Raw genomic sequence first — 460949 nt, forward strand, 5'->3', positions numbered from 1 at the left:
GGGCAATTAGCTCAGTTGGTTCAGAGCACCTCGTTTACACCGAGGGGGTCGGGGGTTCGAATCCCTCATTGCCCACAGAAAAAGTCTCGTCAGATAATGGTGAGGCTTTTTTTTGTTTATAATATTTTGTTAACTATGTTTTTTGTAATTTCGTAAGCTATTTTAGTAGTAAGAAAAAGATGAGTGTACCAAAAATTGCAATTATAGGATTAGGTTATGTAGGATTGCCGTTAGCTAGGTTATTTGCAACAAAATATACAGTAGTTGGTTTTGATATAAAATCGAAACGAGTTGACGAATTAAAGTCAGGTGTAGATGTAACGTTAGAGGTAGCAGATGATTTGTTAAAGTCCGTTTTAGTTCAAGAATCTACCATAGAAAAAGGTTTGTATGTTACCAGTAGTGAAAAGGATATTGAAAACTGCGATTATTACATTGTAACGGTGCCGACATCTGTAGATAAAAATAATCAACCAATTTTAACACCCTTATTAAGTGCAAGTAAAACAATTGGGAGTGTTTTAAAAAAAGGATCTATAGTTGTTTATGAATCTACCGTATATCCAGGAGCCACTGAAGAGGATTGTGTACCAGTGCTAGAAAAAGAATCGGGATTAACATTGAATCAAGGTTTTTTTGTAGGGTATTCGCCAGAAAGAATAAGTCCTGGAGACAAAGTTCGTACTGTAGAAAATATATTAAAAGTTACTTCAGGTTCTACTAAAGAGACCGCCCAAAAAATAGACGATTTATATAAATCAGTTATTAAAGCAGGTACTCATAAGGCAGCATCCATTAAAGTTGCCGAAGCATCAAAAATTATTGAAAATTGTCAAAGAGATATCAATATAGCTTTTGTTAATGAATTGGCAAAAATATTTAATTTGATGAATATTGATACGAGCGAAGTTTTAGAAGCCGCCTCTACAAAATGGAATTTTTTACCTTTTAAGCCAGGTTTAGTTGGCGGGCATTGTATTGGAGTTGATCCGTTTTACTTAGCGCAAAAAGCGCAACAATTTGGCTATTATCCAGAAATAATACTATCGGGTAGACGATTGAATGATAGTATGGGAAGTCATGTGGCTTCAGAAGTTGTGAAGTTGATGATTTCAGAAGATGTAAAAGTAAAAAATGCTGAAATTTTAATTTTAGGAATAACCTTTAAAGAAAACTGTCCGGATATTAGAAATACCAAAGTGGTTGATGTATATCATGCTTTAAGGAGTTATGGCGTAAATATTGATATTTATGATCCTTGGGCAAAAAAAGAAGAGGTTATTAGAGAGTATAATTTTGGTCTAATAACCAATTTATATGAAAAAAAATACGATGCCATTGTTTTAGCAGTATCGCATAATGAATTTAAAGAAATAGAATTGTTGAGGTTAAAAAAAGAAAATGGAGTGGTGTATGATGTGAAAAATATATTACCTAAGCAATTAATAGATAAAACATTATAATGAAAAACTTTGCGTTAATAGGTGCAGCAGGATATATAGCACCACGTCATTTAAAGGCGATAAAAGATACGAATAGTAATTTAATAGCAGCACTAGATAAATTTGATAGTGTTGGTGTGATGGATAGTTATTTTCCGAATGCAGATTTTTTTGTGGAGTTTGAACGTTTTGATCGACATATTGAAAAAATTAAACGTCAACAAAATATTCAATTAGATTATGTAAGTATTTGTACACCAAACTATTTACACGATTCACATATAAGAATGGCTTTACGTAGAGGGGCAGATGCTATTTGTGAGAAACCACTAGTTTTAAATCCGTGGAATGTAGATGCTTTACAAGCAATCGAAAAAGAGTCAGGAAATAAGATTAATACAATACTTCAATTAAGGTTACATCCAAGTATTATTGCTTTAAAAAATAAAGTCGCATCTGAAAATAAAAAAGAGAAATATGATATAGATTTAACCTATATTACTTCTCGTGGTAATTGGTACGATGTCTCGTGGAAAGGAGACGAAAGTAAATCAGGAGGAATAGCCACAAACATTGGGGTGCATTTTTATGATATGTTATCTTGGATTTTTGGCGATGTACAAGAAAACTTGGTGCATTTAAGAGAAAAAGACAAGTCGGCAGGTTATTTAGAGTTTGAAAATGCAAGAGTACGTTGGTTTTTGTCGATTGATGAAAATTCATTGCCAAAGCAAATTCAAGAAGTCGGACAAAGAACTTACCGTTCTATAACCGTTGATGGAGAAGAAATAGAGTTTAGCGGCGGATTTACAGAATTACATACCGAAAGTTATAAAGGTATTTTAAAAGGAAATGGTTTTGGGTTGATGGATGCAAAGGCTTCTATAGAAATTGTACATGATATTAGAAATACAGAATTGGTTAATTTAGGGGAGAAACATTTGTTTTTAAATAGATAAAACTATATTTGCTGAAAAGAAAAAATATGAAAATAGGAATTACTTTTAGTGCTTTCGATTTACTACATGCAGGTCATGTAAAAATGCTTGAAGACGCAAAAGAACAGTGCGATTATCTTATTTGTGGTCTACAAACAGATCCTACGGTTGATAGACCCGAAAAAAACAAACCCATACAATCTGTTGTAGAGAGATACATTCAGCTAAAAGGATGTAAATATGTTGATGAGATAGTGCCGTATACTACAGAGCAAGACTTAGAGGATGTATTGCAATCTTTTAAAATAGACATACGCATTTTAGGAGATGAATATGCTGATAAAAATTTTACAGGGCGTACCTACTGTGAAGAAAAAGGCATCACCTTATTTTATAACAAACGAGAACATCGTTTTTCTAGCAGCGAATTGCGTAAGGAGGTAGCTGAAAAAGAAAATAATAAGCTTAAATAATAAGAAGAATGAATATAGCAGTTGTCGGATCAGGATATGTAGGTTTGGTTTCAGGGGCTTGTTTTTCTGAGATGGGAAACAGGGTTACTTGTGTAGATATTGATTCACATAAAATAGATAAGCTACATGAAGGGATTATTCCTATTTATGAGCCAGGTTTAGAAAATATGGTGTTGAAAAATATCGCAAATAAAAACCTGTTTTTCACCACCAAGTTAGAAGAAGCGATAAGAGATGCTGAGGTTGTTTTTATAGCTGTAGGAACTCCTATGGGCGATGATGGCTCTGCAGATTTACAATATGTATTGTCTGTAGCCAAAGAAATAGGCCGTAAAATGACTAAAAGACTTGTGGTGGTTGATAAATCTACCGTGCCAGTTGGTACAGCAGATAAAGTAAAAGTTGCCATTCAACAAGAATTAGCTAGCAGAGGAGAAGAGATAGCTTTTGATATAGTTTCAAATCCTGAATTTTTAAAGGAAGGAGCCGCCATCGATGATTTTATGAAGCCCGATAGAGTTGTTATTGGCGCAGCATCGGAATATGCTTTTGATACCATGAAAGAACTGTATAGCCCATTTTTAAGGTCACACGACCGTCTTATTAGCATGGATATTCGCTCAGCAGAAATGACAAAGTACGCAGCCAATGCCATGTTAGCGACTAAAATTTCTTTTATGAACGAGATTGCTAATATCTGTGAAAAAGTAGGCGCAGATGCGAACCAAGTCCGTATTGGTATCGGTTCAGATAGTAGAATAGGATACAGTTTTATTTATCCAGGAGCAGGGTACGGAGGTTCTTGTTTTCCTAAAGATGTAAAGGCCTTAAATAAAATTGCCCAAGAACACGGGTACAATGCTGAGTTAATAAAGTCTGTTGAAGAGGTTAATAATCGACAGAAGTTTGTGATTGCAGAGAAAATCGTAAAAAGATTTGGTGAAGATTTATCAGGAAAGGTTTTTGCTCTTTGGGGACTGGCTTTTAAACCAGGTACCGATGATATGCGAGAAGCACCCGCTATTTATGTAGTAAAAGAATTGGTAAAACGTGGAGCAACAATAAAAGCGTACGATCCGAAAGCGATGGAGGAAGCACAACACTTTTATTTAAAAGGGGTTGATGGTATTTCATACTTCGAATCAAAATATGAGGTTTTAAAAGAAGCAGATGCTTTAATTATGTTAACAGAATGGAAAGAGTTCCGCTCTCCTGATTTTTCAGAAATAAAACAACAACTTAATACTCCTATTATTTTTGATGGTAGAAATCAGTATAATGTTTTCAATTTACAAGATAAAGGTTTTGAATATTATCAAATAGGAAAACAAAACTAGCATACATGAAAATACTTGTTACAGGAGCTGCGGGTTTTATTGGTTTTCATTTGTCAAAAAAACTATTAGATAAAGGTCATACTGTTATAGGAATCGATAATATTAACGACTATTATAATGTTGATTTAAAGTACGATCGTTTAAAAGAACTAGGTATACAAAAAGAAACAGCTGCTGCTTTTTATAAAGAAAATATAAGTAGCACGTATAGTGACTTTAAATTTAGGAGAATAAATTTAGAGGACAAAGAAGCTTTAGTTGCATTATTTGAACAAGAAAAGTTCGACGTAGTCTGTAATTTAGCAGCACAAGCAGGGGTTCGTTATAGTATTGAAAATCCGGATGCCTATATACAAAGTAACATCGTAGGTTTTTTAAATATTTTAGAATGCGCTCGCTATAACAACATAAAACACCTAGTATATGCGAGTAGTTCTAGTGTATATGGGGCAAATGCAAAAATACCTTTTTCAGAAGAAGATAAGGTAGATACACCTGTGAGTTTATATGCAGCGACCAAAAAAAGCAACGAGTTAATGGCATATACCTATAGCCATTTATATAAAATACCTACAACAGGATTGCGTTTTTTTACGGTGTATGGACCTTGGGGAAGACCCGATATGGCTCCTATGTTATTTGCTGATGCCATATCAAACGATCGCCCTATAAAAGTTTTTAATTATGGTAAAATGCAGCGTGATTTTACCTATATAGATGATATTGTAGCAGGAATAGAACGCGTTTTAGTATCTGATATAAAGGACAGGACGCTATATAAAGTATACAATATAGGAAATAATAATTCGGTGAAATTATTAGATTTTATATCAGAAATAGAAAAAAATATAGGTAAAGAAGCTAAGAAAGAGCTACTACCAATTCAGCTAGGAGACGTTGAAAAAACATGGGCAAACGTTAATGATCTAATGAAAGATTATAACTATAAACCCAATACCTTACTAAGTAAAGGAATTAAAGAATTCATTAATTGGTTTAAAAATTATGCAATTGACAAATAAAATAGGAAGAGAAGAAGTCTTAAAAAGTGTTTTTATAGTTCTTTTCGTATTCGTTAGTTTTACAAATTATGCTCAGAGTATTCAGCAACAAATGAATACTATTGAGGTAGATAACTTGTCAGATGAACAAGTAGCGAATTATCGTGATAAAATTAAAAAAGAAGGGTATACTTTAGAACAGGCATTGTCAATAGCCAAAACAAGAGGGATGTCTGAGCTACAAGCCCAGAAATTACAAGCTAGAATTCGAAATTTAGGTACTTCAACCAATAATCAAAATACTAATATAGATGAATCGCAAGGAAATAACAGTACTTCGAGTAATCAATTGCTTTTTGGATTGACAGGCAAAGAAGAGGTGAAACCTAAAGAATCGTTACTTTTCGGGTATGACTTTTTTAACAATCCAAATATTACATTCACACCAAACTTAAATATAGCAACGCCTGAAAATTATGTAATCGGTAGCGGAGATATACTCTCAATTGATTTATGGGGTGCTGCTGAAGCTAATTACGAGAAGAAAGTAAATAGGCAAGGTGCAATTAATATTCAAGGTGTTGGTTATATTCAAATAGTAGGTTTACCTATAAAAGCAGCAAAATCTAAAATAAAGAATTATTTAAAAAGAATTTATGCTGGTATTGGCGCTTCGTCTAATAGTTATAACAAAGTACACATGGCTGTTTCTATTAAAGAAGTTCGCAATGTGCAAGTAAGTATTGTAGGCGAAGTTAAAGTACCAGGGTCTTACTCGTTAAGTGGTTTTTCTACCGTATTAAATGCTTTATACGCAGCAGGTGGACCCACTGAAAACGGAACGTTTAGAAATATTCGATTGTTCAGAGGGGGAGAAAAAGTAGCCGACTTTGATTTTTATGATTTTTTAATCAATGGTTCTGAGACAGGTAATATCACAGTGCAAGATCAAGATGTTATCATTGTTAAACCTTACGATAAAATAGTAACTATTGAAGGAGCCGTAAAAAGACCTGGTTTATATGAAATGAAAGCAGCAGAAACAGTAGTTGATTTAATAAAATATTGTAGTGGTTTTGTTTTTGATGCATACAAACAAAATATCATTATTGAAAGAATTAATGGAAAGCAAAAAGAATTAGTAGAGATTCCGTTAGTAGCTTTCGCTAAAGAAAAATTGAAAGATGGAGACTTTATAAAAATAAATAAAGTGTCTAATCAATTTTTAAATAAAGTTAGTGTTGCGGGAGCAGTTTTTCAACCTGGTAAATATGAGTATAAAGAAAATTTGTCATTAGCATCTTTATTAACAAAAGCTGAAGGTGTAACCAAAGAAGCCTTTTTAGATAGAGGTATTATTGTAAGAACTTACGATAAGGTAAATAAAGAGACCATTTCATTTTCGTTAAGAAGTAAAAATGAAAGCTTATTATTGAAAGAAAATGACAGCGTATATGTTTTTTATAAAGAAGAGTTAAAAGAAAAAGAATTTATTACTATTAACGGAGCTGTTAATAAGGCAGATGAATTCGATTTTATGCAAGGCATGCAAGTAGAAGATTTAATTGCGCTTGCAGGAGGGTTAAAAGATGGGGCAGACGCTACAATGATAGATGTTTCTAGGAGATTAAAAGATGGTAGTTTCGAAACAATAAGTGAAAACTTTGATTTAAAAGCCAGTGGTAGTTTAGGAGGTACTGTTAGTAATAATTTTACATTACAACCTTTTGATATTGTTTCAGTACGTTATTTAAAAGGGTATACAAAACAAAAAACGGTATTTATAAAAGGAGAAGCTAATTTTGAAGGCGAATATTCTTTAGGCGGTAAAAATGAAAGAATTTCAGATTTAATAGTACAAGCAGGTGGGTTAACAAAATACGCATATATAGAAGGCGCTTTTTTAACAAGAAAAAACAATAAGGTAGAAGATGTTAAACAATTAGAAATGATAGCAGACTTTGCTAAAAAAGACAGTTTAACAGCCGACACATCAAATGAAATAAAACAAAAAAATACTTTTAAGATTGGTATTAAATTAAATGAAATTTTAGCCCAAGATGGTAAAGATTCAAAGTTCGATTTGATTTTAGAAGAAGGAGATGAGTTGTTTATTCCTTCAGAAAGACAAACCGTAAAAGTAGAAGGAGAGGTACTATCACCATCGTTAGTTCGCTACGAAAAAGGGAAGAGTTTTAAACATTATATAGAAAATTCTGGAGGATTTTCAGCTAATGCAAAAAAGAGCAGGGCCTATGTTATTCATGCAAATGGAGATATAAAAACAACCAAACGCTTTTTGTTTTTTAAATCGTACCCTACTGTAAAACCAGGTTCAGTAATTTTAATACCTAATAAACCTGAAAATACTAGAAAGATTTCTACTCAAGAAGTTATTGCAATTACTACAGGTTTGGCAACGTTGGGTGTTTTGGTAAAAAGTTTAACAGATAATAAGTAATTTTAAAATGGAAAATAAAAATACTTATAAAGCTGAAGACGAAATAGATTTATTAGCATTGTTTAAAACTATTTTACAAGGCAAGAAGACTATCATTCGTTTTGTTATGGTATTCGGATGTATCGGTTTATTTATCGCTATTTTTTCAGCTAAAGAATATACAGCGTCAGTTACCTTAGTACCCCAAACAGGTGGTAGCAAAGTGTCGGGTAATTTAGGAGGCTTAGCAGCCATGGCAGGGATCAATTTAGGAGGAGGAAATGAAGAAGGGATTCCACCGGCCTTATATCCTAAAATCGTACAAAGCATTCCGTTTCAAAAAGAGTTACTACAAACACCCTTAAGTTTTTCTCATATAAGTAATACTGTAAGTTACGAAGAGTACTATACTAAACATGAGCAATTTAATTTATTACGTTTTCTTAAAGAGTATACTATAGGCTTACCAGGTAAAATTATTGCTAAATTAAGAACTGGTGGTATTGAAGAGTTAAATGTAGATTCTCTTAATGGCATCCATAAAATTACAAAAGAAGAGAATATACTTTTTAAAATGCAACAAGAGCAATTAAGTGTTAATGTTAATGAAAAAGAAGGCTATATAGAGTTGTTTTTTTCCATGCCAGAAGCATTGCCTGCAGCACAAATGACAAAAAAGGTACAAGAACTATTACAAAAAGCAATCACTAATTTTAAAATACAAAAAACTAAAGATGAGTTTGAATTTATAGAAGAACGCTATGCCGAGTTAAAAAAAGATTTCGAAAAGAAACAGGCTGCTTTGGCATCTTATAGAGATCGCAATCAAGGTTTAATTACCTCTCGCTCACAGTCGCGGTTAGAAAGTTTACAAGCTGAATATAATTTAGCATTCAGTATTTATTCTGAGTTGGCGAAGCAGCTAGAAACTCAGAAAATAAAGCTAAAAGAAGATACGCCTATTTTCACGGTAATAGATCCGGTAAGTGTCCCAGTTGATAAATCAAAGCCAAAGCGTATTTTAATTATAGTTGTATGGGGTATGTTAGGTGTTTTTATTGGTGTTGGAAATGTTGTAGGGAAGAATTTGATTTATGAATTTAAAGAGAAAATCAGTAAAAGGAAGCTAGATATATAGATGTTTTTATTATGGTTGTTAAAAAAAGTAAATTAATTTCATTTTTTTATGCTTAAAAAGCGGTTGTTTTCTTTATTAAAGCTTAATTCAGGGGCAAAAAAAATTATATTTAATATATCCTGGCTTTTTTTTGATAAAATACTAAAGATGCTATTTGGTGTTTTCGTAATTTCAATGATTTCAAGGTATTTAGGACCTACTCAATATGGTTTGTTAAATTACATTACAGCTCTTATTTCTCTTTTTATCGCTTTTTCTGCATTAGGTTTAAATGGAATAGTTGTAAGGGATTTATTAATTAAAGAAAAAGAGGCGCCAATAATTTTGGGTACAGCTTTTGGTTTGAAATTAATAGGAGGAATAATATCTTTCTTTTTCTTTTTATTATTGGTTTATACTCTACGACCAGATGATAACGTTACCATTTCACTAAGTTTAGTGCTTGGTTTTATGTTGATTTTTAAATCAGCTGATGTAATAAAATTTTGGTATGAATCTCAAACAGCGTCAAAATATACTGTTATTGTAGAAAACAGTGCTTTTTTGATAGTAGGGACTGTTAAGTTAGCTTTAATTTACTTTGAGGCATCTTTAAAGATGTTTGTGTTAGCAATATTGTTGGAAAGTATACTTGTGTTTATTTTTTTCTTTTTAATTTATAAAAAAAATAAGAGTAGTTTTTTTAATTGGAAATTTAAAAGAGACAAAGCGAAAAATTTATTAAGAGATAGTTGGCCTTTAATAATTTCATCATCAGCATGGATTATTTATTCAAAAATAGACCAAGTAATGATAGGACAAATGATGGATGACACAGCTGTTGGTTATTATTCTGCGGCTACTAGAATAAGTGATATGGTGAGTTTTATACCTGCAATGGTAGCTTTTTCTATTATTCCTTCTATATTAAAGTATAGAAAAAAGAATAATAAACTTTACATGTATAAATTTCAAAATATCTATAATATCGTCACATCAATATTGTTTTTGCTAGCAATATTTATTACATTTTTTTCAGAACATATAATTAATTTTGTTTTTGGGGCTCAATATTCACAATCAGCTAATGTATTAAAGATTCATTTTTGGACTGTGATCTTAATTGGTTTGGCTGTTGTTAGTGGACGCTATTTAATAAACGAAGGCTTGCAAAGAATAACAATGTATAGGCATTTAACCGGAGTTTTAATAAATATACCTTTAAACTTTATTCTGATTCCCAAAATAGGTATTGATGGAGCTGCTGTATCTAGTTTAATTTCATTGTTTTGTGCAAACTATTTATTAGATTATTTTAATAGAGATACTAAAATAATTTTCAAACAAAAAACTAAAGCTCTTTTCTTTACTTGGGGTCTTAATCAATTAAAAAATAAAAAACATGAAGAATAAAGCAGTAATAAATAAAGAAGCTGTTAAGAATAAAGTGGAGTCTTTTATTTACAATAATATTGATTCTGTCGAAGTTGAAGTTCATAATGAAGTACCTGTATTAACACATAATAGGTTTGATTTAGCATTTAAAATTTTATTCTTAGAATCAATTCTAAATTTTAAGACTAAAAGAGCAAAAGATATTTATAAAGAACATATTAGAGCTTTTTCTTTAGGCTCTTATAAAGAGCCAGGTAATGAAGATAAAAATAGTTTAAATAAATTTATTAATACTTTTAAATCTCTTTATGAAGATATTAATGCAAATGGATTTAATGAAAACACAAGTTTAGTACCTTTATCTAAAGACGGTACTATTTTAAATGGCGCACATAGAACTGCTATTTGTATTTACCTTAAAAAGGAATTAAGAGTAGTTAATACTATGTTAGAAGCTCATCAATATGATTATAATTTTTTTTATAATCGTAATGTAGCGGATGATATTTTAGATGAGGTAGCAACAAAATATGTGGAGTATTCAGAGAATACCTATATAGCATTGCTCTGGCCAACAGCACAAGGTAAAGACAATGAAATTGAAGAAATAATACCTAATATTGTATACCGTAAAAATGTTGACCTAAATAATAATGGAGCTCATAATTTATTGTCAGAAGTATATTTTGGGGAAAATTGGATAGGTAATAAAAAGAATAATTTTAAAGGTGTTAAAAAGAAATTAGTAGAATGTTTTAAAAATAAATCTGCTTTAAGAGCTATAGCTTTTCAAGCAGAAAGTTTAGATAAAGTATTAGAAATAAAAGAAGAAGTTAGAAAGTTATTTAATGTTGGTAAACATTCTATACATATTACTGATACAAAAGATGAGGCAGTACAATTATCTAGGATGCTATTTAATAATAACAGTATTCATTTTTTAAACCATGCAAAACCAAATACAATTTTATCTACTCATGAAAAAATAGAGAAATTTAAAATTACTATTTTAAAAAATAAAGTTGATTTTAAAAACGTATTATTAGATGGGGGCATAATGTTGTCTTTATACGGTGTAAGAGAAGCATCTGACATAGATTATTTTATTGCAGGAAAAGATAAATTAAAGGATTTTGAAAGTTTAGATATAGAGGATCATGATGAGGAGTTAGTTTTTCATGATAAAGAAAAAACAGATTTAATATTTAACCCTACAAATTATTTTTACTTTAATGATTTAAAGTTTGTTTCTTACAAACAATTATATAAAATGAAAAGGAATCGGTATAATAAAAATTTGAATACAAAAGATAAAAATGATTATCAAATTATGGATGCTATGATAGAAAAAAAGACTATCAAGAAACATTTTTATTATATTAAGCAAGTTTTATATTATCAAGGACTAAAACTTATACCAAAAATAAAGAGCTTATTAAAAATCACAAAATTAGAAACTCCAGCAAAATACATATATAAGAAAATAAGTAAAAAATAATGAATTTAAATCTTAAACAAAATAATCAAATTCCTATTTACTTAGTTTCATTGGATGAAGATACGCAAAGACGAGAAACTTTAGCAAAAGATTTTCCTTTATATTATCCTAATATTACAAGAGTTTCTGCAGTAGATGGACGTAAAATTACAGCAAAGTCATATTATAATTCAATAATTGACTATTATAGAAGAACTAATAAAGTGTTGTCACCAGCTGAATTAGGATGTACACTGAGTCATATAAAAGCATTAAAACTTTTTTTAAATAGCGATAATGAATTTGCATTGATTTTGGAAGACGATGTGATAGGAAATGACAAAAATATTGATGATATTTTTTCTTTAACAACCGTTGTTCATCCAAATTCGTTATTAATTTGTGGTGGGCAGGAAGGATTAAATGCACGAAAATATCAATTTGGTAAAAAATCTAAATATGAGGGGTTAACAGAAATAAGTATGTTTTCTTACCGTCATGTGTTTAGAACCTGTTGTTATTTGGTAACTAAAAATAGTGCAAAAGCAATTGTCGACTATCAAGAGAGAAATCTAACTTTAGCCGATAAATGGGACGTTTTTTTTAAAGATACTGATATAAAAATATTTTATAAAAACTCTTTGTCACACCCAAAAGATCTAGCAAATAGTCATATAGAACAGGACAGAGCATATTTTAAAAATAAAACTTCTTTGCAGAAGTTTTTTTCAAAAAATATTTTAGAAAGAGTTGCTATAAAATTATATAATGAAACACAATTTATTTTACATAAAATAAAAGGATATAAGTCATTATGATAAAATTACAACCCATTAAAAAGATAGATGTCTTCTTAATGTTTTTATTGATACATGGTTTTTACATAGTGCCACCCATTAATAGTTCTATGTTGGCGGTGGGAATAGTGCTTTTTTTAGGAGCTTTATTAAAACCTAAATTTATAAACGACAGTTTTAAATTGCTTGTAAATAGAAAAATAGCAATGCTTTTTGTTTGGGTTTTTGTTATGATTGCTTTTAATATAGTTATTTCTTTAATTCACTCTACATTTGATCTATCCTATAATAAAAATCTCATATCGCAAATAGTGCAAATAGTGATGGTTATTTTTGTGATTAGCTATATTTTTTATGATTATAAAGGAGATAGATATACAGTGTACCTTGGTTATCTAATAGTATGGGCTTTTTTGATGCAATCTGTTGTAGAAATAGTTGCGTTTATAGTACCTGCTTTTGCATCAGTTGTACATTTAACATACAAAGCTGAGCAAATAGAATTAATGTATGAAGGTTATGGCGGAGTTAGAGGGCTGGCACTTACAGGCTCTGCTGGTTGGGGGCTTGCTGTGGGTTTTGGTTTTGCTTTTTTATTTTTTTTTAAATTATACATTGTGAATAAAAAAGCTACTATTTTTACTATAATACTAGGGCTTATTTTGGTGCTTGGTGCTTTTTTTGCAGGAAGGTCATCTTTTGTTGGGGCAATTTTAGGTGTAGTTTACTATATTTTTTCACAAGGTAAAGTGCTTATAAAACTAAGAAATGTTTTTTTTGGTATTGCTTTGTTAGTTGTATGTATAATGGCTGTTTATTTTTTACTTCCCGCTTTTTCAGAGTTATTGCTAGAGCGAGTATTCCCTTTTGTATTCGAGTTTTACTATAAATACGAATCTTCGGGCGTAGCACAAACAGGTTCTACTAATAAGCTAATGGAAATGTGGTCGGTTCCGATTTCATCAACAACTTTTTTTATAGGAGATGGTGTATTTACAGACCCTATAACTGGTAAATATTATATGTTAACAGATGTTGGTTATATTCGTAATTTGCTTTTTGGCGGGTTTTTCTGGGTAGTTTTAGTAATAAGTTATCATTTTTATATTAGTTCTGTTGGTATCTTGTTTAATAAAAAAGTAATTTTTAATGACAAATTATTTATTGTTTTTTTGCTTTTATATATGTTGATTTTAGAAGCCAAGGCTATGTCATTAGGATATAATAAATATGCATTTATAATATTAGTTTTATATTTAATAGCTTGGATTTATGAAAAAAATAACAAGAGCGAAAAATACATTGATAGACCCTAGGTTTTATTAAAATCAATATAGATATAGTTAGTAAAAAAAATAAAATTTAATGAAGTACACAATTGTAATACCTGCTTATAATGTAGAGGATTATATAAACAATACTATTGATTCTGTTTTATCTCAAACATATAAAGATATTGAAATCATTATAATAAATGATGGCTCAACAGATAATACCATTAGCGTAATATCTAATTATGAAAATCATAATCAGATAAAAATTATTAATCAAAAAAATAAGGGAGTTTCGGCAGCAAGGAATGTAGGAATTAAAGAAGCTACGGGAGATTATATTTTTTTCTTAGATGCAGATGATACAATTGAACCAAATTTATTTGAAGACGTTAATGTTTTTATTAAAAAAAATATTGATAAAGTTGAGATCGTATCTTTTGGTTATAATATTATTAAAAATAAGGTTATAAAGGATGAAATGTCTCGCTATGAGTTTAATGAACGGGTATTTGAAAGCCATTTTTTTTTAAATAGCTATTTAAAAAAGGAAATTTATCAATGTATGTGTTCATTCGTAGTTAAAAGAGAGTTAGTTATTGATGAGAAAATATTTTTTGATGAAAGCACATTTAATGGAGAGGATCAAGAATTTCAAATAAAATGTATGTTGAAGGCAAAAGAAGTTTTATACCTTTCTTTTCCTTACTTTAATTATATCGTTCGAGACAATTCTGCAGTTAATTCTGGTTTTTCAGAAAAATACATAACTTTACTAAATGCATTTATTAGGTTAGATAATTATGTTAATAATAATAAAAGGCTAGAAAATGAAGTGAAAGAAAATTTAATTAGATATAGTAATTTAATATATTTTTATACTTTAAGGAAGGCTGTAAAATCTAAAGACAAAAAATTAATAAGTGAAGTGGTCTTGAAAAAAGCTTATTTTAACAGTAATTATAAATTTAAATTAGATAAATTAGGTGTTAAGTTGTTGTTTTGTAGTGGGTTAAATAAAGTTAGTGCTAAATTATTAACAAAAATACTTAGTTTAACATAGTATGTCAAATAAATATTCAACATTCGAGAGAGAGGTAGCGAAGTTTGTTTCAAGTTTCCCTAAATTAAAAGCATTAATAAAGAAAGTCTATTTATGGTTGAATTATGTCTTGTATAAAAAGGATTACAAAAGCAAAACACCATACAGAATTCAAAAAATCAGTTATGATAATGAAGAGTCATTTTTTGGGTATTATGACAATTCCCCGATTAATGTTGATAATTCTTATATAGTTTTTCATTCTGTAAATTTTTCTACTAAGAGTTTACCAAACAGTAAAAAGGCTATATCAATTGTACTTTATAATGTTAGAAACAAAGAATACAAAGTAATAGATAAAACATATTCATACAATTGGCAGCAAGGCGCTAAATTAATGTGGTTAGATAATAATAGGTTTATATTCAATATATTCGATAATAAATCAAGTACTTATAAGTCAAAAATTTATGATATACTTAATAAAAGCTCGAGAATTGTTGATATGCCGATTTATGATGCTTGTAGTACATTTGGAATTTCATTAAATTTTGAAAGACTCCGTGTAGATGATGGTGATTATGCTTATTCTAATAGAAAGAACACTATTGACTGGCATGATAATTATGATGCTTTGCTTTATGTTGATTTAGTTAGTGGTAAAAGAACAAAAATAATCTCACTGGAAGATGTTATTAATTTTAACTTCAAAAACTCAATGAATAATGCGAAACACACGTTTAATCATGTTATGATATCTCCATTAAATAATAAAATTATGTTTATGCATAGATGGTATTCTCAAGGTAATAAAAGGTTTGAAACTTTGTATGTTTGTGATGTTGATGGAGAAAATTTGAGGATTATAGCCGATGATGGTATGGTAAGTCATTGCTGTTGGAAGAGTAATAATGAAATAATAGCATTTTTAAGAGACGAAAAACGAGGTGATCAATATTATACTATTAATGTAATTGATTCAACTAAAGTTATATTAAATGAAAAGTTGAAAGTTTTTGGAGACGGTCATCCTTCATTTTTAAATGATAAAGTTTTGTTTGATACCTACCCTAATAAATCAAGAATGAAAGGGTTATTCATATTAGATCTAAAAAAGGATAAATTACTTACGATGGGAGATTTTTATGAGTCTCTAAGTTATTATAAACAAACTAGATGTGATTTACATCCCAGGTTTAGTTTAGATGGGAGTAAAGTCTTTTTTGATAGTGTGCATGAAGGAAAACGAGGACTTTATATAATGGATATATAGTATATGGAAAAAATAGCTTTTTTAATTACTGTATATAAAAAAGAGAGATTAGATTTTTTTAAAAGATCTATTAATTCTATCATTAACCAAGATTATGGTTTTCAAAATATTAATATTTATTTGGGAATAGATGGTGAATTGACAGATGAATTAAATAATTACATAACAGAAAATCAAGATTTTTTCTACAAAACTATTCGCAATGATTCAAATAAAGGATTGGCTTATACACTGAATCGATTAATTGAAGTATTAGAAAATGAGCTCTATATCTTTAGAATGGATAGTGATGACGTTTGTGCACTAAATAGGGTAAGTACGCAGGTTGATTTTTTAGAGAATAACAATGCACTTATTGTAGGTAGTAATTTAATTGAAATTGATGAAGAGGGGAAAACAATTAGAGAAAAGAAAATGCCGATAGGACATAAAGAAATTATTAAGTATTCTATTACCAGAAATCCACTTAATCATCCAACGGTAGCTTTTAAAAAAGAGTTTTTTAATAGGGTAGGTAATTATAATGAAACTTTTTTAAAAGCACAAGATTATGAACTGTGGGCTAGAGCTCTAAAGAAACATATTGTTTTAGCGAATATAAACGAACCATTACTCTATTTTAGAGTAGCTAAGGATTATCTTATAAAGCGAAACTCTGTATCTAATTATACAAATGAGTTAAACGTATCAATTTCATTAATGAAACATTTTAAAAAATATAATCAATTACCTAAAATCTTAGCTAAATTTATTTTCAGATTAATGCCAAAGTCAGTTGGAGCGTATATTTATAAAAAAGATAGAAGTTAAATTATTATAAAAAAGGGGATTTAATATAAAGAGGAGTTAATTCTAATTCTAAAAAATGATTTTAGAACTAAATTGTTATATCTTAATTAATCCATTATTAAAATTTACCAAATAGTTTTTACTCAATATATCTTCTTAAAAGAATGTAAAATTATCCTTAATTTAGCAAAAAAAGCTAGAAAAGAAATAAAATGAATTTGATTACCTTAAAGCAAAATGAAATTGTAAGAAGCGTGGTGATGATTAAAAAAGAAAAATGTTTATTTGTAAACTTAAATAAATCATTAGATAAGCTATTGACGAGTGGTAAAATATCTGATAAGTATGAAGTTGTTTTTCATAAAGATTTAAATTTACAAGACAAAGCAATTACTTGCTATATAAAAGAAAGTAACATAAAAGTTGTTGTTTTTGAGAAAACACAATTAAACCAATTATCTAATAAAGAAGTTAATGAATTAGTTAATTTGCGTTTGTTGGGTATTGAAATATATGATTCAGAAAATTTTTATGAATGTGTGAATAAAAGAATTCCAATTATAAAAATTCAAGATAATCAATATTTTTCAGATGAAATATTTAGTCTTAATAGGAAAAGAAGATTTACATTTTTTAAAAGAGGTTTTGATACTTTGTTTTCCTTAACAGTGTTACCACTTGTTTTACCATTAACTATTTTAGGGTGTTTTTTAACAAAAATAAGCTCAAAAGGAAATATGTTTTACTCACAAATACGCATCGGTAGAGAAGGTAAAGAGTTTAAAATATACAAAATACGTACTATGGAAAATAATGAAGGTGGATTTACTGTTAAAAATGATAACCGAATTACTCCGGTTGGTAAATTCTTAAGATTGTCTAAAATAGATGAATTACCTCAGTTTTATAATATTCTTATGGGGCATATGAGTTTAATAGGCCCAAGGCCAGAACAGCCTAAATATGTAGAAGAGTATAGTAAAGAGAATCCTTTTTTCAATTTAAGACATATGATAAGACCAGGGGTGTCTGGCTGGGCGCAAATACATATGCCGAAAGCTACACCCGAAGAAAATTTAAAGAAGTTAGAGTATGACTTATATTATATAAAAAAGTACTCATGGAAATTGGATGTTAAAATACTATTTAAGACTGTTCAGATTGTTTTCACGATGAATAGTAATTAAAATAGTACTTTTGTTTTTAAAAAAGAGCAGAAGACTATGAAAAACATTTTAGTAACTGGTGGTTTGGGTTTTATAGGTTCGCATGTTGTAGTAGACTTGCAAAAATCAGGATACGAAGTTTTAATTATAGATAATTTATCTAATAGTAAAATAGAAGTAGTGGACCAAATCACTGAAATTACAGGTGTTAAACCAGTATTTTTTCAAATAGATTTACGAAATAAAAAAGACGTAGCAAACTTCTTTTTACAAAATACAGTTGATGGTGTAATACATTTTGCCGCATCTAAAGCTGTTGGCGAGAGTGTAACTGATCCTTTAAAGTATTATGAAAATAATATAAATAGCTTAGTATATTTATTGCAAGAAATGAAGGCATCAAAAGTAAATAACTTTATATTCAGTTCGTCATGCACGGTATATGGTCAGGCAGATGAGTTGCCAATTACAGAAAATGCACCGGTAAAAAAAGCAGAATCGCCATATGGTAACACCAAAAAAGTTGGTGAAGAAATAATAGAAGAATGCTCTAAGGCATATGATATTAGAGCTATTGCATTACGTTATTTTAATCCAATAGGCGCACACGAATCTATAAAAATAGGAGAATTACCAATCGGTATCCCTCAAAACCTTATTCCTTTTGTAACACAAACAGCAGCCGGTATTCGAAAAGAATTGGCAGTTTTCGGTGATGACTATCCTACAAAGGACGGAACAGCTGTTAGAGATTATATACATGTGGTAGATTTGGCTAAAGCCCATGTTACTGCATTACAACGTTTGCTTAAAAACAAAAGTAACTTAAAGTACGAAGTATTTAATATTGGTACGGGTAAAGGAACTTCTGTGATGGAGGTTATTAATTCTTTTGAACAAGTAACTAATAAACAAGTAAACTACAAAATTGTTTCACGAAGAGAAGGGGATATCACTGCAGCCTATGCAGATACTACAAAAGCAAACGAAATTTTAGGGTGGACAGCCGAAAAAACGCTTGAAGAAGGATTGCTTTCTGCGTGGAAATGGCAAGAAAAAAAATAATTAGGAAATGTTATAATAGCCCTATGAAAGGAATTATACTAGCAGGCGGTTCAGGAACTCGCTTATATCCGATAACAAAAGGAGTCTCAAAACAACTACTCCCTGTTTATGATAAACCGATGATTTATTATCCATTGTCGGTATTGATGTTGGCGGGTATTAACGAAGTTTTAATTATATCAACACCTGATGATTTACCTAATTTTGAAAAATTATTAGGTAATGGAACCGATTTAGGAATCCAATTAAGTTATGCCGAACAACCCTCTCCAGATGGATTAGCTCAGGCTTTTATTATAGGTGAAGATTTTATAGGTAATGATGATGTTTGTTTAATTTTAGGAGATAATATTTTTTATGGCCACGGATTACCTGAAATGTTACAAACAGCAAAATATAATGTTATAAATGACAAAAAAGCAACTGTTTTTGGTTATTATGTAAAAGAAGCACAACGTTATGGTGTGGTAGATTTTGATGAAAAGGGAAATGCCTTGTCGATAATTGAAAAACCAGAGCATCCGAAGTCGAATTATGCGGTGGTCGGTTTGTATTTTTATCCTAATAATGTAATTAAAGTAGCAAAAAAAGTAAAACCATCTAAAAGAGGTGAGTTAGAAATTACTTCGATAAATCAACATTATTTATTAGAAAATAATTTAAAAGTAGCGTTGATGGGAAGAGGATTTGCTTGGTTAGATACTGGTACACATGATTCTTTACTTGAGGCAAGTCAGTTTATCGAAACCATTGAAAAGCGTCAAGGATTAAAAGTAGCTTGTTTAGAGGAAATAGCCTTATATATGGGGTATATAACCAAAGAACAGGTGAAAAAATTAGCAGCACCTTTAAGTAAAAATGGTTACGGACAATATCTATTGAATTTAGTGAAAGAGTAATAATAGATTCGTTTAAATTCATTACTCAATATTGCAAGTAGCGTCATTCTGAATTTATTTAAGAATCACATACAAGATTGCGTTGTTGCAATGCGAACCTGAAACAAGTTCAGGTTGATATGAGGCTACTTGTTATAAATGATAGGGAATACTTATTCAATTTAGTAAAAGAATTAAACTAAAAAGTCGCAGCATGCTGTATTTAATTCAGCTTCACATCATTTATTATTAGTAAATTTGATTCGTTATTAAAATAATCCGAATGATTTTTACTAGAACTGAAATTCAAGATGTTGTAATTATTGAACCTCGCGTCTTTAAAGATGAAAGAGGTTATTTTTTTGAGTCTTTCAATCAACAAAAATTCAACGAACAGCTAGGTACTATAAATTTTGTACAAGACAACGAGTCGAAATCAGTTTTCGGCACGTTAAGAGGATTTCATTTTCAAAAACCGCCTTTTGCACAAGCAAAATTAGTACGTTGTATTCAAGGTAAGGTTTTAGATATTGCAGTAGATATACGTAAAAATTCACCTACTTATGGTAAACATGTAGCGGTAGAATTATCGGATGAAAATAAAAAACAATTATTTATTCCACGAGGATTTGCACACGCTTTTGTAACCCTGTCTGAAGAAGCCGTTTTTGCCTATAAAGTTGATAATTGGTATGCGCCAGAGTGTGATGCTGGAATTATATACAATGATTCTGACTTAAATATTGATTGGAAAATCAATCCAAAAGAAATTATTTTATCATCAAAAGATGAATTACTACCAACTTTAAAAGAGTTTAAAACACCGTTTATGTATTAAACACATTAGTTATTGTCTGTTTTTAGTTCTGTAATCTTAGTTTAAATAACCTTTCGACATGTTGAATTTATTTCAGCATATCTTCCATACAAGGTTTTACATTATTAGACCGTAAAAACTAGCTTTCCAATCTGTTTTTAAATCAGAAACTCTGTTTATTTATTAGTAACTTTGACAGTACTAAAAAGAATTAAATCTTACATGAAGAATATTTTAATTACAGGTGGCGCAGGTTTTATAGGTTCGCACGTGGTACGATTATTTGTAAACAGTTATCCAAATTATAATATTATTAATTTAGATTTACTTACGTACGCAGGAAATTTAGATAATTTAAAAGATGTTGAAAACCGAGAAAATTACACTTTTATAAAAGGTGATATTTGTGATGAAGTTTTGGTGAAAAATATTTTTGAACAAAACAAAATAACACATGTTATTCATTTGGCAGCAGAATCTCATGTAGATCGCTCAATTTCTGACCCTTTTTCATTTGTAAAAACTAATGTTTTCGGAACATTAAATTTGTTAGAAAATGCTAAAAATAGTTGGGAAGCTAATTTTAAAGACAAACGCTTTTATCATATCTCTACAGATGAGGTGTATGGAACTTTACAAGAAACAGGTTTTTTTACTGAACAAACAGCTTACGATCCGCACTCACCTTATTCGGCATCAAAAGCATCTTCTGATCACTTTGTACGAGCATTTCATGATACCTATGGTTTGCCAATGGTAATTTCTAATTGTTCTAATAATTACGGGCCAAATCAATTTCCTGAAAAATTAATTCCTTTATTTATTAACAATATATGTGAAAATAAAGCATTACCAATTTATGGAGAAGGGAATAATGTTCGAGATTGGTTGTACGTTGAAGACCATGCAAAAGCGATTGATTTATTGTTTCATAAAGGGAATTCAGGCGAAACTTATAATATTGGAGGTAATAATGAATGGAAAAACATCGATTTAATTAAAGTTTTGATAAAAGAAGTTGATGTTTTATTAAATAGAAATAAAGGAGATTCAGAAAAGTTACTAACTTATGTTAAAGATAGAGCAGGTCATGATTATAGATATGCTATTGATTCGAGTAAATTAAAAAACGAATTAGGTTGGGAGCCTTCGTTACAATTTGAAGAAGGTATAAAAAAAACCATACAATGGTATTTAGATAATCAAGAATGGTTAAGCAATATAAAAGATAAAGAATAAATAAAAAACCTCACATTTTAATGTGAGGTTTTTTTATTTTATTTAAGCCGTGTTAAACTTAAGTCTTGGTTGTATTTTATTATAAAAAGACCTCTGTTACTTGTACTACCAAAGTTTTTTTTGTGATAGTCAAATTTATTTTCTAAACGAAAGGAAACGCCTTCTTTAAAAGTATCTGTCAATTCTTTTCCAGAAGCTAATCGAACTAAAACATCATAGGTAATATCAAAACCTTTTATAGCATAGTCAGATGGTGATGTATTGTTTTTTGCAAAATATTTTTTATTAAAATCCTTTACATTACTTGAGGTGTTGTCTTCAAATGAACTTGATACATAAGTAAAATCAACGCTTGCTAGTTTATTGTTATCTATTTTATCATAATCTTTGTTCTTTTCAATAGCAAAAATTTGCACCGTAACGTCATCAGGCACTCCTATCATACTATTTAAAACATCACTAATGGCTACATAATCATTTGAGGTAATGATAACCCAGTTGTGTTTTTTTGTAGTCATTTTTTTTGTAAAAAGCGCTCGTTTTATGTAGCCTTTTTCGGGTTTTAGAACATGAACTTTTGTGATAGAATCATGCTTTTTTAAACCACTAACAATTTTATTTACTCTTTTGTTAGAAGCTTTTTTACCATCACCAACAACAAAAACCTGTTCACCTCTATAATTCTCTTTTAAATATGAAATTAAATAATCAGTGTAATTTTCTTTGTCTGGAGCTGATTTGATAAGTTTTTTAGAAGAAAAATGCTGTTGTTTTCCTGAAAAGTGAGGAAATACAACTGGAACATTAATTTTATCAGCAACTATCTCAGCCTTATCAGAATAAAAAGGACCAATAACAACATCTGTATCACTTAACTTTCCACTATCTATAATAGTAGTAATATTTTCACCCCTATTTCCTGTGTCTAAAACGGTTACATTAACATCAACTCCTTGTTTTTTTATTGAATCAACAGCTATTTCAATACCTGTGTAAAAATCAGTTACCATATTTGCTAATGGAGCCGAGCTATTTTTTTCTTTACTAAAAATATTTATGTAAGAGGTTTTTTTGTATTCCTCAGCTTTAAAAGGAAGTAAAATACTAAGGTTAACGGTAGCATCTTGCTGAATGCTATCTTTGTAAAAAAGAAAATTTTCATCAGGATTTACTTCGTCAATTAATTTTATTTTTAACAACTGGTTAATTGATAATTCATTGTTTATAATTCCAGGGTATTCTGGATTTAAACGAATTAAATCATCTTTAGAAATATTATAAAAACGAGTTAAACTATACACTGTTTCTTTACTTTTAACAGTGTGTGTCAAAAAGTTTTTTAAAACCTCTTTTCTATCAATTGTTATTGTTTTTTCAATCGACTTAACTTTTAATACTTGACCGATACTTAAAATATTACGTTCGATTCCTGGAAATTCAGGATTCCATTTAATTAAATCATCTTTAGTAATCTCATATTGCTTAGTAATTCGATAAACAGTTTCTCCTGCTTTTACAGTATGATTTTCGTATTCATATATTGTTTGTTGAAAAACATCTGAAGCTTTTTCATCTTCAGATGTTTCATTACTATCTTTTAAATTTTCATCTTTAATATCATCAACATCAGTGTCAATAACTTTGGTTGATTTTTCTTTGTTTAATTCCGGGTTTGGAATAACAATTACGGTATTAGCATCTGGCCGTCTGTCAACATCAGGATTTAAACGTAATAAATCCTTTGTTTTCATATTAAGACGATTAGCAATATCGCGCATGGTTTCACCCTCTTGAGTTTTGTAGGATATATATCGTTTTTGCTGACCACAAGAAACGGTAAATGTTAAAATACAAACTAAGAGTAAAAACTGTAACTTTTTCATGTAATTTTTTTTAAAATTCTATTCCCATTCAATTGTAGCAGGTGGTTTAGAGCTTATGTCATATACAACCCTATTAACACCTTTTACATTATTGATTATTTTATTTGATGTTTTTTGTAAAAACTCATAAGGTAAATTTACCCAATCGGCAGTCATACCATCGGTACTTTCTACTGCTCGTAAAGCTACTACTTTTTCGTAAGTTCTTTCATCGCCCATAACACCAACAGAGTTTACAGGTAATAAAATAGCACCAGCTTGCCATACTTTGTTATACAAACCATCTTCTTTTAGTCCGTTGATAAAAACGGCATCTACTTCTTGTAAAATACGTACTTTTTCTTCGGTGATATCACCTAAAATACGAATAGCTAATCCTGGTCCTGGAAAAGGATGACGGCCTAATAAATCTTTATCAATACCCATTGAAGCTCCAACGCGTCTAACTTCATCTTTAAATATCATACGTAAAGGTTCTACGATTTTAAGTTTCATAAAATCAGGTAAACCTCCTACGTTGTGGTGACTTTTAATGGTTGCTGATGGACCTCCGTTTACAGAAACTGATTCGATAACATCAGGATATATTGTTCCTTGTGCTAACCATTTAGCGTCTTTAATCTGATTTGCTTCATCATCAAAAACATCAATAAAAACTTTACCAATAGCTTTACGTTTTGCTTCAGGGTCACTTAAGCCGGCAAGCTCATTTAAAAAACGTGCCGAAGCATCTACGCCTTTTACGTTTAAGCCCATACCTTCGTATTGCTTTAAAACATCAGTATATTCATTTTTACGTAATAATCCGTTGTTAACAAATATACAGTGTAAATTGCTTCCGATAGCTTTGTGTAATAAAACTGCTGCTACAGTTGAATCTACTCCGCCTGACAAACCTAAAACAACTTTATCGTTTCCTACTTTTGCTTGTATATTAGCAACGGTTTCGTCAACAAAAGAATCAGGTGTCCAAGTTTGTGCTACTCCTGCTATAGTAACTAAAAAGTTTTCTAATAATTGTTTACCATCGGTAGAATGATATACTTCTGGGTGAAATTGAATTGCATAGGTGTTTTCTCCTTCAATTTTATAAGCAGCATTTTCTACATCGTGAGTGCTGGCTAATAAAGTTCCGTTTGTAGGTAAGTTTTTAATGGTGTCTGAATGACTCATCCAAACTTGACTACCAATGTTAATTCCTTTAAAGAAATCTTCTCCTTCTTTTACAAAAGATAAATTTGCCCTACCATACTCCCTGGTATTTGAAGGTGCTACCAATCCGCCAGAAAAGTGTGCTAAATATTGAGCACCATAACAGACAGCTAATAAGGGTTTTTTACCTCTAATTTCAGTTAATTCAGGATGTAAAACATCTTCTGAACGAACAGAGTTGGGGCTTCCTGAAAGGATAACTGCCTTAAAGTCGTTTAAGTTTTTTGGTATTTTGTTATATGGATGAATTTCACAGTAAATGTTTAATTCTCTCACACGGCGCGCAATAAGTTGTGTGTATTGCGATCCGAAATCTAAAATAAGTACGTTGTGTTGTTGCATATGCAAAAATAGTACTTAGATTTTAGACTTTAAGTATTTGATTTTAGATTTTTTTGAACTTTTTTAATAACGATATACAATTGCATTAATATTCATTCCTGCGCCTACAGATGCAAGTATAATAACATCTCCATTTTTTACTTCTTGATTATCAATATTCCCTTTTAAAACTAAATCAAGTAGTGTAGGTACAGTTGCTACAGAGCTATTACCTAATGTATGAATACTCATAGGGGTAACACCTTTAGGAACCGTTTTTTTATACAATCTATAAAAACGTTTAATAATTGCGTCGTCCATTTTTTCATTTGCTTGATGAATAAATATTTTTTTAACCTGGTCAATTTCAATTCCGCTTTTATCTAAAGCAGTTTTCATTGCTTGCGGTACATTATTTAAAGCAAATTCATAAATTTTTCGTCCGTGCATTTTTATATACCGAACATCTTTGTTTAAATCTTTATTGTATGAGTTTCCAAAAAACAAAAAATAAGCTTCGTCTTTAGTAAAACTTTGTGTAGCATGGCTAAGTATACCACTATCACTGCCTTCTTTTTGCTCAACAATACAAGCACCAGCACCATCACTGTATATCATTGCATCACGGTCATGTTCATCTACAACTCTTGATAAGGTTTCACCTCCAATAACTAAGCATTTTTTAGCGATGCCTGCTTTTATAAATGCTTGTGCTTGAATAACGCCCTCAATCCATCCAGGGCATCCAAATAAAATATCATAGGCAACACAGTTTGGGTTTTTTATTTGGAGTAAATGTTTTACACGACTCGCTAAACTAGGAAGAATATCGGATTGTATGGCTCCTTTTTTTACATCACCAAAATTATGAGCAAATATTATATAATTTAAATCTTCAGGATTTACATTCGCATTTTCTATTGCTTTCTTAGCAGCAAAATAACCTAGGTCAGATGAGTTGTAGCTGTCTTTAGCATACCTACGTTCTCTAATACCCGTTATTGACTTAAATTTATCAATAATTATAGTGTTCGTACTTTCAATAGCGTCACCATTAGTATTTAAAAAAGAATTTTTTAAAAAACGGTCATTCTCTTTTTTTATTGATGGAATGTATGAACCTGTTCCTGTAATTATTATTGAATTCATTTTAAATTATTAGGGTTTGCGACACAAGTAAAGCATTTTTAATTAAATATATGCTTAAATAAAGGTGCATTTTCTAAGAATTATAATATTCCTAAAAAATAAAGGTTTAATTATTTATTTAAAAAAAAACAGCGTTTTTTTTACTCAAAAATATAGAGTTACAAATACGAACTGTCAAATGAAAACGGAAGTAAAGATAGTAACGAATTTGTTTTTACGATTTTACCAATTTCTCCCATAAAAAAAACTTCTATTGGTTCTTTTTGGTTAATTTCATATTCGGATAAAGTTTGTCTACATGCGCCACATGGTCCAACCGGTTTATCAACGATTGTGTTTTCAGAAGCAGCAGAAATTGCTAATTTTTTAATTCTTACACCTGGAAATTCAGAGCCTATTTTCCAAACTCCCACTCTTTCGGCACACATGCCAGATGGATAGGCAGCGTTTTCTTGATTGTTACCCAAAACAATACTCCCGTTTTCTAATAAAAAAGCAGCACCAACACTAAATTTTGAGTAAGGTGCATAGGCTTTTGCTCTAGCTTCAATAGCTTTATCCATTAATATTTTATCTTCTTCACTTAATTCGGTTACATTATTGTATACCGTAGCAGAAGCTTTAAATTCTATTTTTTCCATAAAGAAATAGTATTGGTCAAAAAAAGCAGTCTAAACAGACTGCTTTTGTATTTGTATATACGAATTTATTAAAAAAAAATTATATTTTAATAATCTTCGTAAATTTCTCCTAAATCAAAAGATAAAGAAAAACGTAAAGTGTTTTCTAAAGGGTTGTTTATTGCGGATGTGTTTATTAGATATGATAAATCTAAATTAAGGGCCTGAGTTGTAAAACCAGCACCTAATGTTAAAAATTGTCTTAACCCTTTCTCTTCACTTTCATGAAAATAACCAGCTCTAAGGGCAAAAGCATTATCATATAAATATTCTGCACCTAAAGCCCAAGTTGTTTCTTTTAGCTCTTCACTAAAACTTCTATCACCTAAAGAAGTAAACATTCCTTCAAACCAGCTTCTTGAAGATGCAGCTCCGCTTGAAGGAACTAATAGTTTTGTGAATTCTAAATTAAGACCAATAATATTATTACTATCTAGTATAAAATCGAAACCTCCACCAATTTTAGCATTTGTAGGAATAAAATTTTCTTCACCAGGAGTATATTCAACTTTAGGTCCTATGTTTGCAATATTAAACCCTAAGCGATAACGTCCATTAAAATTACCGTAATTCTCTTCATCTGACTGATAATAACCAGAAATATCAACTGCAAATGAGTTGACAGCTTTAATACTACTGTCATTAACATCAATATTGGAATTGATATATTTTAAACCAATTCCCATTGAGAATTTTTCACTTAACTTCATCGAGTAGATACCTGTAATAGCAAACTCGTTAGGGTTTTGTGTTCCTGTACTTGTTCCATCAGTATCGGTTAAGTCTACTTGACCTAGAGAAAAATATTTAATGTCTACTCCCCAAGCAGCTTTTTCTTTAAACCTATTTACATAAGAAACATTTCCAACAAATATATCATCGGTTAAATTACGTAACCAAGGTGTGTAATTTAAACCAACACTTATTTTATTTTGATTGAAAACAGTTTTAGCAGGGTTATGAAAAATTGAAAATGCATCAGCAGATGTTGCTACACCTACATCTCCCATACCTCCAGCGCGAGCATCAGATGATACTAGCAAAAAAGGGGTTGCTGTTGTAATTTGTGCTTTGGTTTGAAGGGCAAAACATACAAAAAACAAAAAAAAAGTTAATTTTTTCATGTAAAAATTTGATAGTTAGTTTAGCAAATATAGAGTTTTCTTAAAAAAATGCTAAAGTTATTCGTTTTTTAATCAGTAAACTAAACGATAGAACAGCGTAAATATTATGGTAAAATGATTTTTTTTAGAAAAACTCTAGCAAAAGTTGTTGATATTGTAGAATAAAATAATGTATTTTTAATGGTAAATATTTAATCTTTTTCTTAGATTCGTAATACTAAACTTAAAAAATGAACGTTTTTAATCTTGCAAAGACAAGTTTTTACATGTCATTTTATAAAGAAATTAGTTGTAAGGAGTTATAAATATTGTAAATTGCGCCACCCTTAAAATAGTTAAAAATACATGAAAAGCACATTAAAACTACTTAGTTTGTTAATTGTTACTTCGTTAATTGTTGTCTCTTGCAAGAGCAATAGAAGTGGTAGTTCAAGTAAATCTTCATTAACAGGTTGGAATTTTAATGACCCAAATTATGGAGGTTATATTAAAGGAGAAGATAAAAATGGTAAAGAAGTACCTCCTGGTATGGTACATATCGAAGGAGGAAGTTTTACAATGGGATTAGTACAAGATGACGTAATGTTTGATTGGAACACAACCCCCCAAAAAATGCATGTTCGTTCTTTTTATATGGATGAAGCAGAGGTTACTAATGCTGAATATGGACTGTTTATGCAGTATACCAAAGATATATTTCCACCAGAAGAACCACAATTTAAAAATATCTACCACTCAGTTTTACCAGATACTCTAGTTTGGAGAAAAGGATTAGGTAATACTAATTTATTGTCAGAAAGCTACTTAAGACATCCGTCTTATGCTGAATATCCAGTAGTAGGAGTTAGTTGGTTACAGGCAAATAAATACTGTAAATGGCGAACAAATGCTGTGAATTTAAAAATTTTAATGGATAAAGGTGTAATTAAAAATATTTTTAAAGAAGACTCACTGAGTTTTAGAGGGAAAAATAATTTTGATACAGATACTTATTTGACAAATCCATACGCATTGTTTGATGGAGATTCAACAATTTATAAAAAAGGAATTCCAATACCAAGAAAAAAAGGAGAGCCTAAACCAGAAAAAGACAAGTTTTCAGGAAGACAAGTAACTTCTTCTGATGGTATCTTGGCCCAAAAATTCAGGTTGCCAACTGAGGTTGAATGGGAGTATGCTGCAAAGGCTGTATTTGAAAATCGTGAATATAATAACATACGTGGTAGAAAAAAATATTCATGGGACGGTAAATATACTCGAGATAGAGATAAAAGAAGACGAGGAGATCAATTAGCAAACTTTAAACAAGGTAAAGGAGATTATAGTGGTATTGCAGGTTGGAGTAGTGATGGGTCTGATATTCCTAACGCAGCTAGAAGTTATCCTCCAAATGCTTTTGGTCTATATGATATGTCAGGGAATGTTGCTGAATGGGTAGAAGATGTATATCGTCCAATTATAGATTCAGAAGCCAATGATTTTAATTACTTTAGAGGAAATGTATTTACTAAAAAGTTAATTGATCAGAACGGTAAAGTAGTTATTGTTGGAGATGAAGTAGGAGAGGTAGAGTATGATACTTTAGAAAATGGAAGAATTGTTCCAAAAGATTTACCTGGTAGCGTAAAGTACATTCCTATTACAAAAGAAGATACTTATATGAGAAGAAATTATAATTTGGCAAATAATTCAAGTTTAGGAGATGGAGATCAAGCATCTTCAAAAGACTATGAATTAGATAAAGATCAATTAAGCAGTGCTTCAAGAATGTATAATTCACCTCAAAAACCTGAAGCAGAAAGAGATACTTTAGGGAACCCAATTAATAATTATAAATATGATGATAAAAGAAGAACAACGCTTGTTAGTGATAAATCACGTGTTTATAAAGGTGGCTCTTGGGCAGATAGAGAATATTGGTTAGATCCAGCACAAAGAAGATATTTTCCAGAATATATGGCAACTAACTTTATAGGATTTAGGTGTGCTACAGACAAAATGGGGCCAATGATGCTAAACAAGAGGAAAAGTGCTATGCCAGATACAGCTAAGTAAAATAATTATTACAATCAATATAAAACCTCATTGAAATTCAATGAGGTTTTTTTATTTTTACAGGATGGAGATAGTCGATTTATATAAATTATATATGCAGCATGGTTTAGTTGATACTGATACCAGAAATATTAGAAGAAACACTATTTTCTTTGCTTTAAAGGGAGAAAATTTTAATGGAAATAAATTTGCAGAAGAAGCATTGTTAAAGGGTGCTGCCTATGCTATAATTGATGAGATTGAGTATGTATCATCTAAAAGAACAATACTAGTAGACAATGTGTTGAAAACCTTACAAAAACTAGCTACTTATCATAGAAACATGTTACGGATACCTATTGTCTCTTTAACAGGAAGTAATGGTAAAACAACTACAAAAGAGTTAATAAAAGCAGTTTTGTCTTCACAATATAAAATCACAGCAACTAAAGGTAATTTAAATAATCATATAGGAGTACCTTTAACATTGTTATCAATGACAGATAAAACGGAGATTGGTATTGTTGAAATGGGAGCAAATCACCCTAAAGAAATAGCTTTTTTATCTGAAGTTTCCAACCCTGATTTTGGTTATATTACAAATTTTGGGAGTGCACATTTAGAAGGTTTTGGCTCAATAGAAGGGGTTGTTAAAGCAAAATCTGAATTGTATGATTTTTTAATTATCAACGGGAAAAAAATTTTTGTGAACCCTAAAGACCCAATTCAAATAGAAAAAACAAAAAACGCTAACACTATTTTTTTTAATAAATCAATCGTTTTTGATGAAGTAAACCCTTTTGTTAAATTGTTCTTTAAAAATACAGAAATACAAAGTAATTTAATAGGGGAGTATAATTTTTTCAACCTTGCAGCAGCTATAACAATTGGAGATTATTTTAAAATAAATAAAAAGTATATTAAAGAGTCAATAGAAAATTATATTCCTTCAAACAACAGATCACAGCTTATAAAAACAAAAAAAAATAGGATTATACTTGATGCTTATAATGCAAATCCAACAAGCATGAGGGCGGCCTTAAAAAGTTTTGATAATATTAATTCAAAGAATAAAACAATTATTTTAGGAGATATGTTTGAATTAGGTGATTACAGTAATAAAGAACATCAAAGTATAGTTGATTTAACGATGAATTCAAAACTAAATAATTTGTTTTTTGTAGGAGCAAATTTTAACAAAACAACTACTAATCATTATAAATTTATAAATATTGAAGCGTTAAAAAAATATTTATTAAATAACCCTATAAAAGATAGTCTGATTTTAGTTAAAGGGTCCAGAGGAATGGCTTTAGAGCAAATATTAGATGTTTGCTAAATTTTATTTATTTGATGAAATTTAACAAGGTTGTCAATTGGCCGTTGTATTATGTCAGTAATAAAGAGGTTGTTTTTTTTTGCAACATTGATTAAAATATTCTTGAAATAATAGGCAATTGAACCAACAAAATAAATAGGGGTACCCGTGTTTTTCTTATAAGGAAGTACATAGTATTTTAAATACTTTTTAAATCCTTTTTTAATTAACCTCTTAATGTAATACTCATCCTGATAGTCTAACATAAATTTAGAAAATGTTGCTAAGTACATGTTCGGATTAGGTTTGTTATATAAATTACTTTTAACAACATCAATATCAAGATTAAATTTTTTTTTAAATTGTGTAGCTAATTTTATAGGCATTTTATTGTAATAATAATCTCTAAGTAAACGTTTGCCAAAATAATTTCCGCTAGCCTCATCCATGATACTATAACCTAAGGATGGATTTATTTTTGTTATAGTCGTACCATCATAGTAACAACTATTTGATCCTGTTCCTAAAATACAAATTATAGATGGTTTAGTGATAGCGCAAGAATAGGCAGCAGCTAAAATATCTTCTTTAATTGTTATTTTAGCTTTTTTAAAAACAGATATTAAAACGGTGTTTAACTTTTTGACGGACTGTTCAGAACCACAGCCTGCACCGTAAAAGTAAATTTCTGTAATTTTTAACCTGCTTTGATAAATTTCTGTTATTTCGTAAAGTCTGTTAATTAGTTCAGGCTCTTTAACAACAACAGGGTTTAAACCCTGTGATGTGATTCTAAAAAGTTCCTTTTTACTATCTTTATCAAGTGCTATCCAATCTACTTTAGTTGAGCCTCCGTCAGCAATTAAAATCATTAAATTTTACTCATCTGTTTTTTCATCATTTGCATTTGCTCTTTAAGCATGCCGTGCTTATCTAATTTTTTTGCCTCAGTCATTAAATTAGTAGCTTCACGTTTTCTTCTTTTAGTCATTGCAATTCCTGCCAATTGTAATTTAGCCATTGCTAAGTCATTGTCCATAGATAAACCTAGTTTAACAGCTTTACGCAAAAACTTTTCAGCTTGAGTTATGTTAGTTTGACTTAACATAATTCCTTGTAAGTAATTATAATAACCTTCTTGTTTTTGGATTAATGCAGTTGAAGGATTTTTAATATAATTTAACCATTTTTTAGCACCTTCAAAATTTTGTTTACGTAATTGTAAAAAAGCTAGCAAAATGAATTCGTTTTTAAAGTAAAAAAATACGAAAAGACCTGCTAGTAAAAGAATTGATATTCCATTCATTATATGAGCCTGAGTAAACTCATAAATAGCCCATAAGGTTATAATTGCTGCTAATCCTAATTTTATATTTTTATTGAACATATTTTGTTTTTTTGTAGAAGCATGTAAAAATACATTTTTCTATTAAAATAATTGAATTTTTATTTTTTGTAATATTTTTTATATTTAATCCAAGCGAATATTCCTAGAACAAGCACAAAGATAAGAGAGAAATATACAGATGTTGGAGTAACCACCTTGTCTCCACTTGCGTATGAGTGTAGTCCAGATAAATAAAAGTTTACACCCATGTAAGTCATCATAATAGATGAAATAGCCAAGATGGATGCTAAATTAAACGTATATTTTCCTCGTAAGCCAGGAATCAATCGCATGTGCAATACAAAAGAGTATATCATTATAGATACTAAGGCCCATGTTTCTTTAGGGTCCCAGCCCCAATAACGACCCCAGCTTTCGTTAGCCCACATTCCGCCCAAAAAGTTACCGATGGTAAACATTACTAAACCGACTGTTAAGGCCATTTCATTAATTATAGTCAATTCCTTAATATGTAAATCCATTTTCTTTTTGTTTTTATTGTTAGTAAAAGCCATTAAGAATAAAGCAAATACTCCAAGAATCATTCCTAAAAAGAAAGGGCCATAAGCAGCAACAATAATAGAAACATGTACGTATAACCACCAAGAGTTTAATACTGGTTGAAGGTTTGCAATTTCTGGATCTAACCAGTTTTGATGCGCAAACATTAAAATTATAGAAACTAAAAATGTAGTAGCGGCGATAGTTAGTGAAGATTTTTTTCCAAGTATTAACCCAAATAGCATGGTAGCCAAACCAACAAAAATAATAGACTCATAAGCGTTACTCCAAGGAGCGTTTCCACTAATATACCAACGAGCTGTTAATCCTAGTACATGAAAAATAAATAAGAAAATAACAATACCGATTAATACTTTTACAACAGAGTTAATCCAGCTTTTATTGTTGAATATTTGAAGGAAAACAAAAACAATTAAAAGCAAGCTAACATATCCGTAGTATTTAGAAAGTTTGACAAAAATATTTAATTTATTATAGGCTATTTCTAAATCTACTTTATCTTTTGAAGGGATTACATCAGCGCCAAACTTTCGTTGAAATTTTTTAATTCCGTCTAAAACTTTGTTAGTTTCCGTGTAATCTCCAGATTTTTTTGAAGCTTGAAGTAGCTGTAAGTATACAGGTAGTGATTGACGAACAAACACAGAGTCAGTACCTTTAAAATTGGCTTGCGATGTTTCTGGTTGTGACACCCACTTATTATTTTCGTCATTAGGAATAGGGTAAATACGTAGCATACCGCCACCTAAAGCTTGTGATAATAACCAAACTCTTCTTTCAATTTTAATAGCATCCTGTTCAAATTTATTTTGAATCCTTTTCTTTTCAGCTTCAACAACTAATTTGCTAATTTTAGAAGAGCCATCTTTATTATAAAAATCAATAAAACGAGCATATTCGGTATCTTTATGAACACCTAGAGTTTCTCTAATTTGCGTGTTTCCTTTTTCTAAATACACAAAAGGAACATTTAACCATAGCATTGGAGTTTCAGTAATAGAAAGTAAAATTTGACTAGGGTCAAGACCTTTAAATTTATTACTATGTGCTACTTTTCTAACTAATTCAGAAGCAAAAGTATGTGCTGGTTTCATTCTTCCTCCAGCATCTTGAATAACTAAAGAACTAAATAAAGCAGCATGTTTGTCATCTACTTTGTTGCTAATCAAAATAGAATCTATTTGAGTTTCTGAAAGTTGTTTTGGTTGGTGTGACTCATGCTGTTGCGCAAAAGAACCAAGAGAAAATAAAAATACAATTACAGATAATTTAGCTTTTCTGGCTTTAATCTTTTCTAATGATTTTTTTAAATCATCAAAACGAGTATTTTTAATAAATAAAATACATGTTAAACCAAAAAATAATAAGAAGTAGCCAATATAGGTAATCCAAGTTCCCCAAAAATCATGGTTTACAGATAGATGTGTCTGCTCATGGTCTCCATCAATTTTATAACTAGATTGGAATAATTTATAACCTCTATAATCTAAAATATTATTCATAAAGATCCTAAAATCAAAGGTTTCATCTTTGTCTATAACGGTAATTTCACTAGCGTAAGCTGCAGCACTTTCAGATCCAGGATATTTTTCTAGTTGAAAATCATTTAATTTAACATTAAAAGGTGTGTGTCGCTTTTTAGCACCATACCATGCTCTAAAATTTAAATCGCCAATGCTAAATTCTTCAACATTATCAACATTAAATTGACCACCATAAAGTTCAACTCTTTCAGTTTTATTGTTAGTTGTTACGTCAAAAATAACAGTATCGTATTTTTTATTATCTTTTTTTCCAGACAATGTTTTCATAATTCCTTTTTCAGGAGATTTTGGAATTACAAACTGTAAGCCGTTAATAGTATGAAGTGTTAAGAATTGAAAATGCTGCGCACTATCTTTTACAATTTGACCTCTTTTTTGGTCTGCCATTCTAAGCCAATCTCCGTTATTTTTAGAAATCATTTTTAGATTACCTTCATCGTAATAAAAGTTAACCGAAGCATTTTTCTCAGGAACATCAAAGCTTACTAGTATATTATGAATATTTTGAGTAGTACCTCTTTTTATATAATGTTCATGTCTGCTTCCGCTTGAACTTTCAACTAAAAATAAATATTCAACCCCATTTTCATCTAAAACAAGTTTTTTTTCAGACCACGGAATGTAGTCAATTAGTTTAAAAGAAACCTCATGTTGCTTTCCATCTTTTTTAGGTTGAAAAGTTTCTGTGAAATTGGCAGTATTGCTTCCCCAAGCAGAAAGTAATAATTTGTTATTCGTTTCTTTTTGAAACTCATTATTGTCAATAACAACGTTTAAGTAGTTAATGTCTGAAAAAAAAGTATTGGTAGTTTCTCCTTCATCAATAATCATAATTCCTTCATGGCTTATGTAGCGTGTAACGCCTGCGCCAATTAAAATCAATAAAAATGAAGCGTGAAAAAGTAAAACCCCCCATTTTTCTTTTTTATACAAACGGTACCTAAAAATATTACCAAAAAAATTGATAACAAAGAAAACCATAATTAATTCAAACCACCAAGTGTTGTAAATTAAGGCTTTAGAAGTTTGTGTTCCAAAGTCATTTTCTATAAAAGTTGCTACTCCCATAGCTATAGCGAATATCAAAAATAATACAGCTGTTAAGCGGGTTGAGTAAAGTGTGTCTAAGATTTTTTTCATCTGTAAAACTGCTAAGTGTAAAACTTCGCAAATTTACGGATTAATGTCTTAATAAGTTTGTAATTTTGACGCTTTTTAAAGAAATAAAACGTTAAAATAAATAGGTTAAATTCCTATTTTTTCTCCCATTTTAACAAATGTTTCAATACGATTTTTAGTGTTTTTTAAAATGTCAGCATCAATTGTTAATTTATTTTTGTCAACTAATAATACAATTGTTGATCCGCCGAAGGCAAAATACCCCATTTCATCACCTTTATTTATAGGGGTGTTAGCATTATATGTTTCTATGATACTACCAACCATTGTTGCTCCAACAGGTGCTACAATAATTTCTCCTTTTTCTTTGGATGATAAAATGCAGTATTCGCGTTTGTTTTCGCAAAAAACTTTTGTGAAATTTGAAGCTAGGGCGTAAGGCGAAACAGAAAAATAATCGCCCTTAATTTTTGTCATTATTGAAGGGGTTCCATTTGTAGGAAAATGATATCGATGATAATCGTTTGGGGCTAATCTTAATATGATTAGAGAAGAATTTTTATGTTTTTCAGCCAAAACATCATCTCCTAAAAACTCTTTTAAGGTGAATTTTCGTCCTTTAATAAAAAAATTATGAATATCAGCAATATTTTCGAAAGCTAACATTTTACCATCTCCAGGAGAAACAAATCCATTTTCAATTGGGCGTGCATTTGGCTTTAGTTTTCGGTAAAAAAAGTCGTTAAAAGAAGTAAACTCAGAAATCGATTTTTCAGCTTCATCGATATCTATATTTAGTTGCTTTACAAAACCTTTTATTTTTTTTACAGAAGATGGTTTGTTCATTTTTTTACCATACCAAGCAGATAAAAATTTACGTTTTGCTATAGGTAAAATAGCCATTTTACCAAACGGATTGTTGTATAGTAGTTTTAAAAATGTTTCGCCAGGAGGTGTTTCGTTAATAATGTTTCCTGATTTTCTATCGATAAATTTTATTTCCATATTTTTTATTCTTCTGTACTATCAATTAAAATAGTTAGCATGTCAATGGCGGCTTGTGCAATTTTTGTTCCAGGGCCAAAAACACCTACGGCTCCTGCGTCAAATAGATATTGGTAATCTTGAGCCGGTATTACTCCACCCACAATAACCATAATATCTTCTCTACCGTATTTTTTTAATTCGCCAATTACTTGAGGAACTAAAGTTTTGTGACCTGCAGCTAATGATGAAATTCCTAAAATATGAACATCATTTTCAATAGCTTGTTTGGTGGCTTCTTGTGGTGTTTGAAATAAAGGGCCTATGTCTACGTCAAAACCTAAGTCAGCATAACCAGTAGCAACAACTTTAGCGCCTCTGTCGTGGCCGTCTTGCCCTAGTTTCGCAATCATTATTCTTGGTCTACGCCCTTCTAATTTGGCAAATTTATCTGCATATTCGATTGCTTTTTTAAATAATTTGTCATCTTTTATTTCTTTACTATACACGCCAGATATGGTTTTGTGAACTGCTTTATGTCTGCCAAAAACATTTTCTAAAGCATCAGATATTTCACCTAAAGTAGCTCTGTTTTTAGCGGCTTCTACTGCTAAAGCTAATAGATTGCCGTTATTGGTTTTTGCACATTTAGTTAACTCGGCTAAAGCGTTTGTAACTTTTTCTTGGTTTCTCTTAGCTTTTATATCATTTAATCTTTCAATTTGTGATAGTCGAACAGCTTCGTTGTCAACTTCAAGAATATGTAAAGGATCTTCTTTTGTTAATTGATATTTATTTACGCCAACAATTACATCTTGTCCGCTGTCAATTTTAGCTTGTTTTTTAGCAGCAGCTTCTTCAATACGCATTTTGGGTATACCTTTTTCAATGGCTTTGGTCATTCCGCCTAATTCATCAACTTCTTTAATTAATTCCCAAGCTTTGTTGGTAATATCTTCGGTAAGTTGTTCTACATGGTAGCTTCCTGCCCATGGATCAACGGTTTTTGTAATATGCGTTTCTTCTTGTAAATATATTTGAGTGTTACGAGCAATACGTGCTGAAAAATCAGTAGGTAAAGCTATCGCTTCGTCTAAAGCATTGGTGTGTAAACTTTGGGTTCCTCCAAAAGCGGCTGCCATGGCTTCGATTGTTGTGCGAGCTACATTGTTAAACGGATCTTGTTCTGTTAAAGACCATCCGCTTGTTTGACAGTGTGTTCGTAAGGCTAACGATTTTGGGTTTTTAGGATTGAATTGTTTTACAATTTTTGCCCACAACATTCTTGCTGCTCTCATTTTGGCTATTTCCATAAAATGATCCATTCCAATTGCCCAGAAAAATGAAAGTCTAGGTGCAAAAGTGTCAATATCCATTCCTGCTTCTAATCCTTTTTTAATATAATCTAACCCGTCAGCTAATGTGTATGCTAATTCAATTTCGGCTGTAGCACCAGCTTCTTGCATATGGTAACCAGAAATTGAAATTGAATTAAATTTTGGCATATTTTCAGAAGTGTATTTAAAAATATCCGCAATAATTTTCATTGATGGAGTAGGTGGGTAAATATAGGTGTTACGCACCATAAATTCTTTTAATATATCGTTTTGAATGGTTCCTGAAAGTAATTCAGGGGCAACGCCTTGTTCTTGGGCGGCAACAATATAAAAAGCAAGAATTGGTAAAACGGCTCCGTTCATAGTCATTGAAACCGACATTTTATCTAGTGGAATTTGATCAAACAATATTTTCATATCCTCAACCGAGTCAATTGCGACTCCAGCTTTACCGACATCTCCTTGCACGCGTTTATGATCAGAATCATAACCACGATGTGTTGCTAAATCAAACGCAACAGAAAGTCCTTTTTGGCCAGCAGCTAAATTTCTACGGTAAAAGGCATTACTTTCTTCGGCAGTTGAAAATCCTGCATATTGACGAATTGTCCAAGGTCTACGAACATACATTGTTGAGTAAGGTCCGCGTAAATTTGGCGCAATTCCTGCAATAAAATCTTCATGTTGTTTATTGTTAACTGTTGATTTTTTATTTTGACTTAATTGTATGTTGGAAAGATCTTTTCTACTCATTTTCTAAGCGTTCTTGTTCAAGCTTTTCAGCTAATCGTTTTTGAATGATTGGTTGTATGAGTGTTTTTTCTGTTCTGATATTTACGAATGGGAAAATTTCTAAATCATTCTTAATCGTATCTTTATCGTTTTGTAGTTTGTTGGTTCCTAATAAAACGATTTCGCCGTTATCAAACTTTTTTTGTTCTTTTTCAGCTGCTTCTTTGATTTTTCGTTGAATAATACCTTCTTTCAATTGTTTTAAAAACCCGCCACCTTTTTCGATAGATTTAAAAATCTCTAAGGCATTTTGAGCTAGTTGTTGTGTAATTGATTCGATATAATAGGCTCCGTCAGCAAAGTTTTGAGCTTCCGATAATTCACTTTCTTGTTGTAGGATTAGTAATTGATTTCTTGAAATGCGCTCACCAAACTCATTTGAAGTGTGAAAAATATCATCATAAGAAATATTACTAACAGTATCAGCTCCGCCTAAAACAGCGCTCATACATTCTGATGTTGTTCGTAACATGTTTACATTATAGTCATATAATGTTTTGTTTCGTAAGCTTGGTTGTGTAAATATGTGTGTTGTATTATCTTTTACTTCATATTCTGTTAAAAGAGATTGCCATAAAAGTCTAAAAGCTCTTAGTTTTGCTATTTCAAAAAAATAATTGCTTCCTACAGAAAAATTAAAGTGAATTTTAGGTGCTGTTTCACTTCCAAAATGATTTAAATATTCATTTGCATGTGCAAGAGCATAAGCTAATTGCTGTGTGTTATTGGCTCCTGCGTTTTGATATACAGAAGTGTTAACGCAAATTGAGTTATCTGTAGTGTTGATAATTTTTTTTAATTCTTCGTGGTCGTTTTTTAAGTTACTAAACCAATTACCAGTATTGACTAAATTGCCTAAAATATCAATGTTAAAATAGCAGTTTTTTGAGTTTATGAAGTTAGATAGGTCAATAGTAAATTTTGAATCTAAAAATTTTAAATTAAAGTAAAGTAAAGTGTTTTTTAAATCTAAATTATTTAAAAGAACCTTGTAGTTGAATTTGCTTTTTACTTTAAATTCAATTGACTTTGCACCTCTTTTTAAAGAATCGATTGCAAATAAGTTTGCCTTTTCTTCGTTTTCAACATAGATAGATTGGCAAATCGTAAATCCTTTTTTAGGTGTTTTTATTTTTAATTGCGTGCGGTCTTCTTTTGTGTAAAAAGGTTTTACGGTAATGCCTTCATCTGTTTTCCATAAAAGAGTGCTATTGTAATCTGCGCCTTTAAGATCTACCTGAATTTTTTGTTTCCATTCAGCAGCCGTTGTTTCTCTGAAATCATTAAATAAGTATGTGTTCATTATTTATGTATGGTGTCAAATTCGATAATATAAATATCTTCATCTTTTTTTTTCATGAAATACTTTTCACGAGCATAACGCTCTAACTGAAGAGAGTCTTGTAACCTTTTAATTGTTTTTTTGTCTTTATCAATTTTGTTTTTGTGATAATCGATCCAAACTTCTAATTCGTCTATTTCCTTATTGAACTCTCTATGGGTAAGGTACGAATTTTCATCAAAAAAAAGCATCCAAATAACGAATACGGTTAAAATAACAACATAAATGTTGGTTGCTATTTTAAAAGAAGGTTTGTTTTTTATTGATTTTAAATTCATAATTATAAACGGTCGCTAATTACGGTTCTAACAATATCTATGGCTACAGTGTTGTGTTTATCGTTAGGTATAATAATGTCGGCATAATTTTTTGTGGGTTCAATAAATTGTTGGTGCATTGGTTTTAGGGTGTTTTGATATCTGCTTAAAACTTCATCAATATCTCTACCTCTTTCTTTAATATCTCTGCGTACCCTCCTTATTAGTCGTTCATCCGCATCTGCATGTACAAACACTTTAATATCACAAAGATTTCTTAACTCTTTACTGTTAAAGATTAAGATACCTTCAATAATAATAACTTTTCTAGGGTGTGTTTTTATGGTGTCTTTCGTTCTGTTATGAGCTACAAAAGAATAAATAGGTTGCTCTATTATTTTACCGCTTTTTAAATCACTTAAATGCTTTACTAATAATTCAAAGTCGATAGCTCTTGGATGGTCAAAGTTTATTTTAGTACGCTGCTCGTAGTTTAAATTATCGGTTTGATTATAGTAAGAGTCTTGAGAGATTACGCAAACTTCATCTTGAGGGAGTTCATTTATTATTTGATTTACTACGGTTGTTTTCCCACTTCCAGTTCCGCCAGCAATACCGATTACAAATATATTTTTCATTAAATTATGTTAAAGATGAGTTACAAGGCAAATTTAGGAAAATATGCGCATAAAAAAAGCGCTAACTTGAGTTAGCGCTTTTTATTTTTGAGCCGATGAGAGGACTCGAACCTCCGACCTGCTGATTACAAATCAGCTGCTCTAGCCAGCTGAGCTACATCGGCTTTTTGCTTTTTTAAAGCGATGCAAATATACAAGCTTTTTTGAATGTGGCAAGTTTTTTTTGAAATAAAATTACAGCTTATTTTTGGGGGTTTTGTTAATTGTTTGATTTGTATAGGTATAGGGTTGTTTTTAGAGAGGTAAAATATTTTTATATTTTTATAGGTTTGTTAAAATAGCGTGTTTTTTGAAGGGGCTGAGTGTTTTTTTGTATGAAAAAAATCATGTTTTAGAGAGTGCAAATGGTCAGTTTGTAGAAAATAAAGTTGAAAAAGAAAAAGTTCTAGCGTTGTGCTAGAACTTTTATCAAGAATAAATAGTGTTCGAATAGTATAAACTATTCTGTAACTTTAATTGTAAACGAACAAAAATATTATTTATTGTACCTTATACTTAAGCAGTCAAAGGTTTTCCTTTTAATCTTTTTTCGATTCGTTGTTTTACAACTGTTAATCGTTTCATAGCGTCCATTAATTCGCTATCTTTAGTTTCTTTATATACTTCGTTTATCTCTAGGATTAAAGATTTTACCTCTCTTGAAGCTAATATTCTATCACTAGTAGTAATAAACTTGAATTTCCTGTGCTCAAATTCGTCTGCTTTACTAATTAATTCTGAATTCATAAAATACCTACTTATATTTAATTAAATTATCTTTTAGATTACGTTTAATTGATTCTTGCGTCTTGCGTAAGAAACAGTTAAATTATAAAATAAATGGGCAGCAAATATATATTAATCTTTTTGTTAACCTATAATAAAACAATCAATTTGTTTTATTTATTTATAATTTTTCTTTATATGGTAAATTAGTGTTAAAATTTACTTTTTTATCAACTATAGTTATAATCTATTAAGCTAAATGTAATAATTTTTTGTGAATATTTCAAATTTCTTAATATAATTTTAACAAATAACATTGTTTTTACTAATAATGTAATATTTGATAAGGTAAAATTATTAAGAATAAAGTATTTTTGATGCGAGGAATTATAGAGGTAAGCACCTTTTAAAAAGGTAAAAGTATTATTTTATTAGATGAAGAGAATTTTTATCATAATTATTATAGCTGTTATTCAATCATGTAGTAATGACGCAAAAAGAAAGGTTGTGGGGGAATCCCTTTTTCAAAGGGAAATGAATGCAGATTTTAAAGACGCTTCCAAATCTCCTTTAACAAAAAAAGATTTGAAAAATTTTAAAGGATTATCTTTTTTTAAGATTGATGATAAATATAGGGTAACAGCAAAAATTGTAAAAACCCCTGATGCGCCTACATTTAATTTTCCAACGACAACTGATAGGGTAGCGATTTACGAAAAATATGGGGTGATTTCTTTTACGATAGATAAACAAAGTTTTGAGTTGTCTATTTATAAAGATGTGAACCCAGAATTGACTTATGAAAACAATTTGTTTTTACCTTTTTTTGATAAAACAAATGGAAAAACATCTTATGAAGGAGGTCGTTTTATTGATGTATTGACTACAGATGAAAGTAAAGCAGGAACTATTGTAATCGATTTTAATAAAGCTTATAACCCTTATTGTGCTTATAGTGATCGGTATTCTTGCCCTATTACACCGCGAGATAATTATTTAGATATAGAAGTTGAGGCGGGAGTAATGGCATATAAAAAATAATAAAAAAAGCCTGCTATTAGCAGGCTTTTTTTATTTAATAGGAGGATGTAATCCCTCTAAAAGGTCTTGTTGAATAGCTTCTTTTAATGAAGTTAAATAATTTTTTCTAACTTTTAATTTGGTTGCAGCATGTGCTTTGGGATTTAAAGAAGAAAACATTTCGGCAATTTTAATAGCCGTTGGTAATAGATGGTTTTCTGGAACAATTTTGTCTAAAAACCCTGCGGTAATAGCATCTTTTGGGTTGTAAATTTCAGAATTGTTTACACTGCGTTCAAAATAAACAGGAGCTAAACGGGCTTTGGCTATTTCAATACCAGCATTGTGCATGGTCATTCCAATCATCACTTCGTTTAATCCTATTTTAAAATCACCTTCGGTACCCAATCTGTAATCTGCTGAAAGTAATAAAAAAGCTCCTTTAGCAATTGCATGTCCAGAACAAGCAGTAATAATAGGAAGCGGAAACGATAACATTCTGTGTGATAGTTTTGACCCTTTGGTAACTAACTCTAAAGCAGATTCAGGTGATGCAGTCATGCTTTTTAAATCATAACCAGCAGAAAACATTCCTGATTGACCAGTTAAGATTACTATTTTTTTCTCTTGCTCAGCTTTATCTAATAAAGAGTTTAAGGTGTCTATTACTTCGTGTGAAATTGCATTTACTTTACCGTTAAAAAGGGTAATGATTGCGTAGTTGTCTTTTGATGTATATTGTACTAATTTGTTCATGATTTAAATAAATTTGATAAGGTATATTCCGATAAAAACAGCTAAAAAACCGAGAACAAAACTTGCGATTGTATATAGGGCAAACGAAGTGAAATCTCCAGATTTTAAAAATATATGATTTTCATAAGCAAAGGTTGAAAATGTGGTAAATCCGCCACAAAAACCTGTTGCGAGTAGTAATGTGTTATTTTGAGACAAGGCTTCGTTTTTGGCAGCTAAACCTAAAATGATACCAATAAGCAAGCTTCCAAAAATATTTGCGGTAAAAGTTCCGTAAGGAATTCCTGTTTGCGTGTTGTTTAAAGTTTTTCCTATTAAGAATCTTAAAATGCTTCCAAAACCGCCACCAATAAAAACGAGTAATAGTTGTTTCATGTCTTTGCTAAAATAATAAAACCTCACAATTATGTGAGGTTTTATTGTGTGAATATTATAAAGCGAGGTTATTTTAAAATAACGTCTTCGGCATCTGTCCAATTCCATTTGCCTACGATAATTCCTTTTTCAACCGTAACAATTCCCGGATTTGCTCTAATAACAGTTTTTAAAGCAGTTTCGTCACAAAAACCAAAGGTATATGGTAGGTTGAATTCTTTTTGAGTTGCCGCTAAATCTTCAATGTAAGAAGCAGTTAAAACATAAATTTCGTACCCTTTTGCTTTGGCATTTGCAGCGGTTTTAGAAATTGCAGCAATACCTCCTTTTTCTGTTTTATCAAAATTGTACATGATAACAAGCATTGCTTTGTCTTTAGCAAGCATGTTTTCTAATTGGTCTCCGTTTTCATCTGTTTCAATCATAAAATCATGAATAGGAGGAACTTCATCACTATCTTCTTGGTATTTCATTCCTTCAGCAATATCAGTTCCTATTGAGTATGCTCTAAAATCAATAATCGGTAAATGATTTAATACATAATAAGTAATAAATAATGAAACTAATATGGTTCCGTATGTTTTTATAGCGCCAAGCTTTTCAGAAAGTAAAGGTTTGATGTGTTTTAAACCGAAAATTAGAATAACAATAAAAACCATAAATACTACATTTTTATAAAAAGTTTCTTTAGGTGTAAGTTTTAAAGCATCACCAAAACATCCACAGTCTGTAACTTTGTTATAAGTATACGAGTACCAGGTTAAAAATAAGAATACTAAGTTAAGGCTAAAAATACTCCATACGGTAAGTTTGGGTTTGTAGCCAACCAAAAGCATTACACCGAAAACTAATTCAGATATAATTAAAAGTATAGCAAAAGGTAGTGTGTATGGGATTAAAAACTCCATATTTAATACGCCCTCACTAAAATATTCTTGAAATTTATATTGTGATCCAATAGGGTCTACGAGTTTTACAAATCCTGAATAGATAAATAAAAGTCCAACTAATACTCTTGAAATGTGCGTTAAAAGTTTTAAAATCATTTTTTGGGGTTTAAGGTTAACTGTCTAATTCTGAGTGATGAATTAAAGCAAAAATAGCATAATTAATCATATCTTGGTAATTTGCATCAATTCCTTCAGATACCAAAGTTTTTCCATGATTATCTTCAATTTGTTTTACGCGAAGTAACTTTTGTAAAATTAAATCGGTTAATGATGAGATTCTCATATCTCTCCAAGCTTCACCATAATCGTGGTTTTTATTTAGCATCAGCTCTTTGGTTATTTTTATATGTTTATTATATAAAGAAGTGGCTTCTGCTGTATTCAAATCTGGTTGGTCAGCAACTCCTAATTCTAATTGAATTAAAGCCATTATTGAATAGTTAATTATACCAATAAACTCTGATTTTTCGCCTTCATCAACCATACGTTCTGTGTTTTCTTGTAACTGACGGATGCGTTGTGCTTTTATAAAAATTTGATCGGTTAGTGATGGAAGCCTTAAAATTCGCCATGCACTACCGTAGTCGCTCATCTTTTTTATAAACAAACTACTACATTCTTCTACTACTACATCATATTGTTTGGATGTGTTTTGCATCTTTTTTATTTAAAAGTAATCCATCAAAAATAGTAAATATTAAAAGCTTTTCATTTATTTTTACTTAGAAATTTATGATAATGACAATTAATTGCAAAGGAACATTAATCGACCTTACCTCTCCAAAAGTAATGGGGATTTTAAATATAACTCCAGATTCTTTTTTTGATGGAGGAAAGTATAAGAATAAGAAGACCATTCTTACTCAAACTGAAAAAATGCTAAATGAAGGAGCTACATTTATTGATGTTGGAGCGTATTCATCAAGACCAGGAGCAGAAAATGTTTTAGAAGAAAAAGAAATACAAAGGATTGTACCAGTAATTGAATTATTGATAAAGCATTTTCCTGAAATTATTATTTCGGTAGATTCATTTCGAAGCAATGTTGTAAATAAGGCTATCAATGCAGGGGCGGCGTTGGTTAACGATATTTCTGGTGGAAATATGGATGAAGAAATGTTTGACGTTGTGGCAAAATTACAGGTGCCATATATTATGATGCACATGCAAGGTACTCCTCAAAACATGCAAACAAATCCTGTTTATAAAGATATTGTAACTGAGGTTACTTCGTTTTTTGCCTCGCAATTGCTAAAATTACGCCAGTTAAAAGTAAACGATGTTATTATTGATGTTGGTTTTGGGTTTGGTAAAACAGGAGTGCATAATTTCGAGTTGTTAAATAAGTTGTCGTTATTTAAAAATTTAGAGTTACCAATTTTAACAGGCGTTTCTAGAAAATCAATGTTATATAATTTACTTGACATTACTCCTCAAAAAGCTTTAAATGCAACTACAGTTGCTAACACAGTTGCATTGTTAAATGGGACTAATATTTTAAGGGTTCATGATGTAAAGGAGGCGGTCGAAGCAGTTAAGATTGTAGCACAATTACGATAAAATGATTACATTTACTAAAACTCTAAAAGTAATTAATGAATTTAGATTTTATTGATTTTTCGTTTCTAGATGTACTTGATATTATTTTAGTAGCTGTTTTGTTGTATTACATATATAAGCTGTTAAAAGGTACTGTTGCTATTAATATTGTTATAGGAATTACGCTAATTTTTTTAATTTGGAAAATAACCCAAGCACTTCATATGGAAATGTTAAGTGGTATTTTAGGATATTTACTTTCCGGTGGAGTTATTGCGTTAATTATTGTTTTTCAGCAAGAAATTAGAAAATTTTTATTGATGATAGGTACTACTAATTTTTCAACAAAAAGAGGTTTTTTAAATCAATTAAATTTTATGAAAACAGAAGCTAATTCAGAAGTTGATGTTGAAACAATTTTAAAAGCTTGTAGGAGTATGTCTAAAACCAGAACAGGCGCTTTGTTGGTAATTGAAAAAACAAATAATTTAGATTTTTTAATTAATACTGGAGATAAAATGAATGCTTTGGTAAATGAAGCTATTTTAGAAAGTATTTTTTATAAGAATAGTCCTTTACATGATGGGGCAACAGTTATTCGTGACAATTTTATAATCGCTACTCGTGTAGTTTTGCCTGTTTCTGATAGTACAAAAATACCGGCTCGTTTTGGATTAAGACATAGAGCTGCAATTGGTGTTACAGAAAAAACGGATGCTATTTGTTTATTGGTTTCAGAAGAAACAGGAGAGATATCATACATAAATAATGGTGAATTTGTATTGTATAAAACACCAGATGACTTATTTGTGAAATTGCAAAAAGATTTAACAGCATAAAAAAAGCTCGCAATTGCGAGCTTTTTAATTTTATAAAGCTAAAATTATTTAGCTGGAGCCATTTTAGATTGAATAGCAGTCATTACTTCGTTAAATTTTACAGCAGCTTCAGCATCTAAAGAACCAGTGATTTCACCAGCTTTAGTTGCTAATTCAGTAGCTTTAGTTGCTAATTCAGTGTTCTTTAAAACATCACCTTTAGCATCGATATAAGCTTTAGCGTATTCAGAGTAAGACTTTAAGTACTCTCCAACTTTAGGGTCTTTAAATTCTGGGATAGTAACACCTTCAAGTGCAGATTTAACAGCTTCAGTAGCTTCTTTGGCAGCAGCTTCAGTTGTTTCAACAGCTTTAGTTGTAGCTTCTTCAGCTTTGTCAGTTGCCGTTTCAACAGCTTCAACAGTAACGTCTTTAGTTTCTTCTTTAGCGTTTTTACAAGAAGTTGCTAATAAGGCACCAGCAACACACATAGTTAAAATTACTTTTTTCATTTTTTTAAAATTTTTAATTTTTGATTGATAACTACAAAAGTATCATTTTGAGTGACCTAAACAAATAATTTAAGAGCTAATTTCAGAACTAAATTGCTTTTCGTATAAATTTTTATAATAACCGTTGTTTTTCTTTAAAAGTTTATTGTGATTCCCTTGTTCAACAATGTTTCCTTTATCCATGACAATAATGGTATCAGCTTTTTTAATTGTAGCTAGTCGATGAGCAATTACTATTGAAGTTCTGTTTTTAGTAATTTTGTCTATGGCATACTGAATCATCTGTTCAGAGTGAGTGTCTACAGATGAGGTTGCTTCATCTAAAATTAAAATACTCGGTTTGCTAACATAAGCACGTAGAAAAGCGATTAATTGTCGCTGTCCAGATGAAAGCATACCACCACGTTCTTTAACGTTATAATGATAGTTGTTAGGTAGGTTCATAATAAACTCATGAATACCAATTTGTTTAGCGGCTAGTTTAACTTCGTCTAAAGAAATGTTGTTGTTTTTTAGAGTTATATTATTAAAAATGGTGTCTGAAAATAAAAAAACATCTTGTAAAACAACTGCAACTTTTTTTCGTAACGCATTAATTTCGTAATCTTCAATAGCAATATTATCTATACAAATACTACCACTGTCAATTTCATAAAAACGATTAATTAAATTTATGATGGTTGATTTCCCTGCACCAGTGGCACCAACAATTGCAATAGTTTCTCCTTTGTTTACTTCAAAGTTGATGCCTTTTAAAACTTCTTCATCTTTTATATAACTAAAGTGTACATCTTTAAAAATAATACTTCCTTTTAAAGAGCTTGTGTTAATTGTTCCTTTTTTTGAAATAGAGCTTTCGGTGTCAATTACATTAAAAACACGTTCTCCTGCTACAATTCCCATTTGAAGTTGGTTAAATTTATCTGCAATTTGACGAAGTGGTCTAAATAACATTTGCGACATTTTGATAAAACCAATAATAGCACCAACAGTAATAGTACTATCTTCTACAACTTGCAAGCCACCGTACCATACAATTAAGCCAATGGCAATAGAGGATAGTATTTCGGCAATAGGAAAAAATATAGAGTAATACCAAACTGTTTTTACGTGTGCTTTTTTGTGTTTGTCGTTAATTGATACAAAGTTTTTGTATTCTATTTTTTCACGATTAAAAAGTTGTACAATTTTCATCCCAGTTACTCTTTCTTGTACAAATCCGTTAAGATTTGCTACTTGATTTCGTACATCTTGAAAAGTTGATTTTATAGCAATTTGGAAAATTTTAGTGGCATAAATTAAAACAGGTAATGTTGCAAGTGCTATAATAGCTAGTTTCCAATTAGTGTATAACATTACAATAATTACAATAATCATTTTTAAGATATCACTTATAATCATAAAAACACCTTGGGTAAAAAAATTAGCTATGGTTTCTATGTCAGAAACAACTCGAGTTACTAATTTTCCAACAGATGAATTATCGAAATAACTCATTTTAAATGCCATTATTTTTCGAAAAGTTTTGGCTCTAATATCTTTAATAATATGTTGGCCAACCCAATTGGCGTAGTATATAAAGCTAAACTGAAATAATACTTGTATTAGTAAAATAACCAACATAGTTATTGTATAATATAGTAATCGAGTTAAGTCTTTATGGGCAACAAAATCATCAATAGCTGTCATTAAAATAACAGGACTTAAAACAGCAAAAGCAGCTAAAAGTATGGTTGATATAGCTGCGATACCGAATCGTAAACGGTATTTTTTTGCAAAACTCATAAGTCGTACAAAAATTTTAATGTCAAATGCGTTTCCTGTTGTTTTACTCACTATATATAATCATAAGTTACGGCTGTTAAAAATAATCCTTTGGCAGGGGCAGAAGTTCCAGCATTGCTTCTGTTTTTACTTTTTATAATATTTTGAAATTCATTGATACTGGTTTTTCCAAGTCCGACATCTATTAGTGTACCAACAATTGCTCTAACCATGTTCCTTAAAAATCGATTAGCTGTGATATAAAACGTTAACTCGTTACCCTTTACAATCCATTGAGCGTTGGTTATACTACAATTAAAAGTATAAACACCTGTTTTTACTTTCGAAAAACATTCAAAATCTTCATGTTTGTATAAAATAGAAGCTGCTTGATTCATTAAATCTATATTTAATTTTTTATTATACAATTGCCAAGAAGTGTCTAATGAAAACGGATTTCTACCAAGCCAAATTTTATACTCATAACTTCTGCTATTAGCATCAAATCGAGCATGAGCATCATTATGGACTAATTTAATGTTAAATATTACAATATCATCAGGTAAAAGGGCATTTAATCTAAAGGCAAATTTTTCAGTTAAAAGAGTATCGGTATCGAAATGAGCAAACATTTGAGATGCATGTACACCAGTGTCTGTTCTTCCTGCACCGGTAATAGATATGTTTTGCCTTAAAACGGTACTGATTGCTGTATTTATTTTTTCTTGTACAGAAATAGCATCAGGTTGTATTTGCCAACCATGATAGTTTTTTCCTTTGTATGCTAACTCAATAAAATATCTCAAAAATTAATAAAATTTAAAAAAGCTAAATTATAAAATAATAGGTTCATTTTATAGAAGCACATAATAATTAATGTTTTTACATAAAATTTCACTTTGTTTTTTTAATTGTAAACATAGGTTAATAGATAATGAATTGATTTATAGTATTTTTGCTGTGTAAAAGTATAAGAAATAAAGTTTTTCCTTGTTATTATATTTCCCCCTAGATCCATGATGTTGTTATTATGGATCTATTTTTTATATTCTATTTGTTAGTTTTGTATTAATGAAAAAAATATTATTACTTTCTGATACGCATAGTTATATAGATAATCAAATATTAAAATTTGTAAAACAGGCAGATGAGGTTTGGCATGCAGGAGATATTGGTGATTTAGAGGTTACAGATGCGATAAAAAAATATACGCCTTTACGAGCTGTTTATGGAAACATAGATGACGCTAATGCTAGAGCAGAATATCCGCTAGACGCGAGGTTTTGTGTCGAGGGTGTTTCTGTTTGGATTACACATATAGGAGGGTATCCTAATGCTTACAAACCTAGAATAAAGGAGGTTTTAAAAAAGAAATCACCAAAAATATTTATTAGCGGACATTCTCATATTTTAAAGGTGCAATATGATACTAAATTTAAATTATTGCATTTAAATCCAGGAGCAGCAGGAAAACATGGTTTTCATAAAGTAAGAACGATGCTTCGATTTGAGTTAAGTAAAGGAGCGATAACAAATATGGAGGTAATTGAGTTAGCCCACCGATGATAAGTTAAATTTTTTTTGTTGTTGTATTGGAACATTTATAAAAACGTTTGTTCCTTTGTTTTTTTCAGAAACGATATTAAATTTACCATTCATCATTTGAACTCTAGCCTCTATTTGATTTAAGCCTATACCTGTATTTTTAGTGTTAGGAGAAAGAGTAGAAAACCCAATTCCATTATCATTAACAATAACAGATAACTGTTGTTCTTTTTGTGTTATAATTATTTGCGCAACAGAGGCTTTGCTGTGTTTTAAAATATTGTTAGTAAGCTCTTGAATGATGTTGAATATTTTTATCTCAAAATCTTGATGGTACCTATTAATATTATTAGCAGAAATATTGAACTTTAACTGACTATTAGAATATTTTTTTACAATATCTTTTAGCGCGTATTCTAAACCAAATTTTAATAATATTGAAGAAATAAGATTATGAGATAAATCTCTAACCTTTTGTGAAGCTTCTAGTATTATGGCTTGAGTTTTTTCTATTTCTTGCGGGGTATTATCATTAAATTGTTTTTTAGTGGCACTTAGGTGCATGTTTGCAGACGATAATAAAGCGCTAACATTGTCGTGTAGTATTTCTGCAATTTGTTTTCTTTCAGATTCTTTACCGTCTATCGTAGCGTTTATTATTTTTGTTTGCGCCTCAGATTTTATTTTTTCAATACTTTGTTGTTGTATTAAATTGTTTTCTGATAGTTTTAATTGTAAGTTTTTTTGACGGAGTTTGTAATTATATATTATTCCACCAGAAATAATAATAACCAATAAACTTAAAGTACCAAAAAGTATAGAGGTTTTGTCTTCTTTTGCTTCAATAAGTTTTCTTTTAGCTACAACTAGGTTTACTCTTTGTTTAGCTAAGTTTTCTTTATGTTTTACGGTAACTTCTTCAATGATTCTTCTAATTTCCTTCTCTCTTTGAAAGTCTTCAATTTCATAAGATAGTTCTTGAAAATCATAAGCTTTATAATCTTTTAAATTTCTCATTGCCCAAGCTAAGTTGTAGTATAGAGTAGATTTGTGTTTAACTGATATTGGACTGTTATTATTTTTAATTAATTGTATAGCTTTTAAGAAAGTGTTTTTTGCTTTTTTAAATTGTTTAAGGGATAAGTATATGCTTCCTAGGTTATTTAAAGAGCTAGCTTGTTTAATTTTATCATTTCTTTTTTTGTGTATAATAACAGCTTTTTGAGCAAATTTTTTAGCCTTTTTAAAAAGTGAGTCTCGTTCGTATATTGCAGATAAATTGATGTATGAGATAGCTTTGTGTTTTAGATTATCATTTTTTAAACCAGAAATATTTTCTAGCTTTTCATAATAAGTAATTGCGCTATCTTTATATTTATTTGTTTTATTCTTTGCTTGGTTTAAGTGGATTTTTTGAAAAGCACTTCCAATTCTCAAGTAAATTTCACTAAATAGAGAATTGTTATTTGAATTAAATTCTTTTTCTTTCTTGAAAAGAATTTCTTTTTGTAAGACTTTTAAGGATAATTTATAATAGTTCAGAGATTTTTTTTGTTTTTTTGTTTTGTCAAAAATATCAGCTATTAATCTTAGTGTTAGATGTTTTGTTTTGTGGTTCTTCTGCTTGTTACTATTTTCTAGCAAAAGAAAGCTGTTTTTTAAAGAAGTAACATACTCACCTTTTGTAAAGTTTTTTAAAATTTTTGAATACCTTTTTTCTAAAATAGAATCATTCTCTTTTAAAAACGGATTGATTTTAAAAGAGAATGATTTATTATTGGCTGTAGTGTATATGGGAATTAATATGATTAGCCAAATAACTATGATTTTAAAATTTTTATTTTTTTTTAAGAAAAAAAACATTTTATAACGAATAGAATAAATTATAATATATCACTTCCATTTTCTATTATCAATCTCGGTTTTCGTGGTCTATAACTTGTTTGTTCAGCTTTTTCAGAGTATTTGTAATTGACAAAATCTAATTTAAGAAAATTATTTGCATTTAGTTTAAGTTCTCTAGAAAATTCTTTTTGTTTTGCAGCTCCATTTGATAAATGTACTTCATAGGTTTCTAATTCTTCATTATAAGTAAACTCTGTAGCAACATTATTATTTACTTTAAAATTCAGTAAAAAAGTACCATCATTATTTTTAGTAACAGTATATGAGTTTAAAAATTCAGTAATTCCTCCTTTGGCAAAGGTAATATTATCATCTTCAACAAATATTTGTGAACGCTTTCCTCTATTAGCTTCTAAAAAACCAATTTTTAGTTGATCATTTTCAATACTAAAATTATTACTGTGTTTAGAGGCTGTTTTATGATTTACTTCTGATAAAATAATTTCATTTGTTTTATCGGTATTTTCAATAGTGGTTACATCGGTGTTTTCAGTTGTTTTAAAATCAATTGAATAGGCACCTGATGCATCTCTTTTTAAAGTGTATGATTGTAATAGTTTTTCTTGATTGCCATTGTCTAATATCGCGTTTTCGTTAGAAGAGCATGAAGCAAAAATTACACTAATGGCTAAAAATAAAGGGGCTAGTTTTTTCATGGTTTTTAATTTAGGGTGTAGTTTGTTTAAAATAGTAATGTACTTAGAGTAGATAAAATATTAGGAGTCTAGTGGAATTAGAGATCTAAGTACATTGTTATAATTTATTACATCTTTGTAGTTATTAGCGATGTACTTTTTATAATGTATAGATTGTGGGGGAACATTTTCTTTGTTAGGGGGGTACTAAAGAAAACAATTTGAAGGGTTCTATACTATATTATTTTTCACAGCGTACATCGCTAAACCTACTACATTTTTTACTTTTAATTTTTTATATAAACTTTTACGATATGTTTCAACCGTTTTAATACTTACTAATAATATTTCTGCTATTTCAGTAGAACTTTTTTCAGAAGCTATTAATTTTAATACTTCTATTTCTCTTTCATTTAAATCAGAATCACTTAAAACAGGTTCTTCAACAGTGGCTTCTGTAACATATAGTTCAAGTAAGCTAGTTTTAATATCGTCACTAAAGTATTGTTTACCTTTGTGTACGTTTCTTACTGCATCTATAATGTGGTCACTAGCACAGCTTTTATCAATAAAACCATTGGCACCTAAATGTACTATTTCTTGTACTAATTTAGGGTCGCTTAAGCTAGATAAAATGATTGTTTTTATGTTTATATTACGTTTTTTAAACGTTTTTAACACCTCAATTCCATCCATTTCTGGCATATTAATATCTAAAACTAGAACATCAGCGCTATTTTTTTTAGACCAATCTAATACTTGTTTACCTGTTAAAGAAAAACCTTCTATTTCAAAGTCTTCTTCTGTATTTAATAAAGCGATAACTCCATCTATTAAAATTTTATGGTCATCCGCTATGTGAACTTTTATCTTGTATTCCATGTTTGTTACAGTTACAAATCTATAATATAAAAATAGTGTGTACAATACCCAATACCCCTAATCGTTCATTAGGGTTAACCCTAATTCAATTAGGGTTAACCCTAATTCCGTTAACATTTCTTTAACATTTTAGCCTTGAAAGGTGCATGAATAGGTACATTACAAAAATAGAAAACCGAGATAAGAATCTCGGTTTTTTCGCACTAAAATATACTAAGATGTTAGGTTTATCGTAATCTATCAACAGATTTTACAAGATCTTCATCCTTTTTAATGGCTTTATTTGCTAAAACTAACAGCAAAATAACAATAACAGGAAAAAACATCCCAATACCTTTCTCAGAAACTAATGCTTCTCCAGATAATGTTTGCGACAGATATATCAATACGCCTAATAAAAAAAGGTTTATCAATATGTTTAAGCGCCCTAATACAAATTGTAGCTGACGGTTTTTAAATAAAAACAAAGTTACAATTGATAATAAAGCTGAAGTAAAAAACAACACCGGAGTTAGTTTTTCTAAAATAGAAACTCCCGAAAATAAATCTAATAGATAAGTAGCTGAATTGTTTTGTGTGTTAGTCCAAAGACTAAAGACAAAAGTTAATCCTGCAGACATAATTGCTGCGATTAATAAATATATAGATTGTTTTCTTTGTATCATGTTTTTTATTGGATAGCAAATGTAATATTTCTTTTTTTAAAAAGAAATATTACAAGTTAAAATATTTGTATATATTTGTCGTATAAGTAACTGCACAAATAACAATTATATAGCCCCTATATAATAGCAATCAAAAATAAAACTTAAATACAATTTAAATCCTTTTCCTTAAGGATTATATAACTTAATCATTTTACGAATGTTCGAGATTTCGGAATTAAAAACTAAAAAGTTAACAGACTTACAAGTAATTGCAAAAAGCATAGGTTTAAAAAAAACCAGTCAGTTAAAAAAATTAGATTTAGTTTATAAAATTTTAGATGCACAGGCTGAAGCTAGTGCAAATGAAGCTAAGCCAAAAGTTGAAAAACCTAAAAGAAAAAGAATAGAAAAAACTGAGGAGGCTCCAAAACAACCACAGCCTAAAGTTGCCGATAAGCCTAAACCTAAACCTTTGGTTAAAGAAGCAAAACCTGTTGTAGCTAAAAAAGTAGCAGTAGCTAAAGTTGAAGAAAAACAGCCTGTTGAAAAGAAAGTGGTTGAAAAAAAATCTCAGACGGAAGAAAAACAACCCATTGCTGAAGTTAAAAAACATCCACCAAGACCAAGGCCTAGGCAAGAAGTTGAGGCAGCAAAAAAAGCACAAAACGCGAATAATAATAAACAGCCACAGCATAAAAATCAAAAAAACAAACAACCACAACATAAAAATCAGCATAATAAACCACAGCATAAAAGTGGAAATAGATATAGAGACCCTGATTTTGAATTTGATGGAATTATTGAAAGTGAAGGTGTTTTAGAGATGATGCCTGATGGATATGGTTTTTTACGATCGTCGGACTATAATTATTTATCATCGCCAGATGATATTTATGTATCACAATCGCAAATAAAATTATTCGGATTAAAAACAGGAGATACTGTTTTAGGTAATGTCCGTCCTCCAAAAGAAGGAGAAAAATATTTTCCTTTAATTAGAGTATCAAAAATTAATGGATTAAATCCTAATATTGTTCGTGATCGTGTATCTTTTGAACACTTAACGCCTTTGTTTTCTGAAGAGAAATTCAACTTAGCTGAAAAAGGAAGTTCATTATCAACAAGAATTATTGATATATTTTCACCTATTGGTAAAGGGCAACGTGGTATGATTGTAGCGCAGCCAAAAACTGGTAAAACTATGTTGTTAAAAGATGTTGCTAATGCAATTGCGGCAAATCATCCAGAGGTATATCAAATTGTATTGTTAATTGATGAAAGACCAGAAGAGGTTACTGATATGAAACGTAATGTACGTGGAGAGGTTGTAGCTTCTACTTTTGATGAACCAGCAGACAAACATGTACGTGTTGCAAATATTGTTTTAGAAAAAGCAAAACGTTTGGTAGAGTGTGGGCATGACGTAGTAATTTTATTAGATTCAATTACACGTTTGGCAAGAGCTTATAATACCGTTGCACCAGCTTCTGGTAAAATATTATCTGGTGGTATTGATGCCAATGCATTACATAAACCAAAGCGTTTCTTTGGTGCGGCTCGTAATATTGAAAATGGTGGGTCGTTAACAATTATTGCAACAGCTCTGACCGAAACTGGATCAAAAATGGATGAGGTTATCTTTGAGGAATTTAAAGGTACTGGTAATATGGAGTTACAATTAGATCGTAATATATCTAATCGTAGAATTTACCCAGCAATTGATTTAATTAAATCAAGTACACGTCGTGATGATTTACTTTTAGATGACAAAACTGTACAGCGTATGTGGGTATTACGTAAATATTTAGCAGATATGAACCCTGTTGAAGCGATGTCGTTTATAAATGATAGAATTAGAACGTCTAAAAATAATGATGAGTTTTTAATTTCTATGAATGGATAATTTGTAGAAATAGTAATTATAAAAAAAATCCTGCATAATTTATGCAGGATTTTTTATTTAGGAGTAATTATTTTGTCAAGCGGAACATCAAACTTGTGAGTGTCAGTAATTTTATCAATCGGGTTAAAAAAATTAAGGCCAATAGTTTTACAATCTTGTCTGCAAGCTGCTAAAAATCGATCATAAAAGCCTTTTCCGTAACCAACTCTAAATTTTTGTTTGTCAGAAATTAATAAAGGAACAAAAACTAAATCAATTTTTGTAGCGGCAATTTCTTCAGCATTCACAGGTTCAGGAACTCCAAATTTATTTAAGCTTATTTTAGTATTTTCTTCTAAATAAAAATGAGAAAGAGAATCATCACTAAAATTACATCTGCTTACAATTATTTTTTTATTTTTTTTTCTAAAAAAATCAATGATGGGTTTTGTATCTATTTCATTAAATTTTTGCATTGATAAAAATAAATGCACATTATTTATTTGGTTAAAATCAAGTTCAAATATTTGTTGATAGATGCTTTTTTCAAGTTCTTTTTTTTCAATACTTGTTAGCGCACTTCTTTTTTGTTTGTATATTTTTCTTAAATCAGCTTTTAACATTTTACATTGCTTTTAATTCTTCTTGTAGTTTTTTTGTTAACCCTTTTATAATTAATTCATACGAGTGGTCGATTAATTCAAAAGCTAATTTATCAGAAACATCGTTGTTTAAAGTAACTGTATTCCAATGTTTTTTATTCATGTGCCAGCCAGGGTTAATGCTTTCGTATTGTTCTCTTAACTCTAAAGATCGCTCAGGATTGCATTTTAAATTAATTTTAGTTTCACCTTTTTCCCAACTATCTAAACCTACTAATGCAAACATTTTTCCCATAACCTTAAAAACTAAGGTAACATCATCAAAAGGAAAATTTTCTGTGACACCTTTTTTTGTTAAGCAATAATCGTGTAGTTCTTCTATATTCATTAGTTAATACTTTTTTGATTGTTGTTAGGGAGTTCTAGAGATGTGTAGTCAAGTTTCCATCCAATAGTTTCAACTAAATTTTGCATTAATGAAATAGCTTCGATAGCTTCTTTATTGGCTGTTTGCATTAAATTACTTTCAGGTATTTTTTGTAAAATATGCTCTTTAGCTTCTTTGTTTACAGCGGTTAAATCTTCTGAGCTAAATTTATTTAACAAGCCATTTTGAATATCATAAAAGCGTAAGTTTGGTTCTATCGAAAAAACTTCTGGTGTTGGAAATTCTGATAAGGTTAAGATTTTACTTTTAGTATCAGTATGCATTTTAATTTTTCTAAAATCAAAACCAATATGCACCTTGGCGTTAATTAATATAATCGCTTTTTTTTTACTAGTAAATAAACCTAAAAATTTTTCTTTTGTGTTTTCGTGATGGTATATTTCGGCAAATTCACCTTCAACAGTAATTAATTTAGATACTTTTTTAATTTTATCTAATAATATAACTGATTGCTTGTTTGTGGTATTTCTTTTATTAACAAAAGAGAAATGTTTGAAAATAAAATAAGAAATAATTGATCCGCCGATTAGGCCTAAAAAAAGTAGTTCCATAAGTACGAATTTACATAAAATATGGTAGAGAATAAAAATGTTAATATTGATAATGCAAAAAAAGGTTTAAGTAATAACTTAAACCTTTTAGTGGGGGATTGAAAGATTATGATTAATAGATACCTATGTAAAATGAATCAGCTCCGTTATCTAGCTCAGCGCCTTTAGTGTATCCGTCTGGTGATGTACTTTGAGGGTTAAAACTATATATGTGTCCCTTTTCACCAAGTGGTGCAATTGCCATGTGAAATTTACCATCTTTTCCTAAAACTCCAGATTGATAATACCACATCCATAAATTTGCTGGTACGTTTAATTTAATAGCAGTTTTGTTATATAGATCAATTCGAGTAACTCCCCAAGGTGTAGCTTGGTCACTACCTTTACCAATTGATGCATCATAATAAGGAGCATAAGCAATACCGTTACCTACATAATACCATCCGTTAGCACCAACCTGTGTCATACCTAATGCGGTTGATAAATCTAATTGATAAGCATCATCATAAGTTCCGTTTTTAATACGAACTAATTTTGCAGGGTTAGAGGTTAAATGATAAATATCTCCTTTTTCATCTACATGGTATACGGGTGCTCTGTAGCCGTAAGTAGAGCCTTTAGCTACTTCAGATTCTAATAAAACAGGATTTTTTAAAGAAGGGTAATCTACTACTAAAGTTGTTGCTTTATATTCATCTGTTCTAATGTTTTCATCAGTGTTTGGGTCGTAGCCTCTTTTAGCGACACCGTAATAAGCCTTTCCGTTTTGTATTGTAGGGTTGTCAATTCGCCAAATGTGTAAACCGTCTGCTGTTTGTGGAATTATTACTTCCTGTTTTTCAGCTAAAGATAAGTTTTCTAGTTCAATTCTTTGTAAAACAGCCTTTGCTTCTGTGTGTGAATATGTATCGGCGTTGTAAATCTTTTCAGTGTTAATGGTGTGTACTAAAGCATCATTTTCATTAAGTACTTTCCATCTAGGGTAAGCTGTACCCATAGCAACCTGAACGTTTGTTTCTTCTAATTGTGTGTAATTAGAGGCGCCATTTATTTCGTACTTGTAAAGCATACCACCTCCATAACTTAGGTTGTATAGATATTTACCAGAAGGTGTACCGTAAATTCTTGCAGTACGTACTGAAGGAACTTCAAAACCTTCTCCTTTAAATGAAATTTCACCATCTTTTAATTCAGAGAAAGCTTGTACAAAAGTAGCTGAGTTTCCTGTAGATCCTACTCCGAAAGCTACGTTGTAGAAATCTTGCGTACCTGTAGGTATTTTATCTTCGATGTTGTCGTTTGATTCACAGCTTGTCAATAATGAACTAACGACGGCAGCGGTTAATAGCAATGATTTGCTTATTGATATAAAATTTGTTTTCATAATAATATAATTAGATTTAAATAATGTGATTAAAATATTGGTCTGTAAATAAGTTTTAAATAAAAGGCTCTACCAGGTTTTTGCATTGCCCAATTATCAAAAACTTGTTTATCGGTAATGTTTTTGGCATTAAAACTTACAGTTGTTTTATTGTTAGGGGCAGTGTATGATGCGCCAATATCATGCAGTATTTGAGTTGGGATGTAGGCTTTACCTTTACTAGCTAAACTTTCCCAGTTTCTGAAAAATTTATGGGTATATCCAAAGTTATAATTGATGGAGAATTTTGAATTTTTCTTTATAAAATCGTTAAACTTATATTCAGCATAAGTATTTGCAGTTAAATATGGAGTGTTTCTTAATCGGTCTTTATAATAGATGTATTCAGATCCAAATTCATCAAACCTTAAATTATAACGTGCATTAAAATTGGAGTAATTAGCGGTTATAAATAAACGATTGTTATAATTGTATTTTAGTTCAATATCGTATCCTTTGCTTTTAATTTTTCCTAAGTTTTCAAAACCGTACGTGTCCGATAAACTTCCGCTAATACTTCTTGTAATCATGTTTTTTATATCTCGTACAAAAAAGTTGGTTTCAAGATTAAAATGATGTTTTTTTATTGAATATGTGCCTAATAGAAAACCAAGGTTGTAATTAATACTTGTTTCAGGTAAAAGTGTATAAGTAGGTTCAATATTTTCGCTGGTATTACCAAGTAATTCAGATATACCTGGCATTCGTAAGGCTTTTTCGGCTGAGGTTACTAATGTTGTCTTAGGTGTAACAGCATATGAAATTGCTGCACCATAACCGTTATAACTAATGTTTTTTTCATAGTCTGAAGCTATAATTGTTTGTCCTACTCTTTTGGGGTCAGATAATTTTACGTGTTGTTTGTATTGCTTGTAAAATAAGTTTGTTTTTAGTTTTTTAGCAAAAAAAATACTTTCATACGAGTAGCTAATTATTTGCTTAGTAAGGTATCTAGTGTCGGTTAAATCTCTTTCTGCTTGCGGACGCATTGGATCGTCAATATCTCTAGTAAAACGATTATAAAAATAATGCAAACCTAATTTATGTTGTGGGTGTAATTGATAATACAAACCAGTTCTATTAGCAATATTAATTTCCTTATTATTTGCTAATGTAGCATCACCTGCCTCTCCGCCATTGTTTTGCCAATTAATAGGAACTCCATTAGTGTCTCTTATAATTTTACCTAACCAATTATACATGTATGGAACTGTATCAATTACCATACGGTTTGTGTGTGAAAAAGAAGTAAAGGTATTTAGTGATAAACCTTCTGTTATGAGATCTTTTTTTCTGTATTTGAAAGATAACATTTTACTATTCAGCTTATTTCTTCTGTTTCCGTATACAATATCCATAACTGGACCTGTTTGTACGTCGTTTTCCATATTAGAAATCATTAAACCTAAGGTTATTTCATCAGCCCATTCTTTATTGATATATCCAATATTGGCTTTAAGACCTTTAGATTTGTATTTGTCATGAAAGCGTTCGGCTCTTACGTATTTTACTTTTCCTGTGGTAGGATTAACTACATAAACATTATCACCCCAAACTTCATAGTTATTATCAGTGCTGTTGTAAAAAGCAGATGCATCTACATTGAAATTTGTTATAGGATTTCTATATCCACCATCTATATTTATTTGATGTGTGTTAAACGATCCGTAAGAATAGGCAGTGCTAAGATGTGTACCTATACTTTTTTTAAGAACAATATTGATACCACCACCTAATGCATCTTCGGTTAACTCGGCAGGCAAAACCCCCTTATAGGTTTCAATACGTGCTATCATTGCAGGCGGAATGCTTGATAAAGAAAATGATTCACCGTAATTTCGAAGTGGAATACCATCAATAAAAATTCGAACAGAATTACCACTAAGCCCGTTAAGATTAAAGTGTGTATGTGAACCAAGTCCTCCACTTTGTCTAATTTTAACACCAGATGTTCTACCCAGAATTTCAGTTGCTTGCAAATTTTGAACAGCTAACTTTTGCGTGTCAGCTATTGCTATAGAAAATCCTTTCTCTTTAATTAGTTTTCCTTTAGACTTACTGGTTATAATAATGTTGTCTAATTTTGTGTTCTCATTGTTTTCTAAAACAACAGTCAAGTGGTCTGATTTTGTAGTCAAATCTACATTTATACTAATGCCGCTCGTTTCAAAAGCTTTAATATAAACAGTGTATTTGCCTGCTGGTATATTTGAAAAAAGAAAGTTACCATTTTCATCAGTATATACACTTTTACCAATTTGTTTAATGTGAACTAAAGCTAATTCAGCGGGAGTTCCGTTTTTGTAGCTTACTTTACCAGATAAGCTCATTAAAATATTGTTGTTTGATGTTTTAGCAAATGATGTAAAACATAATAAAATTGATATGAAAAATAAATATAAAGCTCTCAAAATTTATTTAGATTTGTTTTAAATAACGAGGCAAATATAAAAATAGTTTTTATTTAGATTGATTAAAAATTAATAAATTTTAATTTATTTTAAAAACCCAATTAAGGGTTTGTAGATCATCACAAAAGAAGAAATAAAAAGTATTGAGGAGTGAAAAAACTATTTAAGTTAACAGGAAAAAAGGTTGTTAAAATAGAAATTGGTAAGGGAAAACGAAAACCTGTAAAATAAAAAAGACTTAAGATTTCTCTTAAGTCTTTTAAGTCGGGGTGGCAGGATTGTAACTACCACTCTAATGTCTTTAATTATCAATTAGTTACAAGTTGTTTCCTTTTTGAGGTAACCGAATAGGTAACTTTAATGATATGAACTTTCGTTTTGAATTGCTTTATACAAAAGAGGTAAAAATATAAAAACCTTATACATACAAAGCAACATAAATTTACGCAAATTTTATGATTTATGGAAGTGATTTTATAACTAATTAATATACAGATTAATGATTTCAATTTCTATTCCAGAATATTCTGAAAAATCATTGATAGTAACAAATTGATGAGGTTCTTTGTCTAAAAAGTTCTTGATATCATTTAATAACTTGCGTCCATAACGTTCACTACGCCCTGTGATGCGCTGAATGTCTTTTGGGTATATACAAGCTCTTTTCTGATTCATAATACTCTATCTATACTTTATCAATACTTAAAACAGACTTAATATTTTTATGATGATGTTGATAATGCGTTGTTAAAATGTTGTGAACACTTTCGTGTTATCAATATTTTAATGACGTTTTTGGAGTTATCGGAACGAACATCCAAAAACGGATTTCGTTTTTTTATTGACTGCCATAAAGTTACGTGATTTGAAATGTTAATCACAAAAAAAAGTAAAAATTATGGCAAAACAAACTGGAATTATTAAGCTAAAAGGAACTATCGGAGGTATTTCTTTTTACAAAACAAGCGATGGACATCTTGCTCGTGAAAAAGGTGGTGTAGACAAAAGTAGAATTCAAAATGACCCAGCGTTTCAAAGAACGCGAGAAAATGGTTCTGAATTTGGTAGAGCAGGTAAAGGTGGAAAAGTATTGCGAAATGCGATTCGTGTGCTTTTACAAAATGCAAAAGACAAAAGAGTGGTTTCTCGTTTAACAAAAATTTTAGTAGCCGTTACTAAAACCGATATTGTTAATGAAAGAGGACAGAGAACTTTACAGGATGGTAATTTAAACCTTTTAGAAGCGTTTGAATTTAATTTGAAAGGAAAGTTAGGAGCAACTCTGTTTGCTCCGTTTGTTAAAGCTTTTGATAGAGTTTCTGGAGATACAACTTTAAATTTAGCTGCTTTTTCACCAACAGTTAGAATTGCAGCTCCTGCAGGAACGACACATTTTAAAATTGTAATGGGAGCATCAGAATTAGATTTCGTAAATGAAACCTCAACTTTTGAAAATGATGAAACTGCAATTTTACCTTACACAGTTGCAGATACAGCTGCAATTGCATTAACAGCTTCTATAACTGCTAATTCTACATTACCAGTAGTACAGGTTTTAGGAGTAGAGTTCTACCAAGAGGTAAATGGACAAATGTATTCTTTGAAAAATGGTACTTATAACGCATTATCTGTAACGATTATTGATAAACCTTAACAATGGAGTTAATACTTCAAAGAGCATATTTTAAAGAGGGTACTAATGGTACTCTCTTTAATTCTGATAAATTCCTTTGTCATACCATTGAATTGCCCTGGAGAAATAACAAAAGAAATATCTCTTGTATACCAGAAGGGCAATATGAAATTCTACCAAGATTTTCAAAACGATTTCAATATCATTTGATTTTGAAAAATGTGAAAGGTAGAAGCTTTATTTTATTTCATCCTGCAAATGATGTTAAAAGAGATTTAGAGGGCTGTATTGCTCCTGTAACCTATTTAAATGGTATTGGTAGAGGTGTATATTCCAGAAATGCTATGCAGAAATTATTGTCATTAGTGTATCAAGCTAAAGACCGAAAAGAAAAAATTGTATTAATCATTAAATCACAGAATTATGAAAATTATAGAACGTTATAAAAAACCAACACCGAAATTCTTTCGAGTGTTAAGAAACATTGGTATAGCCTTAGCCACTGCAGGAGGTGCAATTATTGCAGCTCCAATAAGTATTCCTGCAACAATAATAACAATTGCTACTTATATGACAGTTGCAGGAACTGTTGCAACTGCTGTTAGTCAAGCTGTAGTTTCTAATGAAAAAAAGGATGACTAAAAATATGTTTCAGAACGATATTCAAATAAAGTCAGGTGTTGTTGGGGGAACATTACTCTCTACAGTTTTTACTATTAGTTTAGACGATATACTTTTTACTGTTATTATGGCTGTTATTGGAGCAATTGTTAGTTTTTCTGTTTCTACATTATTAAAGTGGTTGTTTTTTAGAAAGCAAAAAAAGAATACCTAGTTTTAGTACTGGGTATTCTTTTGTTTTTATTGATTGATATTTAGAATTTCGTTTTCAAAGAGAATTATTCTAGTTTTTAATTGTCTTTGTTTAGCAAGTTGAATTATGTTTTTTGTTCCTTTACTTTTTCCATCCCAAAAAGCAATTAATGCGTCTGCATATATTGCCATTTGTTTATTTCTTTTTGGTCCAGCAGCTTTACCATATTTTATCCAATCAGCCGGAAATTTTATAATGTTGATGTTTTTTTCAGACGCGTATTTCTCTCCTAATTTGTCAGCACCTTTGTAATGAGCTCCAGAAATAATTTCGATATTTTTTTGTTTGTCCAGAAATTTATCACATTCGTGTTTTAATTTTTGGTAGTTGGTGAAGTTTCTGCTCCCAGCTATAATTATTTTCATAGTTTAATTTGTTAAGATCTTAGTAAGGCTATTTTTAGTTTTGAAATAGTTAACAATTGTTGTTGTAAGTTTTCTTCGAAAGCAGTTATTTTTTTGAGTTTTTCAACTTTCAATAGCCATTGTTGTTCTTCATAGTTCTGCAGTGCAGTAGTGATTACTTTTTTTACGTCTGAAATACCAATAAATGGAATGACAGAGCCTTTTAAATAGCACCCAAAGTATTGACCAACTTTTAAGGATAAACACAGATAATACAAAGACTCTCTATTTGTTGTAGAAGTTGTGGAAATTACAAAGCAGTTTGGACAAGGTTTGTCTAATGGCTTTCCAGAATTTAATCCTTTATTCAAAATAAAAAAATGTGGGTTTGAGTAAGTTCGTCCAATTTTGTGGGTTTTGATTTCAAAAATTTGCATAAGTATCCATTTTTAGGTTCAGGTTCTTTTGCTGTTTTTTTGCCCATAAAATTTTGGAAAGAAAAACAACAAAAAGAAAGCTGTTTCTAAATGGGGAGGATAGACTATCAAGGTTTTTGAAAAAAATACTACCAACTACTGAATGTTGAATTTTAAGTATTAAACTGTTAGTGGTGGAGATTTTTTTCAAAACCCGAAGGGCTTGACCTTTATAGGCTAAAAGCGGAGGCTTTTAAAAGATAAAATTTTATACAAATACATTTTTTCTTGAGGGAAACAGATGCTGAAAGTATTGCAACATTAAGGGAACCATTTGTTTTGCTGTCTTTTTTTTGTTTTTCTTTTTATCCTTTATTATATCTAAAATGATAGATTTTATCTGGATTTTTTTTGATTACTTAAAGAAATGAAACAAACAAAGACTTGAGATAAGGAATACTTGGACTTAACGATGGTTTTGTGCAGTTGAATGAGGTAAGGAATTATAATAAAGTTAAAATACCTAGTGCGCCGGCAGCAGCGAGAATAAGTGTATTGCTTTTTATTTGATTGTACTGTTTTTTTGATTGGTTTTGTTAAAAGTGAATGTTTTGAAAATATTACTTATGAGTTAGATTATTGAAATATATAAGTTTATTTGATTGTTAATAGCATTTACTTTTAGTGAAACCAACTATCCTGATTTTTTCAAATAAAAAGTTATACTCTTATTGGCTTTTTTTTGATTTTATAGGTGCTTTACAATTTCTTTTATAAGCTGAAATTTTAATGATTTTAAAAATATTCACTTAAATTTACCAGTAGGCACTTATAAAAACAATGTAAAAAAGACGGAATGTTATTAAATTATCTACTTGTTATTATTAATTACTGGATGCGCGTCGGATGTGTGGCTATTTTACATAATGGCGTTATAGTGCCTGGAGTTTTTCACGGAAGAGCAGTATAACTGCACGTTATGTAAATATAGCTTGGGATAGCGTTTAAATTATTAGCTTTTGGCATTGTGCAGCTCTTTGCAGTTGTGTAATGAGGCACGAATGAAACAAGCTGTAATGTGCTGCATAAGTGAGGCAATTTAAACGCTATAAAGGAATGGCGAGGGGAACAAACTAAAAGACAGAGGATTTTGAGGAACGAAAAAACTAGGTTTTAGTTTGTGGGGAAATTATATAGCTGCTTTATGATGCAAATCAATACCTTCAATTTCATAAACTTGTGTTGTTTTACAATTTAATTTTTCAGGATTAAAAATTGCCAAATTATATCCTTCAGAATATAAGGAACTTTGATATTCTACACCATCAAAACCTAATGATTTAATGAACTCTGAAATATATTGAGTAGGAATATAATCTAATTGTTTATCTAACTTACGAATTGGTAATGAAATTTCTTTTTGTAATGTTTGAATAAAAGGAACATAAATTAAAAAATCTTCAATTGCTTCATTTTCTGACCAAGGAATTGGATCATCTTTTGGATTCCTTAAATTTAAAATTTTTAAATCTTCTTTTAACTGAAATTCGCCAACAGTTACATAATCAAAGAGTGAAGCTCTTGTTTCATATAAAGATGTTTTAAGTGTATCTGCAACATATAAATAAGAAATACCTTTAGGGTTTGCTCTACCTCCAGTAGTAACTTCTTTTGGTGGATTACCCATTTTATCTGGCGCAAAACCTTTCTTGTCTGAAATACGACAACGGTAAAATATTCTTCCTTTTTTAATTTCTTTATAAAAACTTTCGTGCTCAAAAAAATTGGCTAGTTTTTTTAAATCTATTGTATTTTGAATGTGGTAACGATTTGTATATTTTATTTCTTCTTTAAAATCTTCCCAAATACCGTGAATTTGATTTGTTTCAGAGAGTAATTCTATCTTAATTTCAGAAGATACGTTACTATTAAATAATTCGGTAATATCTTCCATTTCATCTATAAAAATTGCTTTAAATAGTTCTTTGGAATCTTCAACTATATCTGTTGTAAGGTTAAAATCTTTTTTTAAAGATTGAGCTATATCTTGGTTAGAGCTAGCATCAACAGCGTATAAGGACAAGAAATTTCTAAAAAAAGGAATTAACTCTCTAGGTGTATAAATAGATACATTTGTTGATTTACAAAAATTACAGTTACCAACTCTATCATCAGCATTTATTATACTAATGATATAATCACTAGTAAAACAGTTTACACAACAATTCATAACTAAATGTTTTTAATTACTAATTCGATGTGATTCATAATTGACAACTTTTTTAAAGTGCCAAGACCAGGGAAATGACCTCTTTGGTGCAAATCTCGAAAAGTATTTACTGCATTTGTTTGTATGTCTTGTTGGTTGCACCAAGTAACTAACTTATGTATGGCTTCAGAAAATTTACCACCAATATCTGATACATCACCATTAGAGTCAGACACAAAATGTTTTACTCTTATTCTATCATTACCATCTATATAAGATAAATGTATTGCTACAGCTCTAGGTAAAAATCCTGAATCGGAATAATTATCACCTATAGTAAGAAAATCGCCAAAACCAACAAAACCATCTTCTTGATAATATTTGTATTCTTCAGAAAAGCTGCTTTCTAAATCAAGATAATCAGCATTTTTAGGCATTTCCTTAAAATAATCATCTAGTGATACTCGCGTGTTTTGAGCAAACTCTCTATAATATCTTCTACTTGTTTTAGAGAAGTAAATTAAGTTATAAACGATATTAAGATTTGTAGTAAGTAATTCTATATTATTACCGGAAACTTCAGAATTGTGAATTAAGGTAACACCATTAAAATTAAAATTCAGAGCACCTATAAAATCAATAAATGTTTGGATATTTCTTTCGGACTTATCATCCAAAATAACAGCTAATTGGAAGTTCTCATAGCCTTGTAAACTTTCTGAAACTACATCAATAATTTCTTGATGTTTTCCTTTTAAATCGCCAACTCTAGGGTTTATAATAATATTAAAATTAACATTTTTAGAAGCTAATTCTTTTAATGTTGATTTAAAAGTTGATGTACTTTTAACTGGTTCTATTACTGGTGAAGTTTTTAATATATCATCTGAAAATATAGAGCATAAATCTCTTAATGCGATTAATTCAAATTGTTTACCTCTAACATATGGGAAATACATACTTTGCTTTTTTGGGATAAAAAATTATCTAACTGTTGGTATTCATTATCAGAAAAGTTTAAAGAATAACATATATGTTTTAATGCTTCTGGAATTTGTCTTTCTTTAAAACTTTCTGGGTTAGAAATATTTCTAAATTTTAATTTTTGAATTACTAATTTTTGAAATTCTAAAATATCAATATTTTTTGACAACTTAAGACATTCTCTAAATATTTGTGTATTAGGCACATTTGGCACAGCATTAAAATATGATTTAATTATACTTAAATATTCGTCTTTTCTTAATGTTTTAAATAATGTTTCGTGGTTAAAAACTGATTGATTTACTTTTGCTTCTTTTAAAGTTTTAAGTGCATTTCTATTAGTTAATTCAATAATACCAATATTAGAATTGTAATATTTTGTCAATAAATTAGGAATGTGTTTAGAGCTTGTTACAATGTAAATTTTATCAGCAAATTTTTCATAATCTGATATTTGTTTCTCTAATTTCTCTAAACCATCAAGCTCTGTTTTTATTTCATAAATACGAGCTTCACCATTTAAAAGCACAAAATCTGCAATAGATTTACCTACTTTAAATTCATTTAAAGCAATGGTATTTTTAAGACTATATTTTTTAATTAAAAGCTTGTTAATTAGTACGTTTTTATAGACATATTCATTTTTATAAACCTTTAATAATGATTTGTAAATTTGATTTAGCACCTCAAGATTAGTAGTATTCTCATTAATTTTAGCATATCTGTTTATACGGTAAAATGTATCAAAATAATTATCTTCTCTTACTATTTTTTTAAAATTAGAGGCAGAAAATATTTGAGCTAAACTTCTTATTTGGGTTATGTCGCTAGTTTTGTCCATTATTCAACAAATTTACAAATTTCATTAAGAAGTCGTATAATTAACGACTTTTTCTGTTATAGATTTAAAACACGTCTATTTACTTATTATTGTTTTCAATATTTAAAAGCTATTAAAATTTTAACCTCGTTTGTCTTTACTGCTTGAATCGAAACTTATTAAGTTAAACATTTGTCGCATTCGAGAACGTACACGATTACCATATCTTTCTTCTAATTCTTGTGCATTTAGGTTGGTTGTAGCGTGTGTTCTTATTTTTCTTTTTAGGAATAAATCGTAACGAGATAAAAGAATTTCTCCCATTACATTACAATCTTTACCAAAATGACGACCAGTTGATTCAACACCTAAATCATCAAAACAATAAAAACTACTATTACCATATTCTTCAATAGTTTTGTAACCAATATTATTAAATGCGAATGTGATATTTCTAGCAGGAATTAGTTCATACGGTTTTTGATGTGGTACCATAAACCTTAATAATTTCATTAAACTTGTTTTACCACAGCCTACAGGTCCCGATAATAATATCCCTTTGTTTGGATCTATTTCTAATTTTTTGCAAGCCTCAAAATCACTTATAAAATAGACACATAGTTTATATAAAATAACCTCATCTTCTTCATAGATTTTAAAGTTTTTACCAAAGAGCAGCTTTCCTTTTGCATCAAGATAAATTAATATTTTTTTGAAATCGTATGAAATATTATTGTTATTAAATTCTCCTAATTGGTATTGAACACCTCCTTCTTTTATAATATGTGGTTGTATCTTATTCATAGTTTTAGATAGTGAGTTACTGAAATAAGCGCCGTATGACGCAAAGCGTTATAAAGGCTCATTGTAGTTTTTGTTTTTACTTGTCTTTAGGTTGTCTTGATTTTGGCTAACTGCTTTTTGATTTATTTTTGTTTTTATTTCTTCAGCTTTTAGCATCCAATTTTTAGCAGTAGCTTGCCAATTGACAATTTTTGTTTTTCCACCTACTTTCCAACCAATACCTTGATAATGATTAAAAAATTTTTGAGCTTCAATTATTGGCCATTTTTCATTTTTAAAAAAAGTAATAACATCATTTTCATTTTTTGGCTGGTCAAGTTTATTAATGTTTTTATTAGTTTGTATATGTTTATTATTAGATACCAGTGCTTGTCCGTTTATAGGATTGTATGAGTCCATAACTTGTTTATAACTTGTCTCAAAATTGAACATCTTAATTTTACTTCCCTTAAATGGATTGTGTGATGGATAGTAAATAATATATTTCCAATGATTTAGCTCTTTAATACATTTATGATATGTTGATTTAGAGCCTATCTTTGAAAAGCTCATTACTTCTTCTCGATTGATATAAAATTCGTCTAAAAACCGATTGTTATTCCAGATTTGGAATAATGCTATATATAAACTTATATGTGTTGGATTTAAACGGTTGTCTTTAGAGAATTGAATAAATACACCTTTTAGGTGTTTTATATAATTAACTTTTTGCATAGAATAGGTGTTTTAGCTGCACTTAAAGTGGCATTAAAACTTGTTGTGTATTCTATTGTCTTGCATTACTTTTTGAATATCATCATAATCGTAATAAATAACACCACCAACTTTAGTGTATGGTAACGTTCCGTTAATTCGTAAGTTTTGTAATGTACCTGGTGAAATACTTAACAGGTCGCGAACTTCTGGTGATTTTAACCATTTTTTAGTGGCTAAACCTGTTTTGTTATTGATGATTGTTTTAATACCTTCTAATAATTCTAATTTGAATTCGTGAAGATCTTCGGTTGTAATAATTGTTGCTGCCATAGTAAACGATTTAAGTTAAAAACAGCTACCACAACAAACTTTCGTTATCAATGGCAGCTATTAAATTGATTTAATTCACGAGTTAGAATGTTTTTTTCAAATAGGTATTCGTGAATCTGTGATTTGACTTTCGTTTAGCAAATATGAAGTGAATTATTGAGTGTTTTTCACAAGTTACACCCAACTTGGGTGTTTTTATACGCTCATATTTAATGAGTTACATTGATTTGTTTTAATGTTTTACTTGTAAAACATAGGCAATAAAAAAGAGCAAATACTATGATAATTATTTGCTCTTTAAAACACCCAAGTTGGGTGTTTATTCATCAGATTCTAGCATTTTATCTACTAAAGACTCTTTTAGTTTATCAATGAATTTTGTTTGATTTATTTTGCGTGAACGGATTTCTAAAAAAGTTCTGTAATAATCGCCCAAACTAACGTTAAACATTTGTTCGCAAATTAAGGCTACCTCTTTAATATCTGCTGTTCCACTATTTATTACTCCAGAACTATGAAGTGCATAAATGAGTTCTATTAAATCTGTTTTATTACCTGTCCAAAATAATTTTGATTGCTTTTGAAAAGCGTTATAATTTGCTTCCATACCATTGTTATTTTCAAGTTTATCAATTTCAGTTTTTAAATAAATTATTAGCATATCATAAGCAAGAATTGTGGCTACAGTAGAATCGTGGCTTGTAGAAAATTTATCATCTGCGAAAAAAGAAAGAGAATCTGGAAATAAACGAATATTAGCTTTTCCTCTTATAAAATATTCGTTATCCAAAAAAGTAGCACCTCGTCTATAATAATGATAAAACTCTAAATTATCATTAAAATAATTTTGCAACCTATCTATATGTTTGTTAAAATACTTTACTTGAGATTTGTTACTACTTCTTGGTCTTTTACTTTCAATACTAAATAATTTCACATAATAAATTAATTTACTAAAAACTTGAGGCTTAATATTTTTGAAAAAATAGATTTCATCAGAAGTTGATGCTGATTTTCGTTTTAACAAAAGTTCTCTTATTTGTTCAAGAGCTCTTTGAGTTACCTTAATACCCTCTTCAGACTTCTCTAAAACGCCTTCAATTTCTTTTTCTAAAAAATCTAAATTAGAATCTAATTTTTTTACTATTCTTTCAATTTTTTTCAACTTACAGTAGTTATGAGGACAATAAATCTGGTTTGTTTAAAAATACTTTACTTTAAAAAAATTAAAATAAATACAATGACTTTAATTATTTAACGCCATTGCATTCGTTGTAATCTTACAGCATTCAAAATTGCTAATAACGCAACACCTACATCAGCAAATACAGCTTCCCACATTGTTGCTAAACCACCTGCACCTAATATTAAAACAACTATTTTAACACCAAAAGCTAAAATGATATTCTGCCAAACAATTTTTCGAGTAGAACGACTAATTTTTATTGCTTTAACTACTTTTGAAGGTTGGTCTGTTTGGATAATAACATCAGCAGTTTCAATGGCAACATCACTTCCTAAACCTCCCATTGCAATACCTACATCACTTGCTGCTAAAACTGGTGCGTCATTAATACCATCGCCAATAAAGGCTATTTTATTTTTGGAATTTTGTTTTAAAGTTTCAACTTCATTCAATTTATCTTCGGGTAATAAACCACCTTTTGCTTTTTCAATGTTTAATTGAGAAGCTACTTTTTGAGTAATGGAATCTTTATCCCCGGAAAGCATCATTATTTTAGAAATACCGACTTTGTGCAAATTGGTTATGGTTTCTTTGGCATCTTCTTTCAATTCGTCTGCAATGACAACATAACCAGCAAACTTATTACCAATTGAAACTAAAACAATAGATTCTACAATAGTGTCGATTTCTTTTGCAACTTCAATATTATTGGCAGTCATTAATGCTTTGTTTCCAACTAAAACAGTTTTTCCGTTTACAATTCCTTTTAAACCTTTTCCTGCTATTTCTGAAACTTTGGTAGCATTAAAATCTGCTCCATTTGCTTTGTATTCTAAAATGGCTTTAGCAATTGGATGCGTAGATTGCTCTTCCATCGCCATTAAGTATTTCATAAATTCAGTTTCTTCCCAACTGATTGCTTTTACTTTTTTGATTTTAAAAACACCTTTGGTAACTGTACCCGTTTTATCCATAACCAACGTATTAATTTTGGTCATAGCATCAAGAAAAGAAGCACCTTTAAATAGAATACCGTTTTTTGAAGCTGCTCCTAAACCACCGAAATAACCCAATGGAATTGAAATAACTAAAGCACAAGGACAAGATATTACCAAGAAAATTAAAGCTCTATACAACCAATCTCTAAAGACATAACCATCGACAATAAAATAAGGTAATAATGTAACGCCTATGGCTAAAAACACAACAATTGGTGTGTAAATACGTGCAAACTTCCTTATGAATAATTCGGTTTTAGATTTACGAGCTGTTGCATTTTGAACCATATCGAGAATACGAGCAATGGAACTGTCTTTAAATTCTTTGGTGGTTTCAATTTCTATAACACCATTGAGATTGATACTTCCTGCAAATACTTTTTCACCTTTGGCAATGGTATCTGGTTTACTTTCACCAGTTAAAGCTGCTGTGTTAAATGATCCTTTTTCAGACAAAAAAACACCATCTAAAGGTACTTTTTCGCCAACACGTACTTGTATCTTTTCGCCAATATTTACGGCTTCAGGATTTACAGAAACATAATCTTTATTTCGATAAACTAACGCTTCCTTTGGTCTAACATCAAGCAATGCTTTAATGTTTGATTTTGCTCTATTAACTGCTGTGCTTTGAAATAATTCGCCTACTGCATAAAATAGCATTACTGCAACACCTTCAGGATATTCACCAATAATAAACGCACCAATGGTTGCGATTGACATTAAAAAAAATTCTGTAAAGACATCACCTTTTTTAATACTTTTCCATCCTTCTTTTACAACAGGAAACCCAACAGGTATATAAGCTACGATATACCAAACAACCCGAATCCAATTTCTAAAAAAATTAATATCAAAATAATCTAAAGTAATACCAATGATTAGCATTACAAAACTTACTATCGCTGGACTATATGCTTTAAAATTATTGGAACCTTTACTGTGATTATGACCATCATCGTGACTGTGTTCTTTTTCAGAATTAGGTTTTATATCTCTTAAATTGAGTTTCTTTTTTTTCATATCAATACAATTTTAGCAGCAACTTTTGTTTTGCTGAATTGGTGGACAAGGAACAGTACCGTAAGAACAGTAAACACAACAATCTCCTTCATTTGGTTTAAGAACGGCTTTGCAATTCTCACACTCGTAAAAGAATTGACAAGCGTTTGTTGGCATTTCTTCTACTTTTTTATTTCCACAGTTTGGACAAGTAATCTCTGATTTTAATTGAATTTCCATTAGTTTTCTTTTTTACCAGTTACTTTATAACCTGTTGAATTAATTGCTTTCTCAATTTCCGTTTCATTGGTTTTAGTTTTGTCAAATTCAACGATTGCATTACCACTTTCATAGGATGCTTTTGAGTTTAAGATTCCGTTGAGTTTATTCACTTCGTGGTTTACGTGTTCTTCGCAACTCGCACAGGTCATTCCGTTTATTTTAAATTCAGTTGTTTTAATGTCTGATTTATCAACTATAACTATTTGTTTTTCCATATTAGAATAAAAAATTCCTGAATAATAAGGGAATGCCAACATCACTATTGCAAATACAGTCACAATTGCCAAAAAGGTTTTGGACTGCATAAATTTTGGTTTTTCATCCGTCTCACATTCACAGTCAATTTCATTTCGAGACTTTAGTTTTTGATACCAAGCAAAACCAATCACTAAAACGGTAAATCCGATGAGATAGGATCTAAAGGGTTCTAACCAAGAAAATGTTGATGCAATGCCACTTGTTCCTGCAATTAGAGCTAAAACCGGTGTGATGCAACATAAAGAAGCTGTAATTGCTGTTATTACGCTTATTCCAATTAATCTTTTCTTCATTGGTTAAATATTTAAGTCAAAGATGCTATAAATTATAATGCAAGGGAAGTGCATTATTGACCGCTGCACTTATCACATACACCTTTTACAACCAGATTTACATTTTCAGAAACAAACCCTTCAGGAACGCTAATCTGTGGGATTTTATGATCTGTTAAGCAAATGGTTTCGTTACAATTGTTGCAATGAAAATGTAAGTGTAAATCGGTTTCAACATCACACTTACAACCTTGTTCGCAAAGCGCATATTTAGTTATACCAGTACCATCATCTATTTGATGAACAATCACATTTTCTTCAAATGTTTTAATGGTTCTGTAAAGTGTAGTTCTATCTATTTTTTCAAAAGCATTTTCAATATCGCTTAATGTAACTGCTATTTGTTTTTGTGCAAGAAACTTATAAATAAGTAATCGCATTGCTGTAACACGTATCTCTTTTGACTCTAATAATTGTTCTATAGTTTGCATAATTTAATGTTCGTGTTCTGCTTCACCTTTTTTCATTTCTGCAATAAGGTAGTAGGCATTATTATAAGCGAATTTTGTACTCGTCTCGATTTCTTTAGTAAACTCTACAGCTATCCAATTACCATCTTTGGCTCCTAAAATGACTTCGACTGGCTTGAAACTCCAATCTTCATTTTCCTTTTCTACAGAAAATACAAAATAGGTATCGCCTTCTTTTATAATAGCACTTTCTGGTAATGCTCTTGTTTTTGTATTTTCAACTTGAATTTTACCTTGGATATACATTCCTGGAATTAAATTACCTTTTTTATTTTCAATTTCTGCGTGAACGTGTACTGCTTTAGGGTTATCTTCGAATGTTTTGCTTACCGAATAGATTTCTGCAATTAATTCTTCATTTTGAGTAGATTGAACATTAAAGGTTACTTTTTGACCTTTTTTTACTTTATAAACATCTTTTTCGAAGACCATTAAATCTGCGTGGACGTGATGTGTATTTACTATTTCAAAGAGTTCTGATTGAGGCTCAACATACTGACCAGTTTTTACTTCTACCTTTTGAACAAACCCTTCAATTGGGCTACGCAATGCTACTTGTTGAGCTATTGTGCCATTACGAACCGATGTTGTACTGATATTTAGTAATTGTAGTTGAGCTGCCATTCCATTAACCATAGCCTTTGACGCTTCGTATTCTGCTTCTGCTTTTTGAAAATTTGCACCAGAGCCTACGCCAGCATTATATAATTTTTGTTGACGTTCATAATTTTTCTTTAAAAAATTGCTATTGCTATACGCATTGAGATAATTGGTTTGCATTTGAATGATATTAGGATGTGATAAATAAGCAACAACCTGACCTTTGTTTACTTTATCTCCTTCAATTACTTTAATGGAAACTACATTAGCTCCAATTACGGAAGTTATTGCTGCTTCATTTTGTGGTGGTACTTCTAACGTTCCATTGGCTTCAACATAACCACTCATATTTCGCAACGCAATGGTGTCAATTTTCATTTTTAAGGCTTCAAATTGTTGTGCTGATAGCATCACTTCTTCGTTTTCGCTATGCCCTTCATTAGTTTCAATTTTGGTTTCTTTATTATGAGAATGCCCATCTTCTTCGTTGTGTTTTTCTTTATTGCCACAGGCAGTTATTAAAAAGGTCAACATTACTATTATTAGGATATTATATGATCTGTTTTTCATAGTGTTATTATTTAAAATATTGTAATTCAAAAATGCTTTGTAAATAGTTTACCAATGCTGTTTGAGCTTCTAACTCTGATTGAATGGCTTGATTTATAAGTTGCGTAAAGGCAGAATAATCAATTTCGCCTTCTTTATAAGCAAATAAAGCGCCAGTTTTCTGTTCTTTAATAAGTGGTAATACTTCATCTTTATAAAATAGCCAAGACGTTTTCCATTTTTGGTAATTTTCTTTTGCTTGATTAAATTTAGATTGCACTTCCTTTTGTTTAAATAACATATTTACTTCTGCAATTTCTTTATTGAATTTTGCAGTTCTAATTTGTTTTCTTGTTGTACCAGAAAGAAATGGTATAGAAATACCGGCTTGATAAGTATAATAGCCTGAACTACCGTTTACTTTTTGTAAACCACCTTGAAGGTTAAACTTTGGTAAATTCTCGGCTTTAGCAGCTTTGTAATTTGCTTCTGCTTCTGCTATTTTAAGTTGAGAAACACCATACAAAGGATGAGCTTCTGCACTAAAGGCTGTTAAATCTATGTTGTTAAGGGTTTTAAACTCGTTTGGAACTGTATAGATTTTTTCAGAAACTAACCATAAATTTAATTGCTGTAAAGCAATGAGGTATTCGCTATAAGCTTGCTTTGTTTTATTTTTAATTTGTAAAGCTTGATTTTTAGCTGCTGAATATTCTAATTTTGATATAGCTTCTACTTCATAATTTAACTCAACAGCTTTTTTAAAATTGGTGTAAATAGCATTCAATTCTTTATACAGATTATAATTCCGTTTACTTTTAAAGGCATTAGACCAGGCTTTTTTCACCTCTAATTCTAACTCCAATTCTGAAAGTTGATACGCCTTTTGCGCTAATTGAATACGTTGTTCTAATAATTTTTGCTTTGGTGCAATACCAAACACATCTATATTTGATTGGCCAACACCAATAGTTGTGTAAATACCTGAACCATCTTTAATTTCCTCACCACCTGTAAAAATTTGAGTTGAGCCAAAATCGAAAGCAGTCCCTTTTAATTGTTGCTGTTTATCAATTTCTAACTGTCTTTGTTTTAAACTAGGATAGTTCTCTTTTGACATTTTTATAGCTTCTTGTAATGAAACAATAGGCAAAGAGTCGCTAACTTGTTGTGCATTTCCTGTTATTGGAAACAAAAACATAAAAACTATAATAGCTGTTGCAGTTGCAAATTTTTTGTTTGCTTTAAATTTAAAAGACTTGTTCTCTACCCAATGGTATAAAATAGGAAGCACAAACAAGGTTAATAATGTAGAAGTTAACAGACCACCAATAACTACCGTTGCTAAAGGACGTTGTACTTCTGCACCTGCCGATGCAGAGATAGCCATTGGCAAAAAGCCTAATACATCAGTAAAAGCTGTAAGCATAATAGGTCTTATTCTTCGTTTTGTACCTTCAATAATTCTATCTTTTAAATTGGTAACGCCTTCTTCTTTTAATTCATTTAAACCACTAATCATTACTAAACCATTTAAAACTGCAACACCAAAAAGGACAATAAAACCTACACCTGCCGAAATACTAAAAGGCATATCACGAAGCCATAAGGCTATAACACCACCAATGGTTGCCATTGGAATAGCGATGTAAATCATTAAAGTTTGTGGTAGTGATTTTAGCGCAAAATATATTAACACAAAAATAAGTAGTAATGCTATTGGTACTACAGTTTGCAAGCGATTACTGGCACGTTCTAAATTTTCGAAAGCACCACCATATCTAATAAAATAACCTGAAGGCAATTGAAGATTTGCATCTAATTTTGATTTGATTTCTGCTACTAACGATTTTACATCACGACCTCTTACATTAATACCTACATAAGTTCTTCTGTTAGTATTGTCTCTACTTATTTGCATAGGGCCAGCTTTGTAGCTTACGTCTGCAACTTCACGAAGTGGAATTTGTGCACCAGAAGGCAAGTTGACAAACAAGTTTTGAACATCAGTTATGTCTTTACGATTATGAGAACTTAACCTAACCACTAAATCAAATCGTTTTTCACCTTCAAAAATAACACCTGCTGTACCTCCTGCAAAGGCAGATTGTACAATTTGATTTAAAGTATTTACTTGAAGTCCGTATTGTGCTAATTTACTTCGGTTATAGGTGATTGTCATTTGTGGTAAACCTGTGGTAGCTTCCGCTTTCATATCACCAATACCTTCTGTACCTGCAATTATTTTAGATATTTCTTCTGCTTTTTGAGACAGTACATTTATATCTTCTCCATAAAGTTTAATAGCTATGTCTTCTCTAACACCTTCGAGTAGTTCGTTAAAACGCATTTCAATAGGTTGAGTAAATTCATAGTTAACACCAGGAATTATTTCAACCGCTTCTTTCATTTCTTCAATTAAATCATCTTTAGATTTAGCTGTTATCCATTCGCTTTTTGGTTTCAGAATCACAATAACATCTGCTAAATCCATAGGCATTGGGTCGGTTGGTATTTCGGCAACACCAATACGACTCACTACTTTTTCGACTTCAGAAAAATTAGCTTTTACAATTTGCTCAATTTTTGTGGTTGTTTCAATGGTTTCAGAAAGTGAACTGCCTGGTTTTAAAATAGCGTGAAACGCGATATCACCTTCATCAAGTTGTGGAATAAATTCACCACCCATTCTAGAAAACATAAAAGCGGTAATTCCGAATAAAATAACTGCGATTCCAACTATTAGTTTTCCTCTTTTTAAGGCTTTTTCTAATAAAGGTTGGTATTTACTTTCTACCCAATGCACGAACTTATCGCCATAGGATTTTTTGTCTGATTTTGGTGCTCTTAAAATAAGTGCAGACATCATAGGAACATACGTCAAACAAAGTACCATTGCACCAATCATTGCAAAAATGAAAGTCAATGCCATTGGTTTGAACATTTTGCCTTCAATCCCTTCTAAAGCTAAAATAGGAAGGAACACAATTAAGATAATTAGTTGACCGAAAAATGCCGCATTCATCATTTTTTTTGAAGCATTTGCTGCAACATTATCACGTTCTTTAGAGGTTAGCTTCTTCTTTTTTAAGATTTGTGAAGCAATCAGGAAAACGGTACTTTCTACAATAATTACAGCGCCATCGACAATAATTCCGAAATCTATTGCCCCCAAGCTCATTAAATTTGCCCAAACGTCAAAGACATTCATTAGTATAAATGCGAATAATAAGGATAGTGGAATTGTTGAAGCTACTATTAAACCACCTCTCCAATTTCCTAATAAGAAAATAAGAACGAAAATAACTATTAAAGCACCTTCAATTAAATTGGTTGCAACGGTAGATGTTGTTTCACTTATTAGTTTGCTTCTATCTAATAAAGGTTCAATAATAACACCTTCTGGTAATGACTTTTCAATTTGCGCCATTCTTTGCTTGACATTCTCGATAACATCGTTTGAATTTGCACCTTTAAGCATCATTACCAAACCACCAACAACTTCGCCTTCGCCATCTTGTGTTAATGCACCATAACGAATAGCAGAACCGTATTGAACCGTGGCAATGTCGCCTACTGTAATTGGGATGCTATTTGTGTTTTTAACCGTAATCTTTTTAATGTCTTCTAAACTGCGTACTAAACCTTCACCACGAATAAAATTGGCTTGATGATTTTTTTCAATGTATGCACCACCAGTATTTTGATTATTGGCTTGAAGTGCATTGAAAATATCGGTAATTGTTAATCCAATGGCTTTTAGTTCGTTTGGGTCTACAGCAACTTCGTACTGTTTAATTTTGCCGCCAATTGCGTTAACCTCAACAACACCTTCTACCATTGCCATTTGACGTTGAACAATCCAATCTTGCATCGTTCGTAAATCTGTAATCGAATATTTGGCTTTATATTCTTGTTTTACTTTTAGCGTGTATTGATAAATTTCTCCTAATCCTGAAGAAATTGGTCCCATTGTAGGTTCGCCAAAACCACTTGGAATTTGTTCTTTGACCTCATTTAGTTTTTCCGCCACTAATTGACGAGGAAGGTAAGTACCCATGTCATCGTCAAAAACTATGGTAACTACTGATAAACCAAAACGGGAAACGGAACGAATTTCTTGAACATCTGGTAAGTTACTCATTGCAACTTCTACAGGATAAGTTACAAATTGCTCAATGTCTTCGGTACCTAAATTTGGTGCTTGGGTTATTACTTGTACTTGGTTGTTGGTAATGTCCGGAACAGCATCTATTGGTACTTTGGTCATACTCCAAATACCTGCTCCAATAATGGTAAGCGTTAGCAACCCAATAATGAATTTATTATTGATTGAAAAATCAATGATTTTATTAATCATATTAAAATGTATTAATTCAGTTAAAAAATATAAAAGTGTGTTCGTAATTCGATTTCGCTCAATATGAGCTTCTCGTAGCTATGCTACTCGAAGACGAAAACATTAAAAAAGGATATAGCTATCCTATGAAAACTGAATTATACCCGAGGTGGTTGTAAAATGGAAGTCGTAAAATCTTTTTCTATCCCATTGTGGTAGAAAAAATCTTGGGTAGAAATAAATGTTATTTCATATTTTATGTAAGAAAACTGAAAATATGTAGCGTTTATATGACAACATTGACATATACAAAAAGGTGAACATAAATCTGAATCTTGGTGCTGATGGTCATTATCCATAGCTTGTGAAATTTCAGTTTTAACATCATTATCAGACACATCAAAATCAGCACAAGGTGCTAGATTGAGTGCGAAAATATAAATTGATAATATGAATGCTAATAATTTCATTGTAGCAAATATATAAATTATTTAATGCAATGGTTGTGCAAATAATAGGCTTTACAATAATTAAAAGGTGTTTGGTTAGTTATATTTTATAGCAAAAGAAAAAACCTTAATTTTCCTTTTGCTATAAATTACATTAAAAAATCATACTTATTTATTGATTCATTTTCATTTCGTGGTCGTATTGACAACAACCTGGTAAATTTTTATAAGCTTCTTCGCTTCCTGCTACTTTTTCAGTATCATAACCAGAAGCTGCTATTGCTTTATGAATTGCCATTGCATTGGTTTTGGTATCATCAAAAGAGACATCGATTTTCTTTTTATCTACATTCCAATTAGCACTTGCAACACCTTCAACAGCATTTACTGCTTTTTCAATGGTTTTTTTACACATACCACAATTACCTCTTACACCAAAAGACAAGTCTGTCATAGCCATATCTTTTGACATTTGTGTAGTGGTTGTTTTTGTTTCTTTTTTTGTTTGACTATTACAACTTGTTACACCTAAAGCTGCTATAACAGCTATACTTAAAATTACTTTTTTACTCACGTCGATTACATTATTGTTTTTGTGTTCGTGATTTTTCTTTGAAAAGCTCATTATTTTAAAATTTAATTGTTATTATTTGTATTTAATTATTCTATAACTTGTTTTACCTCTCCACAGGTTAGCATTGCTTCGCCAAAATATGGATTGATTACTTTTTCTTCTTTGCTTAACCAATAGGCACCTTTATTACTATCTGCCATTGGACAAAACTCTACATATACCTTTTCATTGATACCAAATAGTTGCACAGCTTTAATTAAATGCGAAGACAAATGTTTAAAATGATTTCTTTGCTCTTTTATATTTGCTGCTTTAGAAATAGCAATTGTTGAAGATTTAATTTCTTTTACTAATGACATCCAATGATTATGAGCTTCATCTTTAACTAATTTCATATCCACATTATTCAAATTATCAAGTAAACTATTTGCATTTTCTGATGCTTTACTTGAGTTATCTTTAACAAACGCATCCTTTAAACTAATATAGCTTTCAAATACTTTTTTTAATTGTTTCTGAAATGCTTTTGATACTTCCAACCGTTCATTCATATTGGTATGGTCTGTATTATTTTTTGATGAATTACTATCCATACCTAAATGTCCTTCGTGACCAGTCATTACTTTTCCACCATCTTTATTCATCATAGATTTTTTTCCTTGCAATTGTGCTGCTGCATCAACTGTAAAAGTTCCATTGGTTACAATTTCATCACCATTTTTTAACCCTTTTAATACTTTGTAAGTATTACCTATTTGGTCACCTAAAGTTATTTGACGCATTTCAAAAACTGGTTGGTCTGGATTGGTTTTAATATATACTACAGAGCGTTCACCTGTCCATAAAATGGCAGATGAAGGCACGAATAATGATTTTTCTTTAGTAGAGGTTACTCCTTTAATTTTCCCTTCAATAAACATTCCTGGTTTAAATACTTCGTCTTTATTATTAAGCACTACTCTTAATTTAACAGTACGTGTTCTGTTATCTAAAATAGGATCAATAAAATCTACTTTACCTTTAAATTTTTTATTAGGATAAGTATTAGTTGTTACGTTTATTTCTTGCCCTTTTTTAAATAAGTCTATTTGGTTTTCGTACACATCAAAGTTTCCCCAAACTGAATTTAAGTTTGCGATTTTTAATAATGGTTGCCCTTGTTTTATATAATCGCCTTGCTCTACTAATTTTTCTGTTACAGTACCAGAGATAGTTGCATAGACAGGAAAATTTTCTTTTACTTTTCCTGTTTGTTCTATTTGATTGATTTGCTTTTCAGAAAGTTTCCATAATTTTAATTTATTACGAACTGCTTTATATAATGCCGGTTGCGATTCTTTTAATGAAGCTGCTGTAATTAATTCTTGTTGTGCTGCATATAATTCTGGTGAATAAATGGTTGCTAATAATTGCCCTTTGTTTACTTTTTCTCCAGTAAAACTGACATTTAAGCGTTCAATTCTTCCAGAGAAATAACTGACTTGCACAGCATTTGCTTTTTCATTGGCAACAATTTTACCTGATAGTTTAATACCGTTATCGTCTGCTTTACTACTACCTACAATTGATGTTTGAATGTTGGCCAACGCCATTGCATTTTTTGTTAATTTGAATTGGTCTGCTGCTAAACCATCTGCTCCAGCTTCGGCAGGAATTAAATCCATACCACAAATAGGGCAATCACCAGGTTCTGGTTGCATAATTTGTGGGTGCATTGAGCAAGTCCATTTTTGATTGGTTTCTGCTATTTCATCGTGATTATGTTCAGTTTTTTTGTTTGATGAACCACCGAATAATAACCAACCTAATAATAAGCCAACTGCTAATATTACTATGTAAACTATATATTTTTTCATTTTTCTATATTTTAATATTTCTTAATCTTAATGCGTTTGCAATTACTGATACTGAACTAAAACTCATTGCTAAAGCTGCAATCATTGGTGATAGTAATAACCCGAATATTGGGTATAAAACACCTGCTGCAATGGGCACACCCAATACATTGTATATAAAAGCAAAAAAGAGATTCTGTTTTATGTTTTTAACAACATCGTGACTTAATTTTTTAGCTTTTACAATACCTTGTAAATCTCCTTTTACTAACGTAATTGAAGCGCTTTCAATAGCTACATCTGTACCTGTACCCATTGCAATACCAACATCTGACTGTGCTAAAGCTGGCGCATCGTTAATACCATCACCTGCCATTGCTACAACACTTCCTTTTTGTTGAAGTTTATCAATTTCATTCAATTTATCTTCTGGAAGACATTCTGCTTTATAGTGTTTAAGGTTTAATTGTTCTGCTACCGATTTTGCAGTATTTTTATTATCACCAGTTAGCATTATTACCTCAACACCATTATCTTGTAGTTGTTTAATAGCATTTTGACTTGTGGTTTTAATGGCATCGAAAATAGTTACATATCCAACAGCTTCATTATCTACTGCTATATACGATACTGTTTTACCTTGTTCTTGTTCTGCAACCACATTAGTTTCTAAATTTTTAGAAATAGTTATGGCAAACTGCTCTAATAACTTTGCATTACCTAAAGCAACTTTTTTGTTTTCAACAGTACCTATAACACCTTTTCCTGCTACAGCTTGAAAATCGTTTACTTTTGTAATTACAGTATTTTTAGATTTACCATAGTTTACAATAGCTTCTGCTAAAGGATGTTCGCTATATTGATTTAAGGAAGCAATGAAATGAAGTAGCTTTTCTTCTTTTAAATTATTAATTGAGATTACTTTTTCAACTGATGGTTTTCCTTCAGTAATCGTACCTGTTTTATCTACAATAAGCGTATCTACCTTATTCATTTTTTCTAATGCTTCAGCATTTTTAATTAATACACCAGATTGTGCACCTCTACCAACACCAACCATAACAGACATTGGTGTTGCCAAACCTAATGCACAAGGACAAGCAATAATTAATACAGCAATTGCATTTACAAAGGCAAAAACATAAGCAGGTTCTGGACCAAAAATAGCCCAAACTATAAATGTTATTACTGCAACAACTAATACAATTGGAACAAAGTATTTAGATATTCTATCTGCTAATTTTTGAATAGGTGCTTTTGAACGACTTGCATTATTTACCATATGAATAATTTGAGAAAGTAAGGTTTCGGAACCTACCTTTTCAGCTTTCATAATAAATGACTTTGTACCGTTAATTGTGCCAGAACTTACTTTATCGTCTATGCTCTTATCTACAGGAATTGGTTCTCCAGTAATCATAGATTCATCAATGCTACTATGACCTTCTACAATACTACCATCTACTGGAATTTTTTCTCCAGGCTTAACTCGTAATAAATTGTCTTTTTCAATTTTATCGATTGCAATAACTTTATCTTCTCCATTAGTAACCAATGTTGCTGTTGAAGGCACTAATTTTAGTAATTCTTTTATTGCGCCACTTGTTTGACTATGTGCTCTTGCTTCTAATAATTGACCTAATAATACTAATGTTAAAATTACCGTTGTAGCTTCAAAATAAACAAATACATTACCATCGGCTGTTTTAAAATCTTGTGGAAATACATCTGGAAATACCATTGCAAATACACTAAATAACCACGCGATACCCGAACCAATACCAATTAAAGTAAACATATTCAGGTTCATTGTTTTTATTGATGTGTAAGCACGTTTAAAGAACATCCAAGTTGCATAAAACACTACAGGGATTGATAATGCAAACTGAATCCAGTTCCATTGTTTTTGTTCTAAAACATTATATAAAGGATTATTATCTAATGCTTCTGACATTGCTATTAAAAATATTGGCACAGTAAAAATTACAGCTATCCAAAACTTTTTCAACAATTTTTTATAGGTTTTGTCTTCTTCTGAAATATCCGCTTCTAATGGCACTAAATCCATCCCACAAACAGGACAAGAACCTGCTTCGTCTTTAATTATTTCTGGGTGCATTGGACACGTAAATTGGCTACTTGTTGTAGTTAAACTTCTTTCTTCCACCAAGTCCATTCCACAAACAGGACAATCACCTGCTTTATTATATGTTTTGTCTTCTTCGCAGTGCATAGGACAATAAAATGTACCTGTTCCTTTGCCTTTAGGTTGTTCCTGCTTTTTTTCTTTATTAGGTTGGTGTTTACCTTGTTTATGAATACTATATCGACCACCATCATCTTTTAATGCTTTTTGAAATATTTCAATTGAAATATGTGATTGCATTTCAATAATAGCTTCTGATTTTTCTAAATTGACTTTTACGTTTGAAACATCATCAACTTTTGAAAGTGTTTCTTCTACGTGACTGCGACAACCGTTGCAAGTCATTCCGTGTATATGATATGTGTGTTTCATTATTTTATTTTTGTGCCTGACAAGGGAAGGGCTATTAACCAATTAATTAGTATTTCCTTCCCACATCAGGGCTTTATTTTAAATTGCCTTTTAGTTTCTTTATATAATCAATAACCAATGTCTTTTCAGGTGTTGATAATTTTGCGTTTTTATGAATTAAGGTGTAAGATGAAAGTGGCATTTCATTGTTCTTAATCTGATTAATAATTGACTTTAATTTGCTATTCTTTCTTCTGGTTGAATACGTGTCCCAGTTATTAAAATTCAGCTCTTCTTTTCCATCGGCAATATGGTTTTCGAGAAACCAAGCAATGGGTTGAATTTTATTATACCAAGGATAGCTTGTATTATTACTGTGACAATCATAACAGGACGTTTGCAATAATGTATTGATATTTTTAGGTGTATTATTTACCAATAAAAAATCTGTTTTTGGTACGATATTACTTTGGTTTAGTTCTGTAGGCATAAACTGTATGCCTACAAAACACACCACTAAAACCAATGCTATGATTTTTACAATTTTCATTTAGTTAATCTCTTTTTGCACTTTACCACATTTCAGCATTTTACTACCGTAATAAGGATTTTTAATTTCCTTGTTCAAACTTAACCAAGCGCTGCCACCATCATACATTGGACAAAATTGTTGATATAAAGTATTTTTAGTACCGGTAATTGCAACCATATCCATAATATCCTTACTCAATGTTTTAAAATGTTCTCTTTGGTGATCTATTTCACTTCTACCAATATGTTCTGCGTGTTCTTTGGCATCTGTAATAATATCTTTAAGTTCTTTTTGCTGTTCAACAGTAAAACCATTTATTTCAAATTTGCTCAAAGTATTGTTCAATTTATCGCCAGCTTTAGCAGCTTTGTTTTTGTCGGTTTCTACTAAAGCATCTTTAAGTATCATATAGTCTGCTAACACTTTTTGAACACCTGAATTTTGTGAATTCTCATCCATCATATTATTGGATTTATCCATTTTGTTATGGTTCATTTCTGAATGAACTATGCTGTCTTGAGTATTCTCCTTTTTTGCATCTTTACAAGAAATTATTGTAAGATTTATTAAAGAGATTACTAAAATTGCTACTATTGTTTTTAAATATTTCATTTTTATTGTTTTAAATTATACTTGTTTTTAGTTGCTTAAATAATTGATGATTGTGGTTTGTAAATAATAAGTTTTAATCGATTCTATTTGATTCATTTGAAACTTTAATTGCAGTTCTTGAATGTCTAAAACATCATTAAAATCAATTGTTCCTGTTTCGTAACTTTTGATTAATATTTGCTCTGCATCATTAGCTTGCTTCAAATTTTTGGTTTGAGTTTTATAACTTATTCTTGCAGACACTCTTTCTTTTATTGCTTTATCTAAAAGCGTTTCCAAAGTATTTAAGCGTTCTTGTTTTTGTGCAGTAATTTCCTGCTGTTGTAACTCGTTTTGCTTTGTTTTCGATTTATATTTTTTATTAAATATTGGTATTGATAAAGACACCATTGGCATTACAATATCTTTTCCATTATCGCTAAAGTCCATATTTGGACGTTTCGCCACATTGATATAATCTAATCCAAAACCAATCATAGGACTGCTTTCTTTTTGGTTTAATAATTCTGATTGTTCAATGGATTTAAAGAGTTTATCATATTTTAATAATTCAGGATGCAATGCTAAATTTTCAAAAGTGATTTCAAAATCTTCAGAAGGCATATTTAATTTATCAACAACAACTATAGAAACCTCTTTTTCTCTATTTAAAAGTTTATTTAAGGTTGTTTGTTCTGCTAAAAATTGTTGTTGCAACACTTCTTTTAATTGTTGTAATTCATTTTGACGCATCTGTAATCGTAACACATCTACTGCTGAAGCTTTGCCAACTTCGACAGAAGTTAAAGCCATTGTTTCGTAAGTTTTTAAGAGTTCGATATTGTTAGTTAATACTTTTTGTTTTGCTTTATTAGTATATAACTTGTAATACGATTGTGATACCGAAACCATTAATTTACGTTTGGCAATTACAATATCTTCATATTTAGTTTCAGCTAAAGAACTTACATAATTTTCTCTTGCTGTTATTGAGCCAAACCAAGGCAACATTTGTTTTGCAGAAACTTTAAAGCGTTGGGCTCCAGTTCTTGTTTCTGGCTCACTTACAAAATAACCTACTCCAAATTCGGTATTTGGAATGGTATTAACTTCATTTACTTTTTCTGAAACTCTCTTGTGCTGTAACTCGAATTTTTGAATCTCTGGATTGTTTACCAAAGCTTCATCGATTAAAGTTTGTAATTCTTGTGCATTTCCTTTGAGAACAAAGAGAAAAGAAAAAAGAAAAAAGATTGTTTTTATATGTTTCATTTTGATGTTCTTTTTAGTTGAGCTTCTGCTTTCCAGCTGTATAAAACTGGTACTACAAATAAGGTGATTAAGGCAATTAGCATACCTCCAAAACTTGGTATTGCCATAGGAATCATAATATCACTACCACGACCTGTTGAGGTTAATACTGGTAATAATGCCAATATGGTTGTTGCAGTAGTCATTAAACACGGTCTAATACGTTTTTCTCCTGCTTCAACAACAGCTGCTCTGATTTGCTTTTTGTTTTTTGGTGTATTCCTTTCAAATATTTGAGTTAAGTACGTTGCCATAACTACACCATCATCGGTTGCAATTCCGAAAAGTGCAATAAAGCCTACCCAAACAGCAACACTCAAATTAATTGGATGCATCTGAAATAAATCACGCAGATTTTCGCCAAAAAAGTTGAAGTTTAAAAACCAATCTTGACCATATAACCAGATCATTAAAAAACCACCTGCAAAAGCAACTGCAATACCAGTAAATACCATTAATGATGTACCTACTGAACGGAATTGAAAATAGAGTATTAAGAAAATAATAGCCAATGCCAAAGGCACTACAACCGATAAAGTTTTTTCTGCTCTTATTTGATTTTCATAGCTTCCTGTAAATTGATAATTAACCCCTTTTGGTACTACCAATTCGCCTGAATCTATTTTTTGCTGAATTAAAGCTTGTGCATTTTCAACAACATTTACTTCTGCAAAGCCATCCATTTTATCGAATAATACATAGCCTACTAAAAAAGTATCCTCACTCTTAATAACTTGTGGCCCTTGTTCATATCTAATGGTTGCCAATTCGCTTAATGGTACTGGACTGCCTTTTTCAACTGGCACATAGATTTGCTTTAAATCGGTTGGATTAGCTCTTAATTCTCTTGGGTATCTAACACGTACTCCATAACGCTCCCTACCTTCAACAGTTTGGGTTAAAACCATACCACCAACAGCTACTTTTAGCACCTCTTGTACATCTTGTATAGATATACCATAACGTGCAATTTTTTCCCTATCAATATCAATAAGTAAATAAGGTTTTCCTACAATACGGTCTGCAAAAACAGCTTCGTCTTTTACACCATCAGCTTGTTTTAAAATTCCTTCTAACTGTACACCAAAGGCTTCAATTTGTTTTAAATCTTGACCTTTAACTTTTATTCCCATTGGTGCACGCATACCTGTTTGCAGCATTACCAATCGTGTTTCAATAGGTTGTAGTTTAGGTGCAGAAGTAACGCCTGGTAACTTGGTAACTTTTACAATGTCATTCCAAATATCGTTTGGTGATTTTATTTCTGGTCGCCAGTTTCGATAAAATTCGCCATTATTATCTTCTATTAATTGCGACCTTTCTACAGCGCTCAAAGTGACATTTTCTGTATTATTAGGATTAGCGATGAAACGTCCATCTTTTAATTCAAATAAACCATCATTATTTACTTTGTAACGTTGACGTTCTCCGTTTTTATTCAGCATATATTCTGATTTATACTGAATAATATTTTCATACATAGACAAAGGCGCTGGATCTAAAGCTGATTCTGTACGACCTGCTTTACCAACTACGGTTTTTATCTCTGGAATACTTGCTACAGCCATATCTAACTGTTGTAAAACACGTTTGTTTTCTTCGACTCCAGAATGTGGCATTGAAGTTGGCATTAATAAAAAAGAACCTTCATTTAAAGATGGCATAAATTCTTTGCCTGTATTTTTCATTATGAAAAAACCTGCTATTACAATAGCTGTTGGTATGGATAAGAATATTAGTTTATTGTTCAAACACCATTTTAAAATACGTGTATAATACCTTATGAATAATGAGAAAACACCTAATAAACCAAAGCAAATAATACTTACAAAAATGAGATTCCAAAAGATGCTTTTATCTACACCTAAAGGTCTCCAATATTCAGCTAATAAAAACACAATAGCAGATACAGATATGATAATATTAATAAGATTTGCTTGTTTTTCGCTTATCATTTTTTGAACACTTAATAGTGTTGTAACTCCAAAAGCTACCAAGATTAAACCTAACCAATAACCATAGACTGTGGCAATAATTCCTAATGCTATTAAAACCCCATTTAAAACATATTTGAAATTGGTTTTAATGTTTTTCTTTTTAAATAAAAATGCAGCAAAGGGTGGAATTAAAAACAACGCTACAATAATTGAAGCTGTTAAAGCAAATGTTTTAGTAAAGGCTAATGGTCTGAATAATTTTCCTTCAGCTCCAATCATTGTAAATACAGGAATAAAACTTATAATGGTTGTCATAACTGCTGTTACAATTGCTCCAGATACTTCTGCTGTTGCGTTGTAAACCACATTATTTATAGGCAGTTTATCTTTGTTTTCATCTAAATGCCTAATGATGTTTTCTGAAAGTATTACACCTACATCTACCATTGTACCAATAGCAATAGCGATACCTGATAAAGCCACAATATTAGCATCTACACCAAAGAGTTTCATTGCTATAAAAACCATTAATACAGCAACTGGTAGTAAGCCAGAAATCAATACAGAAGCTCGAAGATTAAATACCATAATGATTATAACTAAAATAGTAATTAGTATTTCTAATGTTAGGGCTTCATTAAGTGTCCCTAAAGTTTCCTGAATGAGTTCTGTTCTGTCATAAAAAGGAACAATAGTTACTTGTGAAGTTCTGCCATCGGCTAATACTTTTGAAGGTAGTCCTGCGCTTAATTCGTTAATTTTTTCTTTAACATTATTGATAACTTCCATTGGATTCGCACCATATCGCGCTACTACGACAGCACCAACAACTTCTGCACCTTCCTTGTCCAGTAATCCTCTTCGAGTTGCAGGACCTAAAGACACTTTTCCTATGTCTTTAATTTTAATCGCTGTGTAATCTTCGGAAGTAACTACTGCATTTTCTATGTCGGCAATAGATTTTACATAACCTAAACCTCTAACTAAATATTCGGCTTGATTAATTTCTAAAGTTTGTGCACCAATATCTTTATTACTTTCTTTTACTGCTTTTACAATATGATGTAAACCAATATTGTATTGACGCATTAATTCCGGATTAACATCTACTTGGTATTCTTGTACATAACCACCAATTGATGCCACTTCTGATACGCCACTTGCAGACGATAGTGCATATTTAACATAGTAGTCTTGAATACTTCGTAATTCTTGTAAATCCCAACCACCTGTTACATTTCCGCTTTCATCACGACCTTCTAATGTGTACCAAAAAATTTGCCCTAATCCTGTGGCATCTGGACCCAAAGCAGGATTAACACCTTCGGGTAATAATCCGCTTGGTAACGAGTTGAGTTTTTCTAATATTCTACTACGACTCCAGTAAAACTCAATATCTTCTTCAAAAATGATATAGATACTTGAAAAGCCAAACATAGACGAACTACGAATGGTTTTTACTCCTGGAATACCGAGTAAAGATGTTGTTAATGGATAGGTTATTTGGTCTTCTATATCTTGTGGTGAACGACCATCCCATTTAGTAAATACTATTTGTTGGTTCTCTCCAATATCGGGAATAGCGTCTACAGCTACAGGGTTACTTGGTAAAAATCCTGTTTCCCAATTAAATGGTGCATTTACCGTTCCCCAGCCTATAAAGAGAACAAGTAATAATACTGCTACGAGTTTATTTTCTATTAAAAATTTGATGCTTTTATTTAGCATTGTCTTTGATTATTAAACAGTTAGACATAGGTGTTAAGAAAACACCGAATACAAAAAATCATCCTTATGACATACAGCCATAGGATAAAACAGTCTAATGTTTAAAAATCAAATTAAATAAGTCTCGTCAATCTTGAAGATTTGCTTGACGACAAGTGGTGGTTCGTATTCTTCGAAAGAAGATACGTTATTATCTAACCCTTCAAAAAGGTTAATGTAAGTATATACGAAAGAAGCAATAAATACCTGCTGCTCAAAAGTAATTTTATCAACTTGAAGTTGTAATTCATTTTGACCATCAACAGCTAATTGTTCATCACTACAACAATTCTTTTTTGTTATAGAACACCCATCAGTTAATGGGTTTTCCATTTCCATTCCACAGGTTTCTGCTTTATGGAATATAGCTGTATCCATTAAAGTATCTCCACAATAGTGCATATCTACAGTAAATGACATTGTAGAAAATAACACTACAAAAGCCATTAAAAGTGACATTATTTTATGGAATACTTGTTTCATATTGAAAACAAAGGTATAAAATTTAATTCAATTTGAATAGATTTTAACTTTGCTTTAAATAAAACTTGATTGGTTTTTGGTTGTTTTTACACCTTTCTCAAATTTTGCTCTTAATGTTTTCATATCATCACTTACCTTACGTTCAATCACTTTAGCATAAATTTGTGTTGTTGAAATGCGAGAATGACCTAAAAGTTTAGATACTGTTTCAATAGGTACGCCATTACTTAAAGTTACTGTTGTAGCAAATGTATGTCGTGCCAGATGAAATGTTAGATTCTTTTCTATTCTGCATAAATCTGCTATTTCTTTTAAATAAGCATTTAATTTTTGGTTTGACATTTTTGGAAATACAGTAGCATTTGCTAATGATTTTGGATTTTCTTTATACTTATTAATTAAAGTAAGTGCTTTAGGTAGTATAGGAATTCGTAAGGCATTGTTTGTTTTCTCTCTTTTCATAATTAACCACAACTCGCCATCTATACCATAATTAATATCACTTGCTGTTAAGTTTATTACATCAATATAACTCAAGCCGGTGTAACAGGCGAAAACAAATAGATCCTTTACTAATTGTAGTCTTTCAATTGAATAATCTTTTTCTTCAATTTCGTTCAATTCCATTTCAGTTAAATAGCCTCTTTCTACTTTTACAAATTTAGATTTGAAGTTTATAAACGGATCTCTTTCAATCCATTCCAGTTTATAAGATAGTGTAATCATTTTTCTAAAGCGTTCAATATGCTTCATTACAGTATTGTTACCCATTGGTTTTTGGTGATCTGTGGGTGTGAAATTTCTTAAGTATTTTTCAAACTTTAAAATGAAATTATAATCCAATTGCTTTAAATACATATCTGTAACTTTATATTTTACAAAAATGAAATCTGCAATGTACCCTTGTGTTGTGAAGTAATTTTTTTGAGTACCCCATTTGAGTTTCCCTACCATATCTTCATTATGATATTTTATGATATCATTTAAAGAATAATTTTGTTCATCTTCTTTTAGGTAACGAGCCTTAACGGTTTGAGCTGAAGTAATCTTACCTTCGGATTTTAATTCGTTTTTGGATTGGTGAAGCTCTGAAGATACCTGGTCCAAATATGCGTTAATAATTCGAGCCTCTTGGTTGGTTCCTTTTACTTTGTTTTTGGCAGAGCTCCAAAATTCAATTTTAATTTTTCGTTTGAGGCTAATTTCTGCTCTTTTCCCATTTACCGTTATACGTGCATAAAGAGGTGCTTTTCCATTTTTAGCTTTTGATAGTTTGAGCCAAAACAGAATACTAAACGTTGTCGAAGTTTTCATATCTTTCGTCTTTAGTTAAACATTTGTTTACTGACGAAAGTCAAATCAATAATTCGGTTACCTATATACCTATTATAAAATGGTAACCGAATAGGTCACTTTTTTAATCAAATAATATCAAATCTTATGATTGCTTAAAAATCATAAAACCTCGATAATCTTACGATTACCAAGGTTTTGATGTTAATTGATTATTAATTTTGTCGGGGTGGCAGGATTCGAACCTGCGACCTCCTCGTCCCAAACGAGGCGCGATGACCGGGCTACGCTACACCCCGAATAATTATCGGTGTGCAAATGTATAAAAAATAAACATATCTGAAACAAAAAATAAAAGAAATTTTTAAAACGTAAGATAATTTTAGTTTATCGTCTAATAATCAAAATATATATCAAAAAAATACATTAGCAATAAAAAAAAATTACATTTGTAATACTATAAAAACTTAAACGATGGCAGAGAAAATTAAATGTTTGATTATTGGTTCAGGACCAGCAGGATATACAGCAGCAATATATGCCGCGAGAGCAGATATGAAACCAGTTATGTATACTGGAATGCAAATGGGAGGACAGTTAACTACAACTACCGAAGTAGATAATTACCCAGGTTACCCAGATGGAACCGATGGAACGGCAATGATGAATGATTTACAAAAACAAGCGGAACGTTTTGGAACAGATGTTCGTTTTGGTATGGTTACCAAAGTAGATTTAAACACAGAGGTTGGTGGAATTCATAAAGTTATTGTTGATGAGTCTACTGAGATTGAAGCAGAAACAATAATCATTTCAACAGGGGCAACCGCTAAATATTTAGGATTAGAAAGTGAGCAACGTTTAATAGGTGGTGGAGTATCAGCTTGTGCTACTTGTGATGGGTTCTTTTATAAAGGACAAGATGTTATTGTAGTTGGAGCAGGAGATACAGCAGCAGAAGAAGCAACATATTTAGCTAATATTTGTAATAAAGTTACAATGTTAGTACGTAAAGATCATATGAGAGCTTCTAAAGCAATGCAGCACCGTGTAAATAAAACTGAAAATATTGAAGTATTGTATAATACCGAATTAGATGAGGTTTTAGGAAAAGATGTTGTTGAGGGGGTTCGTGTTGTAAATAATCAAACCAATGACAAAAAAGAAATAGCTGTTACAGGAGCTTTTATAGCAATAGGACACAAACCAAATTCTGATTTATTTAAAGGTGTTTTAGATATGGATGAAGTAGGTTATTTAATTACCAAAGGAAAATCATCTAAAACAAACTTGCCAGGAGTTTTTGCAGCAGGTGATATTCAAGATAAAGAGTACCGCCAGGCAGTTACAGCAGCAGGTTCTGGTTGTATGGCCGCTTTAGATGCTGAGCGTTACTTAGGAGCTTTAGAATAAGTAACTAAATTACACTAAAGGATAAAAAAGAGCTTTCATATTTGAAAGCTCTTTTTTTTGTTAATAATTTTGGTCTTCTAATGATTTAGTTATAGTTGATTTTATAGTACCCGTATGTTTGGTAGTTTTACTTTCAATAAGCATAATATGGCATTCGTTTTTTGCTGAAACTCGGTGATTTACACCTTTTTTAACCACAAATAAATCGCCTTTACTCATCATAAAACTCGGTTTGTTTTCTATCTCCATTAATAAAGAACCTTCTGAAATAAAAAATAACTCATCTTCATTTTCATGATTATGCCAAGGAATATCTTCTCCTTTAATCTTAGCTAACTTTACATATTGATCATTAACTTGGGATATTATTTTAGGAGAAAAATAATTTTTAACTGTCTTAAATTCTTCATTTATATTCATAATTAAATAATTTTCACAAAATCTAAAAACACTTTTTTATGACGTTCAAGATCCATCTTTGGTGAAAGTGCTACACGGGCAATATAATCTTTATCACCTTCTTTAGTGGTTCCTTGTGTTGAAGTTGCAGGTATGGTCCAGTAACAACCTTTTAACTGTCCATAACTTACACAGTATTTACTTTCATTCGGAATTTCACTAATCATTAAATTGATTAACTTTAAATTTAAAGCTCTTTTATAGTTCTCTCTTTCTTCATCAGTAGCTCCTTTTGTAGGAAGATCTAAAGAAAAAACAGAAGGCGTAAATCCTTTATTGGCTAATTCATCTGAAACAAAATTTATTTTAGCATCAGGTAATACTTCTTGAATAAAGTTTACAAATTCGCGCGTGTTTTTATAAGCATCGCTAATTCGTTGGTTCATTGTAGGTAATTGTTTTGCTAATATCTCATATTGGAGCGCGGTTGCTTCATTATCACAAATACTTAAATGTGTAGCAATTTTTTCCATTAAAGTAATGGTGTTTTCATTTCCTACACAGTAACCTGCTGTACATTTTCCTCCACTCGGAAATTTAGATCCACTTGCAAATGAAATAGTTCTTACTGTTGATAAAATTTCGTTTTCGCCTAAAAAGTGCACATTCGGACAAAATGTTTGGTCTAAAATAAAAACAGGGTCTACAGCAATTTTTCCTGATGGAGTTTTTCGTTCTTTACTTAAAACATTTCTTAAATCTAATAAATTAGGAACTTCTACTCTTGGGTTGGTTGGTATTTCGGCAATAATATAAGGTATCGCATCTATGCTAGCAGCTTTTCTTAAAACAATATCAATACTTTGTACCATATCATTATCACCATCAACAGGTAAATCAACAATCTCTACATTTTTAATGCAAGCAGCAACTCGTCTTGCTTGGTCATTGGTACCACCATAACAGTTTGGAGGAACAATAATTTGAATAGTTTTTCCTTTATGATTTTCTAAGGCATCATGTATCAATCCCATTAAAATTGCGTACTGAATTGATAATCCACTTGAAGCAACTAACGGTGTAGTATTTGTATCAGTGATTTGTTTAATTGACTTTAAGACACTATTTTTATTAACATCAACTTTATTATCAATATCATTTTTAAAAGATTTTTCATTGATCAATGAATTTAAAAGGGTAAAACAATTTGCAGGTGTCATGGCAATTGTTTCTCTTCTTCTTACATGTTGTATGTCTGAAATATAAGCCTCGTTTTGTTTTCCACTTACTAATAAAACACTTCCTAGATTTTTATAAGTATTGATGAAAAAATCAATATTTATGTTAAGATTTATAGCGTTGATGTTTTCATCTTCAGTAATAAAAATTGTACTTCCGTTAAAGTCAGAAATTTCGTTGAGAGTTTCAATTTTTGTTAATTCGAATTGATATCCATAAATATTTTTAATTACATCAGTATCAAAAGAATTTGGAAGCTTATTTGTGTATAAAATTCGAGTGTTTTTATTTTCTAATAAATTTTTTCTTAAAACCGCTAAAACAGGAATTGTTTTAGAGTCGAAACTAATTACATTTTCAGGGTTAAGTTTATTTAGTTTTGCAGCAAACCATTCTAAAACACATGATAAAGGGTGGCCTAATCTTATATAATCATAAGCTGTTGGCAACTCGTTTAAGCTAATAGTATTAGAATTGTTTGTGTTAAATAAAGCTTCAAATTGCTCTAAAAATTCGACTTTAGCTAAACTTTCATTATAAATATCTAGTCGATGTGTTGTGGTGTCTAACCATCCAGTAGGCATGTTTTTTAAAACATTTTCAATATAATTTACTACTTTATTTTCTTGCATGATAACCTCTTTATAATAGGTATGCAATATACGCTAATTCAATTTTTTATCAATTGCTAAACTGTTGTTTTAATAAGCATTTAACATGTGTTTTTTTTATAGAAACAGCGGTAAAATAAAAAAAAGACCGCCAAAACTTAATTTGACGATCTTTAAACAAACAACTAAATTCTAAAACCTATATAGTTATAGAAGTTTTTTTAACAGTTTACAAATAGATAAACTGTAATTTATTATTAGAAGCAGTATTTATTTTCTGCTTTTAACTTCTCTGCAATTGTATTACGTAGTTCAACTACGTTAGGGTAATTTGCGTATTTTGTAAAACGCTTAAGTCCCATTAACATCATACGTTGCTCATCTCCTTCAGCAAAAGAAACAATTCCTTCTTTCGCATTTTTAATGATAACATCTACTGCATTATATAAATATAATTGCGTCATAGCAATTTGCTCTTTTTGTGAAGCTTCACCAGAACGCTTTGCATTCTTTTCAGTTCTTAAGATTGCAGATTCTGCCATGTACACTTTAATTAAAATGTTAGAAGCAGCATTTAATAATTGCTGATGTTGCTCTAATTCTGTTCCATATTTTTGAATAGCACCACCGGCAACCATTAAGAATACTTTTTTAAGTTTTGCGATGATTTCTTTTTCTTCAGCAAATAACTCAGAGTAATCTGGTGTATCAAAAGAAGGAATACCTAATAATTCGTTACCAACAGCTGTTGCTGGACCTAATAAATCAACATGACCTTTCATTGCTTTCTTAACTAACATACCTACAGATAATAACCTGTTAATTTCGTTAGTACCTTCATAAATACGTGCAATACGAGCATCTCTCCAAGCAGACTCCATTGGAGTTTCTTCAGAGAATCCCATTCCTCCAAAAATTTGAATCCCTTCATCAGCACAAGATTGTACATCTTCAGAAACAGCAACTTTTAAGATAGAACATTCAATAGCATACTCCTCAACACCTTTTAATTCAGCATCTTGATGTGTGCTTCCTTCTTGTTCACGAATTGCAATTCTGTCTTCAATGTTTTTAGCAGCTCTGTAAGAAGCAGACTCACCAACATAAGCGTTAGTAGCCATTTCAGCTAATTTCATTTTAATAGCTCCAAATTCTGCAATAGGAGTTTTAAATTGCTTACGCTCAGTAGCGTATTGAGTTGCATATGTAATTACTCTTCTTTGAGAGTCTAAACAAGCAGCAGCTAATTTAATACGACCTACATTTAATGCATTCATGGCAATTTTAAATCCGCCTCCACGAGTAGATAACATATTTTCTACAGGAACTAAAGTGTCGCTAAAGAATACTTGACGTGTAGAAGACGCACGAATACCTAATTTGTGCTCTTCTTCACCTAAAGTTACTCCGTTTGGATTCGCTTTGTCATATTCTAAAATAAAACCAGTAATATTTTTATCATCACCAATACGAGCAAAAACTATAAATATTTCAGCAAAACCTGCATTTGAAATCCACATTTTTTGACCGTTAATTTTATAGTGTTTTCCGTCTTCAGTTAACTCAGCAGTAGTTTTACCAGAGTTAGCATCCGATCCTGCACCTGGCTCTGTTAAACAGTAGGCGCCAAAACGCTCACCCATTGCTAAGGCAGGTACATATTTTTGTTTTTGTTCTTCGGTACCATATAAAGTAATTGGCATCGTACCAATACCTGTATGTGCACCAAAAGCAGTACTAAAAGAACCTGTTCCGCTTGATATATAATCACATGTTAACATGGTAGAAACAAATCCCATTCCTAATCCGCCATAAGCTTCAGGAACTGCCACACCTAAGAAACCTAAAGCACCAGCTTTGCGCATAGTTTCTTCGGTTAAAGCATAATCTTTCTTTTCAAAACGTTCTTTATGAGGGATGATTTCACGATCGTTAAATTCTTTAACCGCTTCTTTCATCATTACTTGCTCTTCTGAAAAATCTTCAGGAGTAAATATATCTTCACACTTTGTTTCTTTAACTAGGAATTGACCTCCTCTTAATAAATCTGCCATTTTTGTTTTGTTTTTTTGTTAGTTTAAGAATTCGAAAATACCAGCAGCACCTTGACCAGTACCTACACACATCGTTACCATTCCATATTTCCCTTGCATATTACGTTTGCGCATTTCATCAAATAATTGAACTGATAATTTAGCACCAGTACAACCTAGTGGATGTCCTAATGCAATTGCTCCACCATTTACGTTAATGATATCTGCATCTAATCCTAATTCGCGAATTACAGCTAATGATTGAGAAGCAAATGCTTCGTTCAACTCAATTAAGCTAATATCTTCTTGTTTTAATCCTGCTTGTTTTAATGCTTTTGGAATTGCAGCTACAGGTCCTATTCCCATAATTCTTGGAGGAACACCAGCAGCAGCATAACTTACCATACGAGCAATTGGTTTTATGTTTAATTCCTTAACCATATCTTCACTCATAACCATTAAAAATGCAGCACCATCACTTGTTTGAGAAGAGTTACCAGCAGTAACACTCCCGCCTGTAGCAAATACAGGACGTAAACGTTCTAAACCAGCAATGTTTGATCCCTTACGAGGTCCTTCATCTTTAGTTACTGTATATTCTCTTGTAGCACGTTTACCTTTTGCATCAACATAAGTTTCTTCAACTTTAATTGGTACAATTTGATCTTGAAAACGGTTTTCTTCCTGTGCTTTTAAAGCCTTCAGGTGAGATTGTAAAGCAAACTCATCTTGGTCTTTACGAGAAATATTGTACTTGTTAGCTACTTCTTCAGCAGTGTTTCCCATTCCCCAGTAATAATCTGCATGACCTGCAGCAACCGTATCATAGTTTAATTCTGGTTTAAAACCTGTCATTGGTACAGAACTCATACTTTCAGCTCCACCTGCAATAATACATTCAGCCATTCCTGATTGAATTTTTGCAACAGCCATACTAAGCGTTTCTATTCCTGAAGAACAAAAACGATTTACAGTTACACCAGGAACATCTTCAATTTTTAATCCCATTAAAGAGATTAAACGTGCCATATTTAATCCTTGAGAACCTTCAGGCATTGCATTACCAACAATAACATCGTCAATTCTTTTTTTATCGAACTCAGGCAACTGCTCCATCATATATTCGATAGTTTCAGCAGCTAACTCATCAGCTCTTTTAAATCTGAACGCACCTTTTTTAGACTTTGCTACGGCAGTTCTATATCCTTTTACTATATATGCTGTTTTCATCTTTCTTAGTTTCTTAATGGTTTACCAGTTTTTAACATGTGTTGAATACGCTCTAATGTTTTGCGCTCTGTACATAAACTTAAGAACGCTTCACGTTCGATATCTAATAAATACTGTTCAGAAACTTTTGTTGGTTCTGATAAATCTCCACCAGCCATTACATAGGCTAATTTATTTGCAATTTTCTGATCGTGTTCTGAGATAAATTTACTTGCTTGCATAGAATCGGTAGCTACCATAAATGCACCTAAGGCTTGTTTACCTAAAACTAACACATCTTTACGTGAAACAGGTTGTGTATAACCAGCTTCGGCCATTAATACTGCATGTTTCTTCGCTTCAGCAATTTGACGATCTCTGTTTACAACTACTACGTCTTTACCTTTTTGTAATAAACCTAAGTCATAAGCTTCATAAGCAGAAGTACTTACTTTAGCCATACCAATGGTTAAGAAATACTCTTGCAATACATTTAATTGAACATCTCCTGTACGGAAAGTATCAGAAGCTCTTAAAGCCATTTCTTTAGAACCACCACCACCAGGGATAACACCAACTCCAAATTCTACTAATCCCATATAGGTTTCAGCAGCAGCAACAACTTTGTCAGCATGTAATGATAATTCACATCCACCACCTAAAGCCATTCCGTGAGGTGCAGAAATTGTAGGAATTGAAGAATAACGCATACGCATCATTGTATCTTGAAAATACTTGATAGCCATGTTTAATTCGTCATATTCTTGCTCTACAGCCATCATAAAAATCATTCCAATATTTGCTCCAACCGAGAAGTTTGCCCCTTGATTACCAACAACTAATCCTTGAAAATCTTTTTCGGCTAAATCTACAGCTTTGTTTAATCCAGCTAAAACATCTCCACCAATAGTGTTCATTTTAGATTGGAATTCACAGTTTAAGATTCCGTTTCCTAAATCTTCAATAACAACACCTGAGTTTTTAAATACTTCATTTGTTTTACGAATATTATCTAAAATGATAAATGAATCTTGTCCTGGTTTTTTAGTTTGTGCTTTAGCAGCAACATCATAAAAGTAAGTTGCTCCGTTTTTAACTGTATAAAAAGAAGTTTCTCCTTTAGCTACCATTTCGGTAACCCAAGCAGCTGGTTCTTTTCCTTCAGCTTTCATTAGTTCGATACCTTTTTCTACACCTACAGCATCCCAAATTTCGAAAGGTCCATTTTCCCATCCGAAACCAGCTTTCATGGCATCGTCAATTTTATATAATTCGTCAGAAATTTCTGGAATTCTATTTTGAACATACGCAAACATTGCTGCGAAGTTTTTACGGTAAAATTCTCCCGCTTTATCTTTTCCGCCAACTAATACTTTAAATCGATCAATTGGTTTGTCAATAGTTTTAGTTAATTCTAAAGTAGCAAACTTTGCGCGTTTTTTAGAACGATATTCCATCGTGTCTAAATCTAACGTTAAGATTTCTTTTTTTCCTTCAGCATTTACTGATTTCTTGTAGAACCCTTGCTTAGTTTTACTTCCTAACCATTTGTTTTCCATCATGGTGTTGATGAAACCTGGTAATTTGAATAATTCGTGAGCTTCGTCGTTAGGACAGTTTTCGAAAATACCGTTGGCAACATGTACTAAAGTATCTAAACCTACAACATCAACAGTTCTAAAAGTTGCTGATTTTGGGCGACCAATTACCGGCCCTGTTAATTTATCAACCTCTTCAACAGTTAAACCTAATTCTTTTACTTGGTGAAATAAAGATTGGATTCCGAAAATTCCAATCCTGTTACCAATAAAAGCAGGAGTATCTTTAGCTAAAACTGAAGTTTTTCCTAAAAATTTTGAACCGTAATCCATTAAAAAGTCAGTAACTTCTTGTTTACAGTCTGGTCCTGGAACTACTTCAAATAATTTTAAATAACGAGGAGGGTTAAAAAAGTGAGTTACTGCAAAATGTTTTTGAAAATCTTCACTTCTTCCTTCGTTCATAAATTTGATAGGAATTCCTGAAGTGTTAGAAGAAATAATGGTACCTGGAGTACGGTGTTTTTCTAATTTTTCAAAAACGATTTTTTTAATATCTAATCGTTCAACAACAACTTCCATAATCCAATCAACATCGGCAACTTTTGCGATATCGTCTTCTAAATTACCCGTAGTAATTCTTTGGGCAAACTTTTTAGAATAAATAGGAGATGGCTTTGATTTTAAAGAAGCAGCTAAAGCGTCGTTAACCAAACGATTACGAACGGCTTTGTCTTCTAACGTAAGTCCTTTTGCTTTTTCTTTGTCGTTAAGTTCTCTTGGAACGATGTCTAATAATAAGACTTCAACGCCAATGTTTGCAAAATGACATGCAATACCGCTTCCCATAATTCCAGAACCGACGATTGCTACTTTTTTAATTCTTCTTGTCATTTGTTTATTGATTTGTTTTTATACAGCTTCTTTATCGGTATCACTATATACCATTTTGTCTGCAATAAGTTTGTTTATGGTTGTTGTTACTTTAAAGAAAGTTGCTAACTCATCTTCAGTAATAAAATTTCTTATTTTGTTGTTAAATTGATACACATGACCTTTTGAAACTTCACGCATTTCTTTACCATAATCGGTTAGTTTTATAATAACGCTTCTTCCATCAGTAGGGCTTTTTTCTCTACAAATTACTCCTTTATCTTCCATTGTTTTTAATAAGCGTGAAAGACTCGTCGGTTCCATTCCCATTAATGGGCCTAATGCAGTTGATGGTGTTCCGTTTTCATAATCAATATTCAATAAAACAAAAGCAGTAGCCATAGTACTATCATGCTTTGCAGCTTGCTCGTTGTACATTTTTGCAACAGCTTGCCAGGTGGCCCTTAATTGATGATCTATTGATTTATCTTTATCCATGTGAAGCCAAAGATATAAAAATTTATTATGCATGCATAGTAAATTTAAAAAAAGTTATGCGTGCATAGTAAATTTAACATTCAATTAATATGTAACGTTTGTAGTAAAGTAGTTACTAATAAGTATAAAAATATGTAAGTTTGTCATTATCGATTTTTAAACAAGCTACAGTAAATCAACTACAAAGCCAATGAGTAATTTATTAGAAATTAATAGTATAGTAAAACGTTACGGAGATTATACTGCGTTAAATAACGTGTCAATGCAAATACCTAAAGGAAGTGTTTTTGGGCTTTTAGGGCCTAACGGAGCAGGTAAAACATCGTTAATTAGAATTATTAATCAAATTACAATGCCTGATAGTGGTACTATAATTTTAGATGGTGAAAAGTTGGCGCCTAATCATATTGAATATATTGGTTACTTACCTGAAGAAAGGGGGTTGTATAAATCGATGAAAGTTGGTGAGCAAGCTTTGTATTTAGCGCAATTAAAAGGGTTGAGTAAAGCGGAAGCTAAAAAACGATTAAAATATTGGTTTGATAAATTTGATATTGGTGCTTGGTGGAACAAAAAAATTGAAGAACTTTCTAAAGGAATGGCGCAAAAGGTTCAATTTATTGTTACCGTTTTACATCAGCCTAAATTATTGATTTTTGACGAACCTTTTTCAGGATTTGATCCGATAAACGCACAATTAATAGCTAAAGAAATTTTACAACTTCGTGATGAAGGAGCTACGATTATTTTTTCTACACATCGTATGGAATCTGTAGAAGAAATGTGTGATTATATTGCATTGATTGATAAATCAAACAAAATATTAGATGGTAAACTAGAGGATGTTAAACGTGAGTTTAGAACCAATACTTTTCAAGTTGGGGTAAATACAGCTAATCCGAAAGAAGTAGCAGCAAAATTAAAAGAAAACTTTAAAGTGTTTCCTGCCGATTTTAAATTATTAAACGATGGTTTAAAATTAAATGTAGGACTAACCACAGGCAATTCAGCAAATGATTTACTATCATTTTTAACAACACAAGGACAAGTACAGCATTTTGTAGAATTAATACCAAGTGCTAATGATATTTTTATTAAAGCAATAAGTAAAAACAGCTAAAAAATGAGTAGATTAAAATTAATTATAGCACGAGAGTTTATTGCTAAGGTTAGAAATAAATCATTTATAGTTATGACTTTTTTAAGTCCGTTGTTAATGATTGGAATGGGGGCATTGGTGTTCTTTTTGATGAAAAAGAATGACGAAAAAGTAAAAAAAATAGTATATGTTGACGAGTCAGGATTATTTACAAAAGATGTTTTTAACGATTCTAAAACAATAAAGTATGAAAATTTTACAGCATTAGGAATTGAAGATTCTAAAAAAAAGGTGGAAGAAGGCGATTATTACGGAGCCTTATACATACCAAAACAAGATAGTTTAGAAATACTTGCCAATTCAATTGAGTTTTTCTCAAAAGATTCACCAAGTATGTCTATCATGGGAAATTTAGAAAGTAGAATTGATAAAAAGTTACGTAATGAAAAACTAACAAGTTTTGGAATAGATTTAGCGCATATCAAAGAGTCTAGAATTTCAGCAGATATAAAAATGTTTAATTTTTCTGGTGAAAAATCATCTAAATTAATCAACGGATTAAAGATTGGAGTAGGAGGTTTAGCAGGGTATTTGTTGATGATGTTTGTAATGATATACGGAACCTCAGTAATGCGAAGTGTTATTGAAGAAAAAACAAGTAGAATTATAGAGGTTATAGTATCGTCGGTAAAACCTTTTCAATTAATGTTAGGTAAAATTATAGGAAATGCATCCGCAGGATTGTTACAATTTTTTATCTGGGGAGTTTTATTTCTTGTTTTTAGTTTAATTGCTTCTGCTGTTTTCGGAATTGACTTGGTAGAAATGCAAACCGCTAAAGTACCTGCCGAACAAATGGAGGCAATGCAACAAGCAGCAGGTAATAAAGGTGAAATGTTAGTGCAAGAAATTTTTAAATTACCGTTATTAAAAATGTTTCTATTATTTATTTTCTATTTCTTGGGTGGGTACATGTTGTATAGTTCATTGTTTGCGGCCGTAGGTGCTGCGGTTGATAACGAAACCGATACACAGCAGTTTATGATGCCAATTATGTTGCCATTAATATTAGCGGTTTATGTTGGTTTTGCAACTGTAATAAATGATCCTCATGGTCCAGTATCTGTAATATTTTCATACATTCCATTTACCTCGCCAATTGTAATGTTAATGCGTGTTCCGTTTGGTGTTGCTTGGTGGGAAATAGCAATATCAATGTTATTATTATTACTTACTTTTATGGTAATAGTATGGTTAGCTGCAAAAATTTATCGTGTAGGTATTTTAATGTACGGTAAAAAACCTACTTATAAAGATTTATGGAAATGGATTCGATATAATGGATAAAAAATAACTAAATGAAAGATGTATTAAAGCAAATCAAAGTTTTTTTAAGCTATAAAATTCCCATAGGAGGAAAAGAAGTAGATATTACAATACAAACAGTTTTGTTATTAATATTAGCTTTTCTTGTAGTAAAATATTTATTAAGATATTTTAAAAAATTTGTAAAAAACAGATTAGAAGAAGAGGATAAAAACAAATTTAACACCATTTTTTCTTTTGCAAGTTGGTTGCTATATTTAATTGTTTTTTCAATCAGTTTATCATCGGCAGGTGTTAATTTAAGCGCAATATTAGTAGCATCATCAGCATTATTAATTGGTATTGGTTTAGCGTTGCAAACTTTTTTTCAAGATATTATTTCTGGGGTCTTTATTATTTTAGATAAAAGTGTCCATGTAGGCGATATTATTGAATTAGATGAAAAAGTAGGTAGGGTAGAAGAAATAAAGTTAAGAACAACACGTGCCGTAACAATTGATAACAAAGTGCTGGTAATTCCTAACCATAAATATTTAACCAATAGTTTATATAATTGGACACAAAATGGAACAACAACACGTGAAAGTGTAAAGGTTGGAGTGGCATACGGAAGCGATGTACAGTTGGTTAAGGAGCTATTGTTAAAAGCCGCAAAAGAGCACGCTAAAGTTTTTCAACATCCCGCACCAACTGTAATCTTTGAGAATTTTGGAGATAGTGCTTTAGAGTTTAAACTCGTTTTTACATTAAATGATAGTTTTCAGGCGCAAATACCACAAAGTGATATCCGATTTAAAATAGATAAATTGTTTAGAGCGCATAATATTTCAATTCCTTTCCCACAAAGAGATATACATATTATAGATAAAAAAATATAATGGCTTGGTTATTGTATCAATAAAAAAAGCTAAAAATAATACACAATACAATGTCAAAAATATTAATAATTGAAGATGAAGCTGCAATTCGCAGAGTTTTAAAAAAAATTATTTCAGAAGAAAACGAAGCATATCAGGTAGAAGAGGCTGAAGATGGATTGCTAGGAATTGAAATGATTAAAAGCAACGATTACGATTTGGTTTTATGTGATATTAAAATGCCAAAAATGGATGGGGTTGAAGTATTGGAAAAAGCTAAAAAAATAAAACCAGAGGTACCAATGGTTATGATTTCTGGTCATGGGGATTTAGATACTGCAGTGAACACTATGCGTTTAGGAGCTTTTGATTATATTTCAAAGCCACCAGATTTAAACCGATTGTTAAATACGGTTCGTAATGCGTTAGATAAAAAGGAGTTGGTTATTGAAAACAAACGCTTAAAAAAGAAAGTTAGCAAAAACTATGAGATGATTGGTAAGAGCGATGCGATTACTCATATCAAAGAAATTATTGAAAAAGTAGCAGCTACTGATGCTAGAGTTTTAATTACAGGGCCTAACGGAACCGGAAAAGAGCTTGTAGCACATTGGTTACACGAAAAATCAGAAAGGGTAAAAGCATCTATGATTGAGGTAAATTGTGCAGCAATTCCGTCTGAATTAATAGAAAGCGAACTTTTTGGACATGTAAAAGGTTCTTTTACAGGAGCAAATAAAGATAGGGCAGGTAAGTTTGAAGCCGCAAATGGCGGAACTATTTTTTTAGATGAAATAGGCGACATGAGTTTGTCGGCACAAGCAAAAGTATTGCGTGCTTTACAAGAAAATAAAATTCAACGAGTAGGATCAGATAAAGATATAAAAGTAAATGTTCGTATTGTAGCAGCTACAAATAAAGATTTAAAACAAGAAATAGCCGAAGGGCGCTTTCGTGAAGATTTATACCATCGTTTGGCAGTAATTTTAATAAAAGTACCGGCTTTAAATGATAGACGAGACGATATTCCTTTATTGGTAGATTTTTTTGCTGATAAAATTTCAAAAGAACAAGGAATGGCTAAAAAAATATTTTCAGAAAAAGCTATAAAACTATTACAAGCCTATGATTGGACAGGTAATATTCGTGAATTAAGAAACGTAGTTGAACGTTTACTTATTTTAGGTGAAAAAGAAATATCAGAGAATGATATAAAATTATTTGCAAGTAAATAAGGGTATTAAAGTCACGAATAAATAAAAACACCTAGAAGAATGTTTCAAAGATTCTTCTAGGTGTTTTTTAGTTAGAGAAAATTTTAGGATACATATAGTATATTATTTCATCATTTTTTTTGCAAAATTATAAACACCTAATTTACCAAGATTAGTAGCTAGTGTTTTTACCCAATTAACAATTGATAAATCTTCTTTTAACTGCTCTTTTATTAGTTTAATTTCCTCAACTGAAATATCACGTTTAAGACGTAGTTTTTTTAATTCGGTAGTTATTTCCTGACTGTTTTTATAGTGTTTTTTCATCATCAAAATATTTTTCAGATAAGCTTTTAATAACAAAGTTATCTATATGATTTCTTACTAAATATGCAATAAGTCCAAAAACAAAAAAAAGTAATGCAACCAAAATGTATCCTAAAAAAGGATTATTTAAATAGTTACCAATAACTGATGAGATTGCAACAGCTAAAAATATAAAAGCAATAAGTATAAAAATACCTATAATAGCAAAATTAAAAATCATGCTAAGAGAAGATGTTAAAACCTGAAAAATTTTTAGCTTATAATATTTTTCAGAATTTTTAATAAATTCCTCGCCTTTCTCGATCGCTTTTTCTGAGTTTGTGTGTAAAGATTTAAAAACAGACATTATTTAGTTTGTAATTTTTTATTCTTAGCTTTTAATGTTTTAAGGCGTAACTCTAGGTTAGAAATAACATCTTCAGCTTTATAACTAGCATCTGTAATAATAGTATCTAGTTTTTCTTCTAATGTATTGCTTTTTGCGTTTAAAGTATCAGATACATTGTTTTTTAAAGTTTCTGCTTTTGTAGCAACTTCATCTTTAATATGTGTAGCTTCTGTAACAATAGTGTCTTTTGCAGAAACAGCACCATCTGCTATTTTTTGCCTTGTTTTACTTCCTTTATCTGGTGCAAATAACACCCCAATTCCGGCACCAACAGCCATTCCTACTAATACTCCAAATATGTTTTTATTATCGCTCATTTTTTTTGTTTTTAGGTTAATAATTATTGATACTACAAAGATAACTTAGGAATAAAGTAAGCTTTAACTCATAAAATATTAATATTAACTCAATAGCTATTTTTACATTGTTTAATGCTTTTTCTTACTTATTTTTGATAAAAAAACAAGGTTTATGGCAGTTTTAGGAGGTATTATAAAAGGTGTTATTGATGTGGCAAACGCATTAGTAAGTAGTGATAATCATATAGAAAATCAAAAAAAAGTATTATCTGATTTATTAACTATAGCTAAAAACACACAGTTTGGTAAGCAGTATAAATTTGATGATATTTTAAATACAGATAAACATGTAGTTTCATTTGCTAAAGAAGTTCCTTATTTTGATTACGACGCAATGAATAAAGAGTGGTGGTATAAATTACATGAGGGACAAGAAAATGTAACATGGCCTGATAGTCCAGATTATTTTGCGCTAAGTTCAGGTACAACTGGTTCAGAAAGTAAGAGAATACCTGTTACAAACGAAATGTTAGAAGTGATAAGACAATCAGGAATTAAACAAGTATTGGCTCTTAAAAATTTCGACTTGCCGGTTGATTTTTTCGAGAAAGAAATTATGATGCTAGGTAGTTCTACGGATTTAAATCAACGAAAAGATGACAAAGAAGAAGGCGAAATAAGTGGTATAACCGCAAGTAATATTCCTTTCTGGTTTAAAAGCTATTATAAACCAGGGGAAGATATTGCTAAAATAAGTGATTGGGATACGCGGGTACAAAAAATTGCTGAAGATGCAAAAAAATGGGATATTGGTGCTTTAAGCGGAATTCCATCTTGGATAGAATTAATGCTTCAAAAAGTAATCGAACACCATAACCTAAATAATATTCATGAAATATGGCCTAATCTTAAGGTGTATACGTCAGGAGGTGTGGCCTTTGGTCCTTATGAAAAAAGTTTTAAAGCTTTATTAGGTAAAGAAGTAACTGTAATAGATACCTATTTAGCATCCGAAGGGTACATTGCAACACAAGTAAGACCAGAAACAGACGCAATGCAGTTAAATACAAATGAAGGTATTTATTTTGAGTTTGTTCCTTTTAAACCTGAATACATACTTTCAGATGGGGCGTTAAAAATTGATGCGCCTTCTATTACCTTAAAAGATGTAAAGTTAAATCAGGACTATGTTTTAATTATAAGTACGGTAAGTGGTTTATGGAGATATATAATAGGTGATACAATTGAATTTACTGATGTTGAAAGAGCAGAAATAAAAATTACAGGGCGAACTAAGTTTTTCTTAAATACAGTTGGTTCGCAACTGTCTGTTAATAAAATGGATGCAGGAATGAAGTATTTAGAAGAGCAGTTTAATACACAAATAACAGAATATACTATTTGTGCAAAACGACATAAAGACGATGAGTTTTATCATACTTGGTATATTGGAACAGATTTAAAAGAAGATGAACCGGTAGTTGCTGAAAAGTTAGATACATTTTTAAAAGAAGCAAATAAAAATTACAAAGTAGCTCGGAGTAAAGCTTTAGAAGGTGTAAAAGTAACTATAATACCAGCTGCTATTTTTCATAATTGGAGCGAAAGAAATAAGAAAAAAGGAGGTCAAGTAAAAATGGAAAGAGTTATGGGAAGTGAAAAGTTTGCAGAATGGGAAATATTTGTAAAAGAACAGCTAAACCTTTAAGGTTTTAGAGTAACATTATCACGATCGTTAACTAGTTGCATAATTTCCTCTGGCGATAAATAATAACGCTTCATTCTGTTTTTATAGGTTTGTGTTATATCGGCGTGATTTAAAATGAAGTTTTTGGTTCTCATAATATAGTCTTCCATTCCTTGTTTTACAGCAAAATGATCGGCTTTTCTTTCGGCATTAATAATGTGTTTTTCTAACAGTATATATTTAAAACCAAACCAAATTAGTTCAAGGTTGCTCATTTCTTCATAATCCATTATATGACCTAGTTCATGACCAATCCAACCTACAAAAACATCATAAGGAATGTCTCTTGTTTTTAATTCAGTGCCAGATATTTTAAATTTTTCACTAATAAAAATAACATAACGTCTATGTTTTTTTCCGAATAAAACGGTTAAAAACTCAGGTTGCGCTTGCATGGTCGATTTTTTAATGTTTTTTTTAAATTTAAAAGTAATAGGGGTGTTTTCTAAAGAAGGGAAGTAAGAAAGCGCTTTTGTAACTTTGGTAAAAATATTTTTTGGAATTGTTTTGTTTTTTAAATTGCTCATAGGTATTATTAAGTTCAATCAAAAATAGAAGAATAAGTGTAATTGAATTAACGGATATAAAATTATAATTAACTCTTTTAGATTTTTTCTACTAAGAATAAGAGTTTAGAATCGCATGATAGCTTAAAGTGATAATTGCAAGCTGAAAGTATAAGTAAAATTGATAAAGGAATAAAAAATTAGCATCAATTTTTTTTAATTCAAGATGATTTGCTTGGTATATTTGTACTTGTAAAACGAATATTAATAAATAAAAAATATAAAAAATGGCAACAGCAGTTGGTAAACAATTTCCAAATTTAAGTGTAGATGCAATGAACGAAATGGGAGACACGTTCAAAGTAAATGTATTAGAAGAGGCTAAAAATAATAAGAAAAAAGTATTGTTATTCTGGTACCCAAAAGATTTTACATTTGTATGTCCTACTGAATTACATGCTTTTCAAGCAGCTTTAGGTGAGTTTGAAAAAAGAAATACAATAGTAATCGGAGCTTCTTGTGATACTCCTGAAGTACATTTTGCATGGTTAAATCAGCCAAAAGATAACGGAGGAATTGAAGGTGTTACTTACCCTTTATTAGCAGATAGCAACCGTAATTTATCATCAATCTTAGGAATTTTAGATATTTCTGATGAGGTTTTTGACGAAGCTACACAAACAGTACAAGTTGTTGGAGATAATGTAACTTACAGAGCTACGTATTTAATTGACGAAGAAGGAACTGTTTTTCATGAAGGAATAAACCACATGCCAGTTGGTAGAAATGTAAATGAGTTTTTACGTTTAATTGATGCATATGCTCATGTTCAAAAAAATGGAGAAGTATGTCCTGCAAACTGGGAAGAAGGTAAAACAGCCATGAAACCAAATGCAAAAGGAACTGCTGAATATTTAGCATCTAACTAATAAAAACTAAGAAAGGAATCTGTTCGTGTAAAAATTGGGGGATTTAATTACACGAACCCCTTTCTAATAGCATAAAATTATGGTACAAGAATTAAATCAGGATAATTTAACTGAAATTATTTCAGAAAACACTAAAGTAGTTGTGCAATATTCGGCAACATGGTGTGGTAACTGCCGCATTATGAAACCAAAATTTAAGAAGTTGGCTACTGAAAACGAAAACACGGTTTTTGTTATTGCAGATGCAGAAAAGTTTCCTGAAAGCAGAAAACTAGCAGATGTAAGTAATTTACCAACTTTTGCAACTTTTGTTGACGGTAAATTTGTAAAGCAAACACAAACCAACAAGTTTGATGTATTAAAAGAATTAGTAAACGAAGTAGTATAACTTTTATCAAACTTGGTAAAGTAGATAAATTGTATTAAAAAGGTTTTAATTTAATTAAATCGAAAAAATAGTAAGATATTATGAAATTACCAGTTATAAAACACTTAACTTCATTTATTGAAGAAAATGACCAGGATTACGTACTAGAAACAATTGAAACATTAGAAGCTTTAACTGAAGTTTCGTCATTAAAAGATGAAGAATTAGATGTTATTGGTGAGTTAATTTCTAATATGTATGGCGCTATTGAAGTAGACAAAATGGTTAAAGATGGTACTCCTAAAAAAGAAGCACTAAATAATTTTATGAAACGTGTTTTAGGATCTATTGATAAATAGTTTTTAAGTGTTGAAAGATTAAAAAAAACCAAGTTTTTTAACTTGGTTTTTTTATATAAAAATATTATATTTTTGTATATATTTTTCCTTTCCTAGTTATGGTCTTTCTCTTTTTGCTAGACTCAATGTAGTTGTTTATTTTTTCTTTTGTTTTATCATTAATTTCTTTTTTTTGAATTCTTGTAGCTTTGGAGGAGTTATAATTTGTTAGTGTTCCCTTTTCTGAATTAAAAGACATTTTTGAAACCATACTTACCATGTTAGCATAATAATTATGATAAATTTTTATGTCATTAAAATCATTAACAATCTTAATCATTGTTGTTTTTGATTCATTAAACTCAAGTTGTATTTTTTTTGATTTAGGTAGTTTTAAGTTTATAGAAACAGTTTTTGAACCTAGCTTAAATTCAGGGAACTTAGTTAGCTTAGTATTTGTGTTTATAAATAATTTTTCAGCTTTTTTAGAAAAAGGTTTATTGTATTGTAAAATAATAATGTCTTTTTTTATTTGATTATTTTTTAAGCCAAATAAATAAAACTCTTTCTTTAATTCTTCATTAGGGATTAGTTTTAATTTATTTTGATCAGAAATTGAATAGTTTCCGTATATTTTCAAGTCAACATTCCCAAACATTGAGTAATAAAAAAAAGTAGTATTCTTTAGTAAATATAAACCAGAAGAAACTTCAAAGCCAGATAGGTTATAAAAACCTTCGGCTTCTTTATATTTGTTTTGAGCAAAGCTACTATTCAAAAATAGGACGAAAAATAATAGGTAGTATTTATTCATTAGTCAATTTTATAATATGTTTTTTGGAATTATTTTTCTAGTCCAAGTTTTTATACGTTTATAATTACTCACTTCAGAGTCTGGATTGTATTTTAATGTTGTTTCCCATGAATTTTCAGGTTTAAATTCTTCTTCCATACCTTTTAAAATACTCTTTGAAACTTTCTCAGAATTTACAATAACAATACATTCTGTATTTAGATTTGCGCTCCTAGGATCAAGGTTAAACGTACCTATAACAGTTGTTTTATTATCTATAACCATAGATTTTGCATGAAGACCAAAAATTGGTTTATGATTTAGTTTTTCTTGAAGCTCACCAGTCATTATTTTTGTGCGTTCAGCTGCATCCGGACGAAATTCAAATATTCTAATTCCTGTATTTAATAGTTTTTTTCTATCTGTTTGATAACTACTAAAGGCTTCTACATTATCTGTAGAGGCTAAACTATTAGTAAGAATTCTAATTTTTACACCTCTATCTATAGCTTCCTTAAATAGATTTTGGGCTAATTCAGTAGTAATTAAATAGGGTGTTTGTATATCTATAGATGATTTAGCTTTTTTAATTAAATTAATTAAAGCTGTTGTTGAAATTCCACCACCACCTAAACCATGTTTTCCATCATTTTTGCCAGGATTATCAGAAATAAATATTACATCATCTAGCCATATTAATTTACCTGACTCTTTAATAGAGTTAAATGTATTAGGTAAATTTTTAATTCGTTCTCTTATCTGTGGCCAAAAATTAGCAGGATTGCAGGCATATTCATGTAAATTATCAAACCTATCTTCCGATAAAATATTTTCTGACTTTTTTTCTATTATACTAGTAACATCTTTGCTGAGTGAACTATTCCAAAACTCATCAAAAGATTTATTAACTTCTTTAGTTTCTTTTCCTATTAATAAAATATCTCTATCTCTAAAATTATATTCATGATCGTAATCAAAATATTCATCAGCTATGTTACGACCTCCTGTAATTACAACTTTACCATCAACAATAAATGTTTTATTATGCATACGTTGGTTAGCAGATCTAAAATCTGTTGTAAATTTTCGAATTTTTTGAAAAATATTCTTTCCTAAATTAACACCAGGGTTATAAATTTTTACAGTAATGTTTTTATGAGAATTAAATGTAAGAATGTCCTCTATGTCTGAATCAACCATAATATCATCAACAATGATTCTAATTTTAACGCCACGATCAGCAGCTTTTATTAAATAATCACAAGCAATCAGACCTACATTATCGGTTGAGAAAATAAAGTATTGAATGTCTATGGTTTTTTCAGCATATTCAGTTAACCAAGCTCTGGCAATCATTGATCCGCTACCATCTTCTAAAACATAAACACCTGTTTTATTTTGCATAAGTTCAGTAAATTCATTGAGCTCGTTAGATAGTGTTATGCTATCGTTTCGATGAATACTTGAACAAAAGTCTGTTTTATTTTTTTTAGAAGATGTACTGCATGAAGCTACAATAAAAGCAATAATTATATAGCAAATATGGAAATTTAATATTAATTTAATTTGTGTTTTCATTTTTTTGTTTGACTAAGCAATAGTGATTTAGTTTTTTTTCTCTTTTTGTTCATTCATTTTTTTTACAAGCGCTTTTAAACGTTCTTTATTACGCTGCTTTTCTAGTTTTACTTTATTTTCTTTCTGTTTCATTAAACGAGTATGCTTCGCTTTATTAGCAGTGTTTTTTGCTTTTCCTTTTTTAGGCATTTTTATGTTGTTTTATAGCTAATAATCCTAAGAAAGTAAGTAGTCCGTTAAGAACTAAAACAAAGAAGCCAAAATCGAAATTTAATTGCGTTTTACTAAAAAGACTTATTAAGTAGGTGAAAATAGGAGAGATTATACAAATTATTGGAACTAAATTATCTTTAACTTTAAATTTGGTAAACAATCCGAAGGCATATAAACCTAATAAAGGACCATAGGTGTAACCTGCAAATTGAAATATTTTAGCAATTACACTAGCATCTGCAATAAAATATTTAAAAGCTAAAATAGTAGCTATTAATACAAATGAAAATAGAATATGTATTTTCTTACGAACCTTCTCTTTTTCTTGATTATCTTCTTTTTTATCAATTTCTAAAATATCAATACTAAATGATGTTGTTAAAGATGTTAAAGCACTATCAGCACTTGAATATGCGGCTGCTATTAATCCTAATAAAAAGAACAACGAAGTTGCTATACCTAAATCGCCACTCATAGCTATCATCGGAAATAATTGATCTTTATGCGCAGCAATACCATTTGTAGTAGCGTAATCGGTTAATAAAACTCCTAAAGCTAAAAAGAAAAAGTTTACAACAACTAAAACAAGCGTAAACCAAAACATGTTTTTTTGAGCGTCTTTTAAGTTACGACAAGTTAAGTTTTTTTGCATCATATCTTGATCTAAACCTGTCATTACAATAGCAATAAAAGCTCCAGAAAAAAATCGATTCCAAAAATAATTTCCAGATTTCCAATCCTCAAAAAAGAACATTTTAGAAAGTTTGTTTTCGGTGATGTATGATGATAAACTGTCTATTTGCATTTCATCTTTAATCATAACAATACATACACCAACTGCAATTAACATAAATAAGGTTTGTAAAGTATCTGTCCAAACAATAGTTTTTATTCCTCCTTTAAAAGTGTACAACCAAATTAGTAAAATGGTAATAGTTACGGTAACCCAAAATGGAATTCCGTATGCATCAAACAGTATTAATTGTAACACATTAGCAACTAAAAATAAACGAAATGCAGCACCAATAGTTCTTGATAATAAGAAAAATGACGCTCCGGTTTTATACGAAAATCTACCAAAACGATCTTCTAAGTAAGTATAAATTGATGTAAGGTTTAATCGATAGTAAAGAGGCAGTAAAATTAATCCGATTACTGCATATCCAACTACATAACCCAACACCATTTGCATGTAGCTCATTTGTTGTCCTTCTACCCAACCAGGCACCGAAATAAAGGTAACTCCAGATAATGAAGCGCCAATCATACCAAAGGCAACTAAATACCAAGGAGAAGAATTGTCAGCTTTAAAAAAGGTGTTGTTGTTTGCTGATTTACCAGTGATGTAAGAAATAAGAATTAATACACCAAAATAGGTAAGAATAAGTAGTAGTATATGTAGTGGTTGCATACAGTTTAATTATGAATTACGAATGTACTAATTTGTAATTATAAATTAAATGCAAAGGGTTTAATAAATGTAAAGAGCAGAACATAAAGATAATGTTCTGCTCTTTTTGTATCATAATTCTATTTCTACGTGTCATTCCAAATTTATTTCGGAATCTCATCACTCAATAAATTATTTATTTCCAATGAGAACCTTAAACAAGTTTAGGTTGACGAACATCTTTTATGATTAATTAAAAATGTTAAATTTCAATAATAACGTCCGCTATATTTTTACGAACCTTTTTCAAATCTTTCATATAATCATCTTCCGCTCTAAAACCAACAGGTAATACTAAAACAGATGTTAAGTTATGTTGATCTAATTCTAAAATTTCATCATATTTTTCAGGAATAAATCCTTCCATAGGGCACGAATCTATTTGTTCGTTTGCAGCAACTGTCATTAAATTACCTAAAGCGATATATGCTTGATTTTTATTCCAAACCTTTAATTCTTCTGACGATTTACTTCCGATAGACGAAGTAAGCATTTCTTTAAAAGGATTTAAAATTTCATCAGGAGTATTTCTAGTAGCTTTTACTAATGAGAAATAATTATCAACATCTTTTGTGCCGTATTCTTTAGGAATACATAAAACTAATACATGTGAAGCTTGTAATACTTGTGGTTGATTCCAAGAATGTTCAACTAATTTTTGTTGAATTTCTTTATTTTTAATAACCACCATTTTAACAGGTTGTAATCCGTAAGAAGTAGCAGTTAAATTAAAAGCTTCTTTTAATGTATTTATTTGTGTTTCTGAGAGTGATTTATTTTCGTCGAATTTTTTAACAGCATAACGCCATTGTAAACTTTCTATACTATTCATATAATTTAATATTATTTATAAAGCAAAACTACAATTGCTTTTAAGAAAAATTAATGTTTAACTATTTTAAAAACTTATGGTAACAAATTTAATTGTTATAGTTGTCTATAACTTTAATAAAATTCTCTGGTTCTGGTCGTACTCGGTAATTATCGGTTAAATCAGCAAAAATAATTTTATTGTTTTTATCGGTAATAAGAACAGTTGGTAAAATAACATCAGCGTCATAACCAAAAACTTGAAAACCTGCGGGTAATCCGTTTTTATGAAGAATACCAAGTTGTTTCGCAACAATGTTATCGTTGTCTACTAAAAAATGAAAAGGAACTTTATGTTTTTTTGCCAAATTTTCAGTGAATTTGTGAGGTTGAGAACTTATCAAAACCATATTGGTATTTCTTTTTTCTAATTCCTTATACTGATTTACAACTTCTTGTATTTGAGCCATGCAAAGCGGACACCAATTACCGCGGTAAAAAATGAATATATTAAAATTTCCAGATAAATTATCTATTGAGATATCTTCTTCTTGGCTATTCTTAAGAGTAAAATTAGGAAGTGTTTTTCCAACATCTAAAATTGAGGTATTTCTAAAATTAAAAGAAGAATACCAAGTTAAATATGCTAACCAACCTAAAGTTAAAATTACCGCTATAAGAAGCGATTTTTGTTCGAAATTAAAAAGATTTAAAACAAAACCGATAACTATAAAAGTTGAGTAGAATTGTAAATTTTTCGTTGTTCTAGCTACTGGTTTTATAAATAACATCGAAAAGAAAACAATAACAGTAAGAGATGAAATTAAGAGTCCTATTTCATTGATATTAAAATCAATATTTATAATTGTTTTTATAAAAATAATTAAAGAAAAAACGGGAAACCCGCTGATAAAAAGTGATTTGTAAATATTTTTCATATCTTGATAGTCGTAAAATAATTGCTAATTTACGGTTATGAAAGAAGAATTTCTACATTTTATGTGGCAATACAAATTGTTTGATGCAAATAATTTGAAATCTGAATTAAATGAAACTATTCAGATAGTTAAAGCTGGTGTTCGTAATACAAATGCTGGCCCTGATTTTTTAAATGCTCAGTTAAAAATAAACGATCAATTATGGGTTGGTAATATTGAAATTCATATTAATTCTTCCGATTGGTATGCGCATAAACACGAACAAGATGAGAATTATGATGCTGTAATTTTGCATATAGTTTGGCGGCACGATTGTGAAGTATTTATGAAAAATAATAAACCTATGCCAACGCTTCAGTTAAAGAGTTTAGTTAATGAAGATTTATTGGGTAATTATCAAAATTTATTTTCTAAAACATTACGTTGGATTCCTTGTGAAAAGGAGATAGTTAATGTTGATTCATTTTTAATGAGTAATTGGTTAGAGCGATTGTACCTAGAACGGTTAGAAAATAAATCAGTTTTAATAAAAGAATTATTATCGCGCTCAAATAATGATTATGAAGCTGTATTATTTCAATTATTAGCTAAAAATTTTGGGTTAAAAATTAATGGAGACGCTTTTTTACAATTAGTGCAATCGTTTAGTTTTTCTACGCTAAGAAAAGTTTGCTTTAACGAACAGGAGCTTTCTGCTTTATTATTTGGTCAAGCAGGTTTTTTAGAAAAGGATGTTGAAAATGAATACTTCATTCAATTAAAAAAAGAGTATAATTACTTAAAGCATAAACATAATCTAGAACCCATTGCAAATAATTTATTTCAGTTTTTTAGAATGCGCCCCACAAATTTTCCAACCATTCGAATTGCTCAATTAGTGGCATTGTTTCATAAACATCAAAATTTGTTTTCTAAATTAATGCAATTAAATAAAATAGAAGATTTTTATAAGTTATTTTCAGTTGAAGTAAATGATTTTTGGAAAGAACATTATACGTTTGAGACCGGATCAAAAAAAACATTGAAAAAACTCACAAAATCATTTGTTGATTTATTATTGATAAATACCATTATACCGTTACAATTTGTATACAAACAAAGTAAGGGAGAAGAAGTTAATGAAGAAGACTTTTTTAAATTAATTAAGCAAATTAAACCAGAAAAGAATTCAATTATTAACAAATTTTCAGATTTAAAAATTGATGTAACCAGCGCTTTTGATAGTCAAGCGTTATTAGAACTTAAAAATAATTATTGCGCAGAAAAACATTGTTTACAGTGTGCGATAGGTAATCATTTGTTGAGAGCATAAATTTAACTATTTTTGTGTATAAATTACACATATATATGAGTGAGCAAGCCATAAAATTATCAGTAGATGCAGTTGTTTTTGGTTATGAAGCAGGTGTTATATCAATATTACTTATTAAAAGAAAATACGAACCTTTTAAGGGTAAATGGGCAATACCTGGCGGTTTTGTTTTAAATACAGAATCATTAGAAGAAGCTGTGGAGAGAGAACTTAAAGAAGAAACAGGAGTAAAGATTAATTATTTAGAGCAGTTGTATACATTTGGATTACCAGATAGAGATCCTAGAGGAAGAGTAGTATCTGTTGCTTACTTTGGATTAGTACGCCCTAATGAATTTAGAGTACAGGCATCAACTGACGCTGAACAAGCAGAGTGGTTTAATATTGACGAATTACCAGATTTATCTTTTGATCATAAAGAAATACTGAAAGCTGCTATAGAAAGATTACAAGGGAAAATTACTTATGAGCCTTTAGGTTTTGAATTACTTGATGCAAAGTTTCCGTTTTCAGATTTAGAAAAATTATACACAACCCTTTTAGGAAGAGCTGTTGATAGAAGAAATTTTAGGAAGAAGATTATTGGTTTAAATGTACTTGACGAGCTTGACGAAAAAGTGTCAAAAGGCTCTGGTAGACCTGCAAACTTATTCCAGTTTAATAAAAAAAGATACTTTCAACTTAAAAAAGAAGGGATTATTTTCGAGGTTTAATCACTTGTTTATAGTGGTTTATGTTATTTGTGTAAAAATAACGCAAATAAAACTAGTTTAAGATTAAAACACATTATATATTTGTGTTGTAATAACGCAAATTAAAACATTATTTCTATGAATGGATTATTATTAACCGACGGTTATAAAACAGGACACCACCAACAATACCCAAAAGGAACAGAAGAAGTTTATTCTAATTGGACACCAAGAAGTAATAAATATGCACCTAAAGGGTGTGATAAAGTAGTTTCTTTCGGGCAGCAATATGTTATTAAATGGTTACACGATTATTTTAACGACAATTTTTTTTCGAAAAATAAAGAAGAAGTTTGTAACGAAATCAAAGAAGAACTTTCTTTATATCTAGGAGCTGAATATGATGTAACTCATTACGAACAATTACATGATTTACAATATTTACCAATACAAGTTAAATCATTACCAGAAGGCGTAGAGGTACCAATTAGAGTACCTATGCTTACTGTTGTAAATACACATAAAGATTTTTATTGGATTACTAATTTTTTAGAAACCATATTATCTACCATGCTATGGCAACCAATGACATCGGCTACAATAGCAATTTTATATAAACGAATCTTTAAAAAGTGGGCATTATTAACCGATAGCGAAAATGTTGCTTTTATTGATTTTCAAGGACACGATTTTTCTATGAGAGGAATGGGAGGTTTACAAAGTGCCTTATCTTCAGGTATGGGACATGCAAGTGTTTTTATGGGGTCAGACACGCTTCCTGTTATTAGTGGATTGCGTAAATATTACAATGCAAAAGGATTTGTAGTTGGATCTGTAAATGCAACAGAACATTCTGTAATGTGTGCTGGAACAAAAGATGATGAAATAGGTACATTTAGAGCATTAATGAATACGTATCCAACAGGAATATTATCTGTAGTAAGTGATACTTGGGATTTATGGAAAGTGCTTACTGATTATTTACCAAAATTAAAAGAAGAGGTTTTATCTAGAGATGGTAAATTGGTAATAAGACCTGATAGTGGAGATCCAGTAGACATTATTTGTGGAGAGAATCAAAGTATAAACGGAACAACACCACAAGAAAAAGGAGTAGTAGAATTACTTTGGGATATTTTTGGAGGTACTATAAATAAAGAAGGTTTTAAAGTTTTAGATGCGCATATTGGTGCTATTTATGGAGATAGTATAACCACAGAAAGAGCTGAACAAATATGTAAAAGATTACACGATAAAGGGTTTGCATCAACAAATGTTGTTTTGGGTATTGGTTCTTTTACATACCAATTTAACACAAGAGATACTTTTGGATTTGCAATGAAAGCAACATCTGTTGTTGTTAATGGTGAACGAAGAGAAATTTTTAAAGACCCAATTACAGATGACGGAATAAAGAAATCGGCAAAAGGATTGGTAAAAGTAGATTTGGTTGATAATGAATATGTTTTAATAGATCAAGCTTCTGTTGAAGAGGAGGAGCAAGGTGAGTTACAAATCATATATAAAGACGGTGCCTTTTTAAATGAGGTAACATTACAAGATGTTAGAGGACGTATAAATGAAAGTGTATAAAATTTAAGTTATGAAATACGAAATAAAGAAATTTAAAGATGGGCAAGTTGCTGCTAAAATTATAGAAGCGGGAGATTTACATATTAAAATTAGAGGGAATTCTTACGAAGATTTATTTAGAATAGCAGCTGTAAAAGAAGCATGGAATGCTGTAAACACTACAAATAAAAACGCGATAGCAATATTAACAATTACTTGTTTAATTGGGCAGCGATCTGACAGGCGTTTTAATATTGGTGAATCTTTCGATTTAAAAGTAATAGCAAATTTTATTAATTCACTAAATTTTGATAGAGTTGAAATATTGCATCCACATAGTTCAATTAGTTTAGCTTTAATTAATAATTCGGTTGAATTAAAGAATTTTGAATACGTTAAGGAAGCATATCTTAAAATTGGAAATCCAATATTAATAAGTCCAGATGCAGGCGCTTATAAAACTACGCATGAAATAGCTGAAAAATTAAATGCAGATTTGGTTCCGTCAAATAAAGTAAGAATAAACGGAGTACCTGTAATAAGTATCCAGGGAGATGTAAAGGGGAAAGAATGTTTAATTGTTGATGATTTAGCTGATGGAGGAAGGACGTTTAAATTTTTAGCAGAAGCATTAAAAAAACAAGGAGCATTAAATGTTTCTTTATATGTAACGCATGCACAATTTAACTATGGTTTTGATGAATTAAAAGAAACTATAGATCATGTATATTGTACGAATAGCTATAAAGATATTAAAGATGATTTTGTAACACAGTTTAAAGTGATATAAAAAATCCCAAACTAACTAGTTTGGGATTTTTAATTTTATTATTCAGCTTAATACAAACTCTTAAATTCCACAGGATTTGCTTCGTGCATAATTTCATAAACTTTTTCAAAAATGTCTTCAGCAGATGGTTTAGAGAAATAATCTCCATCAGTACCATAAGCAGGTCTATGTGCTTTTGCTGTTAATGTTTGAGGTTTACTATCTAAATATTTGTATCCGTTTTGATTTTCAACAATTTCTTGTAATAAATAAGCAGAAGCTCCACCAGGAACATCCTCATCAACTACTAATAAACGGTTTGTTTTTATAACCGATTTTACAGTGTCGTGGTTTAAATCGAAAGGTAATAAACTTTGTGCATCTACAATTTCTATATTAATACCAACCTGTAATAATTCTTTAGCGGCTTCTTCTACAATTCTAAGTGTAGATCCGTAAGAAATAACAGTAATATCAGTTCCTTCTTTTATGGTTTCAACAACACCAATCGGAGTTTTAAATTCACCTAAATTTGTTGGTAACTCTTCTTTTAAGCGATATCCATTTAAACACTCTACTACTAAAGCAGGATCATCACCTTCTAATAGCGTGTTGTAAAAACCAGCGGCTTTGGTCATGTTTCTAGGAACTAGTACATGAATTCCACGAATATTATTTATAATTCCACCCATTGGAGAACCTGAATGCCAAATTCCTTCTAAACGGTGTCCTCGTGTACGAATAATTAACGGTGCTTTTTGTTTACCAAAAGTACGGTAACGAAGTGTTGCTAAGTCGTCGCTCATAATTTGTAAAGCATATAAAAGGTAATCTAAATATTGAATTTCAGCAATTGGACGTAAACCACGCATTGCCATTCCAATACCCTGACCTAAAATTGTTGCTTCACGAATACCAGTATCTGAAACTCTTAATTCACCATATTTTTCCTGTAAACCTTCTAATCCTTGATTTACATCACCAATATATCCAGCATCTTCACCAAAAATTAAAGTTTCAGGATATTTTTTAAATATAGCATCAAAATTATCACGCATAACAATACGAGCGTCAACCATGTTTTTTTCAGCTGCGTAAGTTGGTGCTTTTGATGAAATTTTATCAGTAGCTAAAGCTGTTTCACTTAATAAGTGCGCAGAGAATTTTACGCCAGCATCTTTAATTGCTGTTTTAATAAAGTTTTGTAATGTTATTTTTTCGGTAAAATTTTCATCTTTTAAATAACGTAAAGTTTTACGAGTAGCTACTAAAATATCTTTTCTAATAGGTTCGCTTATGGCAGCTAAATCATTTTTATACTTTGTAATAAATGATCCGTTGTTACTTTTTTGAGCTATTATTTCTAATAAATCAACGGCAGCAGTAACTTCAGCTTTTATTTCATTTGTATAAGCACTCCAAGCATCACGTTTAGCTTTGCTTACTTCTTTTTTAGCTTCTTTTTCTATTTTTTGTAACTCTTCTTCAGAATCAATAAATTTTAAAACACCTCCATCTTCATCTTGTAATTCGAATTCTAAAATCCATTTTCGCATTTGAGCAATACAATCAAATTCTTGCTCCCACTGTAAACGTTCGGCAGATTTATATCTTTCATGTGAGCCAGACGTAGAGTGTCCTTGAGGTTGTGTTAATTCTTTTACGTGTATTAATACAGGAATGTGTTGTTCTCTCGCAATTTTTGATGCTTTATTATAAGTGTCAATTAATTGCACATAATCCCATCCGTTTACGACAAAAATCTCATAACCATTTGTATCGTTTTCTTTTTGAAACCCTTTTAAAATTTCAGAAATACTTTCTTTTGTTGTTTGATGCCTTGCATGTACCGAAATTCCGTATTCATCATCCCAAACATTCATAACCATTGGCACTTGTAAAACACCTGCGGCATTAATAGTTTCAAAAAATAATCCTTCAGAAGTACTTGCATTACCTATGGTTCCCCAGGCAACTTCGTTTCCTTGATTAGAAAAATTTGTAAAACTTTCTAACCCTTTAACGTTACGGTAAATTTTTGACGCTTGTGCTAATCCTAACAAACGAGGCATTTGACCAGCAGTTGGAGAGATATCTGCAGAAGAATTTTTTTGGCCTGTAAGGTTTTTCCATTCTCCATTTTCATCTAAAGAGTGTGTTGCAAAATGCCCTCCCATTTGACGACCTCCAGACATTGGATCAACATTAATATCAGCATGTCCATAAAGTCCGGCAAAAAATTGTTGAGGTGTTAATTGGTCAATAGCCATCATAAAGGTTTGGTCACGGTAGTAACCAGATCTAAAATCACCATTTTGAAAAGCTTTAGCCATAGCTAATTGTGGTACTTCTTTTCCGTCACCAAAAATTCCGAATTTTGCTTTACCTGTTAAAACTTCTCTACGTCCTAATAAACTACATTCTCTGCTTATACGAGCAATTCGATAGTCATTTAAAACTTCATTTTTAAAATCTTGAAAAGAAAGTTGTTGAGTGTTAGCTGTTTCGGTATTTTGCGACATAATCTTCTAATTTTGGAATGGTTACAAAGATAGTTTTTTTAGTTGAAATTTAAAAATTTGAGTTTTCATTGATTATTCTTCAAAAAAACAGTAAAAAAACAAGATTTGTTGAAGTATCTATAATAAACCTCTTCGTAGAAAATTATAAATTTGATCAATACTTGTAGTAGCAATAAATCGAATTTTTGATGGATAAGCTTTTTGGTTTACTTCAAAACCTTCGTTTGTATAAACAGGTAAGTAAAGTTCAAAAATATTAGGAATAAAATTTAAGCGCACTCCATTTTCATAAAAATATTTAGGAGAATGATTTTTATTTTTCAATATTGCAAAATCGTTATAAACTTCGACCCATTTATATACGCTAACACTTGTGTTTATTGACGCTATGAATTGATTAGAAAAATATGGTTTGTTAAATTTAGATTTAAAACCTGCCTGATCTACTACAAATTGTTGGCTAAAAATTCCTTCGTTTTCTGATCGCCCAAATAAGTTTTGTTCAAATAAATAATCAGAACCTCTGTTTAATCCAAAGCTAAAATAATCACCTTCAGATTTATTGTGTAAAAATAAGCCTCCAAAAAATCGAATATCAAAACTTCTATCAGCTGAAAAAAATCGACGATAACGAAAATCAGTAGTTACTTTACTAAAACTAGCATTAAATTCGGTGTTTATTGCATAGGTAGTTCTATTAATAGCATCAAATTTTGAACGAATATATCTTAAATTAAAAATATTATATTTATCACTTTCTTTTAAAGGTTGGTTAGGTTCGATTTCTTTTTTTACGCTAATTAATCTAGCGGTTAATAATTTTATACCATTTTCACGAAGGTTTTTTCTTCTAAATTGAAAGTTTATAGAAGGGATATAGGCATTGTACTTAAGTTTTGGAGCATAATGAAAACTACTCCCGCTAAAACTATAACGGATTTTATAGAGTTGTGATTGTTTGAAAAAGTGATTATAGGAAAAAGCGTAAGATCCTGTAATTTTTTTGCTTTTTGTGCTGTAATTAGGTGTTATACTAAACTCTAGATTATGGTTTACCACAGATCTATTATTAATGTTAACACCAACGATTAATCCGTCATATAAATTGTATTTAAAATCTGGGTAATAAAATAATTGATTGTAATATGGGTTTTCAATATCTTTAAAAAAACGAAACTGTAATGGTTTGTTAATTAGTTTGTTAGTGGTGCTTCTGAAATTGTCTAGCGAATTATATTCTGGATAAGAGTTCTCGTAATTTAAAGCAAGTTTGTTAAAGTTACCTTTTTTTAATTTAATTGTTTTTGTAGAGTCAGTACCGCTAATCCATTTTTTAAATTTAATTTTTTTGTTTTTTATTCCATATAGAGAAAAAGGAGAAGGAAAATTTCTCTTATTTTTAATTGTAACTAATAAGGAGTCTTTATTTTTAGTATTTACAACGTTTGATATTTTGTAATCAATTTTTTTATTAGTTTTTATGTAGTCGTTAAAAAACCAGTTTAAATTTTTTGAAGTATTTTTTGTTAGTATTTTTTTAAAACTACTGCTATGACTTATTTTTAATTGATTTTTTGCGTAAAATTCTTTTAAAGATTTTACTAAAGTGTCTCCTCCAATAAATTTTTGTAAATAAAGTAATCCTAAACCTGCTTTGTATGGGCTTACTATTTTACGATTAAAGTTTGAAAGAGAGTCGGAAGAAGTTGTTAAAGATTGATCATAAAATTTACGTGCACTAAACTGATATACAAGACTATATTTATCGTTTTGTTTTAATTTTGAAATGTTATAGGTTTTTATAGGCCAATATTTTGAATATTTACCTAAAACAGTAATTTTTGGGTAAAATTTTTCAATATATTTCATCATTAAAAAAGTTTCTACGCCTTCAGTAAGCCAATAATCTGTTCTTTTATCCGTGATTAACACATCTTCAAGATATTTTTTTGAAAGCGCTCTAAAAAAATTAATCTCCCACCTGAAATTTTTAGGAAAAGGTTTTAATATTTTAGGTAACCCATATATTTCATACAAAGAATTTTTATTAACAGTAGTTGCGTCAACAAGTATTTCTTTATGAGGATTTTTTCCTAAAAATTGTTCAATAAAATTAAGTTGTTTATTTATAATTTTAACAGTGGTGTCTTTTGAAATTTTATTTAAATAAAGATCTGTTTTTATTCTTTTCTTTTTTGTTTTAAATGTAATAAAGGTTTTAATAGAGTCGATATGAAGAATAATATCTTTTTTCTTTTTACCTGTTAAGTAGTAGTTGGTACGTGTTTTGCCTTTTTCTTTTATTTGATTTAGATTGCTTTTAAAAATGTATTTTTGAGGTATGTTTATATGTATTTTATAATTGGATAAGTTTTGATATAAATCATCTAAATTTAAATTACTTTGTAGTTTCCATTGTTTTTGATGAACAGCAGGAATAAGATGCCAAAAACGTAAATGATATCCTGTTTTTGTTTTTCCGTACCCAGTATATTTAGCGTTAGGGATTTTTACAGTATAGGTAGTTGTTAATATTATACTATCATTTGGTTTTAAAGTTTTGTGTAAATCAACTTTAATAATGTCTGATTGTTGTTCTTTAAATTTAACTTGTTTAAAATTTATAGATAGCCTGTGAATTTTTGAGTATCCTTTGTCTTTTTGTTTAGCAAAGAAAAAATCCTTTTTATAATCTTCAATAAAACGTTTTGCTAAAGGTGTTTTATTGTTTTTAAAACTGTTAGCCCAATTATGTAAAAAAATAGTGTTTAAATTTACAGAAGAATTGTTGTAAAAGACTGTTTTTTGTTGAATATGAAGTAAATCATTTTTAACATTTAATTTTGCTTTTATATCAATAGAGTTTGTTTGTGCTATTAAGTTATGACAGCACAATAATATAAAAGATAATAAAAGGAGTTTTTTTTGTTTCAAATTTAAAATAAAAAGGCTTGTTATTTATTTAACAAGCCCTAAAGATAATTATTTTTAAAAATTAGGTTTTAATTGGTATTTCGTATAAAACTTATTAAAATGTTCTACCGCTTCATCAGCAGTATCAACAACTCTAAATAAGTTTAAATCTTTTTCACTAATGTTACCTTCTTCTAATAAGGTGTTTTTAATCCAATCTAACAGACCACCCCAAAATTTCTTACCAACTAAAACGATTGGAAAACGACCAATTTTATTGGTTTGAATTAAAGTAATTGCTTCAAAAAGTTCATCCATAGTACCAAAACCTCCTGGCATTACAACAAAACCTTGTGAGTACTTTACAAACATTACTTTGCGTACAAAAAAGTAATCGAAGTTTAAGTTTTTATCGCGGTCAATCCAAGGATTATCGTGTTGTTCAAATGGTAACTCAATGTTTAGGCCAACCGAAGTTCCTTTTCCTCTTCGAGCTCCTTTGTTACCGGCTTCCATAATTCCTGGGCCACCACCAGTAATTACTCCAAATCCGTTTTGTGTTAATTTAAAAGCTACTTCTTCGGCTAGTTTATAATAAGGGTCGTCAGTTTTTGTTCGTGCTGAACCAAAAATAGATACACAAGGACCAATTTTACTTAATTTCTCGTATCCTTCAACAAATTCGGCCATAATTTTAAAAATAGCCCAAGAATCATTTGTTTTTATTTCGTTCCAAGTTTTTGGTTGTAGTTTTTCGGTTATTTTTCTGTCATCGTTCGGACTCATGTTCGTATTTCTTTTATAGTTATTATAACAGTTTGTGTTGCTAAGTTTATAATTTTAACAAGCTTGCTAATTTAGTTCTTTTTAGTAAATAAACTATTGAAAAAATAAAAAATAGAATTTTAAGTTCGCTTTTATTATGATAAAAAAGAGGGTAGATTCTTAGTACTGATTTTGATTAAAACCTTGATCTTTTATAGATATTCAAGGTTTGTGTCTATTCTTCGAGAAAGAATTTTTTTATTTAACAATATTTCTTAGTTGATAGAAAAAACGCTCTATCAGGCGTAAATCTTCAGTTATAATATCTGCGCTACCTTTCATTTCTTGTTTAAATACTATTTCTTTACCGTAAGTAGTTTTTAAATCTTGAGGTAGTTTAACATTTATTAGGTAATTTCCTTGTTCGTTCGGAATTTGTGAAATGGAAAGTATTTTTCCATTTAATTCTCCAAATTCATCAGAAGGATAGTTTAGTAATTTTATTTGTACTCTTTGTCCTTTTTTTATTTTTCCTGAATTTGTTGCTGGGGCTTTAATTTTTCCTATAAAATAATTGTTTTTGGTAGGAATAACTGTAAATATTAAATCACCTGTTTTTACAGTTTGATTTTTATCCCAAAAAGATAAAAAAGAAACCTTACCATTTATAGAAGATATTAATGCGTATTGTTTTTCCCAATCTTTTATGGCTTTTTTTAAGTAAAGAAAAGATTGGATAGCTTTCTTTTTTAAACGGCTATCATTTTGAGTTTTTTTGATAACGGTTCCTTTTAAATTTTTTGTTGAATTATTTATTAATTCTCTAATTTGAGAAATAGAAGCTTCAATACTTTTATAAGACCTCTTTGCTTGTAAATAATCTATTTCTTTTTGTTCTTTTTGCTTTGCAGATATTACCCCTTTTGTAAACATTTTTTTACTTCTATTAAGGTCTATTTCTTTAAACTCTAATTCTTTTTTGTTTAATTCTTTTTGTGATAATAAAATTTGCAACCTTCCTTTGGCTTCAATTACAGACATTCTGTTGGCAAAACTTTCTGACTTAAATGGGGTTAACTTATTATTTAAAATATATTCAGAGTAGTTGTTTTCAAATTGAGAATAACTACTTGTAATGTCTCCAAGAATTAAAAAGGGTAGTTTGTTGATAGGAAAGGAAAAATTATCTTGATTTATTTTTATTGTATCGCATATGTTTTTTAATAATAAGACATCATCATATATAGCACTATTTTCTATAACAGCAAGTACTTCACCTTCAGATACGTTTTTATTTTCACTGGTTAAAAATACTTCAAATTTACCTGAAGATTTTGCGTGTAACTTTTCAGGAGGAAAAGAGGTGGTAATCATTGCTTCAGTACTTATAATATCAGGGTATTTTACAAACCATGTTATAAATAAAATCATTATTATTAAGCTAAGAAATAACGTATTACCCCAACGAATCATCCAATTTGGTACTTGGTTTAGTATATCTTGTACTTCTTCACTACGTATTTCTATGTCTTGATTATTTTCTGGCATATTTTTTTAATAATTATAAAAGAGGAGAATATTATTCTCCTCTAAATTAATGAAGGAAGTAGGTGTTTATAGAATGTAATATTATCTTCCTTCATGTTAGTCTTTTAGTTAAGTTCACCAGAATCACAACTAGTATGCATCAAAGCACACCTACTTGCTCCAGGGTAGTTTTGCATTTGATTACAAGGCAGGCATCCTGGTACAGGACCAAAACAAATGCCAAAAGGGAATTGACTGCAATCGAAACCACCATTAATTTGTTTTTGTTGTGCTTTGTTTAAAGCTTTTCCTAAGTTTAAGATTGATTTTTTCATTTTAAAATAATTTAATTTTGATCAAATCCCTGATCATTTAAAGACACTCAAGGTTTATGTCTATTCTTCGCGAGAGAATTTTTTTATAAGGAGGTGTTAAAGTTTTTTACAGTCTTTTTAAATTGTAAAATACGCTTGCCTCTTTTTACTGTGTAATAATTAACCGATCCTATTTTATTTTTGTTTAAACGATATTTGTTTATGTCAATTTTATTTATTTTAACATTGTTTATCTTTAGTATTCTATCGTTTAATTGTAGGTTTTTACCAGTTTCTTCAATTATACTTGCAATGGTTATTTTTTCACCTTTTTTTCTATAGTCTTTTAGTTTAATACCATCTGTAATGAAATTATGATTTCTTTTAAAATCAAGTTCTTTGATAAATACCTGAGATTTTTTAAAATCAATTATTATGTTAAAATTTTTTAAAAATTTCCCGCCAATAATTCCTTTAAAAATAGGTGTATTTTTGTTTTCTATTCTTACATCTTCATTGTTGTCAATAATTAAAAAAGGATATTTTTTTTTATTAAAAGTTAATGATTTTATCTTAAAGTATTGAGGTGAGTTAAATCCATGAGGACTAGCATTTGTTGTTTTAATACTGAAAATTGGCTCAGTGTTTTTTAGTTTTTGAAAAGAGTTAATTGTAGTAATACCTCTGCTGCTACCAGTATCAATAATAAAATCACCAAATATTTGTTTACCATTAACTGTTGATATCTCTAATTTTGTTGTAAATCTTTTGTAAAGCTCTATGTTTTTATCGTTTTGTTTAGTTTCTAATTTTAAATAATTTTTTTTAATGTTTTCGTCTTGACTACCGTACAGTTTAATCACTTGTTTGTGATAATTAATTTCTAGTATATAATCTTTAAAAAAATCGATACCTAATATACCATCACAATATTCATCTAAATATTTATTTAGGTTATTAAACCTTATAAGGTTTACTTTTTTTATTAAGTTATTAATGTTAAGTTGTAAAGGGTTTTTATAAATAGCTCTTTGATTTATTTTTTTTAAAACAGGATTTTTTATATTAAACACCGTTCCGTATTCACCTGTGTCAAGCATCATTTTTAAAAGCTTGTTCTTAACTATAACATTTAAATATATTTTATTATTAATTAGGTTAAAAGGAATTTCGTGAAGCGCTTTTTGTGAAAAACAACTAGTGATATAAAAAAAGAGAAGAATAATTTTTTTCATTTTAAAAAATTAAATAAAGAGAGAGGGGTAACTCTCTCTTATTTAGTATTAATTTAGTGTGTATCCGTATCTACCACAGTGACGATAAAAACTATTGAAGCCGTAATTTAAATCACCTTGATAATCTCCTAAAAGAATCATTTTTTTTGTAGCACAAAATTCTTTTCTTGATATCCCTCCGTTAATTTCTTTTTGTTCTGCTTTATTTAAAGCTTTACCTAAGTTTAAAATTGATTTTTTCATAATTAAATTATTTAGTTGTTTTAAAATATTAGATTTTGCATACTTATGCTTTGCGTAAATTCTTTATAGAGAAAAATATGGTCTAGGTAGTTCTGCATCACATATTACTCCAGGATCTCCTATTCTTTTACATCCACCACCAGAACAGCAAAATCCTGATCCATTACAATGATTATACTGATCACATTGAGCAATTCCGCCATTAATAGCTTTTTGTTCAGCTTTATTTAAAACTTTACCTAAATTCAAAATTTGTTTTTTCATAATAATCTATAAGTTTTTAATTAGCAAAAAGTAGGAAATGCATCACAAATATCAGGAACTTCAATGTCTATAATACCACACCCAGTTCCAATACCGTCACATGGTTGATTTATAATCGTTCCTACAGTATTGCATTTACAAATAGGTAATACAGGGTTGTTACCTCCTAAGATGTTTTTTTGTTCTGCTTTATTTAAAGCTTTACCTAAGTTTAAAATTGATTTTTTCATTTTAAAATAATTTATAAATTGATTAAATCCTTGATCATTTATAGACACTCAAGGTTTGTGTCTATTCTTCGCGAGAGATTTTTTTTGCCATTGTGAGTAAAACGAAACAATTTTGCTCTAAATTAATAAAGTTACTTCGTCGTTTCTCTTATCGTAATGAAGATTTTATATTTTATTTACCTAAGTCTAATTGATTTTTTACCAGATGATAATAACTTCCATTTAGTTTAATGAGCTCTTCGTGTGTTCCTTTTTCGATAATTTTTCCTTTGTCTAGCACTACTATTTGATGAGCATTTTTTACGGTACTTAATCTGTGAGCAATTACAACTGCTGTTTTATTAGAGAAAAATTCATTTAATTTTCCCATAATTACTTTCTCGTTATTAGCATCTAATGCACTAGTGGCTTCATCAAAAAATAAAAACTTTGGATTTTTATATACAGATCTAGCAATTAATAATCGTTGTTTTTGTCCTGTACTTAATCCGTTTCCTTCGCTACCTATTTTTGTGTTATACCCTAATGGCAATCCTTCTATATAGTCATTTATGTTGGCAACGTTTATTGCATGCGCTAGCTTATCTTTATCAACATAATCTTCCCCAACAGCAATATTTTTTGCAATGGAGTCATTAAAGATATAGCCCTCTTGCATGACTACGCCACAGTTTCTTCTCCATTCTTTTTGTGAAATATTTTTTAAATTAAAATTTCCAATAGTTATATCTCCTGAATCTACTTGGTAAAAACCAAGCAATAATTTCATTAAGGTTGTTTTTCCACTTCCGCTAACCCCAACTATAGCGGTGGTTTTATTGGCAGGAATCTCTAAGGATAAATCTTTTAATACAGGCTCCAAACCTCCTGTATATCTAAAAGAGATATTGCTAAGTTTTATAGATTTTTTTTCAGGGATATGAGTTACTTTTTCATCTTCAGGTTTTTCTTCATCTTCCATATTGTGAATTTCCCCTAATCTATCAATAGATATTTGAGCGTCTTGTACATCACGCATAAAATTTATTAATTGCGTTATTGGTCCGTTTAATTGACCAACGATATAGCTTATAGCCATCATCATTCCTAAAGTAATGTCTCCATCAATAACAAGTTTAGCTGATAAAATGGTTATAAACATATTTTTTAGCTCATTGATAAAGTTAGAACCTACACTTTGTGTTTGTTCTAAAGCCAAACTCTTAGTAGCAACTTTAAATAAACGAGCTTGAACATACTCCCAATTCCAACGCATGCGTCTTTCTGCATTGTGGAGCTTAATTTCTTGCATTCCGTTAATAAGTTCAATAACTTTACTTTGTTCTTGACTTACCTGAGAGAATCGTTTGTAATCTAATTCTTTTCTTTTTTTGAAGAAAAACAAGACCCAACCAAAGTATAAAACACTTCCTAAAACAAATACTCCGAATATTTGTAAACTATAATATCCTAAAACTAAACTGAAAATAATTAGGTTAAAAAAAGAAAATAAAACAGTTAAAGAAGAGGTTGTTAAAATTCGTTCGATACGTTTGTGGTCGTTAATTCTTTGTAATAAATCTCCTGTCATACGAACATCAAAATAGGAGATAGGTAGTTTCATTAATTTGATAAAGAAATCAGAGATTAACGAAATGTTTATTCGAGTACTTAAATGTAATAAAATCCAACTTCTAATGATTTCTAAGGATGCTTTTCCTATAAAGAGAAATAGTTGCGCGAATAATATTAAGTAAACAAAATTTAAATCTTGGTTTTTTATACCAACATCAACAATACTTTGTGTTAAAAAAGGAAGGATTAACTGTAATAAACTACCAGCTAATAGTCCAATAATCAATTGAACTATAAATTTTTTATACTTGAATAAGTATTTGAATATAAATGAGAATCCAAATTTTTCATCTTCTTCAAATTCTTCTTGATAAAACTTAGGAGTAGGTTCAACCAATAACGCAATTCCTTCTTCTGTATTTTCACCGGCATTGTTACCAATCCATGATTGAATAAACTCTTTTTTTGTAAAAGAAATTAAACCATGGGCAGGGTCAGAAATATAAATAGTGTCTTTTTTTATCTTGTAAAGAACCACATAGTGATTTTTATTCCAATGTAGTATACAAGGTAGAGGTGCTTCTTTAAGTTTGTTAAAAGCTAGTTTAATACCTAAAGATTTAAAACCCATAGATTCAACAGCATCACTTAACCCAAGTAAGCTACTTCCTTCACGAGTAGTTTCGCTTAAGCTACGTAATTGTTGTGTGTTAATAGTTTTACCATAGTGTTTGGCTATGATTTTAATACAAGTAGGGCCACAATCTTTGGCTTCAGTTTGTTGGTAATTTGGGAATTTTTTCAAAAAAAATATTTTATTTATTAGCCAGAGTTAATTAACCCTAGCTAATAAAGTTTTAAAAAGTACTATTAAAAAATAATTTTTTAAATGATTAGCAGTAGCAACCGTAACCTCTTGGGCCAGGGCGACATCCATTTCTTATTTCCTCTATAGAACATGCTCTACCTCCATTAATTTGCTTTAACTCTATTTTATTTAAAGCTTTTCCAAAATTTAAAATTGATTTTTTCATATTGATATTTTTAATTTTTTATAAAAGTGTGTTTTTGTTATACAGCTTACATAGGAACTAATTGGCAATAAAATTCAGCACATTGCCTACCTACTTCTTCACATACACGATCACGGTTTTTGTCACACTGTTTTCTACCACCATTAATTGTTTGTTGTTCCGCTCTATTTAAAGCTTTTCCGAAATTTAAAATTGATTTTTTCATAATTAAATTATTAAAGTTACTTTTGCGGCGAACATTTAAAGACACTCACCTTATGTGTCTATTCTTCGCGAGAGAATTTTGTTCAAATACAAAGCTCTGTTTTCAGAGCTTTGTTGTTTTATTTACATTTATACCATTACTAATGGTTTAGCGTTTTCTTCTAGTTCTTCAATAAAAAAGATTAGATCAGTTCGGTTATATTCTTTTGGAAACGATCTTCCGTTTATTAAAATTTCAGGAGTAAAATTAATAGCGTTTTCTTTACACCAATTACTACCCTTATCTAATTCAGATGTATAATAATTTATATCATTGCAACGTCCCCACTTTTTTAACCAAGCTTCGGTATTTCCGTGTTCGTATATTTCAGACATTGCTTTTAAGCAATTCGAATCTCCTTTTTTATCGTATACTTCTAGTAATTTACTTGTTATCTTAACTAAATTATCTTCTTTATTTTTAGAGTTTATCGTAAAACGAGTAATTATTTTTACATTTTGATGATATCTCTGTAATATTTCATCAATATGTTTATGAACAGGTTTACAATGTCCACAAAAAGGGTTGGTTACAAGTACTATCTCTAAGTTTGAATTTGGGTTTCCAAAAATAATCTCCTTACTGTTTTCTACTTGAGTATTTAATTTTGGTGACTTTTGTAGTAAAGTTTCAAACAAGGTGAAGTTTCTTTTAAACTTAACGTTTTCAATTTTTTCTTTTTTTAATTGATTAACACTTGAATATAATGGTTTTATATAGGCCCAGAATAGCCAGGTAGCCAATATTATCATACCAAAAATTACAAAGTCGGTAACTATAAAATCATTTATATAGGTGTCTGTAATTAATGGAATTAAAGCTTGTAACCATAAAATACCAACAATACTTAGGCAAAGTAGACACCATTTTTTTAAAACGGCATATTGGTAATATAAAGAGTATAGCGTAACAGGTATAGCTATTAAACTTATAGTATATGAAATTCTAGGACTTGAAGATTGAATAAAAGTTAATAACGTTAATCCAATAAAGTAGATAATACTAAAATCACTTAATTTATAGCCTTTAAATACTTTAGCACCTTTTGAGGTTAAAACGGCATCACAATCTTTTTTGTTATCAGCTCCTGAGCAAAAAGCATTTCCTATGGTTGTTTTTAAACCTAATTCTTGTTTAATGATAGCAATACTAGTTATAATTCCAATTACTGATAATACTAAATGAATAACAGTGTACCAAGAAGTAGTATTTTTATAAATTAGAAATGTAGCTAAAAGGATTAAAACACTTAATCCAAGTTTTTTTATAGGGTTAGAGTTTGTTTTTACAAGTGTTTTTTCTTCTGATTGTTCAACAGCTACTATAATTCCTGTAAAATTTTTAAGGAAATCACTTTCAGAGTTTTTTTGTATTTTACCTTCTGTATTGTAAATATTATAGCTTGTATTTTTCTTTTCAACGACAACCAAGTCTTGACCTTGTGTTGTTTTAACTTGTGCTAAAAAACAAACAGGTAATTGTAAAAGCGTTTCTTTATTTATAGGAACGTCTGCTGCAACATTTTCTATATTGAAATGATCTAAAACACCAGTTATAGCATGTAAACTTGGGAATGAAGGATGGCTTTGTATTTGAAAAGAAAGTTCTTCTTTGTCAAACGAAATTTGATTTTTCTTTAAAAGTATTTGAACTAAATTTGTTAATGAGTTTTTCAAAAGCTATTTTTTGAGGTTATTCTATTTTTTCAAAGCTATTTTTTTAAAATTTAAAAAGCGCGTTAAAAACCGTAAAAAAAGTAAGGGAAAACCTTACTTTTAGATAATGCCTTTTTCTTTAGCTATTAAAATTAGTTCTCTATCTCCTTTTTCTTTAACATTAAAAGCTTTTTTTAAGTGACGTTTTCTTTTTTCAATACTGGCTACAGATAGTGGAATGTAATTAGGCATATCTTTCATTTTTGCGCCAATTGATAGTTCATATAGTATTTTTCTATCTATCGTATCAATTATAAAATTGGATGAAATCTCTTTTCGTAATAACTTTAAGATAGATTTACTATAAAAAACTTCATTATTGATTGTTTGATAAATTGCTCTTTTAAACTCACTAGAAGTAAGGTCACGTTTTAATATAAACCCTTCAGGATTTATGGTTTTAAATGTTGTGTGTATTCTAAAATTATCATCAGAAGCAGTTGAAATAATAATTTTTGTTTTGGGAAGTGTTTTCCTGATTATAAGAGCTATATCCTCTCCAGAAATTTGATTTTCATCATTTTTTTTGGAAAAATTTAGTTCTAAAATAACAATATCAAGCGGAGTCTTATTTTTAATAACCTCATTAATAAAGTTGTTTGCTATTTTAGGATCATGAATTAGGTTTATATTTAGATCATACGTATTTCCCTTGTTTGTATTATTTATAATGCTTTTATATGCTTCGCACATTAACGGACAGCCATCTAAGACTAAAAAAGTAATTTTTTCTTTTTTCATAAGAAGGTGTAAAAAGTAATTTTTTACTTGTAAATCTAAATGAAAAAAAATGTATTGTCAATACCCAATACCCCTAATTGAGTTATAGGGTTAACCCTAACAGAAATAGGGTTAACCCTATTTCTGTTAACATTTATTTAACATATTATATGTTTTGATGTTGGTATTGTTAGCTTTTTAATTCTTTTTTTAAAAACCTAGCCGTATAACTGGTTTTATGTTTGGCTACTTTTTCAGGAGTTCCTGTAGTTAAAACATTACCACCATTTTTTCCGCCTTCCATACCAATGTCAATAATGTAATCGGCAAGTTTAATTACATCCATATTATGTTCAATAATAAGTACCGTGTTTCCTTTGTTAGTTAGTTTATTTAAAACATCCATTAATACGCTAATGTCTTCAAAATGTAAGCCTGTGGTAGGTTCGTCTAGAATATAAAAAGTATTTCCGGTATCTCTTTTCGATAATTCCGACGCTAACTTTATACGTTGTGCTTCTCCACCAGATAGTGTGGTAGATTGTTGTCCCAAAGTGATGTAGCCTAAACCAACATCTTTAATTGTTTTTAATTTTCGGTATATTTTAGGAATATGTTCAAAGAAATTTGTGGCTTCATTAATTGTCATCTCTAAAATATCAGAAATCGATTTTCCTTTGTAACGAATTTCTAACGTTTCTCTGTTAAAACGTTTTCCTTGACAGGTTTCACATTCTACCTGAACATCAGGTAAAAAATTCATTTCAATAACGCGAACTCCACCTCCTTGGCAAGTTTCACAGCGACCACCTTTTACATTAAAACTAAAACGACCTGGTTTATAACCTCTAATTGCGGCTTCAGGAGTTTTTGCAAATAAACTTCGGATTTCACCAAAAGTACCCGTATAGGTTGCTGGGTTTGAACGTGGAGTTCTACCAATAGGAGATTGATCTATGTCAATAACCTTATCAATATGCTCTAAGCCTTCAATTTTTTTATAATGCATTGGTTTTTTAACGCCGCGATAAATATGAGCATTTAAAATTGGGTATAAGGTTTCGTTTATTAAAGTAGATTTTCCGCTTCCTGAAACGCCGGTAACACAAATCATTTGTCCTAAAGGAAATTTTACGGATACGTTTTTTAAGTTGTTTCCTGATGCTCCGGATAGTTTAATAAAATTTCCGTTTCCTGCTCTTCTTTCCTTTGGAACAGCAATTTCTTTTCTACCAGTTAAATAATCAGCTGTTAAGGTGCTGTGTTTTTTTAAATCATCAAAAGTTCCTGCACTTACTATTTCACCTCCATGAACTCCTGCGCCTGGGCCGATATCAAAAACAAAATCAGCTTGCTCAATCATGTCTTTGTCATGCTCTACTACTAAAACCGAATTACCAACATCACGCAGTTTAATTAATGAATTGATTAGTTTTTCGTTGTCTCGTTGGTGTAAGCCAATACTAGGTTCATCTAAAATATATAAAACTCCAACTAATTGCGAGCCAATTTGCGTTGCTAATCTAATTCGTTGGGCTTCTCCACCAGAAAGTGATTTTGAAGTTCTGTCTAGCGTTAAGTAATCTAATCCAACATCTAATAAAAACTGAATTCTAGTTCTAATTTCTTTTAATATTTCAGCAGCAATTATTAATTGTTTTTCAGAAAGACTATTTTCAATGTTTTTAAACCAATTAGCTAATTCGGCAACGTCCATTTGTGCTAAATCGCTAATGTTTTTATCGTTGAATTTAAAATGAAGTGCTTCTTTTTTTAATCGTTTTCCCTCACAGGTTCCGCAGGTAACTTCGTCCATAAAGTCTTTTGCCCAGCGTTTAATAGAGGTGCTTTCGGCATTTTTGTATTGATTTTCTATAAAAGAAATGATTCCTTCAAAGTCAATTTCGTAATTGCGCGTTACACCAAGGTCTTTAGAGTTTATTTCAAATTTTTCGTTACCACCGTGTAAAATAATATCCATAGCTTTTGATGGAATCTTATCTATCGGATCGGTAAGTTTAAAGTTATGCCTGTCGGCAATGGTTTGTAGTTGTTTAAAAATCCAGCTATTTTTTTGCTCTCCTAAAGGAACAATTCCTCCTTTTTTAATTGAAATTGTAGGGTCTGGAATTATTTTTTGTTCGTTAATTTGGTTTGTTGTTCCTAGTCCGTTACAATGTGAACAAGCGCCTCTTGGCGAGTTAAATGAAAATGTATTTGGCTCAGGATTTGGGTATGCAATTCCGGTTGTAGGACACATTAATTCACGACTAAAATAACGTGGTTTTTCATCGTCAACATCAACCACCATTAAAATATTATTACCTGTATATAATGCGGTTTTTATAGTTTCCTCTAAACGTTTTTCTGATTTACTATTAACAGCTAAACGATCGATTACCACCTCAATATCATGAGTTTTATATCGATCAAGTTTCATTCCCTTTACAATTTCTTTTATTTCTCCGTCTACACGAACACGTACAAAACCTTGTTTTGAAATTTGTTCGAAAAGCTCACGATAATGCCCCTTTCTTGATTTAATTAAAGGTGCTAAAATGGCAATTCGTTTTTCGTTAAAGTCTTTTAAAATTAATTGTTTGATTTGCTCATCAGAATAACTCACCATTTTCTCATTGGTATTGTATGAGTAAGCATCCGAGGCACGAGAAAACAGCAAGCGAAGAAAATCGTAAATTTCGGTAATGGTACCTACGGTAGAGCGCGGGCTTTTATTGGTTGTTTTTTGTTCAATAGAAATTACGGGCGATAAACCATCAATTTTATCAACATCAGGCCTTTCTAGACCGCCTAAAAACTGACGTGCGTATGCCGAAAAAGTTTCAATATACCTACGTTGCCCTTCAGCATAAATAGTATCGAAGGCTAAAGATGATTTTCCACTTCCGCTTAAACCAGTAATAACTACCAGTTTTTCACGAGGAATTTTTACATCAATGTTTTTTAAATTATGAGCTCGGGCTCCGTATACTTCTATGTACTCTTGATCTTTCAAAGTGTGCTTTTTACGAAAAAAGCAAAGTTACCAAAACCAAATTTATTTTATAGCTGATGTTGTAAACAAATGATTGTAAATTGGTATCTTGCATTTAAAACCTATTTATATATGAAGTTTATTCACGCGGTACGTCATTTTTTTGAGCGTCATGGTTTTGCAGTGTCTTCTCGATTGGCAGATCGTTTAGGTATGCGGGCAACAAATGTGCGATTGTTTTTTATTTATATATCGTTTGTAACCATAGGATTGTCATTTGGAGTGTATTTAACATTGGCTTTTTTATTACGATTAAAAGATATGGTGTACACTAAAAGAACTTCTGTTTTTGATTTATGATGAATCTCGTATTTAAGTCAAGATTATACAAGGCTATACTGTTTTCAGTTTTAATTTTATCGATAGGAGTAGGAGGATACCTTATTTTATTTAATTATTCTTTTATTGATGCCTTGTATATGACGGTAATTACCATAACTACTATAGGTTTTGGAGAAGTACATCCGTTTGGTACAGGAGAAAAGATATTTACAATTGGGTTGATACTGTCCAGTTTATTTATATTCGGGTATGCTGTATCTTCTTTTTCAGAATATTTAATAAGCGGACAATTTTTTCGTCAACTAAAAATAAAAAAAGTGAAAAAGAGTATAGAGAAATTAAATGGACATACTATTGTGTGTGGGTATGGTAGAAATGGAAAACAAGCAATAGCTAAATTAAATAATTATAATAAAGACGTTGTTGTAATAGAAAAACATGAAGAAATTGTTAAAAAACTCGATGAAAACGGAGTTTTAAACATTGAAGGTGATGCGACTTTAGATGAAACATTATTAAAAGCAGGAATTTTAAACGCAGCTAATTTAATAACGGTTTTACCTTCGGATGCTGATAATTTGTTTGTTGTATTAACAGCTAGTCAGTTAAATAAAAAATGTAGAATTATAAGTAGAGCCTCAAAAGAAACATCGTATAGTAAACTTAAAATTGCTGGAGCAGATAATGTAATTATGCCCGATAAATTAGGGGGTGCGCATATGGCGTCTTTAGTAGTTACACCTGATGTAATTGAATTTGTAGATAGATTAACTATTGAAGGAGATACTACTGCAAACCTTGAAGAAATAGCAATAGATAATTTACCGGAAAAATATTTAAATCGAACAATTTTAGATTTAGATTTACGAAAAAAAACAGGCTGTACCGTTATCGGTTATCGTACATCGGAAAAAGAATATATCATAAATCCTGATGCTTCTGTAAAACTTACAGCAGGAGCAAATTTAATTGTTTTAGGGCGTCCTAAACAAATAATTAAATTAAGAGAGTTATTTTAATGAAAAACATAGTTATTACAGGAAGTAATGGTTTGCTAGGTCAAACTTTAGTAAATCTTCTATTACAGGATAAAGAAAAATATAAAGTAATTGGTTTTTCAAGAGGAGGAAATAGAAGTGGAAGAGATGATTTTAAGTACATTTCTATTGATGTTACAGATAAATTACTACTTAAACAAAAGCTTAAAGAATATAGTCCTGATGTTATTGTAAACACAGCAGCCATGACAAATGTTGATGCTTGTGAAGAAAATAAACAGGCTTGTGATGTTTTAAATATTGATGTTGTTCGGTTTTTAAAAGAATATTCAGAAGAAACAAATATTCACTTAATTCATATATCAACAGATTTTATTTTTGATGGAGAAAGTGGGCCTTATAAAGAAACTGATATTCCTAATCCAATAAATTACTATGGGCTATCTAAATTAAAATCAGAAGAATTAATAACAGCATCAAAAATAAATTACACAATTCTTAGAACCATTTTAGTGTATGGAAAAGTGTTTGACATGACAAGGAACAATATTGTTTTGTGGGTAAAAAAATCACTAGAAGAAAAAAAAGAAATTACCATTGTTAACGATCAATACCGTATGCCTACTTATGTTGATGATTTAGCATTGGCTTGTAAAATAGCAATAGATAAAAAAGCATTCGGAATTTTTAATATATCATCAAACACATTACTAAGTATACAAGAAATAGCACAACAAATAGCTGAAGTTTTTAAATTGGATAAAAAATTTATAAAAGCTATTTCGACAACAATGTTAAATCAAAAAGCAAAGAGACCTTTTAAAACAGGTTTTGATTTAAGTAAAACAAATAATGAGTTGGGTTTTTACCCCAAATCATTTAAAGAAAATTTACAAAAATTTAAAGAAAAACTAACTTAAAAACTACATTTAACGCATAAAACTTGTTGAAAGTACATTTTTTTATGATATTGCGAGCTACTAATTCAAAAAACAAACATACATAATTATGAAGAAAAAACTTCTAACGTTGTTATTACTAATAACACCGATGTTAACATTTGCACAAGAAAAAGGTATTGATCAACAAATAGACGAAGTTTTTGGTAGCGCTACAGGCTGGTTTGTCAATTTAATATTTTATCAAATTGACTTTGGAGGAGGTATAAAAGTTTTTTGGGTATTATTTCCATTAATATTAGGAGCCCTTTATTTTACTTTTTATTTTAAGTTTATTAATTTTAGAGGGGTTGTAACATCTATTAATATAATACGAGGTAAATATGACGATCTTGATCATCATGAATCTATGCATGGAGCAGGTGATTTAACAGATGGAGACCATAGAGAGACAATTGCAATAGAAGATCATGAAGGAGAGGTTTCTCATTTTCAGGCATTAACAGCAGCATTATCAGCAACAGTAGGTTTAGGTAATATAGCAGGGGTTGCAATAGCAGTTTCAATTGGTGGTGCTGGAGCTACTTTTTGGATGATTGTAGCAGGTTTTTTAGGAATGGCATCTAAATTTGTAGAGTGTACACTTGGTGTAAAATATCGTGATATTGAGTCAGATGGTACCGTTTATGGAGGGCCAATGTATTATTTAACAAAAGGGTTAAAAAATAAAACATTAGGTAAAGTTTTAGCAGGATTATTTGCTGTTTTTGTTATTGGAGGTTCTTTTGGAGGTGGTAACATGTTTCAAGTAAATCAAGCATTTCAATTAGTTGAAAATATAACAGGAGGTGAAGCATCTCTTTTACATGGTAAAGGATGGTTGTTTGGAGTAGTTATGGCTGTGCTTGTAGGTATAGTAATTATTGGAGGGATTAAAAAAATAGCAAAAGTAACAGATAAAATTGTGCCATTTATGGTTGCTATATATGTAGCGGCTTCATTATTTGTAATATTTGCAAATATAAATATGGTTGGTGATGCTTTTTCGCAAATTATCAGCGGAGCCTTTAGTCCAGAAGGTATGGCTGGAGGAGCAATAGGAGTATTGGTGCAAGGATTTAGAAGAGCTGCTTTTTCAAATGAAGCAGGTGTAGGTTCTGCTTCTATAGCGCATTCAGCTGTAAAAACAAAATACGCAGCTTCTGAAGGGTTAGTAGCCTTGTTAGAGCCGTTTATTGATACCGTTGTAGTTTGTACTATGACAGCTTTAGTTTTAATTATAACTGGTAATGTGACATCAGCAAATGCAGGGTTAAATGATGCACAAGCTATTTTGTTAACATCAGGAGCCTTTGAATCTGCTATTTCTTGGTTTCCATACGTGTTAACAATTGCAGTAGTGTTATTTGCTTTTTCAACAATGATATCTTGGTCTTATTACGGTTTTCAAGGTTGGGCTTATTTATTTGGAAGAAGCAAAAAAATGGAATATACCTATAAAATTATCTTTTGTGTTTTTGTTGTTATTGGTTCAGCAGCAAGTTTAGGTTCGGTAATAGGGTTTTCAGATGCAATGATTTTTGCAATGATGGTACCAAATATGATTGGTATTGTAATGCTTGCACCTAAGGTGAAAGAAGAGTTAGCAAAGTATATGAAAGCTATTAAAGAGTTTGCTAAATAATGTAAGTTATTAAGAGCAATGAAAATATTTAAACCCCATTTCTGGTATAACAAACGCCAAAGAAATGGGGTTTTCTTTTTGATAACGCTTATTGTTTTACTTCAGGGAGTTTATTTTTTTGTTGATTTTTCATCAGATAAAAAAGTAAAACAAAATACAAAAGAGTTATTGTTTTTTCAAAACAAAATTGACAGTTTAAAAGCTATTGAAGTTGAACGTAGAAAGTTCAAGACATATAAGTTTAACCCAAATTATATTTCTGATTTTAAGGGAGAGCAATTAGGAATGTCTTTAGATGAAATTGATAGATTACATGCATATAGAAAGCAAGGGCGGTTTGTAAATTCAGCTAATGAGTTTCAGCAAGTAACTCAGATGTCTGATAGTTTAATAAATAAAATATCCCCAAATTTTAAATTTCCTGATTGGGTTGTTCAAAAAGAAAAAAGAAGAGTTAAGTTAATAAATTCTATAAAAGCTACTGATAAAGAGGAGGTGATTGAGGAGAAGCAATCTAAAGAAAAAATCATACCAATAAATATAAATACCGCAACATTTAAAGAGGTGCTTAAAATACCTTATATAGATTATGCTTTGTGTAAAAGTATTTTTGATTATAGAGATGAAGTAGCAGAACTTCAAGATATATCAGAAATAAAAAAGATAGCTGGTTTTCCTATAGATAAATATGATAGAATAGTTTTATATTTGAAAGCAGAATAAACAAACAATAAAATAATTATGAACAGTATGTACTTTACAGAAGAACATGACTTTTTTCGTCAAAGTTTTAAAGACTTTTTACAAAAAGAAGTAGTTCCTCATATAAATAAATGGGAAAAAGATGGAGCCGTTGAGCGTTTCATTTGGAAGAAGTTTGGTGAAATGGGGTATTTCGGATTAAATCAACCAGAAGAATATGGAGGATTAGGATTAGATCTTTTTTATACTGTGATATTCTTAGAAGAATTACAAAAAATTAACTCAGGAGGTTTTGCTGCTAATATGTGGGCGCATGCTTATTTAGCAATGACACATTTAAATAAAGAAGGTGATGATAGAATCAAAAAAGAATATTTAACTCCGAGTATAAACGGAGATAAAATAGGATGTTTATGTATTTCAGAGCCTTTTGGAGGGAGTGATGTTGCTGGTATGCGAACTACAGCAATTAAAAAAGGAGATACTTATGTGATTAATGGCTCAAAAACATTTATTACAAACGGAGTATATTCTGATTATTTGGTAGTTGCGGCAAAAACAAATCCAGAGGATAAGCATAAAGGAATGAGTATTCTTTTAGTTGATAGAAACACACCTGGGATCTCATCAACTAAATTAGATAAATTAGGATGGAGAGCTTCTGATACAGCTGAAATTGCTTTTGATAATGTCGTGATTCCTGCCGAAAATTTAATGGGAGAAGAAGGGAAAGGGTTTCCTTATATAATGCAACATTTTGCTTTAGAACGTTTAATAATGGCTATAAATGCTCATGCAAGAGCAGAGTATGCTGTAAATTATGTGATAAATTATATGAGTGAAAGAGAGGCTTTTGGGAAGACGTTAGATAAATTTCAAGCATTGCGTCATAAAGTTGCAGAAATGGCATCAAGAGTAGATATGTGTAGAGAGTATAATTATTCTATCACAAAAAGACTAAATGAAGGGGTTTATGTTGTTAAAGAAGCAAGTATGAGTAAAATGTTGTCTACCAAAATGGCAGATGAAGTTATTTACGATGCTTTACAGTTGCTTGGTGGTTATGGTTATATGGAAGAATATCCGTTAGCACGTTTATTAAGAGATAGTCGTTTAGGTCCGATAGGTGGTGGAACTTCTGAAATTTTAAAAGAGATTATAGCAAAGATGATTATCGATAAAAAAGAATATAAACCTGCTACTTAATTATTTACATTTTTTTTTTAGATAAAATAATAGTATTTGAAAGAAATTTTTAAAAACAGTATAAATTAGTTGTTTATTAAAAAATACTCAGTACATTTGCAGTCCTAAAAATAAAAATTTAGAGACTACAATGAAGGGAGGTGCTAATACATGTTAATCATTCCAATTAAAGAAGGAGAAAATATCGATAGAGCGTTAAAACGTTATAAGCGAAAGTTTAGAGATGTAAAAATCTTAAAACAATTAAGAGACAAGAAGCAGTTTAATAAACCTTCTGTTGTAAAACGAGCTCAAATGATGAAAGCATCTTACGTTCAAGGATTAAGAACGAAAGAAGAAGTAAGTTAATGATTACTTACAAATATTATATAAACCTGTGTTGATATCAATACAGGTTTTTTTGTATATTTATTTTTGTAAAAACAAAGAGTAAATGCTTGTAGTTGCCTTTTTAAGATATTTAGAATGTGAAAAAAATTATTCTAAAAATACAATTAATGCTTATAAGCGAGATATAATTGCGTTTAGTGATTTTTGTGAAGAAGAATTTGATGAAAAAGAAATAACACTAATACATTACCATCAAATAAGAACTTGGATAGTTGCTCTTGTAGAAAATAAAATTTCGAACAGAAGTATTAATCGAAAAATAAGTTCTCTGAAAACGTTTTATAGTTTTTTGCAGAAAATACATGAAATTGAAATAAATCCGTTAGCAAAACATAAGGCATTAAAAGTTCAAAAAAAAATACAAACGCCATTTGATAAAGAAGAGGTTGAAAGTGTGTTGAGTGTTTTAGGAGAAGGTAAAGATTTTGAATCAGTAAGAGATAGGTTAATTATTGAGTTATTGTATTCAACGGGTATGAGGAGAATAGAGTTGGTTAATGTCAAAGAAAAAGATATCGATTTTAGTCGTCAGGTTATAAAAGTTTTAGGAAAAAGAAATAAAGAGCGGTATGTGATGGTGTTGCCGTCTGTTTTAAAGACTTTAAATCAGTATTTAAGCTTAAAAAGAGATTATGAAAAGAGTTTAGTAGAGGCGCTTTTAATAACAAAAAAAGGGGTTAAAATATATGAAACTCTTGTGTACCGAGTAATAAATTTGTACTTTAGTAAAGTGTCAACAAAAGCAAAAAAAAGCCCACATATTTTAAGGCATGCTTTTGCTACGCAACTGCTTAATAACGGTGCGTCGTTAAACTCGGTTAAAGAATTGCTAGGGCATTCAAGTTTAGCCGCTACCCAAGTGTATACGCATAATAGCTTGGAGCAGATAAAAAAAGTATATAACAAGGCTCACCCTAGAGAGTCAAACTAAAGATTGAAAAAATTATGAAAGTATTCACGCAGTCAGTAAACTTTACAGCAGATAAAGGTTTAATAGAATATATTGAAAAAAAAATAGAAGGGTTAGAGAAGTTTCATGATAAAATCGTTGATGTAGAGGTTTTTTTAAAAGTGCAAAAAACAAGTGAAAAAGAAAATAAAATAACAGAAATAAAAATAAATATACCAGGAAATGAAATAATGGTAAAAAAACAAAATAAAACCTTTGAAGAAGGCGTGAATGTTGCGGTAGACTCATTAAAAAGGAGTTTAAAAAAATCAAAAGAAAAACAACGAGATTCATTAGTATCATAAAAAGATAAAAAATAATTGAAAAAAGTTTTAAAATATTAAAATTACTTTATACATTTGCAATCCGTTAGAAATAGCGGATTGTTTTTTTATGGCAATAAAAGCCGATGTAGCTCAGCTGGCTAGAGCAGCTGATTTGTAATCAGCAGGTCGGAGGTTCGAGTCCTCTCATCGGCTCATAAAAAAGAAGTTCTTTAACATTGTTTAAATTACCAAGGGGAGATACCAAAGCGGCCAACTGGGACGGACTGTAACTCCGTTGTCTTACGACTTCGCAGGTTCGAATCCTGCTCTCCCCACTTTTTAAAGCGAATTTATTATTAAAGCTAAGTTTTAGTAATGATAAAAGTTTTAAAAGTATGCGAAAGTAGCTCAGTTGGTAGAGCGTCAGCCTTCCAAGCTGAATGTCGCCAGTTCGAACCTGGTCTTTCGCTCTAATAATTATCCAGGCCGGTGTAGCTCAGTTGGTAGAGCGCATCCTTGGTAGGGATGAGGTCACCGGTTCAAATCCGGTCATTGGCTCTTTTTTAGAGTTTTTTTAAAAAAGAATTTAAAGTAACACTAAATATATTTAACTAAGAATTAAAATTAATAATCATGGCAAAAGAAACTTACGATCGTTCGAAGCCCCACTTAAATGTTGGTACTATTGGTCACGTAGATCACGGTAAAACTACTTTAACTGCTGCAATTACAAAAGTATTAGCAGATGCAGGATTTTCTGAACAAAGAGCTTTTGATCAAATCGATAATGCTCCAGAAGAAAAAGAAAGAGGTATAACAATTAACTCTTCTCACGTAGAGTATGCAACAGCTAACCGTCACTACGCGCACGTAGACTGTCCAGGTCACGCCGATTACGTAAAGAACATGGTAACTGGTGCTGCACAAATGGATGGAGCTATCTTAGTTGTAGCTGCAACTGATGGGCCAATGCCACAAACTCGTGAGCACATCTTATTAGGTCGTCAGGTAGGTATTCCACGTATTGTTGTTTTCTTAAACAAGGTGGATATGGTAGATGATGAGGAGTTACTAGAGTTAGTAGAGATGGAAGTTAGAGATTTATTATCTTTCTATGAATATGATGGAGATAATGGACCTGTAGTAGCTGGATCTGCTTTAGGAGCTTTAAATGGAGAAGAGAAATGGGTAAATACAGTTTTAGAATTAATGGAAGCTGTTGATACTTGGATTGAAGAGCCACCAAGAGAAACTGAAAAAGATTTCTTAATGCCAATTGAAGATGTATTCTCAATTACTGGTCGTGGTACTGTTGCTACTGGTCGTATTGAAACGGGAATCATCAACTCTGGTGATCCAGTTGAAATTATCGGTATGGGTACTGAGAAGTTAACTTCTACAGTAACTGGTATTGAAATGTTCCGTCAAATCTTAGATAGAGGTGAGGCAGGAGATAACGCAGGTATCTTGTTAAGAGGTATTGCAAAAGAAGACATTAAAAGAGGAATGGTAATCGTTAAGCCAGGATCTGTAACACCACACGCTAAGTTTAAAGCTGAGGTTTATGTTTTAAAGAAAGAAGAAGGTGGACGTCACACTCCATTCCATAACAACTATCGTCCACAGTTTTATGTGCGTACAACAGATGTAACAGGTACTATTAACTTACCTGATGGAGTAGAAATGGTAATGCCTGGAGATAACTTAACTATTACAGTTGATTTAATCCAACCAATTGCATTAAACTTAGGTTTACAGTTTGCTATCCGTGAAGGAGGTAGAACAGTAGGTGCAGGTCAGGTAACTGAAATTTTAGACTAAGAAATTAGTTTATATCATAAAGAAAAGGAGTCTCTTTTATAGAGAGACTCCTTTTAAAATGAAATACGGGTTTAGCTCAGTTGGTAGAGCACTGGTCTCCAAAACCAGGTGTCGGGGGTTCGAGTCCCTCAATCCGTGCAAAACTAAAGCGAGTTATGGTATTAAATCATAGCTCGTTAAAAGGATAAAAACATGAATAACTTTATAGAGTACATAAAAGGTTCTTTTGAAGAATTAAACACTAATATGACTTGGGCATCTCGTGAAGAGGCTCAAAAGTCAACTGTAGTTGTTGCGGCATTTACTATTGTTTTTGCTTTAGCAGTAGCAGGAATTGATAAAGTTTTTCAAACAGGATTAGATAATTTCTTTAAAATGTTTTAATGATGGCTGATTCAGTGATGAAATGGTATGTAGTTAGAGCAGTAGGAGGTCAAGAAAATAAGGTTAAAACTTATATCGAGACAGAAATCGCTCGTTTTGGTTTGTCGGATTACGTAAATCAAGTAATTGTTCCTACAGAAAAAGTTATTCAAGTAAGAAACGGAAAGAAAGTTAACAGAGAAAGAGTATACTTTCCTGGTTACGTAATGGTAGAAGCTAATTTAGCAGGTGAAGTTCCTCACGTAATTAAATCTGTAACAGGAGTTATAGGTTTTTTAGGTGAAACAAAAGGAGGGGAACCAGTACCAATGCGTAAATCAGAAGTAAACAGAATGTTAGGTAAAGTTGATGAACTTTCTGTTAGAGATGAAAATATCGCAATACCTTATAACGTTGGAGAAACGGTTAAGGTAATCGATGGACCATTTAATGGATTCGACGGAGCAGTTGAAAACGTAAATGAAGAAAAGCGTAAATTAGAAGTAATGGTTAAGATTTTTGGAAGAAAAACACCATTAGAATTAAATTATACGCAAGTAGAAAAAATATAATCGTTACACCTATATTTAGATGTGTTTGAAGCTTCCATTTTAAACACGTCATTAAATCTTAAACAATGGCAAAAGAAGTAAGTAAATTAGTTAAACTACAAGTAAGGGGAGGTGCTGCGAATCCGTCGCCACCAGTTGGACCCGCTTTAGGTGCTGCCGGTGTTAATATCATGGAGTTCTGTAAGCAATTTAATGCACGTACACAGGACAAGCAAGGTAAAGTTTTACCTGTTGTGATTACAGTTTATACAGACAAATCATTTGAGTTTGTTGTAAAAACACCACCAGCTGCAGTACAATTATTAGAAGCGGCCAAAATTAAGAAAGGTTCAGGAGAACCTAATAGGAAAAAAGTAGCTAGCGTTACTTGGGATCAAATTCGTGGAATTGCAGAAGACAAAATGGTAGATATGAATGCCTTTAAAGTTGAGTCTGCAATGAGAATGATTGCAGGAACAGCTCGTTCTATGGGATTAACAGTAAAAGGTGATGCACCTGCTTAAACTTTAAAAGATATTTAGAAATGGCAATTACTAGAAAGCAAAAAGAAGCTCGTGCTAAAGTAGATAGCTCTAAAGTTTATAGCTTAAAAGATGCATCAGCATTAGTTAAAGAAATTACAAATGTAAAATTTGACGCATCAGTTGATTTAGCAGTACGTTTAGGAGTTGATCCTCGTAAAGCAAATCAAATGGTACGTGGAGTTGTAACTTTACCACACGGAACAGGTAAAGATGTAAAAGTGTTAGCATTAGTTACTCCAGATAAAGAAGCAGAAGCAAAAGAAGCGGGTGCTGATTATGTAGGATTAGACGAATACCTTCAAAAAATTAAAGGAGGTTGGACAGATGTTGATGTAATTATTACTATGCCAAGTGTTATGGGTAAATTAGGTCCTTTAGGTCGTGTTTTAGGGCCAAGAGGTTTAATGCCTAACCCAAAAACAGGTACAGTAACTATGAACGTTGCAAAAGCAGTACAAGAAGTAAAAGCTGGTAAAATTGACTTTAAAGTTGATAAAACTGGTATCGTACATGCTGCAATCGGAAAAGTATCATTTGATGCTCAGAAGATTCAAGAAAATGCAAACGAGTTATTACAAACGTTAATTAAATTAAAGCCAACAGCGGCTAAAGGAGACTATATTAAGAGTATTTTTATGTCTTCAACTATGAGTCCTAGTGTTGCTGTAGATGAAAAATCTGTATCATAAGGCAGTTAAAACTTTTTAATTATGACAAGAGAAGACAAATCACAAGTAATACAAGATTTAACAGCAAGATTAGCAGATACAAGCATCATTTACTTAGCAGATATTTCTGCTTTAGATGCAACTACTACATCAAATTTACGTAGAGCTTGTTTCAAAGCAAATGTAGAATTAGCTGTTGTAAAAAATACATTACTTTCTAAAGCAATGGAAGCTTCTGATAAAGATTTCGGAGACTTACAAGGAGTTTTAAAAGGTAATACATCAATGATGATTGCAGAGGTAGCAAATGCACCTGCAAAAGTTATTAAAGAGTTCAGAAAAAAATCAGACAAACCTTTATTAAAAGGAGCTTTTGTTGAAGAGTCGGTTTATGTTGGAGATGACCAATTAGACGCTCTAGTTAACATCAAGTCTAAAGAAGAACTTATCGGAGATATTATCTCATTATTACAATCGCCTGCTAAGAATGTTGTTTCAGCATTACAATCAGGAGGTAGTAAATTATCAGGTATCTTAAAAACGTTATCAGATAAATAATTACGCGCACTAATAAACTAAATAATAAAATTTCAAAAAACAATTAAAATGGCAGATTTAAAAGATTTCGCAGAACAATTAGTTAACTTAACAGTAAAAGAAGTTAATGAATTAGCTGATATTTTAAAAGATGAGTATGGTATTGAGCCAGCAGCAGCAGCAGTAGCAGTAGCAGGCCCAGCAGCAGGAGGAGAAGCAGCAGAAGAAAAAACTGAATTTGATGTTATCTTAAAAGCAGCAGGAGGTTCTAAATTAGCAGTTGTAAAATTAGTTAAAGAATTAACTGGATTAGGATTAAAAGATGCTAAAGCAATCGTTGATAGTGCACCAGCACCAATCAAAGAAGGTGTAACTAAAGATGAGGCAGAAGGTCTTAAAAAATCTTTAGAAGAAGCAGGAGCTGAAGTAGAGCTTAAGTAAGCTATACTCCCGATTTAAAACGGGATAAAACAATTAAGGTTTAGGTACTAGGGATACATATCTCTAGTCCTAAACCATTTTGTGTATATATTCGTTCTTTATTTTATTACAGTTTTTAAAATTGTAATAACACGACTATAAAGCGCTGATTTTAAGTCAGCAAAGCAATTAAAATTGCATTATTGAAACGAAAAAGTTTCAAAAAATAATATTTTTAATTTAAAAATAGCATCTCTTTTGGCAACGATAAACACTACTGAAAGAATTAACTTCGCATCATCGCAATTAGGTACCGATTATCCAGACTTTCTAGATATTCAGGTAAAGTCATTCCAAGACTTTTTCCAATTGCAAACTAAGGCAGATGAGCGAGGTGAAGAAGGTTTGTACAAAACTTTCATGGATAACTTTCCGATTACAGATACACGTAATCAATTTGTATTAGAATTTTTAGACTACTTTGTAGATCCACCAAGGTACAGCATTCAAGAATGTATTGAAAGAGGATTAACACATAGTGTACCTTTAAAAGCAAGATTAAAGCTTTATTGTACAGATCCTGAACACGAAGATTTCGAAACTATTGTTCAAGACGTATATTTAGGTACTATACCATATATGACCAACTCAGGAACTTTCATTATTAATGGAGCAGAAAGAGTTGTAGTTTCTCAGTTACACCGTTCACCAGGTGTTTTCTTTGGACAATCTTTCCACGCAAATGGAACCAAGTTATACTCTGCAAGAGTAATTCCTTTTAAAGGATCTTGGATAGAATTTGCAACTGATATCAATCAAGTAATGTATGCTTATATTGATAGAAAGAAAAAATTACCAGTAACTACGTTATTCAGAGCCATAGGTTTTGAAAGAGATAAAGATATATTAGAAATTTTTGATTTAGCAGAAGAAGTAAAAGTTTCTAAAGCTGGATTAAAAAAAGTATTAGGGCGTAAACTAGCGGCTAGAGTTTTAAAAACTTGGCACGAAGATTTCGTTGATGAAGATACTGGGGAAGTAGTATCTATTGAGCGTAACGAAATAGTTTTTGATCGTGATACAATCATAGAAAAAGAACATATTGATGAAATAATTGATGCAGGAGCTAAAACTATCTTATTACATAAGGTAGATAATGACATGGCAGATTATGCAATCATTCACAATACATTACAAAAAGATCCTACCAATTCTGAAAAAGAAGCAGTAGAACATGTTTATAGACAATTACGTAATGCTGAACCGCCAGATGAGGAAACTGCAAGAGGAATTATTGAAAAATTATTCTTCTCAGAGCAGCGTTACAGCTTAGGTGAAGTAGGGCGTTTTAGAATGAATACTAAACTTGGTCTTAATGAAGATATAGATCAAAAAGTATTAACAAAGACTGATATTATTACGATTATCAAATACTTAATCGAATTAATTAATTCGAAAGCAGAAGTAGATGATATCGATCACTTATCTAACCGTCGTGTTAGAACAGTAGGTGAGCAGTTAGCAGGACAATTTGGTGTTGGTTTAGCTCGTATGGCGCGTACAATTCGTGAAAGAATGAATGTACGTGATAACGAAGTATTTACTCCGATTGATTTAATTAACGCGAAGACCTTATCTTCAGTAATTAACTCATTCTTTGGTACCAACCAGTTATCTCAATTTATGGATCAAACCAATCCATTAGCTGAGATTACACACAAACGTCGTTTATCCGCTTTAGGACCTGGAGGTTTATCTAGAGAAAGAGCAGGATTTGAGGTACGTGATGTTCACTATACTCACTATGGAAGATTATGTCCTATTGAAACTCCTGAGGGACCGAATATTGGATTAATTTCTTCTTTATCAGTATTTGCCAAAGTAAATAACTTAGGATTTATCGAAACTCCTTATGTAAAAGTTACAGAAGGAAACGTAGATGCTAAAAAAGAACACATTTATTTAAGTGCAGAGGAAGAAGAAGGAATGAAATTTGCACAATCTAATTTAGAGGTTGATGCAGACGGAAGCTTTGTTGGCGAAAAATTAATTTCACGTGAAGGTGGGGATTTCCCAGTAGTAACACCAACTGAAATTGATTATATGGATGTTGCTCCTAACCAGATTGCATCGATATCAGCATCGTTAATTCCTTTCTTAGAACATGATGATGCCAACCGTGCATTAATGGGATCGAACATGATGCGTCAAGCAGTTCCATTATTACGTCCAGAGTCTCCAATTGTAGGTACAGGTTTAGAACGTAGAGTAGCAAAAGACTCTCGTATTTTAATCAATGCTGAAGGAGCTGGTGTTGTTGAGTATGTTGATGCGAATAAAATTAAAATTAAGTATGATAGAACAGAAGAAGAACGTTTAGTAAGTTTTGATTCAGATGATATTTCATACAACTTAATTAAGTTTAGAAAAACCAATCAAGGTACAAACATCAACCTTAAACCAATTGTAAAAGTTGGCGATAGAGTTGAAGAAGGTCAAGTACTTTGTGAAGGTTATGCAACACAAAAAGGAGAATTAGCTTTAGGTAGAAATATGAAAGTAGCCTTTATGCCTTGGAAAGGGTATAACTTTGAGGATGCAATTGTAATTTCTGAAAAAGTTGTTCGTGAAGATATCTTTACTTCTATACATATCGATGAATATTCATTAGATGTTCGTGATACAAAATTAGGAGCTGAAGAATTAACAAACGATATTCCAAATGTTTCTGAAGAGGCTACTAAAGACTTAGATGAAAACGGAATGATTCGTATTGGAGCAGAAGTAAATCCTGGTGATATCCTAATTGGTAAAATTACACCAAAAGGAGAATCTGATCCAACTCCAGAAGAAAAGTTATTACGTGCCATTTTTGGTGATAAAGCAGGTGATGTTAAAGACGCATCATTAAAAGCTTCTCCATCATTAAGAGGTGTGGTAATTAATAAAAAATTATTCAAACGTGCTTTAAAAGATAAAACAAAGCGTGCTCGAGATAAAGAAGCAATCGCTGCGTTAGAAGCATCTTATGTATCTAAATTCGAAGGATTAAAAGATATATTAATTGAAAAATTATTCAATTTAATTACAGGAAAAACTTCTCAAGGAGTATTTAATGATTTAGGTGAAGAAGTATTACCAAAAGGTAAAAAATTCACTCAAAAAATGTTAAACTCTGTAGGTGATTTTACACACTTACACGGAACATGGACTACCGATAAAGACTTAAATAGATTAGTTGTTGAGTTGGTTCACAACTATAAAATTAAAGTAAACGATTTACAAGGATCGTTACGTCGTGAAAAGTTTACAATTTCTGTAGGTGATGAATTACCAGCAGGAATCTTAAAACTTGCTAAAATTTATGTTGCTAAAAAACGTAAATTAAAAGTAGGTGATAAGATGGCAGGACGTCACGGAAATAAAGGTATTGTTGCACGTATTGTACGTCAAGAAGATATGCCTTTCTTAGAAGACGGAACACCTGTAGATATCGTATTAAATCCATTAGGAGTACCATCTCGTATGAATATTGGTCAGATTTATGAAACTGTTCTTGGATGGGCAGGTCAAAAATTAGATCAGAAATATGCAACACCAATTTTTGATGGAGCAAACATAAACGAGATTAATGCCTTAACAGATGAAGCAGGAATTCCACGTTACGGACATACCTATTTATATGATGGAGGTACAGGAAAACGTTTTGATCAGCCAGCAACTGTAGGTATAATTTACATGATTAAGTTAGGTCACATGATTGAAGATAAAATGCACGCGCGTTCTATCGGACCTTATTCATTAATTACACAACAACCATTAGGAGGTAAAGCTCAGTTTGGAGGTCAGCGTTTTGGGGAGATGGAAGTTTGGGCACTTGAAGCATATGGTGCATCAAGTATCTTACGAGAAATCTTAACTGTAAAATCTGATGATGTATTAGGAAGAGCCAAAACTTACGAAGCAATCGTAAAAGGTGAAACTATGCCAGAACCTGGTTTACCAGAATCATTTAATGTATTAATGCACGAACTGAAAGGTTTAGGTTTAGACGTTAAATTAGAAGAATAATAAACAGTGAAATATCATTAGGTAATTATTACAATTACCTAATGATAAATCATTTTAAATATACGCTTCATTAGAGGCAAATTTTTAATTCGAATCCATTACTTATTATGGCAAGAAAGAACGAAAAATACACTGTTAAAAAGTTTAACAAAATTTCAATTGGTTTAGCATCACCTGAGTCTATTTTAGAAGCATCAAGAGGTGAAGTTTTAAAGCCAGAAACTATTAATTACCGTACACATAAACCAGAAAGAGATGGTTTATTTTGTGAGCGTATTTTTGGTCCTGTAAAGGATTATGAATGTGCTTGTGGTAAATATAAAAGAATCCGTTATAAAGGGATTATTTGTGATCGATGTGGTGTTGAAGTTACTGAGAAAAAAGTACGTAGAGATAGAGTAGGTCACATTAATTTAGTAGTACCAGTAGCACATATTTGGTATTTTAGATCATTACCTAACAAAATGGGATACCTTTTAGGGTTACCATCAAAAAAGTTAGATATGATTATTTACTACGAACGTTACGTAGTAATTCAGCCAGGTATTGCTAAAACTGCAGAAGGGGAACCATTACAAAAAATGGATTTCTTAACTGAAGAAGAATACTTAGATATTGCTGACGAACTTCCACAAGAAAATCAATATTTAGATGATTCTGACCCAAACAAGTTTATCGCTAAAATGGGAGCAGAGTGTTTAATTGATTTATTAGAAAGAATCGATTTAGACTCATTATCGTTTGAATTACGTCATAAAGCAAATACAGAAACTTCAAAACAACGTAAAAACGAAGCATTAAAGCGTTTAAATGTTGTTGAAGCTTTTAGAGATTCTCAAAAGAATAGAGAAAACAATCCAGAATGGATGATTATGAAGGCGGTACCAGTTATACCACCAGAATTACGTCCGTTAGTGCCATTAGATGGTGGTCGTTTTGCTACTTCAGATTTAAATGATTTATACCGTCGTGTAATTATCCGTAACAATCGTTTAAAGCGATTAATGGAAATTAAAGCACCTGAGGTTATTTTGCGTAATGAAAAACGTATGTTACAAGAATCGGTAGATTCATTATTTGATAACACACGTAAATCATCTGCAGTAAAAACAGAATCTAACCGTCCATTAAAATCATTATCTGATAGTTTAAAAGGTAAACAAGGGCGTTTCCGTCAAAACTTATTAGGTAAGCGTGTTGATTATTCTGCACGTTCGGTAATTGTTGTTGGACCAGAATTAGCATTATCTGAATGTGGATTGCCAAAAGATATGGCAGCAGAATTATACAAGCCTTTCGTTATTCGTAAATTAATCGAAAGAGGTATTGTTAAGACTGTAAAATCTGCAAAGAAAATTATAGATAGAAAAGAACCTGTTGTTTGGGATATTTTAGAAAATGTAATTAAAGGACATCCAGTTTTATTAAACCGTGCCCCTACATTACACCGTTTAGGTATTCAAGCATTTCAACCAAAATTAATTGAAGGAAAAGCAATTAGATTACATCCACTTGCTTGTTCTGCCTTTAATGCCGATTTTGATGGAGATCAAATGGCAGTGCATTTACCATTAGGACCTGAAGCTATTTTAGAAGCTCAATTATTAATGTTAGGTTCGCACAATATCTTAAACCCTGCAAATGGAGCTCCTATTACGGTACCATCACAGGATATGGTATTAGGTCTTTACTATATGACAAAAGAAAGAAAGTCAACTCCTGAAGTGCCAATTAAAGGTGAAGGATTAACTTTCTATTCTCCAGAAGAGGTAATTATTGCCTTAAATGAAGAAAGAGTAGACTTAAATGCAGGTATTAAAGTTCGTACACACGATGTTGTTGACGGTCAAGATGTTACTAGAATTATAGCAACAACAGTTGGTAGAGTTTTATTTAACGAAAAAGTACCTAAAGCTGCTGGTTATATTAATGAGGTTTTAACAAAAAAATCATTAAGAGGAATTATTGGTGGAATTTTAAAAGTTACCAACATTCCTGCAGTAGGAAGTTTCTTAGATGAAATTAAAAACATGGGATATAGATATGCCTTTGAAGGAGGATTATCATTCTCATTAGGAGATATCATTATTCCAGAAGAAAAACATAGCATGATTGCAGAAGCTAATAAAGAAGTTGATGTAATTGTAGGAAACTACAACATGGGTATGTTAACACAAAAAGAACGTTATAACCAAGTAATTGATGTTTGGGGATCTACGAATAATAGATTAACAGAATTATCAATGAAGCGTTTACGTGAAGACCAACAAGGATTTAACTCAGTATTTATGATGTTAGATTCTGGAGCACGTGGATCAAAAGAACAGATTCGTCAGTTAACAGGTATGCGTGGATTAATGGCAAAACCTAAAAAATCGACTGCTGGTGGTGGAGAAATTATTGAGAATCCAATTCTTTCTAACTTTAAGGAAGGATTATCAATTCTTGAATACTTTATTTCAACGCACGGTGCGCGTAAAGGATTAGCCGATACCGCATTAAAAACAGCCGATGCTGGTTACTTAACACGTCGTTTAGTAGATGTATCTCAAGATGTTATTGTAAATGAAGTAGATTGTGGTACTTTAAGAGGACTAGAAGTAGCTCCATTAAAGAAAAACGATGAGATCGTTGAATCATTAAGTGATCGTATCTCTGGTCGTACATCATTACATAATGTATATGCACCAAATTCTGAAGATCTTTTAGTTGCTTCGGGTGAATTAATTACTCCTAATTTAGCAGATAAAATTGAAGCTTCAGGAATTGATAAAGTTGAAGTTCGTTCAGCATTAACATGTGAATCTCAAAGAGGAATTTGTGAAAAATGTTACGGACAATCATTATCAACAGGTAAAAAAGTTCAAAGAGGTGAAGCAGTTGGTGTAATTGCAGCACAATCTATTGGAGAGCCTGGTACACAGTTAACATTACGTACATTCCACGTTGGTGGGGTTGCAGGTAACATTTCTGAAGAGAACAAGTTAATTGCAAAATTTGAAGGTAAAGTTAAGATTGAAGATTTACGTACAGTAAAAGGAAAAGATAGCGACGGTAAAGAAGTTGAAATCGTTATTTCTCGTACTGCGGAAATTAAAATTATTGATAAAAAGACTGATATAGTATTAAGTACAAATATTATTCCTTACGGTTCTATCATCTTTGATAAAGATATGAAATCGATTAAAAAAGGAGATGCAGTATGTCAGTGGGATCCATTTAACGGAGTTATCGTTTCAGAATTCGGTGGTAAAGTTAAGTTTGACAATTTAGAACAAGGTATTAATTACTCTGTTGAAATTGATGAGCAAACAGGTTTCCAAGAAAAAGTAATGATTGATTCTAAAAATAAAAAAATTATTGCTTCATTAATTATTGAAGATGCTGATGGTAATGCTTTACGTTCGTATAGTTTACCTGTAGGTGCTCATTTAATGGTAAGTGATGGTGATAAAGTAGAATCTGGTCATACTTTAGTTAAAATACCTCGTAAGTCTGGTAAAGCAGGCGATATTACAGGAGGTTTACCTCGTGTTACAGAGTTATTTGAAGCACGTAACCCATCTAACCCTGCAGTAATTGCTCAGATTGATGGTGTGGTTTCTTTTGGTAAAATTAAGCGTGGTAATCGTGAAATTATTATTGAATCTAAAACAGGTGAGATTACTAAATATTTAGTAAAATTATCGAACCAAATTTTAGTACAAGAAAATGATTTTATTAAAGCAGGTATGCCTTTATCAGATGGAGCTACAACTCCAATTGATATTTTAAATATTAAAGGACCTTCTGCTGTACAAGAATACTTAGTAAACGAAATTCAAGAAGTATATCGTTTACAGGGTGTGAAAATTAACGACAAGCATTTCGAAGTAGTAGTACGTCAAATGATGCGTAAAGTTAGAATTATTGATTCAGGAGATACATTATTCTTAGAAAATCAATTAATTCATAAAAATGACTTTATTACAGATAACGACGCTATCTACGGAATGAAGGTTGTTGAAGATGCAGGAGATTCTGAAAACTTAAAACCAGGACAAATTGTTTCAGCTCGTCAATTAAGAGATGAAAATTCAATTTTACGTAGAGCAGATAAAAACTTAGTAGCCGCTCGTGATGCACAGCCAGCAACCGCTGAACAAGTATTACAAGGTATTACTAGAGCTTCGTTACAAACGAAGTCATTTATCTCAGCAGCGTCATTCCAGGAAACGACTAAAGTATTAAACGAAGCCGCAGTAAACGGTAAGATAGATACCTTAGAAGGATTAAAAGAAAATGTAATTGTTGGTAAACGTATACCAGCAGGTACAGGAATGAGATCTTACGATAAACAAATCGTAGGTCCTAGAGATGAAATGGAAAAAAGTTTATAATTTCTAATATAAAAGACCTCTAAATTTTTAGAGGTCTTTTTTTTTAAAATTTTTATTATGGAAGAAAATAAAGACCCACAATTAAATATAGAGTTAGATCAAGAGGTTGCAGAAGGAACCTATAGTAACTTAGCAATTATTAATCATTCAGTATCTGAATTTATTGTTGATTTTATTAACATTATGCCAGGTGTACCAAAGGCAAAAGTAAAATCGAGAATTATTTTAACACCACAACATGCTAAAAGGTTAACTAAAGCTTTAGCAGAAAATGTTCGAAAGTTTGAACAAGCACATGGTGAAATAAAAGATTACGAGCAAGTACCAATTCCTATGAATTTTGGAGGTACCACAGGAGAAGCTTAAAAATAAAAACGTCTATTATAGACGTTTTTATTTTTTATAAAAGGATTAAAATCCTGTAGCAATATCATTTAAAGCTTTAGAATCTAAAATAAAAACTTCTTTTCCTTTTAAGTCAATAATTTTTTTCTTTTTAAATTCAGATAACAGGCGAATAGCAGATTCTGTAGCTGTACCAATAATATTAGCAATATCTTCACGAGATAAATGAATATCTAAGGCACCATTTTCACTTTTAGAAAATCTATTTTCAAGATTTAATAGCGTGGCAGCTAAACGTTGCTTTACAGTTTTCTGTGCCATATCAACAATAAAATTATCAGCAGTTTTTAGCGAAGAAGCCATGTTTTTAAGTATATCCATGGTAAATTTAGGATTATTTTCTAAATCTCTTACTATTTCTTCTTTTGGAATAAAGCAAATTTGCATGTCATTTACAGCAATTGCTTTTAAGTTAGAAGCTTCATCATTAATTAAACTGCGTTCACCTAATAAATCACCTTTTCTTACCAAATTTACAATTTGATCTCGTCCATTGTCGCTCATTTTAGATACTTTGCAAACACCATCTTTAATGCAAAAAACACCATTTATATGCTCACCTTCTTCAAATAAAACTTCTCCTTTTTTTATTGTTTTAGATGTTTTACAACCAGCAATTCTAACCAATTCGTCTTTTGTGAGTGATTTTAAAGAATTAAATTGACGAATAATACATTGTTCACATTTACTCATGGTGGTAGTTTTTGATAAAAATCAAAGATAATCAAAAGCATGATAATTGTCATATTTTAACCGAGCTTCTTGTCGGATATTTGTAGTAGGCAAAAGAGTAAATATGGAAAACACACTATGTTTTCATTGTGGTAACGAATGCGAAACCGAAACAATTACTATAAAAGAGAAATCTTTTTGTTGTAATGGTTGTAAAACAGTTTTTGAAATCTTTTCAGAAAATGATTTAACTTGTTACTATGATTTTCAAAACAATCCAGGAGCAATTCCTAAAGAAATTGAAGGGAAATACGATTTTTTAAACAATAAATCTATTGTTAATAAACTATTAGAGTTTAACGATGGTGGTATACATGTTGTAAATTTATATATACCACATATACATTGTAGTTCGTGTATTTGGGTGCTAGAAAATTTGCATAAATTAAATGGTAGCATAAGCTCGTCACAAGTAAATTTTCCTAAAAAAACAGTGCGTATCACCTATAATTCTGATATTGTTTCTTTAAAAGAAATTGTATTACTATTAAGTTCTATAGGATACGAACCTTATATAAGTTTAGAAGACTACGAAACCGGAAAAAATAAAGTTGATAGAAGTTTAATTTATAAACTTGGTATTGCTGGGTTTGCCTTTGGAAATGTAATGTTTTTATCTTTTCCAGAATACTTTGAAGTATCAGAATATTGGCTAGAACAGTATAAAGATATTTTTCGGTGGTTGATGTTTTTTTTCTCACTTCCTGTCGTTTTCTATGCTGCGCAAGATTATTTTATTTCTGCCTATAAAGGCTTACGATCAAAAATTTTAAATATAGATGTACCTATAGCTCTTGGAGTTACAGTATTATTTATAAGAAGTACTGTTGAAATTATTTTTGATATTGGGACTGGATTTTTTGATTCACTAACGGGGTTGGTTTTCTTTTTACTACTAGGTAAATTTTTTCAACAAAAGACTTATAATTTTTTGTCGTTTGAACGTGATTATAAATCGTATTTCCCGATTGCAGTAACTAAAATATCATCCGAAGGAAAAGAAAAAAATGTACAAATTTACGATATAAAAAAAGGAGATCGATTATTAATCAGAAATCAAGAGTTAATTCCGGTTGATGGTATTTTAATTAACGGAAAAGCAAAAATAGATTACAGTTTTGTTACTGGAGAAGCTGTTCCGGTATCAAAAAAATCGGGCGATAAATTATTTGCAGGAGGAAAGCAATTATCTGGAGTTTTAGAAATGGAAGTTTTAAACTCAGTTTCACAAAGCTATTTAACACAACTATGGAGTAATGATGTGTTTAAAAAAGATAAAAACTCTTCCTTTAAAACATTAACAGATCAAATTAGTCAACACTTTACCATTATAATATTGTTAATCGCTTTTATAGCTGCATCTTTTTGGATGTATCATGATGCAACTAAAGCCTTAAACGTATTTACAGCAGTATTAATTATTGCGTGTCCGTGTGCTATAGCATTAGCAGCCCCGTTTACATTAGGAAACATGTTACGTATATTAGGTAAAAAGAAATTTTATTTAAAAAATGCAACAGTAATAGAACAATTAGCGGCGATTGACAGTGTTATTTTTGATAAAACAGGAACTTTAACAACAAGTAAGGAGAATAAAATTGCTTATGATGGAGAAGAATTATCATCCGAAGAAAAATCGCTATTAAAAAGTGGTTTACGAGGATCAAATCATCCTTTAAGTAGAATGTTGTATAGCTCATTAGATGAAAAAATGAGTACTGTAACTAATTTTAATGAGTATACAGGAAAAGGAATTGAAGTTGCACTAAAAAATACGATACTAAGAGTAGGATCTTCATCTTTTGTAAAAAATACTGATGAACAGCATAATTTAGATACTTCAGTTCATGTTAGTATAAATAAACAATATAAAGGAAAATATGTTTTTAAAAACGCCTATAGAAATGGTGTAAAAACATTGTTTTCTGAACTGAACTCAGATTATAAATTAGCTGTTGTTTCGGGAGATAATGAAGGGGAAAAAAAATATTTAGAAAAAATATTACCTCAAAAAACATCCTTTCTTTTTAATCAAAAACCAGCTGATAAATTAGTGTATGTAGAAAAATTACAAAAAAAAGGCGAAAATGTAATGATGATTGGAGATGGACTAAATGATGCAGGTGCTTTGGCACAAAGTAATGTTGGAGTATCATTATCCGAAAATATTAATGTGTTTTCACCAGCATGTGATGCTATTTTAGATGCCTCAAAATTTAATCAAATAGCTAATTATATTAAAGCATCAAAAAAAGCAATTCAAATAATTAAATATAGCTTTATAGTATCGTTGTGTTATAATTTAATAGGCTTGTATTTTGCAACAACAGGGCAATTAAAACCGGTAATAGCTGCAATATTAATGCCTTTAAGTTCTATTAGTATTGTTGTGTTTACAACTATTGCAACCAATTTATTAGGGAATAAAATAAAATAAAAATTATGAAAGTAGCCTCATTTTTAAAAGACATAAAATTTAATGAACACAAACCAGCAGTTGCTTTAATGTTAGATACTGATTTTTCGAAAGAAATACGTATTGTGTTTAAAAAAGGGCAAATAATGGAAGACCACCAAGCTCCATTTGCAATTATTGTTCAGGTGTTAAAAGGTTGTATTGATTTTGGTGTAAACGGAGAAAATACAGTGTTAAATACAGGTGATGCAATTTCATTAAAACCACAAGTAGTTCATAATCTTACAGCAGTTGAAGAGAGTGTTGTACGCTTAACATTATCTAAATTAGATACTTTGAAAAGAGTGGAAAATGTTTAGATTATGAAAATTAACAAATATATAGACCACACATTATTAAAAGCTACAGCATCAAAAAATGATATTGTAAAGTTGTGTAACGAAGCTAAAGAATTTAACTTTTATGCAGTTTGTGTTAATGGATGTTATGTTGAACTAGCGAAACAAGAACTTTATAAATCGGATATAAAAATAGCCGCAGTAATTGGGTTTCCTTTAGGAGCAATGGCTACAGAAGCAAAAGTTTTTGAAGCTAAAAATTGTATAGAAAAAGGAGCGTCAGAAATTGATATGGTTATCAATATCGGAAAATTATTAGATGGAGAAAATGAATATATAGAAAACGAAATTAGATCGATAAAAAAAGCTATCGGAAATAATATATTAAAAGTGATTTTTGAGACTTGTTATTTATCTAAAAAGCAAATAAAAACAGCATAAGAATTAGCCGTAAAAGCAGGGGTAGATTTTGTAAAAACATCCACTGGTTTTGGAACCAGTGGAGCAACTTTTAAAGACGTTGAAGTTATGAAAAAAGTTGTAAAAAACAACGCACAAATAAAAGCGGCAGGTGGAGTTAGAGACAAAGAAACCGCAGAAAAATATATTAATATGGGAGTTACTCGTTTAGGAACTTCATCGGGGGTTTCACTTGTTACCAAAGGAATTGCAGAAAAAAAACAATATTAATGAAAACACTTATACAAAAATATAATATTCCTGGCCCAAGGTATACCAGTTATCCAACGGTTCCGTATTGGGAAAACGAAACATTTAATAAAGAAAGATGGCTCAAAACATTTAAAGATTCATTTGTAGAAAGCAATTCATCAGAAGGAATAAGTTTATATATTCATTTACCTTTTTGTGAAAGTTTGTGTACTTTTTGTGCCTGTCATAAGCATATAACTAAACGACATGAAGTAGAAGAAGATTATATTGATACTGTTTTAAAAGAATGGAATTTATATACTAATTTGGTTGATGAAACGCCAATTATAAAAGAAATTCATTTAGGTGGAGGAACCCCAACTTTTTTTTCAAAAGAACAATTAAAAAAACTAATTGATGGTTTATTTGTAAATGCAAAAAAACACAAAAATCACGAATTTAGTTTTGAGGGACACCCTAATAACACCACAAAAGAACAATTACAAACGTTGTTTGATGTAGGTTTTACGCGTGTTAGTTACGGTGTACAAGATTATAACCATAAAGTTCAAGTTGCAATTCATAGAGTACAACCTTTTGAAAATGTAGCAAGAGCTACACGTTGGGCAAGAGAAATTGGTTATACATCGGTTAGTCACGATTTAATTTTTGGACTACCATTTCAAACTAAAGAAAATGTAATTCATACCATTAATAAAACCAAAGAATTACAACCCGACAGAATTTCATTTTATAGTTACGCTCACGTACCCTGGGTAAAAGGTGTTGGTCAAAGAGGTTTTAACGAGCAAGATTTACCAAAAAATGAAGAGAAAAGAGAATTGTACGAAATAGGAAAAGAATTGTTTGCTGAAATGGGCTACATAGAAATAGGAATGGATCATTTTGCTTTACCTTCAGATACCTTATATAAAGCAACTAAAGAAAAAACTTTACATCGAAATTTTATGGGCTATACCGCCAATAAAACGCAATTAATGATTGGGCTAGGTATGTCGGCAATATCAGATTCTTGGTACGGATTTGCACAGAATGTAAAAACAGTAAAAGAATATCAAAAAATAGTTAACCAAGGAGAAATACCTGTTTTTAGAGGGCACATTTTATCTGAAGAAGATTTAATTATAAGAAAACATATATTAAACATTATGTGTCATTTTTCCACTTCGTGGAATGTTGAAAAGTTAAAGGTTAAAGATATTGATATTCATTTACAAAAATTACAAGAAATGGTTGAAGATGGTTTGGTTGTAATTAAAGAAAACACTTTAGTAGTACCAGAAAAAGCAAGACCCTATGTGCGTAATATTTGTATGGCTTTTGATAAACGATTACATAAAAACAAACCAGAAACAAAATTATTTTCGATGACGATTTAAGACTTCTTTAACAAATATCATCAAACATGATAAAAGTCATATTTTAAGAAAAACATCAAAAGTACCTTTGATATATAATTTATCAGGCAAGATATGAGCGTTATTTACTTACTACTTTCACTAAGTATTTTAGTGGCACTAATTTTTTTTATTGCATTTATCGTTTCAGTAAAAAAGGGGCAGTACGATGATTCGTATACGCCATCTGTTCGTATGCTTTTTGATGACGAATTAGTCAAAAAAGATCAATAAAAAAACTAACAATAGATATTAAATTCAATTAAATTATGGAAATGCAACAATTTTATTACGATAATAAAATCGTAAAAAAATTCATTTACGCCACACTACTATGGGGAATTGTAGGTTTCTCGGTAGGTTTACTTTTGGCCTTAATGTTTTTATTCCCAAATATTACCGACGGAATCTCGTGGTTAAGTTTTGGTCGTTTACGCCCATTACATACCAATGCGGTAATTTTTGCCTTTGTAGGAAACGCTATTTATGCAGGGGTTTATTATTCGTTACAACGATTGTTAAAAACACGTATGGCGAGTGATTTTTTAAGTAATTTTAATTTTTGGGGATGGCAGTTAATTATTGTAGCAGCCGCAATCACACTTCCACTAGGATACACAAGTTCGAAAGAATATGCAGAGTTAGAGTGGCCAATTGATATTGCAATAGCTTTAGTTTGGGTCGCTTTTGGTGCTAATATGATTTGGACAGTTTTACAAAGAAGACAACGCCATTTATATGTTGCCATTTGGTTTTATTTAGGAACCTTTGTAACCGTTGCAGTATTACACATATTTAATAGTTTAGCATTACCAGTTGGGTTTTTAAAGTCTTACTCTGTATATGCAGGAGTGCAAGATGCTTTAGTGCAATGGTGGTATGGGCATAATGCCGTGGCATTTTTCTTAACAACGCCGTTTTTAGGATTAATGTATTACTTTGTTCCAAAAGCAGCAAACAGACCAGTATACTCATACCGATTATCAATCGTTCACTTTTGGTCGTTAATATTTATTTATATCTGGGCAGGACCTCACCATTTACTATATACAGCATTACCAACTTGGGCTCAAAATTTAGGAGTTGCATTTTCTATCATGTTACTTGCTCCATCATGGGGAGGTATGATAAATGGATTATTAACACTTCGAGGAGCATGGGATAAGGTTCGCACCGACCCTGTTTTAAAATTCTTTGTTGTTGCAATTACAGGTTATGGTATGGCAACTTTTGAAGGGCCAATGTTATCGTTAAAAAATGTGAATGCCATTGCACACTTTAGTGATTGGATTATAGCACACGTACACGTTGGTGCCTTAGCATGGAACGGGTTTTTTACCTTTGGGATGATTTATTGGATGGTTCCAAAATTATTTAAAACAAAATTATATTCTACAGCATTAGCAAATTTCCATTTCTGGATTGGTACCTTAGGTATTATTATGTATGCATTACCAATGTACGTAGCAGGTTTTGTACAAGCATCAATGTGGAAGCAATTTAATCCAGACGGAACATTAGCGTATGGTAATTTCTTAGAAACCGTAAATGAAATTATACCAATGTATTGGATGCGTGCTATTGGAGGTAGTATGTTTATTGTAGGAGCATTTGTAATGTTGTATAACATGATTCGTACTGTAAAATCTGGTAGTAATGTTACTGATGATTTAGCCGAAGCAGCACCATTAACTAAGGTATCTAAGCACAGAACAAAAGGTGAAGGATGGCATACTTGGTTAGAAAGAAAACCAGTAAAATTAACTATTTACGCTACTATTGCTATTTTAATAGGAGGAGTTGTACAAATTGTACCAACACTATTAGTAAAATCTAACATTCCAACCATATCAAGTGTAAAACCATATTCTCCGTTAGAGTTAGAAGGGCGTGATATTTATATTAGAGAAGGATGTGTAGGATGTCATTCACAAATGGTACGACCATTTAGAAGTGAAGTTGAACGATATGGTGAATACTCTAAAGCAGGCGAATTTGTATATGACCATCCATTTTTATGGGGGAGTAAGCGTACAGGGCCAGATTTACATAGGGTAGGAAGTAAATACTCTGATAGTTGGCACTTAAACCACATGTATGATCCGCAAAGTACCTCACCAGGTTCTATAATGCCAGCATACCAATGGTTGGTAAGAAGTAAACTAGATAAAAGCAATACAGAAGATAAAATGAAAGCCATGGTTTCTTTGGGTGTTCCTTATTCTGATGAAGAAATAGCAGCAGCGCAAGCTAGTATGAATGAGCAAGGAGCTAAAATTCAAGAAAATTTACATCAAGATCCTGATTTTGCTAAAAATTATGCTTCAGATAAGAAGTATGCCGAAGAAAATGGACAAGATTTTATCGAAATGAAAGACAGAGAAATCGTTGCCTTAATAGCATATTTACAACGATTAGGTACCGATATTAAAGTAAAAGATGTTCAAAAACAATTAAGTACTAAAAATTAAAAGGTCATGTTAAAATTCGTGAAAAACCATATGGAGAGTATTACAGGTATAGAAATATATCCTATGATCTCACTAACAATATTCTTTACCTTTTTTATGGTGTTGTTTTGGTGGGTGTTTACAGCCAAAAAAGAATATATAAGCAAGGTAAGTAATTTACCTTTAAATGATTAAAATGAAATTATTATGAAAAAATATATTCAATCAATAGTATCTTTTCTTTTTGTTTTTTCAATGCCATTTATTTTGGCGGCGGCGTTTAAAGCATATAAAGAGCCATTTAATTTTTTAGAAACTCCTATAGTTTGGTTAATAGCCATAGGTTTTGGTTTAGTAGTACTTTTAAAAGAGGTATTATCTAACACAGTTGTAAATAAAGCAAATACATTAATGCCTAAAAACTATACTAGACTTCAGGCTATTATTTCGTTTTTATTTACCTTTTTAACACCTTTTGTATTAGCAAAAGCGATTAATTCGTATGCAAATCCATATAATTTTTTAGAAACACCGTTGGTTTGGATCGGTCTTATTGCCTTCGGATTGGTAATTTTAGCAAAAGAAGTGTTAACCATTACCGGAGTTAAAAAAGTTGAAGAAGCTGAAATGGTAAAAGCAGGAATAAATCCTGATGAAGTTGATCAATGGAGCTGGGCTAAAACATTAATAGCTAAATGGACAGAAGCAAAAGCTATTGAGCAAGAAGAAGAAATTGTATTAGACCATAATTATGACGGAATTAAAGAGTTAGATAATAACTTACCGCCATGGTGGGTGTATATGTTCTACGGAACAATAATCTTTGCAGTAGTATATTTAGTGCGATTTGAAGTTTTAGATGGCTATACACAAGAAATGGAATATGCACAATCTGTAGCACAGGCTAAAAAAGAATTAGCAGCTTTTAAATCTACTTCAAAAGAAGCTATTATTGATGCAGAAACAGTAACACTTTTAACTTCAGCAAGTGATTTAAAAAGAGGTAAAGCTGTTTATAATTTAAACTGTGCTGCTTGTCACATTGGTGATGGAGGTGGAGGTATCGGTCCTAATTTAACCGATAAATATTGGTTGTTAGGTGGCGGACTTAAAAACGTATTTGCAACCATTACCAATGGAGGTAGAGACGGAAAAGGAATGGTTGCTTGGGGTAAAACTTTAAAACCAAAAGACATACAAAAAGTAGCAAGTTACATTATGTCTATGCAAGGTACCACACCAGCAAACCCAAAGCCACCACAAGGTGAGTTATATGGAGATGAGGCACAGGTAAAAGAAGTTACACAAGCAAAAGATAGTTTACAATAGTATTTGGTTTTAATAGTTAATAGCAATGGAAACACCCAAGAACGAACAATTTAGAGATAGTATTGGTACCATCAACAATGAAGGTAAGCGTGCTTGGGTGTATCCTAAAAAGCCAAGTGGACGATTTTATAAATACAGATCGTATGTTAGTTATTTTTTGTTATTAATTTTACTATCAGCACCTTTTATAAAAATTGATGGAAACCAATTTTTATTATTCAATGTTATAGAGCGTAAGTTTAATATTTTCGGATTTCCTTTTTGGCCACAAGATTTTCATTTATTAGTGGTTTCAATGATTGTAGGTGTCGTGTTTATTATTCTTTTTACCGTAGTTTTTGGACGAATTTTTTGCGGATGGATTTGCCCCCAAACCATCTTTTTAGAAATGGTTTTTAGAAAAATAGAATATTGGATTGATGGTGATAGAGGAAAACAAATCCGTTTAGAAAAACAGCCTTGGAATGCCGAAAAAATTAAGAAACGAGTTTTAAAATGGTTTATCTTTTTTATTATCTCATTTTTAATAGCAAACGTTTTTTTGGCTTACCTAATAGGTGGAGATGTTTTAATTACTTACATAACAGGTAATCCGTTTGATAATATTAATACCTTAATATCATTGTTAATCTTTACCGGAGTTTTCTATTTCATATTTGCTTGGTTTCGTGAGCAAGTATGTATAATTGCTTGTCCTTATGGTCGTTTACAAGGGGTTTTACTAGATAACAAAACAATTAATGTAGCATATGACCATGTGCGTGGTGAAGGAAAAGAAGGAAGAGCGAAGTTTAATAAAAAGGAAGATAGAGCTACAAGTGGAAAAGGAGATTGTATTGATTGTTTTCAATGTGTAAATGTGTGTCCTACAGGAATTGATATTCGTAATGGAACACAGTTAGAGTGTGTAAATTGTACTGCTTGTATTGATGAGTGTGACCATATTATGGAAAAAGTAGGTTTCCCTAAAGGTTTAATTCGTTTTGCAAGTGAAGAAAATATTGAAAAGAAAGCTCCTTTTAAATTTACAGCTAGAATGAAAGGATATTCAGCTGTTTTAGGAATTTTAATAGCTGTTTTAATAGGAATGTTGTTTTTAAGAAATGATGTTGAAGCAACAATATTACGATTGCCAGGGCAATTATATCAGCATAAAGAAAATGGAATTATTAGCAATATATACACGTATAAAGTAATTAATAAAACAACCAAACAAATTGACGATGTAAGTTATAAGTTGTTGTCTCATAAAGGGAAAATAGAAACAGTAACGCATCAAAATTTTGAAGTACCAAAACAAGGATTGGCAGAAGGAACTTTATTTGTAGAGTTACATCAATCAGAAATGAAAAAAGAAAAAGTAAACCTTAAAATAGGAGTGTATAGTGGTGATAAATTAATAGAAACTACTAAAACCAATTTTTTAGGGCCAAGAAGTTATCGATAAATAATTTGTCATTACGAGGAAGCATGACGAAGTAATCTCATAATAAATTAGCAGATTACTTTATTTTATGAGCAATGACACAAAAACAAATAAAATGAAACTAAACTGGGGCACGGGCATAGTAATCGCAATTATTGCATTTATGAGTTTTATAATGTATTTCGTTATATCAATGAGTACAGGTAAAAACTATAATCATGATTTGGTTACCGAAAAATATTATCAACAAGAATTAACATACCAAAACAGCATTAATGCAACAAGGAATGCTAAAGAATTAGAAGAAAATATTAAAATTAAAAGAGTTGCAGGAGGTTTAAAAGTTTATTTTCCTGCAATCTTTAAACCAGAAAATGTTAAAGGAAAAGTGTTCCTATACAGACCATCTAATAAGCAATTAGATTTTGAAATTCCTATTTCAATCTCTAATACATATTTGCTCGTGCCTGAGAAACGTTTGTTAGGTGGTCGTTGGAACATTAAAGTTTCTTGGAGCTACGAAAATACAGCATATTTATATCAGAAAGAACTAAATTATTAAAATGTTCTTATCAGCCCTTATATTTGGATTATTAGGTAGCTTTCATTGTATCGGTATGTGCGGGCCAATCGCATTTATGTTACCAGTTGATAGAAGTAATAGCATAAAACAGTTTTTTCAAATTTTTAGCTATCATTTAGGTAGGCTTTTTACTTATAGTTTAATTGGATTATTATTTGGTTTTTTAGGAAAAGGATTTTATTTTTTCGGATTTCAACAACAACTCTCAATTGTAGTAGGAATTTTAATGATTCTAACGATTATTTTACCTAGAGCTTTTAAAAAATATAACTTTTCAAAATCAATCAATAAATTGGTAATGAAAGTAAAATCAGCTTTAGGAAAAGAGCTTAAAAAGAAAGGAAATGATACTTTTTTTACTATTGGTTTTTTAAATGGTTTACTTCCTTGTGGTTTAGTATATATGGCTGTTTTTGGGGCTTTGGCAACAGCAAATACTTTTTCCGGAAGTTTGTATATGTTTGTTTTCGGGTTGGGTACAATTCCGTTAATGACTGTGGTTGTTTATATGGGGAATTTTGCCAACGGATTGGTAAGAAAAAGAATTCAACAAACAATTCCATATGTAGTAATTTTTATAGGTATTTTATTTGTTTTAAGAGGTTTGGGTTTAGGTATTCCTTATATATCACCTATACCAGTTACAAATTTAGTAACTTCGGTAGAGGGTTGTCATTAAGAGTATTAAATGACATTAATCATGTTTTTTATTAATATTTTCTAGTAATTTTATACTGTAAGTTAAACCTAAATAAATCATATTCTATGAAAAAAATTATAGTTCCTGTCGATTTTTCAATTTATTCAGAAAATGCATTACAAACTGCCGCATTTATGGCAAAACAAAATAATGCAGAAATAGTGGTAGTACACATGCTTGAGCTTTCACATGCGTTAATAAATCAATCAGAAAGTGCAAGTCAGCAAGAAATGATTTTTTATTTAAAATTAGCAGAACGAAAGTTTAATGATTTTTTACAAAAAGACTATTTATTAGCATTAAAAGTAACACCAATAATTAAACATTTTAAAATATTTAGTGAACTAGATCAATTAGCTAAAGAAGAGAAAGCCGATTTAATTATTATGGGGTCAAAAGGAACCAGTGGCTTACAAGAAATGTTTATAGGTTCTAATACCGAAAAAGTAATTCGTTATGCGAATGTACCAGTGTTAGTTGTTAAAGAAGATAAAATTACTAAAAAGGTTGAAAATGTTGTTTTTGCTTGTGATTTTACCCAAGATGATATAGCTCCTTATATAAGAGCAAAAGCTTTATTTAAAAAATTAGATTGTAATTTACAATTAGTATATGTAAATACACCAACATCAAAATTTAAAAACAGCAAAGAGATTAAAGAAAAAATGAAAGCGTTTTTTAAAAATGTAAATGAAGATGTTAGTAGTATCAAAAATGTTAAAGTCGTTGCTGATTATAGTGTAGAAAAAGGCGTTTTATATTATGCAGATGAAAGCAAGGCCGATATTATAGCAGTAGCAACTCATGGCAGAAAAGGTATTTCACATTTTTTTGAAGGAAGTATTTCAGAAGATATTGCAAATCATAGTAAATTGCCTATAATTTCATTTAAAATATAATTCATAAATATTAAAAAATTAAAAGACTCGATACCAATAAGTATCGAGTCTTTTGTTTTACAAAAAAGTTAAAATTATTTACCTTCTTTACTTTTTATATTGCTTACAAATTTTTGTAAACGTTTTCCGTAATTAGAGTTTTTAACTTTATCTGATAAACTATTATTAATGGTATCTAATAACATAATATTAGCATCATACAATTCAGACAAAGCAATGTATGGAGCGGCTTCACTATCAGCATTAGCAATAGCAAAGTTTGTTGAAAATAAAAAACGACGACGAATCATTTTTTTATAATCAACTTCTAATTGCTTTAATAATTCTTCATCTTTTGCCTTACGAGCTTCAAGATCTTTTTTAAGAAACTCTAAACGTTGGTCTTTAAATTTACGATCAATATCTCGAAATTTATCCATCACTTCTTGATTTTTAGATCCTTTTATTTCAGGTTTAAAACCAAATTCTTCAATATTATCGTTAATTGTAATCTCTCCTTCTTCTCCAAAAAACATTAAACTTTTTTCATTTGTATTTCCATCAAAAGTTAGGTAATACATTTCAGGAGATGTTACATTATCAGTTAAAATAAACTTATCATCACCTAATAAAGTCATAGAGTCTACCGATACTAATACAGTATCTTTCATCTTTTGAAGGTATAAGTTACCTTTTTTTAAACCTTTAATTTGACCTTTAACAATCATGTTTCCTTCTTTTTTAGAAGAACAAGCGAAAGCTAATATTGAAAACGCACAAATAGCGATAAGTTTTTTCATGTTATTTAAAATTTAGAGTTGCAAATATGCAGATTTCTCTTATAATGTAGCCGATAATTCCATTAAAATTGTACACAAAATTGCTCCATAGGTACCAACAACATAACCAAAAACTGCTAATAATACACCAACTGTAGCTAATGAAGGGTGGAAGGCAGCAGCAACAACAGGGGCAGAAGCAGCTGCACCTACATTTGCTTGGCTACCTACAGCTAAGAAGAAATAAGGGGCTTTGATTAATTTTGCAACTAATATTAACAAACCTGCATGAATACCCATCCAAACAATACCAATTATAAGTAAACCTGGATTGTCAAAAATTGTTGTTAAATCCATCTTCATACCTATGGTAGCGACTAAAATATAAATAAAAACACTACCAATTTTGCTAGCACCAGCTCCTTCATAATTTTTAACTTTTGTAAACGATAATGCAATTCCGATAAGAGTAGCTATGGTAACCATCCAAAAGAATTTTGAAGAAAAAGATGATAAGGATGATGTTCTATCAGCAACGGCATCAAAGTTGGTAATTAAATAACTTGATATATTGTCTGCGCCAAAATGAGCGATACCAACAGCACTAAAGGCTATAGAAAGAATAATTATCAAATCAGTTAAAGAGGGTATACGTGTTACGTTTTCAGTAAATTTTGAAACCCTATTTTTTAATTTTTCTATAGCAGTAGTATCTGCATTTAACCATTTATTTATTTTTTTGTTTTTACCAATACCAATTAATAAAATAGCCATCCAAATATTACCAACAATAATATCCACGAGTACCATTTTACCGTAATTAGCAGGGTTATATTGATAAATTTCGAGCATTGCAGCTTGATTAGCTCCACCACCAATCCAACTTCCAGCAAGTGTTGATAACCCCCTCCATACAGCATCAAATCCAGCACCGCCAACAGTTTCAGGAGAAAATAATGAGATTAATAAAATAGCAATTGGCCCTCCTATAATTATACCTATGGTACCTGTAAAAAACATAATTAATGCTTTAGGCCCTAAATTAAAAATTGCTTTTAAGTCGATGCTCAAAGTCATTAAAACTAATGATGCTGGTAAAAAATATCTACTAGCAATAAAATAAGTTTGCGTTTTCTCAGCAGAAATAAACCCCAATGAGTTAAAAACGGATGGGATTAAATAACACATTAAAACTCCTGGAACAATTTTATAAAATTTGTACCAAAAACCATCGGTTTTAGATTCTGTATAAAATACAAATCCTAATGAAAACATTAGAATTCCAAAAACAATTGCATCATTTGTAAAAGTAGGTGCTGTCATTTAATTTAGTTTTATTGCTAAAATAGCTTTTTATTTCTTTTTACGGTGATCTGTATTTATTGCTATACCTAAAAGTAGTCTATCAAAACTACCTCCATTATTTACACCTATTTTTTGATACCCAATTTTTAGTTTTGTAGCCTTTGAAATTTTGTATTGAAAGCCAGCTCCTAACCAGTTTTGATTGTATGCTTCATCATCAAAATCAAAAAATATTTCATTGTACAAATAAGTACTCCAATTATGGCTTAAAGGATAACTTAACCCAATTTGATAACGAATAAAATGTGCAGTTGTAGCATTAAAAAAACGTTGTTCAGCTCTAAAACGGTGCGCAAAACCTAATTTGTTTGCCTTGTGTTTTATATTAAAATCTTCATAAATTCGGTGTTCGTTTACGTTACCTCCCTCAAGACCAAAAGAACTATCGGTGTTTAAATAGGCATATCCTAAAGTAGCACTTAAATTATTGTTTATTTTATAATTACCGCCTAAACGACCAATAAATTGCTGCATATCATCTCCAATTTCAAAAAAACGAAAATGAGCCATTGTTTTTAAGCTAAATTTATCTGAAACTTGGTGTGAACCATTATACATATACCAAGCACCTAATTCGGTTTGCGAATTTTTTTGCGCAATACTTTTTAAAGAGCATAAAAAAATAAGTATTAAAAGCGTTTTTTTCATTTAAGTAGTGGTTTTTAAAATTAAAATTTGTTAAATTTTTTATTTGAAAAAATCCCCCACATAAGTAGGAGATTTTATTTTTAATAGCTGTCAAAAATACTTAATTTAAAGAAAAGTTAGTTGTTTTTTTAAATGGAGAAATTTCAATTTTTTCAACAGTCGATTTATATTTTGTCCAGTCTTCTTCGAAAAAAGTGTTTACCTTTTTTAAAGTTTCATTAAAAGAAGTTTTAAACTGATTTACTAATTGTTTTTCAGTTTCGGTTTGTACACCAAATCGACTACCTACATACCAACGTGCGGTACCAAAACGATTACTTACTGTAACTTCTGGGTTTCTAGTAATTCCTTGACGTTTATCTATTTTACCTAAATACATCGCAATTAAAACGTCAATTTTTTTAATGATTTCTTTAGATGATTTTATAGCTTCTTTATACTTTTTTTTGTCTTCTTTGGTAAATTTAGATTTTAAAGAACTAGCAGTGTTTTTGCTTTCTACTAATTGTTTTACAATAGTTGCCATTTTTTCTTGATAGGTTTCAAGCTCTTTACTAGCATTGTATTTTTGATTGATAGCTTCGTTTGAAATTTGTAATCTAGGATCAAATTCAACCTTAATATTTTGTTCAGAAACCACATCTCCAAAAGTCATTTTTAATTTATAAATTCCTGGTTTTACAGTTACACCACCAGGTTCTCTACGTTGTTTTCTAATACGTCTTGAAGCTCTAGTAACTCCTTTTTCTCTTAAATACCACGTAGTTTTGTGTAACCCGTTTTCTTTAGGAGTTTTAAATTTTAGAGTTCTTATTTTTCTTATTCCGTCAAAAATTTCTAATTTAATTGAGTCGTGTTTGATTTTTTCCTCTATTTTTTTAGAGTTCTCGGCTACGCTCGAACTGACATCTTTTTTCTTACCTCTTTTTTCTTGCTTCTTTTTCGCAGGTTTATTGATATAGTAAGAAATAATTGCACCACGTCTTCTGTTTTCACCTTGATACATTGCGTCTGCACCAAACCTACTTCCTGTTGGTTGTTGACTTGCAGCTTGATAAGTAGTTGGTGGCGCAAACAAGGTTAATTTTTGATTGGTAACATTACTTTTAGCCATAGCACGCAGTGGGCGAATGTCATCTAACACCCAAGCAGCTCTACCAAAAGTACCAATTACTAAATCGTTTTCACGAGGATGAATTACTAAATCTTTTACAGGAACGGTAGGAAAACCATTGGTCCATTTAGTCCATTTTTCACCAGCATTTAAAGAAATGTATAATCCGTCATCGGTTCCTAAAAACAATAAATTTTCATTTTTAGGATCTTCAATAATACAAAGCGTATAGCTTTCTACATCATTCTTATCAACAATACGTTGCCATGTTTTTCCGTAATCTTTAGTTCTGTATGCATACGGTTCGTAGTTAAAACGTCTGTAATCGTTGGCAACTAAAAGTGCTTCACCTTTATTTTTATTAGATGCTTTTATTTGTGTAATCCAAGAGTTTTTAGGTAAGTCTTTAATGTTGTTAGCAACGTTTGTCCAAATTGCACCACCATTTTTTGTGATGTGCACTTGTCCGTCATCAGTAGCAGCCCATAAAACATCTTTTTCAAGCGGAGTTGGTTCAATCACCAAAACGGTACAGTGATTCTCAGCACCAGTAGCATCCATGGTTAAACCACCACTTTCGGCTTGTTTTAATTTTGCTGGATTGTTGGTTGATAAATCAGGCGAAATCACCTCCCAAGTTAATCCTTTATCTGTCGATTTGTGCACAAATTGACTTCCAAAGTAAATGGTTGAGTTATCAAAAGGATCAATATTAATGGCCGAGTTCCAGTTAAAACGTAATTTTACATTCGCATCTTTATGTGTTGGTTTTACGTTGTAATTATTTCCTGTTTTATAATCGTAACGAGAAACCGAACCTTGCTGACTCATCGTCCATCCATAACGCGAATCATCTTTATCAGGAACCACATCAAAACCATCACCAAAACTAATTTCTTGCCAGTAGCTATTTCTAATTCCTTGTGCTTTCCAAACATAAGCAGGCCCGCGCCAAGAACCGTTGTCTTGCATTCCGCCATAAACGTTATATGGATATTCATTATCAACATTGATATGATAAAATTGTGCAACCGGAAGATTACCAATAAAACGCCAAGATTTACCGCCATCTTTGGTAATATTTAATCCACCATCATTACCATCAATCATGAATTTTCCGTTCTTCGGATGAATCCACCACGCATGATGATCAGGATGCACTCCGTTATCAACACCATAAGCAGGCATTAATTGTTTGAATGATTTTCCGCCATCTTGTGAAACATTGATGTAAGTAAAAACCGTATACAATCTATTTTCATTTTGTGGATCTACGTAAATTTCAGAATAATAAAAAGGACGATTTCCAATACCAGGCTTATCGTTAATTTTTTTCCATTTAAATCCTCCGTCTTCACTTTTGTAAAGCGCATTCTTTTTAGCTTCCACTAAAGCATAAATTACTTCAGGATTGTTAGGAGCAATGGCAACACCAATTCTACCTAATTCTCCTTTAGGGAAACCATCTTTTTCGGTAATTCGCTTCCAGTTTTCACCACCATCGTGTGTAATGTACATTCCACTTCCTTTTCCACCAGACTTAAAAAACCAAGGATCCCGTTTGTGTTCCCACATGGCAGCAATTAATTTATTAGGGTTTGACGGATCCATTATTAAATCGGCCGCTCCGGTTTTTATATTATTGAATAAAATTTGTTTCCAAGTTTTTCCGCCATCAATAGTTTTATAAACACCACGTTCTTTATGCTCACCCCAAGGCGAACCAATTGCGCCAACATACACAATATCTGGATTTGTAGGATGAATAATAACTCTATGAATATGACGTGTTTTTTCTAATCCCATCGCTTTCCAAGTTTTACCAGCGTCTAACGATTTGTAAATTCCGAAACCACCGTTTAAACTATTTCTTGGGTTTCCTTCACCAGTTCCTGCCCAGATAACGCTTGGGTTTGATTGCTGAATGGCAACGGCACCAATAGATGCTGTTAGTTCTTTTTCGAAAATAGGTTTCCATTTAATTCCGCCCGAAGTAGATTTCCAAATTCCGCCTGATGCTGTACCAACGTACATTATTTCGGGATTTGTTTCTACAACATCAATAGCAGTTACACGTCCGCTCATTCCACCCGGGCCAATGTTTCTTGGTTTCATGTTTTTTACCATTTCCATAGAAAATTCTTGAGAAAATAGGAGTGTAGTTGTCAGTAAAAACACGATTGAAAATATTCTTTTCATTATAGTTGATTTGTTTTTGCAGAACAAGTTACAAAATAGAAAACCACTCAATAATTCATTGAATGGTTTTAACATATTATTAAGAAATTATTTCTTTCAGATTATCATAAGTTTTGACTAATTATTAAGGTGTGATTCTGAAATAAATTAAGAATGACGTTCTGGTATCTTGTTATAGATTAAAGCGGATGTTTATTAATTTTATTCTTCTTTCTTTTTAGGTTCGCGTTTAGCTTCTTTTAGTGTTTGCATCAGCATCCATTCAATTTGTCCGTTGGTTGAACGAAATTCATCAGCAGCCCATTTTTCAATAGCTTTAATCATATCTTCATTGATACGAAGTGCAAACGCTTTTTTCTTAGCCATGGTTATTTTTTTACAAATGAAACTACAGTTTCGATTAATTTTTCTGATAAAGGAAAATCTGCCGAATAATACGATTTTATGTTATCTTCTTCTTTTTGAATATCTTTTAAAACATGATTCATATTATCAATAATTACTAAAGAAGCATTTGGTTTTGATTTTTTAAGGTTTTCGGCATCTGTTACTTGTACTTGTAAGTCTTTATTACCGTTAATAATTAAGGTTGGTATTTTTACTTTTTTGATTTCTTTTAAAGGATTTAGAGCGATCCAAGAACTTAAAAAGGGTTGGTTTTGTGGCGCAAACAAAGACCTTAAATTAAGGTCAATATTTTTTATTTGTCCAGTTTCTTTTAGCTCTTTTAAATATTTTTCAGTCAATTTTCCAAAATATTCGTTTTGTTTTGTAACCTGTTTAATTAATGTTTTATCAATGGTTTCACCAGTACCAGCAATAGAAATGTATTTTTCCACATCTTTTAAAGCTAACATTGCTACTAATGAACCTTGACTATGACCAACTAAAATGATTTTTGTAAAACGTTTGTCATTTTTAAAGTGATTGACTACTTTTTTTGCATCTAACACAAAATCGTTAAATAAAACTCCTTGTTTTAAAAAAATAATATTGTTTTTATTAGCAGTTCTTTTATCGTAACTAAAAAAGGCTATGTTTTGTTTATTTACAGCTTCTCTAAATTGTTTAATATATTGTGGTTGGTTTCCATTTCTATCAACACCGCCAGAACCGTGAATCCATATGATTAAAGGTGTTTTTTCTTTAGTAAACGATAAGGTTCCAGGTAATTGAATTCCGTCGTTTTTTACTATAACTTCTTCATTTGTAACCTGCGAAAATGAAAAAGCAATGGTTAAGATATAGATAAAAAGATAGGTTGTAAATCGTATCATGATGTTTTTATTTTTGTATTGTAATTAACTAACACTTGTTTGACCTCGTTTTCTTTTTTGGTACCAATTAAAACTTTTTTCCCATCTTTTAAATCAAGTTGAATACCTATGTTACCAGAAATTGTATAAGAACCATTCTTGATTCCCCAACCTCCGAATTCACCAATAGGATTGTAAGTTCTAATATAAATTTTATTAATGTCAGACCAATAAGTAGTTTTATCTTTTAAATGAAACGGAAAAAATTGATAATGAATTCCGATTTCATCAATACGTGTTTTTAGTTTAAAAATAAAAATTAATAAAGAAACTAATAACATGCTAATTGTAAATAAAATTAAACCAGAGTCAGACATTGGCTTGTCTCCGAAAGGAGTCTTATTAATTATCTGTTGATAAATACCATAAACACCAATTAAAAAAGGAGTTATAGTACATAAAATGATAATTAATATTAGCCAAGTTTGTGAAAAACGTTGTTCCTCTTTAAAAACTTTCATTTTTTAACGGTTTTTGTCTTTTTCTAATACAGCCATAAGTACACTGTTTCTTTCAAAAACATTAATAACTCTCCAGCCTTGTTTAGCATAATTATTTAGACTGTCTTCAAATTTTTGTAGAGAATTACTCCAACTAAAATCTTGTTTAATTATTTTATATTCTTTCATCTCTTATAATAAATCTACTATTACGTTTTTTTAAATATTCTATAAACTGTTTATAATCATCTTCAGTTTGTCTAAAAGTTATAGCTATTGTGCTAAATTTTCCTTTTAATTCAAAATCTATATTCCTTGGAGAATCTTCATCTAGACTTATAGTAAGTTTAGAAAGATTTTCAATTTTTATTTTATTAGACCAAACAGTTTTAAACCAACTAAAGTATATTAAAAACAAAACCAATAAGGTTAAAATACCATAAACAACACATGTGAAAATTAAATGGCCGAGCGAATGTTCTTTTTCTAATTTAAGAGTAATTCTATCATATAAATAAAATACACCAACTATTGAAAAAACCATCCCTTTTATCTTATTCCAAATAGTGTTTTTATCTGTTTTTATATGAGTATTATCTATTGAAATTTTCCCTTCTAAAAGATGAAATTTTTTCATATTTAATGACTTAAAGTTCCAGTGTTTACTACAGGAGAAGCTTCTTTATCGCCACATAAAATAACTAATAAATTACTAACCATTGCAGCTTTTCGTTCTTCGTCAAGCTCAACAATTTCCTTTTTATTTAATTCTTCTAAAGCCATTTCAACCATTTCTACAGCCCCTTGCACAATTTTATGACGTGCAGCAACAATAGCCGTAGCTTGTTGACGTTTTAACATGGCGCTTGCAATTTCTTGTGCGTACGCTAAATACCCAATTCGAGCTTCTAAAACTTCAATTCCGGCAATAGCTAAACGCTCTTCCAGTTCTTTTTCTAATGCCTCAGAAACTTCATTAACGCTAGAGCGAAGTGTAATATCTTCTTCATGACCTTCATCAGCAAAGTTGTCGTATGGGTACATACTTGCTAGTTTACGTACTGCAGCATCTGTTTGTACACGAACAAAATTTTCGTAATTATCAACATCAAAAGCAGCTTTGTAAGTTTCGGTAACTCGCCAAACTAAAATGGTAGAAATCATTACAGGATTACCTAGCTTATCATTTACTTTTAAACGTTCGCTATCAAAATTACTTGCTCTTAATGATATTGTTTTCTTTTTATATAATGGGTTTGCCCAGTATAAACCATTGTCTTTTATAGTTCCAACATATTTACCAAACAGTAAAATTACTTTAGACGTGTTTGGGTTGACTAAAATAAAACCAAATAAACCAATAAAACCGATAAGTGTAAGAGGAAGATAAGCAGGAGTTTCATTTATAATACTCATAATTATACTACCAAAGAAAAGTGTTAACGCTATTAATAACATTAGATAACCGTTTGCAGGTTTTATTATTTTTTCTGTTTTCATATTTTTTTATTTAAAGTGATGTTAAAATGATATCATAAAGATATAGTTATTTCTTTGTTAAATCCAAATTTTTGAGTAAATATTTTATATTTTAGCAAAAAATTAATAAGAATTTATTTATGAAAACTAAGGTATTATTATTGTTTTTTGCTTTGTTAATAAGTATTTCAGTTACAGCAAATGCTGATGATTTTTGGGGGCAAACAGGTCATAGAGCAACGGGTAAAATTGCAGAGGGTTATTTGAAAAAAAGTGTTAAAAATAAAATTGATAAATTATTACAAGGTGAAAGCCTAGCCTTTGTATCTACCTTTGCTGATGAAATAAAGTCTGACAGAAAAAAATATGGTAAATTTTCTACTTGGCATTATGTAAACATGCCTTTTGATACGAAGTATGAAGCTTCAGTAAAAAATCCGAAAGGAGATTTGGTTACCGGAATTAAAGAGTGTGTTAAAGTTTTAAAGGATAAAAATAGTTCACTAGAAGGTAAGCGTTTTCATTTAAAAATGTTGGTGCATTTAATAGGAGATTTACACCAACCAATGCATATTGGACGAAAGGAAGATAAAGGAGGAAACACAGTTCAGGTACAATGGCACGGAAAAGGAACAAATTTACACAGAGTTTGGGATGAGGATATGATTGGTGGCTGGAAAATGAGTTACCTAGAGTTAGCAAGTAATGCTAAAAAATTATCAAAACAGCAAATTAAAGTACTACAAAGCGGAACCGTAATTGATTGGGTACATGATACGCATGAATTAACCAAAAAAGTATATGCTTCAGCAAAATCAGGGGATAAATTACGTTATCGTTATTCGTATGATTATTTTCCTATTGTTAGAGAGCAATTACAAAAAGGAGGTTTGCGTTTAGCTAAATTATTAAACGATATTTTTTGTTAAAAAGTAACTTTTATTAAAAATAAACGAAACTCGAAAGTTCATCTTTCGAGTTTTTTTATGACTTCTTTTTTACGTTATAATTATCTTTAAAAATACCTAATAGCTGTTATTTAGTTTATACCTTTGAAGGGTAAATATAAAATAAGATTGATGTTAGATTATGTAATTGTTGGAGGCGCTCAAGCCGGATTATCAATGGGGTATCATTTAAAAAAAATGAATAAGAAATTTTTGATAATTGATGGAGAAAAAGAAATAGGTGCTTCTTGGTTAAATAGATGGAATTCTTTAAAATTATTTACACCAACGGAATATAATCATTTACCAGGAATGAAATTTAATGCACCCAAAGGACATTATCCAACAAAATTTGAGGTTAGTGATTATTTTAAATCATATGTGCAAAAATTTGATATTCCTGTACAGTTAAATACTTTAGTAACTTCGGTACGTAAAAGTAAAAATACATTTTATGTAACTTATAACGAAGGTGAAATTGAAACAAAGAATGTAATTGTGGCAACAGGGCCTTTTCATATTCCATACACACCTCCTTGTAATACTAAAATATCTGAAAGTGTATTTCAAATGCATAGTAATTACTATAAAAATATAGATCAATTACAAAAAGGAGATGCTTTAGTTGTTGGAGCGGGTGATTCTGGATATCAAATTTTAGATGAAATTTCAAAAGATAAAAACAGAACAGTATATTTTTCAGGAAATACCAATGTAAAATCATTACCACAACAGTTTTTAGGTAAAACGCTTTGGTGGTGGTTTACCTTAATCGGTTTTTTAAGTTATAGTAAATATAGTTGGATTGGTAAACGAATTAACTCATCAGTACAACCCGTTATTGGTACCGATGTAAAAGAAATTTTATCGAGAAAAAATGTAATATCTGTAGGTAGAACAAAAGATGCTTTAGATGATGAAATCATTTTTGAAAAAGACACTATAACATCTATAAAAAATATTGTTTGGGCAACAGGGTATCGCCCGAACTTTAAATGGATTGAAGGTTTAGAACTAGATGAAGATAACTATCCAAAAAATTACAGAGGTGTAAGTAATATAGAAGGTTTATACTTTATAGGTTTACCTTGGATGTTTACAAGAGGATCAGCAACTTTGGGTGGAGTTTCAAAAGATGCAAGCTACCTAGCAGATATTATAAGTAAAAGAAATTAATAAATACATTTAAGCATGCAACAAACTACTAATACTATTTTAATGGTGCGTCCGGCTAGTTTTAGAATGAACGAGCAAACGGCGGTAAATAATTATTATCAAAAAGAATTAGCAGGTATGTTACCAGCAACAATTAATGTAAAAGCGCAACAAGAATTTGATGCTTTTGTACTTAAGTTAAGAGCAATGAAAGTTGATGTTATTGTTGTTGAAGATACTAAAACACCAGATACACCAGATGCGTTATTTCCTAATAACTGGATTTCTTTTCACGAAAATGGTGACGTTGCTGTTTATCCGATGTTTGCAAAAAACAGGCGTTTAGAAAAACGAGAAGATATATTAGAAATTTTAGAAACAAAAGGTTTTGAAATAAAAAATGTAATTGATTATTCTGAAGCAGAAGATGAAGGCGTTTTTTTAGAAGGAACCGGGAGCATGATTTTAGATCGTGTAAATAGTAAGGCGTATTGTGCTTTGTCGCCAAGGGCGGATGAAGAATTGTTTATAGAGTTTTGTGAAGATTTTGAATACACCCCCGTAATTTTTACAGCCAACCAAATGGTTAACGGAAAACGAGAAGCTATATATCATACCAATGTTATGATGAGTGTTGCTGAAACTTTTGCAGTTGTTTGTTTAGATGCGATAGATGATAAAAAAGAAAAAAAAGAACTAGTAAAGCAGTTAAAGTCTGATAAAAAAGAGGTGATAGCTATTACCGAAAAACAAGTACAGCAATTTGCAGGAAATATGTTGCAAGTAAGAAGCGTTAATAATGAATTGTTTTTAGTAATGAGCACGTCGGCATATAATTCATTAACAGTACAGCAAGTTAAAACGATTGAGAAACATTGTAAAATACTACATAGCTCATTAGAAACCATTGAAACCTGTGGTGGTGGAAGTGCACGTTGTATGATGGCAGAAATATTTTTAAAATAACAAGGTATTTATAATAAAGAAGATAATAATACGTTTCAGATTACTTAAACTATTAAAAACTATTAATAATGAAAAAAGTATCCCTTTTATTAACCATAGCAATTATTGCAACATCTTGTGTTTCTAAAAAAAAATATGTAGAGTTAGAGCAAAGATATACCAACACTAAAGGTACTCTTCAAAAAAGAACACTAGAAAAGGAAGAGCTAGAAGCTAAATTTGCTAAAATTGAAAAAAGAGTAGATAATTACAACAGTAAAATAAACTCTTTAAAAGGAATAAATTCAAATCTTAAAAAAGAAAATGATGTAAAATTAGATATGGTTGAAGGGGCTGTAATATCTAATTCGATGAAGGTTAAAATGCGTAAAACTTTGGCAAATGTAGATGCGGCTGAATTGGCAAAAGCAAAAACATTAAAAGATTCTATGAATTTAGCAGTTTCATACAAGTTAAAAAAATCAATTAATGTTTCTGAATTACAAAACTCTGATGATATTGATGTAAATATTGATAAAACGGTAGTAATGATATCTATTTCAGATAAAATGTTGTTTAGAACGGCTAGCTATAATGTAAATAGTAAGGCATACAAAACATTAAAAAAATTAGCAGAGATTATTAAATCAGAACCAAGCATGGATGTAATGATTGAAGGACACACCGATTCAAGAAAGATTCATAATGATGTAATACAGGATAATTGGGATTTAAGTGTAAAAAGAGCTACATCAATAGTTCGTATTTTAGAAAAAAAATATGGAATTAACCCTAACAGATTAATCGCTTCAGGTAGAGGTTCATCTTTACCGTTAGTAGATAATAAAACAAGCGCAAATAGAGCTAGAAATAGAAGAACTAAAATTGTTATTTTACCTAACTTAGATAAGTTTTTTGGTTTATTAGCTGAAGAAGAAGTAATTCAGCCATAATATATAATTCAAAACAAAAAAGCCTCCGATTTTAATCAGAGGCTTTTTTTTGTGTTTTAAATTAATATAAGAAAGATCAAATAACTACAGGTTTGTAGTTTTTATAATACTGCATTAAAATAAAAGAACAAATAACTGAAGAGGCAATTCCTTCAATAGCTAAAGCGAAAACAATTAAACCTAAACTTAAATTTTTTCCCCAAAAAGCAGCGTCTTCTAAGATGTTAATAAGAGAAGGATTTATGAAATTTACATAAAATATTAGTCCTATAATTGTAAATCCAACAGCAGCAATAGAGGTTCCTATACCAACAGAAAAATTATTAAAATATAAAGATTCTTTATTTGCATTGATATTCGTTTTTATGGCATTGTTTATTCCCCAAAGCACAAAAGCAAAATTTAAGAAACGTAATTCTGAAACATGATCTAAGCCTAAAATTTTCATCAATAGAAAAAAGCCTACAATTCCTGCAAAAATTAATAAAGCATTGTTAATTATTATTTTAGTACTACTCATAACATGGTGTTTTAAATTAACATATGTCTAAAAATACAAAATAAATAATTAGAAATCAACTAATTAAAGTAATGCTTCTTTTAAAATAGTAATTGGGTGTTTAGCAATTCGCTTGGTACCGTCATAAATTTGATGTCGACAACTTGTTCCCGCTGCTGCAATTTCAGTTTCAGCAGAACAATTTCGTATCTTCGGAAAAAGAGTGTCTTCACCAACTTGCATACTTACTTTATAATGCTCTTTTTCGTATCCAAAACTACCAGCCATTCCGCAACAACCGGTATTCATGATGGTAACTTTGTAGTTTTTCGGAATATTTAACATTGAAAAACTAGCATGTGTTGATGATAATGCTTTTTGATGACAATGACCGTGTATTTTAAGCTCCTTATTTTTATGTGTAAATAAAGAGGGATTGATGTTTCCTTTATCAAGTTCGGAAGCTAAAAATTCTTCAATAGTAAAAACGTTTTTGGCAATTTTTTCTGCAGATGATTTATCATCAGCTAATCGTATATATTCGTCTCTAAAAGTTAAAATAGCCGATGGTTCTATTCCTATTAACGGCGTTTTATCAGTAATTACATCTTTAAAAATAGTAATGTTTTTATTGCAAATTTCTTTAGCTTCATTTAAAAAACCTTTCGAAATATAACTGCGTCCACTTTCTTCGTGTTCAATATTTTTAACTTGATATCCTAATTTTTCTAAAATAATTACGGAATCTTTTCCTATTTCAGCATCATAAAAATTGGTAAATTCATCATTAAATAAATAAACGATTCTTTTTGATGCTTTAGCATCGTGTTTTTTTAACCAAACATTTAAAGATTGCTTGGCTAATTTAGGAACCGAACGTTGTGTAGCAACACCCATTATTTTTTTAGCTAATACTGTGTTGGTAAAGAAATTTGTGATGGTAGGAAGTTTGCTACCTAGCTTATTGTATTTAGCATTATTGGCAAACAATTTACTGCGAAAAGAATATCCGTTAGTTTCTTGATATTGGTATAAAAACTCAGCTTTCATAGAGGCAATGTCAACATTACTAGGGCATTCGGTAGCACAAGCTTTACAACTTAAACATAAGTCTAAAACTTGTTTTAATTCTTTAGAATCAAATTTGTTTTTGGTAGTGTTATTGGTAAGTACTTCACGTAGCATATTTGCTCTAGCTCGTGTAGTTTCTTTTTCGTTTTTGGTAGCTCTGTAACTTGGACAAAGAGTTCCGCCAGCTTCAGGAGATTTACGACAATCACCTGATCCGTTACATTTTTCGGCTAGTTTTAAAATGCCTTCGCTTTCAGAAAAATCTTGTAATGTTTTTATAACAGGTTCTTTTCTGTCGATTTCATAACGTAAGTTTTTATCCATCGGAAAAGCATCCGTAATTTTACCTTTGTTAAATATGTTGTTTGGGTCAAATGCTTTTTTAATTCGGCGTAATAATTCGTAATTTTTGTTACCAATCATTAACGGAATAAACTCTGCACGTACAATTCCGTCACCATGTTCACCACTAAAAGAGCCTTTGTATTTCTTTACAAGTTGAGCCGTTTCAGTAGTTATTTTTCTGAATAAAACTACATCTTTTTGCTTCTTTAAATTTAAAATCGGACGTAAATGCAATTCTCCAGCACCAGCATGTGCATAATACACAGCGTTTTGCTGATATTTATCCATTATCTGCGTAAATTCTTCAATATATTCAGGTAAATCTTCTAAGGCAACAGCAGTGTCTTCAATACAAGCAACAGCTTTTTTATCACCTACAATGTTACCTAGTAAACCTAAACCTGCTTTACGTAAATAATGTACTTTAGCAATATCCTCACCATATACTTTCGGATAATGATATCCTAAATTATTAGCTTTTAAGTCTGCTATTAAATTATCGGCTTGTTCTTCTGCTTCTGTAACAGAGTTTGCTGATACTTCTAACATTAAAACGGCTTCAGGATCATCTTGTAAAAAGAAACGATTTTTAGCTTGTTCTCTATTGTTTTTGGTGCAATCTAAAATTACCTTATCCATTAGTTCACACGCATATAATTTGTGGTTCATAGCGGTTACGGTAGCCTTTAAGCTTTCGTTTACACTCGTAAAATGAGGGCAAACCATGATACTGTGTGTAGGCGGTAAGTTGTCTAATTGGATAGTGATTTCAGTAGAGAAAACCAAGGTTCCTTCGCTACCAGATAAAAATTTAGCAGGGTTTATAGTCGGTTGATTTCCGCCAAACAAATCCGAAGTTAAAAATTCATCAACAGCATAACCTGTGTTACGTCGGTGAATACTTTCTTTAGGAAATTCATTTTTTATTTCTTGTTGATTTTCTAGTAGAGAAAGTTCCTTGTAAATTGTTTTGTAAATAGTAGCTTCTAAAGAGTTTTCTATTTTCTTTTGATTAAATTCTTGCGAGGTGATTTCTGAAAAAAGTACCTCGCTTCCGTCAGCTAATAATCCTTTAATAGCAATAACCTTATCACGTGTAACTCCGTAGCGAATAGAGGTGCTTCCTGAAGAGTTGTTACCAACCATTCCTCCAATCATACAGCGATTAGAGGTTGAGGTATTTGGACCAAAAAATAACCCAAAAGGTTTTAAAAACCGATTTAAATCATCACGAATAATTCCTGGTTGAACTGTGATGGTTTTTTGTTGCTCATCAAAAGCTAAGATCGATGTAAAATGTTTTGAAACATCTACGACAATTCCGTCTCCAACACACTGGCCGGCAAGTGATGTTCCTGCTGTTCTTGGTATTAAGGTAATGCTGTTTTTAGTTGCGAAATCAATTAAAATTTTAATATCTGTTTCGTTTTTTGGGTAAGCAACCGCAAGCGGAATTTTACGATAAACAGAAGCATCGGTAGCGTATAGGTTTTTATGTAAATCATCAAAAAATAAATCGTCTTTTAGACTTTTTTCTAATGCTAATAATTGTGTGTTATTTGCCATTTTACTCTTATTCAATAGGAATGTTACGTTTAAAGCAAGTATCAAAACAAATAAAAGTATCGGTACCTGCAACTCCGTTTATTAAATGTACATTGTCATATAATATTTTTTGTAAATGCTCATTATCTCTTGCGTAGATAAGAATAAAAATAGCATAATTACCAGAAACAAAATTACATTCGGTTATTTCAGGAATTTTTTTTAGTTCCTTCATAACTTCTTTAGCAAAACGAGCTTCTCGCAAACGAATACCGGTATATGATTTTGTTTTGTAGCCTAGTTTATTTTCTTCTAAAACAAATTCAGCATTTTTTATAACACCATCAGAGCTAAGTTTTTTTATACGCTGATGTACTAAAGAGTTGGAAACTTTTAACTCCTTAGCTATTTGTGAGTAAGCTTTTCGAGCGTCTAACCTTAGTTTTGATAGTATTTGCTTGTCTATATAATCAAAATGATTTTTCAAAAGAATAATTTTGTTATGTGCTATTAGTTTACGTTATAAAGGTAGAGTTTTTTTTATGAGAAAAATATAATTTTATAATAGACGGCGAAATTTTAATATTAAGCATTTATTTGCGCTAAACATTTATTAATGGTTTCATTTTGTATATTTTCATACCATTCCATTAATTCATAAACAGGTTCTCCTAAATCTTTTTCAAATAATGATTGATTAGAGCTTTCGTTGTATTCGTGTTTTGCATCATCAGTACCTAGGTTTGATGCAAAAATACCGGCAGCACTTACAGGTAAAAAATCTTCATAAACCAAAGGCTCTACAGTTAAATAATTATCTTTTAGTAGTTGATTTACATCTGATTTTGTGTAGGTTTTATCTTTAGCTATATTTTTTGATTTATCAGTTGTAAAGTAGTGGAAAAAGGCCAGCTTTTTTGATTGCAATTCTTCGTAAGTATCAGGAAAGGATTTAAAGTTTTCTTTTAATAATTGGTTGTATTCAGTTGCATTTTCAGCATTTGGTGATCCACCAATAGTTTTACGTGTTTTACCTAATAATTTATTGTATAAGTCTAATCCTTTTTGTGTTAATGCAGCTCCACGTTGCTCAATTTCTCCAAAACGAGCTTTGTGTTCTCCTGTTTTTTTATTTTTAGCATTATCTTTAAAAATTACTTTTTCGGTTAATGCTTTAAAACTTGTTTGACGTAATAAAATAGGACATTTTCTGGTAGGAGGGCCTTCTATAATGTCTTTAGGAGTAATGTTACGAGCTTCCATACTTGTTTGAACCTTGTCTATGTCTAAGGCTCTAGGTGTTAAATGATTGATGTGTGGTCCTTTAAAAGCAACTACATCAGCAATTAATCTGTGTTGGCCTAGTAATGCCTCATACATTTCATAATCAACCGTAGCAGTATCGTGCCATCTAAAAGTTTGTAAAGCTTCTTGAATAAAAAATTCAGCGTCTTCTTTATTTAAACCACCGTTTTTTTCATTTTTATCAATTAATTCCAATGCTTTTTTTGTGAAAATTTGACGGTTTTCTAAAATGGTTTCAATGTTGTTACGAAGCTCCTCGTCACTAATTAAATCTAAACGTAATAAAGAGGTAAAAACTCTAAAGGGAGCTTGGTTAAGCGCTGTGTTTTCTATAGCTCTAAAGGCTGTAGCATGAACAGGAACACCAGCCGTTGCTAAATCGTAATATCCAAGAGGAAACATTCCCATGACTTTAAAAAGGCGTCTCATTGTAAATAATTCATATGGTTTACCTAAGCGAATTGCTCCATGGCGCTCCATATTTAGTCGTGTAATTTCACCAGTATGTACTAATTGTTCTTTTACCTCTTTAGATGTAGAAATAACATTGTCATTAATTTCATGAACCAAATCAAGTAATTCACCATAAAGAGGAACTTCATTTTTATACATATCAGACATAATTGTAGAAAAACGATTACGAATGTATTCTGGTGAGACAAATGTCTTTTCAATGTTTAAACTCTGTACTTTATTTTTTGATGACATAATTTGACTAATTTTAATACAAAATAAATGAATTTAATGTTTGGTTTGGGTTTTTACGATAAAATTTACTTATTAATGATTGATTATGTGTTTACTTGATTGTTTAAATATGTTTTTTTTAGTAAAAAGATTATTTTAATTTGAAAATAGGGCTCAGAAAATCAAATTGACTTTCATTTTAAATAAGAACTGCTTAGGGTATAAAAATGTTTTCGTTAACTGTTTTAATTTTAAATTGTTTGTTTTTAGACTAAAAAAGAAGAGATAGGTTTAAAAAAGAAAACGCCCCATTGTATTATAATGGAGCGTTTGTTGTTTAGTAACTTTTAATTAGTTATTAATAGCATAACTAGCAGCTTTGCCTAGTTCAGATAATTGAAATGCTGTAGTTTTTAAAACACTTAATCCCCATTTGTGTAATTGTTTAGCCATAATTTAATTTTTATTATTAATATTCCCCTGCTGCAAACTTACAGGTTTAATTGGTTGTTAATTAAAGAGGAAATATGTTATGTGTAATCGGTAATAAATCACGTGTAAGTGGTGTTTGGTAGTGCTTTTTTGTTAAAGGTTAACATGATGTAAGATTATCAAGTAGCTAAGAGTCGTGTTTTATAAATATATTAAATCTAAAAGGCATGATGTTTTTTTTATTGTTAACGTGTGTTAATGTATTAAGACATGGATTTTAGATTTAATATATTTGTTAAATTACCAAACTATTAATTCAATGAAAAAAACCTTTTTATTCCTGTTAATTTTAATAGCAACTTCGGTTGTTGCACAGCAAAACATAGATTTATCGTATTATTTACCAAACGATGTTTCGTATAATAAAAACATTCCAACACCAAAATCAATTATCGGTCACGAAGTAGGTGAATGGCACATTACACATGATAAATTGGTGGAGTATATGACGGTTTTAGCAAGGTCTTCAGATAGAATCACGCTTGAAAATAGAGGGGCAACTTATGAAGGTAGATCATTATTACTGTTGACGATAACTTCAGCTGAAAATCATCAAAATATACAAAAAATAAGAAAAAATCATATTAATGCCACGAATGATGCTTCAGTTGATGTATCTAAACAACCTATAATAGTTTATCAAGGTTTTTCTATTCATGGAAATGAAGCTAGTGGAACAAATTCAGTTTTAGCTTCTGCTTATTATTTAGCAGCAGCAGAGGGAGCTAAAATTGATGAATTGTTAGAGAGTACAATTATTTTATTTGACCCATCTTTAAATCCTGATGGATTACAGCGGTTTGCATATTGGGCAAATACTAATAAAGCAAGTAATATTAATCCAGATCCTAATGATAGGGAATATCATGAGGTTTGGCCCGGCGGAAGAACAAATCATTATTGGTTTGATATGAATCGCGACTGGTTACCTGTTCAATTACCAGAAAGTAGCGCGAGGATAGCATCGTTTCATAAATGGTTGCCTAATATTTTAACAGATCATCACGAAATGGGTACAAATTCTACTTTCTTTTTTCAACCAGGAATTCCGAGTAGAACCAACCCTTTAACTCCGCAAATGAACCAAGATTTAACAAAAGAAATAGGAACATACCATGCTAGGGCTTTTGATAAAATAGGTTCAACATATTATTCTGAAGAGAGTTTTGATGATTTTTATTACGGAAAAGGATCTACATTTCCAGATATTAATGGGAGTATTGGAATTTTATTTGAACAAGGAAGTTCTCGTGGGCATGCTCAAGAAAGTGAAAACGGAGTGTTAACTTTTCCATTTACCATCCGAAATCAATTTACGGCAACTTTATCAACCTTAGAGGCTGCCAAAAACATGCGTGTTAAAATCTTAAAATATCAACAAGATTTTTATAAGAGATCGAGAAGTTTATCAGAAAATAAAGCGATTGTTTTTGGAGATGAAAAAGACGGGGTGAAAGCATATCATTTAGCTAAAGTTTTAAAGAAGCATCAAATAAAAATACATCAACTAAAAGCTGATTTTACCTCAAAAGGGAAAAATTTTAAAAAAGGTTATAGTTATGTAGTACCTATGAATCAGAAAAATAATAGGTTAGTGAAAGCAATGTTTGATGTACGAACAACTTTTAAAGATAGCTTGTTTTACGATGTTTCTGCATGGACATTTAATCATGCTTTTGGTGTTGATTTAGTAGATGATGTTTCGTTATCAAAGGCAGGTGAAGAAATTGTAAGTTTGAAAAAGAAAGCAGGAAACATTAAACAAAAAAGTACAGTAGGATATTTGTTTTCTTGGCACGAATATGAAACTCCAAAAGCTTTAAACTTTATATTAGATAAAGGAATACGCGTTAAGGTTGCAATGAGACAATTTAAAAACGATAATCAATTGTATGATTATGGAACTATTTTTATTCCTGCTCAGAATCAAAAGTTAAACGGAGAAGCGTTATTTAGTTTTTTAGAGAAAATTGCAATAAAAAATCATCTAAAAATTAGAGGTGTTGCTACTGGTTTAAATGAAGGAATTGATTTAGGAAGCAGAAATTTTAAAGCTATAAAACAACAAAAAGTGGCAATGTTGGTTGGTAACGGAATAACGAGTTACGATGCTGGTGAAATTTGGCACTTATTAGATCAGCGCTATGAAATGAAATTAACTAAGTTAGATGTAGCATACGCTTCGAGAGTAAATTTAGATAAATACACAACAATTGTTGTTCCGAATAGTTACTCGATAGATAAAAATTTAGAAATTAAATTAAAAAACTGGGTAAGGAATGGCGGAGTTTTAATTGGCTATAGAAATGCAGTAAACTGGTTGTCAAATAAAAATTTTATTAACTTAAAGTTTAATAAAACAAAAATAGATAGCGTTGAAAATGTATCCTTTGAAAACAAATCGTTAAAATCAGGAGCACAAGTTATTGGTGGCGCTATTTTTGAAGCAAAAATAGATCGTTCGCACCCAATAAACTTCGGATATAAAAATGATAAAATAGCATTGTTTAGAAATACACGTCAGTTTATTCAGGCAGATAGTAAAAGCTATAATAATCCGATTCAATATACAAACAAACCTTTGTTAAGTGGTTATATTTCAAAAGAAAATTTAAAAGCATTAAAAAACACGGTTCCGTTTAAAGTTAATCGATTAGGAGCAGGACGTGTTATTGTTTTTACAGATAATACAAACTTTAGAGCTTTTTGGTTTGGAACGAATAAGTTATTAATGAATGCTATTTTCTTTGGTAAATTAATGTAAAACTTAATTTAAGTATTCAGTTAAAATTAAACCCACTATATAATAGTGGGTTTTTTGTAACAAAAAAGTAAAATAAACGTCTTTATAGTATATTAATCAATTTAACATAAATGAGTTTATTAAGAGTTTTATTAGCTATTTTTTTTCCACCATTAGCTGTAATAGGTAAAGGATGTGGGTCAATTGTAATTGTATTTTTATTAACGCTTTGCGGATGGGTGCCTGGTGTTATAGCAGCACTTATAATTTTAAATAACCCAAAATAAAAAGTGTGACTTATTTAAAAATAAAGTGTCTAACTATATAGAAAACAAATTTATAACAATATGGTTTACCTTTTTTTAATAGCGTTTATAGTTTTTACATTTGATTTAATGTTTAATTTTTCAGTTAAAAAAATAAATAAAGAGTACTGTAAGGTTAAGAAAAATAATAGATATAAATAATTCCCCTTTTAGTATTCTGAAAAAGAATAAAAAAAAAGGCGCTCAATGAGCGCCTTTTGTTAGTTTAGAACCTCTTCGATAATTTTACCTGTTGCTCCGTTAGGAAACTCAATTTGTAATAAATTAGAAATTGTTGGTGCAATATCAATTATTTCATATTTCTTTTTTGACGCACCTTGTTTAATTCCATTACCATAAAAAATAATAGGAATATGAGTGTCGTAAGAATAGCCTGAACCGTGTGTGGTTCCTTTTTTAGGATAGCTAATAGTTGATGGGTTAGGAACTAATAAAATGTCTCCTGAAAATTTTTGATTATATCCGTTTTGTAATGAGTTTAATATTCCATTTGTAAACGTTGTGGTTTGTAAAGTTCTTGCAGTTACTGATTTGTATATTCCTTTATAGTTAATCACTTCATCAGCAATTTTTTGAGCTACATCATTTGTGTTTAATTTTAATTCTTCAATTTTTTCTTTATTTAAGAAAATTTGAAAGTTAGAAATATTCTCAACTAATTCATCAGATTTAAAATACTTTAAAGTTATACTGTTTACATACGCTTTAAATTTTTTATAACTAAAGTAATTAGCGGGTATCTTAACCGATTTTAAATAAGATGGAACCTGTACTGCTGCGTGATCTGCTGTTAAAAACAAGGTGTAATTACCTTCGCCAACTTGTGTATCTAAAAATGTAAATAAATTTGCTAAATCTTTATCTAAACGTAAATAAGTGTCTTCAATTTCTTTTGAAGCAACACCAAATTGATGTCCAACATAATCTGTTGATGAGTAACTAACTGCTAAAAAATCGGTGTAAGCAGATTGCCCTAAATTTTCACCAAGTATAGCCGCTTTTGCAAAATCGGTAGTTAAAGTATTTCCTGCCGGAATTGCTTTTATAATACTATAATTATTGTTTTTACTTCTTAAGTTAGGAATGTCGTGAGGAAAAACAGGTTTTTCTTCCCCTTTAAAAGTTATTTCATAATTATTATCATCGGCAATACTTTCGGTGTAAGTATTGATATCATAAAGTGTTTTCCAAGGTTTTGATAGGTAGTCGTCAACAATTTTAGAGTTGTTAAATTTTTCTACCCATCTAGGTAGTTTATCCATGTAATAAGATGAAGAAATCCAATCACCTTTGTTACCGCCATCAAACCAATAAGCGGCATTAGCTGTATGGCCAGCAGGTAAAATAGAAGAACGGTCTTTTATAGCAACTCCAATTGTTTTACCGTTCATGTTTTGTGCTAAACGTAATTGATCGGTAACGGTCGTGGTAAGCATTCTGTAAGGAGATTTTTTTCCTCCTTTACCATCGTTTCCAATGGTTTTGTAGTTTGCATCATCTACACAATAAATAGTTTCTTTTAAGTATTTATCATACCAATTATTACTAATAATTGCGTGGTTAACAGGTGTAGTTCCGGTGTAAATTGAGGTATGTCCTACAGCAGTATATGTAGGCATATAATTATAATGAGCATTTTCAAGTGAAAAGCCACCATTTAATAAACGTTTAAATCCGTTGTTTCCATATTTATCAGCAAATCGAGTAAGGTAATCATAACGCATTTGATCGATAACAATACCAACAACTAATTTGGGTCTTTTAGAACTTTTCTTTTTAATAGGTGTAAAACTGCATAAGCATATAACAGTTAAAAAGGTAAATGATAATAATTTTTTCATTTTTATTTTTAAAAATTTAAGAATCAAAGATAAGTAAACAGGCACTAAAACTGATAATAAAGTGAAGAGTTAATGGTTTTTTAATACTTTAGCAAAAAGAAAAATAACGTACTTTAATGAACTACATTGAGCATATTGGGAAATACTTTGTCATGCTAAAGCAAGTTTTTACAAAACCACAGCGTAAACGTGTTTTTAAAGAAGCTTTATTTAGAGAGATAGATGAATTAGGTCATAAATCACTAGGTATTATAGCTTTTATTTCATTTTTTATAGGTGGGGTAATTGCGTTACAAACCGCATTAAATTTAGAAAGTCCGTTTATACCAAAATCATTAATAGGTTTTGCAGCAAAACGCTCCATTATATTAGAGTTTGCTCCCACATTTTGTTCTATAATTTTAGCAGGTAAAGTAGGTTCGTACATAACATCAAGTATAGGCGCAATGAGAGTTACTGAACAAATTGATGCGTTGGAGGTTATGGGAATTAATTCTTTAAATTATTTGGTGTTACCTAAAATAATAGCAACGGTATTTTTTTACCCGTTTTTAATTGTTTTAGGAATGTTTTTAGGAATTTGGGGAGGATGGGTTGCAGGAGTGCTTTCAGGATTGTTTTCAGGAGCAGATTATATAATAGGAGTACAAATGGAATTTGATCCGTTTTTATTAACCTATGCAATTATAAAAACATTAGTTTTTGCTTTTTTAATAGCTACAGTGCCCTCGTACCATGGTTATTATGTAAAAGGAGGTTCGTTAGAAGTAGGTAAGGCAAGTACACAATCGGTAGTTTGGACAACCGTACTTATTGTAATTGCTAATTATTTATTAACTCAAATGTTGTTAACATAAAATGATAGAAGTAAATAATTTACACAAAGGATTCAGTGGAGTTGAAATTTTAAAAGGAATAACAACTTCTTTTTTGCCAGGAGAAACAAGTTTGATTATTGGACAAAGTGGTTCAGGAAAAACAGTGTTTTTAAAATCATTAATAGGGTTGCATATTCCTGAAAAGGGAACCATAGTTTACGATGGTCGTGTAAATACAGAAATGACTATTGAAGATAAACGAAACTTTAGAAAAGAATTAGGGATGGTTTTTCAAGGTAGTGCTTTATTTGACTCACAAACTGTTGAAGAAAACGTGATGTTTCCTCTTAAAATGTTTACAAAACAACCTATTGATGAGATGTTAGATAGGGTGAACTTTGTTTTAAAGCGAGTAAACTTAGAAAATTCGAATAAAAAATTCCCAGCAGAATTATCAGGAGGGATGCAAAAGCGTGTTGCCATTGCACGAGCAATTGTAATGAAACCAAAATATTTATTTTGCGACGAACCAAACTCAGGGTTAGATCCTCAAACATCAATTGTAATTGATAATTTAATTCAAGAAATTACGGATGAGTATAAAATAACGACTGTGATTAATACCCATGATATGAATTCGGTGATGGAAATAGGAGATAAAATAGTTTTTCTTAAAAACGGGAAAAAAGCTTGGGAAGGATCACATAAAGAAATTTTTAAAACAGACAACGAAGCGGTAGTAGATTTTGTATACTCATCAAATTTATTTAAAAAAGTAAGACAAGCATATTTATCTGAAAAATAATTTTAAAGTTAAATAATTGTAAAACAATACGCTAAAAGGAGTAGTGGTAATATAGTTGTTTTTTTTTGTGTTTTTTTTTGTAAAAGTGAAAAAGGAATGTATATTTGCACCCGCTAAGGAGAAAAATAATGACCTGGTAGCTCAGTTGGTAGAGCATCTCCCTTTTAAGGAGAGGGTCCTGGGTTCGAGCCCCAGCCCGGTCACTAAAAGCTTTTCTTAAATTAAGAAAAGCTTTTATTTTTTTCTAAAGCTTTGGGGAGATACCAAAGCGGCCAACTGGGACGGACTGTAACTCCGTTGTCTTACGACTTCGCAGGTTCGAATCCTGCTCTCCCCACAAAACCTCAATCTTAAAATAGATTGAGGTTTTTTATTTCACTAATTTTTTGTTGTAAAGAGCACGTTTTCAGTAGTCTATTTTTTAGTGCTTAAAAAGCTTTGTTTTTTTGTTGTAAAAAGTTTGCGGAATCAAAAATAGCTTCTATATTTGCACCCGCTAAGGAGAAAAATAATGACCTGGTAGCTCAGTTGGTAGAGCATCTCCCTTTTAAGGAGAGGGTCCTGGGTTCGAGCCCCAGCCCGGTCACTAAAAGCTTTTCTTAATTTAAGAAAAGCTTTATTTTTTTCTAAAGCTTTGGGGAGATACCAAAGCGGCCAACTGGGACGGACTGTAACTCCGTTGTCTTACGACTTCGCAGGTTCGAATCCTGCTCTCCCCACAAAACCTCAATCTTAAAATAGATTGAGGTTTTTTTTTATCAAAAAATATTTTGTTTATTTTTTAGGTTAAAATTTTAAACATTTTATATTTTTGAAAAATTAAAACAACTCATTTATGAAAAAACTATTATCATTTGCATTAATATTACAATCATTTGTGTTTATTGGGCAAAATCAAGGGGTAATTACAGGTAAGGTAATTGATGAAAAAACAAGAGAAGCTATTCCTTTTGTAAATGTTTTAGTTTATGGAACATCTATTGGAATTGCTTCGGATGAAAATGGCGTCTTTAAAATAACGAATATCCCGTTAGGATATAATAAACTACAAATTTCGTTTATAGGTTATGAAACCTTAATTTCAGATGAATATTTGGTTACAAAAGATAAAGTTCCTTTTATAAATATCGAATTGAAAGAGAACAGTACCAATTTAAAAGAAGTAGAAATAAAAGCCAGTTTATACAAAAAATCATTAGAAAGTCCGTTGTCATTACAATCTTTAGGGGTTGCTGAAATAGAAAAAAATCCTGGAGGTAATAGAGATGTTTTAAAGGTAATTCAGTCGTTTCCAGGAGTAGCATCAAATCCTGGGTTTAGAAATGACATTATAATCCGTGGAGGAGCAACATCTGAAAATAAATTTTATTTAGATGGAGTTGAGGTTCCTGTGATTAATCACTTTCAAACACAAGGAGCAACCGGTGGTCCTGTTGGGATAATGAATGCAGATTTAATACGTAAAGTTGATTTTTATTCAAGTGCATTTCCTGCAAATAGAGGAAATACCTTAAGTTCAGTTATCGAGTTTACTCAAAAAAGAGGAAATCCTACAGCTTTAAATACCAGGGCAACTTTAGGTACATCAGATGCAGGTATCACTTTAGATGGGCCTATTGGTGATAAAACTACATTTATGTTTTCGGTTCGTCAATCGTATTTACAATTTCTTTTTAAGTTAATTAAGCTACCTTTTTTACCAACGTATAATGATTTTCAGTTAAATGTAAAATCTCAGTTGTCAAAAAATAGTGAGTTATCTATAATCGCTTTAGGAGCGATAGATAATTTTAAACTAAATAAAGATGTAAATGACGGAGAAACCGATGTAGATAAGATTAAAAGCAATAAATTGTTTTTAAATACAGTTCCTGTAAATACTCAGTGGAATTATACAGTAGGAGCGAGTTATAAGTATTTTGATGTAAATGCTACACACCTTTTTGTTTTGAGTAGAAATGAATTGAAAAACAAGGCGGAGAAATATTTTATGAATAAAGAAACTCCATCTAATTTATTATTAGACTATAGCTCTAAAGAAATTGAAACTAAATTTAGGTACGAGTATGATTTTGAAACACAGAACTCTTTTAAAATAAATATAGGTACAAATCTAGAAAAGGCTACTTATATAAATGATACTTACCGAAAAGTTGCAAATTCAAATGGAGTTTTTGAAGATGTTTTTAATTCGGAGATTGATTTTATCAAATATGGTTTTTTTGGGCAGATTTCTAAGGAGTTTTTAAACAATAAGTTGGGAGTTTCTTTTGGTTTTAGAACCGACGGAATTGATTATAATACCGAAATGAAAAATCAAATTAATCAATTTTCACCAAGGCTTTCTTTAAGTTATGCTTTAAATGACAAAGTGTCAATAAATTCATCAATAGGGCGCTACTATCAGTTGCCATCTTATACTGTTTTAGGATTTAAAAATAATGTAGGAACGTTTGTGAATAAAAAAGGATTGAAATATATACAGTCAGACCATATTGTTGGCGGATTATTATACAAACCAACAGTAAGTTCTAAAATTACCTTAGAAGGGTTTTATAAAAAGTATAAAAACTACCCATTTTCAGTAAGAAACCAAATAAGTTTAGCAAATTTAGGAGCAGATTTTGGTGTTGTGGGTAATGAAGAAGTTATATCAAGCTCTAAAGGAAGAGCTTATGGATTTGAAGTGTTGGCACAAAAAAAATCATATAATGGTTTGTACGGAATTGCTTCTTATACCTTTGTTAGAAGTGAGTTTAAAAACGCTATGAATGCGTATATTCCATCTACTTGGGATAATAAACATTTAATGACAATAACAGCAGGAAAAAAATTAAATAAAAATTGGGAGCTAGGAGCTAAGTTTAGGTTAGTAGGCGGTAGGCCTTATACACCTTATGATGAAAACGCTTCATCATTAAAATCTAATTATGATGTTATAAATGGAGGTACTTTAGATTATACAAAGTTAAACGGAGAACGCTTTGCTACATACACGCAATTAGATGTTAGAGTTGATAAAACATGGTTTTTAAAAAAGACTGCAATTAATTTATATATTGATATTCAAAATATTTATGCAAGTAGCTCAAAGCAACGACCATCGTTATTGCCACTAGAAGATGAAAATGGTCGAATTTCTGATCCTTCTGATAATAATAGGTATCTTTTAGAAGAAATAGAAAGTACATCAGGAAGAGCGTTACCACAAATAGGAGTTATTGTAGATTTTTAGAGATATAAATTATTAAAATAAATATAAAAAAGGTAAATTGCTTTATGAAAATAAAAAGATAAAAATGAAAAAAATAGTAATAGCAGCCGCTTTTAGTTTGTTAAGTATTGGTGTAATAACAGCACAAAAATACGAGTTTAAAACTATAAAGGATATTGAAAATACAGCAGTAAAAAGCCAAGGAAGAACAGGTACTTGTTGGAGCTTTTCTACGACTTCATTTTTAGAGTCTGAAATTATACGATTAACAGGTAAAAATATTGATTTATCTGAGATGTATACTGTTCGTAATACCTATTCAGATAAAGCAAGTAACTATTTATATCGTCAAGGAAAAGCGCAGTTTAGCGAAGGCGGATTAGGGCATGATGTTATTAATTCGGTAGCTAATTATGGTTTGGTTCCTGAACAAGTTTTTTCAGGATTAGATATTGGGCAAAATGTACACAACCATGCTGAGTTAGTGGCAGTTTTAAAGGCAATGTTAAATACCTATATTAAAAACCCTGCGAAACAATTAAGTCCGAAGTGGAAAAAAGCAACAGAAAGTGTTTTAGATGTTTATTTGGGTAAAAATAAAGCGAAATTTAAGTTTGAAGGAAAAGAATACACTCCTAAAACTTTTGCAAAACATGTAAAAATTGATCCATCAAATTACGTAACAATAAGCTCGTTTACACACGCTAAAATGTATGATAAATTTGTGTTGAATATTCCTGATAATTTTTCGAATGGTTCATTTTATAACGTATCCTTAAATGAGTTAGTTTCGGTAACTGAAACAGCGATTAATGAAGGATATACAATAGAGTTAGATTGTGATGTGTCAGAAAAAACATTTTCTTCAAAATACGGAGTTGCGTTTATACCAGCAAGTAGTACAGAAAATGAAAAAGGATTAAAAGAAATTGTAAAAGAAAAGAATATAACACCAAGTTTTCGTCAATCAGAGTTTGAAAACTTTAATACAACCGACGATCATTTAATGCATATTGTTGGTTTAGTTAAAGATCAAAAAGGAAATAAATATTTCAAAGTAAAAAATTCTTGGGGAGCAAAACAAGGAAATAATGGATATGTGTATATGTCTATCCCATATTTTAAATTAAAAACAATATCGGTATTATTACATAAAAACGCGATTTCAAGTAAATTAAAAAATAAATTAGACATCAATTAAAAAATTAAAAAGAGAACAAAAAAAGTATAACCAAATATTTTGAACGTTTTATTTTTTAATAAATAATTAAAGTAATTTTGTGTATTATCAAACGTTGACATTCATTATGAAAAAAACCGAAATAATAGAAAAATTAAATAATCCTGTTTGGAATTCTTTAAACGAAACACATGACACATTTTCAATAAAATATGACGGAATTAAGTTTTACGCACCGGAATATTGTCCTTTTGGAGGTTTTATAAATCTTGAAAATTCCTCTGATGGTATTGATAATTACTCTGCAAAGAATAACAACTTTTATGTAGTTGGAAAAAAACCACTATTTAGTAATGCATTAACTTTAAATAAAAATTTAGTTTGCAATCAAATGATTCTTGATAAGCCTATCAATATTAGTATAAATGAACAGATTGTTGAATTAAAAACCCAACGTCAAAAAACTGAATTGTTTCATTTAGTTAATAAGATTCAACCTGGTTATTTTAACAGTAAGACATCTGATTTAGGAAATTATTTCGGAATATATAAAGACGAAAAACTAATTGCTGTAACAGGAGAAAGAATGAAAATGAATGAATTCACAGAAATAAGTGCTGTTATTACTCATCCAGAGCATACTGGAAAAGGTTATGCAAAACAATTAATAAAACAAACTACAAATCAAATATTTAAAGAAAATAAAATTCCTTACTTACACGTTGCTGAATCAAATATTGGAGCAATCAAACTTTATGAAAAACTTGGATTTACAACAAGACGTAAAATAAGCTTTTGGAATTTCAAAACAGTATAAATAACGAAATGCCAATAACGTGTATAATTCGTTACTTGTTATAGTCTACTTACGGAAAGTCCTCGCGCACTTTCTATCTGTGTTTATTTGCTAACTTTAGTGCTTAAACAGGCAACAAAATCATACACAAAACCGAAAAAAAGAAATGTAAATGGAAGAAAAAATAAATCAAGATGAAAATGTAGAACAGTCAAAACAAGCAATTCAGGATGATGCAAAAGGGTTGTGGCAAAGTTCTAAAAAATTTATAATTGAATTATTAGATTTTCGTGATGATACAGATCAAGAAGCAACTATTGAGGCGATAAAGGTAGATATACCATTTAAAGGAGCAACTGCTTGGATTTTAATTTGCTCAATTTTTGTAGCATCCATAGGGCTAAATGCAAATTCAACAGCCGTAGTAATTGGAGCCATGTTAATATCTCCATTAATGGGGCCAATTTTAGGAATCGGTATGTCAATAGCTATTAACGATATTGACACACTAAAAAAATCAATGATAAACTTAGCAACTATGATTGTATTAAGTTTATTAACCGCATTTTTATTTTTCTTTCTATTTCCTTTAAAAGAAGAAACTTCAGAATTATTAGGAAGAGTAAAACCTGATATTAGAGATGTTCTTATCGCATTTTTTGGAGGTTTGGCATTAATTATAGCAAGAACTAAAAAAGGAACAATAGCATCTGTAATATTTGGAGTTGCAATTGCAACAGCGTTAATGCCGCCTTTATGTACCGCAGGGTATGGGTTGGCAGTAGGTAATTTTGATTACTTTTTTGGAGCAATGTATTTATTTATTATTAATACAATATTTATCGCATTAGCAACCTTTGTAGTTTTAAAACTATTAGGATTTACGATGATTCGTTATGTAAATTCTGAAAAAAGAAAGAAAACAGCTCGTTTAGCATCTTTTGTCGCTTTTTTAGTAATGGTTCCGGCAATTTTTACCTTTGTTAATGTTTATAGAGAAAGTGTAGAAAATGCAAATTACGATAAGTTTTTAAAAGATGAAATATATGCTAATAAAGACTTATGGTTGCAAAGAGAAAAAATTCACAGAGATACCAAAAAAATCAATTTGTTTTTTAATGGAGATGTAACTGATGCTACAGAAACGTTTTTAAGAAATGAATTAAAAACTTACAATAAATTAGATGATTACGAGCTAATAATAAACGAAAATAAAGCTAGAAGTGTAGATAGAGTAGTAGATGCTTATGATAGAGCAATTGCAGATTTAGACCAAAAAGATAATGTGATTAAAGGTTTGCATAGAGAAATCGAGGATTTAAAAGGGACTATAACCAATTTAAATAACAGGATAGAGCAGGATGCTTTAATTAGAGATAAAAATAACGTACCGTTTAGTAAAGTTGCTAAAGAAGCTAAAATTAGATATAATGATATTAAAACCATAAGTTTTTCAAAGAAATTATCTTCATCAGATTTTATAAAAGTAGATACAATTCCCGAATTATCAGTTACATGGAATAAAAAAATAGCAGACTCAATTATTCATAAAAAAGAAAAGGAACTTAAACTTTGGTTAGAAAAAGAACTTAAACTGAAAATAACTTTAATTAAATAATATTTATTTAATTTAACATATCTTTAACTATAAAGAAGGTTTGAGTGAAAACAAATAAAATAATTTTGCTTTGTAAGAATATAGTTTTTTAGCTCTATATAATATAAAAACATTCTCCCTTAAAAGATGTTTTTAGGTAATTGTTTTTATAGATCACATACAGCCCTCTGTGTTATTAAATATATTGTATAAACATACAAAAGTATGTAAGTAGTTATAATTTAATAAAGGATGAAAAATAATATTTTAATAATACATAATGATCAGAGTATTTCACATCTGATTAAAATGATGTTGTCAAACGTAAATACTACTTTTAAAATTAGTAATACGTATGAGGACATGAAAACCGCCCTTCATATAAAAAAATACGACCTTATAATTACAGATGCTGAGATTAAAGGAAGTTTTGTTTTTCAATATTTAGAAGATTTAAAAACAATGGCCAAAGACTCGCCAATAATTGTAATGTCAGAAATTGACCAAGAAGCTATTGTTAGTACAGCAAAAAAAATAGGGGTTAACGAATTTATTTCTTTCCCTTTTACTCAATTAGATATAAATAGTTGTATTAATCGCTATTTATGAATTTAGAACACTTACTTTATACGTTTATATTTTTTTTAATCACGATACTTATTTTATTATGGGGTTTAATTATTTATAATATAAAAAAGAATAAAATATTAGAAAGAGAAAATATCGTTTTTGAAAAGAAAATTATCCAGGGGATTATTACAACTTACTCTAAATTAGAAGTAGAAGCAACAAAAAATAAATTAAAAAGATTAAAAAAATACATAAAAAAAGACCCAGAAACTCTTTGGAAATCGGCACGTATTTTTGTTAAGATAAATAGAGTTGTAAAGTTTTCTAAAGAAGAGCAATTTCAAGAAATTTTTAAATACCTTGGAATAAAGGGAGTTTTAAAGAAAAAAATAAAAGACAAAGATTGGTATATTAAGGCAAAAGCAATATGGTTATCATACGAATTTGAATTAGAAGGTAATTTACAAATGGTCATTCCTTACAGAGATGTAGAAAATACTTTAGTACGACGTGAAGCACAAATAGCTTTAGTGTCTTTTATTGGATGGAAAAGTTTAGTTTTCTTTCCTTACGTAACAAGACCAATGTCGTTATGGCAACAAATTAGAATAATAGAAAAATTAGAAGAAACAACAAATAAGTTAGATTTGCAATACTTAGACAAAGCACTACTGTCAAAAAATGAAAAAGTGAAAGAATTATTGATTAGAGTTATCAAGAATTTTAAACTTGAACAATACAAATATTATATTATTGATCAACTTTTTTCTGACAATACGAGGCTTGTAGATGTCGCATTTGAAACTTTAAAAAATTTAGAGATAACCAAAAAAGAAATAAAAGGAATAAAATCACGGTTTTTAGAGAAAACGATAGAGAATCAACGCATGGATATTTTTAATTATCTGGATACAAGAATATTAGTTTAATTAAATGAAAATTTTATGAATCATTTAGTTAAAAATAGTATTGATTATTTTTTTTTAATATATGGGGTTATCATCTTTTGTATTTATTTTTCATTTATTTTTTTAGCATCTAGAGCTATCAGAAAAGCAAAACGGAAAGCGAATTTTTTAAATGTAGATTATATCAAGGGTTCTCATGATTTACCCTCTATAAGTTTAATTGCACCTGCATATAATGAGGGTAAAACGATCATTACCAATGTTAAATCGTTACTTTCTATACAGTATCCGTTTTATGAGTTAATTATAGTGAACGATGGTAGTAATGATGACTCTATAAAACAATTAATAACCGTTTTTAATTTAGAGGAAATTCCTTTAAAAGAAAATACTACAGGAATTTCATGTGCAGAAATTACAACAGCTTATAAAAGTACCAATCCTAAATATGCTAGTTTAACAGTTGTAGATAAATATAACGGAGGCCGTTCAGATGCTATTAATTGCGGGATAATTTTTGCTAAATCTAACTTAGTATTATGTACAGATGCCGATTGTATTATAGAGCAAGACGCCTTATTAAAAATGGTTAGGCCTTATATAGAAGCAACAGATAAAGAAGTTATTGCCAGTGGAGGTATTATAGGTTTAGCAAACGATTCAGTGATAAAAAATGGGATACTTAAAGAAGTGCGAGTACCAAAAAAAATGTTACCACGAATACAGGTTGTCGAATATATTAGAGCTTTTTTATTAGGACGCATGGCATGGGGTCAAGTAGATGGCTTAATGCTTGTTTCTGGTGCTTTTGGATTGTATTCAAGATACAGGTTGTTGGAGGTTGGCGGGTTAGATAAAGATAGTGTAGGTGAAGACCTTGAGTTATGCATTCGATTACGTACACATATGGAAGACTTAAAAAAACCGTATGAAGTAGTTTATATACCTGAGGTTTTATGCTGGACAGAAGCTCCACCAGATTTTAAAACTTATATATCACAAAGAGACCGCTGGGCAAGAGGTTTATGGGAAACGATGTATAAACATCGTTCTTTATTTTTTAATAAAAAATACGGTAATATGGGAAAAATATTTTTTCCATACTGGATTTTCTTCGAATTAGGAGCGCCTATAGTAGAATTTTTAGGAATATTATATATTATTTATAACTCAGTTTTTAATTTTATTAATTGGCCAATATCAATACTTCTTTTGATTGTTGTGTATTTATTAGGATGTGTATTTTCAACAATTTCAGTGTTTATGTATTCATTAAATTATAAACATTATTCGAAACCCAAAATGATATTTCAGTTATTAATAGCAGCTTATGTTGAATCTTTTTATAGCCACCCAGTAATGTTGTACGCACAATTAAAAGGTTTTTTTAAGAAGGTGTTTAAAATTGAGACAGGTTGGGGAGCTATGGCTAGAGCTGGATTTAATGAAGAAGCAATTGAAGAATAGTATTAAAGCATGTTAAAAATGATAATTAAAAATAGAGGTTTGTACACTAAAAAGATGTTTTATGGCATAGTTAAAAACATATTAGTTGTTTTTTGTTTTTTTTATGTAACGAATACACAAGCTCAAAAAAAGGAATTAAATGTAGATTCATTGTATTATAAAGCGAACGGTTTTTATAAGAAAAAAGCATACACAAAAGCTTTACCTATTGTAAATTTAGCTCTTAATCTAGCTCCAAATTATATTGATATCCGTGTTTTACGTATCCGTGTTTTACAAAGATTAAAAAAAATAGAAGTAGCTGAAAATGACATTCAGTATATAGTATCACATGATAAAGCAATAACTTATAAAAATTTGGTGTTAGCACAAATAAACTTGATTAAAACTACAAATGAGCTGAATGATTTTATAGCTAAAGTAGAAATTTTTTATGAAGCAGATTTAGATTTTGAACTATCAAAAGCCGAAGCGTATTTGCGATTAGAAGATAAAAAAACAACAGAATTTTTAGTAAATAAAATAAGTAATCATCCTTTAAATAAAGAGCAAAAATATAGATACCGTAAACTTTTAAAGAAAATAAAGAACAATCAAATAAGTGTATATTACGATATTAATTCTTTTATGAAAGAACATCCAACAACAAAATCGTGGCATACAATACAGCTTGAATATATGAAGTTTTTAGAAAAATATTCATTAGGAGCAAGAGTAACTTACAGTAAACACTTTGTTGATGATGCAGTATTGTATGAGGTAGAGTCATACCCTGTTTTTTCTGATAAAATGTATGGTTTTATTAATTTAAGTGCTTCGTCTAAAGCAGATTTTTTTCAAAATTATGGAGTAAAAGCTTCTTTATATTATACAGTAGTAAAATGGATAGAAGTTGAAGGTGGTTTTCGATATTTGAGTTATAATACCGATAATTTTCTTTCGTATGTAATCGGAGCAACTTCGTACCAAAATAAATTTTATTTAAATGCACGTGTTTTTTTAGGGCCTAAAATTAATGGAGATTTTATACAAAATTACCAAGCAAATGTTCGTTATTATTATGATAATACAGAAAATTATGTGTCAGTAAGAGTTGGAACTGGAATTTCACCAGACGAAGCTTCTAGGTTTATACAAGTTACATCAAATCCTAGTTTAAATTCTTATTATGCAACAATTGGAGCAACAAAAAGATTAAACGATAATTATAATATATCAGCAAATATTGGTTTTTTAACAGAAGAACTTACTGGTAATAAAAGAGGAAATCAATTAATTGGTAATATTGGGTTAAAGTATCGTTTTTAGACTTTTTTTATAATTTATTATAGTATAAGCTTTTAATAATACCATCTGATAAACCTATTTTTGGTACAAATATTTTACGGGCACCACTCCATTTCATTGCAGAAAGGTAGATTTTAGTAGCAGGAACAATAACATCAGCTCTATCAGGGTTTAAACTAAGTTCAGAAATACGCTCTTTATAACTCATTTTTTTTAAGAATTGGTACTGAGCATTTAAATAAATATAAGAAATTGGCTTACCCATATCTCTTCCTGACATTTTAAATATTTTATTAATATTTCCACCTGAACCAATTAAAGAAATACGTTTATATACTTTCGTGTTTTCCTCAACCCACTCTTGTACTTTTTTAAAAATAAGTTTATTTTCAGATTTTTTATTGTTAATCAATCTTACGGTACCAATTTTAAAAGATTTTGAATTGATGATTCTTCCTTTTGAAAACAAAGTAAATTCAGTACTACCACCACCAACATCAACATAAAGATAGGTAGACTCTGATTCTATTAATTGATTTAAATCTGTTGAAAATATAATAGCAGCTTCTTTTTTACCATCAATAATATCTATTGCTATTTCTGTTTTTTTTAAAATAGTACTGATTACGTCATTACCGTTTTCTGCCTCTCTCATAGCAGAAGTTGCACAGGCTTTATATTTTTCAACACCATGAACTTTCATAAGTAGTTTAAAAGCTTCCATGGCATCAATCATTCGATTGGTATTTTCTTTAGAAATTATACCACCAACAAAAGCATCAGCGCCTAGTCGAATAGGAACTCTAACTAATGAAGATTTTTTAAATTGTGGTTCTTTATCTTTTTCTTCAATAACATTTGCTACCAAAAGCCTTACAGCATTCGAACCTATATCTATAGCACCGTATTTTTTTATTTTCAAAATAATATAGATTTATCTATGGTTTTTAGGAAACTCTATTAAGGTAGTGTTTCCTTTTTTTATATCTTTCCAATGTTTGTCTTTAAATTGAATACCAATTACACCGCACGTAGTTACATGTGCTATTGGTTTATTACCAAATTTATTTACAAAACTATTTATTCCATGATCATGACTAAATACAATAGCACTGTCAAAACTATCATCTAAAGCTTTAACTGTTTTTACTAAGTACCCATCACTAAAACTGTATAATTGTTTTTTTATTTGCAGGTTAGATAGAGGGTATTTAAAATTTTCACAAAAAATAACGGCAGTATGTAAAGCTCTATTTGCACTACTTGAAAGAAATACATCTGGTCTTTTAATTTTTTTTGATAGATGTTTAGATAAAAAGTGAGCATCCTTAATACCACGTTCTTTTAGCGGTCTATCAATATCATCTACACCTTCGTATTTCCAAGAAGATTTTGCATGACGAACAATATATAGTGTTTTCATTTATTTTTTTAAAGCTATGTAAATATAAAACTAAGGAGCCAAACGTTCAAGTTTCCAAGAAAAATCTTTTTCTAAAGTATATCGCATTCTATCATGCATTCTATTAGGACGACCTTGCCAAAATTCAATCGAAATAGGTTTTACTAAAAAACCACCCCAATGTGATGGACGCGTAATTTCTTTTCCTTTAAATTTATCAGTGGTGTTTTTTAATTGTTTGTCAAGTATTTCACGAGACATAACAACTTCACTTTGGTTTGATGCCCAAGCGCCAAGCTTACTTCCGTTAGGTCTAGATTCAAAATAACCGTCTGATAAATTTTCGGCTAATTTTTCAGCTTTTCCTTTTATAATTATTTGTCGTTCTAAACCAGCCCAAAAAAAAGATAAACAAACGTTATTGTTGTTTAAAATAGCCTTTCCTTTTTCAGAATTATAATTTGTGTAAAAAATAAACCCTTCCCAAGTATATTTTTTAAGTAAAACAATTCTGTTTTTAGGAAAACCATCTAATCCAATTGAAGCAATATTCATGGCATTTGCCTCGTCTACCATTTCAGATGCATCTGCAGTAAAAAACCAATCTCTAAAAAGTTCAATTGGGTTTTCTGGGCAGTTTTCTTTTAGTAATTCTTGTTTTTCGTATGATTTTCTGTAATTGCTTAAATCGTGTGACATTGTAATTTTTTATGCTATGTAAAAATACATTTTTATCAAATATTTAAAACTTTTTTGATCTTAAAGTTTAGCAAGATTTGAAAAATGAGTAGCAAGATAGGACAAGTGTAATAATGAGTTGCTAATTAATTTGCGGTAAATAACAGTTGGGTAGTAATTTTATACAGTTGAGAATATATTTTTATACAAAACTTTAAAAAGAACTGATTTTTGAGCTATCAAATAACAAAACAATGAAACGATTATTATTTATTTTATGCTTATTAATTCAAAGTTATTTAATGGCGCAAACTACAATTACTGGAATTGTAACCGATAAAAAAGGAACACCAATTGAAGGAGCAAATGTATATTTAGACGGAACCTATGACGGAACATCATCTGATGAAAAAGGAAATTTTTCTTTTACAACATCAGCAAAAGGAACAAAAACATTAATCGTTTCCTTTATTTCTTTTGAAACGTTTTCAAAAACAGCATTAGTTACTGATTTTAATAAATTAATAATAAAATTAAGAGATGATGTAAATACATTAGATGCTGTAACTATTAATGCAGGAACTTTTGAAGCCGGTGATAATGCTAAAGTAACTGCTTTAAAACCGTTAGATGTGGTAACAACAGCAAGTGCGTTGGGAGATTTTGTTGGTGCTTTACAAACCTTACCAGGAACCTCAAAAGTTGATGAAGATGGTCGACTTTTTGTACGTGGAGGTGAAGCAGAGGAAACACAGATTTTTGTAGATGGAATGCGAGTGTTTACACCATACACGCCATCGGCAAATAACATTCCCACTCGCGGACGATTTTCGCCTTTTTTATTTAAAGGGATTACGTTTTCTACAGGAGGATATTCGGCGGAGTATGGGCAAGCTTTATCAAGCGTTTTATTGCTAAATACTACGGATGAAGCGGTTGAAGAAAAAACAGATTTGTCTTTTATGACCGTAGGTTTAGGGGTTGGAAACACGCAAATTTTTGGTGAGAATTCATTAAGTGTAAATGCTTCGTATGTAAACTTAGCACCATATCAAGCAGCATTTCCTGATAATAATCAATGGCATAAACCTATACAAGCGTTAAGCGGAGAGGCAGTGTATCGTTTTAAGTTTAAAAACGAATCAATGTTAAAAGTATATGGAGCTTTTAGTTATACTGATTTTGATTTAACGCAAGATGATATAAATTATGATGAAGGTGTACGTTTTGGGTTGAAAAATAGAAACTTATATTTTAACACATCGTACAAAAATAGTTTTGGAGATGGATGGAAAGTAGCAACTGGTATAAGTTTTACAAACGACCATTCTGACACTAAAGTTATCAATGATAAAATTATTGATGAAGAAAACTCTGCTCATGTAAAAGTAGCCTTGAAAAAACGTTTTTCAAATCGCTTTAAGTTAAGTTTTGGAGCAGAATATTTTGTTACCGATTTTAATGAGGATTACAAAAACAGTAGTAGTAATGAGAAATTTAATTACGGTTTTGATAATAATATTTTAGCAAGTTATGTTGAAGCTGATATATTTTTCTCAAAAAAGTTAGCATCAAAAGTTGGTGTTCGTGGTGAGTATTCTGAATTATTAAATCAGTTTACAGTTTCTCCAAGAGCATCAATAGCTTATAAATCGGGTGATAATTCGCAATTTTCGTTTGCTTACGGTCGTTTTTTTCAAAATCCTAAAAACGATTATTTAAAGTTTAACACCAGTTTTAAAGCCGAAAACACTTCTCATTTTATTGCGAACTATCAATATGTAAAAAATAAGCAAATTTTTAGGGTTGAGGCTTATTATAAAAATTATCAAAACTTAGTAAAGTATGATACGAATTTAACTTTACCAACCTCTAATTATTCAAATTTAGGAGCAGGCTATGCACAAGGAATTGATGTTTTTTGGAGAGATAATAAGAGTATTAAAAATACCGATTATTGGGTTTCATACTCGTATTTAGATACCAAAAGAGATTATAAAAGTTATCCGATAAAAGCAATGCCAAATTTTGCATCTGCACATAATTTATCGGTTGTAGGTAAGCATTTTATAACCGATTGGAAAAGTCAAGTAGGGGTAAGTTATAATTTTGCTTCTGGTAGAAATTATACAAATCCGAATAAAACAGGTTTTTTAAACAATAAGACTAAAAGTTATAACTCGGTAAGTGTAAACTGGGCGTATTTAATTAGTCAACAAAAAATATTGTATTTCTCAGTAAACAACGTTTTAGGAACTCAAAATATATTCGGGTACAATTATAAAAACACACCTAATATGAATGGTGTTTTTGATAGACAAGCAATTACACCAAATGCAGATAGATTTTTCTTTGTAGGTTTTTTCTGGACAATTAGCGATAATAAAAAAGATAATCAATTAGATAATCTATAACAGTATTATAAGAGTAATTTTTGATAAAAAAAGCCATCTGAATTCAGATGGCTTTTAGAACTAGTTAATAAAAATTGAATTATCTTATTAAAAGCTTTTTTAAAGTGATTCCTTTTTTTGTTTTCATTTTTAAAATGTACATTCCTTTGGTAAGGTGTTGTACAGAAAATTTATTTTTGTTTGTAAACTCTCCTACTTTTTTTCCTTGGATATTAAATAATTGAGCAGAAACATTTTCATTGGTAGTACTTCTTATGGTAATATAATCTGTAGCAGGATTTGGAAATACAGATAGTTGAAGTAATGTAGATGTTAATGAAGCAGTAGGACCTGTTACAGGAAGCGAAATATTTAGTTGATTACTCCATGCACTATTTTCAGTCGAGTTTTTTGCTCTAACTCTAAATGTGTAATTCGTGTCAGAATTTTGTTTCGATACCCAAAGATAATAAGTAGTAGAAGTACCTTCAGTTACCCAACTTCCGTTTTTAAGAAGTTGAACCTCGTAATCTGTAGCTCCAGAAACGGTATTCCAAGAAGCATAAAAACCTGTACTATATACTCCAGAGTCACCAATATTTTCAGGTGTTGGTAATGTAGGTGTAGGTTCGTTTCCACTTCCAGAAAATGAAACGGTATAATCTTCAGCTTCACCATCACCTATAACTGTACACGCATCTGTAGGTGAGCTATAATACTTCATAATTACACGCATTCTTGTAGTGCCAGAAGCAGCGTTATCAACAGTAAAGTTACCAGAAACAACTCCGTTACCAGAAAGACCATCTATAACTCTTTCAGAAGATTCAAATGTGTTATTTTTATTATAGTCAATAAAAATAGCCCAATGTTCAGTATAAGCAGAACCTGAAAAACCAGGTGTTAGACTAACACTAGTTGCATTTCCTGGAGTTAAATCAACTGTTTGAGAGGTGTGGTCTCCGTAACCATTAGCATCCACTCCAGAAGTGTTAGAAAAACTATCAATAGTTACATTTTGTATGTATTCATAAGTATTACTACCTGTAATAGTGCAGTAGTTTCCTCCACCAGTATCAGCATTTGTTGTTGCTGTTGTAGTGTTAGAATAACTTGAATTTGTATTTCCTGAGAAAGCACGAACTCTGTAAGAGTATGCTGTACTAGCAGTTAAAGCTGTATTAGTATAAGTAGTCACGTTGGCTGCTGAAGTAGTAATTACAGAAAAACTACCATTAGTATTCATTTTTTCAATAGTGAAGCCATCTTCGTTAGATGAATTATCTGACCAATTTAATACTATTTCAGATGGGGAATTAGAAGTGCTGGTTAAATTAGTTGGAGCGTTAACAGGAGTAGGGTTATTGTCAATTATTGTTTGCCCTGCTCGTATATCACCATTTGGCTTTGTTGAAAAAGCATATTCATATATAGTCATACCACTTCCGTCAGAGGTAACACTTGCCTTCATCCAGCCATGAATAGGCTCGTTATTATGAACAGCAGAAAAACCAATGTAACCAGTTTGTCCATCCCAACTAGTATGGCTTGAAGTTCTTAAATCTAATTGATCAGGGTATGCACCTGGTGCTGTAAAATTGCTACTAGTAGAAATTAGTTGGTTGTTGTTAAGTAAAGTAATGTTTCTGGTAGTAGAAGATGTAACTAATTTTTTACCGTATGTTTCTAACTTTAAATGAGTGCCAGTATATTGCCATGCACCATAAGCTCCGTCTCCATTTATTTTAGTAAGAGAAAACCACTTCCAAGTTGCTCCTGTACTTGCAGATGCATCAGCAATGTTTTCATAAATTATTTCAAAAGGATCGTAAAATTTAAAATTTAATCCTACAGAGGTGCATGATAAACTTTGGTTTGCACCAATAGCTGAATTGTTAAAAGTTAAATTAGCAACCAGATTGTTTGAAGTTAAATGATTGCTAGCAGTACCTGTAATAGTGATGTTTGCAGTTGTATATGATGTTGTTTGCACAGTTGCTGATAGTCCTTGTGGAAGAGTTAATAAATAATCTGTTCCAGAAATTAATGTTGCAGATGGTGAAGCAAAGTTTGCTCCAGTAACTGTTATTGTTGCCGATTGGTTAAATGAACCATTATTAGAAATAAGTTCTTTAACAATAGCGTTGTCTATACTTAGTGTAGCGCCAGAATTATTAACACCTGTGTCAATTAAGTTTTGTGATTGCCATAATGATTGACGAGCAGGGTGTTGTAAAGCTGCTAACATTCTATTAGTTTGCCCAACTGTAAACATTTTGTAACAACCATAAGCAGCTCCATTATATCCCATATAATTTTCGTAATTAATATAGTTTCCTTCGCAATTTGTACTCGGAGCACAACTTGTTCCTGTTGTAGACGCACCTTCAGGAGGTGTATCATTAACTTCATCATTAGGATAGGTACAACCACCGTCAAATGTATGTATAAGATTTAAAAAGTGCCCAAATTCATGAGTTAAAACAGAAGCAAATTCATCACCCGTATTCCCATGTAAATATTGACCATTATATACAACTCTAGCTGTGTTGCTATTAGACATTGATGTGTTTGGATACCACGCAACACCTGAGTTCGTAGACGAACCATCTGCATATAAATCACCTTGAATATAAACGTTCATGTATTTGTAGTTATCCCAAGCATCATTTGCTATTTGAGAATCGTAACCTCCGCCATTACCGTAACCAGACTTTTCTGGATAATAAACAACGCCCTCTGTACAGTTTCCATAAGGATCTAGTTTTGCTAATTTAAATTCGACGTTAAGTGTACTTTTTCTAGCGTTAAAATAAGAGTCTACAGTATTAAAATCTGGGTTTAAGCCTTGAAAGTCGTCATTTAATTTTTGCAAGGCGACTTTAATTTTATCTGTTGTAACTGTTTTTCCGTGCTGTATATCTCCATAGACATGAAATACAACAGGTATTGTATAGGTAGCAACTGCTGCTTTTTTACTTAGTTTATTTTTTGCTTGTTTTTTTGTGAATAAGTTAAATTTTTGATATTCAACTCTAGATTCTGGATGTTTTTTAAAATAAATTTCATTTTGTTCACTGGCTTTACAAGCATGTTCAGATTGTGAGTAACCTAAAAATGAAGTCAGTGCGAAAAACATAATTAAATAGTTAATTTTTTTCATAATTGAAGGGTTTTATTATTTTAATTAGTTAATTAAGTTGTAAAATTATGTTTTTGATATGGTTTTCATAATGCATAATTTACCTAAAATAGATACTATATTGTTGCTAATGTGTTGTTTTTGAGTGTTTTGTTGTGTATAATATTATTTGTCTGCGGTTTTTTAGTATCTAATTAAATTAATTAGATGGTTAAAAAGAAGATAGATTTAAAAATTACTTTTTTATTGAAAATTATTTTCAGGTTTGAATAAGAATTCAAAAAAATATTTAAGTGAAGAAAGAAAAGAAATGCAAAGAAGTATTTTAATAGTGATATTATTTATAAGCGGAGCTATAATTATTATGGTTTAAGAAAAATATATAATTACTTTATGGGTAGGGAGTTAAATCTAATAAAGGAGGTTTATTTGTAGCTCTTTATAATACAGAAATTATCTTGTAAAAAAAAGCCAGTAAATAGCACCATTGTAAAAGTAGTGGTAATCGTTTTAAAAGACATTTCGGAAGGAGCATAGGCTATTTTTGATTTTTCATGATATTAGCGATAATAAAAAAGACAATCAATTAAATAATCTATAAAAACAACAATTCGGTTATAAAAACTTACAGTTCGGTTTTCTTTTTTATAGAAAACATGACAAAGTGAAGATATTTGAAGTGTCAAAAAAAATAAACTAAAAATCAATTAAACTAAGAAACATGAAAAAAGTAATTACACTAATAGTATTAGCATTTGCTATAAACTTATCAGCACAAAGTGAATATGAAAAAGGAATGACAAAAGCATTTTCACTTTGGAGCACGAATAACAGTACCGAAGCAGGGCAATTATTTGAACGAATTTCTAATGCTGAAAAAGATAAATGGTTACCACCTTTTTATGCAGCAACGGTTCAAATATTAGAATGTTTTCAAATAAAAGATGAAAATACATTAAAATCAAAATTAACAAAAGCGCAAACGTTTATCGATTTAGCAACTAAAAATTCGCCCAATAATCCTGAAATATTAATTACACAAGCACTTTTAAATACGGCGTATATTGTTTTTGATGGTCAAAAGTATGGTATGTCAATGTCTATGAAAAACACTGCTTTGTATGCAAAGGCATTAAAAATAGCGCCGAATAATCCAAGAGTTATTTTTAGTAAAGCAGAATCAGACATAGGAGCGGCTCGTTTTTTTGGTCAGTCTACAGCTCCATTTTGTAAAGATGTAAAAAGAGCGATTACTTTAAGTAAAGAAGAAAAAATAACAGTAAAGTTTTATCCTACGTTTTTGTTAAAAAGAGCAGAAGAAGTATTGAGTAAATGTGAAGCAAAATAATCACCTTCTCTAAAGTCAATTGTTTACTTTTGTAGCACAACACAAACTAAAAACAATGGCTTTAAAAGCAGTTTTATTCGACATGGATGGTGTAATTGTAGACACTGAACCGTTACACAAACAAGCATATTTTTTAATGTTTGCTAAAGTAGGTATTAACGTTTCTCAAGAACAATATAATGCGTACACAGGGCAATCAACAATTGAAATTTGTAAAGATTTAGTAAATACTTTTAATTTATCAATAGCAGCTACAGAGTTAGTTGCTTATAAAAGAGCTTTTTTTAAAGAGCTCTTTTTTTCTGATGATAATGATTTGCAATTGTTAGACGGAGTTTTAGATCTAATTAAAAATTATTACACAAACGGGGTTACGTTGGTTTTAGCATCATCAGCTTCAATGGTAACTATTAATAACGTTTTTAATAAGTTTGATTTAAATCAATATTTTAAAGGTAAAATTAGCGGAGCCGATTTAAAGGCGTCAAAACCACACCCTGAAATTTTTATAAAAGCAGCTGAAATTGCTGGTTTTGATAAAAAAGAATGTTTGGTAATTGAAGATTCTACCAACGGAATTAGAGCAGCTTATGATGGCGGAATTTATTGTGTAGCTTATAAAAGTGAACACTCTAAAGCACAAGATTATTCGTTAGCTCAAAAGGTAATATCTAATTATTCAGAAATTGAATATGAGTTTGTTAAAGATGTAGTATAGTTTTTAGAAAGCTAATGATTTTCAACTAACTGAATCATTTTTAAGAATGACTTTTTATTAGTTGTCCATTTTTTATAGTCTTTAAATGATAATTGCTGAAGTTTTTTAGTTGGATGTAATTGATGAAATATTGTTAATGGAACTAAAAAACTTCCAGCTTTTGATGGATGAAAATTATCGTAATCATATAAGTTATATAAGGTTTTATCTAAATTGTATTCTTTCCAGATTTCGCCAACAGGAAAAAGTATAGCGTTATTTTTGGCTGCTGCTATTTTATGATTTTCAATAACTTTATTAAAAGTATGATAATAGCGTTTTGATGGCCATACCATAAAGTAGCCTAACTTTATATTATGGTTATTACAAAGTTTTTTTATTTTCTCACCATCTTCAATTAACATTCTTTTTCCTTCTGATTGAGATGATGGACCTTGTTGAATTATTAAATAATCGAATTTGTTTTTTGCTAATAATCTTTGAAGTTTTCCTTCATTTATATGATCAATAATAGCGTAATTAGGAAAACATAAACTCTTTGTTTTTATTGATACTCCTTGTTTTTTGCCAATATATTCTAATATTTTAGGCATGTTGTTAGCGTATGTTAAGCTGTTGCCTACAAATAAAACATTTTGAGAATGTAATGAAAGTTGGGTGAGTACCAGTAAAAAGAATAGTTTTTTCAAAATAGTTTAATTTACATTTTTACTATTTACATAAAAGTTTTTGTCTACTTTAATTTTAATTGAATTAACGTTCGTAGTTTGCCATTTTTCAGTTGGATGTAACAGTTGTTTTTTACCATTAACAAAAATATTTAAAGGCATTTTAAAACCGTTTATTACGTTGTTCCAACGATAAGAAAGTTGGTTATTTGTTATTTTATATTCAAAAACAGGAATTTTAACAGTGCGCAAATATTGATTAAAAATGGTGCCTAAATCGATTTCAGATTGCTGCGAAATATAGTTTTCAACTTGCTTTGTATTTACCGTTTTATGGTAGAAAACTTTGTTTAATCCGCGTAAAATTTGTCGCCATTTTTTATCATTATCAATTAAAGTTCTAATAGTATGTAGCATATTGGCTCCTTTGTAATACATATCGCCAGAACCTTCGCTGTTCACATCATATTGCCCAATAATAGGAATATCATTTTGTATACTTCTACGAGTACCAATTACGTATTCAGCAGATGCTTTTTTGCCATAATAATAATCTAAAAATAGGTTTTCTGAATATGCTGTAAAACTTTCATGAATCCACATATCGGCAATGTCAATATTGGTAATGTTATTAGCAAACCACTCGTGTCCAGATTCGTGAATAATAATAAAATCGAATTTTAAACCCCAGCCAGTTCCTGATAAATCTCTACCTAAGTATCCGTTCATATATTGATTTCCGTAGGTAACAGAACTTTGGTGTTCCATACCTAAATAAGGTGCTTCAACGAGTTTAAAACCATCTTCATAAAAAGGATATTTACCAAACCAATGCTCAAAAGCTTTCATCATTTTAGGAGCATCTTTAAACTGTTTTTTTGCTTTTTCTAAATTATCACGCAATACATAATAATCCATATCAAGTATTCCGTCTTCACCATTATATTTTTCAGAAAAATGCACGTAATCACCAATATTTACATTTACTCCGTAATTATTAATCGGGTTATTTACAAACCAATGATACGTTGTTGTATTATCTTTATGATGTTCGGTTTTACGTAATTTTCCGTTAGAAATATTCATTAAATTTTTAGGTACACGCACACTAATTGCCATACTATCTACTTCATCGTACATATGGTCTTTATTAGGCCACCAAACACTAGCACCTAAGCCTTGGCAAGAGGTAGCAGCAAAATGGTTTCCGTTAGTATCTTTTTTCCATGAAAAACCACCATCCCAAGGTGCGCGAATAGCTTCTTTTGGAAAGCCTTCGTAATAGATATCTAACGAATTTATGTTACCAATTTTTTGTTTGTCTTTTAAATGAATAAAATGCGCGTTTCCATTGGTAACTACTTTTAATTTTTTTCCGTTCTGAATTACTTTTATAATTTTTAACGGAGCCTGCAAATCAATTTGTAAAACATTATGAGGTTTTAAAACTTTGTACTGCACGGTATTTTTTCCGTTGATAAATTTTTTATCAGGATTTACACTAATGTCTAAATGATAGTAGGTTAAATCCCACCAAATTCTTTCAGGAGTAATAGATCCTCGTAAAGAGTCTTGTTTTGTAAAGGTTTTAGAATGGTTAAACAAAGATGTTTGTGCCAAAAGACTAAAACTGATTAAAAAAAATAACGCGCTAAAAATATATTTTTTACTCATAACTATTAAAATCTTGTAATATCTGGCTAAGATAAGTGATTAAACTCTTTTTTTATTGCGACTAACTTTAAGATATTTGCTTAAAAATTATTTAAAATGTCTAAAGTTATTCTAATAACAGGTGCTTCTTCAGGAATTGGAAAAGCAATTGCTACGTATTTACATGCTAAAAATTACACAGTTTACGGTACAAGTAGGAATCCTGATAAACTTAATTTACCCTTTAATATGGTTGCTTTAGATGTTACTGATGCCAAAACAATACAAACTGCAATTGCTAAAATAATACAAAAAGAAGGTAAAATTGATGTGTTAATTAATAATGCTGGTAAAGGAATAACGGGATCGATAGAAGATACTCCGACTGATGAAATGCGTGCTAATTTTGATACCAATTTTTTTGGGGTTATTGATGTTATTAAAACAGTATTGCCGCAAATGCGTAAGCAAAAATCAGGTGTTGTTATAAATGTTACTTCGATAGCGGGTTATATGGGGTTACCTTTTAGAGGAATTTATTCGGCAAGTAAAGGCGCTTTAGAGTTGGTAACTGAAGCCTTAAGTATGGAGGTGAAAAGTTTTGGTGTTAAGATGATAAATGTAGCTCCAGGTGATTTTGCAACTAATATTGCTTCGGGTAGGTATCATACGCCAGTATATGAAGATTCGGCATATAAAGAAAAATATACTGAAAATTTAGCTTTAATGGATGGGCATGTAAGTTCTGGAATGGATCCTTTAGTAATGGCAAAAGCGATGCATCAAATTATAGAAAAAAGTAATCCGAAGATTCATTATAAAATAGGCGGATTTATGGAGAAGTTTTCAGTTGTTTTAAAACGTGTTTTACCAGATAAAACTTACGAAAAGTTATTAATGAATCATTATAAATTGTAAATTTGTATAGTATTTTGCGTTAGGGATTGCAGCATTTGTTTGAGCTCTTTTTAATTATTGAACGTAGTGAAATTATTAAAAAAGCGAGTGCGTAAAGCCCGCTCGAACGCCCAAAAATAAATAACACAACTTCAAAATAAATTATAATAGCATGAAATTTTTTATAGATACAGCTAACTTAGATCAAATTAAAGAGGCGCAAGCTTTAGGTATTTTAGATGGAGTAACTACAAATCCGTCTTTAATGGCAAAGGAAGGAATTACTGGTGAGGCAAATATTATTAACCATTACAAAGCAATTTGTGAGTTGGTTCATGGTGATGTTTCTGCTGAGGTGATTTCAACAGATTTTGACGGAATGGTAAAAGAAGGTGAGGCATTGGCTGCTTTAAATCCGCAAATTGTGGTAAAATTACCAATGATAAAAGACGGAATAAAAGCGTGTAAATATTTTTCATCAAAAGGAATTAAAACAAACGTAACTTTAGTGTTTTCAGCAGGGCAAGCTTTATTAGCTGCAAAGGCTGGAGCAACCTATGTTTCTCCGTTTATTGGTCGTTTAGACGATATTTCTACAGATGGATTAAATTTAATCTCTGAAATTCGCCAAATTTATGATAACTATATGTTTGATACTCAAATTTTAGCAGCATCAGTACGTCACACAATGCATATTATTGATTGTGCTAAATTAGGCTCTGACGTAATGACAGGTCCTTTAAGTGCTATTGAAGGTTTGTTAAAACACCCTTTAACCGATATTGGTTTGGCTAAGTTTTTAGCAGATTATAAAAAAGGAAACTAGCCAACTTAGTTGGTTTTTGTTTGAAAAAAGTTAGAGGGTAGAAAATGTTTTACTTTTTGACTTTTTTTTGCGTTATAACTTTTTGACTTTGTAACTTTGCAGCTTTGTTACTCTAAAAAAAATGTATCCCAAAAAACCTTTAGCACAACTCGTTATTTCAGCCTGTAATCAATTTAATATTGATACGGTTGTAATTTCGCCTGGGTCAAGAAACGCACCGTTAACTATTGGGTTTTCAAATCACCCAAACATAAAAACGTTGAGTGTTGTTGATGAGCGATGTGCTGCTTTTTTTGCAATGGGAATTGCTCAACAAAAACGCAAACCTGTGGCTATTATTTGTTCATCTGGTTCGGCATTGCTAAATTATTATCCTGCAATAGCAGAAGCTTTTTATAGTAATATTCCGTTGGTGGTAATTTCAGCAGATAGGCCAAAACATTTAATTGATATTGGCGACGGACAAACCATTCGTCAAGAAAATGTGTTTGAAAATCATATTTTGTTTTCTGCGAACTTGATAGAAGAAAAAAATAAATTAACAAATAACACCGATTTATTAAGGAAAGCTTTACAGATAGCAATCACTAAAAAAGGACCGATACATATTAATGTTCCTTTTGATGAACCGTTGTATGAAACAGTTGATGATTTAAAAGAATTTAATTTTTTGAACGTCATTGCGAACGAAGTGAAACAATCTGTTAACTATCAAAAACTATTTGAAATTTGGAATTCTTCAACTAAAAAAATGATTTTAGTAGGGAGTAATTTTCCAGATACTGAATTACAAAGCTTACTTGATGCGTTTACAGAAGATGAATCTGTATTGGTTTTAACCGAAACAACTTCTAATTTATACCATCCAAAATTTATCAATTCGATTGATAAGTTAATATTTCCGCTAACGGAAGATGATTTTTCAGAGTTACACCCCGATGTTTTAATTACCTTGGGAGGGATGGTGATTTCAAAAAAAATAAAACAGTTTTTAAGAAAACACCAACCAAAACAACATTGGCATATTGATGAATTAAAAGCAATGGATACTTACCATTGTTTATCGGAATTTGTACAAGAAAATCCAGTAGTATTTTTTAAACATTTAAACGATCATAAAGTTGTTGTAAAAAGTGATTATCAAAAAAAATGGTTGAGTAAAAAAACAGCTAGAAATAAAAAGCATGAGGAATATTTACGTAATTGTGAATATTCTGATTTAAAAGTTTTTGAAAGTATTTTAAGTTTTACTCCTAATAATTCACAGGTTCAAATAAGTAATAGTTCTACCATAAGATACTCTCAGTTATTCGATTTAGATAAAACATTACACGTGTTTTGTAATCGTGGTACCAGCGGAATTGATGGGAGTACTAGTACAGCAATTGGCGCTGCTTATGCTTATAAAAAACAAACTACCTTTGTAACCGGTGATTTGAGTTTTTTTTATGATAGTAATGCGTTATGGAATGCAAATATTCCGAATAACTTTAGAATTATTATTTTAAACAACGCGGGTGGCGGAATTTTTAGATTTATTCCTGGTCCTTTAAAAACAAATGCAGCTGATTACTTTGAAACACCTCATAATTTAACTGCTGAGCATTTGGCAAAAATGTATAATTTTAAATATGTAACTGTTTCAAATATAGAAGAATTAGATATTGAATTAAATGATTTTTATTCAGTATCAAATCAACCAAAAATAATGGAGATTTTTACTCCAAAAGAAATAAATGATGTAGTTTTAAAGAACTATTTTAAAAACTTATAGAATGGAATTACAAGAAGGAGATCAGATAAACTTAAAAATAATTGAGCAAACACCATTAGGATACACTGTTTTGATTGATGATGAATTTGATGGTTTGTTATTTAACAGTGAAGTTTATCAAGATGTAGAAGAGGGGATGGAAACTTATGGCTATGTTAAAAATATAAGAGAAGATGGTAAAATTGATGTTACTTTACGACCTCAAGGTTTTAGAAATGTAATTGATACTGATACCGATGTGATTTTAAGAAAATTAGACGAAAAAGGTTTTTTAATGCTTACCGATAAAAGCTCGCCAGATGCAATTAAATTTCGTTTACAAATGAGTAAAAAAGCATTTAAAAGAGCTGTTGGAAGCTTGTATAAAGATAAAAAAATCTTATTAAAAGAAGATAGAATAGAGTTGGTGAAGTAATTCTTAATAATATCAAATAAAAAAACCGCAATCTAATTAGGTTGCGGTTTTTTATTTGATATGTAATACTATTGCTTTTCTTCTTCTTGATTATCTTCTTCGGGTAAATCCTCTATAATTTCTTCCTTTGGTTGGCTTTCTTTTAAATCTGTTACTCGTTTAATATTTTCATAAAAAGCGTTTGCATTTGGATTAGAAGGTTCCATTTTTCCATAAGCAGCTTTGTAATAAAACTCAGCTTTTTCGTAATCTTTTCCTTTTTCGTAATATTTACCTACATAAAAATCTCCTATGTGAGAGTTTGGGTATTTAATCATTACAAAATCACCTAAAACTCTAAGATAGTCACCATCTAGTTTGTCAATAACAATTCCTTCAATGGCAAAAATATCATCTAAACGAACATTTAAGTTAGAGCCGTATAAATACTGAATATCTAAATACTTTTTTTCTACATATTTAATAGCTTCTAAAGGATCTAAGTCTTTAATTTTTGAGTCAAATTCACTTTTAGTTATTTTAGCATATAAGTAAAACATTTTTTCAAAAGCTCTAGGAATTGTTTCACCAATAACAGATAAATGATTAGGAGCATTGGTAAATTTATCAAAAGTAAAGTGCATGTTTTCTGCATTAAAAGAAGATAAAAAAGTGCCTAATTGATTAAAGTAATCATTTTGTTTAGTGGTAATGAATTTTTTATTGTTACTCGCGTATAAAAAATAGGAGTTGTCAATAGAGGCAAGTCTGTTTAAAGAGTAAGATTCGATTCTACTTGCGCTATATTGAGTAAGTTTTGGGGTAATACAAATCAATGAATTAAAAATAGGTTCAGCATCTTCTAAAAAATAGGTAATAAAATCAGCACCTTTCCCTTCTGCCGCAATAGTCATAAAAGGTGAAGTTCGGTAATTTACTTCCATGTGAGGAATTAACTCATTTTTTATAAATTTCTGGAATTTTTTAGCACTTTCAGTTAACGCATTGTTAGATGGGATAATACCAACATCATTGTTATAAGTCGTTTCCATCTCTATCCCAACAACTATTTGTCTAGGAGCTTTGTCGGTATTGGCATATAATTTAGCATTTCCTACATACATATCAAAAAGATATTGATCACCTAAAACAATCGCTAAAGGATAATTTACCGTTTCGTCCTTGTCATAATTTTTAGGAACATAAATTTTTACAGCTCTACCTTTTGTAAATTCTTTAGAGCTAATGTTTTCAGGAATTATTTTTTGTGAAAAAAGACTTGTAGTTATTAATAAAGTAACTAAAAAATATAGTTGTTTCATAGGATTTGTATTATATCGTTCAAATATAAAAAAGAAAAACAAAGTTATTATGTTATTTTTGCGCTAACTTACTAACGATAATATTTTAAAATTATGATACAACCTCAATGGAAAGTTGCCAAAGAGTACGAAGATATTACTTATAAAAAGTCGCATAATGTAGCGAGAATAGCGTTTAACAGGCCAAATGTGCGTAATGCATTTCGTCCGCACACAACATCTGAATTGTTAGATGCTTTTCAAGATGCTCATGAAGATACAAATATCGGAGTTGTATTATTATCTGCCGAAGGACCATCAACAAAAGATGGAGTTTGGAGTTTTTGCTCTGGAGGAGATCAAAATGCAAGAGGGCACCAAGGTTATGTAGGTAAAGATGGTTATCATCGATTAAATATATTAGAAGTACAACGATTAATCAGATTTATGCCAAAAGCAGTAATTTGTGTGGTTCCAGGTTGGGCAGTTGGTGGCGGACATAGTTTGCATGTAACTTGTGATTTAACTTTGGCAAGTAAAGAGCATGCTATTTTTAAGCAAACCGATGCCGATGTAACATCATTTGATGCAGGGTACGGGTCGGCATATTTAGCAAAAATGGTTGGGCAGAAAAAAGCACGTGAAATTTTCTTTTTAGGAAGAAATTATTCGGCACAAGAAGCTTATGATATGGGAATGGTAAATGCAGTTGTGCCTCACGACGAATTAGAACAAACGGCTTTTGATTGGGCACAAGAAATTTTAGAAAAGTCACCAACATCAATAAAAATGTTAAAGTTTGCCATGAACTTAACAGATGATGGTATGGTGGGGCAGCAAGTATTTGCAGGTGAAGTAACACGTTTAGCTTATATGACTGATGAAGCAAAAGAAGGTCGTGATGCGTTTTTAGAAAAGCGCAAGCCAAACTTTCCAAAAACATGGATTCCATAGAGCGGAGTATTTAGTTTGTCAATTTGATAAAGTATTACGAGGCAGCCTTATAGTTATATTGCTTCATTTTATTTGCAATGACGCTCTAGCTTAAAAAATTAATATTGTTGTTACGAGAAAGTGTGGCAAAGTAATCTTATGGTTGGATTGCTTTATTTTATTCGAATAGATACCTCTATTTTAAATATGAAAATAATTTGTATTGGGCGCAATTACGCAAAGCATATTGAAGAATTAGCAAATGAAAAACCAGAAAACCCTGTTGTTTTTTTAAAACCAGATTCAGCAATTCTTCCTAAAAAAATGCCTTTTTTTATTCCTCCTTTTTCTGATGATATTCATTACGAGGTTGAGGTTTTGGTTAAAATAAATAAGGTAGGAAAACACATATCTCCAAAATTTGCTCCTAAATATTATGATGAAATAGGATTGGGAATTGATTTTACCGCACGCGATGTACAAGCAAAGTGTAAAGAAAAAGGATTGCCTTGGGAAAAAGCAAAAGCTTTTGACGGGAGTGCGGTTATTGGTGAGTTTTACCCGAAGGAAGCATTTAATTTAGAAAACATTTCTTTTCAGTTACATAAAAATGAAGAAATAGTTCAAGATGGAAAAACGGAATCTATGTTGTGGAAAATTGATGAGTTAATAAGTTACGTATCGCAATATTTTACCTTAAAAAAGGGAGATGTTATTTTTACAGGAACTCCAGCCGGAGTAGGAAAAGTGGCAGAAAACGATGTGTTAACAGGAATAATTGAAGGCAAACAGTCTTTTCAGATTAAAGTAAAGTAATTATAATCCCGCTTTTTGCGGGATTTTTTAATAAAAAATATGAAAGCAGAAATAATAACAATTGGAGACGAAATTCTTATTGGTCAAATAGTAGATACAAATTCACAATGGATTGGTCAAGAATTAAATAAAATTGGTGTTTCAGTATATCAAATAACTTCAATTCAAGATGAAAGACAACATATTTTAAATGCGTTAAAAGAAGCTGAAACTAGAGCCGATATTGTAATCTTAACTGGAGGTCTTGGGCCAACAAAAGATGATATTACTAAAAAAACAATTGCCGAATATTTTAATGATGATAAGGTTGTTGAATATCCAGAAGTGATTGAACATATAAAAGGTTTATTCAAAAAAATAAAACATCCGTTCAACGAAGTACAACGCTATCAAGCGGAATTACCCTCGAAAGCAACCCTGTTAATGAATCATTTTGGTACAGCGCCAGGAATGTGGTTTTATGAGAATAACACTATTTTTGTATCATTACCAGGAGTTCCTTATGAAATGAAAGGGTTAATTAGTAATACTGTTTTACCTAAAATTCAAAAAAAGTTTAAGCTGCCATTTATTTTACATAAAACAATTATGACAGTTGGTGTAGGTGAAACTATCATTGCAGAAAGAATTGAAGAATGGGAAAACAATTTGCCAACACATATTAAAATAGCTTATTTACCTTCTTTCGGTAAGGTTCGTTTGCGAGTTTCGGCAAAAGGGAATAATAAAGAATGTTTAGAAAAAGAGGTAGCCGACAAAATTTCATTATTACATGCTTTAATTTCAGATGTAATTGTTGGCTATGATGATGAAGCATCTATTGAAAAAAGCGTAACAACTTTATTAAAAAACAACAACAAAACATTAAGCGTAGCCGAAAGCTTAACAGGCGGTAAAATTGCAGCACAATTAGTGTCGGTACCAGGAGCTTCATCTTACTTTAAAGGTGGTTTTATTACGTATACAGCCGAATTGAAAATGCAATTACTTGGTGTGAAAAAAGAAGTGATTGAAAAATATACGGTTGTAAGTAAGCAGGTTGCTAAAGAAATGGCAGTAGGTTGCTTAGAAAAGTTAAAAACAGATTATGCAATTGCAGTAACAGGAAACGCAGGTCCCACCACCGATCATAACGATAAAAGTATTGGTTTGGTTTATATCGCTATCGCTAGCCAAAGTAATGTTGAAGTACATGAATTTAACTTTGGTCAACCTAGAGAAAAGGTAATAAACAGAACAGTTACAAAAGCATTTGAATTATTAAATGCAAGTCTTTTAAAAGTTAACAAAAGCTTATTGTCAGATTAATGTTGTTACTATGAAAGTGTTTGCACATAAGTTTTTAAAAAATTAATAATATAGGTTATTTTTATTAAAATAATTTGTAAATTTGCAAACTGTTACAATACCGATGGGTTAGATGCTTAACCTCAGTTAGAATAGATCAAAAATAATAAGAATTTAAATGAGTTTTTTTTGCGCAATAAATATAAATGCGTAAATTTGCACCTCGTTTAGAAATAATACTAAAAACTGTCAAGAAGATGTCTAGAGTTTGTGAACTTACAGGAAAAAAAGCAATGGTTGGGAACAATGTTTCTCACGCATTAAATAGAACTAAAAGAAAATTTAACGCTAATTTAATGACTAAGCGTTTTTATATACCTGAAGAGGATAAGTGGATTACCTTAAAAGTATCTGCTTCTGCGTTAAAAAATATTAATAAAAAAGGAATCTCTGCTGTGATTAAAGAAGCTAGAGTTAATGGTTTCTTAACGAAATAATTCCTTACTAGATAAAATTTTACAGAGATGGCAAAAAAAGGAAACAGAGTTCAGGTTATATTAGAATGTACTGAGCACAAAGCAACTGGAAAACCAGGAACTTCACGTTATATCACTACAAAGAACAAAAAAAATACTCCTGATAGAATGGAATTAAAGAAATTTAATCCAATCTTAAAGAAGATGACAGTTCATAAAGAAATTAAATAATTATAAAGTTTTTTAAACTTTAAAAAACCTATAAGACATGGCAAAGAAATCAGTAGCATCGTTACAAACAGGAGCAAAAAGATTAACTAAAGCAATTAAAATGGTAAAATCTCCAAAGACAGGAGCTTACACATTTGTTGAAGCTATTATGGATCCTTCAAAAGTAAACGATTTTATCGCGAAAAATTAATACTTTTTTCATAAAATAAATAAAAGCTACTTTCATAAGAGAGTAGCTTTTTTTTTGTGCTAAAAAACTGTATTTTTGGGCGTTACCCTTTGGGTCAGGCTTTCGGCAGTCGCTCTCTGCGAGGAGCTTCAACAAAAGCCTCAATCCTTAACGCGAGCGCAACAACTTAATGACAATTTGACTAAAATATAGCTTTGGTACAATTTTTAAGCTATTTTAAAAGCGATTATAAAATTTAAAAAATGAGTTTTTTTAAAAAAATATTCTCAACAGAGAAAAAAGAAACATTAGATAAAGGATTAGAAAAAACAAAAACAAGTTTTTTTTCAAAGTTATCTAAAGCCGTTGCAGGAAAAACAAAGGTAGATGATGATGTTTTAGATAATTTAGAAGAAATATTAGTATCATCAGATGTTGGCGTAGCTACTACACTTAAAATTATTGATAGGATTGAAGCAAGAGTAGCTAAAGACAAATATTTAGGAACCGAAGAATTAAATCAAATTCTTAGAGAAGAAATTGCAGGACTTTTATCTGAAACCAATACTGTAGATGCTTCTGATTTTACAATACCAGCAAACACAAAGCCATACGTATTAATGGTTGTGGGTGTAAACGGAGCAGGTAAAACCACTACGATAGGTAAATTAGCAGCACAATTTAAAAAGAAAGGCTTAAAAGTTGTTTTAGGAGCAGCTGATACTTTTAGAGCAGCAGCGATAGATCAATTACAAGTTTGGGCTGATAGGACAGGTGTTCCTATCATACGTCAAGAAATGGGTTCTGATCCAGCTTCTGTAGCGTTTGATACTGTTAAATCAGGTGTAAATCAAGATGCAGATGTTATCATTATTGATACCGCAGGTCGTTTACATAACAAGGTTAACTTAATGAACGAGTTAACGAAGATTAAGCGTGTAATGCAAAAAGTAGTACCAGATGCACCACATGATGTGTTATTAGTTTTAGACGGATCAACAGGACAAAATGCTTTTGAACAAGCAAAACAATTTACCAAAGCAACTGAAGTAACATCACTAGCGGTTACTAAATTAGACGGTACAGCAAAAGGTGGTGTGGTAATTGGTATTTCAGATCAGTTTCAAATACCTGTAAAATATATTGGAGTAGGTGAAGGTGTAGATGATTTGCAAGTATTTAATAAATATGAATTTGTAGATTCATTTTTTAAATAAGAGTTTTTATAAATTATAAACACCTTTCTTAAATGAAAGGTGTTTTTTTTATAATATAGATTACTAAAAGTAATTATTTTACGGAGTTGTTTCATTCCAGTAATAACTATCTGGATAAAAACGTTCACCAAAAATAGCAGTACCAACTCTAACAATTGTAGCACCTTCTTCAATAGCTATCTCTAAATCGCCACTCATTCCCATTGAAAGTTCGTTAATTTTTACATTTAAAATGTTTAGGTTATTAATGTCTAGTTGTAGTTGTTTTAAAATCTGAAAACATTTTCTTACTTCTGTTGATTTTGAACTTAGTAAACCAATAGTCATTAAGCCTTTAATATGAATGTTTTTGAGTTTAGAAATTTCTTTTACTAGATTAATTGCTTCATCTGGCGCAATACCAAATTTACTTTTTTCTAATGAGGTATTTACTTGTATGTAAATATCTATTTCCTTTTTTTCAAAAATTAATCGTTTTTCGAGTTTTTTTGCAATAGATATATTGTCTATTGATTCAATACAACTAGCCCATTTAATAACATCTTTAATTTTATTACTTTGTAAATGACCAATAAAATGTATTTCGGGCTTTAATTCATTAATGGCATTGTATTTCTGTTTTAACTCTTGTACTTTATTTTCACCCACAAGTATTTCCCCCTGTTGTAAAGCAAACTTGATGTGCTCAGAACTTACGGTTTTAGTAGCAAGTAATAAACGTACTTCTTCAGGTTTTCTATTTGCTTTTTCACAAGCTTGTTTTATTCTATTACGAATGATTTTTAAGTTTTTTATAATACTTTCCATTAGTTATGTAGTATTTGATGTTCATCGCAATCAATTCTTAATTCAATGTTTTTTAATGGTTTTTTCATTAAATTACAATAGTGATTATTCCCGTTTTTATTGTAATAATAACAAGTAAGACACATGCGTTGTGTAGAAATTACATCTTTTTGATTTAATTGATAAATAAATTCCATTAATTGTTTTAAAAAAACACCCTTTTCTATTTCTGTTAAAAAATCTATAGATTGGTTTAACACTGATGAAAAAGAAATCGTTTGTTTAACAATTTCTTTTCCTTTACTTGTTAATTCAACGGTAAAACTTCTTGAATCTTTTGGATTTACAACTTTGTTCAGTAATTCTTTTTTGAGTAAAATTTTAATTGAATCGCTAATAGTAGCCTTTGTTAAATCAAATTCATTTGCTAAAAAACTTACTTTTAAATTTTCTTTTTTATGATTACTGCAAAAAATTAATAGTTGTATTTGAATAGGACTTATTTTATATAATTTACTTTTTTCCCAAAGTAAAACCCGAAAAGCTTTCGAAATTCGTTCTAAACCATTTATTATTTTTTGATTAACATTATTGTTTTTCATATAAATGTTAGTTTATTTCTTTTGCTTCTTCGTTTTCAATTATCTTATTCTTAACAGCTCTAAAAGTTATATCTTTAGCTTCTGCATATGATATAGAGTAACAGCGTTCTAGTTTTCTAAACTCTTCTGGAAATTGAGTTAATAAAGCATCGTAATAATTATCTAATTCCTCATTATTGGGTGCTTCAAATTTTAGTTTTAATTGAAAACGTCTTAGCAATGCACTGTCAATAATACCAGAATGATTGGTTGCGGCTATTAATAAAGTGCTGTTTGGTAATTGATCAATAAGTTGAATAACAGTATTAACTATTCGTTTCATTTCACCAGAATCTTTGTTATCATAGTCGCGTGTTTTTCCTATATAATCAAACTCATCTAAAAATAAAACAGCTTCTTCTCGCGATGCTTTTTTAAAAATTTCGGTAATATTTTTAGCTGTTTCACCAAGGCGTGAAGAAATAATACCACCAAGATTTAACGTAAATATCTTTTTGTTTAATACTTGCGCAATAGCTTTAGCAGTAGTTGTCTTTCCGCAACCTGTATGACCAAATAAAAGGAGTTTATTATCTACGGGTAATTTATATTCATTTAAAATATTTACATACTTAAATTCTTTAAGTAGTTGTTTTAAAATTATCTGATTAGGTGCACTCAAATGAATGTTACTTAATTTAATAGTTGTTTCATTTTTTGAATTTAATATTAGATCATATAAAGCCATAGTGGTAATTGATTTAAAAATTCAAAGTTAGTAATCCTAATTAAAAAAGCCTAATACTTTTTTGACAGACGACTCAATAAATTATATACTTTATTAACAGTTTTCCATTTCAATAATATAATAACCATCTTTCCTAATTTTTTCTTCTATTTCACCAGTTACATTTTCTACATGGCAAAACTTACACTCTTTAGTTGTTAACTGTTTGTCAAATAGTTTTTTTGATGCCAGATATTTTTTTCCATAAGTAATAGCATCATTTGATGTTTTGCTTTTTTCTATTAATATATCGAAATGCATAATGCTGCCACTATTTTTTTTAACGTATGTATCGTAAACTGAAATTTTCATGTCTTTTTATTTAAATAAAGTAGTGAGTAAAATTAACTCACTACTTTATGTTTATTATTAACCTTTTACATCTGTTATAGATGCTCCAAAATTAAGATGTATTACATTTTTACTAGGAGTTAATAATGCCGGAACAGATTTTACTCCAGCTAATTCCGCCTCATTGATTCTTGATTTGTCTTCACCAATGTTAACAATTTCTACGTTATTTTTTCCAATTAATTCGATAATATCATGTTCTGCACTAATACATACACTACAACCTGCGTGATAAAAAATTGATTTACTCATCTGTTTTTTTTTAATGATTATTAAATGATTTATGTTATGAATTCATACTACAAATATAGTTAGTACCCCTAACTAAAAAAATAATTACCATATTTATTTAATTTGTGTTTTATCAAAAAAAGATTAGTTATTAAAATATAATAACAATAATTGTTTGTTTATTAGTAGTTTGATTGGTTATTGTGTGTGGTGAAGTTTAAAATAAAAACACCATTTAGTATTATTTATTAAGTAATTTAAAAATAATAATATGATAAAAGAGTAAATAAAAGAACAGATAAAATGGTATTTAAATATGTTTTTAGTTAAGTGTAAATTTTATAATAGCGATAAATTTACAAGTAAAAAACAATAGGTAAGGTCTTTAATTAAACTGTATATTTGCAAACTAAATTTTTATAGCACAATGCGCACAAAATCACCAAAGCAGAACAAAATAAATGTAGTTACCTTAGGGTGTTCTAAAAATATTTACGATAGTGAAGTTTTAATGGGCCAGCTTAAAGCTAACGGAAAAGATGTTGTTCATGAAGATAAAAATGATGAAGGTAATATTGTTGTGATTAATACCTGTGGTTTTATAGGTAAAGCTAAAGAAGAAAGTATTGATACGATTTTGCATTATGCACAGCGTAAAGAAGCTGGAGAAATTGATAAAGTATTTGTATCAGGATGTTTGAGTGAACGTTATAAACCAGATTTAGAAGCTGAGATTAAAAATGTAGATCAATATTTTGGTACGCATGATTTACCTGAATTGTTAAAAGTTTTAGAAGCAGATTATAAGCATGAGTTAATTGGTGAGCGTTTAACAACAACACCAAAACATTATGCGTATTTAAAAATTGCTGAAGGCTGTGATCGCCCATGTTCTTTCTGTGCAATTCCTTTAATGAGAGGAAAACATAAATCAACACCAATTGAAGAAATTGTTATTGAAGCTACAAAATTAGCTGAAAAAGGAATTAAAGAATTGATGTTAATTGCACAAGATTTAACCTATTACGGATTAGATATTTATAAAAAACGTGCCTTAGCTGATTTATTAAAAGAATTAGTAAAGGTTGACGGTATTGAGTGGATTCGTTTGCATTATGCATTTCCTTCTGGTTTTCCGATGGATGTGTTAGATGTAATGAGAGATGAGCCTAAGGTTTGTAATTACTTAGATATTCCACTACAACATATCAATACCGAGATTTTAAAATCGATGAAGCGTGGTACCACTCACGAAAAAACAACAAGCTTAATTCATAAGTTTCGCGAGTATGTACCTAATATGGCGATTCGTACCACTTTAATTGTTGGGTATCCTGGTGAAACAGAAGAACAATTTGAAGAATTAAAAGCATGGGTTGAAGAAATGCGTTTTGAACGCTTAGGGGCTTTTGAATATTCACATGAAGAAAATACAGGTGCTTTTACTTTAGAAGATGATGTGCCTGCCGATGTAAAGTTTCGTAGAGTAAATGAAATTATGGAGGTGCAATCTCAAATTTCATGGGAACTAAATCAACAAAAAGTAGGAAAAACGTTCCGTTGTTTATTTGATAGAAAAGATGGAGAATATTTTTATGGTCGAACAGAGTTTGATTCGCCAGATGTTGATAACGATGTAATTGTAGACGCAACTAAACACTATATAAAGCTAGGCGAATTTATTGATATAAAAATTAATGAAGCAGGCGATTTTGATTTGTATGGAGAACCATTAACAAAAACTGAAAAGCCACTTAGTTTACATCAAAAAAGAAATAAATAAATTTAAAATCCTGTTAAAAACAGGATTTTTTTATTGCAAATAAATACCTAATTTTTAGTATTTTTAGAGGTAAAAGGAAAATGTATATTTGAGAAAATAAAAAATATAAAAAATAAACATGAATAATTTTTTTTTAAAAATATGTAGTTTATTATTAATTACAACAACAGTTTTTTCACAAGAAGCAGCGTTTAACACAACATTAAATAATTTATCTTCAAAGATACAAACGGTACAAAATTCAAAACAAACTTTTACACAAGAGGTAATTTCTGAAACTCCTGGTGTTATTAAATTTAATTTAATAGCAACCGATACTAAAGGAAAAGTAAAAGAAAAAGCGTACGAATTTAATTTAGCTGATATAGATATAAATACAATAAAACCAGTAACATCAAAAGATGTTATTCAGGTTCAATTGATTGCTAATAAAAATCAAAAGATAATTAAAGAAGTAATAGATAATCAAAAAATTTCTTATTTAAATAGAATAAATATTTACGCATCTAATATTGACAATGCAAGAGAACTTACAGAGTTGTTAAAAAAAAATGTACCTGTTAGTCATGAAATAGTAAAAAACAGGTTGAGTTTAAATAATTATGACGATCGCTTAGCGTGGTTAACTAAAAATATCGTTAATGTAGATTTGATTGAAAAAACCTATGCGCAATCATTGTCATTAAGTCAAACAGAAGTTGGTAATGTAACAATTGTAAGTACGTTATCAAAAAGTAAATCAAGTAAAACAATTCATTATCAATTTAACTTGTCAAATATAAACCCTAATTCAATTTTCTTTAAAAGTAACGGAAGTGATTTTGTTTTAAAGTTGGAAACAAAAAGAAGGTTAAAAACAATTAAAGTTATTGAAGACGGAGCTCAGAAAAGTTATATTAATAAAATTGAAATTCAATGTAGCAGCGTAGAGAATGCTAGAGATTTGCAAAAAGTTTTACAAGACATTATACCTTTAGCATCAAAAGGCTTTAAAGAAAGTTTACCTAAAATAAACACTGTTAAAGAGGGGTTTAATTTAATTAATAAAAAAGTAAATGTAATAACAACGTTAAAACTAACATCACAACAATCTTTTATACCAAATTGTGTTACAACTTACACAAAAATTGAAGAGACAAGTAAAAAGAAAGATGATTATTTATATGATTTTAATTTAATTGATGTAAATAAAGAAGATATTGAAGTAGCAATAAAAGGAATTTCAGTTTATGTTATCGTTAAAACAACAGCAAAGCAAAAATTTATAAAATTAATTAAAAACGATGTACTGCAAAATTATACAAATAGTTTTGTAATAAGTTGTAGTAGTATCGAAGATGCTCTTTATACTCAATATATTTTAAAAAAAATAGTAAGTTTATGTAGTAAAGCTTACAAAAGTCAACCAAGTTTAACATCAAAAAACGAGGCTTTAACTAAGCTTACAAGTAATATTAAAAGTGTACAATTAGCTAAATTAACGTACGAACAAAAATTAGAACCTATTGAAAAAGACGGCGATAATGCTTTAAGGTTTACAAATATTGAGGTATCAGATAAAAAATCGAAAAATAATGTTCAAGAATTTAATTTATCAGATATAAACTCTAAATCGGTAAAAATTAAAATATCTAGTAAAAAGGTAATGGTTGAGTTTTTTACTAATTATCAAGAAAAAATAATTAAAACTTATGTAGATGGCGAAATTAAAAAGTATACCAATAAAGTAACTATTTATTGTAATACTATTGAAAATGCTAGAGAAACCGCCTCATTATTAAAGTATTTAACAATAAAAAAATAACTATTATATTACTATTCAAATAAATCGAGTAAAAAACCTGCTTTTAGCAGGTTTTTTGTTTATCAAACTATTATTTTTTTTACATTTATCTTTAGTAAAAAACAAGAAGAACCTAAATCGATTATCTTGAAAAGGTTAATTAAATATATAAATAGCTATGTAACTCTTGAAAAAGAAGAGTTGGATATAGTCTTATCTTTTTTTAAAAGTAAAACGTTATTAAAAGATAAATTTATAATGAAAAAGGAGCAAGTGGTAACTGATTACTACTTTATAGCCTCAGGAGGACTTATTATTTATGAAATTAAAGATGAGGTTCAGTATACAAGGTATTTAGCTTTTGAAAATGAATTTATAGGAGATATAACCAAAATTAAAAATAAAAAACGCTCTAAATCTTATATTAGAGCTATTGAAAATACTGAGTTGTTTAGTATATCTCATCACGATATGGAAATTTTATACAACCGCTTTCCTCTCTGGCAAAAATTTGGAAGATTAGTATGGGAAGATGCATTTGCTAGTGTATTATACGGTATACATAACTTTCAAACTTTAACAGCAAAAGAACGATATTTAGATTTATTAAAACGTTCAGATTTAGTATTTAGAGTTCCACTAAAAGATTTGTCTTTATTTTTAGGAATCACCCCACAATCTCTTAGCAGAATTAGAAAAGAAATTAGTACAGCAAAACTACCACAAACTTCCTCAAAAAAATAAATTAAAAATATGTTAATTACCATTTGGTAATTTTACAAAAGCTATTTCGGGTAATATTTGTATTAAATTTAATTAATACAAATAAAATGATTCGTAAAAAAATAGTAATTGTAGCATTGTTTCTTATCTGTAAAATATATGGACAAGTAACGGGAGATGTTTTTGTTTTAAATGAAGATAGAGATCTATTCTATTTACATTATACCCCCGAAATACACGACAACTCATCGTATGATTATCAAAGAATAAGTACCAAGTTAGGCATAACTCCAATAACGTTTAATAAACTAGCCTTATATAACACTATTGGGATGGACTATCATTCAATAACTTATAAGGATAATAAATTACCATTTCTTAGAGACAAAGAAAAATATTACAATGTAAATTATAGTTTATTAGCTCAGTATCGAATTTCAAGAAACTGGTCGGTAAACGCTTTATTTATGCCGCATGTCGTTGCAAATTTTAATGAGAAGATGACAACGGATGATTTAAATATTAATGGAATTTTATTTGCTGAAAAAAGGTTTAGTAGCAAAAGAAGTAATAATTATTATGTATTAACTTTTGGTGTTGGCTACTTAACATTGTCTGGTAAAACAACAATAAATCCAGTAGTAAACTTTATGGGTAACATTAATAATAAAATCACTTTTGCCATTGGTTTACCCAATACTTATGTGAAATATAATTTTAATAAAAAACATGCTCTTAAAGTTCTGGGAGATTTAAATGATTTTACTGTGAGTGTAAATAAACCTTTATTAGAAAACCAACCTAGATTAAAAATAGTTGATAGATCTGTTTTTACAACAGTTTCTGTAGGGCTAGAGTATAATTACTGGTTAACAAAAAATATTGGTCTTATGGTTAGAGGATCACATTCTGTTTACGAAAAATATGGTTTTGAAGATGTTGATGAGAATGAAATTTATAAGTACAATACTTCGCTAAGAACTTACCTGTCAGTTGGAATAAAAATTAACCCATTTCGCTAATTATTAAGATATGAAAAATCAACATTTAACAGTTAGTAATTTTACAACAAAGGCATTTTTATTAGCTGTAATTCCTGCTTATTTTTTTCCTTTAGTAATGTCTTGGTTTTCAGGATGGATTTTAAATAATCCGATTTTAATGAAAGCGAGTTACACAAGTATTGCAATACCATCATTAGTGGCAACAATAATTGTACACCTACTTTTACAACAAATCAAGTTTGTGCAAAAATTTCCTAAAAATAAATATGTACGAATAATGGTAATGACAGTATTAATGGTCGTTTTTTCTTTAGCAATAATTAAACTAACCAACTTAGAGGCTTATATGTTAGATATTATTCCTTCATCAATATTAGGAGCAATAATAACCACTTGGAAATTTTCTTTTAAAAATTAAAATACAATGAATTTAAAAACACCAACTATTGTTGTTTTTGGTGCAACAGGTACTGTAGGAACTGAAGTTTTAAAACAACTGAATAAGCAAAACTGTTTTGTAAGAGGAATATTAAGAAATACAACAAGAGAGGTTCCGATTGTTTTAAATGGAGAGCATAACACGATTACATATATCGCAGTAAACTTAGAGTCAAAACAGGAAATTAAAAGAGCTTGTATTAATTCTGATGCTATTTTTTTACTAACAGCAACTTCTCCTAATCAAGTAAGTTATGAAACAAATATAATTGAAGTAGCACAGGAGTTAAAAATTAAAAGAATTGTAAAATTATCAGCACCCGTTTTACCAAATAATGTGTACGTTGAGGTAGGTGATTGGCATAGAAAGATAGAGAAAAAGTTAGCAAATAGTGGTATTGATTATTGCCTTTTACAACCACATTCATTTATGCAAAATTGGCAACGAAACACTTTTACAATTAAACATTTTGGTAAAATTTTTGGAGTTATGGAAAATGCTAAAAGAAATTATGTAGATGCTAGAGATGTAGCAGATATAGCGGTACATTATCTATTAAAACCAACAAGTTTAAAAGGCGAAGCTATTCCTATTTCAGGACCAGAGGCAATATCTCATAAAAGTATGGCAAAAAGAATATCTCATGTTACTAATGCAAAGGTTGTTTATGAAAACATATCTAGAGATGAATATATGAAGAAGTTAACAAAGCAAGCTAAATTGCCAACTTGGTTGGCACGACATTTAGTTGAAATAGATGTTTTAGCTATAAAATATGCTGAGCCAACAAATACTACCGTTACAGCAATTTTAAAACGTGAGCCTAGAATAATGGATGCTTACTTACAGGAGTCGCGTGATTTATTTATGGCTTCTAAATGGCGATTTTTTATGTAAAAAAGAAAATGTGAATTTAGTTTTAAAAAGTTTTTTTTTACATCTTTACGGTTATGAAAAAAGCATATTTTAATTGGAGTTCAGGAAAAGATTCGGCTTTTGCGTTGTATAAAATATTTACGCAAAAAGAATATCAAATAGAAAAATTGATAACCAATGTAAATAAAGATTATCAACGTGTTTCTATGCATGGTCTTCATAAAAATTTATTAGAAGCTCAAGCTGAAAGCATTGGCATTCCGTTAGAAAAAATTGAGTTTCCGGCAGATGTAACAATGGATTTGTATAATGAAAAAATGAAGAAAAAAACGGATAAATTAAAACAACAAGGGTTTAATTATGGCGTTTTTGGAGATATTTTTTTAGAAGATTTAAGAAAGTATAGAGACTCAAAACTTACTGAAGTAGGTATTACAGGTGTTTATCCGTTGTGGAAAAGAGATACCAAAGAGTTGTTAAGAGAGTTTTTGGCTTTGGGTTTTAAAACAATTACAGTTTGTGTGAATGCTAAAAAATTAGGGGAGGAGTTTGTTGGTAAAATTATTGATGAAGATTTTATAAACGAATTACCAGACGATGTTGATGTTTGCGGTGAAAACGGTGAATTTCATACTTTTTGTTTTGATGGCCCTATTTTTAAAAATCCGATTGAATTTGAAATAGGTGAGAAGCTTTTAAAATCATATACTTTAAAGAAAGATGATTCTCAAAATTGTCATACAAATACTAAAGAAAAGATTAAAAATTATGATACTAGTTTTTGGTATTGTGATTTAATTTTAAAAGAATAGCAGTTTTTTAAACGTGTATCATAGGTTTTTAGCCCTGATTGAAGCATTTGTTTGAGCTCTTTTTTTGATTTTTCTTCAAAAAAAAGCGAGTGCGAAAAGCGGGAAATAGCTTCAAATTATTTTAAAATAGGCTTGTTATTAGTTTTAAAATGGGTTCTGCTGGGGTGTTTAAATAGCATGGTTTACATTGGTTATACATAAATAAACAGTCTATTAAATCGGTTAGCATGTGTAGTAAAAGCCCGATGCCGATAATGTTATAGGGCTTTTTAAAAAAGAGTAAAATTAAGTAACCAAGCATAGCGTAATAGGTGTGTAGAAGGTGAAAACCGAAGCTACACCTGTTTGCTTGAAATATTGGATTAGCTAATAAATGATCTAAATCTACCAGCATAGTTGCTACTAGGATTAGATATACTTTTTTCCAACTTTTGTTGTAAAAAAAATAGGCTATTATTAAAGGGAAACCAAAATGTAAAAAGTAGTGTGTAAAGGTTTGCATTGTTAAAATTTTTCAAAAACTCCTAAGCCAAATAAGGCAAAGTCGTATTTAACAGGGTCTTTAACATCAAACTCACGTAAGGTAATGTCTAACTCCGATAATGATTTCCAGTCGTTTTGTTTTCGGTTTAAAATACCTAGTTTACGAGCAACATTTCCTGAGTGTACATCTAACGGACAGTGTAAATGTGCAGGATTGTGGGTTTTCCATATGCCTAAATCTACTCCAGTATTATCGTTTCTAACCATCCAGCGAAGAAACATGTTAATTCTTTTTGAAGCTGAGCCTTTTAAAGGATCTGAAACATGTTTTAAGGTTCTTTGTTGATGTTGTATTTCAAAAAATATTTGTTTGAAATTATGAATTGCTAATTTATAATTATCTGTGTCTTTTGTTAATAAAACGGCTTCTAATCCGTTGTGATTTTGATAGATGTTTTTAAGTGATTTTATAAAAAATTTAAAATCATCTGCGTTAAAAGTACGGTGGACAAATCCATCAAAATTAGTCAAATCATCTTCGGAATGATTCATTACAAAATCATAGGGTGAATTACCAAGCAAATCGACCATTTTTAAGGAGTTTCGTATAATCATTTTCCGATTTCCCCAAGCTATGGTAGCGGCTAAAAAACCTGCTATTTCAATATCTTCTTTTAAAGAGAATTGATGCGGAATTTGGATAGGATCACTTTCAATAAAATCTGGATTATTATATTTTAGAACCTTTTCTTCAAGAAATTCTTTAAGTTCAGTTTTATTCATAATTAACTTATATTGAAATCAAAACTAATAAAAACAAAAAAGACATAGTGGTAATCTTTTCGACTATACTTAAGGATTAATAGCATAAAAACTGAAAATGATAGCTGTTATTTATAATCAGAATTTTAACCTAAAGTGTTTTAATTAATTTGTTAACTTGTTGTTGGTTAAAGGTTACTATTATTCTACTATAATTCCGTCCTTCATTGTTAAAGTACGATCTGCCATGTTTGCCAATTCTTTGTTATGAGTAACCAGCACAAAAGTATGTCCAAATTTATCACGCAATTCGAAAAACAATTTATGTAGGTTTGCTGCCGCTGTTGAATCTAAATTACCAGAAGGTTCATCAGCAAAAATAACATCAGGTTTGTTTATTAAGGCTCTGGCTACTGCAACACGTTGTTGTTCACCTCCCGAAAGCTCATTTGGTTTATGGTTTTCTCTGTGAGATAAACCAAGAAAATGAAGTAGTTCTTTTGCCTTTTTTTCAGTTTCATTTTTTGATTTACCACCAATAAAAGCAGGGATACATACGTTTTCTAACGCTGTAAATTCAGGAAGTAATTGATGAAATTGAAATATAAAACCGATGTGTTTGTTTCTAAAAGAAGAAACTTTTTTATCAATTAAATTGTTTGTAGAAATGTTATTAATAAGTAGTTGGGAGTTTTGTTTTTTTTCAGCCTTATCTAAGGTTCCTAAAATTTGAAGTAAGGTAGTTTTTCCAGCTCCAGATGGCCCAACAATAGCAACAATTTCTCCTTTTTTTATATGAAGATTAACTCCTTTTAAAATTTCAACATCTCCATAGCATTTATGGATATTTTTAGCAACAATCATAGTTTTATATTCTGTGTAACGAATGTATAAAAAAGAAATCAGATACACTTTTAAAGTATATCTGATTTTAAATTTTAAGTGTTTTTTCTTCTTAAAAAATATTTTTTAAATTGTTATAATCAACAAAATAAACAAGCCGGACTGAAAATGTATGCTGGTTAGCTTCTTTAAAAAGTTGATCTAAATTGTTAGCAAAATTATGACGCGCTTGGTCATTTGAATTAAAAATAGCGTTTCTATAAAATGCAATTATTTGACTACCTGGAGCAAATTGCCACACGTAGTTTAAATCTACATTCCAACGATTAAAATTTTTATCATGAATTTCTTGATAATTATTAGCTATTAATTCCCCATTATTTTTATCTAGGCTATAAAATTGAGATTCGTACGGAACTTTACTCCAATTATGGCGAAAAGAAAGTGATAATGAAGATTTGGCATTAAAACTATATTTACCTGTTAATGAATTATTGTAAGTAGTCCAATCTCTTTGCCCAAAAACGATTTCGTTTAAAAGAGGAGCTAAAGCATTGTTATCATTTACGTCATCAGTATCTATCTTATTAACAAAACCTTGATCATTATTTGTTTTATTAAATCTAAAATCATAAACTAAAGAAAATTGATTGTTGAAACGATATCTTGGAGCTATTTTAAATCCATAGCCTTCTTTAGGGTTGTTTTTAAAAAAATTGTAGTACCAATCATAATCAATGGCGAACTTTTTTCGATAATCAGTAGAGCCCCAATGGTTGATGTTTATTCTTTGAGGTCTTTTAAAATAAATACCACTTGTACTTCCTTCACGAGCTTCAAAAAAGTCTTTTCTTTCAGAATTAAAATTTATATTTCCACCAAAACCAAAGCGTTTGGTTGTTTGTGCGCTAAAAGATAAGCTAGCATTAGTGCCTGTATATGTACCTGGGTTGTGTAAAAAATTAATGTTATAGGAAGTACTTATTCTGTAATTATTAAAAATTCCTATCGGATTTAGTTGGTGGTATGCAGCAAAACCATAAATAGTTTGTTCGTTATTGCTAAATAAAATACCCATATCATTAGGGTTGTAATCTTTGTTTTCGAAATTATAACCAATTTCTCCACGCCAATTACCAGCATGTTTACCAATACTGGTATCAAATGTATATCCAGTATTAGGGTTGTCTATATCATCAGATATAGCACTCATTTTAAAAGAACCGTCAACATTATAAGTACTTTTTTTATCCTCTACATGCCATAGTAATCCGGTAACATTAGCATCTCTAAACCTGCCATCACGAGTAACGTTTGTGTTAATTAATGTTACAGATGAGTTTTTATTAAACTGTTGGTCTAATACTAATATATTATAGTTAGAAAAAGGATTTACCGTAGTTTTATAAGTACTTGTATTAGTAATAGTATCTAGTCCAATGATTGTTTTTTCAGTTCTTTCTACAGTTGCTTCAGTCTTCTCTGTTATAGCGTTAAAAAAACCAATACCTAAACCACCTTTTGTTCTCCCCGAAATTTTAATGGCATTTAACATTTGCACTTTTTCAGGAGCATCAATAATTTCGTCATTTACTTTTTTGTTATTAATAAAAGCATCGTCGTTTTCGCGTTCGCTTGCAAACTGATCAATAGGGCTGTTTCCAATTCTACGAGAGTAAAACAAGCGTCCTTTTGTAAAAAGCTCTGTTCCTTCTGTAAAAAATTGACGTTGCTCTGAAAACTGTTGTTCAAAAGGTCCTAAATTTAGGGTAACATTATCAAAAGCTACTTGACTAAAATCAGGAATTAAAGTAGCGTCTAAAGTAAAGTTTTCGGTAATACCGTATTTTACATCCATTCCTACACTCCAGTTAAAATCAGTTTTTCCTTCAAAAGTAGTTGTGGTAGCTGAAGCATAAGGATAAAAATTTAAACGAGTAGGTGGTGTAATATTTTTTAATTTTTTTACTAATCCATCGTATTGCGTCCAAGTACCTTGTGTGTTGTCAATATGATTCCAAGTATAACGAGCATTCAAATTACGAATATCTCTATGATAATTAATTCCCCAGTCTTGTACAGATTCGTTTGCGAAGCGTAAAGCTCTGTATGGAATTTTCATTTCTACCACCCAGTTTTTCTTGTTAATTTTAACACTACTATCCCAAACTGCACTCCAGTTATAATCTTCATTATTACCATTGTTAGATACTTTAGCGTCTAATTGAACTCCTGAGGCAGTAACAATAAACATGGTGGGGTTTTGCCCATCATCATTAGGATTTATCATTAGCATAAAAAAATCAGAGTTTCCAAATCTATCTCTATTTGTAAATTCAGCAGGTACTTTACTTCCGTTAGGTGTGTGCATTAAAGCTGCAATATAAATTGCATCATCATCGTAGGTGAATTTGACCTCAGTTTTATGTGTAACAGGTTCTGGTTTTCCATTATCGGGGCGCATCATTACAAAATCTTTTGCAATAGGAACATTTTTCCATGCGGCTTCATCTATAACACCATCTATTTTAGGGGAATACTCTATGCGAGTAGCGTTAATTTTTTTTCTTGTTTGGTTAATTTCTTGTGCACTAACTCCTTTATAAATAAATAGAATAGCGATTAGTAAGTTATTAATTTTATACATAGTTGTTTAGATAGTATAGCAGAATGCAAAAATATTTATGAAATCAACTTTTAAATCATAAAATAGTGTTAATTACTGTAAAGACATGTTAAAAAAAGCTTTGTTACGGTTAAAATGTTAAATTAATGAGAAAATAAAAATTGTAATAATTATGCTAAATAGTAAGGTATTATAAATTGAATTTGTATTTTTGTTCGACTTTAAAAATTCATATCTAATGAACTTACACGAATATCAAGGTAAAGAAATATTAAACAGTTTTGGAGTTCGTATTCAACGCGGAATTGTTGCAAATACACCAGAAGAAGCTGTTGAAGCAGCAAAGAAATTAACAGAAGAAACAGGTACAGGTTGGCACGTAATAAAAGCTCAAGTACACGCAGGTGGTCGTGGAAAAGGAGGTGGTGTTAAGTTGGCTAAAAACTTGGATGAGGTAAAAAGTATTTCTAATGATATTTTAGGAATGATGTTAATTACTCCTCAAACATCTGCAGAAGGAAAATTAGTAAATCAGGTTTTAATTGCTGAAGATGTATATTATCCTGGTGACTCTGAACCAAGTGAATTTTATATGTCGGTTTTATTAAACCGTGCAACTGGTAGAAATATGATTATGTATTCTACAGAAGGTGGTATGGATATTGAAACGGTAGCTGAAGAAACACCTCACTTAATTTTTACAGAAGAAATTGATCCAGCTTTAGGATTAATGCCTTTTCAAGCACGTAAAATTGCTTTCAACCTAGGTTTAAGCGGAGGAGCATTAAAAGAAATGGTAAAATTTGCTACGGCATTGTATACTGCTTACATCAAGTCAGATTCAGCAATGTTTGAAATTAACCCAGTGTTAAAAACATCTGATGATAAAATAATGGCTGTTGATGCTAAAGTTACTTTAGATGAAAATGCTTTATACCGTCATAAAGATTATGCCGCAATGCGTGATATTCGTGAAGAAAATCCTATTGAAGTAGAAGCAAAAGCTGCTGGTTTAAACTATGTAGATTTAGATGGTAATGTTGGATGTATGGTAAACGGAGCTGGTTTAGCAATGGGAACTATGGATTTAATTAAGCAGGCAGGTGGTGACCCAGCTAACTTTTTAGATGTTGGTGGTACTGCAGATGCACAACGTGTTGAAACTGCTTTCGGAATCATCTTAAAAGATCCTAACGTAAAAGCAATTTTAGTAAACATTTTTGGAGGAATCGTTCGTTGTGATCGTGTTGCTCAAGGTGTTGTAGATGCGTACAAAAACATGGGAGACAAAATTAATGTGCCTATTATTTGTCGTTTACAAGGAACAAATGCTAAAGAAGCAAAAGAATTAATTGATAATAGCGGAATGGAAATTATTTCTGCTACTGAGTTTCAAGAAGCTGCAGATAAAGTTGCTGAAGTTTTAGGAGCGTAAAAAATTAGTTTTTAGTTAAATATATTTAGAAAAAAACCTCACTTTTAAAGTGAGGTTTTTTTGTTGGTTATTATTTTTAAGATTTGTTATGTGTAGTATGTAATTTAGCAAATAAATCACATATCAAAAGTTCTTAAAAACTTTCCTAAGGTTAGATTAGTAATTAATTTTATAAAGTATTATGGTGTGTTTTTTAAAAAAAGGAATACCCAAATATTACTGAAAATGTATTATAATCAGAACTCCAAGCAATATAATCACTTAAAACTTCCCTACTTGTTTGATATCTCAATTCCAGACTATACTTATCATTATACCTATAACCTATACCAAATGCGAAGTTATTTCTTGTTTTGATTTCTAAATCTGTTCCAATACTATAATCAACAATGGAATTATTACTGAAATCAAAAATGAATGAACCATTAACGAACATTTTTGAGTTCTCATTTAAAAAAAAATAATGCCTTATACCAACGGGTATTTCAATTGATTTATAGTCAGCTTTAACATTACGATTTCTTGTTTCTTTTTCCGACTTATAATATTGATAAGTTGGCTCGATTATTAATGACCATTTATTTTTATTAAAAGGCATAATAAATTCTGCCTCAATACCAAATCGAAACCCGAACTCATTATCAAAATCTGTATCTCTAGAACTATAAATACTATTTTGAACTGAAAGAGAAGAATTATTAAAACCAGGTCGAATACTTAAATTAAATAAGTCTTTTTTCTGTTTTTCTTCATAATTGGTGTTTTTTTCACCGTTACATTCGTTATATTCTACAAAAAAATCAACTATGTCATTTTTTTGATAACTTAGATTTTCAACTTTGTTTATTTTCAAATTTGGACATTTTAGGTTATTCCAAAGTTGATTCTTAAACCTATTATTCTTACCAATTTGATTATTCGGAGTTTTGTAGGATTTGAAAATTAATTGTTCAATAGCCGAATTTTCTTTGTTAAAAAAGAATCTTCTCAAATTTCCATCTTCTAATAGATACAAGTTTGCTTTACCTTCAATTAATACTTTTAAAAAAAGTTTCTCTTCTTTAAATATAGGGTTTCTATCATAACTTAATTTTTTGATATCCTCACTGGACCTATCAATATTTACAATGCTCCTGACGTATTTTGAAATATTATTAATACCAAATTCTTTAATTGATTCTATAGTTTTTTTTTTCGATTCGCTATTTTCGGATAGTTTATATTCAAATTGAGTTGGATTATTTTTCCAATCAATATTTTTGATTAAACAATTGGTTTTTTGATTACTGTTATCAATGTAATATCCTTTCTCAAAAGAAATCTGTGAATAACAATTAAAACTTAAAATAGTTATTAAAAGGAATAAGAGTTGTTTTTTCATTTTCATTTTTAATTAGTTAATTTTGTCTAAATGTTAAGATATCCATTATTTCAATGATGGATATCGTTCAATTACGAAGTTACTTGATTTTACTTTAAGAATCAATCCAAATATTTCTACAAACTCTTCCTTAAAACTGCAATTTCATCACGCAATTGTGCGGCAATCATAAAATCTAAACTTTTGGCAGCTTCTTCCATTTGTTTACGTTTGGCACGAATACGTTTTTCTATTTCTTCTTTTGGTAAGTATTCTAAATCTTGTTCAGCAGCTTTTTGTATAGCATTGTCATACTGATAGGTAGCTGTGGTATCTTTAGAAAGTGTATTGTCTAATTTTTTATTTATTTGTGTAGGTGTAATTCCGTTTTTAGTATTGTAGTTAATTTGTTTTTCACGCCTACGGTTGGTTTCGTCCATAGTTTGTTGCATACTGTTGGTAACTTTATCAGCATATAAGATGGCGAGTCCGTTTACATTTCTTGCGGCTCTACCAACAGTTTGTGTAATAGATCGATGGCTACGTAAAAAACCTTCTTTATCGGCATCTAAAATAGCCACTAGCGATACTTCAGGTAAATCCAATCCTTCACGAAGTAGGTTTACACCAATTAAAACATCAAATATACCTTTACGTAAATCTTGCATTATTTGCACACGCTCTAAAGTATCAACATCCGAATGTATATAACGACAGCGAACCTGTATTCTGGTTAAATATTTAGCCAATTCTTCTGCCATTCGTTTGGTTAAAGTGGTAACCAAAGTACGTTCATCTTTTTCTACACGAATTTGAATTTCTTCTATTAAATCATCAATCTGATTTAAACTTGGTCGCACTTCTATTACAGGATCTAATAATCCGGTAGGGCGAATTACTTGCTCTACAAAAACACCTTCAGTTTTTTGTAGTTCATAATCAGCAGGCGTTGCAGAAACATAAATTACTTGGTTTTGTAACAATTCAAATTCATCAAATTTTAACGGTCGATTATCCATTGCCGCAGGTAAACGGAATCCGTATTCTACTAAATTCTCCTTTCTACTTCTGTCACCACCATACATAGCATGTGTTTGCGGAATGGTAACGTGGCTTTCGTCAATCACCATTAAATAATCTTCTGGGAAATAATCTAACAAACAGAACGGACGCGTACCGGGATCTCGACCATCTAAATAACGAGAATAATTTTCGATACCCGAGCAGTAACCTAATTCACGAATCATTTCTAAATCGAATTCGGTACGTTCTAACAATCGTTTGGCTTCTAGATGTTTACCAATTTCTTTAAAATAATCAACCTGTTTTACCATGTCTTCCTGTATTTTATGAATTGCATTTTGCAATACATCAGGCGAGGTAACAAACAGGTTTGCAGGATAAATAGTTAGTTCGGTTAATTTTTCAATTATTTGGTTGTTCTCTATATTAAAAGTTTCAATTTCTTCAATTTCATCACCAAAAAAATGCACACGATAACCGCTATCTCCGTAGGACGGATAAATAGTAACAACATCACCTTTTACTCTAAAAGTTCCGCTTTTTATTTCGGTTTCAGTTCTAGAATACAAACTGGTAACCAATTGGTGTAAGAATTTTGTGCGTGAAATTTGCTGATCTACTTCAATCGGAATTACATTTTTCTTAAACTCATTCGGATTTCCGATACCGTACAAACAAGAAACTGATGCAATTACAATAATATCTCTACGTCCCGAAAGTAGGGAAGAAGAAGTACTAATTCGTAAGCGTTCTATTTCATCATTTATAGATAAATCTTTTTCGATAAAAGTACCCGTAACAGGAATATAGGCTTCTGGTTGGTAGTAATCATAATAAGAAACAAAATACTCTACAGCATTGTTCGGGAAAAATTGCTTAAACTCAGAATATAATTGAGCAGCTAATGTTTTGTTATGTGCCAATACCAAGGTAGGGCGATTTACTTCGGCAACAACATTGGCAACCGTAAAGGTTTTACCAGAACCAGTAACACCCAATAATGTTTGGTGTTTCTCGTTGGAATCTAGTCCGTTTACTAATTGTTTTATTGCTGTAGGCTGATCGCCGGTAGGTTTAAAATCTGAGTGTAATTCAAAGTCCATACAACAAAAATACGGATAGTTTTATTGATATACTATTGATGATTTGTTGAGATTTTACTTATGGTTTAATTGTGATAATTATAAATTTTACGATATTTTATTGGAGTAAATATCATGAATTATTAAAAATTAAAAAGAGTTGTACAATTATTTTTGATAATTTATCATAAAAAAACCTAACGAAAAATATTCATTAGGTTTTGTGTGAGTCATTAAAAATAATGTTGCACTTATTTTCTTAAAAGAGAAAAATGCCCTTGATGTTGGTGAATTTTACCTTTTCGGTCAACTAAATAAATTTTAAACCAGTAATCATTAGATGGTAACAATTTGCCTTTATAGGTTCCATTCCACCCCTGATTATCAATAGGAATAATAGCTACAATTTTACCATATCGATCAACAATTGTAATGTTACTTGAAGGATAAAAACTAGAATTAGCTCCTTTAATTTTCCAAGTATCATTTTTTCCATCTCCGTTTGGGGTTAAAAATTTAGGATATTCAATAACTGATATTTCTATAGTGGCATCGGGCTGACATCCATTTTTATCTCTAACAAAAACAGTATAAAAACCTCCTGAAATGTTATCAAATAAAGGTTCGTCTTGAAAACCTGTTATATTGTTATCTTCATCAGTAATAGCAAACTCGTAATCACCAATTCCTAAATTTTGATTTTCAGTAATTATTTTAATTGAATAATTATCTAATCCACTATTATTTGTGTCGTCAACAATAACAATATCATCATTTGTTAAAGTTGGGTTTATAGATTCATTTACTACAATTTCTCTACTTCTTTTACAACTAGTTCCGTCTTGCATAGTTGCGGTAACAACATAGGTTCCGCCTACTGTAACGTCATAAAAAGCATTGGTACTTAAAACAGTAGGGTTGCCTTTTAGTGTCCATTCATAACTATAAGTAGCATTAGGATTTATAGGTTCTAATCTTGTTTGAGGATTATTTAAACATACAATAACAGGACTATATACTATGAAATCTGGCAACGGATTTATGATGATGTTAAAAGTTAAATTGTTATTAACACATGAAGTTTTATCATTTTTAACCCTAACATATATCGTTTGATTGTTTGCAGTATTTTCATATTTGTTTTCATCAAGTGGGTTTGCTCCCGACTCAACATCCGATAAATTTTCATGAAAGGTAACGGTAAAATTACTGTGTTCGCTTGTAGGATAGTTTACAAGTATTTCTGTTGTTTTATTTTTAAGTGTAATATCTCCGTTTATTCCGTTAGCATCATCTAAAAAAGAGTCTGATTTATTATCACAATCTGTATAATTTGTGATATTTAAAGGAATAAGAGGTTCAGGATATATCACTAATTGTAAAGTAGCAATACCATATCTACAATTGGTGTTTTTGTTAAGAATACTAATATAAATTAATTCAGTTGCTGGTGCGTCAGTTGAAAAATCAGCAGGAAAGTTTGTGTGTGCAGGATCGTTAGTGTAATTTGTTTTATTGAGAGGCGACACTCCATCAATAGCATCTTGGTTAGTTCTGTGATATGTAATTTCAAATAAGGCAGGGTCTCTACCATTAAGAACATCGATATCTCTTTCAGATAAATTAATATTTTGCACAATTCTATTTCTAGAATCGCCATCACCTGATGTTATAACATCACAAATTTCTAGGTCAGGAATAGGGTTTGTTATAACTGGTAAAGGATTTATAATGATGTCAAAAGTTAGGTGGTCATTAAAACATCCGGTATCATTATTCTCAACACGAACATAAATGGTTTCTATATCTCTTGTTTGATTTGTATAATTGGTATCATTTGAAATGGGAGCATTTCCAGAATTAGCATCAGTAGGGCTAGTATGAAAAGTAACGGTGTAATCTGATGGTGCTTGTGAAGTTCCTAAAATATTATTAACACTATCTCTTAAATTGATATCAATGTTTTTACCATCATTATAGGTTCCACTAGCAAAGTCATCACAATACTCAAAATTTGCAACATTATTAGCAACAGGTATTGGCTTTACTTCAATAGTAAAGCTTCCCAAGCCTTCACAATTGTTGTTTGTTTTATCAATTATTTTAACATATAATGATTGTGGGGTGGTTGCAGGTATATTTTTATTACGGTAATTAGAAATATTAGTTATATTGTTAGTTACAGCGTCTCTATCAGCTATGGTTTCAAAAATTAAAACCGTTAAGTTGGCTCTATTAGCAGCAGGGAAAGTAGCTTTGATGTCAGGTTCAACAGAGCTTAAGTCAAAATTGGTAATTCCGTCAGTATCACTATTGCTAGCAGTATTATTTCCATCAGCATCTAAATAATCATCACAATTAGCAAATTCTTTAGGATAAATAACATCGGCTTGATAACCTACCGTAATTTTTATTTCAGATATTTGAGAACAGCCTTTATCAGAAATTGTTCTAACCCAAATAATATCTCCATCAGTAACAGGATGATTTGTTTGGTTGGTTATTTCGGCTGTATCGTTTATAGCGTCATTTTTAGTAGGGTAATATTTAAAAGTTTCATTTATATGATTGGTTGAGATATTTGTCTCTGCTAAAGTTAGGTTAATATTTGTGCTTAAATCAGTATCGGTATCGCATTGATTTAAGGTAATATTGGTTGTTATTGGAAGTGGTAAAAAATTAATAACAACATCGTCAGTAGCTTTATTACCTAAATTATCAGTAATTATACTTTTGTATGTTCCTGAAAGATTGTTGTTAATACTTAAAGTAGCATTGTTTTCTCCAGTAATTGTTGTAAATCCGCTACCAGTATCTACTTGCCATTCATAATTAGTAACGGTTCCAACGGTAGGGGTACCATCTAAAGTAACAGTAGTTCCATCACAAATATCTTGATCAGGACCTAGCTCTCCAGAAACAATTGAGCAATCAGTTGTTCCAGCACCAATTCCAGCATAATTAGTTTGTTCTAGTTTAATTTTACCTGTACCATTATCAAAGTTTGTTATTAATAAAATGTAAAACTCACCTGCTTGCGCATTAGTAATGGTAAAGTTTTCTCTACCAGAACCAGAATAACTACAATCAATAATATTGGTGTTATCTAAATTATTAGTGTAAAAAACAGGAGAGAAAACATTATCAGGACACGGTATTGAATTTCCACTACTATCTAAACATTCTTTAGCTAAGGTTGTACAGTTAGAATCTGAAGTAGAAAAAGGTCCCCAAGCTGCAAAATCAACATCAAGAGCAGATCCTATAGGGTTACCACTTGCATCAAAATCGGTAGATTGAATAATTTCAAACTCTAAATTTCCGGTTGATTCCACTTTAATATAAAACCAAGAAGGGTTAGGGGTTGTATATAAACAAGCAATATTACCAGTACCAGAAGTGTTTGTTGTATTGTTAAATATTTTTACACCATTATTATCCGAACACATAGGCTCAGAAGTGTCACAAGTAGTACCACCGTCTTGAGAGAGAATGATTGAAGGAAATAAAATTAATAATAAAAAAATGATTTTTTTCATAGCGAGAAAAATAAAAGTTTTGAGGAGGTAAATATAAGTCTAGTTTATTTTTTAAGAAGAGAAAAATGACCATTTTTTTCACGAACTAGACCATTGACGTTAATTAGTTTTGCGTTATACCAATAATCATTAGATGGTAGAACTGTACCATTGTATGTCCCGTCCCATCCTGTTGAGTTTTTATCAGTTATTTTTTTAATTAATTTTCCATATCTATTAAAAATTTGAACGTTGACAACTGTATAATAGTTATTATTAATGCCTAAAATATTCCAAGTATCATTATACCCATCGTTATTTGGAGTAAAATGACGTTGAAAATAAATTATAGAAATTTGGTTAGAAGATGTAATTCCACATCCATTTCGATCTCTGATTGATATAGTATTTAAACCAGGAGGGATATTTGTGAAAGTGTGAGATAAGTTTTCTTTTCCTTTTACAAAATCACTAAGATTTGTACTGTTTAAAGCATATTCATAATCACCAATACCATCTATAGTAATTTCAATTTTATTATTGTTAAGTATATCGTTGTCATCAACAGATGTTATTTTTACAACTAAAGCTTGGTTAGATTCTTTTACAAAAAAAGTATTATACCCTATGTAAGGGTTGGTTATATTAGGGTGGTTTCGATAAGCTTCCACTTTATATTCTCCCGCAGAAGTAGCATTATGTATAGCTGATGTTTCACCAGAGATTAAGATATTGTTTAAATACCATTTATAAGTGTCAGTAATAATACCTGTATCAGCGTTTAATAAAACAGTTTGAAGTTGAGGATTTTTTCTAGGGTTATCAATACATAAAATAGTTTCACTTAAATCACCTTGAGGAGTAGGTAGTTTTTCAACAAAAATTTTAAAATTACCTACCGCTTCACAGGAATTAACCCCTTTATTTGAAATTCTTACGTATATATCTGAGTTGTCCGTAAAAAATTCATCTTCGTATGGCGGTAAAATTTGATTTATTTGTAATGAAGCATCTTCAGGAGTACGATAATATTGAAAATCATGAGTTATTTCAGATAATGCTCCTAGAATTGGTTATTATTTGTTGGGTTTTTAATGAAAAATCAAAAATACCATTATTAGAACCAATACTAAATTGTGCATTTAAGGTTAATGCACTTTCATCTAACTCGGGAATATATTCATTGGTATAAGAAGTTAAACCAGTAGGGTTTACCTGTAAGTTGATTGTTGCTGTTTGATAACAATTTGTTATGGTGTTTGTAGCTCTTACTACTATTGAATGATTGATTGAAACACTATTTGTATAATTTGTTTTATTTAAAGGTGACAAGAAATTATTATCTGATGTTTCGAAAAAATCGAATAATATATTTGTAGTATCGTTTACTAAATTATTTTCTAAATGTTGAAGATTAAAAGAGGTAAACCCATCAACAGGGTTGCTGTCAAAATCACATTGAATATAGGTTGGTATATTGTTAATAGTAGGTTTAGGTTCGAAATAAATTTGAACTTTTCCGGTAAATGTTTTTTTACAATCTGAAGTAGATTCTATTTTAACTTCATATAATCCACTACCAAAATTGGTGCTATCAATTGTTAATGATCTGGTTGTTGCAATTTCAGCCCCATCTTTATACCAAGTATAGGTATCGGTAAGATCATTTTTTTCAGGTTCAATCTCGTAAGTTTCTCCAATACAGAATATTTGAGTAGCATTGGTTAAAATTTCGTTTGTTGCTTTGTTAACTATATTTACTGGAGCAAAAAAAGACTGTATAAAAGGAGGCAATCCTTGTGATGATATTGCACCTTCTAAAAAAACAGCATTTGGATTAAATATAATGTTTGCGGCTGCATCTTCTGGATTTTGAATAGCTCCTAAGTGTGTTTTATCAGGTATTGAAGCGTAAATTTTTCCATCCGGTCCTAACTGTAAAGCTCCTCGGTATCCAATACCTGACCAAACAGTTGTTTTGGAACTCGATATATTTGTATTTAATAAATCGTATTGAAGAATATTAAAAGTGCCAGAGTTTTGTTTATATGTAGAGGTGTATAATTTTGTTGAATTTTGTGAAAACTCTACTCCATAAGGGCTTCCGTCTGAATGTCCATTGGTTAGAATTTGACCGTTAGAGGTTATTTTTCCAGTAATATTATTAAAATCATATAAAACAAATCGACCACTTTCGTCATTTGTATAATCAGCTAACGCTATTTTAGTTCCATCAGGAGAAGCTTTTAAATAACCTCTTTTATCGTTTAAAAAATATGATGATAATGAAATAACTGGAGCAGTATTTTTTACACCATCTTTATCAATTTTATAAGCATAAAAAGTGTTTTGTACTATAGAAAGAATCCAAAATTCGGTACAGTTTTTTCCTTGAACTGCTGTTACTTTTTCTGACCAAGTTAAATCTTTTCCATCAGAAAGGTTTATTGGTCCATTAGTGATTTCACCTCCATCTCCTTTTGATATATCAATTGTATAAAAATTAAAACCAGGGTTAGTAGGGTAGGTGCTATTGTTTCCAACATAATCTGTTCCTACTGTAAAAATGTAATAAATGTCTTTATTTTCAGGGTTTGGAACAATTAAACCTGATTGTGTACTTGAAGGATTTCCTTGTAAATTATTAGCAAGTGAACCACTTGAATATTTCATTAATTCATGGTTCTTTGTCCAAACATTTATTCCATCTGAATAAAACAAAAGATTTCCGTTTTCATCAGCAATAGAAGAACAACCTTCATCGGTATTTAATAATCCATTATTTAAAGAAGTAACAATGTTATTATTAAAGTTTATCCCAGCATTCCTTCCAAAAAACCAAAAATTAGCTTCTTTTTGACTGTGTATGGTAAATGAGGTAAATAAGACTAATAATAATAGTGTTTTCTTCATTGTAGAAGTAATTTATGTTATGATAAAACAGCTAAACTACTTAATACCCCCTATAAATCTCTTTTTTTTAACAAAAAATATGAAGCATATATAAAAATAGATATCCAAACAAGAACAATTACAATATTAAGAAAACTAACAGTATAATCTTTCGTGAAATTTTCACCTATTTGATTTGCTACAGATTTAACAGCACCTAACCTTGTAAAGGGTTCTTTAATTAAGTTTGCCATTGCTTCAAGCGGAAAAAATTGCATGATTGAGTTTACAGCTTCTTCAGTGCTTGTTTTTAAATCTTTAAATGTCCAAAATAAATACCCTTTAAAAATGCTTTCTATAATTAACCACACAATCATTGCGGCAACAGCAAAGGCAGATCTTTTAATTAATATGCCTAAAAATAATCCGAAAGAAAAGAAGCCTACTAGTTTAATAAAAAAAGCAACTAAGTAACTTAGATTTGAGAAAATTATTGAAAGTTCATTAAAATCAGAATATAAAGCACCTAATATTAATGAAATAACAAAAACAAAAAGAGTTGATACTAATGCAAAAACGATTACGGTATAAAATTTAGAAAGGATAAATTCTTTTTTACTTAAACCATCAATTAAGTTTTGTTTTAAGGTTTTGTAACTGTATTCATTTGCCATCATAGATACTATTACCAGTAGTAAAAAAAACTTAAAAATGGCTGCCATATAGGTGTTAAAGTGCCAAATGTATGGAAAGTTAAAAATACCTTGGTCTGCTAAATGAAATTTTATAGGGCCGATATCAAATTTGATAGCAGCTATTAATGCAACTGAAGTTAGTAGTGCAAAATAGATGATTGAAAGTATTTTACTAGCTTTATTGTATCTTAATTTATGAAATTCTATATATAAAAGGCGTAACATAATAGTTGAATTAGTTGTTGTTTGTTAAATCTAAAAATTGTTGTTCTAAGCTAAGTTTACGCTTAACTAAATGCGATACAATTACTCCGTTATCATATAAGTATTTGTTTAATTGTGATGCTGAAATTTCGTTTTCTAAACGGGCAGTAACTAAATCTCCTTCAACATCAACAGTGGCAATTTCATAATAGTTTTTTAAAACATTAACTAATTTATCAATATCGTCATCGGTTTTTACTTCTATAACTCCGTTTGAAACAACCATGTTGTCTACACTACCGCTGTATAGTTTTACTCCGTTTCTAATAATAAGAACGTGGGTACAAACTTTTTCTACTTCATCAAGTAGGTGAGATGCTAATAAAATAGTAGTTCCGTTTTTGGCAATATTTTTTATGATTTGACGAATTTCGTGGATTCCTTGCGGATCTAATCCATTGGTAGGTTCGTCTAAAATTAATATTTCAGGATCGTTTAACAAGGCCGATGCAATTGCCAAACGTTGTTTCATCCCTAAAGAATAGGTTTTAAATTGGCTGTTTCTTCTTTCGTAAAGGTTTACTATTTTAAGTTTTTCTTCAATTTTATCAGCTGAAACCCCTTTTATTTTACAAATTAATTGTAGGTTTTGAACTGCTGTCATGTAAGGATAAAAGTTTGGACGCTCAATAATAGCTCCTACTTTTTTTAAAGCTTCATGTGTAGATAACTTTCCATCAAACCAACTAAAATTACCAGATGTTTTGTTTACTACATTTAAAATAATACCTAAGGTGGTTGATTTTCCACTTCCGTTAGGGCCAAGAATACCGTATACATTTCCTTTTTGAATATCAAAAGATAGATTATTTACAGCATGAACTTTACCGTATTTTTTATCGAGGTTTTTTATTGATAAAATGGTTTCCAAATTTTTCGGTTTTGTTGATTATAGATATTAGACGAATGACAAAAATTATTGTTACAATTTATAAAAAAGAAAAGACTTCCAATAAAAAGGAAGTCTTTAGTTAAAAATTACTTATAAGGTGTTATATTTTTTCAATTAATCGAAAGCCTTCACCGTGAATGTTAAGAATTTCAACATTTTCATCAGCCTTTAAATATTTACGAAGCTTAGCTATATATACATCCATACTACGAGAAGTAAAGTAATTATCGTCTCTCCATATTTTTGTTAATGCTAATTCACGTGGCATTAAATCGTTTTTATGAACGGCTAACATTCGTAATAATTTACTTTCTTTTGGTGAAAGTTTTTGAGCTTCTTCACCTTTAAATGATAAATGTCGAAGTTTTGAGTTAAAATCAAATCCACCAATCTTAAATTCAAACTCGTCTGAATCACTAGATTTTTCGTTTTCCTTACGTTGTAAAATTGCTTTTATTTTGTGTAATAAAACTTCAGAGTCAAAAGGTTTGTTTAAGTAATCATCAGCACCTACTTGGTATCCTCTTAAAACATCTTCTTTTAATGTTTTGGCAGTTAAAAAGATAATAGGGACTTCTTTATTACTAACACGAATATCTTGCGCTAAAGAAAAACCATCTTTACGAGGCATCATAACATCTAAAATGCATAAATCATATTCACCATTTTTAAACATAATTAAGCCGTCGATACCGTCTTTAGCATGTGTTACATTATAATCATTTAAAGCTAAATAATCTTTAAGGACTGTTCCAAAATTTGGATCATCTTCTACTAATAATATTTTTTTACTTCCCATTTTCTTTATTTTATATTAATGGTAATTTTACTGTAAATAAGCTTCCTTTACCTTTTTCACTTTCAACATGAACGCTACCTTGGTGGCTGTCTATAATTTCTTTTACATAGGCTAAACCTAAACCATGGCCTTTTACATTATGTATGTTTCCTTTATGTTCTCTATAAAATTTATCAAAAACATATTTCTGAGCATTTTTACTCATTCCTATTCCTTCATCTTTTATTTTAAAGATAAAATATTTGTTAGTACTTTCTGTATATACATCAATTTTAGGTGCTTCACTGGAGTATTTTAAAGCATTTTCTAACATGTTTACAATTATATTTGTTAGATGAAATTGATTACCTAATACTTCGGTTGATATTGCTTGAAAATGTGATGTTACACTTCCTTTTTTATCATCTACAAGTAACTGAATATGTTCAATAGCTTCTTCTATTGTGTCGTGCATATCAGTAGCATCCTTACTTATTTCTATTTGATTTTTTTCTAATCTTGAAATTCGTAATACATTTTCAACCTGACCATGCATACGTTTATTTTCCTCACGAATCATTTGTACGTAGCGTTTTACTTTATCTTGATCTGCAATTATTTTAGGGTTTCTAATAGCATCTAAAGCTAAATTAATAGTAGCAATTGGTGTTTTAAACTCATGTGTCATGTTATTAATAAAATCTGTTTTTATTTCAGATATCTTTTTTTGACGTACTAGTTGATACAATGATGTTGAAAATGCTGCAATAATAATACCAATAAATAATAATGAAAGGCCTAAAATTTTCATCATTCCTGATAATAAATTTTTACGTTCATTAGGAAATTTTATATATAACTTATATTTGCTATTACCATTATCATCTTTAAACAAAGGGTAGCTAGCGTCTTTTGGGTGTATATTAAAATATCCAGATTTTAACTGTGTTGCTAAACCATCTTCATAAACGCCATACTTAAAACTTTGCGTTATGTTCATTTTAGCCAATTCTTCTTGTATTGTAAAGTTTAGTTCTTTGTTGCTGATGCGCTGATTAATAGGGTATAGTCTATTTCGTTGGCGCAACATATTTTCAATTAGTTGCCTGTTAAATTTAGGGTAATTTTTAAAAGTTGAAAAACTATTTTCTTCGGTAAAAGAATTAAAATCATTGTTTTCAGCCTTGATTACCTGCGAAAAATAAAAGTCTTCCTTACCAGAATAACGCTTTAAAACTATTGAGTCATTATTTATAAAATCTCCTGGCATTTTTATACTTTCACCTAAAATGGTAGTACCAAAGGTAAATTTTCTTTTATTAGTGGTGTCTATTTGTTGAAAAAGATAAGTGGTTATTTCGGCATCAGAAACAAATTTTTTATCTTTAAGAAACTCCTGATTATTTTGAAGAAATTCAGAGTACTCTCTATCTTTTATCCTTTCAGAAGTTCTAGCCAATGCAATTGTAACGTTGTTGTCAAATTGTTGCTGTTTATTCTTTATAGCATCCTTAATCCAATAAATTTGAACAGAGATGATTCCTATTAAAGAAATACTCATTAAAACAACAATAAGAATAAAGATTTTTTTACCCATTATTCAAAAATAAATCAATAAAATGAAGGGATATTCTCTTTTAACTTAGATTAACAGAGTTTGTGTAAAATTAAGATAATTTTAAGATAAATTATTAAGAAACTATAACTTATTTAATATTTTTTGTTAAAATATTATGAATACGTAATGTTTCTTGTTGAGATTTAGTAAATGTAAGGTTTTCAATGATGTAATGAGATTGTAATGTTTTTTTTTCTTGATCCCATTGATTTTTAATTCTGTTTTTAACGGCTTTTATTGTAGTGTTATCTCTTTTTAAAATACGTTGAACCCTGATGTTTTCAGGCGCGGTTACAGTAATTATTTTATCACAAAAAGTATTGCTTCCATTTTCAAATAAAATCGCATTCTCATATAAAATGTAATCTTTTTTGGAGTTTTCAGAAATGAAATCTTGAAAATGATCATTTACAACAGGGTGTACAATACTATTTAAAATAGTTAGTTTTTGTTTGTTGTTAAAAACAATATTGGCTAAATATGGTCTGTTAAGTTGGTTGTTTTTGTATACTTCTTCTCCGAATATTGAAATTAATTGTATTTTTATCTCTTCAGAAGCGTTCATTAATTTTTTAGCTTCATTATCAGCAGTATATATTGCGATGTTTTTAAATTGTGAAAACATCTTTACAATGGTAGACTTTCCGCTACCAATACCACCTGTTATACCTATGACCATTATTTATGTATTAAAAAATCTATTTTTTTGGGACTTACTCTTATTTGAGTAACAAAATTTGGTGCTTCTACTATTTTGGGGGTTAAAAAAGAGGCCTCATTATTTTTAACTTGGTTGTAATCACATACAACTTTAAAAAGACTTGGGTTTACTTTATTAAAATTTTTTAATCCAACTTTATAGGTTATCTTGACTTTCTTCGGGAAAACATTTATTCCTTTAGGAGCATTTTTTATTAAAATAGGAATTTCAGTTTCTCCTTCAGTAAATTTATCAACGATAATATTTACTTTCACATTGCTAATAGTTGCTTTAATGTTTTTAGGCACATTAATTGTAGTATTTATTGTAGTACTTTCAGAAACATTTTCAAGCTTTATACTTTGTAAATTCAAAAAGTTAATTTCTTTTAATAGCGATTGTTCTCCTGAAATTAACACTGAATCTGGGTTTAAATTTATAGGTTTTGCTAAATCATGACCAAGTTGAAAAGTGATGTCTAAATCGGTTTTTATAGGTACTTTTTTAGAGTGCAAAGTTCCTATTTTTAAAGGTATTGTATCTCTTTTAGTGCTAATTAATTTTATGCCTGATTTTAACTGATCCTGTATTTCTGTTTGTATTTTTTTTGTTAAAAAATAATAGTCAGTAGCTTTTTTTTTGTTTATTTTTTTTAAATCTAACCTCAAAGCATTACTTGTTAAATTTGTAGAAATCAATTTAAAACCACTGCCTTTTACAAGCAGGATTATTTTTTTTATAGGAGTGGCTATAATTGTTTTATCAACAGGTAAATTAGTATATACTGTATCTATTGTTATTTCAGTTGTATATTCTTTTGAAAGGTTTATTAGCAGCCAAAAGAAAACAGAAGCTAGTAAAAAGCCAAAAAAGGTTTTAGGTATGTTTAATTTTTTTTTCAAAATGATCAATATATTGCAATCTACATAAAAAACAAAAAAGAGCGCTAATTAGCGCTCTTTTTTTATGATAAAATACTTAGGTTATTTTTTAACCTCAGTATTGTATTTTTTGCTTAATTCCATAGAAATGGCTGAGCGTTCAAATTTTATTTTACCTGCGCCGGTTTCAATAATAATGGTATTGTCATTTTCATTAATTTCAACAATTTTACCATGAATACCACTACTTGTAACTATTTTGATACCCTTTTTAACAGTTGTTTGAAAGTTTTTTTCATTTTTTTGACGTTTCATTTGTGGGCGAATAATCAAAAAATAAAAAACACCAATCATGGCTACGAACGGAAGCATGTTCATAATGCTTTCTTGTGTGCTTGCTTGTAAAAACATTATACAGCTTTGTTTTTAGGAGTTACCATACCAGAAATTTTTAAAACTTCTCTTCCTTTTTTAGTGTTAGTAGTTAAGGTAATAGACTTTGATTGCCTGTTTGGTTTACCGTTTGTGTTAAAACTAACTTGAATTTCGCCTGTTTTACCAGGTGCAATAGCTTCTCTAGGCCATACAGGTACCGTACAACCACAACTAGCTTTTGCATTTGTAATAACTAAATCAGTTTTACCAGTATTGGTTACTGTAAAAGTTGTTTTTACAACTTCACCTTCGGTAACAGTACCAAAGTTATACTCTTCTTTATCAAAAGAAATAGAAGCTGCTCCTGCATTAATAGATACATCTCTTTTTTCAGCGTTTTCTATATTTTCTTTTTTTACTTTAGATGCTGCATTTCCATTACCACAAGAAACAAATACTCCTGTTAAAAGAATGAATGCAATTGCTACTGCTATTTTCTTCATTTTACTATGTTTTAATTTATTTGTTGTAAAAATAATAATTTTATAATAAACCTCTTCCAATTTTAACCATCTTATCAGAAGCTAAATAGTCTTTTGATAGTTTGTCTAAAACACCGTTAATAAAATAACCACTTTTATTGGTTGAGTAATCTTTGGCTAGTTCAATATATTCGTTAATACTTACTCTACTTGGTATTGATGGGAAATGTAAAAATTCGGTAATTGCCATTTTAATAATAATCATATCAATATCGGCAATTCTATCAGCTTCCCAATTCGGAGTTTTATCAATAATATCTTCTTGATATTTGTGTTTATTTAATACTGTTTTTGTAAATAAATCCCCCACAAATTGTTTGTCTTCACTGTCTTTATATAAGCTTCCTAAAATAAAAGGATTTTGTATTTTTTGTTTGTTTAATGATTTAACAATCCAAGTATTAACAAAAGGGATATCATCTACCCAAGAAATCATTTTATCTTCAAAATAATCTGCTAACTTTTCATTAGGAGCTATAATTTCTTTAAAAAAATCAATAATAAAAGCACGGTCTACATTGTATGAATCTTCTATAGTATCCATATATTTTAAATACAAATCACTTTTTTGTAATTCATCTAAAATGATACGCACGTATTCATTATCAAGTTGCCAAAAGTTTAAGTTGTTTAGTTCAACATATCCTTCAAGGCTAACGCTCTCATTAAGTTTATTAATAAGTTTGTTATTGATAAATTTTTCGTTAGGATTTAATTCTTCTTTTGTTGCAAGTATTTTTTTCTTAGCTAGTAATGCTCTTTTGTTAGCTAATTTTTGAACTTCAACTAATAACTGAAGATTAAGTACGTATAAATCATACATTTTTTGAATACTGTGTTTTAAGAATTTTTCTTCTTTTACAATATCATCACTCTGCGATTGCTGCATTGCATAAACCGACTGCATTACCTTAACTCGAATATGTCTTCTGTTAATCATTTTAAAGAACTTTAAAAAAAAGAGCGATAGAAACTATTTCTAACGCTCTGCAAAAGTAAAACTTTTTTATTTTTTATCTAGCTATTTTGCTCTTTTTTACGAGCGTCAATTCTTGCTTGTGCAATATTAAAAGCAGCTTGATGTGTTGTGATGCTTTCTTTTTCTGCTAAGTTAAAAATATCTAAAGTTGTATTATAAATATTTTCAGTTCTTTTTAGGCTTTCAGCCTTGTCATAACCAGCAACTTCAGCATAAACATTTATAATTCCACCAGCATTAATTAAGAAATCAGGTGCATAAGCAATCCCTTTTTCTCTTAACAAAGTACCATGTTTTAATTCGTTAGCCAATTGGTTGTTTGCTGCACCAGCAATAACCTTAGCTTTTAATTGTGAGATACTGTGGTCATTTACCGTAGCACCTAAAGCACATGGAGCATAGATATCAATATCTAATCCGTAAATGTCATTACCTAATACTACGTTTGCGCCGTATTTTTTACTTAATTCTTCTAAACGGGCTTCGTTAATATCGTTTAATATTACTTGCGCACCTTCATCAGTAATGTGTTTTACTAAAGTTTCTCCAACATGTCCAACACCTTGTACTAATACTTTTTTACCATCTAAATTTTCTGTTCCAAAGCGGTATTTAGCAGCAGCTTTCATTCCCATGTAAACTCCATAAGCAGTTACTGGAGATGGATTTCCAGACCCACCAATAGCTTCAGAAACACCTGTTACATGTGGAGTAACTTCACGAATAATATCCATATCACGAGTTTCCATACCAACATCTTCTGCCGTAATATATTTACCGCTTAAAGAATTTACATACTCACCAAATTTACGCATTAACGCGTCGTTTTTTTGAGTTTTTGCATCTCCAATAATTACAGCTTTACCACCTCCAAGATTTAATCCTGTAATAGCAGATTTATAAGTCATTCCACGAGATAAACGTAAAACATCGTTAAGAGCATCCCATTCACTTTTATATTGCCACATTCTAGTACCTCCTAAAGCAGGTCCTAAAGTTGTATTGTGAATACCAATTATTGCTTTTAAACCAGTATCTTCGTCGTTACAAAAAACGATTTGTTCGTGATTGTCAAAAGACAATTGACCGAATACTGGGTCGTTTTTAAGATCTTTAGTATCAATGATTTCTGATGTCATTTGTTTTGTTTTTTTATTTGAGAGTGTTTTAATAATCTCAAAAATTAGAGTACAAAAATATGAAATCGTTAAAACATAAGCAAAAAATGATAGCTTAATTATGATGTCTTTAACAAAAGGTCTTTATTTGTATGAAATTTTAACTTAAAAATAATTTTTACATTGAAAGCATTAAAATACCTTAATAAGTACTTTATAAAATATAAATGGCGATTGTTATTGGGGATATTAATTACAGTGTTAGCAAAGGTTTTAACGCTTAAAATTCCAGATTTTGTTGGTGAGTCACTAAATGTAGTTGAAGATTATCAATTAGGAAAACTAACTGATTTATCTGAAGTGAAATCAATTTTGTTTAATAATATATTATTGATAATAGTGGTAACTTTATTAGGTGGTTTTTTTACTTTTTTAATGCGACAAACTATTATTGTAATGTCAAGAATGATAGAGTTTGATTTAAAAAATGAAATTTTTGAACAATATCAGCGTTTATCAATTAACTTTTATAAAAAGAATAGAACGGGTGATTTAATGAATCGTATAAGTGAGGATGTGTCTAAAGTACGTATGTATTTTGGACCTGCAATCATGTATTCTTTAAATATGCTGGTTTCGCTTATAATTGGTTTTAGTCAGATGTATGCAATTTCACCAAAGCTAACTTTATACACCATGATACCGTTTCCTATTTTATCAGTATCTATTTTTGTGTTGAGTAAACAAATTAATAAAAAAAGTGTTGTAGTTCAGCAATACTTATCAAAATTAACCACATTTAATCAAGAGTTTTTTTCAGGAATTAATGTAGTAAAATCACATGCAATTGAAAAAGCTGTTATTTCTTCATTTGATGAAATAGCTGACCAAAGTAAAGATAAAAATATTGAGCTACATAAAATTCAAGCTTTGTTTTTTCCATTGATGATATTGTTAATAGGTATTAGTAATATTATCGTATTATATATAGGTGGTAAACAATACATAGCAGGTGAAATACAACTAGGTGCTATAGGCGCATTTGTAATGTATGTAAATATACTTACTTGGCCAGTAGCTGTGGTTGGTTGGGTAACATCGATGGTGCAGCAAGCTGAAGCTTCGCAACAAAGAATAAATGAGTTTTTAAAACAAGTTCCTGAAATTAGCAATACTGAAGATATTGAGACAAAAGTTGAAGGAAATATTGAATTTAAAAACGTTTCATTAACTTATGATGACACCAATATTACGGCTTTAAATAATGTGAGTTTAAAAATAAACAAAGGAGAAACGTTAGCTATTTTAGGAAAAACAGGAAGTGGAAAAACGACTATTATAAATTTAATTTCACGTTTGTACGATGTTAGTGCAGGAGCTGTGTTAATTGATGGTAAAAATATTAAAAATTGTAATTTATATGATGTAAGAAATCAGATTGGTTTTGTACCACAAGATCCTTTTTTATTTTCAGATACGATTCAGAATAATATAAAGTTCGGAAAAGAAAACGCAACAGAACAAGAAATTATTCAAGCTGCTAAAAATGCGGTAATTCACGAAAATATAATAGCCTTTAAAGAAGGATATCAAACCATTTTAGGTGAAAGAGGGGTTACCTTATCAGGAGGCCAAAAGCAACGAACTTCTATCGCAAGAGCGATTATAAAAAATCCTAAAATTTTAATTTTCGATGATTGTTTATCAGCAGTTGATACCGAAACAGAAGAACAAATTCTTTCTAATTTAGAACGTGTATCAAACGAAAAAACAACAATCATTATTAGTCATAGAGTTTCATCAGCAAAAAATGCCGATAAAATTATTGTACTAGATAAAGGTAGGGTTATTCAGCAAGGTGTTCATAATCAATTAATAAAAACAGCAGGTTATTATAAAGAGTTGTATGAACAACAACTTTTAGAAAAAGAAATGTAATGTTTCGTATTGCCAAATCAATTATTTTGTTAGATTTGTTGAGCAATTTTAAGTAAACAATTATTATTTAAGAATAAGATTATGAGTGAAAGGGAGAGAGTAGAACAAGAAGAGATTTTTTCACAAGTTTTAAGAGCAGGTAGAAGAACTTACTTTTTTGATGTAAGGTCTACCAAAGCAGATGATTATTATTTAACAGTAACAGAAAGTAAAAAGTTTACACACGATGATGGATCTTTTCATTATCAAAAACATAAAATTTACTTATATAAAGAAGATTTTTCAGATTTTAAAGAGATGTTAAATAAAGCTACTGATTTTATTGTAAACGAAAAAGGATCAGAAGTAATAAGTGAGCGTCACCAAAAAGATTATAAAAAAGAAGAGGCAATAGAAGAGGTAGAAAAATCAGCCTCAGCTGAAAGTTTTACAGACGTTTCTTTTGATGATATATAGCAGAGAAAACTGTTAGTAAAATTAAATAAACGATTAGTTTATATTTTACTAAAAAATCAATTCAAATTCAATTTACACAAAGAAAAGCATTAACCTTATTAGGTTGATGCTTTTTAATTGAATAGCACTTTTTTCATCGTTTTTGTTTTAGCGACGGTTTCATTCCATTCATTTTTAGGGTTGCTTTCTTTGGTTATTCCGCCACCTACAAAAATATAAGCAGTGTTATTTTTAACTTCCATGCATCGTAAATTTACAAAAAGTTCAGAAGTGTTTTTATTTTGACTTTTTAAATTTAATTCTCCCAAAAAACCAGTGTAGTATGTTCGGTTGTAGTTTTCATTATTTAAAATAAAATCTTTTGAAGGTTTTAAAGGTAAACCACAAACAGCTGGAGTTGGGTGTAGTTTTTTTATTAAAACAGTGGTTGTAGTTAACAATTCGCCAGAAATTTGTGTTTTTAAATGCAATAAATTACCTGCTTTAATAGTTTCAACAGCACCTTTTGTTATTTTTTTGCAAATAGGTGCTAATTTATCGGTAATATAATCAGTAACAAATTGCTGTTCAGTTATTTCTTTTGGTTGCCAATTAACTTCTTTATTGACTTCATAAACCTGTGTTCCTGCCAACGACATTGTTTTAAAATTGTTGCCCTTAATTTTAACTAAAGTTTCAGGAGTAGCTCCTAACCACATGCCAACTTTAGGGTGAAACCATAAATAAGTAAAAGCATTTGGGTAGTTTTTAAGTAATTTTTTTAAAGTTATTATTGGGTTAAAATCAGTTAAATCAATAGCTTCTTTCCTTGATAAAACCACTTTTTTAAATTGCTTATTATCAATAGCTTTAATCCCTTTTTTAATTAATTCAATATGTTTTTCTTCTGATGAATTGTTTGGTTTAATTTGATTCTTTTCAATGTAATCAAGAGTTGTAGTTATGTTTTCTTCAAAAAAAAAGGATTGATTTTCTGGGAGTAAAATAGCATCATGTTTATCGTTAAAAGGAGCAAAAATAAAGCCGCTTTCATCATATTTATCCGAAGTAAACAACGTATCATTTTTTTGAAACCATCCTTTTAAAATTGATGAATTTGGTTTACAATAAACAACAAACGGAAGTTGATTATCGAGTGCTTTTTTTATGTTTAAAAATATATTCAATCTAATTATTTTTTATCTAAAACAATATTGGTAATCTTACATAGAGAAATTAAATTATTATTTTCATCAACAATTTTAACTTCCCATAAATGCGTTGTTCTTCCTTGGTGAACTGCTTTAGCAGTAGCAAAAACCACTCCTTCTTTTTTACTTTTTAGGTGGTTAATACTTAACTCAATTCCTTTTACAATTTTAGTTGAGTCGTTTAAAAAAAAAGCTGAAGCAGAGCTCCCAACAGTTTCAGCTAAAGCAGCTGTAGCACCTCCATGTAAAATTCCGTAAGGTTGATGTACTTTTGAGTTTACAGGCATTTTTGCAGTTAAAAAATTATCGCCAACCTCAGTAAATTCAATCTGAAGTGTTTCCATCAATGTATTTTTGTTAAAACCGTTAAGTATATCGAGAGATTTTTGTGTATCCATTTAATTAAAAATTATCATTCAAAAATACGTATTTTTGTGGCGACAAAAAATGATAGAATGTATAAAGTACGCGTAATTTTAGATACCAAAGAAGATGTTATTAGAACCTTAGTTTTTGATGAGGTTAAATCGTTAGAAAATTTACATTTTGATATTGCAAAATCATTTGGTTTTAATGGGCAGGAAATGGCTTCTTTTTACCGTACTGATGAAGATTGGAATCAAGGGGAGGAAATTCCATTGTTTAACATGGCAGAAGCTGGTGAAGGTGTATCAATGGCAACTTGTATTTTAAATGAAACACTACCAAATATCAATGATAAATTGATTTATGTGTATGATTTTTTACAAATGTGGACGTTTTACGTTGAAATCGTAGAACAATCAGATGAGGTAGTTACCGAATCTAAAATAATTTTAACGGTAGGTGAAATTCCTGATGAAGCTCCTGAAAAAGAGTTTAAAGCAACAGCAACCGATGATTTAGAGGATGACTTTAATGATGATTTTCCAAGTTTTGAAAATATAGATGACTTTGATTTTTAATGAAGAGTTAGTTTAATTTTTGTAATCATTAAAAAAGCTCCTTGTTTTAAATAAAACAAGGAGCTTTTTATTATATGTTTTTGTTATTTAAAATACGTTTTCTTATTCTACTTAAAGCTTCAGGAGTAATACCTAAGTAGGAGGCAATCATATACTGTGGTACTCTTTGTGTAACCTTAGGCCTCTCTTTCACTAAATTCTCATATCTTTCTTTTGGGGTGTTTAAAATAAAAGAAGCTTTAATATCACAAACAATAATGTATAAGTTCTCAGCTAATTTTTTACCAAAAACCGTAAAGTTAGGTATAACTTTATAAGCTTCATCAACTACTTTCTTATTAAATATAATTACAGTACTATCTTCAATAGCTTGTAAATAGCTAAGTGAATTTTTTTGAGTAAGAAAACTACTATAATCTGTACAAAAGTTTTTCTCAAAGAAAAATTGTTTACTGTATTCTTGTCCATCAACACTATAAAAAGACCTAAAAGCACCTTCATTAATAAAAGCAACAAAATCACACACTTTTCCTTGTGTTAGTAAAAAATCATTTTTAGCTATTTTTTTTACGACGGTATTAGTCTTGATAAAGTTCGCAGACTCTTCGCTTATAGGGATAAATTGCTTAAAGAAATCAATAACTTGTTTATGCATGGTTGGTAAACTTTTGTTGTTAAAATTGAAAACGATAGCCAAAGTCTGGAAAAAAACCAGCTTGATTTACTTGTTCTACGGTATTGGTTGTTCTGTTGTACTTTTTTACAAAAATATTCTCTTTATCTGTAATATTTTGCAGGTCAATATATAATTTATGGGAACTTTTTCGCTTTTTACTATTAAAAGTTACTCCTATTTTTAAATCTAAACGCATGTACTTGTCATATTGCTTGCTAAACGCATTGGAGTTATCTAGTATTTGATAACCAGCAACTTTTGAAGCTTCAAGATTTACAGGTGTAAAATATTTACCACCTGCAGTAACAAAACGAGTATCTATTGAGAGTATCGTGTTTTTACTAGCTCCTAATTTAAATTCTTTTCCTGTTAAAAAATTAAAAACATAACCGTTATTAAAAGGAGTATTTCTTTCTATTCCATCACTTCCTTTGTAAGTACTATCGAATATTGAGCTTGTAATTAAAGCATGGTAACCTTTACTAAATGATTTTTCTAAAGTAAGTTCAAGTCCTTGATTAATTCCTGTACCAGCATTAGTTAAATTGGTTTTATCCGAAGAAAAAGTAAAATCGGCTCCTTCTGTTAATGAAGAATAGCTAGATGGAGTTTTATCAACCGCAGCATTTTTAATTGTTTGATGATATAATTCTAATTTACCTCTCCATTTTGGCGCTATTTTTACATCATACCCAAGTACAAAATGATTACTTTTAATAAAATCAAGGTTTTTATTTGGTTGCGTATTTATACCATCTATTTTCTTATTTAAAAATACTAATGGACTCGGTGTGTTTTGATGATGTAATCCATATCCAAAATTAAGAGCGTGTTTACGATGCAATTGCCAGTTTATAGATGCACGAGGCTCAATAACAAATTGCTCGTTTAAATCACTATACATTGCATGTAACCCTGTGTTAAGAATCAACTTTTTCGAAAGCCTATATTTACTTTGTATATAAGGTTGAAAAATGGTGTAGTCACCTTTAATTTTTCTAATAGTAACTAAATCAGGATTACCATCATTATCGTTATCAGGCTGTTCCGATCTATCTTTTCTGTCATAATCTATATTAAAATTTTCAGCTAAAAACCCTGTTTTTAATGTTAGTCTTTGATTTATTTTGGTGTTGTACATTGTTGAAAAAATAAGACGAGTCTCCTTATCTATATTTTCTGTATATTTTAAATTACTTTGTAAAGGTGTGTTTAAATTTAGTATACGTTCTTCTTTGTAATCATTTTTATTAAAAGTACCAGCTATAATTGTCTTTAAATAAGAGTTGTTTGTAAGTTGTAATTTATGTTTTAGGCCAACAAGTGCTACATTAGATATAACGAAAGAATTTTCATCTGGAGCAGAGAATAAATCATCTTTATCGTAATCTTTACCTAAGAAATCAATACTAGAGTCTCCAATAAGCCCAAATAAAGAAAACTCACCTAACTTACTTTTACCGAAATCTATATTAAAAGAAACATCCATATAGTTAGGAGTATCACTAGTACCTCCACCATTTATTAAACCTATTAAAGAATATCTGGCAGCAATTAAAAAAGAACCGTTGTTTTTTTTATTAAAAGGTCCTTCAGCACTTAATTCTATTCCTGAAAAAGCACCCATTTGAAAAGAAAATTCGTTGGTATCTTTATTTCCTTTTCTAAAACCTAAATCAAAAACACCACCAATAGCATTTCCGTATTCAGCAGGAAAAGCAGAAGTAATAAAGTCAGAATTTTTAAGCATATTTGGATTTAGAGCAGAAATTGGGCTTCCTGTTGTACCTAGGGTTGAAAAATGATTAGGACTTGGTATTGGAATACCTTCTAAACGCCATAATAATCCAGTAGGTGAGTTTCCTCTAACTACAATATCATTTCTACTGTCGTTAGGAGCAGCAACTCCCGCAAAATTACTAGCAAGTCTAGCAACATCACTTCTTCCACCAGCGTATCTACCAACTTCTTTAATACCAAACTGACGGGCTGATATTGAGGTGAATTTATTTCTAGCTTTAAGTTTACTGGTGTTAGAACTTGTAATAACTATTTCATTAAGTTGATTAAAGTTTTCAGTTAATGCAATTGTAAGAGAAATATCTTTACCCGAATTTACTTCAATATCTGGTATGGTACTATTTTCGTAACCCACGTAGCTAACTCTTATAACTTGTCTTCCTAAAGGAATGTTATTAAGAGTAAAATAACCATCAATATCGGTAGTTGTACCTATAGGTGTTTTTGAATTTAGTAGTTCTATTGTCGCTCCAATAAGAGGAAGTTCAGACTGTTTATCTATAACCAAACCCTTGATAACTCCATTTTGGCCATATAAAAAACAACTTAATAAAAGTAAAAGAATACTGCTTATTTTTTTCATAATAAAATAAATGTTAATTTGATACAAAGATGTTTTATAACAATTATCTTTTCATTGATGATAATCAATAACGTATTTTTTAACTAAAAATTAGGAGTATTTATTCACAAAAGATTACTTTTATAGTATGGCACAACTTATAAAACTATATAACGACAATCCAAACGCTAAAGAAATAGCAAAAATTGTAAAAATATTACAAAATGGCGGATTAATAATTTACCCAACCGATACTGTATATGGGTTAGGTTGTGACATTACCAATACAAAAGCATTAGAAAAAATAGCCAAAATAAAAGAAGTAAAGTTAGAAAAAGCTAACTTTTCTTTCATTTGTAACGATTTGAGTCACCTTTCAGATTACGTAAAACAGATAGATACAGCTACTTTTAAAATTTTAAAAAGAGCTTTACCAGGACCATACACTTTTATTTTGCCAGGCAGTAACTCGTTGCCAAAAGTATTTAAAAAACGTAAAACAGTCGGAATTCGTGTACCAGATAATAATATAGCAAGAGAAATTGTAGCGGCTTTAGGCAACCCAATCGTATCAACTTCTATTCATGATGAAGACGAAGTTATTGAGTATACAACTGATCCTGAATTGATTTTCGAAAAATGGCAAAACATGGTTGATCTTGTTATTGATGGTGGTTTTGGTGATAACTATGCATCAACAGTAATAGATTTAACCGATGGTTACCCAGAGGTAATTAGAGAAGGAAAAGGGAGTTTAGATATTTTGTAATTAATTTTTTGAAGCTATTTCCCGCTTTCCGCACTCGCTCTCTGCGAGGAGCTCAAACAAACGCTACAATCGGGGCTAGGCTATTTTTGAGGTTTGTTTTTTAAAATTTATTTTTTCGCTGAAACGATGTTAAAAAAAACATCATCATGCTGAATTTATTTCAGAATCACATTAAAAAGAGTAAAAAGTTACTTTAAATCCTCAAACTTCTTCCTACCCAAAGCATAATATTGCCAAACAACAGAAGGTGTTTTGTAATAAGAGTTGCTTTTTGTGGTGTTTTTTCTTTTATTTAAAAACTTAAATAAATTAACATAAAAACTAAAATGTGCTTTTATAATAGCAAAAGTATGATTCGATTTTCCTTCAAGTAAAAATTTAATTCCAGCCAATCCGTCAAAAACTAAACGAAAAAATATAATTATAAAAAGTTTAGAAGTAGGTAAGTTTTTTAATAAGCTTAATAAGCTATTTCTAAAATTTAAATACGTTTTTTTTGGATTTAAAGTTGAAAGTGTAGCACCACCAACATGATACACGGTAGCGTTACCAACATATTTAATATCAAAATTGTTGTTTTTTGCCCGCCAACACAAATCAATTTCTTCTTGATGTGCGAAAAAATCTTCGTCAAAACCGTTTAGTTGATGAAAAACATTGGCGCGAATAAAAAAACATGCTCCTGAAGCCCAAAAAATTTCAGAAACATCATTAAACTGACCGTTGTCGGCTTCTAAATCGTTAAAAACACGACCTCTACAAAACGGATATCCAAATTTATCAATAAAGCCACCACCAGCACCTGCGTATTCAAACTTTGTTTTATCCTTAAAATCTAAAATTTTAGGTTGAATAATAGCGGTATTTTTTTCGTTTTTAAAAACCTCTAAAATAGGTGTTAGCCAATTTTTGGTTACTTCAATATCTGAATTTATAAGGCAATAAATATCAGCTTTAATATGTTGTAAAGCATCATTATAGCCTTTAGCATACCCACCGTTTGTAGTATTTTGTACAATTTTTACAGTAGGATAGTTTTGCTTGATAAATTCAATAGAATCATCAGTTGAAGCATTGTCGGCAACATAAACATCGGCTTCTTGCGAGCTAAAATTTACGATTGATGGTAAAAACTGTTCTAATAACTGTTTACCATTCCAATTTAATATAACGATTGCTGTTTTCAAGAGTGCGAATTTACGTTATTAATATTATTTTTTAAGCGTAAAAAATATGTAGTTTAGGCCAATTGTTTTGCCAAGATTTATTTTTAATTCTTTTACGGTATATTTCTAAATCAAAATGCGGAGTTGGTTTTACAATAAGATTGAATAAATCTTCTAAACCATGTGGAGCAATAATTTGAAATGAGTTATCTATAGTTAGTTTTACAGCAATAGCAGTTGCTGTTTCTGGCCAAAAAGAAATCGCATGGTAACAGTTATTATAGTGAGGCTGCTTATTACGAATATGCATACGCGCTTGGTTTTTTACAGACCAATTTACTGTTGAATTAATGCGAGTCAACTGTTGTTCAAGCAATATATCTATCTTTGGCGAGCAATTGTTGGCATTGAAATAAATGAGATCAATATCATGTAAAGGAGTTCTAGCTTTATGATGCTTATGATCCCAAATTTTATTTCGAATAAAACCGGCCCCAATCCAGCAATCAGGAAGATTCAAATTCCTAACAGTTTTTAAGATGTTGAGCATCCACTCATCATTTTTGATTATTTCAATCAACTCTAAGGTTAAGTTTTGTTTCATGAAATAAATTATTGATAATTAGGAATGTCTTTTAAAAAAATATAGGTTTCATTTTCTTTATCTAACTTGCAAAAATAATGTTGTAATCCGTTGGTAACCACTAAGTAGTTGGCGTTTAATTTTAAATTGTAACGTGCAATTTGATCAAAAGTATCTTGTGAAATTTTAATTTTAGGTGCTTTACATTCTACAATTATATCTGGCATTCCATCCGAAGAAAAAATAACAATATCGGTACGTTTTTTTAAGTTATTTATTGTGAGTTGTTTTTCAATAGCAATTAACGAAACAGGGTATTTTTTTTCATCAATTAAATACTGTACAAAATGTTGTCGCACCCACTCTTCAGGAGTTAGTACCATGTATTTTTTTCGCCATTTATCAAAAATAAGCGTCTTATTTTCGTTACTTTTGAGCTTAAATATATAGTTGGGCAGATTTAGTTTTTGCATGCTTCAAAAGTAAGAAAATGAACGAAATTAAAAATATTATATCTGATATAAAAGGAGGAAACATACAGCCTATTTATTTTTTAATGGGTGAAGAATCGTATTATATTGATAAAATTTCAGATTATATTGAAGAAAATGTGCTCGATGAATCTGAAAAAGGTTTTAATCAGGTAGTTATGTATGGTCGTGATGTTACCATTGATGAAATTATTTCATCAGCAAAACGGTACCCAATGATGGCAGATCGTCAGGTAATTATTGTAAAAGAAGCGCAAGATTTAAGTCGCACGATTGATAAAATTGAGGCTTATGCTACAAATCCGCAATCAACTACAGTGTTGGTTTTTAATTATAAATATAAAAAGTTAGATAAGCGTAAAAAAGCCTACAAAGCCATTGCTAAAAACGGATTGATTTATGAGAGTAAAAAATTATATGAAAATCAGGTTGCTGATTGGATTCGTAGAGTTTTAGGTGGAAAAAAATATAATATAGAGCCAAAAGCTTCACAGATGTTGGTTGAGTTTTTAGGAACTGACTTGAGTAAAATAGCAAATGAGTTAGATAAATTAACTTCAGTTTTATCAAAAGATACCATTATTACCGATAAGCATATTGAAGAAAATATTGGAATTTCTAAAGATTTTAATAATTTTGAGCTACGTAAAGCTATTGGGCAAAGAGAGGTGGTAAAGGCTAATAGAATTATTAATTACTTTGGGCAAAACCCGAAAAATAATCCGTTAGTGATGACTATCTCATTATTAAATAGTTTTTTTACACAATTACTGATGTATCACGGATTAAAAGACAAGTCAAAAGCATCAGTAGCTAAAAATTTGGGAGTTAATCCTTATTTTGTTGATGATTATACTTCGGCAGCACGTAATTACCCAATGCGAAAGGTGTCACAAGTAATCGCTTTATTACGTGAAGCAGATGTGAAAAGTAAAGGAGTAGGAGCCAATCAATCTCATGCTGATATCTTAAAGGAATTACTGTTTAAAATTATGCATTAATTTTTAAATTTATAGAGTTTTTAGGTGTTTTGACAAACAGCGTTTTACCATTCACCTGTACTTTGATGTCATTCGTCGATACTTAATTTTTTTTAATCGATGGTTATTCATATTCTTCCTTTTTTAATAGATTTTTACATTTGCTATTTAATTAAAAACATATAAATGCAAGAAAGATTGAAAATTTTATTCATAGAAGATGATGTGGTAGAAACGATGAAGATGAATAGAACAATAAAAAGGTTGAAGGCTCATCATGATATTAGAGAAGCTAAGAATGGTGAAGAAGCTTTACTAGCATTGAAAGATGAAAATGAATTACCAGATATTATTTTATTAGACCTTAATATGCCAAAAATAAACGGAATAGAATTTTTAGGGATCTTAAAAGCAGATGATAAATTAAAATATATACCGACAATAGTTCTTACAACATCAAATAACCGTAAAGATGTTTTAGAATGTTATAAAATAGGTATTGCTGGTTATGTGTTAAAACCTCTAAAATACGAAGACTATGTATCTAAACTAGAAAAGCTATTATCGTATTGGAGTATTAACGAATTAATAAAAGGTTAAATGAAAGGTATTGTATTTACAGAGTTCTTAGAGTTAGTCGAAATTAAATTTGGTTTAGAAGTTGTTGACGAAATAATTGAAAAATCAAACCTTCCTTCGCAAGGAGTTTATACATCTGTGGGTACTTATGATTTTTCAGAAATGTTATCACTTTTAATTAGTTTAAGTGATAAAACTAAAATAAGTATAGACGATTTATTATTGGTTTATGCAGAGCATTTTTTTAGTGTGTTGGTTAGTAGTTATCCAACTTTAATTGAAAAATATAATGACCCTATTGAAATGTTGGCATCTATAGAAAATCATATACATGTTGAGGTTATGAAAATATATCCAGAAGCTGAACTGCCTACTTTCGAAATTGTTGAAAAAACAAATGATTCGTTAATTATGATTTATAAATCTAGTAGAGCTATGTACTATTTTGGTTTAGGTTTAATGAATAAAACTTTTGAACATTTTAATTCTAGTGCAAAAATTGTATTAGAAAAATTAAAAGAAGATGGTACCGAAGTTAAGTTTATTATAACTAGAGATAAATGAGTACTAAAAGAATTGAAATATTAGAAAGAGCATTATTAAGAGAGAAAAAAGCAAGGAAAGCAGCTGAAAAGATATTAGAGCAAAAGGCTTTGGAGCTGTATAAAGTAGCTGGTGAACTTAAAAAAACTAATAATACTTTAGAAAACCTTCTTTCTCAAAAAGATATTGAACTTAAGGGATTTTATAAGAATATTGTTGATGCATATTGTGTTATGGATATGCACGGTAATGTGATAGAAATGAATAATGCTGCAATTCAATTATTGAAAATTGAGGAGGACATGAATACTTTAAACCTCACAGATTTTACTTTAAGAGAAGATAAGGGACTTGTTATAAATGCCTTTAAGTCATTAAAAGAGAAAGGAGAATTTAAAGATTTAATAATTAGAGTTGTAGATGCTAAAAAAGCAATAAAACAAGTACATATTAATGCTAGTTTAATTTTTAATGAGAATGGTAAACCTTTTGCTATTCAGGGAATTGCTAGAGATATAACCGAAGATCAAAAGCTTAAAAAAAGTATATCAGAATCAGAAAGTAGGTTAAAGATTTTAATCGAAAATCTTGATAGTGGAATTTTATTGGAAGATGAAAATAGAAATATTATAGTATCCAATAAAAAATTCTGTGAAATATTTTCAATACCAGTTGCACCAGAACTATTAATTGGTCAAGATTGCAAAGCTGCATTAGAAAATTTAAAACATTTAATAAAAAATTCAGATGAGTTTGTTACTACTATTAATCAGTTAATAGAAAATAAAAAAGAAGCCCTATCACAAGAAATAAAAATGGCTAATGGTAAAGTTTTATTAAGAAATTATACACCAATTTTTAGCGGTAAAGAGTTAAAAGGACATTTATGGAGTTATAAAGATGTTACTGTTGAAAGGCAGATTCAAGAAAACCTTGTAGAGTCTGAAAATAATTTAAAAACCTTAATTCAGAATCTAGATCATGGGATATATATGGAGGATGAAAATGGTATTGCAATACTTGCCAATAAAAAGCTATGTGAGCAATTTTATATGCCTATGTCTCCTGATTTAATTACAGGTCAAGATTTTTCAAATGGAGCTGAAGAAAGCAAAATATTGTTTACAAACCCAGAAGAATTTTATAATCGTTACCAAGAAACTATAACCAATAAAAAAGTAGTTATTGGAGATGAGTTAGAAATGGTAGATGGTAAAATATTAGAACGAAACTACTTTCCGATATTTAAAAATAATAAGTTTAGTGGTCACCTTTGGAGTTTTAATGATGTTACCTTAAAGAGGTCTTATGATAAAAACATAGAAACACAGAAACAAAAATACAGTAATATTATTGCCAACATGAACTTGGGTTTGGTAGAAATAGATACTGATAATAATATTATAATGATAAATCAAAGTTTTATGGATTTATCAGGCTATACTAAAGAAGAGCTAATAGGAAGATCTGCAATAAATTTTTTAATAGCTGATCAAAGTAAAAAGAAGGCAAGTAAAATAGCTAAATCAACTTTTAAAGAAGAGTTAGGTTCTTTTGAACTAGAAATAAAAAATAAAAAAGGAGAATTAAAATCATGGCTAATAAGTACAGCTCCCAATTACGATGAAAAGGAAAACGTAACAGGCTCTATAGGTGTGGTTTTAGATATTTCAGATTTGAAAAACTTACAAAATCAGAAAGAAATTCTTCTAAAAAATTTAGAAAAAAGTAATGAAGAACTAGAGGAGTATGCACATATAGTATCTCATGATTTAAAATCGCCGTTACGAAGTATTTTTGCACTAGTATCTTGGCTTAAAGAAGATAATCAAGATAAATTAGAAAAAGAAAGTTTAGAGAACATAAAGTTAATTGAATCTACTTTAGAAAAAATGGAACAATTAATAACAGATATTTTAAATTACTCTAGTGTAACCTCAAATACCAATACGATTAGCTCTGTAAATTTAAATACTGTAGTTGAGGGTATTAAACAACTATTATTTTTTCCAGATCATATAACCTTAAAAATAAAAAATACATTACCCATTATTCAGGGTGATAAAGTAAGGTTTCAACAACTTTTTCAAAATTTAATAAGTAATGGAATAAGATACATTGATAAAGAAATAGGAGAAATAATTATTGATGTACAAGAATTTAGTACACATTATAAATTTTCAGTTAGTGATAATGGAATAGGAATCGAAAAAGAATATTTTGATAAAATTTTTAAAATTTTCCACTCGCTTAATGAAAATAAAGAATCTACGGGAATTGGTTTGTCAATCGTAAAAAAGATAGTTTCATTATACAATGGTGAAGTTTGGTTAGATAGTAAAACAGGAGAAGGCACAACGTTTTACTTTACAATAAAAAAATAAGATGGAAGAAAAACCTAACATAAATTATATAAATGAACTGGCAGGAGATGATATTTCTTTTAAAAAACAATTAATAGCTGTAATAAAGAATGAATTTCCGACTGAGATTAAAACCTATTTTGAAAATTTAGAAAAAGAAGATTACAAAAAACTAGCTTCTGATGTACATAAAATTAAACATAAAATTAGTATTTTAGGACTTGAAAAAAGTTATAATTTTGCTGTAGATCATGAAGATAATCTAAAAGAAGGTAATCCGAGTTTAAAAGACGGGTTTAACACTATCTTGCAAAATATTACAGAATTTTTAAATAAGCTTTAAAATTTTATGACAAGTATTATTATTGATGACGAAGCTACGGCAAGAATTATATTACAACACTTATGTGATAATATTGACGATATTGATGTCATAGATTCTTTTTCAAACGCTATAGATGCTATAAAGTTTTTAAATAAAAATGAAGTAGATCTTATTTTTTTAGATATACATATGCCTGGTTTTACGGGAATGGATTTTGTTCAAACTCTTAAAAATCCTCCCAAAATAATATTAATATCATCAGATAAACAATTTGCCATAGAGGCATTTGAATATAATTTTATTTTAGATTATTTAATTAAACCATTATCATTACCAAGGTTAAAAAAAGCACTTAATAAAGTAGCAGAAAGTAAAAGTGTAAAGCCAAAAGTTACTGAGAACTCGTCAGAATCAAACGTTTCTTCAGGTAAAGAACTATTTATTAATATAGATAGACGCTTGATTAAAATAAACATTTCAAGTATAAAACTTATACAGGCAAAAGGTGATTATATTTTATTAAAAACAGATTCACAAAATTATACAGTACATTCAACTCTAAAGAAAATTGTAGATAAACTTCCTACAAATCAATTTTTAAAAGTACATAGGTCTTATGTTATTAATACTTCAAAAATTATTGATATTGAAGATAATAGTGTGTTAATAGATAGAGATGTAATTCCTGTAAGCCGTTCTAATAGACCAGAACTTATGAGACGTTTAAATTTACTTTAAACATATTTATATACTATTCAACGATATATAAAGTTGCTTCATCGAATAAGTAAATCATAATTTTTACAGATTATTTATTTTTGATATCATTCAAAATAATAAATATGAACTGTATTATAATTGATGATGAAGAAACTTCTAGAAGTATACTAAAAAGACTTATTTCAAAGGTAAAAAAACTTCGTTTTATAGATGAGTTTTCTAATGCAAAAGAAGCATTTGATTACTTAGTTGTAAACAAGATTGATTTAGTTTTTTTAGATGTACATATGCCAGAAATTACCGGTTTTGATTCGTTACATTTATTGACAGCAAAACCTAAAGTAATTATTACTACTTCAGATAAAGAATTAGCTATAAAATCTTTTAATTATAGCTGTATTGTTGATTATTTACAAAAACCTTTTAATTATGCTACGTTTTTAAGAGCGATAGACAAAGTGAATGAATCGCTAATAGAAAAAGATTCTATTTCTGTAGAATACTTTCCTCAAAACAATGATTTACTTATTAAAGTAAATAGAAGAAACATTTATATAAAAATTGATACTATTTCTTTAATAAAAACTAAAGGAGAAGAAATTAAAATATTTACAGATACTTTAAATTATAGTATAAAATACACTTTAGACGAAATTATAAAAAAACTACCCAATGATTTTTTTATGAAAATAAATCAAAATTATGCTATTAACATTAACAAACAAATAAATATTGAAAAGAATAATGTTTTAATAGGCAGCGAAATTATTCCTGTCAATGATGCCAATAAATTTAAACTGATTAAAAAAATTAAACCATAATCATTTTTATGAATTAAAAATATATATAACAATAATTACGCTGTAATATTTATATAATTATTTGTTAACCAGTTGTCTATTCGTATTGATTTTTAATTAATATAGATGGGCAACTTCTTTTTTTGTAAAACAATTAACAGTTTTAAATCGAATTATAAACATATTATTTTTAATAAAGAGGTGGTATGTTTTTTTAAAAGTATTTTAAGGCTATTCGTCTATAGATTAGGTTTACTCATCGAAAAACAGAATTTATTTATTAGGCTCGATTATATATTTGTGTCAATATTAATTAAATCATCTCATCTTATGAAAAAAGTAAATCTATTTATGATCGCATTAGCATTAGCTTTCACAACTCAAAAAACTGTAGCTCAAGACAATAATGATACAAATCAGGCAACTCATCAACTAGACGTAAATGTTCCTGAGTTAGCTCTTATTGATATCTGGGATGCTAACGAAGGTGCAGAGGCAGCAACAATTTTAATGGATATGGCAAATGTTACTTTAGTAGGTACTAATGCAGAAGCAGGTTTATATGCTTTTCAAGATATGGATTATCAAAATTTATATTTAAACTACACAAGTGTAACAGGTGCAGGAGGTTCTGGTTTTGATGTAACAAGACAAATTGATGTGCAATTTGAAGCAGGAAGTACTTTTCCAGGGTCTTTAGATCTTAGAATTACTCCAGAAGCTCCATTAGTAGTAGTAAATGGAGGAACAGTAGATTCTGCCGGTACAGTAACTGCTGGTGGTGTGGCATTAGGCGCAACAACACCAATAGGTACAGATGTGTTACTAGTTAATAGTATTGAAAGTGTATATACAGGTGATGAAACTCAAGGTGTAAAATTAGCGTATACATTAGAGCAAAATGGAAATTTTGCAGGTTATCAAGCTGGCTCTTATTCAGCAGTTATACGTTATACTTTATCAGATAATTAACCCTCTTTAATTTTCCTTCCCCCATCCCCTTAAAATCCCTAATTTTTAAAAGCCCTTTACGGGGCTTTTTTTATGTTTTTTAGGATGAGGTGAGGAATTTACAAGATGATTAAAAACATTCATACAATTTAAATTACTGTTCGTCGACACTTAAATGTGAACTATCGAAATACAAGATGAGATTAAGTGATATAGCTGTTAATTTACATTAGATATAATAAAAAATACTTTAAATCAAAAGGTTATGAATAAAAGTAGATTAATTTTTTTCGCTTTTCTTTTTTTTACAATAATCACAAAAGCAAACGTAATTGTTGTTAATGGTCTTACTCATAAATTTTCAGGAGTATCAGGACAAACATTTAAAGGAGAAGTTATATTAATAAACCCTACAAGTATAGATCAACGTGTAATTTTTAGTTTAAATGAAGCTTTATATAATTGTGAAACAGGTAGAACTTTTGTAGAGAAAGCTGCACATATTAATTCTTCTACCACTTGGTTTAATGGATCGGTATTAGAAAAGGTTTTAGCTCCTAAAGAAAAATTTATTTACAAGTTTAGTATTACCATTCCTAATGATGCTCTTTTAAAAGGTTCATATTGGACAACCCTTATGGTTGATGTAGATAAACCTGTTAGAAAAGAAGTGTCAAAAGGTATTGGATTAAGTACCAAAATGAGATATGCTATACGATTATTAACGGATGTTAACTTAATGGATGATGTAGCGTTAGATTTTAAACAAATTGAACTAAAACCTGAAAGTCAAAAAAATAAAAGAAAATTAACAGTTAAAATTTTTAATGAATCTCTTTTTATAGAAAATGTAAAACTATCATTAGAGGTTTATGATTTTAATGGAAATAAAATTTTGATGTCTAAAACTCAACGTTTATCTGTTTTTCCAAATGTTTGTAGAGATTTTAATATAGATGTTTCTAACTTAAAAAAAGGTGATTATAAATGTATTGTTCTTGCTGATTCTAGAGAAGAGTTTACAGGAGTTAATGTAGATTTAAAAATAGATTAATTTTTGTTTATAAGAACAGGTATTAGTCCTAGAATATAAATTTTTAAAGCTTAAAATTATGAACAAATATTTATACATATTTATTGTAGTTCTTTTTTGTTTAGCGTGTGCTAAAGAAGTAAAGGGTGATTATTTGTTTACAACACCAGCTCTTTTAGAAGAAAATATTAAACTAAATAAAAAAGACTCTCTTATAGAATTTAATAAAACAATAGCTATAGATAGTTTTTCTGTTGAAAAAACACATAAAAAATATTTTAATAAAACACAAAATAAAGCAGTACTAGACACATTAATTATAGGGAAGCAAGGTGTAAAATCTAACAAAACCCAAACCGATTTAGTAATTAATAAACCCAAAACTATTCTAAACCCAAAACAAGATTTAGGAATTCAATTTAATACTAAAGAATTGGCAACAGTTCAGGATAAAAATCAAACTGTATCTTTTAATGAGTTGAAAAAAAATGATATACATATAAATATAATAAACAAGCAAAATGATTACACTACAAATAGTACTTACACGGTTATTACACAGATTACCAATAACAAAAAAACATTTAAAAATATATCACTTGAAGCCAATTTACCTAAGGAATGGAAAATAATATCAATCAGTAAAATAGGTAGATTACAAAAAGGTGAGAAGAAATTATGTTTCTTAACTTTTTATATACCAACTCAATTTAAGTCTGGTCTTTCAGATGCCGTTTTAACTCTTAAAAAAGATGAATCAATAATTAAAAAACATAATTTTACTTTAAATGTTAACCCTAATTATAGTTTAGAGGTTTTTGCAATGGAATCACCAAAGCAATTACAAGCAGGAGAATCAATTAACTCTAATTTTATAATTAAGAATAATGGTAATTTGGCACAGAAAATCAGTTTAAAAACCAAAAATATTTTAAAAAGTAAACAAGAGTTTTTTTTACCTAAAGATTCAACTATTATAGTAACAGTATCTCAAAAAACGAACAAAAAGGCTAATAGTTTTAGAAGAATTGGTACCAATTTGGAAGTTTTAAATATTACTGGAAATAAAAAATATTATGTAACAAATAGTGTTGAGGTAATACCAACTTCAATAAAGAAAAAGGATCCTTATTTTCGGTACCCTATTGAAGCAAGTTTAAATTTTAACAGTTTATCTACAAAAGATTATCATTTTTCAATGTTATCTGCCGAAGTAAAAGGAAATGGTTTTTTAGATATCAATAAGAACCATCGTTTAGATTTTATAATTAGAGCTCCAGAAAAACAAAACTTAAAATATTTTAGTATTGTAGATCAATACAGTTTTATTTATAAATATAAAAATTCAACAACTATATATTTAGGTGATCATGCTTATGATATAAATAGATTGGGTTATGGTAATCGTTATGGAATGGGATTTAAAATTGACCAAAATATTAAAAAATGGACTTTATCTACTTTTTACAGTAAACCAAGGTTATTTGATTATAATAATAAGCCTATTTACGGTGTAAAAGCTGTATATAATAAGTCTGATTCTCTTCGAATTGGAGTTTCTTTAGTGAAATCTGAAGGAAATAATTATAGTTATAAAAATCAAATAGAACAAGATGGTAAAGGTCAAATAGCAACTTTTGATTATTATTATAGAAATAAAGGTACTTATGTTGAGGCTGAAATGTCTACAAGTTTTAGTGAAAATAATTTAGATTATGCATCAAGACTTAATTTTTCGCAAAAGTTTAAAAATGTTTCATTTAATAGTAACATAACTTATGCTAGTAAAAATTATTTAGGTGCAATTTCTAACAGCTTACAGTTTAGTAACAGTTTTGCATATTACTTGAATGGATTTAATTTTGCACTAGGGCATGCTGTTTCTAAATTAAATAGAAAATTAGACCCGATTTTGTATGAAGTAGAGCCTTATTATGAGAATTTTTATGCAACATTTGGATACAGACACAATAGAAAATATAATATTAGTTTCAGATTTGATAAAAGAATCAGAGAGGATCAGCTTGAACCTGTAAATTACAAATATCAAGAATATGGTTTTGATTATAGGTTTAACTATGTTGGAAATTCTTTTACTGGTAGCTTTGGTGGGCGTTTTGCAAAAACACAGAACTTACTAATAAGTAATCAAGATTATAGAAACACGTATACACATAATTTAAATTTATCTTATAGAATTCTAAGAAATTTGAGTTTAAGAACATCAATAAATCACACTATCACAAATCGTTATGGATATTCGGGGTTAAAACAAAATTATTACAGGTATAATTTTGGTGCAAATTACAATGTGTCTAGGTTTTTTAGAATAAATGCAAATTACAATAGTGGTTTTAGCCCTGAGAAAAGTTATAGAAAAAGAGATTATATAAATTTAAATATAAACGCAAAAATTAATAATCATCATCGTTTACAATTAAGAGCTAATTATTTTGAAAACCCATCAGAATTAAACAATAAACAACTACAAACATTTGTAAAATATACTTATTCATTTGGTGTAGGTCTTAAACGAATGTTTGATCAAGGTGGAATAGAAGGTTATGTGTCATGTAAAGATGAGAAGGTAAATGTTAAAGGAATAAAAATATTTACCGCAGGTAAAACCGTTATAACAAACAAGTTTGGTAATTTTGAATTAAATAACCTACAGCTAGGTAAAAACTTTATTTATATAGATGAATCTTCTTTGCCTAATAATGTAGTTTTAGCTCAAAAAAATCCTATTGAGATTAATGTAGAAAAAGATAAAAGTAATTTTTTAGAAATTGCTTTTTTAAAATCGAGTAGTTTATCTGGTCGTTTAAATTTAACGAATACAGGTAAGGTAATTAACAAAAATCTTAGAAGCTATGTGAAAATTAGCAATAATGACTTTAGTTATTATGCAGAATCAGATGAAAAAGGATTTTTTAAATTCAAAAACATAGTTCCTGGTACCTATAATTTTAAGTTGATACGTTTTAAAAATAATAATTACATTAAAACGGTTAAAAGCACTTCGATTACAATAAAAGATGATGTGAGAAATCAATTAAATATTGATGTAGAAGGAAAAGAAAGAAAAGTTAGGTTTATCAAAAACAATTTAAAAGTATTATATAATGACTAAAATTATAAAAATTACATTGTGTTGTTTAATAATGTTTTCTGTTAGTACTATTAAGTCTCAAGAAACATTAAATGCAAATGATCCTAGTTCTTTTGTTTTAGGAGGAGGTCAAAATGTTAATCCAATTAATATTTCTTTATCAGAGTTTGCTATTGTTGATGTAGAACCAGATCCTGATAATTCGATTTCTTTCGGAGGTATAAACTCTTCTCTCGAAGCAGGTTTGTCAGCTTTAAGTGGCAATGCAAGTATTAATGAAGAGTTGTGGGTTAATTTTTCTATCAGAACAAATACAAACACATCAAATACAACTCTTAGTGTTAGAGCAAATCAAAACTTGCCAAATGGAATGGTTATAACAATTCAAGTAATTAATGTGAATGTTAATAGTTCAGATATACAAAATCCATCACAGATATATGATTTAAGAACCGTTAGTGTTGATGCAAATTTTAAAGACTTAGTAAAAGATATTAAAGGAGGTGGTGTTTCTGGCGATGGCGTTAATAATGGTTTTCAATTACGAATAACTATTAATAATCCGAATATGTTAAGCTTACCAAACGGATTTGCTTTAGAATATGAATTAAATTAAAAACTATGAAAAAACATATAATTACCTTAATTTTTATTTTGAACACATTTTTTATTTTCGGTCAAGTTTTGCCAGGTACATTAAGTGTTACAGGTCAGCCGTTTATTATAGAATCTACTTTTGAATTGCCCACAGAAGCAGGTGATGGGCAATCAGGTATTGCTTCTGAGAGTGGTATTAACGGTCAAGAAATATCATTTGTGTTAAACCCAACATTATTAGGGCCTATACCTACAACTTCAGAGCAAAATTGTACCGCTAACGTATATTTATATAAAGTTTTTATGCATACTGAAGCTATACCAAATGGAGTTTTAATAGAAGCAAGAGCATCGACAGGAGGAACAGCTGTTCCTGCCTCAAGCCCTTACGATATACTTAACATTCCTTTTGGACCAAGGGCAGTAACTTTAGAAAATGGAGGCGCCTACATTACATTACCAGATGATGGTAGCCAAGCTATTAAGGTTTTTGAATTTGTTGGTTGTAGAGAAAATGTACCAGTTCAATTTAGAGTTAAAGCAAAGAGTAAAGTTTCTACAGATTTAATAAGTAATGTAAATATATTTTATACCATTACGGCAACTATAAATTAAGTTTAGTTAAAATAAGTTATAGTGTTGCTGATTTTAACATTTTTATTAAAATAAGTTTCTTGCAGTTAGGCTTTTTGTCATTTGACAAGTCACATCGAAAAAATCAATAATACTTTTGATATAAAGATTGAAATATGACACCAAACTTACCACTTTACATTTCAATTTCGTTTTTACTAATAACAGTTTATGTAATTTATGCGTTTGCAAAATCGAACAGCTTAAAAAAGATAACTTTAGCTATAATAATGGGGTGGTCTGTACTAATTTGCATACTTGCTTATAACGGTGTTTACCATTATACAGAAGGTGATAAGTACTCAACTTTTCCATTAGTAATGGCGCCGCCAGTATTTTTTATAGTGTATTTAATTAGAAATAAATTTTATGAAAACAGAGATATTCGTTGGAGTACCGCTGTGCATATTGTTCGTTTTCCGGTAGAATTATTGTTGTTTGAATTGGCGATAAGAGAATTATTACCAATGGAAATGACTTTTAAAGGCTGGAATTTTGATATTATTCCGGGGATTACATCTATTTTATTATTACTTTGGATGAAATACGGAAACGTAAACAAAAAACTATTATTAGTATGGAATATTTTAGGGTTAATCTTTATCATTTTCATTTTAACAAACGGATTTTTATCACAAGAATTATTATATAAAAACTTTGGGTATACAGTGCCAAACACAGCAATTACCTATTTTCCTACCATATTATTAGGTGGTGTAATTGTACCGATTGTAATTTATGCACATATTTCAGATATTATTTTATTAGCTAAAAAATCATAAAAAATGAAAAACATTTTTAACAAAGAAGTTACCAACGAAGTAATTAACAGAATAGAACAATTAACGCCAACAAGTCAGCCGAGTTGGGGTAAAATGGGTGTTGCTGAAATGTTAGCGCATTGTTGTGTTGCTTATGAAATGATTTATACAAGCAAGCATCCAAGACCAAATGGTTTTGTTAGAATGATGCTTAAAGCATTCGTGAAAAAAGCGGTGGTAAATGAAACTCCTTTTGCTAAAAACGGAAGAACTGCTCCACAATTCATAATTACTGATGAACGTGAATTTGAAGTAGAAAAAAAGCGTTTAATAGATTTTATAATAAAAACTCAAGAATTAGGCGAGCAGTATTTCGATGGAAAAGAATCACACTCTTTTGGTAAGTTATCTACAAAAGAATGGAATAATTCTTTTTACAAACATTTAGAACATCACTTAACGCAATTCGGCGTTTAAAAAAGGGTATCTAATTTAAAGGTTAACATAAAATACAACATTCCTATTGTAACCAAAAAATGAAATCCGAAACCAATATAATTGATCACTTTCACAACGGTTTTACTATAAAAACCGCTAATGGAATAAAGGGCTGCTATTAAAATAGAAACTTCTACACTTATTACAGATAATTCTATAAAATCGAAATTATGTTGTTTTGCATTTATGTTGTCAATGATCCAAAAAATTAAGAAACCAATTATAATAACTGCGTTTAAATAAGAAACTATTAAGGTCGTTTTTTGTTTTTTATAACCAATGAGAATAGCTGCTAAGTGGCAACCTAAAATAAGAATCACTGTAATGCTTGCATCTGTATCATTCATAATTATTTTGTGGTTGTGTTTTTTAAATCACTTATGTATTTTTTAGTAGTTTTATCTACTCTTGTTCAAAAATAATATTTCTTTCTGTTTTTTTCTTGTACATGTTCTTAGTAATCATCTCTTTGTTAGTTGTTGAGCAATAATTTTTACTATCTGGATTTAGTGCATATTCGAGTTGATGGTCTATCATTTTTTCAAAAGGAAGCAAGAAATTTTTTGTATCACATTTTTCTAAATCAGCCTTCTTAAGTAAGTTTATTACTGTGTAAACAGATTCAATTGTACTAAGACAAAGCGCTGCTGGTTGCTGTTTAATAATAAATTTAGACTTAATTTTATTATCAAAACTGACTCTTTTTAATTGTTGTAAGTTGGTACTTAGTTTAAGCATTTTACGAGCGCAAGGCCAGGTACCATCAAGAATAAAAATGTGTGGACCATCTCCCATAAAAGAATTTATTTCAGCATTTTTTCTTGTAGAGAAGTTAAAATTATCTTTTCCTGGATACAGTAAGAAAGCGTTATTTTCTTTATTAGCAATTATTTCATTTACTCGGCTATTATTAGTAAAATCGACACCAACTATAATTTCTGAATTTTCAAGTTGAAGTTTCGTAATATGCCCTGTTCCGCTTTTTTCTTTTCGGTATTCCTTCGGATGCATCAAGATAATAAAACGAGTCTTCGTATGAAAAGGGTTAAGATATTTACAAATGCATGTGCTAGCAGGTCGCATACATTTGTAACATTTTATTCGTGGATTTTTTATTTCTACTTGCAAGAGGAATATCTGTTTATTTTAATTGGCCATAACTAGTTATATGATGTTAGCAAACTTTTTTTACATCATAATTTTTTCTCCTTGTTCAATTAACTTGTCTGAACTCTCATTATTCTCAATAATTTCAAATATTTTAAATTCCACGTGTTTATAGAAGTATTTATTTAAATTTGTTTTAATATGTTCTTTATTTAAATCCATTTGTTTGGTGAGTTCTATTCCAATAACAAAATATGGTTCTTGATATTTTTCTACATTAACAAACAAGGCAATATAAAAATTTTTAACAGGAACAATATTTAAGTCATTTTTCTTTAAAGCTTTAACAATGTTTTTTTTGTCTGAGATATTGACTTTAGAAAAGATGTTGTGAATAATTTGAATATTTACTTCTCTTTTTTCAAGATGTTCTTGCGTTACATTAATCACAACATCTTTGGTTATATCTATTCCTGTTTGTAGTTTAATATCGATCGGGCAAGGATTTTGTAAAATATTAATTCCTAATGATTCAAGGATATTAACATTTACACCTTTCGCAATTGATTTCCCTTTATTATAGATTTTAACAATTCGTTTACCTTTATCTCGTTTAATTACATTTGCTTCTATTCGACCTTTCTTTTCCTCTGATTTATCCTTTTCTAATTTCTTTATTTGGTAGTCATTAATAAGTTCAGATTGTTTTTTTATTTTTATGTCATGATTGAAATAAGTGAAAATAGCCAATAAAAGGGCAATAATTAATTAATAAGTCCAATTATTTCCATGTTATTTAAATTTAATATTTTTATTTCCTTTGAAGGTTTCTTTTAGTATGTTATTCATTTTTTGTTGTAAATCAATTTGAACTTCTTTTTTAGTTTTCTCAATTTCTTGTGATATATTTTCTTGATTTAATTCTACTAATTCATTATATTCTCCGTTATATTCTTTTTCACATCGATTACATTTAATCCAAGATTTATCATCATTATATTCAAAATCGGAGTCTCCACAAGTTATACATTCAAGTTTTACTGATTTATTGTAATTCTCTTTCATAGTTAATTTAGTTTATTTTTTTACCTTATAGCTAACATGTTTATCTATGATTTCGTTGCGTTGATTAAGCACTAAAGTTAGCAAATAAATCACAGATAGAAAGTCCGTGATGACTTTCGTAAGTATGCTGTAACTAGCAATGAATTATACACGTTGTTGTTTGTAGTGCTTATTCCAAGATTTTATTTCCCACAATTATTTTCTAATTTTATTATAAATATAAAATGAAAATATGTCATTTTATTGTGAGTAAATATGTCAATTATTTAGAATTGTGACAAAATTTCATTTTTTAATGTATTAAATTTAGTAAAATAACTATTTATTCGTAATGGCATTTTTTTTGCACAAAGAATATAGAAGTCGAAGCGATTTCAAATTTGAAATAATGTTTAATTTAAAATTTTATAATTATGAACAATTTAGTAACTGTTCCTAAAAATGGAAGTTTAGCGAACAGCAATTCAAATCAAAACTTTCCAACTTTGTCAAATTGGTTAGATGACATTTTTAATAGAGACTTACCATCAGTATTTACTTCAAATTTCAATACTGGTATTACTTTACCAAAAGTAAATATTAAGGAAACTGCCGATGCTTTTATGATAGAAATGGCTGTTCCAGGGTTAAAAAAGTCAGATTTTCAGCTTGACCTCGATAATCAATTATTATCGATTTCGACAGAAACGAATGAAGAAAATGAACACAAGGAAGAAAATTATACTCGTAGAGAGTTTGGTTATTCCTCGTTCAAAAGAACCTTTAATTTACCAGAAAGTGTAAACGATGAAAAGATTAATGCAAATTATGAAAATGGTATTTTAAGTATTCTTTTACCAAAAAAAGAAGAGGCAAAACAAAAGCCTGCCAGAAGCATTAAGATATCATAATTGTTTCATTAAATTTTAGAGTAAAATGTTAAGAAGGATGCTGATTTTTTTCAGCATCCCCTTAATAATAAGTTTAATTCTTTAAAATTATAATGTTATGCCAAGAAAGTTTAAATCTGGGGAATGGGTAACAGTTAAAGGAAAACTTACCTCCCCAAAAATGCAAGTTATCAAATATGTCCCAAAAAAAGATTCAATATTTGGTTTAGTTAATAATGACAATTATTTGGAATGTGTTTGGTATAAAAATGGTGAAAGAAAATCAAAAGTATTCCACCAAAACAAATTGATTAAAATGATAGAAACTAGTGGTTTGTTAAAAAGAGATACAACAAACCCAGAATTAAGTTTAGCTTAAAATTTAAAGTGATGAAAAAGTATATTTTAATATTTATGGTTAGCTTGTTAAGTATTAGTTGTAACGGACAAGAAAATGAAACTAAAAAGCTTGAAAAAGAAGATAATAAAACTGATATAGTTGAAGAGCCTAAAGGTACTTGGAAAGTTGATAAAGAATTTGATGAAAAAGGAAACTTAATTAGATATGACAGTATTTATTCTTGGTCTTCCAACGATAAGTTCGATAATCTCTCATTGTCAGATAAAGGTAGTTTGATGCAATCTTTTAAATCACGATTTTTCTCAAACTATTCAGGATTTGAAAATCAAGGATTTGATGATGTTTTTTCTCAAGATTCACTTTTCAGCAAACATTTCTTTAATGATGATTTTTTTGGAAGTAATTTTGGTAAAGACTTTATGGACATTGATAAATTAAGGCAACAAATGATTGCAAGACAGAAGAAATTTTTAGAAAAATATCAGTCAGAATTTATCAAACCTGAAGACGAAAACTAAATAGTTTTCGTCTTTTTTTTTCTTGAGTAGGCGAGAACCAGCCATTAATTATATACGGTATTCTACGCTGGGTTTTCATTCAATATTTTCCAGATTTGGTCTAAATCATCACTCCATTCATTTTTCAAATATTTATCTAATAATAGTTTCCTTATTTTGTGATATTTAGATAGATTAATGATTTCATCTGGTGGGTTTTTCCATATATTGAAAAGAGCATCAGAGCTTTTAAAATGAGATAGAATTTTTTTATAAATCGTCTCTGATTTTTCAATAGTTTCGTACATATCGATTAACCGCAAATCGTATTCAATTGTATCTTTATTTTTATCTAAATGAGCATATTGATTATTTCTTAAGGTTTTTATCTTTTCAAGATTATGCTCAATTAAATCATTTATTTGTAACTCAATTTGGTTCAGTTCAGCTTGAGTCATTTGATTATTCCATTCAATTTTATGAATATTTGATTTTGCAAAATTTATTGTCTTTTTCAAGCTAAAATACTCTTTTGGATTCAGTATTTTATGAATGTTCAAGACTAAAAGTTTTACTGAATTAAAATATGTTCTATAAAGAAATTTTGATTTATCTACAGTAATTTTAAAATATTCTTTTTCCGTATTAGATAAGTGTTGAATGTCGCTTTTTAATATCTCTAATTCCACTAAGAGTTTGTAAGTTTCGCTCATTTTTTCTTTAAATATGGAATTTGGATTTTTCATTTTTCAATTTGCCGCCAACGTGTTTGTATATGGTTTGTTGCGTGGTTTAAGCAACTAATTTAGTAAATAATTACCGACCAAGAAAGTCCGAGAGGACTTTCGTAAGTAGGCAAGAAGCCAACAATAAATTATATACGGTGTTGTGCGGTCGTGCTTTTTTTTATTTTCTTTTTTCTTTCAATAATTTTAGAATTGGAGCATTTTCAATATTTGCAGGAATGATTGGTATGTCATCTTCGGTTATAACAACACTTTCAGGACTATGAATTCCGATTTCCCAAGCGTTAATAAATTTCAATTTAGTTTTAAGTATTCCTAATTCAGGAAAAGGTTTCATATTAGTCTCCTTATCAACATAAGCAGGTATTAATAAGTATTCTTTAAAATATTTATAACCATTAATCAAATTATCTAAATTAGTACTACTTGTGGCTTCCATTCTATGAAATCTAGATGATAATGAAATAAAAGAGCCATCTTTCATTTGATTTTTTCTAATATCCTTACTTATTAAAACTTTATACCAATACGGATTATCTTTTCTAATGCCTTTAATTATAGAAATAGAGATTGTTTCTTCATTATCAATTTTTCCATATTCTTTTATCCAATTTTCAAATATCTTTTTAGCAGCATGTTCATTATCAAAAGCTAATAAAATGCCAAAAGGTGTTGGTTGTGGCATTTGTACAAAACCAAATGCTTTCCACTTAGCTTTATCCCATAAATGATTGTCAATTATTGTTTCTGCGGTCATGTTTTTATGAGTTACAGAATTGAAATCTGGTTTTTCTTTGTTATTTTCATTCTTTTCCAAATTAGATTGAGATAGTACTATAGGACTTGAAATTCTTTTTAAACGAAAATTTTTGGTATTTTCATTTACCCAGTTCTTTAGAAAGAATTTAGGGTTTGTAGTTAAGGTATTTGTTAAGAAATTTTTATGTTCAACTATTAGGGTTAACCTTTCGTGAACTTCGTCATTTTTGTATAAATTCTCAAAAAAATCTTTATAATCTTTAAACATGTAGTTACTTCCAATAATTAAAGGAATTAGTTCGTCCATTAATTCAGGAATATCTTTTGAAGTATACTCATAATTTTGATTAATGGATAAGTCAATTAAATTTTTACTCTCATGTTTTATTTTAAAGAATTTATCTAATTTCTCATATTTAATATTTAATGTAATTTTTTCAGATAATGGAAACGCATCTTCAAAAGCAGTTGCCAAAAATGATTCCAAATAAGCAAAAATAGTTTCTCCTAAAATTAAAAGTTGTATATCATCTTTTGAATTAATTATAAATTTTATTCCTAGTATTCTAGTGTAAGATGTTATTTCATTTTTATTTAAAAAATTAGTCTCAAAAGCCATTTGTTCTACAAAAGGTTGGTTTGCTAATTTATTATAAAATTCTTTGAAATTTTCTTTTGTATATGAAGGGCTTCTAGACTTATCAATTTCTATTAAATCTTCATAACCCAATAAATATAAAACTGAATCAGCACTTAGCCAAAGTTTATTTTTAGTTAAAACATCTGATAAACTTGATAATTCTTTGAAATTTTTAAAGTCAGTATTTAATAACCTTGTAGAAAGACAAGCGTCTATGAGGTTTTCAATAGACATTTCTTCATTTTCTGAATTTATTTCTGATTCAAAATAATATTTTATTACGTTAAAAAGTTCATACCAAGTTAGTAATATAGGAATACGACCAAGTATAACTTCATTTTTTAAAATTTGTTCAATACTGTTGTATAATCTTCGATTGATTGTACCTGTAGTAAAGAATTCGTTGATATAAAGATTAATTGCAGAAATGACACAATTATTAGAAGCCCAATGTAAGCCTAAATTCGAATATGCTTCACTTAATAGCATTAAACAAAAATAAAATTCGTCTTGAGTTTCTTCTTTAGCTAGCTTTCTAACAGCTTTTCCAAAGAAGACTAAACTTTCTTTATTTAAGCCATTCTTTAACTTAGTGCTTCCTCTATTCAAATAAATTTTAGCAGAAGCTAATTCTGAAACTCTGGTAGATTCTAATTCTGCAATAACAAAAATCAAATCATCATAATCTTCATTGTCAGGTAAAATTTTATCGTAAACATTAATAAATTCCTTTAATTGTTCAAAAGGTATATCTAAATGCTTTTCACTTAATTTAAAGTATTCTTTAAGTTTTATCAACTCATCAGAAACTGAAATTCCATTTTCTATTTTTTGTCTCAATTGAAAAAATGATAAATGAAATTTAGCAAGGAGAGAAGTAGATGGTTTTTCTTTGTTTTTAGAACATTTACTAATGAATGTTATAAAATCTTTCTCTTCTTTTTCGATATCAATGACAAGTATATACTTTGTTTCTTCAAGGCATGATATAGTTTTAAGAATATTTAAAAGGTTCAAATAAAACTCTATGTTGTTTAAGTTTGGATGATTTTGAACTAATTCTTTTACAATTAAGAACTCTTCGTAAAAAGATTTATAGTCGTCATACCAATTAATTAATGTCCAGGAAAGTTGATAATGGATTCTTATTTTTTGCTGTATATTATTTAATTTATTTACAAACCTTTTTGCTCTTTCAAATTTCCCTATAACTTCTGTCTTTGGCAATTCTAACATTCTAGATAAGATGGCACTTTCTAAACAATCCTCTACTAATTGGAAGTCAACTTCGAAGGTTCTATCTGAGTTATTTACTGTTTCTTCAATTTCAGATAGTTTCTTTGTCCTTTCCAAGTCATTTGCTCCTATTTTTTTTTCTTCTCGATGTAAAGATGATAGGTTTAAACTGTCGATAACTTCGTTTAGAAGATGATTACTATAAACCTTTTCAATTATCCATTCAGCATCAAGAATAATAAGTTCAATTCCGTATTTTTCATTAAGAAGGTCTTGAGTTTCTTTTTTCTCTTTGCTACGGATTTTTTGATTTGAAAAAAAATATGTTTTTGTGTAACCTCTATTTGTTTCAACAATTTTTTTTACATCAGATTTAACTTTTGGTTTCCAATCTTTTTTAGCACTTATAGCAAACGCCCAATTCTCATTTTCGTTCCACTTATTTTCACTGATAAACCATCTATCAGAAATATATCTAGAAACTGGATATGTTTCTGAATCTGTTTTTCCATCCCCACCACCTGTTGGTCCAACCTGTGGTATTAAATTCGGAGTAATTAATTTTTCAGCTAATCTACGGCAAAGGTTTTCAAAACTATCATGTTTTTGGTTCGTAGAAATTTGACTTAATTCGAAAGCTAATTGTTCTTTAGTTAATAGAACTTTTGATTCAGTTGTGGAATCTGAAAAAAAATCAGGTCTTAAATTTCTATAAAATTGTGAAGGAGTTGGGAATTTTTCTTTTTCGTTCATATTTTACAGGGTGAGTGAGTTGCATGCTGCACAACTCGTTATATGCGTAACTTTATTCTCATTATTCCACTTTTAAAAAGAATAACACAAAGTATCAGCAATTTTTTTCTTGTAAATATAACAAAATCAATAAATAGCATTCCTTAAAGTTTTTAATAAGTTATGCACAGTTTTTGCTAATTTCGCGATTCAAAATATAGATGCATGATTACTGTAGATCAATTAACGGTTGAGTTTAGTGGAAAAACCTTATTTAAAGATGTTTCGTTTGTAATAAACGAGAATGATAAAATTGCTTTAATGGGTAAAAACGGTGCCGGAAAATCAACTATGATGAAAATTATAGCAGGAGTTTCTAAAGCTAGCAAAGGCGGAGTTAGGAGTCCGAAAGATACAGTAGTTGCATACTTGCCACAGCATTTGTTAATGGAAGATAATTGCACGGTTCGTGAAGAAGCATCGAAAGCTTTTGATGCTGTTTTTAAAATGAAAGCCGAAATGGATTCATTAAATAAACAGTTAGAAACGCGTACCGATTACGAATCGGAAGAATACATGAAAATTATTGAGCGTGTTACGGATTTAGGCGAAAGTTATTATGCATTAGAAGAAGTAAATTACGAAGCTGAGGTAGAAAAAGCACTAAAAGGATTAGGATTTAAGCAAGAAGATTTTGATCGATTAACAAGCGAGTTTAGTGGTGGTTGGCGTATGCGAATTGAATTGGCTAAAATTTTATTACAAAAACCCGATTTAATTTTATTAGATGAGCCTACGAATCACGTAGATATAGAATCAGTGATTTGGTTAGAAAACTTTTTATTAAACAAAGCCAAAGCAGTTGTGGTAATTTCGCACGATAAAGCATTTATCGATAATATTACCAACCGAACTATTGAGGTTACCATGGGAACGATTCATGATTATAAAGCGAATTATTCGCATTATTTAGAGCTTAGAAAAGAACGTCGTTCACATCAAATAAAAGCCTACCAGGAACAACAGAAAACAATTGCTGATATTAAAGGATTTATAGAGCGTTTTAAAGGAACGTATTCTAAAACAAATCAAGTTGCTTCCCGTGAACGAATGTTAGAAAAAATTGTTCCTATTGAGATAGATGAGGTAGATACAACGTCGTTAAAATTACGTTTTCCGCCCTCACCACGTTCGGGAGATTATCCAGTAAAAGTAGAAAGTTTAACCAAAAAATACGGCGATTTGACCGTTTTTGAAGAGGCTAGTTTTTCAATTGCTCGTGGCGAAAAAGTGTCGTTTGTTGGGCGTAACGGAGAAGGAAAATCAACCATGATTAAAGCAATTATGGGCGAAATAGATTTTGATGGTGAATGCGGCTTAGGGCACAATGCCAAGGTAGGGTATTTTGCACAAAATCAAGCCTCATTATTAGATCCTGAATTAACCGTTTTTCAAACCGTAGATGAGGTTGCAGAGGGCGATATAAGAACTCAAATAAAAAACATTTTAGGACGTTTTATGTTTGCTGGCGATGATATTGAAAAGAAAGTAAAAGTGCTTTCGGGTGGAGAAAAAACACGTTTAGCAATGGTTAAATTATTGCTAGAACCTGTAAATGTGTTAATTTTAGATGAGCCTACAAATCACTTAGATTTACGATCTAAAGATGTGATAAAAGAAGCTTTAATGCATTTTGACGGAACTTTAATTTTGGTATCTCACGATCGTGATTTCCTGCAAGGTTTATCAGAAAAAGTATTCGAATTTAAAGACCAACGTGTTATTGAGCATTTTGAAACTATTGATGCCTTTTTAGAGCGCAATAATATAAAAGCATTAAAAGAAATTGATTTATAAGGTTGATTGTCTTATCTATCTAAAAAATCTTGATAGGCTTTTTGGCTAATTGCTTTTCCTAAAGAATCTAAAGGTTTGTAATTTCCTTTTTTAATTACGGGTTTGTTGCTAACATAATCGTAAACAAATGTTCCATTTTTAGAAATGGTACCAAATCCTTTGTTAAAAACATAATGAACATACTGATTTTTAGAGTTGTTAAAAATATGTTTTCCGTATTCAAATTGTTTCGAATTTCCGTTTAGTAAATCGGTTAACGTATATGCAAAATCACTTTGGGCACTAAAGTTATCAATTGTAATTCCTGTTTTTGCTAATGCGCCACCTAACCAAACCATTGGTATTTGAAACTTTTTAGGAGCGTTAAAATAACCTTCGTGCTTTGGTAATGGATGTCCGTGATCAGACATAATTACAATTAATGTATTATGCCACCAAGGTTGCTTTTTAGCATCTTTAACAAATTTACCAATTGCTTTATCAGTATAAGCCTGTGCACTTTTGTATAAGTTTTCTTCAGAGTCTTTTCCGAACTTGTATTCATCAGGAAACTCATAAGGTTCGTGACTTGTTAAGGTTAGTCCGATTTGAAAAAATGGTTGTTGTAGTGTTGGTTCAGATAAATCTTTCATAAAACGATCTAAAAAAATATGATCGTGCGCACCCCATTTCGAATTCCAATTTTCTTTATCAAACTCAGCTCCGTCTACAATTTTATCAATACTACCGTTGCGTAAATAGGTAATCATATTACCAAAATTACTGTCGCCACCATAATAAAACCCAGTATTGTAACCTAAGTTCTTCATTTCTTTGGTTAATGTAGGTAGTGATTTTGATTTATGTGGCATTTTCATGATACTGGTTGTAGGTTGGGGATAATAACCGCTTAAAATTGCAGGAACACCTTTGTCGGTTCGATCGCCATTTCCGTAAAAATTGGTAAATAAAATACCTTCTTCTGATAATTTATTTAAATTTTCGGTAACATTAGGTGCACCTCCTAATACTGCTACAGATTTTGCAGATAAACTTTCCCAAATAAGCAGGATAACGTTAGGTTTTTTGGTGTTTAAAATAGTATCAGATCCTATTAAAAGTTGATTTCTTGTTTTGTTGATAATATTTTCAGCAACCTTTTCTTTATAATGTTTGTACGGGTTTTTATCATCTATTTTATGGGTTAATGTGTTGGCAAAATTCCAAATAAAATTTACTGCCGCATGATTAGCAAACATTTTTGTAGAAAAATATACATTACTTTGGTTGATAGGAATGTTTGCAAATCCGCCTCGTATAGGAATAATTAAAAAACCAATCATTAAAAGTAAAATAGGTATTTCTAAAAAAGAACCTTTCGTTAAATTATTGGTGATTTTTCGGATTACTTTATTGAAAAAATAAATTATGATAAGAGAAATAAGAATCCATATAAAAACACCACCTATAAGTTGTATTGTAGCAACAGAAGCTAACATTAATTTAGGGTTACTTAAATAACTTACTAATGTAGCATCGATACGAACTCCCCAAGATTTATATAAAATAATATCAATTAACATTAATAAAGTAATACCAAAAATGAGGATAAAGGTGTATGTTTTAATAAAATAAGATATAATTTTTTTGGGTATCCAAATAGAAAAAATAATAATTAAAAACGGAATAGCAGTTAAATATGCTGCAAACGAAAAATCTAATTGAATTCCGTATAAGAAGGTTTTTAAAATAGTAATAAAACCTAACTCAATAGTTTTATCAAAATAAAAAGTTAAAAATAAAAAACGAGCAAGTAAAAAATATGTTACCCATAAAAAGTAATACGTAACATTAAATAAAAATCTGTTTTTAAAACTATTCATAATGATTTTATTTCGAAGAGGTTTTTTTATTCGGTAACTTTTAAACGTGCTTTAGCGGTAACTGAAATATCAGAAAAATCGGCATCTAAATACTTTAAGTAGCCAGCAATAGCAATCATTGCGGCATTATCGGTAGTGTATTCAAATTTAGGAATATAGGTTGTCCATCCCCAATGTTTTTCGGCAAGTGTTAAGCGTTTTCTAATTTCTGAATTTGCCGAAACGCCACCAGCAATGGCAATATGTTTAATACCGGTTTGTTTTACAGTGTTTTTTAATTTCTCCATCAATATTTCAACAATAGTGTATTGAATAGAGGCACAAATATCATGTAAGTTTTCTTTAATAAAATTAGGGTTTTCTTTCACGTTTTTTTGAATGAAACGTAAAATACCTGTTTTTAATCCACTAAAACTAAACTGTAAATCACCAACTTTAGGTTTTGTAAATTGGTAGGCTTTCGGGTTTCCTAACTGAGCATATTTATCAATTAATGGGCCACCTGGATAAGGTAAACCTAATATTTTAGCTGATTTATCAAAGGCTTCACCTACAGCGTCATCAATAGTTTCGCCCAAAATTTCCATATCAAAATAATTGCTAACTTTTACAATTTGTGTATGTCCGCCACTTATGGTTAAACATACAAAAGGAAAAGGTGGGGTTTTACTATCCTCTTCATCAATAAAATGCGCCAAAATATGTGCTTGCATATGGTTCACATCTATTAATGGAATGTTTAATCCTAAGGCAAAAGATTTAGCAAAGGAAGTACCAACCAATAACGAACCCATTAAGCCAGGACCACGAGTAAAGGCGATAGCATTTAAATCGTTTTTAGTAATATTAGCCTGTTCAATAGCTTGCTGTACTACCGGAACAATATTTTGTTGGTGCGCTCTTGAGGCAAGTTCAGGAACTACACCACCATACTTAGCGTGTATTTCTTGATTAGCAACCACGTTACTTATTACTTTTCCGTTGTAAATTACCGAAGCACTTGTATCGTCACAAGAGCTTTCAATACCTAAGATATAGCTGTTTTTTGTACTCAATGTTTTTTGTATTAAAATGCAAAAATATCGATATTGCGTTAGAATTTCGTTAAAATTAATATTTCTTTAAAATAAGGCAGCATTTTTGCAGTTAGCTGATTACATTTGTTGGTCATTTTATGAAAGGTACTATTATTAAAAAATTAGGTAAAATACTATGGAGATTCTTAAAGTACGTGTTGCTTTTTATAATCTTGCTTATTATTTTACTATCATTACCTTATGTACAAAGTAAGTTAGCAAAAGAAGCAACAAATTGGGTTAATAAAGAGTTTAATACTAATATTGTTGTAAAAAGAATTGATTTATCGTGGTTAGGAAGCGTTCAGTTAAAAGAAATTGAAATAAGAGACCATCATAAAGATACCCTTATTTTTGTTCAAAATTTAAGCACTTCACTACTAAATGCCAAAAAAGTATTAGAAAATCGCGTTGATTTAGGCGAAGCTTCTTTAAAAGGCGCTTATTTTAATATGAGAACCTATAAAGGAGAAAAAAATGATAACATGGCTGTTTTTTTAGATAGCTTTGAAGATGGTAAACCACGAGATAGTTTGGCAACTCCTTTTGTTTTAGGAAGCGATAAAATTGCTATTGAAAATTTAACTTTTAAATTACTTGATGAAAACGATAAAAAGCCATTAAAATTTGCAGCCTATAATGCAAGTGGTAATTTATTAAACTTTTCAATTGTAGGACCTAATGTTTCTCTTAAAATGAGAGAAATGAATTTTACTGAAAATAGAGGTATTAAGGTAGTTAATTTTTCTACAGATTTTATGTACACTAAAAAATACATGGATTTTAAAAATACACTATTAGAAACCAACAATGCCTCAAAATTACAAGGAGATATAAAATTAACATACAACCGTAAAGATTTCGTTAATTTTAATGATAAGGTAAACTTTAAAGCACAATTATCAAAAAGTGCTCTTGCAATTAAAGATTTAAATAAATTATATAATGAATTAAACGGAAATGATATTTTGTATTTTACAGGAGTCATGGAAGGTGTATTAAATAACTTTAGCGCCAATAATGTTAAACTTCATTCTAAAAATGGAATGAAAGTAATTGGAAATATGGGGTTTGTTAATGCTATAAAAACAAGTAGAGGTTTTGTTTTTGACGCTGAATTTGATAATGTAACGGCAAATTATTTTCAATTAAAAAACGTACTTCCTAATTTATTGGGTAAGTCATTACCATCAGAGTTTCAGCGATTAGGAAACTTTTCTCTTAATGGAATTGTTAGGATTACTCCTGAACAAATGAATGCAACACTTTCTGTAAAATCAGAAATTGGTACTATAATATCTGACTTACAATTAACAGAAATAGATAATATTGATGAAGCAGCTTATGTGGGTGAAGTAGAGTTTGATAAATTTGATTTAGGAGTTTTTACTAACGATCCTATACTTGGCCAAATATCGCTAAAAGCTGATGTAAATGGTAGAGGGTTTAATGTAGATAATATAAATACTATTATTATTGGAAAGGTAAGTAGTCTTAGTTTTAATAATTATGAATATAAAAATTTAAACGTTAATGGTCAATTTCAAAATAAAAAATTTGATGGATTATTAGATGCAAGAGACATTAACTTTAAAATGAATTTTGAAGGATTAGCAGATTTTTCATCAGCAATAAATAAATTTGATTTTGTAGCGAATATTGATAAAATTGATTTAAAAAAAACAAACTTATTTACACGTGATAGTATTGCAAAATTAAAAGGGAAAATCAAATTAAATATCTCAGGAAATACTTTTGATGATATTATAGGTAAAGCAATATTTAAAAATGTAGTGTATACAAATCAAAAAACACAATATCCTTTTAAAATTTTTGAAATAAATTCATCCGTAAAAGATAGTATTAAAACCATAGCTGTTAACTCAGAAGATATTGTTAAAGGTGAGCTAAAAGGAAAGTTTTCATTTGAAGAGTTAATGCCAATAACTCAAAATGCTTTAGGAAGTGTTTATACAAATTATGTACCGAACAAAGTAACTCCAAATCAATTTTTAGATTTTGATTTTACAATTTACAATCAAATTATTGATGTGTTTTTACCCAATATATCCATTGGTAAAAATACAAGATTAAAAGGGAAAATTAATTCTGATAAAAATGCTTTAAAACTAACATTTACATCGCCTCAAATAAATGCATACAAAAACGAAATAGAAGACGTAATATTAAGATTAGATAATAAAAATCCATTATACAATACCCATTTAACCGCAGGTAAAATTAATACCAAATATTACAATATAGAAAAGTTAAACTTATTAAATAGAACACAAAATGATACCCTGTATTTTAAATCTGTTTTTAAAGGAGGTATAGATTATACAGAAAGTTTTAATGTAGATTTTTATTATACAATTAATGAGTTGCAAAAATCAGTTGTAGGCTTACAAAAATCAACCTTTAACTATAAAGGGTATGATTGGGTTGTTAACAATAAAGAAAACAAAGAACATAAAGTAACTTTTGATTTAAAAGAAAATAATTTTTTAATAAGTCCATTTACACTCGAATCTGGACAGCAAAAAATTCAATTTAAAGGAATTGTTAGAGATACCACTTACAAAGACTTAAAAGCTGATTTTAATAAGGTAAAATTAGGTAGTTTTTTACCTATAATAGATAATTTGAAATTAACAGGAGACCTAAGTGGTAGTGTTGATTTTAAACAAGAAAATAAAAAATTAACGCCCAAAGGAAATCTGCTGATAGAAAATTTTCATATAAATGATTCATCTCAAGGAGACTTGGCATTAAACGTAACAGGTGATAATTCATATGAAAAATATAAAGTAAACCTTTCTTTAATAAGTGAAAAGGCAAAAAATATTTCAGCAATAGGAGGGGTAGATTTATCAAAAGAAAAGCCAACAATTGATTTAAATGTTTCTTTAAAAGAATATGAAATAGCTGCTTTTAGTCCTTTAGGAGAAGAAGTTTTAGATAAACTTAGAGGAAAAGTAACAGGAGATTTTACAGCAAAAGGATATTTAAATAATCCTGATTTTCAAGGGGTTTTGAATTTTGAAGAAGCTGGTTTAACATTTCCGTATTTAAATATCGATTTTGATTTAAAAGGAAACACAAGTATTGTTTTAGAAGAGCAGCAATTTAAATTAGATAACGTTTTATTAGAGGATACAAAGCATCAAACTCAAGGAACTTTATCAGGTTATATTGCACACCAAAACTTTAAAGATTGGTATTTAAAATTAGATATAGATACTGATAATTTATTAGTATTAGATACAAAAGAGAAAGAAGAAACATCGTACTACGGAACTGGATTTTTAAATGGGAATGCCGAAATTAGAGGACTTACAAATAATTTAGATATTGTTGTAGAAGGAAAAACAAATAAAGGGACAGTGTTTGTAATACCTTTAAACGATGTAAAAACGATAGATAATTATAAATTAATCCGTTTTAAAACAGGTAAACCAAATGAGGAAAAAATAAACAAAAGTATTAAAGATATAAAGGGGCTCGATTTAAAAATTAATTTAGAAGTTACTAAAGATGCTATTGCACAGGTTGTTATAGATAAAGTGTCTGGGAGTGAATTAAAAGGTAGTGGTGAAGGTAATTTAAGAATTGATATAAATACGCTAGGTAAATTTAAAATGTATGGCGATTTTGAAATAGACAAAGGACTATATAATTTTAAATACGCAGGAATATCAAAACCTTTTACCGTTCAAAAAGGAGGAACCATAGCGTGGAATGGTAATCCGTATGAAGCAGAATTAGATTTAACCGCCATTTACCAAACCAAAGCAAATCCAGCACAATTGTTAGATAATATTAATTCTAACCGTAAAATACCGATAGACTTATACACAAAAATAACAGGAGGTCTATTTAATTCTAAACAAGAATTTGATATAAAAATTCCAAACGCAAACTCTACAGTTGCCTCTGAGTTAGAGTTTATATTAAACGGAAACGATTTAAATACGAAAATGCAACATTTTTCTTTTTTATTAGCTTTCGGAACCTTTTATAATGAAGATGCAATAGGTAATAGCGCAGCTTCTGGTTTAACAGGAACTGCCTCAGAAATAGCATCAAGTATTTTAACAGATATGTTAAATAATAAAGATAATAAGTTTCAATTAGGATTAGGTTATACGCAAGGAGATAGAGGTAATGTAAATGATTTAAGATCAGATGATCAGGTTGATGTATCTATTACAACACAATTAAGTGACCGCGTTTTAGTAAATGGTAAAGTAGGTGTTCCTGTTGGAGCAAATACCCAAACAAGTGTAGTTGGCGAAGTAAAAGTAGAGGTGTTATTAAATGAAGAAGGTAGTTTAAGAGGTACTGTTTTTAATAGACAAAACGAAGTGCAATACTCTACAGAAGAAGAAGGTTATACACAAGGTATTGGTCTTTCATATCAGGTTAATTTTAATAACTTATCAGATTTAGGTAAAAAATTAGGATTAAAGAAAAAAAAGAAATCAATAAAAATAGACACATTACAACTTAAAAAAAATAAGTTAATTAAATTTAAACCAGCAAAGAAAAAAGATTAATCAATTTATATGAGCAGAACAAGTAAAGATTACCTTGTAATAATGTTAAAAGGAATGGCAATGGGAGCTGCAGATGTTGTTCCTGGGGTTTCAGGAGGAACTATTGCTTTTATTTCAGGAATTTATGAAGAGTTACTAAACTCAATTAGTAATATTAATTTAACACTTTTTAAAACATTAAAAAAAGAAGGAGTAAAAGCAGCTTGGCAACAGTTAAATGGTAACTTCTTAGCATCTCTTTTTGTTGGTGTTTTTATCAGTATTATATCTTTAGCAAAAGTAATTTCTTGGATGTTAATAAGCCATCCAATTTTATTATGGTCTTTTTTCTTTGGATTAGTTTTAGCAAGTATAATATATATAGCTAAACAAATTACAAAATGGAATATAATAACGGTTGTGTTAGCTATTTTAGGAGCTGTATTAGCATACTATATTACCACTTTAAATCCTATGATATCTGAAAATTCCTCAACACTTTTTATGTTTTTTGCAGGTGCAATAGCAATTTGTGCGATGATTTTACCAGGTATTTCAGGTTCTTTTATATTAGTGCTTTTAGGAGCTTACAAACCCGTTTTAGAAGCAGTAAATAATCGAAATATTACAACTATAGCAGCTATAGGAGCAGGAGCTATTATTGGATTATTGTCTTTTTCTAGAATTTTAAAGTACTTATTTAAAAACTATAAAAATTACACGTTAGCGGTTTTAACAGGTTTTATAATTGGTTCTTTAAATAAAATATGGCCATGGAAAAAAGTACTAACTTTTAGAACAAATTCCCATGGCGAAAAAGTACCTTTTAACGAACTTTCTATTTCTCCTTTTTCTTATGAAGGAGACTCGCAAATAATTTATGCATCTGCACTAATAATTATAGGATTCGTATTAATTTTAATACTCGAAAAAATTGCAGTAAAGCAGCAATAATATTTTAGTTATCTAATAAATAAAGATGTATATCAAACGTACTTTATCTGAAAAAACTAGTCTTTTTTTTAAAGGATTAATTATGGGAGGAGCAAACAAAGTTCCTGGGGTTTCAGGCGGTATGGTTGCTTTTGTAATGGGGTTTTATAATGAGCTTATTTATTCTTTTCAAAAAATAAATGGTAAAGCCTTTATGCTTTTGCTAAGAGGTAGGTTTAAAAGCTTTGTACAATATACGAACTTGCAATTTTTGGCATTGGTGATGCTTGGAAGTATGTTTAGTTATTTTAGTATTTCTTTAATTTTAGATTATTTTCTAAAAAATTATGAAGGCTATGTTTGGTCATGGTTTTTCGGAATGATAATAGGATCTATTTATTACATTTCAAAAGATTTTAATGATTGGAAACTTAAAAACGTTATTTCATTAATTATTGGTATTTCAATCGGAATATTTATTAGTTTTATGACTCCTGCAAAAGAAAATGACAATCTTTGGTTTGTGTTTATTTGTGGAATTATTGGTGTTTCAGGAATGACTTTACCAGGTTTATCAGGCTCATTTATTTTAATATTATTAGGTAATTATGTATTATTATTAGTTGATAGTGTAAATGTTTTAGGAGGGGTTTTAGTAAATGTTTTATCTGGTAATTTTGAAGTTTTAAAAGATCAAACAAAAATTAAATATCTAAAAATTATAACTGTTTTTACAGCAGGATCAGCTTTTGGATTGGTATCTATGTCTCATATATTAGGATATGTTTTAAAAAAATGGAACCAAATTGTAACAGCAATAATTATCGGATTTATCACCGGCTCTTTAGGTATTGTTTGGCCATGGAAAAAAACAATATTTAAAATAAAAAACAAAAACTTTTTATTAGATCAAAAAGGAAATAAAATAGTTGAAAACTACGAACGTTTTATTCCTGATTTTTCAATAACTCAAACATGGATTTCAATCATGTTTATTCTTTTAGGTATTGCCTTAATTTTAATAATCGATTTTTATGGAAAAAAAAGAAAATAAAAGTACTTACGCTTTAGTTGGCAAAAATATTTCATATTCATTTTCTAAGGGATATTTTACAGAAAAGTTTAAAAAATTGAAATTAGATAATAGTGAATATATAAATTTTGATATTCAATCAATCAATCAACTTCCTGAAAAAATAAAAGAATACAAAGGTACTTTAAAAGGAATGAATGTTACGATTCCGTATAAATTAGAAGTTTTTAATTTTTTAGATAAAATAGATAAAAAAGCACAAAAAATAGGAGCTGTAAATACAGTAAAAATATCAAAAAAAGGAAAACTAAAAGGGTTTAATACAGATGTATATGGCTTTAAAAAATCATTAAAACCTTTATTAAAAGCACATCATACAAAAGCATTAATTTTAGGAACAGGTGGTGCTTCAAAAGCAATAGCTTATGTGTTAAAAAAACTAAATATAAAATATAAATTTGTATCAAGGAATCCTAAGGGAAAGAAAGAAATTTCTTATCAAGATGTAACTAGTAAAATTATTCAGTCTAATTATTTAATAATTAACTGTACACCTTTAGGTACACATCCTAATATTAAAGAATTTCCAAGTATTCCTTATGAATTTATAACAAGTAAGCACTTATTATTCGATTTAATATACAACCCAACTGAAACGATGTTTTTAAAAAAAGGAAAAGAAAAAGGGGCAGTAGTAAAGAATGGATTGGAAATGCTAGAGCAACAAGCCGAAAAAGCTTGGAAGATATGGAATAGTGATAACTAGTTTAAAATAAAATTTGGTATTCTATAAGAATCCGTATATTTATAAAATAAATCTAAAAGGAACCCAAACATTGTAGATATGTTAGAAAATAACGAGGAAATAATACAAGAACCAACAGTTCAAAAAAATTCAGTCATTAAAGAACAAACTAATGATGCAGTAAATGAAGTAGAGAACGAAGTAGCAAACGAAGCTGAAAAAGCAGAGGAGAAGCACACAATACCAATGTTAGATTATGCTGCAATGGAGTTAGAGTTGTTGGTTGAAGAATTAAAAAAGTTATTGAATAATTATCAAGTTCAACAATTAAAAACCAATGTTGATGCACTTAAAAATGCTTTTAATACAAAATTTGGTGTCTTAATATCTGAAAAAAAGGAAGCTTTTTTAGCAGAAGGAGGAAACTCTATAGATTTTCAGTTTTCAAGTCCAGTAAAATCAGAATATAATAAATTATTAGGAGAGTATAAGGTTAAAAGAGACGCTTATTATTCACAGTTAGAAAAACAGTTAAAGGAAAACCTTGACAAGAGAAACAGCTTAATTGATGAGTTAAAAGCACTAATTGTTAATGCAGATGCAAAAACAATGTATAATGATTTTCAAGAGATTCAAAAAAAATGGAAAACAATTGGACCAGTTCCAAAAACAAAATATAACGATACCTGGAAAATATATCATCATCACGTTGAGCGTTTTTATGACCTATTGCATTTAAATAAAGATTTTAGAGAGTTAGATTTTAAACATAATTTAGAAGAAAAACTAAAGTTAATTTCACGAGCAGAAGCTTTGAATGATGTAGTAGATGTAAATGTAGCATTTAAAGATTTACAAGACTTACATAGATTGTGGAAAGAAGAAATAGGCCCAGTAGGTAAAGAACATAGAGAAGATGTTTGGAATAAGTTTAGTGAGGCAACAAAAAAAATACATGATAAACGTCATCAATATTTTAGAGAATTAAAATCTAAATATCAAGAAATGATTGACGCAAAATTAGAGGTAGTAAATCAAATTAATGTATTTGATACTTCTAATAATAAATCACATAGTGATTGGCAAAAGAGTATTGTCGAAATTGAAAAATTAAGAAAAAAATATTTTGATATAGGAAAATTGCCGTACAATAAAAGCGAAGCAGTTTGGCAAAAATTTAAAGAAGCAACAAAAAAGTTTAATAGTGCTAAAAATGTTTTTTATAAAGCAGAGAAAAATATTCAAAATGAAAATTTAAAAAATAAAATAGCATTAATAGAATTAGCTGAAAGTATTAAAGATAGTGAAGATTGGATTGAAGCAACAAACACTATGAAACGCATTCAATCAGACTGGAAAAAAATTGGCCATGTACCAAGAAAATTTTCAGATGATATTTGGAAACGATTCAAAAATGCTTGTAATTATTATTTTGATAGGTTTCATGCTCAAAAAAATGAGCAAAATAAAGAGCAACTAGCCATTGTAGAAGCAAAAAAAGTTTACATAGAAGAAATTAAATCTTCTGAAAACTTAACATTAGATACGATAAAAGAAAATATTTTAAAATGGAGAGATTTAGGTGCTTTGCCAAGAAATGCTCGTCATTTAGATGAAAAATTTAATAAAGCAATAGATGCACATTTAGGCAACTTAGATATGAGTAAAAATGAGATTGAAATGATGAAGTTTAAAAACATCATTGATACTTATTTGTCGCAAGAAGATTTTAAAAAAATAGATAATGAACAATACTTTATCCGTAAAAAGATAGATGAATGTGTAAAAGATATTCAGCAATTAGAAAATAATCTAAGTTTTATTTCAAATGCTAAAGATGATAACCCGTTAGTACTAAATGTTAGAAAGGGAATAGAAGAATTTAAAACTAAATTAACTATTTGGAAAACTAAACTGAGCTACATTAAAAAAATAGATTACTAAACAAAATATAACTACTTAAAAGGAACTGTTTTAGAACCTCAGATTAAATTATAATCTGAGGTTTTTTTATTCATTAATTTTAAATTTTACATGGATCAAAACTAAAATAATTATTAAATGAAGACCTTTTTAAAATAAATTACGAATGTACTTGAGTTAACCTTTTTTTTAGAAAAGCTACATAAACAAGATATTAAAAAGTTATTAGAAAATGAGTTAGATATTCATTTAAATCACGAAAATAACTATAAAAGTAAAGACACTAAACTTGGTAATAATTACAGCAACCGACAATTTAATAGGGTTACTGATACAATAAAACTATTTTACTTAACTTTCACTAAACGAATCAATATTGTATGTTAGGTAAGAAACCTTTGTTGTTATGTAGTTTGGATTGGTAAAAGAAGCTTACTATTAACATGTAGAAATCAATAAAATAGCTGCCCAAAGCAGCTTTAAAAGGTTTCAAAGATTAAATGAGAGCCAAGTATTCTTACGTTATTAAAAGTTGAAAAACAACTAGGTTGCACTCACCGTGTTTTCATCTTTCTTATTAAAATTAGAATAATCATTTACATTACCAAACTTATAAGAAAACCTAAATGGAAAAATTAAAAAATACATCAAAAATAAACTCTAGTTACTAACGCGCTTGATGTGGTTATGAAATCAGTATTTTATGCCTTAGAGAAAGTGCTAAAAAATTGACCATGTTAATCAGGAATAGGGGAGTTTATATTTTAAAACAGGATTAAACTACAAATAATTTAATTCTGAGATTTTAAAACTTACAAACTTTTAAGTTAGCGCCATAAAATTTATCAATCTAAATTAATAACTAACTATCAACTTCTATTTATTTAGATTTGTTGTGTTACAAGTTACTGAACGTATAACTATTTTAATTTTGTACTAATATTTTTACGTAAAAATATATATTTTTTTAATCACAAAAAAGAGTCTTAAATTATATATAATTTAAGACTCTTTTTCTATTGTTTACGTAAAAATTTTTTATTGATTTTGTAATGTAAAGTTAATAGGAATAAAATATTCAACATTAGCAAGTTTTCCATCATGCTTACCAGGAACAAAAGTAGCAAGTTTAGAAACCATTCTTTTTGCTTCTTGCTCTAAAAGTTCTCCGTTTTCAGGTCCTCTCATTCTAATATTACTTACTTTACCTTGTTTACCTATAATGAAACGAACCCAAACTTTACCTTCAATACCTTGTGTAGCGGCAGCTTCTGGGTAGTTAAAATTTCTTTGAATATGACTAATCATTCTGCTGTTAAAACAGTTGATTTTCTCACTATCTTTAGCTTTTAAACAAGCATTAAATAAAGGAATAGTTTGTACATCATTAAATTTAACGAAGTCAGTAATTAATTTCTCTTTTTTAACGGTTGCCTTAATCCCTTTTTTTATTACTCTTTTGGTTGTTTTTTTAACTACGCTCGCATCAGGATGTTTAAATGTAATTGGAACACCGTATTTAACCTTTACAGCCTTACCATTATGTTTACCAGGAATAAATTTTGGAAGTTTATTTACAATCCTACTAGCCTCAGCTTCTAATGAAGAACCTCCTTTAGGTCCTCTCATTTGAATTGTAGCAACATTACCCTGTTCGTCAATGGTAAACTGTACAAGTACTCTTCCCTGAACACCTGCATCAATAGCATCTTGTGGATATCTAAAGTTTTTTATAATATGTTTGTGCATTTGAGTTTCAAAACACTTAGATTGTTTTATTAATGGAACATTGTTACATTTAGAAAATAAAGGAATTTCTTCAACAAGGTTAAAAGGTATTCTTTCAATAGTTTCAGAATTATCTTCTAACTCAAGTTTTCCAACTAATAAAGTATTTTTCTTAATATTCGCCACTTTTTGAGAAGTAGTATTTCCACCAATAGCAGAAACAGCCTCATTCTTTTTACGAACAACACGTCTTCTTGTTGATACTTCAATGGTTAATTGCTTTTTACCTCCACCATCGGTATCTTCAATAGCACATTTTGTAATACTGTTTGGATCTGCTATAGATTCATCAGAAGTAGCACAAACTTCTTGTGCAGCAGCAGTGATAGACATAAGTACGGCTATAACTAATAAGGGAAATTTCTTCATAATCAAACTCTATTTAAGGGGTTAACAAGAGTCGTTAACTTTTATTAATGATGTAAAAATATGAAAAAATATTATATAATCAAACTTATTTTTATTTTAATGTATTGATAGCTACGTTTTTATTGTAGTAAGTTTGTTTTTTTAGTTTATTAAGGTGCTGTTTTTATGTTATAATTTATTACCTGTGTTATGTGTAAAATATAGATTTGTTATGATAATAATATTCTTTTTATTACTTTATTTCTAAAAAAAAACTTGTTTTGTTAATATTTTCTTTATTAATAAAATAACGTAATATTATTTAGTTTAATGTTAAGTTAAATGGAAAAGAATAAGTAACAATAACCGGAAGCCCTTTTTCTTTACCAGGGGTAAAGTTTGGTAGTTTATAAAGTATTCTGCTTAACTCTTTATGAAGTAATTTATCTTTATTTTTACTTTTAATTTGTGGATTTATTACTTTACCATAAAGATCAATGCTAAATTGTATAAAAATTTTATCCTTAATCATTTTATCACCAAATTTTTCTATATGAAAGTTTTTGGAAAAATGCTTGTTAATCCTTCTTTTAAAGCATTTTTTATTAGAGGATTTTGTTGATTTTTTACAAGATTCAAACATCGGAATTTCTTCAACTAACGTAAATAACACTTTTTTTGAAGTGGCTAATTTATTTTGTTTTTTATCAATTTTTCTATTTCTGTGATTCATCCTTTTTCTAGAAACTTTAGTTTTAATAATGTTTCTAGTTGTAGTTTTTTCTTCTTTAATATCACATTTTTTTATAGATATTTCATTTAAATCGATAACATTTTCGGTCGGAGTTTCACAAACAGCTTGACTGTAAATATTTGTGTAGTTAAAACAGAATATGCTAATAATAATCAGGGGGATAATTTTTTTCATTTGTTGTTTTTTTACATTGTAAAGATGAAAAATCAACCCCATTTAGAGTTTATGTAATTGTAATATGTGTTTTAATAAAAATGATAATAATTGTTAAGAAAGTTAATTTAGCGTAAACAAAAAGCCCCCTATTTTTCAATAGAGAGCTTTATAAATATATTTAATTAAGAACGCAAGTGTTATTTTACATCCATTAATTCAACATCAAAAATTAACGTTGCATTTGGTGGAATTACACCTCCAGCACCTGCTTCACCGTACGCTAAGTTAGATGGAATTACTAAACGGGCTTTATCGCCCACTTTTAGTAACTGAATACCTTCATCCCAACCAGCAATTACTTGACCTACACCAATAGCAAAATCAATTGGTTGCTTGCGTTTATATGACGAATCGAAAACCGTACCATCTAATAACTGACCTTTGTAGTGTACAGAAACAGTAGCACCTTTTGTAGCTTGTTTTCCGTCACCATTTTGTAAAACTTTATAACGTAAACCCGATGCAGTTTCATCATAACCAGCAGCAACAGAATCTAATAATTCTTTTTGTTTTGCTAATTCTTCAGCCTCACGTTTTTCACGTGAACCTTCAAAAGTTCTAAAAGCCTCAACAGCGTTAAATTTTTCAGCAGCCTCACCAACACGAATAATTTCAACATCCATCGTATCATCTTGGGCAATAGCATCAACCACATCCTGTCCTTCAATAACACTTCCAAAAACAGTATGTTTCCCGTCTAACCAAGGTGTAGCAACGTGTGTAATGAAAAACTGAGAACCATTAGTTCCAGGACCTGCATTTGCCATTGATAATTTACCAGGTGCATCGTGTTTTAAATCAGCATGAATTTCATCATCAAATTTATAACCAGGATTTCCAGTTCCAGTACCTTGAGGGCATCCACCTTGCACCATAAAATCTGCAATTACACGGTGAAACTTTAATCCATTATAATATGGAGTTCCTTGTGGCTTTGCGTCATTTTCTAAATTTCCTTCTGCTAAAGCAACAAAGTTACCTACAGTTCCAGGAGTTTTTTCATGTTCTAAATTCACTAAAACATCACCTTTCGATGTTTTAAACTTTGCGTAAATTCCGTTATTCATTTTACTATTATTTACTAATTAAACTATTATTTTGGGCGCTCGAGCGGGCTTTTCGTTATATCTTTTATTCATTCTTCATAAAAGGATGCCACTTCAATCCCTAGCGCAAATAAACTATGTACTTGTTATTTTATTGATAAGGTTGATAAGTTATAACTTATACCTATATTTATATTGTTTGATTTTACATTGCCAAAAGGCGAATAATATTTACCCACAGAAGCTAAAACAGCAATACTCTTGCTAACATCATAGCTTAAGCCTAATGTTGGGCGAATAATAATTCCTTCATCAGTATCTACACCTGCACCACCACCAGCACCAGCCATCATCTCAGCAAAACCACGCATTTTGTTGTTTAAAAATCGGGGAGAATATATTCCACCACCTACTAAACCATGGGCATAACCACCCGAACGACCATCGTAAGCAAAACTTGCTTCACCAGCAATGTAAAGCCATTTATTAAGGTCGTAATTAACTTTTAAACCAATTAATTGTAAATCAATTTCAGTCGCATTGTAAACGTCATCAGTTTTAGCTACATTAAAATAGGTTTGATTCTGAATTTCAATTCGTAAACCTTGAGTATAAAAATTGGTGTAATTTTTTTCTTCATTGGTTGTTCCTCCGTTTAAGCCAAAATATTTTAAACCAAATCCAAAAGTATAAGCTTCTAAATCGCCGTCAACAGCACCATAATATCCAGCATGACCACTTAAGGCTAGTTTTTTTGAAATTTTTAAATCCATCCCTGCAGAAGGGTAAATCATCAATCCACCTTCAGGAGCCACACGGCCACCTGCAGCACCAATACCTAATTTTGTAAAAATATTAATGTATTTTGATTGATATGGATGATAACCAGCACCAAAAAATAAATCCATAAAACCAGCACGTAAACCTTTGTAAATAGCATCGGTATGAGCAAATAAGAAGGTGTTTTCTGATATGTATTTTTGATATTCAAATCCAATAACATATAAGGTTTCAGTTAAATCATCGCCATTGTCTTTTTTAGAATTTCCTATCGGCTTAAAAAAGTCGAAACGAACTTGTTGTGCGTTTTTTACAATTGGCTTGCTCCAAAAATCATCTGAAGAAAGATTGTCAGCTATAAAGTTTTTATGAGCTTTATTGTAATCGGTAAAACGTAAAACACTCGGTATTTCAACAAAAATTGAAACAGAATTGCTTTTTATTTTACCTGATAAAAAATTTAAGTGACTATATTGTACCCCAAACGAATAGTTGTTTTTTTTGTATTGCAATCCAATATTTGGATTTATAAATCCGCCATCGTTTACCAAATTACGATATCCGCCACCACCACCAAAATGGAAGTTGGCATCAACATAAATATTTTTATAAAGTTGTTTGTTTACGCCAATTTCTGCACCTAAGGTAAATAAACCTCCTTGGTCTCCAGTTACAGCAAAATGAAATCCTGCACCACCATATAACCAGTCGTTAATTGGTATTTGATAATGTAAACCAGCCAATCCCATAGTTGGTTTTAAATTAGGAAACTCATCCGTAGGCATTTGAACAGGAATAAAGTTTAAACGAACTTTATTATGTAGTTCTTTTCCTTTTAAAAAGGAAAGGTTTTGTTGAGAAAAAGAGAAAAAAGAACATAGAAGAAAGAGCAAAGAGAATAATGTCTTTAAAAAAAAATCTTTGTTCTTCGAAATGATAGAATGTTTTTTGTTTTCCATTTTCTAAAAAATATTAAAAGCCAATTATTGGCTATTCAAACTCACTGGTAAAATGTAGTTTTACGGATGGATATTTACTTTGTGTCATTTGAATGGTAAAAGCAGAATCGGCTAAAAACACTAGTTTACCTTCTTTATCTTTGGCTAAATAACGCTGTTTAACGCGTTTAAACTCTTTAAATTCTTCGTTTTTTTCATCCTCAGGTTGTACCCAACAAGCTTTATGAACAGCAATGTTTTCATAGCTACATTTTGCACCATATTCATGCTCTAAACGATATTGAATAACTTCGTATTGTAAGGCGCCAACGGTACCTACAATTCTACGTCCATTCATATCCATGGTAAATAATTGTGCTACACCTTCGTCCATCAACTGATCTAAACCTTTGTATAATTGTTTAGATTTCATTGGGTCGGCATTGTTTACATAACGGAAATGCTCTGGAGAAAAACTTGGAATTCCTTTAAAGTTTAATTTTTCACCTTCAGTTAAAGTATCACCAATTTTAAAATTTCCGGTATCGTGTACACCAACAATATCGCCAGGAAAAGATTCGTCTACAATTTCTTTCTTTTCAGCAAAAAAGGCATTTGGGCTCGAAAATTTCATTTTCTTACCATTACGAACATGAAGGTATGGAGAGTTTCGTTTAAAAGTACCTGAAACAATTTTAATAAACGCTAGTCTGTCTCGGTGCTTAGGATCCATATTTGCATGAATTTTAAACACAAATCCTGTTAATTTATCTTCTTTTGAATCCACTAAACGTTCCTCCGCTTTTTTAGGTTGTGGTTGTGGTGCAATTTCAATAAAAGCATCTAGCAATTCTTTTACACCAAAATTATTTAAAGCAGAACCAAAAAAGACAGGCTGTAAATCACCAGCTAAATATTCATCTTGATTAAATTCAGGATATACTTCATAAACTAATTCTGATTCTTCTCGCAAGGTTTCGGCAGCAGTTTCACCAATAATTTCATCTAACTGTGGGTTTGATAAATCGTCAAAAACCACACCTTCAGAAATAGTGGTTTTATTTTCTGCAGAAAAAAGGTTTAGTTTCTTCTCCCAAATATTATAAATACCTTTAAAATCATATCCCATTCCTATAGGAAAACTCATTGGAGTAACGCGTAAGCCTAATTTTTGCTCAACTTCGTCTAATAAATCAAAAGCGTCTTTACCTTCACGGTCTAATTTATTTATAAATACGAGCATTGGTATTTTACGCATTCTACAAACCTCTACCAATTTTTCGGTTTGTGGCTCAACACCTTTGGCAACATCAATTACCACAATAACGCTATCAACAGCAGTTAAAGTTCTAAAAGTATCTTCAGCAAAATCCTTGTGACCAGGTGTGTCAAGAATGTTGATTTTTTTGTCTTTATAGATAAAAGCTAATACCGAAGTAGCTACCGAAATTCCACGCTGACGTTCAATTTCCATAAAATCGGAAGTTGCTCCCTTTTTTATTTTATTGTTTTTAACAGCTCCGGCTTCTTGAATGGCACCACCAAAAAGTAATAATTTTTCGGTTAAAGTTGTTTTACCAGCATCTGGATGCGATATAATTCCGAATGTACGTCGTTTCTGTATTTCTTCTAAAAAACTCATCTATAAAAATTAGTTTGCAAAGATACAGTTTAATGCGAACTGTTCAAAAGGTTTAATTGTTGAACTGCAATCAATTTTGTAAGTTTGTTTTTCGTAAAATTAATCAATGAAAGAACAGGTAATATTAGTAGACGAGCAAGACAATCAAATAGGGTTAATGGAGAAAATTGAGGCTCATGAAAAAGCATTATTACATAGAGCTTTTTCGGTTTTTGTTTTTAATGATAAAAAAGAACTGATGTTGCAGCAAAGAGCAGCTAATAAATATCATTCGCCTTTATTATGGACTAACACCTGTTGCTCTCATCAACGAAGTGGAGAAACAAATTTAGCCGCTGGTAAAAGAAGGTTACAAGAAGAAATGGGTTTTGTTTGTGAGCTAAAAGAAGTTTTTTCTTTTATTTACAAAGCACCTTTTGATAACGGATTAACAGAGCATGAACTAGATCATGTAATGGTTGGTGATTTTAATGAACACCCAAATATTAATAAAGAAGAAGTTGAGTCATATAAATGGATGACCTTAGAGGCGGTAAAAAAAGACATAGAAGATAAACCAGAAATTTATACAGCTTGGTTTAAAATTATTTTTAAAGAATCGTACGAAACATTAAAAAATGCCTAAAGTAACTGTACATAGAAAAGCACATTTTAACGCCGCTCACAGATTGTTTAATCCGAAATGGTCTGACGAGAAAAATTTTGAAGTTTTTAATAAATGCAGCAATCCTAATTATCATGGACATAATTACGAATTAATTGTTTCTTTAACAGGCGAAATAAACCCAGAAACTGGCTACGTATATGATTTAGGTAAATTAAAAGATTTGATTAAAACTAAAATTGAAGATGCTTTTGATCATAAAAATTTAAACCTAGATGTTGTTGATTTTGAAAATTTAATCCCTACTGCAGAAAATATATCCGTTGTAATATTTAACAAATTACGTGTAAGTATTCCTGAAAAATTAGACTTAGAAGTTACCTTGTATGAAACACCAAGAAATTACGTAACTTATAGCGGAGATTAATATATGATACATCAATTATTACGGTTTGAACCAATTTTGAAATCTAAAATTTGGGGAGGAGAAAAGTTAAAAACTATATTAAATAAGCAGTCTGATAGAACTGATATAGGAGAAAGTTGGGAAATTTCTGATATTGATAATGATGTTTCACTAGTTATTAATGGTAGACTAAAAGGTAAAAGTTTAAACGAGGTTATAAAAGAGTTTAAACAAGACGTTTTAGGTGAAAAAGTGTATCAAATTTTTAAAGATAAATTTCCGTTACTTATTAAATTTATTGATGCCAAGAAAAAACTAAGCTTACAAGTACACCCTAATGATGTTTTGGCACAAAAAAGGCATAATTCATTAGGTAAAACAGAAATGTGGTATGTGGTGAATGCTGATAAAAAAGCAAAAATTATAGTTGGTTTTTCAGAAGAGTCAGATAAAAAATCTTTTTCTAAGACAATAAAATCAGGTAATGAATTAGAACTATTAAATGTTGATTTTGTAAAAAAAGGAGATACTTTTTTAGTGCCTGCAGGAAGAGTACACGCTATAGGTAAAGGTGTTTTGTTAGCAGAAATACAAGAAACATCAGATGTTACCTATCGTATTTCTGATTGGAGTAGAAGAGATAATCAAGGTAAAGAAAGAGATTTGCATGTAGATTTAGCCTTGGATGCTATTGATTATTCAGCAAAATCAAATTATAAGGCAGAATATCTTAAAAAGAAAAACAACCCATCTAATATTGTAGATTGTAAATATTTTACTACTAATTTTTTACATTTAACAAAAGATTATATGCCAAATCATGAAGACAAAGACAGTTTTGTGATTTATATGTGTGTAGAAGGAACTGCGATATTTGAGTATAAAAATCAACAAGAAAAACTACAAATGGGTGAAACAATTTTAATACCTGCTTGTATAAAAAAGATTAATGTTATAACCCAAAATGCAAAACTTTTAGAGGTGTATATAAAGTAAAACAGGCTTAAAATTATTAAGCCTGTAATTCATAAAAATAATTTTAAGCAATTTTTTGTAAGCTATAACCAAATGTAGCTTTACATATAATGTCTTGTTTTTTTTCTTCTTTTTTAGATACGGTTATATAAAGTATAACTTCGGTATCACTTAATTTTTTTATATTATTTTTTATAATAAGCTTATCGTTTAGATAAGCATTTTTAATAATATCAAACTCAATGTTTTTAAAACTTAAGTTTAAAGAGTTTTTATAATATGTTAGTGAAGAGTTTACGCTCGATTCAATTTTGTTGTATAAGATTGAAGTTTTTAGCGTTTTGTTTTTATTAACCTGTTTTTTGTTAACAATAAAATATGAAGGATTGTTTTTTAGTTCTATGTAAGTATTCATTTTTTTAAGGATTTATAGGTGGAAGTTTAGGTGTTGAAAAAAAGACATTTCGTATTAAAAACATTGTAGTTTGTAAATACATGTTAATTTGCTTGGTAATTTTTAAGATGTTCATAGTTATATAAAATTTAAAATGTTGTTAAATAAAAAAAGGTGCTTTTTATAAAAAGCACCTTTTGTAGTTTGTATTAAATATCGGATTTTAAAACCGCTGTTTAAGTCTTTTTTTTGGAGCACTTTTTATATACACATATTTTTTTTGCATACGGGTGTTACACATTATTAAAATAATAATGTGTAAAGTAGTGGTATATGTACGTAAAAGTGTATTCATAGTGTACCTCAAATGTAACAAAAGTTTTTGTTAAAAAATAAAAAGATATTAATATTAAACTTTTAATAAGTGAGTATTTATAAAGTTTTAAAAACTGTTTAAATACGTATCTTTGAAGTGTCTAAATAAACAGATTTTATGAAAATAATAGCAATGATTCCTGCACGTTACAATGCATCTCGTTTTCCTGGAAAATTAATGAAAAATTTAGGAGGAAAACCGGTAATTGTTAGAACTTATGAAGCAGCTGTTACAACAAAATTATTTGATGAAGTATATGTGGTAACTGATTCTGATGTTATTTTTAAAACAATGCAAGAGGCAGGCGGAAAAGTGATAATGAGTAAAAAAGACCACGAGTGTGGTTCGGATAGAATTGCTGAAGCTGTTGAAAATTTACCAGTTGATATTGTGGTAAATGTACAAGGAGATGAACCTTTTATTGATACCATTTCTTTATCAAAATTAATTCAGGCTTTTAAAGAAGATACCAAAGAAGAAATAGATTTAGCGTCTTTAAAAGTAGCAATGACAAATATTGAAGATGTTGAAAATCCGAATAATGTAAAAGTAATTACTGATGTAAATGATTTTGCCATTTACTTTTCGCGAAGCGTTATTCCTTTTCATCGAGATAAAGATTTGAAAGTTACTTACTACAAACATAAAGGTGTATATGCGTTTAGAAAAAAAGCATTAATCGATTTTTATCATACCCCAATGACCCCAATTGAAGCTTCCGAAAAAATAGAGTGTATTCGGTATTTAGAAGTTGGAAAAAAAATAAAAATGATAGAAACGTCGGTTGAAAGTATTGGTATTGATACTCCAGAAGATTTAGAAAAAGCAATAAAACAACTAGAAAATGACTAACATAAAAGTAATTGCTTTTGATGCAGATGATACACTTTGGGTAAATGAAACCTATTTTAGAGATGCCGAAAATGAATTTGCTAAACTATTATCTGGTTACGAAACTGAAAATAAAATTCATCAAGAGCTTTATAAAAAAGAAATTGATAATCTTAAAATTTACGGTTACGGTGTAAAGGGATTTGTTTTGTCGATGGTTGAATGTGCACTAGAAATATCAAATAATAAAGTAAATCAAAATACAATAAATAAAATTCTTGAAATAGGTAAAGAAATGCTTGAGCAACCTATTGATTTATTAGATGGAGTAGAAGAGGTTTTACAAAAGTTACAAGGTAAGTATAAGTTGATTGTTGCAACAAAAGGTGATTTGTTAGATCAAGAACGTAAATTAGAAAAATCAGGAATTTTAAAATATTTTCATCATACAGAAGTGATGAGTGATAAAAAAGACAAAGATTATTTAAAATTAATTAAACATTTAGATATTGATCCGTCAGAATTATTAATGATAGGAAATTCATTAAAATCAGATGTATTACCTTTAGTTAAAATTGGTGCATCAGCAATTCATATACCGTTTCATACTACTTGGGCACATGAAGAAGTTAGTGAAGAGCAAAAATCTGATAATTATAAAACAGTTTCTAAAATTACAGATGTATTAAATTTCTTGTAGATGAAGTATTTAGATATTGAAAAGTGGAATAGAAAACAGCATTTTAATCACTTTAAAAATTTGGCCGACCCAACTTTTGGAATTGTAGCTGATGTTGATGTGTCTAAATGTTATCAATCAGCAAAAGAAAACAAACAATCATTTTTTGTTCGTTATCTACATGCTTGTATGATGGCTATTAACGCAATTGAAAATTTTAAATATAGAATTGAAGATGATAAAATTGCTATTTACGAAACAATAAATGCTTCAGCAACAATAGCTAGGTTAGATAATACCTTTGGGTTTTCTTATATTGGTTTTTCTAATAATTTTGAAGAATTTAGCCTTAATTTTAAAAATGAAAAAGCACGTATTTTAAATTCTACCGATTTATTTCCTCCAAAATACTCCTTAGGCTGCATACATTGTTCTGCTTTACCATGGGTGTCTTTTACAGCACATAAAGAACCATATTCAGGAAATAAAAACGATAGTGTGCCTCAATTGTCTTTTGGTAAAATAAAAGTTGAAAGTGGTAAAAAAATAATGCCCGTCGCAATAAATGTAAACCATGCTTTGGTTGATGGATTTCATATCGGGCAATTTTTTGATAAATTTCAAGCTCAATTAGATAAAATCGATTAATTTTGCAAAAAATATAATAATTATGGCAAGCATTAAAAACTTAAAAAAAGATATTGATTACACTTTAGGAGATATTATTGACATCTGTAGATTAACAGCGCAATTAAACCCTAATGTAGATGTAGATAAATCAGAAGCAATTGTTGATGAAGTTTTTGAAACGTTTGATACTTTAATAGTAAAAATAAACGCTAAGAATGTTGAAAATAAAAAAGCTCATTTTAAAGCGATAAGCGTTGAATTAGAAGATAAAGCAAATGCTTTAATAGAAAAGGTAAATAACTTATAATTGTTTGTAAGTTAAATGTTTAAAGCCGATACTTTTTTAAGTGTCGGCTTTTTTTGTAAAATTTTAACATTTGTAAAGGAATAATTTTTTGTAAATTACGTTCTGTAATAATGAAACAATTAACCCCCTTTTAAAAACATGGCAAGAGCAATGTATGAGTACACAAAAACTGTACTTAGAAAAGTAAGTTTTAATACAGATTTATTTTGTAGAGAACTAGAAAAAGCATTAAATAGATTGTTACCTTATGAAGTAAATGAGTTAACAATTTGGTTAAAAGAATATACAGCAAACAAACCTAATTTATATGTTTGTTTAGCCTTGGTAAAAAAATAAGAATAAAAAAAGAAGCTTTTAGCTTCTTTTTTTATTCTTATTAGCACGATACTTTCTCATAAGTTTTCGATTAAACTCATGTTCAGCTATTTTTAAGGTAAGTATTTTTTTAGAAGATAATATTTTTGATAACTTGTACTGAAACAAGGTTTTTACTTCATGCTGTTGTTTATTAATAGATTGAATTGTCTTTAAAATTTGTTGTGAATCTTTTTCTGATAATTCATCAATACCTCCTTTTTTTAATATTTTTTTCTTTATACTAAAACGTTCTTCTTTGTGAAGTTCTATTCTTTTTTTGTCATATTTGTTATAAATAGGCCAAAATTTTTGAGCTTCAGTTTCTGTCAGGTTTAATTTTTCAGTTAAAAAAGCGATTTTATATGCGCGAATTTTATCTGAACTATCTTTTTTTGTTTGTGCTTTAGTGATAAAACTGTTTAAAAATGCAATGTGCATTAAAAAAAGTAAGAGTATATTTTTTTTCATCATTATTCAATTTCGTTTATAAATGTAGCTTCGTCAATATTGTCTAGATAATTTTCTAAATTATTATCGTTTATAGATGTTAAAAAGTCATCTTCAAAATCTTCAGATTCTAAAAAAGTTGCCAAATCAGTATTATAGGTTTCTCCGTATCCATTTTCGTACCATGATGTTATTTCAGTATAAGTTATATCATCAAAGGTGTTTGTATTGTTAGTGTTAAAATAATTTAAACCTATAAATAATAAAACAGCTGCCGCTGCTGATAATGGAACAAATTGTAGTATTCTTTTTTGTAAAGAAATAACTTTTGTTTCTTTTGATGTTGTTATATCTAATTTAGTTAAAATAGTATTTTCAATAGTATTAAAGTAATTAGATGGGGTTGTATAAGCTTCTTTTTTTGAAAGGCTTCTAATAGTTATTTCTGAGGTAAAATTGTCTTCTAGTTCATCAAAGTAATTTTCAGGAATTAAAAACCCTGTATTCTTACCTGTTTTTTGGTTTATAAAATCGGTTATATTTTTTGTCTCTTTATCCATCTCTATAGTAAGACTTTAATTTTATTAAAAGGTTTAATTATAGTTTTTAATAAATTGTTCTATTTTTTTTACGGCAATATGGTAAGATGCTTTTAAGGCACCTACTGAGGTTTCTAGTATCTCAGATATTTGCTGATATTTCATTTCATCAAAATATTTCATATTAAAAACTAATTGTTGCTTTTGAGGTAAAGTAGCAATTGCTTTTTGTAAAATTAATTGAATCTCTTCTCCTGTAAACCAATTGTCATTATCTAAATTAGAAACAAGTTCTTGTTGATAATCTGTAATGTCAATGTTTTTTTCTCTGGCTCTTTTATTAATAAAAGTTATTGATTCGTTGGTTGCAATTCGGTACATCCAAGAATAGAGTTTGCTGTCTTTTTTAAAGCTATCAATATTTTTAAAAATTTTGATAAAAGTATTTTGTAACACATCATCTGCATCATGATGTGAAATAACAATTTTTCGTATATGCCAATACAACCGTTCTTTATAGAGCGATACTAATTGTTTAAATGCAAGCTCCTTTGTTTTGGGAGATTGCAATTGTATTATAAGTGTAAGTTCGTCTGTCAACTAAAATTGTTTAGCTGTTAGACATTAAAGATAATAAAAGGTTTAAAAAAAGACTAAAAAATTATGATCGTTTTCTTGAACAACCAAACAAACGTTTCTCTTTAATAGTTTCAGAAACACCTTCTGGAAGCATGTTTTCCCATCCTTCTTCGTTGTTTTTAATCATTTTTAAAACTTTTCTTGAAAAAATATGTAAAGATTCTTGATCAAAATCTTTAATATCTATAAGTCTACCATTATTTTTAAAGAACTTATAAAGTTCTTTCATTCGTGGGTGCACTTTTAAATTTTCGCTAGTAATGTACTCTCCCTTTTCTTCATCTTTATAAGGATACATGTATACCTTTAGGTCTTTATAAAAAAGTTTACCAAAAGCTTCTAAGATACCACCACTTAAGTCGCGATAATATTTTTCATCAAAAATTTGAATTAAATTATTAACACCCATAGCTAAAGCCATTCTTTCTTTGGTAAATTCACTAAAATAATCAACTAATCTAAAGTATTCTTGGTAGTTGGTTATCATTACATTTTGCCCTAATGCACAAAGTAATTCAGCTCTATCTAAAAAATCACGTTCGTTAATTTCACCTTCAGCACGAAGATTACTTAAGGTAATTTCAAAAATAACTTGTGTTTTTTCTGGATTTACTTTTTTCTCTGCTAAAAATAATTGTTTAGAGCGCTCAAACATGTCCATATTTACTTTGGTAACAGGACGATAACTACCACGAAGTGCTAAAATATTCTTTTTATATAATACTTGAGCTGGTAATAAATTATTTCCGTCAGGACCAAACATAACGGCATTCGTCATTCCGTTTTTAACAAGTTGTAAACTCATTAAACGATTATCAACATACATAAAACGAGGTCCAGAGAAATTAATCATGTCAATTTCTAAGCGGTCACTATCAATATTGTCGTAAAAAGACTTTAATAACTCTTTAGGGTTGTCGTTTAAATAATAGGCTCCGTAAACTAAATTTACACCTAAAACACCTAAGGTTTCTTGCTGCTGACGAGCATCAGTTTCTTTAAAACGAAGGTGTAAAATAATTTCATTATAATCTTCAAGAGGGTCTAACTGAAAACGGATACCTACCCAACCATGACCTTTAAACTTTTTAGAAAAATTAATGGTTGCGACTGTATTAGCGTAACTAAAAAATAATTTTTCAGGATGTTTTTGACGATCAAGACGTTCTTCAATCAAGTCCATCTCATGTCGTAACATTTTTTTTAATCTTTTTTCGGTAACATAACGATTGTCACTTTCAACACCATAAATGGCATCAGAAAAATCTTTATCATAAGCACTCATTGCTTTTGCAATAGTACCTGAAGCACCACCAGCTCTAAAAAAATTACGAACCGTTTCTTGCCCAGCACCAATTTCTGCAAATGTTCCATAAATATGGGCATTCAGGTTGATTTTTAAGGCTTTACTGTTTGTAGTAGGTACAGTACTTATTTTTTGATCTCCTTTAAGCGTAATTGCCATTTTATTAATTTTTGTTACGGACAACAAATGTACTGAAAATAGGAGTTATCAGGCAATATTTGTCGTATTTTTGTGTTAACAATGGAAGAAAAAAAGCAAATAAAAGTAACTTTTTTAGGAACAGGTACTTCAACAGGTGTTCCAATGATTACCAGTAAACACCCCGTAGCACTTTCTAAAGATACAAGAGATAAAAGATTACGTTCATCGGTAGTAATATCATGGGATAATTATAATTATGTGATTGATTGTGGCCCTGATTTTAGACAGCAAATGATACGAGAAGAAATCGCATCGATTAACGGGATTTTATTTACTCATGAACATGCTGATCATATTGCGGGTTTAGATGAAATACGACCTTATTGTTTTCAAATGGGAGCGGTACCAATTTATACTTCAAAGAGAGTGCTTAAAGTTTTAGAAAAAAGATATGACTATATTTTTGCCACTGAAAATAGGTACCCAAGTGCACCAAAAGTAGCACCGAACATTATTTCTCATCAGCAAAGTTTTTACTTTAATCATGTAAATGTAATTCCGATTGAGGTAATGCATGGACAATTACCAATTTTAGGTTATCGATTTAATGACGTTGCTTACCTTACAGATATTAAAACAATTACCGAAGAAGAAAAAAAGAAATTATATAGTTTAGATACACTTATTGTAACAGGATTAAGAAGAGAGCCACATGCAACGCATTTTAATTTGGAAGAATCTTTGGCTTTTATTAAAGAATTAAAACCTAAAAAAGCATATTTAACGCATATAAGCGAGTTGTTAGGTTTACATGAAGAAGTAGAAAAAGAGCTGCCTGAAAATGTGTTTTTAGCATATGATGGATTAAGAGTTTAAAAAACTATTAGATTTATCAATACCATAATTGATTATAAATACATAAAATTATATTAGATTTTAAAATAACTTGTTACTTTTATATAAAAATACTAGTTGAATGAAAATAATTATATCTCCTGCAAAATCATTAGATTTTGAAACAAAAGCAAACACTAATTTATACACACAACCACGTTTTTTAGAACAATCAGCAAAACTGAATAAAAAACTAAAAACACTTTCTAGAAAAAAGTTAAGTGACTTAATGAAAATTTCTGATGATTTAGCTAGTTTAAATTATGAAAGAAATCAAAATTGGCAAACACCATTTGAATTAGAAAACGCAAAACAAGCCATTTTTTCTTTTACAGGTGAGGTTTTTAGAGGGATAGATGTAACTACATTGGCAGAAGATAAATTACCAGTTTTACAAGAACGACTTCGTATTTTATCAGGATTATATGGATTGTTAAAACCTTTAGATTTAATTCAGCCTTACCGTTTAGAAATGGGAACGAAGTTAAAAGTAGGTCGTACAGAAAACTTGTATAAATTTTGGAACAATCAATTAGTAGATTCTTTAAATAAAGAACTAGCAGATGATGAGTTGCTGGTAAATTTAGCAAGTACAGAGTATTTTAAAGCGTTGCCTAAAAAAGTACTAAAAGTGCCAATGGTTACTCCTGTTTTTAAAGATTTTAAAAACGGACAATATAAAACAATTATGACCTTTGCTAAAAAAGCACGTGGTTTAATGGTTCGTTATATAATTGAAAACGAAATTGAAACCATAGATGGTTTACAGGGCTTTAACATTGATGGTTATTTGTTTTCAGAAGAAATGTCATCAGAAAACGAATTGGTTTTTACACGTTAATATTTAATTGACGCATTTTTTTATTATGCGTCAATTATTTTAACAAGCGGCCAAACCAACAGTAATAGCTAAGCCACCTTCAGAAGTTTCTTTATAGTTTCGGTGCATATCTTTAGCTGTTTCCCACATGGTATCAATTACCTTATCTAAAGGCACTAAAGAATTTTTAGGATCTGTTTCTAAAGCCATCTCAGCAGCATTAATTGCTTTAATAGCTCCCATTGCATTACGTTCAATACAAGGCACTTGCACTAAGCCACCAATAGGGTCACAGGTTAAACCTAAATGATGTTCCATTGCTATCTCAGCAGCAACCAAACATTGTGCTGGTGTACCACCTAAAAGCTCGGTTAGTGCTGCTGCTGCCATTGCAGATGAAACACCTATTTCTGCCTGACAACCTCCCATAGCTGCTGATATTGTCGCATTTTTCTTAAAAATACTTCCTATTTCGCCTGCAACTAATAAGAATTTTTTAATATGTTCAAAATCAGCTTTATGGTTTTCAATTACTAAATAATACATTAAAACAGCAGGGATAACTCCAGCGCTTCCATTGGTAGGAGCGGTAACAACCCTACCTAAAGCAGCATTTACTTCATTTACAGATAAAGCCAAACAGCTTACCCATTTTAAAATTTCACGAAACTTTACTTCGGTACTTCTAATGGCAGTAATCCATTCACTTTGATTCGTGTAATTAGCTTCTTTTATGAGTTTTTTGTGCGTGTCAAAAGCTCTTCGTTTTACATTTAATCCGCCAGGTAAAACACCTTCGGTATGACAACCGATATACATGCATTCTAACATGGTTTCCCAAACTCGTTTTAATTCGGTGTCTATTTCGGTAGAAGATTTTAAAACAAGTTCGTTTTGATAAACAATGTCAGATATTTTTTTTTGCTCTTTGTCGCAGTATGCTTCTAATTCGGTTGCTCTGTTTATTGGAAAAGGAAAGTTTTGTTTATTAATTTCAGTATCAGAAGGAGTGGTTACTTCTTCTTGAATAACAAAACCACCACCGATAGAGTAGTAGGTTTCGGTAGAAACTTCTTTTCCTTTAGTAAAACCTCGAAAGGTTAATCCGTTAGAATGAAAAGGTAAAAAATCTTTGTTAAAAACAATGTTTTCGGTTGAAAAAACGAGTTGTTTTTCTGCATTAAAATTTAAACGATTCGTTTCTTTTATTTTACCTATAATAGTGTCTATATTTTCAACAGGAATATATTCTGGATCCGTACCACTTAATCCTAATAATACTGATAAATCAGTAGCGTGTCCTTTACCTGTTAGTGATAAAGAGCCATATAAATCTATTCTAATACCATCAATGTTGTTAAAAAGAGTATTTTTTTTTAACTTTTCAATCCATTGTTGGGCGGCTCTCCATGGACCTAAAGTGTGTGAGCTTGAGGGACCAACGCCAATTTTTAGCATGTCAAAAACACTAATAAATTGCGACATAAATATAGTTTGTTTGTTGTGGCTAAAATAAAAAAAGTCCTGTATTAAAATCAATACAAGACTTTTTTTTATGAAAATAGTAAATTTTACATTCCGTAAACAGCTTCTTTATCAAATTTTTTAGCTAACATATAATAAACTACAGCACGATATTTGTTTCTTTCAGATCTTCCAATTCTTTCCATAACTTCATCAATAGCCTTATCTAATTCAGGGCTATCAGCTAAACCTAATTTTTTCATTAAAAAATTTTTCTTTACTGTTTCTAGCTCTTTAGCATCAGTACCAGATACAGTTTCAGCGTCTTTTTTGTAAATAGAAGGACCTAGGCCTTTAGTAACAGCTTTTAATAAATCTGTGTTAGAGCGAATATCTCTATCGTCCATAAATTTTTTATACAACTCTACTTTTTCGTCAAATTTACTCATGATTTTTTTTATTTTTTATTAGATATAAGTTTTTGTAAAACTTTAGTTATTCCAAATATAGAAAAATAATTGGTTCTTTCAAACAAGAAAAATAAAAGAGATCATACGTATATTATTGTTAATTAAATTGTTGAAAACAAAAATTGGTAATAGTGAAAAACTCTTATTCTTGTAGTAAATTTATATATACATGAAACATGTAACTTATGTCGATATTGAAATTTGAGTCTATGTTGAAAACCAACGATGTATATTTTTTTGATGCTGTTGAGTTTGAAACAATTATTGAGCATTATTTAAATATAGCAAAACATTCCTTGGCAAAAAAAGCTGTACAGTTAGGTTTAGAACAGCACCCTACTTCAATTCAATTGAAATTAATGAAGGTAGAGATTTTTATTTTTGAAAATAAACTACAAGAAGCAGTTAAAATGTTAACTGATATTGAAGCAATAGAACCTCATAATGATGAAGTTTTTATTCAAAAAGCATTAATTTTATCTAAAAAAAAGCAACATATAAAAGCGATAAATGTTTTAAAAGAATCATTATCTTATGTTGAGGATCCTGCTGATATTTGGTCAATGTTAGGTATGGAGTATTTGTATTTAGATGATTTTGAAAATGCCCGATTAAATTTTGAGAAGTGTGTAGCTGAAGATTATGAAGATTACTCGTCTTTATATAATGTTGTGTATTGTTTTGATATGCAAAAAAAACATATTGAGGCAATAAAGTTTTTAAATGAATATGTAGATGTTAATCCTTATTGTGAAGTGGCTTGGCATCAATTAGGAAAACAATATTCTGAATTAGAAATGCATAAAAAGGCACTTAGGGCTTTTGATTTTTCTGTGTTGATAGATGAAAGTTTTATTGGAGGGTATTTAGAAAAGGCAAAAACATTAGAAGAGTTATGTCGTTATGAAGAAGCAATTAGTAACTATTTAATTACCCTTGAATTAGATGATCCTACTGCTTTTGCCTACATAAGGGTAGGTAAGTGTTATGAAAAATTAGATACTATTCATACAGCAATACATTTTTATAAAAAAGCGGTTCACGAAGATCCTTTATTGGATAAAGGTTGGATGCTGTTGGCAAGTGCTTGTTATAAAGATAATGACTATCAAAAAGCATTGTATTATATTAATAAAGCACTACAGATAGATGAAATAAATTCTTTTTACTGGAAAATATATGCAGACATTAATTTGAAGCTAAATTTTTATGAAGAAGCTGTAAAAGCTTTTTATACCGCAGTTAGTATAGAAGAGCAAGAGGTGGAAGTTTACATTACACTGGCAGATGTTTTATTGTTTTTAGGGAATTTTAATGAAGCTTTAAAAGTAGTTGTTAAGGCAAAAAAAATATACAAAGAATTTGCTGAGATAGAATATCGCTTGTGCGGGTTATTTATGATTTTAGAAAAGGAAGATTATGGTTTAACACATTTAAGAAATGCAATAGCGATTAACTACGAATATCATACAATTATTAAAGAATTATTTCCCACCGTTTTTGAAAACGAAAAAGTTCAAATCGTATTATCAAGTTATAAAAAAGCCTTAAAATAAATTTATCTTAAGGCTTTTTTTGGTTTTAAGAGATGTATTTCCAAATTCTCCTCAAAATATATATACATAGTAAGGTAACTATTGATAGTGTGATGGCTAATAACATTTTACCATAAATAAAGTTACCTGTTGCAAATAGGAAGCTGTAAACACCAATAGTACCTGTAATAAAACCTACTATTTTAGCACCTATATTTTTAAATTTACTTTCACCGTCAAAAATTAAGTTTTCAAAATTTGTAATAGTTTCACGAGAGCTAGGTTGTGTTAAAAGTGTTACTGTAACCCATCCGATGGTTGTTATGATTACTCCTATAATTAACTGCCAGTATCCTGCGATTTCAACCATTGGTGTTTCCATTTTTCCATTAACAAAAAAGAAAACAGCAATAATAAAAGAAATAGCCATTGCTGCAATTTCACTATACGGATTTATTCTACTCCAAAACCAACGTAAAATAAATAACAATCCAGTTCCGGCTCCGATTTGTAATAATAAATCAAATACATCTTTTGCAGATTGTAAGTAAAAAGAAAATAATGCGGCAAATAACATTAATAAAACCGTTGATATTCTACCTACAACAACTTTTTGTTTTTCAGAAGCATCTTTATTTATAAATCGGCTATAAAAATCGTTTACTAAATATGAACTTCCCCAGTTTAACTGCGTTGAAATTGTACTCATAAAAGCAGCAATTAATGAAGTTAATACAATACCTAACAATCCGGCAGGTAAATAAGTCATCATAGCGGCATATCCAACATCATGTCCTTGCATGTCTGCTGATAAACTTGGAAAAGCTTGGTTCATGCTATCTAAACTCGGAAAAATGATTAATGAAGCTAATCCAACAATAATCCATGGCCAAGGACGTAAAGCGTAGTGTGCAAAGTTAAAAAATAAGGTTGCCCAGGTTGCGTTTTTTTCATCTTTGGCAGCTAACATACGTTGTGCAATATAACCACCTCCACCAGGTTCGGCACCAGGGTACCAAGTACTCCACCATTGCACTGCAAACGGAATTATAAATAATGTAATTAAAGCTTCAGTATTAGAAAAATCAGGAAAAAAAGCTAGTTTATCGCTTACATTTGGATGGCTTAATAAATTAGATAATCCATTTATTTCTGGTAAGTCTAAAATGTAAACAGTTGCCCAAACTGAACCGACCATCGCTATTAAAAACTGCACAAAATCAGTCAATAAAACACCTTTTAATCCTCCTAAAGAAGAGTATATTACAACAATTATCGATGAATATAAAAGCATTTCACCTTGCGAAATACCTAATAAAATGTTGGCTATTTTAGCTCCCGCTAAACAAACACCCGCCATGGTAATAATATTAAAAATTACCCCTAAATAAATAGCTCTAAAGCCCCTTAAAAAACTTGCCATTTTACCAGAGTAACGCAACTCATAAAATTCTAAATCGGTGCTAATTCCAGATTTTCTCCAAAGTTTAGCATAAAAAAAAACGGTCAGCATTCCTGTTAGTAGCATTGCCCACCAAACCCAGTTACCTGAAACACCATTTTTTCGGACTAGTTCAGTCACTAAACCAGGAGTGTCAGCAGCAAAAGTGGTTGCAACCATTGAAACTCCTAATAACCACCAAGGCATGTTTCTACCAGATAAAAAGAATTCAGCACTGCTTTTTCCTGCAGATTTTGAAGCCCATATACCAATGAGTAATGAGAGAATGAAAAAACCGATGATGATTGAAGAATCGAGCAAGCCTAAGTTGATCATTTATTTTAAATTTTAGATTTTAAATTTAGGGAAGTTGAATACCTTTGTGTTAATAAATTCTACTAACAACGTTATTTTTTTGTTAAACAACATTTAAATAAAGAGATTCATTTTATTCGTCGTTTGTCTTTAAAATAATTTGCTTGGTGATGTTTAAATACTTTCGTCCGATAGGGATTCTTTTATTATTAATGTTTAAAGAGTTTCCTTCAATATAATTAACTTTATCAGAGGCAATAGTGTAAGATCTGTGTATTCTTAAAAAATATTCACTCGGTAATTCTTCAGTTATACTTGTTAGGGACTTGTGTACAACGTAATTGTTTTCTATTGTGGTAACTTTTATATAGTCTTTTAAACTTTCAATATATAAAATGTCGTTATGTTTTATTTTAACGAGTTTTTTATCAACTTTTAAAAATATGTGAGAGTTTTTGGTTATTTCTATATCCGTGTTATTACTTTGTATGCGTTGGGTTAGTTTGTTAATGGTTTTTAAAAATCGAGGAAAAGGAATTGGTTTTACAAGGTAATCTAAAACATCTAAGTCGTATCCTTCAATAGCAAATTCTCGATAAGCAGTAGTAATTATTACGTATGGTTTTATTTTTGTATTTCGTAAAAACTCTAATCCGCTCATTTTAGGCATGTTGATATCTAAAAAGATGACATCTATTTTATTACTTTCAATAGTATGCATCGCTTCAATAGGATTGTTAAAAGTATCAACAATTACGATGTTTTTAAATTCCTGTAAATGATTTTTAATAACCTTTATAGCTAAAGGTTCGTCGTCTATAATAACACAGTTTATGTTCACTTTTTTATTTTTAAGTTAAAGGAATTTTAAGGTTTACGGTAAATTTTTTTACCTTTTTTTGAATATTTAAACGATAGTTGTTTTTATAAATAAGGTCTAGTCTTCTTTTTGTGTTAGAATTTCCGACACCTCCTTTTAAATTATTATTCATAAATACATTGGTATCATCAATTGAGTTTTCGATGTTTAAAATAAGAAAATCATTTGATTCTTTTTTTACTTTAATACAAATATAAAAATCGCTACTATTTTTGTTACCATGTTTAAAACAGTTTTCAATATAAGATAGAAAAATTAAAGGAGGAATTTTTACGTCATTAATATTTCCTTTTATATGAATATCTATTTTTGAATTTTCATGACAACGTAAAAGCTCTAAATCAACATAATTTTGAATATACTTAATTTCATCTAATAATTTCACCTTACTTTTTTTTATATCATAAATAACATATTGCATAATGTCTGATAATTTTAAAACAACGTCAGGAGCAAGGTTAGATTTTTCTAGAGTTAAAGCGTATAAATTGTTAAGAGTGTTAAAAAAAAAATGAGGTTGTATTTGAGATTTTAAAAAGTTTAATTCACTTTTTAAATGCTCTTTTCGTAAGGTTTCTATTCTGTTTTTTTGATTAATCCAATCTATTGTTAGTTTTATGGCAGTAGCTAAAGCAAGAACATAAAGTTCGCCAATAGTAACTGCTGTAATATGATTAAAGGTAAAAGCTTGTTGATATAGTTCTGTTTCAGGCCAAATATTTTTGGTAACCAATATATAATTTAAACCTGTTCTAATCATATAAAGCATACCTAAAGCTAAAAGCAATAAAGCAACATAAGTTTTATACTTTTTGGTAATTAAGTATTTAGGTATAAAAAAATACACGTTTGTATAAACTAATATTATATGTAAGGGAAATTCAACTAAATTTGATTTTAAAGAATACCAATAATCATCAAAATAGCTACCCCATCGTACCACGTTAAAAACAAAATAACTTAACCAAAATATAATATGGTGTTTTCTTGAAATAGTTCTGTTGCTTTTTTTATTTAATATTTTATTGGGCATTTATCTTTTAATGTGTTGAAAAAAGTAGAAAAATAATTTTTTTTTAGTAATAAACAATAAGAAATTTTATAGAATTGTCATTTTTACAAAAAATATGTTGTTTGTTCCTGTTTTTAAGTCGTTCGTATATTTTTTTTTAAAGTCTTTTTTTATTTAACCTAAATTTAACAAAACAAATAATTAACTTTTATTTTATGAAAAAAATTAAAAACCTGTTATTCTTTTGTTTTTCGTTGATGTTAACCTACAATTCGTTAGCACAAGAAAAAACAATTACAGGAACAGTAATGTCAGCCACTGACAAGGAGCCTTTACCGGGTGTAAGTGTAATAATAAGTAATACAACCAAAGGTGCTGAAACAGATTTCGATGGAAAATATAGTGTAAAAGCTGCCAAAGGAGATGTTTTAGTCTTTTCGTTTGTAGGTATGAAAACAACATCGGTAACAGTAGGAGATGCTAATGTTGTTAATGTGTCATTAGAAAATGATAACGTCTTAGATGAGGTGGTTGTAACTGCTTTAGGTATTAAAAAAGAAAAGAAAGCGCTTACGTATTCTGCACAAGAAGTAAAAGGTGATGAATTAACCAAAGTAAAGCAAACAAATCCTATTAATAGTTTGTCAGGTAAATCTGCTGGGGTTACTATTACAAGAAGTTCTTCTGGTTTAGGAGGGGCTGCTAAAGTTGTTTTAAGAGGTAATTCTTCTACAACAAACAATGATCCTTTATATGTTATTGACGGTGTGCCAATGTTAAATAGTGGTAATGGTTCTAACGGATCAGAGCCAGGAACTGATATTTTTGGTAGTCAAACAGGAAATAGAGATGGTGGAGATGCTATGTCTTTAATTAATCCTGATGATGTTGAGTCTATTACGGTATTAAAAGGTGCGTCAGCATCAGCTTTATATGGTAGTCAAGGAGCAAATGGTGTAATTTTAGTTACCACAAAAAAAGGTAAAGAGGGTAGATTGTCAGTAAACGTATCATCTAGTTTTACGGTTGATAATGTAATGTCTTTGCCTAAGTTGCAATCAGAATATCAATCAGCTTCTGTTGGAGGTGCGATTGCTGAAAATGGTAATGTAGCAGATCCTAAATCATGGGGGACAAAAACTGCAGGATTATCTAATGATGCTAAAAGTTTTTTTAATACGGGTTATACAGCAATCAATTCAATAGCTTTAACATCGGGTAACGCTAAAGTACAAACATACTTTTCTTATGCTAATACCTTAGCAGAAGGAGTAATACCTCAAAATAAATTAATTAAAAACAATGTAACGTTAAGAGAAACAGCTAAGTTTTTAAATGATAAAATTGATATTTCAGCTAGTATTAACTTGTCGGATCAAAGAATTAATAACAGACCTACCAATGGTTTGTATGCAAATGCATTAACAGGTGTTTATTTGCATCCTGTTGGAATTGATAGAGATATTTACAAAAATAAATTTGAGTATTTTAATCAAGTAACGAATATGATGGATCAATATACGACCTCATTTGATGAGAATATTCAACAAAATCCATATTGGTTAGTTAATAGAAATTTAAGTAAAGATGTTGCGCAAAGAATTTTAGCAAATGTGTCTGCTAAATATCAAATAACAGATGATTTTTCGTTACAATCAAGAGTTAGTTATGATAAATCATTTTTTACTTTTGATAAGAGAGAGTATGCAGGTACAGATCCTGTAAATTCTGGTGATAATGGAAGATATGTGTTAGAAAAAACTGAAAACACACAACAGTATGTTGATTTAATCGCAAATTATTCTAAGGATTTTTCAGAAAATATAAGTTTTACAGGATTGTTAGGTACTAGTTTAACTAAGTATACTATTGGAGATCAAGTTTTATTAGATTCAGGAAGAGACGGAATGGGATTAAATTTCCCTAATGAATTTACAATAGCAAATTTTGCAACAACTAATAATATTAGACAATCAGTAGGAAATAGAGAAGTACAATCTGTATTTGCATCAGCAAACTTTGGGTACAAAAAGAGGCTGTTTTTAGATATAACAGGTCGAACAGATTGGTCTTCTACATTAGTAAACACAGAGTCTACCTCGTTTTTTTATCCATCAGTAGGTTTAACAGGGGTTTTATCAGAAATGTTTGAAATGCCAGAAGCAATTAATTTTGCAAAAGTTAGAGTTTCTTATGCTGAGGTGGGTAAAGATATTCCTGTTTATGCAACGATACCTTTAAATTCAATAAATCAAACAAATACCTCTGTAAGTTCTCCAACTTTTGCTCCAATTGAAGGGGAAACATTAAAACCAGAAAGACAAAAAGCGTTTGAAATTGGTACAGAATGGCGATTTTTAAATAATCGTTTAGGTTTAGAATTAACATATTATAATACTAAAACTGAAAATCAAATATTTTTTATTCAAGCGGCACCTAATCCAAACGGATATTCACAAAATATCGTAAATGCGGGAGAGATATCAAATAAAGGTATCGAATTAGTATTAAATGGTAAGCCTATTCAGAATGATAATTTTACATGGAATTCAGCATTGAATTTTGCACAAAATAAAAATGAAGTAGTAGCAGTACATCCATCACTACAGAACGGAGAAGCTATTATTACAGCAAGAGGTGTTAATGGTTATGAGTTTTCATTAATTGAAGGAGAAGACTTTGGTAGTATTAAAGGACGTTCTTTAGTAAGAGATGCTAATGGAGTGCCAGTAGTTAATGCATCAGGAACTTTAGAATCTACTGATTTTGAAACAATAGCTCATGCGCAACCAGATTTTACTTTAGGTTGGAGTAATACTTTTGATTATAAAAACTTTACGTTTAGTTTTTTAATTGATGGTAAATTCGGAGGAGATGTAGTAAGTGTAACAGAAGCTGTAAATGATAAGTATGGTGTTTCACAAGCAACTGCTGATGCTAGAAATATTAATGGAGGAATGATTAACGTTGTGGATCAAGCAGGTGTTGGATCTCAAATTACTGCACAGAGTTATTATAATACAATAGGTGGTAGAGATGGTATGTTAGGCGAGTATGTGTATGATGCGACTAATGTAAGTTTAAGAGAATTATCTATTGGATATAAACTACCTGTAAAAAATGATTTCTTTAAAAGTGTAAGATTATCACTAATAGCAAATAATTTATTCTTCTTTTACAAAGAGGCTCCATTTGATCCAAATATTTCTGCAAGTACAGGTATAGGTTTGCAAGGGGTTGATATTTATAATCAACCATCAACAAGAAGTATTGGAGTTAATGTTAATATAAACTTTTAAGAAATGAAAAAAACAATTAAATATATACAGCTATTAATAGTTTTAGTTATTGTTAATGCATGTACAGATGATTTTACAGGGATTAATACCGATCCAAACAAAATATCTAACGAAAGTTTAACGCAAAGAAATAACCATATCGGATCTAGGTTTTCACCAATGTTCTCAAATGTAATTCGTGTTGAACCAGCTTGGAATTATCAATTGCAACAAAATTTAAGTGCAGATATTTTTTCTGGTTACATGGCTTCTCCAACTCCGTTTGCAGGAAATATAAACAACCAGACTTATGCTTTAGTTAATGGATGGAATGGTTTTATATGGACGGATGCTTATGACGCGGAGAATGGGAACGGAGTAATGCCTTATGCTAGGGGTATAAAAGAACAGGTTGAGTTAACAAACTCAGCAGGTGGAGAGAAATTTATCTTTTTAGCAAACATTATTAAGGTAATGGCAATGCATAGGGTGTCTGATAATTTCGGGCCAATACGATATTCAAAATATGATGATTATGCAACTACCGGAGAGTACGATTCTCAAGAAAATGCATATAAAGCTTTCTTTGCAGATTTAGATGAAGCTATAGATGGTTTAAAACAGTATGAAGGAGATGTACAATTTATTCCTTTTGACGAATCTAATTTAGGAGGAGATATTGCATTATGGAGAGCTTTTGCAAATTCAGTACGATTGCGATTAGCTATTAGAGTTTCTAAGACAGATCAAGCTTTAGCAAAAACTGAAGGAGAAAAAGCCTTAGCAAGTGATGCTGGTTTTATTACTGAAACAATGACAGTTGATATGGGAGGCTTTACGCATCCAATAGCAACAATTAGTGGGTGGAGAGATATTAGAATGAGTGCGGAAATGGAAGTCATTTTAAAAGGATTTAATGATAATAGAATAAGTGAATATTTTAATATCCCAGTTGATGTGACTTTAAGTGATTATAAAGGGATTCGTCAAGGAATTGATATTACTGCTAAATCTCAGTATGAACATCATTCTGCAATAGGAAATATTGTTACAAATGCTAATAGTAAAGTATGGTTAACAACAGCAGAGGTGTTTTTCTTAAAAGCAGAAGCAGCTTTAAGAGGTTGGGCAGGAGCCGGAGATGCTAAAATGAATTACGAAGCAGGAGTAAGAGCTTCTTTCATGCAGCATGGTTCTTCGGGAGTAGATGCTTATTTAGCAGATAATACAAGTACACCAAACGATTTTGTAGATGCGTTAAATAATGCAAATGATATAGCGTATGCAAGTGATGTAAAAGTAGCTTATAACGATGCTGGTTCTAATGAAGAGCAGTTAGAGCAAATAATTACTCAAAAATGGATTGCAATGTTTCCTGATGGGCAAGAAGCTTGGTCAGAATTTAGAAGAACAGGATATCCAAGAGTTTTCCCTGTTGTTGTAAATAATAGTGGAGGAGATATTGATACCAATATTCAAGTGCGTCGTATTAACTTTGTAGATATTGAAAAGAATACTAATGGAGCAAATGTAACAACCGCTGTTGGGTATTTGAATGGTCCAGATAATGGAGGTACAAGACTTTGGTGGGATACCGGAGCATCAAATTTTTAAGTAGCACACTGTTTTTTTATTTGAATAATACAACCAGAAGTACATCATGTATTTCTGGTTGTTTTTTATGCCTTTTTTTTAGCTTTTAGTCGAAAAAGTTAGTAAAAAAAAGAGATAGCCATTAAATTTACTAAAAACAAATACGATGATTAAAGACGTACAAATATATAATCACCAAAGTATAGTATATCAACCTGCAGGTCAATTTGAGGAGACTCGTTATGAGAAAAATCATAATATAATTTTTAACAATTCTCTTGAGGCTTCAAAGATTGTAGCTAATGAAATAGCTGAGCTGATAAAACAAAAAGAGAGCGAAAATAAAAAATGCGTTTTAGGTTTAGCAACCGGATCTTCACCTATTAAAGTATATGAAGAGTTAGTTCGCTTACATAATGAAGAGGGATTGAGTTTTGCCAATGTAGTTACTTTTAACTTAGATGAGTATTGGCCAATGCAACCAGATGATGTGCAGAGTTATCATTATTTTATGCACGAACATTTATTTAATCATATTGATATATTACCAGAAAACATCAATGTTCCAGACGGTACAATAAAGGCAGAAGAAATTCATCAATATTGTGTAGATTATGAGTTTAAAATAAAAGAATCAGGAGGGTTAGATTTTCAATTGTTAGGTATTGGTAGAACAGGTCATGTAGGTTTTAATGAGCCAGGATCGCATTATAATTCAGGAACAAGAAGTATAACCTTAGATCATATAACACGACAAGATGCAGCACCTAGTTTTTTAGGGATAGATAATGTACCTAGAAAAGCAATAACCATGGGTATTAATACCATTAGAAACGCAAAGAGAGTTGTGTTGCTAGCTTGGGGTATTAACAAAGCTAAAGTTATTAAAGAAACAATTGAAGGAGAAATAACATCACAAATACCAGCTAGTTATTTACAAAAACATAAAAATGCAACTTTTATTCTTGATGCAGAAGCATCAACAGAGTTAACAAGAATTAAAACACCTTGGTTAGTAACATCATGTGTTTGGACAGAAGAATTAAAGAAAAAAGCAGTGTTTTGGTTAAGTGAAGAAGTTGATAAACCAATTTTAAAACTTACTGATAAAGACTACAACCAGCACGGTATGTCTGGTTTATTATCAGAAGAAGGGGGAAGTGCTTATGATTTTAACATAAAGATATTTAATAAGTTACAACATACAATTACAGGTTGGCCAGGAGGTAAGCCAGATGCAGATGATAGTAATCGCCCTGAAAGAGCAACACCCTCAAAAAAACGAGTACTTATTTTTAGCCCGCACCCAGATGATGACGTTATTTCTATGGGAGGAACATTTGATCGTTTGGTTGAACAAGGTCATGAAGTGCATATCGCTTATCAAACATCAGGTAATATTGCAGTAGCAGACAGCGACGCTTTAAAATTTGCAGAGGTAGCAAAAACATTAACATCAGATCATGAAGGTTTAGATGCGATTATAAAAAGTATTAAAAATAAAACATTAAATCATATTGATTCCCCAGAGGTTAGAATGTTAAAAGGTGGAATTAGAAGAGCAGAATCATTAGCTGCAACAAGATACTTAAGCCTTGAAGATTCGAATGTTCACTTTTTAAACCTTCCTTTTTATGAAACAGGAAAGGTAAAAAAAAATAATCTGTCAAAAGATGATTTAGATATTATGTGTGCTTTGATAGAAGATATTAAGCCGCATCAAATTTATGCCGCAGGTGATTTAGCAGATCCACATGGAACTCATAAAGTGTGTTTAGATGCTTTGTTTGAAGCGATAGAAATACTTAAAACTAAAGAGTATATGAAAGACTGTTGGGTTTGGTTGTATAGAGGAGCTTGGTTTGAATGGGGATCACATGAAATTGAAATGGCAGTACCTATGAGTCCTGATCAGGTAATAAAAAAGCGTCACGCAATTTTTTACCATCAATCTCAAAAAGATGGTGTTATGTTTCAAGGAAACGATGCTAGAGAATTTTGGGTAAGAGCTGAAGATAGAAATAGATTAACAGCAGAAAGATATCATAAATTAGGAATGGCTAATTACGCAGCTATCGAGGCATTTAAAAGATACCACTTTTAAAACAAAAAAAATATAAGATAAGCAGAACAATAGTCGTAAAATTTTCAGAAAAATAATAATAGATGTTAAAAATAATAATAAAAAAGCTTTATATAGTTTTCTTACTTTGTTTCTTAAGTATGACTAGTCAACATAAATTATCAAAAAAATATAATTTAATGCCTTGGCCACAAGAAATAATAGAAAATAAAAATAAGGTAATTGTTGATGAAAATTTTACGATTAGTTTGTCTAAAAAAGAGAGTAGAATTTATGAATATGCAACTAATTTTATTAGAAGAGTAACGAATAGAACGGGTGTTTTTATTAACGAGGGGTTTCCTTTGGTAAAAAAAGAAAAAGCAACGGTTAAAATTACTTTTAAAAATGTAAGTGCTTTAAATTCTGATACAGATGAATCATATATTATTCATGTAAATAAGAGTCAAATTGAGATTGTTGCAAATACTGATATTGGCGCAATAAGAGCTTTAGAAACAATATTGCAATTAGTAAATTTTAATAAAAATTCTTTTTATATAGCTGGGGTTGAAATAAAAGATTCACCTCGTTTTGTTTGGAGAGGTTTAATGATTGATGTTTCAAGGCATTTTCAGCCAATAGATGTAATTAAAAGAAATTTAAGAGCCATGGCATCGGTAAAGTTAAATGTTTTTCATTGGCATTTGACAGATGATCAAGGGTTTAGGGTAGAGTCGAAGGTGTATCCAAAATTACAAGAAATTGCAGCCGACGGATTGTATTATACGCAAGAACAAATTAAAGATGTAGTTAATAACGCTACCAAATTAGGAATTAGAGTAGTACCTGAATTTGATGTCCCTGGGCATGCATCAGCAATATTAGCAGCTTATCCACAGTTAGGAAGTAAAGATAATTATGAGTACGGTGTTGAGCGTTTTTCTGGAGTTTTTGATCCAACATTAAATCCGTCAAAAGAAGTTACTTATTTATTTTTAGAAACCTTATTTAGAGAAATAGCACCGTTGTTTCCAGATGAATATTTTCATATTGGAGGTGATGAAAATGAAGGGAAACATTGGGATGAAAATAAAGAAATTCAAGCATTTAAAAAGAAGCACGATTTAAAAACAAACCATGATTTACAAACTTTTTTTAACATCAGATTAGAAAAAATATTAAAAAAGTTAGATAAAAAGTTAATGGGTTGGGATGAAATATTAACACCATCTTTACCAACTACAGCAGTGATTCATTCTTGGAGAGGAAAACACGAAGGATTAAAACAAAGTACTTTAATAGAAGCTGCTAAAAAAGGATATCAAACCGTACTTTCTAACGGATATTATATTGATAGAATGTTGTCGGTAGAACATCATTATTCAGTAGATCCTATAGGAGATGTGATACTAACTAAAGAAGAGCGAAAAAGAGTTTTAGGAGCTGAGGCAACCATGTGGAGTGAGTTGGTAACTCCGCTTACAATTGATTCTAGAATTTGGCCAAGAACCGCTGCTATTGCAGAACGATTTTGGTCTTCAAAAAAAGTGACAGATGTTGATAATATGCGAAAAAGATTAACTGTTGTTAATGGTCAATTAGAAGAATTAGGAATTACGCATCTTAAAAATAAAGAATTTATTTTAAGAAACATCAGCAAAACAAAAGATGTTACTTCGTTAAAAATATTGACTAATATTTACGAGCCTTTAAAAGTATATTCAAGAAACAAAGGCGGTACAGAGTACAAAACGTTTTCACCATTTACACTTTTTGCAGATGCTTGTTCAACCGATGCTGTAGATGCGATTACTTTTAATAAAGCAACCGAAAGATTTTTAAAAGAGGCATCAAATGAAAGTAAAGAAGAGATAATTATTTTACTTCAAAGATGGAGTCAAGGGTTTAGTAATTTTTCAACAATACCAAACAATCCGTTATTAAAAAACATAAAAACATCTTATAGTGATTTAAACAACGTCTCCTTATTACTTTTAAAAGTTTTAAAAGAAGGGCAATCTTTTAATAAAAAAGAAAGTAAGAAACTTCAAAAAACTTTAAAAAAATTAAGTAACCCGCTTGAGGATACAGAGTTAATGGTTTATTCTTCATTAGAAAAATTAGTAAAAAAGTTAACTTGAATGTAACCGATTCATGTTAAGTGAAGGGTAAACAAATGATATATAATATAAGTTGATAAAGATTTTTTTTGAATCTTTTATCTATAAATCAGCGAAAAATCTTTTTAAAAATGCAACAAAACACAGTAACACTAAAAAATATAGCTTTAGAAACAGGATTTTCGATATCAACAGTCTCAAAAGCTTTGAATGATAGTCATGAAATTAGTACACTAACTAAAGAGAAAATAATAAAAATAGCCTCAGCGTTAAATTATACACCTAATTTTTTTGCACGAAATTTAAAAAAGAAAAAAAACTTTATAATAGGTGTTATTATTCCTGATTTTAGAAACGATTTTTTTTACAATTTAGTAAACGGAATAACAGAAGAAACAAGTGAAAATAGTCATCGGGTTATGATATATCAAACTTGTAATAATCCTAATAAAGAAGTGAATTATATTAAATTATTATCAGAAGATATTATTGATGGGTTAATTGTTTGCACCTCTTTTTTTTCAGAAAAATATTTAGCAGGTAATAAAAGTTATTATAATATTTCAAAAAGTAATACTCCATTTACAATAATAAATAAAAAGAATGTTGTTACAGAAGATACTAAAGAGTTGACAACCAATTATGGTAAAAAAATAGTAAACGATTTAATCGTTAGGATAAGACAAAATAATGTACAATTAAAAGCTTCTTAAGGTGATTTTAATAGCAGATAGTGGTTCTACAAAATGTGATTGGTTTTTGTATGAACTTATAAATAATAAGGTTGTCAAAAGGTTAAGAACGGCAGGTGTAAACCCTTCTGTTTTAAAGAAAAAAAGTATTCATCAAATTCTTACGAATAGTAAAGAGTTGAATGAGTTTAAAAATGAAATAACTGCTGTTTTTTTTTTTGGAGCAGGTTGCAATAATATAAAAGCAGAACGAAAAGTAAAAAAAGTGTTTAATAGCTATTTTAATAATTTATCAAAAATAGTAGTTAAAGAAGATTTAATGTTGGCAGTACTGTCAGCATCACGTAAACCATCGGTGGTAGCTATTTTAGGTACAGGCTCTAATTGCTGTTTTTTTAATGGAAAAACAATTGAGCAGAGAGTAAAAGCAATGGGATATATTTTAATGGATGAAGGTAGTGGTAATCATTTAGGAAAAGAAGTTTTAAGAGCTTATTATTATAAAGAATTACCGGAAGATTTAAAGTTTTCGTTAGAAAAAGAATTTAATTTAAATAACGATAAAGTACTTTCTAAATTATACGGATCAAAAATGCCTAATAAATATTTAGCCAAATACGCTCGTTTTCTATTTGAAAATATTGAGCATCCGTATGCTAAAAGTATAATAACCAATTGTATATCTGAATTTGTTGATAAACAGTTGCTTAAGTATAGTAATGAGTTAAATAAAGTACCTATATATTTTATTGGATCTATAGGGTACCATGCTCGTGAAATAATAAAAGAAGTATTAGAAAAAAGACAAATAAAAGCACCTGAAAACTTTATTAGAAGACCATTAATAGCGTTTATAGAATCAATAAAAGAAGATAATTCTTTTTTAAAAAAATTAGCATAAGTAATGCTTTTTGGTAATATTTCTCTGTATTTAAAATAATTTAAAATGAGTAAATTTGATATTCATCTTATGGGAAAAATAAAAAAAATAGCAGTCATGACCTCAGGAGGGGATTCTCCTGGCATGAACGCGGCAATTAGATCGGTGGTAAGAGCATGTGCCTATTACCGTACTGAATGCATGGGAATTTACAGAGGGTATCAAGGTTTAATAGAAGGCGATTTAGTTCCGTTCACGGCTCGTAGCGTTAATAATATTATTCATAAAGGAGGTACTATACTAAAATCAGCAAGATCAAAAGATTTTAGAACTAAAGAAGGAAGGCAAAAAGCTTATGAAAATTTAAAAGAGCATAAAGTCGATGCCCTAGTTGTAATTGGAGGAGACGGTTCTTTTACAGGAGGTGTTGTGTTTAATAAAGAATTTAATTTTCCAATTATAGGAATACCAGGTACAATAGATAATGATATTTCTGGTACCACACACACTATCGGGTATGATACCGCCTTAAATACAGCGGTTGAAGCTATTGATAAAATTAGAGATACAGCATCATCACATAACCGATTGTTTTTTGTGGAGGTGATGGGAAGGGATGCAGGGTTTATAGCTTTAAATGCCGGAGTTGGTGCAGGAGCAGAAGAAATACTAGTGCCTGAAGAAAATTTAGGGCTAGAAAGAATGTTAGAGTCATTAAAAAAGAGTAGACGAACCGGAAAATCATCAAGTATTGTAGTGGTATCAGAAGGAGATAAAACAGGAAAAAATGTTTTTGAATTAGCTGATTACGTAGAAAAAAACCTACCAGAGTATGAAGTTAGAGTTTCGGTTTTAGGACACATGCAAAGAGGAGGATCTCCAACATGTTTTGATAGAGTTTTAGCAAGTAGATTAGGTGTAAAAGCAGTAGAACTTTTATTAGATAATCAAACAAACTTAATGGTAGGGTTACAAAATAATAAAGTGATTACTACCGATTTAGAAAAAGCAATTAAAGGACAAGATAGTATTGATTTAGAACTGTTACGAGTTTCTGATATCATGACTACATAAAACAGAAAATTAAAATAATAAATATGATTAAAATAGGAATTAACGGATTTGGAAGAATAGGTAGAATTGCTTTTAGAGCTGCAATTAATAGAGATAATGTAGAAGTTATTGCAATTAACGATTTACTAGATGTCGATTATTTAGCATATTTATTAAAGTATGATTCTGTTCATGGGCGTTTTAACGGTGAGGTTACTGTAAAAGACGGGCAGTTAATTGTAAACGGAAAAAAAATTAGAGTTACTGCTGAAAGAAATCCAGAGAATTTAAAATGGAATGAGGTAGGAGCTGATTATGTAATTGAATCAACAGGTTTCTTTTTAACAACTGAAAAAGCAGGACTACATATTAAAGGAGGGGCAAAAAAAGTATTCATTTCAGCGCCATCAAAAGATGCTAAAATGTTTGTAATGGGTGTTAACCATACCGAAATGAAAAAGGAAGATACAATTGTATCAAATGCATCATGTACAACAAATTGTTTGGCACCCTTATCTAAAGTATTAAATGAAAAATTCGGAATTGTTGAAGGATTAATGACAACTATACATGCAGCCACTTCAGGACAAGGAGTAGTTGATAGCCCGAATGGAGATAGAAGAAGAGGAAGGTCGGTTTTAAATAATCTAATTCCGGCATCAACCGGAGCTGCAAAAGCAGTAACAAAAGTAATTCCTGAATTAGAGGGTAAATTAACAGGAATGGCAGTTAGGGTTCCTGTAGCTGATGTTTCTTTAGTCGATTTAACTTTTAAAACTGAAAAAGCTACCTCTTTAGTAGCTATTAAGACAGCCTTAAAAGAAGCATCAGAAGGTAGTTTAAAAGGAATATTAGGTTATACAGAAGATAAAGTAGTTTCGCAAGATTTTGTATCTGATACGAGAACATCTATAGTTGATGCCGACGCTTGTTTAGAACTAAATAGTAATTTTTACAAGGTGATATCATGGTATGATAACGAATATGCTTATGCAACTAAAATTGTTGATTTATTAACGTATTCTGCATCATTGTAATCTTTATTTACATAAGTTAAATAGCCTGATAGTTTTGATAATTATCAGGTTTTTTTATTGCGATAATCTTTATATTTGTAATCTTCTTTTTTTTAAGAAAAAAATTAAGTTTTTTTTAATAAGACGACTCATAGTATTCAAAATATAAAGAAAATGATTAAGATAGGAATTAACGGATTTGGAAGGATAGGTAGGCTAGCTTTTCGCTCGGCAATTAATAGAGATAATATAGAAATTGTAGCAATTAATGATTTGTTAGATGTAGATTATTTAGCATATTTATTAAAATATGATTCTGTTCACGGGCGTTTTAAAGGAGATGTAGAAGTAAAAGATGGCAATTTAATTGTAAACGGAAAAGTAATTAGGGTTACAGCTGATAGAAATCCCGAAAATTTAAAATGGAACGAGGTTGAGGCATCCTATATTATAGAATCAACTGGTTTTTTTACAGATAAAGATAAAGCAGCATTGCATATAAAAGGAGGGGCGAAGAAAGTAATAATTTCAGCACCTTCAAAAGATGCAAACATGTATGTAATGGGGGTAAATCATACTGATTTAACAGCAAGTGAAAATGTTTTTTCAAATGCATCTTGTACAACAAACTGTTTGGCACCATTGGTAAAGGTTATTAATGATAATTTTGGTATGACAGAAGGATTAATGACAACGGTGCATGCGGCAACATCAACTCAAAATACGGTAGATGGACCTAATAAAAAATGGAGAAGAGGGCGTTCGGTAGTAAATAACATCATTCCAACATCAACAGGAGCAGCCAAAGCAGTAACAAAAGTAATTCCTGAAATGTTAGGTAAGTTAACAGGAATGGCTGTAAGGGTTCCTGTAGCTGATGTTTCACTAGTTGATTTAACTTTTAAAACAGCAAAAGCAACTTCATTAAATGAGATTATGGTTGCTTTTAAAGCAGCCTCTGAAAATGAGTTTAAAGGTATTATAGGCTATACTGAAGATGAGGTAGTTTCTCAAGATTTTGTATCAGAAACAAGAACATCAGTAATTGATGCTGAAGCAAGTTTAGAACTAAATGAAAACTTTTTTAAAGTAATTTCTTGGTACGATAACGAATTTGGTTATGCTACGAAGATTGTTGATTTATTAGAATATTCAGCATCTTTGTAAAAAAAGATGATTTTAATTTAATATTGATTCCCGCTATTAGCGGGAATTTTTAATTAGTTTTATAATTATGGAAATAGCAATTATTGCACATGATGGCATGAAAGCAGAAATGGTACAGTTTTTAAATGAACATAAAACCGTTTTGCATCAAAAAAATATAACACTTATATCAACTGGAACTACAGGAGCTAAAGCAGAAAAAGCAGGCTTTAAGGTAACAAAATTTTTATCAGGACCTTATGGTGGTGATGCTCAAATAGCAAGTAGAGTAGCCGAAGGTTTATGTAATATGGTATTGTTTTTTAGAGATCCGCATGAAAAACATCCACATGAACCAGACATTACCATGTTGTTGCGTTTGTGTGATGTACATGACGTTCCGTTAGCAACTAATCCTGCGACAGCAGAATTATTAATGAAAGCTATTTAAAAATTAGTTAGTTAAATTTAAGGAAGGTTAAAAACGAATAGAACTAATATAGGTCCAAATAATAAAAAGGATTTGTAAGGGTATTCTAAACCATAGATAACTAAGTCCATTACCATCAAATGTACCTTTTTGGTAATTTATTTTGTTTAATGAAGCATATATATTAGCAGGTAGCATTAAAACTAGGAAAATGATGAGTAACCATCCTGAAATTATTTGAAATTTGGGAATTAATAGTCCTACGGCTAAAAGTATTTCAAATATACCTGTTAAATAAATAATATTTATTTTATAAGGTATAAAGCTAGGAATCATCATTGACATTCCTTTTGTGAAAATAAAATGCCCTATAGCTGTAAATAATAACATTGTTGCTATTGCTATTCTGGCTGAAAGAGTAAAGTTGTGTTCTTTTTGTGTAAATTTAATAACAAAAAGAACTACTACGAAAGTTAATAAAAGAACGGTTAATGGTTTCATTTTTTTTGTATTTTATAAATACAAATGTCAGAAAAGAATAAGGAAAATAAATGAATCTAAGTTAACTAATACGTTTTCTTATTCTGCTTAAGGCTTGTGGCGTAACTCCAATATAAGAGGCTATATATTTTAATGGAATTTGCTGTAATAGTATTGGTCTTTCAGTAAATAAATTTAGGTAGCGTTCTTCAGCGCTTTTATTTAATAAGGAGAGTTCTCTTTTAGATTTTAATAGAAACATTTTTTCGGCCATTTTTCTTCCAATAATATTTCCATTACTTGTATTGTTGTATACTTCTTGTAAATCGTTATTTGAAATTTTTAACAGGGTTGTTTCGGTTAGTGTTTCTATTTGATATTTGGATGGTGTTTGTGTTAAAAACGAATCATAAGCGGTAACAAATTCGTTATCAAATAAAAAGCCAAATGTTAAATCGTATTTAACATTTGGAATATAAAGTCTTACTATTCCTTTAGAAATAAATGATAGATGATTTTCTATCTTTCCAGCTTTTAATAGTGTTGTATTATTTTTTAACCTAACTTCTTGTAGTTTTGAAGAGAAAAATTGCCAATCGATATCATTCATTGGCGAAATAGTGTCAATAAATTTTCTAAGATTGTTCATTTTTTATTGTAAAAGATAATAGTAAAAAATTAAGCTTAAATTTAATTACTATTTAACAGCAATCATACTAATTTCTACATTTACAAATTTAGGTAAATTGGCAACTTCAACGGTTTCTCTTGCAGGTGCAGTGGTTTCATCAAAGTATTGAGCATAAACATCATTTATTTTAGAAAAGTTATGCATGTCTGATATAAAAATAGATGATTTTACTACGTTTTCGAAAGTCATTTCAGCAGCGGCTAAAACTTCTTTCATGTTTTCCATTACCTGTTTTGTTTCGTTTTCAATAGAGTTTATAACTAATTCCCCTGTGGTTGGGTGTAGCGCTATTTGACCTGAGGTATATAATGTATTTCCGCTTAAAATAGCTTGATTGTATGGGCCAATTGGAGCAGGAGCTTTGTGAGTCGTTATAATTTTTTTCATTCTTTTTTTATTTTCAAAAGTTGTTTTTATTCATAATATTTTAGAAAAGAACTCTATCAGGTGGTTTATTTTTATCCCACTTTAAATCACTTAGCATAGAAGATTTTACACCGATAAAGAAATTGTAAGAAGAATTTATACCAAAGGGAGTCCAGTTAAAGTTTAAACGCCAGCTATCTAAATCTCTAGAAAAAGAAAGCCTGGTGTAAGTAAATGCGTTATCTTTTATGTCGTAACCAGAAGAAAAACCAACTTTCCATTTTGGAGATAATTCAACATCACCACTAAACATTAAAGAATTACTACCAATACTACTTTCAAGTCCGTTGTTTGAGTAATTCATAGCGTAGGCTAAATTTAATGTCCAAGGAATTTTTGCTTTGTATAATTCGGTTTCTTTCGTTTTGTTTTCTTCGTTGTTTTGTCGATCATTAGGATTATTTGCAAAACTATTAGTAGGAGACATGTTTTGACCAAATACATCAGGAGTATCTTGGGCTCCGTTACCATTGTTTTTGGTGTCTTCTTTTTTTTCTTCTTCTTTTTTTTCAAAATCTTTACTCGATAACGAATAGTTTGCGGTAACTCCAAAGCGTGTAAGCCTTAAAATACCAGCATTAAATCTATTTATTCTTTGTCCTTTATCGTTAACTTGATAAGGATCAAAACTAGCATTTACATTTAAAGCTAATTTATCTTTAAATAAACGAGTACCAGCATTTGCACTTACAGGACTCCATCGTAAACTATCAGCAGCAATATTGTAACTAGTACTAAAGTTTAAATTGTTTAAAATGGTTATTTTTTTATCTTCTTCATCACTATCTGGGTCTTTTGGGGCCACCTTAGCTTCTAAAACGTTGTTAACCGAAATACCGATAGAGTTAGAAATACCACTACCAGGAGTACCATAGATCCCTCCTTCAAAAGGAGAATAGGTAAGTAAATCGGTAGGATCTGAATTTTGTCGTACTTTTAAATCGTGATCTTGCGCAAAATTAGGTCGATATCCGTAAGAAATAGAAGGTCTTATAGTGTGTCTAATGGCTTTTAATCGTCCTTTTTTAAAATTAAAAGTTCCGTATATATTTGTTGATAACGAGGCACCAAAATTGTATTCATGAAAACGGTTAAAACCACTGATGGTGTCATTTACAGCAGCTCCTAAATTTCCATTAGAATTTACAAAATTAGGGTCGTATCGTTTGTTAATTTTATCAAAATACCAAACTTCTTTATAATTTATACTTGGTGATAACGTAAAGTATTTGAAAGCTTTTATGTTTGTGTTTGTACTTAAATTATGTTGAATCCCCTTTTTTGCTGTTCTAAACATTTTTTCGGTAAAAAATTCATCATCAGTAGTGTTAATCTGATATTTACCTTGCATGCTATAATTTAATCCCATTTTTTGAATAGGTGTTCTTTTAACACCGTCTTTTCCTGCAAAAGGGTATATACGATCCATGTTTAATTGTAAAGATGGAAGCGTCATTGTTATTTTTTGAGTATTCGTGTTTTGAGAATGGGTAGCAGTAACGTTAATATTAAAAGGTGTACCAACAAACTTTTTATAGTAAGAAATGGATGAGCTTAAAGTATTGGTTAAAAATTGAGAGTTATTAAATTCATTTAACGATTGTCTATAGTATTTACTACTACCTAAATTAACTGAAGCAGAAAAACGAGAGTTTGGACTCGATTTTGCGTCCTGACTATGGCTCCATCGAATATTAAAGTTCGATGATTTACTATAATCACTTAAGCCCCTAAGACCTCTAATAATATTTTCAAAACGTACACTAAAGTTTCCGTTAAATTTATAACGAACATAATAATCTGAGTCAGCTCGTAATCCCCAACTACCATTGGTGTATAAATCTCCTAAAAGGGTTAAGTCAAAATAGTCACTTAGGGCAAAATAATATCCTCCATTTTGTAAAAAGAAGCCTTGAGTGTTGCTATCTCCCCATGAAGGAATGATAAATCCAGAAGTTCTTTTGTTAGTCATAGGAAAATAAGCAAAAGGTAAATATACTGGTGTAGGTACATCTGCTAAAACTAAATTACTACCTCCTACAATTATTTTTTTTCCAGGAACTAACTTTGCTTTATTTGTTTGAATATAATAATCAGGTATTTTCTTTTTTGAAGTAGTAAAACGCAATCGACGCATATAAATAGTTGAGTCATTTACACGTTTTGTTTTTTGAGCATAGGTAATAATTTCACCTTGCACGGTTTTTACTCCATAAATTAAAGCCTTTTTAGTTTTAAAGTTAAATATAATTGAATCTTGTTCTGATTCCTGACCACCTTGTTTAAATACTGGTCGTTGATGATAGCCTAAACTATCTTTTATACCTCTTGCATAAACAGTATTATTTTTATAATCTAACACAATTATACCAGATTTTAAGTCGATATCAGTATAAGTTACTTGAGCATTATTATATAAAGTTACTGTTTTGTTTTTAGCATTTTGAATGGTGTAATCTTCAGCATTGTGAGTAATAATCCCTTCAATAACTTCTTTGGGTTTAATAGTATCATTATTGATGGAGTCTTTTTTAATGGGTAAAAGATCTTTTAAATTTATTTTAGGCAAAGAGTCTTTAGGCGTGTCTAAAGAAGGCTTTTTTTTAGTTTTTTGATTAGGTATTTTAGTGTTACCAAAATCTTGCGCTACACTTAATTGAAAACAAAAAAGGTAGAAAACTAAAAGTATGTAAGTTAGATTTGTTCGCAATGTTATAAATACTATTTTTGTGTTATATTTAAAAGCTTGGCAAGCTCTTTGAATATCAAAATATAAAAAACCAAAAATAGTTAAATTTTATTGATGCAATTCTTAAAATTACGTAAATATAATCACCTAAAAATTTATTTTTTATTTTTAATCTCATTATTCTTTATTTTGGGGTTTTCAGCAAAAATTTCTGCTCAAAAAAAATATACTGTAGTGCTTGATGCAGGGCATGGAGGTAAAGATCCTGGTAATGTTGGTAATGGTTATAAAGAAGCAAAAGTTGCATTAAGAGTTGCTTTAGATGTAGGAAAAGAGTTGTTAACAGCTAGAGATATAGAGGTGATTTATACTCGAAAGAAAGACGTTTTTGTTGAGTTACATAACCGAGCAAAAATTGCCAACACAAAAAAAGCCGACTTATTTGTGTCTATTCACTGTGATGCATTTCATAAATCAGAACCCAATGGAGCAAGTACATTTGTGTTAGGGTTAAATGGAAATAAAGAAAATCTCGAAATCTCTAAACGAGAAAATGCCGTGATTTTATTAGAGGATAATTATAAACAAAACTATGATTATGATCCAAATTCACCAGAGTCAGTTATAGGTTTATCAGTACTTCAAGAAGAGAATTTAGATAATAGTTTAGGGATTGCCAGTTTTGTTCAAGGTAATTTTGTGGCTTTAAAAAGAAATAACAGAAAGGTAAAGCAAGCCAACTTTTTAGTGTTAAGAGAAACAGTAATGCCAAGTGTTTTAATTGAGTTGGGTTTTTTGACAAATAAAAAGGAAGGGAAGTTTTTAAATACAAGGTCTGGACAAATAAAAATGGCAAAAGCAATTGCTGATGCAATAAAAAAATACATAAATAGGTTAAAATTAAATACGGTTCAACAAGTAGTTGCAACAAAAGTGGCGCCTAAAAAAGTTTCAAAAAAAATAACACAAAAACCAGCACCAAAAGTAATACCCAAAAAAGTACCAGCTAAAAAAGTAATTGTAAAAGCTAAAACACCAGCTAAAAAAATAGTTGCAGCAATTACATTTAAAGTGCAAATAGCAGCTTCAAAAACCAAATTAAATAACACCAATTTTAATTTTAAAGGTTTAAAAAATGTAGAATCAATGTTTATTGATGGTTACCATAAATATTACCATGGTAATTCTTCAAGTTTTACAGAGATAAAAAAGATTTTATCAAAAGTTAGAAAAACAGGATATAAAGATGCTTGGGTTGTTGCTTTTAAAGGTAAACAGAAAATTTCAATCAAGGAAGCATTGAAAAACCTTTAATTTAGAGGGGTTCTATATTTATAGAACCAAAATTATTACTATTTTCGTGCTATAATTTTTTATAATGTCAAAAGAACTTAAAACAGGAATTGTTGCTGTAATAATTATAGTGTTATTTATTTGGGGATACAATTTTTTAAAAGGACAGGACTTATTTAATGGTAATAATCGTCACTTTTTTGTTGAATATGAAAATATTAATGGGCTTAATACCGCTAGTTTAGTAACTATTAATGGTTTAAAAGTTGGTAAGGTTGATGATATCTCATTTAATCCAACTCCTGAAAAAAAAGGAATTTTATTAGTTAAAATATCATTAGACACTGATTTTAGTTTTTCTAAAAATAGTATTGCTAAAATATATTCAGCTAGTTTAATGGGAGGGCAAAATTTAGCAATTGTTCCTAAATATGATGGTCAAACTGCGGTTTCTGGAGATTATTTAATAGGTAAAGTCGAAGCGGATATTTTTTCATCAGTAGGAGAAAAATTAAATCCTATTCAATCAAAATTAGAAAACGTATTGGTAGGAGCAGATTCTTTATTAAATGGAGTCAATGAAGTGCTCGATAAAAAATCACGTAAAAGTTTAAATAGAAGTATTATTGGTTTAGAAGGCGTAATTTATGATGTTCGCAAAACGCTATCATCAGTAAATACACTATTGGTAACTAATAAAGATAATTTAGATTCGACACTTAACAATGCTAAAAAAATTACCGATAATTTTTCTAAAATATCAACAGATTTAGCAAAAGCTAATTTAGGAGAAACAGTTAAAAAATTAGAAACAACATTAACCAATGTAAACGGTTTATTAGCAAATATGAAAGCTGGTAATGGAACCTTAGGAAAGTTAATGACCGATGATAAGATGTATACAAATTTAACCAATGCATCTAAAGAAATGGAAGAGTTGTTACGTGAAATGAAATTAAATCCAAAAAGGTTTGTTCATTTTTCATTATTTGGTAAAAAAGCCAAAGCATATAATGAAGAAAATAACACAAAAAATATAAGTAATAAATAAGCTAAGGTTAACCAAAAAAATAATTAACTAACAATGGAGAAATATTTATCAAACATCATTTTCGCATTTATTTTAGTTGCAGGAATTGGATATTTTATATTGAATGTTCGTAAACTTATTAGGAATATTAAATTAGGAAAGGATATTGATAGAACCGATCGCAAACCTGAACGCTGGAAAAATATGGCAAAAATTGCTTTAGGACAATATAAAATGGTACGTCGTCCGGTTTCAGGAATTTTACATGTAGTAGTATATGTAGGTTTTATTTTGATAAACATCGAAATGTTAGAAATCGTTATTGATGGATTATTTGGTACACACCGTGTCTTTCAACCAATTTTAGGTAACAGTATTTACGGTTTTTTAATCGGTAATTTTGAAGTATTAGCAGCCTTAGTGTTTGTAGCAGTAGTAATTTTTTGGTTTCGTAGAAATATCGAAAAAGTAAAACGCTTTTGGAGTAAAGAAATGACAGGTTGGCCAAAAAATGATGGAAACATTATTTTATATTTCGAAATGGTATTAATGTCATTATTTGTAATAATGAACGCAACCGATGTTCCTTTTCAAGATGCAGGTGTTGGTAATGTTATTTCTCAATTTATAGCACCTTGGTTTAGTAGTTTTTCAGTTGAAGAGTTACATACTATTGAAAAAGCAGCATGGTGGGCACACATTGTTGGAATTTTAATTTTCTTGAATTATTTATATTACTCAAAACATTTACACATTTTATTAGCATTTCCAAATACGTTTTTTGCTAATTTAAAACCAAAAGGACAGTTTACAAATGTTGAGGCTGTTACTAAAGAAGTAAAAATGATGATGGATCCAGATGCAGATCCGTATGCAATGCCTGAAGAAGGAGCTGAAGAAGAGGAGCCAGCAAAGTTTGGAGCTTCTGATGTTACCGATTTAAACTGGGTGCAGCTAATGAATGCGTATACATGTACAGAATGTGGGCGTTGTACTTCGTCATGTCCAGCAAATTTAACGGGGAAAGAGCTATCACCTCGTAAAATTATGATGGATACACGTGACCGTTTAGAAGAAGTTGGTAAAAATATTGATGCAAATAACGGTACTTTTAAAGATGATGGAAAACAATTACTAAACGATTATATTTCTCCAGAAGAATTATGGGCGTGTACAAGTTGTAATGCTTGTGTACAAGAATGTCCAATAGGTATCGATCCATTATCAATTATTACAGAAATGCGTCGTTATTTAGTAATGGAAGAATCTGCAGCTCCGCAAGAGTTAAATATGATGATGACAAACATTGAAAACAATGGAGCACCTTGGCAATATAGTCAACAAGATAGATTAAACTGGAAAGACGAATAATAAGTCTAGGCTAATTGTTAATTCGAGTAGTTTTTTAATAACAAAGAAAAATTGTATCGATAATATTTACAGAAAAAAGCATATCAATTAAAAAAACATAAAATTATGAACGTACCAACAATGGCAGATATGATGGCTCAAGGAAAACAACCAGAAGTGTTGTTTTGGGTAGGAGCAGCAGGAAGTTATGATGATAGAGCAAAAAAAATAACCAAAGCGTTTGTAAAAATTTTAACCAAAGCAGGAGTAGATTTTGCAGTATTAGGTACCGAAGAAAGTTCAACAGGTGATGCAGCTAAACGTGCAGGAAACGAATTTTTGTTTCAAATGCAGGCAATGATGAATATTGAGGTTTTAAACGGGTATGAAGTTAAAACAATTGTTACTTGTGACCCACATTCATTTAACACTTTAAAAAATGAATATCCTGAATTAGGAGGTACATATAAAGTATACCATCATACACAGTTTATTAATAAATTAATTAATGAAGGACGTTTATCAATAGATGATGCCAATTTAAAAGGTAAACGATTAACTTATCATGATCCATGTTACTTAGGTCGTGCAAATGATGTATATGAAACACCAAGAGAACTAATTAGAAGTTTAGGTGTTAAAATGACCGAAATGAAACGTCATAAATCTACCGCATTATGTTGTGGTGCTGGAGGGGCGCAAATGTTTAAAGAACCTGAAAAAGGTGCAATGGATATTAATGTGTTGCGTACTGAAGATGCTTTAAAAACCAATCCACAAATTATAGCAACAGGTTGCCCTTATTGTAATACAATGATGACAGATGGTGTTAAGTTTAAGATGAAAGAAGATCAAATAGTTGTAAAAGATATTGCCGAGTTAATAGCAGAAGCAAACAATTTATAAAAAATAATACAACTAATAATTATCGACTGCGTTTGAACAGGCAAAATATGTCTTATCAAGCGCAGTCGAAAAGTTTTAATCAAAATTTAAAATGCTAAAAAACTATATAAAAGCAGCACGTTTACGAACCTTGCCGCTATCAGTTTCAGGAATCATTGTTGGAAGTAAATTGGGTTTTGACAACGTAATGTATGCTGATAGCACAATAACTTTATTGGAAACTCCAATATTTTGGTTAGCAATTTTAACAACCATCGGTTTTCAAGTACTGTCAAATTTTGCAAATGATTATGGAGACGGAGTTAAGGGAGCTGATGATAATAGAGAAGGTGAAGCACGTATGGTTTCATCAGGAGCCATAAGTCCTAAACAAATGAAAATAGCAATGATAGTAACAGGTGCTGTGACGTTGTTTATAGCGTTGTTGCTTATATATGTTGCTTTCGGAAAAGAAAATTTTTTATATTCGGTAACTTTCTTTGTGTTAGGAATTGTTTCAATTGTAGCCGCAATTAAATATACTGTTGGTAAATCAGCCTATGGTTATAGTGGGTTTGGAGATGTGTTTGTATTCATTTTCTTTGGGTTATTAGCCGTAGTAGGAACCTACTTTTTATACACAAAACAGTTAAATTTCATTATTTTTTTACCAGCAATAACCATCGGATTGTTAAGCACCGCAGTTTTAAATTTAAATAACATGCGTGATATAAATAACGATGCAAAAGTTGGTAAAAACACTCTGGTTGTAAAAATCGGAAGCCAAAAAGCAAAAATATATCATTATATATTAATTATAGGAGCTTTAATAACTACTTTAGTTTATACTCTTTTGCAATACAAATCTCCAATTCAATTTATATTTTTAATAGCATTTATTCCGTTATTTTTAAACATTGTAACAGTAGCAAAAAACAAAATTCAGTCAGAGTTAGATAGTGAACTAAAAAAAGTAGCATTAAGCACTTTTTTATATGCAATTCTTTTTGGTTTAAGTAACGTTTTATAAATAACAATAAGAATTTAAAATATAATTTTATACAAATAATAATGAAAACAGTAAAAATAGTTTTAGGTATTGTAACAGCTCTAGTAGTAGTGTTTTTGTTAACAGGAATAGTAGTTACAGAAGTAAAATATACGGTAGAAATAGAAGTAGATAAACCAATAGAGGAAGTTTTTAAAAAATTTGAAGACACCGATCTGATGAAACAATGGTTGCCCGACGTTAAATCGATCGAAATTCTTGAAGAAAAACCAGGAAAAGTTGGAAGTACTTACACGATGGTTGTTGAAAATAACGGACAAGAAATTAAAATGATCGAAAAAATAACAGCCTATATTCCAAATAAAAAAATCACCTTTCAATTTCACTCCGATCAAATGGTAAAAACCGATGATTATAATTTTATCGCCAACGGAAACACCACCAAAATAGTACAAAATTGCGGAGTTAATAGTAAATCATACATGTCAGCATGCATGTTCCCTTATTTTAAAGGCACCTTTAAAAGTTTAAGCCTAAATTATATGAATCAATTTAAAAAAATAGCAGAAAAATAATTTTTTGGGCGTTCGAGCGGGCTTTACACTACAATCTTTTGCTCGTGCCTCACAAAAGGATTTTCATTGCAATCCCTAACGCAAATCAATAGTAGGCTATAATGATAAAAGCAACCTATAAAAAATATATTTTAAACTTTAAGCAAGCCAGCGGAACATCACGCGGAATATTACGTACCAAAGAAACCTGGTTTATAACATTAAAAAAACAGGATGAAATAGGTTTTGGAGAATGCGGATTGTTTAGAGGTTTAAGTATCGATGACACGCCCGATTATGAGCAAAAACTACAATGGGTTTGTCAAAACATTAATCTAGGGTTAGAAAATTTATTGATAGCAACCATTCATTACCCAAGTATTCAATTTGGATTAGAACAAGCTTTTTTATCATTAGAAGCAAAAAATCCGTTTAAATTATTTCCATCAGATTTTACAGCAGGAAAACAAAATATTGCTATCAACGGATTAATTTGGATGGGCGATAAATCTTTTATGCAACAACAAATAAAAGATAAACTAGCACAAGGGTTTTCAACCATTAAAATGAAAATTGGAGCAATTGATTTTGATACTGAAATCAATTTATTAAAATCAATACGAAAAGAATTTTCATCAAAAGAAATCACTTTAAGAGTAGATGCAAACGGTGGGTTTACACCAAAAAATGCTTTAGAAAAATTACAACGATTGGCTGCCTTAGATATTCATTCAATCGAGCAACCAATCAAGCAGGGGCAATGGCAAGAAATGGCAGCTTTGTGTGAAAAAACACCCTTGCCAATAGCATTAGATGAAGAGTTGATAGGTGTTTTTACATCCGAAGAAAAAGAAAAATGCATTCAAACCATACAACCGCAATACATTATTTTAAAACCAAGTTTAGTGGGCGGATTTAAAGGAAGCAATGAGTGGATTTCAATAGCCAAGAAATACAATGCCGATAATTGGATTACGTCAGCATTAGAAAGTAATATTGGGTTAAACGCTATTGCACAATGGACGCATGTTTTAAATACTAAATTGCCACAAGGTTTAGGAACCGGTAGTTTATTTACCAATAACTTCGAAAGCCCATTAGAAGTTTTAAATGGGAGTTTAGCATACAATCCATTAAAGAAATGGGAGTTTAATTTAGATTAACGTCATTCTGAACTTGTTTCAGAATCTCATCATATATCATACTTATAACACATGAATTTTATACAACAAGCATATAAAGGTAGTAACGATTGGCCTTATTATTTAGGAGGTATTTTATTAATAATATTTGGTTGGCAATTTATAGGAATTACACCTTTGGCTATAACGGCTGTTTTATATTCAGAAGATTTTAACGAATTTTCTAGCGCCGCAAATAATAGTTTCATGACTTTAGGGATTAATAAAAACTTGTTTTTGTTTTTAATGATATTAATGTTTGCAGTCGGCTTACTTTTTTTGTTTTTAACAATAAAATTTATACATAAGCGCGCAGTAAAAACCCTAATAACAAGTAGAAAATCTATTGATTGGAGTAGGTTTTGGCTTGGTTTTGTTGTTTGGGGAATCGTAGCAGTTAGCATCACATTATTAGGAATTTTTTTAGAGCCAGAATATTATACATGGAATTTTAAACCAATACCGTTTTTTACATTGGTAGCCATATCTTTCTTGTTTTTACCATTACAAACCAGTTTTGAAGAGCTGCTTTTTAGAGGTTATTTTATGCAAGGTTTAGGAACGTGGTTTAAAAATAGATGGGTTCCTTTAATTATAACTTCTGTCGCTTTTGGTTTGTTACATGGTGCAAATCCTGAGGTTGAAAAACTAGGCTATATTTCAATGGTATTTTATATAGGTACTGGTTTCTTTTTCGGAATTGTAACCTTGATGGATGAAGGAACAGAGTTAGCCTTGGGCTTACATGCTATAAATAATATTGTAGCAGCATTTTTGGTAACTACCGATTGGATGGTTTTTCAAACAGACGCCTTGTTTATTGATACTTCTGACCCTTCAGTTGGTATAGAAATGTTTTTACCTGTTTTTGTATTATACCCGTTACTGTTATTGTTGTTTTCAAAAAAATATGGTTGGACAAACTGGAAAGATAAGTTGATGGGTAAAATTGAAAAACCATAAAAGTTGAACAATTATTGTTTTTAATTGATGGTAAATATAATTCGTCAAACTGAACTTGTTTCAGGTTCTCATAATAAGAAGTTGTTTTTTGATTGATGAGATTCCGAAATAAATTCGGAATGACGTGAAAAGTATAATTATGGCAGGGAAATAAATACGAACGTTACTAAGGGGGCTAAGAACGAAGTAATCATTAACTATAGATATGAGAAATCAGTTTCATGAAAATTTTAAATTAAACGGAGTATCTTTTTCATCCGAAGAAGAATTGGTTGCATTTTCTAGAACGATTTCAAATTCAATAACTAAATTTTTAAGTGATTGGTTTCATCAAAAGGACTTTGTAACTGTGCAAACATCAGGTTCAACAGGTAAACCAAAACCTATTCAGTTAAAAAAAGAGTTTATGAAAAACTCAGCTTTAGCAACGGGTACATTTTTTAATTTAAAAGAAAATACAGTAGCATTGTTATGTTTATCTACTGATTATATAGCAGGTAAAATGATGTTGGTACGAGCTTTAACTTTAGGGTGGCAATTAGATGTTGTAAAACCAGAATCGAACCCGTTAAAAGGTGTAGAAAAGCAGTATGATTTTTCGGCTATGGTTCCGTTACAGTTAAGAAGTTCATTGAATGAATTACATAAAATAGATAAACTAATTGTTGGTGGTGGAGTTGTTACTGCTGATTTAATAGCTGCAATTCAAAATATTTCGACAAAAGTATTTGCTACTTACGGAATGACAGAAACGATAACACATATTGCTGTTAAAAAACTGAATGATTTACCACTTATGGCGGAGTCGAGAAGTGTTTATAAAACGCTTCCAAATATTCTATTAAGCAAAGACGATAGAAATTGTTTAGTAATCGAAGCACCAAAAGTAACAATAGAAAAAATTGTTACAAACGATGTTGTAAATATCGTTTCTAAAACAACATTTGAGTGGCTGGGACGAATAGATAACGTTATAAATTCAGGAGGTGTAAAATTACATCCGGAGAAAATAGAAGAGAAGTTATCAGAAATTATCGAGCAACGTTTTTTTGTGTCAGGAATTAAAGATGAAGTTTTAGGAGAAAAATTAATATTAATTATTGAAGATGTCACTTCGATCGGAGTCGAGAGTTTTTTATTATCAAAAATTAAAAAAGAGTCATCACTTTCTAAATTCGAAATACCGAAAGAAGTTTATTTTCTACCTAAGTTTATAGAAACAGAAACAAAAAAAATCCAACGAAAAAAAACGTTGGATTTGATTAAATTTTAAACAACTATCTATTTATATCATAGAATAACCCTTTGTCAAAAAGTCCTTGAATTTCATTTTTACCTAAACTATAAGGTGCTGTTGTATAATTTTTAGCCTTGTCGATACCAGAAATTCCTTTCTTTTTATCAGTTTCATAATCATTTTGAATTACGAAAATAGAATCATTAGTGACCGATTTAATTTTTAAAGTAGAGTAGTACCCTGTTTGAGTAACTCTAAATTCAATTACATCACCAACAGCAGGTTCTTTAATATAATTTACTAAATCTTTTTTATGTTTACCAGCTGAATATGCGCCGAAAGCTATTATAAGAGCAATAATACCCAAGCCAGACCAATACCAAATAGGAGTTTTTACATTTCGCTTTACCTCTATGGCAGTATCTTTAAGTTTTTCATTCATTTCTTTGTAAGCCTTGGTTGTCTTGCAATTTGAACACTCTGAAAATACTTTTTTAGTCATAGGAAAAACAGGAATCCAGTATAAGTAGGCGTATTTACCATACACGGAAATTGTGTGATTTGTAATTTCATTACAATGATCACATTTTATACCTCCTCTTCTTTCACTTTTTAGGTGTGAACCTTTTGTTCCGTAAAAAATCATATCAATTTTATTTTTTTGCTAAATATATTAAAAATTGACACATTTAGACTAATTAAATAGCTGAGTTTACTTACTTAAAGTAAGTGTTCACTCATTGCCGATTTTTTATCCTTACAAATAACAATAGGTTTATATCAAATTTAAAATCTATAATTATGCTAAAAAAAATAACTTTCATATTTTTAATAACTATTGTGTCATTACTACAAGCACAAGAGAAAAAAATAAAAGGAATTGTTTCTGATAATTCTGGTGTTTTGCCAGGAGTTACTGTTTTAATTAAAGGAACAGAAACAGGTGTTGAAACTGATTTTGATGGCAAATATGCTATAAAAGCAAATAAAGGAGATGTATTAGTTTTTTCATTTATAGGGATGAAAATGAAAGAGGTTTTGGTAAAAGATAAAACTATAATTAATGTTTTACTAACTGAAAACACTCATGTTTTAGATGAAGTAGTAGTAGCAGCTATGGGAATTAAAAGAAAAAGTAAATCATCAACATATTCATCAATAAAAACAAAAGAATCATCTTTTGTAAAAATAGATACACCACAATCAGGACAATTAACAGCAGGAGAAATTAATGATTTAGAAAAATGGGATGATTGGAAGTTGTTAATGAAAAACGATATGTTTTTAAAAGTGAAAAATAATTGGAAATTTTCTTTAAAAGAAAAGGTTGATGTATTAGTGAAAGATGTAAATAATATTCCAATTATAAATGCTACGGTTTTATTTTTAGATGATAAAAACAAGATGATTTTTAAAACAAAGACAGATGTTTTTGGTAAAGCTTTAGTTTTTAAAAATGATAGTAAGCATTATACACTTCAGGTAATTTATAAAAATGAGATAAAAGGAGTAAGAATTAATAGAGAAACTACAAAAATTGAATTTTCATATAATTTAAATGAAAAATTAAATGACATCGATATCATGTTTACCATCGATGCAACAGGCTCAATGGGCGATGAGATTAATTACTTAAAAGCTGAAATAAAAAACATCATTACTCGGGTAGATTCAAGTGTTCATAAAAAAAGAATTGGCTTAACATTTTATAGAGATCATGGAGATGAATATGTTGTTAGAGATTTTGATTTTACTACCGATATTACAAAAATAAAAGAAAATTTATCTCATCAAACTGCTGGTGGAGGAGGTGATTACGAAGAAGCTGTAGAGGAAGCGTTAAGGGTTTCATTATCTAAATCATGGAATATAAATGCAAAATCTAGGTTGTTGTTTTTATTATTAGATGCACCGCCTCATTTAAATAAAGAAAACATTAATACGATAAAAAACCAAATAAAGAAAGCGCAAGAAAAAGGGATTAAAATTATTCCTATTGTTGCTAGTGGTGCAGATAAAACGGTTGAATATTTAATGCGTTATTTTAGTGTTTCTACAAATGGAACCTATGTTTTTTTAACTGATGATAGCGGAATTGGAAACAAGCACTTAAAACCAACAACAACCGATTTTAAAGTAGAAAAGTTAAATAACTTAATTGTTCGATTGATAAATAAATATGCTGGGATATAAAACAAAACCTCTCTATATTTTTTATAGAGAGGTTTGTTTTTGTTATGTGTAATATAACTATACTATAGCCATACTGTGGTACACGTTTTGAACATCGTCTTCGTCTTCTAGTTTTTCTAAAAGTTTTTCAACATCAGCCTGTTGTTCTTCTGAAAGTTTAGTTGTTGTTGTTGGAATTCTTTCAAAACCTGAAGATAAAATTTCAAGATTATTTTCTTCTAAATATTTTTGAATTGCACCAAATTGCTCAAACGGAGCGTAGATTAAAATTCCGTCTTCATCTTCAAATATTTCTTCTACATCAAATTCGATCATTTCCAATTCAAATTCTTCTAAATCGATCTTTAAATCTTCAGCTTTTATTCTAAAATTACAAGTGTGATCAAACATAAAAACAACCGAACCAGAAGTTCCTAAATTTCCATCACATTTATTAAAAGCAGCTCTAACATTAGCTACAGTACGGTTGTTGTTATCAGTAGCGGTTTCAACAACCAAAGCGATACCATGTGGAGCATAACCTTCAAATAGAGTTTCTTTATAATTGGCAGTGTCTTTGTCAGATGCTTTTTTTATAGCGCGCTCAACGTTATCTTTAGGCATGTTTGCAGCCTTTGCATTTTGTATAACGGCACGTAAACGTGCGTTAGTTTCAGGATTAGGACCTCCTTCTTTAACTGCCATAACAATGTCTTTACCAATTCTGGTAAATGTTTTAGCCATTGCCGACCAACGTTTCATTTTTCTTGCTTTCCTAAATTCAAATGCTCTTCCCATTTCTTAAAAATTATATTTACGCAATGGCAAATGTAACTATTGCGTTATTTATTTACAATTAAAATCTTTTTTTGATAATAAGTTTACCATCCTTTTCACTGTAAGCTTTCCAGGTACCCGATTTTTTTCCGTTTTTATAATTTCCTTTTATTTTTATCTGCCCGTTAGGGTAATAGCTTTTATAGTTACCGTCTAATAAACCATCATCTAGCTCGACTTCAAACTTTAGTTTTCTGTTATTATAATATTCTTTATAAGTGCTTGCGCTTAAATCGGTAGGATGAATTTCTTTAAAATTAAATAAAGAGTTTGTAGCGGTTGTACCTTTTGTTGATACTAACTTTAAAGCGAGTTTATTTTTTAAATCTTGTTCTGCAATAATAGTTTCGTTTACTAACTTAGGGTCGTTGAAAGAAGCGGTAATGCTGCTTTTAAAAATATTTCCATCTGAGGTTAGTTGGATACCTAGTTGTGAAAAACAGGTAAAATAATCTTTGTTTTTTCTTAATTGCAGTTGTGTTTTTCGATCAACAAGACTTATTAAATCACTGTAAACATACGGTGTGTTTATGTAGGTGAAAACAGTAGATTTGTTGTCGAATAAATATGAAAACTCTTCATAGTTTTTTGAAGAAGCCAAGGTATACTTCATTATATTGTTATTAATAATTTCTTTAAGCGTATTCGGGCTTGCGCTAAAAACTACAAAATCATCAATTATTGTAAAATAAGGTTTTTCCATTTTTTTAAACATATTACCAGCCACTATTTTAAAAAATCCTTTTAAATCTAAAAAGTTAATAGTATGGTTTTTGTAAGGTATTTGTTTAAATTTTAAAGGTGTTTTTTCTTTTATTTTTGAAAGGATAAAGTTTAAATTTTCGGTAGCATCTTCAATATCATTGGTTTTAAAAATCGCCGCAATGTCTTTTTTGTTTTTTGAAAGTGAAGAGTTAAAATGAATCAACGCAACTTCATTTCCTATCCAACTATATACATTTTTTTTAATATTAATGTCTAAAAGGTTTTCAATTTCAGTAATTTGTGTTGTGTAGCTTTTAAACTCTTCAGTTTTTTCTTTTTTCAGAATTTCAAAATTTTCATGAAAAGTTTCAAAACTATCAAAAGCAAAACTCGAATATAGTGCGGTGTTTCTTGGTGCTATATTTGCAATAGATCTTTTACCTTTTCCTGATTTTTGAATGGCAGTTAAATAGGTTTCAGTATCTTCTTTTACATTTGTGTAGCCTTCTGCTTGAATAATGGTTCCTTCAATTAAAGAAACATCAAATCCTGAATAATGAAGCGAATTTTGAATATTTTCAACTACTTCTTTGTTAGTTTTATTGGTAAAACAGGCAAGATATTTGTGTAAATATTTATACTGAAAAAAAACTTTAAAAAAGCCATCTTCTGATGTTTCTTTGGTAATCTCAACAAAGTTAACATCTCTACCAATTATAGGGGTTTGATATTGATTTATAGCGTTTTCAACTAAAAGGTGCGTATATGAAGCAATTAGTTGATTTTTTATAAAGGCGATATGTAATGTTTCCCTTTTCTTTTTATCGTAAAGCTCAGTTATTTCGTGGTCTTTGTATAACCTGTTAGTAATTTTATAATTATTACCAGCTAAGTTTGTAATACTGTTTTTTAAAAAATTAAGTTTTGATAATTTTTCAAGGTCTACAACGTATAAAAAATCATAATTTTTAGGTTTGTATACGTGTGCAGATATTAATACATCACGTTCGCCAATAAAATTAAGAATACTTCTTTGTTCTTTTATAACCTCATCGAGAGTGTTGATGTTTTTATTGATGTCATTAAAATAAGCGTTTTTTTGTAGGTGTTTCCAAATATCGCTAGCATTAATTTCATCCCAAGTATCAATGGGTCTTTCAGTATCTAAAATAAAAATAGCATCTTCAGGTATCAGATAAATAGGTTTGATATTATCTTGTTTGGCAAGTGTAAAAACATATGCTTGGTAGGTTATAAACCCTAAAAAAACGAGTAGAATGACCCATAAAATCTTTTTTCTCATAACTGATGATGCGTAAAATTATACTTGAATAACGCCTAAATTAAATTTCTTTTCAATAGGTGCATGATTAGCAGCTTCTATTCCCATTGAAATCCATGTTCTAGTGTCTAACGGGTTTATTACGCCGTCTGTCCAAATTCTTGCAGCAGCATAGTATGGAGAGATTTGCTTGTCGTAACGAGATTTTATTTTGTCAAATAATTCAGCTTCTTTTTCAGGGGTAATTTCTTCTCCTTTTTTCTTTAATGATGCAGTTTCTATTTGTAATAAAACCTTTGCTGCTGAGTTACCACTCATAACTGCTAATTCGGCACTTGGCCAGGCAGCAATTAACCTAGGATCATAGGCTTTACCACACATAGCGTAGTTTCCTGCTCCGTATGAATTACCAATAACGATGGTGAATTTTGGTACAACAGAATTACTTAGCGCATTTACCATCTTTGCGCCATCTTTTATGATACCGCCATGCTCAGATTTAGAACCAACCATAAAACCGGTAACGTCTTGTAAAAATACCAACGGAATTTTTTTCTGATTACAATTTGCAATAAAACGTGTTGCTTTATCGGCAGAATCGTTATAGATAACGCCGCCAAACTGCATTTCTCCTTTTTTAGTTTTTACTAATTTTCGTTGATTGGCAACAATACCAACAGCCCAGCCATCAATACGACCATAACCGGTAATAATTGTTTTACCGTAACCTTCTTTATATTGTTCAAATTCAGAATTATCAACCAAACGATTGATAATTTCTAGCATGTCATATTGTGCATTCCTTTCTTTCGGAAGGATTCCGAAAATGTCTTCTTCGTTTTCTTTTGGAGGAAAAGCTTCTTTACGACTGTATCCAGCTTTATCAGCATCTCCAATTTTATCAACAATAAACTTTATTTTATCTAAAGCATCTTTGTCATCTTTAGCTTTGTAGTCGGTAACGCCTGAAATTTCGCAATGCGTAGTTGCTCCACCAAGTGTTTCGTTATCAATACTTTCACCAATAGCAGCTTTTACTAAATAACTTCCGGCTAAAAAGATACTTGCAGTTTTGTCTACAATTAAAGCTTCATCGCTCATAATTGGCAAATAAGCACCTCCGGCAACACAACTGCCCATAACGGCAGATATTTGTGTAATCCCCATGCTGCTCATTACGGCATTATTTCTAAAAATACGTCCGAAGTGTTCTTTATCAGGAAAAATTTCATCTTGTAAAGGTAAATAGACACCAGCAGAATCTACTAAATAGATAATAGGTAACTTATTTTCTATTGATATTTCTTGCGCTCTTAAATTCTTTTTTCCGGTGATAGGAAACCAAGCGCCTGCTTTTACTGTTGCGTCATTGGCAACAACAATACATTGCCTACCGCTAACATAACCTATTTTTACTACAACACCACCAGAAGGGCAACCACCGTGTTCTTTATACATCTCTTCGCCAGCAAAAGCACCTATTTCTATAGATTTAGAATCATTATCTAAAAGGTAATCTATACGCTCTCTTGCGGTTAATTTTCCTTTTTCGTGATGCTTATCGATACGCTTTTGACCACCACCTAATTTAACTTGGGCAAAACGCCTTCTTAAATCTGATGCTAAAAGTTTATTGTGGTCTTCGTTTTTATTGAAGTTAAGATCCATTTGTAAGTTATTTGTTTGCGATTGCTAAATTAAGAAAAACGGTTTATAATACAAGTTGTTTAAATGTATGATTGTAGTATGTTGTCTATCGTTTTTGCAATTTCATTATTTCTAAATTGTTTATTTAAAACACGAGGTTCGGCTACGCGTTCGGTACAGTTTTTTACGGCACAGGTTTCACAAGTAACACCAACTTGTTTATTTGTAAAAGTATTTTCTTTAAAGAATTTAATTTTTTTCTTTAAATGAGGCGATAGTAGCATTCCAATGCTTACGCTACGATTGTTTTTTTCTTTAAAAGGATCAGAAGTAGCGGCTGATAATACTAAGTATTCATTCGTCGAATTTTCATAAGATGATATTTGTATACCATAAGAAGAATTTTTATCAACAGCTTTTTCTAAATCTTGAATTGTTTTTATAGAAACCCATCTTCTGCAATAATGCTCGTTATTTCTATTAGCGTGTGGTGCTTGTTGTTGGGTTATGTGTAACTCTTTTGATAGTTTAAAAACAGGTGAGTTTTCTTGATGTGTAAATCGTAAAAAAAACAGATTTTTTATATTAAAATGTTTTGGTAGTATGTTGGTTAATCGCTGATAAAAGGTTTCGTCTGAGCAATTGTAGTTTTTAGTGATTTTATGTAATTGTAACGGTTGCCATTCCTTTAATGAGAAAAAATGTGTTAAGTTTTTGATAAGATTTTCTTTCGGAATTATAAGTGCCCCAGCAAAATAAGAAGCGATAAAATTATTTAAAACTTGGTCAAAACTTTCGAATTTTATCCAAGGAAAAGTATACAGCCTATTTTCAATTTTTAGATAGTTATAAGCCAATTCTTTTGCGTAGATAAACGTTTTTTGAGCTTCGCTTATATCGTTATAAATAAGTAATGTTTTGTTTTTGGGAATGTAAATGTTTCTTATTTCTGATAATTTTTGATGTTTAGAAAGTTCCTCGGTATTAATCGTATAGCCATATTCTTCGGTTAAAATATCTTCTAAATCGCTAGCACTTATAGGTTTGTTTAAGTTTATATGATATGCTTTGGCAAAGGCAATAACACTACTTTCAATATCTTCAAAATAATTATTATGTGCTTCTTGATAAGAACGTAAAGAGGCTAAAAAGAAATTTTCACGTGTTAAATTATAGTTTTGAGCTATTTTTATGATAGTACTAATAAACGCATTTACTTTGGCGGGTGCGTTGGCAACAATATCGATTAAGTTACTTTCTTTAATACCGAATAAATCCAGCGGAATTTCTTTTAAAACTTTCGATTGTAATATTTCACCAATTGGTGCTAAGTTTTTATCTAGTTTTAAAGAAACTAAATGATCGTACGTAACTTCTAGTTTTTCAGAAAGAATTACAATTTTATCTGTTTTAGGGTATTTTTTTCCTTTTTCAATCTCATTTAAATAAGATTTAGATAAGCCTGTTAATTTGGCTAATCCGAAGAGTGATAATTTTTTATCAGTACGTATTTGTTTTAGTTTTAAGCCAAAAACAAGTCTTATGTATTCTTCTTCCAAAGTTTTTTATTAAAAGATTCGTAATTCAAAGGTATTAAAATTAGCGAATTAATAAAAATTTGAATATTTAATTAATTTAGCGAACGTTCGCTAAATTAATTTAATTATTTTTTATACTATTGGTGTATCAATAAATAAAAGTAAGTTATTATGAATCAACATGTTTTAGAAAAAGAAATTGAGTGTGTAGGATTTAATGAGGGTAATTATAAAAATATTTTAACAAATGATGCTAAAATATTTTTAACTCGATTACACGAAAAATTTAATAATAAAAGATTGCAATTATTAGAAGAGCGAGAAATAGATCAAGCGTATTTTAATATGGGAAATTATCCAACTTTTCCATCAGAAACAAAAACTATTAGAGAGGGTGATTGGGTGTGTGCAGAATTACCTGACGACTTATTAGATAGGAGAGTGGAGATTACTGGACCGGTAGATCGTAAAATGGTGATCAACGCGTTAAACTCGGGTGCGAAAACTTTTATGGCCGATTTTGAAGATAGTAATTCACCTACAATTGCTAATTTATTAGATGGGCAGGTAAACTTAAAGGATGCTGTAAATAAAACTATTTCGTTTTATAATGATAAAAAAAATAAAACTTATCAGTTAAATGAAACCTCAGCTACTTTATTGGTAAGACCAAGGGGTTTGCATTTAAATGAAAAGCATTTTTTAATTGACGGTGTTCAAATGTCAGGTTCGCTGGTAGATTTTGGGTTGTTCTTTTTCAATAACATCAAAGCTTTATTAGAGCAAGGTTCGGCAACCTATTTTTACCTACCAAAATTAGAGCATTACAATGAAGCTCGTTGGTGGAACGATGTTTTTGTATTTGCACAAGAATACTTAAGTGTACCACAAAAAACAATAAAAGCAACGGTATTGATCGAAACTATTACGGCTAGTTTTCAGTTAGATGAAATTATTTACGAGTTAAAAGATCACATGGCTGGTTTAAATTGTGGGCGTTGGGATTATATTTTTTCTTACATCAAAAAATTTAGAAATCATCGAAATTTTGTAGTTCCAAATAGAGATCAGGTAACTATGAAAACACCTTTTATGAAAGCGTATTCTTTACGGGTAATTCAAACTTGTCATAAACGAAACGTACACGCCATGGGTGGTATGGCTGCTCAAATTCCTGTAAAAAATGATGATGTAGCTAATGAATTAGCGTTTTCTAAAGTTTTAAAAGATAAAGAGCAAGAGGTTAAAAATGGTCATGACGGAACTTGGGTAGCGCATCCAGGATTGGTAAAAGTTGCGATGGATGTTTTTAATAAATCAATGCCAAATGCAAATCAGATAGACAAAAAACTAACAGTTTTAAATATTACTGAGGCTGAGTTAGTGGCGCTTCCAAAAGGAACAGTTACAGAAAACGGAATTCGTAAAAATATTAATGTAGGAATCTTATATATAGAATCTTGGCTAATAGGGCAAGGTGCTGCGGCTTTGTATAATTTAATGGAAGATGCAGCAACGGCAGAAATTTCTAGAACACAGATTTGGCAATGGTTACATAAAAATATAACACTTGAAGATGGAAGAGTTTTTACGGTAGCAATGTATCAACAATTAAAACAAGAAGAAATTAAAAAAATAAAAGAATATGTTGGTGAAATTCGATATGAGAAAGGGGAGTTTGAAACGGCAATTAAGTTATTTGATGACTTAATTCTAAATGAAGAATTTGTAGAGTTTTTAACGTTACCTGCATACAAATATTTATAAAAAAATGTCTCGTAACTACGGCAATAGATTACGAGACGTAATTATCAAAACCTATAAAATTTCAATAATAAAAAACAAATTTATGAAAAATTTAGCGCAACAAAACTATAGTTCGGTATTAGAAAAAGTAAAATCTCTAAAAGAAAAATATGGAAGCAGTTGGAATGCTATAACTTCTGAAAATGCTGCTAGAATGATTACTCAAAATCGTTTTAAAACCGGTTTAGAAATTGCAAAATATACCGCTACTATTATGAGAAATGATATGGCTGAATATGATGCGGATTCATCAAAATATACACAATCTTTAGGTTGCTGGCACGGATTTGTAGCGCAGCAAAAAATGATTTCAGTAAAAAAACATCATCAAACTACCAGTAAAAAATATTTGTATTTATCTGGTTGGATGGTGGCTGCTCTTCGTTCTGAATTTGGGCCGCTTCCCGATCAATCAATGCATGAAAAAACAGCAGTTTCTTCTTTAATAGCTGAGATTTATGATTTTTTACGTCAAGCAGATGCAATTGAATTGAATGATTTGTTTAGACGATTAGAAAATGGTGAAGATGTGCAAGAGCAAATTGATAATTTTGAAACACATATTGTGCCTATAATTGCTGATATTGATGCTGGTTTTGGTAATGAGGAAGCAACATATCTTTTAGCTAAAAAAATGATTGAAGCAGGCGCTTGTGCTATCCAAATTGAAAATCAAGTTTCTGATGCAAAACAATGCGGGCATCAAGACGGAAAAGTTACTGTGCCGCACGAAGATTTTATAGCAAAGTTAAATGCAATTCGTTATGCGTTTTTAGAATTAGGAGTTGAAGATGGAATTATAGTAGCGCGTACAGATTCTGAAGGAGCAGGTTTAACACAAAAATTACCAGTAAGTCAAGAGCCTGGGGATTTAGCATCTAAATATTTAGCTTTTGTTGAAGCTGAAGAAATAAGTATTAACCAAGCAAAAGAAGATGATGTTTTATTAAAAAGAGAAGGTAAACTGGTTCGTCCAATACGATTATCAAACGGATTATATAAGTTTAAAGAAGGTTCAAATATTAATAGAGTGGTGTTAGATTGTATTACGAGCTTGCAAAATGGTGCCGATTTATTGTGGATTGAAACTCCAACACCACATGTAGGCCAAATAGCCAATATGGTTAATAGAGTAAGAGAAATTGTACCTAATGCAAAGTTGGTGTATAATAATTCACCCTCTTTTAATTGGACGTTAAATTTCCGTAATCAAGTATATGATGAAATGTTAATGAAAGGAAAAGATATGTCTTTTTATGATAAAAATAATTTAATGGATGCTAAATATGATGGTTCTGAATTGTGTAAGCTTGCTGATGAAAAAATTAGAACTTTTCAGTTAGATAGTGCACAAAAAGCAGGAGTTTTTCATCATTTAATTACGCTACCAACTTATCATACGACAGCACTTCATATGAATGATTTAACTGCTGGTTATTTTGGTGAAGACGGAATGTTAGCATATGTAAAGGATGTGCAAAGGCAAGAAATTAGAAAAGGAGTTGCTTGTGTAAAACATCAACGTATGGCAGGGTCTAACTTAGGTGATGATCATAAAGTTTTTTTTGCAGGAGATAATGCTTTAAAAGCAGGAGGAGAAAAAAACACGTCTAATCAATTTGAAACTAATAAACAAGAAACTAGAAAAATTGAAGCTGCCGTTTAGGTTATTTTTAGTAAGTTATAAATGTATGATTAGTTAGTTATATATTTTATTTTGAAGTGAAAACTCCAGCTAATGCTGGAGTTTTTTGATTAGTTTAGAGGTAATTCCATTTTAATATTACAGCGTTCGTACGGGCAATTTTCTTCAACAGGAATTTCTGTAAAACCATATTTTTTATAAATGTAGATAGCGTTTTCTAATTTGGTGTTAGAGTATAAAATTAAGTTTTTTAATTGCAATTCTTTTTTTGCAAAATTTATGCAGTATTGCATTAATTGTTGCCCTATTTTAAAACCTCTATGTTTTGGAGAAACTGCCATTTTTGTTACTTCAAAAGTAGTTTGTTTAGGCATTAAAGCAACAGTACCAACAATTTCATTATTTAATTTAGCAAAAAATATATGTCCACCTTTATTAATAATATTTTTAGCAGGGTTACTTAAAACTTCTTCATCAAAAGATTCAACATAAAAAAAAGTTTGTAACCATTCTATATTCAGGTTGTAAAAATGAGTTGAATATTCAGTTTTAAAATGTTCTATTTCTATTGTATTCATTTTACAAAAATATAAAAATAGTATTGTTTTTGGGTTAAAAATATTCCGTGTAAATTATTTCCATGGGAATTAATATTTAATTTTGTATATTTGTATAGAATTTAAAACAGATAAAGATGAAAAAAAATAAAATAATTTATTACGCAGCAACAGGTTTGTTAACCTTATTGATGTTGTTTTCGGCAGGGATGTATTTTTTTAATCACGAAGCGGTAGCAGGAATGTTTACTAATTTTGGATATCCAACTTATATAATTTATCCGTATGCAATAGCAAAAATATTAGGCCTTGTTGCTATTTGGTTTATCAATAATAAAGTAATTAAAGAATGGGCATATGCTGGTTTTTTCTTTGCTTTTATACTAGCCTTTTTTGCACATGTTATGATTAGTGATGGTGAACAAACAGCTGCATTAATTGCAATGGTTTTATTAATTACATCTTATGTGTTTAGTAAAAAAGTAAAGCAATAAATGGCAAGTAAAGTATCTTCAAAAACAGTATTAACAACAAGTAATTATTTTGCAGAGGCGACTATGCGAAATTACAAGGCAGTAATTGATGTGCCTATAAATAAAGGTGGTAATAATAAAGGGCCAACACCGGTTGAATATTTATTAACAGCAATTGGTAGCTGTGTTGCAATTACAATAAAAATGTATGCTGAGCGTAAAAATTGGGACATTGGAGAAGTTACCGTAAATGTAATCCAGAAAGAAGAATTAACATCTGAAGGAATTAAAAAAACATTAATTGAAGAAATTTCGTTTGAAAAAGAAATTAGCGAAATACAGCGCGTAAAATTATTAGAAATGGCAGGAAAATGTCCTGTTGCAAAAATGGTAAAAGGAGCAACACCAATTATATCAAAAATAAAGTAGAATGAAAAAAATAGTAGCTTTTGCAGGTAGTAATAGTAAAAAATCAATCAATAAAGAATTAGCGCTTTATAGTGCTACTTTTATGGACGAAGTTGAAACAATTGTGTTAGATTTAAATGATTTTAAATTACCTATTTATGGAATAGATGAAGAAACTGAAAATGGAGTTCCAGAAAATGCACAAAAATTCTTTGATATTGTTCAAGAAGCAGACGGAATTATTTTAGCATTAGCAGAGCATAATGGAAATTTTACAGTGGCATTTAAAAACATTTATGATTGGATGTCTCGTATTAATCAGAAATTATGGAATAATGTTCCGATGCTATTATTGGCAACTTCTCCAGGAGCAAGAGGTGGCGCTTCTGTAATGTCAATTGCTAAAAACGGATTTCCACACATGGGCGGAAATGTAGTTGCTGATTTCTCATTGCCTAGTTTTTATGATAATTTTAATGACGGAAATATTGTTGATAATGTATTAAAAGAACAGTTAAAAGAAGAGATAACAAGATTTAATAACTCATTATAATGTAACTATTATGACAAAAAAAGTAAGAGTAACTTTATATGGTAAAAAGGGACATGCACATACGGTAGCTTTTAAAAATTATTTAAAAATGGGAGATATTCCGTTTATTTATAAAGATATCATGATAGATGAAACAGCTAAAAATCATACAAAAAAATTGTATCGAGGTATGGTGAAATTTCCAACATTATTTGTCGATGATAAGGTTTATTTAGAACCAACAACAGATGAATTTAATAAAATAATGAGAGATTTAATTTAATAAGATGGGAGATATTTCTAAAGACATACAATCTAAGTTTCCAAATAACAAGGTAAAGGCACTAATTAACCTTAAATATACTACAAATTGGTTATGTAGTAAAGAAAATGATTTTTTTAAGCCTTACGGAATATCGCCACAACAATTTAATATTCTTCGAATTTTAAGAGGCGCAAAAAAAGCAATTAAAGTACAAGTTATTAAAGATAGAATGATTGAGCGAGCACCAAATGCAACTCGTTTAATGGATAAATTGAATGATAAAAAATTAATAGAAAGAATTAGGTGTGAGCACGATAGGAGAGTGGTTTATATTAATATTTCTAAGCAAGGTTTAGAGTTATTGTCTACCATTGATGCTTCTTTAAAATTAGATTTTTTAGAAAATTTAACAGAAAAAGAAGCTATTCAGTTAAGTGATTTATTAGATAAAATTAGGTAACTGTTTAGTGAAATTAAAAATAATATTCAGGAGTATTTATATTAAAATAAAACACCAATGAAAAATTTAAAAACAATACAACATAAAGTAGATAGTCCGTTAGTAAGCATGGGCCCTATAAGACTACGTCAACCTTTACCTACAGAAGGTATTGAAAATGTAGATCCGTTTTTATTATTACATCATTATGGCCCTTATGCAATTAGTATCTTTAATAATCCGTTTGATTTAGGAGCGCATCCACATCGCGGTTTCGAACCGATTACATTGTTATTTAAAGGGGAACAATTACATAGAGATTCTTTAGGGAATGAAATGTTGGTAAAAGCAGGTGATGTACAGTGGACAACAGCTGGTAGGGGAATCGTGCATGCTGAAGGACCATCGAAAGAATTTATCGAAAAAGGAGGCGAGTTAGAGGGTATTCAACTTTGGTTAAATCTTCCAGCATCAAAAAAAATGATGCCAGCAAATTATCAACATTTAAAAAGTGAAGATATCCCAGTGATTGAAAATCAAGCTAAAACGATTCGTTTAAAAATTGTTGCTGGTAAGCAAGGCATTGAAAAAGGGTTGATAAAAACACAAACAGCAGTAAATGTTTTTACTTTAAAAGCTAAAGGAGCAGGAACGATGATGGTAGATATTCCTGAAACACATCAGTCACTAGTCTATTTATTAGATGGTGAAGCAATAATAAACGGTGCAGAAATCTTAAAAAAAGGAGCAATTCAAATGTTAACTTTTAATAAAGAAGGAAAAACAATTGATATTGAAACGAAAAAAGAAAGTAATTTATTAGTACTATCAGGTGAACCTATTAATGAAAAAATAGCACAATACGGGCCATACGTAATGAATACACAAACAGAAATTATGGAAGCGATGCGTGATTTTCAGAAAGGAAAAATGGGATATTTATATTAATAATTAAATATAATTTATTAAAAAACTCGAAGTGTATTCTTCGAGTTTTTTGTTTTCTAAAAAATTGTATCTTGCAATTTATTATGCATGCATAATAAATTAAATACGCAAATGATGAAATACAAACATATTTTTGAGCCCTTAGATTTAGGTTTTACAAAATTAAAAAACCGAATTTTAATGGGGTCTATGCATACTGGTTTAGAGGAAGAAAAAAACGGAACAGAAAGAATTGCAGCATATTATGCAGAGCGTGCCAAAGGTGGCGTAGGATTGATTGTTACTGGTGGAATTTCGCCAAACATTCAAGGATGGACAGCACCATTTTCTGCTCGAATGAGTACCAAAAAACACGCTAGAGAGCATAAAGTAATTACAGAAGCTGTTCATAAAGAAGGCGGAAAAATATGTATGCAAATATTACATTCTGGTCGTTATGGATACCACCCTATTACAGTTGCTCCATCAAAAATACAAGCGCCAATTAATCCATTTAAACCATTTGCATTAAAACAATCAGGAATTCGTAGAACCGTAAAAGATTTTGTGAATTGTGCTAAGTTGTCAAAAGAAGCAGGTTATGATGGTGTTGAAATTATGGGATCTGAAGGTTATTTAATTAATCAATTTATAGTAAAAAGAACCAATAAAAGAACAGATAACTACGGAGGAAGTTACGAAAATAGAATTCGTTTAGCTGTGGAGTTAGTTCATAAAATTAGAGAAGCAGTTGGTGAAAATTTTATTATTATCTACCGATTATCAATGTTAGATTTGGTTGAGCAAGGAAGTACTTGGCAAGAAGTGGTACAATTAGGTAAAGAAATAGAAAAAGCAGGTGCAACTATAATTAATACCGGTATTGGTTGGCACGAATCAAGAATACCAACAATTGCAACATCAGTACCTAGAGCTGCATTTACTTGGGTAACTCAAAAAATGAAAGAAGAATTAACTATACCGTTAATTACTTCTAACCGAATTAATATGCCAGAGACGGCAGAAAAAGTACTAGCTGAAGGTCATGCAGATATGATTTCAATGGCACGTCCGTTTTTAGCAGATCCAGCATGGGTAAACAAAGCAAAAGAAGCAAAAGATGATGAAATAAATACCTGCATCGCATGTAATCAAGCTTGTTTAGATCATGCATTTCAAAAGAAAGTAGCAAGTTGTTTGGTAAACCCTAGAGCCTGCCATGAAACAGAACTAAACTATTTGCCTACTGATAATAAGAAGAAGATAGCAGTTGTAGGAGCAGGACCAGCAGGATTGGTTGCAGCTACAATAGCAGCACAAAGAGGTCATAAAGTAACTTTATTTGATAGCGAAAGTGAAATAGGAGGTCAGTTTAATATTGCTAAACAAATACCAGGTAAAGAAGAGTTTTACGAAACAATTAGGTATTACAATAAGCAAATAGAACTTCATAATGTAAATTTAAAACTAAATACACGAGTTACTGCCGATGATTTAGCAAATGGTAATTTTGATGAGGTAGTGTTAGCTACAGGTATCACACCAAGGACTCCTAAAATTGAAGGTGTAAATCATGAAAAAGTATTAAGTTATATAGATGTTGTTAAACATAAAAAGCCAGTGGGTAAACGTGTAGCTGTTATTGGTGGTGGTGCCATCGGTTTTGATATTTCTGAGTATTTAGCACATGAAGGAGAAAGCACTTCACAAAATATAGATGCCTGGTTAAAAGAATGGGGAATTGATAAAACATTAGAAGCTCGTGCTGGTATAGAAAACATGAAAGCAGATATTCATCCATCACCTAGAGAAATATTTATGTTTAAACGCAGCAAAGGTAAGTTTGGCGCAAAATTAGGAAAAACTACAGGTTGGATTCACCGTTCGGTTTTAAAAAGAAAAAAAGTAAATTTTATAAGCGAAGTTCAATACACTAAAATTGATGATGAAGGAGTACATTATGTTCAAAATGAAGAGCATAAAATATTAGCTGTCGATAACATAGTTTTATGTGCTGGTCAAGTTCCGTTTAAAGAATTACTAGCCCCTTTAGAAGCTAAAGGTATTAAAACTCACGTAATTGGCGGAGCTGATTTTGCAGCAGAGTTAGATGCGAAAAGAGCTATCAGTCAAGGAAGTAGATTGGCTGCTCAAATTTAAAATATGAAACCCTCGAAATATTAAAAGTCCTGCTATATGCAGGATTTTTTTTGTTAAAAAATTAAATAGTATTTTTAGCAAACTAATCAGAAAAATCAAACATGAAATCATTTACAATAAAAGAGATTAATTCATTATTAAACGGGGAATTAATAGGAGATTGCTCCGAAAAAATTACAGCCCCAGCGCAAATTGAAAAAGCGGAAAAAGGTCAAATTACTTTTATTGGAAATAAAAAGTTTGCTCGTTTATGGCAAACTTCAAACGCAAGTGCAGTAATCGTTGATGAAAAAATAATAATAGAACCAGGAGAAAATAAAGCGTTGATTAAGGTAAAAAATGCCGATTTAGCAATGGCTATCATATTAGAAGCTTTTCAACCAGAGGCACCTTATTTTGAAACTGAAATTCATCCAACAGCTGTAATTGATAAAACAGCAAAAATAGGCGAGGGTTGTAAAATTGGAGCAAATTGTTATGTAGGTAAAAATGTAATTTTAGCAAACGAAGTTATTTTATATCCAAATGTTTCCATTTTTGATGACACTACAATAGGAAATAATACAACGGTTTGGTCAGGTACCGTAATAAGAGAACGAAGTGTAATTGGTAGTCACTGTATTTTTCATACAAACGTTAGTATTGGTTCAGACGGATTTGGATACAGACCAAGCGAACAAGGGTTAACTAAAATTCCGCACATTGGTAATGTTGTAATAGGTAATCAGGTTGAGGTAGGCGCAAACTCTTGTATTGATAGAGGTAAATTTAGCGCTACTATTTTAGGTGATGGCTGTAAAATTGATAATTTGGTACAGATTGGACACAATTCGGTATTAGGGAAGTTTTGTATTATGGCAGGAAATAGCGGGTTAGCAGGTTCTGTTACCTTAGGCGACGGTGTTGTTATTGGCGGTAGCGCATCTATAAAAGATCACACAACCATTCATTCAGGAGCAAAAGTAGGAGCAGGATCTGGAGTTATTGCTGATGTGCCAGCAGGAAAAACAGTTGTAGGGTACCCAGCAACTGACTCAAGAGAAATGATGAAACAATGGGTAGCTTTACGTAAGTTGGCAAGAGAGTAAAAAATAAAGACACTTTTTTAAAATCTCACTATAAAAGAGGTTTTTGAGTAAACTTTTTAAACAGAAAAGATAAAATAAATACCGATATTTGCGGTTCACATTTTTATAAAGAATAGATTATGGCAATGAATAAAAATACCGTTTTAGGATGGGCTACTTTAATAATGATTTTAATAGGGCTTTTACTAGTATGTTTAGGGGCTTTTAGGTATGATGAGGTAGCAGGTTACGGATTTGCAGCAGTAGGTTTAGGTTTTTTTGCAAATGCATGGGTTTTTAATGCATTAAAAGGACGCGTTTAATTAATAAAAAAATACAATAAAATGTCAGACGATAAGAAAGTCATTTTTTCAATGAATAAGGTCTCTAAGACCTACCAAAGTACCAACAAACAAGTTTTAAAAGATATTTATTTAAGCTTCTTTTACGGAGCCAAAATTGGTATTTTAGGTTTAAACGGATCGGGTAAATCTACCTTATTAAAAATTATTGCAGGAGTTGAAAAAAACTTCCAGGGTGATGTAACCTTTTCACCAGGTTATAAAGTTGGTTATTTAGAACAAGAACCAAAATTAGACGATTCTAAAACAGTTATTGAAATTGTAAAAGAAGGTGTTGCAGAAACAGTTGCTATTTTAGAAGAGTACAATAAAATTAACGACATGTTTGGATTAGAAGAAGTATATTCTGATGCAGATAAAATGGATAAGTTAATGGCACAACAAGCAGAACTTCAAGATAAAATTGATGCTTCTAATGCTTGGGAGTTAGACACGAAGTTAGAAATTGCCATGAATGCATTACGTACTCCAGATGGTGATACGCCAATTAAAAACTTATCTGGAGGGGAAAGAAGAAGAGTTGCTTTATGTAGATTGTTGTTACAAGAACCAGAAATATTATTACTAGATGAACCTACCAATCACTTGGATGCAGAATCTGTACACTGGTTAGAGCACCATTTAGCACAATATAAAGGAACGGTAATTGCTGTAACGCACGATAGATATTTCTTAGATAATGTTGCTGGTTGGATTTTAGAATTAGATAGAGGAGAAGGAATTCCTTGGAAAGGAAATTATTCTTCTTGGTTAGATCAAAAGTCAAACAGGTTAGCACAAGAAAGTAAAACAGCTTCTAAACGTCAAAAAACGTTAGAACGTGAGTTAGAATGGGTTCGTCAAGGGGCAAAAGGTCGTCAAACAAAGCAAAAAGCACGTTTGAAGAACTATGAAAAATTGATGAGTCAAGATCAAAAACAAACAGATGAAAAACTTGAAATTTACATTCCTAACGGGCCACGTTTAGGAACTAATGTTATTGAAGCTACTGGAGTGTCAAAAGCATTTGGAGATAAATTATTATATGATAATTTAGAGTTTAATCTTCCGCAAGCAGGAATTGTAGGTATTATTGGACCAAACGGTGCTGGTAAAACCACAATTTTTAAAATGATTATGGGTGAGGAGACTCCAGACGATGGAAATTTTAAAGTAGGTGAAACTGCAAAAATTGCATATGTAGATCAGGCACACTCAAACATTGATCCAGATAAATCTATTTGGGAAAACTTTTCTGAAGGGCAAGATTTGGTAATGATGGGCGGTAAGCAAGTAAATTCTCGTGCGTATTTAAGTCGTTTTAATTTTGGAGGAAGTGAACAGAATAAAAAAGTTTCTACACTTTCTGGAGGTGAACGTAACCGTTTGCATTTAGCAATGACTTTAAAGGAAGAAGGAAACGTTTTATTATTAGATGAGCCAACGAATGATTTAGATGTAAATACATTAAGAGCCTTAGAGGAAGGTTTAGAAAACTTTGCTGGTTGTGCAGTTGTTATTAGTCACGATAGATGGTTTTTAGATCGTATTTGTACACACATTTTGGCTTTTGAAGGTAATAGTGAAGTGTATTTCTTTGAAGGAGGTTTTTCAGATTACGAAGAAAACAAGAAGAAACGTTTAGGTGGAGATTTAATGCCAAAACGAATTAAATACAGAAAGTTAATTAGATAGATTAACTTTTACATTTTTTTATAAAAAAAAACAAAAACTCGAAGCTAGCATACTTCGAGTTTTTTCTTTCCTTTTCATTTAACAATTCTCCCACCAATTAAAACTGTTAAGTAAATAGTTCTTCATAGTTTGTGATTTGTGTTAAAGATTTGTTAAAATCAATAAGTGTGCCGAAAACATAATTTTATATTATTTTTTTAATTATTAATAGAATACAAGTTAAATTATTGTGCTTATGAGTTTAAACTTATTTAAATTTCAAATTATTATCGTAAAAATTAGCTTCTAAATCTAAAATTAGTATTTATGTTTTAGGCTTCCTTAATTTTTATAATTCTTTTTAAGATAATGTTCCCTTCATAAGGTAACTCTATCATAAAGTCATTTTTACAAAAGACGTTATTGAATTTTCAACTTTACAGCCATATGCAATTTTTAGTTCTATATTTAGCCTATCAAAGTCTTTTAAATCCGTGGTTTTTACAAATACAAAAAAACCTCACCAATATGTGGTGAGGTTTATAAGTATTTATATTTTATAAGTTTAGTAGCATTTTTCAAAGTAACCATCAATACAGCAATATAGAACATCAATAATACAGTGTACTGGAGAAGAATATTGACTGTTACAGGCTAAACGTTCTCTAGGGCATATACTAGTAATTCCACCAGTAATAGATTTTTGTTCAGAAGCTTTTAAGACAGACCCCATGTTTAAAAAATTTCTTAACATAATTGTAAATTTTTATAGTTAAACAAATTTATATAATAGAGATTAAGTAACTTAATTAAAAACCGTAATAAAAGTAAGGGAATCACATACTTTTAGAAGTAAAGAACTATCAGTTGATTATTTAAGAAAAGCTTTTGAAAGTCTTAAAAACTCTGTCTTGTTATCACCATCATGTGCATAATGGCCTGTGTTAGGAACTATCCATAATTGAGAATTATTAAGTGTTTGGTGAAGCTTTACTACGGAGTCTAAAGATATTTGTTCAGCCTTATCTCCTAAAACAAGTAATGTCTTAGCTTTAATCCTTTTTAGTTCTTCGTTTGTTAGTTTTATTTTATAATTAGCAAGCTGATTTAAAATACCTTTAATTTGTTCTTCTCCACCAGCGTGATAATCTCTAATCCATTGGAATTTTTCAATATTATTATAATTAAAAGTATTAAGCATAGAAGGGAAATTTTGACTATCCCAGTTTCCATTAGCTCCTATAATAACCATAGCTTCTACAAGTTCAGGACTCATACTACTTAATTCAAGAAGTACATCTCCACCAAAACTCAAACCAATTCCTTTAATTTTATCAATACTAAGCTTTTTTATAAGAGACAAAATATCTTCGGATGCAGCTCTTACAGAAAATTGTTTTTCAAATTTACTCGATTTTCCATGTCCTCTTAGGTCTATTAAGTATACTTCAAAATCATTATAGTATTCTTTAATATATTTTTGCCAAGCAATAGAGGATTGTGTAAAACCATGTAGTAAGAGAAGAGGCTGACCTTTACCATAAACTTCATAATAAATTTCAAGACCATTTATATTTACCCTTTCATGTTTTTTTGGAGTAATTGTATTTTTCATATTTATTTATTCATTGTTCTAATGAGTGCTATTATTGGAAAGTGAATATATTATTTTTTAGAATTTAAGAATAACTATTTACTCTTTCTGAAGTAAACAGGACATTTTTATTATTGTTTTATTGAAAAGGTACTGTATCAATAAATATTTTTTAACTATGAAAAGCAGCATTATGCGCTAAATCGCCAGCACAACTTTTACATTTTCCAGCAGCATCTGCACCCCCAGCACATCCATTTTTACAAGTATAATGATATTGTCCCGCAGCATTAGGACCTGAAGCAGGTAACGGAGCTACAGGAGTTGAAACTGGTGAAGATGGTGTTTGTGGTGTGTTATGAAATGCTTGGTTGTGTGCAAGAGGTGTTTTACAAACAGTACAAGCAGTACCTTTAACATTTGAAGTTCCACCTTTACATTTTTTAGGGCAAATATAATGTGCACCACCTATAACATTAACAGAAACATTGCTAGCGTTTGGAAGAGTTGGTACAGGTCGTTCGTTAAAAGGAAGATTTAAAGGGTGTGTAGGAGTTGAGGCTTTTTTTTCTGCTGTTTTACAAGAAGAAAAATACAGGATTAATAATGCGAATATTGAGATAAATTTTTTCATTTTCAAATATAAAAAAACCTTACTAATCAGTGAAATTCTTAAATATATAATTTTTTTAACCTAAGAATTGATAAATTCAGAGTTAACACTTAAAAAATATTATTTATGAAAAAATAACGAAGGAGTTGAATGTTTTATGAAAATTATAATATCAAACATTTTAGTAATATTATATTTATTAAAGCTATTAGTGTATATAGTAGATCCAACTTCTCTATGCTTACGTTTTTTTAAAAACCATTTACTATAATTACTATTTTCATTTTTTATAGTCCTTAAATCTATTAAAAATAAAGGTTCATTTAATTGATTAAGAATGTGTTCGTAACTGTTGGTAGGAGTTTTATCTAATAATATTTTTCTTTTTTTATTATCATATTTAGTGCTTTTTGCTGCTATGCTTCCCTCATATAATAGAAAGCCGATTGAGATATAATTACCTTTAAATTGTTTATTTAAAAAATGACCTTGTGTAAATTTATCTTTTCTTATATGAAGATTATGAGCTGAAACTAATATCTTAGATTTTGGATGTTGTTGTTTTATCCATAGAATATTTTCAGCCATAGCTTTATCTCTTGTGTACCTATTTTTATAGTCAATGAACTGAGTTAATAGTTTTAAATTTTGATTTAGCCATTCTTTTTGTTTATCAGAGGTTTCTAGTTTTTCTAATTTGTTTTTTAATAATTTAATATTTTTAAAAAATAGACCTCTATCTTTCTTAGATATAGAAATAAAATCTTTTGATGCTAACCTTTTCTTAAATGTTGATGTTAAAATTCTATTTATTTCAGAAATTAAATCTAAAGATATTTTATCTTTTAATTCTTTTTTAATTTCAATAATAGACTGTTGAAAATACTGTATATCAAAACCATAAAAATCAATTTTATTATAGTCTTTCATCCAATTTAGTAAATCAATAAATTCTTGAGATTGATAAATTCCATGTACATTTTGTAAAACCTCTTTGGGAGAACTGTTTGTATTATTATGAATAAAATTATTAATAAGACTACCTTTAGCCATATTAGATTCTAAAGCATAAACGTTAAAAGAGCTGTCTCTTTTAGCTAGAAATTGTACAATTTTATTTTTAATAATAAAATTTTCATGGCTTCCGTGAGATACTTCGCCTAAGCCAATAATATTAATATTTTTAACTGTTTGATAAAACCAATTTAAACCTTGATCTTTGGAATTATCAATGTTTTTAATTGGATGAATATTCTTTTTTAACCAATTAATTTTTTCAGAGTTTATTTGTTGACTGAATGTTATAAAAGAATATAATAAAAAGAGGGTAGAAGTAATTTTTTTCATTTAAAATTTGGGTAAAAAAAAGCCTCGCAAAATGCGAGGCTTAAATATAATACTATAATTTCTTATAAATGAATTACCTCATCATAAGCATCAGCAACAGCTTCCATAACCGCTTCACTCATTGTTGGGTGCGGGTGAATAGCTTTTAATACTTCATGACCAGTAGTTTCTAACTTACGTCCTAAAACAGCTTCGGCAATCATATCAGTTACACCAGCACCAATCATGTGGCAACCTAACCATTCTCCATATTTAGCATCAAAAATTACTTTTACAAATCCGTCAGGAGTTCCAGCTGCTTTAGCTTTACCAGATGCCGAAAATGGAAATTTACCAACTTTTAATTCGTAACCCGCTTCTTTAGCTTTTTCTTCCGTTAAACCAACAGATGCAATTTCTGGAGTAGCATAAGTACAACCAGGAATATTTCCGTAATCGATAGCTTCTGTATGTACACCAGCCATTTTTTCAACACAAGTAATTCCTTCGGCAGAAGCAACGTGTGCTAATGCAGGACCCGGAGTAACATCACCAATAGCATAATAACCAGGAATGTTAGTTTGGTACCAATCGTTTACTAAAATTTTATCTCTATCGGTAATAATACCAACATCTTCTAAACCGATGTTTTCAATATTTGTTTTAATTCCTACTGCCGATAATACGATATCAGCCTCTAAAATTTCTTCACCTTTTTTAGTTTTTACGGTAGCTTTAACTCCGTCACCAGAAGTATCTACAGATTCTACAGAAGAATTTGTCATTACTTTAATTCCAGCTTTTTTGAAAGAACGCTCCATTTGCTTAGAAACATCTTTATCTTCAACAGGAACAATATTTGGCATAAACTCTACAACAGTAACATCAGTTCCCATTGAGTTATAAAAATGTGCAAACTCAACACCAATAGCACCAGAACCTACAACAATCATAGATTTTGGTTGGCTAGGTAAACTCATCGCTTCACGATATCCAATTACTTTTTTACCATCTTGTGGTAAATTAGGTAATACTCTAGAGCGAGCACCAGTAGCAATAATAATATTGTTTGCAGAATATTCAGTTACAGTACCATCTTCGGCAGTAACATCAACTTTTTTACCAGTTTTAATTTTACCAAAACCGTTAATAATATCAATTTTGTTTTTCTTCATTAAAAACTGAACACCTTTGCTCATTCCTTCAGCAACACCACGACTACGTTTAATAACAGCTTCGAAATCTTTATCGATTGCTTCTGCCTTTAAACCATATTGATCAACATGTTTTAAGTAATCGTAAACTTGAGCAGATTTTAATAATGCTTTTGTAGGAATACATCCCCAGTTTAAGCAAATTCCACCTAAATTTTCTTTTTCAATTACTCCAACCTTAAATCCTAATTGAGATGCTCTAATTGCAGTTACATATCCTCCAGGACCACTTCCTATTATTAATACGTCGTATTTCATGTGTATGTCTTTATTGTTGTTTGTTTATTATTTTTATTTATGTCACTTCACTTTAATTGTTTTCTCAAAATTATATCGAGAATTTTGGCGTTCGAGCGGGCTTTCCGTTATATCTTTTTAAAAATGTCATTACGAAGTTTCCTTTCTTATAAACTAAGGAAATCTCTTAACCTAATGAGATTACTTCGTCGTTTCTCCTCGTAATGACGCGTTTATTGTAATTTTTTAAAAAGGATGCCACTTCAATCCCTAACGCGTGTACTTGTTAATTATCTACATTCTCTCAGGAACCTGAATTCCTAACAATCCAAATGCTGATTTTATAGTATCGGCTACCTTTTTAGATAACTGAACTCTAAATACTTTTTTATCTTGATTCTCTTCTCCTAAAATATGTACGTTTTGGTAAAAAGAATTAAATTCTTTTACCAATTCATAGGTGTAATTAGCAATAACAGCTGGTGAATAATTACTCGCTGCTTGCTGAATTATTTCAGGATATAATTCTAATTGTTTTATTAATTCTTTTTCCTTTTCGTGTAATTCAATCGATACTGCATTTGAACAATCAAAATCAGCTTTTCTTAAAATAGATTGAATTCTAGCATAGGTATATTGAATAAAAGGTCCTGTGTTTCCTTGAAAATCTACTGATGCTTTTGGGTCGAATAAAATACGCTTTTTAGGATCAACTTTTAAGATAAAATATTTTAAAGCACCTAAACCAATAATTTTATACAATTCTTCTTTTTCTGAATCTGAATACCCTTCTAATTTACCTAATTCTTGCGAAATAGCTTTTGCAGTACCCGTCATTTCATCCATTAAATCATCCGCGTCAACTACGGTTCCTTCACGAGATTTCATTTTTCCAGAAGGTAAATCTACCATTCCGTAACTTAAATGATGTAGTTGCTCTGCCCAAGAATATCCTAATTTTTTTAAGATTAAAAACAATACTTTAAAGTGATAATCTTGTTCGTTACCAACCGTGTATACCATTCCACCAACATCTGGCATGTCTTTAGAACGTTGTATAGCAGTACCAATATCTTGTGTCATGTAAACTGCTGTTCCGTCTGAACGTAACACCAATTTTTCATCTAAACCATCATCTGTTAAATCGCACCAAACAGAACCGTCTTCTTTTTTATAGAAAACACCACTTTTTAGTCCGTCATCAATAACATCTTTACCTAGTAAATAAGTATTACTTTCGTAGTATAATTTATCAAAATCTACCCCAATACTTTTATAAGTAACATCAAAACCTTTATAAACCCAAGAGTTCATTGTTTTCCAAAGCGCAACAACCTGTTCGTCTCCAGCCTCCCATTTACGTAACATCTGTTGAGCTTCAATAAATAAAGGCGCTTGCTTTTTAGCATCGTCCTCAGATACCCCTGCTGCAACCATGTCGCTAATTTCTTTTTTATATTCTTGATCGAATTTCACATAATAATTCCCAACCAACTTATCACCTTTTAAACCTGTTGATTCTGGCGTTTCTCCGTTACCGAATTTTTGCCAAGCTAACATCGATTTACAAATATGAATACCACGATCGTTAATAATTTGTGTTTTATATACTTTTTTACCTGATGCTTTTAAAATTTCAGCAACTGAATATCCTAATAATACATTACGTACATGACCTAAATGTAAAGGTTTGTTGGTGTTTGGTGATGAATACTCAACCATACGAGAAGAATCATCCGCTACAGGCGAAACAAATCCGTAAGTAGTATCAGTAGCTATTTTGTTAAAGAAGTTGTTGTAAAAGCTATCGTTTATAACTAAGTTTAAGAAACCTTTTACAACATTAAAGTTTTCAATTTCGGTAACATTTTCAACCAAATACTTTCCTAAATCTTGACCTATTTGAACCGGATTTCCTTTTTTATACCTTAAAAGCGGAAAAACCACTACGGTGATATCTCCTTCAAAATCTTTACGAGTTGCTTGAAATTCTACCGTCGGAATTTCAATATTATATAAGGTTAAAAATCCTTCTTTTACTTTAGTTGCTATTAAGGTTTGTATACTCATTATTTGTTGAAAATTGAAGTGCAAAATTACGTAATTTATTTGGATGATATTTAAACTGATTCTAACAATTTATATGGTTAGTTTTGCAGTAAGTTTTGTCTTTAATATTTCAGAATATTATTTCAGATAATTATACGTTAATTAATAGCATCGAAACTCCTTCTTAAAATAAAAATTATGGATAAAGATTTAGATAATTTAGAAAAGTTAGCAGCAGATGTAGAAAAGCAAAATAAAAAATATTTTGCCACCATAAAAAAACGAGCACCTAAAAACTTTGATGTTGTAGTACATGATATTCATGATAAGGAATTTGAAAAAACAGATTGTTTAGATTGTGGAAATTGTTGTAAAACTACGAGTCCGATTTTTACAGATAAAGATATTGAGCGTATCTCTAAACATTTAAAAATGAAGGTTCGTGATTTTGAAGCGCAATATTTAGAGCGTGATGCTGATAATTTTATGGTGTTAAAAACAGCGCCCTGTTCATTTTTAGATGAAAGCGATAATTCGTGCTTTATTTATGATGTGCGCCCGAAAGCTTGTGCAGAATATCCTCATACAAATCGTAAAAAGTTTATACAATTAGCTGATTTAACAATAGCAAATACAGCTATTTGCCCTGCTACTTATAGAATTGTAGAAGAATTAAAAAAACGTTTGCCAGTTAGATCTAACGAGAAAATAAAAAGATTAGGTTAGTTTTTTTTTCTTATTTTTAGAGAAATATTTTACGTTGGAAACCCTAATTCATTATTTTGAAACCATTCCGTCTAGTCACCGAAGTTTAATTTTAGTTGGCGGAATTACTTTTTTTTGGTTGTTAGAAAGTGCCTTACCATTATTTAATTTTAAATATAATAAATGGAAACATGCCTTACCAAACCTGTTTTTTACAGGAACAACGATTATCATCAATTTTACTTTGGCTTTTGTATTACTAAAAACTGCCGATTGGGTGCAATTAAATAATTTCGGATTGATTAATTGGTTACCAGAAATGCCGTTGTGGTTATATGTAGTTTTAGGAGTGTTATTTCTAGATTTTTTTGGAGCTTATCTTGCACATTTTACTGAGCATAAAATTCCTAAACTTTGGATGGTTCATTTGGTGCATCATACCGATCATGAAGTAGATACAACTACAGCAAATCGTCATCATCCTTTAGAAAGTGTTATTCGTTTTGCGTTTACTTTGTTAGGTGTTCTGTTAGTTGGTACGCCAATTGCAATTGTAATGTTATATCAATCAATGTCGTTAATATTTACGCAGTTAACACACGCAAATATTAAAATGCCAAAAAAACTAGATAAAATATTGAGTTATATAATTGTATCGCCAGACATGCATAAGGTTCATCATCATAATATGCTGCCTTACACGGATTCTAATTACGGGAATATTTTTTCTATATGGGATCGTTTATTCGGTACGTATATGGAGCTCGATAGAGAGAAAATTGTGTACGGGGTAGATACTTTTCCTGATGAAGAAAAGAATTCAAGTTTAAAAGAATTACTAAAACAACCGTTCGTTGGTTATAGAAAACCTACTAATATATAATAGATTAAATAAGAAGCGTAAATTAAGGTTCACGCTTCTTTTAGTTTAAAGTTAATTAAGTTTTTTAGATAAGTAAACTGTAATCTATAGACTTCCTAGAGCAGGAATTGCAGTACAAAAATATCCTTGTTTTTGAAGTATATTAGTTGCAGCGTTTGTGCTAGAAAATGTGCATCCGAATACAGTATGACAACACTTTGCGACAAAATTATTTGAAAATCCACCATTAATAACCTTTTGTTCTGTCTTCTCTAAGGTTTTTCCTAAATTTGCAATCTTTTTTAACATAATTTATAATTTAATTGTTAATATTGATTTAAATATAAGTTTTATCTTAAAAAATAATAGAAGCCACTTTGTGAATGGTTAAATTAGTTTGTGAATGGTAAGTATTTGATAATTAATTGGTTTATTTCTTAATCAACTCTAAAATATATTTTCCACGAGCTTTACAACCTTTGCTTTCATGAATAATCTTAGTGCTAATTAAATGTTGTAATTCTGGATGCACCCAATCTCTTTGTAAACCGAACAGGTATAAAAAATTCATAGTATAAGCCCTAACTGCAATTTTTTGATCGCTAATTAACCAATCAAAACCAGTTTCAATAATTGCATCAATATGATTTTTTTTTAAAGTAGTTTTAGTTTTATTGTCTTTTTTTGAAGTAAAAGCATTGGCTAAATGTTCACAAATTTTAGCGCAAGGACGCACAGCACTATCAAAATGGACGGTTGAAATATTTGTAGCAAAACTATCCAAATAAGGTAAAATATGTTCAACTCCATGATGTGTACAAATCCATTCTAATACCCAAGCAGCCTTAATTGATAATTTATTATTTACATCAAAAGTTAAATCAACTAAATATTTTATCAATTTAGGTTCATTTAATACAATATTTGCTGCTTTATCTCGGTTTACTTTAGCAGGATTCTGCATGTCATCTAAAACAGAAATTAAAAAATCAATACTCATTTTGGTATGGTTTGTGTATTTTTGATATCAGTTAAGTAACAAAATAAAATAATCAATGTTAAATATAAAAAGGATATTTTCAATAGCGCTTCTATTATCTGTTTTTTTTACAATTTCTATTCAAGCTCAAAAATTAAATCAATTTGATAGTAACGGAAAAAGAACTGGAGTTTGGAAAAAGTTTTATGATAATGGAAAAATTCGTTATTCAGGTACTTTTAAAAATGGAAAAGAAATAGGTGTTTTTAAATTTTATAAAATAACATCATCTTCACAACCCACAATTATAAAAGAATACGCTAAAGATACTGCTACTGTCAAGTTTTTTGATGCACAAGGCAGATTAAAAAGTACTGGTAAAATGCTTGCTAAAAACCGTGAGGGAAAATGGATTTATTATTTTACAAACGGAAAACTTTTTTCAGAAGAAAAATATAAGGAAGGAAAATTAGATGGAGTTGTTAAAAATTATTATCCAAACGGAAATATAACACAACAAACAAGTTACAAAAACGGAAAAAAAGAAGGAGTTTCTAAAACATTTACGGATTATGGTGTTTTAATAGAAGAAGTGTTTTATGCTAACGGAAAATTAGAAGGAGAAGGTAAATACTATGATTTAAAAGGAGGCATAAAAGAAAAAGGAATGTATAAAGCAGGAAAAAGAATTGGGAAGTGGGAGTTTTATATGGATGGAGAAATCGTTACCAAGCGAAAAAAAGAAAAACTATCTGACTTAAAAAATAAATAAATCTATCAATTAAATTGATGTATCTATCAGTTTTATCCATCATAAAAACAGAAACTTATTCGTAAATTTGCAGCTTAGAAAAGTATAGAATGAAAAGAGTAGTAGTAGGACTTTCGGGAGGTGTAGACAGTAGTGTAACAGCTTATTTATTAAAAGAACAAGGATATGAAGTAATCGGGTTGTTTATGAAAAACTGGCATGACGATTCAGTAACCATATCTGATGAATGCCCTTGGTTAGAGGATAGTAATGATGCAATGATTGTTGCTGATAAACTAGGAATTCCTTTTCAAACAGTAGATTTAAGTGACCAATATAAAGAACGTATTGTAGATTATATGTTTAATGAATACGAAAAAGGTCGTACACCAAATCCGGATGTTTTATGTAACCGAGAAATTAAGTTTGATGTTTTTATGGACATCGCTTTAAGTCTTGGTGCCGATTATGTGGCAACGGGTCATTATTGTAGAAAAGATGAAGAAGTTATTGATGGAAATGCTGTATATAAATTATTAGCAGGAAAAGATAACAATAAAGATCAATCGTATTTTTTATGTCAATTATCGCAAAAACAATTATCTAAAGCAATGTTTCCTATTGGTGAATTAACAAAGCCAGAAGTTAGAGAAATTGCAAAAAAAGCAGATTTAATTACTGCGGATAAAAAAGATTCTCAAGGATTATGTTTTATAGGTAAAGTTCGTTTACCTGATTTTTTGCAACAAAAATTACAACCAAAAGAAGGAGTAATTGTACAAATTCCTTCAGATTTTGAACAGTATACAAAAATAGCACCTGATTTTAAAAGTAAGGAAGAAGAACTTGAGTATTATTCAACAAAATTCTCTTACAATAAAGAGGACGGAAAAATAGTAGGTAAACATCAAGGAGCGCACTATTTTACAAAAGGGCAACGAAAAGGTTTAAATGTAGGAGGAACCAAAGAAGCTCTGTATGTTATTGAAACGGATGTAAACGAAAATGTAATTTATACAGGTGAAGGTAAAAATCACCAAGGTTTGTATCGCAATGTATTATTTGTGTCTAATGAAGAATTACATTGGGTTCGTGAAGATTTAGCTTTAAAACAAGGAGGAACCATGGAAGTTGAAGCTAGAATTCGTTACCGTCAGAAATTAGAAAAAGCAACGCTTTATAAAGTCGAAAGCGGATTATATGTTGAGTTTAAAAATAAGCAATCTGCTATTCAAGAAGGGCAGTTTGTAGCTTGGTATATAAACGAAGAACTTTTAGGTTCGGGAGTTATTTCTTAAAAAATAAAATATGAAAAAAGGATTGCTATTATTTATCTTATTTTTAAGTTTTCAAGGGTATTCCCAAAAAGATTCTATTGTTAATTATTTAGGAAGAAAGTATGAGAAAATATCAAAAGATAAGGCTTGGTATATTCAAACTATTGTAAAGAAGAAAGATTTATGGAGAGCAACAGTTTATTTTTTAAATGGGAAACCAAAATTAGATGGAACCTTTAAGGAGCGTAAATTAAAAACTAGAGTAGGAATTTTTAAAGTATATAATGAACAAGGTAAATTAAAATCAATTCAAAAATATAACTCTAAAGGAAAAAAGCAAGGAAATTACTTCTATTTTAATGATGACGGTGAGCAAATAATAAGTGGTTTTTTTCAGAACAGCAAGAGAGAAAGTGTTTGGAAGTATTTTGATGATGCAAAGAATGTAAGAGCTAGAGTTTTATTTAAGAAAGGTAAAGTTCTAAATTATAAATTGTGGAATGAATATGGAGAAGTTCTAAAAGAAGAATTAATCTTATCAAGAAAACCAGGATTTAAATCATTTAAGCTTAAACTGAAAAAAGATTTAGTAAAAGAATTAGAGGAAGAAGGTTTAAAAACTAATTTTCTAGTAAAAATTAAGATAACTGATAGTGGAAAAATTAATAAAGTTAATATAGTTCCAAAGTTAAAAGAACAATACGAGAATAGAATTAAGGACTTCTTTTATAATTTAAAAGATGTTGAGCCAGCTATTTTGGTAAATAGAAAAATTTCATCTAATTTAAGCCTACCGATAATCATAAATTAAATTTATGCAAAATAAAATCACACAACTTTTTAATATAAAATATCCAATTATTCAGGGAGGAATGATTTGGATTTCTGGATGGAAACTAGCATCTGCTGTATCAAATGCAGGCGGATTAGGTTTAATCGGTGCAGGGTCTATGTATCCAGATATATTGCGTGAGCATATACAAAAATGCAAAAAAGCAACAGATAAACCTTTTGGAGTAAATGTACCAATGTTATACCCTGATATTGAAAAAATCATGGATATTATTATTGAAGAAGACGTTAAAATTGTTTTTACATCCGCAGGAAACCCTAAAACTTGGACTTCTTACCTGAAGGAAAAAGGAATTACCGTTGTGCATGTTGTAAGTTCTGTAAAGTTTGCGTTAAAAGCCGAAGCGGCAGGAGTAGATGCTGTTGTTTGTGAAGGTTTTGAAGCTGGCGGACATAACGGACGTGAAGAAACCACTACACTTACCTTAATACCAATGGTAAAACAAGAGGTTAAAATACCAGTAATTTCTGCAGGAGGAATAGGATCAGGTAGAGGAATGTTAGCAGCGATGGTTTTAGGTGCAGATGGCGTACAAATTGGTAGTCGTTTTGCAGCAACTTTAGAATCTTCTGCACATGATAATTTTAAAAATACAATTGTAGATGTTAAAGACGGTGGAACACAATTAACATTAAAAGAGTTAGCACCAGTTCGTTTGGTAAAAAATAAATTCTATAATGAAGTACAAGAGTTGTATCAGCAAAATCCATCAATTGAAGATATTAAAGAATTATTAGGTCGAGCAAGAGCTAAAAAAGGTATGTTTGAAGGTGATTTAGATAATGGTGAGTTGGAAATAGGTCAAGTAGCAGGAATTATAAATGATATAAAGTCAGCTAAAGAGGTTTTAGAAGATATTCTAAAAGAATATAATGAAGTTAAATTAGCAGTAGTTAATTTGTAACTGGTGATATTTTACAAAACAAAAAAGGAAGCGATATCGCTTCCTTTTTTGTTTTGTAAATATATGTTTTAATAATTTACGTAATCTACAATTTCTAATCCGTAACCAATCATACCAACACGTTTGGTTTGTTTGGAATTTGAGACTAAACGAAGTTTGTGTAAGTGTAAGTCATGTAGTATTTGTGCTCCGATACCAAAATCTTTATTGTCCATTACAACATTTGGCGCTTTCATTTTTCCGTTAGTTTGGTTGTCTTTTAAGCCTCTTAAACGGTTTAATAAATTTAATGCCTGACTTTGTTGATTAATAAAAACAATCGCTCCTTTACCTTCTTTATTGATAACATTAAACATTTGGTCTAATTTCTTATCAGCATTATTTGTTAAAGTACCTAGAATGTCATTATTTATTAATGTTGAATTTATTCTTGTTAAAACTGGGTCATTTTTTGTCCAAGTACCTTTAGTTAAGGCAATGTGAATTTGATTATTGGTAGTTTGTTTATAGGCTCTTAAGCGAAAATCACCAAAACGGGTTTGAATATTAAAATCTTCTTTCTTTTCAATTAAAGAATCATGTTCCATTCTGTAAGCTACTAAATCTTCAATAGAAACAATTTTAAGGTCAAACTTTTTAGCAACTTTTAATAGTTGAGGTAAGCGAGCCATGGTACCATCTTCATTCATGATTTCAACAATCACTCCTGCAGGTTGTAAACTAGCTAAACGAGCAAAGTCGATTGCAGCTTCTGTGTGGCCAGTTCTTCTTAATACACCTCCGTTTTTAGCCTTTAAAGGAAAAATATGTCCTGGTCGAGCAAGATCAAAAGGTTTTGTTTCGTTATCAACTAAAGCAGCAATTGTTTTAGCTCTATCAGCGGCAGAAATACCTGTGGTAACACCTTTACCGCGTAAGTCAACCGAAACTGTAAACGCAGTTTCCATTGGGTCGGTATTGTTGTTAACCATCATGTTTAGTTCTAGTTCTTTACAGCGATCTTCAGTAAGTGGAGTGCAAATTAAGCCCCTACCATGCGTTGCCATGAAATTAACCATTTCAGGTGTTATTTTTTCTGCGGCAGCTAAAAAGTCACCCTCATTTTCACGATCTTCATCATCAACTACAATAATAACTTTTCCGTCTTTAATATCTTGTATCGCTTCTTCAATTGTGTTTAATTGAATTTTACTTGCTGTTTGTGTTGTCATTGTTATGTTGTTTTCTCGTTTTTAGAGAATAAGTTTTTAAAAGTGTTGCTAATTGAATTTATAAAAGTTTTAAAATCAAATAAACCTTTGTCTTTACTAGCTCTAATAGTTAATATGATAGCCAAAGGTAGCATTAAAAATACACTTAGCCAAGAGCCTGTAATAGCTGTTACAGAGCTTTCTTCGGCTAAATTTCGACCAAAAGTGTTGGTGAAAAAATAAAGTACATATATGGCTATTGCTAAAATCATTGGTAAACCCATACCACCTTTTCTAATTATAGAGCCTAGCGGTGCACCAATAAAGAAAAGTAATAGGCAAGAAAGAGAAAAAGCTACTCTGTTATAAAATTCAATGTCATATAAATTTAAGTATTTTCTTTTTCGTTTAAAGGATTCTTTATTTGTTTTAATATTATTTAAAGTACGTTCAATTTTAGAGTTTGAAACACTTAAAATAGTTTTTATTTCTTTAGGGTTAAAGTTTTCTAGGACGTTAATTGATAGCTCTTTATTTAATAAAGAATCAGGATGGGCATATAATTTATTTATTTTAAGAGCTAAAAATAAGTTTTTAGCTCTACTAGATATGTGCGAATCATAGCTTTCTTTCATCACAGGTATAGTGTCTTTAAGTTGTCCTAAACTTAACATGTTATACTGTGTTTTATACCTTTCTTCCTCTAAGTCATCACCACTTAAAGATGAGATGTCTATGTTGATTGTGTATTGATCAAAATAAGCATGAGAAGCTGGCATTTTTTGTTTTTCTTTAGTAGTGGTTCCGTTTTTTATATGATGTTCAAAATAATAGCCATCTTCTAAAACTAAGGTCATGTACCTGCTACCTTCTTCAGAAATTATTTTCCCTTTTTTAGCTGTTATAATTTTGTTATTTCCTTTTTTTGCAGATAAATCGTAAATCATAACCTCTTTTAAAAGGTTGTTTTCTTCTCCATATTTTTCTTCAAACTTAATTTGAAAATTAGGTAACTCTGTGTTAAAGCTACCGGCAACTAAAGCAATTGAAGGTTGTTTCTTTTTTATATTTATCTTCATGTTTAGCTGTTTTAACATTGCATATGGATATACATTGTTTAAAAACACAAAGTTAATAGCACTTAAAAAAAGTGTTAAAAATACTAAAGGACGTACCATTCTAGGTAATGAAATACCTGCTGATTTTGTGGCTGCAAATTCATAGTTTTCAGATAAACTACCTAAGGTCATTATAGAAGAAAGAAGTACGCCAATGGGTAAAGCCTGAGGTGCCATTAGCAAGGTGGTATACCAAAGAAACTTTAAAATAATAACAAGACTAATTCCTTTTCCAGCAAAATTATCAAAAGCAAGCCATAACGCCTGCATTACTAAAACAAATAGTATGATTAAGAATGTTGCAAAAAAAGGCTGTAAGAAGCTTTTTAAAATATATTTGTCTAATGTTTTCACAGAAGCAAAGGTACTAGGTTAGGTTGATAAAAAAACAAAAGTTTTGTTAATAGGTTAAATTATTACTAACAAAACTCTTTTTAGGTTTTAGTCAATATAATAGCCTTGTTTTATGTATTTATCTTTGTTAAAAGAAAATAAATTTTTAGAAATAGGTTGATTACTTTTAAAAGCAGTTATAGTAAAAGTTGTTTCGGCACCGTTAGATCCTATTTGAACTAGTTTATAAATATGTTTTGTTTTAGCATCAATTCCTAACTGCACCTTAATGATATCAGAATTACTATCAATAGGAGTAAGATTTACTAATTGTATTTTACGGCCGTTATTGTTTGTTAATTGCCCCATTGAAAAGTTATAACCTTCTTTGTAAAAGGTTAATAGTTTAGAAGGGTAAATAAAGCCATCTTCTTCTTCTAAATCTCCATTTGATATGTTTACCTCTTTTTCTTCTTGATTGATAACAACTAATTTTGTACCATCAAAAACAAAATTATTTCCTAAATAATCTAAGTTATATTTTTCACCAGCTAATGTAATTTTACCTCTAATTGGTGGGTCGTTGGTTATTCCTGCCTCTTTGTTTATTAAAGTTGAGTTAAAACCAATAATCATATTGTTATATGCTCCCATTTTATTAGATACTTCATCTAGTAAGTTTTTAGCTTGTGTGGCAGTATTTTGCCCTAAGATGTTAAAAGAAATAAATAATCCAATAAATAATAATCCTATTTTTTTCATGATATGTTTGTGCTTCCGATTTACGGAATAATTTATAATTATTTTTTTTCGTTTTCTAATAATTGTTCAAGAGCTATAAAGTCAGGTACTAAAACTTGTCGTGCCTTACTACCTTCAAAAGGGCCTACTATACCAGCGGCTTCTAGTTGATCTATTAATCGCCCAGCTCTATTATAACCTAGTTTTAGCTTACGTTGTAATAATGAGGCCGAACCTTGTTGTGCAGTAACAATTACTTCAGCAGCATTTTTAAACAATTTATCTCTATCTGCAATGTCTATATCAACATTTGTGCCAGCTTCTTCACCTACATATTCAGGTAATAAATAAGCGTCAGGATAGGCACGTTGCGAGCCAATAAAGTCGGTTATTTTTTCAACTTCTGGGGTGTCAACAAAAGCACATTGTATACGTGTTATATCATTTCCTCCAGAGTATAGCATATCTCCACGACCAATTAATTGATCGGCTCCTGGTGCATCTAAAATAGTTCGAGAATCAATTTTAGAAGTTACTCTAAAGGCTATTCTTGCAGGGAAATTTGCTTTAATAATACCTGTAATTACGTTTACTGACGGGCGCTGCGTAGCTACAATTAAATGAATACCAATAGCACGTGCTAATTGTGCTAAACGAGCAATTGGTGTTTCTACTTCTTTACCAGCGGTCATAATTAAATCAGCAAATTCATCAATAACTAAAACGATGTAAGGTAAAAATTGATGTCCGTTTTCAGGATTTAATTTTCGAGCTCTAAATTTTGTATTATATTCTTTAATATTACGAACCATTGCGTTTTTTAACAAGTCATAACGGTTGTCCATTTCAATACAAAGCGAGTTTAGTGTATGTACAACTTTGGTGGTATCGGTAATAATAGCTTCTTCAACATCGGGTAATTTTGCTAAATAATGACGTTCAATTTTGTTAAATAAAGTTAATTCTACTTTTTTCGGATCAACTAAAATAAATTTAACTTCAGCAGGATGTTTTCTATATAATAGTGATGTTAATACAGCATTTAATCCTACCGATTTACCTTGACCAGTAGCACCTGCCATTAATAAGTGAGGCATTTTAGCTAAATCAACCACTAGTGTTTCGTTGGCAATAGTTTTACCTAAGGCGATTGGTAATTCCATTGGACTTTCTTGAAATCTCTTAGAAGAAATAACAGAATGCATAGAAACAATAGTCGATTTTTTATTTGGCACCTCAATACCGATTGTTCCTTTTCCTGGGATTGGAGCAATAATACGAATTCCTAATGCAGAAAGAGATAAAGCAATATCATCTTCTAAGTTTTTTATTTTTGAGATTCGAATCCCTGCTTCTGGAACAATTTCATACAAGGTAATTGTTGGTCCTACGGTTGCTTTTATTTGTGCGATACCAATTTTGTAGTTTTTAAGAGTTTCTACAATTTTATTTTTATTAGCCTCAAGTTCTTCTGGGTCAATAGATATGGTTTCGTTATATTCTTTTAATAAATTAAATGTAGGAAATTTGTAATTCCCTAATTCTAATGTTGGGTCAAATTCTCCAAAATCTTTTACAAGGCTATCGGATAAATTTTCAGCAACACTTTTTTCTTCAGCAACTTTTTCAATAGCTACTTCAACTTCTTTTATTGTTTCTTCAGATACTATTACCGAAGAAGGTTCCTTTTTTACATTTACATCTAAGGTTATTTCATCTTTTTGTATTGGGGTAACAGTTTTTACTTCAGAGTGTTTTGTAATTGTAGGTTGTAAATCTTCAACAGATAATTCAAAATCAGATTTAGATACTGTATTTTGTTCTTCAGGTTTATTAGCTACGGTATTAGAAACTGAAGCTTCTGTTTTTGTAATAGTTTCGTTAGCAAGGGGAGTGTTATTTGTTTTTATTTTTTCATTAATCTTTTCAGGAGTAATGCTATATCTGATGATTAAATAAGCTATAAGAAAGAATAGTAATAAAATAATTAACCCTGTTTTTCCTAAAAAAGTTTGTAAATACTCATTCAATTCAAAACCAATAATACCTGATAAGATTGCGTTTGTTTTTTCAACAAAACCTAAAGCTATAGAAAACCATAGCATAATTAATAATCCCCAATTCCATGAAATTATAATTCTTTTTAAATTTGTTTGTAATAAAATTCTTGCTCCAGTTAAAAGTAATGTAACTGGTATTACAAAGGCGCCTAATCCAAAACCTTTGTAAATAAAAAAGTTGCTCAATTTTGCGCCAATTTTACCTAATAAATTTTTTGTAGGAATGGCTTTGTTTGAATATTGAGACAATGCACTTTGATCATCTTGCCAAGAAAAGAAAAAAGAAATAAAAGCAACAGTTAAAAATATTGAAAAAAGCACCAAAAAAGCACCTAAAATGGTTTGATTATGTTTGTTAGAAAGAAAAGAAGTGATCTTTTTAAACAAATTATTATTAGGTTGTTTCTTTTTGGTGGTTGTCTTTTTTTTTGCCATGTATTTATACTAAAAATAAATTGAACGTTACAATATAGCTATTATTTTAGGAAGATAAATTATGCTCGCAACAATTAGCGAGGTTAGGGCAGCAAAAGCAGGTGCACCCGCTGCAATATCTTTTATGAAACCTATCTTTTTATGAAAATCAGGATGTACAAAATCAGCCACTTTTTCAACAGCTGTATTTAAAGCTTCTGCTACCAATATCATGCCAATTAAAATGCATTGAATCATCCATTCGGTTGCCGAAATATTAAAGTAAAAACCTAATAAAGTAGCAATAAAACCAAAAAATAGTTGTGCTTTAATACTATCTTCTGTGGTAATTAATAGCCACATTCCTTTTAAGGCAAAGGTCATACTTCGTAACCTTCCTTTTATAAAACCATCATTCGGATTTTTCATAAATTGTTATAAAACTTTTAAAGCAGCTTCGTAATTAGGCTCATCAACAATTTCGTTTACTTGCTCAGTATATATAATTTTACCTTCTTCATTAATAATAACAATACAACGAGAATGTAAGTTGGCTAAAGGCCCATTGGTAATTTCTAATCCGTAATCTTTTCCAAATTTACCTGTTGAAAAATCAGATAACATTACTACGTTTTCAATTCCTTCAGCACCACAAAAACGACCTTGAGCAAATGGTAAATCTCTAGAAATACATAAAACTTTGGTATTGTCTAAATTCGCAACTTTTTTATTAAATTCTCTAACAGAAGTAGCGCAAGTACCAGTATCTACACTCGGAAAAATATTTAAGATTAATCGATTTCCAGAAAAATCAGTTAAAGATTTAGTGGATAAGTCAGTTGCGATTAAAGAAAAATCAATTGCTTTTGTGTTGTTTTTTGGTAGGTTACCTATTGTGTTTACAGGTGTTCCTTTTAGTGTGATTGAAGCCATTTTTTAGTGTTTTTTAGAAAAACAAAGGTAATTAAAAAATGAGGAAGAAAAACAAGATGGACTTCTAAAAAAGTTATCTTCGCGCTTTATATACGATACTTTTGAATTTACATCAATACACATCAGAGTTTAAATATAACTGGAAACTTGCAGCACCTGTAATGCTAGGTATGTTAGGACATACTTTTGTAAGTTTTGTTGATAATATTATGGTAGGGCAGTTAGGTACGGCCGAATTAGCAGCTGTTTCTTTAGGAAATAGCTTTATGTTTATAGCCATGTCGTTAGGAATCGGTTTTTCAACGGCAATAACACCTTTAATCGCTGAAGCTGATTCGTCTAATAATTTTAAACAAGCAAAATCAACATTTAAACATGGTTTGTTTTTGTGTACGGCAATTGGAGTGTTGATGTTTTTAATGGTTTTCTTTTCAAAACCGTTAATGTATTTAATGAAACAACCTGTTGAAGTTGTTGAACTAGCAATTCCGTATTTAGATTTAGTTGCATTTTCATTAATTCCGATGATTATTTTCCAAGCATTTAAACAATTTAGTGATGGATTATCAATGACACGTTACCCAATGTATTCAACTATTGTAGCAAATGTGTTAAATGTAATTTTAAATTACTTATTAATTTTCGGGAAGTTTGGATTCCCAGAAATGGGAATTATTGGTGCGGCATACGGAACTTTAGTATCTAGGTTTGTAATGGTATTACACCTTTGGTGGATACTTACAAAAAAAGAGCGATCAAAAAATTTGGTTACCAATATTAAATTATTTGTACTTGATAAATTGATGCTTCGTAAAATTATTAATCTTGGTGCCCCAAGTGCGATGCAAATGTTTTTTGAAGTAGCTATTTTTACTGCCGCAATTTGGTTAAGTGGATTGTTAGGTAAAAATGCACAAGCGGCCAATCAAATAGCTTTAAATTTATCATCAATGACATTTATGGTAGCCATGGGTTTAAGTGTTGCATCGATGATTAGGGTAGGAAATCAAAAAGGGTTAAAAAGCTATGTAGAGCTTCGAAGAATAGCATTTTCTATCTTTTTATTAGGAATCATTTTAGCTATTGGGTTTGCAACTATATTTTATCTTTTTCATAAATCACTGCCTAATTTATATGTAGATTTAAATGATGTTAAAAATTATGCAGATAATATGGAGGTGATGAAAATAGCGGCTAATCTATTAATAGCAGCTGCCTTTTTTCAAATATCAGACAGTATTCAAGTAGTTGTTTTAGGAGCCTTACGAGGTTTACAAGATGTTAAAGTACCTACCATTATTACCTTTATATCATATTGGGTAGTCGGTTTTCCAATCAGTTACTTTTTGGGAACCGAAGAAAAATACGGTAGTTTTGGTATTTGGTTGGGGTTGTTAGCAGGTTTAACAACAGCATCTATTTTGTTATTTATTAGATTTAATAAATTAACATTAAAATTGATTGAAACAAACCCAATTGTTGGAGATAAATAAAATATAAATAATACATTTTTTATGAAATTACCTAAGTTTTTGTTGGCAGATAATAGTAATCATCCAGAAGATATTTTTGTTTTACATACTGAGTATCCACGTTTTTTAATCAATTTAAAAGATGATGAAGTTGAGTGGTTTGAAGATTTATCTGGCGAAAGAGAAGAGGATATTACTACTGAATTAGCTGATTTAATGGATAAAGCTGGCGAGTTTTATGATAAAGAAATGGAGGGGTTAGCGTAAGTGAAAATGCTTGTTAGTAAAACTTTATTATATTTTTTTAACAAGCATTTTTTAAGTAAATTAATTATTATTGTAAATAAATAGCTTTTATTCACTTAATTTATATTTTCCTATGTAGCTAGATATATCTCCACCAAGGTATAAATAGCCATTATGTTCTTCAACTGATGTTGCTTCTTTAACAATTTTACCAGTTGTATCATAATATGTTTTTATAATCTTACCTTTATTATCTATATGCATTATCATTCCATAGGCTACAGCTTTTGGATGTAAAAAAGAAGGTAGACCATAAATGATTTTTTTAAGTAAAGGTTTTGGGTGAATTTTATCTAATAACTCATCTCTTTTAGTAGAAAAACCAAGCCAAAAACTTCCGTCTTGTCTTCTTGATATTCCGTTTGGAAAACCTGGTAAATTATCTAAAAAAATATCAGTAGTACCTTTTTTTTCTCCTTTAAGCCAATATCTACGTATTCTGTATTTTGCTAAATCTACCATTAAAACAAAATCATCATTTTGAGAAACGGCAACACCATTTCCAAAATACGTACCATCTATTAATGTTTTTACGCGTTTTGTTGTTGGATTGTAACTATAAAGCCCTCCATCTGGTTTAGATTCCATTAATAATTTCCAAATATGTTTGTTGTTAAAATTCAATTTAGATGATGTGTTTGTAAAATATATCATTCCGTTACTAGCTATATCTACATCATTAGGTATAAGAAACTTATTACCCTTTTCATCTTTATTAGCTAAAACAGTTATACCTCCTTTTTTATCAATACTTATTAGACCTCGTTCTAAATCGCAAGCAATAAGGTTTTGATCACGGTCAAAATGCAACCCAGTAACCCAAGATTTAGAATTTGAAAATATTGAAACTTTTCCAGATGTGTCAATTTTTAAAACACGACCGTCCGTGAAATCATCTTTTGAAACATGAACTCCACAATATAAGTTGCCAAGATTATCAATAGCAATATCCTCAGGGCCATACCAACCGTTTAAATCAATCGGTTTTGTTGTGTTTAATAAATTATTTTTAGCCAAAACCCCTTCTTGTTTTGGAACTTTTAGAGGCGACCACGCTATTGGATTAATTGATTTAGAGTTGTATAAAACACTAATAAAAAGTAAGCTAATTAAAGAGAGTACTGTAATTGTTATTTTTTTTAACATTTGCATTATATTTTTTAAAATTTATATAATACAAAGAAACAACAGCGTTTAGTGTTTGTATCTTGATATTTGTTATGAAATAAAAATTTCTTTTCTAATTCGACTTAGAGATTCGGAGGCTATACCAAGAAAGCTAGCTATTTGATATTGTGGAGCTCTACGAATAATTTTTTTATTGTAATTTTTTAAAAAATCTAGGTATCTTATTTTTGCTGATTTTGTTTGCATTGTTAAATTTCTTTCTAAAGCGCAGATATGGTTTTTTTCAGCTAAAATTCTTCCAAATTTTTCAAAATTTGAAGATGTGTTATAAAGGGTAGATAAGTTGCTAAAAGAAATCTCATAAACAATACTATCCTCAATAGCTTCTAGAGTTTCTAAAGAATTTGTCTGATTTATGAAGCTATTAAAAATAGTTATAAATTGATTGTCGCAAGCAAAGTAAGTAGTGATATTTTTTTCATCTAAATTTTTATATGTTCTAAATAAACCAGATTCAATAAAATACAAGTTGTCAGCTATTTTTCCTTCTTTAATTAATAAAGATTTAGCTTTATATTCTTGTTTTTTTAATTGACTGCAAAAAACTTCACGTTCTTTTTTTGTAAACCCAACTAATTCTTCAAGTATTTTATTTAGTTCATTCATTTTTATTGATTTAAAATGTTTAAAAAAAAACACTAGATTGATTTTCATTTTAATAAATAACTAGGGGTTTATTAAATTAAAAGAAGAAAACTACTTTTTAGCTCGCTCCACCAGTTCTAATTGCTCTAATTTAGCTTTGGTTGTAAATAAACCATAATTTATAAAAACGGTTTTCTTTTCTATTTTATCAATAGTACCTACTGCGTTTCCATCAATTAAACGAACACGGTCGTTTAATTTGTATATATAGGCAGCTTTTTCTATGGCTATTTTTTTAGCCTCTTCTTTCTTTTCTGCTCTAACTTTTACTACTTTTTGTAGTACTTCTTTTTCTACCTTTTGTATTGCTTCTTTTTGTTTTTGTGCAATAACTTTTTCCTGTTTTTTCTCAGTTTTAGTTAGTTTTTTAAGAGGTGCTTTTTTTATGCGTTTTGTTTTTTCGTTAGCTACCCATTTAAAAAAATCGGCAGATAACTCTTTTTTATTATTGGTTTGAAAATACTTATTAAGTAATTCATTTGTCTTTCTTCCCAAGGTAAGCATTCGCTGATTATTATCGTACAGTTCTTGAAAACCTGAAAGTTTGCTTTGTATTTTTTGCTCTTTTTCTTGTAAACTTTCTATGTGTTCTTGCCCTTTAGATTTTTGTTTAACCAAACTATCGGACGTTTTTTGTAATCGGTTACGTTCTTTTTGAAGCTTAGAAATGGTTTTATCTAATCTAATTTTTTCGGTTTCAACCCTTTTCTTAGCACGATTAATTAAGCTATATGGAATTCCGTTTTTTTGAGCAACTTCAAAAGTAAAAGAGCTACCAGCTTGTCCTACATGTAATTTGTACAAAGGTTGTAAAGTACGTTCATCAAACTGCATATTTGCATTGGTAACATTATCTAGCTCATTAGCTAAAACTTTTAAATTAGCGTAATGTGTAGTAATAATACCAAAAGCTTTTCGCTCGTAAAACTCTTCTAAGAAAATTTCAGCTAAGGCTCCACCTAACTCAGGATCAGAACCGGTACCAAATTCATCAATTAAAAATAATGTGCGTTCGTTACATTTTTTTAAAAATGAACGCATGTTTTTTAATCGATAGCTGTAAGTACTTAATTGATTTTCGATAGATTGATTATCGCCAATATCAGTTAAAATAGTATTAAATAATGTAGTTTCACTACGTTCGTGAACAGGTATTAATAAAGCGCTTTGCAACATTAATTGTAGTAAACCGATTGTTTTTAAAGTAATACTTTTTCCCCCAGCATTAGGACCAGAAATAACAATAATTTGCTGTTTTTCATCTAATCCAATCGTTTGAGGAAAAGTTTCGATATTTTGTTCTTTATTTTTTTTCCATAAAATGGGATGAAAGGCGTCTTTAAAAAATATTTTTTTGTCTTTGCTTATTTTTGGAAGCAATCCGTTTATACTTCTAGCGTATTTTGCTTTTGCTCCCACCAAATCCAGATGGGTTAAAAAATCAGTATATTCGTTCAGTAAATAGGTGTAAGGATGTATTTTACTAGCTAAAGCTCTTAAAACTTTTACAACTTCTTGTTTTTCTTCATAAATTAAATTTTGCAATTCCCTACTGTAAGCAAGCGTTGCTTGCGGAGCTATGTATACAATATTTCCTGATTTTGAAGATCCTAACAAACTACCTTTTACTTTACGACGATACATTGCTGTAACAGCTAAAACGCGTTGGTTGTCAATAACGGTTTCTTTAATATCATCTAAATAGCCACTGGTTATATTTCGCGTTAAAGCATGTGAAAAACTTTCGGCTATTTTTCCACGAACGTTATTAATGTCTTTTCTAAGTTGTTTTAAAATAGGTGAAGCATTATCAGCTACTACACCGTACGAAGTAATTATTTCTTTGATGCTATCTGAAATAAAAGTAGTAAACTCTATTTTATCACTTAAATTAAAAAGCTTAGGGTAGTAGGTTGCAAATTTTTTAAGAAACTTTTTTTGTTCGTTAACAGTCTCGGTAACTGAGGCTACTTTTAAAAAAGCTTCGGTTTCTAAAAAACTGTTTTCTATCGATAATCTTTTAGTTTCTTCAGATATGTCTTCAAAAAAATGATTCGGAATCCTATTTTCATTTTCAAATGAGGATAGGTATTCGTTTACCAAGTTTAGTTCGAAAAATAAATTTCTCTTGTTTGAAATTGGCTGAATTTGTAGCGTTTTTTCTTTTCCTAAATTTGTAATACAGTACTCCGCAACTTGTTTTAAAACAGTTGTAAATTCTAAATCTTGAAGTGTCTTTTCTGAAATGTTTTTAGTCAAAATAGTATATTTGAAACCTGAGCAAAAATAACAAACAATGCAATTAAATATTAGTGATAGCTGGAAAAATATTTTACAAACCGAGTTTGATAAACCGTATTTTAAAAACTTAACTGATTTTATTGATAGCCAATATAAAAATCATACTTGTTTTCCGAACAAAGAAGAAATATTTGCAGCGTTTAATTACTGTAGTTTTAATGATTTAAAAGTGGTTATTATTGGGCAAGACCCTTATCATGGAAAAAAGCAAGCAAACGGATTATGTTTTTCGGTTCATGAAGATGTTACACATCCGCCGTCATTAAAAAATATCTTTAAAGAAATTGAAACTGATTTAGAAACAACATATCCAGTTTCGGGAGATTTGTCTCGTTGGGCAACACAAGGTGTTTTGTTGTTAAACGCAACTTTAACCGTAAGGGAAGGAGAAGCAGGAAGCCATCAACAAAAAGGTTGGGAAACTTTCACCGATACAGTGATTAAAAAAATATCTGAAAAAAAAGAGGATGTGGTATTTTTACTTTGGGGGAAGTTTGCCGAAAAAAAAGGAAGCATTATTGATGTTAAAAAGCATACGATTTTTAAAGCCCCGCACCCATCTCCGTTGGGTGCTTGGCGAGGCTGGTTTGGTAGTAAGCATTTTTCTAAAACAAACACTTTTTTAAAAGATAAAGGTAAGGAGATTATCCAATGGTAATTTCGGTCAAATCTATTTGTTGATTGTCATAATATGGTAAAATAATAGCATCTAATATATCTTCTGTAATATCAGGGTAATTGACTTTAATTGATTGTTTAGTGTTTACCCATGAAGATATTTTAGAAACTTGGTTTTTGTTAAATTTCTTTAAAACAGGGATTCCCATTTGTTTTAAAGATAAAGCATTACATTGTTGTTCGTATTGATTTTTCATAGGAACTACCAGTAATTTTTTTTGTAGAAACAATGCTTCAGCAGGTGTTTCAAAACCAGCACCACATATAACTCCTTTACAAGAACTAATGCTTTTAATAAAATTATGACCATTTATAGGTTTTATAATAACATTATTTTTAAAGATATGCTCGGAAGTGTTTTTTGAAAAAACCTCCCATTTTACGTTTGTTATTTGTGAGAGTACTTTGATGATTTTTTTATCACTGTAAGCAGGAAGATAAACAGTATAATGCCCCTTGTTTGTATTATTACTGTATCTTATTTTTTTACGTATTATTGGTGTAAAAATAGCAGAAGAGTAGGTGTTAAAATGAAAACCAAATTTTGTTTTTATAGGGGCATAATATTTTAAAATTAACCGCTCTACTCTATAGGTTCCATATTTTGGCGCATTAGGATCCAAAACAGCATTTTGATGACTTAATGATATAATTTGAGTGTTTTTAAATTTGGCAGCCCAAGCTGTAATAGGTTCAAAATCATTAATAACCAAATCATAGTTTTCAATAGGAACAGATTTAATTTCGTTTATTAAGTTTTTAATTTTAACTTTTTTAATTGTTTCCCAAAAATTAATTCCGCCTTTTTTTCCAAAAATAAAACTCAATCCGTAATATTTGTATTTTACTTTAAAAGGAAGTTTTAATTCAGATTGATAACCACTAATTAATATATCAACCTCCCCTTTTTGCTGTAAATAAGGTATTATTTCTGTAGCTCTGCTTGCGTGTCCGTTTCCTGTACCTTGAAAAGCGTATAAAATTTTCATATTTTTAGTGAATGTTAAATTCTTTTAAAAGTTCTTCAAAAAGTTTGTGATTACTACTTTCAGCATTCATATACTCGGTATCATTAATTGAAGTATTTTTATGAATGTTTTTGGCAACGTTGTCTTTTTCATATTCGTATAAAGACCAAGATTTGTTTGAATATTCTAACGATGTTAAGTTTTCAATCCAATCACCAGAGTTTAAATATGTTGTTCTTCCTTTTTCTATTTCAATTTGTTTTATTTCAGGTTGATGTATATGCCCACAAACCACATAATCATAGTTTTTTGAAATAGCTATTTCTGATACTATTTTTTCAAAATTATTAATAAATTTTACAGCACTTTTAACACTGTTTTTTATTTTTTTAGAAAAAGATAATCTTCCGTACCCTAATTTATTACTAGTCCAGTTTACGGCAGTGTTTATCATAATTAAAGTGTCGTATCCAATACTACCAAGTTTAGCTAACCATTTAGAATGTTGCATGGTAACATCAAAAACATCTCCATGAAAAAACCATCCTTTTTTACCATCAATATCTAGTATTAACTTGTTTACAATTTCAAAACTACCAAGACGAAATCCTTTAAATTTACGTAACATTTCATCATGGTTTCCAGTAATGTAGTATACTTTTGTGCCAGAAGTTATATAAGACATTAGTTGTTTTATAATTTTCATGTGTGGCTTAGGAAAGTATCTTTTTTTAAATTGCCAAATGTCAATAATATCACCATTTAAAATTAATATTTTAGGGTTTATTGTTTTTAAGTAATTGTGCAATTCGCTAGCTCTACAGCCATAAGTGCCTAAATGTACATCAGAAATAACAGCAATATCTAATTTTCGTCTTTTCATTTTAAAGTATGCTAAATATATTTTAGTAAATATACTTTTCGAATGTGTTTTTAAACTAAACTAAATGTAAAGTGTTGGTAATTATAGTTTTATTATATAGTAAGGTGTATGTTTTTTTAACGTAAAAAAGCTCGGTCTGTACCGAGCTTTTTACGTTTTATAGATAGGATAAAGTTAGTTGTTGTATAACACCCAAGTTCCTTTTTCTAATAAAGGAATGGCTTGTTTGTATTTTACTTCTTTTTCTTCACCAGACATTACATTTTTAATAGTAACTTTTTCGTTACGACCAATTTTTGGTTGCTCACGAACAATAGTTTCAACAATTTGCTGCTCTTGTGTTTGTTGATTACGAGCGTTACTCATTGCTTGTTGTGTTGAATTTTGAACTTCGTCTTTACGAGTGTCTAATTGTTCACGTTTTTGATGTTGCGGAGCTTCTGATACTTGTGATGCATCTTGACTTGGTAATTGTCCTTTAAATAAGAATGACAATACCTCTTTATTAACTTTATCAACCGTTTCTTGAAATAATTCAAAAGCTTCAAATTTGTAAACTAATAAAGGATCCTTTTGCTCGTAAGTAGCGTTTTGAACGGTTTGTTTTAACTCGTCCATTTTACGTAAATGATCTTTCCAGTTTTCATCAATAATTGATAAAGTAATATTCTTTTCAAAATCATTTACTAATGATTTTCCTTCAGATTCATACGCTTCTTTTAAGTTTGTAACAACCTGCAATGTTTTTACGCCATCGGTAAAAGGAACTACAATACGTTCGTAACGATCTCCTTCATTTTCAAAAACATTTTTAATTACCGGAAAAGCACTGTCAGCGTGTCTTTCAGTATCATTTTTATAATGTTCAGAAACAATTATATATAACTTATCGGTTAATTCTTCTTCTGTAAATTTGTTAAACTCTTCTTCAGAAAAAGGAGAAGTCATTGCTGAGAAACGGATTAATTCGAACTCGAAGTTCTTATAATCATTTTTTATTTTATTTTGTTTTACAATTGAGCTACAAGTATCATAAATCATATTTGCAATGTCAATTTGTAAACGTTGCCCATCTAATGCATGACGACGACGTTTGTATATAAACTCACGTTGTGCGTTCATAATATCATCATACTCTAATAAACGTTTACGAACACCAAAGTTATTTTCTTCTACTTTTTTCTGTGCTCTTTCGATAGATTTTGAAATCATAGAATGCTGAATTACTTCGCCTTCTTTTAATCCCATTCTGTCCATCATTTTAGCAATTCTGTCAGAACCAAATAAACGCATTAAATTGTCATCTAAAGCAACATAAAATTGCGAAGAACCAACATCTCCTTGACGACCAGCACGACCACGTAACTGACGATCGACACGACGAGAATCATGACGTTCTGTACCAACAATGGCCAAACCACCAGCGGCTTTTACTTCATCTGATAATTTAATATCTGTACCACGACCAGCCATGTTTGTTGCAATTGTAACAACGCCTGGGTTACCTGCTTCGGCAACTACATCAGCTTCACGTTTGTGTAATTTTGCATTTAATATATTATGAGGAATTTTACGCATTTGTAACATTCTACCTAATAATTCAGAAATTTCAACAGAAGTTGTTCCAATAAGAACTGGGCGACCAGCTTTTGATAACTGTACTACATCTTCAATAACAGCGTTGTATTTTTCACGCGTAGTTTTATAAACTAAATCTTCTTTATCATCTCTTTGAATAGGTCTGTTTGTTGGAATTTCAACAACATCTAATTTGTAGATTTCCCAAAATTCACCAGCTTCAGTAATCGCAGTACCTGTCATACCAGATAATTTACGATACATTCTAAAGTAATTTTGTAAAGTTACGGTTGCAAATGTTTGGGTAGCATCTTCAATTTTTACATCTTCTTTAGCTTCAATTGCCTGATGTAATCCGTCAGAATAACGACGACCGTCCATAATACGACCAGTTTGCTCATCAACAATCATTACTTTATTGTCCATCACTACATATTCAACATCTTTTTCAAAAACAGTGTAGGCTTTTAAAAGTTGATTCATAGTATGAATACGCTCGCTTTTTATACTGAAATCGCGATATAATTCTTCTTTTTGATTTGCTTTTTCTTCAGGAGAATCATTACTGTTATCAATTTGACCAACAATAACACTAATATCAGGTAAAACGAAAAAAGTATCGTTTTGTGTTTTTTCTGATAATTGACCAATACCTTTATCGGTTAAATCAATTTGATTGTTTTTTTCTTCAACTGTAAACCATAATTCTGCATCAACTTCAGGCATCAGCTTATTGTTGTCTTGCATGTAAAAGTTTTCAGTTTTTTGAAGAATTTGCTTAATTCCTTCTTGTGATAAAAACTTAATTAAGGCTTTGTTTTTTGGTAAACCGCGGTAAACTCTTAATAATAAAAATCCGCCTTCTTTATCGTCTCCTGCTTTTAATAGTGCTTTTGCTTCAGCTAAAACGCCTACCAAGTATTTGTTTTGAATAGCAACTAAATCGGCAACAAGTGGTTTTAGCTCGTTAAATTCATGACGGTCTCCTTGTGGTACTGGTCCGGAAATAATTAATGGCGTACGGGCGTCATCAACTAAAACAGAATCTACTTCATCAATAATGGCATAATTTGGAGCTCTTTGTACTAAATCTTCTTTAGAGCTAGCCATGTTGTCACGTAAATAATCGAAACCAAATTCGTTATTTGTTCCGTAAGTAATATCGGCATTATAGGCTTTTCTACGAGCTTCTGAATTTGGCTGATGAAAGTCGATACAATCGGTACTTAAACCATGAAATTCGAAAATAGGAGCCATCCATGCACGGTCACGTTTTGCTAAGTAATCATTTACAGTTACTACATGTACTCCGTTACCAGATAAGGCGTTTAAATATACAGGTAAGGTAGAAACTAGTGTTTTACCTTCTCCTGTCATCATTTCGGCAATTTTACCTTGGTGTAATACTGATCCACCAATTAATTGCACATCGTAATGAACCATTTCCCAAGCAACTTCTTTACCAGCAGCATCCCATGAACTTGCCCAATATGCTTTGTCGTTTTCTAAAGTGATATGGTCTCTTGTAGCAGATAATTCTCTGTCAAAAGCAGTTGCTTCAACTTCTAACTCATCGTTTTTAGTAAAGCGTTTAGCGGTTTCTTTAACTAAAGCAAAAGCTTCAGGCATAATGGCTAATAAAACAGCTTCAGAAGCTTCATAAGCTTCGTCTTTTAATTTGTCAACTTCGGTGTATATTTCTTCTTGTCGATCAATATCAGCTGTTAGTGCTTCTTCTTCAAGAGCTGTAATCCTTTCTGTAAAAGATTTTGTAGCGTCCTTAATTTTGGATTTAAATTCGATTGTTTTTGCACGCAAATCATCATTAGATAAACTGCTTAATGAATTTTCAAAAGATTGTACTTTTTCAACAATCGGTTGTAGTGATTTTAGGTCTTTTTGCTGTTTGTCTCCAACAAAAAGTTTTAGAATCGAATTTAAAACGCTCATTTGTAAAATATTGTTTTATAGCTCATTATGTTTTTGATAATGAGTTTTGTTATATGTTATGTTTGTATGCTTAAAAGTAAGCAAAAAAAAAGCCTCTTAATATAATATTAGAGACTTTTTTGTGGTTGTATTTTTAGTATTCGTCTTCGTTCCAAAGATAATCTTCTTCTGTCGGATAATCTGGCCAAATTTCAATTATTGAGTCGTATGAATCACCTTCATCTTCAATATCTTGTAAATTTTCAACTACTTCTAAAGGCGCTCCTGTACGAATAGCGTAATCGATTAATTCGTCTTTAGTGGCAGGCCAAGGTGCATCTGCTAAATATGATGCTAATTCAAGTGTCCAATACATTTCTTTATTTGTTTAAATAAGATTATCGCAAAAATAATTTTTTTTTGCAAAAAGTCAAGTTTTTTTTAAAAAATGTTAAATCAATAAAAAAAGAACTTTAATTACAGTTTTTCAGGAATCCATTTAACTTCCTCTGCGTTTAAGTCTTTAGTCAATTTTCGTGCCAGTACAAAAAGGTAGTCAGAAAGTCGGTTTAAGTACATTAAAACCGAATTGTTAATAGTTTCTTCTTCGTTTAAAGCGACAGATAAACGTTCGGCTCTACGACATACGCAGCGAGCTATGTGACAAAATGACACAGTTTCGTGTCCTCCTGGTAAAATAAAATGAGTCATTTGTGGTAAAGATGTATTCATAACATCAATTTGATTTTCTAAAAATTGAATGGAATCATCCGTTATTTTATTAATATTTAGTCTTTCCTTACCATTTTTTAAGGTTTCTTTTTCTGGCGGAGTGGCTAGCATTGCTCCTAAAATAAATAAATCACTTTGTATTTTAGATAGCGAAGATCTTAGTATTTCATCGGTGTTTTTATCTCTTATTAAACCAATGTATGAGTTTAATTCATCAACAGTACCATAGCTTTCTATTCGTAAATGGTGTTTGGGTACTCGAGTTCCGCCAAAAAGAGCGGTGGTGCCTTTGTCTCCTGTTTTAGTGTATATTTTCATTTAAGTACTAGAATTTTTATTGTTTTTGTAAAGTTAGTTTTTCTAAAACATAATTTGGGCAACGCATTGGTTTTTTTGTTTTCATGTTTATAAAAGCTAATACAGTGTTACCTGTGCAAATTAATTCGTTGTTTTGATTGATGATTTTATAATCAAATTCAATTTTAACTGTTGGTGTTTTTTTTAGAGTAGTTATAATGGTTATTTCATCATCATATAAAGCAGATTTTTTATAATTGATAGACAGTGAAATAACAGGTAACATCACGCCGTTTTTTTCCATGTTGCTATAAGTAATTCCTGTAGTGCGTAATAACTCGGTGCGCCCTATTTCTAGGTATTGTGCATAGTTACCATGGTATACAACTCCCATTTTATCAGTTTCAGCATATCTAACACGAATTGTTGTTTGGTTTTTTTTCAAGGTGTTTTTTAGTTTATGTTACGCTAACGTTACGTAAAAAATAATTAAGAATCAATAGTGAATTGATTTTTTTATACTGAATTTTATTCACACTTTTGCTCACTCTTACAGGTAGCACTGTAATCCCCTTAAATGAATATAAATTAACAACAAAAATAGTTTTTAAGCCAAATGACTAAAACTGCTGACTCAGTTTGGAATGAATGCCTGTCTTTTATAGAAGATAACATTAAACCACAAGCGTATAAGACTTGGTTTGAGCCAATTAAGCCAATTAAATTGGCAGGGGGAGCTCTTACTGTTCAGGTGCCAAGTAAATTTTTTTACGAATGGTTAGAAGAACATTATATTAAATTATTACGAGTAGCTTTAGTTAGGGAATTAGGAAGTGAGGCAAAGTTAATTTATGATGTTCGTATGGAAAATACGTATAGTAGTAATAGCCCACAAACGGTTAAAATTCCTAGCTCAAATAGAAATCCATTAAAGCCACAAAAAGTAGCAGTTCCTTTAGAATCTAAAAGAGAGTTAAAAAACCCTTTTGTTATTCCAGGATTACAAAAGGTTAAGATAGAGTCCCAATTAAATCCTAACTATAATTTTGTTAATTTTGTTGAAGGAGATTCTAACAGGTTGGCGAGATCAGCAGGTATGGCGGTTGCAAATAAACCTGGAGGAACCTCGTTTAATCCGTTACTAATTTATGGAGGAGTAGGTTTAGGAAAAACACATTTAGCACACGCAATTGGTGTTGAAATAAAAGATAAGTATGCCGATAAAACGGTTTTATATATTTCTTCAGAAAAATTTACGCAACAATTTATTGATTCGGTAAAATCGAATACAAGAAATGACTTTATTCATTTTTATCAAATGGTTGATGTGTTAATTATTGATGATGTTCAGTTTTTATCAGGAAAAACAGGAACACAGGATGTGTTTTTTCATATTTTTAATCATTTACATCAAAATGGAAAACAAGTAATTTTAACTTCTGATAAAGCGCCTGTTGATATGCAAGATATTGAACAGCGTTTGTTATCTCGTTTCAAATGGGGTTTGTCAGCAGAGTTACAGGCTCCAGATTTTGAAACACGAGTTTCTATTTTACAAAATAAATTATATAGAGACGGTGTTGAAATGCCTGAGGAAATTGTTGAGTATATTGCTAAAAATATAAAATCGAATGTACGTGAATTAGAAGGAGTTATCATTTCTATGATTGCACAAGCTTCTTTTAATAGAAAAGAATTTACGGTTGAACTAGCAAAAGAGATAGTTGATAAGTTTGTTAAAAATACTAAGAAAGAAGTTTCTATTGATTATATTCAAAAAGTAGTATCAAAGTATTTTGATATGGATGTTGCTACTTTACAATCAAAAACTCGAAAAAGACATATTGTACAAGCTCGTCAATTAGCTATGTATTTTGCTAAACGTATGACTAAATCATCTTTAGCAAGTATTGGTAGTCAAATAGGTAAAAGAGATCATGCTACGGTGTTACACGCTTGTAAAACTGTTGATAATTTAACCGAAACAGATAAGCAATTTAAAAAATACGTTGAAGATTTAACTAAGAAACTAACAATGTAATTATGAAAAAAATACTAATGGTTTGTTTGGGGAATATTTGTCGTTCGCCATTGGCTGAAGGTATTTTACAATCAAAATTACCAATTGATTTTTTTAAAGTTAGCTCAGCAGGAACAGCTGGGCATCATGTGGGCGAATTACCTGACGTAAGATCTATTGAAGTAGCTAAGAAATACGGAATAGATATTACAAAACAACGTTCAAGAAAATTTATAAAATCAGATTTTAAAGAGTTTGATTTAATTTTTACAATGGATCAAAGTAATTATAATGATGTTGTTTCGATGACTGATGATTATAAAGATATTCAAAAAGTAAAAATGATTTTAAACGAGTTGTATCCGTCAGAAAATAAAAATGTTCCAGATCCGTACTACGGAGGTGAGCAAGGTTTTGAAAATGTGTATAAGATGTTAGAGGAATCTTGTGAAATTATTGCATCAAAATTAAATTATTAATGAAAGGTAAATTATACTTAATACCAACAACTTTAGGTGATACAGAACCTTTAGAGGTAATGCCTATTTCGGTTAAAAAGGTAATAGAGCATCTTGATCATTTCATTGTAGAAAATGAAAAATCAGCAAGAAGATTTATAAAAAGAATTACACCTCAAAAAGCGCAACCTTCTTTAGAGTTATTATTGTTAGATAAATATTCAAACGATATTGAAATTCAAAATTATTTAGATGTATGTGATTCTGGGACTTCAATAGGTTTGTTGTCTGAAGCAGGAGTTCCGGCAGTTGCAGATCCTGGAGCTAGTATTGTAAAATTGGCTCATGAAAGAGGGGTTCAGGTGGTGCCTTTAGTAGGGCCATCATCAATTTTAATGGCAATGATGGGGTCGGGTATGAATGGTCAAAACTTTGCTTTTAACGGTTATTTACCTATTGATAAATCAGATAGAAAAAGAGCTATAAAAGAATTAGAAAAAATTTCTAGAGATAAAAATCAATCTCAAATTTTTATAGAAACTCCGTATCGAAATGAAAAAATGCTAGATGATTTACGTGCTATTTTATCGCCAGATACCCGAGTTTGTGTTGCTTGTGATATAACATTACCATCTGAGTATATAAAAACTTTCACGATAAAAGAATGGAAAAATAAAAAAACAGATTTACATAAACGACCAGCAATCTTTATACTTCATAAAAACTAAAAAAAATAGCACCTATTTAGGTGCTATTTTTTTATTTATAATTTAATTTTTTTAAACGCTCGGTTTTTTATTTGCACTGATATTTGATACATCATAGTTAGCAAATTTTTTCATATATGATTTTATAGAGGTTCCAAAAGCATCATTAAATCTAATAACTCCGTTAGAGCGTAGGTATTTTTTAACATTACCAGCACCACTTAAATGAGCTGCCGCTAAAATACCGGATTCAGTAATTTTTATACCGTTAATAGTTTTACCAACACTTCGTTTAATATCTTTTCTTAAAATCCATTTATTTACTTTACAGTAAGCTATAAAAGCTTTTTCTTGTAATTCAGGTGTTTTAAGGAAATTTTGAGTGTTGTAAATTCTAAATCTTTTTAAGGTTTCTCTTCCAAATTGGTATTTTCCTAAATAACCTAGTTTATTTACTATTCTATATTTACCTTGAGATTCTTTAAAAGCTAACGCTTCTTTAAAACCAACAAAATCTTTTGTTAAAAAAGGAATGTTAAAACTCTCAGCATAGTGTGCTGTTGTAGTTGGATTAAGTGTAGTTTTTTCTTTTTTTATTTTTGGAGTTGTAAAACTAACAAGTAAAACAAAACCTAAACATATAAATACTATATTCTTGATAATTAATCGCTTTCTATTTGGCGGCGCAAAGGTACATTAATTTACTTAAATCACTAATGTTCAGTTGTTTGAAATAATTGATAAATAGATATGTTGCTAATTATTCGTTGATTTGTTGCTTAAAAACTAGTAAAAACATGAATATGTTATATATTTTATAATATTTTAAGTGTTATGTTGTGAATAAAATTATGTTAAATATTTACCTATTAATTCCTCGTTGGGTTATCCATCGTTGATATTTAGCAGCATTTCTGTTGTGTTGCGCTAATGAATTGGCAAAATCATGAAAGCCAATTTTATCAACACTAGCACACATATAATAATAGTTGTGTTTTTTGTAATTCAAAACAGCATCTATTGATGATACATCGGGCATAGCTATTAACGATGGCGGTAAACCTGTGTTTTGATAGGTATTATAAGGCGATTTAATTTTAAGATCTTTATTTAAAACACGTTTTACTATAAAATCTTGTCCTTTAAGTTGTTTAATGGCATAAATAACTGTTGGGTCAGCTTGTAAAGGCCAACTGTCTCTTAATCTATTTAAATATAAGCCAGCTACAATTGGACGTTCACTTTTTTTAGCAGTTTCTTTTTGAACGATAGAAGCTAGAGTAATTACTTCCTTTTTTGATAGATTTAGTTTTTTAGCTTTTTCTAAACGCGATGAGTTCCAAAAACGGTTGTATTCACGGAGCATTTTTGTACGGAATGTTTCAGCAGAGGTATTCCAGTAAAATTCATAACTGTTCGGAATATACATTCCTAAGGCATTTTTTTGATTAAAACTGTTTTTAGCTAAAAAACCTTCATCCTTCATTACTTTTATTAATGAAATAGAATCTGTTTCAATCTGTTGTGCTATTCTTCCTGCTAGTTTTTCTAAAGAATCTTGATTGTTAAATGATAATTTAATTGGAGTTTGATTTCCACTCCTCAATAAGTTTACCATATCATTTAAACTCATTCCTTTTTTAAGAATGTATTTTCCGCCTTTTGGTTTGGTAAACTTTTTCTTTTTGGCAACCCAAATAAAATCATCAGGAGTATTTAAATAGTTTGCAAGTTGTTTTTTTAAATCATCAAAAGTATCATCAGATTTTATATAAATAGCGCCATTTTTAGTAACCGCTTTGCTAAATATTTTCTGATAAAAATTAAACCCAATAATTCCGCCAATTAAAAATATAATGGCAATAGCTGTGTATATTATTTTCTTATTCATTTATCAATTGAAATAAAATTTCGTCTTTATATATATTGTTGCTTAGAATCCAATCTTTTTTAACACCGATTTTGTTAAAATTGTGTTTTGTAAAAAGATGGATGCTATTTTTATTATCAGCAGTAATATTAGCATACAACTGATGTAATTGTATATGTGTAAAGCAATACTTAATTAATAATTGTAAAGCTTCATAAGCAAATCCGTTTTGCTGATAATCTGGGTGAATTAAAATTCCGATACCAGCTCTTTTGTGCTGTGGATTAAAATCAAAAAGGTCAATCATTCCCACAGTTTTTTTTGCTTTAATATCTTCAATAATTAAGCGTAATTGTTTTGCTTCATAAATATCTAAATGGGCATTTTCTAAATATTGCTTTAAAATAAATTTAGAAAAAGGAGCTTGGGTATGGCTGATTTCCCAAAAAGATTCGTTGTTTTCTATTTCAAAAAGAAATTCTAAATCTTCAGGCTCTATAGCTCTTAAATTTATATGTGTGCCTTTTAAGGTATTCATTACAATTTAATTTCGCCTTTAAATACACAAACGGCAGGACCTTTTAAAAATATATTGGTGTAATTCCCTTTTTTTTCTTCAAAACTTACTTCAAGTAAACCACCTTCAACAGGCAACTTAATTGAATTATGCGTTGTTTTTTTAGTAGCATGCATGGCAATTGCAACAGCAGTAACTCCGGTACCACAAGCTAAAGTTTCATTTTCTACACCTTTTTCGTAGGTTCTAACCCTAAAAGTATTGTTGTTAATTTGTTGTGCGAAATTTACATTAGCTCCAGGAGTATCGTAACTATATCTTATTTTCTTTCCGTTTTCAAAAACAGGGTAATCATCTAAAGAAGCCACTAATTCAACATGATGTTGCGTTCCTGTGTACGCAAAAACCGAATCGTTATTAATTTTGATGTCGTTTACATCAATCATTTGCAAAGAAACAATTCCATTATCAATTTCGGCATAATGCTCGCCATCAATAGCTGTAAATGTTGTTTTTTGTTTAAATATGTTTAATTGATTCGCAAAAGATACGGCACATCTAGCTCCGTTACCGCACATTGCTTGGCTACCATCAGCATTAAAATAAATCATTTTAAAATCGGTAGTAGTATCATTTTCTATCAAAATTAAACCATCGGCTCCTATACCAAAGTTTCTATCACATAATTTAGAAATTAAAGCAATGTTATTTTTAGGGAAAACAGTAATACGATTATCAATAATAATAAAATCGTTCCCGGTACCTTGATATTTATAAAAAGTTAAACTCATAGAGCACAAATATACATATTTTATCAGCGAAGCATAAGTGTTAAATAGCGGTTAAAATCAGTTAAAACAAAGTTAAACAGATTTATTAAGAATGTTAAAATACTATATTTGATATATTAAATTTTTAATCACATGAAGAAAATACTTAAAACACTAGGAGTCGGAATATTAGGAGGTGTAGTAGCACTTTCTGGATATAAAATGATAGTCGAAAAAACACCAACAATTATAACTGAAGCAGCGATGCCAGCTTTACAAACCGTACAAGCAAATTATATACCAACGGTTGTAAACTCAGCTACTGGGCCAACAGATTTTACGGTAGCAGCTGATAAAACCGTACATGCTGTAGTGCATGTTAAAAATACAGCAGTTAGAACACAGCAAAACCCGTATGCGCAACTTTTTGGAAGAAATGGAACAAGAAAGTATGAACGTGTAGGAACAGGGAGTGGTGTAATTATTTCACCTGACGGATATATCGTAACAAACAATCATGTAATAGAAGGAGCGAATGAAATTGAGATTACTTTAAATAACCAGAAAAAATTAAAAGCAGTTTTAATTGGAGCTGATAAAAGTAACGATATTGCTTTGTTAAAGGTTGAGACAGATGAAGAATTACCTAATTTACCTTTCGGAAACTCTGATAATGCCAAAATTGGAGAATGGGTATTAGCGGTTGGTAATCCGTATAACTTAACATCAACAGTAACCGCAGGTATTGTAAGTGCAAAAGGACGTGATTTGGACGGGAATAAAAATATTGAAGCTTTTATTCAAACAGATGCTGCGGTAAATCCTGGTAATAGTGGTGGAGCATTGGTAAATACGAGAGGTGAGTTAATTGGAATTAATACCGCTATTTCATCAAAAACAGGTTCTTTTATTGGATACTCTTTTGCTGTACCATCAAATATTGCTAAGAAAATTGTAAACGATTTACTAGAATTCGGATCGGTACAAGAGGCAATTTTAGGAATAGGAATTGATAATGAAACAGAAGGTTTAGAGGGTGTTAAAATAGGTTCGATAGATGAAGATAGTGATGCTTTAAAAGCAGGTTTAGAAGAGGGAGACGTAATTAAAAAAGTAAATAATATTAAAATTTCCAAGTTTTCTGAATTAAAAGGACAGTTAACAGCAAAAAGACCTGGTGAATATGTAAATGTAACAGTTAGTAGAAATGGTGAAGATTTAACGAAAACAGTAAAATTGAGTAAAAAAAGTACATTTATTTCTCAGACTTTTGGTGTTCAGTTAAAAGACTTATCAAAAAAAGAGCAAAAAAAATTAGGTATTTCGGGGGGTGCTAAAATTACAGCGACAAACAATAAAGGTTTTCAGTACTATAGAGTAGGAGCTGGTTATGTTTTAACAAAAATTAATGGTAAAAAAATTAATAATGCTTCTGAAGCTGTTGATCTTCTAGATGCTTATACAGGTAATCAACAAATGATTCTAGAACTAATGAGTCCTGAAGGAAAAAAAGAATATTTTAGATTTTAAAATAAGTAATAATAAGGGCAGATGTCGTTGAAAATTGTTTTTTCAACGACATTTTTATATTACAAAATCGATACGAAATCGTTTGAAATTCCTATTTTTGCAGCACATTTTTAAAATTTAGTTAACACACAACTATGTCAACAATAACAAATTACGAAAAAGAAGTAGTAGGTCAGGCGCAAGTAAGACGAGCTACGGTTGAGTTTATTAATATCGTTAATGATTTATGGTACGATAAATCGATAGAATTAGTTTTATTTAGAAATCCATTAGTAGATAAAAGAGCTAGTGAGGTTTTAAATTTAATCGATTATGCTAAAGAATTTGTAGCAAAAGAGATTTCTATTAACGATGCTTTAGAAATAGCAAAAGCAATTCAGAATATTGATTTACCAGCATCTAAATTAGATATTGGTAAATTAGCATATGAGTATCATTTACAAGATGATGCATCAGCAAATAAATTAGATTTTGTAAAAAATCAATTAAAAGATGCAACAAAGGCAGGAGATATTCAGCCAAAAGATGTTGTATTATATGGTTTTGGTCGTATTGGGCGTTTATTAGCACGTGAGTTAATGACAAAAATGGGTAAAGGTTCTCAATTAAGATTAAGAGCAGTTGTTACTCGTGGTGAAATTAACGAGGCAGTGTTAGAAAAAAGAGCTTCTTTATTAAGTGTAGATTCTGTTCATGGAGATTTCTTAGGAACTGTTCAGGTTGATGTAGATAACAATGCATTAATTATTAATGGAACTACTGTATATATGATTTCTGCTGGTAAGCCAGAAGATATTGATTATACTAAATACGGAATCAACGATGCGTTAATTATAGATAACACAGGTGCTTTTAAAGATAAAGAAGCATTGAGTCGTCATTTAGTGCCAAACGGAGCAAGTAAAGTATTATTAACAGCACCAGGAAAAGGAATTCCAAATATTGTACACGGAGTAAATCATTCAGAAAACAATCCAGATAACGTAGATATTTTCTCTGCAGCTTCATGTACAACAAATGCTATTACGCCAGTTTTAAAAGTTTTAGAAGACAACTTCGGAATTAAAAAAGGACATTTAGAAACGATACATGCATATACTAACGATCAAAATTTAGTAGATAATATGCATAGTAAATATCGTAGAGGTAGAGCAGCAGCTTTAAACATGGTGATTACTGAAACAGGAGCAGGAAAAGCAGTAGCAAAAGCATTACCAGCTTTAGAGGGTAAGTTAACTTCAAGTGCTATTAGAGTACCGGTTCCAAATGGTTCATTAGCAATTTTAAATTTACAATTAAACTCAAATACAACGGTTGAAGCAGTAAATGCTATAATGAAACAATACGCTTTAGAGGGTGATTTAGTAGAGCAAATTCAATATTCATTAAATAACGAGTTGGTTTCTTCAGATATTATTGGAACAACAGCGCCTTCAATTTTTGATAGTAAAGCAACTATTGCAGACGGTAACACAATTGTAATCTATATTTGGTATGACAATGAATATGGATACTCTCACCAAGTTATGCGTTTAGCAAAGCATATTGCTAAGGTGCGTCGTTATACATATTATTAACATATTATAATAATTACTTAAAAAAAGCCAAAACATTTTTTGTTTTGGCTTTTTTTTAGCTATATTTGAAAAACACAACCCCCTAACCCCCCCCCTAATTATGAGAAAAGTATTCTCTCTGTTTTTGTTGTTGCTAAGTGTAACAATATCATCTTTTTCACAACAAGTAAATGAGCTAGATTTTTTAACTTCAGGTAAATGGCAAGTAGAATCAATTCAAATTGGTGAAGAACTTCAAGAATTTTCAGAAAATAATAATTGGATGATTTTTCATGCAGATGGAAAGTATCAAGTTGTTATGAATAATAGTGAAAAAAGAGGTAATTGGAAGCTCGAAGAAGCTAGTAAAGTTATCAAATTTGAAGAAGATGAAAATTTAGCTAATGGCTTAAAAATAGAATTATTAAATAAGAAAGAACTTTTATTTTCGGCAACTGAAGGTGATATAGTCTATACCATGAAGTTGAAAAGATAAAAAAAAATAAGTATATGTAAACCGAAGCAAAAGCTTCGGTTTTTTTGTTAAAAGTAAAAAGGTGTTTAATAAAAGGTTATTTATACATAAATATATACCATTTATACATTGGTTTGGCTGTTTATTGTTAATTAAAGTATCTTTGTAGTGTAATACACAAGGGAATCATAATTGATGAATTGGGGGATTAATCAATAATGAAGATTTAAAAAGCATCACTTTATAAAGTGATGCTTTTTGTTGTTATATAACCTAGCTTGTTGATAAGTATATTTGTAATTTTGTAACTTAAAATTAAATAAGATTATTAAACATAATAGGTGTAAGTTATTACCTAAAACTTTTCTTAATTTCGCCTTAAATTTTAAAATATGAAACCATTTTTTTCTTCACTTTTTCTACTATTAGCGATAGTAACAGTTAATTCACAATCAAAACTACCTTATTATGAGGTGCCACATGCAGCTGTTGAATATACAGCAGGTGCTGTAGTTAGTAGAATGGTAGATGGCCTTGGTTTTCGTTATTATTGGGCAACAGAAGGATTGGTAAAAAAAGACTTAGTATTTAAACCAAATAAAGAATCGAGAACAACATTAGAAACGGTTGATCACATTTTAAGCTTATCACAAGTTATTTTAAATGCAACTTTAAGTAAAAAAAACGGAGAAAAACAACCAAAAATGACATTTGCTGAAAAGCGAAAAAAAACACTAGAAAATTTAAAGCAAGCAAGTGATATTTTAAAAATAAGTAAAGATTTATCACAATATAAAATCATTTTCGGTAAAAAAGAATTTCCATTTTGGAATGCTATTAATGGTCCCATAGCAGATGCTACTTGGCATGTTGGTCAAATAGTTTCTTTTCGTCGTTCATCAGGTAACCCTTTACCCAAAGGAATACAGTTTTTAACAGGAACAGTAAAGAGGTAATAATTTTTATAGCTATTATTTTAATGACAATTCAAAAAAAAATACAATCGCTTCGCGATGAACTTAATCAGCATACATATAATTATTATGTATTAGATAATGCTACAATTTCAGATTATGATTTTGATATTAAGTTGAAAGAATTAGAGGCTTTAGAGATTGAAAATCCACAGTTTTTTGATGCAAATTCGCCAACGCAAAGAGTAGGTGGAGAAATTACTAAAAACTTTGAAACTGTTGTCCACAAAAATCGCATGTATTCTTTAGATAACTCTTACTCTAAAGATGATTTGTTAGATTGGGAAAAACGTATTCAGAAAATGTTAGGAACTGATGAGATTGAATACACATGCGAGCTAAAATACGATGGCGCTTCTATTAATTTAACTTTTGAAGATGGGAAATTTGTAAAAGCGGTAACTCGAGGAGATGGTTTTCAGGGAGATGATGTAACAACAAATATTAAAACAATCCGTTCAATTCCGTTAAGTTTAAAAGCTGACTTTGTTAGAGATTTTGAAATGCGTGGAGAAATTATTTTACCACTCGATGGATTTAATAAAATGAATGAAGAGCGTATTGCTAATGGAGAAGAAGAATATAAAAACCCTAGAAATACCGCAAGCGGAAGTTTAAAACTACAAGATAGTGCAGAAGTAGCAAAACGACCGCTAGATTGTTTGTTGTATCAAGTTGTTACATCAGAAAGGAAATATAAAACGCATTTTGAAAGTTTAGAAAATGCACGAAAAGTAGGGTTTAAAGTACCAAAAACAATAGCTTTAGTAAAATCAATTAATGAAGTTTTTGATTTTGTAAATAACTGGGAGGTTAACCGACATGATTTACCTTATGAAACAGACGGAATTGTAATAAAAGTAAACAATTTACAACAACAAGAAGAATTAGGCTATACATCCAAAGCCCCTCGTTGGGCAGTTGCCTATAAATTTAAGGCAGAACAGGTTTCTACGGTTTTGAATGAAATTACGTATCAGGTTGGTAGAACAGGAGCTATAACACCGGTAGCAAATTTAAAACCAGTACAATTAGCAGGTACAACTGTAAAAAGAGCTTCATTACACAATGCAGATCAAATTGAAAAACTTGATATTAGAATAAATGACACTGTTTTTGTAGAAAAAGGTGGAGAAATTATTCCTAAAATTATTGCGGTTGATTTTACAAAACGACCACAAAATTCAGAGCCAACAATTTATATAACGCATTGTCCCGAATGTAATTCTGAATTAGTTAGAACAAAAGGTGATGCAAAACATTATTGCCCAAATGAATTTGGATGTGCACCACAAATAACAGGAAGAATCCAACATTTTATCAGTAGAAAAGCGATGGATATTGATGGATTAGGAGGAGAAACTGTTGATTTGTTACGTAAAGAAGGGTTGATTGAAAACTATGCAGATTTATATGACTTAACAACAGCGCAAGTAATTCCGTTAGAAAGAATGGCAGAAAAATCGGCGCAAAATATGATTGCTGGAATTGAAAAGTCAAAAGAAATTCCGTTCGAAAAAGTATTATTTGCTTTAGGTATCCGCTTTGTTGGAGAAACCGTAGCAAAAAAACTAGCCAAACATTTTAAATCGATAGATAATTTAATGGCTGCTAATTTTGAAACATTGATTTCAGTCGATGAAATAGGAGAAAGAATAGCACAAAGTATTATTGATTTTTCGAATAACTTAGGTAACATTCAATTGATTGATCGATTAAAAAAACATGGAGTTCAATTAGAAGTTTCAGCTGAAAGTTTAGAGGGGCAAACAGATAAGCTTACGGGAAAGGTATTTGTGGTTTCAGGAGTTTTTCATCAAATGAGTAGAAATGAGCTAAAAAAAGCGATTGAAGATAATGGCGGAAAAGTAAGTTCATCAATATCTAAAAAAACAAGTTTTATTGTTGCAGGTGATAATATGGGGCCAAGTAAATTAGCGAAAGCTGAAAGTTTAGGGATACCAATTATTACAGAGCAATATTTTATAGATATGATAAGTTAAATGACTTATAAGTTTTAGATTAATAGTAAATTAAACTCCAAAAGAAATAATGACAAAAAAAACTAAAAAAACCATTGCCTCTATATTGTTTTTACTAGTTGCTATTATAGATGTATACGCTGTAATAGTTCAAGATAAAAGTTTAGAAATTATTTTTAAACCTTTGTTAATGATGGCTTTAGTAGTTGTTTATTTAGTTTCTGTTAAACAAGTCAATTTTTGGTTAATATCTGCTTTGTTTTTTTCATTTTGGGGTGATGTATTTCTGTTAGATAAAACAAATTATTTTGTGTTTGGGTTAGCGTCATTTTTAATAGCGCATATTATGTATATAAAAATGATATCTAGTTTTTTAAAAAAACAATCTTTTATAAAGGTGATAAAAGCCGCAATTATATTTGTTACCTTATTTGCAGGTGTCCTATTTTTAATAAAAGATAATTTAGGAGAAATGTTAGCTCCGGTAATTGTGTATGGAGTTGCAATTTCTACGTTTGGAACTTGTACTTTATTAAATTATCAAGAAAATAAAACAATAGCCAATTTATGGTTGTTATTAGGTGCTATTCTGTTTATAGCATCTGATAGTTTAATAGCGTTGAATAATTTTTATCAACCAACGCACATGTTTGATGTTTTAATCATTATTTTATATGTTGTGTCTCAGTATTTAATAGTAAATTCAATGCTTAAAAATAACAAGAAGTATAAGTAACTTTTTAAATGTTATACCATTTAAAAAGTTGAATTATTTTGTTAAAAAAATAAAAGCTAAAAAATAGTAGTAGTAATTTATATAAAAAACTATATTGCTACATTCTGAAAGAAAAATTAAAAAAGCTAAAAAAGTAACGATTAAAATTATTTTAAATAAAATCATATAAAATAAGTATGACAAAAAAAACTAAAATAGTAGTAGCAACTATATTATTTTTTATTGTTTCGGTAGCTGACATTTTTGCTGTAGTTTTTCAAAATAAAACAATGGAAATTGTTTTTAAACCATTATTAATGATTTCGTTATTAGTAGTGTATTTTTTTTCGAAAAAAAAAGTTAATTGGTGGTTGGTTTTAGGGCTATTTTTTGCTTTTTTAGGTGATGTTCTTTTGTTAGCTGATCAAAGTTATTTTGTTTTTGGAGTAGCTTCTTTTTTAGTAACTCACGTATTATATATAAAAATAATAGTTGGTTTTCTTGAAAAGAAATCATTTACAAGAATGGTTCTTTCTACTGTCCCGTACATGACATATTTTTTAACAATCATGTATGTAGTTTTTGATAACTTAAAAGACATGTTAATTCCTGTAGCTGAATATGGACTAGTGGTGTCGATATATGGGGCAGTTACATTTTTAAATTATCAGCAAGAAAAATCAAAAGGAAATTTGTTATTGTTTTTTAGTGCCATATTTTTTGTCATTGCTGATGGTTTTATTATTTTAAATATATATTATGAGTATAATAAAATACTTGACTTTTTTGTAATTTTATTATATATCACTGCACAATATTTAACCGTAAAAGGATTAATTGTAAGAGAAGAAGTTAATAAAATTTAAAAATGAAAACAGTAAGATTACTAATTATTGCTTTGTGCTTTGTGTCTTGTAAAAAAGAAAAATTACAACTGCATTTTTTAAACGAATATATAGTTAAAGACTCTTTATTAATAGATAACACTGTAATAGGTGGTATTTCAGGTATAGATTATCATGAGAACCAATATTACATGGTTGTTGATGATGCAAAAAAACCGAGAGTTATAATTGGAGGTATTCAAATTGAAGAAGATTCAATAAAATCGATAAATTTTAAAAAAGTAATTAAATTAGATAATACAAATTCTTTTTCTAAACAGAATGCGCTAGATTTAGAGTCTATTTTTATTTCAAATAATAAAATTAACTTAGTAAGTGAAGGGGCTATCAATATAGGTAAAAACCCAACAATTTTCGCTGTTGATATGAAAGGCGAATTTCAAAAAGAATTTAATATTCCAAGTTATTTTAAAGCAAATTCTAAAGCAGAACCAAAACATAACGCAGTTTTTGAAGGTTCTTCAAAAAGTTTTGATAAGAAAGGTTTTTGGGTAGCAATGGAAGGTGTATTAGCAGCTGATGGAGAGGAGGCTACGTTTCATAAAACACAATCACCAATTAGAATTACGTATTTTGATAATCAAACAAAAAAAGCAACAAAACAATTTGCGTACCAATTAGAAAAAATAGACAACCCTGCAAAAGGAAACATAAATTTAAATGGCGTAACAGCTATTTTAGAATACCAAAAGAATCATTTTTTTATTGTTGAAAGAATTTATCAAAGTGGTTACGGTACTTTAGGAAATACCATCAGAATTTTTAAAGCAACAATTAAAGAAGAATCAACAAATACATTAAGTATTAAATCTTTAAAAAAAGAAGCATATATTCCATTAAAAAAAGAATTAGTTTTTGATTTTAAAAATGTACAACATAAATTAACAGATACAATAATTGATAATATTGAAGGGATTACCTTGGGACCTAATTTATCAAATGGAAATAGGTCTTTAATTTTAGTCTCTGATGATAATTTTCAGGTATATGGCAAGCAATTAAATCAGTTTTTATTGTTAGAAATTGATGAGAAGTAAAACGTATTAAGGTTAGTAATTAATAGGAATGATAAATAGACTTAAGCAAAAATCAATTCAAAAAATTTACAATAAAACAATTGTAAAAAAATCAGTTAAAAATAAAGAAGAGAGAAAGATAAAAAAAGTCGCTATTTTATTAGATAACGAATCGTTAGAGAATATTGTTTTAGCTAATTTAAGCAATAAACTATCTTTTGTAAAAGAAAATATAACTGTTTTAATTTATAGAGAATTTTCTAAAAAAGAAGAAGTTTTACCTAAATTTTTCACAAATAAAGATATTGGTATGAAAGCGAGTTTAAAATCAGACAATTTAAAAAACTTCGTTAAAAACGATTATGACTTGCTTATAAGCTATATAAAAACACCAAATTTATATACGAATATGGTAACTTTGCTGTCGCAAGCAAGTTTAAAAACTGGTTTTGCAGGAGTTGATGATAGATTGTATGATCTTGTTATTTCCGATGAAGGATTTAATGAGGCAGTTTTAAATCAAGAATTAAAAAAATACTTAACGATATTAAATAAAATATAATGCAAAAATTTGTTGGTACCGGAGTCGCTTTAGTAACTCCTTTTAACGAAGATTTAAGTGTCGATTATAACGCACTTAGAAAGTTAGTAAATTATAATATTGATAACGGAACAAATTATATAGTTATTAACGGAACCACGGCCGAAAGTGGAACGATAACAGTAGCAGAAAAAGAAGAAATAATAAAAGTAATAGCGCAAGAGAACAACGGTAGATTACCTTTAGTTTTAGGAGTTGGTGGTAATAATACACAAAAAGTAATTGAGGAGTTAAATTCACTCGATTTGTCAAGTATCGACGGTATTTTATCTGTAGCACCTTATTATAGCAAACCAACACAAGAAGGTTTTTATCAGCATTTTAAAGCTATTTCATTGGTAAGTTCTAAGCCAATAATTTTATACAATGTACCTGGTAGAACGGCTAAAAACATGGAGCCATCAACTATTATACGGTTAGCGAATGATTTTGATAATATTATAGGTGTTAAAGAAGCAGGTAATATTCAACAACAATATTTAGAATTGCTAAAAAATAAGCCAGAAGATTTTTTAATAATTTCAGGTGATGATGATTTAGCTTTAGGAGTTGTTTTAGCAGGAGCATCAGGAGTAATATCAGTAATAGGACAGGGATTGCCAAAAGAGTTCTCGAAAATGATTCAATTAGGGTTGGCGGGAAAAAACAAAGAAGCTTACGAAATACATTATAAATTAATGGATATTGTAAACTATATTTTTGAAGAAAACAATCCGGCAGGAATTAAATCAGTTTTATTAAAAAAAGGAATTTGTTTAGATGAAGTTCGTTTACCTCTAGTAAAAGCTACTGAAGAATTACAAACTAAAATATCAGACTTTATAGATAATTTATAATTTGTCTAAAAAAGAATATGAGTTATAAAAGACTACAATTTTTTAATTGTAGTCTTTTTTTAGCATCTTTGTTAAGAATCTTTATATAAGTTATTATAAAGCTAAAAATTAATAAAAAAAATAAAAATATGTTATCAAAAGCAATAGAAAAAGCTTTAAACGAGCAAATAAAAATAGAAGCAGAATCATCACAAGTATATTTATCAATGGCATGTTGGGCTGAAATTCAAGGTTTTGAAGGTGTAGCACAATTTATGTACGCACACTCAGATGAAGAGCGTATGCACATGTTAAAGTTAGTAAAGTTTGTAAACGAAAGAGGAGGACATGCATTAGTTTCTGATTTAGCAGCACCACCAGCAGAGTTTGGCTCTTTTAAAGATATGTTTCAAACCTTGTTTGATCATGAAGTAATGGTTTCAAAATCAATTAATGATTTAGTACATATTACTTTAGAAGAAAGAGATTATGCAACTCACAATTTTTTACAATGGTATGTATCTGAACAAATTGAAGAAGAAGCATTAGCAAGAAATATTTTAGATAAAATAAACCTAATAGGTGATGACAAAGGAGGTTTGTATTTGTTTGATAATGATGTAAAGCAAATTGTAGCTCAAGGAGCTGCCGATACAGCTTTATAAGATTAACAAACATTTAGGAACTATTACTTATTATTATAACAGATTTATAGTTTATTGCAATACTCTATTAAGAGTAAAAAATCGTTTTAATAATCCATATTTAATCACTAATTTTGCCAAATGCAAAAAATTAAAAATTTAGCGTATTTAATTGTAATGCTTTTAATTGTATCTTCATGTGGAGAATATAATAGAGCATTAAATAAAGGTACAGTACAAGAACAATATAAAATGGCTGTAAAAATGTACGAAGTACAAAAATACAGCAAAGCTTTACGTTTGTTTGAAAAAATAACGCCTTCTTACCGTGGTAAACCACAAATGGAACGTATTCAATATATGGTGTCTCAATCTAATTTTAATGAAAAAAATTATGGATTGGCAGGATATTATTTTAATAGATTTACAAAAAATTATCCTAAAAGTTCTAAAAGAGAAGAGGCTGCATTTTTATCAGCATTGAGTTATTATAAAGCAGCTCCTAGTTTTAGTTTAGATCCAACAGATACTCAAAAAGCGCTAGAATCTTTTCAGTCTTTTATTGATAAATATCCAAATTCAGATAAGCAAGAAGAGGCTAATAAATATTATGCTGAATTGCGTAATAAATTAGAAAAAAAGGCTTTTGAAATAGCAAAAGTATATTATACTACAGCTGGATATGACTCTAGAAATTACAGGGCTGCCATTGTAGCTTTTGATAATTTATTGGAAGATTATTTAGGGACAAAATACAAAGAAGAAGCATTGTACTATCGTTTAAAGGCTACACACGATTTTGTGTTAAAAAGTACACAACGTAGAAAACCTGAAAGAATTAAAGCTGCGATAAAAGCATACGATAAGTTAAAGAGAAGCTTTCCTGAATCTAAATTCATGAAAGAGTCAAATGAAATGTTGGCAACATTAAATAAAGAACAAGAACAATTAGTTAAAAGTTAAAAAATGGATTATAAAGAAACGAAAGCGGCATTAAGTACTATTACTTATAACAAAGAAGCTATCGAAGCTCCAACAGAAAACATCTACGAAGCTATTTCAGTTATCGCTAAAAGAGCAAATCAAATTAATTCTGATTTAAAAAAAGAATTAGTTGATAAGTTAGATGAATTTGCTACGTATAACGATAGTTTAGAGGAAGTTTTTGAAAACAAAGAACAAATTGAAGTTTCTAAGTTTTACGAGCGTTTACCAAAACCTCACGCTATTGCAGTTGAAGAGTGGTTAAACGATAAAGTATATCACAGAACTCCAGACGCAGAATAATATGTCTGTATTAAGCGGTAAAAAAGTATTACTTGGCGTTACCGCAGGTATTGCCGCATACAAAACAGCGAACTTAGTTCGTTTATTTATAAAATCGGGCGCAGCAGTCAAAGTAATAATGACTCCTGCGTCTAAAGATTTTATTACTCCACTTACACTTTCTACTTTATCAAAAAATCCAGTTCATTCAACTTTTTACGAAAAAGAAGATGAAAATGAATTATGGAATAACCACGTTGATTTAGGACTTTGGGCTGATATTATGATAATTGCTCCGGCAACCGCAAATACCTTGTCTAAAATGACAAACGGAACTTGTGATAATTTATTATTAGCAACCTACTTATCAGCAAAATGCCCTGTATATTTTGCACCTGCGATGGATTTAGATATGTATATTCACCCATCAACAAAAGTGAGTTTAAATACATTGCAAAGTTTTGGTAATATTTTAATTCCTGCCGCTTCAGGAGAGCTAGCCAGTGGTTTAGTTGGTGAAGGACGAATGGCTGAACCAGAAGATATTGTTTCTTTTATAGAAAAAGATATCGTATCTAAATTACCACTTCGTGGAAAGAAGGTATTAATAACAGCAGGCCCAACTTATGAAGCGATTGATCCAGTGAGGTTTATAGGAAATCATTCTTCAGGAAAAATGGGGTTTGAAATAGCAAAAACAGCAGCTAATTTAGGAGCAGAAGTTTTTTTAATAGCTGGTCCATCACATCAAAAAGTAAAACACTCATTTATTCATCGAGTTGATGTAAAATCAGCTCAAGAAATGTACGATGCCTGCCATAAATATTATGCAGATGTTAATATTGCTATATTATCGGCTGCTGTAGCAGACTATCGTCCAAAAAATGTAGCTACTCAGAAAATAAAAAAGAAAGATTCAGCGTTAGTAATAGAGTTAGAGCCTACGAAAGATATTTTAAAATCGTTAGGTGAAGCAAAAAAACAGCAATTATTAGTTGGTTTTGCGCTAGAAACTAATAATGAAGTTGAAAATGCAAAGCGTAAAATAACCAAAAAGAATTTAGATTTAATTATTTTAAATTCATTACAAGATAAAGGAGCTGGTTTTGCAACTGATACTAATAAAATTACAATTATTGATGCCGATTTTAATCAAAAACCATTTGAATTAAAATCAAAAAGAGCAGTATCTGTTGATATTGTAAATGAAATCATCAATAAAATTAGTTAAAAAAATCGATGCTTTTTAATATAGTTTTGATTTTATGAAACTTAAATTAAAATCAATTTGATAAACAAACTTATAGTAAATGCGTAAAATTATATTCTCTTTTTTTATAATAGTATCAATTTTTACAGTTAATTCACAAGAGTTAAACGCATTAGTTGTTATAAATACCGACAAAGTTCAAAGTAGTAATAAACAAGTTTATGAAACATTACAAAAATCATTAACCGAGTTTATAAATGATAAGCAATGGACTAATAAGAAATATAAACAGCAAGAAAAAATTAACTGCGCATTTACCATTATCGTAAATGAACAAAGTGGCAATAACTTTAAAGCAACTTTGCAGGTACAATCTACACGGCCAGTATATAATTCTAGTTACGCAACACCTGTTTTAAATATTAATGACACCAATTTTAATTTTCGTTATAACGAGTTTGATCCATTAAATTTTAATCCTAATAATTACGATTCTAAGTTAGTTTCATTAATCGCATTTTATGCATATACAATCATAGGTGTAGATGCTGATACCTTTGCTTTAAAAGGCGGTACACAATACTTAAAAGTAGCTGAAAGTGTAATGTTACAAGCACAATCAAATGGAGAATTGGGTTGGCAAAATGAAGTAGGTAAACAAAACCGTTTTGCATTAATTGATAATTTATTATCTTCAAAATTTAGTACACTAAGAACTATTTATTACAACTATCATCGTAAAGGGTTTGATTATTTTTCAGAAGACAAAACCAAAGCGAAAGAAACTATACAAAACAATGTAATAATGTTAGATAAATTATATAATGTTGGTATAGGTAATTACATGATTCGTATTTTTTTAGATGCAAAAGGTGATGAAATCTCAAGTGTTTTTTCTGATGGAAAGCCAGTTAAAAATACACAAAAAATGTTGAGTGTTTTAGATAAAATTGCGCCTACTTATAAAAATAAGTGGAAAACAATTAATTAAAAATGAAGAGAATAGTTTTTGTCATAATTCTTACAATCATAATGTTATATGTGATTTCTAGAGGAATTATTAATGATAAGCTCAATAGTATTGAAAGCTTTTTATTAGCTTTTGTACTTTTATCAATTATAATTGGTAACTTATTATCAAGAAGAAAAAAACAATAAAGATCTCTTATTTTTAAGTATATATATATCCACTAAAATACGTATTTTTATCTTTTAAAAAAGATGAAATTTGCTTACACATTTAACCATACATAATTACGCATTAATCAATCAGTTGTCGATTGATTTTTCAAAAGATTTATCAATCATCACAGGTGAAACTGGAGCAGGAAAGTCAATTTTACTAGGAGCTTTAGGCTTGGTTATGGGAAATCGTGCTGATTTATCATCGTTAAAAAATGCTGAAAAAAAGTGTATTATCGAAGCTAAATTTGCTGTTGAAGGCTATGCTTTACAAAGTTTATTTGAAAAGTTAGATGTTGATTATGAAGCGGAAACAATTATCCGTAGAGAAATTCTTCCCTCAGGAAAATCAAGAGCTTTTGTAAATGATACGCCAGTAAATTTATCGGTTTTAACAGCTTTAAAAACAAAGTTGATCGATGTTCATTCGCAGCATCAAACCATGCAATTATCTGATACAAGTTTTCAGTTTTCGGTAATTGATGCCTTGGCAAAAAATCAAGCAAAAATAGCATCCTACAAAAGAGGAATACGTAAATACTCACAATTACAAAAAGAGTTAAAAACGCTTCAGACTGAAACCGAAAAATCTAACGAACAGTATGAGTATAATTTGCATTTATTTAATGAGTTAGAAGAAGCTAAATTAATTAAAGGTGAGCAACAAGAATTAGAAGAAAAACTAGAGCGTTTAAATAATATTGAAGAAATAAAACTTAGTTTATCAGAAGCTCTGGCTATAACAACAAATGAAGAAATAGGGCTACAAAATTTACTGTATTCATTAGAAAATAACTTGCAAAAAATAAATAGTTATTCAAAAAAGTATGAAGAAATAGCCAGTAGAGTAACGAGTATAAAACTAGAGTTAGACGATGTGGTTACTGAGCTAGAAAATGAAAATGAGAATGTTGATTTTAATCCGAATGAAATTGAAGAATTAAATGATCGATTACAATTAATTTATAATTTACAAAAAAAACATTCGGTAGATTCTATTAAAGAATTAGAAATTATACACCAATCCTTAGCTAAAAAAGTAGCACAGGTTGAAGATGCTGGAACTATAATTGAAGCTAAGAATAAAGAAATAAGTGAGGTTGCTAAAAAATTAGATGATGTAGCAGCGATGATAACTAAATCTAGAAATAAAGCGATTCCAAAACTGAAAAAGCAGTTAGAAGCTTTACTTAAAGAGTTAGGAATGCCTAATGCTCGTTTTTTAATTGAATTAAGTGATTCAGAAGAGTATTTTACTAACGGAAAAGACATATTATCATTTTTGTTTTCAGCAAACAAAGGCGGAAACTTTGGTGAGCTTAAAAAGGTGGCTTCCGGTGGAGAGTTATCTAGAATAATGCTTTCTATCAAAAAAATACTATCAGAAAACATACAGTTGCCAACTATTATTTTTGACGAAATTGATACAGGAGTTTCAGGAGAAGTATCAAATAAAATTGCAAAAATTATGCAAGATATGGGCGTAAATATGCAAGTAATAACCATTACACATTTACCACAAATAGCCGCAAAAGGAGTACAGCATTACAAAGTATTTAAAGGCGAAGAAAAAGGAGTTACAACCTCTAATTTAAAGTTATTATCTTATGATGAGCGAGTGGTTGAAATAGCAGAAATGTTAAGTGGAAAAGACATTTCTGAAAGTGCATTAACACATGCAAAAGAATTATTAAATTAAAACTATATTTGTTTAACAAACGAACAACTATAGATTAAAACACATAAATATGTACAATTTATTAAAAGGAAAAAAAGGAATCATTTTTGGAGCTTTAGATGAAAATTCTATTGCATGGAAAGTTGCAGAACGTGCGCATGAAGAGGGTGCCGAATTTGTTTTAACCAACGCACCGATAGCAATGCGTATGGGGCAAATTAAAGAGTTAGCTGCTAAAACAGGTTCAGAAATTATACCAGCAGATGCTACTTCAATGGATGATTTAACAAACTTAGTTGAAAAATCGATGGAAATTTTAGGAGGTAAAATCGACTTCGTTTTACACTCAATTGGTATGTCGGTTAATGTTCGTAAAGGACGTCATTATACCGATTCTAAATATGACTTTACTACTAAAGGATGGGATGTTTCAGCAGTATCTTTTCATAAAGTAATGAATGTTTTATACAATAAAGAAGCTATGAATGAGTGGGGAAGTATTGTTGCGTTAACTTACATGGCAGCGCAAAGAGTTTTTCCTGATTATAACGATATGGCAGATAATAAAGCTTATTTAGAAAGTATTGCTCGTAGTTTTGGTTACTTTTTTGGACGCGATCAAAAAGTACGTGTAAACACCATTTCTCAATCACCAACACCAACCACGGCTGGGCAAGGAGTTAAAGGTTTTGATGGGTTTATATCATATGCCGAAAAAATGTCTCCACTTGGCAATGCAACCGCTTTAGAGTGTGCAGATTATACAATTTCTTTATTTTCTGATTTAACTAAAAAGGTAACTTTACAAAACCTATTTCATGATGGCGGTTTCTCAAATATGGGAGTTAGTGATGCTGTGATGGAAAAGTTTGAGTAGTTTTTATAAAACTTAGAATATAATAAAAATGCAAATCGTTAGGTTTGCATTTTTATTGAATAAAATTATTAAAATGAATACTATTTTAAGTATTGAAAAGGAGCTAGCCCCTTTAAGAAAACAATTAAAAAACCACGAATTATATACATCATTAAAAAATATAGATGATGTAAAAATATTTATGGAATCACATGTTTTTGCAGTATGGGATTTTATGTCGCTATTAAAAGCCTTACAAGAAAAATTAACATGTACTACGTTACCATGGTTTCCTGTGGTAAATTCTAAAACGGCAAGATTTATTAATGAAATAGTTTTAGGAGAGGAAACAGATGTAAATGAATTAGGAGAGCCTAAAAGTCATTTTGAAATGTATATTGATGCAATGAAACAAGCTAAGGCAAGTACAATTGAAATAGCTAGTTTTATAAATAATATTATTGACGGAAATACGATTGAAAAATCATTAAATGAAGGCTCGGTTTTAAACGAGGTTAAAGAATTTGTATTGTTTTCTTTTAATGTTATTGATACACAACAACCACATATTATAGCGGCTAGTTTTACTTTTGGAAGAGAAGATGTTATTCCTGATATGTTTTTAGAAATTATTAAGAATACAGAAGAAAATACAAGTTTAAACTATAGTAAGTTAACTTATTATTTAAAAAGGCATATAGAGTTAGATGGAGATGAACACGGTCCATTATCTTTACAAATGATTGAAGAATTATGTGGTAATGATGAACAAAAATGGAATGATGTTTTATTTTATGCAAAAGAATCTCTTAAAAAAAGAATTAATCTTTGGAATGGAATATCTGCACAAATAAAAAATAACCATGTAGTTTAATGAAGTTGAAATTTTCTTTAATAATACCTGTTTACAATCGTCCGAAAGAGATAGATGAGTTATTAGAAAGTCTTACAAAACAAGATTTTTTAGATGATTTTGAAGTTATTATTGTAGAAGATGGTTCAGACAATTCATCACAAAAAACTGTAAACAATTATAAAGATAAACTTAATTTAAACTATTTTTATAAAGAAAATAGCGGAGCAGGAGCAAGTAGAAATTATGGAATGCAACAAGCTACCGGAAATTACTTTATCATTTTAGATAGTGATGTTATTGTTCCTTCACAATATTTATCCGAAGTAAAAAAAGCTTTAGAAAATAACTTTACAGATGCTTATGGCGGTCCAGATGCTGCTCATAAAAGTTTTACACCATTACAAAAAGCTATTAATTATTCGATGACGTCGGTTTTAACTACAGGCGGAATTAGAGGTAAAAAGAAAGGTATTGGTAAGTTTCAACCTCGTAGTTTTAATTTAGGATTATCTGAAGTAGCTTTTAGTAAAACAAACGGATTTTCGAAAATGAAAACGGGTGAAGATATCGATTTAACATTTCGTTTATGGGAAAACGATTTAAAAACACAGTTAATAGAAAAAGCCTTTGTGTATCATAAACGCAGAAGTACAATAGGTCAGTTTTTTAAACAAACATATTCATTCGGAACAGCAAGACCAATTTTAAATAAAAAATATCCAGAAACTGCTAAGATTACGTATTGGTTTCCGTCTTTATTTATTATCGGATTTGATATTAGTATTATTCTTGCATGTTTTGGTTATTGGCAGTTTATTGCTTTTTATGGATTTTACTTTACGTTATTATTTATAGATGCATTAATTCAGAATAAAAATATAAAAGTAGCTTTTTTAAGTATTATAACTTCTTTTACGCAATTTATAGGCTATGGTTTAGGTTTTTTAGAATCGAAGTTTATAAAAAAATAAAACTCCCAAGAAATTGGGAGTTTTATTTTAAATAATTTCTAAAATATTTTCTGGTGGACGACCTATTACGGCTTTATTACCATTAATAACAATTGGTCGCTCAATAAGTTTAGGGTTGTTAACCATAGCTTGTACTATTTCTGTGTCGGATAATTCTTTTCCTTTAAATTCCTCTTTCCATATTTTTTCGTTTTTACGAACTAACTGAATAGGAGTAATATTTAATAAGCTAATAATTTCGTTTAACTCTTTTTCAGAAGGAACATTGTCTAAGTATTTTATAACCTCAAATTTTTTACCAGAGTTTTCTAAAATTTCTAATCCGCAACGTGATTTACTGCATCTATTATTGTGAAATATTTGTATCATTTTGTTTAATTTTTATCAGTTTGAGTGATTTTCGATTTTAAGAGAAAATTATAGCGAGAACTTTATTATGAATTATCTTTTTGTCCGTTTAACATTAAATAGGATTTTAAAAACGGATTAATATCTCCATTCATAACATTATCTACATTACCAGTCTCATGTCCCGTTCGTACATCTTTTACTAACTTATAAGGATGCATTACATAATTACGAATTTGACTTCCCCATTCGGTTTTAAGTTTACCTGCTTCAATGTTTTCTCTTGTAGCTAAACGTTTTTGTAATTCAATTTCATATAATTGCGATTTTAGCATTTTTAAGGCAGTTGCTCTGTTATCGTGTTGTGAACGTGAGTTAGAACACTGAATTTGAATTCCGCTTGGTTTATGTGTTAGTTGCACTTTTGTCTCTACTTTGTTAACATTTTGTCCACCGGCACCACTAGAACGTGCAGTAACAATTTCTATATCAGCAGGATTTATTTCAATTTCAATACTATCATCAGCCACAGGAAAAACATATACAGAGCCGAATGTGGTATGTCGTTTTCCGTTACTATCAAAAGGAGAAATACGCACCAAACGATGCACGCCATTTTCACCTTTTAACCATCCGAAGGCATAATCGCCATCAATCTCAAAAGTAACTGTTTTTACACCTGCAACATCACCTGCTTGGTAATTGAGTGTTTTTAATTTAAAACCTTGCTTTTCTGCCCACATGGTATACATGCGCATCAGCATTTCTACCCAATCACAACTTTCGGTACCTCCAGCACCAGCAGTAATTTGAATGGTTGCGCTTAAATTATCTCCTTCATCAGAAAGCATATTTTTAAACTCAATATCTTCTAAAAATGTAGCCGTTTTTTCAAACTGTTCTATAACTTCATTTTCATCAACTTCACCTTCTTTATAAAAGTCATACAGAATTGTAAGATCCTCGTTTAATGTGATTACATTGTTGTAATCTGAAACCCATTTCTTTTTAAGTCGAAGGGATTTCATTAAAACTTCAGCTTCTTTTGGGTTGCTCCAAAAATCAGGATCGGCAGTTTTTTCTTCTTCATTATTTATTTCTATTAACTTCTTGTCAATTTCTAAATAAGCTTTTAACTTGCCAATTCGTTCAGTAATATCTTTTAACTGTTCGTGTGTAATCATACAACAAAAATACATTTTAAAACCGTAGATAAAAATGGAAATAAATTTAATAAGCGATACAGTTACCAAACCAACAAAATTAATGATGGAGGCAATGATGAATGCTGAAGTAGGTGATGATGTTTTTGGTGCTGATCCGACGGTAAACGCATTGCAAGAAAAGGTTGCTAAAATGTTTAATATGGAAGCTGCTTTGTTTTTTCCTTCAGGTACGATGGTAAATCAGACAGCTATAAAAATACATACACAACCTGGTGATAGAATGTTTTGTGATAAGTGGGCACATGTATATAATTATGAAGGCGGTGGCGCTGCATTTAACTCAGGAGTAACCTCTCATTTAATAGATGGGCATAGAGGTATGTTTACAGCCGATCAATTAAAACAAGCAGTATCTGGTAGATCAGATATTCATGCACCATACAGTCGTTTAGTTTGTATAGAAAACACCACAAATAAAGGAGGTGGTGCTTGCTGGGATTTTGAAGAGTTAAAAAAGATTCAGAAAATATCAAAAAAAAATAATTTAGCGTTTCATTTAGATGGAGCGCGTTTATTTAATGCTTTGGTTGCTAAAAATGAAACTCCTGCGCAATATGGAGAATTGTTTGATACGATTTCTATTTGTTTGTCTAAAGGATTAGGAGCTCCTGTAGGTTCTATTTTAATAGGAACTAAAAAGGATATGGAAAAAGCGTTACGTGTGCGTAAATTATTTGGAGGAGGAATGCGACAAGCTGGTTTTTTAGCAGCAGCAGCAATTTATGCGTTAGATAATAATGTAAATCGTTTGGCAGAAGATCATCAAAAAGCACAACAGATAGGAACTGTTTTAGAAGGATGTTTATACGTAACAAAGGTCGAGCCTATTGAAACCAATATTATTATTTTTTATGTAGATGATAAGATTGATCCGATGGATTTTATCAATAAAATGGCAGCAAAAGGTATTTTATTAATTTCAATGGGGGAAGGGAAAATACGAATTGTTACGCATTTAGATTTTACAGACACAATGTTGACTGTTTTATTAAAAGAGCTTAAAAGTTTTTAGAAAAAGATTCTTATAAAAGGAGAAAAAGCATTTGCATAAATGCTTTTATCTTCTTCGTATAGTACATCATACTGAATACCAAAAGTAACTTTACCTGTAATATAAGCGACTCCAATATTTAAAGAAGGATAGCTATAGTTGTCTTTAACGGTACCAATTTTTTTACTAACATAGGATTGTAAAAGCTCACCAGAAAATTCTATTTCTGGTATTGGTCTGTATAAAGTAATAACACTAGCAGAATACATATTTGCACTATAGTTACTACTTTTATTGTATAGGTAGCCGATACTACCTCCCAATGAAAACTCTTCATTAAAATCATAAACAGCGCTAGGTGATATAGAAAGAGTAGTTGTATTACTACCAAAACTAAAACCAAAACTACCACCAAAACGTGTGTTGTTCCAAAAACTAGACTCTTGAGAAAAGCTAAAAAGTGAATAAAAGAAAATACTAAACGTAATTAGGGTTTTCATAACAAATTAATTTTTTATAAAAGTAAGTAATTAAAATTGTTATAGTAAATAATTTTTAAACAAAAAAATAATTCTATATGTTATAGTTTATTGATTTTAACTAATTATTTGCAATTATTATCTATTCTAATTAATTCTTTGTAATTCTTATCTAATTTACGTAATAAAATACCATAAAGTAATTGGTAGAAGAGCCAAAAAAGCGCTAAGAAGATTATTAAAAAAACAATTTGAGTAACTAGCATTATTGTAAAAAAGCTTGAATCACTAATATTAATATTGTCATTATTAAAAACTTCTTTTAATTTATTTTGATCGCTAAAAATAATGACGTTAACAATAATAGATAAAATGATAAAAGTAATTAAGTTATAGTAAACATATATTTTTACAGTTTTACGAACGTTAAATATTTTTTTTAGTAACTCTTTTGTACCGTCCATTATAGAAATAGATGAGTGATTTTTATAAAAAATATATAAAAATATAATTATCACTAGATAATGAATATAATAAGTAATATTTAAAAATGTAATTAAGTTTAATTTTTCATAAACTTCCATATAGCTACTGTTAGAAGTAAAAAAATTTAAAATTAACCAAAAAGAAAACTCTAGTATTCCAATAATAAAAATCCATTTTACGATTGATGATGACTTGGAATGTGCCATTTTATAGATATCAACTTTAGAAACCGTATCAGTTTCTTCAGGTTGATTATTCCATGCTTTTTTATATTTATCTAAATCCATTAATTATGGGTTTAATACTTTTTTTAATTTATCTTTTGCTCTATTCATTTTTACACGAGCATTTACTTCACTAATACCTAAGGTTACAGATATCTCTTTATAAGGCTTATCTTCTAAGTATAAAAATATTAGTGCTTTATCAATATCATTTAGTTTTCTAATGGCATTGTATAATGCTTTTAGTTGTAACTCTTCTGTTTCGTCATAATCTTCCGCTTTAATTTTAAAAGCATATTCGGTAATATCTCTAGTTTTTACTGTTCTAGTTGATTTTCTGTATAAAGAAATAGCTGTGTTTAAGGCAACCCTGTACATCCAGGTACTAAATTTAGCATCTCCTCTAAATTTACTGTAGTTTTTCCATAGTTGAATTGTTACCTCCTGAAACAAATCATTATGAGCATCTTGGTTTGTCGTATAAATTCTACATACCTTATGCACAATGTTTTGATTGGCTTCAAAATCAGATAAAAATTTATTTTCTAATTCTTTATTCACTAAGTTTAGTATCGTTGATTAGTTACAAGTCGCTCAAAAATACAAATTGTTACAGTTCATCCTTAAAAAAATACGGTTCAGTTTTTTTTAGTTTTAAAAACGATAGATCAGTAGCATATTTGTAGTGTAATTAACCATAAAAATATAAGAAATGAAATTTTTAACATTAGTTTTAATCGGAACACTACTTTTTATATCAAAAAATATAATTGCTCAAAATAACACAATAACAGCAACTGTAGTTAATGCTACATCTAACAAAGGAAAAATAAGTTACGCACTATTTACAAAAGATAATTTTAGAGGTAAACCTTTACAAGCTATCTCATCTAAAATAAAAGAGAACAAAAGTGTAGCTGTTTTTAAAAATGTACCAACTGGTGAATATGCAATTATCTGTTTTCATGATAAGAATAATAATGACAAAATGGATTTTGAACCTAATGGGATGCCAATAGAAGATTATGGGGTTTCTAACAATGCGATGAATCGTTTTGGTCCACCTGAATATGAGCAAGCAAAATTTAAGGTTACTGATAAAAATGTATCTTTAAAAATTAAATTTTAGAAACACAAATACAATGCAAAAATATACATCGAATACATTTATAGACTTAAAAAAAGATTTATTAGTATGTTTAAAACTTACAATTGTTTTTGGGGTTATTTTTACAATAATAAATCAACAGTTTACGCTTAAAGGTGCTGCAATTGTGTTCTTGTTTTCAGCAATGTATTCGTTTATATTAGGCTTAGGTAATGGATTAATTAATAATTATTTAAATACTAGGTGGAACTGGGCTACACAAACTAATGAACGAGTTTGGGCAGGTATAATTGCAACTATTTGTTATACTGTTATAGCGGTTTTGTTAATTCATTATATACAATTTGTATTAATTTTTAAACATAAGTTTTCTGATTTTTTTGATGGAAAATTATTTTGGTCGCATTTATTTGCGATTATAATTTCTTTAGGAATTGCAAGTTTTTTTCATGCACGTAGTTTTATGATTAATTGGAAAGCGTCATTAAAACAAGAAACAACACAACATGAAATAGTTGCGAAAACTGAAACCGCAAAGTTTGAAACTTTAAAAAGTCAGTTAGACCCTCATTTTTTATTTAATAGTTTAAATGTATTAACATCATTAATTGGCGAAAATCCAAAGCAGGCAGAAAAATTTACCACAAAATTATCAAAAGTATATCGGTATGTTTTAGAGCAACGTAATAAAGAGTTAATTCCGTTAGAAGAGGAGTTAAGGTTTGCAAAAACATATATGGAGTTATTACAAATGCGATTTGAAGATGCTGTACAATTTAATATTCCAACCAAGGTAAGTAACTTAGATTTAAAAATAGTACCATTATCATTACAATTATTGTTAGAAAACGCAGTAAAACACAATGTAGTTTCATCGGCAAAACCTCTAGAAATTTACATTTTTGAACAAGATGGTTTTTTACAAATTCAAAATACGGTTAATCCTAAAGAAGCAATTGGAAAAAGCACAAAAGTTGGATTAAGAAATATAGCCGATAGGTATGGTTTAATTACTAATAAACGAGTAGAAATTAAAAATAACAATAAAACATTTACAGTGAGTTTACCGCTGTTAATAAAAACAAATAATATGTCGTTAGATTCAAAAAATATAGAAAACAGCAAGTATGTAAGAGCTGTTGAAAGAGTAGAGAAATTAAAGGAGTTTTATCAAAATTTAGCATCTTATTGTATTGTAATTCCTTTTTTAATATTTATAAATTTACGATTTTCACCAGGTTTCCATTGGTTTTGGTTTCCAATTTTTGGATGGGGAGTTGGATTAACCTTCCACTTCTTAGAAGTAAATAATTACAATATCTTTTTAGGAAAAAATTGGGAAGAACGAAAGATTAAAGAAATGATGAAAGATGATAAAAATTATAAATAAAATGGAAGATAGAGAACCACAGCAATATATTCAAGCTCAAAAAAGAGTTAAAAAGATTAAAGGATTTTATACACATTTAACAATTTATTGTATCGTTATACCAATAATTATTTTTGCAAATTTAAAATTTGAACCACATTTTCATTGGTTTTGGTTTTCATTAATAGGTTGGGGAACAGGACTTTTTTGTCATTTTTTAAGTGTTTTTGTATTTAGTAAAACAAGTATAGTGAAAAACTGGGAAGAACGTAAGATTAAAGAAATAATGAACGAAGGTAAAAATAATAAATAAGATGGAAATAGATTATTCAGAAGAACAAAAATATATTTTAGCAAAAAAAAGAGTTGAAAAAATTAAAGGTTTTTATATTCATTTAGCCGTTTATATAGTTGTCAATATTTTTATATCAGGAATTATTGTGTTTGGTTTAACTAGTGAAGATAAACTTAGTTTTCTAGAAGCAGTTACTCATTTCGGAACCTATTCAACTTGGTTGTTTTGGGGGATAGGATTATTTTTTCATTGGTTAGGAGTTTTTGGGTCTAATTTGTTTTTTGGGAAAGATTGGGAACAAAAAAAGATAAAGGAATACATGAACGATAATGATTTTTAATTATGAAATTAACAAATGACTATATAAAAGCCGAAAAACGAGTAAAAAAAATTAAAAATTTTTACAATCACTTACAAATATTTGTAATTATGATGCTAATATTAGCAGTTTTTTCAAATACAATATTTAATTTTTTTGAAAGCCATATTCATAATAAAGGAACTTTAAAATGGGCGAAATCAAATATTTGGATAAATTGTTTATTATGGGCTTTCGGGGTTTTAGTTCAAGGACTATATGCTTTTAAAAATAAAATTTCTTTTTTTGAAAATTGGGAAAACAAAAAAGTAAACGAGTTTATGAACGAAAAATAAGTAGTAGTATTGAAAAGATGAAAAATCAATCAGAAAAATACTTGAAAGCACAAAAAAGAGTTGAAGATATTAAAAGTTTTTATAAACATTTAGCTGTATATGTGTTGGTTAATTTATTTTTTATAGGAAGAAGAATTTATAAAGATATTCAATTTGGAGCTTCTGTAAAAGAAGCATTAACAGAGGCAAGTAATTATAAATTGTTTTTTATTTGGGGATTATTTTTAATTTTTCATGCCATTAGTACTTTCGGAATTGTAAATTTACTCGGTAAAAACTGGGAAGAGCGGAAGATTAAAGAATACATGGAAAAAAACTAACTTTATAAGTAATGAATGTAATTATTATTGAAGATGAAAAGCCGGCGGCAAGGCGTTTAAATAGAATGTTATCTGCCTTAAGTATAGAAGTAAAAACCATGTTACACTCTGTTGAAGAGTCTATTAATTGGTTTCAAAATAACAAACATCCTGATTTGATTTTTTTAGATATTCAATTATCAGACGGATTATCATTTGAAATATTTGAAGAAATACAAGTAAAATCGGCTATCATTTTTACCACGGCTTATGATGAATATGCTTTGAAAGCTTTCAAATTAAATTCGATAGATTATTTATTAAAACCCCTTGATGAAGATGAGTTAAAATCTGCTGTTGGTAAGTTTAAAGATAATCAAACAAAACAGTCAGATGTAAAGGTAAATATTGATGATATTAGAAAATTATTGATAAACCCGGTTGATAGAAAATTTAAAAAAAGATTTACAATCAAAGTAGGGCAGCATATAAAAATTATTCATGCTGATGAAATTGAATGTTTTTACTCAGAAAACAAAGCAACCTATATTCATACAAACTCAAACCGAAATTATTTAATCGATGATTCTCTAGAGCATTGGCAAGAGCAATTAAATCCTGAAAATTTTTTTAGAGTAAATCGTACTTTTATTGTACATATAAATGCTATAAAAGATATTGTTTCATATACAAATTCACGATTACAATTAATTTTACAATCGTATGCAGAAGCTGAAATTATCGTAAGTAGAGAACGTGTAAAAGATTTTAAAAATTGGATTGATTAATGTTTTTTAGCTTTTATAAAATCGGTAATTAAATAACTTATAAATTTACCTACTTGATTTGTTGCAGTAGGATCTTGCATAACAGCCGGAGCACCTTCGCAGATATGAATGTAATTTGCATTTTTATTTTTAGCAAAATAATGCACAAATTGTCTTGCTTGTTGTGATGTAAAACCACTAGGTGTCATTGCACTACTTGGAAAATTTTGTATGCAATCTAAATCTATTTCTATGCCAAAAGGTTTTTCTTGAATAAAATTTTGGGCACGTAACAATTCATTTTTAAACGGAATCGATTTGTAAATTTCTAATTCTTCATAGGTGTTGTAATCAATATTTACATTGGTATGTATATAATCAAAAACGTATTGTGGAGTATAGTTTTCATGTAGTCCAAACATAAAATATTTATTTAAATACTTGTGTTCAATTGCATACGAAAACCCGTTACCGCTATGACGTTCTTCTAAACGACGTAAATCAGTATGTGCATCTAAATTAATTACATTTATTGCTTGCTTTTTGCCTTCAGATAGTCCTTTTAAATTACCATAAGCATTGTTATGACCACCACCAATTACTATCGGAATTTTATTAGCTTCAATAATTGTTTTAATTATAGAGGATAATTCTCTATCAATAGCTTTTACCAATAAATCGCCTTTTTCTCTATCAGAACCATCAAAGTTTAAAGTTTCTTTTAAAAAATTTAAATAGCCTAAAACAAGAATGTCTTTACCATTGATAAATTGATTTTCTTGTGTGTTTAAAACTGATTTTAGTGTAGGGATAAAAGCTGTGTGAGCTCCGCCATTACCATAATTCATTTTTACTCCAATATCTTCAGGGGCACCAATAATAACAAATTTGGCAGATGTAAGATGTATGTTTTCAAGATTAGAAATTGTTTGTACAGATTGTCCTAATTTAGTTTCTCCTTCTCGCGGACTTACAAAACTGGTGATATCATTTTTAGAAAATAGCTGAAGCATTTTAAATTTCTTTTCCGTTAATAAATACTGAGTCGATTAAAACCGAACCGAAGTTATACGGAATAGCACCGTAGCTCAAAATATCTTTGGTAACAATAAAATTAGCTTTTTTACCAATAGTAATACTTCCTACTTCGTCAGATAAGTTCATGGCATAAGCACCGTTTATAGTAGCGGCATTTATAGCTTCTTCTGGAGTCATTTTCATTTTTATACAGGCTGTTGCTACAACAAAATTCATATTTCCAGATGGGGTAGAACCAGGATTAAAATCGGTAGCTAAAGCCAAAGGTAAGCCAGCATCTATAATTTTTCTAGCAGGTGTGTACGGAATACTTAAAAAATACGAACAAGAAGGTAGTGCAACAGGCATTGTATCGGTACCTTTTAAAGTTTCGATATCATCAGTGTTCATCACTTCTAAATGATCTATTGATAAGGCATTATGTTTTACACTTACTTGAACCCCTCCAATTGTTGTAAATTGATTTACATGAACTTTAGGTGTTAAGCCATATTTTTTACCAGCTTCTAATATTCGATCAGTATCTGCTACCGAAAAGTAACCAGTTTCACAAAAAGCATCAATAAAATCAGCTAAATTTTCTTCAGCTATTTTAGGTAACATTTCATTAATAATTAAATTAATATAACCTTCTTTGTTGTCTTTAAACTCTTTAGGAAAAGCATGGGCCCCTAAAAAAGTAGCTTTGATTGGTAACTTATAATTTTTACGTAGTTTTTTAATAACACGTAACATTTTTAGTTCAGCATCAACTGTTAAACCATAACCTGACTTTATTTCTACAGAACCTGTACCAAGTTTCATAACTTCTTCTAAACGTACAGTAGATTGTTGGTATAAATCTTCTTCAGAAGTGTTTTGTAATTTTTTAGCTGAGTTTAAAATTCCACCACCGTTATTAGCTATTTCTTCGTAGGTTAATCCGTTAATTCTATCAACAAATTCTTGTTCTCTGTTACCGGCGTAAACAATATGTGTATGAGAATCACACCAAGTCGGTAAAATCATTTTGCCGGTACAATCAATTGTTTTATCTGCTGAAGATGATAAATTATCCATAAGACCAAAATCAAGAATTTCATCATCTTTAATTAGTAAAAAAGCATTCTTAATGGTAGGTAAAATGCTCATTTCTTTACCTGAAGCTTTCTTTATTGAAGCTTCTCTTACTTGAATTAATTCTTTAATGTTAATAAATAAAGTTGTCATGTAAATTACTTAAAATGTATTGTACAAATTTAGGGTAAAAAGATAAAAACAACTTGTTTTCTATAATTGAAATTTAAAAAATATGTTTATTGCTTTAATAAAGAAAACGTATTCATTTCTTAACATTACAATTATAAACACTCTTAAGTTGTTTGCTTTGAATATTAATAATGATTTAAGGGTGCTTCATATGGTTTTTCTATATTTACATAAACTTGTTTTTTATTTTTGTATTGATGATATTTGAATATATATAGTGTTTTGAAAAATGTATAAATGTTAGATTTAACAACTTTCGTTTACCCTCTGCTTTTAATGTATTTATATTGCTCTTCGAGTAAATCATTTTTACTACAATATATGTCAGTTATTTTTATGGCGCGACAATTTTTCGCAAAAATTGTCGGGCTTTCACTCCTCGCTTTTTAGCTTTACCAAGCAAAAAGAGCTCAAACAGA

427 protein-coding genes, 12 tRNA genes and 2 pseudogenes are annotated in these 460949 nt (G+C 30.0%); 232 read left to right on the forward strand and 209 right to left on the reverse strand.

The window, feature by feature from the left end:
* The 20 genes from Q4586_RS02350 (at window position 1) to rfbB (ending at window position 21957) form a co-directional block, all read left to right on the forward strand.
* Window positions 1-75: transfer RNA gene (locus Q4586_RS02350), tRNA-Val, on the forward strand.
* Between the two features lie 104 nt (window positions 76-179).
* Window positions 180-1463: a nucleotide sugar dehydrogenase gene (locus Q4586_RS02355; RefSeq protein ID WP_068704759.1), complete on the forward strand. Its 1284-nt coding sequence runs from the start codon at window positions 180-182 to the stop codon at window positions 1461-1463.
* Window positions 1463-2401, forward strand: coding sequence for a Gfo/Idh/MocA family protein (locus Q4586_RS02360; RefSeq protein ID WP_068704757.1), 939 nt, complete (start codon window positions 1463-1465; stop codon window positions 2399-2401). Before Q4586_RS02355 ends, Q4586_RS02360 begins: the two co-directional genes overlap by 1 nt.
* A 26-nt stretch (window positions 2402-2427) precedes the next feature.
* Complete coding sequence (locus Q4586_RS02365; protein ID WP_068704755.1) at window positions 2428-2853, forward strand: adenylyltransferase/cytidyltransferase family protein; 426 nt, start codon at window positions 2428-2430, stop codon at window positions 2851-2853.
* Between the two features lie 8 nt (window positions 2854-2861).
* Window positions 2862-4190, forward strand: a complete 1329-nt coding sequence (locus Q4586_RS02370; protein ID WP_068704753.1) for a UDP-glucose dehydrogenase family protein — start codon at window positions 2862-2864, stop codon at window positions 4188-4190.
* Window positions 4191-4195: 5 nt separating this feature from the next.
* Window positions 4196-5212, forward strand: coding sequence for an NAD-dependent epimerase (locus Q4586_RS02375; protein ID WP_303526001.1), 1017 nt, complete (start codon window positions 4196-4198; stop codon window positions 5210-5212).
* A complete protein-coding gene (locus Q4586_RS02380; protein WP_303526004.1) occupies window positions 5202-7652 on the forward strand; it encodes an SLBB domain-containing protein in 2451 nt (816 codons plus the stop codon). Before Q4586_RS02375 ends, Q4586_RS02380 begins: the two co-directional genes overlap by 11 nt.
* Window positions 7653-7659: 7 nt before the next feature.
* Complete coding sequence (locus Q4586_RS02385) at window positions 7660-8769, forward strand: Wzz/FepE/Etk N-terminal domain-containing protein (protein ID WP_068704747.1); 1110 nt, start codon at window positions 7660-7662, stop codon at window positions 8767-8769.
* A 63-nt stretch (window positions 8770-8832) separates the two neighbouring features.
* Window positions 8833-10161 carry a flippase gene (locus tag Q4586_RS02390; protein ID WP_176714978.1) on the forward strand — a complete coding sequence of 443 codons (1329 nt, stop codon included), beginning with the start codon at window positions 8833-8835 and terminating at the stop codon, window positions 10159-10161.
* On the forward strand, window positions 10151-11641 hold the full coding sequence (locus Q4586_RS02395) for a hypothetical protein (protein ID WP_068704743.1): 1491 nt from the start codon (window positions 10151-10153) through the stop codon (window positions 11639-11641). Before Q4586_RS02390 ends, Q4586_RS02395 begins: the two co-directional genes overlap by 11 nt.
* Window positions 11641-12438, forward strand: a complete 798-nt coding sequence (locus Q4586_RS02400) for a glycosyltransferase family 25 protein (RefSeq protein ID WP_068704741.1) — start codon at window positions 11641-11643, stop codon at window positions 12436-12438. Before Q4586_RS02395 ends, Q4586_RS02400 begins: the two co-directional genes overlap by 1 nt.
* Window positions 12435-13733, forward strand: coding sequence for a hypothetical protein (locus tag Q4586_RS02405; RefSeq protein WP_141677680.1), 1299 nt, complete (start codon window positions 12435-12437; stop codon window positions 13731-13733). The genes Q4586_RS02400 and Q4586_RS02405 overlap by 4 nt, the downstream gene beginning before the upstream one ends.
* A 49-nt stretch (window positions 13734-13782) precedes the next feature.
* Entirely contained in the window at window positions 13783-14751 is a 969-nt protein-coding gene (locus tag Q4586_RS02410; protein WP_068704736.1) for a glycosyltransferase family 2 protein, read from the forward strand.
* Between the two features lies 1 nt (window position 14752).
* Window positions 14753-16003 (forward strand): TolB family protein, encoded by a 1251-nt coding sequence (locus tag Q4586_RS02415; protein WP_303526011.1) that lies wholly within the window; start codon window positions 14753-14755, stop codon window positions 16001-16003.
* 3 nt (window positions 16004-16006) lie between these two features.
* Window positions 16007-16813, forward strand: coding sequence for a glycosyltransferase (locus tag Q4586_RS02420; protein ID WP_068704731.1), 807 nt, complete (start codon window positions 16007-16009; stop codon window positions 16811-16813).
* Window positions 16814-17004: 191 nt separating this feature from the next.
* Entirely contained in the window at window positions 17005-17979 is a 975-nt protein-coding gene (locus Q4586_RS02425; protein ID WP_245662339.1) for a sugar transferase, read from the forward strand.
* Between the two features lie 36 nt (window positions 17980-18015).
* Window positions 18016-19023: a UDP-glucose 4-epimerase GalE gene (gene galE / locus Q4586_RS02430; RefSeq protein WP_068704729.1), complete on the forward strand. Its 1008-nt coding sequence runs from the start codon at window positions 18016-18018 to the stop codon at window positions 19021-19023.
* Between the two features lie 23 nt (window positions 19024-19046).
* On the forward strand, window positions 19047-19922 hold the full coding sequence (gene rfbA / locus Q4586_RS02435) for a glucose-1-phosphate thymidylyltransferase RfbA (protein WP_303526016.1): 876 nt from the start codon (window positions 19047-19049) through the stop codon (window positions 19920-19922).
* Window positions 19923-20184: 262 nt separating this feature from the next.
* Window positions 20185-20739: a dTDP-4-dehydrorhamnose 3,5-epimerase gene (gene rfbC / locus Q4586_RS02440; protein ID WP_303526018.1), complete on the forward strand. Its 555-nt coding sequence runs from the start codon at window positions 20185-20187 to the stop codon at window positions 20737-20739.
* Window positions 20740-20940: 201 nt separating this feature from the next.
* Window positions 20941-21957, forward strand: coding sequence for a dTDP-glucose 4,6-dehydratase (gene rfbB / locus Q4586_RS02445; RefSeq protein WP_303526021.1), 1017 nt, complete (start codon window positions 20941-20943; stop codon window positions 21955-21957).
* Window positions 21958-21995: 38 nt separating this feature from the next.
* Here the strand turns inward: rfbB and Q4586_RS02450 are convergent, their stop codons facing one another.
* The 5 genes from Q4586_RS02450 to porV all read right to left on the reverse strand — a co-directional run bounded on the left by Q4586_RS02450 (window position 21996) and on the right by porV (window position 28326).
* Entirely contained in the window at window positions 21996-23840 is a 1845-nt protein-coding gene (locus Q4586_RS02450; RefSeq protein ID WP_303526024.1) for a LysM peptidoglycan-binding domain-containing protein, read from the reverse strand.
* Window positions 23841-23858: 18 nt separating this feature from the next.
* Window positions 23859-25394: a glutamine-hydrolyzing GMP synthase gene (gene guaA / locus Q4586_RS02455; RefSeq protein ID WP_068704723.1), complete on the reverse strand. Its 1536-nt coding sequence runs from the start codon at window positions 25392-25394 to the stop codon at window positions 23859-23861.
* A gap of 63 nt (window positions 25395-25457) precedes the next feature.
* Window positions 25458-26522 (reverse strand): 3-oxoacyl-ACP synthase III family protein, encoded by a 1065-nt coding sequence (locus Q4586_RS02460; RefSeq protein WP_303526028.1) that lies wholly within the window; start codon window positions 26520-26522, stop codon window positions 25458-25460.
* A gap of 158 nt (window positions 26523-26680) precedes the next feature.
* Window positions 26681-27163 carry a cytidine deaminase gene (locus Q4586_RS02465; protein WP_303526030.1) on the reverse strand — a complete coding sequence of 161 codons (483 nt, stop codon included), beginning with the start codon at window positions 27161-27163 and terminating at the stop codon, window positions 26681-26683.
* 86 nt (window positions 27164-27249) lie between these two features.
* Complete coding sequence (porV, locus tag Q4586_RS02470) at window positions 27250-28326, reverse strand: type IX secretion system outer membrane channel protein PorV (RefSeq protein WP_068704718.1); 1077 nt, start codon at window positions 28324-28326, stop codon at window positions 27250-27252.
* A gap of 345 nt (window positions 28327-28671) precedes the next feature.
* Here porV and gldJ point away from each other — a divergent pair, with 345 nt between their 5' ends.
* Window positions 28672-30381, forward strand: a complete 1710-nt coding sequence (gldJ, locus tag Q4586_RS02475) for a gliding motility lipoprotein GldJ (RefSeq protein ID WP_068704716.1) — start codon at window positions 28672-28674, stop codon at window positions 30379-30381.
* 64 nt (window positions 30382-30445) lie between these two features.
* Window positions 30446-31699: a UDP-N-acetylmuramoyl-tripeptide--D-alanyl-D-alanine ligase gene (locus Q4586_RS02480; RefSeq protein ID WP_068704714.1), complete on the forward strand. Its 1254-nt coding sequence runs from the start codon at window positions 30446-30448 to the stop codon at window positions 31697-31699.
* On the opposite strand, the gene Q4586_RS02485 is transcribed toward Q4586_RS02480, so the two are convergent.
* From Q4586_RS02485 to Q4586_RS02530, 10 genes are all read right to left on the reverse strand, one after another.
* Window positions 31696-32550, reverse strand: coding sequence for an N-acetylglucosamine kinase (locus Q4586_RS02485; protein ID WP_068704712.1), 855 nt, complete (start codon window positions 32548-32550; stop codon window positions 31696-31698). The genes Q4586_RS02480 and Q4586_RS02485 overlap by 4 nt on opposite strands.
* Complete coding sequence (locus tag Q4586_RS02490) at window positions 32550-33065, reverse strand: hypothetical protein (protein ID WP_068704710.1); 516 nt, start codon at window positions 33063-33065, stop codon at window positions 32550-32552. Before Q4586_RS02490 ends, Q4586_RS02485 begins: the two co-directional genes overlap by 1 nt.
* A 59-nt stretch (window positions 33066-33124) precedes the next feature.
* Window positions 33125-36271 carry a cytochrome c biogenesis protein CcsA gene (locus Q4586_RS02495; RefSeq protein WP_068704708.1) on the reverse strand — a complete coding sequence of 1049 codons (3147 nt, stop codon included), beginning with the start codon at window positions 36269-36271 and terminating at the stop codon, window positions 33125-33127.
* A gap of 105 nt (window positions 36272-36376) precedes the next feature.
* On the reverse strand, window positions 36377-37255 hold the full coding sequence (locus tag Q4586_RS02500; protein ID WP_303526036.1) for a phosphatidylserine decarboxylase: 879 nt from the start codon (window positions 37253-37255) through the stop codon (window positions 36377-36379).
* Window positions 37256-37260: 5 nt separating this feature from the next.
* Window positions 37261-39324 (reverse strand): methylmalonyl-CoA mutase, encoded by a 2064-nt coding sequence (gene scpA, locus Q4586_RS02505; RefSeq protein ID WP_303526039.1) that lies wholly within the window; start codon window positions 39322-39324, stop codon window positions 37261-37263.
* Window positions 39317-40666 (reverse strand): methylmalonyl-CoA mutase subunit beta, encoded by a 1350-nt coding sequence (locus tag Q4586_RS02510; RefSeq protein WP_303526042.1) that lies wholly within the window; start codon window positions 40664-40666, stop codon window positions 39317-39319. Before Q4586_RS02510 ends, scpA begins: the two co-directional genes overlap by 8 nt.
* A complete protein-coding gene (locus Q4586_RS02515) occupies window positions 40666-40983 on the reverse strand; it encodes an FtsB family cell division protein (protein WP_303526044.1) in 318 nt (105 codons plus the stop codon). Before Q4586_RS02515 ends, Q4586_RS02510 begins: the two co-directional genes overlap by 1 nt.
* Window positions 40984-40985: 2 nt before the next feature.
* Window positions 40986-41591 (reverse strand): uridine kinase, encoded by a 606-nt coding sequence (udk, locus tag Q4586_RS02520; RefSeq protein ID WP_068704841.1) that lies wholly within the window; start codon window positions 41589-41591, stop codon window positions 40986-40988.
* A gap of 99 nt (window positions 41592-41690) precedes the next feature.
* Window positions 41691-41764: transfer RNA gene (locus tag Q4586_RS02525), tRNA-Thr, on the reverse strand.
* A 391-nt stretch (window positions 41765-42155) separates the two neighbouring features.
* Window positions 42156-42386: a hypothetical protein gene (locus Q4586_RS02530; protein ID WP_068704700.1), complete on the reverse strand. Its 231-nt coding sequence runs from the start codon at window positions 42384-42386 to the stop codon at window positions 42156-42158.
* Between the two features lie 414 nt (window positions 42387-42800).
* Between Q4586_RS02530 and Q4586_RS02535 the strand changes: the two genes are divergently transcribed.
* Window positions 42801-43406, forward strand: a complete 606-nt coding sequence (locus tag Q4586_RS02535; RefSeq protein ID WP_303526046.1) for a DUF1684 domain-containing protein — start codon at window positions 42801-42803, stop codon at window positions 43404-43406.
* 30 nt (window positions 43407-43436) lie between these two features.
* Here the strand turns inward: Q4586_RS02535 and Q4586_RS02540 are convergent, their stop codons facing one another.
* The 4 genes from Q4586_RS02540 to Q4586_RS02555 all read right to left on the reverse strand — a co-directional run bounded on the left by Q4586_RS02540 (window position 43437) and on the right by Q4586_RS02555 (window position 46124).
* Window positions 43437-44141, reverse strand: a complete 705-nt coding sequence (locus tag Q4586_RS02540) for a crotonase/enoyl-CoA hydratase family protein (protein ID WP_303526047.1) — start codon at window positions 44139-44141, stop codon at window positions 43437-43439.
* A gap of 3 nt (window positions 44142-44144) precedes the next feature.
* Window positions 44145-44516, reverse strand: coding sequence for a fluoride efflux transporter CrcB (crcB, locus tag Q4586_RS02545; RefSeq protein WP_068704694.1), 372 nt, complete (start codon window positions 44514-44516; stop codon window positions 44145-44147).
* 68 nt (window positions 44517-44584) lie between these two features.
* Window positions 44585-45562 (reverse strand): DoxX family protein, encoded by a 978-nt coding sequence (locus Q4586_RS02550; protein ID WP_303526052.1) that lies wholly within the window; start codon window positions 45560-45562, stop codon window positions 44585-44587.
* A gap of 16 nt (window positions 45563-45578) precedes the next feature.
* The gene (locus Q4586_RS02555; protein ID WP_068704690.1) at window positions 45579-46124 is read right to left on the reverse strand and encodes a DUF1599 domain-containing protein; all 546 of its coding nucleotides are present in this window, start codon (window positions 46122-46124) and stop codon (window positions 45579-45581) included.
* A gap of 80 nt (window positions 46125-46204) precedes the next feature.
* Here Q4586_RS02555 and folP point away from each other — a divergent pair, with 80 nt between their 5' ends.
* Window positions 46205-47026 (forward strand): dihydropteroate synthase, encoded by an 822-nt coding sequence (gene folP / locus Q4586_RS02560; RefSeq protein WP_303526060.1) that lies wholly within the window; start codon window positions 46205-46207, stop codon window positions 47024-47026.
* A 35-nt stretch (window positions 47027-47061) separates the two neighbouring features.
* The gene (gene cdaA / locus Q4586_RS02565) at window positions 47062-47844 is read left to right on the forward strand and encodes a diadenylate cyclase CdaA (RefSeq protein WP_068704686.1); all 783 of its coding nucleotides are present in this window, start codon (window positions 47062-47064) and stop codon (window positions 47842-47844) included.
* Between the two features lie 44 nt (window positions 47845-47888).
* On the opposite strand, the gene Q4586_RS02570 is transcribed toward cdaA, so the two are convergent.
* The 3 genes from Q4586_RS02570 to truA all read right to left on the reverse strand — a co-directional run bounded on the left by Q4586_RS02570 (window position 47889) and on the right by truA (window position 50905).
* Complete coding sequence (locus Q4586_RS02570; RefSeq protein ID WP_303526063.1) at window positions 47889-48335, reverse strand: hypothetical protein; 447 nt, start codon at window positions 48333-48335, stop codon at window positions 47889-47891.
* Window positions 48336-48404: 69 nt separating this feature from the next.
* Window positions 48405-50120, reverse strand: coding sequence for an ABC transporter ATP-binding protein (locus tag Q4586_RS02575; RefSeq protein ID WP_303526065.1), 1716 nt, complete (start codon window positions 50118-50120; stop codon window positions 48405-48407).
* Between the two features lie 50 nt (window positions 50121-50170).
* Window positions 50171-50905: a tRNA pseudouridine(38-40) synthase TruA gene (gene truA, locus Q4586_RS02580; protein WP_303526067.1), complete on the reverse strand. Its 735-nt coding sequence runs from the start codon at window positions 50903-50905 to the stop codon at window positions 50171-50173.
* Window positions 50906-51170: 265 nt separating this feature from the next.
* Between truA and Q4586_RS02585 the strand changes: the two genes are divergently transcribed.
* Window positions 51171-51665 carry a metallophosphoesterase family protein gene (locus Q4586_RS02585; RefSeq protein WP_303526070.1) on the forward strand — a complete coding sequence of 165 codons (495 nt, stop codon included), beginning with the start codon at window positions 51171-51173 and terminating at the stop codon, window positions 51663-51665.
* Here the strand turns inward: Q4586_RS02585 and Q4586_RS02590 are convergent.
* The 4 genes from Q4586_RS02590 to Q4586_RS02605 all read right to left on the reverse strand — a co-directional run bounded on the left by Q4586_RS02590 (window position 51651) and on the right by Q4586_RS02605 (window position 55731).
* On the reverse strand, window positions 51651-53507 hold the full coding sequence (locus tag Q4586_RS02590) for an ATP-binding protein (RefSeq protein ID WP_303526072.1): 1857 nt from the start codon (window positions 53505-53507) through the stop codon (window positions 51651-51653). The genes Q4586_RS02585 and Q4586_RS02590 overlap by 15 nt on opposite strands.
* A 20-nt stretch (window positions 53508-53527) precedes the next feature.
* Window positions 53528-54205 carry a hypothetical protein gene (locus Q4586_RS02595; protein ID WP_303526073.1) on the reverse strand — a complete coding sequence of 226 codons (678 nt, stop codon included), beginning with the start codon at window positions 54203-54205 and terminating at the stop codon, window positions 53528-53530.
* A 210-nt stretch (window positions 54206-54415) separates the two neighbouring features.
* Window positions 54416-55066: a response regulator transcription factor gene (locus Q4586_RS02600; RefSeq protein WP_068704674.1), complete on the reverse strand. Its 651-nt coding sequence runs from the start codon at window positions 55064-55066 to the stop codon at window positions 54416-54418.
* A gap of 227 nt (window positions 55067-55293) precedes the next feature.
* The gene (locus Q4586_RS02605; RefSeq protein WP_068704672.1) at window positions 55294-55731 is read right to left on the reverse strand and encodes a DUF4293 domain-containing protein; all 438 of its coding nucleotides are present in this window, start codon (window positions 55729-55731) and stop codon (window positions 55294-55296) included.
* 199 nt (window positions 55732-55930) lie between these two features.
* On the opposite strand from Q4586_RS02605, the gene rho reads away from it, so the two are divergent.
* The gene (gene rho / locus Q4586_RS02610) at window positions 55931-57616 is read left to right on the forward strand and encodes a transcription termination factor Rho (RefSeq protein WP_303526077.1); all 1686 of its coding nucleotides are present in this window, start codon (window positions 55931-55933) and stop codon (window positions 57614-57616) included.
* Between the two features lie 53 nt (window positions 57617-57669).
* Here the strand turns inward: rho and Q4586_RS02615 are convergent, their stop codons facing one another.
* From Q4586_RS02615 to Q4586_RS02635, 5 genes are all read right to left on the reverse strand, one after another.
* Window positions 57670-58218: a 5-formyltetrahydrofolate cyclo-ligase gene (locus Q4586_RS02615; protein WP_303526080.1), complete on the reverse strand. Its 549-nt coding sequence runs from the start codon at window positions 58216-58218 to the stop codon at window positions 57670-57672.
* Window position 58219: 1 nt separating this feature from the next.
* Window positions 58220-58585: an MmcQ/YjbR family DNA-binding protein gene (locus tag Q4586_RS02620; protein ID WP_068704666.1), complete on the reverse strand. Its 366-nt coding sequence runs from the start codon at window positions 58583-58585 to the stop codon at window positions 58220-58222.
* A complete protein-coding gene (locus tag Q4586_RS02625; RefSeq protein ID WP_068704664.1) occupies window positions 58585-59196 on the reverse strand; it encodes a DUF4230 domain-containing protein in 612 nt (203 codons plus the stop codon). Before Q4586_RS02625 ends, Q4586_RS02620 begins: the two co-directional genes overlap by 1 nt.
* Before the next feature lie 112 nt (window positions 59197-59308).
* Window positions 59309-60580: a DUF4374 domain-containing protein gene (locus Q4586_RS02630; RefSeq protein ID WP_303526086.1), complete on the reverse strand. Its 1272-nt coding sequence runs from the start codon at window positions 60578-60580 to the stop codon at window positions 59309-59311.
* 29 nt (window positions 60581-60609) lie between these two features.
* Window positions 60610-62949, reverse strand: coding sequence for a TonB-dependent receptor (locus Q4586_RS02635; protein WP_303526089.1), 2340 nt, complete (start codon window positions 62947-62949; stop codon window positions 60610-60612).
* Window positions 62950-63928: 979 nt separating this feature from the next.
* Here Q4586_RS02635 and Q4586_RS02645 point away from each other — a divergent pair.
* Genes Q4586_RS02645 through Q4586_RS02660 form a run of 4 tightly spaced genes read left to right on the forward strand, consistent with a single transcriptional unit; the run spans window position 63929 to window position 65498 of the window.
* Window positions 63929-64684, forward strand: a complete 756-nt coding sequence (locus Q4586_RS02645; protein ID WP_068704656.1) for a hypothetical protein — start codon at window positions 63929-63931, stop codon at window positions 64682-64684.
* 2 nt (window positions 64685-64686) lie between these two features.
* Complete coding sequence (locus tag Q4586_RS02650; protein WP_068704654.1) at window positions 64687-65109, forward strand: DUF5675 family protein; 423 nt, start codon at window positions 64687-64689, stop codon at window positions 65107-65109.
* Window positions 65087-65305, forward strand: coding sequence for a hypothetical protein (locus Q4586_RS02655; RefSeq protein WP_068704652.1), 219 nt, complete (start codon window positions 65087-65089; stop codon window positions 65303-65305). The genes Q4586_RS02650 and Q4586_RS02655 overlap by 23 nt, the downstream gene beginning before the upstream one ends.
* A gap of 4 nt (window positions 65306-65309) precedes the next feature.
* Window positions 65310-65498, forward strand: a complete 189-nt coding sequence (locus Q4586_RS02660; RefSeq protein ID WP_068704837.1) for a hypothetical protein — start codon at window positions 65310-65312, stop codon at window positions 65496-65498.
* 26 nt (window positions 65499-65524) lie between these two features.
* Here Q4586_RS02660 and Q4586_RS02665 read toward each other — a convergent pair whose 3' ends face one another.
* The 26 genes from Q4586_RS02665 to Q4586_RS02790 form a co-directional block, all read right to left on the reverse strand.
* The gene (locus Q4586_RS02665) at window positions 65525-65902 is read right to left on the reverse strand and encodes a DUF2493 domain-containing protein (protein WP_068704649.1); all 378 of its coding nucleotides are present in this window, start codon (window positions 65900-65902) and stop codon (window positions 65525-65527) included.
* 11 nt (window positions 65903-65913) lie between these two features.
* On the reverse strand, window positions 65914-66318 hold the full coding sequence (locus Q4586_RS02670) for a DUF6943 family protein (RefSeq protein WP_303526093.1): 405 nt from the start codon (window positions 66316-66318) through the stop codon (window positions 65914-65916).
* Between the two features lie 1168 nt (window positions 66319-67486).
* Entirely contained in the window at window positions 67487-68527 is a 1041-nt protein-coding gene (locus Q4586_RS02675; protein WP_242176711.1) for an RES family NAD+ phosphorylase, read from the reverse strand.
* A gap of 2 nt (window positions 68528-68529) precedes the next feature.
* Window positions 68530-69465, reverse strand: a complete 936-nt coding sequence (locus Q4586_RS02680) for a sce7725 family protein (protein WP_068704643.1) — start codon at window positions 69463-69465, stop codon at window positions 68530-68532.
* Complete coding sequence (locus tag Q4586_RS02685) at window positions 69426-70331, reverse strand: sce7726 family protein (protein ID WP_068704641.1); 906 nt, start codon at window positions 70329-70331, stop codon at window positions 69426-69428. The genes Q4586_RS02680 and Q4586_RS02685 overlap by 40 nt, the downstream gene beginning before the upstream one ends.
* Before the next feature lie 120 nt (window positions 70332-70451).
* Window positions 70452-71114, reverse strand: coding sequence for a P-loop NTPase family protein (locus Q4586_RS02690; RefSeq protein WP_068704639.1), 663 nt, complete (start codon window positions 71112-71114; stop codon window positions 70452-70454).
* 48 nt (window positions 71115-71162) lie between these two features.
* A complete protein-coding gene (locus Q4586_RS02695) occupies window positions 71163-71828 on the reverse strand; it encodes a hypothetical protein (protein ID WP_068704637.1) in 666 nt (221 codons plus the stop codon).
* 33 nt (window positions 71829-71861) lie between these two features.
* Window positions 71862-72140 carry a helix-turn-helix domain-containing protein gene (locus Q4586_RS02700; protein ID WP_068704635.1) on the reverse strand — a complete coding sequence of 93 codons (279 nt, stop codon included), beginning with the start codon at window positions 72138-72140 and terminating at the stop codon, window positions 71862-71864.
* A gap of 319 nt (window positions 72141-72459) precedes the next feature.
* The gene (locus tag Q4586_RS02705) at window positions 72460-73305 is read right to left on the reverse strand and encodes an RteC domain-containing protein (RefSeq protein ID WP_215968337.1); all 846 of its coding nucleotides are present in this window, start codon (window positions 73303-73305) and stop codon (window positions 72460-72462) included.
* A gap of 89 nt (window positions 73306-73394) precedes the next feature.
* Entirely contained in the window at window positions 73395-75347 is a 1953-nt protein-coding gene (locus Q4586_RS02710) for a heavy metal translocating P-type ATPase (protein WP_303526103.1), read from the reverse strand.
* 12 nt (window positions 75348-75359) lie between these two features.
* Window positions 75360-75566 carry a GDCCVxC domain-containing (seleno)protein gene (locus Q4586_RS02715; protein ID WP_068704629.1) on the reverse strand — a complete coding sequence of 69 codons (207 nt, stop codon included), beginning with the start codon at window positions 75564-75566 and terminating at the stop codon, window positions 75360-75362.
* Window positions 75566-76159: a mercuric transport protein MerTP gene (gene merTP / locus Q4586_RS02720; protein ID WP_303526108.1), complete on the reverse strand. Its 594-nt coding sequence runs from the start codon at window positions 76157-76159 to the stop codon at window positions 75566-75568. The genes Q4586_RS02715 and merTP overlap by 1 nt, the downstream gene beginning before the upstream one ends.
* Window positions 76160-76212: 53 nt before the next feature.
* Window positions 76213-76629 carry a Fur family transcriptional regulator gene (locus tag Q4586_RS02725; RefSeq protein ID WP_068704626.1) on the reverse strand — a complete coding sequence of 139 codons (417 nt, stop codon included), beginning with the start codon at window positions 76627-76629 and terminating at the stop codon, window positions 76213-76215.
* Between the two features lie 3 nt (window positions 76630-76632).
* Entirely contained in the window at window positions 76633-77838 is a 1206-nt protein-coding gene (locus Q4586_RS02730; protein WP_215968334.1) for an efflux RND transporter periplasmic adaptor subunit, read from the reverse strand.
* Window positions 77839-77845: 7 nt separating this feature from the next.
* The gene (locus tag Q4586_RS02735; RefSeq protein ID WP_242176715.1) at window positions 77846-82177 is read right to left on the reverse strand and encodes a CusA/CzcA family heavy metal efflux RND transporter; all 4332 of its coding nucleotides are present in this window, start codon (window positions 82175-82177) and stop codon (window positions 77846-77848) included.
* A 137-nt stretch (window positions 82178-82314) separates the two neighbouring features.
* Entirely contained in the window at window positions 82315-82626 is a 312-nt protein-coding gene (locus tag Q4586_RS02740) for a DUF6660 family protein (RefSeq protein WP_068704622.1), read from the reverse strand.
* Between the two features lie 151 nt (window positions 82627-82777).
* Window positions 82778-83230, reverse strand: a complete 453-nt coding sequence (locus tag Q4586_RS02745; RefSeq protein WP_303526115.1) for a heavy-metal-associated domain-containing protein — start codon at window positions 83228-83230, stop codon at window positions 82778-82780.
* A 35-nt stretch (window positions 83231-83265) separates the two neighbouring features.
* Complete coding sequence (locus Q4586_RS02750) at window positions 83266-85035, reverse strand: efflux RND transporter periplasmic adaptor subunit (RefSeq protein WP_303526117.1); 1770 nt, start codon at window positions 85033-85035, stop codon at window positions 83266-83268.
* Window positions 85036-85039: 4 nt separating this feature from the next.
* Window positions 85040-87532, reverse strand: a complete 2493-nt coding sequence (locus tag Q4586_RS02755) for a heavy metal translocating P-type ATPase (RefSeq protein ID WP_303526120.1) — start codon at window positions 87530-87532, stop codon at window positions 85040-85042.
* A gap of 73 nt (window positions 87533-87605) precedes the next feature.
* On the reverse strand, window positions 87606-88061 hold the full coding sequence (locus tag Q4586_RS02760) for a heme-binding domain-containing protein (protein ID WP_303526126.1): 456 nt from the start codon (window positions 88059-88061) through the stop codon (window positions 87606-87608).
* The gene (locus Q4586_RS02765) at window positions 88062-88655 is read right to left on the reverse strand and encodes a DUF3347 domain-containing protein (protein ID WP_303526128.1); all 594 of its coding nucleotides are present in this window, start codon (window positions 88653-88655) and stop codon (window positions 88062-88064) included. It abuts the gene before it with no gap.
* Between the two features lie 27 nt (window positions 88656-88682).
* Complete coding sequence (locus tag Q4586_RS02770; protein WP_068704610.1) at window positions 88683-89906, reverse strand: TolC family protein; 1224 nt, start codon at window positions 89904-89906, stop codon at window positions 88683-88685.
* Entirely contained in the window at window positions 89903-93610 is a 3708-nt protein-coding gene (locus Q4586_RS02775) for an efflux RND transporter permease subunit (protein WP_303526131.1), read from the reverse strand. The genes Q4586_RS02770 and Q4586_RS02775 overlap by 4 nt, the downstream gene beginning before the upstream one ends.
* Before the next feature lie 108 nt (window positions 93611-93718).
* Window positions 93719-94132, reverse strand: coding sequence for an HYC_CC_PP family protein (locus tag Q4586_RS02780; protein ID WP_068704607.1), 414 nt, complete (start codon window positions 94130-94132; stop codon window positions 93719-93721).
* 54 nt (window positions 94133-94186) lie between these two features.
* Window positions 94187-95446, reverse strand: coding sequence for a site-specific integrase (locus tag Q4586_RS02785; RefSeq protein WP_068704605.1), 1260 nt, complete (start codon window positions 95444-95446; stop codon window positions 94187-94189).
* 203 nt (window positions 95447-95649) lie between these two features.
* A tRNA-Pro gene (locus tag Q4586_RS02790) sits at window positions 95650-95724 on the reverse strand.
* Between the two features lie 175 nt (window positions 95725-95899).
* On the opposite strand from Q4586_RS02790, the gene trxB reads away from it, so the two are divergent.
* Window positions 95900-96838 (forward strand): thioredoxin-disulfide reductase, encoded by a 939-nt coding sequence (gene trxB / locus Q4586_RS02795; RefSeq protein WP_068704603.1) that lies wholly within the window; start codon window positions 95900-95902, stop codon window positions 96836-96838.
* A gap of 60 nt (window positions 96839-96898) precedes the next feature.
* Here trxB and Q4586_RS02800 read toward each other — a convergent pair whose 3' ends face one another.
* The 6 genes from Q4586_RS02800 to Q4586_RS02825 form a co-directional block, all read right to left on the reverse strand.
* The gene (locus Q4586_RS02800) at window positions 96899-97258 is read right to left on the reverse strand and encodes a cupin domain-containing protein (RefSeq protein WP_068704601.1); all 360 of its coding nucleotides are present in this window, start codon (window positions 97256-97258) and stop codon (window positions 96899-96901) included.
* Between the two features lie 2 nt (window positions 97259-97260).
* A complete protein-coding gene (locus tag Q4586_RS02805; protein WP_303526138.1) occupies window positions 97261-99108 on the reverse strand; it encodes a PLP-dependent aminotransferase family protein in 1848 nt (615 codons plus the stop codon).
* Window positions 99109-99344: 236 nt separating this feature from the next.
* Window positions 99345-101141, reverse strand: coding sequence for an acyl-CoA dehydrogenase FadE (locus Q4586_RS02810; RefSeq protein WP_068704598.1), 1797 nt, complete (start codon window positions 101139-101141; stop codon window positions 99345-99347).
* Between the two features lie 18 nt (window positions 101142-101159).
* Window positions 101160-102350 carry an acetyl-CoA C-acyltransferase gene (locus Q4586_RS02815; protein WP_303526141.1) on the reverse strand — a complete coding sequence of 397 codons (1191 nt, stop codon included), beginning with the start codon at window positions 102348-102350 and terminating at the stop codon, window positions 101160-101162.
* A 5-nt stretch (window positions 102351-102355) separates the two neighbouring features.
* Window positions 102356-104761, reverse strand: a complete 2406-nt coding sequence (locus Q4586_RS02820) for a 3-hydroxyacyl-CoA dehydrogenase/enoyl-CoA hydratase family protein (RefSeq protein WP_303526144.1) — start codon at window positions 104759-104761, stop codon at window positions 102356-102358.
* 18 nt (window positions 104762-104779) lie between these two features.
* Window positions 104780-105238 (reverse strand): MarR family winged helix-turn-helix transcriptional regulator, encoded by a 459-nt coding sequence (locus Q4586_RS02825; RefSeq protein ID WP_068704592.1) that lies wholly within the window; start codon window positions 105236-105238, stop codon window positions 104780-104782.
* Window positions 105239-105428: 190 nt separating this feature from the next.
* On the opposite strand from Q4586_RS02825, the gene Q4586_RS02830 reads away from it, so the two are divergent.
* Genes Q4586_RS02830 through Q4586_RS02845 form a run of 4 tightly spaced genes read left to right on the forward strand, consistent with a single transcriptional unit; the run spans window position 105429 to window position 109755 of the window.
* Window positions 105429-106358 carry an ABC transporter ATP-binding protein gene (locus Q4586_RS02830; protein WP_303526147.1) on the forward strand — a complete coding sequence of 310 codons (930 nt, stop codon included), beginning with the start codon at window positions 105429-105431 and terminating at the stop codon, window positions 106356-106358.
* Between the two features lie 3 nt (window positions 106359-106361).
* Window positions 106362-107684: an ABC transporter permease gene (locus Q4586_RS02835; protein WP_303526150.1), complete on the forward strand. Its 1323-nt coding sequence runs from the start codon at window positions 106362-106364 to the stop codon at window positions 107682-107684.
* 11 nt (window positions 107685-107695) lie between these two features.
* Window positions 107696-108541 (forward strand): mechanosensitive ion channel family protein, encoded by an 846-nt coding sequence (locus tag Q4586_RS02840; protein WP_068704586.1) that lies wholly within the window; start codon window positions 107696-107698, stop codon window positions 108539-108541.
* 50 nt (window positions 108542-108591) lie between these two features.
* Window positions 108592-109755: a sigma-54-dependent transcriptional regulator gene (locus tag Q4586_RS02845; RefSeq protein ID WP_303526153.1), complete on the forward strand. Its 1164-nt coding sequence runs from the start codon at window positions 108592-108594 to the stop codon at window positions 109753-109755.
* A gap of 102 nt (window positions 109756-109857) precedes the next feature.
* Here Q4586_RS02845 and Q4586_RS02850 read toward each other — a convergent pair whose 3' ends face one another.
* The 3 genes from Q4586_RS02850 to Q4586_RS02860 are packed head-to-tail and all read right to left on the reverse strand — an operon-like array spanning window position 109858 to window position 110766.
* Window positions 109858-110064 (reverse strand): hypothetical protein, encoded by a 207-nt coding sequence (locus Q4586_RS02850; protein ID WP_141677679.1) that lies wholly within the window; start codon window positions 110062-110064, stop codon window positions 109858-109860.
* Window positions 110045-110407, reverse strand: coding sequence for a phage holin family protein (locus tag Q4586_RS02855; RefSeq protein ID WP_068704579.1), 363 nt, complete (start codon window positions 110405-110407; stop codon window positions 110045-110047). The genes Q4586_RS02850 and Q4586_RS02855 overlap by 20 nt, the downstream gene beginning before the upstream one ends.
* Window positions 110407-110766, reverse strand: coding sequence for a YtxH domain-containing protein (locus Q4586_RS02860; protein WP_068704577.1), 360 nt, complete (start codon window positions 110764-110766; stop codon window positions 110407-110409). Before Q4586_RS02860 ends, Q4586_RS02855 begins: the two co-directional genes overlap by 1 nt.
* Window positions 110767-110920: 154 nt before the next feature.
* Here Q4586_RS02860 and Q4586_RS02865 point away from each other — a divergent pair, with 154 nt between their 5' ends.
* Window positions 110921-112456: a GH3 family acyl-acid amido synthetase gene (locus Q4586_RS02865; protein WP_303526161.1), complete on the forward strand. Its 1536-nt coding sequence runs from the start codon at window positions 110921-110923 to the stop codon at window positions 112454-112456.
* Here the strand turns inward: Q4586_RS02865 and Q4586_RS02870 are convergent.
* Complete coding sequence (locus tag Q4586_RS02870; protein ID WP_068704573.1) at window positions 112453-113022, reverse strand: hypothetical protein; 570 nt, start codon at window positions 113020-113022, stop codon at window positions 112453-112455. The two genes, Q4586_RS02865 and Q4586_RS02870, sit on opposite strands and share 4 nt — an antisense overlap.
* Window positions 113023-113288: 266 nt before the next feature.
* On the opposite strand from Q4586_RS02870, the gene Q4586_RS02875 reads away from it, so the two are divergent.
* From Q4586_RS02875 to Q4586_RS02885, 3 genes are all read left to right on the forward strand, one after another.
* Window positions 113289-113930, forward strand: coding sequence for a peroxiredoxin (locus tag Q4586_RS02875; RefSeq protein WP_068704571.1), 642 nt, complete (start codon window positions 113289-113291; stop codon window positions 113928-113930).
* 79 nt (window positions 113931-114009) lie between these two features.
* On the forward strand, window positions 114010-114318 hold the full coding sequence (locus Q4586_RS02880; protein WP_068704569.1) for a thioredoxin family protein: 309 nt from the start codon (window positions 114010-114012) through the stop codon (window positions 114316-114318).
* An 80-nt stretch (window positions 114319-114398) separates the two neighbouring features.
* Window positions 114399-114656, forward strand: coding sequence for a DUF6952 family protein (locus Q4586_RS02885; protein ID WP_068704567.1), 258 nt, complete (start codon window positions 114399-114401; stop codon window positions 114654-114656).
* Window positions 114657-114720: 64 nt separating this feature from the next.
* Here Q4586_RS02885 and Q4586_RS02890 read toward each other — a convergent pair whose 3' ends face one another.
* The 6 genes from Q4586_RS02890 to Q4586_RS02915 form a co-directional block, all read right to left on the reverse strand.
* Window positions 114721-115449 (reverse strand): hypothetical protein, encoded by a 729-nt coding sequence (locus Q4586_RS02890; protein WP_141677678.1) that lies wholly within the window; start codon window positions 115447-115449, stop codon window positions 114721-114723.
* A 9-nt stretch (window positions 115450-115458) separates the two neighbouring features.
* The gene (locus tag Q4586_RS02895; RefSeq protein WP_068704563.1) at window positions 115459-117006 is read right to left on the reverse strand and encodes a phospholipase D family protein; all 1548 of its coding nucleotides are present in this window, start codon (window positions 117004-117006) and stop codon (window positions 115459-115461) included.
* A gap of 27 nt (window positions 117007-117033) precedes the next feature.
* Window positions 117034-117195: a hypothetical protein gene (locus tag Q4586_RS02900; protein WP_176714977.1), complete on the reverse strand. Its 162-nt coding sequence runs from the start codon at window positions 117193-117195 to the stop codon at window positions 117034-117036.
* Window positions 117188-118630: a sodium:solute symporter gene (locus tag Q4586_RS02905; RefSeq protein ID WP_068704561.1), complete on the reverse strand. Its 1443-nt coding sequence runs from the start codon at window positions 118628-118630 to the stop codon at window positions 117188-117190. The genes Q4586_RS02900 and Q4586_RS02905 overlap by 8 nt, the downstream gene beginning before the upstream one ends.
* A gap of 241 nt (window positions 118631-118871) precedes the next feature.
* Window positions 118872-119501: an NAD(P)H-dependent oxidoreductase gene (locus tag Q4586_RS02910; RefSeq protein WP_068704559.1), complete on the reverse strand. Its 630-nt coding sequence runs from the start codon at window positions 119499-119501 to the stop codon at window positions 118872-118874.
* 88 nt (window positions 119502-119589) lie between these two features.
* Window positions 119590-120417: a peroxiredoxin family protein gene (locus tag Q4586_RS02915; RefSeq protein ID WP_068704557.1), complete on the reverse strand. Its 828-nt coding sequence runs from the start codon at window positions 120415-120417 to the stop codon at window positions 119590-119592.
* A gap of 37 nt (window positions 120418-120454) precedes the next feature.
* On the opposite strand from Q4586_RS02915, the gene Q4586_RS02920 reads away from it, so the two are divergent.
* The 4 genes from Q4586_RS02920 to Q4586_RS02935 all read left to right on the forward strand — a co-directional run bounded on the left by Q4586_RS02920 (window position 120455) and on the right by Q4586_RS02935 (window position 124783).
* Window positions 120455-121729, forward strand: coding sequence for a DUF2851 family protein (locus tag Q4586_RS02920; RefSeq protein ID WP_068704555.1), 1275 nt, complete (start codon window positions 120455-120457; stop codon window positions 121727-121729).
* Between the two features lie 35 nt (window positions 121730-121764).
* Window positions 121765-122442 carry an NUDIX hydrolase gene (locus Q4586_RS02925; RefSeq protein WP_068704553.1) on the forward strand — a complete coding sequence of 226 codons (678 nt, stop codon included), beginning with the start codon at window positions 121765-121767 and terminating at the stop codon, window positions 122440-122442.
* A 117-nt stretch (window positions 122443-122559) separates the two neighbouring features.
* Window positions 122560-124014, forward strand: coding sequence for a nicotinate phosphoribosyltransferase (locus Q4586_RS02930; protein ID WP_068704551.1), 1455 nt, complete (start codon window positions 122560-122562; stop codon window positions 124012-124014).
* 10 nt (window positions 124015-124024) lie between these two features.
* A complete protein-coding gene (locus Q4586_RS02935; RefSeq protein WP_068704549.1) occupies window positions 124025-124783 on the forward strand; it encodes a phosphoribosyltransferase family protein in 759 nt (252 codons plus the stop codon).
* 47 nt (window positions 124784-124830) lie between these two features.
* On the opposite strand, the gene Q4586_RS02940 is transcribed toward Q4586_RS02935, so the two are convergent.
* The 15 genes from Q4586_RS02940 to uvrA all read right to left on the reverse strand — a co-directional run bounded on the left by Q4586_RS02940 (window position 124831) and on the right by uvrA (window position 143058).
* Entirely contained in the window at window positions 124831-127284 is a 2454-nt protein-coding gene (locus Q4586_RS02940; protein WP_068704547.1) for an alpha-ketoacid dehydrogenase subunit alpha/beta, read from the reverse strand.
* A gap of 117 nt (window positions 127285-127401) precedes the next feature.
* On the reverse strand, window positions 127402-130218 hold the full coding sequence (locus Q4586_RS02945) for a gluzincin family metallopeptidase (protein WP_303526174.1): 2817 nt from the start codon (window positions 130216-130218) through the stop codon (window positions 127402-127404).
* 54 nt (window positions 130219-130272) lie between these two features.
* On the reverse strand, window positions 130273-130983 hold the full coding sequence (locus Q4586_RS02950) for an LOG family protein (protein WP_068704545.1): 711 nt from the start codon (window positions 130981-130983) through the stop codon (window positions 130273-130275).
* 237 nt (window positions 130984-131220) lie between these two features.
* Window positions 131221-132510, reverse strand: a complete 1290-nt coding sequence (locus tag Q4586_RS02955) for an HlyD family secretion protein (RefSeq protein ID WP_303526177.1) — start codon at window positions 132508-132510, stop codon at window positions 131221-131223.
* A gap of 104 nt (window positions 132511-132614) precedes the next feature.
* Window positions 132615-132824 carry a hypothetical protein gene (locus Q4586_RS02960; RefSeq protein WP_068704541.1) on the reverse strand — a complete coding sequence of 70 codons (210 nt, stop codon included), beginning with the start codon at window positions 132822-132824 and terminating at the stop codon, window positions 132615-132617.
* Between the two features lie 83 nt (window positions 132825-132907).
* Window positions 132908-133906, reverse strand: coding sequence for a hypothetical protein (locus Q4586_RS02965; RefSeq protein WP_303526180.1), 999 nt, complete (start codon window positions 133904-133906; stop codon window positions 132908-132910).
* A 180-nt stretch (window positions 133907-134086) separates the two neighbouring features.
* Window positions 134087-134281, reverse strand: coding sequence for a hypothetical protein (locus Q4586_RS02970; RefSeq protein ID WP_303526183.1), 195 nt, complete (start codon window positions 134279-134281; stop codon window positions 134087-134089).
* A gap of 63 nt (window positions 134282-134344) precedes the next feature.
* A complete protein-coding gene (locus tag Q4586_RS02975) occupies window positions 134345-134530 on the reverse strand; it encodes a hypothetical protein (RefSeq protein ID WP_303526186.1) in 186 nt (61 codons plus the stop codon).
* Window positions 134531-134565: 35 nt separating this feature from the next.
* Complete coding sequence (locus Q4586_RS02980) at window positions 134566-134775, reverse strand: hypothetical protein (protein WP_260586769.1); 210 nt, start codon at window positions 134773-134775, stop codon at window positions 134566-134568.
* A 172-nt stretch (window positions 134776-134947) separates the two neighbouring features.
* Window positions 134948-137134, reverse strand: coding sequence for a peptidase domain-containing ABC transporter (locus Q4586_RS02985; protein WP_068704535.1), 2187 nt, complete (start codon window positions 137132-137134; stop codon window positions 134948-134950).
* 88 nt (window positions 137135-137222) lie between these two features.
* Window positions 137223-137363 carry a hypothetical protein gene (locus Q4586_RS02990; RefSeq protein ID WP_176714975.1) on the reverse strand — a complete coding sequence of 47 codons (141 nt, stop codon included), beginning with the start codon at window positions 137361-137363 and terminating at the stop codon, window positions 137223-137225.
* Window positions 137364-137409: 46 nt separating this feature from the next.
* Entirely contained in the window at window positions 137410-137568 is a 159-nt protein-coding gene (locus Q4586_RS02995; protein ID WP_303526193.1) for a hypothetical protein, read from the reverse strand.
* A 128-nt stretch (window positions 137569-137696) separates the two neighbouring features.
* The gene (locus Q4586_RS03000) at window positions 137697-139283 is read right to left on the reverse strand and encodes a vitamin K epoxide reductase family protein (RefSeq protein ID WP_303526196.1); all 1587 of its coding nucleotides are present in this window, start codon (window positions 139281-139283) and stop codon (window positions 137697-137699) included.
* Window positions 139284-139382: 99 nt separating this feature from the next.
* Window positions 139383-140063 carry a DNA-binding response regulator gene (locus Q4586_RS03005; RefSeq protein WP_303526198.1) on the reverse strand — a complete coding sequence of 227 codons (681 nt, stop codon included), beginning with the start codon at window positions 140061-140063 and terminating at the stop codon, window positions 139383-139385.
* A 169-nt stretch (window positions 140064-140232) separates the two neighbouring features.
* Entirely contained in the window at window positions 140233-143058 is a 2826-nt protein-coding gene (uvrA, locus tag Q4586_RS03010; protein WP_303526201.1) for an excinuclease ABC subunit UvrA, read from the reverse strand.
* A gap of 111 nt (window positions 143059-143169) precedes the next feature.
* Here uvrA and Q4586_RS03015 point away from each other — a divergent pair, with 111 nt between their 5' ends.
* From Q4586_RS03015 to Q4586_RS03130, 24 genes are all read left to right on the forward strand, one after another.
* Window positions 143170-143397 carry a PspC family transcriptional regulator gene (locus Q4586_RS03015; protein ID WP_068704829.1) on the forward strand — a complete coding sequence of 76 codons (228 nt, stop codon included), beginning with the start codon at window positions 143170-143172 and terminating at the stop codon, window positions 143395-143397.
* Entirely contained in the window at window positions 143397-144398 is a 1002-nt protein-coding gene (locus Q4586_RS03020) for a potassium channel family protein (RefSeq protein ID WP_068704831.1), read from the forward strand. Before Q4586_RS03015 ends, Q4586_RS03020 begins: the two co-directional genes overlap by 1 nt.
* Window positions 144398-145297, forward strand: coding sequence for an SDR family oxidoreductase (locus Q4586_RS03025; RefSeq protein WP_068704527.1), 900 nt, complete (start codon window positions 144398-144400; stop codon window positions 145295-145297). The genes Q4586_RS03020 and Q4586_RS03025 overlap by 1 nt, the downstream gene beginning before the upstream one ends.
* A gap of 88 nt (window positions 145298-145385) precedes the next feature.
* The gene (locus tag Q4586_RS03030; RefSeq protein WP_068704525.1) at window positions 145386-146960 is read left to right on the forward strand and encodes an alanine/glycine:cation symporter family protein; all 1575 of its coding nucleotides are present in this window, start codon (window positions 145386-145388) and stop codon (window positions 146958-146960) included.
* Window positions 146961-146978: 18 nt separating this feature from the next.
* The gene (locus Q4586_RS03035) at window positions 146979-147683 is read left to right on the forward strand and encodes a ComEA family DNA-binding protein (protein WP_303526213.1); all 705 of its coding nucleotides are present in this window, start codon (window positions 146979-146981) and stop codon (window positions 147681-147683) included.
* A gap of 18 nt (window positions 147684-147701) precedes the next feature.
* Window positions 147702-148868 carry an acyl-CoA dehydrogenase family protein gene (locus tag Q4586_RS03040; protein WP_303526216.1) on the forward strand — a complete coding sequence of 389 codons (1167 nt, stop codon included), beginning with the start codon at window positions 147702-147704 and terminating at the stop codon, window positions 148866-148868.
* Window positions 148869-149018: 150 nt separating this feature from the next.
* The gene (gene rpsU / locus Q4586_RS03045) at window positions 149019-149216 is read left to right on the forward strand and encodes a 30S ribosomal protein S21 (RefSeq protein ID WP_068704520.1); all 198 of its coding nucleotides are present in this window, start codon (window positions 149019-149021) and stop codon (window positions 149214-149216) included.
* Between the two features lie 85 nt (window positions 149217-149301).
* On the forward strand, window positions 149302-150189 hold the full coding sequence (locus tag Q4586_RS03050; RefSeq protein WP_303526220.1) for a tyrosine-type recombinase/integrase: 888 nt from the start codon (window positions 149302-149304) through the stop codon (window positions 150187-150189).
* A 14-nt stretch (window positions 150190-150203) separates the two neighbouring features.
* Window positions 150204-150512, forward strand: coding sequence for a ribosome hibernation-promoting factor, HPF/YfiA family (gene hpf / locus Q4586_RS03055; protein ID WP_271405904.1), 309 nt, complete (start codon window positions 150204-150206; stop codon window positions 150510-150512).
* Between the two features lie 100 nt (window positions 150513-150612).
* Window positions 150613-150686: transfer RNA gene (locus tag Q4586_RS03060), tRNA-Thr, on the forward strand.
* Window positions 150687-150725: 39 nt separating this feature from the next.
* Window positions 150726-150808, forward strand: a tRNA-Tyr gene (locus Q4586_RS03065).
* A gap of 62 nt (window positions 150809-150870) precedes the next feature.
* A tRNA-Gly gene (locus Q4586_RS03070) sits at window positions 150871-150943 on the forward strand.
* A gap of 15 nt (window positions 150944-150958) precedes the next feature.
* Window positions 150959-151031, forward strand: a tRNA-Thr gene (locus Q4586_RS03075).
* Window positions 151032-151106: 75 nt separating this feature from the next.
* A complete protein-coding gene (gene tuf, locus Q4586_RS03080) occupies window positions 151107-152294 on the forward strand; it encodes an elongation factor Tu (protein WP_068704513.1) in 1188 nt (395 codons plus the stop codon).
* Between the two features lie 65 nt (window positions 152295-152359).
* A tRNA-Trp gene (locus Q4586_RS03085) sits at window positions 152360-152432 on the forward strand.
* Between the two features lie 54 nt (window positions 152433-152486).
* Entirely contained in the window at window positions 152487-152678 is a 192-nt protein-coding gene (secE, locus tag Q4586_RS03090) for a preprotein translocase subunit SecE (RefSeq protein ID WP_303526229.1), read from the forward strand.
* A gap of 2 nt (window positions 152679-152680) precedes the next feature.
* Complete coding sequence (nusG, locus tag Q4586_RS03095; RefSeq protein ID WP_068704827.1) at window positions 152681-153229, forward strand: transcription termination/antitermination protein NusG; 549 nt, start codon at window positions 152681-152683, stop codon at window positions 153227-153229.
* Between the two features lie 65 nt (window positions 153230-153294).
* A complete protein-coding gene (gene rplK / locus Q4586_RS03100) occupies window positions 153295-153732 on the forward strand; it encodes a 50S ribosomal protein L11 (RefSeq protein ID WP_068704509.1) in 438 nt (145 codons plus the stop codon).
* Between the two features lie 20 nt (window positions 153733-153752).
* Complete coding sequence (rplA, locus tag Q4586_RS03105) at window positions 153753-154442, forward strand: 50S ribosomal protein L1 (RefSeq protein WP_271405905.1); 690 nt, start codon at window positions 153753-153755, stop codon at window positions 154440-154442.
* A 21-nt stretch (window positions 154443-154463) separates the two neighbouring features.
* Window positions 154464-154979, forward strand: a complete 516-nt coding sequence (rplJ, locus tag Q4586_RS03110; protein ID WP_068704505.1) for a 50S ribosomal protein L10 — start codon at window positions 154464-154466, stop codon at window positions 154977-154979.
* 48 nt (window positions 154980-155027) lie between these two features.
* On the forward strand, window positions 155028-155399 hold the full coding sequence (gene rplL, locus Q4586_RS03115) for a 50S ribosomal protein L7/L12 (RefSeq protein WP_068704503.1): 372 nt from the start codon (window positions 155028-155030) through the stop codon (window positions 155397-155399).
* A 237-nt stretch (window positions 155400-155636) separates the two neighbouring features.
* Window positions 155637-159449, forward strand: coding sequence for a DNA-directed RNA polymerase subunit beta (rpoB, locus tag Q4586_RS03120; RefSeq protein ID WP_068704501.1), 3813 nt, complete (start codon window positions 155637-155639; stop codon window positions 159447-159449).
* A 107-nt stretch (window positions 159450-159556) separates the two neighbouring features.
* The gene (gene rpoC, locus Q4586_RS03125) at window positions 159557-163828 is read left to right on the forward strand and encodes a DNA-directed RNA polymerase subunit beta' (RefSeq protein ID WP_068704499.1); all 4272 of its coding nucleotides are present in this window, start codon (window positions 159557-159559) and stop codon (window positions 163826-163828) included.
* Between the two features lie 57 nt (window positions 163829-163885).
* A complete protein-coding gene (locus tag Q4586_RS03130; protein ID WP_271405909.1) occupies window positions 163886-164194 on the forward strand; it encodes a DUF3467 domain-containing protein in 309 nt (102 codons plus the stop codon).
* Between the two features lie 45 nt (window positions 164195-164239).
* Here the strand turns inward: Q4586_RS03130 and Q4586_RS03135 are convergent, their stop codons facing one another.
* Window positions 164240-164926: a Crp/Fnr family transcriptional regulator gene (locus tag Q4586_RS03135; RefSeq protein WP_303526237.1), complete on the reverse strand. Its 687-nt coding sequence runs from the start codon at window positions 164924-164926 to the stop codon at window positions 164240-164242.
* 103 nt (window positions 164927-165029) lie between these two features.
* On the opposite strand from Q4586_RS03135, the gene Q4586_RS03140 reads away from it, so the two are divergent.
* The 12 genes and pseudogenes from Q4586_RS03140 (at window position 165030) to Q4586_RS03195 (ending at window position 177175) form a co-directional block, all read left to right on the forward strand.
* A complete protein-coding gene (locus tag Q4586_RS03140) occupies window positions 165030-167402 on the forward strand; it encodes a heavy metal translocating P-type ATPase (protein WP_303526240.1) in 2373 nt (790 codons plus the stop codon).
* Between the two features lie 5 nt (window positions 167403-167407).
* Window positions 167408-167740 carry a cupin domain-containing protein gene (locus Q4586_RS03145; protein ID WP_068704491.1) on the forward strand — a complete coding sequence of 111 codons (333 nt, stop codon included), beginning with the start codon at window positions 167408-167410 and terminating at the stop codon, window positions 167738-167740.
* A 3-nt stretch (window positions 167741-167743) separates the two neighbouring features.
* Window positions 167744-168409, forward strand: a pseudogene (deoC, locus tag Q4586_RS03150) (deoxyribose-phosphate aldolase).
* Window positions 168409-169770, forward strand: coding sequence for an oxygen-independent coproporphyrinogen III oxidase (gene hemN / locus Q4586_RS03155; protein WP_068704487.1), 1362 nt, complete (start codon window positions 168409-168411; stop codon window positions 169768-169770). Before deoC ends, hemN begins: the two are co-directional and overlap by 1 nt.
* A 93-nt stretch (window positions 169771-169863) precedes the next feature.
* Entirely contained in the window at window positions 169864-170022 is a 159-nt protein-coding gene (gene ccoS / locus Q4586_RS03160; RefSeq protein WP_068704485.1) for a cbb3-type cytochrome oxidase assembly protein CcoS, read from the forward strand.
* A 35-nt stretch (window positions 170023-170057) separates the two neighbouring features.
* Window positions 170058-172259, forward strand: a complete 2202-nt coding sequence (gene ccoN / locus Q4586_RS03165; protein ID WP_068704482.1) for a cytochrome-c oxidase, cbb3-type subunit I — start codon at window positions 170058-170060, stop codon at window positions 172257-172259.
* 6 nt (window positions 172260-172265) lie between these two features.
* Window positions 172266-172433 carry a CcoQ/FixQ family Cbb3-type cytochrome c oxidase assembly chaperone gene (locus tag Q4586_RS03170; RefSeq protein ID WP_271405915.1) on the forward strand — a complete coding sequence of 56 codons (168 nt, stop codon included), beginning with the start codon at window positions 172266-172268 and terminating at the stop codon, window positions 172431-172433.
* A gap of 12 nt (window positions 172434-172445) precedes the next feature.
* Window positions 172446-173567, forward strand: coding sequence for a cbb3-type cytochrome c oxidase N-terminal domain-containing protein (locus Q4586_RS03175; RefSeq protein ID WP_303526251.1), 1122 nt, complete (start codon window positions 172446-172448; stop codon window positions 173565-173567).
* Window positions 173568-173592: 25 nt separating this feature from the next.
* Entirely contained in the window at window positions 173593-175014 is a 1422-nt protein-coding gene (ccoG, locus tag Q4586_RS03180) for a cytochrome c oxidase accessory protein CcoG (protein WP_303526254.1), read from the forward strand.
* A gap of 94 nt (window positions 175015-175108) precedes the next feature.
* Entirely contained in the window at window positions 175109-175555 is a 447-nt protein-coding gene (locus tag Q4586_RS03185) for a FixH family protein (protein ID WP_068704478.1), read from the forward strand.
* A 1-nt stretch (window position 175556) separates the two neighbouring features.
* Complete coding sequence (locus Q4586_RS03190; protein ID WP_303526258.1) at window positions 175557-176255, forward strand: sulfite exporter TauE/SafE family protein; 699 nt, start codon at window positions 175557-175559, stop codon at window positions 176253-176255.
* Window positions 176256-176341: 86 nt separating this feature from the next.
* Window positions 176342-177175, forward strand: coding sequence for a universal stress protein (locus tag Q4586_RS03195; protein ID WP_303526260.1), 834 nt, complete (start codon window positions 176342-176344; stop codon window positions 177173-177175).
* Window positions 177176-177249: 74 nt separating this feature from the next.
* Here Q4586_RS03195 and Q4586_RS03200 read toward each other — a convergent pair whose 3' ends face one another.
* From Q4586_RS03200 to Q4586_RS03245, 10 genes are all read right to left on the reverse strand, one after another.
* Window positions 177250-177954, reverse strand: a complete 705-nt coding sequence (locus tag Q4586_RS03200) for a DUF4369 domain-containing protein (protein ID WP_068704472.1) — start codon at window positions 177952-177954, stop codon at window positions 177250-177252.
* Window positions 177955-177993: 39 nt separating this feature from the next.
* Window positions 177994-179256 carry a DUF819 family protein gene (locus Q4586_RS03205; RefSeq protein WP_068704470.1) on the reverse strand — a complete coding sequence of 421 codons (1263 nt, stop codon included), beginning with the start codon at window positions 179254-179256 and terminating at the stop codon, window positions 177994-177996.
* Window positions 179257-179286: 30 nt separating this feature from the next.
* On the reverse strand, window positions 179287-179946 hold the full coding sequence (locus Q4586_RS03210; protein ID WP_068704468.1) for a DUF2490 domain-containing protein: 660 nt from the start codon (window positions 179944-179946) through the stop codon (window positions 179287-179289).
* 100 nt (window positions 179947-180046) lie between these two features.
* The gene (locus Q4586_RS03215) at window positions 180047-183259 is read right to left on the reverse strand and encodes a WD40/YVTN/BNR-like repeat-containing protein (RefSeq protein WP_068704466.1); all 3213 of its coding nucleotides are present in this window, start codon (window positions 183257-183259) and stop codon (window positions 180047-180049) included.
* Window positions 183260-183460: 201 nt separating this feature from the next.
* Window positions 183461-183625, reverse strand: coding sequence for a type II toxin-antitoxin system antitoxin (locus Q4586_RS03220; protein ID WP_068704464.1), 165 nt, complete (start codon window positions 183623-183625; stop codon window positions 183461-183463).
* A gap of 2 nt (window positions 183626-183627) precedes the next feature.
* Window positions 183628-184536, reverse strand: a complete 909-nt coding sequence (locus Q4586_RS03225) for an alpha/beta hydrolase family protein (RefSeq protein WP_068704462.1) — start codon at window positions 184534-184536, stop codon at window positions 183628-183630.
* Window positions 184533-185036 carry a DUF6141 family protein gene (locus Q4586_RS03230; protein ID WP_068704460.1) on the reverse strand — a complete coding sequence of 168 codons (504 nt, stop codon included), beginning with the start codon at window positions 185034-185036 and terminating at the stop codon, window positions 184533-184535. The genes Q4586_RS03225 and Q4586_RS03230 overlap by 4 nt, the downstream gene beginning before the upstream one ends.
* A 3-nt stretch (window positions 185037-185039) precedes the next feature.
* On the reverse strand, window positions 185040-185204 hold the full coding sequence (locus tag Q4586_RS03235; protein ID WP_084443138.1) for a DUF4177 domain-containing protein: 165 nt from the start codon (window positions 185202-185204) through the stop codon (window positions 185040-185042).
* The gene (locus tag Q4586_RS03240) at window positions 185191-185652 is read right to left on the reverse strand and encodes a hypothetical protein (protein ID WP_068704458.1); all 462 of its coding nucleotides are present in this window, start codon (window positions 185650-185652) and stop codon (window positions 185191-185193) included. Before Q4586_RS03240 ends, Q4586_RS03235 begins: the two co-directional genes overlap by 14 nt.
* A 2-nt stretch (window positions 185653-185654) precedes the next feature.
* The gene (locus tag Q4586_RS03245) at window positions 185655-186515 is read right to left on the reverse strand and encodes an SPFH domain-containing protein (RefSeq protein WP_068704456.1); all 861 of its coding nucleotides are present in this window, start codon (window positions 186513-186515) and stop codon (window positions 185655-185657) included.
* 119 nt (window positions 186516-186634) lie between these two features.
* Between Q4586_RS03245 and Q4586_RS03250 the strand changes: the two genes are divergently transcribed.
* The 4 genes from Q4586_RS03250 (at window position 186635) to Q4586_RS03265 (ending at window position 190494) form a co-directional block, all read left to right on the forward strand.
* Entirely contained in the window at window positions 186635-187423 is a 789-nt protein-coding gene (locus Q4586_RS03250) for a S1/P1 nuclease (protein WP_068704454.1), read from the forward strand.
* Window positions 187424-187573: 150 nt separating this feature from the next.
* On the forward strand, window positions 187574-188617 hold the full coding sequence (locus Q4586_RS03255) for a flavin-containing monooxygenase (protein WP_068704452.1): 1044 nt from the start codon (window positions 187574-187576) through the stop codon (window positions 188615-188617).
* A 15-nt stretch (window positions 188618-188632) separates the two neighbouring features.
* Window positions 188633-189562: a citrulline utilization hydrolase CtlX gene (ctlX, locus tag Q4586_RS03260; RefSeq protein ID WP_303526281.1), complete on the forward strand. Its 930-nt coding sequence runs from the start codon at window positions 188633-188635 to the stop codon at window positions 189560-189562.
* Window positions 189563-189630: 68 nt separating this feature from the next.
* Window positions 189631-190494 carry an OmpA/MotB family protein gene (locus tag Q4586_RS03265; protein WP_068704448.1) on the forward strand — a complete coding sequence of 288 codons (864 nt, stop codon included), beginning with the start codon at window positions 189631-189633 and terminating at the stop codon, window positions 190492-190494.
* A 76-nt stretch (window positions 190495-190570) separates the two neighbouring features.
* Here the strand turns inward: Q4586_RS03265 and Q4586_RS03270 are convergent, their stop codons facing one another.
* The 4 genes from Q4586_RS03270 to hglS all read right to left on the reverse strand — a co-directional run bounded on the left by Q4586_RS03270 (window position 190571) and on the right by hglS (window position 195967).
* Complete coding sequence (locus tag Q4586_RS03270; protein WP_303526284.1) at window positions 190571-191014, reverse strand: hypothetical protein; 444 nt, start codon at window positions 191012-191014, stop codon at window positions 190571-190573.
* 63 nt (window positions 191015-191077) lie between these two features.
* Entirely contained in the window at window positions 191078-193975 is a 2898-nt protein-coding gene (locus Q4586_RS03275) for an FAD-binding and (Fe-S)-binding domain-containing protein (RefSeq protein WP_303526287.1), read from the reverse strand.
* A gap of 7 nt (window positions 193976-193982) precedes the next feature.
* Entirely contained in the window at window positions 193983-194441 is a 459-nt protein-coding gene (locus Q4586_RS03280; RefSeq protein ID WP_068704444.1) for an Lrp/AsnC family transcriptional regulator, read from the reverse strand.
* A 98-nt stretch (window positions 194442-194539) separates the two neighbouring features.
* Window positions 194540-195967 carry a 2-oxoadipate dioxygenase/decarboxylase HglS gene (hglS, locus tag Q4586_RS03285; RefSeq protein WP_303526291.1) on the reverse strand — a complete coding sequence of 476 codons (1428 nt, stop codon included), beginning with the start codon at window positions 195965-195967 and terminating at the stop codon, window positions 194540-194542.
* 730 nt (window positions 195968-196697) lie between these two features.
* On the opposite strand from hglS, the gene Q4586_RS03290 reads away from it, so the two are divergent.
* Complete coding sequence (locus tag Q4586_RS03290; protein ID WP_303526294.1) at window positions 196698-199202, forward strand: M14 family metallopeptidase; 2505 nt, start codon at window positions 196698-196700, stop codon at window positions 199200-199202.
* A gap of 110 nt (window positions 199203-199312) precedes the next feature.
* Window positions 199313-199468 carry a YqaE/Pmp3 family membrane protein gene (locus Q4586_RS03295; protein ID WP_084443134.1) on the forward strand — a complete coding sequence of 52 codons (156 nt, stop codon included), beginning with the start codon at window positions 199313-199315 and terminating at the stop codon, window positions 199466-199468.
* A gap of 239 nt (window positions 199469-199707) precedes the next feature.
* Here Q4586_RS03295 and pafA read toward each other — a convergent pair whose 3' ends face one another.
* Window positions 199708-201348, reverse strand: coding sequence for an alkaline phosphatase PafA (pafA, locus tag Q4586_RS03300; RefSeq protein WP_303526300.1), 1641 nt, complete (start codon window positions 201346-201348; stop codon window positions 199708-199710).
* A gap of 116 nt (window positions 201349-201464) precedes the next feature.
* Between pafA and Q4586_RS03305 the strand changes: the two genes are divergently transcribed.
* The 14 genes from Q4586_RS03305 to Q4586_RS03370 all read left to right on the forward strand — a co-directional run bounded on the left by Q4586_RS03305 (window position 201465) and on the right by Q4586_RS03370 (window position 214011).
* Window positions 201465-202205, forward strand: a complete 741-nt coding sequence (locus Q4586_RS03305; protein WP_068704437.1) for an MlaE family ABC transporter permease — start codon at window positions 201465-201467, stop codon at window positions 202203-202205.
* A 1-nt stretch (window position 202206) separates the two neighbouring features.
* On the forward strand, window positions 202207-202971 hold the full coding sequence (locus Q4586_RS03310) for an ABC transporter ATP-binding protein (protein ID WP_068704435.1): 765 nt from the start codon (window positions 202207-202209) through the stop codon (window positions 202969-202971).
* A gap of 130 nt (window positions 202972-203101) precedes the next feature.
* A tRNA-Lys gene (locus tag Q4586_RS03315) sits at window positions 203102-203174 on the forward strand.
* A 51-nt stretch (window positions 203175-203225) separates the two neighbouring features.
* Window positions 203226-203308 (forward strand) — tRNA-Tyr (locus Q4586_RS03320).
* Between the two features lie 176 nt (window positions 203309-203484).
* Window positions 203485-203557: transfer RNA gene (locus Q4586_RS03325), tRNA-Lys, on the forward strand.
* Between the two features lie 50 nt (window positions 203558-203607).
* Window positions 203608-203690 (forward strand) — tRNA-Tyr (locus tag Q4586_RS03330).
* A gap of 116 nt (window positions 203691-203806) precedes the next feature.
* A complete protein-coding gene (locus tag Q4586_RS03335) occupies window positions 203807-206206 on the forward strand; it encodes a TonB-dependent receptor (protein WP_303526304.1) in 2400 nt (799 codons plus the stop codon).
* A 64-nt stretch (window positions 206207-206270) separates the two neighbouring features.
* On the forward strand, window positions 206271-207386 hold the full coding sequence (locus tag Q4586_RS03340; protein ID WP_303526306.1) for a C1 family peptidase: 1116 nt from the start codon (window positions 206271-206273) through the stop codon (window positions 207384-207386).
* Window positions 207387-207492: 106 nt separating this feature from the next.
* Entirely contained in the window at window positions 207493-208182 is a 690-nt protein-coding gene (locus Q4586_RS03345) for a GNAT family N-acetyltransferase (protein ID WP_068704429.1), read from the forward strand.
* A 151-nt stretch (window positions 208183-208333) separates the two neighbouring features.
* The gene (locus Q4586_RS03350) at window positions 208334-209779 is read left to right on the forward strand and encodes a DUF389 domain-containing protein (protein ID WP_303526311.1); all 1446 of its coding nucleotides are present in this window, start codon (window positions 208334-208336) and stop codon (window positions 209777-209779) included.
* 231 nt (window positions 209780-210010) lie between these two features.
* Window positions 210011-210367, forward strand: coding sequence for a response regulator (locus tag Q4586_RS03355; RefSeq protein WP_084443132.1), 357 nt, complete (start codon window positions 210011-210013; stop codon window positions 210365-210367).
* A complete protein-coding gene (locus tag Q4586_RS03360) occupies window positions 210364-211257 on the forward strand; it encodes a hypothetical protein (RefSeq protein WP_303526312.1) in 894 nt (297 codons plus the stop codon). Before Q4586_RS03355 ends, Q4586_RS03360 begins: the two co-directional genes overlap by 4 nt.
* A gap of 15 nt (window positions 211258-211272) precedes the next feature.
* Window positions 211273-212703 (forward strand): glycosyltransferase family 2 protein, encoded by a 1431-nt coding sequence (locus tag Q4586_RS03365; protein WP_303526313.1) that lies wholly within the window; start codon window positions 211273-211275, stop codon window positions 212701-212703.
* An 18-nt stretch (window positions 212704-212721) separates the two neighbouring features.
* Window positions 212722-214011 (forward strand): YaiO family outer membrane beta-barrel protein, encoded by a 1290-nt coding sequence (locus Q4586_RS03370; protein WP_303526314.1) that lies wholly within the window; start codon window positions 212722-212724, stop codon window positions 214009-214011.
* Window positions 214012-214018: 7 nt separating this feature from the next.
* Here Q4586_RS03370 and Q4586_RS03375 read toward each other — a convergent pair whose 3' ends face one another.
* The 3 genes from Q4586_RS03375 to pdxH are packed head-to-tail and all read right to left on the reverse strand — an operon-like array spanning window position 214019 to window position 216091.
* Window positions 214019-214915, reverse strand: coding sequence for a Ppx/GppA phosphatase family protein (locus Q4586_RS03375; protein ID WP_068704413.1), 897 nt, complete (start codon window positions 214913-214915; stop codon window positions 214019-214021).
* 9 nt (window positions 214916-214924) lie between these two features.
* Window positions 214925-215413: a SixA phosphatase family protein gene (locus Q4586_RS03380; RefSeq protein ID WP_068704412.1), complete on the reverse strand. Its 489-nt coding sequence runs from the start codon at window positions 215411-215413 to the stop codon at window positions 214925-214927.
* Window positions 215414-215443: 30 nt separating this feature from the next.
* On the reverse strand, window positions 215444-216091 hold the full coding sequence (gene pdxH / locus Q4586_RS03385) for a pyridoxamine 5'-phosphate oxidase (protein WP_303526315.1): 648 nt from the start codon (window positions 216089-216091) through the stop codon (window positions 215444-215446).
* Between the two features lie 233 nt (window positions 216092-216324).
* Here pdxH and Q4586_RS03390 point away from each other — a divergent pair, with 233 nt between their 5' ends.
* Entirely contained in the window at window positions 216325-218484 is a 2160-nt protein-coding gene (locus tag Q4586_RS03390) for a TonB-dependent receptor (protein WP_303526316.1), read from the forward strand.
* Between the two features lie 79 nt (window positions 218485-218563).
* Here Q4586_RS03390 and Q4586_RS03395 read toward each other — a convergent pair whose 3' ends face one another.
* A complete protein-coding gene (locus Q4586_RS03395) occupies window positions 218564-221626 on the reverse strand; it encodes a M43 family zinc metalloprotease (protein WP_303526317.1) in 3063 nt (1020 codons plus the stop codon).
* 700 nt (window positions 221627-222326) lie between these two features.
* Here Q4586_RS03395 and Q4586_RS03400 point away from each other — a divergent pair.
* Entirely contained in the window at window positions 222327-222953 is a 627-nt protein-coding gene (locus tag Q4586_RS03400; RefSeq protein ID WP_303526318.1) for a hypothetical protein, read from the forward strand.
* Window positions 222954-223008: 55 nt separating this feature from the next.
* Window positions 223009-223671, forward strand: a complete 663-nt coding sequence (locus tag Q4586_RS03405) for an HAD family hydrolase (protein ID WP_068704402.1) — start codon at window positions 223009-223011, stop codon at window positions 223669-223671.
* A gap of 11 nt (window positions 223672-223682) precedes the next feature.
* On the opposite strand, the gene Q4586_RS03410 is transcribed toward Q4586_RS03405, so the two are convergent.
* Complete coding sequence (locus Q4586_RS03410; protein WP_303526319.1) at window positions 223683-224264, reverse strand: SGNH/GDSL hydrolase family protein; 582 nt, start codon at window positions 224262-224264, stop codon at window positions 223683-223685.
* Window positions 224265-224366: 102 nt separating this feature from the next.
* Window positions 224367-226013, reverse strand: a complete 1647-nt coding sequence (locus Q4586_RS03415) for a M1 family metallopeptidase (RefSeq protein ID WP_303526320.1) — start codon at window positions 226011-226013, stop codon at window positions 224367-224369.
* A 96-nt stretch (window positions 226014-226109) separates the two neighbouring features.
* On the opposite strand from Q4586_RS03415, the gene Q4586_RS03420 reads away from it, so the two are divergent.
* The 4 genes from Q4586_RS03420 (at window position 226110) to Q4586_RS03435 (ending at window position 229904) form a co-directional block, all read left to right on the forward strand.
* On the forward strand, window positions 226110-226910 hold the full coding sequence (locus Q4586_RS03420) for an SDR family oxidoreductase (protein ID WP_068704396.1): 801 nt from the start codon (window positions 226110-226112) through the stop codon (window positions 226908-226910).
* A 151-nt stretch (window positions 226911-227061) separates the two neighbouring features.
* Window positions 227062-227715 (forward strand): fructose-6-phosphate aldolase, encoded by a 654-nt coding sequence (gene fsa / locus Q4586_RS03425; protein ID WP_303526321.1) that lies wholly within the window; start codon window positions 227062-227064, stop codon window positions 227713-227715.
* A 121-nt stretch (window positions 227716-227836) separates the two neighbouring features.
* A complete protein-coding gene (gene menD, locus Q4586_RS03430; RefSeq protein WP_303526322.1) occupies window positions 227837-229489 on the forward strand; it encodes a 2-succinyl-5-enolpyruvyl-6-hydroxy-3-cyclohexene-1-carboxylic-acid synthase in 1653 nt (550 codons plus the stop codon).
* A 1-nt stretch (window position 229490) separates the two neighbouring features.
* Complete coding sequence (locus Q4586_RS03435) at window positions 229491-229904, forward strand: S1 RNA-binding domain-containing protein (RefSeq protein WP_303526323.1); 414 nt, start codon at window positions 229491-229493, stop codon at window positions 229902-229904.
* 68 nt (window positions 229905-229972) lie between these two features.
* On the opposite strand, the gene Q4586_RS03440 is transcribed toward Q4586_RS03435, so the two are convergent.
* A complete protein-coding gene (locus Q4586_RS03440; protein WP_303526324.1) occupies window positions 229973-231205 on the reverse strand; it encodes an alpha/beta hydrolase in 1233 nt (410 codons plus the stop codon).
* A gap of 93 nt (window positions 231206-231298) precedes the next feature.
* Between Q4586_RS03440 and Q4586_RS03445 the strand changes: the two genes are divergently transcribed.
* From Q4586_RS03445 to ftsY, 7 genes are all read left to right on the forward strand, one after another.
* The gene (locus Q4586_RS03445; RefSeq protein ID WP_068704386.1) at window positions 231299-232138 is read left to right on the forward strand and encodes a 1,4-dihydroxy-2-naphthoyl-CoA synthase; all 840 of its coding nucleotides are present in this window, start codon (window positions 231299-231301) and stop codon (window positions 232136-232138) included.
* A 186-nt stretch (window positions 232139-232324) separates the two neighbouring features.
* Window positions 232325-232933, forward strand: a complete 609-nt coding sequence (locus Q4586_RS03450) for a fumarylacetoacetate hydrolase family protein (RefSeq protein ID WP_068704821.1) — start codon at window positions 232325-232327, stop codon at window positions 232931-232933.
* Window positions 232934-232972: 39 nt separating this feature from the next.
* The gene (locus Q4586_RS03455) at window positions 232973-234241 is read left to right on the forward strand and encodes a competence/damage-inducible protein A (RefSeq protein ID WP_068704384.1); all 1269 of its coding nucleotides are present in this window, start codon (window positions 232973-232975) and stop codon (window positions 234239-234241) included.
* Between the two features lie 236 nt (window positions 234242-234477).
* Window positions 234478-234717 carry a 50S ribosomal protein L28 gene (gene rpmB / locus Q4586_RS03460; RefSeq protein WP_068704819.1) on the forward strand — a complete coding sequence of 80 codons (240 nt, stop codon included), beginning with the start codon at window positions 234478-234480 and terminating at the stop codon, window positions 234715-234717.
* A gap of 27 nt (window positions 234718-234744) precedes the next feature.
* Window positions 234745-234927, forward strand: a complete 183-nt coding sequence (rpmG, locus tag Q4586_RS03465) for a 50S ribosomal protein L33 (RefSeq protein WP_029034962.1) — start codon at window positions 234745-234747, stop codon at window positions 234925-234927.
* 37 nt (window positions 234928-234964) lie between these two features.
* Complete coding sequence (locus Q4586_RS03470) at window positions 234965-235117, forward strand: DUF4295 domain-containing protein (protein WP_068704382.1); 153 nt, start codon at window positions 234965-234967, stop codon at window positions 235115-235117.
* A 242-nt stretch (window positions 235118-235359) separates the two neighbouring features.
* A complete protein-coding gene (gene ftsY, locus Q4586_RS03475) occupies window positions 235360-236313 on the forward strand; it encodes a signal recognition particle-docking protein FtsY (protein WP_068704380.1) in 954 nt (317 codons plus the stop codon).
* A gap of 78 nt (window positions 236314-236391) precedes the next feature.
* Here the strand turns inward: ftsY and Q4586_RS03480 are convergent, their stop codons facing one another.
* From Q4586_RS03480 to Q4586_RS03500, 5 genes are all read right to left on the reverse strand, one after another.
* Window positions 236392-237120 carry a YggS family pyridoxal phosphate-dependent enzyme gene (locus tag Q4586_RS03480; RefSeq protein WP_068704378.1) on the reverse strand — a complete coding sequence of 243 codons (729 nt, stop codon included), beginning with the start codon at window positions 237118-237120 and terminating at the stop codon, window positions 236392-236394.
* On the reverse strand, window positions 237120-237701 hold the full coding sequence (locus tag Q4586_RS03485; RefSeq protein WP_068704376.1) for a MarR family winged helix-turn-helix transcriptional regulator: 582 nt from the start codon (window positions 237699-237701) through the stop codon (window positions 237120-237122). The genes Q4586_RS03480 and Q4586_RS03485 overlap by 1 nt, the downstream gene beginning before the upstream one ends.
* 7 nt (window positions 237702-237708) lie before the next feature.
* Entirely contained in the window at window positions 237709-238428 is a 720-nt protein-coding gene (locus tag Q4586_RS03490) for an AAA family ATPase (RefSeq protein ID WP_068704374.1), read from the reverse strand.
* A gap of 93 nt (window positions 238429-238521) precedes the next feature.
* Entirely contained in the window at window positions 238522-238779 is a 258-nt protein-coding gene (locus tag Q4586_RS03495) for a DUF2024 family protein (RefSeq protein ID WP_303526333.1), read from the reverse strand.
* A 57-nt stretch (window positions 238780-238836) separates the two neighbouring features.
* On the reverse strand, window positions 238837-239070 hold the full coding sequence (locus Q4586_RS03500) for a thioredoxin family protein (protein ID WP_303526335.1): 234 nt from the start codon (window positions 239068-239070) through the stop codon (window positions 238837-238839).
* A 406-nt stretch (window positions 239071-239476) separates the two neighbouring features.
* On the opposite strand from Q4586_RS03500, the gene rimO reads away from it, so the two are divergent.
* From rimO to Q4586_RS03535, 7 genes are all read left to right on the forward strand, one after another.
* Window positions 239477-240832 (forward strand): 30S ribosomal protein S12 methylthiotransferase RimO, encoded by a 1356-nt coding sequence (gene rimO, locus Q4586_RS03505; RefSeq protein WP_068704369.1) that lies wholly within the window; start codon window positions 239477-239479, stop codon window positions 240830-240832.
* A gap of 118 nt (window positions 240833-240950) precedes the next feature.
* Entirely contained in the window at window positions 240951-242636 is a 1686-nt protein-coding gene (locus tag Q4586_RS03510; protein ID WP_303526338.1) for a hypothetical protein, read from the forward strand.
* Between the two features lie 237 nt (window positions 242637-242873).
* Window positions 242874-243359 carry a Crp/Fnr family transcriptional regulator gene (locus Q4586_RS03515; protein WP_303526340.1) on the forward strand — a complete coding sequence of 162 codons (486 nt, stop codon included), beginning with the start codon at window positions 242874-242876 and terminating at the stop codon, window positions 243357-243359.
* Window positions 243360-243445: 86 nt separating this feature from the next.
* Window positions 243446-244360, forward strand: coding sequence for a DUF6268 family outer membrane beta-barrel protein (locus Q4586_RS03520; protein ID WP_303526341.1), 915 nt, complete (start codon window positions 243446-243448; stop codon window positions 244358-244360).
* 10 nt (window positions 244361-244370) lie between these two features.
* Entirely contained in the window at window positions 244371-244760 is a 390-nt protein-coding gene (locus Q4586_RS03525) for a hypothetical protein (protein WP_303526343.1), read from the forward strand.
* A 6-nt stretch (window positions 244761-244766) separates the two neighbouring features.
* Window positions 244767-245678, forward strand: coding sequence for an NmrA family NAD(P)-binding protein (locus Q4586_RS03530; RefSeq protein ID WP_303526345.1), 912 nt, complete (start codon window positions 244767-244769; stop codon window positions 245676-245678).
* A 53-nt stretch (window positions 245679-245731) separates the two neighbouring features.
* Window positions 245732-246469: a Dph6-related ATP pyrophosphatase gene (locus tag Q4586_RS03535; RefSeq protein ID WP_303526347.1), complete on the forward strand. Its 738-nt coding sequence runs from the start codon at window positions 245732-245734 to the stop codon at window positions 246467-246469.
* Between the two features lie 121 nt (window positions 246470-246590).
* Here the strand turns inward: Q4586_RS03535 and Q4586_RS03540 are convergent, their stop codons facing one another.
* The 4 genes from Q4586_RS03540 to Q4586_RS03555 all read right to left on the reverse strand — a co-directional run bounded on the left by Q4586_RS03540 (window position 246591) and on the right by Q4586_RS03555 (window position 251204).
* On the reverse strand, window positions 246591-246971 hold the full coding sequence (locus Q4586_RS03540) for a DUF6122 family protein (protein ID WP_303526349.1): 381 nt from the start codon (window positions 246969-246971) through the stop codon (window positions 246591-246593).
* A 2-nt stretch (window positions 246972-246973) separates the two neighbouring features.
* The gene (locus tag Q4586_RS03545; RefSeq protein ID WP_303526351.1) at window positions 246974-247735 is read right to left on the reverse strand and encodes a TIGR02757 family protein; all 762 of its coding nucleotides are present in this window, start codon (window positions 247733-247735) and stop codon (window positions 246974-246976) included.
* Between the two features lie 180 nt (window positions 247736-247915).
* On the reverse strand, window positions 247916-248578 hold the full coding sequence (locus Q4586_RS03550) for an ABC transporter ATP-binding protein (protein WP_303526354.1): 663 nt from the start codon (window positions 248576-248578) through the stop codon (window positions 247916-247918).
* A 91-nt stretch (window positions 248579-248669) separates the two neighbouring features.
* Window positions 248670-251204, reverse strand: a complete 2535-nt coding sequence (locus Q4586_RS03555; RefSeq protein WP_303526357.1) for a DUF5916 domain-containing protein — start codon at window positions 251202-251204, stop codon at window positions 248670-248672.
* Window positions 251205-251421: 217 nt separating this feature from the next.
* On the opposite strand from Q4586_RS03555, the gene sucC reads away from it, so the two are divergent.
* Window positions 251422-252618, forward strand: a complete 1197-nt coding sequence (gene sucC / locus Q4586_RS03560; RefSeq protein ID WP_068704350.1) for an ADP-forming succinate--CoA ligase subunit beta — start codon at window positions 251422-251424, stop codon at window positions 252616-252618.
* Between the two features lie 193 nt (window positions 252619-252811).
* On the opposite strand, the gene Q4586_RS03565 is transcribed toward sucC, so the two are convergent.
* The 16 genes and pseudogenes from Q4586_RS03565 to Q4586_RS03635 form a co-directional block, all read right to left on the reverse strand.
* Window positions 252812-253999, reverse strand: a complete 1188-nt coding sequence (locus tag Q4586_RS03565) for a putative outer membrane beta-barrel protein (protein ID WP_068704817.1) — start codon at window positions 253997-253999, stop codon at window positions 252812-252814.
* A gap of 116 nt (window positions 254000-254115) precedes the next feature.
* Window positions 254116-256104, reverse strand: coding sequence for an excinuclease ABC subunit UvrB (uvrB, locus tag Q4586_RS03570; RefSeq protein ID WP_303526362.1), 1989 nt, complete (start codon window positions 256102-256104; stop codon window positions 254116-254118).
* Window positions 256105-256334: 230 nt separating this feature from the next.
* The gene (locus Q4586_RS03575; protein WP_303526365.1) at window positions 256335-259622 is read right to left on the reverse strand and encodes a T9SS type B sorting domain-containing protein; all 3288 of its coding nucleotides are present in this window, start codon (window positions 259620-259622) and stop codon (window positions 256335-256337) included.
* A gap of 44 nt (window positions 259623-259666) precedes the next feature.
* Window positions 259667-260272, reverse strand: coding sequence for a T9SS type B sorting domain-containing protein (locus tag Q4586_RS03580; RefSeq protein ID WP_068704344.1), 606 nt, complete (start codon window positions 260270-260272; stop codon window positions 259667-259669).
* A gap of 204 nt (window positions 260273-260476) precedes the next feature.
* Window positions 260477-260671: pseudogene (locus Q4586_RS14035) on the reverse strand (FIDD domain-containing protein); the annotation flags it as partial.
* Window positions 260652-262514, reverse strand: a complete 1863-nt coding sequence (locus tag Q4586_RS03585) for an FIDD domain-containing protein (protein WP_068704343.1) — start codon at window positions 262512-262514, stop codon at window positions 260652-260654. The pseudogene Q4586_RS14035 and the gene Q4586_RS03585, both read right to left, overlap by 20 nt.
* A 50-nt stretch (window positions 262515-262564) precedes the next feature.
* Complete coding sequence (locus tag Q4586_RS03590; protein WP_068704342.1) at window positions 262565-263413, reverse strand: ABC transporter permease; 849 nt, start codon at window positions 263411-263413, stop codon at window positions 262565-262567.
* Between the two features lie 10 nt (window positions 263414-263423).
* Window positions 263424-264323, reverse strand: coding sequence for an ABC transporter ATP-binding protein (locus Q4586_RS03595; protein WP_068704340.1), 900 nt, complete (start codon window positions 264321-264323; stop codon window positions 263424-263426).
* A gap of 121 nt (window positions 264324-264444) precedes the next feature.
* Window positions 264445-265143: a response regulator transcription factor gene (locus Q4586_RS03600; RefSeq protein ID WP_068704338.1), complete on the reverse strand. Its 699-nt coding sequence runs from the start codon at window positions 265141-265143 to the stop codon at window positions 264445-264447.
* A 10-nt stretch (window positions 265144-265153) separates the two neighbouring features.
* Window positions 265154-266719 carry a sensor histidine kinase gene (locus tag Q4586_RS03605; protein WP_068704337.1) on the reverse strand — a complete coding sequence of 522 codons (1566 nt, stop codon included), beginning with the start codon at window positions 266717-266719 and terminating at the stop codon, window positions 265154-265156.
* Window positions 266720-266828: 109 nt separating this feature from the next.
* Complete coding sequence (coaE, locus tag Q4586_RS03610; RefSeq protein ID WP_303526374.1) at window positions 266829-267419, reverse strand: dephospho-CoA kinase; 591 nt, start codon at window positions 267417-267419, stop codon at window positions 266829-266831.
* Entirely contained in the window at window positions 267419-268342 is a 924-nt protein-coding gene (locus Q4586_RS03615) for a CdaR family protein (RefSeq protein WP_303526377.1), read from the reverse strand. Before Q4586_RS03615 ends, coaE begins: the two co-directional genes overlap by 1 nt.
* An 81-nt stretch (window positions 268343-268423) precedes the next feature.
* A complete protein-coding gene (gene yajC / locus Q4586_RS03620) occupies window positions 268424-268732 on the reverse strand; it encodes a preprotein translocase subunit YajC (protein ID WP_068704329.1) in 309 nt (102 codons plus the stop codon).
* Window positions 268732-269199, reverse strand: coding sequence for a DUF1573 domain-containing protein (locus Q4586_RS03625; RefSeq protein ID WP_303526382.1), 468 nt, complete (start codon window positions 269197-269199; stop codon window positions 268732-268734). The genes yajC and Q4586_RS03625 overlap by 1 nt, the downstream gene beginning before the upstream one ends.
* A 40-nt stretch (window positions 269200-269239) precedes the next feature.
* Window positions 269240-270178: a transcription antitermination factor NusB gene (gene nusB, locus Q4586_RS03630; protein ID WP_303526384.1), complete on the reverse strand. Its 939-nt coding sequence runs from the start codon at window positions 270176-270178 to the stop codon at window positions 269240-269242.
* Between the two features lie 77 nt (window positions 270179-270255).
* On the reverse strand, window positions 270256-271356 hold the full coding sequence (locus Q4586_RS03635; RefSeq protein WP_303526386.1) for a Glu/Leu/Phe/Val family dehydrogenase: 1101 nt from the start codon (window positions 271354-271356) through the stop codon (window positions 270256-270258).
* 162 nt (window positions 271357-271518) lie between these two features.
* Between Q4586_RS03635 and Q4586_RS03640 the strand changes: the two genes are divergently transcribed.
* Both Q4586_RS03640 and Q4586_RS03645 read left to right on the forward strand, forming a co-directional pair.
* Window positions 271519-273273 carry an ABC transporter ATP-binding protein gene (locus Q4586_RS03640; RefSeq protein ID WP_303526388.1) on the forward strand — a complete coding sequence of 585 codons (1755 nt, stop codon included), beginning with the start codon at window positions 271519-271521 and terminating at the stop codon, window positions 273271-273273.
* 81 nt (window positions 273274-273354) lie between these two features.
* A complete protein-coding gene (locus Q4586_RS03645; RefSeq protein ID WP_068704318.1) occupies window positions 273355-273729 on the forward strand; it encodes a PUR family DNA/RNA-binding protein in 375 nt (124 codons plus the stop codon).
* Window positions 273730-273842: 113 nt separating this feature from the next.
* On the opposite strand, the gene Q4586_RS03650 is transcribed toward Q4586_RS03645, so the two are convergent.
* Window positions 273843-274895 (reverse strand): isochorismate synthase, encoded by a 1053-nt coding sequence (locus tag Q4586_RS03650; RefSeq protein WP_303526390.1) that lies wholly within the window; start codon window positions 274893-274895, stop codon window positions 273843-273845.
* 5 nt (window positions 274896-274900) lie between these two features.
* The gene (locus Q4586_RS03655; RefSeq protein ID WP_303526391.1) at window positions 274901-275317 is read right to left on the reverse strand and encodes a PaaI family thioesterase; all 417 of its coding nucleotides are present in this window, start codon (window positions 275315-275317) and stop codon (window positions 274901-274903) included.
* Window positions 275318-275374: 57 nt separating this feature from the next.
* Between Q4586_RS03655 and Q4586_RS03660 the strand changes: the two genes are divergently transcribed.
* Window positions 275375-275863: an IS1096 element passenger TnpR family protein gene (locus tag Q4586_RS03660; RefSeq protein WP_068704312.1), complete on the forward strand. Its 489-nt coding sequence runs from the start codon at window positions 275375-275377 to the stop codon at window positions 275861-275863.
* 70 nt (window positions 275864-275933) lie between these two features.
* On the opposite strand, the gene Q4586_RS03665 is transcribed toward Q4586_RS03660, so the two are convergent.
* The gene (locus Q4586_RS03665; RefSeq protein ID WP_068704813.1) at window positions 275934-276518 is read right to left on the reverse strand and encodes a Crp/Fnr family transcriptional regulator; all 585 of its coding nucleotides are present in this window, start codon (window positions 276516-276518) and stop codon (window positions 275934-275936) included.
* Window positions 276519-276537: 19 nt separating this feature from the next.
* On the reverse strand, window positions 276538-278922 hold the full coding sequence (locus Q4586_RS03670) for a TonB-dependent receptor (protein WP_303526395.1): 2385 nt from the start codon (window positions 278920-278922) through the stop codon (window positions 276538-276540).
* Between the two features lie 127 nt (window positions 278923-279049).
* On the opposite strand from Q4586_RS03670, the gene Q4586_RS03675 reads away from it, so the two are divergent.
* Window positions 279050-279670, forward strand: coding sequence for an L-threonylcarbamoyladenylate synthase (locus Q4586_RS03675; RefSeq protein ID WP_303526397.1), 621 nt, complete (start codon window positions 279050-279052; stop codon window positions 279668-279670).
* 188 nt (window positions 279671-279858) lie between these two features.
* Here Q4586_RS03675 and Q4586_RS03680 read toward each other — a convergent pair whose 3' ends face one another.
* From Q4586_RS03680 to Q4586_RS03690, 3 genes are read right to left on the reverse strand one after another with little or no spacing between them, the layout of a single operon-like run.
* On the reverse strand, window positions 279859-280857 hold the full coding sequence (locus tag Q4586_RS03680) for a glycosyltransferase family 2 protein (RefSeq protein WP_303526399.1): 999 nt from the start codon (window positions 280855-280857) through the stop codon (window positions 279859-279861).
* 31 nt (window positions 280858-280888) lie between these two features.
* Window positions 280889-281440 carry a nucleotidyltransferase family protein gene (locus Q4586_RS03685; protein WP_303526402.1) on the reverse strand — a complete coding sequence of 184 codons (552 nt, stop codon included), beginning with the start codon at window positions 281438-281440 and terminating at the stop codon, window positions 280889-280891.
* 8 nt (window positions 281441-281448) lie between these two features.
* Complete coding sequence (locus Q4586_RS03690) at window positions 281449-281892, reverse strand: type I restriction enzyme HsdR N-terminal domain-containing protein (RefSeq protein WP_303526405.1); 444 nt, start codon at window positions 281890-281892, stop codon at window positions 281449-281451.
* Window positions 281893-281909: 17 nt separating this feature from the next.
* Between Q4586_RS03690 and holA the strand changes: the two genes are divergently transcribed.
* From holA to Q4586_RS03760, 14 genes are all read left to right on the forward strand, one after another.
* Complete coding sequence (gene holA / locus Q4586_RS03695) at window positions 281910-282911, forward strand: DNA polymerase III subunit delta (RefSeq protein ID WP_303526408.1); 1002 nt, start codon at window positions 281910-281912, stop codon at window positions 282909-282911.
* Window positions 282912-283076: 165 nt separating this feature from the next.
* Window positions 283077-283490 carry a response regulator gene (locus Q4586_RS03700; RefSeq protein WP_068704302.1) on the forward strand — a complete coding sequence of 138 codons (414 nt, stop codon included), beginning with the start codon at window positions 283077-283079 and terminating at the stop codon, window positions 283488-283490.
* Entirely contained in the window at window positions 283491-284033 is a 543-nt protein-coding gene (locus Q4586_RS03705) for a heme NO-binding domain-containing protein (protein ID WP_068704301.1), read from the forward strand.
* Window positions 284030-286396 carry a PAS domain-containing sensor histidine kinase gene (locus Q4586_RS03710; RefSeq protein ID WP_303526417.1) on the forward strand — a complete coding sequence of 789 codons (2367 nt, stop codon included), beginning with the start codon at window positions 284030-284032 and terminating at the stop codon, window positions 286394-286396. The genes Q4586_RS03705 and Q4586_RS03710 overlap by 4 nt, the downstream gene beginning before the upstream one ends.
* Window position 286397: 1 nt before the next feature.
* Entirely contained in the window at window positions 286398-286718 is a 321-nt protein-coding gene (locus tag Q4586_RS03715; protein ID WP_303526420.1) for an Hpt domain-containing protein, read from the forward strand.
* 6 nt (window positions 286719-286724) lie between these two features.
* Complete coding sequence (locus tag Q4586_RS03720; RefSeq protein ID WP_068704295.1) at window positions 286725-287438, forward strand: LytR/AlgR family response regulator transcription factor; 714 nt, start codon at window positions 286725-286727, stop codon at window positions 287436-287438.
* A 104-nt stretch (window positions 287439-287542) separates the two neighbouring features.
* Complete coding sequence (locus Q4586_RS03725) at window positions 287543-288241, forward strand: LytR/AlgR family response regulator transcription factor (protein WP_068704293.1); 699 nt, start codon at window positions 287543-287545, stop codon at window positions 288239-288241.
* A gap of 309 nt (window positions 288242-288550) precedes the next feature.
* Complete coding sequence (locus Q4586_RS03730; protein WP_068704291.1) at window positions 288551-289192, forward strand: hypothetical protein; 642 nt, start codon at window positions 288551-288553, stop codon at window positions 289190-289192.
* Between the two features lie 244 nt (window positions 289193-289436).
* Complete coding sequence (locus Q4586_RS03735; RefSeq protein ID WP_068704289.1) at window positions 289437-290225, forward strand: WxL protein host-binding domain-containing protein; 789 nt, start codon at window positions 289437-289439, stop codon at window positions 290223-290225.
* Window positions 290226-290283: 58 nt separating this feature from the next.
* A complete protein-coding gene (locus Q4586_RS03740) occupies window positions 290284-293337 on the forward strand; it encodes a hypothetical protein (RefSeq protein WP_303526427.1) in 3054 nt (1017 codons plus the stop codon).
* Entirely contained in the window at window positions 293330-293932 is a 603-nt protein-coding gene (locus Q4586_RS03745; RefSeq protein ID WP_303526430.1) for a hypothetical protein, read from the forward strand. The genes Q4586_RS03740 and Q4586_RS03745 overlap by 8 nt, the downstream gene beginning before the upstream one ends.
* A 5-nt stretch (window positions 293933-293937) precedes the next feature.
* Complete coding sequence (locus Q4586_RS03750; protein ID WP_303526433.1) at window positions 293938-294528, forward strand: hypothetical protein; 591 nt, start codon at window positions 293938-293940, stop codon at window positions 294526-294528.
* A 134-nt stretch (window positions 294529-294662) separates the two neighbouring features.
* Window positions 294663-295328, forward strand: a complete 666-nt coding sequence (locus tag Q4586_RS03755; RefSeq protein WP_303526435.1) for a DUF8737 domain-containing protein — start codon at window positions 294663-294665, stop codon at window positions 295326-295328.
* Between the two features lie 3 nt (window positions 295329-295331).
* Entirely contained in the window at window positions 295332-295784 is a 453-nt protein-coding gene (locus Q4586_RS03760; RefSeq protein WP_303526437.1) for a hypothetical protein, read from the forward strand.
* Here the strand turns inward: Q4586_RS03760 and Q4586_RS03765 are convergent.
* Genes Q4586_RS03765 through Q4586_RS03780 form a run of 4 tightly spaced genes read right to left on the reverse strand, consistent with a single transcriptional unit; the run spans window position 295781 to window position 297977 of the window.
* Window positions 295781-296152 (reverse strand): hypothetical protein, encoded by a 372-nt coding sequence (locus Q4586_RS03765; protein ID WP_303526439.1) that lies wholly within the window; start codon window positions 296150-296152, stop codon window positions 295781-295783. The two genes, Q4586_RS03760 and Q4586_RS03765, sit on opposite strands and share 4 nt — an antisense overlap.
* Before the next feature lie 55 nt (window positions 296153-296207).
* Entirely contained in the window at window positions 296208-296933 is a 726-nt protein-coding gene (locus Q4586_RS03770; RefSeq protein ID WP_303526440.1) for a tRNA-uridine aminocarboxypropyltransferase, read from the reverse strand.
* Between the two features lie 60 nt (window positions 296934-296993).
* Window positions 296994-297662, reverse strand: a complete 669-nt coding sequence (locus Q4586_RS03775; protein ID WP_303526441.1) for a hypothetical protein — start codon at window positions 297660-297662, stop codon at window positions 296994-296996.
* A gap of 42 nt (window positions 297663-297704) precedes the next feature.
* Window positions 297705-297977, reverse strand: a complete 273-nt coding sequence (locus tag Q4586_RS03780; RefSeq protein WP_303526442.1) for a hypothetical protein — start codon at window positions 297975-297977, stop codon at window positions 297705-297707.
* Between the two features lie 413 nt (window positions 297978-298390).
* Between Q4586_RS03780 and Q4586_RS03785 the strand changes: the two genes are divergently transcribed.
* The 3 genes from Q4586_RS03785 to Q4586_RS03795 all read left to right on the forward strand — a co-directional run bounded on the left by Q4586_RS03785 (window position 298391) and on the right by Q4586_RS03795 (window position 299725).
* A complete protein-coding gene (locus tag Q4586_RS03785) occupies window positions 298391-298867 on the forward strand; it encodes an Hsp20/alpha crystallin family protein (protein ID WP_303526444.1) in 477 nt (158 codons plus the stop codon).
* Between the two features lie 97 nt (window positions 298868-298964).
* Window positions 298965-299225: a YodC family protein gene (locus Q4586_RS03790; RefSeq protein WP_068704264.1), complete on the forward strand. Its 261-nt coding sequence runs from the start codon at window positions 298965-298967 to the stop codon at window positions 299223-299225.
* A gap of 11 nt (window positions 299226-299236) precedes the next feature.
* Window positions 299237-299725 (forward strand): hypothetical protein, encoded by a 489-nt coding sequence (locus Q4586_RS03795; protein ID WP_303526446.1) that lies wholly within the window; start codon window positions 299237-299239, stop codon window positions 299723-299725.
* Between the two features lie 62 nt (window positions 299726-299787).
* Here the strand turns inward: Q4586_RS03795 and Q4586_RS03800 are convergent, their stop codons facing one another.
* Both Q4586_RS03800 and Q4586_RS03805 read right to left on the reverse strand, forming a co-directional pair.
* Window positions 299788-300450: an AbiU2 domain-containing protein gene (locus Q4586_RS03800; RefSeq protein ID WP_303526448.1), complete on the reverse strand. Its 663-nt coding sequence runs from the start codon at window positions 300448-300450 to the stop codon at window positions 299788-299790.
* Window positions 300451-300610: 160 nt separating this feature from the next.
* A complete protein-coding gene (locus Q4586_RS03805) occupies window positions 300611-303838 on the reverse strand; it encodes a hypothetical protein (protein WP_303526451.1) in 3228 nt (1075 codons plus the stop codon).
* A gap of 204 nt (window positions 303839-304042) precedes the next feature.
* Here Q4586_RS03805 and Q4586_RS03810 point away from each other — a divergent pair, with 204 nt between their 5' ends.
* Window positions 304043-305674 (forward strand): ABC-F family ATP-binding cassette domain-containing protein, encoded by a 1632-nt coding sequence (locus Q4586_RS03810; protein ID WP_303526453.1) that lies wholly within the window; start codon window positions 304043-304045, stop codon window positions 305672-305674.
* Window positions 305675-305685: 11 nt separating this feature from the next.
* Here the strand turns inward: Q4586_RS03810 and Q4586_RS03815 are convergent, their stop codons facing one another.
* Entirely contained in the window at window positions 305686-307536 is a 1851-nt protein-coding gene (locus Q4586_RS03815) for an LTA synthase family protein (protein ID WP_303526454.1), read from the reverse strand.
* 26 nt (window positions 307537-307562) lie between these two features.
* On the reverse strand, window positions 307563-308591 hold the full coding sequence (gene tsaD / locus Q4586_RS03820) for a tRNA (adenosine(37)-N6)-threonylcarbamoyltransferase complex transferase subunit TsaD (RefSeq protein ID WP_068704240.1): 1029 nt from the start codon (window positions 308589-308591) through the stop codon (window positions 307563-307565).
* Window positions 308592-308710: 119 nt separating this feature from the next.
* On the opposite strand from tsaD, the gene Q4586_RS03825 reads away from it, so the two are divergent.
* The 5 genes from Q4586_RS03825 (at window position 308711) to Q4586_RS03845 (ending at window position 317805) form a co-directional block, all read left to right on the forward strand.
* Window positions 308711-313171 (forward strand): translocation/assembly module TamB domain-containing protein, encoded by a 4461-nt coding sequence (locus tag Q4586_RS03825; RefSeq protein ID WP_303526455.1) that lies wholly within the window; start codon window positions 308711-308713, stop codon window positions 313169-313171.
* 9 nt (window positions 313172-313180) lie between these two features.
* The gene (locus tag Q4586_RS03830; protein ID WP_303526457.1) at window positions 313181-314104 is read left to right on the forward strand and encodes a polyprenyl-phosphate transporter; all 924 of its coding nucleotides are present in this window, start codon (window positions 313181-313183) and stop codon (window positions 314102-314104) included.
* A gap of 25 nt (window positions 314105-314129) precedes the next feature.
* Window positions 314130-315137: a DUF368 domain-containing protein gene (locus Q4586_RS03835; RefSeq protein ID WP_068704236.1), complete on the forward strand. Its 1008-nt coding sequence runs from the start codon at window positions 314130-314132 to the stop codon at window positions 315135-315137.
* Complete coding sequence (locus Q4586_RS03840; RefSeq protein ID WP_303526460.1) at window positions 315118-315882, forward strand: shikimate dehydrogenase family protein; 765 nt, start codon at window positions 315118-315120, stop codon at window positions 315880-315882. Before Q4586_RS03835 ends, Q4586_RS03840 begins: the two co-directional genes overlap by 20 nt.
* Before the next feature lie 78 nt (window positions 315883-315960).
* Complete coding sequence (locus tag Q4586_RS03845; protein ID WP_303526462.1) at window positions 315961-317805, forward strand: DUF349 domain-containing protein; 1845 nt, start codon at window positions 315961-315963, stop codon at window positions 317803-317805.
* A 1017-nt stretch (window positions 317806-318822) separates the two neighbouring features.
* Here the strand turns inward: Q4586_RS03845 and Q4586_RS03850 are convergent.
* From Q4586_RS03850 to Q4586_RS03870, 5 genes are all read right to left on the reverse strand, one after another.
* Window positions 318823-319941: an energy transducer TonB gene (locus Q4586_RS03850; RefSeq protein WP_303526464.1), complete on the reverse strand. Its 1119-nt coding sequence runs from the start codon at window positions 319939-319941 to the stop codon at window positions 318823-318825.
* A gap of 301 nt (window positions 319942-320242) precedes the next feature.
* Window positions 320243-320848 (reverse strand): hypothetical protein, encoded by a 606-nt coding sequence (locus Q4586_RS03855; protein WP_303526467.1) that lies wholly within the window; start codon window positions 320846-320848, stop codon window positions 320243-320245.
* A 179-nt stretch (window positions 320849-321027) separates the two neighbouring features.
* Window positions 321028-321957 carry a peptidylprolyl isomerase gene (locus Q4586_RS03860; RefSeq protein ID WP_068704226.1) on the reverse strand — a complete coding sequence of 310 codons (930 nt, stop codon included), beginning with the start codon at window positions 321955-321957 and terminating at the stop codon, window positions 321028-321030.
* Between the two features lie 125 nt (window positions 321958-322082).
* Window positions 322083-323675 carry a hypothetical protein gene (locus Q4586_RS03865; RefSeq protein ID WP_303526471.1) on the reverse strand — a complete coding sequence of 531 codons (1593 nt, stop codon included), beginning with the start codon at window positions 323673-323675 and terminating at the stop codon, window positions 322083-322085.
* A gap of 31 nt (window positions 323676-323706) precedes the next feature.
* Window positions 323707-325296, reverse strand: a complete 1590-nt coding sequence (locus Q4586_RS03870; protein WP_303526474.1) for a peptide chain release factor 3 — start codon at window positions 325294-325296, stop codon at window positions 323707-323709.
* A gap of 106 nt (window positions 325297-325402) precedes the next feature.
* On the opposite strand from Q4586_RS03870, the gene idi reads away from it, so the two are divergent.
* Genes idi through Q4586_RS03885 form a run of 3 tightly spaced genes read left to right on the forward strand, consistent with a single transcriptional unit; the run spans window position 325403 to window position 327302 of the window.
* On the forward strand, window positions 325403-325921 hold the full coding sequence (gene idi, locus Q4586_RS03875) for an isopentenyl-diphosphate Delta-isomerase (RefSeq protein WP_303526478.1): 519 nt from the start codon (window positions 325403-325405) through the stop codon (window positions 325919-325921).
* Complete coding sequence (locus Q4586_RS03880; protein ID WP_303526481.1) at window positions 325914-326327, forward strand: 6-pyruvoyl trahydropterin synthase family protein; 414 nt, start codon at window positions 325914-325916, stop codon at window positions 326325-326327. Before idi ends, Q4586_RS03880 begins: the two co-directional genes overlap by 8 nt.
* Before the next feature lie 3 nt (window positions 326328-326330).
* On the forward strand, window positions 326331-327302 hold the full coding sequence (locus tag Q4586_RS03885; protein ID WP_303526483.1) for a type I phosphomannose isomerase catalytic subunit: 972 nt from the start codon (window positions 326331-326333) through the stop codon (window positions 327300-327302).
* 43 nt (window positions 327303-327345) lie between these two features.
* Here the strand turns inward: Q4586_RS03885 and Q4586_RS03890 are convergent, their stop codons facing one another.
* Window positions 327346-327696, reverse strand: a complete 351-nt coding sequence (locus Q4586_RS03890) for a hypothetical protein (protein WP_271406027.1) — start codon at window positions 327694-327696, stop codon at window positions 327346-327348.
* Between the two features lie 472 nt (window positions 327697-328168).
* Here Q4586_RS03890 and kdsB point away from each other — a divergent pair, with 472 nt between their 5' ends.
* From kdsB to Q4586_RS03915, 5 genes are all read left to right on the forward strand, one after another.
* Complete coding sequence (gene kdsB / locus Q4586_RS03895) at window positions 328169-328903, forward strand: 3-deoxy-manno-octulosonate cytidylyltransferase (RefSeq protein WP_068704217.1); 735 nt, start codon at window positions 328169-328171, stop codon at window positions 328901-328903.
* Entirely contained in the window at window positions 328896-329582 is a 687-nt protein-coding gene (locus Q4586_RS03900; protein WP_068704215.1) for an HAD family hydrolase, read from the forward strand. Before kdsB ends, Q4586_RS03900 begins: the two co-directional genes overlap by 8 nt.
* A complete protein-coding gene (locus tag Q4586_RS03905) occupies window positions 329583-330209 on the forward strand; it encodes a CatA-like O-acetyltransferase (protein ID WP_303526489.1) in 627 nt (208 codons plus the stop codon).
* 22 nt (window positions 330210-330231) lie between these two features.
* On the forward strand, window positions 330232-330498 hold the full coding sequence (locus Q4586_RS03910) for a hypothetical protein (RefSeq protein ID WP_068704212.1): 267 nt from the start codon (window positions 330232-330234) through the stop codon (window positions 330496-330498).
* A 138-nt stretch (window positions 330499-330636) separates the two neighbouring features.
* Window positions 330637-330834 (forward strand): hypothetical protein, encoded by a 198-nt coding sequence (locus Q4586_RS03915; RefSeq protein WP_068704210.1) that lies wholly within the window; start codon window positions 330637-330639, stop codon window positions 330832-330834.
* Between the two features lie 18 nt (window positions 330835-330852).
* Here the strand turns inward: Q4586_RS03915 and Q4586_RS03920 are convergent, their stop codons facing one another.
* The 4 genes from Q4586_RS03920 to Q4586_RS03935 form a co-directional block, all read right to left on the reverse strand.
* Complete coding sequence (locus tag Q4586_RS03920; RefSeq protein ID WP_303526493.1) at window positions 330853-331326, reverse strand: sensor of ECF-type sigma factor; 474 nt, start codon at window positions 331324-331326, stop codon at window positions 330853-330855.
* Entirely contained in the window at window positions 331326-331862 is a 537-nt protein-coding gene (locus Q4586_RS03925; protein ID WP_303526496.1) for a hypothetical protein, read from the reverse strand. Before Q4586_RS03925 ends, Q4586_RS03920 begins: the two co-directional genes overlap by 1 nt.
* Before the next feature lie 33 nt (window positions 331863-331895).
* Complete coding sequence (locus tag Q4586_RS03930) at window positions 331896-332441, reverse strand: RNA polymerase sigma factor (protein WP_303526501.1); 546 nt, start codon at window positions 332439-332441, stop codon at window positions 331896-331898.
* A gap of 61 nt (window positions 332442-332502) precedes the next feature.
* Window positions 332503-333945, reverse strand: a complete 1443-nt coding sequence (locus Q4586_RS03935) for a TonB-dependent receptor (RefSeq protein WP_303526504.1) — start codon at window positions 333943-333945, stop codon at window positions 332503-332505.
* Between the two features lie 81 nt (window positions 333946-334026).
* Here Q4586_RS03935 and Q4586_RS03940 point away from each other — a divergent pair, with 81 nt between their 5' ends.
* Window positions 334027-334803 (forward strand): MBL fold metallo-hydrolase, encoded by a 777-nt coding sequence (locus Q4586_RS03940; protein ID WP_303526507.1) that lies wholly within the window; start codon window positions 334027-334029, stop codon window positions 334801-334803.
* Between the two features lie 100 nt (window positions 334804-334903).
* Window positions 334904-335662 carry a peroxide stress protein YaaA gene (gene yaaA / locus Q4586_RS03945; protein WP_303526509.1) on the forward strand — a complete coding sequence of 253 codons (759 nt, stop codon included), beginning with the start codon at window positions 334904-334906 and terminating at the stop codon, window positions 335660-335662.
* A 39-nt stretch (window positions 335663-335701) separates the two neighbouring features.
* On the opposite strand, the gene Q4586_RS03950 is transcribed toward yaaA, so the two are convergent.
* Both Q4586_RS03950 and Q4586_RS03955 read right to left on the reverse strand, forming a co-directional pair.
* Window positions 335702-337126: an L-serine ammonia-lyase gene (locus tag Q4586_RS03950; RefSeq protein WP_303526512.1), complete on the reverse strand. Its 1425-nt coding sequence runs from the start codon at window positions 337124-337126 to the stop codon at window positions 335702-335704.
* 86 nt (window positions 337127-337212) lie between these two features.
* Window positions 337213-337554, reverse strand: a complete 342-nt coding sequence (locus Q4586_RS03955; RefSeq protein ID WP_068704195.1) for a DUF2853 family protein — start codon at window positions 337552-337554, stop codon at window positions 337213-337215.
* Between the two features lie 230 nt (window positions 337555-337784).
* Here Q4586_RS03955 and Q4586_RS03960 point away from each other — a divergent pair, with 230 nt between their 5' ends.
* Complete coding sequence (locus tag Q4586_RS03960; protein ID WP_303526516.1) at window positions 337785-339131, forward strand: tetratricopeptide repeat protein; 1347 nt, start codon at window positions 337785-337787, stop codon at window positions 339129-339131.
* A 25-nt stretch (window positions 339132-339156) separates the two neighbouring features.
* Here the strand turns inward: Q4586_RS03960 and Q4586_RS03965 are convergent, their stop codons facing one another.
* The 3 genes from Q4586_RS03965 to Q4586_RS03975 form a co-directional block, all read right to left on the reverse strand.
* Window positions 339157-340887 (reverse strand): sodium:solute symporter family protein, encoded by a 1731-nt coding sequence (locus Q4586_RS03965; RefSeq protein WP_303526518.1) that lies wholly within the window; start codon window positions 340885-340887, stop codon window positions 339157-339159.
* Window positions 340888-340999: 112 nt separating this feature from the next.
* Complete coding sequence (locus Q4586_RS03970; protein WP_068704192.1) at window positions 341000-341707, reverse strand: LytR/AlgR family response regulator transcription factor; 708 nt, start codon at window positions 341705-341707, stop codon at window positions 341000-341002.
* 10 nt (window positions 341708-341717) lie between these two features.
* Window positions 341718-342779 (reverse strand): sensor histidine kinase, encoded by a 1062-nt coding sequence (locus Q4586_RS03975; protein WP_303526522.1) that lies wholly within the window; start codon window positions 342777-342779, stop codon window positions 341718-341720.
* Window positions 342780-342973: 194 nt separating this feature from the next.
* Between Q4586_RS03975 and Q4586_RS03980 the strand changes: the two genes are divergently transcribed.
* The 10 genes from Q4586_RS03980 to Q4586_RS04025 all read left to right on the forward strand — a co-directional run bounded on the left by Q4586_RS03980 (window position 342974) and on the right by Q4586_RS04025 (window position 357052).
* Window positions 342974-346057, forward strand: a complete 3084-nt coding sequence (locus Q4586_RS03980; RefSeq protein ID WP_303526524.1) for a SusC/RagA family TonB-linked outer membrane protein — start codon at window positions 342974-342976, stop codon at window positions 346055-346057.
* A 3-nt stretch (window positions 346058-346060) separates the two neighbouring features.
* Window positions 346061-347650, forward strand: a complete 1590-nt coding sequence (locus Q4586_RS03985) for a SusD/RagB family nutrient-binding outer membrane lipoprotein (protein WP_068704183.1) — start codon at window positions 346061-346063, stop codon at window positions 347648-347650.
* A gap of 145 nt (window positions 347651-347795) precedes the next feature.
* Window positions 347796-349733, forward strand: coding sequence for a glucosamine-6-phosphate deaminase (gene nagB / locus Q4586_RS03990; RefSeq protein WP_303526529.1), 1938 nt, complete (start codon window positions 347796-347798; stop codon window positions 349731-349733).
* 119 nt (window positions 349734-349852) lie between these two features.
* Window positions 349853-351835 carry a beta-N-acetylhexosaminidase gene (locus Q4586_RS03995; RefSeq protein ID WP_303526531.1) on the forward strand — a complete coding sequence of 661 codons (1983 nt, stop codon included), beginning with the start codon at window positions 349853-349855 and terminating at the stop codon, window positions 351833-351835.
* Window positions 351836-351945: 110 nt separating this feature from the next.
* Window positions 351946-352527: a LacI family DNA-binding transcriptional regulator gene (locus Q4586_RS04000; protein WP_068704180.1), complete on the forward strand. Its 582-nt coding sequence runs from the start codon at window positions 351946-351948 to the stop codon at window positions 352525-352527.
* 1 nt (window position 352528) lies between these two features.
* Entirely contained in the window at window positions 352529-353407 is an 879-nt protein-coding gene (locus Q4586_RS04005; RefSeq protein ID WP_303526536.1) for a BadF/BadG/BcrA/BcrD ATPase family protein, read from the forward strand.
* A gap of 69 nt (window positions 353408-353476) precedes the next feature.
* On the forward strand, window positions 353477-354460 hold the full coding sequence (pfkA, locus tag Q4586_RS04010) for a 6-phosphofructokinase (RefSeq protein ID WP_068704173.1): 984 nt from the start codon (window positions 353477-353479) through the stop codon (window positions 354458-354460).
* A 23-nt stretch (window positions 354461-354483) separates the two neighbouring features.
* A complete protein-coding gene (gene gap, locus Q4586_RS04015) occupies window positions 354484-355476 on the forward strand; it encodes a type I glyceraldehyde-3-phosphate dehydrogenase (RefSeq protein WP_303526538.1) in 993 nt (330 codons plus the stop codon).
* Between the two features lie 153 nt (window positions 355477-355629).
* Complete coding sequence (gene gap / locus Q4586_RS04020) at window positions 355630-356622, forward strand: type I glyceraldehyde-3-phosphate dehydrogenase (protein WP_303526540.1); 993 nt, start codon at window positions 355630-355632, stop codon at window positions 356620-356622.
* A gap of 67 nt (window positions 356623-356689) precedes the next feature.
* Window positions 356690-357052: a methylglyoxal synthase gene (locus Q4586_RS04025; protein ID WP_068704167.1), complete on the forward strand. Its 363-nt coding sequence runs from the start codon at window positions 356690-356692 to the stop codon at window positions 357050-357052.
* Window positions 357053-357079: 27 nt separating this feature from the next.
* Here the strand turns inward: Q4586_RS04025 and Q4586_RS04030 are convergent, their stop codons facing one another.
* From Q4586_RS04030 to Q4586_RS04045, 4 genes are all read right to left on the reverse strand, one after another.
* Complete coding sequence (locus Q4586_RS04030; protein WP_068704166.1) at window positions 357080-357532, reverse strand: DoxX family protein; 453 nt, start codon at window positions 357530-357532, stop codon at window positions 357080-357082.
* Between the two features lie 61 nt (window positions 357533-357593).
* Window positions 357594-358160: a Crp/Fnr family transcriptional regulator gene (locus tag Q4586_RS04035; RefSeq protein ID WP_068704165.1), complete on the reverse strand. Its 567-nt coding sequence runs from the start codon at window positions 358158-358160 to the stop codon at window positions 357594-357596.
* Window positions 358161-358208: 48 nt separating this feature from the next.
* The gene (locus Q4586_RS04040; protein WP_068704164.1) at window positions 358209-358589 is read right to left on the reverse strand and encodes a Rid family detoxifying hydrolase; all 381 of its coding nucleotides are present in this window, start codon (window positions 358587-358589) and stop codon (window positions 358209-358211) included.
* 40 nt (window positions 358590-358629) lie between these two features.
* On the reverse strand, window positions 358630-361338 hold the full coding sequence (locus Q4586_RS04045) for a putative LPS assembly protein LptD (protein ID WP_303526550.1): 2709 nt from the start codon (window positions 361336-361338) through the stop codon (window positions 358630-358632).
* A gap of 93 nt (window positions 361339-361431) precedes the next feature.
* On the opposite strand from Q4586_RS04045, the gene Q4586_RS04050 reads away from it, so the two are divergent.
* The 9 genes from Q4586_RS04050 to Q4586_RS04090 all read left to right on the forward strand — a co-directional run bounded on the left by Q4586_RS04050 (window position 361432) and on the right by Q4586_RS04090 (window position 370855).
* Window positions 361432-362631: an N-acetylmuramoyl-L-alanine amidase family protein gene (locus Q4586_RS04050; RefSeq protein WP_068704161.1), complete on the forward strand. Its 1200-nt coding sequence runs from the start codon at window positions 361432-361434 to the stop codon at window positions 362629-362631.
* Window positions 362632-362695: 64 nt separating this feature from the next.
* Entirely contained in the window at window positions 362696-363661 is a 966-nt protein-coding gene (locus Q4586_RS04055; protein WP_303526555.1) for an MlaD family protein, read from the forward strand.
* 33 nt (window positions 363662-363694) lie between these two features.
* Window positions 363695-365011, forward strand: a complete 1317-nt coding sequence (locus tag Q4586_RS04060) for a 4Fe-4S dicluster domain-containing protein (protein ID WP_303526558.1) — start codon at window positions 363695-363697, stop codon at window positions 365009-365011.
* A 105-nt stretch (window positions 365012-365116) separates the two neighbouring features.
* A complete protein-coding gene (locus Q4586_RS04065; RefSeq protein WP_303526560.1) occupies window positions 365117-365896 on the forward strand; it encodes a (Fe-S)-binding protein in 780 nt (259 codons plus the stop codon).
* Window positions 365897-365987: 91 nt separating this feature from the next.
* Window positions 365988-366905, forward strand: coding sequence for a 1,4-dihydroxy-2-naphthoate octaprenyltransferase (gene menA, locus Q4586_RS04070; RefSeq protein ID WP_303526561.1), 918 nt, complete (start codon window positions 365988-365990; stop codon window positions 366903-366905).
* Between the two features lie 41 nt (window positions 366906-366946).
* On the forward strand, window positions 366947-367459 hold the full coding sequence (locus tag Q4586_RS04075; RefSeq protein WP_303526562.1) for an SRPBCC family protein: 513 nt from the start codon (window positions 366947-366949) through the stop codon (window positions 367457-367459).
* Window positions 367460-367560: 101 nt separating this feature from the next.
* Entirely contained in the window at window positions 367561-368601 is a 1041-nt protein-coding gene (locus tag Q4586_RS04080; protein WP_303526563.1) for an o-succinylbenzoate synthase, read from the forward strand.
* Window positions 368602-368652: 51 nt separating this feature from the next.
* Window positions 368653-369582, forward strand: coding sequence for a CPBP family intramembrane glutamic endopeptidase (locus Q4586_RS04085; protein ID WP_303526564.1), 930 nt, complete (start codon window positions 368653-368655; stop codon window positions 369580-369582).
* A 205-nt stretch (window positions 369583-369787) separates the two neighbouring features.
* Window positions 369788-370855: an AMP-binding protein gene (locus Q4586_RS04090; protein ID WP_303526565.1), complete on the forward strand. Its 1068-nt coding sequence runs from the start codon at window positions 369788-369790 to the stop codon at window positions 370853-370855.
* A 4-nt stretch (window positions 370856-370859) separates the two neighbouring features.
* Here Q4586_RS04090 and Q4586_RS04095 read toward each other — a convergent pair whose 3' ends face one another.
* The gene (locus Q4586_RS04095) at window positions 370860-371465 is read right to left on the reverse strand and encodes a hypothetical protein (protein WP_303526566.1); all 606 of its coding nucleotides are present in this window, start codon (window positions 371463-371465) and stop codon (window positions 370860-370862) included.
* A gap of 155 nt (window positions 371466-371620) precedes the next feature.
* Here Q4586_RS04095 and Q4586_RS04100 point away from each other — a divergent pair, with 155 nt between their 5' ends.
* Entirely contained in the window at window positions 371621-373012 is a 1392-nt protein-coding gene (locus Q4586_RS04100) for a vWA domain-containing protein (RefSeq protein WP_303526568.1), read from the forward strand.
* A gap of 57 nt (window positions 373013-373069) precedes the next feature.
* Here the strand turns inward: Q4586_RS04100 and Q4586_RS04105 are convergent, their stop codons facing one another.
* Genes Q4586_RS04105 through Q4586_RS04120 form a run of 4 tightly spaced genes read right to left on the reverse strand, consistent with a single transcriptional unit; the run spans window position 373070 to window position 379021 of the window.
* The gene (locus tag Q4586_RS04105) at window positions 373070-373789 is read right to left on the reverse strand and encodes a YebC/PmpR family DNA-binding transcriptional regulator (RefSeq protein ID WP_068704135.1); all 720 of its coding nucleotides are present in this window, start codon (window positions 373787-373789) and stop codon (window positions 373070-373072) included.
* A 58-nt stretch (window positions 373790-373847) separates the two neighbouring features.
* Window positions 373848-375836: a DUF3352 domain-containing protein gene (locus tag Q4586_RS04110; RefSeq protein WP_303526569.1), complete on the reverse strand. Its 1989-nt coding sequence runs from the start codon at window positions 375834-375836 to the stop codon at window positions 373848-373850.
* An 18-nt stretch (window positions 375837-375854) separates the two neighbouring features.
* Window positions 375855-377483, reverse strand: coding sequence for an acyl-CoA carboxylase subunit beta (locus tag Q4586_RS04115; RefSeq protein ID WP_303526570.1), 1629 nt, complete (start codon window positions 377481-377483; stop codon window positions 375855-375857).
* A 59-nt stretch (window positions 377484-377542) separates the two neighbouring features.
* Window positions 377543-379021, reverse strand: a complete 1479-nt coding sequence (locus tag Q4586_RS04120) for a helix-turn-helix domain-containing protein (RefSeq protein WP_303526572.1) — start codon at window positions 379019-379021, stop codon at window positions 377543-377545.
* A gap of 150 nt (window positions 379022-379171) precedes the next feature.
* On the opposite strand from Q4586_RS04120, the gene aceB reads away from it, so the two are divergent.
* On the forward strand, window positions 379172-380767 hold the full coding sequence (gene aceB / locus Q4586_RS04125) for a malate synthase A (RefSeq protein WP_303526574.1): 1596 nt from the start codon (window positions 379172-379174) through the stop codon (window positions 380765-380767).
* Between the two features lie 82 nt (window positions 380768-380849).
* Window positions 380850-382472 (forward strand): isocitrate lyase, encoded by a 1623-nt coding sequence (locus Q4586_RS04130; RefSeq protein WP_303526576.1) that lies wholly within the window; start codon window positions 380850-380852, stop codon window positions 382470-382472.
* An 89-nt stretch (window positions 382473-382561) separates the two neighbouring features.
* Here the strand turns inward: Q4586_RS04130 and Q4586_RS04135 are convergent, their stop codons facing one another.
* Window positions 382562-383029 carry a GNAT family N-acetyltransferase gene (locus Q4586_RS04135; protein WP_303526578.1) on the reverse strand — a complete coding sequence of 156 codons (468 nt, stop codon included), beginning with the start codon at window positions 383027-383029 and terminating at the stop codon, window positions 382562-382564.
* A 116-nt stretch (window positions 383030-383145) separates the two neighbouring features.
* Between Q4586_RS04135 and Q4586_RS04140 the strand changes: the two genes are divergently transcribed.
* The 10 genes from Q4586_RS04140 (at window position 383146) to ettA (ending at window position 391315) form a co-directional block, all read left to right on the forward strand.
* A complete protein-coding gene (locus tag Q4586_RS04140; RefSeq protein ID WP_303526579.1) occupies window positions 383146-383502 on the forward strand; it encodes a DoxX family protein in 357 nt (118 codons plus the stop codon).
* A complete protein-coding gene (locus tag Q4586_RS04145; RefSeq protein ID WP_303526581.1) occupies window positions 383503-383910 on the forward strand; it encodes an OsmC family protein in 408 nt (135 codons plus the stop codon).
* A gap of 1 nt (window position 383911) precedes the next feature.
* Window positions 383912-384442, forward strand: coding sequence for an NADPH-dependent FMN reductase (locus tag Q4586_RS04150; protein WP_303526583.1), 531 nt, complete (start codon window positions 383912-383914; stop codon window positions 384440-384442).
* A 10-nt stretch (window positions 384443-384452) separates the two neighbouring features.
* Window positions 384453-384704: a glutaredoxin family protein gene (locus Q4586_RS04155; protein ID WP_303526585.1), complete on the forward strand. Its 252-nt coding sequence runs from the start codon at window positions 384453-384455 to the stop codon at window positions 384702-384704.
* A gap of 4 nt (window positions 384705-384708) precedes the next feature.
* Window positions 384709-385146 carry a MarR family winged helix-turn-helix transcriptional regulator gene (locus Q4586_RS04160; RefSeq protein WP_068704120.1) on the forward strand — a complete coding sequence of 146 codons (438 nt, stop codon included), beginning with the start codon at window positions 384709-384711 and terminating at the stop codon, window positions 385144-385146.
* A gap of 57 nt (window positions 385147-385203) precedes the next feature.
* A complete protein-coding gene (locus Q4586_RS04165) occupies window positions 385204-386073 on the forward strand; it encodes a pirin family protein (protein ID WP_303526588.1) in 870 nt (289 codons plus the stop codon).
* 111 nt (window positions 386074-386184) lie between these two features.
* Window positions 386185-388212 (forward strand): oxidoreductase, encoded by a 2028-nt coding sequence (locus tag Q4586_RS04170; protein ID WP_367997988.1) that lies wholly within the window; start codon window positions 386185-386187, stop codon window positions 388210-388212.
* 101 nt (window positions 388213-388313) lie between these two features.
* Window positions 388314-389300: a UDP-3-O-(3-hydroxymyristoyl)glucosamine N-acyltransferase gene (gene lpxD / locus Q4586_RS04175; RefSeq protein WP_303526591.1), complete on the forward strand. Its 987-nt coding sequence runs from the start codon at window positions 388314-388316 to the stop codon at window positions 389298-389300.
* A 125-nt stretch (window positions 389301-389425) separates the two neighbouring features.
* Complete coding sequence (locus Q4586_RS04180; RefSeq protein ID WP_245662341.1) at window positions 389426-389602, forward strand: CAL67264 family membrane protein; 177 nt, start codon at window positions 389426-389428, stop codon at window positions 389600-389602.
* Window positions 389603-389623: 21 nt separating this feature from the next.
* Window positions 389624-391315, forward strand: a complete 1692-nt coding sequence (gene ettA / locus Q4586_RS04185) for an energy-dependent translational throttle protein EttA (RefSeq protein ID WP_303526592.1) — start codon at window positions 389624-389626, stop codon at window positions 391313-391315.
* Between the two features lie 544 nt (window positions 391316-391859).
* Here ettA and Q4586_RS04190 read toward each other — a convergent pair.
* The 6 genes from Q4586_RS04190 to argS all read right to left on the reverse strand — a co-directional run bounded on the left by Q4586_RS04190 (window position 391860) and on the right by argS (window position 398348).
* A complete protein-coding gene (locus Q4586_RS04190; RefSeq protein ID WP_303526594.1) occupies window positions 391860-392048 on the reverse strand; it encodes a hypothetical protein in 189 nt (62 codons plus the stop codon).
* Window positions 392049-392165: 117 nt separating this feature from the next.
* On the reverse strand, window positions 392166-392909 hold the full coding sequence (locus Q4586_RS04195; RefSeq protein ID WP_303526596.1) for an alpha/beta fold hydrolase: 744 nt from the start codon (window positions 392907-392909) through the stop codon (window positions 392166-392168).
* Window positions 392910-393060: 151 nt separating this feature from the next.
* Complete coding sequence (locus tag Q4586_RS04200; RefSeq protein ID WP_303526597.1) at window positions 393061-393522, reverse strand: hypothetical protein; 462 nt, start codon at window positions 393520-393522, stop codon at window positions 393061-393063.
* A 99-nt stretch (window positions 393523-393621) separates the two neighbouring features.
* Window positions 393622-394848: an erythromycin esterase family protein gene (locus Q4586_RS04205; RefSeq protein ID WP_303526598.1), complete on the reverse strand. Its 1227-nt coding sequence runs from the start codon at window positions 394846-394848 to the stop codon at window positions 393622-393624.
* Window positions 394849-394910: 62 nt separating this feature from the next.
* Window positions 394911-396299 (reverse strand): dihydrolipoyl dehydrogenase, encoded by a 1389-nt coding sequence (gene lpdA, locus Q4586_RS04210; protein ID WP_303526599.1) that lies wholly within the window; start codon window positions 396297-396299, stop codon window positions 394911-394913.
* A 273-nt stretch (window positions 396300-396572) separates the two neighbouring features.
* Entirely contained in the window at window positions 396573-398348 is a 1776-nt protein-coding gene (gene argS, locus Q4586_RS04215) for an arginine--tRNA ligase (RefSeq protein WP_303526600.1), read from the reverse strand.
* Window positions 398349-398525: 177 nt separating this feature from the next.
* Here argS and Q4586_RS04220 point away from each other — a divergent pair, with 177 nt between their 5' ends.
* Together Q4586_RS04220 and Q4586_RS04225 are read left to right on the forward strand one after the other, a co-directional pair.
* The gene (locus Q4586_RS04220) at window positions 398526-399053 is read left to right on the forward strand and encodes a YkgJ family cysteine cluster protein (protein WP_303526602.1); all 528 of its coding nucleotides are present in this window, start codon (window positions 398526-398528) and stop codon (window positions 399051-399053) included.
* Window positions 399054-399087: 34 nt separating this feature from the next.
* Entirely contained in the window at window positions 399088-399915 is an 828-nt protein-coding gene (locus Q4586_RS04225; protein ID WP_303526604.1) for a sterol desaturase family protein, read from the forward strand.
* Between the two features lie 409 nt (window positions 399916-400324).
* Here the strand turns inward: Q4586_RS04225 and Q4586_RS04230 are convergent, their stop codons facing one another.
* Window positions 400325-400894: an adenylosuccinate lyase gene (locus Q4586_RS04230; RefSeq protein WP_303526606.1), complete on the reverse strand. Its 570-nt coding sequence runs from the start codon at window positions 400892-400894 to the stop codon at window positions 400325-400327.
* 55 nt (window positions 400895-400949) lie between these two features.
* Between Q4586_RS04230 and Q4586_RS04235 the strand changes: the two genes are divergently transcribed.
* The 4 genes from Q4586_RS04235 (at window position 400950) to Q4586_RS04250 (ending at window position 404658) form a co-directional block, all read left to right on the forward strand.
* Window positions 400950-401645 (forward strand): toxin-antitoxin system YwqK family antitoxin, encoded by a 696-nt coding sequence (locus tag Q4586_RS04235; RefSeq protein WP_303526611.1) that lies wholly within the window; start codon window positions 400950-400952, stop codon window positions 401643-401645.
* Window positions 401646-401710: 65 nt separating this feature from the next.
* Window positions 401711-402922, forward strand: a complete 1212-nt coding sequence (gene mnmA / locus Q4586_RS04240) for a tRNA 2-thiouridine(34) synthase MnmA (protein ID WP_303526736.1) — start codon at window positions 401711-401713, stop codon at window positions 402920-402922.
* 10 nt (window positions 402923-402932) lie between these two features.
* Window positions 402933-403712 (forward strand): toxin-antitoxin system YwqK family antitoxin, encoded by a 780-nt coding sequence (locus Q4586_RS04245; RefSeq protein WP_303526613.1) that lies wholly within the window; start codon window positions 402933-402935, stop codon window positions 403710-403712.
* A gap of 4 nt (window positions 403713-403716) precedes the next feature.
* Window positions 403717-404658 (forward strand): NAD(P)H-dependent flavin oxidoreductase, encoded by a 942-nt coding sequence (locus tag Q4586_RS04250; protein ID WP_303526615.1) that lies wholly within the window; start codon window positions 403717-403719, stop codon window positions 404656-404658.
* A 68-nt stretch (window positions 404659-404726) separates the two neighbouring features.
* Here Q4586_RS04250 and ribB read toward each other — a convergent pair whose 3' ends face one another.
* The 6 genes from ribB to tpx all read right to left on the reverse strand — a co-directional run bounded on the left by ribB (window position 404727) and on the right by tpx (window position 411447).
* A complete protein-coding gene (ribB, locus tag Q4586_RS04255) occupies window positions 404727-405869 on the reverse strand; it encodes a 3,4-dihydroxy-2-butanone-4-phosphate synthase (RefSeq protein ID WP_303526617.1) in 1143 nt (380 codons plus the stop codon).
* Window positions 405870-405871: 2 nt separating this feature from the next.
* Window positions 405872-407320, reverse strand: a complete 1449-nt coding sequence (locus Q4586_RS04260; protein WP_068704078.1) for an LptF/LptG family permease — start codon at window positions 407318-407320, stop codon at window positions 405872-405874.
* 87 nt (window positions 407321-407407) lie between these two features.
* On the reverse strand, window positions 407408-408061 hold the full coding sequence (lolA1, locus tag Q4586_RS04265) for an outer membrane lipoprotein periplasmic chaperone LolA1 (protein ID WP_068704076.1): 654 nt from the start codon (window positions 408059-408061) through the stop codon (window positions 407408-407410).
* 38 nt (window positions 408062-408099) lie between these two features.
* Window positions 408100-410535, reverse strand: coding sequence for a DNA translocase FtsK (locus Q4586_RS04270; protein ID WP_068704073.1), 2436 nt, complete (start codon window positions 410533-410535; stop codon window positions 408100-408102).
* Window positions 410536-410562: 27 nt separating this feature from the next.
* Entirely contained in the window at window positions 410563-410943 is a 381-nt protein-coding gene (locus tag Q4586_RS04275; protein WP_303526623.1) for a diacylglycerol kinase family protein, read from the reverse strand.
* Between the two features lie 6 nt (window positions 410944-410949).
* Complete coding sequence (gene tpx / locus Q4586_RS04280) at window positions 410950-411447, reverse strand: thiol peroxidase (protein WP_068704070.1); 498 nt, start codon at window positions 411445-411447, stop codon at window positions 410950-410952.
* A 101-nt stretch (window positions 411448-411548) separates the two neighbouring features.
* Between tpx and Q4586_RS04285 the strand changes: the two genes are divergently transcribed.
* Window positions 411549-412940 (forward strand): MATE family efflux transporter, encoded by a 1392-nt coding sequence (locus tag Q4586_RS04285; RefSeq protein ID WP_303526627.1) that lies wholly within the window; start codon window positions 411549-411551, stop codon window positions 412938-412940.
* A gap of 21 nt (window positions 412941-412961) precedes the next feature.
* Entirely contained in the window at window positions 412962-413186 is a 225-nt protein-coding gene (locus tag Q4586_RS04290) for a DUF8828 family protein (RefSeq protein ID WP_068704067.1), read from the forward strand.
* Window positions 413187-413273: 87 nt separating this feature from the next.
* On the opposite strand, the gene Q4586_RS04295 is transcribed toward Q4586_RS04290, so the two are convergent.
* The 3 genes from Q4586_RS04295 to Q4586_RS04305 all read right to left on the reverse strand — a co-directional run bounded on the left by Q4586_RS04295 (window position 413274) and on the right by Q4586_RS04305 (window position 417317).
* Window positions 413274-414371: an SMP-30/gluconolactonase/LRE family protein gene (locus Q4586_RS04295; RefSeq protein ID WP_303526632.1), complete on the reverse strand. Its 1098-nt coding sequence runs from the start codon at window positions 414369-414371 to the stop codon at window positions 413274-413276.
* A gap of 72 nt (window positions 414372-414443) precedes the next feature.
* Entirely contained in the window at window positions 414444-415019 is a 576-nt protein-coding gene (locus Q4586_RS04300) for a Crp/Fnr family transcriptional regulator (protein WP_303526634.1), read from the reverse strand.
* 90 nt (window positions 415020-415109) lie between these two features.
* Window positions 415110-417317, reverse strand: coding sequence for an endonuclease MutS2 (locus Q4586_RS04305; RefSeq protein WP_303526636.1), 2208 nt, complete (start codon window positions 417315-417317; stop codon window positions 415110-415112).
* Between the two features lie 37 nt (window positions 417318-417354).
* On the opposite strand from Q4586_RS04305, the gene ung reads away from it, so the two are divergent.
* Window positions 417355-418017 (forward strand): uracil-DNA glycosylase, encoded by a 663-nt coding sequence (ung, locus tag Q4586_RS04310; RefSeq protein WP_303526639.1) that lies wholly within the window; start codon window positions 417355-417357, stop codon window positions 418015-418017.
* Here the strand turns inward: ung and Q4586_RS04315 are convergent.
* From Q4586_RS04315 to Q4586_RS04340, 6 genes are all read right to left on the reverse strand, one after another.
* Window positions 418004-419026, reverse strand: a complete 1023-nt coding sequence (locus tag Q4586_RS04315; RefSeq protein WP_303526642.1) for a glycosyltransferase family protein — start codon at window positions 419024-419026, stop codon at window positions 418004-418006. The two genes, ung and Q4586_RS04315, sit on opposite strands and share 14 nt — an antisense overlap.
* Window positions 419027-419030: 4 nt before the next feature.
* Window positions 419031-419888: a UDP-2,3-diacylglucosamine diphosphatase gene (locus tag Q4586_RS04320; protein ID WP_303526645.1), complete on the reverse strand. Its 858-nt coding sequence runs from the start codon at window positions 419886-419888 to the stop codon at window positions 419031-419033.
* A gap of 174 nt (window positions 419889-420062) precedes the next feature.
* A complete protein-coding gene (gene secA, locus Q4586_RS04325; RefSeq protein ID WP_303526648.1) occupies window positions 420063-423416 on the reverse strand; it encodes a preprotein translocase subunit SecA in 3354 nt (1117 codons plus the stop codon).
* Window positions 423417-423549: 133 nt separating this feature from the next.
* The gene (locus Q4586_RS04330; RefSeq protein WP_028889331.1) at window positions 423550-423771 is read right to left on the reverse strand and encodes a DUF2795 domain-containing protein; all 222 of its coding nucleotides are present in this window, start codon (window positions 423769-423771) and stop codon (window positions 423550-423552) included.
* Between the two features lie 101 nt (window positions 423772-423872).
* Window positions 423873-424445: a cob(I)yrinic acid a,c-diamide adenosyltransferase gene (locus Q4586_RS04335; protein WP_303526662.1), complete on the reverse strand. Its 573-nt coding sequence runs from the start codon at window positions 424443-424445 to the stop codon at window positions 423873-423875.
* Window positions 424446-424461: 16 nt separating this feature from the next.
* Window positions 424462-424869, reverse strand: coding sequence for an acyl-CoA thioesterase (locus Q4586_RS04340; protein ID WP_068704052.1), 408 nt, complete (start codon window positions 424867-424869; stop codon window positions 424462-424464).
* Window positions 424870-425040: 171 nt separating this feature from the next.
* Between Q4586_RS04340 and dnaA the strand changes: the two genes are divergently transcribed.
* Genes dnaA through Q4586_RS04355 form a run of 3 tightly spaced genes read left to right on the forward strand, consistent with a single transcriptional unit; the run spans window position 425041 to window position 427630 of the window.
* Window positions 425041-426465 (forward strand): chromosomal replication initiator protein DnaA, encoded by a 1425-nt coding sequence (gene dnaA / locus Q4586_RS04345; protein WP_068704051.1) that lies wholly within the window; start codon window positions 425041-425043, stop codon window positions 426463-426465.
* Between the two features lie 2 nt (window positions 426466-426467).
* Entirely contained in the window at window positions 426468-426923 is a 456-nt protein-coding gene (locus Q4586_RS04350; protein ID WP_303526666.1) for a low molecular weight protein-tyrosine-phosphatase, read from the forward strand.
* The gene (locus Q4586_RS04355; RefSeq protein WP_068704048.1) at window positions 426923-427630 is read left to right on the forward strand and encodes an SAM-dependent methyltransferase; all 708 of its coding nucleotides are present in this window, start codon (window positions 426923-426925) and stop codon (window positions 427628-427630) included. Before Q4586_RS04350 ends, Q4586_RS04355 begins: the two co-directional genes overlap by 1 nt.
* Before the next feature lie 51 nt (window positions 427631-427681).
* Here Q4586_RS04355 and Q4586_RS04360 read toward each other — a convergent pair whose 3' ends face one another.
* The 4 genes from Q4586_RS04360 to dapF form a co-directional block, all read right to left on the reverse strand.
* Window positions 427682-428272: a peptidoglycan-binding protein LysM gene (locus Q4586_RS04360; RefSeq protein ID WP_303526738.1), complete on the reverse strand. Its 591-nt coding sequence runs from the start codon at window positions 428270-428272 to the stop codon at window positions 427682-427684.
* Window positions 428273-428471: 199 nt separating this feature from the next.
* Window positions 428472-429500 (reverse strand): endolytic transglycosylase MltG, encoded by a 1029-nt coding sequence (mltG, locus tag Q4586_RS04365; protein ID WP_068704047.1) that lies wholly within the window; start codon window positions 429498-429500, stop codon window positions 428472-428474.
* Window positions 429493-430017: a GNAT family N-acetyltransferase gene (locus Q4586_RS04370; RefSeq protein ID WP_068704046.1), complete on the reverse strand. Its 525-nt coding sequence runs from the start codon at window positions 430015-430017 to the stop codon at window positions 429493-429495. Before Q4586_RS04370 ends, mltG begins: the two co-directional genes overlap by 8 nt.
* A complete protein-coding gene (dapF, locus tag Q4586_RS04375) occupies window positions 430017-430787 on the reverse strand; it encodes a diaminopimelate epimerase (protein ID WP_303526671.1) in 771 nt (256 codons plus the stop codon). Before dapF ends, Q4586_RS04370 begins: the two co-directional genes overlap by 1 nt.
* A gap of 132 nt (window positions 430788-430919) precedes the next feature.
* Between dapF and Q4586_RS04380 the strand changes: the two genes are divergently transcribed.
* From Q4586_RS04380 to Q4586_RS04475, 20 genes are all read left to right on the forward strand, one after another.
* Window positions 430920-432296, forward strand: a complete 1377-nt coding sequence (locus Q4586_RS04380) for a trypsin-like peptidase domain-containing protein (RefSeq protein ID WP_303526673.1) — start codon at window positions 430920-430922, stop codon at window positions 432294-432296.
* Between the two features lie 134 nt (window positions 432297-432430).
* Complete coding sequence (locus tag Q4586_RS04385; RefSeq protein WP_068704042.1) at window positions 432431-433873, forward strand: glyceraldehyde-3-phosphate dehydrogenase; 1443 nt, start codon at window positions 432431-432433, stop codon at window positions 433871-433873.
* A gap of 100 nt (window positions 433874-433973) precedes the next feature.
* A complete protein-coding gene (locus Q4586_RS04390; RefSeq protein ID WP_141677670.1) occupies window positions 433974-434348 on the forward strand; it encodes a hypothetical protein in 375 nt (124 codons plus the stop codon).
* A gap of 371 nt (window positions 434349-434719) precedes the next feature.
* Window positions 434720-435283, forward strand: a complete 564-nt coding sequence (locus Q4586_RS04395; RefSeq protein ID WP_303526677.1) for a DinB family protein — start codon at window positions 434720-434722, stop codon at window positions 435281-435283.
* 23 nt (window positions 435284-435306) lie between these two features.
* A complete protein-coding gene (gene ligA, locus Q4586_RS04400; RefSeq protein ID WP_303526680.1) occupies window positions 435307-437304 on the forward strand; it encodes an NAD-dependent DNA ligase LigA in 1998 nt (665 codons plus the stop codon).
* Between the two features lie 49 nt (window positions 437305-437353).
* Window positions 437354-438019, forward strand: coding sequence for a lysoplasmalogenase (locus Q4586_RS04405; RefSeq protein WP_068704035.1), 666 nt, complete (start codon window positions 437354-437356; stop codon window positions 438017-438019).
* A 176-nt stretch (window positions 438020-438195) separates the two neighbouring features.
* Window positions 438196-438864 (forward strand): lysoplasmalogenase, encoded by a 669-nt coding sequence (locus Q4586_RS04410; protein ID WP_068704032.1) that lies wholly within the window; start codon window positions 438196-438198, stop codon window positions 438862-438864.
* Between the two features lie 2 nt (window positions 438865-438866).
* A complete protein-coding gene (locus Q4586_RS04415; RefSeq protein WP_303526682.1) occupies window positions 438867-439940 on the forward strand; it encodes an esterase-like activity of phytase family protein in 1074 nt (357 codons plus the stop codon).
* Window positions 439941-439968: 28 nt separating this feature from the next.
* A complete protein-coding gene (locus tag Q4586_RS04420; RefSeq protein WP_068704030.1) occupies window positions 439969-440481 on the forward strand; it encodes a DUF6913 domain-containing protein in 513 nt (170 codons plus the stop codon).
* Window positions 440481-441356: a 4-hydroxy-tetrahydrodipicolinate synthase gene (gene dapA / locus Q4586_RS04425; RefSeq protein ID WP_303526685.1), complete on the forward strand. Its 876-nt coding sequence runs from the start codon at window positions 440481-440483 to the stop codon at window positions 441354-441356. Before Q4586_RS04420 ends, dapA begins: the two co-directional genes overlap by 1 nt.
* A 128-nt stretch (window positions 441357-441484) precedes the next feature.
* Window positions 441485-442000: a ferritin gene (locus Q4586_RS04430; RefSeq protein WP_068704028.1), complete on the forward strand. Its 516-nt coding sequence runs from the start codon at window positions 441485-441487 to the stop codon at window positions 441998-442000.
* A gap of 120 nt (window positions 442001-442120) precedes the next feature.
* Entirely contained in the window at window positions 442121-442942 is an 822-nt protein-coding gene (locus Q4586_RS04435) for an outer membrane protein assembly factor BamD (RefSeq protein WP_068704027.1), read from the forward strand.
* Window positions 442943-442945: 3 nt separating this feature from the next.
* On the forward strand, window positions 442946-443266 hold the full coding sequence (locus tag Q4586_RS04440) for a DNA-directed RNA polymerase subunit omega (protein ID WP_068704026.1): 321 nt from the start codon (window positions 442946-442948) through the stop codon (window positions 443264-443266).
* Window position 443267: 1 nt separating this feature from the next.
* Window positions 443268-444476 (forward strand): bifunctional phosphopantothenoylcysteine decarboxylase/phosphopantothenate--cysteine ligase CoaBC, encoded by a 1209-nt coding sequence (gene coaBC / locus Q4586_RS04445; protein ID WP_303526691.1) that lies wholly within the window; start codon window positions 443268-443270, stop codon window positions 444474-444476.
* Between the two features lie 79 nt (window positions 444477-444555).
* The gene (gene porD / locus Q4586_RS04450) at window positions 444556-445446 is read left to right on the forward strand and encodes a type IX secretion system protein PorD (RefSeq protein WP_068704023.1); all 891 of its coding nucleotides are present in this window, start codon (window positions 444556-444558) and stop codon (window positions 445444-445446) included.
* 2 nt (window positions 445447-445448) lie between these two features.
* Window positions 445449-445613, forward strand: a complete 165-nt coding sequence (locus Q4586_RS04455; protein WP_176714969.1) for a hypothetical protein — start codon at window positions 445449-445451, stop codon at window positions 445611-445613.
* Window positions 445614-445683: 70 nt separating this feature from the next.
* The gene (recN, locus tag Q4586_RS04460) at window positions 445684-447336 is read left to right on the forward strand and encodes a DNA repair protein RecN (RefSeq protein WP_068704021.1); all 1653 of its coding nucleotides are present in this window, start codon (window positions 445684-445686) and stop codon (window positions 447334-447336) included.
* A 49-nt stretch (window positions 447337-447385) separates the two neighbouring features.
* Window positions 447386-448192, forward strand: coding sequence for an enoyl-ACP reductase FabI (locus tag Q4586_RS04465; protein WP_068704018.1), 807 nt, complete (start codon window positions 447386-447388; stop codon window positions 448190-448192).
* A 73-nt stretch (window positions 448193-448265) separates the two neighbouring features.
* Window positions 448266-449045: a DUF3050 domain-containing protein gene (locus Q4586_RS04470; RefSeq protein ID WP_271406129.1), complete on the forward strand. Its 780-nt coding sequence runs from the start codon at window positions 448266-448268 to the stop codon at window positions 449043-449045.
* Window positions 449045-449998 carry a glycosyltransferase family 2 protein gene (locus Q4586_RS04475; RefSeq protein WP_303526695.1) on the forward strand — a complete coding sequence of 318 codons (954 nt, stop codon included), beginning with the start codon at window positions 449045-449047 and terminating at the stop codon, window positions 449996-449998. The genes Q4586_RS04470 and Q4586_RS04475 overlap by 1 nt, the downstream gene beginning before the upstream one ends.
* Before the next feature lie 27 nt (window positions 449999-450025).
* On the opposite strand, the gene arsC is transcribed toward Q4586_RS04475, so the two are convergent.
* Together arsC and prfB are read right to left on the reverse strand one after the other, a co-directional pair.
* A complete protein-coding gene (gene arsC, locus Q4586_RS04480; RefSeq protein ID WP_303526696.1) occupies window positions 450026-450367 on the reverse strand; it encodes an arsenate reductase (glutaredoxin) in 342 nt (113 codons plus the stop codon).
* 65 nt (window positions 450368-450432) lie between these two features.
* The gene (prfB, locus tag Q4586_RS04485) at window positions 450433-451530 is read right to left on the reverse strand and encodes a peptide chain release factor 2 (RefSeq protein ID WP_303526698.1); all 1098 of its coding nucleotides are present in this window, start codon (window positions 451528-451530) and stop codon (window positions 450433-450435) included.
* Window positions 451531-451564: 34 nt separating this feature from the next.
* On the opposite strand from prfB, the gene Q4586_RS04490 reads away from it, so the two are divergent.
* On the forward strand, window positions 451565-452584 hold the full coding sequence (locus Q4586_RS04490) for a threonine aldolase family protein (RefSeq protein ID WP_303526701.1): 1020 nt from the start codon (window positions 451565-451567) through the stop codon (window positions 452582-452584).
* On the opposite strand, the gene Q4586_RS04495 is transcribed toward Q4586_RS04490, so the two are convergent.
* The 3 genes from Q4586_RS04495 to Q4586_RS04505 all read right to left on the reverse strand — a co-directional run bounded on the left by Q4586_RS04495 (window position 452581) and on the right by Q4586_RS04505 (window position 454313).
* On the reverse strand, window positions 452581-453063 hold the full coding sequence (locus Q4586_RS04495) for a hypothetical protein (RefSeq protein WP_303526703.1): 483 nt from the start codon (window positions 453061-453063) through the stop codon (window positions 452581-452583). The genes Q4586_RS04490 and Q4586_RS04495 overlap by 4 nt on opposite strands.
* A gap of 104 nt (window positions 453064-453167) precedes the next feature.
* Window positions 453168-453815, reverse strand: a complete 648-nt coding sequence (locus Q4586_RS04500) for a DUF8845 family protein (protein WP_068704011.1) — start codon at window positions 453813-453815, stop codon at window positions 453168-453170.
* Window positions 453816-453818: 3 nt separating this feature from the next.
* Complete coding sequence (locus Q4586_RS04505) at window positions 453819-454313, reverse strand: RNA polymerase sigma factor (protein ID WP_068704010.1); 495 nt, start codon at window positions 454311-454313, stop codon at window positions 453819-453821.
* A gap of 151 nt (window positions 454314-454464) precedes the next feature.
* Here Q4586_RS04505 and Q4586_RS04510 point away from each other — a divergent pair, with 151 nt between their 5' ends.
* Genes Q4586_RS04510 through Q4586_RS04540 form a run of 7 tightly spaced genes read left to right on the forward strand, consistent with a single transcriptional unit; the run spans window position 454465 to window position 458265 of the window.
* Window positions 454465-454881, forward strand: coding sequence for a DUF2141 domain-containing protein (locus Q4586_RS04510; RefSeq protein ID WP_068704009.1), 417 nt, complete (start codon window positions 454465-454467; stop codon window positions 454879-454881).
* A 13-nt stretch (window positions 454882-454894) separates the two neighbouring features.
* Window positions 454895-456250: a 2TM domain-containing protein gene (locus Q4586_RS04515; protein ID WP_303526710.1), complete on the forward strand. Its 1356-nt coding sequence runs from the start codon at window positions 454895-454897 to the stop codon at window positions 456248-456250.
* Window positions 456231-456542, forward strand: coding sequence for a 2TM domain-containing protein (locus Q4586_RS04520; protein ID WP_303526711.1), 312 nt, complete (start codon window positions 456231-456233; stop codon window positions 456540-456542). The genes Q4586_RS04515 and Q4586_RS04520 overlap by 20 nt, the downstream gene beginning before the upstream one ends.
* A gap of 1 nt (window position 456543) precedes the next feature.
* A complete protein-coding gene (locus Q4586_RS04525) occupies window positions 456544-456864 on the forward strand; it encodes a 2TM domain-containing protein (RefSeq protein WP_068704788.1) in 321 nt (106 codons plus the stop codon).
* 2 nt (window positions 456865-456866) lie between these two features.
* Complete coding sequence (locus tag Q4586_RS04530; RefSeq protein ID WP_303526716.1) at window positions 456867-457178, forward strand: 2TM domain-containing protein; 312 nt, start codon at window positions 456867-456869, stop codon at window positions 457176-457178.
* A gap of 17 nt (window positions 457179-457195) precedes the next feature.
* Window positions 457196-457498 (forward strand): 2TM domain-containing protein, encoded by a 303-nt coding sequence (locus tag Q4586_RS04535; RefSeq protein WP_176714967.1) that lies wholly within the window; start codon window positions 457196-457198, stop codon window positions 457496-457498.
* An 11-nt stretch (window positions 457499-457509) separates the two neighbouring features.
* Entirely contained in the window at window positions 457510-458265 is a 756-nt protein-coding gene (locus tag Q4586_RS04540) for a LytR/AlgR family response regulator transcription factor (protein WP_303526721.1), read from the forward strand.
* Here the strand turns inward: Q4586_RS04540 and Q4586_RS04545 are convergent.
* A complete protein-coding gene (locus Q4586_RS04545; RefSeq protein WP_303526724.1) occupies window positions 458262-459257 on the reverse strand; it encodes a formimidoylglutamase in 996 nt (331 codons plus the stop codon). The genes Q4586_RS04540 and Q4586_RS04545 overlap by 4 nt on opposite strands.
* Before the next feature lies 1 nt (window position 459258).
* Window positions 459259-460491 carry an imidazolonepropionase gene (gene hutI, locus Q4586_RS04550; RefSeq protein WP_303526727.1) on the reverse strand — a complete coding sequence of 411 codons (1233 nt, stop codon included), beginning with the start codon at window positions 460489-460491 and terminating at the stop codon, window positions 459259-459261.
* Window positions 460492-460949 lie beyond the last annotated feature (458 nt).

The organism is Tenacibaculum soleae (assembly GCF_030549005.1).
Classification (GTDB): domain Bacteria; phylum Bacteroidota; class Bacteroidia; order Flavobacteriales; family Flavobacteriaceae; genus Polaribacter; species Polaribacter soleae.

Bases quoted from the DNA above. Each gene is read 5' to 3' on its own strand.
- Q4586_RS04205 (WP_303526598.1), bottom strand. From the start codon at position 394,848: ATGAAAAAAATTACTTCTACCCTCTTTTTATTATATTCTTTTATAACA.
- Q4586_RS03655 (WP_303526391.1), bottom strand. From the start codon at position 275,317: ATGGATACACAAAAATCTCTCGATATACTTAACGGTTTTAACAAAAAT.
- Q4586_RS03370 (WP_303526314.1), top strand. From the start codon at position 212,722: ATGATAATTAAAAATAGAGGTTTGTACACTAAAAAGATGTTTTATGGC.
- trxB (WP_068704603.1), top strand. From the start codon at position 95,900: ATGGCAGAGAAAATTAAATGTTTGATTATTGGTTCAGGACCAGCAGGA.
- Q4586_RS02885 (WP_068704567.1), top strand. From the start codon at position 114,399: ATGAAATTACCAGTTATAAAACACTTAACTTCATTTATTGAAGAAAAT.
- rimO (WP_068704369.1), top strand. From the start codon at position 239,477: ATGCGCACAAAATCACCAAAGCAGAACAAAATAAATGTAGTTACCTTA.
- rpsU (WP_068704520.1), top strand. From the start codon at position 149,019: ATGTTAATCATTCCAATTAAAGAAGGAGAAAATATCGATAGAGCGTTA.
- Q4586_RS03450 (WP_068704821.1), top strand. From the start codon at position 232,325: ATGAAAATAATTTGTATTGGGCGCAATTACGCAAAGCATATTGAAGAA.
- Q4586_RS04420 (WP_068704030.1), top strand. From the start codon at position 439,969: ATGATAAATAGACTTAAGCAAAAATCAATTCAAAAAATTTACAATAAA.
- Q4586_RS04535 (WP_176714967.1), top strand. From the start codon at position 457,196: ATGAAAAATCAATCAGAAAAATACTTGAAAGCACAAAAAAGAGTTGAA.
- Q4586_RS03415 (WP_303526320.1), bottom strand. From the start codon at position 226,013: ATGAGTAAAAAATATATTTTTAGCGCGTTATTTTTTTTAATCAGTTTT.
- Q4586_RS03660 (WP_068704312.1), top strand. From the start codon at position 275,375: ATGTATAAAGTACGCGTAATTTTAGATACCAAAGAAGATGTTATTAGA.
- Q4586_RS02415 (WP_303526011.1), top strand. From the start codon at position 14,753: ATGTCAAATAAATATTCAACATTCGAGAGAGAGGTAGCGAAGTTTGTT.
- Q4586_RS03205 (WP_068704470.1), bottom strand. From the start codon at position 179,256: ATGACAGCACCTACTTTTACAAATGATGCAATTGTTTTTGGAATTCTA.
- ccoN (WP_068704482.1), top strand. From the start codon at position 170,058: ATGGAAATGCAACAATTTTATTACGATAATAAAATCGTAAAAAAATTC.
- Q4586_RS03665 (WP_068704813.1), bottom strand. From the start codon at position 276,518: ATGCATAAACAAGTTATTGATTTCTTTAAGCAATTTATCCCTATAAGC.
- Q4586_RS03305 (WP_068704437.1), top strand. From the start codon at position 201,465: ATGAACTACATTGAGCATATTGGGAAATACTTTGTCATGCTAAAGCAA.
- Q4586_RS03255 (WP_068704452.1), top strand. From the start codon at position 187,574: ATGTTAGATTATGTAATTGTTGGAGGCGCTCAAGCCGGATTATCAATG.
- Q4586_RS03885 (WP_303526483.1), top strand. From the start codon at position 326,331: ATGATACATCAATTATTACGGTTTGAACCAATTTTGAAATCTAAAATT.
- gap (WP_303526538.1), top strand. From the start codon at position 354,484: ATGATTAAAATAGGAATTAACGGATTTGGAAGAATAGGTAGAATTGCT.
- secE (WP_303526229.1), top strand. From the start codon at position 152,487: ATGAATAACTTTATAGAGTACATAAAAGGTTCTTTTGAAGAATTAAAC.
- Q4586_RS04475 (WP_303526695.1), top strand. From the start codon at position 449,045: ATGAAGTTGAAATTTTCTTTAATAATACCTGTTTACAATCGTCCGAAA.
- Q4586_RS03200 (WP_068704472.1), bottom strand. From the start codon at position 177,954: ATGAAAAAACTTATCGCTATTTGTGCGTTTTCAATATTAGCTTTCGCT.
- Q4586_RS03675 (WP_303526397.1), top strand. From the start codon at position 279,050: ATGGCACAACTTATAAAACTATATAACGACAATCCAAACGCTAAAGAA.
- Q4586_RS04145 (WP_303526581.1), top strand. From the start codon at position 383,503: ATGGCAAGTAAAGTATCTTCAAAAACAGTATTAACAACAAGTAATTAT.
- Q4586_RS03715 (WP_303526420.1), top strand. From the start codon at position 286,398: ATGGAAGAAAAACCTAACATAAATTATATAAATGAACTGGCAGGAGAT.
- coaE (WP_303526374.1), bottom strand. From the start codon at position 267,419: ATGGTCATAGGTATAACAGGTGGTATTGGTAGCGGAAAGTCTACCATT.
- ccoS (WP_068704485.1), top strand. From the start codon at position 169,864: ATGAGCGTTATTTACTTACTACTTTCACTAAGTATTTTAGTGGCACTA.
- Q4586_RS03955 (WP_068704195.1), bottom strand. From the start codon at position 337,554: ATGAGTAAATTTGACGAAAAAGTAGAGTTGTATAAAAAATTTATGGAC.
- lpdA (WP_303526599.1), bottom strand. From the start codon at position 396,299: ATGAAATACGACGTATTAATAATAGGAAGTGGTCCTGGAGGATATGTA.
- Q4586_RS03245 (WP_068704456.1), bottom strand. From the start codon at position 186,515: ATGAAAACAGAAAAAATAATAAAACCTGCAAACGGTTATCTAATGTTA.
- Q4586_RS02830 (WP_303526147.1), top strand. From the start codon at position 105,429: ATGAGTAATTTATTAGAAATTAATAGTATAGTAAAACGTTACGGAGAT.
- Q4586_RS04155 (WP_303526585.1), top strand. From the start codon at position 384,453: ATGACAAAAAAAGTAAGAGTAACTTTATATGGTAAAAAGGGACATGCA.
- Q4586_RS04395 (WP_303526677.1), top strand. From the start codon at position 434,720: ATGAAACCATTTTTTTCTTCACTTTTTCTACTATTAGCGATAGTAACA.
- Q4586_RS02550 (WP_303526052.1), bottom strand. From the start codon at position 45,562: ATGATTTTAAAACTTTTAACGCACATTTCAAGAGTATTAGTTGGACTT.
- Q4586_RS04250 (WP_303526615.1), top strand. From the start codon at position 403,717: ATGCAAAATAAAATCACACAACTTTTTAATATAAAATATCCAATTATT.
- Q4586_RS04350 (WP_303526666.1), top strand. From the start codon at position 426,468: ATGAAAAAAATACTAATGGTTTGTTTGGGGAATATTTGTCGTTCGCCA.
- Q4586_RS04060 (WP_303526558.1), top strand. From the start codon at position 363,695: ATGGAGAAATATTTATCAAACATCATTTTCGCATTTATTTTAGTTGCA.
- Q4586_RS03495 (WP_303526333.1), bottom strand. From the start codon at position 238,779: ATGAAAATTTCAGTTTACGATACATACGTTAAAAAAAATAGTGGCAGC.
- Q4586_RS04235 (WP_303526611.1), top strand. From the start codon at position 400,950: ATGTTAAATATAAAAAGGATATTTTCAATAGCGCTTCTATTATCTGTT.
- mltG (WP_068704047.1), bottom strand. From the start codon at position 429,500: ATGAATAAGAAAATAATATACACAGCTATTGCCATTATATTTTTAATT.
- Q4586_RS04100 (WP_303526568.1), top strand. From the start codon at position 371,621: ATGCTAAAAAAAATAACTTTCATATTTTTAATAACTATTGTGTCATTA.
- Q4586_RS04200 (WP_303526597.1), bottom strand. From the start codon at position 393,522: ATGAAAAAATTTATCTCAATATTCGCATTATTAATCCTGTATTTTTCT.
- Q4586_RS04320 (WP_303526645.1), bottom strand. From the start codon at position 419,888: ATGAAAAGACGAAAATTAGATATTGCTGTTATTTCTGATGTACATTTA.
- Q4586_RS03780 (WP_303526442.1), bottom strand. From the start codon at position 297,977: ATGAAAGAGAATTACAATAAATCAGTAAAACTTGAATGTATAACTTGT.
- Q4586_RS04025 (WP_068704167.1), top strand. From the start codon at position 356,690: ATGGAAATAGCAATTATTGCACATGATGGCATGAAAGCAGAAATGGTA.
- Q4586_RS03565 (WP_068704817.1), bottom strand. From the start codon at position 253,999: ATGAAAAAACAACTCTTATTCCTTTTAATAACTATTTTAAGTTTTAAT.
- Q4586_RS04490 (WP_303526701.1), top strand. From the start codon at position 451,565: ATGGAAATAAATTTAATAAGCGATACAGTTACCAAACCAACAAAATTA.
- Q4586_RS04140 (WP_303526579.1), top strand. From the start codon at position 383,146: ATGAAAAAAAATAAAATAATTTATTACGCAGCAACAGGTTTGTTAACC.
- Q4586_RS03915 (WP_068704210.1), top strand. From the start codon at position 330,637: ATGGCAAGAGCAATGTATGAGTACACAAAAACTGTACTTAGAAAAGTA.
- Q4586_RS03190 (WP_303526258.1), top strand. From the start codon at position 175,557: ATGTTCTTATCAGCCCTTATATTTGGATTATTAGGTAGCTTTCATTGT.
- Q4586_RS03940 (WP_303526507.1), top strand. From the start codon at position 334,027: ATGGAAGAAAAAAAGCAAATAAAAGTAACTTTTTTAGGAACAGGTACT.
- Q4586_RS02360 (WP_068704757.1), top strand. From the start codon at position 1,463: ATGAAAAACTTTGCGTTAATAGGTGCAGCAGGATATATAGCACCACGT.
- Q4586_RS04040 (WP_068704164.1), bottom strand. From the start codon at position 358,589: ATGAAAAAAATTATAACGACTCACAAAGCTCCTGCTCCAATTGGCCCA.
- Q4586_RS02805 (WP_303526138.1), bottom strand. From the start codon at position 99,108: ATGCAAGAAAATAAAGTAGTAAATTATATTGAAAATGTTTTAAAAAAC.
- ettA (WP_303526592.1), top strand. From the start codon at position 389,624: ATGTCAGACGATAAGAAAGTCATTTTTTCAATGAATAAGGTCTCTAAG.
- Q4586_RS03400 (WP_303526318.1), top strand. From the start codon at position 222,327: ATGAAAAAAGTAATTACACTAATAGTATTAGCATTTGCTATAAACTTA.
- Q4586_RS02635 (WP_303526089.1), bottom strand. From the start codon at position 62,949: ATGAGCTTATCTGGTAAAGTAAGCTACAAAAACGGAACTCCCGCTGAA.
- Q4586_RS03485 (WP_068704376.1), bottom strand. From the start codon at position 237,701: ATGAAAAACAATAATGTTAATCAAAAAATAATAAATGGTTTAGAACGA.
- Q4586_RS03685 (WP_303526402.1), bottom strand. From the start codon at position 281,440: ATGAAACAAAACTTAACCTTAGAGTTGATTGAAATAATCAAAAATGAT.
- pfkA (WP_068704173.1), top strand. From the start codon at position 353,477: ATGGGAAAAATAAAAAAAATAGCAGTCATGACCTCAGGAGGGGATTCT.
- Q4586_RS04545 (WP_303526724.1), bottom strand. From the start codon at position 459,257: ATGCTTCAGCTATTTTCTAAAAATGATATCACCAGTTTTGTAAGTCCG.
- Q4586_RS03910 (WP_068704212.1), top strand. From the start codon at position 330,232: ATGGCAAGCATTAAAAACTTAAAAAAAGATATTGATTACACTTTAGGA.
- Q4586_RS03040 (WP_303526216.1), top strand. From the start codon at position 147,702: ATGAACAGTATGTACTTTACAGAAGAACATGACTTTTTTCGTCAAAGT.
- Q4586_RS03815 (WP_303526454.1), bottom strand. From the start codon at position 307,536: ATGAATAGTTTTAAAAACAGATTTTTATTTAATGTTACGTATTACTTT.
- Q4586_RS03455 (WP_068704384.1), top strand. From the start codon at position 232,973: ATGAAAGCAGAAATAATAACAATTGGAGACGAAATTCTTATTGGTCAA.
- idi (WP_303526478.1), top strand. From the start codon at position 325,403: ATGAAAGAACAGGTAATATTAGTAGACGAGCAAGACAATCAAATAGGG.
- Q4586_RS03365 (WP_303526313.1), top strand. From the start codon at position 211,273: ATGAATCATTTAGTTAAAAATAGTATTGATTATTTTTTTTTAATATAT.
- Q4586_RS04115 (WP_303526570.1), bottom strand. From the start codon at position 377,483: ATGGATCTTAACTTCAATAAAAACGAAGACCACAATAAACTTTTAGCA.
- ccoG (WP_303526254.1), top strand. From the start codon at position 173,593: ATGGAAACACCCAAGAACGAACAATTTAGAGATAGTATTGGTACCATC.
- Q4586_RS03555 (WP_303526357.1), bottom strand. From the start codon at position 251,204: ATGTATAAAATTAATAACTTACTAATCGCTATTCTATTTATTTATAAA.
- Q4586_RS03340 (WP_303526306.1), top strand. From the start codon at position 206,271: ATGAAAAAAATAGTAATAGCAGCCGCTTTTAGTTTGTTAAGTATTGGT.
- Q4586_RS03220 (WP_068704464.1), bottom strand. From the start codon at position 183,625: ATGGCTAAGAAAAAAGCGTTTGCACTTCGTATCAATGAAGATATGATT.
- Q4586_RS02675 (WP_242176711.1), bottom strand. From the start codon at position 68,527: ATGAATTGTTGTGTAAACTGTTTTACTAGTGATTATATCATTAGTATA.
- Q4586_RS02490 (WP_068704710.1), bottom strand. From the start codon at position 33,065: ATGTTCAATAAAAATATAAAATTAGGATTAGCAGCAATTATAACCTTA.
- Q4586_RS04075 (WP_303526562.1), top strand. From the start codon at position 366,947: ATGAAAACAGTAAAAATAGTTTTAGGTATTGTAACAGCTCTAGTAGTA.
- Q4586_RS02915 (WP_068704557.1), bottom strand. From the start codon at position 120,417: ATGAAAAATATTTACAAATCACTTTTTATCAGCGGGTTTCCCGTTTTT.
- Q4586_RS02600 (WP_068704674.1), bottom strand. From the start codon at position 55,066: ATGGAATACAAGATAAAAGTTCACATAGCGGATGACCATAAAATTTTA.
- Q4586_RS03720 (WP_068704295.1), top strand. From the start codon at position 286,725: ATGACAAGTATTATTATTGATGACGAAGCTACGGCAAGAATTATATTA.
- Q4586_RS03530 (WP_303526345.1), top strand. From the start codon at position 244,767: ATGAATTTAAAAACACCAACTATTGTTGTTTTTGGTGCAACAGGTACT.
- Q4586_RS03310 (WP_068704435.1), top strand. From the start codon at position 202,207: ATGATAGAAGTAAATAATTTACACAAAGGATTCAGTGGAGTTGAAATT.
- rfbB (WP_303526021.1), top strand. From the start codon at position 20,941: ATGAAGAATATTTTAATTACAGGTGGCGCAGGTTTTATAGGTTCGCAC.
- Q4586_RS03140 (WP_303526240.1), top strand. From the start codon at position 165,030: ATGGAAAACACACTATGTTTTCATTGTGGTAACGAATGCGAAACCGAA.
- Q4586_RS02925 (WP_068704553.1), top strand. From the start codon at position 121,765: ATGAGTGAGCAAGCCATAAAATTATCAGTAGATGCAGTTGTTTTTGGT.
- Q4586_RS04080 (WP_303526563.1), top strand. From the start codon at position 367,561: ATGATAAAAGCAACCTATAAAAAATATATTTTAAACTTTAAGCAAGCC.
- Q4586_RS03980 (WP_303526524.1), top strand. From the start codon at position 342,974: ATGAAAAAAATTAAAAACCTGTTATTCTTTTGTTTTTCGTTGATGTTA.
- Q4586_RS03410 (WP_303526319.1), bottom strand. From the start codon at position 224,264: ATGCCTAAAATATTAGAATATATTGGCAAAAAACAAGGAGTATCAATA.
- Q4586_RS03420 (WP_068704396.1), top strand. From the start codon at position 226,110: ATGTCTAAAGTTATTCTAATAACAGGTGCTTCTTCAGGAATTGGAAAA.
- Q4586_RS04390 (WP_141677670.1), top strand. From the start codon at position 433,974: ATGAGAAAAGTATTCTCTCTGTTTTTGTTGTTGCTAAGTGTAACAATA.
- folP (WP_303526060.1), top strand. From the start codon at position 46,205: ATGACAATTAATTGCAAAGGAACATTAATCGACCTTACCTCTCCAAAA.
- Q4586_RS04095 (WP_303526566.1), bottom strand. From the start codon at position 371,465: ATGATTTTTTACGGAACAAAAGGTTCACACCTAAAAAGTGAAAGAAGA.
- Q4586_RS03725 (WP_068704293.1), top strand. From the start codon at position 287,543: ATGAACTGTATTATAATTGATGATGAAGAAACTTCTAGAAGTATACTA.
- holA (WP_303526408.1), top strand. From the start codon at position 281,910: ATGAACGAAATTAAAAATATTATATCTGATATAAAAGGAGGAAACATA.
- Q4586_RS02740 (WP_068704622.1), bottom strand. From the start codon at position 82,626: ATGAAATTATTAGCATTCATATTATCAATTTATATTTTCGCACTCAAT.
- Q4586_RS03905 (WP_303526489.1), top strand. From the start codon at position 329,583: ATGAAGTATTTAGATATTGAAAAGTGGAATAGAAAACAGCATTTTAAT.
- Q4586_RS02680 (WP_068704643.1), bottom strand. From the start codon at position 69,465: ATGTATTTCCCATATGTTAGAGGTAAACAATTTGAATTAATCGCATTA.
- rpmG (WP_029034962.1), top strand. From the start codon at position 234,745: ATGGCAAAAAAAGGAAACAGAGTTCAGGTTATATTAGAATGTACTGAG.
- Q4586_RS02665 (WP_068704649.1), bottom strand. From the start codon at position 65,902: ATGAAAATAATTATAGCTGGGAGCAGAAACTTCACCAACTACCAAAAA.
- Q4586_RS03195 (WP_303526260.1), top strand. From the start codon at position 176,342: ATGAAAAAAATTATAGTTCCTGTCGATTTTTCAATTTATTCAGAAAAT.
- Q4586_RS03850 (WP_303526464.1), bottom strand. From the start codon at position 319,941: ATGAAGAAATTTCCCTTATTAGTTATAGCCGTACTTATGTCTATCACT.
- Q4586_RS04000 (WP_068704180.1), top strand. From the start codon at position 351,946: ATGCAACAAAACACAGTAACACTAAAAAATATAGCTTTAGAAACAGGA.
- Q4586_RS03515 (WP_303526340.1), top strand. From the start codon at position 242,874: ATGAAAAAGGAGCAAGTGGTAACTGATTACTACTTTATAGCCTCAGGA.
- aceB (WP_303526574.1), top strand. From the start codon at position 379,172: ATGAATCAACATGTTTTAGAAAAAGAAATTGAGTGTGTAGGATTTAAT.
- rplK (WP_068704509.1), top strand. From the start codon at position 153,295: ATGGCAAAAGAAGTAAGTAAATTAGTTAAACTACAAGTAAGGGGAGGT.
- Q4586_RS04035 (WP_068704165.1), bottom strand. From the start codon at position 358,160: ATGAACAATCTTAGAAAATTTATTGACACTATTTCGCCAATGAATGAT.
- Q4586_RS03760 (WP_303526437.1), top strand. From the start codon at position 295,332: ATGAAAAACATTTTTAACAAAGAAGTTACCAACGAAGTAATTAACAGA.
- Q4586_RS02485 (WP_068704712.1), bottom strand. From the start codon at position 32,550: ATGATTTTAATTGCTGACGGAGGCTCAACTAAAGTAGATTGGATAGCA.
- Q4586_RS03840 (WP_303526460.1), top strand. From the start codon at position 315,118: ATGGAAAAAAAAGAAAATAAAAGTACTTACGCTTTAGTTGGCAAAAAT.
- hglS (WP_303526291.1), bottom strand. From the start codon at position 195,967: ATGTCATCAAAAAATAAAGTACAGAGTTTAAACATTGAAAAGACATTT.
- Q4586_RS02815 (WP_303526141.1), bottom strand. From the start codon at position 102,350: ATGAAAACAGCATATATAGTAAAAGGATATAGAACTGCCGTAGCAAAG.
- Q4586_RS04165 (WP_303526588.1), top strand. From the start codon at position 385,204: ATGAAAAATTTAAAAACAATACAACATAAAGTAGATAGTCCGTTAGTA.
- Q4586_RS04090 (WP_303526565.1), top strand. From the start codon at position 369,788: ATGAGAAATCAGTTTCATGAAAATTTTAAATTAAACGGAGTATCTTTT.
- Q4586_RS04085 (WP_303526564.1), top strand. From the start codon at position 368,653: ATGAATTTTATACAACAAGCATATAAAGGTAGTAACGATTGGCCTTAT.
- Q4586_RS03975 (WP_303526522.1), bottom strand. From the start codon at position 342,779: ATGCCCAATAAAATATTAAATAAAAAAAGCAACAGAACTATTTCAAGA.
- Q4586_RS03175 (WP_303526251.1), top strand. From the start codon at position 172,446: ATGAAAAAATATATTCAATCAATAGTATCTTTTCTTTTTGTTTTTTCA.
- Q4586_RS04520 (WP_303526711.1), top strand. From the start codon at position 456,231: ATGATAAAAATTATAAATAAAATGGAAGATAGAGAACCACAGCAATAT.
- Q4586_RS02855 (WP_068704579.1), bottom strand. From the start codon at position 110,407: ATGTCTGTTTTTAAATCTTTACACACAAACTCAGAAAAAGCGATCGAG.
- Q4586_RS03490 (WP_068704374.1), bottom strand. From the start codon at position 238,428: ATGGCTTTATATGATCTAATATTAAATTCAAAAAATGAAACAACTATT.
- Q4586_RS03710 (WP_303526417.1), top strand. From the start codon at position 284,030: ATGAGTACTAAAAGAATTGAAATATTAGAAAGAGCATTATTAAGAGAG.
- rpmB (WP_068704819.1), top strand. From the start codon at position 234,478: ATGTCTAGAGTTTGTGAACTTACAGGAAAAAAAGCAATGGTTGGGAAC.
- Q4586_RS02625 (WP_068704664.1), bottom strand. From the start codon at position 59,196: ATGGAACTACTTTTTTTAGGCCTAATCGGCGGATCAATTATTTCTTAT.
- Q4586_RS03290 (WP_303526294.1), top strand. From the start codon at position 196,698: ATGAAAAAAACCTTTTTATTCCTGTTAATTTTAATAGCAACTTCGGTT.
- Q4586_RS04315 (WP_303526642.1), bottom strand. From the start codon at position 419,026: ATGAAAATTTTATACGCTTTTCAAGGTACAGGAAACGGACACGCAAGC.
- uvrB (WP_303526362.1), bottom strand. From the start codon at position 256,104: ATGGACTTTGAATTACACTCAGATTTTAAACCTACCGGCGATCAGCCT.
- Q4586_RS03835 (WP_068704236.1), top strand. From the start codon at position 314,130: ATGTATATCAAACGTACTTTATCTGAAAAAACTAGTCTTTTTTTTAAA.
- Q4586_RS03735 (WP_068704289.1), top strand. From the start codon at position 289,437: ATGAATAAAAGTAGATTAATTTTTTTCGCTTTTCTTTTTTTTACAATA.
- Q4586_RS02365 (WP_068704755.1), top strand. From the start codon at position 2,428: ATGAAAATAGGAATTACTTTTAGTGCTTTCGATTTACTACATGCAGGT.
- rplJ (WP_068704505.1), top strand. From the start codon at position 154,464: ATGACAAGAGAAGACAAATCACAAGTAATACAAGATTTAACAGCAAGA.
- Q4586_RS03435 (WP_303526323.1), top strand. From the start codon at position 229,491: ATGGAATTACAAGAAGGAGATCAGATAAACTTAAAAATAATTGAGCAA.
- Q4586_RS02845 (WP_303526153.1), top strand. From the start codon at position 108,592: ATGTCAAAAATATTAATAATTGAAGATGAAGCTGCAATTCGCAGAGTT.
- Q4586_RS02510 (WP_303526042.1), bottom strand. From the start codon at position 40,666: ATGAACACATACTTATTTAATGATTTCAGAGAAACAACGGCTGCTGAA.
- Q4586_RS02870 (WP_068704573.1), bottom strand. From the start codon at position 113,022: ATGAGCAATTTAAAAAACAAAACAATTCCAAAAAATATTTTTACCAAA.
- Q4586_RS04540 (WP_303526721.1), top strand. From the start codon at position 457,510: ATGAATGTAATTATTATTGAAGATGAAAAGCCGGCGGCAAGGCGTTTA.
- Q4586_RS02750 (WP_303526117.1), bottom strand. From the start codon at position 85,035: ATGAAAAAATATATAGTTTACATAGTAATATTAGCAGTTGGCTTATTA.
- Q4586_RS03015 (WP_068704829.1), top strand. From the start codon at position 143,170: ATGAAGTTTATTCACGCGGTACGTCATTTTTTTGAGCGTCATGGTTTT.
- Q4586_RS03745 (WP_303526430.1), top strand. From the start codon at position 293,330: ATGACTAAAATTATAAAAATTACATTGTGTTGTTTAATAATGTTTTCT.
- Q4586_RS04030 (WP_068704166.1), bottom strand. From the start codon at position 357,532: ATGAAACCATTAACCGTTCTTTTATTAACTTTCGTAGTAGTTCTTTTT.
- Q4586_RS03145 (WP_068704491.1), top strand. From the start codon at position 167,408: ATGAAAGTAGCCTCATTTTTAAAAGACATAAAATTTAATGAACACAAA.
- Q4586_RS03230 (WP_068704460.1), bottom strand. From the start codon at position 185,036: ATGAAAGTTTTTAAAGAGGAACAACGTTTTTCACAAACTTGGCTAATA.
- Q4586_RS03185 (WP_068704478.1), top strand. From the start codon at position 175,109: ATGAAACTAAACTGGGGCACGGGCATAGTAATCGCAATTATTGCATTT.
- Q4586_RS03130 (WP_271405909.1), top strand. From the start codon at position 163,886: ATGGAAGAAAATAAAGACCCACAATTAAATATAGAGTTAGATCAAGAG.
- Q4586_RS02670 (WP_303526093.1), bottom strand. From the start codon at position 66,318: ATGCAAATTTTTGAAATCAAAACCCACAAAATTGGACGAACTTACTCA.
- Q4586_RS04355 (WP_068704048.1), top strand. From the start codon at position 426,923: ATGAAAGGTAAATTATACTTAATACCAACAACTTTAGGTGATACAGAA.
- pafA (WP_303526300.1), bottom strand. From the start codon at position 201,348: ATGAAAAAATTATTATCATTTACCTTTTTAACTGTTATATGCTTATGC.
- Q4586_RS03405 (WP_068704402.1), top strand. From the start codon at position 223,009: ATGGCTTTAAAAGCAGTTTTATTCGACATGGATGGTGTAATTGTAGAC.
- ribB (WP_303526617.1), bottom strand. From the start codon at position 405,869: ATGACAACACAAACAGCAAGTAAAATTCAATTAAACACAATTGAAGAA.
- Q4586_RS03380 (WP_068704412.1), bottom strand. From the start codon at position 215,413: ATGAAAACACTATATATTGTTCGTCATGCAAAATCTTCTTGGAAATAC.
- nusG (WP_068704827.1), top strand. From the start codon at position 152,681: ATGGCTGATTCAGTGATGAAATGGTATGTAGTTAGAGCAGTAGGAGGT.
- dnaA (WP_068704051.1), top strand. From the start codon at position 425,041: ATGACTAAAACTGCTGACTCAGTTTGGAATGAATGCCTGTCTTTTATA.
- Q4586_RS02825 (WP_068704592.1), bottom strand. From the start codon at position 105,238: ATGGATAAAGATAAATCAATAGATCATCAATTAAGGGCCACCTGGCAA.
- Q4586_RS03830 (WP_303526457.1), top strand. From the start codon at position 313,181: ATGAGCAGAACAAGTAAAGATTACCTTGTAATAATGTTAAAAGGAATG.
- Q4586_RS02850 (WP_141677679.1), bottom strand. From the start codon at position 110,064: ATGATGAAAAAACACTATAAAAACAGTCAGGAAATAACTACCGAATTA.
- Q4586_RS03470 (WP_068704382.1), top strand. From the start codon at position 234,965: ATGGCAAAGAAATCAGTAGCATCGTTACAAACAGGAGCAAAAAGATTA.
- Q4586_RS04510 (WP_068704009.1), top strand. From the start codon at position 454,465: ATGAAATTTTTAACATTAGTTTTAATCGGAACACTACTTTTTATATCA.
- Q4586_RS04130 (WP_303526576.1), top strand. From the start codon at position 380,850: ATGAAAAATTTAGCGCAACAAAACTATAGTTCGGTATTAGAAAAAGTA.
- Q4586_RS02355 (WP_068704759.1), top strand. From the start codon at position 180: ATGAGTGTACCAAAAATTGCAATTATAGGATTAGGTTATGTAGGATTG.
- scpA (WP_303526039.1), bottom strand. From the start codon at position 39,324: ATGAGTAGAAAAGATCTTTCCAACATACAATTAAGTCAAAATAAAAAA.
- galE (WP_068704729.1), top strand. From the start codon at position 18,016: ATGAAAAACATTTTAGTAACTGGTGGTTTGGGTTTTATAGGTTCGCAT.
- Q4586_RS03920 (WP_303526493.1), bottom strand. From the start codon at position 331,326: ATGATGAAAAAAAATATACTCTTACTTTTTTTAATGCACATTGCATTT.
- Q4586_RS02955 (WP_303526177.1), bottom strand. From the start codon at position 132,510: ATGCCAGAAAATAATCAAGACATAGAAATACGTAGTGAAGAAGTACAA.
- nagB (WP_303526529.1), top strand. From the start codon at position 347,796: ATGATTAAAGACGTACAAATATATAATCACCAAAGTATAGTATATCAA.
- Q4586_RS02785 (WP_068704605.1), bottom strand. From the start codon at position 95,446: ATGAAAACTTCGACAACGTTTAGTATTCTGTTTTGGCTCAAACTATCA.
- Q4586_RS02865 (WP_303526161.1), top strand. From the start codon at position 110,921: ATGGCAGTTTTAGGAGGTATTATAAAAGGTGTTATTGATGTGGCAAAC.
- Q4586_RS03250 (WP_068704454.1), top strand. From the start codon at position 186,635: ATGAAAACTAAGGTATTATTATTGTTTTTTGCTTTGTTAATAAGTATT.
- ctlX (WP_303526281.1), top strand. From the start codon at position 188,633: ATGCAACAAACTACTAATACTATTTTAATGGTGCGTCCGGCTAGTTTT.
- Q4586_RS04435 (WP_068704027.1), top strand. From the start codon at position 442,121: ATGCAAAAAATTAAAAATTTAGCGTATTTAATTGTAATGCTTTTAATT.
- Q4586_RS04065 (WP_303526560.1), top strand. From the start codon at position 365,117: ATGAACGTACCAACAATGGCAGATATGATGGCTCAAGGAAAACAACCA.
- guaA (WP_068704723.1), bottom strand. From the start codon at position 25,394: ATGCAACAACACAACGTACTTATTTTAGATTTCGGATCGCAATACACA.
- Q4586_RS03900 (WP_068704215.1), top strand. From the start codon at position 328,896: ATGACTAACATAAAAGTAATTGCTTTTGATGCAGATGATACACTTTGG.
- Q4586_RS02495 (WP_068704708.1), bottom strand. From the start codon at position 36,271: ATGAAAAAAATCTTAGACACACTTTACTCAACCCGCTTAACAGCTGTA.
- dapA (WP_303526685.1), top strand. From the start codon at position 440,481: ATGCAAAAATTTGTTGGTACCGGAGTCGCTTTAGTAACTCCTTTTAAC.
- porD (WP_068704023.1), top strand. From the start codon at position 444,556: ATGCGTAAAATTATATTCTCTTTTTTTATAATAGTATCAATTTTTACA.
- Q4586_RS02755 (WP_303526120.1), bottom strand. From the start codon at position 87,532: ATGAAACACACATATCATATACACGGAATGACTTGCAACGGTTGTCGC.
- tpx (WP_068704070.1), bottom strand. From the start codon at position 411,447: ATGGCTTCAATCACACTAAAAGGAACACCTGTAAACACAATAGGTAAC.
- Q4586_RS03935 (WP_303526504.1), bottom strand. From the start codon at position 333,945: ATGGCAATTACGCTTAAAGGAGATCAAAAAATAAGTACTGTACCTACT.
- Q4586_RS02775 (WP_303526131.1), bottom strand. From the start codon at position 93,610: ATGCTAAATAAAAGCATCAAATTTTTAATAGAAAATAAACTCGTAGCA.
- menD (WP_303526322.1), top strand. From the start codon at position 227,837: ATGTATCCCAAAAAACCTTTAGCACAACTCGTTATTTCAGCCTGTAAT.
- Q4586_RS02980 (WP_260586769.1), bottom strand. From the start codon at position 134,775: ATGAAAAAATCAATTTTAAACTTAGGTAAAGCTTTAAATAAAGCAGAA.
- fsa (WP_303526321.1), top strand. From the start codon at position 227,062: ATGAAATTTTTTATAGATACAGCTAACTTAGATCAAATTAAAGAGGCG.
- Q4586_RS03445 (WP_068704386.1), top strand. From the start codon at position 231,299: ATGATACAACCTCAATGGAAAGTTGCCAAAGAGTACGAAGATATTACT.
- Q4586_RS03535 (WP_303526347.1), top strand. From the start codon at position 245,732: ATGAAAAAAGCATATTTTAATTGGAGTTCAGGAAAAGATTCGGCTTTT.
- Q4586_RS02535 (WP_303526046.1), top strand. From the start codon at position 42,801: ATGAAGAGAATTTTTATCATAATTATTATAGCTGTTATTCAATCATGT.
- Q4586_RS04190 (WP_303526594.1), bottom strand. From the start codon at position 392,048: ATGTTAAGAAATTTTTTAAACATGGGGTCTGTCTTAAAAGCTTCTGAA.
- Q4586_RS03950 (WP_303526512.1), bottom strand. From the start codon at position 337,126: ATGTCGCAATTTATTAGTGTTTTTGACATGCTAAAAATTGGCGTTGGT.
- Q4586_RS03845 (WP_303526462.1), top strand. From the start codon at position 315,961: ATGTTAGAAAATAACGAGGAAATAATACAAGAACCAACAGTTCAAAAA.
- nusB (WP_303526384.1), bottom strand. From the start codon at position 270,178: ATGATTAACAGAAGACATATTCGAGTTAAGGTAATGCAGTCGGTTTAT.
- Q4586_RS02725 (WP_068704626.1), bottom strand. From the start codon at position 76,629: ATGCAAACTATAGAACAATTATTAGAGTCAAAAGAGATACGTGTTACA.
- merTP (WP_303526108.1), bottom strand. From the start codon at position 76,159: ATGAAGAAAAGATTAATTGGAATAAGCGTAATAACAGCAATTACAGCT.
- lpxD (WP_303526591.1), top strand. From the start codon at position 388,314: ATGAAATCATTTACAATAAAAGAGATTAATTCATTATTAAACGGGGAA.
- lolA1 (WP_068704076.1), bottom strand. From the start codon at position 408,061: ATGAAAAAAATAGGATTATTATTTATTGGATTATTTATTTCTTTTAAC.
- arsC (WP_303526696.1), bottom strand. From the start codon at position 450,367: ATGATACAAATATTTCACAATAATAGATGCAGTAAATCACGTTGCGGA.
- Q4586_RS04105 (WP_068704135.1), bottom strand. From the start codon at position 373,789: ATGGGAAGAGCATTTGAATTTAGGAAAGCAAGAAAAATGAAACGTTGG.
- Q4586_RS04440 (WP_068704026.1), top strand. From the start codon at position 442,946: ATGGATTATAAAGAAACGAAAGCGGCATTAAGTACTATTACTTATAAC.
- Q4586_RS04415 (WP_303526682.1), top strand. From the start codon at position 438,867: ATGAAAACAGTAAGATTACTAATTATTGCTTTGTGCTTTGTGTCTTGT.
- Q4586_RS02605 (WP_068704672.1), bottom strand. From the start codon at position 55,731: ATGATACAAAGAAAACAATCTATATATTTATTAATCGCAGCAATTATG.
- Q4586_RS03500 (WP_303526335.1), bottom strand. From the start codon at position 239,070: ATGAGTAAATCAATTTTTTATCACGCAGGTTGTAGTGTATGTATTAGT.
- Q4586_RS02615 (WP_303526080.1), bottom strand. From the start codon at position 58,218: ATGTTAAAAGCTGATTTAAGAAAAATATACAAACAAAAAAGAAGTGCG.
- Q4586_RS03265 (WP_068704448.1), top strand. From the start codon at position 189,631: ATGAAAAAAGTATCCCTTTTATTAACCATAGCAATTATTGCAACATCT.
- Q4586_RS03590 (WP_068704342.1), bottom strand. From the start codon at position 263,413: ATGTTACGCCTTTTATATATAGAATTTCATAAATTAAGATACAATAAA.
- Q4586_RS02920 (WP_068704555.1), top strand. From the start codon at position 120,455: ATGAAAGAAGAATTTCTACATTTTATGTGGCAATACAAATTGTTTGAT.
- Q4586_RS03275 (WP_303526287.1), bottom strand. From the start codon at position 193,975: ATGGCAAATAACACACAATTATTAGCATTAGAAAAAAGTCTAAAAGAC.
- Q4586_RS02420 (WP_068704731.1), top strand. From the start codon at position 16,007: ATGGAAAAAATAGCTTTTTTAATTACTGTATATAAAAAAGAGAGATTA.
- Q4586_RS02570 (WP_303526063.1), bottom strand. From the start codon at position 48,335: ATGAAAAAAGTAATTTTAACTATGTGTGTTGCTGGTGCCTTATTAGCA.
- gap (WP_303526540.1), top strand. From the start codon at position 355,630: ATGATTAAGATAGGAATTAACGGATTTGGAAGGATAGGTAGGCTAGCT.
- Q4586_RS03575 (WP_303526365.1), bottom strand. From the start codon at position 259,622: ATGAAAAAAATCATTTTTTTATTATTAATTTTATTTCCTTCAATCATT.
- Q4586_RS03985 (WP_068704183.1), top strand. From the start codon at position 346,061: ATGAAAAAAACAATTAAATATATACAGCTATTAATAGTTTTAGTTATT.
- ligA (WP_303526680.1), top strand. From the start codon at position 435,307: ATGACAATTCAAAAAAAAATACAATCGCTTCGCGATGAACTTAATCAG.
- Q4586_RS03730 (WP_068704291.1), top strand. From the start codon at position 288,551: ATGAAAAAAGTAAATCTATTTATGATCGCATTAGCATTAGCTTTCACA.
- coaBC (WP_303526691.1), top strand. From the start codon at position 443,268: ATGTCTGTATTAAGCGGTAAAAAAGTATTACTTGGCGTTACCGCAGGT.
- Q4586_RS02375 (WP_303526001.1), top strand. From the start codon at position 4,196: ATGAAAATACTTGTTACAGGAGCTGCGGGTTTTATTGGTTTTCATTTG.
- Q4586_RS03050 (WP_303526220.1), top strand. From the start codon at position 149,302: ATGCTTGTAGTTGCCTTTTTAAGATATTTAGAATGTGAAAAAAATTAT.
- gldJ (WP_068704716.1), top strand. From the start codon at position 28,672: ATGAAAAGCACATTAAAACTACTTAGTTTGTTAATTGTTACTTCGTTA.
- menA (WP_303526561.1), top strand. From the start codon at position 365,988: ATGCTAAAAAACTATATAAAAGCAGCACGTTTACGAACCTTGCCGCTA.
- Q4586_RS04055 (WP_303526555.1), top strand. From the start codon at position 362,696: ATGTCAAAAGAACTTAAAACAGGAATTGTTGCTGTAATAATTATAGTG.
- Q4586_RS04380 (WP_303526673.1), top strand. From the start codon at position 430,920: ATGAAGAAAATACTTAAAACACTAGGAGTCGGAATATTAGGAGGTGTA.
- rfbC (WP_303526018.1), top strand. From the start codon at position 20,185: ATGATTTTTACTAGAACTGAAATTCAAGATGTTGTAATTATTGAACCT.
- Q4586_RS02555 (WP_068704690.1), bottom strand. From the start codon at position 46,124: ATGCAAAACACATCCAAACAATATGATGTAGTAGTAGAAGAATGTAGT.
- Q4586_RS03335 (WP_303526304.1), top strand. From the start codon at position 203,807: ATGAAAAAACTATTATCATTTGCATTAATATTACAATCATTTGTGTTT.
- Q4586_RS04275 (WP_303526623.1), bottom strand. From the start codon at position 410,943: ATGAAAAATCCGAATGATGGTTTTATAAAAGGAAGGTTACGAAGTATG.
- Q4586_RS02960 (WP_068704541.1), bottom strand. From the start codon at position 132,824: ATGAAAAAATCAATCTTAAACTTAGGAAAAGCTTTAAACAAAGCACAA.
- Q4586_RS02645 (WP_068704656.1), top strand. From the start codon at position 63,929: ATGGCAAAACAAACTGGAATTATTAAGCTAAAAGGAACTATCGGAGGT.
- Q4586_RS03520 (WP_303526341.1), top strand. From the start codon at position 243,446: ATGATTCGTAAAAAAATAGTAATTGTAGCATTGTTTCTTATCTGTAAA.
- Q4586_RS03740 (WP_303526427.1), top strand. From the start codon at position 290,284: ATGAACAAATATTTATACATATTTATTGTAGTTCTTTTTTGTTTAGCG.
- Q4586_RS03960 (WP_303526516.1), top strand. From the start codon at position 337,785: ATGTTGAAAACCAACGATGTATATTTTTTTGATGCTGTTGAGTTTGAA.
- Q4586_RS02385 (WP_068704747.1), top strand. From the start codon at position 7,660: ATGGAAAATAAAAATACTTATAAAGCTGAAGACGAAATAGATTTATTA.
- yaaA (WP_303526509.1), top strand. From the start codon at position 334,904: ATGAAAATAATTATATCTCCTGCAAAATCATTAGATTTTGAAACAAAA.
- yajC (WP_068704329.1), bottom strand. From the start codon at position 268,732: ATGTTTTTACAAGCAAGCACACAAGAAAGCATTATGAACATGCTTCCG.
- Q4586_RS03355 (WP_084443132.1), top strand. From the start codon at position 210,011: ATGAAAAATAATATTTTAATAATACATAATGATCAGAGTATTTCACAT.
- rho (WP_303526077.1), top strand. From the start codon at position 55,931: ATGTTCGAGATTTCGGAATTAAAAACTAAAAAGTTAACAGACTTACAA.
- Q4586_RS02800 (WP_068704601.1), bottom strand. From the start codon at position 97,258: ATGAATATAAATGAAGAATTTAAGACAGTTAAAAATTATTTTTCTCCT.
- Q4586_RS03545 (WP_303526351.1), bottom strand. From the start codon at position 247,735: ATGAATAAAACTGAACTTAAAGAATTTCTTGAAGAAAAGGTTCTAAAA.
- Q4586_RS02575 (WP_303526065.1), bottom strand. From the start codon at position 50,120: ATGAGTTTTGCAAAAAAATACCGTTTACGATTCGGTATCGCAGCTATA.
- Q4586_RS02515 (WP_303526044.1), bottom strand. From the start codon at position 40,983: ATGAATTTAAAATCAATAAAAAACAAACCTTCTTTTAAAATAGCAACC.
- Q4586_RS03585 (WP_068704343.1), bottom strand. From the start codon at position 262,514: ATGAAGAAAACACTATTATTATTAGTCTTATTTACCTCATTTACCATA.
- Q4586_RS02620 (WP_068704666.1), bottom strand. From the start codon at position 58,585: ATGAATATAGAAGAACTACACGATTATTGCTTAACAAAAAAAGGTGTC.
- Q4586_RS03785 (WP_303526444.1), top strand. From the start codon at position 298,391: ATGAACAATTTAGTAACTGTTCCTAAAAATGGAAGTTTAGCGAACAGC.
- Q4586_RS03800 (WP_303526448.1), bottom strand. From the start codon at position 300,450: ATGAAAAATCCAAATTCCATATTTAAAGAAAAAATGAGCGAAACTTAC.
- Q4586_RS03795 (WP_303526446.1), top strand. From the start codon at position 299,237: ATGAAAAAGTATATTTTAATATTTATGGTTAGCTTGTTAAGTATTAGT.
- Q4586_RS02950 (WP_068704545.1), bottom strand. From the start codon at position 130,983: ATGAGTCCGAACGATGACAGAAAAATAACCGAAAAACTACAACCAAAA.
- Q4586_RS03805 (WP_303526451.1), bottom strand. From the start codon at position 303,838: ATGAACGAAAAAGAAAAATTCCCAACTCCTTCACAATTTTATAGAAAT.
- Q4586_RS02840 (WP_068704586.1), top strand. From the start codon at position 107,696: ATGAAAGATGTATTAAAGCAAATCAAAGTTTTTTTAAGCTATAAAATT.
- rplA (WP_271405905.1), top strand. From the start codon at position 153,753: ATGGCAATTACTAGAAAGCAAAAAGAAGCTCGTGCTAAAGTAGATAGC.
- Q4586_RS03600 (WP_068704338.1), bottom strand. From the start codon at position 265,143: ATGGGAAGTAAAAAAATATTATTAGTAGAAGATGATCCAAATTTTGGA.
- Q4586_RS03755 (WP_303526435.1), top strand. From the start codon at position 294,663: ATGACACCAAACTTACCACTTTACATTTCAATTTCGTTTTTACTAATA.
- Q4586_RS03030 (WP_068704525.1), top strand. From the start codon at position 145,386: ATGAAGAAAAAACTTCTAACGTTGTTATTACTAATAACACCGATGTTA.
- Q4586_RS02760 (WP_303526126.1), bottom strand. From the start codon at position 88,061: ATGAAAATTGTAAAAATCATAGCATTGGTTTTAGTGGTGTGTTTTGTA.
- Q4586_RS02585 (WP_303526070.1), top strand. From the start codon at position 51,171: ATGAAAAAAATATTATTACTTTCTGATACGCATAGTTATATAGATAAT.
- Q4586_RS02780 (WP_068704607.1), bottom strand. From the start codon at position 94,132: ATGAAACAAGTATTCCATAAAATAATGTCACTTTTAATGGCTTTTGTA.
- Q4586_RS04465 (WP_068704018.1), top strand. From the start codon at position 447,386: ATGTACAATTTATTAAAAGGAAAAAAAGGAATCATTTTTGGAGCTTTA.
- Q4586_RS02880 (WP_068704569.1), top strand. From the start codon at position 114,010: ATGGTACAAGAATTAAATCAGGATAATTTAACTGAAATTATTTCAGAA.
- rpoC (WP_068704499.1), top strand. From the start codon at position 159,557: ATGGCAAGAAAGAACGAAAAATACACTGTTAAAAAGTTTAACAAAATT.
- Q4586_RS03750 (WP_303526433.1), top strand. From the start codon at position 293,938: ATGAAAAAACATATAATTACCTTAATTTTTATTTTGAACACATTTTTT.
- Q4586_RS03605 (WP_068704337.1), bottom strand. From the start codon at position 266,719: ATGGGTAAAAAAATCTTTATTCTTATTGTTGTTTTAATGAGTATTTCT.
- Q4586_RS03890 (WP_271406027.1), bottom strand. From the start codon at position 327,696: ATGAATACTTACATAGAACTAAAAAACAATCCTTCATATTTTATTGTT.
- Q4586_RS02480 (WP_068704714.1), top strand. From the start codon at position 30,446: ATGGAGATAGTCGATTTATATAAATTATATATGCAGCATGGTTTAGTT.
- Q4586_RS02730 (WP_215968334.1), bottom strand. From the start codon at position 77,838: ATGAAAAACAGATCATATAATATCCTAATAATAGTAATGTTGACCTTT.
- Q4586_RS03020 (WP_068704831.1), top strand. From the start codon at position 143,397: ATGAATCTCGTATTTAAGTCAAGATTATACAAGGCTATACTGTTTTCA.
- Q4586_RS02995 (WP_303526193.1), bottom strand. From the start codon at position 137,568: ATGAAAAAATCAATTTTAAATTTCGGAAAAGCTTTAAATAGAGCGGAA.
- Q4586_RS02895 (WP_068704563.1), bottom strand. From the start codon at position 117,006: ATGAAAACACAAATTAAATTAATATTAAATTTCCATATTTGCTATATA.
- Q4586_RS02745 (WP_303526115.1), bottom strand. From the start codon at position 83,230: ATGAGCTTTTCAAAGAAAAATCACGAACACAAAAACAATAATGTAATC.
- Q4586_RS04290 (WP_068704067.1), top strand. From the start codon at position 412,962: ATGAAATTACCTAAGTTTTTGTTGGCAGATAATAGTAATCATCCAGAA.
- Q4586_RS03870 (WP_303526474.1), bottom strand. From the start codon at position 325,296: ATGAGTTTTTTAGAAGAAATACAGAAACGACGTACATTCGGAATTATA.
- Q4586_RS03270 (WP_303526284.1), bottom strand. From the start codon at position 191,014: ATGAGTAGTACTAAAATAATAATTAACAATGCTTTATTAATTTTTGCA.
- Q4586_RS02820 (WP_303526144.1), bottom strand. From the start codon at position 104,761: ATGACAAGAAGAATTAAAAAAGTAGCAATCGTCGGTTCTGGAATTATG.
- Q4586_RS03525 (WP_303526343.1), top strand. From the start codon at position 244,371: ATGAAAAATCAACATTTAACAGTTAGTAATTTTACAACAAAGGCATTT.
- Q4586_RS03235 (WP_084443138.1), bottom strand. From the start codon at position 185,204: ATGAAAGAATATAAAATAATTAAACAAGATTTTAGTTGGAGTAATTCT.
- Q4586_RS04385 (WP_068704042.1), top strand. From the start codon at position 432,431: ATGTCAACAATAACAAATTACGAAAAAGAAGTAGTAGGTCAGGCGCAA.
- Q4586_RS04295 (WP_303526632.1), bottom strand. From the start codon at position 414,371: ATGTTAAAAAAAATAACAATTACAGTACTCTCTTTAATTAGCTTACTT.
- Q4586_RS02660 (WP_068704837.1), top strand. From the start codon at position 65,310: ATGTTTCAGAACGATATTCAAATAAAGTCAGGTGTTGTTGGGGGAACA.
- Q4586_RS02715 (WP_068704629.1), bottom strand. From the start codon at position 75,566: ATGGAAATTCAATTAAAATCAGAGATTACTTGTCCAAACTGTGGAAAT.
- Q4586_RS02530 (WP_068704700.1), bottom strand. From the start codon at position 42,386: ATGAATTCAGAATTAATTAGTAAAGCAGACGAATTTGAGCACAGGAAA.
- Q4586_RS02460 (WP_303526028.1), bottom strand. From the start codon at position 26,522: ATGAATTCAATAATAATTACAGGAACAGGTTCATACATTCCATCAATA.
- Q4586_RS02765 (WP_303526128.1), bottom strand. From the start codon at position 88,655: ATGAAATATTTAAAAACAATAGTAGCAATTTTAGTAATCTCTTTAATA.
- Q4586_RS02395 (WP_068704743.1), top strand. From the start codon at position 10,151: ATGAAGAATAAAGCAGTAATAAATAAAGAAGCTGTTAAGAATAAAGTG.
- Q4586_RS02905 (WP_068704561.1), bottom strand. From the start codon at position 118,630: ATGCAACCACTACATATACTACTACTTATTCTTACCTATTTTGGTGTA.
- Q4586_RS03210 (WP_068704468.1), bottom strand. From the start codon at position 179,946: ATGAAAAAAACGCTTTTAATACTTATTTTTTTATGCTCTTTAAAAAGT.
- Q4586_RS02770 (WP_068704610.1), bottom strand. From the start codon at position 89,906: ATGAAACATATAAAAACAATCTTTTTTCTTTTTTCTTTTCTCTTTGTT.
- Q4586_RS02590 (WP_303526072.1), bottom strand. From the start codon at position 53,507: ATGTTTTTTTTCTTAAAAAAAAATAAAAATTTTAAAATCATAGTTATT.
- hpf (WP_271405904.1), top strand. From the start codon at position 150,204: ATGAAAGTATTCACGCAGTCAGTAAACTTTACAGCAGATAAAGGTTTA.
- Q4586_RS03295 (WP_084443134.1), top strand. From the start codon at position 199,313: ATGAGTTTATTAAGAGTTTTATTAGCTATTTTTTTTCCACCATTAGCT.
- Q4586_RS02875 (WP_068704571.1), top strand. From the start codon at position 113,289: ATGGCAACAGCAGTTGGTAAACAATTTCCAAATTTAAGTGTAGATGCA.
- Q4586_RS03440 (WP_303526324.1), bottom strand. From the start codon at position 231,205: ATGAAACAACTATATTTTTTAGTTACTTTATTAATAACTACAAGTCTT.
- Q4586_RS02450 (WP_303526024.1), bottom strand. From the start codon at position 23,840: ATGAAAAAGTTACAGTTTTTACTCTTAGTTTGTATTTTAACATTTACC.
- Q4586_RS03345 (WP_068704429.1), top strand. From the start codon at position 207,493: ATGAAAAAAACCGAAATAATAGAAAAATTAAATAATCCTGTTTGGAAT.
- Q4586_RS02735 (WP_242176715.1), bottom strand. From the start codon at position 82,177: ATGATTAATAAAATCATTGATTTTTCAATCAATAATAAATTCATTATT.
- Q4586_RS03225 (WP_068704462.1), bottom strand. From the start codon at position 184,536: ATGATACGATTTACAACCTATCTTTTTATCTATATCTTAACCATTGCT.
- Q4586_RS03705 (WP_068704301.1), top strand. From the start codon at position 283,491: ATGAAAGGTATTGTATTTACAGAGTTCTTAGAGTTAGTCGAAATTAAA.
- Q4586_RS03855 (WP_303526467.1), bottom strand. From the start codon at position 320,848: ATGAAAAAAATTATCCCCCTGATTATTATTAGCATATTCTGTTTTAAC.
- Q4586_RS04300 (WP_303526634.1), bottom strand. From the start codon at position 415,019: ATGAATGAACTAAATAAAATACTTGAAGAATTAGTTGGGTTTACAAAA.
- Q4586_RS04135 (WP_303526578.1), bottom strand. From the start codon at position 383,029: ATGAATACAATAGAAATAGAACATTTTAAAACTGAATATTCAACTCAT.
- Q4586_RS04410 (WP_068704032.1), top strand. From the start codon at position 438,196: ATGACAAAAAAAACTAAAATAGTAGTAGCAACTATATTATTTTTTATT.
- Q4586_RS02695 (WP_068704637.1), bottom strand. From the start codon at position 71,828: ATGCAAAAAGTTAATTATATAAAACACCTAAAAGGTGTATTTATTCAA.
- Q4586_RS04525 (WP_068704788.1), top strand. From the start codon at position 456,544: ATGGAAATAGATTATTCAGAAGAACAAAAATATATTTTAGCAAAAAAA.
- Q4586_RS02890 (WP_141677678.1), bottom strand. From the start codon at position 115,449: ATGAATAAATACTACCTATTATTTTTCGTCCTATTTTTGAATAGTAGC.
- Q4586_RS03510 (WP_303526338.1), top strand. From the start codon at position 240,951: ATGAATAATTTTTTTTTAAAAATATGTAGTTTATTATTAATTACAACA.
- Q4586_RS03635 (WP_303526386.1), bottom strand. From the start codon at position 271,356: ATGACATCAGAAATCATTGATACTAAAGATCTTAAAAACGACCCAGTA.
- Q4586_RS03135 (WP_303526237.1), bottom strand. From the start codon at position 164,926: ATGAGTAAATGTGAACAATGTATTATTCGTCAATTTAATTCTTTAAAA.
- Q4586_RS02930 (WP_068704551.1), top strand. From the start codon at position 122,560: ATGAATGGATTATTATTAACCGACGGTTATAAAACAGGACACCACCAA.
- Q4586_RS02425 (WP_245662339.1), top strand. From the start codon at position 17,005: ATGAATTTGATTACCTTAAAGCAAAATGAAATTGTAAGAAGCGTGGTG.
- secA (WP_303526648.1), bottom strand. From the start codon at position 423,416: ATGAGCGTTTTAAATTCGATTCTAAAACTTTTTGTTGGAGACAAACAG.
- Q4586_RS03005 (WP_303526198.1), bottom strand. From the start codon at position 140,063: ATGAAAAAAGAAAAAATTACTTTTTTAGTCTTAGATGGCTGTCCGTTA.
- Q4586_RS04220 (WP_303526602.1), top strand. From the start codon at position 398,526: ATGGATAAAGATTTAGATAATTTAGAAAAGTTAGCAGCAGATGTAGAA.
- Q4586_RS04370 (WP_068704046.1), bottom strand. From the start codon at position 430,017: ATGAATACCTTAAAAGGCACACATATAAATTTAAGAGCTATAGAGCCT.
- Q4586_RS04170 (WP_367997988.1), top strand. From the start codon at position 386,185: ATGATGAAATACAAACATATTTTTGAGCCCTTAGATTTAGGTTTTACA.
- Q4586_RS03670 (WP_303526395.1), bottom strand. From the start codon at position 278,922: ATGAAAAAAATAAGCAGTATTCTTTTACTTTTATTAAGTTGTTTTTTA.
- Q4586_RS04330 (WP_028889331.1), bottom strand. From the start codon at position 423,771: ATGTATTGGACACTTGAATTAGCATCATATTTAGCAGATGCACCTTGG.
- Q4586_RS03025 (WP_068704527.1), top strand. From the start codon at position 144,398: ATGAAAAACATAGTTATTACAGGAAGTAATGGTTTGCTAGGTCAAACT.
- Q4586_RS04405 (WP_068704035.1), top strand. From the start codon at position 437,354: ATGACAAAAAAAACTAAAAAAACCATTGCCTCTATATTGTTTTTACTA.
- hutI (WP_303526727.1), bottom strand. From the start codon at position 460,491: ATGACAACTTTATTTATTAACATTAAAGAATTAATTCAAGTAAGAGAA.
- Q4586_RS03865 (WP_303526471.1), bottom strand. From the start codon at position 323,675: ATGGAAAACAAAAAACATTCTATCATTTCGAAGAACAAAGATTTTTTT.
- Q4586_RS02860 (WP_068704577.1), bottom strand. From the start codon at position 110,766: ATGAGCGATAATAAAAACATATTTGGAGTATTAGTAGGAATGGCTGTT.
- argS (WP_303526600.1), bottom strand. From the start codon at position 398,348: ATGAGTATACAAACCTTAATAGCAACTAAAGTAAAAGAAGGATTTTTA.
- Q4586_RS02700 (WP_068704635.1), bottom strand. From the start codon at position 72,140: ATGGCAGCAACAATTATTACAACCGAAGATCTTCACGAATTCAAATTA.
- Q4586_RS03350 (WP_303526311.1), top strand. From the start codon at position 208,334: ATGGAAGAAAAAATAAATCAAGATGAAAATGTAGAACAGTCAAAACAA.
- Q4586_RS04180 (WP_245662341.1), top strand. From the start codon at position 389,426: ATGAATAAAAATACCGTTTTAGGATGGGCTACTTTAATAATGATTTTA.
- Q4586_RS04050 (WP_068704161.1), top strand. From the start codon at position 361,432: ATGCAATTCTTAAAATTACGTAAATATAATCACCTAAAAATTTATTTT.
- kdsB (WP_068704217.1), top strand. From the start codon at position 328,169: ATGAAAATAATAGCAATGATTCCTGCACGTTACAATGCATCTCGTTTT.
- Q4586_RS02410 (WP_068704736.1), top strand. From the start codon at position 13,783: ATGAAGTACACAATTGTAATACCTGCTTATAATGTAGAGGATTATATA.
- tuf (WP_068704513.1), top strand. From the start codon at position 151,107: ATGGCAAAAGAAACTTACGATCGTTCGAAGCCCCACTTAAATGTTGGT.
- Q4586_RS03880 (WP_303526481.1), top strand. From the start codon at position 325,914: ATGCCTAAAGTAACTGTACATAGAAAAGCACATTTTAACGCCGCTCAC.
- Q4586_RS02595 (WP_303526073.1), bottom strand. From the start codon at position 54,205: ATGAAAAAACTAGCCCCTTTATTTTTAGCCATTAGTGTAATTTTTGCT.
- Q4586_RS02900 (WP_176714977.1), bottom strand. From the start codon at position 117,195: ATGCCTAAAAAAGGAAAAGCAAAAAACACTGCTAATAAAGCGAAGCAT.
- Q4586_RS02835 (WP_303526150.1), top strand. From the start codon at position 106,362: ATGAGTAGATTAAAATTAATTATAGCACGAGAGTTTATTGCTAAGGTT.
- Q4586_RS03995 (WP_303526531.1), top strand. From the start codon at position 349,853: ATGACTAGTCAACATAAATTATCAAAAAAATATAATTTAATGCCTTGG.
- Q4586_RS02405 (WP_141677680.1), top strand. From the start codon at position 12,435: ATGATAAAATTACAACCCATTAAAAAGATAGATGTCTTCTTAATGTTT.
- sucC (WP_068704350.1), top strand. From the start codon at position 251,422: ATGAACTTACACGAATATCAAGGTAAAGAAATATTAAACAGTTTTGGA.
- cdaA (WP_068704686.1), top strand. From the start codon at position 47,062: ATGAATTTAGATTTTATTGATTTTTCGTTTCTAGATGTACTTGATATT.
- rplL (WP_068704503.1), top strand. From the start codon at position 155,028: ATGGCAGATTTAAAAGATTTCGCAGAACAATTAGTTAACTTAACAGTA.
- Q4586_RS02465 (WP_303526030.1), bottom strand. From the start codon at position 27,163: ATGGAAAAAATAGAATTTAAAGCTTCTGCTACGGTATACAATAATGTA.
- Q4586_RS03765 (WP_303526439.1), bottom strand. From the start codon at position 296,152: ATGAATGATACAGATGCAAGCATTACAGTGATTCTTATTTTAGGTTGC.
- Q4586_RS03860 (WP_068704226.1), bottom strand. From the start codon at position 321,957: ATGAATAACGGAATTTACGCAAAGTTTAAAACATCGAAAGGTGATGTT.
- dapF (WP_303526671.1), bottom strand. From the start codon at position 430,787: ATGAGTTTAACTTTTTATAAATATCAAGGTACCGGGAACGATTTTATT.
- Q4586_RS04160 (WP_068704120.1), top strand. From the start codon at position 384,709: ATGGGAGATATTTCTAAAGACATACAATCTAAGTTTCCAAATAACAAG.
- Q4586_RS04335 (WP_303526662.1), bottom strand. From the start codon at position 424,445: ATGAAAATATACACTAAAACAGGAGACAAAGGCACCACCGCTCTTTTT.
- Q4586_RS03925 (WP_303526496.1), bottom strand. From the start codon at position 331,862: ATGGATAAAGAGACAAAAAATATAACCGATTTTATAAACCAAAAAACA.
- Q4586_RS04495 (WP_303526703.1), bottom strand. From the start codon at position 453,063: ATGAAAACCCTAATTACGTTTAGTATTTTCTTTTATTCACTTTTTAGC.
- Q4586_RS02650 (WP_068704654.1), top strand. From the start codon at position 64,687: ATGGAGTTAATACTTCAAAGAGCATATTTTAAAGAGGGTACTAATGGT.
- Q4586_RS04455 (WP_176714969.1), top strand. From the start codon at position 445,449: ATGAAGAGAATAGTTTTTGTCATAATTCTTACAATCATAATGTTATAT.
- Q4586_RS03215 (WP_068704466.1), bottom strand. From the start codon at position 183,259: ATGAAAAGAATATTTTCAATCGTGTTTTTACTGACAACTACACTCCTA.
- Q4586_RS04230 (WP_303526606.1), bottom strand. From the start codon at position 400,894: ATGAGTATTGATTTTTTAATTTCTGTTTTAGATGACATGCAGAATCCT.
- Q4586_RS02685 (WP_068704641.1), bottom strand. From the start codon at position 70,331: ATGGACAAAACTAGCGACATAACCCAAATAAGAAGTTTAGCTCAAATA.
- Q4586_RS03240 (WP_068704458.1), bottom strand. From the start codon at position 185,652: ATGAAAAAATTTCATCTTTTAGAAGGGAAAATTTCAATAGATAATACT.
- prfB (WP_303526698.1), bottom strand. From the start codon at position 451,530: ATGATTACACACGAACAGTTAAAAGATATTACTGAACGAATTGGCAAG.
- Q4586_RS03170 (WP_271405915.1), top strand. From the start codon at position 172,266: ATGTTAAAATTCGTGAAAAACCATATGGAGAGTATTACAGGTATAGAA.
- hemN (WP_068704487.1), top strand. From the start codon at position 168,409: ATGAAAACACTTATACAAAAATATAATATTCCTGGCCCAAGGTATACC.
- Q4586_RS03480 (WP_068704378.1), bottom strand. From the start codon at position 237,120: ATGGAAAGTATTATAAAAAACTTAAAAATCATTCGTAATAGAATAAAA.
- Q4586_RS02540 (WP_303526047.1), bottom strand. From the start codon at position 44,141: ATGAACAAATTAGTACAATATACATCAAAAGACAACTACGCAATCATT.
- Q4586_RS03390 (WP_303526316.1), top strand. From the start codon at position 216,325: ATGAAACGATTATTATTTATTTTATGCTTATTAATTCAAAGTTATTTA.
- crcB (WP_068704694.1), bottom strand. From the start codon at position 44,516: ATGAAACAACTATTACTCGTTTTTATTGGTGGCGGTTTTGGAAGCATT.
- ftsY (WP_068704380.1), top strand. From the start codon at position 235,360: ATGAGTTTTTTTAAAAAAATATTCTCAACAGAGAAAAAAGAAACATTA.
- Q4586_RS02400 (WP_068704741.1), top strand. From the start codon at position 11,641: ATGAATTTAAATCTTAAACAAAATAATCAAATTCCTATTTACTTAGTT.
- Q4586_RS04245 (WP_303526613.1), top strand. From the start codon at position 402,933: ATGAAAAAAGGATTGCTATTATTTATCTTATTTTTAAGTTTTCAAGGG.
- Q4586_RS02940 (WP_068704547.1), bottom strand. From the start codon at position 127,284: ATGTCGCAAAATACCGAAACAGCTAACACTCAACAACTTTCTTTTCAA.
- Q4586_RS02500 (WP_303526036.1), bottom strand. From the start codon at position 37,255: ATGGAAATAAAATTTATCGATAGAAAATCAGGAAACATTATTAACGAA.
- rfbA (WP_303526016.1), top strand. From the start codon at position 19,047: ATGAAAGGAATTATACTAGCAGGCGGTTCAGGAACTCGCTTATATCCG.
- Q4586_RS04150 (WP_303526583.1), top strand. From the start codon at position 383,912: ATGAAAAAAATAGTAGCTTTTGCAGGTAGTAATAGTAAAAAATCAATC.
- Q4586_RS04470 (WP_271406129.1), top strand. From the start codon at position 448,266: ATGAATACTATTTTAAGTATTGAAAAGGAGCTAGCCCCTTTAAGAAAA.
- Q4586_RS02370 (WP_068704753.1), top strand. From the start codon at position 2,862: ATGAATATAGCAGTTGTCGGATCAGGATATGTAGGTTTGGTTTCAGGG.
- Q4586_RS04500 (WP_068704011.1), bottom strand. From the start codon at position 453,815: ATGGATTTAGATAAATATAAAAAAGCATGGAATAATCAACCTGAAGAA.
- Q4586_RS02935 (WP_068704549.1), top strand. From the start codon at position 124,025: ATGAAATACGAAATAAAGAAATTTAAAGATGGGCAAGTTGCTGCTAAA.
- Q4586_RS02990 (WP_176714975.1), bottom strand. From the start codon at position 137,363: ATGAAAAAATCAATTTTAAATTTTGGAAAAGCTTTAAATAAAATAGAG.
- Q4586_RS03825 (WP_303526455.1), top strand. From the start codon at position 308,711: ATGAAAGGTACTATTATTAAAAAATTAGGTAAAATACTATGGAGATTC.
- Q4586_RS03965 (WP_303526518.1), bottom strand. From the start codon at position 340,887: ATGATCAACTTAGGCTTGCTCGATTCTTCAATCATCATCGGTTTTTTC.
- Q4586_RS03645 (WP_068704318.1), top strand. From the start codon at position 273,355: ATGAGTGAAAGGGAGAGAGTAGAACAAGAAGAGATTTTTTCACAAGTT.
- Q4586_RS02965 (WP_303526180.1), bottom strand. From the start codon at position 133,906: ATGATGCTTGACACAGGTGAATACGGAACGGTGTTTAATATAAAAAAT.
- Q4586_RS04110 (WP_303526569.1), bottom strand. From the start codon at position 375,836: ATGAGAAAAAAGATTTTATGGGTCATTCTACTCGTTTTTTTAGGGTTT.
- Q4586_RS03360 (WP_303526312.1), top strand. From the start codon at position 210,364: ATGAATTTAGAACACTTACTTTATACGTTTATATTTTTTTTAATCACG.
- Q4586_RS02910 (WP_068704559.1), bottom strand. From the start codon at position 119,501: ATGAATAGTATAGAAAGTTTACAATGGCGTTATGCTGTTAAAAAATTC.
- Q4586_RS03395 (WP_303526317.1), bottom strand. From the start codon at position 221,626: ATGAAAAAAATTAACTATTTAATTATGTTTTTCGCACTGACTTCATTT.
- pdxH (WP_303526315.1), bottom strand. From the start codon at position 216,091: ATGTCACACGATTTAAGCAATTACAGAAAATCATACGAAAAACAAGAA.
- Q4586_RS03625 (WP_303526382.1), bottom strand. From the start codon at position 269,199: ATGAAGAAAATAGCAGTAGCAATTGCATTCATTCTTTTAACAGGAGTA.
- Q4586_RS02810 (WP_068704598.1), bottom strand. From the start codon at position 101,141: ATGGCAGATTTATTAAGAGGAGGTCAATTCCTAGTTAAAGAAACAAAG.
- Q4586_RS02655 (WP_068704652.1), top strand. From the start codon at position 65,087: ATGAAAATTATAGAACGTTATAAAAAACCAACACCGAAATTCTTTCGA.
- Q4586_RS03690 (WP_303526405.1), bottom strand. From the start codon at position 281,892: ATGCAAAAACTAAATCTGCCCAACTATATATTTAAGCTCAAAAGTAAC.
- Q4586_RS03810 (WP_303526453.1), top strand. From the start codon at position 304,043: ATGATTACTGTAGATCAATTAACGGTTGAGTTTAGTGGAAAAACCTTA.
- ung (WP_303526639.1), top strand. From the start codon at position 417,355: ATGCAATTAAATATTAGTGATAGCTGGAAAAATATTTTACAAACCGAG.
- Q4586_RS04195 (WP_303526596.1), bottom strand. From the start codon at position 392,909: ATGAAAAATACAATTACTCCAAAAAAACATGAAAGGGTAAATATAAAT.
- Q4586_RS03540 (WP_303526349.1), bottom strand. From the start codon at position 246,971: ATGCAAACCTTTACACACTACTTTTTACATTTTGGTTTCCCTTTAATA.
- Q4586_RS03700 (WP_068704302.1), top strand. From the start codon at position 283,077: ATGCAAGAAAGATTGAAAATTTTATTCATAGAAGATGATGTGGTAGAA.
- porV (WP_068704718.1), bottom strand. From the start codon at position 28,326: ATGAAAAAATTAACTTTTTTTTTGTTTTTTGTATGTTTTGCCCTTCAA.
- Q4586_RS03550 (WP_303526354.1), bottom strand. From the start codon at position 248,578: ATGATTGTTGCTAAAAATATCCATAAATGCTATGGAGATGTTGAAATT.
- Q4586_RS03790 (WP_068704264.1), top strand. From the start codon at position 298,965: ATGCCAAGAAAGTTTAAATCTGGGGAATGGGTAACAGTTAAAGGAAAA.
- Q4586_RS04515 (WP_303526710.1), top strand. From the start codon at position 454,895: ATGCAAAAATATACATCGAATACATTTATAGACTTAAAAAAAGATTTA.
- Q4586_RS04270 (WP_068704073.1), bottom strand. From the start codon at position 410,535: ATGGCAAAAAAAAAGACAACCACCAAAAAGAAACAACCTAATAATAAT.
- Q4586_RS02690 (WP_068704639.1), bottom strand. From the start codon at position 71,114: ATGAATAAGATACAACCACATATTATAAAAGAAGGAGGTGTTCAATAC.
- Q4586_RS02630 (WP_303526086.1), bottom strand. From the start codon at position 60,580: ATGAAAACAAATTTTATATCAATAAGCAAATCATTGCTATTAACCGCT.
- Q4586_RS02970 (WP_303526183.1), bottom strand. From the start codon at position 134,281: ATGAAAAAATCAATTTTAAACTTAGGTAAAGCTTTAAATAAAGCAGAA.
- Q4586_RS04430 (WP_068704028.1), top strand. From the start codon at position 441,485: ATGTTATCAAAAGCAATAGAAAAAGCTTTAAACGAGCAAATAAAAATA.
- Q4586_RS03035 (WP_303526213.1), top strand. From the start codon at position 146,979: ATGAAAATATTTAAACCCCATTTCTGGTATAACAAACGCCAAAGAAAT.
- Q4586_RS02710 (WP_303526103.1), bottom strand. From the start codon at position 75,347: ATGAAAAAAAAGAAACTCAATTTAAGAGATATAAAACCTAATTCTGAA.
- Q4586_RS04530 (WP_303526716.1), top strand. From the start codon at position 456,867: ATGAAATTAACAAATGACTATATAAAAGCCGAAAAACGAGTAAAAAAA.